Annotated in this window: 396 protein-coding genes and 20 pseudogenes (2 of these 416 running past the window's edge); 224 read left to right on the top strand and 192 right to left on the bottom strand. The window is 60.0% G+C overall.

Features of this window, described 5'->3' with window-relative positions; all coding sequences use genetic code 11:
• Nucleotides 1-302, bottom strand: the beginning of a protein-coding gene (locus tag PSH91_RS15780; protein ID WP_139049784.1) for a fumarylacetoacetate hydrolase family protein. 880 nt of this gene lie to the left of the window's left edge; 302 of the gene's 1,182 nt are visible here — the first part of the coding sequence; its start codon is at nt 300-302; its stop codon lies off the left edge, out of view.
• Nucleotides 303-416: 114 nt separating this feature from the next.
• Here PSH91_RS15780 and PSH91_RS15775 point away from each other — a divergent pair, with 114 nt between their 5' ends.
• The 4 genes from PSH91_RS15775 (at nt 417) to PSH91_RS15760 (ending at nt 4,638) form a co-directional block, all read left to right on the top strand.
• On the top strand, nt 417-1,379 hold the full coding sequence (locus PSH91_RS15775) for a LysR family transcriptional regulator (protein WP_139049785.1): 963 nt from the start codon (nt 417-419) through the stop codon (nt 1,377-1,379).
• Between the two features lie 253 nt (nt 1,380-1,632).
• Nucleotides 1,633-3,015 carry an MFS transporter gene (locus PSH91_RS15770; RefSeq protein WP_160894357.1) on the top strand — a complete coding sequence of 461 codons (1,383 nt, stop codon included), beginning with the start codon at nt 1,633-1,635 and terminating at the stop codon, nt 3,013-3,015.
• Complete coding sequence (locus PSH91_RS15765) at nt 3,012-3,752, top strand: SDR family oxidoreductase (RefSeq protein WP_160894359.1); 741 nt, start codon at nt 3,012-3,014, stop codon at nt 3,750-3,752. The genes PSH91_RS15770 and PSH91_RS15765 overlap by 4 nt, the downstream gene beginning before the upstream one ends.
• 37 nt (nt 3,753-3,789) lie before the next feature.
• Complete coding sequence (locus PSH91_RS15760) at nt 3,790-4,638, top strand: ureidoglycolate lyase (protein WP_305466127.1); 849 nt, start codon at nt 3,790-3,792, stop codon at nt 4,636-4,638.
• A gap of 439 nt (nt 4,639-5,077) precedes the next feature.
• Here the strand turns inward: PSH91_RS15760 and PSH91_RS15755 are convergent, their stop codons facing one another.
• The 4 genes and pseudogenes from PSH91_RS15755 to PSH91_RS26775 all read right to left on the bottom strand — a co-directional run.
• On the bottom strand, nt 5,078-8,173 hold the full coding sequence (locus tag PSH91_RS15755) for an efflux RND transporter permease subunit (protein WP_305466125.1): 3,096 nt from the start codon (nt 8,171-8,173) through the stop codon (nt 5,078-5,080).
• A 3-nt stretch (nt 8,174-8,176) separates the two neighbouring features.
• Nucleotides 8,177-9,347, bottom strand: a pseudogene (locus tag PSH91_RS15750) (efflux RND transporter periplasmic adaptor subunit).
• A gap of 93 nt (nt 9,348-9,440) precedes the next feature.
• Entirely contained in the window at nt 9,441-10,145 is a 705-nt protein-coding gene (locus PSH91_RS26780; protein WP_370695199.1) for a methyl-accepting chemotaxis protein, read from the bottom strand.
• A 201-nt stretch (nt 10,146-10,346) separates the two neighbouring features.
• A pseudogene (locus PSH91_RS26775) lies at nt 10,347-10,403 on the bottom strand (hypothetical protein); the annotation flags it as partial.
• 1,588 nt (nt 10,404-11,991) lie between these two features.
• Here PSH91_RS26775 and PSH91_RS15740 point away from each other — a divergent pair.
• From PSH91_RS15740 to PSH91_RS15725, 4 genes are all read left to right on the top strand, one after another.
• On the top strand, nt 11,992-13,440 hold the full coding sequence (locus tag PSH91_RS15740) for an APC family permease (protein WP_160892060.1): 1,449 nt from the start codon (nt 11,992-11,994) through the stop codon (nt 13,438-13,440).
• Nucleotides 13,441-13,524: 84 nt separating this feature from the next.
• Nucleotides 13,525-14,946: an aldehyde dehydrogenase family protein gene (locus tag PSH91_RS15735; RefSeq protein WP_139049796.1), complete on the top strand. Its 1,422-nt coding sequence runs from the start codon at nt 13,525-13,527 to the stop codon at nt 14,944-14,946.
• A gap of 11 nt (nt 14,947-14,957) precedes the next feature.
• Nucleotides 14,958-16,307 carry an aminotransferase class III-fold pyridoxal phosphate-dependent enzyme gene (locus PSH91_RS15730; protein WP_305466122.1) on the top strand — a complete coding sequence of 450 codons (1,350 nt, stop codon included), beginning with the start codon at nt 14,958-14,960 and terminating at the stop codon, nt 16,305-16,307.
• 81 nt (nt 16,308-16,388) lie between these two features.
• Entirely contained in the window at nt 16,389-17,714 is a 1,326-nt protein-coding gene (locus PSH91_RS15725; RefSeq protein WP_305466120.1) for a hypothetical protein, read from the top strand.
• 194 nt (nt 17,715-17,908) lie between these two features.
• On the opposite strand, the gene PSH91_RS15720 is transcribed toward PSH91_RS15725, so the two are convergent.
• Nucleotides 17,909-18,661, bottom strand: coding sequence for an IclR family transcriptional regulator (locus tag PSH91_RS15720; RefSeq protein WP_305466119.1), 753 nt, complete (start codon nt 18,659-18,661; stop codon nt 17,909-17,911).
• Nucleotides 18,662-18,934: 273 nt separating this feature from the next.
• On the opposite strand from PSH91_RS15720, the gene PSH91_RS15715 reads away from it, so the two are divergent.
• The 16 genes from PSH91_RS15715 to PSH91_RS15640 all read left to right on the top strand — a co-directional run bounded on the left by PSH91_RS15715 (nt 18,935) and on the right by PSH91_RS15640 (nt 37,352).
• Complete coding sequence (locus tag PSH91_RS15715; RefSeq protein ID WP_305466117.1) at nt 18,935-20,476, top strand: acetolactate synthase large subunit; 1,542 nt, start codon at nt 18,935-18,937, stop codon at nt 20,474-20,476.
• Nucleotides 20,477-20,486: 10 nt separating this feature from the next.
• The gene (locus tag PSH91_RS15710) at nt 20,487-21,977 is read left to right on the top strand and encodes an aldehyde dehydrogenase family protein (RefSeq protein WP_305466115.1); all 1,491 of its coding nucleotides are present in this window, start codon (nt 20,487-20,489) and stop codon (nt 21,975-21,977) included.
• Nucleotides 21,978-22,003: 26 nt separating this feature from the next.
• Nucleotides 22,004-22,798 carry an SDR family NAD(P)-dependent oxidoreductase gene (locus tag PSH91_RS15705; protein WP_139049803.1) on the top strand — a complete coding sequence of 265 codons (795 nt, stop codon included), beginning with the start codon at nt 22,004-22,006 and terminating at the stop codon, nt 22,796-22,798.
• 12 nt (nt 22,799-22,810) lie between these two features.
• Complete coding sequence (locus tag PSH91_RS15700) at nt 22,811-23,851, top strand: YCF48-related protein (protein WP_305466114.1); 1,041 nt, start codon at nt 22,811-22,813, stop codon at nt 23,849-23,851.
• An 11-nt stretch (nt 23,852-23,862) separates the two neighbouring features.
• On the top strand, nt 23,863-24,312 hold the full coding sequence (locus tag PSH91_RS15695; RefSeq protein ID WP_139049805.1) for a VOC family protein: 450 nt from the start codon (nt 23,863-23,865) through the stop codon (nt 24,310-24,312).
• A 14-nt stretch (nt 24,313-24,326) separates the two neighbouring features.
• The gene (locus PSH91_RS15690) at nt 24,327-24,929 is read left to right on the top strand and encodes an amino acid synthesis family protein (RefSeq protein WP_139049806.1); all 603 of its coding nucleotides are present in this window, start codon (nt 24,327-24,329) and stop codon (nt 24,927-24,929) included.
• A 27-nt stretch (nt 24,930-24,956) separates the two neighbouring features.
• Nucleotides 24,957-25,820, top strand: coding sequence for an alpha/beta fold hydrolase (locus tag PSH91_RS15685; RefSeq protein WP_139049807.1), 864 nt, complete (start codon nt 24,957-24,959; stop codon nt 25,818-25,820).
• A gap of 2 nt (nt 25,821-25,822) precedes the next feature.
• Nucleotides 25,823-27,430: a bifunctional 3-(3-hydroxy-phenyl)propionate/3-hydroxycinnamic acid hydroxylase gene (locus tag PSH91_RS15680; RefSeq protein ID WP_305466111.1), complete on the top strand. Its 1,608-nt coding sequence runs from the start codon at nt 25,823-25,825 to the stop codon at nt 27,428-27,430.
• Nucleotides 27,427-28,191, top strand: a complete 765-nt coding sequence (locus PSH91_RS15675; protein ID WP_139049809.1) for a 2-keto-4-pentenoate hydratase — start codon at nt 27,427-27,429, stop codon at nt 28,189-28,191. The genes PSH91_RS15680 and PSH91_RS15675 overlap by 4 nt, the downstream gene beginning before the upstream one ends.
• A 79-nt stretch (nt 28,192-28,270) precedes the next feature.
• The gene (locus tag PSH91_RS15670; RefSeq protein ID WP_139049810.1) at nt 28,271-29,209 is read left to right on the top strand and encodes a helix-turn-helix domain-containing protein; all 939 of its coding nucleotides are present in this window, start codon (nt 28,271-28,273) and stop codon (nt 29,207-29,209) included.
• 215 nt (nt 29,210-29,424) lie between these two features.
• On the top strand, nt 29,425-30,093 hold the full coding sequence (locus tag PSH91_RS15665; protein WP_139049812.1) for a GntR family transcriptional regulator: 669 nt from the start codon (nt 29,425-29,427) through the stop codon (nt 30,091-30,093).
• A 76-nt stretch (nt 30,094-30,169) separates the two neighbouring features.
• Entirely contained in the window at nt 30,170-30,976 is an 807-nt protein-coding gene (locus PSH91_RS15660) for an ABC transporter substrate-binding protein (RefSeq protein WP_288911357.1), read from the top strand.
• An 11-nt stretch (nt 30,977-30,987) separates the two neighbouring features.
• Nucleotides 30,988-31,764 carry an amino acid ABC transporter permease gene (locus PSH91_RS15655; RefSeq protein ID WP_305466109.1) on the top strand — a complete coding sequence of 259 codons (777 nt, stop codon included), beginning with the start codon at nt 30,988-30,990 and terminating at the stop codon, nt 31,762-31,764.
• 2 nt (nt 31,765-31,766) lie between these two features.
• Nucleotides 31,767-32,546, top strand: a complete 780-nt coding sequence (locus tag PSH91_RS15650) for an amino acid ABC transporter ATP-binding protein (protein WP_139049815.1) — start codon at nt 31,767-31,769, stop codon at nt 32,544-32,546.
• 61 nt (nt 32,547-32,607) lie between these two features.
• Nucleotides 32,608-34,218, top strand: coding sequence for a gamma-glutamyltransferase family protein (locus PSH91_RS15645; protein WP_139049816.1), 1,611 nt, complete (start codon nt 32,608-32,610; stop codon nt 34,216-34,218).
• A 239-nt stretch (nt 34,219-34,457) separates the two neighbouring features.
• Nucleotides 34,458-37,352, top strand: a complete 2,895-nt coding sequence (locus tag PSH91_RS15640; RefSeq protein ID WP_281460098.1) for an EAL domain-containing protein — start codon at nt 34,458-34,460, stop codon at nt 37,350-37,352.
• A gap of 17 nt (nt 37,353-37,369) precedes the next feature.
• On the opposite strand, the gene PSH91_RS15635 is transcribed toward PSH91_RS15640, so the two are convergent.
• Nucleotides 37,370-37,996 (bottom strand): LysE family translocator, encoded by a 627-nt coding sequence (locus PSH91_RS15635; protein ID WP_305466106.1) that lies wholly within the window; start codon nt 37,994-37,996, stop codon nt 37,370-37,372.
• A 303-nt stretch (nt 37,997-38,299) separates the two neighbouring features.
• Here PSH91_RS15635 and PSH91_RS15630 point away from each other — a divergent pair, with 303 nt between their 5' ends.
• On the top strand, nt 38,300-38,992 hold the full coding sequence (locus PSH91_RS15630; protein WP_047225546.1) for a type 1 glutamine amidotransferase domain-containing protein: 693 nt from the start codon (nt 38,300-38,302) through the stop codon (nt 38,990-38,992).
• Between the two features lie 110 nt (nt 38,993-39,102).
• Here the strand turns inward: PSH91_RS15630 and PSH91_RS15625 are convergent, their stop codons facing one another.
• A complete protein-coding gene (locus PSH91_RS15625; RefSeq protein ID WP_047225547.1) occupies nt 39,103-39,999 on the bottom strand; it encodes a LysR family transcriptional regulator in 897 nt (298 codons plus the stop codon).
• A gap of 111 nt (nt 40,000-40,110) precedes the next feature.
• On the opposite strand from PSH91_RS15625, the gene PSH91_RS15620 reads away from it, so the two are divergent.
• Nucleotides 40,111-40,938: an SDR family oxidoreductase gene (locus tag PSH91_RS15620; RefSeq protein WP_076384163.1), complete on the top strand. Its 828-nt coding sequence runs from the start codon at nt 40,111-40,113 to the stop codon at nt 40,936-40,938.
• Between the two features lie 45 nt (nt 40,939-40,983).
• On the opposite strand, the gene PSH91_RS15615 is transcribed toward PSH91_RS15620, so the two are convergent.
• Nucleotides 40,984-41,874 (bottom strand): LysR family transcriptional regulator, encoded by an 891-nt coding sequence (locus PSH91_RS15615; protein WP_047225549.1) that lies wholly within the window; start codon nt 41,872-41,874, stop codon nt 40,984-40,986.
• A 168-nt stretch (nt 41,875-42,042) separates the two neighbouring features.
• Between PSH91_RS15615 and PSH91_RS15610 the strand changes: the two genes are divergently transcribed.
• From PSH91_RS15610 to PSH91_RS15580, 7 genes are all read left to right on the top strand, one after another.
• A complete protein-coding gene (locus PSH91_RS15610) occupies nt 42,043-43,125 on the top strand; it encodes a 4-oxalomesaconate tautomerase (RefSeq protein ID WP_173406850.1) in 1,083 nt (360 codons plus the stop codon).
• A 41-nt stretch (nt 43,126-43,166) separates the two neighbouring features.
• Nucleotides 43,167-44,492 (top strand): dicarboxylate/amino acid:cation symporter, encoded by a 1,326-nt coding sequence (locus PSH91_RS15605; protein ID WP_047225551.1) that lies wholly within the window; start codon nt 43,167-43,169, stop codon nt 44,490-44,492.
• 140 nt (nt 44,493-44,632) lie between these two features.
• Nucleotides 44,633-45,937 carry a CitMHS family transporter gene (locus PSH91_RS15600; protein ID WP_047225552.1) on the top strand — a complete coding sequence of 435 codons (1,305 nt, stop codon included), beginning with the start codon at nt 44,633-44,635 and terminating at the stop codon, nt 45,935-45,937.
• Between the two features lie 88 nt (nt 45,938-46,025).
• Nucleotides 46,026-47,279, top strand: a complete 1,254-nt coding sequence (locus tag PSH91_RS15595) for an OprD family porin (protein ID WP_173406851.1) — start codon at nt 46,026-46,028, stop codon at nt 47,277-47,279.
• A 232-nt stretch (nt 47,280-47,511) separates the two neighbouring features.
• Nucleotides 47,512-47,970 (top strand): hypothetical protein, encoded by a 459-nt coding sequence (locus PSH91_RS15590; protein ID WP_047225554.1) that lies wholly within the window; start codon nt 47,512-47,514, stop codon nt 47,968-47,970.
• Entirely contained in the window at nt 47,967-48,971 is a 1,005-nt protein-coding gene (locus PSH91_RS15585; RefSeq protein ID WP_305466102.1) for a universal stress protein, read from the top strand. Before PSH91_RS15590 ends, PSH91_RS15585 begins: the two co-directional genes overlap by 4 nt.
• A 198-nt stretch (nt 48,972-49,169) precedes the next feature.
• Nucleotides 49,170-50,054, top strand: a complete 885-nt coding sequence (locus PSH91_RS15580; RefSeq protein WP_047225556.1) for a universal stress protein — start codon at nt 49,170-49,172, stop codon at nt 50,052-50,054.
• Here PSH91_RS15580 and PSH91_RS15575 read toward each other — a convergent pair.
• Nucleotides 50,051-50,854, bottom strand: coding sequence for a helix-turn-helix domain-containing protein (locus PSH91_RS15575; protein ID WP_223194323.1), 804 nt, complete (start codon nt 50,852-50,854; stop codon nt 50,051-50,053). The two genes, PSH91_RS15580 and PSH91_RS15575, sit on opposite strands and share 4 nt — an antisense overlap.
• 97 nt (nt 50,855-50,951) lie before the next feature.
• Between PSH91_RS15575 and PSH91_RS15570 the strand changes: the two genes are divergently transcribed.
• A complete protein-coding gene (locus tag PSH91_RS15570; protein WP_305466101.1) occupies nt 50,952-51,908 on the top strand; it encodes a threonine dehydratase in 957 nt (318 codons plus the stop codon).
• Here PSH91_RS15570 and PSH91_RS15565 read toward each other — a convergent pair.
• Together PSH91_RS15565 and mhpT are read right to left on the bottom strand one after the other, a co-directional pair.
• Nucleotides 51,905-52,096 (bottom strand): hypothetical protein, encoded by a 192-nt coding sequence (locus tag PSH91_RS15565; RefSeq protein WP_305466099.1) that lies wholly within the window; start codon nt 52,094-52,096, stop codon nt 51,905-51,907. The two genes, PSH91_RS15570 and PSH91_RS15565, sit on opposite strands and share 4 nt — an antisense overlap.
• Nucleotides 52,097-52,252: 156 nt before the next feature.
• On the bottom strand, nt 52,253-53,470 hold the full coding sequence (gene mhpT / locus PSH91_RS15560) for a 3-(3-hydroxy-phenyl)propionate transporter MhpT (protein WP_047225560.1): 1,218 nt from the start codon (nt 53,468-53,470) through the stop codon (nt 52,253-52,255).
• Between the two features lie 336 nt (nt 53,471-53,806).
• On the opposite strand from mhpT, the gene PSH91_RS15555 reads away from it, so the two are divergent.
• On the top strand, nt 53,807-55,117 hold the full coding sequence (locus tag PSH91_RS15555; RefSeq protein WP_047225561.1) for an OprD family porin: 1,311 nt from the start codon (nt 53,807-53,809) through the stop codon (nt 55,115-55,117).
• A gap of 103 nt (nt 55,118-55,220) precedes the next feature.
• Here PSH91_RS15555 and PSH91_RS15550 read toward each other — a convergent pair whose 3' ends face one another.
• The 4 genes from PSH91_RS15550 to PSH91_RS15535 all read right to left on the bottom strand — a co-directional run bounded on the left by PSH91_RS15550 (nt 55,221) and on the right by PSH91_RS15535 (nt 59,014).
• Nucleotides 55,221-55,721: a lipocalin-like domain-containing protein gene (locus PSH91_RS15550; protein WP_047225562.1), complete on the bottom strand. Its 501-nt coding sequence runs from the start codon at nt 55,719-55,721 to the stop codon at nt 55,221-55,223.
• Between the two features lie 51 nt (nt 55,722-55,772).
• On the bottom strand, nt 55,773-57,161 hold the full coding sequence (locus PSH91_RS15545) for a tripartite tricarboxylate transporter permease (protein WP_080962847.1): 1,389 nt from the start codon (nt 57,159-57,161) through the stop codon (nt 55,773-55,775).
• Nucleotides 57,158-57,646, bottom strand: a complete 489-nt coding sequence (locus tag PSH91_RS15540; protein WP_047225563.1) for a hypothetical protein — start codon at nt 57,644-57,646, stop codon at nt 57,158-57,160. The genes PSH91_RS15545 and PSH91_RS15540 overlap by 4 nt, the downstream gene beginning before the upstream one ends.
• A 69-nt stretch (nt 57,647-57,715) precedes the next feature.
• Nucleotides 57,716-59,014, bottom strand: a complete 1,299-nt coding sequence (locus PSH91_RS15535) for a hydroxymethylglutaryl-CoA reductase, degradative (protein WP_047225564.1) — start codon at nt 59,012-59,014, stop codon at nt 57,716-57,718.
• A gap of 137 nt (nt 59,015-59,151) precedes the next feature.
• Here PSH91_RS15535 and PSH91_RS15530 point away from each other — a divergent pair, with 137 nt between their 5' ends.
• The 8 genes from PSH91_RS15530 (at nt 59,152) to PSH91_RS15495 (ending at nt 70,125) form a co-directional block, all read left to right on the top strand.
• The gene (locus PSH91_RS15530; protein WP_047225565.1) at nt 59,152-60,522 is read left to right on the top strand and encodes a PLP-dependent aminotransferase family protein; all 1,371 of its coding nucleotides are present in this window, start codon (nt 59,152-59,154) and stop codon (nt 60,520-60,522) included.
• Between the two features lie 622 nt (nt 60,523-61,144).
• Nucleotides 61,145-61,663, top strand: coding sequence for a sigma-70 family RNA polymerase sigma factor (locus PSH91_RS15525; RefSeq protein ID WP_047225859.1), 519 nt, complete (start codon nt 61,145-61,147; stop codon nt 61,661-61,663).
• Nucleotides 61,660-62,586: a DUF4880 domain-containing protein gene (locus tag PSH91_RS15520; RefSeq protein WP_305466096.1), complete on the top strand. Its 927-nt coding sequence runs from the start codon at nt 61,660-61,662 to the stop codon at nt 62,584-62,586. Before PSH91_RS15525 ends, PSH91_RS15520 begins: the two co-directional genes overlap by 4 nt.
• Before the next feature lie 64 nt (nt 62,587-62,650).
• Nucleotides 62,651-65,032 carry a TonB-dependent siderophore receptor gene (locus PSH91_RS15515; RefSeq protein ID WP_230682587.1) on the top strand — a complete coding sequence of 794 codons (2,382 nt, stop codon included), beginning with the start codon at nt 62,651-62,653 and terminating at the stop codon, nt 65,030-65,032.
• Nucleotides 65,033-65,043: 11 nt separating this feature from the next.
• Nucleotides 65,044-65,883, top strand: a complete 840-nt coding sequence (locus PSH91_RS15510) for an alpha/beta hydrolase (RefSeq protein WP_047225568.1) — start codon at nt 65,044-65,046, stop codon at nt 65,881-65,883.
• Between the two features lie 227 nt (nt 65,884-66,110).
• Nucleotides 66,111-66,806 carry a class I SAM-dependent methyltransferase gene (locus tag PSH91_RS15505; protein WP_305466094.1) on the top strand — a complete coding sequence of 232 codons (696 nt, stop codon included), beginning with the start codon at nt 66,111-66,113 and terminating at the stop codon, nt 66,804-66,806.
• Between the two features lie 194 nt (nt 66,807-67,000).
• On the top strand, nt 67,001-68,743 hold the full coding sequence (locus tag PSH91_RS15500; protein ID WP_305466092.1) for an OPT family oligopeptide transporter: 1,743 nt from the start codon (nt 67,001-67,003) through the stop codon (nt 68,741-68,743).
• Between the two features lie 140 nt (nt 68,744-68,883).
• Nucleotides 68,884-70,125, top strand: coding sequence for a sodium:proton antiporter (locus PSH91_RS15495; protein WP_188250744.1), 1,242 nt, complete (start codon nt 68,884-68,886; stop codon nt 70,123-70,125).
• 69 nt (nt 70,126-70,194) lie between these two features.
• Here the strand turns inward: PSH91_RS15495 and PSH91_RS15490 are convergent, their stop codons facing one another.
• The 8 genes from PSH91_RS15490 to PSH91_RS15455 form a co-directional block, all read right to left on the bottom strand.
• The gene (locus PSH91_RS15490) at nt 70,195-71,559 is read right to left on the bottom strand and encodes an MFS transporter (protein WP_160892116.1); all 1,365 of its coding nucleotides are present in this window, start codon (nt 71,557-71,559) and stop codon (nt 70,195-70,197) included.
• Between the two features lie 52 nt (nt 71,560-71,611).
• Nucleotides 71,612-72,841: an OprD family porin gene (locus tag PSH91_RS15485; protein WP_173406861.1), complete on the bottom strand. Its 1,230-nt coding sequence runs from the start codon at nt 72,839-72,841 to the stop codon at nt 71,612-71,614.
• A 119-nt stretch (nt 72,842-72,960) separates the two neighbouring features.
• The gene (locus PSH91_RS15480; RefSeq protein WP_305466089.1) at nt 72,961-74,112 is read right to left on the bottom strand and encodes an MFS transporter; all 1,152 of its coding nucleotides are present in this window, start codon (nt 74,110-74,112) and stop codon (nt 72,961-72,963) included.
• Nucleotides 74,109-74,324, bottom strand: a complete 216-nt coding sequence (locus tag PSH91_RS15475) for a hypothetical protein (protein WP_305466087.1) — start codon at nt 74,322-74,324, stop codon at nt 74,109-74,111. Before PSH91_RS15475 ends, PSH91_RS15480 begins: the two co-directional genes overlap by 4 nt.
• A gap of 83 nt (nt 74,325-74,407) precedes the next feature.
• Complete coding sequence (locus tag PSH91_RS15470) at nt 74,408-75,685, bottom strand: FAD-dependent oxidoreductase (protein ID WP_305466086.1); 1,278 nt, start codon at nt 75,683-75,685, stop codon at nt 74,408-74,410.
• A gap of 91 nt (nt 75,686-75,776) precedes the next feature.
• Nucleotides 75,777-76,259: an aconitase X swivel domain-containing protein gene (locus PSH91_RS15465; protein WP_047225577.1), complete on the bottom strand. Its 483-nt coding sequence runs from the start codon at nt 76,257-76,259 to the stop codon at nt 75,777-75,779.
• On the bottom strand, nt 76,256-77,539 hold the full coding sequence (locus PSH91_RS15460) for an aconitase X catalytic domain-containing protein (protein WP_047225578.1): 1,284 nt from the start codon (nt 77,537-77,539) through the stop codon (nt 76,256-76,258). The genes PSH91_RS15465 and PSH91_RS15460 overlap by 4 nt, the downstream gene beginning before the upstream one ends.
• Nucleotides 77,536-79,248 carry a dihydroxy-acid dehydratase gene (locus PSH91_RS15455; RefSeq protein WP_173406862.1) on the bottom strand — a complete coding sequence of 571 codons (1,713 nt, stop codon included), beginning with the start codon at nt 79,246-79,248 and terminating at the stop codon, nt 77,536-77,538. The genes PSH91_RS15460 and PSH91_RS15455 overlap by 4 nt, the downstream gene beginning before the upstream one ends.
• A gap of 122 nt (nt 79,249-79,370) precedes the next feature.
• Between PSH91_RS15455 and PSH91_RS15450 the strand changes: the two genes are divergently transcribed.
• The 3 genes from PSH91_RS15450 (at nt 79,371) to PSH91_RS15440 (ending at nt 83,459) form a co-directional block, all read left to right on the top strand.
• On the top strand, nt 79,371-80,303 hold the full coding sequence (locus PSH91_RS15450) for a LysR family transcriptional regulator (protein WP_047225580.1): 933 nt from the start codon (nt 79,371-79,373) through the stop codon (nt 80,301-80,303).
• 102 nt (nt 80,304-80,405) lie between these two features.
• A complete protein-coding gene (locus tag PSH91_RS15445) occupies nt 80,406-81,647 on the top strand; it encodes a thiolase family protein (protein WP_188250748.1) in 1,242 nt (413 codons plus the stop codon).
• A 57-nt stretch (nt 81,648-81,704) separates the two neighbouring features.
• On the top strand, nt 81,705-83,459 hold the full coding sequence (locus PSH91_RS15440) for an acyl-CoA dehydrogenase (RefSeq protein WP_076384203.1): 1,755 nt from the start codon (nt 81,705-81,707) through the stop codon (nt 83,457-83,459).
• A gap of 36 nt (nt 83,460-83,495) precedes the next feature.
• On the opposite strand, the gene PSH91_RS15435 is transcribed toward PSH91_RS15440, so the two are convergent.
• The 3 genes from PSH91_RS15435 to PSH91_RS15425 are packed head-to-tail and all read right to left on the bottom strand — an operon-like array spanning nt 83,496 to nt 86,360.
• Nucleotides 83,496-84,890, bottom strand: a complete 1,395-nt coding sequence (locus PSH91_RS15435) for a HAMP domain-containing sensor histidine kinase (RefSeq protein ID WP_305466085.1) — start codon at nt 84,888-84,890, stop codon at nt 83,496-83,498.
• A complete protein-coding gene (locus PSH91_RS15430) occupies nt 84,859-85,545 on the bottom strand; it encodes a response regulator transcription factor (RefSeq protein WP_076384207.1) in 687 nt (228 codons plus the stop codon). The genes PSH91_RS15435 and PSH91_RS15430 overlap by 32 nt, the downstream gene beginning before the upstream one ends.
• Entirely contained in the window at nt 85,545-86,360 is an 816-nt protein-coding gene (locus tag PSH91_RS15425; RefSeq protein WP_305466083.1) for a MipA/OmpV family protein, read from the bottom strand. The genes PSH91_RS15430 and PSH91_RS15425 overlap by 1 nt, the downstream gene beginning before the upstream one ends.
• A gap of 331 nt (nt 86,361-86,691) precedes the next feature.
• On the opposite strand from PSH91_RS15425, the gene PSH91_RS15420 reads away from it, so the two are divergent.
• The 8 genes from PSH91_RS15420 to PSH91_RS15385 all read left to right on the top strand — a co-directional run bounded on the left by PSH91_RS15420 (nt 86,692) and on the right by PSH91_RS15385 (nt 95,162).
• Entirely contained in the window at nt 86,692-87,396 is a 705-nt protein-coding gene (locus PSH91_RS15420; RefSeq protein WP_047225586.1) for a heavy metal response regulator transcription factor, read from the top strand.
• The gene (locus tag PSH91_RS15415) at nt 87,396-88,769 is read left to right on the top strand and encodes a heavy metal sensor histidine kinase (protein WP_139049836.1); all 1,374 of its coding nucleotides are present in this window, start codon (nt 87,396-87,398) and stop codon (nt 88,767-88,769) included. The genes PSH91_RS15420 and PSH91_RS15415 overlap by 1 nt, the downstream gene beginning before the upstream one ends.
• Nucleotides 88,770-88,903: 134 nt before the next feature.
• Nucleotides 88,904-89,164: a DUF2790 domain-containing protein gene (locus PSH91_RS15410; RefSeq protein WP_083714399.1), complete on the top strand. Its 261-nt coding sequence runs from the start codon at nt 88,904-88,906 to the stop codon at nt 89,162-89,164.
• Between the two features lie 44 nt (nt 89,165-89,208).
• Nucleotides 89,209-90,264 (top strand): oxidoreductase, encoded by a 1,056-nt coding sequence (locus PSH91_RS15405; protein ID WP_047225589.1) that lies wholly within the window; start codon nt 89,209-89,211, stop codon nt 90,262-90,264.
• Between the two features lie 69 nt (nt 90,265-90,333).
• On the top strand, nt 90,334-91,659 hold the full coding sequence (locus tag PSH91_RS15400) for an NTP/NDP exchange transporter (protein WP_107322820.1): 1,326 nt from the start codon (nt 90,334-90,336) through the stop codon (nt 91,657-91,659).
• 322 nt (nt 91,660-91,981) lie between these two features.
• On the top strand, nt 91,982-93,394 hold the full coding sequence (locus tag PSH91_RS15395) for an acyclic terpene utilization AtuA family protein (RefSeq protein ID WP_305466080.1): 1,413 nt from the start codon (nt 91,982-91,984) through the stop codon (nt 93,392-93,394).
• Nucleotides 93,394-93,702 (top strand): DUF4387 domain-containing protein, encoded by a 309-nt coding sequence (locus PSH91_RS15390; RefSeq protein WP_047225592.1) that lies wholly within the window; start codon nt 93,394-93,396, stop codon nt 93,700-93,702. The genes PSH91_RS15395 and PSH91_RS15390 overlap by 1 nt, the downstream gene beginning before the upstream one ends.
• A gap of 83 nt (nt 93,703-93,785) precedes the next feature.
• A complete protein-coding gene (locus PSH91_RS15385; protein WP_305466079.1) occupies nt 93,786-95,162 on the top strand; it encodes an MmgE/PrpD family protein in 1,377 nt (458 codons plus the stop codon).
• On the opposite strand, the gene PSH91_RS15380 is transcribed toward PSH91_RS15385, so the two are convergent.
• A complete protein-coding gene (locus PSH91_RS15380) occupies nt 95,159-96,358 on the bottom strand; it encodes a citrate synthase (RefSeq protein ID WP_076384217.1) in 1,200 nt (399 codons plus the stop codon). The genes PSH91_RS15385 and PSH91_RS15380 overlap by 4 nt on opposite strands.
• A 336-nt stretch (nt 96,359-96,694) precedes the next feature.
• Here PSH91_RS15380 and PSH91_RS15375 point away from each other — a divergent pair, with 336 nt between their 5' ends.
• From PSH91_RS15375 to PSH91_RS15345, 7 genes are all read left to right on the top strand, one after another.
• A complete protein-coding gene (locus PSH91_RS15375; RefSeq protein ID WP_047225594.1) occupies nt 96,695-97,984 on the top strand; it encodes a CitMHS family transporter in 1,290 nt (429 codons plus the stop codon).
• 90 nt (nt 97,985-98,074) lie between these two features.
• A complete protein-coding gene (locus PSH91_RS15370; protein WP_305466077.1) occupies nt 98,075-99,472 on the top strand; it encodes an OprD family outer membrane porin in 1,398 nt (465 codons plus the stop codon).
• A 53-nt stretch (nt 99,473-99,525) separates the two neighbouring features.
• Nucleotides 99,526-100,554, top strand: a complete 1,029-nt coding sequence (locus tag PSH91_RS15365) for a phosphoglycerate dehydrogenase (protein WP_288911415.1) — start codon at nt 99,526-99,528, stop codon at nt 100,552-100,554.
• A complete protein-coding gene (locus PSH91_RS15360; protein WP_305466074.1) occupies nt 100,551-101,912 on the top strand; it encodes an acyclic terpene utilization AtuA family protein in 1,362 nt (453 codons plus the stop codon). Before PSH91_RS15365 ends, PSH91_RS15360 begins: the two co-directional genes overlap by 4 nt.
• Before the next feature lies 1 nt (nt 101,913).
• On the top strand, nt 101,914-102,228 hold the full coding sequence (locus PSH91_RS15355; protein WP_188250756.1) for a DUF4387 family protein: 315 nt from the start codon (nt 101,914-101,916) through the stop codon (nt 102,226-102,228).
• A gap of 139 nt (nt 102,229-102,367) precedes the next feature.
• On the top strand, nt 102,368-103,312 hold the full coding sequence (locus PSH91_RS15350) for an alpha/beta hydrolase fold domain-containing protein (protein ID WP_274090170.1): 945 nt from the start codon (nt 102,368-102,370) through the stop codon (nt 103,310-103,312).
• Nucleotides 103,313-103,468: 156 nt separating this feature from the next.
• The gene (locus tag PSH91_RS15345) at nt 103,469-104,686 is read left to right on the top strand and encodes an alpha/beta fold hydrolase (RefSeq protein ID WP_240539563.1); all 1,218 of its coding nucleotides are present in this window, start codon (nt 103,469-103,471) and stop codon (nt 104,684-104,686) included.
• Nucleotides 104,687-104,767: 81 nt separating this feature from the next.
• On the opposite strand, the gene PSH91_RS15340 is transcribed toward PSH91_RS15345, so the two are convergent.
• Nucleotides 104,768-105,262, bottom strand: coding sequence for a DoxX family protein (locus tag PSH91_RS15340; protein ID WP_047225600.1), 495 nt, complete (start codon nt 105,260-105,262; stop codon nt 104,768-104,770).
• Between the two features lie 231 nt (nt 105,263-105,493).
• Between PSH91_RS15340 and PSH91_RS15335 the strand changes: the two genes are divergently transcribed.
• Nucleotides 105,494-106,402 carry a LysR family transcriptional regulator gene (locus PSH91_RS15335; protein ID WP_107322817.1) on the top strand — a complete coding sequence of 303 codons (909 nt, stop codon included), beginning with the start codon at nt 105,494-105,496 and terminating at the stop codon, nt 106,400-106,402.
• Nucleotides 106,403-106,413: 11 nt separating this feature from the next.
• Here PSH91_RS15335 and PSH91_RS15330 read toward each other — a convergent pair whose 3' ends face one another.
• The 4 genes from PSH91_RS15330 to PSH91_RS15315 all read right to left on the bottom strand — a co-directional run bounded on the left by PSH91_RS15330 (nt 106,414) and on the right by PSH91_RS15315 (nt 111,509).
• Nucleotides 106,414-108,549: a xanthine dehydrogenase family protein molybdopterin-binding subunit gene (locus PSH91_RS15330; RefSeq protein WP_305466070.1), complete on the bottom strand. Its 2,136-nt coding sequence runs from the start codon at nt 108,547-108,549 to the stop codon at nt 106,414-106,416.
• Between the two features lie 42 nt (nt 108,550-108,591).
• Nucleotides 108,592-109,047 carry a (2Fe-2S)-binding protein gene (locus tag PSH91_RS15325; RefSeq protein WP_305466069.1) on the bottom strand — a complete coding sequence of 152 codons (456 nt, stop codon included), beginning with the start codon at nt 109,045-109,047 and terminating at the stop codon, nt 108,592-108,594.
• Nucleotides 109,048-109,333: 286 nt separating this feature from the next.
• Nucleotides 109,334-110,248 (bottom strand): hydroxymethylglutaryl-CoA lyase, encoded by a 915-nt coding sequence (locus PSH91_RS15320; protein WP_076384231.1) that lies wholly within the window; start codon nt 110,246-110,248, stop codon nt 109,334-109,336.
• Between the two features lie 58 nt (nt 110,249-110,306).
• Nucleotides 110,307-111,509, bottom strand: coding sequence for a CaiB/BaiF CoA-transferase family protein (locus tag PSH91_RS15315; protein ID WP_305466067.1), 1,203 nt, complete (start codon nt 111,507-111,509; stop codon nt 110,307-110,309).
• Between the two features lie 182 nt (nt 111,510-111,691).
• Here PSH91_RS15315 and PSH91_RS15310 point away from each other — a divergent pair, with 182 nt between their 5' ends.
• From PSH91_RS15310 to PSH91_RS15300, 3 genes are all read left to right on the top strand, one after another.
• The gene (locus PSH91_RS15310; protein WP_047225606.1) at nt 111,692-112,612 is read left to right on the top strand and encodes a LysR family transcriptional regulator; all 921 of its coding nucleotides are present in this window, start codon (nt 111,692-111,694) and stop codon (nt 112,610-112,612) included.
• A 119-nt stretch (nt 112,613-112,731) separates the two neighbouring features.
• Entirely contained in the window at nt 112,732-113,739 is a 1,008-nt protein-coding gene (locus PSH91_RS15305; RefSeq protein WP_047225607.1) for a TRAP transporter substrate-binding protein, read from the top strand.
• 194 nt (nt 113,740-113,933) lie between these two features.
• Complete coding sequence (locus PSH91_RS15300) at nt 113,934-114,875, top strand: LysR substrate-binding domain-containing protein (protein ID WP_047225608.1); 942 nt, start codon at nt 113,934-113,936, stop codon at nt 114,873-114,875.
• A gap of 43 nt (nt 114,876-114,918) precedes the next feature.
• Here the strand turns inward: PSH91_RS15300 and leuD are convergent, their stop codons facing one another.
• The 6 genes and pseudogenes from leuD to PSH91_RS15270 all read right to left on the bottom strand — a co-directional run bounded on the left by leuD (nt 114,919) and on the right by PSH91_RS15270 (nt 121,024).
• Nucleotides 114,919-115,527 (bottom strand): 3-isopropylmalate dehydratase small subunit, encoded by a 609-nt coding sequence (gene leuD / locus PSH91_RS15295; protein ID WP_047225609.1) that lies wholly within the window; start codon nt 115,525-115,527, stop codon nt 114,919-114,921.
• 1 nt (nt 115,528) lies between these two features.
• A pseudogene (gene leuC, locus PSH91_RS15290) lies at nt 115,529-116,951 on the bottom strand (3-isopropylmalate dehydratase large subunit).
• Nucleotides 116,952-117,180: 229 nt separating this feature from the next.
• A complete protein-coding gene (yghU, locus tag PSH91_RS15285) occupies nt 117,181-118,020 on the bottom strand; it encodes a glutathione-dependent disulfide-bond oxidoreductase (protein ID WP_107322815.1) in 840 nt (279 codons plus the stop codon).
• A 128-nt stretch (nt 118,021-118,148) separates the two neighbouring features.
• Nucleotides 118,149-118,883, bottom strand: a complete 735-nt coding sequence (locus tag PSH91_RS15280; protein WP_107322814.1) for an ABC transporter substrate-binding protein — start codon at nt 118,881-118,883, stop codon at nt 118,149-118,151.
• A 25-nt stretch (nt 118,884-118,908) separates the two neighbouring features.
• The gene (locus PSH91_RS15275; RefSeq protein WP_160892140.1) at nt 118,909-120,252 is read right to left on the bottom strand and encodes a diguanylate cyclase; all 1,344 of its coding nucleotides are present in this window, start codon (nt 120,250-120,252) and stop codon (nt 118,909-118,911) included.
• A 1-nt stretch (nt 120,253) separates the two neighbouring features.
• Nucleotides 120,254-121,024, bottom strand: a complete 771-nt coding sequence (locus tag PSH91_RS15270; RefSeq protein ID WP_047225614.1) for an ABC transporter substrate-binding protein — start codon at nt 121,022-121,024, stop codon at nt 120,254-120,256.
• A 263-nt stretch (nt 121,025-121,287) separates the two neighbouring features.
• Between PSH91_RS15270 and treA the strand changes: the two genes are divergently transcribed.
• The gene (treA, locus tag PSH91_RS15265; RefSeq protein WP_305466064.1) at nt 121,288-122,919 is read left to right on the top strand and encodes an alpha,alpha-trehalase TreA; all 1,632 of its coding nucleotides are present in this window, start codon (nt 121,288-121,290) and stop codon (nt 122,917-122,919) included.
• A 68-nt stretch (nt 122,920-122,987) separates the two neighbouring features.
• On the opposite strand, the gene PSH91_RS15260 is transcribed toward treA, so the two are convergent.
• Nucleotides 122,988-124,394 carry a GntP family permease gene (locus tag PSH91_RS15260; protein ID WP_047225615.1) on the bottom strand — a complete coding sequence of 469 codons (1,407 nt, stop codon included), beginning with the start codon at nt 124,392-124,394 and terminating at the stop codon, nt 122,988-122,990.
• Between the two features lie 59 nt (nt 124,395-124,453).
• The gene (gene denD / locus PSH91_RS15255) at nt 124,454-125,410 is read right to left on the bottom strand and encodes a D-erythronate dehydrogenase (protein WP_305466063.1); all 957 of its coding nucleotides are present in this window, start codon (nt 125,408-125,410) and stop codon (nt 124,454-124,456) included.
• A 191-nt stretch (nt 125,411-125,601) separates the two neighbouring features.
• On the opposite strand from denD, the gene PSH91_RS15250 reads away from it, so the two are divergent.
• From PSH91_RS15250 to otnI, 5 genes are all read left to right on the top strand, one after another.
• Nucleotides 125,602-126,318 carry a FadR/GntR family transcriptional regulator gene (locus tag PSH91_RS15250; protein WP_274090162.1) on the top strand — a complete coding sequence of 239 codons (717 nt, stop codon included), beginning with the start codon at nt 125,602-125,604 and terminating at the stop codon, nt 126,316-126,318.
• 63 nt (nt 126,319-126,381) lie between these two features.
• The gene (ltnD, locus tag PSH91_RS15245) at nt 126,382-127,248 is read left to right on the top strand and encodes an L-threonate dehydrogenase (RefSeq protein ID WP_047225864.1); all 867 of its coding nucleotides are present in this window, start codon (nt 126,382-126,384) and stop codon (nt 127,246-127,248) included.
• 2 nt (nt 127,249-127,250) lie between these two features.
• Nucleotides 127,251-128,522, top strand: coding sequence for a 3-oxo-tetronate kinase (gene otnK / locus PSH91_RS15240; RefSeq protein WP_076384247.1), 1,272 nt, complete (start codon nt 127,251-127,253; stop codon nt 128,520-128,522).
• Complete coding sequence (gene otnC / locus PSH91_RS15235) at nt 128,519-129,157, top strand: 3-oxo-tetronate 4-phosphate decarboxylase (RefSeq protein WP_047225618.1); 639 nt, start codon at nt 128,519-128,521, stop codon at nt 129,155-129,157. Before otnK ends, otnC begins: the two co-directional genes overlap by 4 nt.
• A gap of 5 nt (nt 129,158-129,162) precedes the next feature.
• The gene (gene otnI, locus PSH91_RS15230; RefSeq protein ID WP_305466062.1) at nt 129,163-129,939 is read left to right on the top strand and encodes a 2-oxo-tetronate isomerase; all 777 of its coding nucleotides are present in this window, start codon (nt 129,163-129,165) and stop codon (nt 129,937-129,939) included.
• An 82-nt stretch (nt 129,940-130,021) separates the two neighbouring features.
• Here the strand turns inward: otnI and PSH91_RS15225 are convergent, their stop codons facing one another.
• The 3 genes from PSH91_RS15225 to PSH91_RS15215 all read right to left on the bottom strand — a co-directional run bounded on the left by PSH91_RS15225 (nt 130,022) and on the right by PSH91_RS15215 (nt 133,261).
• Nucleotides 130,022-131,245 (bottom strand): zinc-dependent alcohol dehydrogenase, encoded by a 1,224-nt coding sequence (locus tag PSH91_RS15225; RefSeq protein ID WP_274090161.1) that lies wholly within the window; start codon nt 131,243-131,245, stop codon nt 130,022-130,024.
• A gap of 99 nt (nt 131,246-131,344) precedes the next feature.
• Nucleotides 131,345-132,298 (bottom strand): sensor domain-containing diguanylate cyclase, encoded by a 954-nt coding sequence (locus PSH91_RS15220; protein ID WP_305466060.1) that lies wholly within the window; start codon nt 132,296-132,298, stop codon nt 131,345-131,347.
• Nucleotides 132,299-132,301: 3 nt separating this feature from the next.
• A complete protein-coding gene (locus PSH91_RS15215; protein WP_240539562.1) occupies nt 132,302-133,261 on the bottom strand; it encodes a response regulator in 960 nt (319 codons plus the stop codon).
• 166 nt (nt 133,262-133,427) lie between these two features.
• Here PSH91_RS15215 and PSH91_RS15210 point away from each other — a divergent pair, with 166 nt between their 5' ends.
• The 5 genes from PSH91_RS15210 (at nt 133,428) to PSH91_RS15190 (ending at nt 137,064) form a co-directional block, all read left to right on the top strand.
• Entirely contained in the window at nt 133,428-133,670 is a 243-nt protein-coding gene (locus tag PSH91_RS15210; RefSeq protein WP_305466058.1) for a hypothetical protein, read from the top strand.
• A 288-nt stretch (nt 133,671-133,958) separates the two neighbouring features.
• On the top strand, nt 133,959-135,401 hold the full coding sequence (locus tag PSH91_RS15205) for a coniferyl aldehyde dehydrogenase (RefSeq protein ID WP_305466057.1): 1,443 nt from the start codon (nt 133,959-133,961) through the stop codon (nt 135,399-135,401).
• A gap of 18 nt (nt 135,402-135,419) precedes the next feature.
• Entirely contained in the window at nt 135,420-135,782 is a 363-nt protein-coding gene (locus tag PSH91_RS15200) for a hypothetical protein (RefSeq protein WP_305466055.1), read from the top strand.
• Entirely contained in the window at nt 135,706-136,326 is a 621-nt protein-coding gene (locus PSH91_RS15195) for an alpha/beta hydrolase (protein ID WP_305468546.1), read from the top strand. Before PSH91_RS15200 ends, PSH91_RS15195 begins: the two co-directional genes overlap by 77 nt.
• A 63-nt stretch (nt 136,327-136,389) precedes the next feature.
• Nucleotides 136,390-137,064 (top strand): TetR/AcrR family transcriptional regulator, encoded by a 675-nt coding sequence (locus PSH91_RS15190; RefSeq protein ID WP_305466053.1) that lies wholly within the window; start codon nt 136,390-136,392, stop codon nt 137,062-137,064.
• A gap of 7 nt (nt 137,065-137,071) precedes the next feature.
• On the opposite strand, the gene PSH91_RS15185 is transcribed toward PSH91_RS15190, so the two are convergent.
• On the bottom strand, nt 137,072-138,901 hold the full coding sequence (locus PSH91_RS15185) for a sigma-54-dependent Fis family transcriptional regulator (protein ID WP_047225625.1): 1,830 nt from the start codon (nt 138,899-138,901) through the stop codon (nt 137,072-137,074).
• Between the two features lie 277 nt (nt 138,902-139,178).
• Here PSH91_RS15185 and PSH91_RS15180 point away from each other — a divergent pair, with 277 nt between their 5' ends.
• The 7 genes and pseudogenes from PSH91_RS15180 to PSH91_RS26765 all read left to right on the top strand — a co-directional run bounded on the left by PSH91_RS15180 (nt 139,179) and on the right by PSH91_RS26765 (nt 148,281).
• Nucleotides 139,179-139,946, top strand: coding sequence for a coniferyl-alcohol dehydrogenase (locus PSH91_RS15180; RefSeq protein WP_107322803.1), 768 nt, complete (start codon nt 139,179-139,181; stop codon nt 139,944-139,946).
• A gap of 94 nt (nt 139,947-140,040) precedes the next feature.
• Entirely contained in the window at nt 140,041-141,687 is a 1,647-nt protein-coding gene (locus PSH91_RS15175; protein ID WP_305466052.1) for a DUF1302 domain-containing protein, read from the top strand.
• Nucleotides 141,688-141,705: 18 nt separating this feature from the next.
• The gene (locus PSH91_RS15170; protein WP_107322802.1) at nt 141,706-143,067 is read left to right on the top strand and encodes a DUF1329 domain-containing protein; all 1,362 of its coding nucleotides are present in this window, start codon (nt 141,706-141,708) and stop codon (nt 143,065-143,067) included.
• Nucleotides 143,068-143,153: 86 nt separating this feature from the next.
• Nucleotides 143,154-144,233, top strand: coding sequence for a YCF48-related protein (locus tag PSH91_RS15165; RefSeq protein WP_076384274.1), 1,080 nt, complete (start codon nt 143,154-143,156; stop codon nt 144,231-144,233).
• A 120-nt stretch (nt 144,234-144,353) separates the two neighbouring features.
• Nucleotides 144,354-146,711 carry an RND family transporter gene (locus PSH91_RS15160; protein WP_240539610.1) on the top strand — a complete coding sequence of 786 codons (2,358 nt, stop codon included), beginning with the start codon at nt 144,354-144,356 and terminating at the stop codon, nt 146,709-146,711.
• 214 nt (nt 146,712-146,925) lie between these two features.
• Nucleotides 146,926-147,645, top strand: a pseudogene (locus PSH91_RS26770) (PAS domain-containing protein); the annotation flags it as partial.
• 141 nt (nt 147,646-147,786) lie between these two features.
• On the top strand, nt 147,787-148,281 hold the full coding sequence (locus tag PSH91_RS26765; RefSeq protein WP_370695198.1) for a methyl-accepting chemotaxis protein: 495 nt from the start codon (nt 147,787-147,789) through the stop codon (nt 148,279-148,281).
• 24 nt (nt 148,282-148,305) lie between these two features.
• Here PSH91_RS26765 and PSH91_RS15150 read toward each other — a convergent pair whose 3' ends face one another.
• Genes PSH91_RS15150 through napE form a run of 5 tightly spaced genes read right to left on the bottom strand, consistent with a single transcriptional unit; the run spans nt 148,306 to nt 152,374 of the window.
• The gene (locus PSH91_RS15150) at nt 148,306-148,902 is read right to left on the bottom strand and encodes a cytochrome c3 family protein (protein WP_013692861.1); all 597 of its coding nucleotides are present in this window, start codon (nt 148,900-148,902) and stop codon (nt 148,306-148,308) included.
• A gap of 9 nt (nt 148,903-148,911) precedes the next feature.
• A complete protein-coding gene (locus PSH91_RS15145) occupies nt 148,912-149,397 on the bottom strand; it encodes a nitrate reductase cytochrome c-type subunit (RefSeq protein WP_305466049.1) in 486 nt (161 codons plus the stop codon).
• 11 nt (nt 149,398-149,408) lie between these two features.
• Nucleotides 149,409-151,913 carry a nitrate reductase catalytic subunit NapA gene (gene napA / locus PSH91_RS15140; protein WP_139049864.1) on the bottom strand — a complete coding sequence of 835 codons (2,505 nt, stop codon included), beginning with the start codon at nt 151,911-151,913 and terminating at the stop codon, nt 149,409-149,411.
• Nucleotides 151,910-152,170 (bottom strand): chaperone NapD, encoded by a 261-nt coding sequence (locus PSH91_RS15135; RefSeq protein WP_160892162.1) that lies wholly within the window; start codon nt 152,168-152,170, stop codon nt 151,910-151,912. Before PSH91_RS15135 ends, napA begins: the two co-directional genes overlap by 4 nt.
• Nucleotides 152,171-152,206: 36 nt before the next feature.
• Nucleotides 152,207-152,374, bottom strand: a complete 168-nt coding sequence (gene napE, locus PSH91_RS15130) for a periplasmic nitrate reductase, NapE protein (protein WP_047225634.1) — start codon at nt 152,372-152,374, stop codon at nt 152,207-152,209.
• Nucleotides 152,375-152,629: 255 nt separating this feature from the next.
• Here napE and PSH91_RS15125 point away from each other — a divergent pair, with 255 nt between their 5' ends.
• Both PSH91_RS15125 and PSH91_RS15120 read left to right on the top strand, forming a co-directional pair.
• Nucleotides 152,630-153,952, top strand: a complete 1,323-nt coding sequence (locus tag PSH91_RS15125) for an APC family permease (RefSeq protein WP_139050065.1) — start codon at nt 152,630-152,632, stop codon at nt 153,950-153,952.
• Nucleotides 153,953-154,088: 136 nt separating this feature from the next.
• Nucleotides 154,089-154,868, top strand: coding sequence for an EAL domain-containing protein (locus tag PSH91_RS15120; protein ID WP_047225635.1), 780 nt, complete (start codon nt 154,089-154,091; stop codon nt 154,866-154,868).
• A gap of 71 nt (nt 154,869-154,939) precedes the next feature.
• On the opposite strand, the gene PSH91_RS15115 is transcribed toward PSH91_RS15120, so the two are convergent.
• Nucleotides 154,940-156,142: an MFS transporter gene (locus tag PSH91_RS15115; RefSeq protein ID WP_107322800.1), complete on the bottom strand. Its 1,203-nt coding sequence runs from the start codon at nt 156,140-156,142 to the stop codon at nt 154,940-154,942.
• Between the two features lie 145 nt (nt 156,143-156,287).
• Between PSH91_RS15115 and PSH91_RS15110 the strand changes: the two genes are divergently transcribed.
• On the top strand, nt 156,288-157,232 hold the full coding sequence (locus PSH91_RS15110; protein WP_188250889.1) for a LysR family transcriptional regulator: 945 nt from the start codon (nt 156,288-156,290) through the stop codon (nt 157,230-157,232).
• Here the strand turns inward: PSH91_RS15110 and PSH91_RS15105 are convergent.
• Both PSH91_RS15105 and PSH91_RS15100 read right to left on the bottom strand, forming a co-directional pair.
• Nucleotides 157,229-157,624, bottom strand: a complete 396-nt coding sequence (locus PSH91_RS15105) for a VOC family protein (protein ID WP_076384292.1) — start codon at nt 157,622-157,624, stop codon at nt 157,229-157,231. The genes PSH91_RS15110 and PSH91_RS15105 overlap by 4 nt on opposite strands.
• Before the next feature lie 67 nt (nt 157,625-157,691).
• The gene (locus PSH91_RS15100; RefSeq protein WP_076384294.1) at nt 157,692-158,684 is read right to left on the bottom strand and encodes a DMT family transporter; all 993 of its coding nucleotides are present in this window, start codon (nt 158,682-158,684) and stop codon (nt 157,692-157,694) included.
• 90 nt (nt 158,685-158,774) lie between these two features.
• Between PSH91_RS15100 and PSH91_RS15095 the strand changes: the two genes are divergently transcribed.
• Together PSH91_RS15095 and PSH91_RS15090 are read left to right on the top strand one after the other, a co-directional pair.
• Nucleotides 158,775-159,683, top strand: a complete 909-nt coding sequence (locus tag PSH91_RS15095; protein WP_076386626.1) for a LysR substrate-binding domain-containing protein — start codon at nt 158,775-158,777, stop codon at nt 159,681-159,683.
• 149 nt (nt 159,684-159,832) lie between these two features.
• Nucleotides 159,833-160,312: a DUF488 family protein gene (locus PSH91_RS15090; protein WP_230682590.1), complete on the top strand. Its 480-nt coding sequence runs from the start codon at nt 159,833-159,835 to the stop codon at nt 160,310-160,312.
• Between the two features lie 6 nt (nt 160,313-160,318).
• On the opposite strand, the gene PSH91_RS15085 is transcribed toward PSH91_RS15090, so the two are convergent.
• Nucleotides 160,319-161,266: a DMT family transporter gene (locus PSH91_RS15085; RefSeq protein WP_076384298.1), complete on the bottom strand. Its 948-nt coding sequence runs from the start codon at nt 161,264-161,266 to the stop codon at nt 160,319-160,321.
• A 74-nt stretch (nt 161,267-161,340) separates the two neighbouring features.
• Between PSH91_RS15085 and PSH91_RS15080 the strand changes: the two genes are divergently transcribed.
• On the top strand, nt 161,341-162,195 hold the full coding sequence (locus tag PSH91_RS15080) for a LysR family transcriptional regulator (RefSeq protein WP_047225642.1): 855 nt from the start codon (nt 161,341-161,343) through the stop codon (nt 162,193-162,195).
• Between the two features lie 32 nt (nt 162,196-162,227).
• Here the strand turns inward: PSH91_RS15080 and PSH91_RS15075 are convergent, their stop codons facing one another.
• Nucleotides 162,228-163,943: an amidase gene (locus tag PSH91_RS15075; protein WP_047225868.1), complete on the bottom strand. Its 1,716-nt coding sequence runs from the start codon at nt 163,941-163,943 to the stop codon at nt 162,228-162,230.
• A 266-nt stretch (nt 163,944-164,209) separates the two neighbouring features.
• Here PSH91_RS15075 and nhaA point away from each other — a divergent pair, with 266 nt between their 5' ends.
• Nucleotides 164,210-165,403 carry a Na+/H+ antiporter NhaA gene (gene nhaA, locus PSH91_RS15070; RefSeq protein ID WP_047225643.1) on the top strand — a complete coding sequence of 398 codons (1,194 nt, stop codon included), beginning with the start codon at nt 164,210-164,212 and terminating at the stop codon, nt 165,401-165,403.
• A 94-nt stretch (nt 165,404-165,497) separates the two neighbouring features.
• Here the strand turns inward: nhaA and arsB are convergent, their stop codons facing one another.
• Nucleotides 165,498-166,583: an ACR3 family arsenite efflux transporter gene (gene arsB / locus PSH91_RS15065; protein WP_047225644.1), complete on the bottom strand. Its 1,086-nt coding sequence runs from the start codon at nt 166,581-166,583 to the stop codon at nt 165,498-165,500.
• A gap of 234 nt (nt 166,584-166,817) precedes the next feature.
• On the opposite strand from arsB, the gene PSH91_RS15060 reads away from it, so the two are divergent.
• The 12 genes from PSH91_RS15060 (at nt 166,818) to PSH91_RS15005 (ending at nt 177,069) form a co-directional block, all read left to right on the top strand.
• A complete protein-coding gene (locus PSH91_RS15060; protein WP_047225645.1) occupies nt 166,818-167,231 on the top strand; it encodes an arsenate reductase ArsC in 414 nt (137 codons plus the stop codon).
• 8 nt (nt 167,232-167,239) lie between these two features.
• On the top strand, nt 167,240-167,611 hold the full coding sequence (locus PSH91_RS15055; RefSeq protein WP_047225646.1) for a metalloregulator ArsR/SmtB family transcription factor: 372 nt from the start codon (nt 167,240-167,242) through the stop codon (nt 167,609-167,611).
• A 65-nt stretch (nt 167,612-167,676) separates the two neighbouring features.
• Nucleotides 167,677-168,393, top strand: coding sequence for an arsenical resistance protein ArsH (gene arsH / locus PSH91_RS15050; protein WP_047225647.1), 717 nt, complete (start codon nt 167,677-167,679; stop codon nt 168,391-168,393).
• Between the two features lie 68 nt (nt 168,394-168,461).
• Nucleotides 168,462-169,466, top strand: a complete 1,005-nt coding sequence (locus PSH91_RS15045) for an ArsJ-associated glyceraldehyde-3-phosphate dehydrogenase (protein WP_076384302.1) — start codon at nt 168,462-168,464, stop codon at nt 169,464-169,466.
• 9 nt (nt 169,467-169,475) lie between these two features.
• Nucleotides 169,476-170,705: an organoarsenical effux MFS transporter ArsJ gene (arsJ, locus tag PSH91_RS15040; protein WP_305466045.1), complete on the top strand. Its 1,230-nt coding sequence runs from the start codon at nt 169,476-169,478 to the stop codon at nt 170,703-170,705.
• A gap of 69 nt (nt 170,706-170,774) precedes the next feature.
• On the top strand, nt 170,775-171,452 hold the full coding sequence (locus PSH91_RS15035) for a thermostable hemolysin (protein ID WP_047225650.1): 678 nt from the start codon (nt 170,775-170,777) through the stop codon (nt 171,450-171,452).
• On the top strand, nt 171,442-172,923 hold the full coding sequence (locus PSH91_RS15030) for an AMP-binding protein (RefSeq protein WP_274090151.1): 1,482 nt from the start codon (nt 171,442-171,444) through the stop codon (nt 172,921-172,923). Before PSH91_RS15035 ends, PSH91_RS15030 begins: the two co-directional genes overlap by 11 nt.
• A complete protein-coding gene (locus tag PSH91_RS15025; RefSeq protein ID WP_047225652.1) occupies nt 172,920-173,594 on the top strand; it encodes a TenA family transcriptional regulator in 675 nt (224 codons plus the stop codon). Before PSH91_RS15030 ends, PSH91_RS15025 begins: the two co-directional genes overlap by 4 nt.
• Nucleotides 173,581-174,390, top strand: a complete 810-nt coding sequence (locus PSH91_RS15020; protein WP_047225653.1) for an SDR family oxidoreductase — start codon at nt 173,581-173,583, stop codon at nt 174,388-174,390. Before PSH91_RS15025 ends, PSH91_RS15020 begins: the two co-directional genes overlap by 14 nt.
• Nucleotides 174,387-175,031 (top strand): tetratricopeptide repeat protein, encoded by a 645-nt coding sequence (locus tag PSH91_RS15015; protein ID WP_076384310.1) that lies wholly within the window; start codon nt 174,387-174,389, stop codon nt 175,029-175,031. The genes PSH91_RS15020 and PSH91_RS15015 overlap by 4 nt, the downstream gene beginning before the upstream one ends.
• 11 nt (nt 175,032-175,042) lie before the next feature.
• Nucleotides 175,043-175,705: a response regulator gene (locus PSH91_RS15010; RefSeq protein WP_047225655.1), complete on the top strand. Its 663-nt coding sequence runs from the start codon at nt 175,043-175,045 to the stop codon at nt 175,703-175,705.
• Entirely contained in the window at nt 175,702-177,069 is a 1,368-nt protein-coding gene (locus tag PSH91_RS15005; protein ID WP_047225656.1) for an ATP-binding protein, read from the top strand. Before PSH91_RS15010 ends, PSH91_RS15005 begins: the two co-directional genes overlap by 4 nt.
• On the opposite strand, the gene PSH91_RS15000 is transcribed toward PSH91_RS15005, so the two are convergent.
• From PSH91_RS15000 to PSH91_RS14970, 7 genes are all read right to left on the bottom strand, one after another.
• Nucleotides 177,066-178,181 (bottom strand): ArsO family NAD(P)H-dependent flavin-containing monooxygenase, encoded by a 1,116-nt coding sequence (locus PSH91_RS15000; RefSeq protein WP_305466043.1) that lies wholly within the window; start codon nt 178,179-178,181, stop codon nt 177,066-177,068. The two genes, PSH91_RS15005 and PSH91_RS15000, sit on opposite strands and share 4 nt — an antisense overlap.
• Before the next feature lie 84 nt (nt 178,182-178,265).
• Nucleotides 178,266-178,454, bottom strand: coding sequence for a DUF2892 domain-containing protein (locus PSH91_RS14995; protein ID WP_047225658.1), 189 nt, complete (start codon nt 178,452-178,454; stop codon nt 178,266-178,268).
• A 13-nt stretch (nt 178,455-178,467) separates the two neighbouring features.
• Nucleotides 178,468-178,887 carry a DUF6691 family protein gene (locus tag PSH91_RS14990; protein WP_160892186.1) on the bottom strand — a complete coding sequence of 140 codons (420 nt, stop codon included), beginning with the start codon at nt 178,885-178,887 and terminating at the stop codon, nt 178,468-178,470.
• A 2-nt stretch (nt 178,888-178,889) separates the two neighbouring features.
• Nucleotides 178,890-179,324, bottom strand: coding sequence for a YeeE/YedE family protein (locus PSH91_RS14985; protein WP_281460121.1), 435 nt, complete (start codon nt 179,322-179,324; stop codon nt 178,890-178,892).
• 43 nt (nt 179,325-179,367) lie between these two features.
• Nucleotides 179,368-180,171: a sulfite exporter TauE/SafE family protein gene (locus tag PSH91_RS14980; protein ID WP_047225661.1), complete on the bottom strand. Its 804-nt coding sequence runs from the start codon at nt 180,169-180,171 to the stop codon at nt 179,368-179,370.
• A gap of 28 nt (nt 180,172-180,199) precedes the next feature.
• On the bottom strand, nt 180,200-181,870 hold the full coding sequence (locus PSH91_RS14975) for a bifunctional protein tyrosine phosphatase family protein/NAD(P)/FAD-dependent oxidoreductase (RefSeq protein WP_160892190.1): 1,671 nt from the start codon (nt 181,868-181,870) through the stop codon (nt 180,200-180,202).
• A gap of 42 nt (nt 181,871-181,912) precedes the next feature.
• A complete protein-coding gene (locus PSH91_RS14970; RefSeq protein ID WP_047225663.1) occupies nt 181,913-182,791 on the bottom strand; it encodes an MBL fold metallo-hydrolase in 879 nt (292 codons plus the stop codon).
• A gap of 226 nt (nt 182,792-183,017) precedes the next feature.
• Between PSH91_RS14970 and PSH91_RS14965 the strand changes: the two genes are divergently transcribed.
• From PSH91_RS14965 to PSH91_RS14940, 6 genes are all read left to right on the top strand, one after another.
• Nucleotides 183,018-184,343 (top strand): sigma-54-dependent Fis family transcriptional regulator, encoded by a 1,326-nt coding sequence (locus PSH91_RS14965; protein ID WP_047225664.1) that lies wholly within the window; start codon nt 183,018-183,020, stop codon nt 184,341-184,343.
• A gap of 144 nt (nt 184,344-184,487) precedes the next feature.
• A complete protein-coding gene (gene cydP, locus PSH91_RS14960) occupies nt 184,488-184,688 on the top strand; it encodes a cytochrome oxidase putative small subunit CydP (protein WP_052915280.1) in 201 nt (66 codons plus the stop codon).
• Nucleotides 184,685-186,256, top strand: coding sequence for a cytochrome ubiquinol oxidase subunit I (locus PSH91_RS14955; RefSeq protein WP_047225665.1), 1,572 nt, complete (start codon nt 184,685-184,687; stop codon nt 186,254-186,256). Before cydP ends, PSH91_RS14955 begins: the two co-directional genes overlap by 4 nt.
• Entirely contained in the window at nt 186,249-187,385 is a 1,137-nt protein-coding gene (gene cydB, locus PSH91_RS14950) for a cytochrome d ubiquinol oxidase subunit II (protein ID WP_047225666.1), read from the top strand. Before PSH91_RS14955 ends, cydB begins: the two co-directional genes overlap by 8 nt.
• A gap of 22 nt (nt 187,386-187,407) precedes the next feature.
• The gene (gene cydX / locus PSH91_RS14945) at nt 187,408-187,530 is read left to right on the top strand and encodes a cytochrome bd-I oxidase subunit CydX (RefSeq protein ID WP_047225667.1); all 123 of its coding nucleotides are present in this window, start codon (nt 187,408-187,410) and stop codon (nt 187,528-187,530) included.
• Nucleotides 187,527-187,814, top strand: a complete 288-nt coding sequence (locus PSH91_RS14940) for a cyd operon YbgE family protein (RefSeq protein WP_047225668.1) — start codon at nt 187,527-187,529, stop codon at nt 187,812-187,814. The genes cydX and PSH91_RS14940 overlap by 4 nt, the downstream gene beginning before the upstream one ends.
• A 61-nt stretch (nt 187,815-187,875) precedes the next feature.
• Here the strand turns inward: PSH91_RS14940 and PSH91_RS14935 are convergent, their stop codons facing one another.
• From PSH91_RS14935 to PSH91_RS14915, 5 genes are all read right to left on the bottom strand, one after another.
• Nucleotides 187,876-188,793 carry a c-type cytochrome gene (locus PSH91_RS14935; RefSeq protein ID WP_047225669.1) on the bottom strand — a complete coding sequence of 306 codons (918 nt, stop codon included), beginning with the start codon at nt 188,791-188,793 and terminating at the stop codon, nt 187,876-187,878.
• A 10-nt stretch (nt 188,794-188,803) separates the two neighbouring features.
• On the bottom strand, nt 188,804-189,439 hold the full coding sequence (locus PSH91_RS14930) for a cytochrome c (RefSeq protein WP_047225670.1): 636 nt from the start codon (nt 189,437-189,439) through the stop codon (nt 188,804-188,806).
• A gap of 68 nt (nt 189,440-189,507) precedes the next feature.
• Nucleotides 189,508-189,942, bottom strand: coding sequence for a universal stress protein (locus tag PSH91_RS14925; RefSeq protein ID WP_047225671.1), 435 nt, complete (start codon nt 189,940-189,942; stop codon nt 189,508-189,510).
• 60 nt (nt 189,943-190,002) lie between these two features.
• Nucleotides 190,003-192,780 carry a cation-transporting P-type ATPase gene (locus PSH91_RS14920; protein ID WP_047225672.1) on the bottom strand — a complete coding sequence of 926 codons (2,778 nt, stop codon included), beginning with the start codon at nt 192,778-192,780 and terminating at the stop codon, nt 190,003-190,005.
• Between the two features lie 45 nt (nt 192,781-192,825).
• The gene (locus PSH91_RS14915) at nt 192,826-193,749 is read right to left on the bottom strand and encodes a universal stress protein (protein WP_047225673.1); all 924 of its coding nucleotides are present in this window, start codon (nt 193,747-193,749) and stop codon (nt 192,826-192,828) included.
• Nucleotides 193,750-193,985: 236 nt separating this feature from the next.
• Between PSH91_RS14915 and PSH91_RS14910 the strand changes: the two genes are divergently transcribed.
• Nucleotides 193,986-195,230 (top strand): MgtC/SapB family protein, encoded by a 1,245-nt coding sequence (locus tag PSH91_RS14910; RefSeq protein ID WP_076384332.1) that lies wholly within the window; start codon nt 193,986-193,988, stop codon nt 195,228-195,230.
• 106 nt (nt 195,231-195,336) lie between these two features.
• Nucleotides 195,337-196,248: a universal stress protein gene (locus PSH91_RS14905; RefSeq protein WP_047225675.1), complete on the top strand. Its 912-nt coding sequence runs from the start codon at nt 195,337-195,339 to the stop codon at nt 196,246-196,248.
• Nucleotides 196,249-196,303: 55 nt separating this feature from the next.
• Here the strand turns inward: PSH91_RS14905 and PSH91_RS14900 are convergent, their stop codons facing one another.
• Nucleotides 196,304-196,867: a GNAT family N-acetyltransferase gene (locus PSH91_RS14900; RefSeq protein ID WP_047225870.1), complete on the bottom strand. Its 564-nt coding sequence runs from the start codon at nt 196,865-196,867 to the stop codon at nt 196,304-196,306.
• Between the two features lie 306 nt (nt 196,868-197,173).
• On the opposite strand from PSH91_RS14900, the gene PSH91_RS14895 reads away from it, so the two are divergent.
• From PSH91_RS14895 to PSH91_RS14880, 4 genes are all read left to right on the top strand, one after another.
• Nucleotides 197,174-198,067 carry a universal stress protein gene (locus PSH91_RS14895; RefSeq protein WP_305466038.1) on the top strand — a complete coding sequence of 298 codons (894 nt, stop codon included), beginning with the start codon at nt 197,174-197,176 and terminating at the stop codon, nt 198,065-198,067.
• 136 nt (nt 198,068-198,203) lie between these two features.
• A complete protein-coding gene (locus PSH91_RS14890; RefSeq protein ID WP_305466037.1) occupies nt 198,204-200,576 on the top strand; it encodes a phosphoketolase in 2,373 nt (790 codons plus the stop codon).
• A 61-nt stretch (nt 200,577-200,637) separates the two neighbouring features.
• The gene (locus PSH91_RS14885) at nt 200,638-201,528 is read left to right on the top strand and encodes a universal stress protein (RefSeq protein ID WP_047225679.1); all 891 of its coding nucleotides are present in this window, start codon (nt 200,638-200,640) and stop codon (nt 201,526-201,528) included.
• Between the two features lie 101 nt (nt 201,529-201,629).
• Nucleotides 201,630-202,985: an MBL fold metallo-hydrolase RNA specificity domain-containing protein gene (locus PSH91_RS14880; RefSeq protein ID WP_305466036.1), complete on the top strand. Its 1,356-nt coding sequence runs from the start codon at nt 201,630-201,632 to the stop codon at nt 202,983-202,985.
• Nucleotides 202,986-203,171: 186 nt separating this feature from the next.
• On the opposite strand, the gene PSH91_RS14875 is transcribed toward PSH91_RS14880, so the two are convergent.
• The gene (locus PSH91_RS14875) at nt 203,172-203,708 is read right to left on the bottom strand and encodes an Hsp20/alpha crystallin family protein (protein WP_305466035.1); all 537 of its coding nucleotides are present in this window, start codon (nt 203,706-203,708) and stop codon (nt 203,172-203,174) included.
• 88 nt (nt 203,709-203,796) lie between these two features.
• Entirely contained in the window at nt 203,797-205,290 is a 1,494-nt protein-coding gene (arcD, locus tag PSH91_RS14870) for an arginine-ornithine antiporter (RefSeq protein WP_305466033.1), read from the bottom strand.
• 264 nt (nt 205,291-205,554) lie between these two features.
• Between arcD and PSH91_RS14865 the strand changes: the two genes are divergently transcribed.
• On the top strand, nt 205,555-206,244 hold the full coding sequence (locus PSH91_RS14865; protein ID WP_047225681.1) for a phosphoribosyltransferase: 690 nt from the start codon (nt 205,555-205,557) through the stop codon (nt 206,242-206,244).
• A gap of 29 nt (nt 206,245-206,273) precedes the next feature.
• On the opposite strand, the gene PSH91_RS14860 is transcribed toward PSH91_RS14865, so the two are convergent.
• Both PSH91_RS14860 and fnr read right to left on the bottom strand, forming a co-directional pair.
• Nucleotides 206,274-206,921, bottom strand: a complete 648-nt coding sequence (locus PSH91_RS14860) for a BON domain-containing protein (protein ID WP_076384342.1) — start codon at nt 206,919-206,921, stop codon at nt 206,274-206,276.
• A gap of 238 nt (nt 206,922-207,159) precedes the next feature.
• Complete coding sequence (gene fnr / locus PSH91_RS14855; protein ID WP_047225683.1) at nt 207,160-207,912, bottom strand: fumarate/nitrate reduction transcriptional regulator Fnr; 753 nt, start codon at nt 207,910-207,912, stop codon at nt 207,160-207,162.
• Nucleotides 207,913-208,302: 390 nt separating this feature from the next.
• Between fnr and PSH91_RS14850 the strand changes: the two genes are divergently transcribed.
• From PSH91_RS14850 to PSH91_RS14840, 3 genes and pseudogenes are all read left to right on the top strand, one after another.
• Entirely contained in the window at nt 208,303-210,105 is a 1,803-nt protein-coding gene (locus tag PSH91_RS14850) for a PAS domain S-box protein (RefSeq protein WP_305466032.1), read from the top strand.
• Entirely contained in the window at nt 210,102-210,464 is a 363-nt protein-coding gene (locus PSH91_RS14845) for a response regulator (protein ID WP_076384348.1), read from the top strand. The genes PSH91_RS14850 and PSH91_RS14845 overlap by 4 nt, the downstream gene beginning before the upstream one ends.
• 235 nt (nt 210,465-210,699) lie before the next feature.
• Nucleotides 210,700-212,753 (top strand): annotated as a pseudogene (locus tag PSH91_RS14840) (pyridoxamine 5'-phosphate oxidase family protein).
• Between the two features lie 194 nt (nt 212,754-212,947).
• Here PSH91_RS14840 and PSH91_RS14835 read toward each other — a convergent pair.
• Nucleotides 212,948-213,853, bottom strand: a complete 906-nt coding sequence (locus PSH91_RS14835; protein ID WP_188250787.1) for an AraC family transcriptional regulator — start codon at nt 213,851-213,853, stop codon at nt 212,948-212,950.
• A gap of 110 nt (nt 213,854-213,963) precedes the next feature.
• Between PSH91_RS14835 and PSH91_RS14830 the strand changes: the two genes are divergently transcribed.
• Both PSH91_RS14830 and PSH91_RS14825 read left to right on the top strand, forming a co-directional pair.
• Nucleotides 213,964-214,311 (top strand): carboxymuconolactone decarboxylase family protein, encoded by a 348-nt coding sequence (locus PSH91_RS14830; protein WP_047225688.1) that lies wholly within the window; start codon nt 213,964-213,966, stop codon nt 214,309-214,311.
• Nucleotides 214,312-214,462: 151 nt separating this feature from the next.
• Nucleotides 214,463-214,906, top strand: coding sequence for an HIT family protein (locus PSH91_RS14825; RefSeq protein WP_076384354.1), 444 nt, complete (start codon nt 214,463-214,465; stop codon nt 214,904-214,906).
• A 30-nt stretch (nt 214,907-214,936) separates the two neighbouring features.
• Here PSH91_RS14825 and PSH91_RS14820 read toward each other — a convergent pair whose 3' ends face one another.
• The 3 genes and pseudogenes from PSH91_RS14820 to PSH91_RS14810 form a co-directional block, all read right to left on the bottom strand.
• Nucleotides 214,937-216,187 carry an MFS transporter gene (locus PSH91_RS14820; protein WP_305466030.1) on the bottom strand — a complete coding sequence of 417 codons (1,251 nt, stop codon included), beginning with the start codon at nt 216,185-216,187 and terminating at the stop codon, nt 214,937-214,939.
• A gap of 119 nt (nt 216,188-216,306) precedes the next feature.
• A complete protein-coding gene (locus tag PSH91_RS14815; RefSeq protein WP_305466028.1) occupies nt 216,307-218,073 on the bottom strand; it encodes a S8/S53 family peptidase in 1,767 nt (588 codons plus the stop codon).
• 111 nt (nt 218,074-218,184) lie between these two features.
• A pseudogene (locus tag PSH91_RS14810) lies at nt 218,185-219,082 on the bottom strand (AraC family transcriptional regulator N-terminal domain-containing protein).
• Between the two features lie 143 nt (nt 219,083-219,225).
• On the opposite strand from PSH91_RS14810, the pseudogene PSH91_RS14805 reads away from it, so the two are divergent.
• The 3 genes and pseudogenes from PSH91_RS14805 to PSH91_RS14795 form a co-directional block, all read left to right on the top strand.
• Nucleotides 219,226-219,306 (top strand): annotated as a pseudogene (locus tag PSH91_RS14805) (3-oxoacyl-ACP reductase); the annotation flags it as partial.
• A gap of 16 nt (nt 219,307-219,322) precedes the next feature.
• Nucleotides 219,323-219,724 carry a VOC family protein gene (locus tag PSH91_RS14800; RefSeq protein WP_107322325.1) on the top strand — a complete coding sequence of 134 codons (402 nt, stop codon included), beginning with the start codon at nt 219,323-219,325 and terminating at the stop codon, nt 219,722-219,724.
• A complete protein-coding gene (locus PSH91_RS14795; RefSeq protein WP_305466027.1) occupies nt 219,721-220,698 on the top strand; it encodes a trans-acting enoyl reductase family protein in 978 nt (325 codons plus the stop codon). The genes PSH91_RS14800 and PSH91_RS14795 overlap by 4 nt, the downstream gene beginning before the upstream one ends.
• On the opposite strand, the gene PSH91_RS26760 is transcribed toward PSH91_RS14795, so the two are convergent.
• The gene (locus PSH91_RS26760; RefSeq protein WP_370695161.1) at nt 220,693-220,866 is read right to left on the bottom strand and encodes an OprD family outer membrane porin; all 174 of its coding nucleotides are present in this window, start codon (nt 220,864-220,866) and stop codon (nt 220,693-220,695) included. The genes PSH91_RS14795 and PSH91_RS26760 overlap by 6 nt on opposite strands.
• Nucleotides 220,856-221,362, bottom strand: coding sequence for a transporter suffix domain-containing protein (locus PSH91_RS14785; protein ID WP_047225698.1), 507 nt, complete (start codon nt 221,360-221,362; stop codon nt 220,856-220,858). Before PSH91_RS14785 ends, PSH91_RS26760 begins: the two co-directional genes overlap by 11 nt.
• Before the next feature lie 117 nt (nt 221,363-221,479).
• On the opposite strand from PSH91_RS14785, the gene PSH91_RS14780 reads away from it, so the two are divergent.
• From PSH91_RS14780 to PSH91_RS14770, 3 genes are read left to right on the top strand one after another with little or no spacing between them, the layout of a single operon-like run.
• Nucleotides 221,480-223,006 carry a TolC family protein gene (locus tag PSH91_RS14780; protein WP_047225699.1) on the top strand — a complete coding sequence of 509 codons (1,527 nt, stop codon included), beginning with the start codon at nt 221,480-221,482 and terminating at the stop codon, nt 223,004-223,006.
• Complete coding sequence (locus PSH91_RS14775; protein ID WP_047225700.1) at nt 222,999-224,138, top strand: HlyD family secretion protein; 1,140 nt, start codon at nt 222,999-223,001, stop codon at nt 224,136-224,138. The genes PSH91_RS14780 and PSH91_RS14775 overlap by 8 nt, the downstream gene beginning before the upstream one ends.
• A complete protein-coding gene (locus tag PSH91_RS14770; protein ID WP_305466024.1) occupies nt 224,128-225,156 on the top strand; it encodes a DUF2955 domain-containing protein in 1,029 nt (342 codons plus the stop codon). Before PSH91_RS14775 ends, PSH91_RS14770 begins: the two co-directional genes overlap by 11 nt.
• Before the next feature lie 72 nt (nt 225,157-225,228).
• On the opposite strand, the gene PSH91_RS26755 is transcribed toward PSH91_RS14770, so the two are convergent.
• The 3 genes from PSH91_RS26755 to PSH91_RS14755 are packed head-to-tail and all read right to left on the bottom strand — an operon-like array spanning nt 225,229 to nt 226,819.
• Nucleotides 225,229-225,450 carry a transposase domain-containing protein gene (locus PSH91_RS26755; protein WP_370695160.1) on the bottom strand — a complete coding sequence of 74 codons (222 nt, stop codon included), beginning with the start codon at nt 225,448-225,450 and terminating at the stop codon, nt 225,229-225,231.
• A 6-nt stretch (nt 225,451-225,456) separates the two neighbouring features.
• Nucleotides 225,457-226,467, bottom strand: a complete 1,011-nt coding sequence (locus PSH91_RS14760; protein WP_047225703.1) for an NAD(P)-dependent alcohol dehydrogenase — start codon at nt 226,465-226,467, stop codon at nt 225,457-225,459.
• Nucleotides 226,468-226,522: 55 nt separating this feature from the next.
• The gene (locus PSH91_RS14755) at nt 226,523-226,819 is read right to left on the bottom strand and encodes a helix-turn-helix transcriptional regulator (RefSeq protein ID WP_047225704.1); all 297 of its coding nucleotides are present in this window, start codon (nt 226,817-226,819) and stop codon (nt 226,523-226,525) included.
• Nucleotides 226,820-227,415: 596 nt separating this feature from the next.
• On the opposite strand from PSH91_RS14755, the gene PSH91_RS14745 reads away from it, so the two are divergent.
• Nucleotides 227,416-227,817 carry a GFA family protein gene (locus PSH91_RS14745; RefSeq protein WP_076384371.1) on the top strand — a complete coding sequence of 134 codons (402 nt, stop codon included), beginning with the start codon at nt 227,416-227,418 and terminating at the stop codon, nt 227,815-227,817.
• Nucleotides 227,818-227,903: 86 nt separating this feature from the next.
• On the opposite strand, the pseudogene PSH91_RS14740 reads toward PSH91_RS14745, so the two are convergent.
• The 4 genes and pseudogenes from PSH91_RS14740 to PSH91_RS14725 form a co-directional block, all read right to left on the bottom strand.
• Nucleotides 227,904-228,140: pseudogene (locus PSH91_RS14740) on the bottom strand (nucleotidyltransferase family protein); the annotation flags it as partial.
• 373 nt (nt 228,141-228,513) lie between these two features.
• Nucleotides 228,514-229,515, bottom strand: coding sequence for an NAD(P)H-quinone oxidoreductase (locus PSH91_RS14735; RefSeq protein ID WP_305466023.1), 1,002 nt, complete (start codon nt 229,513-229,515; stop codon nt 228,514-228,516).
• Nucleotides 229,512-229,850, bottom strand: coding sequence for a carboxymuconolactone decarboxylase family protein (locus tag PSH91_RS14730; RefSeq protein WP_047225708.1), 339 nt, complete (start codon nt 229,848-229,850; stop codon nt 229,512-229,514). The genes PSH91_RS14735 and PSH91_RS14730 overlap by 4 nt, the downstream gene beginning before the upstream one ends.
• Nucleotides 229,851-229,861: 11 nt before the next feature.
• Complete coding sequence (locus tag PSH91_RS14725; RefSeq protein ID WP_139049910.1) at nt 229,862-231,298, bottom strand: NAD-dependent succinate-semialdehyde dehydrogenase; 1,437 nt, start codon at nt 231,296-231,298, stop codon at nt 229,862-229,864.
• 242 nt (nt 231,299-231,540) lie between these two features.
• Here PSH91_RS14725 and PSH91_RS14720 point away from each other — a divergent pair, with 242 nt between their 5' ends.
• The 5 genes from PSH91_RS14720 to PSH91_RS14700 all read left to right on the top strand — a co-directional run bounded on the left by PSH91_RS14720 (nt 231,541) and on the right by PSH91_RS14700 (nt 237,980).
• Nucleotides 231,541-232,467: a LysR family transcriptional regulator gene (locus PSH91_RS14720; RefSeq protein ID WP_047225710.1), complete on the top strand. Its 927-nt coding sequence runs from the start codon at nt 231,541-231,543 to the stop codon at nt 232,465-232,467.
• 383 nt (nt 232,468-232,850) lie between these two features.
• Nucleotides 232,851-233,333 (top strand): formate dehydrogenase subunit gamma, encoded by a 483-nt coding sequence (locus PSH91_RS14715; RefSeq protein ID WP_047225711.1) that lies wholly within the window; start codon nt 232,851-232,853, stop codon nt 233,331-233,333.
• Complete coding sequence (locus PSH91_RS14710; RefSeq protein ID WP_173406895.1) at nt 233,327-234,886, top strand: NADH-quinone oxidoreductase subunit NuoF; 1,560 nt, start codon at nt 233,327-233,329, stop codon at nt 234,884-234,886. The genes PSH91_RS14715 and PSH91_RS14710 overlap by 7 nt, the downstream gene beginning before the upstream one ends.
• The gene (fdhF, locus tag PSH91_RS14705) at nt 234,883-237,759 is read left to right on the top strand and encodes a formate dehydrogenase subunit alpha (protein ID WP_047225713.1); all 2,877 of its coding nucleotides are present in this window, start codon (nt 234,883-234,885) and stop codon (nt 237,757-237,759) included. The genes PSH91_RS14710 and fdhF overlap by 4 nt, the downstream gene beginning before the upstream one ends.
• Complete coding sequence (locus tag PSH91_RS14700; protein ID WP_076384381.1) at nt 237,756-237,980, top strand: formate dehydrogenase subunit delta; 225 nt, start codon at nt 237,756-237,758, stop codon at nt 237,978-237,980. The genes fdhF and PSH91_RS14700 overlap by 4 nt, the downstream gene beginning before the upstream one ends.
• 98 nt (nt 237,981-238,078) lie before the next feature.
• Here the strand turns inward: PSH91_RS14700 and PSH91_RS14695 are convergent, their stop codons facing one another.
• The 8 genes and pseudogenes from PSH91_RS14695 to PSH91_RS14660 form a co-directional block, all read right to left on the bottom strand.
• Nucleotides 238,079-238,597 (bottom strand): AidA/PixA family protein, encoded by a 519-nt coding sequence (locus PSH91_RS14695; protein WP_305466021.1) that lies wholly within the window; start codon nt 238,595-238,597, stop codon nt 238,079-238,081.
• A gap of 302 nt (nt 238,598-238,899) precedes the next feature.
• Nucleotides 238,900-239,262 (bottom strand): Na+/H+ antiporter subunit G, encoded by a 363-nt coding sequence (locus PSH91_RS14690; RefSeq protein ID WP_047225716.1) that lies wholly within the window; start codon nt 239,260-239,262, stop codon nt 238,900-238,902.
• Nucleotides 239,259-239,537: a K+/H+ antiporter subunit F gene (locus PSH91_RS14685; RefSeq protein WP_047225717.1), complete on the bottom strand. Its 279-nt coding sequence runs from the start codon at nt 239,535-239,537 to the stop codon at nt 239,259-239,261. The genes PSH91_RS14690 and PSH91_RS14685 overlap by 4 nt, the downstream gene beginning before the upstream one ends.
• The gene (locus PSH91_RS14680) at nt 239,534-240,022 is read right to left on the bottom strand and encodes a Na+/H+ antiporter subunit E (RefSeq protein ID WP_139049914.1); all 489 of its coding nucleotides are present in this window, start codon (nt 240,020-240,022) and stop codon (nt 239,534-239,536) included. Before PSH91_RS14680 ends, PSH91_RS14685 begins: the two co-directional genes overlap by 4 nt.
• Nucleotides 240,019-241,701: a monovalent cation/H+ antiporter subunit D gene (locus PSH91_RS14675; protein ID WP_160892222.1), complete on the bottom strand. Its 1,683-nt coding sequence runs from the start codon at nt 241,699-241,701 to the stop codon at nt 240,019-240,021. The genes PSH91_RS14680 and PSH91_RS14675 overlap by 4 nt, the downstream gene beginning before the upstream one ends.
• On the bottom strand, nt 241,698-242,042 hold the full coding sequence (locus PSH91_RS14670; protein ID WP_047225720.1) for a Na+/H+ antiporter subunit C: 345 nt from the start codon (nt 242,040-242,042) through the stop codon (nt 241,698-241,700). The genes PSH91_RS14675 and PSH91_RS14670 overlap by 4 nt, the downstream gene beginning before the upstream one ends.
• Nucleotides 242,042-244,970, bottom strand: a pseudogene (locus tag PSH91_RS14665) (monovalent cation/H+ antiporter subunit A). Before PSH91_RS14665 ends, PSH91_RS14670 begins: the two are co-directional and overlap by 1 nt.
• A 181-nt stretch (nt 244,971-245,151) precedes the next feature.
• A complete protein-coding gene (locus PSH91_RS14660) occupies nt 245,152-246,177 on the bottom strand; it encodes a DMT family transporter (RefSeq protein ID WP_047225722.1) in 1,026 nt (341 codons plus the stop codon).
• Here PSH91_RS14660 and PSH91_RS14655 point away from each other — a divergent pair.
• Together PSH91_RS14655 and PSH91_RS14650 are read left to right on the top strand one after the other, a co-directional pair.
• Nucleotides 246,172-246,735 (top strand): helix-turn-helix domain-containing protein, encoded by a 564-nt coding sequence (locus PSH91_RS14655; RefSeq protein ID WP_047225723.1) that lies wholly within the window; start codon nt 246,172-246,174, stop codon nt 246,733-246,735. The two genes, PSH91_RS14660 and PSH91_RS14655, sit on opposite strands and share 6 nt — an antisense overlap.
• 15 nt (nt 246,736-246,750) lie before the next feature.
• Entirely contained in the window at nt 246,751-248,190 is a 1,440-nt protein-coding gene (locus PSH91_RS14650) for an FAD/NAD(P)-binding protein (RefSeq protein ID WP_305466020.1), read from the top strand.
• Between the two features lie 157 nt (nt 248,191-248,347).
• Here PSH91_RS14650 and PSH91_RS14645 read toward each other — a convergent pair whose 3' ends face one another.
• From PSH91_RS14645 to PSH91_RS14635, 3 genes are all read right to left on the bottom strand, one after another.
• A complete protein-coding gene (locus PSH91_RS14645; protein ID WP_305466018.1) occupies nt 248,348-249,460 on the bottom strand; it encodes a Gfo/Idh/MocA family protein in 1,113 nt (370 codons plus the stop codon).
• Between the two features lie 215 nt (nt 249,461-249,675).
• Nucleotides 249,676-250,443 carry an SDR family oxidoreductase gene (locus PSH91_RS14640; RefSeq protein ID WP_047225726.1) on the bottom strand — a complete coding sequence of 256 codons (768 nt, stop codon included), beginning with the start codon at nt 250,441-250,443 and terminating at the stop codon, nt 249,676-249,678.
• 24 nt (nt 250,444-250,467) lie between these two features.
• Nucleotides 250,468-251,535 carry a phosphotransferase family protein gene (locus PSH91_RS14635; protein ID WP_305466017.1) on the bottom strand — a complete coding sequence of 356 codons (1,068 nt, stop codon included), beginning with the start codon at nt 251,533-251,535 and terminating at the stop codon, nt 250,468-250,470.
• Between the two features lie 180 nt (nt 251,536-251,715).
• Here PSH91_RS14635 and PSH91_RS14630 point away from each other — a divergent pair, with 180 nt between their 5' ends.
• The gene (locus PSH91_RS14630; RefSeq protein WP_305466016.1) at nt 251,716-252,111 is read left to right on the top strand and encodes a DUF4280 domain-containing protein; all 396 of its coding nucleotides are present in this window, start codon (nt 251,716-251,718) and stop codon (nt 252,109-252,111) included.
• Between the two features lie 144 nt (nt 252,112-252,255).
• Here PSH91_RS14630 and PSH91_RS14625 read toward each other — a convergent pair whose 3' ends face one another.
• The 10 genes from PSH91_RS14625 to tssB form a co-directional block, all read right to left on the bottom strand.
• On the bottom strand, nt 252,256-252,798 hold the full coding sequence (locus tag PSH91_RS14625; RefSeq protein ID WP_274090127.1) for a toxin-antitoxin system YwqK family antitoxin: 543 nt from the start codon (nt 252,796-252,798) through the stop codon (nt 252,256-252,258).
• 13 nt (nt 252,799-252,811) lie between these two features.
• Nucleotides 252,812-254,821, bottom strand: a complete 2,010-nt coding sequence (gene tssI / locus PSH91_RS14620; RefSeq protein ID WP_047225730.1) for a type VI secretion system tip protein VgrG — start codon at nt 254,819-254,821, stop codon at nt 252,812-252,814.
• Nucleotides 254,822-254,839: 18 nt separating this feature from the next.
• Complete coding sequence (locus PSH91_RS14615; protein WP_047225731.1) at nt 254,840-255,283, bottom strand: hypothetical protein; 444 nt, start codon at nt 255,281-255,283, stop codon at nt 254,840-254,842.
• A 55-nt stretch (nt 255,284-255,338) separates the two neighbouring features.
• On the bottom strand, nt 255,339-257,882 hold the full coding sequence (tssH, locus tag PSH91_RS14610) for a type VI secretion system ATPase TssH (protein WP_107322341.1): 2,544 nt from the start codon (nt 257,880-257,882) through the stop codon (nt 255,339-255,341).
• Nucleotide 257,883: 1 nt separating this feature from the next.
• Complete coding sequence (gene tssG, locus PSH91_RS14605; RefSeq protein ID WP_076384391.1) at nt 257,884-258,909, bottom strand: type VI secretion system baseplate subunit TssG; 1,026 nt, start codon at nt 258,907-258,909, stop codon at nt 257,884-257,886.
• Nucleotides 258,873-260,663, bottom strand: a complete 1,791-nt coding sequence (gene tssF / locus PSH91_RS14600) for a type VI secretion system baseplate subunit TssF (protein WP_305466013.1) — start codon at nt 260,661-260,663, stop codon at nt 258,873-258,875. Before tssF ends, tssG begins: the two co-directional genes overlap by 37 nt.
• Nucleotides 260,647-261,090 (bottom strand): type VI secretion system baseplate subunit TssE, encoded by a 444-nt coding sequence (gene tssE / locus PSH91_RS14595; RefSeq protein ID WP_047225735.1) that lies wholly within the window; start codon nt 261,088-261,090, stop codon nt 260,647-260,649. Before tssE ends, tssF begins: the two co-directional genes overlap by 17 nt.
• A 13-nt stretch (nt 261,091-261,103) precedes the next feature.
• Complete coding sequence (locus tag PSH91_RS14590; protein WP_047225736.1) at nt 261,104-261,601, bottom strand: Hcp family type VI secretion system effector; 498 nt, start codon at nt 261,599-261,601, stop codon at nt 261,104-261,106.
• A gap of 206 nt (nt 261,602-261,807) precedes the next feature.
• Nucleotides 261,808-263,289, bottom strand: coding sequence for a type VI secretion system contractile sheath large subunit (gene tssC, locus PSH91_RS14585; RefSeq protein ID WP_047225737.1), 1,482 nt, complete (start codon nt 263,287-263,289; stop codon nt 261,808-261,810).
• A gap of 30 nt (nt 263,290-263,319) precedes the next feature.
• On the bottom strand, nt 263,320-263,877 hold the full coding sequence (tssB, locus tag PSH91_RS14580) for a type VI secretion system contractile sheath small subunit (RefSeq protein ID WP_047225738.1): 558 nt from the start codon (nt 263,875-263,877) through the stop codon (nt 263,320-263,322).
• Nucleotides 263,878-264,100: 223 nt separating this feature from the next.
• Between tssB and PSH91_RS14575 the strand changes: the two genes are divergently transcribed.
• The 5 genes and pseudogenes from PSH91_RS14575 to tssA all read left to right on the top strand — a co-directional run bounded on the left by PSH91_RS14575 (nt 264,101) and on the right by tssA (nt 271,630).
• Nucleotides 264,101-264,562, top strand: coding sequence for a hypothetical protein (locus PSH91_RS14575; RefSeq protein ID WP_047225739.1), 462 nt, complete (start codon nt 264,101-264,103; stop codon nt 264,560-264,562).
• Nucleotides 264,563-264,614: 52 nt separating this feature from the next.
• Nucleotides 264,615-265,946 carry a type VI secretion system baseplate subunit TssK gene (gene tssK / locus PSH91_RS14570; RefSeq protein WP_305466011.1) on the top strand — a complete coding sequence of 444 codons (1,332 nt, stop codon included), beginning with the start codon at nt 264,615-264,617 and terminating at the stop codon, nt 265,944-265,946.
• Between the two features lie 18 nt (nt 265,947-265,964).
• On the top strand, nt 265,965-266,726 hold the full coding sequence (locus PSH91_RS14565) for a DotU family type IV/VI secretion system protein (RefSeq protein WP_160892238.1): 762 nt from the start codon (nt 265,965-265,967) through the stop codon (nt 266,724-266,726).
• A pseudogene (locus PSH91_RS14560) lies at nt 266,723-270,545 on the top strand (type VI secretion system protein). Before PSH91_RS14565 ends, PSH91_RS14560 begins: the two are co-directional and overlap by 4 nt.
• Nucleotides 270,542-271,630, top strand: a complete 1,089-nt coding sequence (tssA, locus tag PSH91_RS14555) for a type VI secretion system protein TssA (RefSeq protein WP_107322348.1) — start codon at nt 270,542-270,544, stop codon at nt 271,628-271,630. Before PSH91_RS14560 ends, tssA begins: the two are co-directional and overlap by 4 nt.
• On the opposite strand, the gene PSH91_RS14550 is transcribed toward tssA, so the two are convergent.
• A complete protein-coding gene (locus tag PSH91_RS14550; RefSeq protein ID WP_047225744.1) occupies nt 271,627-272,580 on the bottom strand; it encodes a 2-hydroxyacid dehydrogenase in 954 nt (317 codons plus the stop codon). The two genes, tssA and PSH91_RS14550, sit on opposite strands and share 4 nt — an antisense overlap.
• 386 nt (nt 272,581-272,966) lie before the next feature.
• Between PSH91_RS14550 and PSH91_RS14545 the strand changes: the two are divergent.
• Together PSH91_RS14545 and PSH91_RS14540 are read left to right on the top strand one after the other, a co-directional pair.
• Nucleotides 272,967-273,875: pseudogene (locus tag PSH91_RS14545) on the top strand (sigma 54-interacting transcriptional regulator); the annotation flags it as partial.
• Entirely contained in the window at nt 273,868-274,677 is an 810-nt protein-coding gene (locus PSH91_RS14540; protein WP_370695159.1) for a cysteine hydrolase family protein, read from the top strand. The pseudogene PSH91_RS14545 and the gene PSH91_RS14540, both read left to right, overlap by 8 nt.
• 310 nt (nt 274,678-274,987) lie before the next feature.
• On the opposite strand, the gene PSH91_RS14535 is transcribed toward PSH91_RS14540, so the two are convergent.
• Complete coding sequence (locus PSH91_RS14535; protein WP_305466009.1) at nt 274,988-275,725, bottom strand: LysR substrate-binding domain-containing protein; 738 nt, start codon at nt 275,723-275,725, stop codon at nt 274,988-274,990.
• A 36-nt stretch (nt 275,726-275,761) separates the two neighbouring features.
• Nucleotides 275,762-275,872: pseudogene (locus tag PSH91_RS26750) on the bottom strand (LysR family transcriptional regulator); the annotation flags it as partial.
• 499 nt (nt 275,873-276,371) lie between these two features.
• Here PSH91_RS26750 and PSH91_RS14530 point away from each other — a divergent pair.
• The 3 genes from PSH91_RS14530 to PSH91_RS14520 all read left to right on the top strand — a co-directional run bounded on the left by PSH91_RS14530 (nt 276,372) and on the right by PSH91_RS14520 (nt 280,097).
• Nucleotides 276,372-277,463, top strand: a complete 1,092-nt coding sequence (locus tag PSH91_RS14530; protein ID WP_305466008.1) for an alkene reductase — start codon at nt 276,372-276,374, stop codon at nt 277,461-277,463.
• Between the two features lie 18 nt (nt 277,464-277,481).
• Entirely contained in the window at nt 277,482-278,363 is an 882-nt protein-coding gene (locus PSH91_RS14525) for a DMT family transporter (protein ID WP_257220718.1), read from the top strand.
• A gap of 477 nt (nt 278,364-278,840) precedes the next feature.
• Nucleotides 278,841-280,097 carry an OprD family porin gene (locus PSH91_RS14520; RefSeq protein WP_305466005.1) on the top strand — a complete coding sequence of 419 codons (1,257 nt, stop codon included), beginning with the start codon at nt 278,841-278,843 and terminating at the stop codon, nt 280,095-280,097.
• Between the two features lie 194 nt (nt 280,098-280,291).
• Here the strand turns inward: PSH91_RS14520 and PSH91_RS14515 are convergent, their stop codons facing one another.
• The 4 genes from PSH91_RS14515 to PSH91_RS14500 form a co-directional block, all read right to left on the bottom strand.
• Nucleotides 280,292-281,632: an OprD family porin gene (locus PSH91_RS14515; protein WP_305466004.1), complete on the bottom strand. Its 1,341-nt coding sequence runs from the start codon at nt 281,630-281,632 to the stop codon at nt 280,292-280,294.
• Between the two features lie 130 nt (nt 281,633-281,762).
• The gene (locus PSH91_RS14510; RefSeq protein WP_305466002.1) at nt 281,763-282,317 is read right to left on the bottom strand and encodes an OsmC family protein; all 555 of its coding nucleotides are present in this window, start codon (nt 282,315-282,317) and stop codon (nt 281,763-281,765) included.
• A gap of 116 nt (nt 282,318-282,433) precedes the next feature.
• Nucleotides 282,434-283,054 carry a DJ-1/PfpI family protein gene (locus tag PSH91_RS14505; protein ID WP_139049944.1) on the bottom strand — a complete coding sequence of 207 codons (621 nt, stop codon included), beginning with the start codon at nt 283,052-283,054 and terminating at the stop codon, nt 282,434-282,436.
• A 152-nt stretch (nt 283,055-283,206) separates the two neighbouring features.
• Complete coding sequence (locus tag PSH91_RS14500) at nt 283,207-284,124, bottom strand: LysR family transcriptional regulator (protein ID WP_305466000.1); 918 nt, start codon at nt 284,122-284,124, stop codon at nt 283,207-283,209.
• Nucleotides 284,125-284,330: 206 nt separating this feature from the next.
• Here PSH91_RS14500 and PSH91_RS14495 point away from each other — a divergent pair, with 206 nt between their 5' ends.
• The 12 genes and pseudogenes from PSH91_RS14495 (at nt 284,331) to PSH91_RS14450 (ending at nt 296,621) form a co-directional block, all read left to right on the top strand.
• A complete protein-coding gene (locus PSH91_RS14495) occupies nt 284,331-285,506 on the top strand; it encodes an efflux RND transporter periplasmic adaptor subunit (RefSeq protein ID WP_305465998.1) in 1,176 nt (391 codons plus the stop codon).
• Nucleotides 285,503-288,710: pseudogene (locus PSH91_RS14490) on the top strand (efflux RND transporter permease subunit). The gene PSH91_RS14495 and the pseudogene PSH91_RS14490 overlap by 4 nt, the downstream one beginning before the upstream one ends.
• Entirely contained in the window at nt 288,707-289,327 is a 621-nt protein-coding gene (locus tag PSH91_RS14485; RefSeq protein WP_305465996.1) for a TolC family protein, read from the top strand. The pseudogene PSH91_RS14490 and the gene PSH91_RS14485 overlap by 4 nt, the downstream one beginning before the upstream one ends.
• Nucleotides 289,296-290,237, top strand: coding sequence for an efflux transporter outer membrane subunit (locus PSH91_RS14480; RefSeq protein WP_305465995.1), 942 nt, complete (start codon nt 289,296-289,298; stop codon nt 290,235-290,237). The genes PSH91_RS14485 and PSH91_RS14480 overlap by 32 nt, the downstream gene beginning before the upstream one ends.
• A gap of 100 nt (nt 290,238-290,337) precedes the next feature.
• Nucleotides 290,338-291,426, top strand: a complete 1,089-nt coding sequence (locus PSH91_RS14475) for an NADH:flavin oxidoreductase (protein WP_305465993.1) — start codon at nt 290,338-290,340, stop codon at nt 291,424-291,426.
• 182 nt (nt 291,427-291,608) lie between these two features.
• Nucleotides 291,609-292,382, top strand: a pseudogene (locus PSH91_RS26745) (cache domain-containing protein); the annotation flags it as partial.
• An 84-nt stretch (nt 292,383-292,466) separates the two neighbouring features.
• Nucleotides 292,467-293,288 (top strand): methyl-accepting chemotaxis protein, encoded by an 822-nt coding sequence (locus PSH91_RS26740; protein ID WP_370695197.1) that lies wholly within the window; start codon nt 292,467-292,469, stop codon nt 293,286-293,288.
• A gap of 94 nt (nt 293,289-293,382) precedes the next feature.
• Nucleotides 293,383-293,688, top strand: coding sequence for an antibiotic biosynthesis monooxygenase (locus PSH91_RS14465; protein WP_139049951.1), 306 nt, complete (start codon nt 293,383-293,385; stop codon nt 293,686-293,688).
• Nucleotides 293,688-294,038 carry a LysR family transcriptional regulator gene (locus tag PSH91_RS14460; protein ID WP_139049952.1) on the top strand — a complete coding sequence of 117 codons (351 nt, stop codon included), beginning with the start codon at nt 293,688-293,690 and terminating at the stop codon, nt 294,036-294,038. The genes PSH91_RS14465 and PSH91_RS14460 overlap by 1 nt, the downstream gene beginning before the upstream one ends.
• Before the next feature lie 6 nt (nt 294,039-294,044).
• A pseudogene (locus tag PSH91_RS26735) lies at nt 294,045-294,770 on the top strand (MCP four helix bundle domain-containing protein); the annotation flags it as partial.
• 42 nt (nt 294,771-294,812) lie between these two features.
• A complete protein-coding gene (locus tag PSH91_RS26730; RefSeq protein ID WP_370695196.1) occupies nt 294,813-295,676 on the top strand; it encodes a methyl-accepting chemotaxis protein in 864 nt (287 codons plus the stop codon).
• Between the two features lie 33 nt (nt 295,677-295,709).
• Entirely contained in the window at nt 295,710-296,621 is a 912-nt protein-coding gene (locus PSH91_RS14450; RefSeq protein WP_139049953.1) for a LysR family transcriptional regulator, read from the top strand.
• 59 nt (nt 296,622-296,680) lie between these two features.
• Here PSH91_RS14450 and gstA read toward each other — a convergent pair whose 3' ends face one another.
• From gstA to PSH91_RS14435, 3 genes are all read right to left on the bottom strand, one after another.
• The gene (gstA, locus tag PSH91_RS14445) at nt 296,681-297,283 is read right to left on the bottom strand and encodes a glutathione transferase GstA (protein ID WP_139049954.1); all 603 of its coding nucleotides are present in this window, start codon (nt 297,281-297,283) and stop codon (nt 296,681-296,683) included.
• Nucleotides 297,284-297,295: 12 nt separating this feature from the next.
• The gene (gene yghU / locus PSH91_RS14440; RefSeq protein ID WP_305465989.1) at nt 297,296-298,165 is read right to left on the bottom strand and encodes a glutathione-dependent disulfide-bond oxidoreductase; all 870 of its coding nucleotides are present in this window, start codon (nt 298,163-298,165) and stop codon (nt 297,296-297,298) included.
• A 211-nt stretch (nt 298,166-298,376) separates the two neighbouring features.
• Nucleotides 298,377-298,673 carry a hypothetical protein gene (locus PSH91_RS14435; protein ID WP_305465988.1) on the bottom strand — a complete coding sequence of 99 codons (297 nt, stop codon included), beginning with the start codon at nt 298,671-298,673 and terminating at the stop codon, nt 298,377-298,379.
• Between the two features lie 839 nt (nt 298,674-299,512).
• Between PSH91_RS14435 and PSH91_RS14430 the strand changes: the two genes are divergently transcribed.
• Nucleotides 299,513-300,793 carry a serine/threonine transporter gene (locus tag PSH91_RS14430; RefSeq protein WP_139049956.1) on the top strand — a complete coding sequence of 427 codons (1,281 nt, stop codon included), beginning with the start codon at nt 299,513-299,515 and terminating at the stop codon, nt 300,791-300,793.
• A gap of 262 nt (nt 300,794-301,055) precedes the next feature.
• On the opposite strand, the gene acnB is transcribed toward PSH91_RS14430, so the two are convergent.
• Complete coding sequence (gene acnB, locus PSH91_RS14425) at nt 301,056-303,656, bottom strand: bifunctional aconitate hydratase 2/2-methylisocitrate dehydratase (RefSeq protein ID WP_047225746.1); 2,601 nt, start codon at nt 303,654-303,656, stop codon at nt 301,056-301,058.
• Between the two features lie 408 nt (nt 303,657-304,064).
• Here acnB and PSH91_RS14420 point away from each other — a divergent pair, with 408 nt between their 5' ends.
• On the top strand, nt 304,065-304,535 hold the full coding sequence (locus tag PSH91_RS14420; RefSeq protein ID WP_047225747.1) for a DUF1289 domain-containing protein: 471 nt from the start codon (nt 304,065-304,067) through the stop codon (nt 304,533-304,535).
• Nucleotides 304,536-304,562: 27 nt separating this feature from the next.
• On the opposite strand, the gene PSH91_RS14415 is transcribed toward PSH91_RS14420, so the two are convergent.
• On the bottom strand, nt 304,563-305,426 hold the full coding sequence (locus tag PSH91_RS14415; protein WP_047225748.1) for a universal stress protein: 864 nt from the start codon (nt 305,424-305,426) through the stop codon (nt 304,563-304,565).
• A gap of 159 nt (nt 305,427-305,585) precedes the next feature.
• Between PSH91_RS14415 and PSH91_RS14410 the strand changes: the two genes are divergently transcribed.
• On the top strand, nt 305,586-306,191 hold the full coding sequence (locus PSH91_RS14410; protein ID WP_305465986.1) for a tRNA-(ms[2]io[6]A)-hydroxylase: 606 nt from the start codon (nt 305,586-305,588) through the stop codon (nt 306,189-306,191).
• A gap of 135 nt (nt 306,192-306,326) precedes the next feature.
• Here the strand turns inward: PSH91_RS14410 and PSH91_RS14405 are convergent, their stop codons facing one another.
• The 4 genes from PSH91_RS14405 to PSH91_RS14390 all read right to left on the bottom strand — a co-directional run bounded on the left by PSH91_RS14405 (nt 306,327) and on the right by PSH91_RS14390 (nt 310,251).
• Nucleotides 306,327-306,815: a GFA family protein gene (locus PSH91_RS14405; protein ID WP_160892248.1), complete on the bottom strand. Its 489-nt coding sequence runs from the start codon at nt 306,813-306,815 to the stop codon at nt 306,327-306,329.
• A gap of 191 nt (nt 306,816-307,006) precedes the next feature.
• Nucleotides 307,007-307,624: a DNA-3-methyladenine glycosylase gene (locus PSH91_RS14400; RefSeq protein ID WP_107322351.1), complete on the bottom strand. Its 618-nt coding sequence runs from the start codon at nt 307,622-307,624 to the stop codon at nt 307,007-307,009.
• Nucleotides 307,625-307,647: 23 nt separating this feature from the next.
• Nucleotides 307,648-308,730: a bifunctional transcriptional activator/DNA repair enzyme AdaA gene (locus PSH91_RS14395; RefSeq protein ID WP_047225752.1), complete on the bottom strand. Its 1,083-nt coding sequence runs from the start codon at nt 308,728-308,730 to the stop codon at nt 307,648-307,650.
• Nucleotides 308,731-308,796: 66 nt separating this feature from the next.
• A complete protein-coding gene (locus tag PSH91_RS14390; protein WP_107322352.1) occupies nt 308,797-310,251 on the bottom strand; it encodes a TrkH family potassium uptake protein in 1,455 nt (484 codons plus the stop codon).
• A 202-nt stretch (nt 310,252-310,453) separates the two neighbouring features.
• Between PSH91_RS14390 and PSH91_RS14385 the strand changes: the two genes are divergently transcribed.
• Nucleotides 310,454-311,041: a LysE family translocator gene (locus tag PSH91_RS14385; protein ID WP_305465984.1), complete on the top strand. Its 588-nt coding sequence runs from the start codon at nt 310,454-310,456 to the stop codon at nt 311,039-311,041.
• Between the two features lie 28 nt (nt 311,042-311,069).
• On the opposite strand, the gene PSH91_RS14380 is transcribed toward PSH91_RS14385, so the two are convergent.
• Entirely contained in the window at nt 311,070-311,894 is an 825-nt protein-coding gene (locus tag PSH91_RS14380; RefSeq protein ID WP_305465983.1) for an AraC family transcriptional regulator, read from the bottom strand.
• A 137-nt stretch (nt 311,895-312,031) separates the two neighbouring features.
• Here PSH91_RS14380 and PSH91_RS14375 point away from each other — a divergent pair, with 137 nt between their 5' ends.
• Nucleotides 312,032-312,994 (top strand): sensor domain-containing diguanylate cyclase, encoded by a 963-nt coding sequence (locus PSH91_RS14375; RefSeq protein WP_305465982.1) that lies wholly within the window; start codon nt 312,032-312,034, stop codon nt 312,992-312,994.
• A gap of 254 nt (nt 312,995-313,248) precedes the next feature.
• Here the strand turns inward: PSH91_RS14375 and fabI are convergent, their stop codons facing one another.
• The 8 genes from fabI to gloB form a co-directional block, all read right to left on the bottom strand.
• Nucleotides 313,249-314,043 carry an enoyl-ACP reductase FabI gene (gene fabI, locus PSH91_RS14370; RefSeq protein ID WP_003202751.1) on the bottom strand — a complete coding sequence of 265 codons (795 nt, stop codon included), beginning with the start codon at nt 314,041-314,043 and terminating at the stop codon, nt 313,249-313,251.
• 19 nt (nt 314,044-314,062) lie between these two features.
• The gene (locus PSH91_RS14365; protein WP_076384417.1) at nt 314,063-315,673 is read right to left on the bottom strand and encodes an ABC transporter ATP-binding protein; all 1,611 of its coding nucleotides are present in this window, start codon (nt 315,671-315,673) and stop codon (nt 314,063-314,065) included.
• A gap of 1 nt (nt 315,674) precedes the next feature.
• Nucleotides 315,675-316,694: an ABC transporter permease gene (locus PSH91_RS14360; RefSeq protein ID WP_047225759.1), complete on the bottom strand. Its 1,020-nt coding sequence runs from the start codon at nt 316,692-316,694 to the stop codon at nt 315,675-315,677.
• A gap of 1 nt (nt 316,695) precedes the next feature.
• Nucleotides 316,696-317,769, bottom strand: coding sequence for a microcin C ABC transporter permease YejB (locus tag PSH91_RS14355; RefSeq protein ID WP_047225760.1), 1,074 nt, complete (start codon nt 317,767-317,769; stop codon nt 316,696-316,698).
• Between the two features lie 3 nt (nt 317,770-317,772).
• Nucleotides 317,773-319,626, bottom strand: a complete 1,854-nt coding sequence (locus PSH91_RS14350; RefSeq protein WP_047225761.1) for an extracellular solute-binding protein — start codon at nt 319,624-319,626, stop codon at nt 317,773-317,775.
• On the bottom strand, nt 319,623-321,455 hold the full coding sequence (locus PSH91_RS14345; protein ID WP_047225762.1) for an extracellular solute-binding protein: 1,833 nt from the start codon (nt 321,453-321,455) through the stop codon (nt 319,623-319,625). Before PSH91_RS14345 ends, PSH91_RS14350 begins: the two co-directional genes overlap by 4 nt.
• Before the next feature lie 162 nt (nt 321,456-321,617).
• On the bottom strand, nt 321,618-323,048 hold the full coding sequence (locus PSH91_RS14340) for a transglycosylase SLT domain-containing protein (RefSeq protein ID WP_076384421.1): 1,431 nt from the start codon (nt 323,046-323,048) through the stop codon (nt 321,618-321,620).
• Between the two features lie 99 nt (nt 323,049-323,147).
• Nucleotides 323,148-323,915 (bottom strand): hydroxyacylglutathione hydrolase, encoded by a 768-nt coding sequence (gloB, locus tag PSH91_RS14335; protein WP_139049963.1) that lies wholly within the window; start codon nt 323,913-323,915, stop codon nt 323,148-323,150.
• A 65-nt stretch (nt 323,916-323,980) separates the two neighbouring features.
• Between gloB and PSH91_RS14330 the strand changes: the two genes are divergently transcribed.
• The 4 genes from PSH91_RS14330 to PSH91_RS14315 all read left to right on the top strand — a co-directional run bounded on the left by PSH91_RS14330 (nt 323,981) and on the right by PSH91_RS14315 (nt 327,168).
• Nucleotides 323,981-324,739, top strand: coding sequence for a class I SAM-dependent methyltransferase (locus tag PSH91_RS14330; RefSeq protein WP_047225765.1), 759 nt, complete (start codon nt 323,981-323,983; stop codon nt 324,737-324,739).
• 88 nt (nt 324,740-324,827) lie between these two features.
• Complete coding sequence (gene rnhA / locus PSH91_RS14325) at nt 324,828-325,280, top strand: ribonuclease HI (RefSeq protein ID WP_047225766.1); 453 nt, start codon at nt 324,828-324,830, stop codon at nt 325,278-325,280.
• Nucleotides 325,281-325,519: 239 nt separating this feature from the next.
• On the top strand, nt 325,520-326,281 hold the full coding sequence (dnaQ, locus tag PSH91_RS14320) for a DNA polymerase III subunit epsilon (RefSeq protein WP_047225767.1): 762 nt from the start codon (nt 325,520-325,522) through the stop codon (nt 326,279-326,281).
• A 272-nt stretch (nt 326,282-326,553) separates the two neighbouring features.
• Nucleotides 326,554-327,168: a GNAT family N-acetyltransferase gene (locus PSH91_RS14315; RefSeq protein ID WP_047225768.1), complete on the top strand. Its 615-nt coding sequence runs from the start codon at nt 326,554-326,556 to the stop codon at nt 327,166-327,168.
• On the opposite strand, the gene PSH91_RS14310 is transcribed toward PSH91_RS14315, so the two are convergent.
• Nucleotides 327,134-328,027 carry a LysR substrate-binding domain-containing protein gene (locus PSH91_RS14310; protein WP_047225769.1) on the bottom strand — a complete coding sequence of 298 codons (894 nt, stop codon included), beginning with the start codon at nt 328,025-328,027 and terminating at the stop codon, nt 327,134-327,136. The genes PSH91_RS14315 and PSH91_RS14310 overlap by 35 nt on opposite strands.
• An 86-nt stretch (nt 328,028-328,113) precedes the next feature.
• Nucleotides 328,114-328,377 (bottom strand): hypothetical protein, encoded by a 264-nt coding sequence (locus PSH91_RS14305; RefSeq protein WP_047225770.1) that lies wholly within the window; start codon nt 328,375-328,377, stop codon nt 328,114-328,116.
• A gap of 184 nt (nt 328,378-328,561) precedes the next feature.
• Between PSH91_RS14305 and PSH91_RS14300 the strand changes: the two genes are divergently transcribed.
• Nucleotides 328,562-329,119, top strand: coding sequence for an NADPH-dependent FMN reductase (locus PSH91_RS14300; protein ID WP_139049964.1), 558 nt, complete (start codon nt 328,562-328,564; stop codon nt 329,117-329,119).
• Nucleotides 329,120-329,224: 105 nt separating this feature from the next.
• Nucleotides 329,225-330,508 carry an arsenic transporter gene (locus PSH91_RS14295; RefSeq protein WP_107322357.1) on the top strand — a complete coding sequence of 428 codons (1,284 nt, stop codon included), beginning with the start codon at nt 329,225-329,227 and terminating at the stop codon, nt 330,506-330,508.
• A 124-nt stretch (nt 330,509-330,632) separates the two neighbouring features.
• Here the strand turns inward: PSH91_RS14295 and PSH91_RS14290 are convergent, their stop codons facing one another.
• Complete coding sequence (locus PSH91_RS14290; RefSeq protein WP_107322358.1) at nt 330,633-331,598, bottom strand: DUF1853 family protein; 966 nt, start codon at nt 331,596-331,598, stop codon at nt 330,633-330,635.
• A 103-nt stretch (nt 331,599-331,701) separates the two neighbouring features.
• Between PSH91_RS14290 and PSH91_RS14285 the strand changes: the two genes are divergently transcribed.
• From PSH91_RS14285 to PSH91_RS14250, 8 genes and pseudogenes are all read left to right on the top strand, one after another.
• A complete protein-coding gene (locus PSH91_RS14285) occupies nt 331,702-332,592 on the top strand; it encodes an NAD(+) kinase (RefSeq protein WP_003202709.1) in 891 nt (296 codons plus the stop codon).
• Complete coding sequence (locus PSH91_RS14280; protein ID WP_171061363.1) at nt 332,589-333,563, top strand: metallophosphoesterase; 975 nt, start codon at nt 332,589-332,591, stop codon at nt 333,561-333,563. The genes PSH91_RS14285 and PSH91_RS14280 overlap by 4 nt, the downstream gene beginning before the upstream one ends.
• Nucleotides 333,560-334,432, top strand: coding sequence for a rhomboid family intramembrane serine protease (locus PSH91_RS14275; RefSeq protein WP_047225775.1), 873 nt, complete (start codon nt 333,560-333,562; stop codon nt 334,430-334,432). Before PSH91_RS14280 ends, PSH91_RS14275 begins: the two co-directional genes overlap by 4 nt.
• 44 nt (nt 334,433-334,476) lie before the next feature.
• Nucleotides 334,477-334,737, top strand: coding sequence for a YeaC family protein (locus tag PSH91_RS14270; protein WP_047225776.1), 261 nt, complete (start codon nt 334,477-334,479; stop codon nt 334,735-334,737).
• A pseudogene (locus PSH91_RS14265) lies at nt 334,677-335,548 on the top strand (DUF2797 domain-containing protein). Before PSH91_RS14270 ends, PSH91_RS14265 begins: the two are co-directional and overlap by 61 nt.
• 13 nt (nt 335,549-335,561) lie before the next feature.
• On the top strand, nt 335,562-338,219 hold the full coding sequence (gene pepN / locus PSH91_RS14260; protein WP_076384437.1) for an aminopeptidase N: 2,658 nt from the start codon (nt 335,562-335,564) through the stop codon (nt 338,217-338,219).
• 412 nt (nt 338,220-338,631) lie between these two features.
• Complete coding sequence (locus tag PSH91_RS14255) at nt 338,632-339,684, top strand: YCF48-related protein (protein ID WP_047225779.1); 1,053 nt, start codon at nt 338,632-338,634, stop codon at nt 339,682-339,684.
• Between the two features lie 43 nt (nt 339,685-339,727).
• Entirely contained in the window at nt 339,728-342,103 is a 2,376-nt protein-coding gene (locus tag PSH91_RS14250; protein WP_139049966.1) for an RND family transporter, read from the top strand.
• A 61-nt stretch (nt 342,104-342,164) separates the two neighbouring features.
• Here PSH91_RS14250 and PSH91_RS14245 read toward each other — a convergent pair whose 3' ends face one another.
• The 3 genes from PSH91_RS14245 to PSH91_RS14235 all read right to left on the bottom strand — a co-directional run bounded on the left by PSH91_RS14245 (nt 342,165) and on the right by PSH91_RS14235 (nt 349,694).
• Nucleotides 342,165-346,862, bottom strand: a complete 4,698-nt coding sequence (locus PSH91_RS14245) for a dermonecrotic toxin domain-containing protein (RefSeq protein WP_305465979.1) — start codon at nt 346,860-346,862, stop codon at nt 342,165-342,167.
• Nucleotides 346,863-346,998: 136 nt separating this feature from the next.
• Nucleotides 346,999-347,718: a FadR/GntR family transcriptional regulator gene (locus PSH91_RS14240; RefSeq protein ID WP_047225782.1), complete on the bottom strand. Its 720-nt coding sequence runs from the start codon at nt 347,716-347,718 to the stop codon at nt 346,999-347,001.
• A gap of 239 nt (nt 347,719-347,957) precedes the next feature.
• On the bottom strand, nt 347,958-349,694 hold the full coding sequence (locus PSH91_RS14235) for an IlvD/Edd family dehydratase (protein ID WP_305465977.1): 1,737 nt from the start codon (nt 349,692-349,694) through the stop codon (nt 347,958-347,960).
• A gap of 193 nt (nt 349,695-349,887) precedes the next feature.
• On the opposite strand from PSH91_RS14235, the gene PSH91_RS14230 reads away from it, so the two are divergent.
• The 9 genes from PSH91_RS14230 (at nt 349,888) to PSH91_RS14190 (ending at nt 356,840) form a co-directional block, all read left to right on the top strand.
• Entirely contained in the window at nt 349,888-351,210 is a 1,323-nt protein-coding gene (locus PSH91_RS14230) for an MFS transporter (RefSeq protein ID WP_107322362.1), read from the top strand.
• 147 nt (nt 351,211-351,357) lie between these two features.
• On the top strand, nt 351,358-352,350 hold the full coding sequence (gene araD1, locus PSH91_RS14225) for an AraD1 family protein (RefSeq protein ID WP_305465975.1): 993 nt from the start codon (nt 351,358-351,360) through the stop codon (nt 352,348-352,350).
• Nucleotides 352,351-352,362: 12 nt separating this feature from the next.
• On the top strand, nt 352,363-353,943 hold the full coding sequence (locus tag PSH91_RS14220; RefSeq protein WP_305465974.1) for an aldehyde dehydrogenase (NADP(+)): 1,581 nt from the start codon (nt 352,363-352,365) through the stop codon (nt 353,941-353,943).
• A 234-nt stretch (nt 353,944-354,177) separates the two neighbouring features.
• Nucleotides 354,178-354,474, top strand: a complete 297-nt coding sequence (locus tag PSH91_RS14215) for a DUF5629 family protein (protein WP_047225875.1) — start codon at nt 354,178-354,180, stop codon at nt 354,472-354,474.
• Nucleotides 354,461-355,636: a lactonase family protein gene (locus PSH91_RS14210; RefSeq protein WP_305465973.1), complete on the top strand. Its 1,176-nt coding sequence runs from the start codon at nt 354,461-354,463 to the stop codon at nt 355,634-355,636. Before PSH91_RS14215 ends, PSH91_RS14210 begins: the two co-directional genes overlap by 14 nt.
• Before the next feature lie 155 nt (nt 355,637-355,791).
• Nucleotides 355,792-355,971 (top strand): hypothetical protein, encoded by a 180-nt coding sequence (locus PSH91_RS14205; RefSeq protein ID WP_047225788.1) that lies wholly within the window; start codon nt 355,792-355,794, stop codon nt 355,969-355,971.
• Between the two features lie 162 nt (nt 355,972-356,133).
• On the top strand, nt 356,134-356,259 hold the full coding sequence (locus tag PSH91_RS14200; RefSeq protein WP_256676792.1) for a hypothetical protein: 126 nt from the start codon (nt 356,134-356,136) through the stop codon (nt 356,257-356,259).
• A 114-nt stretch (nt 356,260-356,373) separates the two neighbouring features.
• Nucleotides 356,374-356,586, top strand: coding sequence for a hypothetical protein (locus tag PSH91_RS14195; protein ID WP_047225789.1), 213 nt, complete (start codon nt 356,374-356,376; stop codon nt 356,584-356,586).
• On the top strand, nt 356,583-356,840 hold the full coding sequence (locus PSH91_RS14190; protein WP_047225790.1) for a hypothetical protein: 258 nt from the start codon (nt 356,583-356,585) through the stop codon (nt 356,838-356,840). The genes PSH91_RS14195 and PSH91_RS14190 overlap by 4 nt, the downstream gene beginning before the upstream one ends.
• A 35-nt stretch (nt 356,841-356,875) precedes the next feature.
• Here the strand turns inward: PSH91_RS14190 and PSH91_RS14185 are convergent, their stop codons facing one another.
• The 10 genes from PSH91_RS14185 to PSH91_RS14140 all read right to left on the bottom strand — a co-directional run bounded on the left by PSH91_RS14185 (nt 356,876) and on the right by PSH91_RS14140 (nt 370,097).
• Entirely contained in the window at nt 356,876-357,478 is a 603-nt protein-coding gene (locus PSH91_RS14185) for a glutathione S-transferase (RefSeq protein ID WP_188250805.1), read from the bottom strand.
• The gene (locus PSH91_RS14180; RefSeq protein WP_305465970.1) at nt 357,475-361,116 is read right to left on the bottom strand and encodes an AAA family ATPase; all 3,642 of its coding nucleotides are present in this window, start codon (nt 361,114-361,116) and stop codon (nt 357,475-357,477) included. Before PSH91_RS14180 ends, PSH91_RS14185 begins: the two co-directional genes overlap by 4 nt.
• Nucleotides 361,113-362,357: an exonuclease SbcCD subunit D C-terminal domain-containing protein gene (locus tag PSH91_RS14175; protein WP_047225793.1), complete on the bottom strand. Its 1,245-nt coding sequence runs from the start codon at nt 362,355-362,357 to the stop codon at nt 361,113-361,115. The genes PSH91_RS14180 and PSH91_RS14175 overlap by 4 nt, the downstream gene beginning before the upstream one ends.
• A 157-nt stretch (nt 362,358-362,514) precedes the next feature.
• On the bottom strand, nt 362,515-364,152 hold the full coding sequence (locus PSH91_RS14170; RefSeq protein WP_047225794.1) for a BatD family protein: 1,638 nt from the start codon (nt 364,150-364,152) through the stop codon (nt 362,515-362,517).
• Nucleotides 364,149-365,885, bottom strand: coding sequence for a VWA domain-containing protein (locus tag PSH91_RS14165; RefSeq protein WP_305465968.1), 1,737 nt, complete (start codon nt 365,883-365,885; stop codon nt 364,149-364,151). The genes PSH91_RS14170 and PSH91_RS14165 overlap by 4 nt, the downstream gene beginning before the upstream one ends.
• A complete protein-coding gene (locus PSH91_RS14160; RefSeq protein WP_305465966.1) occupies nt 365,882-366,961 on the bottom strand; it encodes a VWA domain-containing protein in 1,080 nt (359 codons plus the stop codon). Before PSH91_RS14160 ends, PSH91_RS14165 begins: the two co-directional genes overlap by 4 nt.
• Nucleotides 366,954-367,448 (bottom strand): DUF4381 domain-containing protein, encoded by a 495-nt coding sequence (locus PSH91_RS14155; RefSeq protein ID WP_173406911.1) that lies wholly within the window; start codon nt 367,446-367,448, stop codon nt 366,954-366,956. The genes PSH91_RS14160 and PSH91_RS14155 overlap by 8 nt, the downstream gene beginning before the upstream one ends.
• Nucleotides 367,445-368,389 carry a DUF58 domain-containing protein gene (locus tag PSH91_RS14150; RefSeq protein WP_047225798.1) on the bottom strand — a complete coding sequence of 315 codons (945 nt, stop codon included), beginning with the start codon at nt 368,387-368,389 and terminating at the stop codon, nt 367,445-367,447. Before PSH91_RS14150 ends, PSH91_RS14155 begins: the two co-directional genes overlap by 4 nt.
• A gap of 10 nt (nt 368,390-368,399) precedes the next feature.
• Nucleotides 368,400-369,359 carry a MoxR family ATPase gene (locus tag PSH91_RS14145; RefSeq protein ID WP_047225799.1) on the bottom strand — a complete coding sequence of 320 codons (960 nt, stop codon included), beginning with the start codon at nt 369,357-369,359 and terminating at the stop codon, nt 368,400-368,402.
• Nucleotides 369,360-369,743: 384 nt separating this feature from the next.
• A complete protein-coding gene (locus PSH91_RS14140; protein ID WP_305465965.1) occupies nt 369,744-370,097 on the bottom strand; it encodes a hypothetical protein in 354 nt (117 codons plus the stop codon).
• Nucleotides 370,098-370,564: 467 nt separating this feature from the next.
• Between PSH91_RS14140 and PSH91_RS14135 the strand changes: the two genes are divergently transcribed.
• Nucleotides 370,565-375,433 (top strand): NAD-glutamate dehydrogenase, encoded by a 4,869-nt coding sequence (locus PSH91_RS14135; protein WP_305465964.1) that lies wholly within the window; start codon nt 370,565-370,567, stop codon nt 375,431-375,433.
• Between the two features lie 191 nt (nt 375,434-375,624).
• On the opposite strand, the gene PSH91_RS14130 is transcribed toward PSH91_RS14135, so the two are convergent.
• The 3 genes from PSH91_RS14130 to PSH91_RS14120 all read right to left on the bottom strand — a co-directional run bounded on the left by PSH91_RS14130 (nt 375,625) and on the right by PSH91_RS14120 (nt 378,007).
• Nucleotides 375,625-376,029 carry a cupin domain-containing protein gene (locus PSH91_RS14130; RefSeq protein ID WP_047225808.1) on the bottom strand — a complete coding sequence of 135 codons (405 nt, stop codon included), beginning with the start codon at nt 376,027-376,029 and terminating at the stop codon, nt 375,625-375,627.
• Nucleotides 376,030-376,168: 139 nt separating this feature from the next.
• Nucleotides 376,169-376,450, bottom strand: coding sequence for an antibiotic biosynthesis monooxygenase family protein (locus tag PSH91_RS14125; protein ID WP_047225809.1), 282 nt, complete (start codon nt 376,448-376,450; stop codon nt 376,169-376,171).
• 123 nt (nt 376,451-376,573) lie between these two features.
• Complete coding sequence (locus tag PSH91_RS14120; RefSeq protein WP_076384469.1) at nt 376,574-378,007, bottom strand: PLP-dependent aminotransferase family protein; 1,434 nt, start codon at nt 378,005-378,007, stop codon at nt 376,574-376,576.
• 205 nt (nt 378,008-378,212) lie between these two features.
• On the opposite strand from PSH91_RS14120, the gene PSH91_RS14115 reads away from it, so the two are divergent.
• Nucleotides 378,213-378,653, top strand: coding sequence for a carboxymuconolactone decarboxylase family protein (locus PSH91_RS14115; RefSeq protein ID WP_076384471.1), 441 nt, complete (start codon nt 378,213-378,215; stop codon nt 378,651-378,653).
• Nucleotides 378,654-378,678: 25 nt separating this feature from the next.
• Here the strand turns inward: PSH91_RS14115 and PSH91_RS14110 are convergent, their stop codons facing one another.
• Nucleotides 378,679-384,291, bottom strand: coding sequence for a putative Ig domain-containing protein (locus PSH91_RS14110; protein WP_288914652.1), 5,613 nt, complete (start codon nt 384,289-384,291; stop codon nt 378,679-378,681).
• A 393-nt stretch (nt 384,292-384,684) separates the two neighbouring features.
• On the opposite strand from PSH91_RS14110, the gene PSH91_RS14105 reads away from it, so the two are divergent.
• The 3 genes from PSH91_RS14105 to hemN all read left to right on the top strand — a co-directional run bounded on the left by PSH91_RS14105 (nt 384,685) and on the right by hemN (nt 387,989).
• The gene (locus PSH91_RS14105; protein ID WP_047225813.1) at nt 384,685-385,128 is read left to right on the top strand and encodes a CopD family copper resistance protein; all 444 of its coding nucleotides are present in this window, start codon (nt 384,685-384,687) and stop codon (nt 385,126-385,128) included.
• A 96-nt stretch (nt 385,129-385,224) separates the two neighbouring features.
• Nucleotides 385,225-386,604, top strand: coding sequence for a coproporphyrinogen III oxidase (locus tag PSH91_RS14100; RefSeq protein WP_281459176.1), 1,380 nt, complete (start codon nt 385,225-385,227; stop codon nt 386,602-386,604).
• Nucleotides 386,601-387,989, top strand: coding sequence for an oxygen-independent coproporphyrinogen III oxidase (hemN, locus tag PSH91_RS14095; RefSeq protein ID WP_305465962.1), 1,389 nt, complete (start codon nt 386,601-386,603; stop codon nt 387,987-387,989). Before PSH91_RS14100 ends, hemN begins: the two co-directional genes overlap by 4 nt.
• A 90-nt stretch (nt 387,990-388,079) precedes the next feature.
• Here hemN and PSH91_RS14090 read toward each other — a convergent pair whose 3' ends face one another.
• The 7 genes from PSH91_RS14090 to PSH91_RS14060 form a co-directional block, all read right to left on the bottom strand.
• Nucleotides 388,080-390,737, bottom strand: a complete 2,658-nt coding sequence (locus tag PSH91_RS14090) for an excinuclease ABC subunit UvrA (protein WP_305465961.1) — start codon at nt 390,735-390,737, stop codon at nt 388,080-388,082.
• Nucleotides 390,738-391,032: 295 nt separating this feature from the next.
• Entirely contained in the window at nt 391,033-392,019 is a 987-nt protein-coding gene (locus PSH91_RS14085; RefSeq protein ID WP_305465960.1) for a phosphoribosyltransferase, read from the bottom strand.
• A gap of 68 nt (nt 392,020-392,087) precedes the next feature.
• On the bottom strand, nt 392,088-393,368 hold the full coding sequence (locus PSH91_RS14080; RefSeq protein ID WP_305465958.1) for a hypothetical protein: 1,281 nt from the start codon (nt 393,366-393,368) through the stop codon (nt 392,088-392,090).
• A 116-nt stretch (nt 393,369-393,484) separates the two neighbouring features.
• Nucleotides 393,485-394,861, bottom strand: coding sequence for an anthrax toxin-like adenylyl cyclase domain-containing protein (locus PSH91_RS14075; protein WP_281459180.1), 1,377 nt, complete (start codon nt 394,859-394,861; stop codon nt 393,485-393,487).
• Nucleotides 394,862-395,199: 338 nt separating this feature from the next.
• Nucleotides 395,200-395,613 carry a DoxX family protein gene (locus tag PSH91_RS14070; protein ID WP_305465957.1) on the bottom strand — a complete coding sequence of 138 codons (414 nt, stop codon included), beginning with the start codon at nt 395,611-395,613 and terminating at the stop codon, nt 395,200-395,202.
• 150 nt (nt 395,614-395,763) lie between these two features.
• Entirely contained in the window at nt 395,764-397,323 is a 1,560-nt protein-coding gene (locus PSH91_RS14065) for a GMC family oxidoreductase (RefSeq protein WP_305465955.1), read from the bottom strand.
• A 369-nt stretch (nt 397,324-397,692) separates the two neighbouring features.
• Nucleotides 397,693-398,454, bottom strand: coding sequence for an alpha/beta hydrolase (locus PSH91_RS14060; RefSeq protein WP_047225817.1), 762 nt, complete (start codon nt 398,452-398,454; stop codon nt 397,693-397,695).
• 447 nt (nt 398,455-398,901) lie between these two features.
• Here PSH91_RS14060 and PSH91_RS14055 point away from each other — a divergent pair, with 447 nt between their 5' ends.
• Nucleotides 398,902-399,468 (top strand): LuxR C-terminal-related transcriptional regulator, encoded by a 567-nt coding sequence (locus PSH91_RS14055; protein WP_305465952.1) that lies wholly within the window; start codon nt 398,902-398,904, stop codon nt 399,466-399,468.
• A 42-nt stretch (nt 399,469-399,510) separates the two neighbouring features.
• On the opposite strand, the pseudogene PSH91_RS14050 reads toward PSH91_RS14055, so the two are convergent.
• Nucleotides 399,511-399,690 (bottom strand): annotated as a pseudogene (locus tag PSH91_RS14050) (Lrp/AsnC family transcriptional regulator); the annotation flags it as partial.
• 177 nt (nt 399,691-399,867) lie between these two features.
• Here PSH91_RS14050 and PSH91_RS14045 point away from each other — a divergent pair.
• The 3 genes and pseudogenes from PSH91_RS14045 to mdeB all read left to right on the top strand — a co-directional run.
• Nucleotides 399,868-399,960 (top strand): annotated as a pseudogene (locus tag PSH91_RS14045) (1-aminocyclopropane-1-carboxylate deaminase); the annotation flags it as partial.
• Nucleotides 399,961-400,032: 72 nt separating this feature from the next.
• Complete coding sequence (locus tag PSH91_RS14040; protein ID WP_306110012.1) at nt 400,033-400,527, top strand: transketolase; 495 nt, start codon at nt 400,033-400,035, stop codon at nt 400,525-400,527.
• Between the two features lie 57 nt (nt 400,528-400,584).
• Nucleotides 400,585-403,290: an alpha-ketoglutarate dehydrogenase gene (gene mdeB, locus PSH91_RS14035; RefSeq protein ID WP_305465950.1), complete on the top strand. Its 2,706-nt coding sequence runs from the start codon at nt 400,585-400,587 to the stop codon at nt 403,288-403,290.
• A 90-nt stretch (nt 403,291-403,380) separates the two neighbouring features.
• On the opposite strand, the gene PSH91_RS14030 is transcribed toward mdeB, so the two are convergent.
• Together PSH91_RS14030 and PSH91_RS14025 are read right to left on the bottom strand one after the other, a co-directional pair.
• On the bottom strand, nt 403,381-405,249 hold the full coding sequence (locus PSH91_RS14030; protein ID WP_305465948.1) for a hypothetical protein: 1,869 nt from the start codon (nt 405,247-405,249) through the stop codon (nt 403,381-403,383).
• A gap of 182 nt (nt 405,250-405,431) precedes the next feature.
• Nucleotides 405,432-405,875 (bottom strand): CesT family type III secretion system chaperone, encoded by a 444-nt coding sequence (locus tag PSH91_RS14025; RefSeq protein ID WP_305465946.1) that lies wholly within the window; start codon nt 405,873-405,875, stop codon nt 405,432-405,434.
• 600 nt (nt 405,876-406,475) lie between these two features.
• Here PSH91_RS14025 and PSH91_RS14020 point away from each other — a divergent pair.
• The 12 genes and pseudogenes from PSH91_RS14020 (at nt 406,476) to PSH91_RS13965 (ending at nt 414,524) form a co-directional block, all read left to right on the top strand.
• The gene (locus PSH91_RS14020) at nt 406,476-407,453 is read left to right on the top strand and encodes a sigma 54-interacting transcriptional regulator (RefSeq protein WP_305465944.1); all 978 of its coding nucleotides are present in this window, start codon (nt 406,476-406,478) and stop codon (nt 407,451-407,453) included.
• Between the two features lie 29 nt (nt 407,454-407,482).
• Nucleotides 407,483-407,839 (top strand): hypothetical protein, encoded by a 357-nt coding sequence (locus PSH91_RS14015; protein WP_107322386.1) that lies wholly within the window; start codon nt 407,483-407,485, stop codon nt 407,837-407,839.
• Between the two features lie 104 nt (nt 407,840-407,943).
• On the top strand, nt 407,944-408,810 hold the full coding sequence (locus PSH91_RS14010; protein ID WP_305465943.1) for a hypothetical protein: 867 nt from the start codon (nt 407,944-407,946) through the stop codon (nt 408,808-408,810).
• 46 nt (nt 408,811-408,856) lie between these two features.
• On the top strand, nt 408,857-409,213 hold the full coding sequence (gene sctI / locus PSH91_RS14005) for a type III secretion system inner rod subunit SctI (protein WP_107322388.1): 357 nt from the start codon (nt 408,857-408,859) through the stop codon (nt 409,211-409,213).
• A 7-nt stretch (nt 409,214-409,220) separates the two neighbouring features.
• Nucleotides 409,221-410,024, top strand: coding sequence for a type III secretion system inner membrane ring lipoprotein SctJ (gene sctJ, locus PSH91_RS14000; RefSeq protein WP_107322389.1), 804 nt, complete (start codon nt 409,221-409,223; stop codon nt 410,022-410,024).
• A complete protein-coding gene (locus PSH91_RS13995) occupies nt 410,021-410,542 on the top strand; it encodes a type III secretion protein (RefSeq protein WP_305465942.1) in 522 nt (173 codons plus the stop codon). Before sctJ ends, PSH91_RS13995 begins: the two co-directional genes overlap by 4 nt.
• Nucleotides 410,543-410,567: 25 nt before the next feature.
• Nucleotides 410,568-411,146, top strand: a complete 579-nt coding sequence (sctL, locus tag PSH91_RS13990; protein WP_305465940.1) for a type III secretion system stator protein SctL — start codon at nt 410,568-410,570, stop codon at nt 411,144-411,146.
• A 101-nt stretch (nt 411,147-411,247) separates the two neighbouring features.
• The gene (locus tag PSH91_RS13985) at nt 411,248-411,472 is read left to right on the top strand and encodes a type III secretion protein (protein WP_107322391.1); all 225 of its coding nucleotides are present in this window, start codon (nt 411,248-411,250) and stop codon (nt 411,470-411,472) included.
• Nucleotides 411,459-411,887 carry a type III secretion protein gene (locus tag PSH91_RS13980; RefSeq protein WP_107322392.1) on the top strand — a complete coding sequence of 143 codons (429 nt, stop codon included), beginning with the start codon at nt 411,459-411,461 and terminating at the stop codon, nt 411,885-411,887. The genes PSH91_RS13985 and PSH91_RS13980 overlap by 14 nt, the downstream gene beginning before the upstream one ends.
• A gap of 1 nt (nt 411,888) precedes the next feature.
• Nucleotides 411,889-413,964 (top strand): type III secretion system outer membrane ring subunit SctC, encoded by a 2,076-nt coding sequence (gene sctC, locus PSH91_RS13975; RefSeq protein WP_107322393.1) that lies wholly within the window; start codon nt 411,889-411,891, stop codon nt 413,962-413,964.
• Nucleotides 413,961-414,170: an HrpT family type III secretion system protein gene (gene hrpT, locus PSH91_RS13970; RefSeq protein ID WP_177513910.1), complete on the top strand. Its 210-nt coding sequence runs from the start codon at nt 413,961-413,963 to the stop codon at nt 414,168-414,170. Before sctC ends, hrpT begins: the two co-directional genes overlap by 4 nt.
• A 5-nt stretch (nt 414,171-414,175) precedes the next feature.
• Nucleotides 414,176-414,524, top strand: a pseudogene (locus tag PSH91_RS13965) (type III secretion protein HrpV).
• A 93-nt stretch (nt 414,525-414,617) separates the two neighbouring features.
• Here the strand turns inward: PSH91_RS13965 and PSH91_RS13960 are convergent.
• The 14 genes from PSH91_RS13960 to sctW form a co-directional block, all read right to left on the bottom strand.
• On the bottom strand, nt 414,618-415,922 hold the full coding sequence (locus tag PSH91_RS13960) for a hypothetical protein (RefSeq protein ID WP_305465939.1): 1,305 nt from the start codon (nt 415,920-415,922) through the stop codon (nt 414,618-414,620).
• A gap of 104 nt (nt 415,923-416,026) precedes the next feature.
• Nucleotides 416,027-416,905, bottom strand: coding sequence for a CesT family type III secretion system chaperone (locus tag PSH91_RS13955; RefSeq protein WP_281459186.1), 879 nt, complete (start codon nt 416,903-416,905; stop codon nt 416,027-416,029).
• A 142-nt stretch (nt 416,906-417,047) separates the two neighbouring features.
• Nucleotides 417,048-418,124, bottom strand: coding sequence for a type III secretion system export apparatus subunit SctU (sctU, locus tag PSH91_RS13950; RefSeq protein ID WP_107322396.1), 1,077 nt, complete (start codon nt 418,122-418,124; stop codon nt 417,048-417,050).
• Entirely contained in the window at nt 418,121-418,915 is a 795-nt protein-coding gene (sctT, locus tag PSH91_RS13945) for a type III secretion system export apparatus subunit SctT (protein ID WP_107322397.1), read from the bottom strand. Before sctT ends, sctU begins: the two co-directional genes overlap by 4 nt.
• Nucleotides 418,915-419,181, bottom strand: coding sequence for a type III secretion system export apparatus subunit SctS (gene sctS / locus PSH91_RS13940; protein WP_107322398.1), 267 nt, complete (start codon nt 419,179-419,181; stop codon nt 418,915-418,917). The genes sctT and sctS overlap by 1 nt, the downstream gene beginning before the upstream one ends.
• 7 nt (nt 419,182-419,188) lie before the next feature.
• Nucleotides 419,189-419,842, bottom strand: a complete 654-nt coding sequence (gene sctR / locus PSH91_RS13935) for a type III secretion system export apparatus subunit SctR (protein ID WP_107322399.1) — start codon at nt 419,840-419,842, stop codon at nt 419,189-419,191.
• Entirely contained in the window at nt 419,839-420,219 is a 381-nt protein-coding gene (locus PSH91_RS13930; RefSeq protein ID WP_107322400.1) for a FliM/FliN family flagellar motor switch protein, read from the bottom strand. Before PSH91_RS13930 ends, sctR begins: the two co-directional genes overlap by 4 nt.
• The gene (locus PSH91_RS13925; protein ID WP_305465936.1) at nt 420,209-420,931 is read right to left on the bottom strand and encodes a type III secretion system protein; all 723 of its coding nucleotides are present in this window, start codon (nt 420,929-420,931) and stop codon (nt 420,209-420,211) included. The genes PSH91_RS13930 and PSH91_RS13925 overlap by 11 nt, the downstream gene beginning before the upstream one ends.
• Nucleotides 420,928-421,488 carry a type III secretion system HrpP C-terminal domain-containing protein gene (locus PSH91_RS13920; RefSeq protein ID WP_160892297.1) on the bottom strand — a complete coding sequence of 187 codons (561 nt, stop codon included), beginning with the start codon at nt 421,486-421,488 and terminating at the stop codon, nt 420,928-420,930. The genes PSH91_RS13925 and PSH91_RS13920 overlap by 4 nt, the downstream gene beginning before the upstream one ends.
• A gap of 7 nt (nt 421,489-421,495) precedes the next feature.
• On the bottom strand, nt 421,496-421,939 hold the full coding sequence (locus PSH91_RS13915; protein ID WP_107322403.1) for a type III secretion protein: 444 nt from the start codon (nt 421,937-421,939) through the stop codon (nt 421,496-421,498).
• Nucleotides 421,940-421,941: 2 nt separating this feature from the next.
• Complete coding sequence (locus PSH91_RS13910) at nt 421,942-423,291, bottom strand: FliI/YscN family ATPase (protein ID WP_305465935.1); 1,350 nt, start codon at nt 423,289-423,291, stop codon at nt 421,942-421,944.
• A complete protein-coding gene (locus PSH91_RS13905) occupies nt 423,288-424,247 on the bottom strand; it encodes an FHA domain-containing protein (RefSeq protein ID WP_305465934.1) in 960 nt (319 codons plus the stop codon). The genes PSH91_RS13910 and PSH91_RS13905 overlap by 4 nt, the downstream gene beginning before the upstream one ends.
• Before the next feature lie 17 nt (nt 424,248-424,264).
• Complete coding sequence (sctV, locus tag PSH91_RS13900; protein WP_305465933.1) at nt 424,265-426,364, bottom strand: type III secretion system export apparatus subunit SctV; 2,100 nt, start codon at nt 426,362-426,364, stop codon at nt 424,265-424,267.
• On the bottom strand, nt 426,364-427,476 hold the full coding sequence (gene sctW / locus PSH91_RS13895; protein ID WP_305465932.1) for a type III secretion system gatekeeper subunit SctW: 1,113 nt from the start codon (nt 427,474-427,476) through the stop codon (nt 426,364-426,366). Before sctW ends, sctV begins: the two co-directional genes overlap by 1 nt.
• A gap of 246 nt (nt 427,477-427,722) precedes the next feature.
• Between sctW and PSH91_RS13890 the strand changes: the two genes are divergently transcribed.
• The 4 genes from PSH91_RS13890 to PSH91_RS13875 all read left to right on the top strand — a co-directional run bounded on the left by PSH91_RS13890 (nt 427,723) and on the right by PSH91_RS13875 (nt 431,022).
• Nucleotides 427,723-428,259 (top strand): RNA polymerase sigma factor, encoded by a 537-nt coding sequence (locus PSH91_RS13890; RefSeq protein WP_025213859.1) that lies wholly within the window; start codon nt 427,723-427,725, stop codon nt 428,257-428,259.
• 97 nt (nt 428,260-428,356) lie between these two features.
• A complete protein-coding gene (locus tag PSH91_RS13885) occupies nt 428,357-428,716 on the top strand; it encodes a hypothetical protein (protein WP_305465930.1) in 360 nt (119 codons plus the stop codon).
• A 119-nt stretch (nt 428,717-428,835) separates the two neighbouring features.
• Entirely contained in the window at nt 428,836-429,630 is a 795-nt protein-coding gene (locus tag PSH91_RS13880) for a lytic transglycosylase domain-containing protein (RefSeq protein ID WP_107322408.1), read from the top strand.
• Between the two features lie 54 nt (nt 429,631-429,684).
• Nucleotides 429,685-431,022, top strand: coding sequence for a hypothetical protein (locus PSH91_RS13875; protein WP_305465929.1), 1,338 nt, complete (start codon nt 429,685-429,687; stop codon nt 431,020-431,022).
• 543 nt (nt 431,023-431,565) lie between these two features.
• On the opposite strand, the gene PSH91_RS13870 is transcribed toward PSH91_RS13875, so the two are convergent.
• Together PSH91_RS13870 and PSH91_RS13865 are read right to left on the bottom strand one after the other, a co-directional pair.
• Nucleotides 431,566-432,564, bottom strand: a complete 999-nt coding sequence (locus PSH91_RS13870; RefSeq protein WP_305465927.1) for an F-box protein — start codon at nt 432,562-432,564, stop codon at nt 431,566-431,568.
• A 1,389-nt stretch (nt 432,565-433,953) separates the two neighbouring features.
• Nucleotides 433,954-435,066 carry an FAD-dependent monooxygenase gene (locus PSH91_RS13865; RefSeq protein ID WP_305465926.1) on the bottom strand — a complete coding sequence of 371 codons (1,113 nt, stop codon included), beginning with the start codon at nt 435,064-435,066 and terminating at the stop codon, nt 433,954-433,956.
• 400 nt (nt 435,067-435,466) lie between these two features.
• On the opposite strand from PSH91_RS13865, the gene nosR reads away from it, so the two are divergent.
• The 6 genes from nosR to PSH91_RS13835 are packed head-to-tail and all read left to right on the top strand — an operon-like array spanning nt 435,467 to nt 443,254.
• The gene (nosR, locus tag PSH91_RS13860; protein ID WP_305465924.1) at nt 435,467-437,635 is read left to right on the top strand and encodes a transcriptional regulator NosR; all 2,169 of its coding nucleotides are present in this window, start codon (nt 435,467-435,469) and stop codon (nt 437,633-437,635) included.
• Nucleotides 437,636-437,688: 53 nt separating this feature from the next.
• Nucleotides 437,689-439,608, top strand: coding sequence for a TAT-dependent nitrous-oxide reductase (nosZ, locus tag PSH91_RS13855; protein ID WP_305465923.1), 1,920 nt, complete (start codon nt 437,689-437,691; stop codon nt 439,606-439,608).
• Nucleotides 439,609-439,634: 26 nt separating this feature from the next.
• Nucleotides 439,635-440,954 (top strand): nitrous oxide reductase family maturation protein NosD, encoded by a 1,320-nt coding sequence (locus PSH91_RS13850; protein WP_305465921.1) that lies wholly within the window; start codon nt 439,635-439,637, stop codon nt 440,952-440,954.
• Entirely contained in the window at nt 440,951-441,868 is a 918-nt protein-coding gene (locus PSH91_RS13845) for an ABC transporter ATP-binding protein (protein ID WP_305465919.1), read from the top strand. The genes PSH91_RS13850 and PSH91_RS13845 overlap by 4 nt, the downstream gene beginning before the upstream one ends.
• Nucleotides 441,865-442,695, top strand: coding sequence for an ABC transporter permease (locus PSH91_RS13840; RefSeq protein ID WP_305465918.1), 831 nt, complete (start codon nt 441,865-441,867; stop codon nt 442,693-442,695). The genes PSH91_RS13845 and PSH91_RS13840 overlap by 4 nt, the downstream gene beginning before the upstream one ends.
• A 31-nt stretch (nt 442,696-442,726) precedes the next feature.
• The gene (locus PSH91_RS13835) at nt 442,727-443,254 is read left to right on the top strand and encodes a nitrous oxide reductase accessory protein NosL (protein WP_047225823.1); all 528 of its coding nucleotides are present in this window, start codon (nt 442,727-442,729) and stop codon (nt 443,252-443,254) included.
• Nucleotides 443,255-443,304: 50 nt separating this feature from the next.
• Here the strand turns inward: PSH91_RS13835 and PSH91_RS13830 are convergent, their stop codons facing one another.
• The 11 genes from PSH91_RS13830 to nirS all read right to left on the bottom strand — a co-directional run bounded on the left by PSH91_RS13830 (nt 443,305) and on the right by nirS (nt 452,394).
• The gene (locus PSH91_RS13830) at nt 443,305-444,798 is read right to left on the bottom strand and encodes a nitrite reductase (protein WP_305465916.1); all 1,494 of its coding nucleotides are present in this window, start codon (nt 444,796-444,798) and stop codon (nt 443,305-443,307) included.
• On the bottom strand, nt 444,795-445,625 hold the full coding sequence (cobA, locus tag PSH91_RS13825) for a uroporphyrinogen-III C-methyltransferase (RefSeq protein ID WP_305465914.1): 831 nt from the start codon (nt 445,623-445,625) through the stop codon (nt 444,795-444,797). Before cobA ends, PSH91_RS13830 begins: the two co-directional genes overlap by 4 nt.
• Nucleotides 445,626-445,662: 37 nt before the next feature.
• Nucleotides 445,663-446,859 (bottom strand): heme d1 biosynthesis radical SAM protein NirJ, encoded by a 1,197-nt coding sequence (gene nirJ / locus PSH91_RS13820; RefSeq protein WP_281459190.1) that lies wholly within the window; start codon nt 446,857-446,859, stop codon nt 445,663-445,665.
• A gap of 23 nt (nt 446,860-446,882) precedes the next feature.
• A complete protein-coding gene (locus PSH91_RS13815) occupies nt 446,883-447,485 on the bottom strand; it encodes an Lrp/AsnC family transcriptional regulator (RefSeq protein WP_160892315.1) in 603 nt (200 codons plus the stop codon).
• On the bottom strand, nt 447,460-447,903 hold the full coding sequence (locus tag PSH91_RS13810) for an Lrp/AsnC family transcriptional regulator (RefSeq protein ID WP_047225827.1): 444 nt from the start codon (nt 447,901-447,903) through the stop codon (nt 447,460-447,462). The genes PSH91_RS13815 and PSH91_RS13810 overlap by 26 nt, the downstream gene beginning before the upstream one ends.
• The gene (locus PSH91_RS13805; protein WP_305465912.1) at nt 447,896-448,408 is read right to left on the bottom strand and encodes an AsnC family protein; all 513 of its coding nucleotides are present in this window, start codon (nt 448,406-448,408) and stop codon (nt 447,896-447,898) included. Before PSH91_RS13805 ends, PSH91_RS13810 begins: the two co-directional genes overlap by 8 nt.
• The gene (locus tag PSH91_RS13800; RefSeq protein ID WP_305465911.1) at nt 448,405-448,863 is read right to left on the bottom strand and encodes an Lrp/AsnC family transcriptional regulator; all 459 of its coding nucleotides are present in this window, start codon (nt 448,861-448,863) and stop codon (nt 448,405-448,407) included. The genes PSH91_RS13805 and PSH91_RS13800 overlap by 4 nt, the downstream gene beginning before the upstream one ends.
• A 2-nt stretch (nt 448,864-448,865) precedes the next feature.
• Nucleotides 448,866-450,044 (bottom strand): cytochrome D1 domain-containing protein, encoded by a 1,179-nt coding sequence (locus PSH91_RS13795; protein WP_305465910.1) that lies wholly within the window; start codon nt 450,042-450,044, stop codon nt 448,866-448,868.
• A complete protein-coding gene (locus PSH91_RS13790; RefSeq protein WP_107322421.1) occupies nt 450,041-450,370 on the bottom strand; it encodes a cytochrome c in 330 nt (109 codons plus the stop codon). Before PSH91_RS13790 ends, PSH91_RS13795 begins: the two co-directional genes overlap by 4 nt.
• A 119-nt stretch (nt 450,371-450,489) precedes the next feature.
• Nucleotides 450,490-450,801, bottom strand: a complete 312-nt coding sequence (locus PSH91_RS13785) for a c-type cytochrome (protein WP_047225832.1) — start codon at nt 450,799-450,801, stop codon at nt 450,490-450,492.
• Between the two features lie 24 nt (nt 450,802-450,825).
• On the bottom strand, nt 450,826-452,394 hold the full coding sequence (nirS, locus tag PSH91_RS13780; protein ID WP_223194336.1) for a nitrite reductase: 1,569 nt from the start codon (nt 452,392-452,394) through the stop codon (nt 450,826-450,828).
• A 309-nt stretch (nt 452,395-452,703) separates the two neighbouring features.
• Between nirS and PSH91_RS13775 the strand changes: the two genes are divergently transcribed.
• From PSH91_RS13775 to PSH91_RS13750, 6 genes and pseudogenes are all read left to right on the top strand, one after another.
• A complete protein-coding gene (locus PSH91_RS13775) occupies nt 452,704-453,507 on the top strand; it encodes a CbbQ/NirQ/NorQ/GpvN family protein (RefSeq protein ID WP_305465908.1) in 804 nt (267 codons plus the stop codon).
• Complete coding sequence (locus tag PSH91_RS13770; RefSeq protein WP_107322422.1) at nt 453,491-454,078, top strand: cytochrome c oxidase subunit 3 family protein; 588 nt, start codon at nt 453,491-453,493, stop codon at nt 454,076-454,078. Before PSH91_RS13775 ends, PSH91_RS13770 begins: the two co-directional genes overlap by 17 nt.
• A gap of 12 nt (nt 454,079-454,090) precedes the next feature.
• Nucleotides 454,091-454,348 (top strand): cytochrome C oxidase subunit IV family protein, encoded by a 258-nt coding sequence (locus PSH91_RS13765; protein WP_305465906.1) that lies wholly within the window; start codon nt 454,091-454,093, stop codon nt 454,346-454,348.
• Between the two features lie 342 nt (nt 454,349-454,690).
• A pseudogene (locus PSH91_RS13760) lies at nt 454,691-455,135 on the top strand (cytochrome c).
• A gap of 3 nt (nt 455,136-455,138) precedes the next feature.
• Nucleotides 455,139-456,566: a cbb3-type cytochrome c oxidase subunit I gene (locus PSH91_RS13755; protein WP_047225838.1), complete on the top strand. Its 1,428-nt coding sequence runs from the start codon at nt 455,139-455,141 to the stop codon at nt 456,564-456,566.
• A 161-nt stretch (nt 456,567-456,727) separates the two neighbouring features.
• Nucleotides 456,728-458,569, top strand: coding sequence for a nitric oxide reductase activation protein NorD (locus PSH91_RS13750; protein ID WP_305465905.1), 1,842 nt, complete (start codon nt 456,728-456,730; stop codon nt 458,567-458,569).
• A 4-nt stretch (nt 458,570-458,573) separates the two neighbouring features.
• Here the strand turns inward: PSH91_RS13750 and PSH91_RS13745 are convergent, their stop codons facing one another.
• From PSH91_RS13745 to PSH91_RS13735, 3 genes are read right to left on the bottom strand one after another with little or no spacing between them, the layout of a single operon-like run.
• Nucleotides 458,574-458,774 (bottom strand): protein DnrP, encoded by a 201-nt coding sequence (locus tag PSH91_RS13745; RefSeq protein ID WP_107322424.1) that lies wholly within the window; start codon nt 458,772-458,774, stop codon nt 458,574-458,576.
• On the bottom strand, nt 458,771-459,454 hold the full coding sequence (locus tag PSH91_RS13740) for a Crp/Fnr family transcriptional regulator (protein ID WP_047225841.1): 684 nt from the start codon (nt 459,452-459,454) through the stop codon (nt 458,771-458,773). The genes PSH91_RS13745 and PSH91_RS13740 overlap by 4 nt, the downstream gene beginning before the upstream one ends.
• Nucleotides 459,455-459,491: 37 nt before the next feature.
• Nucleotides 459,492-459,635 (bottom strand): hypothetical protein, encoded by a 144-nt coding sequence (locus tag PSH91_RS13735; protein WP_172833795.1) that lies wholly within the window; start codon nt 459,633-459,635, stop codon nt 459,492-459,494.
• Between the two features lie 397 nt (nt 459,636-460,032).
• Between PSH91_RS13735 and PSH91_RS13730 the strand changes: the two genes are divergently transcribed.
• Both PSH91_RS13730 and PSH91_RS13725 read left to right on the top strand, forming a co-directional pair.
• Entirely contained in the window at nt 460,033-461,223 is a 1,191-nt protein-coding gene (locus PSH91_RS13730; protein ID WP_107322425.1) for an NnrS family protein, read from the top strand.
• Between the two features lie 13 nt (nt 461,224-461,236).
• A protein-coding gene (locus tag PSH91_RS13725) for a hypothetical protein (protein ID WP_107322426.1) crosses the window boundary here: on the top strand, nt 461,237-461,373 show its beginning. The gene runs 304 nt beyond the window's last position; 137 of the gene's 441 nt are visible here — the first part of the coding sequence; its start codon is at nt 461,237-461,239; the stop codon falls past the right edge of the window.

The raw sequence follows: 461,373 nt of genomic DNA, 5'->3' as shown, positions 1-461,373 counted from the left end.
AAATCCAGGGGTGGCAACAACGACGGTTTGGACGGGTCGGCGTCGAGGCCGGTGTTGGCCAGCAGGGCCTGGACAGTGGTGATGAAGGTACCGGGTGTCTGCCGCACCGCAGCCAGTGGTGATTCTGTTTCCAGCAAGTCACTCAAGGTCGCAAAACGCTCCGACAGATCAAACACCCCGTCGCTGCGCAGCACAATGGGCGAAGGCCCGGCAATCCGGCCCGGCACCCAGGCGCGACCAATCAGGGTGCCGGCCACGCCATCGACCGGCAGGGTATTTTCGGGAGTAAGCAGTAGCGACATGGAAAGGTTTCCTGATTCGTAAAGCCTTCACGCTAGGGTGGGTGGTCGATAAACTCCAATGAGATATATTCAGTATTTGATAACGTCAGGTTATTGCTGATCCGAGGAACGCCCATGTCAGATCTGTCCTTTTCCAGCGTCTGCGGCTGGCTCAAATTTCGCCACCTGATGTTGATCGATACCTTGGGGCGCACACGCAATATGCATTTGGCTGCCCAGCAGATGAACCTGAGTCAGCCGGCCATCAGCAAGATGCTCAAGGAAATAGAAAGCCTGCTGGGCTTTGCATTATTCGAACGGCTGCCCCGAAGCATGCCGCCCACGGCGCTGGGGGAGCATGTGTTGCGTTATGCGCAAATCGCCTTGAATGATGCACGTTCGTTCGTTGAGCAAATCAGCAGCCTGCGCGAGGGCGGTCACGGTTATCTCAAGGTCGGCGGGATTTTCGCCGCCACGGCGGTGGCCTTGCCCGAGGCGATCCTGCAGATCAAGCAAAGGTGGCCGCTGCTATCGATTGAAGTCGTTGAGCAGACCAGTAACCATTTGATGGAGATGCTCGAAGAAAAAACCCTTGATCTTGCGGTGGCCCGCTTTACCGATCAAAGCCAGCAGCAACGCTATGACTTCCAGGCGTTGGCCCCGGAGCCGTTCTGCATCGTGGTCAACAGCCGACATCCGCTGGCAAACGCGGGGCCCACTTCCTTGCAGCAACTGGTGGACCTGCCCTGGATTCTCTACCCGGTAGGCACACCGATTCGTGCACGCATGGAACTGGCCTTTGCCGAGGCCGGGGTGGGGATGCCGCGCAACACTATCGACACCATCTCTATGCAGACTTTCCTCCAGGTTCTACAACGCGGACCCATGATTGGCATGCTGCCCAATGCCATGGTCAACCCGCTGCTGGAAAGCGGCCAGTTGATAACCCTCGATACGCCCTTGCACCTGGTGCCGCAGGATTACGGCATCCTCACGCGCAAGGGTGAGCAACTGGTGGGGGCGGCGCTGGAGTTCGCTGACATTCTCAAGGAAAACGCGCGTCTGGCTGCCACATCGTCCACTCAAGAAAGTCGGTGAATCTGCGGGAGCAAGGCTTGCCCGCGATGCCGGCGCCTCGTACTCGCTGACCGCGTCGTCTTCATCGCGGGCAAGCCTTGCTCCCACAGATAAATCTCCTCGGCACAAGTTCGGCACCGGCCGAGGGTTATCTCGATAACGACTCGTTATCAGTTAATCCAAAAATGCCATTGGGAAAGAATCAATTCCCGACAGTAGAGTGACCCACTCAATAAAAACAATCAGGCATGCCCACATGCCCAGGGGTGACCTCATGCAAACCGTATCCGAGCATTTACCCGCGCAGTCGCAAGCCAGTGAACTCGATTTTGAGGACCGGACCTACCGCAAGGTTATCTGGCGCATCCTGCCGGTCCTGCTCTTGTGTTACATGGCTGCCTACCTCGACCGGGTGAACATCGGTTTTGCCAAGCTCGATATGCTCAACGAGCTGCAATTCAGCAACACCGTGTATGCCTTGGGCGCCAGTATGTTCTTCTGGGGCTATTTTCTCTTCGAAGTGCCCAGCAACCTGTTGCTGCATCGCTTTGGCGCACGGTTCTGGATCGCCCGGATCATGCTCAGTTGGGCGGTGATCTCCATGGCCGTGGCCTACACCGTGCCGCTGGCGGCCTTCTTCCACCTCGAATCGAGCACGATGTTCTACGTGCTGCGTTTCCTGTTGGGCATCTGCGAAGCGGGCTTTTTCCCTGGCGTGATTCTCTACCTCAATTACTGGTTTCCGACCCACCGGCAGAGCCGGGTGATGTCCGGCTTCCTGCTGGCACTGCCGGTCAGTCTGACCTTGGGTGGCATTCTCTCCGGTTGGCTGATGAACAGCATGCAAGGGGTGCAAGGCCTGTCCGGCTGGCAATGGATGCTGCTCATTGAAGGCATCCCTTCGATCATCATGGCGTTTGTGGTGATCGTCTGTCTGGCCGACAACATCGATAAAGCCAAATGGCTTAGCGTCGCGGAAAAAGCCATGCTCAAGGCCAATCTGCAAACTGACAACCAGGGCAAGGCCACACGGCTGAGCGAAGTGTTTTTCAACCCTCGGGTGTGGTTGCTGGTGCTGATTCTGCTGACCTTCAATACCGGCTTCTACGGCCTGGCGTTCTGGATGCCCTCGATCATCAAGAGCACCGGTATCACGAACAGTTTGCACATCGGTTTGCTGACCGCCATCCCGTACTCGGTGGCAGTGGTGGCGATGCTGCTCAATGCCCGGCACTCCAACCGCACCGGTGAGCGGCGCCTGCACGCGGCGATCCCGGCGTTCATTGGCGGCGTCGGCTTGATCCTCAGTGCCTTCTTCGCTGACAACCTGGTGTTGTCCGTGCTTTTCCTCAGCGTCTCCGCCTCGGGAATCCTCAGCTTGATGCCGATTTTCTGGACCTTGCCGGGGACCGTGCTGTCGGGCGTCGCCGCCGCGGCCGGCATCGGCATGATCAACGCCATCGGTAACCTGTCGGGGTTCACCGGTTCGATGATCACCGCCGTGGCGGAAACCCTCACGGGCAACATCAACAACGGCACCTATGTACTCGCCCTGTGTCTTTTGGTCAGCGGCGGACTGATCCTGGCCATCCCTGCCTCGATGCTCGGCAGGACTCCCAAGCACGCCGACACGGCAGTGCAACTGGAGACTGCATGAATCTGCAAAATAAGCGGGTGTTGGTGACGGCAGCGGGGCAGGGCATTGGTTTGGCCAGCGCCATTGCTTTCGCCCGAGCCGGGGCCGAGGTGTTCGCCAGTGACATCGATATCCATGCCCTCACTGGCATTGAAGGGATTACTGCCATCAACCTGGACGTCACGTCGACCGTTGCCATCAGCGCTGCCTGCGAGCGTATCGGTGGGCTGGACGTGCTCTTCAATTGCGCCGGTTACGTTCACAGCGGCAACATCCTGGAGTGCGACGAAGCCGCCTGGGCGCGTTCGCTGGACCTCAACGTCACGGCCATGTACCGGATGATCCGCGCATTTCTGCCAGGCATGCAGGCGCGGGGCGGCGGTTCGATCATCAACATGTCGTCGGTGGCCTCCAGCATCAAAGGCGTGCCCAACCGTTTTGCCTATGCGGCCAGCAAGGCGGCGGTAGTGGGCTTGACGAAGGCTGTGGCTATCGACTTCGTCACTCAGGGCATCCGTTGTAACGCCATATGCCCTGGTACCGTGGACTCGCCGTCGCTCCGACAGCGCATCGCGACCCAGGCTGCGCAACAAGGTGTGGATGAGACACAGGTTTATCGGCAGTTCCTCGAACGTCAGCCCATGGGCCGTATCGGCAGTACCGAAGAAATCGCGCAGTTGGCCGTGTACCTGGGCAGCGATGCGTCGAGCTTCACCACCGGTGGCGTGCATGTTATCGATGGCGGCATGAGTATCTGAACCCGGTTTTCACTTTGAATCTGAACAGGAGAACTCCATGAAACTGTTGCGTTACGGCGAAAAAGGTTCGGAGAAACCCGGCCTGCTGGATGCCGATCATCAGATCCGCGACCTGTCGGGCCATGTGCCGGACATCGCCGGACAGGCCCTGGGCCCGGACAGCCTGGCAGCGCTAGCAGCCCTCGATCCGTACAGCCTGCCCCTGGTTGCCGGCCAGCCTCGGATCGGTGCCTGTGTCGGGCAGGTCGGCAAATTCATCTGCATCGGCCTGAACTATGCCGACCATGCGGCCGAGTCGAACATGGAGGTGCCGAAAGAGCCGATCATCTTCAACAAGTGGACCAGCGCCATCTGCGGACCGAACGACGACATCCAGATCCCGCGTGGCTCACTCAAGACCGACTGGGAAGTCGAACTTGGCGTGGTCATCGGTAAAGGCGGTCGTTACATCGACGAAGCCAACGCCCTGGAGCATGTCGCCGGTTATTGCGTCATCAACGACGTGTCAGAGCGTGAGTGGCAACTGGAGCGCGGCGGCACCTGGGACAAGGGCAAAGGCTTCGACACCTTTGGCCCTCTTGGACCGTGGTTGGTGACCCGGGACGAAATCGCCGACCCGCATACGCTGGATCTGTGGCTGGAGGTCGACGGGCACCGCTATCAGAACGGCAATACCCGGACGCTGATCTTCAGCGTGCCGCAACTGATTGCCTACCTGAGCCGCTGCATGAGCCTGCAACCCGGCGACGTCATCTCGACCGGCACACCCCCCGGTGTAGGCTTGGGCATCAAGCCCAACCCGGTGTTCCTGCGGCCGGGCCAGACCATGCGCCTGGGGATCGAGGGCCTGGGTGAACAGCGTCAAGTCACGGTGCAGGCGGACTGACGGCTGGGCTCGCTGCCGTCTTCGCGAGCAGGCTCGCTCCCACAGGGGGAACGCGGTCTCACCAAGAAACAGGTCGGCTGTCAGGCCGCCTCGCGACGGACGTTGATCTCGGCGCCCCGTTAACCACGCTGGCCGAACGCAGGCATTGTGGAGTGGGCATCCCGGCATGGATGCCGGGATAGCCGCGCTGGGCCATGGATGGCCCTTCGCGGCGGGCCCACGGAGCAATGTCTGCGTTCGGGCATGCCGAGCCTAGGCGAGGCACCGAGTGGTGGGGCAAAAGCGTTTTGCTTACTTTTGCGCTTCTCAAAAGTGAGCCGCCGTAAGGGCGGAACCCTAAGTAGCCGTTACCGCAGCAATGGATATGTACTCGTGAACAAGGCCAGCTGTAAGGCCGCTATCGCGAGCAAGCTCGCGATAGCGGTGCTCCGGCCCAGCCTCACTTGGAATCAACTCGCCTGACACGCTTCATCACCACCACGAAAAACACCGGCACGAACACCACCGCCAGCGTGGCGGTGATCATCCCGCCGATCACCCCTGTGCCGATGGCCTGCTGGCTCGCCGAGCTGGCACCGCTGGCAATCGCCAACGGCACTACCCCAAGGATGAAGGCCAACGAGGTCATGATGATCGGCCGCAGGCGCAAGCGTGCGGCCTCAAGCGTGGCGTCGATCAGGTCGTGGCCGTCGTCGTACAGGCTCTTGGCGAACTCGATGATGAGGATCGCGTTCTTTGCCGAGAGACCGATGATGGTGATCAGCCCGATCTTGAAGAACACATCGTTGGGCATGCCGCGCAACGACACGGCCAGTACCGCACCGAGCACACCCAGCGGCACCACCAGCAGCACCGAGGTCGGGATCGACCAGCTCTCGTACAGCGCCGCCAGGCACAGGAACACCACCAGCAGCGACAGGCCCAACAGGATCGGCGCCTGGCTGCCGGACAAACGTTCCTGCAAGGACAGCCCGGTCCATTCCTGGCCCAGGCCTGTCGGCCCCTGGGCCACCAGCCGTTCGATTTCGGCCATGGCTTGCCCGGTGCTGTAGCCCGGTGCCGGTTCGCCGGAAATGCTCACCGCTGGATAACCGTTATAGCGGGTCAGTTGTGCCGGTCCCTGGGTCCAGCGAGCCTGGACGAATGCCGATAACGGGACCATCTTCCCGCTGTTGTTGCGCACGTGGATCTTCAGCAAATCCTCGACCTGGCTGCGCTGATCACCCTCGGCCTGGACCACCACCCGTTGCATGCGGCCCTGGTTGGGGAAGTCGTTGATGTAGGCCGATCCCACCGCCGTGGACAACACGCTGCCGACATCGGCAAAGGAAATGCCCAGGGCATTGGCTTGCTTGCGGTCGACCTCCAATTGCACTTGCGGCGCTTCGGCCAGGGCGCTTTCGCGCACATTCATCAGCATCGGGCTTTTCTCGGCGGCGGCGAGCAATTCGCTGCGGGCCTGCATCAAGGTGGCATGGCCGAGGCCACCCCGGTCCTGCAAACGGAACTCGAAACCGCTGGAAGTGCCCAGGCCATCCACGGGCGGTGGCAGCACCGAGAAGGCCATGGCGTCCTTGATTTGACCCAGCGCCAGGTTGGCACGGTCGGCAATCGACGCTGCCGAATCCTCGGCACCGCGTTGCGACCAGTCCTTGAGGGTGGTGAAGGCCAGCGCCGCGTTCTGGCCACTGCCGGAGAAGCTGAAACCGAGGATGATCGTGCTGTCGCCGACCCCCGGCTCGCCGGCGTTATGGGCTTCGATCTGCTCCACCACCTGCACCGTACGGTGTTTGCTGGCACCCGGCGGCAGCTGGATGTCGGTGATGGTGTAGCCCTGGTCTTCCACCGGCAGGAACGAGGAGGGCAGGCGACTGAACAGCAGGCCCATGCCCACCAGCAGCACGCCGTAGATCAGCAGATAACGGCCGCTGCGTTTCAGCGCATAGGCCACCCAGCCTTGATAGCGGTCGCCGAATCGATCGAAGCCACGGTTGAACCAGCCGAAGAAACCGCTTTTGGCGTGGTGATCACCTTTGGCGACTGGTTTGAGCAAGGTCGCGCAAAGCGCCGGGGTCAAGGTCAGGGCGAGAAAGGCCGAGAACAGGATCGACGTCGCCATCGACAGCGAGAACTGCTGGTAAATCACCCCCACCGAGCCCTGCATGAACGCCATCGGAATGAACACCGCCACCAGCACCAGGGTAATGCCGATGATGGCACCGGTGATCTGCCCCATGGCCTTGCGCGTGGCCTCCTTGGGCGACAAGCCTTCCTGGGCCATGATCCGCTCGACGTTTTCCACCACTACGATGGCGTCGTCCACCAGGATGCCGATGGCCAGTACCATGCCGAACATGGTCAGCACGTTGATCGAGAACCCCAGCGCGAGCATCGTCGCGAAGGTGCCCATCAACGCCACCGGCACCACCAGGGTCGGGATCAGGGTGTAGCGGATGTTCTGCAGGAACAGGAACATCACCGCGAACACCAGCAGCATCGCCTCGCCGAGGGTATAGATCACCTTGGTGATCGAGACTTTGACGAATGGCGAGGTGTCGTAGGGAATCTTGTATTCCACCCCAGCCGGGAAGTAGCGCGACAGCTCGTCCATCTTGTTGCGCACCAGGGTCGCGGTGTTCAAGGCATTGGCCCCCGGCGACAGTTGCACGGCCACGGCGGTGGACGGCTTGCCGTTCAGGCGCGTGGAGAACTGGTATTCCTGGCTGCCGATTTCCACCCGGGCCACATCGGCGATGCGCACCGTCGAGCCATCGGGGTTGGCCTTGAGCACAATGTCGGCAAACTCCTGGGGCGTGTTGAGCTGGCCTTTGACGACGATAGTCGCGGTGATTTCCTGAGTGCTGCGGCTCGGTAATTCTCCCAGGCTGCCCGCCGACACCTGGGCGTTCTGCGCCACGATGGCGGCATTGACGTCGGCCGGGGTCAGGTTGAAGCCGACGAGTTTCTGCGGATCGATCCAGATCCGCATGGCTCGCTCGGCCCCGTACAGCTGGGCCTTGCCGACACCGTCCAGGCGCTTGATCTCGTTCATCACGTTACGCGCCAGGTAATCGCTGAGCGCCACGTCGTCGAGCTTGCCGTCGCTGGAGGTGAGGGTGATCAGCAGCAGGAAGCCAGCGGAGACTTTGTCCACTTGCAAGCCCTGCTGCGTGACCGCTTGCGGCAGGCGCGATTCCACTGCCTTGAGGCGGTTCTGCACGTCGACCTGGGCCAGTTCCGGGTTGGTACCGGGTTGGAAGGTTGCCGTGATAGTGGCGCTGCCCAGGCTGCTTTGGGATTCGAAATACAGCAGGTTGTCGGCGCCGTTGAGTTCCTCCTCGATCAGGCTGACCACGCTTTCGTCCACGGTTTGCGCCGAAGCGCCCGGGTAGACGGTGTAGATCTCGATTTGTGGCGGGGCCACGACCGGGTACTGCGCCACCGGCAACTGTGGAATGGCCAGGACACCGGACAACAGGATGAACAAGGCGACGACCCAGGCGAACACCGGACGGTCGATGAAGAATTGCGGCATGGCTTAGTGTCCTGCCTGTGGCCCGGGAACCTGGGCGAGGGGGAGTGGGGAATCGTCGATCCGGACGTGCTCGCCGGGGTGGGCGTGTTGCAGACCTTCAATGACGATGCGGTCGCCGGATTTCAAACCCTGCGTGACGACCCAGCGATCGTTTTGCGCGGCGCCCAGTTGCACCGGTTGCAGGCTGACTTTCTGCTCGGCGTCCAGCAGCAACACCTGGGCGACTCCGGCGCTGTCGCGCTGAATGGCCCGTTGCGGCACGGTGATGCCTTGGTTGTTGATCGCCTGTTCGAGGCGCACACGGATGAAACTGCCCGGCAGCAGGTCCAGGTCCGGGTTGGGGAACTCGCTGCGCAGGGTGATCTGGCCGGTGCTCGGGTCGACGCTGAGGTCGGTGAACAGCAACTTGCCGGGCAGCGGATAAGGGTTGCCGTCGTCCTGGATCAAGGTGGCCTTGGCCTGGTCCTGGCCGACCGCTTGCAAAAAACCTGCGCGAAAGGCGCGGCGCAGGTCGTTGAGTTCGCGGGTCGATTGCGTGAGGTCGGCGTGGATCGGGTTCAGTTGCTGGATCAACGCCAAAGGCGTGCTTTCGTTTTGCCCGACCAAGGCGCCCTCCGTCACCAGGGGCGCGCCCGATGCGCCCGGAAATCGGCGCGGTCACCGTGGCATAGCCCAGGTTCAGTTTCGCCCGTTCCACCGCAGCCTTGCTGGCAGCGACGTCAGCGGCGGTCTGGCGCACGCTGGCCCGGGCGTTGTCGTAGTCCTGGCCACTGATCGCCTTGTCATCGATCAACTGCGCGTAACGCTGGGCTTGCAAGCGGGCCTGGAACGCATTGGCCTCGGCCTTGCGCAACGCCGCCTCGGCACTGTCCAGGTCAGCCTTGAACGGCGCCGGATCGATGCGAAACAGCACATCGCCCTGCTTGACGTCGCGGCCCTCATGAAACACCCGTTGCAAGACCACGCCGGCCACCCGCGCCCGGACTTCGGCAACCCGTGGCGCGACGATCCGGCCGCTCAGCTCGTTACTGATCGACAGGGGCCGGGCCTGGACGGTTTCGACACGCACACTGGGCAGCGGGGCGGCGGCTTGCGGGGTCGAGGCGCTATCACAGCCACTGAGCAGCAGTGCCCCGACCAACAGGCCCAGTGTGACGAAAGGAATCTTGGACATGGTACTTCCCCACTATTGAGCCGCCCATGGTAGGGATCCAGGCTCATGGCAGGGGTGAAGCTTTGTAGGCGCTCTGTGAAATTGTGTAATCACTTAAATACGAAAGTGCCCCACCAACTGCTGTTGATGGTTGGCCATGGCATGCAACGAGTGGCTGGCCTGTGAGGCTTCCTCCATCCGGCTACTCAAGGTCTCGCTGATCCCGCGAATGTCACTGACGCGATGGCTGATGTCTTCCACGACAGTGCTTTGCTCCAGGGCCGCGCTGGCGATCTGTTGGTTCATGTGTTCGATCACTTCCACGGCGTCGGTGATGCGCTGCAGCGCCACATGGGTCTTTTCGACTTGAGTGACGCTGTCCCTGGCCTGTTCTCGGCTCAGTTGGGTGCTGTGCACGACCTCCTGGCTCAATTGTTGTAGCGCTTCGATCACCGTGCGTATCTGCTCGACCGAGTTCTGGGTGTTGCTGGCCAAATGACGAACTTCGTCGGCTACCACGGCGAAGCCGCGTCCCTGTTCACCCGCCCTGGCCGCTTCGATGGCGGCATTCAAGGCCAGCAGGTTTGTCTGTTGGGCAATGGCGCAGATCACGTCCAGCACTTGGCCGATGTGTTGGCTGTTGCCGGCCAGCGCCTGCACTTGTTCTAGGGTGGTTTCCAGGCGTCGGTCGAGGCTGTCGATGCTGTTGACCGCGTTGGCGAACAATTCCCGTCCCGATCGACTTGCGTTTTCGGCGACGGCGGCGGCATCAGCGGCCTGGTGGGAATGACGGGCTACTTCCTGGGCGCTGGTGCTCATTTCATGCAGGGCGGTCGCTGCCAGTTCGACTTCCCGGTACTGCGTATGCATCCCCGCACTGACTGCCCGGGCCACCTGCGCCGACGTATCGGCGGTGTTGCGGGTGTCCAGGGAGGCTTGCTGGATATCGCGGATAATGGGCTGCAACTTGTCGAGAAAGCGGTTGAAGCCCTGTGCCAGATGGCCCAATTCATCGTGACGGTCGTTGGGCAAGCGCTGGGTAAGGTCACCGTCGCCTTCGACAATCGCATCGAGCATATGCGCCACCCTCAGCAGCGGCCGGGTCACGCCGTAAGCAGTGAGCCAGATGAGCAACAGTCCCAAGCCGGCAGCCAGCAATCCCAGGCTGAGGTTGAACCAGTTGGCCTGGCGATGCTTGTCGTCCAACTGGGCCTGCATGTGCAGGGCTGGCGCTTGTACAAGCGTTTCAGGCACGCGTATCTGCAATTGCCAGGGCGCATTGGCGGGAACGGTTTGCACGGCTTGCCGAACGTCGACCGAGGTGCCGTCAACCGCGCCGCTGTGGCCGGCAATTTGCCCGGATGGGGAAAGAATGTTGATTTCGCTGTGACCGGGGTACAAGTCGTTTGCAAGGCTGGCGGCGAGTTGCTGAAGGGTATCGAGGCTGATGTCCATGCCGACGACACCGATGACTTTGCCCTGGTCCAGCAGCGGTATGGAGATGCTGCTCATCAACGTCTTCTGGCCTTCGACCTCAATTGCGTAGGGCTCTGTTATGCAGGTGCGCCCCTGGGTCTGTGGGCAGACGTACCAGGCGTTTGCCGGCTCGCTGCCCGGTGGTGCGGTGTTGGCGCTGATCTGGGCTTCGCTGAGCACCTCTTGCACCAGGTGGCCGGGTTGGCTTTGCGACCAGTACAGGGCAAAGCGCCCTTTTTCATTGCCGGCCAGATCGCGTTGGCTAATGAAACCGGCATCTTCACCGACCAGTGCGTCGGGAAGCAGCACCACGTAGAGGCCGAGGACTTTTTCACGGTTCTGAAGGGCCTGGCGGGTCGTGGCGATCAGGTCCCGGCGCAACTGCGCTGGCGTCAGTCGCCCGTTCCACGCCTGGGCGCGCAGTTGCAGGACCTGCTGGGCGAAACCTTCCCCATAGATCGCTGTTTCGCTGAAAAAGCGCTCCACCCGCTGACCATGGGCCAGAGCCTGTGCCTGCAGGCCTTCCAGGGCCGAGCGCCCCAGTAGTTGACTGCTTTGCTGCTTGAGCAGCGTGGCGCCTTGCTGGTTCTGATACAGGGAGGCACCGGTCAATGCCCCGACGACGGCCAGCAGGCACAGCCCACTCAGGAGCGTGATCCGCCATTGGATAGAGAGACGAGCGAAGAACATGCTGAAGTTTTCCTGCGCGTGGGGGCTTTTATTGTTTTGGGCCCAGCGCTGTCTGAACGGTGGGCGAGGTTATCTTGCGGCAGGAAGCGCTTGCCCGTTATCCCGAATCGGCAGCCGTTGTGCTCCGGCATGGGGCTAATGCGGTTCACTTGGGGCAACGACATACCTGTGGCGAGGGGATTTATCCCCGCTGGGGCGCGAAGCGGCCCTAATACAAACAACCCGATGTATCTGACAGATTGAGTTGACTGCTTAAGGGGGGCTGCTGCGCAGCCCAGCGGGGATAAATCCCCTCGCCACAGGTATGTCGTCGGCCTTAATGGGCTGACCTGTTTTAGGGCGCGGCTTCGGATGCTGCCGTTTTGGGATAGCGAAGGGTTTTGGCAAGGGCCTAGCATCGAATCCAGCGTGCAACCAAAACAATAAGCATCTGGACAGCGGTGAAGCTGGCCGCGCCCCGATCCTACAGCGACTGCCTCATACAATAAGGTCAAGAGAAATGAGTGTGTCTTTCCCGATCAGCAGCTCGACGGAGCTGAAGCGAGGCGCCCTGGGCGTTGGCTTCATTATTTTCTTTGTGATTTCGGCGGCGAGCCCCTTGAGCGTCATCGCCGGCGGTTTCCCCATTGGCATCATGCTAGGCAATGGCGCCGGCACACCGGCTTTGCTGATCCTGGCGCTACTGGTGTTACTGGCCTTCTCGGTGGGCTACACCGCCATGTCCCGGCACATGACCAACGCCGGTGGATTCTATGCGTTCACCGCTCGCGGTTTGGGTGGCTTGGCCGGTGGTGCGGCGGGGGTGCTGGCGATGTTTGCCTACAACATTCTCCAGGTCGGTCTGTACGGCATGTTCGGCGGCGTGGTCAGCGGCACGATGGCCAGCGTCTTTGGCCTGGATTTGCCGTGGTGGACGTATTCGCTCCTGGCGATGGCGAGCATTGCGATTCTGGGTTATCGCAAGATCGACCTGTCGGCCCGGGTGCTGTCGGTAGTGGTCATTGCCGAGTACCTGGCGATCCTGACGCTGGATTTCGCCATTCTGAAAACCGGTGGTGACAGCGGTATCAATCTCGATTCCTTCGACCGCAGCCATGTGTTCAGTGGTACGCCGTCCATCGGCTTGCTGTTCTGCTTTGCAGCGTTTATCGGCTTCGAGGCCACGACTATCTATGGCGAAGAGGCCAAGAATCCGCACCGTACGATACCCATCGCAACCTACAGCTCGGTGCTGCTGATCGGTGCTTTCTATGCCCTGTCGGTCTGGGCGATGGTGATTGGCGTAGGAGCCGACAAGATCGTGCCGACCTTGCAGGCACTGCAGGATCCGACCACGTTCATCTATGGCATGTCCGATCATTTTGTCGGCCCGCACCTGACCCAGATCATCCGCGTGCTGTTCATGGTCAGCATCTACGCCGGGCTGTTGGCGTTCCACAACGCCGCGGCGCGTTACTTCTATGCCATCGGGCGTGACGGTTTGCTGCACAGCCGGTTGGGCACCACCCATCGGGTGCACCAGAGTCCGCACATGGGCTCAGTCCTGCAAAGCCTGATCGCGGCGGTGGTGGTGCTGATCTTCGCCGCGCTGGATGCCGATCCGATCCTTCAGTTGTTCGCTTGGTTTTCCAATCTGGCGACGCTGTGCGTGATCTTGCTCATGGCCCTGACCTCTGCAGCGGTATTTGTCTATTTCCGCGCGCACCCGGAACTGAAGCTGGGACTCTGGCGCGGTCGGATTCTGCCGGGTTTTTCGTGCCTGGCATTGGTGGCGGTCCTGGTCCTTGCAGTGATTCATTTCGACGTGCTGACCGGCGCCAGCCAGCTCTTGTCCTACGGTCTTTGCGCGATCATTCCCGCCGCACTGATCGTCGGCGTGTTCCTCGCCGCCCGATTGCGCAAGGCCTCGCCCGAGCGGTTCATGGCGCTGGGCAGCCACAAGCTCTAGGGCGTCCGCGACATCGTCAAACCCCACAAAAAACAACTGCGCTGTCGTTCGGGACGGTCCGACAGCGCGTGAAAGGAAGGTGTCATGCACGATTATCAAATGCTCATCAATGGGGCCGGGGTCGACGGCGATAACGGTCACTTCGATGTGGTCAATCCGGCGACCGGTACGGTGTTCGCCCGGTGCTCGGCAGGTTCCCTGGCCCAGCTGGACCTTGCCGTCGAAGCGGCGCAGTCGGCCTTTGTCGAGTGGCGCCACAGCACCCACGAAGACCGCCGCCAGCGCCTGCTGAGCATCGCGGCGCAGATCGAGCAGGACGCCGAGTCGTTGGCCCGACTGATTGTTCTGGAGCAGGGCAAGCCGCTGGAACTGGCGCTCTTTGAAGTGATGGGCGCGGTGGCCTGGACGCGCTACACCGCCGAGCAGCAGATCCCCGTGGAGCTGGTGGAAGAAACCCTGAGCCAGCGCATTGAACTGCACCGCAAGCCGTTGGGTGTCGTCGCGTCGATCACGCCCTGGAACTGGCCGTTCATGATTGCCGTCTGGCACATCATGCCGGCGCTACGTGCCGGCAACTGTGTGATCAGCAAGCCGTCCAGCCTGACCCCGTTGAGCACCCTGCGCCTGGTGGAGATCATCGCGCGCCATGTGCCTCGGGGCGTGATCAATAGCGTGACCGGTGAGCAAGGGTTCGGCAGTGCGATCACCGCGCACGCCGGTATCCAGAAGATTGTCTTCACCGGCTCGACCGCCACCGGCCAAAGCGTGATGCGCGGCGCCGCCAGCAACCTCAAGCGTCTGACCCTGGAGCTGGGCGGTAACGATGCCGCCATCGTGCTGCCCGGCACGCCGGTCGAGGAGGTCGCCGATGACATTTTCCAGGCGGCCTTCCTGAACATGGGGCAGACCTGCGCCGCCCTCAAGCGTTTGTACATCCACCAATCCCAGTACGAGGCCTTTGCCGAGGCCCTGGCTCTGATCGCTCGGCGTCAGGTGGTAGGGGATGGTTTGGCGCCTGGGGTCACGTTTGGACCGGTGCAGAACCTCGAACAGCTAGCGCTGGTGGAGGAACTGGTGGCGGATGCCCGTGCCCATGGGGCGCGGGTGTTGTGCGGCGGTGCCCGCCTGGACCGACCGGGCTTTTTCTATCCGCCGACCCTGGTCGCTGACGTGACCGACGGACACCGACTGGTGGACGAAGAACAGTTCGGTCCGGTGCTGCCCCTGATTGCCTACCAGGATGTCGAGGACGTCCTGCGCCGCGCCAACGCCAGCGACATGGGGTTGGGTGGATCGGTCTGGGGCCCTGATGTCGAGCAGGCACAGGCATTGGCCAGTCGCCTTGAAAGCGGCGTGGCCTGGGTGAATTGCCATGCACAAATTCAGCCCAATACGCCATTTGGCGGCAGCAAGATGTCCGGATTCGGTGTCGAGTTCGGCCTTGAAGGGTTGTTGGAATTTACTGGCCAGCAACTGCTGTACGTACGCAAGCGTGAAACAGAATGAGGACTGCAACCATGTACGAGCAATACAAGACAGCACAGAAGAAGTTCTGGCACCCGATGAGCTCTGCGGCGCCAGCCAATCGCTCCAAAACGTTGATCATCGCCCGTGGCGACGGTAACTACATCACCGATATCGAGGGCCATCGCATGCTCGATGGAGTCGGCGGCCTGTGGAACGTGAACGTGGGCCATAACCGGGCTTCAGTGAAAGCGGCCATCGCTGCGCAACTGGACGAGCTGGCTTATTACCAGACCTTCGACGGCATTGCCCATCCCCGGGTGTTCGATCTGGCCGAGCGACTGACGTCGATGTTCGCCCAGGAGAACATGGCGCGGGTGTTGTTCAGTTCCGGCGGTTCCGATGCGGTCGAGACGGCACTGAAAATGGCCCGCCAATACTGGATTGCCAGCGGCGAGCCAGGGCGCACGCGCTTTCTGTCGTTGCGCAATGGCTACCATGGCGTGCACGTGGGCGGTACATCGGTGGGCGGCAATGGGGTCTATCACTACAACCACGGGCCGCTATTGGCCGGCTGTCATCTGCTCGATACGCCCTGGCTGTACCGCAACCCCTGGGACTGTCGCGATCCGCAAGAGTTGACCGCTCATTGCATTCGCCAGTTGGAAGACCAGATCGCGTTGCTTGGCCCACAGACCATTGCCGCGCTGATTGCCGAACCGGTACAAGGCGCCGGCGGCGTGATCGTGCCGCCCGCACACTACTGGAAGCAGCTGCGCGAAGTCTGCGATCGCCACGGCATCCTGTTGATCGCCGATGAAGTGGTGACCGGCTTCGGCCGCACCGGCTGCATGCTCGGCAGTCGTGGCTGGGGTGTCGCGCCCGACGTACTGTGCCTGGCCAAGGGCATCACTGCCGGCTACATCCCCATGGGCGCCACGGTCTTCAACCAGCGCATGGTCGATGCCATCGAGAATGGCCCGGGCTTCAGCAGTGTGATCATGCACGGCTACACCTACAGCGGTCATCCAACCGCATGTGCCGCGGCCCTGGCGGTACTGGATATTGTCGAAGCCGAGGACCTGCCGGGCAATGCCGGAAAAGTCGGTGCCCAGTTGCTGGAGCAACTACAACCGCTGACCGAGCGTTATGCGGTGGTGGGTGAAGTGCGTGGCAAGGGCTTGATGATTGCCGTGGACCTGGTGGCGGACAAGGTTACGCGCGAGCCGCTTGACCCGGCCAACGGCCTGGCCTCGCGCATTGCCGAGCAGGCGCGCCGGGCCGGCGTACTGGTGCGCCCGATCGGCAACAAAATCGTGATGTCGCCACCGCTGACCCTCACCAGCGACGAGGCCGCCCTTATGGTCGGCGCGTTGGACAGCGCGCTCGCCGACTGCCGCTAGCCTGTTCGCCGGCGCAGTGTCTTGCGCCGGCTCCTGAATACAAAGACAGCCTTCAAAGGCGCACCACAAGGAGCTCCAGCCATGCGGTCTCTATCGCGTATGGATTTTTTCGGCAGTGGCCTTGCCTGTACGCTGGCGCTTTGTGCCACGAGTCAGGTCCAGGCCTATGAGTTGTATGCCGATGAAGACACTCATCTCAACGCCGACATGCTGGCGGTGTTCGGTCATTTCAACAGTCGCAAGAACTACGACGGCAGGTCCGGTGGTTCAACCTGGCGCGAAGGCTTCATCAAGTATGGCGTCAGCGGCGACCAGGGCCTGGCCGGCCGGGGCATCGCCTACGGTGCGTTCAGCCTGGTCAGTTCCGCTACTTGGGGCGATGGCGACCCTTCCGGGAATACGCTTGGGAGCGAGCGCACGACGAAGATTGAAGACGCTTACCTGGGCTGGCGTTCCGCGGATCTTTTTCCCGCGTTGGGACAGGACGGTGTCGATATCTCTGGCGGACGCCAGGTGGTCAAGGTGGGGCGAGGTTTCCTGATCAACGATGACGGGCCAAACCTGGGCAAGGGGCCTGCCGATGGCCGCTTGAATCGAGGGGGCGCCTATTACCTGGCGGCTCGGCACGCGTTCGATCAAACCGCCGTTCTGCGTCTGGGTGGGCAGGACGGCATGCATGGCAGCGTGGCGTGGCTCAAGTCCGATAACCGCGCCCAGGCCGAAACCGAACTCACCGCCGCTACGCTGGATTACACCGCCAAGGCCGGTACGTTGGGCCTGACGTGGATACACGGCATCGACGTTAATGACCGCTGGGCCAGCGATTTCCAGAAGCAGCGCAAGGGTATGGATGTCTACAGCATTCGCGGTGAAGGCGATGCGGGTATCGAAAATGCCAGCCTGGCATTTGAATACGCCTGGCAAGACAAGGACGCCGGACCTGAGAAGGCCTGGTACGCCGAGGCCGGATATACCTTTGCAAGCGTTGCCTGGGCGCCGAAGCTGACTTATCGCTACACCCGCTATTCGCAGAAGTGGGACTCATTGTTCACCGGGCAAAGTACCGGCTATGGCACCTGGTTCCAGGGCGAAGTCGCGGGTAACTATGCCGGGCCCTTCAACAGCAATACGGGGATCCACCATGTCGGTCTGAAGGTCACACCATTGGAAACCCTGACCCTCGGTGCGTTGTACTTCGACTACAACACAGTGCGTAAAAGCAATGCCCTCAACCTCGACGCCCGTGAGCTGGATGTTTATGCCGAGTGGGTCGTCAATGAGCACTTGATCGTCACCCCGCTGGTAGGTCTCTACAAACCGGATCGGGACGCCACGACGGGGGGCAATCAAGTGACAGGCAATGGCACTAACGTGTACAGCCAGGTGAGTGTGGCCGTGCCGTTCTGAAACAGGGGTTGTTCGGTAAACCCTGTGGCGAGGGGATTTATCCCCGCTAGGCTGCGCAGTAGCCCCCCATACAGCCAACTCAATCTATCTGACACACCGAGTTGTTTGGCTTTTAGGACTGCTGCGCAGCCCAGCGGGGATAAATCCCCTCGCCACAGAGGCATCGTTTCCCTTTAGTGAGCCGCGCCTGGCTTTTAGCCGACTGCAGGCGGATGTTGCATCCGCTCGGCAATCCTCCGGGTGGTGTCCATCACCATTTCAACCACGGTTTCCTGGCGCAGTAGCTTGAAGCTGTCGGTGCTGCCCACGGCCGAAAGGCTGCCCACCACTTCGTCGAGCTCCGGGTTGAAGATCGGCGCTGCGATACCGGTGAGCCCCAGGTTGAGTTCGTCGTGGGTCATGCAATAGCCGTCTTTGCGGATCTTTTTCGCGGCCTTGGAGAAGCTTGTCCAGTCATGGCCGCTGTCGGGGTCGTGGGCCAGGTGTTCTTCGAACAGGCGTTGCAGGCGCCGACCCTTCTGGAAGGCGATCAACACCTTGGATTGCGCACCGCGAAAGAACGGCAACGGTTGGCCGCGGCCGAATGAAAACTGATAGGTGTCACTGGGTTCGGCGATGTAGGTGTTGATGATGCGCCCGTCGTAGAAAACGCTGGCGAACACCGCCAGGCCGGTGGCATCGGACAGCTCGTGCATCAGCTCGCGGCCTGCCACCAGGATCGGGTCGTACTGGCGCATCATCCAGTCCAGCTCAATGATGCGTGGCCCCAGGCCGTAGCTGCCGGCATCCACCCGCACCAGCAGGCCGGCATCGCACAAGTCCTTGACGTAGCGGTACACGGTCGCCCGTGACAGGCCCATGCGCTCGGCGATGGTATCGGGGTCGATCTTCAGTGTGGCCGGGCCGAACAGGTCCAGGACACTCAGCATTTTGCTCAGACTGCTCATTTCGCTCCTAAAGGGGGGAATGGCGCGTAGGGGGCGTTGGGTGAGCACTATAGGTAGCCGCGGCGGTGATGAAAAGCCCGCGTGCTCGCTCAGGAGCGCCTTGTCACGGTAATCCATTGCTTGAGAAATATGAATGGATTTCCAATATTTTGATCTGATAAAAACTGCATTAATCTCAAAATATGATTTTAATGCAGAAAAACAGCTTGTTTTGTCGATCTTCATGTGTGATAAATCTCAGCCACTGCAAACGCTCGAGCGAGAGGGCTGGAAATGAATGGTGCGCAACTGATAGTGAAGGCGGCGGTGGCGAGCGGTATCGAATACTGCTTCGCCAATCCCGGAACGACCGAAATCCCCTTGGTGGCCGCCATGGCCAGCGCACCTGCCCTCAAGCCGGTGTTGTCCTTGTTCGAGGGGGTATGCACCGGTGCTGCGGACGGCTACGGCCGGATTGCCGGCAAGCCGGCGATGACCCTGACCCACCTGGGGCCTGGCTTTGCCAATGGTATTGCCAACCTGCACAACGCCCGTCGCGCCAATACCCCGATCGTTAATGTCATCGGCGATCACGCGTCATGGCACGTCAATTACGATCCGCCGCTGGCCAGTGATATCCAGGCGCTGGCCGGGAGTGTTTCCGGGTGGGTGCGTACATCGCGCACCGCGTCAGGTGTGGGGGAAGATTTCCAGGAAGCCGTGCGTGCGGCCTGGCAAGCCAAGGGGCAGATTTCCAGCCTGATCCTGCCGATGGACTTGCAAGCCAACGAGGTGGAGCGCGAGCGCGCCTTCACCGCGTTGCAGGCCCCGGTTCGTCGTTTTGCCGGTGACCGGATCGAAGCCGTGGCCCAGGCACTGCGCAATGGCCAGCGCCTGGTGTTTATCGTGGGTGATCAGGGCTTGTCCGTCGCTGGCCTCGAAGCGGCGGGGCGTTTGGCCCAACTGCCGGGTGTGCGGATGTTCGCCGAAACCTTTCCGCGCCTGAGCTATCGCGGTGGTGGTTTGCCTGATCTGGATCGCTTGCCGTATTTCCCCGAGGTTGCCATTGAGATCCTTGACCAATACGACGCCGTGGTTTGCGCCGGGGTCCCGGATCCGATCAGTTACTTCGGTTACGAAGGCATTCCTTCGCGCCTGGCGGAACGTGATCGCCTGCTTTACCTGGCAGAAGTAGGGGACGACGTTGCGGGTGCGCTCACTGCGCTGGCCGATGCGCTTGAGGCTCCGGCTTATGTGTCCACGTCGCGGGCTATCGAGCTACCAGCGGGCAGTGCCGAGCTGACGCCGCAGTCGATCGGGCAGGTGTTGGCCGCCTCGCTGCCGGACGATTGCATTGTCTCCGTGGAGGGTGGGACCTGCGGTTATCCGTTCTTCACCGCTTCGGCCCATGCCGCACGGCATCGGGTGTTGACCAACACCGGTGGGGCCATCGGCCAAGGTATCCCGGTGGGATTTGGCGCCGCCCTGGCGGAGCGCGGCAATACGGTGTTCTGCCTGCAATCGGACGGCAGTGCCCAGTACACCATCCAGACTTTGTGGAGTATTGCCCGGGAGCAACTGCCGGTGGTGATTCTGATTGCCGCCAACCATCGCTACGCGATCCTGCAGAACGAGTTGCGCCGCTTCGGTATGACCGAGCTGGGCCCTGAGGCCCTGAGCCTGACGGTGCTGGACCGTCCTCGCATCGATTGGAAAGCCCTGGCCAAAGGCTACGGCCTGCCGGCCAGCACCGTACACACCAATGCTGAATTGCAGCGCGCCCTGGCCAACGCCAAGGCCGATGGCGGTCCGTGCCTGATTGAAATGGCGCTGTAAAGGAGGAGCTATGAGTCAGATCCAATTGTTACCTGCCGTCGAACAATTCCTGTCACAACCTGGGCGCCTGTTTATTGGGGGCATATGGCAGGACGCCGCCAATGGTCGCCGGTTTGCCGTGGAGAACCCGGCCACTGAACACACCCTCGCTGAAGTTGCCGAAGGCGGCGAACGCGATGTGGATGCCGCCGTCGCTGCCGCCCGCGCGGCCTTTACGGGGACTTGGGCGCAGCAGTCGCCGGCCCAGCGCGGCCTGCTGTTGTTTCGTCTGGCTGAACTGCTCGACCAGCACCGCGAGGAGCTGGCGCAACTGATCACCCTGGAAAACGGCAAGCCGATCGCCGCGGCCCGGGGTGAAGCGGCCAGCGCGGCCAACATCATCCGTTACTTCGCTGGCTGGCCGACCAAGATCGAAGGCAGCACGCTCCCGGTATCGCCCTCCAGTGGCGCGCCGATGCTCAATTACACCTTGCGTGAGCCGGTGGGTGTCTGCGCGTTGATCGTGCCGTGGAACTTCCCGTTGACCATGTGCGTGTGGAAGCTCGGTCCGGTGTTGGCGACCGGCTGTGTCGCGGTACTCAAGCCCGCCGAACAGACGCCTCTGGTTGCGATTCGCCTGGTGCAACTGATCGAAGCCGCTGGTTTTCCGGCCGGGGTGGTCAACCTGATCACCGGCCTGGGCGTGCATACCGGCGGACCGCTGGCCCAGCACCCGGACGTGGACAAGATCGCCTTCACCGGCTCGACCCAGGTGGGGCGGCTGATTGCCCAGGCGGCCACCGGCAACATGAAGAAAGTGTCCCTGGAGCTGGGGGGCAAGTCGCCCAACATCATCTTGCCGGACGCCGATATCGTCCGTGCGGCCAAAGGCGCCGCCGATGGCATTTTCTACAACCAGGGCCAGGTCTGCACCGCCGGCTCGCGCCTGTATGTGCACGCCAGTGTTCTTGACCAGGTACTTGAAGAACTCCAGCGCCATGCCGCCGCCCATGTGCTGGGGCCAGGGCTGGATCCGGCCAGCAGCATGGGCCCGCTGGTCTCGGCCCGGCAGTTGGGCACGGTGCGTGGCTACCTGCAACGGGGCCAGGAAGAAGGTGCCGAACTGATTTGCGGCGGCGACCGGCCGGCCCATCTGGAGCGCGGCCACTTCATCCGCCCCAGCGTGTTTCTCGACCGCGCCGAGCGCGCCTGTGTCGCCCGGGAAGAAATCTTCGGCCCTGTGCTGACCGTCATGAGCTGGACCGAAATCGATGAACTGGTGCTGCGCGCCAACGACTCGCCCTACGGCCTGGCGGCCGGTCTGTGGACCCGCGACTTGCGTTCAGCCCATCGCGTGGCGGCACAACTGAAGGCCGGATCGGTGTGGATCAATTGCTGGAACGTCGTAGACCCGGCCTCGCCGTTTGGTGGTTACAAACAATCCGGATGGGGCCGGGAAATGGGTAAGAACGTGATCGATGCCTACACCGAAACCAAAAGTGTCTTCGTCGATCTCGCCTGAGCCGAACAATCACAAGAGGAACTGCTATGGATCTGGAATTGCAAGGCCGCGTGGCGATCGTCACGGGCGGTGGTATGGGCATCGGCAAGGAAGTCGCGCGTTTTCTGTCCCAGGAGGGATGCAAGGTGGTGATCTGTGCGCGGCGCATGGAGTATCTCCAGCAGGCCGCCGAAGAAATCAGCGCACAGACCGGCAACGAAGTGCTGCCGCTGTTCTGTGACACCAACCAGATGTCGGCCGTGTCCGACATGGTGGAAGCCGCCCATAAGCACTTTGGCCGCATCGACATCCTGGTCAACGGCGCCGCCGCACCGTCCGGCGTGGTGCGCAATGACATTGAACATGCGGGCGACGATGAGTTGCTCTCCGACCTCAACACCAAGGTGATCGGGTATTTCCGGTGTGCCAAGGCGGTGACCCCGCACATGAAGGCCGGGGGCTTTGGTCGCATCATCAACATCGGTGGCTTGACCGGGCGCGGCAGCAAGGTCCTTTCGGGCATGCGCAACCTGGCCATCGCCCACATGACCAAAACGCTCTCCGATCAACTGGGCCCTTCGGGCATCACCGTCAATCTGATTCACCCCGGTGTGGTGGATACCCCGCACATCCAGGAGCTGTACGAGCGCGAAGGCGTCAAGCAGGGCAAGACGCCGGAGCAGGTGGAGCAGGGCTACATCGACGCAACGCCGATCCGCCGCACGTTGGCGCCCATCGAAATGGGCTGGCTGATCGGTTTCCTGGCGTCGCCCAAGGCGGGCGCCGTGACGGGAGAGTCCATCGGCATCGATGGCGGCCTGACCCGTGGCATCTTCATTTGAGGAGCAACAGTGATGAGTAACGGAACCCTTTTGGTCGCCACTGTGGGACAAGCGGTGATCCGCAGCGCCGACGATGGTCATACCTGGCATCGCCTGGGTCTGGGACAGGATCTGGAGTTTGATGCAATCACTCGATCCCTGAGCGTTCATCCCGATGCGCCTGAAGTGATCTATGCCGGGACCGACGTCGGCCTGTGTGTCAGTCATGACACCGGAGGCCATTGGCAGCGAGTGGATTCGCCATTCAACGGGCAGACCGTGTGGAAGGTTGCAGTGGATCCACAGGATGCGCAGCGCATCTTCGTCGGTACTGGTGCACCTTCGCGCGCCGTGCTGTGGCGCACCCTCGACGCCGGCCTGAGCTGGGAGCGCGCGCCGGTGGATATTCCGGAGTTCTGCGAAGGTGTCAGTCGGCCGCGCTTGCTGGCTTTCGCTTATGACCCGACTGATCGCGACCAGCTCTGGTTCGGCCTGGAGGAGGGCGGGTTGTTCCACAGCCGTGATGGCGGTGATTCCTGGACCCGTGTCGATGATCGGCTGCTGTGGGACTTCAACTCGGACGTCCACAACATCCTGGTCCTGCCCAACCATGGCCAGAAGGTCATCGTGGTGGTGTGCGTCAACGCCGTTTACCGCAGCCTCGATGAAGGGCAAACCTGGACTGGCATCATTGCCCGGGAAACATTCGGCCTGTACTACGTGCGCGCCATGAACGCACCGCTGGGCAGTGAAAGCACCCTCTACCTGAGTATTTCCGACGGTACGCCTGGCACGACCAGCAAGGTACTCATCTCTCGGGATGCGGCCCTCAGCTGGGAGGTGCTGCCGCTGTCACAACAACCCAACTCGTGTGTCTGGGCCATTGCCTTCAACCCTGGCAACCCTCGTCAGATCGTTGCCGGGACCAAATACGGACACCTGTTCACCTCCGAGAACGGTGGGGACGGCTGGCAGAAGCAGTGGCGTGAGTTCAGTGAAATTGCTGATGTGCTCTGGACGCCCGCCGTGGCGCAGATCAAGTCCGGGCATCAATCCATCGTCAAACAGAACTGAGGTATCGCACGATGAAAATCGAGGTCGTTCGAACTCACCTGTCGCTGTTTGTCAGCGACCCTGAAACCTCGGCACGTTGGTACGCCGATGTTCTGGGTATGCACGAAAGCGCCCGGGGTGATAGCTGGGTCATGATGGCGTTTGGTGCCAAGCATCACGATATCGCTTTGATCCGCGCAGAGCCGGGGGCCCATCAGGGCGGCCTGGGCTTGCAGCACTACGGACTGGAAATCGCCGGCGACATGACCACCCTGCGCCAGCTCTACGGCATGTTGCTTGCCAAAGGCGTTGAGGTGGTGAAGATCACCGATCACGAAATCGGTAACGGCGTGTACTTCAACGACCCCGATGGCAATCGCATGGAATTTTTTCTCGAGACCGAACATGACGACGCGCGAGGCAAGGCCCGTTTCAAGGCTGCCGGAGCGCCCAGCCGAAATTTTGATCTCGACCCACTTTGAAAGAGACCTGTCCGATGAAAACCGCAAATTTCGCCAGTTACCACATCCGCAAATGGTATAGCTTCGTCGAGGAAACCCTGGCCAACGAAAGTGGCCAGTTGGCCGACGGTGAACCGTTGTTCAAATACGCCATTGGCGCCGTGATCGCCAATCCCTATGCCGGGCGCTACAGCGAAAGCCTGGCCGAGCTGGTCGAGCCATCACCTTTGTTGGGGCAGGAGTTTGGTCGTCGCATCCAGGCACTGGCTGGCCAGCGTGAGATTGTCAGTTATGGCAAGGCGTGTCTGGTGGGCAGCCAGGGCGAGTACGAACATGGCAATGCACTGCTCACCAATCCAGCAGCGGATCCGATTCGGGTGGCATTGGGCGGTGGCAAATCCTGGGTGCCTTCCACGGGCAAGCGTGGCGGGCCTGGCGTGACCATCGATGTCCCGCTGGCCCATAAGGATGCGCTGTATGTCCGCTCGCACTACGACAGCATTTCGCTTTCGTTCGGTGATGGCCCCTCGGCGGACGAGTTGATCATCATCTGGGCCTTCGCCACTCGCGGGCGTTTGCATGCGCGCCTGGGTGGTCTCCAGGCTGCCGACATCAAGGGCAATGATGGCCTGCATTGAGGTGGGTTGACCGTGGAGACCAAACGAATGTCTGCAAACAGCCACTTCTTCACCAATCGCTCGCAGATGCGCCTGCACTATCTGTCGTGGGGCAACCCGTCGGGCATCGCGGTGGTGTTGTTGCACGGGCTGCGCTCCTATGCCCAGACCTGGGATGGCCTGGCTAATGCGCTGGGGGAGCAGTACTGTTGCTATGCCCTTGACCAGCGCGGTCGCGGTTACAGTGACTGGGCGGATCCCTCCAGTTACCGAACCGAAGCTTATGTCAGTGATCTTGAAGATCTGGTGGCGCACTTGGGACTGCAGCGTTTTGTCCTGGTGGGGCATTCCCTCGGCGGAACCAATGCACTGGAGTATGCGCGACTCAATCCGGGCCGACTGCAAGCCTTGGTGATCGAGGACATCGGTCCGGGCTCGTCGGTCAGTGGTGATGGTGCCGAGCGCATTCGGCGCGAGATGAGCCAGACACCGCTGGTGTTTGCTGACTGGGAGAGTGCCGCGCAATTCTGGCGCCAGGCTCGACCTGGCCTGTCGCTGGAGGGGCTGGCCTCCAGGCTGATGTACTCCATGAAGGAAACACTGGCCGGAATCGAATGGCGTCACGACCAACAGGGCATTGCCCAGGCGCGCCTGAGTATTGCTCCGACTGACCTTTGGCCTGCGGTACGGGCACTGGATTGCCCGACGCTGTTCATTCGAGGCGCGCGTTCCGATTTCCTGCCCTTGGCGACCCTTGAGGCAATCAAACAGACCAGTCCATGGGTGCGGGCAGAGGAAATCGCCGACGCCAGTCATTACGTCCATGATGACCAGAGCGAAATGTTCAACCTTGTCGTCATGGATTATTTGTACGACCAACGCCTACAACCACAACAACAAAGCGGTGAATAGCGATGAAGCAGGAGAAAACCCAGGTTGTCATCGTGGGTGGCGGCCCGAACGGGATCACGGCTTCCCATTACATGGGGCTGTACGGAGTCGACTGCGTCGTCCTTGAATTGGCTGACGGCGTCCTGCCGTATCCGCGCGCGGTGGGCATGGATGACGAGGCGCTGCGTGTGTTGCAGGGCATCGGCATCGCCGAGTTGGCCGCGCGCGACATGATCTGCAACGTGCCCTTGCGTTACTACAATGCGCGAGGCGTCTGTTTTGCCGAGGTCAAGCCGAGCACGGCAAACTATGGCTGGCCGATGCGCAATATCTTCATGCAACAGTTGCTTGAAACGACGTTGCGCGAACAATTGGGCAAGCACGCCAGTGTCGAGTTGCGCCAGGGCCATGAAATGCTCGACCTGGAGCAGGATGCCGAGGGCGTGACCTTGCAGGTGCGCGATGCCGGGGGCGAGCTCTATCAATTGCAGGCGCAGTACGTGATCGGCGCCGATGGCGGACGTTCCAGCGTGCGCAAGAAGCTCGGTATCGAATTGCTGGGGCTGACTCATCCACGCAAATGGGTGGTGATCGACACGGCCAACGACACCCTGGATGCACCTTATACGGCCCTGCATGCCGACCCTCAGCGGCCCTTTGTCTGCATCTACCTGCCATATCAGCAACGGCGCTGGGAGTTCATGCTCCTGGAGGGCGAAGACGAGACCAGGATGTGCGAGGAGGCAACGATCCGGGACTTGATCCGTGGGCATATCGGCGATGCGGTCGATCAACTGGAAATCATCCGGATCCGCGCCTACACCCATAACTCCCGGGTCGCGGCGCGCTTTGTCCAGGGCCGGGTGGCACTGGTGGGGGATGCGGCGCATATTTCCCCGCCATGGGCCGGGCAGGGGCTCAATTCGGGCTTGCGAGATGTCGCCAACGTCACTTGGAAGCTTGCGGCGATTCTCCAAGGGCGAGCGTCGCCGGCGATTCTTGCCAGTTACGATCAGGAACGCCGTGGGCATGCGACCGATCTCATCGCGTTGGCCGACAACATGGGCGCCGTCCTGGGGCTGACCAACCCGCTGATGGCCGGTGTCCGGGACTGGTTGTTCCAGGCCGTCAACAGCGTCGACAACCTGCGTTCGCACTTGTTGGAGTTCAAGTTCAAACCCAAGGCGACCATCACCAAAGGCCTGGTGTATCACGAGCGCGCCGAGCTGCATGAGGATGATCTGGTCGGGCAGTTGTTCATCCAACCCTCTATCGAAGATGCCCAGGGCCAGCGCCGGCGTCTGGACGAGGTGTTGGGGCATTCCTATGCGGTGCTGGGGTATCGGGTCAATCCGAGCGAACCGCTCAGCGAGCAAACCGCTGCCTATTGGGCGCGCTGGGACACGCGCTTCATCCAGATCAATCGTTCGCGCAGTGGCGTGGGGCGCAACCAACCCTTGTCTGCCAATGGTGCCCTTTGCGTCGAGGACGTTGATAACCGCCTGGGCGAGTGGTTTGCCAAGGTGCGTGACTGCATCGTGGTAGTGCGGCCGGATCGTTTTGTCGCCGCGATCACCACACCCGAGCGGCTCGAAGGCGTATTGCGCAAACTGGCGGAGCAACTCTCATGAGGCGTGAAGATGATCTGCTGGTCCGGCTTCACGATGCCGCACACGCCGTACACGCCTTGCCTTCGTTGGAGCCTCAGGCCTTCGACCTGTCGGCGGGCTACACTTTGCAGCGCGAGGCATTGCGCCGACGCCAGGTCGCTGGTGAGCAGTTGACCGGATGGAAGGTGGCCTTCGCTGGCCGCGCCGCCCAGGACCGTTTCGGTATTGATGAACCGGTATTGGGCGGGCTGACCGATGCCATGGCGGTGGAGCCCGGCAGTACGGTGCCGCTTGCACGGCTGATCCAGCCCAAGCTGGAAATCGAGTTGGCATTTGTCCTGGGGCGTACCCTGGAGTCAGGTTTTTACAGCGACGAGGACATTCTGGCCGCCGTGTCCGAGGTCGCGCCGGCGTTCGAGATTGCCGATTGTCGCTGGCAGGGCTGGCGTTTCGGTGTCGGGGCGTTTCTTGCCGACAATGCCGCCGCGGGACTTTATTGCCTTGGCTCGCGGATCAGGTTTCATCCTGAGCTATTGGCCCACGTGACCTATCGCCTGGAATGCGACGGGGCGCCCTGCGGCGAAGGCGATGCCCTGGCGCGCGAGGACACGCCCCAGACAAACCTGTGCTGGCTAATCCGGCGCCTGCTGGCCGACGGGCAATGTGTTGAAGCGGGTCAGGTCGTGCTGTCCGGAGCGTTGTTGCCACCCATGGCTATCCAGGCGGGCGAGTACCGGTTGCATATGCTTGGCACGGAACTGGCTTTGGCTTTCCAGGCATAAACCCCAGCCATCGTCAGGGAGGATCGAGCCATTTAAGACAGGCCGACAATAAGAACAGCGCCTCTGAGGAACGATGACCATGCTCGCCGAAGTCCGTACCTTCAATGATCCCCAGCAACACGCCGGTTCCATCCTGGGCTGGCAACAGGTCTATGACCAGCTTGGTCGTGGATGTCTTTCCAGTGAGCTGCGACAGATTTGCGCCGACCGTTTTCAGATTTTCCAGGAAGTGTTGGATAAACGTGTGGTGCAGCGAGGTTGCGCACCAAAAGGGCGATTGTGCATTGCCATGTCGCTGGGCAGCGCGCCGGTGGTCCAAGGGCATCAGGTGGGCGCCCACAGTGTGGTGCTGCTGCGAGATGGAGAGGACTTTGTCTTGCATGCCCCGGAAGGTACGCACTTCTTTGCGGTCAACGTCGACACTGTTCGTTTCGCCAAACTGGCGGCTTACGAATTGTCGGGCGAACAGCTCAAGCGTTTGAAAAGCGAATCGCAGATCAGCGTGGATGAGGCGGTGTTGCTGAGCGTGCAGCAAAGGATCCATCCGTTGTTCCGTCACCTTCTGGAACAAGCGGACGCCATCACTCCAGCCTCGGAAAAAATGTTGGAGGAGGTCCTGCTTAACGCATTCCTCGATCTGTTCAGTCACGCCTCTGACGAGGTTCGTGGCCGTCGCGGCAACGTCGCTGTAAGTGCCTATCTGGTCAAACGTTGCCAGGAACTGGTCGTAGACAGTGGTGACACATCGCTGAGCATTCTTGATCTGTGCGAGCAATTACGGGTGAGTCGCCGGACCCTGCAGAACAGTTTCCAGGCGGTAACCGGGATGCGTCCGGTCGAGTACCTGCGTAACTTGAGGCTCAATGCCGTACGGCGGCGCTTGATCACGACCCGTGCGACCACGCTGAATGTCGGTGAGATCGCCGTTGCCATGGGCTTCTTCCACCTAAGCCACTTCGCCGCTCATTACCGAGCGCTGTTTGGTGAGTCACCTTCGGACACTCCCAGGGCTGGCTGATTGAGTGTTACCCGGCTACCACTGTGCACACTAATGGGCGTCGCTTGAGCCATTTTGGTAGCACGTCTACCCAATTGACGCCGGGCCCGTGCACGCCCCATAGCAAGACCCTTTCCTTCAAATCAATCACTTGCACATCGATCCATTCAGTTGGCACGCATTCTGCTCTTTTGAATTTATGGATAATTGGATACAAAAATTCAAAAGGTGCTGCCATGCAATTCGCTCCGAGTTACGTTGGGCGCCCGCCGATGACGGCCGAGGAGGAGGCTTACAACTTCCTGCTGGACGCCATTTGCGGGGGACGATTGCGCAAGGGTGACCGGCTGATCGCTGAAGACATCGCCAGCGAGATCGGTATGAGCCGGATGCCGGTGCGCGAGGCGTTCCGTCGATTGGACGCCCAGGGCCTGGTGACCCTTAGGCCCAATCGCGGGGCCGTTGTCAGTGGCCTGGATATCGATGAGCTGCACGAAGTCTTCGAGATGCGCAGCGTCCTCGAAGGCCTGGCGATCCGTGTCGCGGTAGCCAGGATAGGCGAGCGCCAATTGGCAGCCTTGGAGCGTCTGCTGGACGAGATGGACGATTACCGCGAGGAAAGCGCCGAGTGGGTCAGCCGGCATCGCGCCTTTCATGAATACCTGTGCAGCCTCAGCGGTCGTCCCCGGTTGCTGAAGCAGATCAGTGCCCTCTATTCCTTGATCGAGGCGCCCATGCGCCTATGGCTTGAGCACGTGGAAAAACCGCTGAGTGCGCGCCAGGAACACGCGGTGATTCTCGAGGCGATTCGTACTGGCGACGCCGATAAGGCCGAGGCAGTGGTGCGTGCGCACATCGAAGGCACCGTTCCTGAGTTGATCCAATTTCTGCAATCGAAAAAATAACCAGTGCGGGCCCCGAGCCTGCCGTTGTTTTGACTTTGAGTACTGCCCGTTACTAACTGAACTGGAGTGTCTGGTCATGCATAAGCCTCGCCTGTTGGTTGCCGCCCTATCCTTGGGATTCTGTGCTCAGTGGGCGGTTGCCGCGCCCGTTGTTCCGGAGCGCTTGCTCAAGGTCGAAAAACTCGTCTATTGCTCAGGCATGGATTCGCCGCCCCTGGTGTCCTTCGATGAAGCGCAGAAACCCAGGGGCTTGACCGTTGACCTGGGCCTGGAAATCGCCAAGCGGCTGGGCGACAAGAAAGTCGAGTGGCGGGTGATTCCCTTTTCCGGGCTGCTCCCTGCTTTGCTCGCCAAGCAGTGCGACATGATCGTCGACCAGTTGTTTGACAAGCCCGAGCGCCGTGAGGTGATCGATATCGTCAACTACATGTACTCCAGCCAGGCGGTGGTCGTGCCCAAGGGTAATCCGAAGGCAATCAAGACGCTGTCGGACCTGTCCGGGCATAAAGTTGCGGTGCTCAATGGCTCCACCATCAAGACGCTGCTCGACGCCGAGAATGAAGCGCTGATCAAGGCTGGCAAGCCTGGAATGAAACTGGTGGTCTACAACACCGACACCGATGCATTCCAGGCCTTGCGCATCAGCCAGGTCGATGCCTACGGCACCACGGTGGAAACCGCCGGTTATTACGCCACCATGGCCCCCGATTTGTTTGAGGAAGGGGTGCCTGCCTTCAGCCGGATTCTTACCGGACTGGGTATTCGCAAGGACGACACGCAACTGAGCGCCGCAGTGCAGCAGGTGATCAACGACATGCGCAGTGATGGCAGCTACAGCCAACTGCTCAGCAAATGGCATGTCGCCAGTGACACTCTTGATTGAGGTGAGCGTTGATGAACTTCAATTGGGATGTGTTTTGGCAGTACCTGTTGCAGCCCAGTGATGTTTACCTCACCGGGCTCTGGCTGACCTGCGTGATCAGTGTGTTGGCGATGCTGCTGGGCTGCTTCCTGGGACTGGCCGCGGCGTTGATACGGTTGTCGAGCAATCCGTTGCTGCATTTACCGGTGCGTTTTTATGTGTGGCTGATGCGCGGCACGCCGTTGCTGGTGCAGATTGTCTTTCTCTATACAGCACTGGCGGCAGGGGGGATTTTCCGCTTCGAAGACATCGATCTGTTCGGCCTGGTGATTCCCGGCAATATCCAGGCGGCGATCATTGCCCTGGGGCTCAACGAAGGTGCCTATATGGTCGAGATCATCCGGGCCGGCATCGGCGCGGTGGACAAGGGCCAGTACGAAGCCGGGCGTTCCCTGGGCATGACGTTCGCCAAGCTGATGCGCCGCATTGTCTTGCCCCAGGCGTTCCGGGTCATCGTCCCGCCACTGGGCAACGAGTTCAACGTGATGCTCAAGAACACCACGTTGGTCAGCGTGATCGGCGTACAGGAACTGTTGCTCAGTACCCAAATGGTCACGTCGGCGACGTTTCGGGTGTTCGAGTTGTACCTGGTGGTGGCGATCTATTTCCTCTTGTTGACCACTCTCTGGGGCTTTTTCCAGCGCTGGCTGGAAGCCCGTTTCGGCCAATCGGACCGACCCTCGTCACCACCGCCGGCGTCGACGCGGATGTTCGGTCGCAGCACCCTGAACCTGTTGAGGGCACGTTAGCCATGGCGCACAAAAGTGAAGAGCTGATCATCGAGGCGCTGGATGTGCACAAGTCCTTTGGCGAGCTACAGATCCTCAAGGGCATATCCCTGCAAGTACGGCGCGGCGAAGTGGTGGTGCTGATCGGTGCCTCCGGCTCGGGCAAGACCACCTTTATCCGCTGCATCAATCTGCTGGAAGACATCCAGGGCGGGCGCATCCGCGTCAATGGCCGGGCCATGGGCTATCGCGAGCGGGCTGACGGCAGCCTGATGCGTGAGTCGGAGCGCAACATCGCCCGCCAGCGCCGGGACATCGGCATGGTGTTTCAGCGCTTCAACCTGTTCCCCCACATGACGGCCCTGGAGAACATCATCGAGGCGCCGATCCAGGTGCTCGGGATGCCTCGCGCTGCGGCGCTGGAACAGGCCCGCAACCTGCTGGAGCGGGTCGGTCTGGCGGACAAGGCCAACCACTACCCGTCGATGCTCTCCGGCGGCCAGCAGCAACGGGTGGCGATTGCCCGGGCGCTGGCGATGAAACCTCAGGCCATGCTGTTCGATGAACCCACCAGCGCCCTCGACCCGGAAACCGTTGGCGAGGTGCTGCAAGTGATGAAAGCGCTGGCAGAGGAGGGCATGACCATGGTCGTGGTCACCCATGAAATGGGCTTTGCCCGCGAAGTGGCAGACCGTGTGGTGGTGCTGGACCAAGGTGAACTCATCGAGCAAGGCCCGCCGGAGCAGATCTTCAGCCATCCCACGCACCCGCGAACCCGGGCTTTCCTCAGTCGCGTGTTATGACCGTTCCGGGGTGTTCGCCCTGAGTCCCGCCAATGAATCCTTGTGTTGAAGAGTCTTTGCCATGCTGAAATTTTCTGCTCACGAGTACCCTTATCCGTCGCAACGCCAGAGCGTTTTTGCCCGCCGGGGCATGGTCGCCGCGTCCCAGCCTCTGGCTGCCCAAGCGGGCATCGAGATCATGCAAAAGGGCGGCAACGCCATTGATGCGGCCATCGCCACGGCGGCGGCGCTGACGGTGGTCGAGCCCACGGGTTGTGGCATCGGTGGCGATGCTTTTGCCTTGGTCTGGTGCAAGGGCCAGTTACATGGCCTCAACGGCAACGGCCATGCACCGGCGGCCCTGAGTATCGAGGCGGTCAAGGCGGCCGGCCATGAACGGATGCCGCTCTATGGCTGGACGCCGGTAACCGTCCCGGGTTGCCCATCGGCCTGGGCCGAGTTGTCGCAACGCTTTGGCAAGCTGCCCTTTGCCGTGTTGCTGCAGCCGGCGATCAGCCTGGCGCGGGACGGTTTTGCGCTGTCGCCGGTGGTTGCCCATCAATGGCAGATCGCTTTGAACGAATTCACGCCTCATCGTGATCAGGTCCTGGATGCCTGGTTCCAGACTTTTCTGATTGACGGTCGCGCGCCACGGGCCGGGGAGATTTTCCGCAACCCGGCCCAGGCCCGAACCCTTGAAGAATTGGCTGCCACCCGCTGCGAGAGCCTGTATCGCGGCGCCTTGGCCGAACGCCTGGATGCCCACTCCCGGGCCAGCGGCGGCTACCTTCGCGCCACGGACCTGCAGGATTATCGCGCCCAATGGGTGGCACCGATCCACGTCAACTATCGAGGCGTCGATGTCTGGGAAATCCCGCCGAGCGGACAGGGGCTGGTGGCCTTGATGGCGCTGAAAATACTGGAGGGCTTCAGCTTCGATCACCGCGACAGCCAGCAGACCTGGCATCGCCAACTGGAGGCCATGAAGTTGGCCTACAGCGACGGCCTGCACTACATCACCGACCCTCTGCACATGCGTGTGGCGGTGACTGACCTGTTGAGCGAGGAGTACAGCGCCTGCCGTCGCGCCCAGATCAGCGAACAGGCCCAGGCACCCAAACCCGGCGATCCCCACGCCAGTGGCACGGTGTACCTGGCGACTGCTGACGGGGAAGGCAACATGGTCTCGTTCATCCAGAGCAACTATCACGGATTCGGCTCCGGCGTGGTGCTGCCCGACAGCGGGATTGCCTTGCAGAATCGCGGACAGGAATTCAGCCTGGATCCGAGCCACGCCAATTGCCTGGTCCCGGGCAAGAAGACTTTTCACACCATCATCCCTGGTTTCCTCACCCAGAATGGCCAGGCCCTTGGCCCTTTCGGCGTGATGGGCGGTTACATGCAGCCCCAAGGCCATGTGCAGATGGTGATGAACCTGGTGGACTTCGGCCTGAACCCGCAAGCGGCGCTGGACGCTCCGCGCTGGCAGTGGCTTGGTGAGATGAAAGTTGGCATCGAGCAGGGTGCCTCCGGCGACTTGGCCAATGCCTTGGCGCGGCGCGGTCATGAAGTGCAGATCGCCAGTGACCGGACTGATTACGGACGAGGCCAGATCATTCTCCGCGACCCGGTCAGCGGTGTCCTGTGCGGCGGCACCGAGCCCAGGGCGGATTCTCATATTGCTGTGTGGTAGGCACGATGAACCGGCCGTGCTTGCAGGGACTCCCGGGGGCGTATGGTTGAGAACCCGGGAGGACGAGCGCCGCCGCAGGCAACACTCCATGACCGATGAAACACTCATTGCGTCGTGATAGCACTCAAGTGAATAAAAACGATTGAAAAAACCCTCTGGACGCTATACACCGAAGGCTCACTGGCATATTGCCCGGCAATCAGTCATTCAATCTCGCCACTGTGGCGCAGGGAGCGCTGATGAGTTTTCGCCCATTGAGCGATCCCCCGCAGCCATCGAACCATTACGGTGTGGCAATTCACCTGCAAGAAAACCCGGATGCGGCCGGCATGGCATACGTTGGCAACGAAGACGCGATCGAACAATTGCTGGAATCAGCGCGCACCTGGACCCACACCACCCAGTGGGTGGTTTATCGCGCCGGTGAACAACTGCATCTGCTGGGGCAGGGCGACCCAGGGCAACAGTGGCCGGCCAGCGTTGCGAACGCAGAGTTCGAGACCTTCTGCCGGACCAGACGGTTGTGCCGCTGGCCGACCGGTCGGGGCGAAAGTGTGCTGGGTTGGCTACTGGCGCCAGTCACCGATACCGAGGAGCCGGCCCTCGCCGAGTTTGCCCGATGCCTGGGCATCCAGGTACAGACCAATACCCTGGCCCGGGCCCAGATTACTCAGCGTGTGCTGTATGAAATTACCTACCTGGCCAGCTCCACCCGCGACCGCTCCGTGTTCCTGGTGGGGGTTCACCGGCTGCTCGCCAGCCTGATCGATGCCGAGAACTTTTATCTCGCGCTGTATGACCCCCACAGCGGAAAAATCGACTACCCGTACTACGTCGACATCATCGACGTCGATGCCGTGGAGTCCCAACACTACGAATACCTTGACCCTTCACGTCTGTCGTTGACCGGCCAGGTGCTGACCTCGGGCCAGCCGTTGCTGATCGATGCCGCGGGCATTTGCGCCGCTCAGGCCGAGGGTCGTTTCTATTGCGTGGGTGATCGTCCCGAATTCTGGATGGGCGCTCCGCTGAAAAATGCCGCCGATGAAGTGTTTGGCATGCTTGCCATGCAGGTCTACGACGTTGCACGCACCTACAGCGCCGAAGACCGCGCGCTGTTTCTGGTGGTGGCCCGGCACGTGGCCATGGCGCTGGACCGGATTCTGCACCGTGAGGGCATGGAAGAGACGGTGATGCGTCGCACGCTGGAACTGTCGGCAGTCAATGACGCGCTGAGGCAGGAAGTGGCAGATCGAGAGCGCGCCGAACACCTGCAGAGTGCGCTATTTCAGATTGCAGAACTGTCGAGCCAGCCTGGCGACATGGCGGAGCTGTTCCAAACCTTGCATGGCATTGTCGGGGATCTGCTGTTCGCGGAGAACTTCTACATCGCGCTGTTCGACGACGCGATCGGTGAAGTGACCTTTCCGTATTATGTCGATGAGCGCAAAACCACCCTGCCTGAGGCACGCCGTGGGTGCCGGGGCCTGACTGAGTACGTTATCCGCCAGCGTCGTCCTTGCCTGATTGATCCTTTCGACGCGGATCGGTTGTCTGCACAGGGTGAACTCGAAGTGGCCTACGAGTCGGTCCGCTTCCATTCCTGGCTGGGCATTCCGTTGTTCGATGGCGATGTGGTACGGGGTGTGCTGGCGGTGCAAAGCTATACCTCCCAGGTGCGCTACACCTTGCGCGACCAGGAACTGCTGACGTTCGTGTCACGGCACATTGATACGGCATTGTCGCGCCGCACGGCCGCAGAAGCGATCCATGCCGCCAACCTCAAGCTCGAAGCCAGGGTGCAGGACCGCACCCGCGAACTGGATCACGCCAACGCCAAGCTGCAACACGAAAACGCCCATGATGCGCTGACCGGGCTGCCGAATCGCTCCTACCTGCAGCAGCGCCTCAATGTGGCCTGGGCGCGGTTCGAGAGCGAAGGCGGGCAACTGTCGGTGATGTTCATCGACCTCGACCGTTTCAAGATGGTCAACGACAGCTTCGGCCACCATTTTGGCGATTTGCTGTTGATGCAGGCCGCCCACCGCTTGCGCAGTTGCCTGCGTGACACCGACATGCTGGCCCGCCTGGGGGGCGATGAGTTTTCAGTGCTGGCGCCCGAGGCGACACTGGAGGTGGTGATCGAAATCGCCGAGCGGATTCTGTCGGTGTTCGACCTGCCGTTTTTCATCAATGGCCACGAAGTGTTTTCGTCGTGCAGTATCGGTATTGTCAGCGCCGACAGTCAGTTTCACCACGAACCCGCGGACTTGCTGCGCGATGCCGATGCGGCGATGTACCGGGTCAAGAATGCCGGGCGCGACAGTTACGCGGTGTTCAACCAGGAAGTGCGTCGTGAAGTCTCGGACCAGGTTGAGCGTGAAGGGCACCTGCGCAATGCGCTCAAGCGTACCGACGAACTGCTGCCGTATTTCCAGCCGATTGTCAGCGTCGAAAGCGGCGAGCTGGTGGCCCTTGAAGCGCTGATCCGCTGGCATCAACCGGGTGGCCGGATCATCGCGCCGGGCGAGTTTCTGCCCGATGTCGAGGGGTTGCGTCTGATCGGTCGACTGGATCTGTACATGCTCACCAGCATCGTGGCGATCCTCGCACTACCGCAACACGCCAATTGGCCACCGGTGCATGTCAATTGCTCCAGCTACAGCATGACGCGCCCGGATTTTGCCGATGATGTGCTGGCACTGTTGGCCCGTTACAACGTCGCGCCGTCGCGGATCTGCCTGGAGTTGACCGAAGGTGCGCTGGTGGCCGAGCCCGCCATTGCCCGATTGACCATGCAGCAATTGGCCGACAACGGCATGTCGGTGGTGCTCGATGACTTTGGCGCAGGATTTTCATCCCTGAGCTATGTGCATCAATACCGTTTCAGCGGTTTGAAGATCGACAAGTCGTTCATTTTCGAACTGACCACCAGCCCCCGCAGCCGGGCGATCGTCCGGGCGATCGTGCGTATGGCCGAATCACTGGACCTTAGCGTGGTGGCCGAAGGTGTCGAAGATGAAGCGACGTTGCTCTTGCTGCGGGAGATGGGGGCAGGGCAGGCCCAAGGTTATTATTTCGCCAAGCCGATGGGGCTGCAGGCATTGCTGGCGACTTCGCTGGTTGGTGGCTAGGTGCGTGGAACGGGCGGTTATTTCTGCCTGAGGGCGGCGATGGACAGGCCTGAGACGATGAAGGTCAATCCCGCGCCCAGGTTCAGTCCGTTGGCAAGGCGAGGGCGTTGACAGATGTATTGCGACAGGCGCGTGGCGAAGACCCCCATCAACGAGAACCCCACGGCCGTCAGCAGGGCGAACCAGAACCCGTAGACCAGCATCTGTACGGTGACCGAGCCGAGCGCGGGGTTGATGAATTGAGGGATGAACGCCAGGACGAACAACCCGGGTTTGGGGTTTAGCGCCGCCGAAAGAAAGCCTGCAAGCAAAATGCTTCGCAGTGGCTGTCGTGCGGCGGGCGCGAAGGTTATCAGGCTTCTGGAGCGCAGCACCTTGATCCCGAGCCAGACCAGATAGGCCGCCCCTACCAATTTGACGACCCAGAAGGCAACCGTCGAGGTCTGGATCAACAGCGTCAGCCCCAACGAGGCGGTGGTGACGTGAAACAAAATGCCCAGCCCAGACGACAGGCCGGACACGATGGCGGCCAGGCGACCCTGGCTCAGCCCCCGTCCTATGGCCAGCAGATTGTCAGGACCGGGTGACAAGACCAGCAGCACGCAGGCTGCGGTGTAGGTGAACCAGATATCCATCGGAAACACGGTGAAGCTCCCTGTGAGGTATGAATGGGGTCAACGGATGATGCCCGCGAGGCTGTCCTGGATTGTGGCGCTGGCAGAGACAAGGCCAAGGTCTTTCATTTCTAGCAGCGGTGAACCGGTTCGGCAACTCAATAACGGGCCCCGAACTCCTCGGCAGCGGGGCTGATGGGGGGAGTAACGCTGGGATCAACGACCGTTTCATGAGGATTCGCTTCACCCACTTGAACGTCTACTACCACGCGGCCTCTGACGTAATGCAGGGCGAACATACGCCGCTCATTCCGACTTGGAGGATAGGTTTACATGAACATTCTAATGGTCCTGACATCCCACGATCAGTTGGGTGACACCGGCAAGAAAACGGGGTTTTGGCTGGAAGAATTCGCCGCGCCCTATTACGTGTTTGTCGACGCCAAAGTGACGGTTACGCTCGCCTCACCAAAGGGAGGGCAACCGCCGCTGGACCCCAAGAGCGACGAGGAACAGGCCCAGACGGACGCCACTCGCCGCTTCAGCGCCGATACCCGGGCCCAGGCAGCGTTGGCCGACACGGTGCCGCTGGGCGAAATTGATCCCTACGACTTCGATGCCGTGTTCTATCCCGGAGGTCATGGGCCGCTGTGGGATCTGGCCGAGGACACTGATTCCAAGACCCTCCTCGAAGCCTTTTACGCCGCGAATAAACCCATCGCGGCCGTCTGTCACGCGCCTGGGGTGCTCAAGAACGTCAACGCGCCGGATGGCCATCCAGTGGTCAAGGGCAAGAAAGTGACCGGGTTCACCAACTCTGAAGAAGAGGCCGTGGGATTGACCCAGGTGGTGCCATTTCTGGTGGAGGACATGCTCAAAGCCAGAGGTGGCGAGTATTCAAAGGCGGCAGACTGGGCGAGTTACGTGGTCGAGGATGGCCATCTGATCACCGGCCAGAACCCGGCTTCTTCCGAAGCCGCCGCCAACGCGCTGCTCAAGCGCTTGCAGCAAGAGCAGAAGGCTTGAGTCAGCTCAAACAAGGGCCGGATCGCAACCGACGCGTCGGCCTTGAGGCCGTCGCGCGTTCACCTCGCAAGGGCGCATGCCGTTATGTTCGAATGCACAGTCGCGGACAATCAATGAGACTCGCGCAAGACCTCGATGAAGGCCTGCAAGCCTGATGGGATATAGCGGTGCCCCGGATAATACAGAAACAGCCCAGGAATCCTGGGGCACCAATCCGCGAGGACCTCGACCAGACGAGCGTCTGCCAAAGGTTGCGATACCGTCTGCTCTGGCACGTAAGCGATGCCGAGCCCGGATATGGCTGCATCGACCATGATTTCGGCATTATCGAGGGTTAGCTGTCCTTTGGGCTCGATGACCAAGGATTGTCCGTTCCTGGAGAATTCCCATCTATAAGGTTTACCACTGGGCATCCGGATGCAGATGCATTGATGTCCTGGCAGATCATCCGGCGTAAGGGGGACAGGATGAGTCTTCAGGTATTGGGGGGACGCCACGGTAATAAATCGCGTATCCGTTCCTATCGGCACGGCGATCATGTCTTGGGGGATCGCTTCACCTAAACGGATACCGGCGTCGAAGCCCTCGGCCACGATATCGATCAGACGGCCCTCGGTCACGAGGTCAACCGACATCTGGGGGAAGCGTTCCAGGAATATCGGAAGGGCAGCTTTCATCAAAACGCGCGCGGCCTGTTCGCTGGCATTGATCCGTAAAGTGCCGCTGGGAAGATCCCGGTATTCATTGACTTCCTCAATCGCCAGCTCGAATTCGCGCAACACAGGCGCCAGTCGTCTTAGCAGACGCTCTCCCGCTGCCGTCGGTGAAACGCTGCGCGTGGTGCGGTGCAGCAAACGCACCCCAAGACCGGCCTCCAGCGTTTTCATCATATGACTCAGGGTAGAGGCTGACAGGCCCAACTCATCGGCCGCTTTACGAAAGCTGCGATGAGCAACGATGCGGGTCAGCGCGCGTAAATCGGCAAGCGAAAGGGGCAATTGATTCATGGCTATATTTCATTAGCTCATCCGAATTCTGCCCCATAGTAGCAGCAGTCCGGCTGACGTAGTTTGGTCTCACATCGATGGCAACTCACCCTTCATTCGGAGATCAAGCACATGAGCAAAACTTGGTTAGTGACTGGAAGTTCGTCCGGCATTGGTCTGGCGGTGGTCGAACAATTGCTGGAACGGGGGGACCGTGTGGCGGCTACTTTGCGTAAGCCTCAGGCCTTGAGTCACTTGAAGACACGCTACGGCGAGCAACTGTGGACAGCGTTGCTCGATGTAAACGACGCATTGGCCATCCGCGCTGTGGTTCATCAGGCGTTCACCGAGCTAGGACGTATTGATGTTGTGGTGAGCAGTGCGGGCTACGCGTTGTTTGGTGCGGCGGAGGAAGCCAGCGATGAACAGATCGACCAGCAGTTGCAAACGAATCTGCTCGGTTCTATTCAACTCATCCGTGCCTGCCTACCGTTTCTGCGCAAACAGGGGGGCGGTCGAATTCTTCAAGTGTCCTCGGAGGGCGGGCAGCTCGCTTACCCGAACTTCAGCCTTTACCACGCAAGCAAATGGGCCATTGAGGGATTCGTTGAGTCGGTCGCTCTGGAGGTTGCGCCTTTTGGGATCGAGTTCACCCTGGTAGAGCCGGGCCCGACACGAACTAATTTCGGCGCCGCGCTGGTTCGTCCGCCCGCGATGGCTGAGTACGAGCAAACGCCTGCCGGTGAAGTGCGTAAAGCAATCGCCGAGGGTACTTTCCCGCTTACCGGAGACCCGCAGAAAATGGCCAGGATCATGCTCGAGATTGTCGACGTCGATCCCGCACCCAGGCGTCTACTGCTAGGCAGCGGGGCTTACGAGCGTGTTCGCAATGCCCTGGTCCAACGGCTGGCTGAGCTGGAGCAATATCAAGCGCTTGCAATGAGCACGGAGGTTGACTGAGATCGGCCCGTTTCTCATCCAGTCCTGATCATGGACCCCGAAAAATCAGTGTTCCCATTGTTCAAGCAATATCGAGACAAATTTTTCCGCGGCCGGGGAGAGCGATGCGCCCCTTCGATAGACCAGGCCCAGCGATCGGTTTACCACCGGATCAATCAACGGCACGCTGACCAGTGTCGGATGATCCTCGGCCGGCATTGCCAGGCTGGGCATGGCCGACACCCCAAGGCCGGCCTCGACCAACCCCAATGACGTAGACAAGTGCTGCACTTCGTAGAACCACTGCGGACGCCAGCTCAAACCCGATAAAGCATGGTCAAGCAGCATTCGATTGCCGCTGAGACGACCGACACCGATCAGTCGGTAATCGCTGAGCTCAGACCAGCTTACCGAGCTGCGTCTGGCCAGTTCATGGTCGCGTCGACAAGCTAAAACGAAAGGTTCGTTGACCAATGGCACGAACTCGATATCCGGGTGCTGGCCACTCATCATATTGATACCGAAATCGGCTTCGCCACGCAGTACCGCCTCGAGCCCTTCGTTTGCGCTGAGGTCGAGCAGGCGGATGCGGATTTTGGGGTAGCGCTCGTTATAGAGGCGGATCACCGAAGGCAGGAAATAGAAGGCCGCGGTGGGGATGCAGGCCAAGGTCACCCGACCGATCTGGCGCTCCGCCAGTTCGCGAATATTGAGAATCGAGTCGTCGAAATCATCCAGCAAGCGCCGCGCCTTGGGCAGGAAATCGCGCCCGACGCTCGTCAGGCTGACCTTGCGGGTGGTGCGATCCAGCAAGGCGGTCCCCAGGCCTTCCTCGAGTTTTTTCATGCGCCGGCTCAGGGCCGGTTGAGAGAGATGCAACGCATCGGCGGCTTCATGAAAACTGCCTAGTTCAGCGATTTTCACGAAAGATCGTATGTCCTGAAGCTCGTATTCCATGTTCTTTCTCACCGGGCAAGAGCGATGCGCTGGGAAATCATCGTAAATTAATTAATTCGTGAAACGCAATAATTGCTCTGATCTTTGCATTGGAAACACTTTTAGAACCCTGCCACTCTTGTGTCCAGAACATCAATTATCCAGATTGATCAACAAGAGTTAGTGTTCATGCAGCGAATTCCTTGTGTGCTGATGCGCGGTGGTACTTCCAAAGGGCCCGTATTTCTTGCCTGGGACCTGCCCAGTGCCATCGCCGAACGTGATGAGCTGCTGCTCAACCTGATGGGGTCCGGCCATGAGCTGGAAATCGACGGCATCGGTGGCGGCAGCCCGCAAACCAGCAAAGTGGCAATCGTCAGCCCATCGTTGCACCCGGACGCGGATGTCGACTATCTGTTCGTCCAGGTCATGGTTTCCCAGCGCCGGGTCGATACCGCGCCCAACTGCGGCAATATGCTGTGCGCCGTCGGCCCGTTCGCCATCGAGCAGGGGCTGGTCAAGCCTTCCGGCGATCTGACCCGCGTGCGGATCCGCAACCTCAATACCGGGACCTTCGTAAATTCAGAGGTGCAAACCCCTGAGGGCAAGGTCAGCTATGAAGGGGACACCGCCATCGACGGCGTGCCTGGCACGGCGGCTCCGGTGCAACTGACCTTTCTGGATGCGGCTGGCAGCAAGACCGGCAAGCTCTTCCCGACGGGGCAATCGCTGGACCTGATCGATGGTATCCCGGTGACCTGTATCGACATGGCGATGCCGATGCTGATCGTCGAGGCCAGTCAGCTTGGCAAGCGCGGCGATGAAAGCCCCGCTGAACTGGACGCCGATAAGGCGTTCCTGCAACGCCTGGAGTCCCTGCGACTCAAAGCCGGCCTGGCCATGGGCCTGGGTGATGTCAGTGACAAGGTCATCCCCAAGCCGGTGCTGGTGTCTCCTGCCAAGTCGGGCGGGACGGTCCAGGTGCGCTATTTCATGCCGCACAACTGTCACCGTGCCCTGGCCATCACTGGCTCCATCGGTCTGGCCACCGCTTGCGTGACGCAAGGCAGCGTAGTGGCGCAGTTGCTCGGCGGCATCAGCGAGCCGCGTCTGCAGCAGGTTCGTATTGAGCACCCAAGCGGTGGTATCGACGTCGTACTGTCCTACACCGGCGAAAAGGGTGAGACCATTCGTGCCTCGGTGGTGCGTACCGCCCGCCGGCTTTTCTCAGGTTTCGTCTACGCCACCGCTTCACACCGGCTGGCCGGATAGTCCAGGCAGTCATTGTCGTTTGCATCAGAACAATTCTAAAAATGGGTGATGCCATGAAAGTTGTTAAATCGCTCTACTTCCAGATCATCTGCGCCGTGCTGCTGGGCGTGCTGGTCGGGCACTTCTGGTCGCAACAGGCGATTGCCTTGAAGCCGCTGGGTGATGCTTTCATCAAGTTGATCAAGATGATGATCGCACCGGTGGTGTTCTGCACGATTGTCACCGGCATCGCCGGCATGAGTGACAAGCGCTCGCTGGGGCGCTTGTTGAGCAAGACCATGCTGCTGTTCCTGGCGCTGACGGTGATCAGCCTGATCATTGGCCTTGTGTCGGTCTACCTGTTCAAGCCCGGTGCAGGCATGAACATAGACCCGACCCAGTTGAGCACCCAGGGCCTGTCGCAATACACCGACTCCGCTGCGAAGCTGAGTGTGGTGGACTTCTTCATGCACATCATTCCCGACACCTTTATTGGCGCTTTCAATAAAGGCGAGGTGCTGCCGGTGCTGTTTATCGCAGTGCTCTGCGGCTTTGCCCTGTCGTCCTTGGGCGAGCGCGGCAAGCCGGTGCTGGATGTGCTGGAATCAGCTTCGCACATGGTGTTCAAGATATTTTCCTACCTGATGCGTTTTGCTCCGATCGGCGCTTTCGGAGCCTTGGCCTTCACTGTCGGGCAGTACGGCATCACGTCGCTGGGCTCGCTGGCCAAGCTGATCATGACCCTGTACGTCGCTTGCGCCTTCTTCGTCTTCGTTGTGTTGGGCAGCATTTGCCGTGCACACGGCTTCAGTTTGTGGAAGCTGTTGCGTTATCTGCGCGAGGAATTCCTGGTGGTGCTGGGCACTTCTTCGACTGAACCGGTGATGCCGCGGATGTTGGAAAAGCTCCAGGCCCTGGGTTGCAAGAAGGGCGTCGTGGGGCTGGTGCTGCCAACCGGTTACTCGTTCAACCTCGATGGCACGGCGATCTACCTGTCGCTGGCGGCCATCTTCATTGCACAGGCCTGCAACATCGACCTGACGCTGACCCAGGTCATCACCATGCTGGCGATCATGTTGCTGTCTTCCAAGGGCGCCGCAGGTGTTACCGGCAGCGGCTTTGTCGCGTTGGCCTCGACCCTGACCGTCATCCACGATATTCCTCTGGCCGGTTTGGCCCTGTTGATCGGGATCGACCGGTTCATGTCCGAGGCGCGGGCGCTGACCAGCCTGGCGAGCAACGCAGTGGCGACCGTGGTGATCTCCATCTCGGAGAATGCCTGCGACCGCGATGTGCTGTTGCAGACCCTGGATGGCAAACCCTCCCCGAGGCACATCCAGGCAACGGAGCACGCCTGGGACGACACAAAGGTCGCGAATCACATCTAACCGGTCACGGCTGACCCGACATCACCGCGTTATCTTCCTGAATACCTGCGCCAGGCAATCATTCGAGTGTCGCCTGGCGAGTGGGATGGCGTGCGCCTGAATGTCGGCCAAGCTACTCATAACAACAAGAGATCTGACTTATGCTCGCTTTACTTGGCTTGGCCATGGTGGTGGTCTTCACCTTCCTGATAATGACCAAACGTTTGTCACCGATCGTCGCCCTGACGGTGGTGCCAATAGTCTTCGCGGTGATCGGCGGGTTTGGCGGTACCACCGGCAAGATGATGCTGGACGGCTTGAAGATGGTCGCGCCGTCGGCGGCGCTGCTGTTGTTCGCAATCCTGTTTTTCGGCCTGATGATCGATGCCGGTCTGTTCGACCCGCTGATCCGCAAGATCCTCAAGCGAGTTAACGGTGATCCGATGAAAATCGCCGTGGGCACGGCGCTGCTGTCGCTGTTGGTGGCGCTGGACGGTGACGGCACGACCACGTACATGATCACCTGTGCAGCGATGTTGCCGCTGTACAAGCGCATCGGCATGAACCCGATGATCCTGGCGACCATTTCCATGCTCTCGTTGAGCATCATGAGCGGCATGACGCCCTGGGGCGGCCCGGCGACCCGTGCGATCGCAGCGCTGGGCCTGGACGCCGGTGAGTATTTTGTGCCTTTGCTGCCGACCATGATCGGCGGTGCGATGTGGGTGGTGTTCACGGCGTTTCTGCTGGGGCGTGCCGAACGCAAGCGCATCGGCAACACCCATCTGCAAAGCGGTGGGGGTAATTGCTACATCAAGGCGATTATTGAAGACACGCCGCACAAGCGCCCGAAACTGGCCTACGTCAACCTGCTGCTGGTGACGGCGGTGATGGTTGCGCTGGTCATGGGCCTCATGCACTCGGCGATCCTGTTCCTGATCGGTTTTGTTCTGGCGTTGATGATCAACTATCCGCAACTGGATATTCAGAAAGAACGAATTCTCGCTCATTCGGGCAACGCCATGACCGTGGTTCTGCTGGTGTTTGCCGCGGGTATCTTTGCCGGGATCTTCTCCGGGACGAAAATGGTCGATGCGCTGGCGCAAACCCTGGTCGACTGGATTCCGCCATCCTGGGGCCATCTGTTCCCGCTGGTGGTTGCCATTACCAGCATGCCGCTGACCTTCGTGTTGTCCAACGATGCCTACTACTTCGGTGTCGTGCCGATCCTGGCCAACGCCGCAGCGGCCTATGGCATTGATCCGGTCGAGATTGCACGGGCCTCCATTCTCGGCCAGCCGGTGCACCTGATGAGTCCGTTGGTGGCCTCGACCCTGCTGCTGGTCGGCATGGTGGACCGTGATCTGGGCGACTTCCAGAAAGCCACCGTCAAATGGGCGGTGCTCACTTCCCTGGTCGTGACTGCGTTGGCCTTGCTGACTGGGGCAATCAGTCTGTTCTCCTGATTCTCCAAACCTCTTTGACACCTGACGCCCCATGCCAGTGGGGCGGACGGTCAGCTGCATTCCAAATAACAACAATGAGTAGTTTGATATGACCTCTGTTTATAACCGTGGAGCTTTATTGACTCTCCTGGCTTTGTTGCCGCTGGCCAATGCCAATGCGCAAGGCTTTATCGACGACAGCAAACTCAAGCTGCAATTGCGCAATGTTTACATCAATGAAAATTTCCGCGATGAACATGGGATGAGTGCGCGAGCGGCAAATACCGCCAAGAGCGAGCGCACCGAATGGGGCCAAGGCTTTTTGCTTGATTATCAGTCGGGATTCACGACCGGCAGCCTCGGTTTGGGTATTGATGCTTTGGGCCTGCTGGGGGTCAAGCTCGACTCCGGCCGCGGTCGTAGCGGCACCGGTCTGCTGCCTGTGCATGATGACGGTCGTGCCGCCGATGAATTTGCGAGCTTCGGGATGACCGCCAAGGCTCGATTTGCCAAAACCACCGTCAAGTACGGTACGTTGCTCCCTAAAACGCCGGTGCTCATTTACAACGATGCCCGACTGCTGCCTCAGACCTACCAGGGCGGCCAGTTCACTAGCACCGACATTGATAACCTTAGCCTGACGGGCGGCTATCTTGATCGTTTCAAGTTGCGAGATTCGAGCGACAGTATGCCCATCGTGCCAGACGGCTACAGTGGCGATAAGTCAGGGGACTTCAGTTACCTCGGTGCCGATTACAAGTTGGGCAAGACGATTCGCCTCAGCTACTTTCATGGCGAACTGGAGAACTTCTATAGGCAGAACTTTGCGGGTGTCCAACATGATCTGCCGCTCGGCCCAGGCGTGCTGACCAGTGATCTGCGCTACTTCCGCAGCGTTGATAGCGGTTCTGCCTATGGCGGTAAAATCGACAACCATATGCTCAGCGGCCAGCTGACTTACGCTGTCGCAGGCCATACCGTAGGCGGCGGCTATCAAACACTGAAGGGCGACGCCGGGCTGCCCTACATCAGCGGCGCGTCCGTTTATTCTTTCAGCAACGCCGGCATAGGCAAGTTCGTAGAGGAAGACGAGAAGACATGGATGCTCAACTACGGCTACAACTTCGCGGCCCTGGGCGTCCCCGGCCTGACGTTCTCCACGCGTTACCTTAGCGGCGACGATGGAGAGTCCAACACCACCATCAAAGAGTGGGAGCGCGATGCTGAACTGGCTTATGTGGTGCAGCAAGGTTCCTTCAAAGGGTTGGGCGTGAAGCTGCGCAATTACGTCTACCGCTCTGAATTCTCGAGGGGACGGGACAGTAACCGGATCTACCTTACCTACGATATCGCCCTTTGGTGATCGTTCGTCGCCCGCCTGATGGCGGAGGGGTGGGCGGTCATCGTCGATTTTCCAGGGCCGGGCAGGGTGGCCCAGCAAGGGCCACCAAGCCTGCAACGGTCTACTCCTGAACGCCCACCGCGTGTTGCTGTAGCCAGAAAAATGGCAAACAGCAGCACGAGGTTGATCCAGATCAAACGGCATTCGTTGATCGGCGCCATTCTTTTGATAAGCATGGGGCAGAGATACGGTCATGACAAACAACAGACCCATCAGCGGGGCGCAGGTGGTTCAGGACCGGAGCAAATCCGCATTGCCCGGGTTTTTGCATCTTCGGGGCACACGCTCGAGAAAACGTCAGGCAGCCATTTTGCTGTCGATTCTGGCGGTGCTGACCTCGGGATATTTCACGGTGTCGTATTTCGCGACCCATGCGATGCAGGATCTGGCAGACACCTGTACCGAGCGTTATGAGCTTGAGCTGGAGAATGCCGATATAGGCCCGCTGCCAGAGGCGCTGCCGCGCTCCTTGTGTGAATGTCTGGCAAGTTCGCTTCTCGACAAAAACGGAATCATGCGTCTGGCATTGGTCGACAGAGGCCTGCTTGAACCGCTGGCCCTTGAACCTGTGACGCAGAAGGACGCTTCGGCCTGCATTGATGCCCTGTGGGTGCCGAATGTCGAACTGGCCACGGGCTTGCCCCATGAATGAAGTTCAACAGGACTAAAAAGCCGCTCTATGCGGCACCTGTCCACCCAAGCAGGAATGCGCAGGGACGCCATTTTTATCATCGGATGCCGAGGTGTGAAATGACTCATCCATTGCGTTTACTGTTTCTTGCCCCCCCTCAGGCAGCTCACTCTCCCGGATTGGAGTATGCCGGCGATCTGGCACGCGCCCTGGGCGTGCCACTGCACGTGGCGATGTTCACTGAGCCCCACGGTGTAGAGCCGCCCGGCCATGCAGTCACCGAGAGGCCCGACATCGTGCGCGATAACTTAATGTCGTCGCGTCGCAAATGGCTGGAAAGTGAAAGTGCGCACCTGCAGGAAAAAGGCGTGGATGTCCATCCAGAGCTGGTATGCGCCAGTTCCTCGGCAGTCGAATGCGTTGCCTATGCGCAGCGTGTTGAAGCGGACTTGATCATCAAGGACATCCAGGAACGCCCAGGCCTGGCGCAGCGCGGTTTGTCAGCACTGGACTGGGAACTCTTGAGCGTCAGCCCGATTGCCGTGCTTTATGTGTTGCCGGGCCCGATTCAGACACCCAGCAAGTTTCTGGTAGCGGTTGACATGGAGTCACAGGCGAAAGGAAACCGCGACAATCATTCGCTCATCGAGGCGGCCAGGCACTTGGCAAACGCCTGCGGTGCCTCATTGCACGTGATCAGCGTTTACGACTGTGCCGCTGCCAGCCACGGTGACCTGTCCCTCTATGAGGCCCAGGTACAGGCGTTCGATGCCTTGGCCAGCCAGCATGGTATTGCCAGCCAGCATCGGCACTTCATTCCCGGCGCTCCGGCGAATGCAATTCATGCTTATCTGCAGCGCAATGCTTACAACCTGTTGGTCATCGGTGCGGCCGATCATCATACGCAGGCCTCTGATATCGGCTTGACCGCTGAAGGGATACTCGAAGACCCCATGTGCAGCGTCCTGATGATCAAGTTGCCAGCCGACGCAGCGCCGCAGCAGGCCAAACGATACGGTTAGACCGCTGCCTCTATGCCGCTGTGGCCTGCCGGCGGCGTGAAGAACGGCAGCCTTGCTCCGGTTGATATTTATCAACGTCAGGCATCTTCCGACGGCGCAGTCTGAAATGACGCTGGTGCCCGATCCGGCGCAGATGTCACGGCTGAATGTGTAGCTGGCAGTGGCAGAGGTTGAGTTTCACCTGTCTGGAGGCAGATCATGGGCCGGTATCAACAGCTGTTACTCATCACCCACCTGGCCCTGCGCCATTCTCCGGTGATCGACCATGCCGCAGCGCTTGCCAAGGCCAGCGCTGCACGCTTGCATATAGCGGCGTTGATTCCTGCCTTGAACCTGTTGTCGCTGCTTGAAGAGGGTGACCGTGAAAAGACACGCGAGCGTTACCTGCAGGACCACCGCGACTGGTTGGGGGAACAGGCGAAAAAGCTACATGCCAGAGGGGTCGATGTGACCACCGAGCTGGCGTGGGCTGATGACATGGAAAAGGACATCCTGGACCACTTCAGCGAATTGCAGCCTGACCTGTTGATCAAGGAAATCCAACATGAGTCGGTGCTCAAGCGTGCTTTTTTCACCCCGTTGGACTGGCACCTGCTGCGTTACTCACCGGTACCGGTGTATCTGGTGGGCGGGGTTCGACCTGCCTTGCCGTGCAAGGTCGTGGCGGCGGTAGAGGCGTCGCTGGCCGAGCCTGGACAAAATGAACTCAATGATCGCGTTATTCGCCAGGCCTGCAGTCTCGCCGAACAGTGTGATGCTGAACTGCACTTGCTGTATGCCTACGACATATCCCAAGACTACCAGGCGTCAGACACAGGCTTAACGCTGTCGGAGCTGACCCGATGGCAGCGCAAAGCGTTGGAACAATCGTTTCTGAAACTGGCCAGTCGATACAACGTTCCGCCTGGCCGCAGGCATTTCGTTCTGGGACACCCGGTTGCGGCGCTGAGTGAGTTTGCCAACACACATCACATGGACGTCATCGTGATGGGCAGAGTCCAGGATCCAGGCGGAGAGAAACTGCTTGGCAGCACCACCGAGCATATCTTGTATCAGGTGCCTTGCAGTGTTTTGGCGGTCTAGCGCAACTGCATCGGGCTCACCCCGAGCCGTTGCTTGAACGTGGTTGCCATGTGCGCCTGGGAATTGAACCCGCAGGCGAGGGCGATTTCCGACAGCCTGGCGGTGGAATCACGCATCAGTGCCCGGGCCTTGGCCAGACGCCGGTCGATCAGGTAGCTGTGCGGGCTTTTGCCCGTGGCGAGCTTGAAGGCCCGCATGAAATATCCTTCGGACAACCCCAGCAGACCTGCCATCGCTGACACGCCCAGCGGCCCTTCAAGATTTGCTTCGATAAACTCATCAAGCAGGCGCATGCGCCGGGGAGTGATAGCGCCTTGGTCCGGTGTCGACAACGCGCTATCACCGGTTGCCCGTTGCGCCAGCGCCAAGGCCCAAGTTTCCCAGTCATCTTCCACGCAGGCACGTAACAGCGCGCCGCGCATTCGCAGCGCGAGGTCAATGGCCTGTTGATCGATGTGATTGTTGAATGGGTGATCCCCGCTCAGGGGGATACCGTCGGTCCGCGTTACGCGCAGGTATTCACCGCCCATGAGCGACTCGGAGAACACGTCGCAGCCGGCGGGAACGAATGCCAGGCCGTTGGGCATGGCCTCGAAAGGATGCACCCGGTCGCTGCCCAAGGCGTGCAGGCCGCGCTGGCTGTCGAAGGCAAACCCGATGGAGGCCTGGGCCGCCACATAGCGGGTCGAGTAAGCGGCGCTGGGCAACAATTCGATCGCCCAGGACCCAGTCTCGACACGGCGGACCGGTTCAGACAAGGGCGATGGCTGTAGGCGGTTTTGATGGTTCATGAGCGCCATAGTAGTGAAGAAGCGGCGCAAAAGTCAGGTCGGTTTTTTGAAAGCCGACCCACGGCGGCGATGCCTAGACTGGCTAACCACTCAGGGAGATAACTTCATGCACCGACTGACTCGTGACGATATTGAACAGGCGGCTCGCCATGTCTACCAGGTGATGCCCGCCACCGCCCAGTATGCCTGGCCCTTGCTGGCTCAGCGGCTGGGTTGCACGGTGTGGGTCAAGCACGAGAACCACACCCCCACCGGCGCTTTCAAGATACGCGGCGGCATCACCTTCATGCATTGGCTCAAACGTGAACATCCCGGTGCGAAGGGCATCGTCACCGCCACCCGCGGCAATCATGGCCAGAGCCTGGCGCTGGCTGCTAGCGCGCTGGGTTTGAAGGCGTTGATTGTCGTGCCGCAGGGCAACTCGGTGGAAAAGAACACTGCCATGCGCGGCTTTGGCGGCGAAGTCATTGAGTGTGGGCGAGATTTTGATGAGGCCCGTGAAGAGGCCGCCCGTTTGGCGCAAGCGCATGACCTGTTCCTGGTGCCACCGTTTCACACGGAACTGGTCAAAGGCGTGGCCACTTACGCCCTGGAACTGTTCACTGCCGCGCCGCATCTCGATACCGTCTACGTGCCGATTGGCTGCGGATCGGGCATTTGTGGCGTGATCGCCGCCCGCGACGCACTGGGCCTGAAGACCCAGGTGGTGGGCGTGGTGTCCCGTGAAGCCGCGGCGGCAAAGTTATCTTTTGAGGCGGGCGAAATACAGGAAACCGCTTCGGCAAATACCTTCGCCGATGGCCTGGCCGTGCGCAAACCGATCCCCGCAGCTTTTGCCCTCTACGCAGCCGGGGCCGCACGGATCGTAGCGGTCAGCGAACAGGAAATTGCCGAGGCCATGCGCGTCTATTACACCGACACCCATAACCTCGCCGAAGGAGCCGGGGCCGCCGCCTTGGCGGCGCTTATTCAGGAACGTGAAGCTCGGGCGGGGGAGACAGTGGGGGTGATTCTGTCGGGTGGCAATGTCGATCGATCGGTGTATGCGGGCGTAATCGGTTAGTGGCCGTCAGCCACCTTGCGCTCGATCTCCGCGATTTTTCGACTGAGTTCCTCTGCTTCCTGCTCCTTGGTTTGAGTTGAGGGGGGCGTAGCGCTGTCCTCAAGATTCTTATCAACCGGTTTGCCAGACGTATCGGTCGACGGGATGCTCGAGGTTGCTTCTGATTCGATGCCGTTATCGCTGTTCATAATCGCGTTACCTCTGTTGATCTACACATTAGAGGCAGGGGTATGGAATGAGTTCGAGATTATTGCAGACGATAAAGCCAGGAATTGACGCCTTTGAAACAGCTTCATCTTGAGCCCCCACAACAGCACCTGTTTACCTACGCCGTTCGGATGGCCTCAGGCCTTGGCCTTATTCATCGACACGTTCAACGAAGTCGAGCGGGCAATGACGCTGATGATCGTCAATGCTGCAATCACCAAGCCGGGCGAGGTAGCCAGCAAGACACCGGTGGTGCCGGCTCCGGCCGCCAGAATCTGCCCGGCCGCCAATGGCCCGGCCACCGAGCCCAAACGACCGATCGCTACCGCTGCGCCGACGCCGGTGGCGCGCACCGACGTTGGATAGGAGGGCGGGGCCAGGGCGTAAAGCACCAGTTGCGCAGCCATCACAAACAACCCCGCGGCAAAACCGGCGATGGCCATGGGGATGATGCCCACGGACAGGCCAACCCCGCCCAGCGCTGCCAGCAAGCCGGTGTACACAAACAGCACCACCTTGATGCCGTTGCAGCGATCCAGCAACACTCCGCCGAGCAGGGAGCCGAGGGCGCCGCCGATATTGAAGAGCATCTGTACCAGGCCTGCCTGGGGTTTGCTGAAACCTTGTTCCAGCAGTAACGAGGGCAGCCAGTTGAGCAACATGTACATCACGGTCAGGGTGAAGAAGTAGCTCAACCATAACGCCAGGGTAACGCTGGCGCGGCCTTCGCCGAACAAGGCCTGGCCGGTTGAAGTGCGCGTCGGGTTGACGCTGTTTTGTTGTTGGCGAAAGGCGTTGGATTCAGGCAGCAGCACCATCATCAGTGGCACCACCAGCAATGGGGCAAGGCCGCCGATGATGAAGGTCGTCTGCCAATGTTCGGGAAACAGCATGGCGACCACCGCCGCCAGTGCCCCACCCAATGGCACGCCGGCATACATGATGCTGATGGCCGTACCGCGACGTTGCTCTCCCACGGCTTCGGCACACAGGGCGATCAGGTTGGGCAGGGCGGCGCCCAGGCCCAGGCCAGTCATGAAACGCACCAGCAGCAGGCCGGAGAAAGAGCTGACGTAGGCGGTGCTGAGCGAGAACACGCCAAACAGCAGCACCGCTGCGATGAGGATTTTCTTGCGACCGATGCGATCGGCAATCCAGCCACCGAAGAAGGCGCCCGGCAGCAAACCGATGATGCCGGCACTGAACACCCAACCCATCATTTTCGGGTCCAGGGCAAAGGTCTGACGCAACCCTGCGGCGGCAGTGCCGGCAGCTTGCAGGTCAAAGCCTTCAATCAGAGCGACGATAAAACACAGGGCAATAGTCAGCGTCGTGCGACGTGATGGAGTGTCCATGGCAAACCTCTTTATTGTTTTTGTGAGTGTGCTGACGGGCGCACGCAGGCTTGCTCGCATCCAGCAATGCAAAGCCGCAATTAAGATTAACAAAGATAACTAAAAAGTGAACGCTAACGGAAAATGTCCAAATGCATCGACATAAACCTATTCAAATCAACGGGATGTCATGTGTTTTTTAGGTTTTCTTGGAAATAGATACGAATATTAATGTTCGATTATCGGCCATTGTGGATTGACGGCACCTCCGGCTTTTCCCACTCTCTGGCCCGAGATCGCGGCTGGATGGCTGGCGATCACGTTCAAAAAAACAACAACAATAAGTGGACATAGGACATGACGAATTCACCCCGGGGCGTCCTTGCGACGACCTCAGACTTACCTCTTTGCGCACGCGGTTTCGTCCTGTTGGGCTTATGTGCGGTCACCACTCCAGCGCTGTCGGAAGGTTTCATCGACGATAGCCGCGGCACATTGACCTTACGCAATTTCTACCTGGACCGGGATTACAAGGATGAGGGGGCGAAAACCGCGGCCCGGGAGTGGGCTCAGGGTTTCATCATGAATGCGGAGTCGGGTTTTACCCCGGGCGCTGTCGGCTTCGGCCTGGACGCCCGTGCATTGATCGGGGTCAAGCTGGACTCGTCACCGGACCGCAGCGGCACCGAATTACTGCCGGTATCCAGCAGCGACAAGCGCGCGGCGGATGAATATTCGCGCCTGGCCATGACTGCCAAAATGCGCTTTGCCCAAACCACGGTGAAGACCGGCGATGTGTCGATTTTCCTGCCGTTCGCCTTTGCCAGCCCGTCGCGGTTGCTGCCGCAGACTTTTCGCGGCACCACACTCAGTTCCAAGGACATTGACGGACTGACGCTCAATACCGGCTATATCGATCGCATCAACAGGCGTGACTCCACTAACTACCAGTCGATGAGCATCGCTTCGCCGAACGGGCGTTTCAACGGTGCGGCCACCTCATCGCACATGGCTTATGTCGGTGGCGATTATCAGGTAAACAAAGACCTCAGCCTGCGCGGCTACCACGCCGAAGTGGCCGACCTGTACCAGCAGAACACCCTGGCCTTGCTGCATAACATGCAAGTAGGCGAGGGCACGCTGACCACTGATCTGCGCAGTTTTTTCAGCGACGAAGATGGCAGTGCCAAGGCTGGCAAGGTGGACAACCGCAACCTGTCGGCGCTGTTCGGCTATCGCCTTGGCGGGCATCACCTGAGCCTGGGTTACATGCACGCCAGCGGCGACACAGCGACGCCTTATGTGTCAGGCACTGAGTTGATGGGCATGAGTGAATTGACCATGAGCTCGGACTTTCTCAATGCCAAGGAACGGACCTGGCAGGCAATCTACGACTATGACTTCGCCGCCGCCGGGGTGCCCGGCCTGAAGAGCCGGCTGCGTTACGTGCGCGGTGACAATATCGCGCTGGTGGCGCTCAATGCCGACGACCGCAAGGAGCGGGAGTTCCAGATGGAGCTGGGGTATGTGATCCAGAGCGGTCCGCTGAAGAATGTCGGGTTGATGGCGCGCAAGTCGATCTATCGCAACGACTTCCCGAGCGGCGCGGCATTTCGTGATGAAAACCAGACCCGCTTCCTGGTGCTCTACACGGTGCCGATCTGGTAAGCCGTGGGGCGAGTGGATATCAGCAGTGCGCAAGCGTGGGCTGAGCAGTGCTCAGCCCACTCATGAACTGAGTCGGCCCCGCAGGGCTGCTCGCGATGTAGAGTTACTTTACCCGCTCCCAGATGATGTGAACCTTCGTGCCATCGGGGCGCTGGAAGTTTTCCACCATCCGGTTGCCGTCGACTTTCAGTTGCAGGTCATCTTGAGTACGTGTCGCACCCACCCAATTCGGGAACGTAGATCCTTCGACGGTATTGCCGGTGAACTTGCCGTTCTGGTCGACGGTATATCGTCCGAAAAAACCGATGCTCCCAGCCATCGCTGCCCGGTTTTCCTCATCGGTTCCTTCGCCCCGAGCGTTGGATCGAAACGCGGGCACTCGCGGATCGGTGAGCACCTCGACGAACGTCAATTCTTCAGTGAACACCAGCCATCCATGTGGGTTGGGGCCGTACGCATCCGACCGGCTGCCCTGACGTTCAATGGTTGCGCTGACCATTTTCCATGTTCCGACCAGCGGGCTTTTCATGGCGGAAAACGCTGCCGTGCAAACCGAAAGGGCCATGATCGCACCTACCGTCAGTAGCGATATTTTCAGGGTCATTGGAATCACCGTTGTTGGTTATCTGAACACTGTTGTAGAGAGTTAAAAACATCACGCATTCATCAGGGCAACCAGGGCAGGCACAGACAGTACGGCTGTGTAATAGCCCATGAACTGCACACCGATGTTGAAACCCAAAAAGCGTGAGAGGAAACCGCCCAGCAGGCCGATGGTGACGATCACCAGCAACCCCAGCAGGCCACCTTCCCAGATGCCGATCACCAGGATCAGGCCAACAAAGGTCGAGATCACCGCTTCGTGACTGATCTTGCGCGACACGTAGGATGCGGCTCTGTGGGCGTAATTCATGGTGAAGGGGTAAGCGATCAGGATGGCCACGACCACCGCCAACACGCCGTAGCCAAAAAATTCCCAGGTGCTGAGCAATGAATGCAGGTTGTTCACCTGGCCTGTCGTCGCGTCGACGCTAAAGCGCGGCGGGGCGTTGAACAATGGCGCTGCCGGGCCTGCTGCGACAGGGCTCAGGGGCAGGCCGAAGGCGATCAGCGGGATCAATGCTTCGGCCAGGTAGGTTGACTCCGTAACGCCGTTTCGAGCGGTGATGACCGTGGTCAGGCGATGGTAGACATGCTTGACCCTCGAACCGACGAGCTCGCCCATGATCACGGTCATGGCCACCGGGCTGAACACAAAGGTCGCGCTGGAGATCACCGCCGTAATGGCCGTCCACATGCTCTGCTTGCTGTCCAGCACCTTGAGCGGATTAGGAAAGAATCCACCCCAGCTTTTTACGTCGGGCGACAGGGAAAACGTGCGCACTTGCTGGCGTCGCATGGTGTCCCGTTCGGCGGGCGCGAGCAGCGAGAACAGCGCGGCGATCAACGGGCCAATCGCGATGCCCAGAAAGTAACTGACACTGAGCTTGACGCCGAACTGCGCGGTCATGGTTTGCAGGCCAACAATGATCATGACGAACGGGATCAGCGTCAGCACGGCCGCCAGACGGCCTTTGGAGAACCACGCGATCGCCACCGCGGCAAGCAGGAACACCCAAGGCGCAGCCTGCTTGATCATGTCGCCGAACGGCGCGAGCATCAGCGCGAACAATACGGCCATTGGCACCGCGATCAACGCAGCAATGACCGCCCCGGAAATCATCTTGCGCAGGGCAATGTGGGGCACGCCCAGATTGCGCAGAAAATTGGCCTCGCGCATCAGTGGTGTCGCCATGGTGTCGCCAGGAATACCCAGTAGCGCCGTCGGTACGGCGTGGGTCATATGTTTGGCGACGGCGCCGGCGAGAAAGAATGTCAGCACGCCGGGGGCAGGTACGCCCAGCAGGACGACCAGCAAGGTCAAGGGGGCGAGGGTGGTGGTTTCATCGCTCCCTGAGATCAGCCCGATCCCGGCGAAAATCACCGCCCCCAGGATCCCCATGCCCAGTGCCATCAGGACCTGATCCATCAGTGGAACGATCATGATTGACCTCCATTGCCACTGACTGCGCGACTGACTGCACCGACGCCAACAGTGGGTGTTGCAGCCGGGCTTTTCTCAGGAGCGACAAGGCCTTTCTCGTAATCGGCGAACAGCTCATAAAGATCCATTTCCCGCAGTTCCGCGATCGTGGCCGGCGGCAGATCAGCCAGACTGCCCAGTGGGCCGTACTCGTTCTGCAACTCGATGAGGATTTTTGCGCGCCAGGCCGGATCAGCCAGATGTTCTATGACATTGCGCTTGGGTTTGAAAAGCAGCGCACTGATGGCGCCACCTGCCAGGCAGCCGACAATACCTACCAGCATCGCGTAGGCGCGGGCCATCTGCACGGAATCCACCCAGCCGACAAACAAGTGCTGGGCGATAAAAAAAGCGCCGAGGCTGACGGCTGCACCGATGCCTATGGAGTAGAGCAGGTGGCGACCGTCAACCGTGTCGCCCCATACTTCGAACAGTTCGGGTTTCATAAGGATTCTCCCACCTCCCCTGAGGGGTTTTATTGTTATGAACGTGAAGAGATGTGGTTGAGTTCGTGACTACGAGCCCGACTCCTGCGCGCGTTTTTGCTCAAGCAGCTCAGCGGCTTTGTCCGAGCGCACGTCCCGGGCTTCGACCATCTGCGCGACCAGCCAATTGACCTCGTCGCCCCTGGCCCCCGCTGAAAGCGCAATGTTGCGTGCATGCAAAGCCATGTGCCCGCGTTGTATCCCCTCGGTCGACAGCGCCCGCAATGCGCCCAGGTTTTGCGCGAGGCCGACCGCTACCGCTATCTCGGCAAGTTCCTGGGCGCTCTTCACTCTCAGGATGCGTAACGACAGTTGCGCCAGCGGGTGAGTCTTGGTCGCGCCGCCGACCAGGCCGACGGGCATGGGCATTTCCAGCGTTCCCACCAGATGGCCCTTGCAATCTTTTTCCCAGGTCGTCAGTGAACCGTAATGCCCGTTGCGACAGGCATAGGCGTGTGCCCCGGCTTCCACCGCGCGCCAGTCGTTGCCGGTGGCGACGATCAAAGGGTCGATGCCGTTCATGATGCCCTTGTTGTGAGTGGCTGCACGATAGGGATCGACGACCGCAAAGTTGTAAGCATCGAGGATGCCTTCAATGACGTCCTCGCCCTTGTAGGCCTTGGTGGTGAGATGTTCAGGTGCAATGCGGATCTGGGCCCGGGCAAGCCGCAGGTCGGCGAGGTTCGACAGAATGCGCAGCCGTACCTTGCCGCCGGTAATCTGCTCCATCAGCGGGGCCACCGCTTCAGCCATCGTGTTCACGGTATTGGCTCCCATCGCATCGCGTACATCCACGATAAGGTGGGCGACCAGCATGGGGCCGCGAGGGCTCTGGGCGAAGGTATGCACTTCGATGTCGCGGCAACCTCCACCTAGCTGGCTCAGCAGTTGATCCTTGCGGTTGGCCAGTTCGATGATTTCGTCCTTGCGGCGCAACAGACTCAAACGGGCATTGAAGGGATCGTCGATTTCCACGATCTGCACTTGCGCGCGCATCAGCGGCAGCGAGCTGGAGGTCTGAAAACCACCGGCTTCGCGCGCCAGTTTGGCCATGAACGAGGCGGCGGCGACCACCGAAGGCTCCTCGACGACCAACGGCACGATGACGTCGCGTCCATTGATCTGGAAGTTGCTCGCCACAGCGTAGGGCAACTCAAATTTTCCGATGACGTTCTCAATCATGCCGTCGGCTATTTCCAGGGGCAGGGCGCCTGCGTCGCGGAGCAGGGCAACGTCATCTTCTGCAAGCTCAAGCACTTGTTGCAAGTGGCTCAGGCGTTCGGCGGGCGACAGGCTGCGGAACATCGGGAGGCGGGAGTCGATACTCATGGTAGCAATCCAGTTGCAGTTATTGTTTTCGAATGCCTGCCACCCTATGCGTATGTGTCCTGGCAAAAAAGGTACAGTTTGGACAGACAGTACCTAAGCTGTACCCTCTGCGAATAATTCATCCAGGACTTCGTACAATGGCGCGACTGACGCTTGCCCAAGAGCTGACGGCCTCCTTGGTGACGCAGATCGGTAACGGTACTTATCGAGTGGGTGACCGTTTGCCGTCCCTGCGCGAGTGCATGCGCTTGTTTGGTCATTCGAAAAACACAGTGATCAACGCTTATGAATCGCTGGCCTCCCAAGGACTGGTCGAGGCGCGTCACGGGCAGGGTTTTTTCGTGACACGAGGCGCCCCGAGCAGCAGCGAACCGGAAGAGCCGCTGCCCTTTACCCGGGCGATGGACACCATCTGGCTCATGCGCCAGCAATTTGTCCGTGAGCCGGGTCACTCGCCGCTTGGGGAAGGTTTTCCGCCCGTAGAGTGGCTGATGGATCTGCGATTGGACAAGTTCACCCGTCAGATCATGCGCATGGGGGTGACCACGCTCTTTCGCTACGGCAACCGGCTGGGCAATGCTGCACTTCGTCAACACCTGGTGCAAAAACTGGCGAGCTATTCGATTACCGCCAGTGCTCGGCAAATCGTCACGACCCATGGGGCCAATCACGCACTGGATCTGATCATCCGCCGCTTCATTGCCCCCGCAGATTACGTTTTCGTCGAAGACCCGGGTTATTACCCGCTGTTCGGCAAGCTGCAACTGCAAGGGGCGCGAATGTTATCCGTACCCCGATTGCCGGACGGGCCGGACCTGCAAGTGCTGGAGCAGCATCTTCTGTTGCACAAACCGAAATTGTTCTTCCTTCAGTCGGTTGGGCACAATCCGACGGGCTCCGATATTTCCCCCGGCAAGGCTCATCGACTGGTGCAGTTAGCCCATGAGCACAACTTCATTCTGGTGGACGACGACGCTTTGGCAGATTTCAAACCCGCGTCGGCCATCAAGGTGTCTGCGCTGGATCAGTTGAACCGTTCACTGTACGTGGGCAGTTTTTCCAAATCGGTTTCTGCGGCATTGAGGGTGGGGTTTATCGCCGGGAGCAAGGACGTCATCGATGAACTGGGTGATCTGAAAATGCTCCTGCATACCAGCACCTCGGAGCTGTGTGAGCGAACCATTGATGTCATCCTGACCGAGGGGCATTTTCTGCGACATCAGATCCGCCTCCAGGAGCGGCTCAAGAGTGCCACTGCGGCAGGTTTGCAGATGCTCGATGAGATAGGCGCCGAGGTGTTCTTCCGACCAGAGCAGAGTCTGTATTTGTGGGCCAGGTTTGCCCACATTGACGACGCCCGGGAACTGACCCGGCAACTACTGCCGAAGGGATTCATGATTGCTCCCGGCCATATTTTTTCACCGGAGCAGTCGCGTATAAATCCCTGGACCAGATTGAATGTCGCCTACCTGAATGACCCGTTGCTTAAAGCCGAGTTGAGTGGCTGAGGGCTCACCACTCATGCTGCTAAGGCTGGGTTTGCGTTCCGGTCGAGACCACGCTTTCGTGCCGATTCACACCGCGCGCCTCAACAGGCACCCATAGGCGTTCACTGCGACATTTGAATTTCACGCCTTTGCGCGGCGCCATCGTCCTGGCTGAGTCCATGCACACAGCCCTGGACGCGTAAGTCGGCCCCGGCTTTCGCTCTTCTACACAACCTTCCACGCCGCTGCAGATAGCCATAACCACAAAATAAACAGTCATCATCCTGAATGCTCCTATAGAGCGATGCGATTAATACATCTGCGTCAGGCCTGAAAATGCTGGCTGTGACAGACGGATGATGAGCCTGCATTCAAATCCCCAGCAATGGCTTGCACGGGCCAATCGTCGGAAAAATGTCGTTAGTTCAGGTTTATTCAGATTTGGATTTTTCGACGCCAATTCGTTGGCGTTTTTTACCGCTTCAGTGGGTATTCCCTATGGGAAATGCTGCGTGGCAAAGGAGCGTGAGCGGGAGAGCGGCTCACTCGAAAAGATTGTAATGGGAACAATTCGCGTTTAAGGTGCGCGCGTCCGTCATGTTCAGTCATGGCGTTTTTCGTGTTTGTCTGCCTGAGGCGTTCCATGTCGCTCCATGAAACGGATTCGATCGTTTCCCTCGATAATTTGTACGGCACCCATCGGGGTTGGCTGCTGGGTTGGTTGCGGCGCTCGCTGGGGTGTTCGCAGCAAGCGGCGGATCTGGTCCAGGACACGTTTTTGCGTTTGCTGGTGCGTGGCCAGCCCATCAGCGCGCGCGCTCCGCGTGCATTGCTGGTGCGTATCGCCCGTGGCCTGGTGGTCGACCACTGGCGGCGCGATGCGCTGGAGCGAGCGTACCTTGACGCACTGATGCAGATGCCCGAGGCGAGTCATCCATCCCCTGAGGTCCGGCATGAGGCGTTGCAATGCCTGGAGCGTATTGCGCAGTTGCTCGACGGTCTCAAGCCGGCAGTGCGAGAAGCCTTTCTGCTGTATCAGCTCGGTGACCTGAGCCATGTGCAAGTGGCCCAGCAGCTTGGTGTGTCCAGCCGTACCGTGGAGCGGCATGTGGCGAGCGCGCTGTTGCATTGCTACAAGGCGTGCTTCGAGGCACCGCAGTGAGCGCCGCCGAGGCCTTGCCGGAGGGTGTCATCCGCACGGCCATCGAATGGCAGATGCGATTGCGCGCCAATGCCAACAGCGCTGAGCTGCGCAGGCAATTGAACGACTGGCGACGCCAAGACGCCCGCCATGAGCTGGCCTGGCAACGCTTGCAGCAAGTCGGCGGATTGTTCAAGGCCAGTCCATTGCCCGATGCCGCCCGTACCATTCCTCTGCTGCGCCAGGCCGAGGCCGATCTGAGTCGCCGTCGCACCCTGAAGTTGCTCGGCCTGGGGTTGGCTGTTGGCGGTGCGACGCTGCTGACCACGACAGCGCCTCCCACCTGGCGAAGCGACTTTGCCACGGCAACTGGCGAGCGTCGCCGGCTCGATCTGGGCGCTGGTGCCGAGCTGATGCTCAATACAGGGAGTGCAGTGGACGTGCGCGGCCACGAATGGGTGCTGCGTGCGGGTGAGGTATTGGGCGATGGCGCCGACTGGCGTGTGCGTTGCCGTTTTGCTGAGTGTGAGGGGCGGCAGGCGAGGGCGGTGCTCAGGGAGCGGGACGGGTATAGCGAAATCCACGTCGCGCGCGGTGAAGTGTTGATTTCCACACCGTTCGGGCAACGGCACTTGCAAGCCGGTCATGCAATGGCCATTGCCGCGACGCGGATGACGGCGTTGGGCCGCGGGCCGCTCGACCCTTTCGCGTGGGCCCGTGGCCTGCTGATCGTCAACGACATTCGCTTGGTCGACTTCCTGGCCGAGGCCGGACGTTACCGCCAGGGCTGGTTGGGCTGCGACAGCGCCGTGGCCGACCTGCGCCTGTCCGGGGTTTTCCACCTCGATGAACCTGCGCTCATGCTGCGCAACATAAGCCACTTGTTGCCCGTACAGGTGGTCGAGCGCACCCGCTGGTGGGTGCGCATCACGCCGCTGGCATAAATAAGTTGTCGGACTTTTGCGCTTCGTCCGGTTAGGAGTGATCACTTCCTCAATGGATACCGTCATGTTCCTTGCCAGACTGTCTCTGCGCGCCATCGCGCCGTTCCCGACCCGAACCTTGCCAGGCGCTGTCTGCCTGGCGTTGACCTTGCTCGTCGGCACGCCGAGCCTGCCGGTCATGGCCGCATCATCAAGCGCTGAGCAGGTGGCGCCGAGTGTACCCGCCGGGCAGTTGCAGCAGGCGCTGAGCATCTTTGCCGAGCGCGCCGGTATCACCTTGTCTTACTCCCCGGAAGCGGTGCGTGGTTTGAGCAGTCCAGGTCTGCCCGGCGGCGGCTCACTGGAACAAGGTCTGGCGACGCTGCTGGCCGGCAGCGGCCTGGTCGCGCAAAAGACCTCGTCCGGCTACGTGGTGCTGCCAGGCAAGACCGACACCCGCTATGAGCTTGAGCCCACCAACATCAACGCATCCGCCGTTCAAAATGCTTTTGCGCCGGTGGAGGGTTATTTCGCCAGCAATGCCAGCACGGCCAGCAAAACCGATAAGCCAATCCTGGAAACCGCCCAGAGCGTCAGCGTGGTGACGGCTGAGCAGATTGCCGACCGAAAGGTCGACCGCGTCGAAGACGCCGTGGCCTACAGCTCGGGGGTGCGCGTCGGCAGTTCGGGGCTGGATCCGCGGTTTGACATGATCAGTGTCCGTGGTTTCGAAACCACCATCGGCGCTGACTTTCTCGATGGGCTGCGCCAGCCGGGCAGTGGATGGTTGTCGTTATACTCCACCGAGGCCTACAACCTGGAGCGCATTGAGGTGCTCAAGGGACCGGCATCGGTGCTGTACGGCCAGGTCAGCCCTGGCGGCATGGTCAACCGGGTGAGCAAGCGCCCGAGTCTGCTGGCGAAAAACGAAGTACAGGTGCAGGCGGGCAACTACAACCACCAACAGGCGCAGTTCGACGTCGGCGGTCGTCTGGATGAGGCGGGAGACGTGTTGTTTCGCACGGTGGGCGTGTACCGCGATGCAGAAAACTATATCGACCAGTTAAACAACGACACCCGTCTGCTGGCGCCTTCACTGAGCTGGCAGATCGACCCCGATACCCACCTGACGCTGCTGGCCCAATATCAGGAGCGCGAGACCGGTGCGTCGCCGATGCTGTATCAGGAAGGCGACCACCTCACCGATTTCTGGCAGGGTGATGAGTACTTCGACAAGCTCGAGCAACGGCAGTGGACGCTGGGCTATGAGTTTGAACACGCTTTCAACGATACCTTCAGCGTTCAACAAAACCTGCGCTACGGTCAGGTGGACACCACCAATCAGTACCTTCAACCCAGCGACGCCGGCGATGGACATACCCTCAATCGCTCGGCGATCGGGGTTTACGAGGACATGTCCTCGCTGTCCACCGATACGCGCCTGGTGAGCCGCTTTGCCACCGGGGATCTGCAGCACACCCTGGTCACCGGGATGGACTATGCCTGGATCGATACATCGCTGCTGTACGCCATGGGCGATGCGCCGTCGATCGATCGCGACGCGCCGGATTATCACCAACACGTCGATCGGCCCACGACGCCGCTGGCGGACGAGAACGGGCTGGAGCATCGCAGCGGCGTGTATGTGCAGGATCAAATCGAATTGAATCAATGGCGTTTGTCCGCCGGGCTTCGCCGTGACTGGGTCAAGGTTCGTCGAACGAACAACCTGAGCGACGTCAACAGCAGGACCAGCGATTCGGCGACCACGGGGCAGGTCGGTGCACTCTACCTGTTCGACAATGGCCTGGCGCCCTATGCCAGTTACGCGACCTCGTTCCTGCCCGAGAGTGGCACGAACGCCAGTGGCGAGCCCTATAAACCAACCAAGGGCGAGCAGTACGAAGTAGGCCTCAAGTATCAGCCGCCGGGCTCCAGTACCTTGCTGACGGCCTCCCTCTATCACCTGACACAAACCAATGTCCGCACCCGTGACCTGTCGAACCCCCTCAACAGCATTCAGACCGGTGAGCAGGTCTCGCGCGGTCTGGAGTTGGAGGCGGTGTCGGACCTCAGCGACCGCATGAAAATGACGGCCAGTTACAGCTATAACGATCCCGAAGTCACTCGCAGCAACGACGGCAATGAAGGCAAGGAACCGATGAACGTGCCCCGTCATCTGGCGACGTTCTGGCTGGATTACCGCCTGCCCATGGGCCTGGGCATGTCTGTAGGCGCGCGCTACACCGGCAGTAACTACGGTGACGCGGCAAACACGGTGAGAAACGAGGATTACACCTTGGTCGATGCCGGTGTGCACTACGACTTCGGTGGCGGGCTGGACGGCGTACGCCTGGCCTTGAATGGTCGCAACCTGTCCGACAAACGCTACATCAACTGCCAGGAAGGTTACTGCTACCGGGGTGAGGCGCGCAGCGTCGTCACCAGCCTGAGCTATCGCTGGTGAGGAGTGAGACGATGATGGGTATTTTGTTCAAGTATCTGGGCGCCATGCTGCTGATTGGCTTGTCCTTCGCCCATGCAGAGCCGGTGACACTGGATGGCACCGAGCAGTGGATGATGAAAAGCGCGCAAGGGCGTGATTACCGCATCATGATCAGCCTGCCTGAAGGTGACGTGCCTCACACCGGCGGCTACCCGGTGATCTACCTGCTTGACGGCAACGCCTATTTCCCGGCTTTCCATGCCGCCAAGCGCGCGCAGGATCGGTTGCGTGGTTCGATTCTGGTCGCCATTGGCTACCCGAGCGACACGCCGCTGGATTTCGTGCGTCGCGCCTTCGACTTGTCGCCTCCCGTCCCGCAGGAGCGCAACAATCCGCCACAAGGTGGCCAGGATCTGTTCCTCGACTTCATCGAGCAGCGCCTGATGCCGAGGGTGAACGAGCGCTTCAAGGTCGATCAGGATCAGCGCAGTTTGGTAGGGCATTCTTTCGGTGGCATGTTTGGCATCTACGCGCTGTTCACCCGTCCGGCGCTCTTTCAGCATGTTGTGGCGGTGAGCCCGAGCCTGTGGTGGCTCGACCGTTACCTGTTGGCGCCCGAACGCGCCTTCACAAAGCGTGCGCACGCCGGGCAAGTGGACCTGACCCACAGCAGCCTGACGTTGCTGTTGGGCGAGCGCGATATGGTGCAGGAGATCCAGGACGCCCGAGCTCTTCAGTTACGCCTGCAGGCGCTATCGCAGTATGGGTTGCGTAGCGATTTCCAGATCGAACCGGGCGAGGATCACATGTCGGTGCCGTTTCGTGTCCCCACTCGGGTGCTCGATGAGTTGCTCAGTACCAGGCGCTTCTGAACGGCAGCCAATCAAGATCGGGTCGGGTCAGGGATCTTGATGGCCCCCTTACCTGATCCGCGTTCACGATTTTGAGTACGTGTGGCATCTATGTACCATGGGCACATGATTTTTGAGCGGCCACGAGGTATTGATGACTGCATTGTCGTTGTCGCCAGTGACCGAGTCGCAGGGGACGGTAAAGGCCCAGGCTTGATCCAGGTAGGGATGATGAACAGGAGCAGCCGTTGAACGAACAGACATTGTCCCAGCGCCTGGAGCGTGTGGCCGCGCATATACCCGCAGGTGCGAGCCTGGCCGATATTGGCTCGGATCACGGCTACCTGCCGGTGGCATTGATGCGCCGTGGTGTGATCGCAGCGGCGGTGGCTGGCGAGGTGGCGTTGACGCCGTTTCGTTCGGCTGAACGCACCGTGCGCGAGAACGGTTTTACCCAGCAGGTCATTGTCCGCCTGGCCGACGGCCTGGCGGCGATCGAGCCAGGAGACGGGATCACGGCAGTCAGCCTGTGCGGCATGGGCGGCGAGACGATCCGCGACATTCTCGCTGGCGGCCAGGCGCACCTGAGCGGTGAGGAACGGCTGATCCTGCAGCCCAACGGCGGCGAGCAGCCACTGCGTCAATGGCTGATGGAAAATGGTTATCGCATCTGCTTCGAAGAAGTGCTGCGGGAAAATCGCTTCTACTACGAAATCATCGTCGCCGAGCGCGCCGGGCCGGTGACGTACACCGCGCAGGAGCTGTACTTCGGGCCATTGCAGATGCGCGCCCGCAGCCCGGCGTTCCTGGCCAAGTGGCAGCGCATGCTGCGCCTCAAACAGCGGACCCTGACTCACTTCGCCCGGGCGCGACAAGTCGTGCCCGAGCAGAAGGTGCTGGACATCGCTTTGCAAACCCGCTGGATCACCGAGCTGCTGGGCTGAGCCCGGTACTCGGGAAATAACGCGGCGATCATCCCTCGTCGCCCCCCGTCACCGCTTCGGGAAAACCTCGATATGAGCGTTAAGCGGTCGCAAGGGCTTGCCCCTGTCATGTGAACCTTCCGCCCCTGCAGCGCTCACTTGTTAAGTCGCCGCGTTGAGTGATCGCGCTGTCTCATTGCCGATAAGGAATTCGCATGCACCCAACTTCGCCAACCATCGCCCTGGATTACCCTGTCGAACGTGAGCTGAGCCTGCGAGCGGTCAGTACGGGAATCGTGATTGGTGTCTTGTTGACGCCTTCCAATGTGTACGCCGGCCTCAAGATTGGCTGGTCGTTCAACATGTCGATCATTGCCTTGCTGATCGGCTATGGCATTTGGCAAGGCCTGGCCAAGCGTTCGGCCGCTCAACTGCCCTGGACGCTGCACGAAAGCAACATCAACCAGACCGTGGCCTCGGCCGCAGCGTCAATCATTTCCGGTGGGCTGGTTGCGCCCATCCCGGCCTACACCTTATTGACCGGTCAACAGTTGGACGTCATCCCGATGATCGCTTGGGTGTTCTCGGTGAGCTTCCTGGGGATCTGGATCGCCTGGTACCTGCGACCCTCGCTGCTCAATGACAAAGCGCTGAAGTTCCCCGAAGGCATGGCGACCCTGGAGACCCTTCTGCACATCTACAACCAAGGCCACGAAGCGGCGAAGCGCTTGAAGGTGCTGCTCAGCGCTGCGCTGCTGTCCGGGCTGGTCAAGTGGGTCGATACCTTCATCTGGGCTTTCCCGCGCTGGTCGCCGACCCCGCAGTTGGAACGCCTGACGTTTACCGCGGACCCTTCGCTGTTGTTGGTGGGTTTCGGCGGGATCATCGGGATTCGCGTTGGCCTGACCCTGCTGCTTGGCGCCCTGTTGGCGTGGGGTGGATTGGCGCCGTGGCTGCTGGAGCAAGGCTTGGTGCAACTGCCGCCGGACAGCAGTGGCCCGCAGTTCGCGGCGTTGGTGGAGTGGCTGCTGTGGCCGGGCGTGAGTCTGATGGTCTGCTCGACCCTGACCTCTTTGGCGATTCGCTTGTGGGCATTGCACAAGTCCACCAAGGCGGGCGGCGGGACGACTTGGGTGGTGCCCAAGACCGGACCTGCCAGCGGTTTCCTGGTGGCTATCGTGTTGGTGGTGAGCCTGCAAGCGCTGTTGTTTGGTATCAACCCCTGGATGGCGTTGTTGACCATTCCCTTGGCCATCTGCCTGGCCGCCGTGGCCGCCCGGGTGGTGGGGGCCACGGGCATTGCGCCCATCGGCGCCATCGGACAATTGTCCCAACTGAGTTTTGGCATCGTCGCCCCGGGGCAGGTGCCGATCAATTTGATGAGCGCCAACACCGCGGGCGGTTCGGCTGGGCAATGCACGGACTTGATGAACGACTTCAAGGTGGGCCGTGCGATTGGCGCCACGCCGCACAAGCAGTTGATCGCCCAGACCCTGGGGATCTTCGTCGGAAGCATCGTTGGGGTGTTGGCCTACCTGGCCCTGATCCCGGACCCACAATCGATGCTGCTCACCCAAGAGTGGCCGGCCCCGGCGGTCGCTACCTGGAAAGCCGTGGCGCAAACCCTGACCCTGGGGCTGGACTCGCTGTCAGCAAGCATTCGCTGGGCGGTCATCATCGGCGCCGTGGCCGGCTTGTTGCTGGGGATTCTCGACAGCGTACTGCCCACCCACCGGGCCCGTTATTTGCCAAGCACGGCGGCTTTGGGCCTGGCGTTCGTCTTGCCGGCCTCGGTGTCGCTGATGATGGCCTTCGGCGCGGTACTCACCTGGCTGGTGAGCTGCCGCTGGGCGAGCCTTACAGAACGCTTTGCCATCACCGCGGCGGCGGGGTTGATTGCCGGGGAGAGCATTACCGGGGTGGGGGCGTCGTTGTGGCAGATGGTTGGAAATGGGTGAGGGAAGTGGAGTACGGGCGACCGGTCTTTCAAGACCCATTAATCAAAAGGCAGCGCGGTATGCAAGGTATATGCATGCAGCCATGCCCCCACGCTTGTCGCACCTGAAATGTAGTTAACCCCAATGGACGTCTCTGCCCAATGCTAGACATTATTGCAATATTCCTCTGCATCACAGCAGTACTCGCTTACCTCAATCGGCGCTACGTAGGGCTACCCCCGGCCATTGGCGTGATGGGTATTGCCTTGGGCTTATCGTTATTGAACATGGCCTCCGATGCACTGGGCTTTCACTCCCTGCACACGCTTGAGCAATCACTGGTGGAGTCCATCGATTTCTCCGAGTTGCTGATGGAGGGCATGCTGTCATTGCTGCTGTTCGCGGGGGCCCTGCATGTCGACTTGTCGCAACTGCGCGCCTATCGATGGCAGGTGGCGTCCCTGGCTGTGGTTGGCACGACTGTATCGACGCTGTTCATCGGCTTCGGGCTATGGTGGCTGCTGTCTTTTACCGACCTGGAGTTGCCGCTTGCCTACTGCCTGGTGTTCGGTGCGCTGATTTCACCCACCGATCCGATTGCGGTCATGGGCATTCTGAAATCCGCCGGTGCTCCAAGTAGCGTGGAATTGGTGATTTCTGGAGAGTCGCTGTTCAACGATGGGGTCAGCGTTGTGCTGTTCTCACTGATTCTGGCGATGATCGCCAGTGGCGACGCGCCCTCCGTTACCGGCGTTTCGCGGCTCTTGCTGGAGGAGGCGGGCGGCGGTGCGCTTTTGGGCGCGGTTGTTGGGTACGTCACGTTCCGCATGCTCAAGAGTATCGACAGCTATCAGGAGGAGGTGCTCATCACCCTGGCCGCTGTGCTCGGCGGATATGCCCTGGCCACTCATTTGCACGTGTCCGGCCCGCTGGCGATGGTGGTGATGGGGTTGATCGTCGGTAACCATGGACGCTCTTATGCCATGTCTGAGCAGACCGAGAAAAACCTGGACATGTTCTGGGAGTTGATTGACGAAATACTCAACGCGGTCCTGTTTGTACTGATCGGTCTGGAAGTGATTCTGATCCACTTCACCAGCCCGCTCATTGTCACGGGCTTGATGGTGATCGTGCTGACCTTGTTCTCGCGTCTGTTGACGGTAGGCGTCCCGATAGCGGTCCTGGGGGAGCGTTTCCGGTTACCTGAAGGCTCCTGGAGCGTGCTGACGTGGGGTGGGCTGCGCGGCGGGATATCGGTGGCCCTGGCGTTGTCGTTGCCACCGGGGGATGCTCGCGATGTCGTGGTTGGCATGACCTACCTGGTCGTGGTGTTTTCGATTCTGATCCAGGGTATGACCATCGGTAAGCTGGTCAAGCGCGTGATTCCTTGCTCGGGCGAATAGCGCTCATGCAAGTCGTGGACGTGGCTCCTTGACTTGCATGATTCTGCGTCGCTGCTGCGTTGAATGTTTCTAGGGCTGCGATGTGGTCAGAAGCTCGGCGCTCACGGTTGAGCGCCGATCAATGCGTGCCACGACATAGGCACACACTCCAAGTACCGCAGGGCATAGAGCCAGTACTGCGAAGCTTTTCACCACGGGCATGCCGCTGTTGAGCACGTAGGCCCCGAGTAACGGCCCGCATACAGAGCCGATCTTACCCATTGACGCTGCCCATCCGGCGCCGTTGCCGCGAATGGCACTTGGGTAGAAAACCCCAGCGATGCTGGTGATGCCGTAGTGGCTGCCTTTGACGAAAATAGCGCCCATCAGGCTCAGTGCAATAAAGGCGTCTCCTTGCAGTTCGCCAATGCCCAGGACTAGCAGAAAAGGTAATGACAGCAGGGGATAGATCATCACGGCGTAGGGCCCCCGGGTGTCGACCACTCGCATCAATACGAGCCCGGCCATGGCGCCGCTGAACGAGGCGAAGGAGCTCACCCATGATGCAGTCGCCCGGTCGAAGCCGGCGTACTGGTACACCAGCGGGCTCCATGACGCGAGAAAATACATGGCCATGGAGCTTGCTCCAAAGCCAATCCAGATCATGGGAGTGATCCATTTCAGTTTGCCGATGAACAACTGTCCGACACGGAAAGGTCGGTGACCGATGTCGATTTCATCGGCAAGAAAATAGCGGTCCCCGGCGCGAAGATCGATGTCCGGATCCAGGCGCCTGAGGATCCGCGCCACGGTTTCGGGGCGTCTTTGCTTGCTCACCAGAAATCGCACCGATTCTGGCAGGGTGAAAAACAACAGCACACTGGAAAGCAACGTTGCGATGCCGCCCAGCGCGAACACACTGGCCCAGCCATAGTGGGGAGCCATCCACACGGTTAGAGGGCCGGCAACCGCGCCACCCAGGCTGAAGCCAACCATGATGATTGTGATCACGGTTGCACGGTAGCGCTTGGGCACAAACTCGATATTCAGCGCCCAACAGAGTGGCAACATGGCGCCCAAGGCAAAGCCATTGAGAAAGCGCAAGATCAGCAGCGAGGCGTAGCTATCGGCCAAGGTGAACAGCAACGTCATCAGGCCAAAGGCGCTGGTGGACAGGATGATGGTCGGGCGACGGCCGATCCGGTCACCCAGATAACCGAAAAAGAATCCACCCAACATCATGCCGAACAAACCTATGGAAAAGATGTTGCCCAGTTGCAACTTATCCAGGCCAATGTCCTCGGCCATGTAGGCGGCGGTGTGGGAGAGCATCAGCAAGTCGAAGCCATCGAGGAAGGTGATCAGCACCGACACACAGATGATCAGATAGTTGAAACTCGACAGTCTGCGCCCCTCAATCAAGGCGGCGACGTCAATTGCGCGTGACGGGATCATGATTGCTCTCCGCACAGTAAGATCCAAGTGAGCGTGTTCCGGCTTGCCGGACTCACCACAGTTTCCAGGTGTAACCGACGATCAAGCGATTTTCATCGAGCTGCTGGGTCAGACCATCCCCCGACCGGTACGTGACGTTGCGCCAGCGCAGGTTCAGGCCCTCCAGGGCACCGCTCTGGAAGACGTAGGTCAGGTCGGTGTCACGTTCCCACTCACTGCCGTCGTTGACCGTACGGGTGCGGATATCGCTGCCTTTCACATAACGGGTCATGAACGTCAGGCCCGGTATCCCAAGCGCGGCGAAGTCATATTCGTAACGCAATTGCCAGGATTTTTCGTTGGCTTTGGTGAAGGAGTTGTAGGTGACGAGGTTCGCCACATACGGAGTACCGGTGTCGATCACGGGGAACACACTGTCTCCGGATAGGTGCTGGAACGCGGCGGCGAATCGCTGGGCCCCGACGGTCAAAGTGAACATGCCATTGAAGTTGCGGTTATCGATCTTCCCGGCTTTTGCCGCGCCTGTGTCGCTACTGTCGACGTAGCGCAAATCGGAGCGCAGGCTCATGCCTTCCCCCAGTGGCAGGACGTGAATCACTCCGGAAAAGTGCTGGCGGTAGATGTCCTGCAGCTCACCCTGGTGGTAGCGCAGGGTCAGGTTCTTGCCCAGCGTATAGTCGCCGCCGAGCAGGTCCAGATGATCGCTGCTCTGGCCGGCATAGCTGATGTCGTCATTACTGGAGGAGTCGCGACCGTTAGCCTCTGTCAATCTCGCTGCGGTGACGGTCAGGTTCTCGACTTCGCTCGACGTCAGGTAGGCACCGGTGAAGGTCGAGGGCAATAGTCGGGTGTCGCTGTAATACGCCAGCGGGTGAATCGGCATCAGGGTTCCTACCTTGAGCCGGGTCTGGGACAGACGCATTTTGGCGGTCAGCCCCAGTTCGCTGTACTCGTCGACAGGCTGGTTGCTGTCGGGCCCGTAGGGCAACAGTGCTGTGCCCCGTCGACCTCGGCCCGAGTCGAGCTTGATCCCCAGTTCACCCAAGGCGTCGAGACCAAATCCAACGGTACCTTCGGTGTAGCCAGACTGAAGTTCGGCGAAGAAACCTTGGGTCCATTCTTCGGCCTTGGCCTGGGGCGCGCCACTCTGGCGAAAGTCGCGATTGAGGTAAAAATTGCGCGTGGTCAACGTTGCGCTGCTGTCCTTGAGAAAGTCTGCCTGGGCGTAGCTGCCGTGGCAGAAGAGTGCAAGCGCGGTGAAGAAGGCTAGATTCCTGTTCATTTTTTTATTGCTCTCAGGAGAGGGAAGACGATTATTCAGGGCGAGTTTTGCCTGACCGCGTCGGTGACGACGCGGCGCAGCAGGCGTGGCTCAAGGTGTTGTGAATCAGAGGCAGGCGGTCACGTCTGTGACGGGGCGGGCAACGGATCCACCGCAAGGTCGTGGCGGGTCAGGTGACCGATTGCGAATGCACAGGCGGCCAGCATTGCCGGACATATGGCCAGGACCAGGAAGCTCTTGACCACTGGCATTCCGCTGTTCAGTACATAAGCGCCCAGCAATGGGCCGAGGATCGAGCCGATCTTGGCGATCGAGGTGGCCCAGCCCGCGCCATTGGCGCGGATAGCGCTGGGGTAGAAGACCCCGGCGATACTGAGGATTCCATAGTGGGAGCCTTTGACGAACACGGCCCCGACCAGGCTCAGCATCAGGAACGCGGTGCCCTGCATGCCGGTGATGCCCAATACCAGCAGGAAAGGCAATGCCAGCAGCGGATAGATCATCACCATGTAAGGGCCGCGGGTATCGACGAAACGCATCATCGCCAAGCCCGCCATTGCGCCGCTGAACGAGGCGATCGAACTGACCCACGAAGCTGTCGCGCGGTCAAAGCCTGCGTACTGATAGACCAGTGGACTCCACGAGGCGAGAAAGTACATGGCCATGGAACTGGCGGAGTAGCCCAGCCAGATCATCGGGGTAACCCATTTCAGGCGGCCGATAAACAGCTGGCTGACCCGAAATTCCTTGCGGCCCAGATCTGGTTCGTCCAGTAGGACGAAGCGGTCGCCCGGTCGCACATCCAGGCTCGAATCCATACGCTTGAGCGTTGCCGTGATTTTTTCCGGGCCTTTGCGTTTGCTGGCCAGAAACCGCACCGATTCGGGCAGGGTGAAAAACAGGAGCACGCTGGCGGCCATGGTCAGTACACCGCCGAACACGAACACGCCCTGCCAACCGATATGCGGCGCCAGCCAGACGGTGATCGGGCCGGCCATCGCGCTGCCCAGGCTAAATCCGACCATGATGATGGTCACCACCGTCGAGCGATAACGCTTGGGAACGAACTCAATGTTCAAGGCCCAGCACAACGGCAGCATGGCACCTAGGGCGAAGCCGTTGAGAAAGCGCAGGACCATCAGCGATTCATAGCTGTTGGCCAAGGCAAACAGCAAGGTCAACACGCCAAATGAGCAGGTGGAAAGAAGAATGGTGGGACGCCGCCCGATTCGGTCACCCAGGTAGCCGAAGAAGAATCCACCGAGCATCATTCCCAGCAGGCCGATGAGAAAATCTCACCCAGCTGGATCTTGTCCAGACCGACCTCATCGGCAATGTAGGAGGCCGTGTGCGACAGCACCAGCAAATCGAAACCATCGAGGAAGGTGATCAGAACCGAGACCAGAATCACCACGTAGTTGAAGCGTGAAAGTTTGCGACCTTCTATAAGCGCCGCTACGTCCAGGGTGCGGGACTGTGACATGTGCGTTCTCCACTGCATTTTTTATTTTTGTTGGAGTGGCGCCCCCCTATGGATGGTGTGGGCGCGTCGAACTGCTTTAAGCACTATTCCAGATTGAACGCCAGCCGCTCGCGCAATGCCGGGGCAGGTATATCACTCAACCTGCCATCGGGGCCCGCGAGGTCCAGCGCGTGGGCCGCAGCGGCCCCCATTGCGATACAGGGGCCCATTACACGGACACTCGACAGCGCGGCCGCATCGGCGTCGATGCAGCGACCGGCCACGACCAGGTTATCGCTGCCTTGGGCAAGCATGCTGCGCAACGGCACACTGTGAACGTGATCGTCACCAAAGGGCTCCCACTGGTAACCGCTGGTATTGCCGTGCAATTCCACCGGCCAGGAGGTGCGAGCTACCGCATCCGGGAATATCGTCGCCGCCCGCACTTCGTCAGTCGTCAGATGGTGATGTCCGACGATCCAGCGGGTCTGGCGAATACCTGGCAGCGCGTACGCCCGTACCTTGGCCTTGCTGTAGGCCTCGGGGTATTCCGACTTGAGGAAGTTGATGACCTGGTCCACCTGCTGGCGTCCGGCGATCGCGACATGGGAAGCGGCCACCGGATCCAGAGGCGTTTCGATGTGAGTCATGTTGAAGGCTGCGGTGCCACGGCCGGGGAACTGAAAGAACAGTCCGTCGTCGCGTTCGATACCGTAGCTTTTGGCTTTTTGTTTGACCCGTTCGGTGAACTGCGCGCGGGTGGGCAAGTACGCTTCATTGATATGCTCAAGGACGAACATCTGGGTGCCATAGATGGGGGTGTCCGGCTCGCGACAGGCAAGTCCGGCATTCCAGGCTAACGCCGCGTCTCCGCTGGCGTCGATAAAGCCGTTGGCCGCGACACGCACATCGCCGTAGCGGGTGGCCAGTTCCACTTCGCGGATTCGCGGACCTTCGCGCACGACATCGCGTAACACCGCACCGAGCACCACGGTGATCCCGGCGTCGAGCACTTTCTGGCCAATCCATCGACCCAAGGCAACTTCGTCGTAGTAAACAACAGTCGTCAGGGGGCCAATGGCCTGGTGAAGGTCCCCCGAGGCGCCCAGGTCACGCAGGATATCGTCGGCGATTCCGTGGGTCAGCAACCGGCGGTTCGGACCATTGGAGAACAGCCCGCAGAAGGTCCCGATAATTGAGCCGACCGCCTGGCCGCCGAGCATCGGCAAGGCATCGAACAGCACTACGCGTTTGCCGAGCGCAGCGGCCTCCAGAGCGGCGGAAATACCGGAGATACCCGCGCCGGCAATGCATACGTCGACCTGCAAGCGTTGAGCGGTGGGGGCGCTGGTACGGCGTACCGTGCGAATGACATGAGCCATAAAACTACCTTTGAGATGTAAAAAGGGCAGCCGATCCCGAGCCCGATGACCAAGGGTCACGGGAGCGGTTGTTGCGGCTGGCAGATTCCGGTTACGACAGGTCTCGCCTTCGCTCCGACCCGGTCGGGTGTTGCGATACGAACTGATCGGTTTGCAGCTGACGCGGAGTCACTTCAACGGTCCCGGCGTCGGCGTCGACGCGAACCCAATCCCCGGTTTGAATCCGGCTCAACGGGTCTTCGGTGAAGTCGGTCATGGCGGGCGCATGGACGACCACGGCGCCAAGGCCCATTTTTGCGGTCATTTCGTTGAACAACATGGCGCCAGGGGCTACGCCGGCGAGACGGGCGATATGGAACTGCGAGGACCAGCCGGACGAACCTTTGGCGCCGGGAAACACCAGCACTTTGCCGGCGAAACTGATGCCCTTGAGTTCGTGACGGGTCTCGATGACGGTGCCGCTGCGCGGGTCGATACCGCCCCAGCCGGAGATGCGGTCCCGGGTCACCAGGGCCTCGCCTTCGAAACAGCCGCCGACGACCTTGCGGCCTTTGAGGGTGAAGGTTGTGCTCATCTCAATACTCCTTTCCAACGGCCCTCGATGGCGGCCTGGACGCAATCGGCGGTGCTACCGAACCACGCCTGGATACCCATGATCGCCGGCAGGTAGTGCGCCTGTTTGGCCGAATCGACCGCCGCCACCCGCGTGCCCGTGGGAAGTACCTTGCCAATGGCTGAGCAGGTATCGGTCATCAGATGCCCGCCGGCCTGTTCGATGATGCGGGTGTAGCCGGCGACGTCGGCCAGTTGTTTGATCGACGCCGCCGTAAATATCCAGAGCTCGGTATTCGGACTCAGGCGTTGGCCTTCCAGCAATTGGCAGACCTCCCAGATCTGTTCGAGGCTGTAGTGCGGGCAACCGAGCATCACGAAGTCAATCTCGTCATCGCGAGCGGTGATATTGACTTGCTCGTAGGCCCAGCGCCGTTCGGCCTCGCCGAAGCGCATTGCGGCCAGGGGAGGGGACGCGCCAAACGCCTGCTCGCTGGTTTGGGCTTCAGGCGTCACCCCAACCAGGTGATACATCTCCACCCCACCGCTGGAAGCCGCCGCCGCCCCGAAGTGCTTGAGGCGAGCCAGGTTGGGTTGGTGACTCACGCCTTGGATGACCGGGATGCGGTCCTGCACCTGCTCGCCGACCCAGTAGCCGAGCAATCCCCAGTCCGCCGTGGTACTCACGTCTATGTCCAGCTGGATCAGGTGGGTACCGCGACGGTTTTCCTCGATGTGCAGGCCCCAATAGGGGATCTTGCCGGTCAGCATCGCCGCGCCCGTGCTTTCCCGGCCTTCGGCATTGGTGCGGGCACCGAGTACCGAGTTGATATAGATCACCGCAGAGGATTCCATCCATGCGCAGTGTTCGCCTTTTACCGGCACGTTGCCGACCTGATAGGGCGTACAGGTATTCAGGGGTTGTACCCCCAGACCGCTGCTGTAAGCCTGACCTGTTTCATAGATGCGGACCACGTCTGGCGAGATGCCTTGGCGTACAGCATGCCGGGGGTCGATGCCTTGCTGCAGGTGGCTGCTCGGGACCTTGACCCGAGGAATCTTGACCAACTCGGCGCTGTCGAGGTTGAACTCGCTGAACACCGCATCCATGCCGCCATTTTGGTCTGCGTACTGACGCAGAAAGGGCGTGGTGGCTCCGATGGTACCGGCGACATTGCGCGTATCCACCAGACATTGAGCGTCCAGGGCTTCGCCATAGCGCACCAGCAACTCCATGGCTTTTTGCACCGCCGGACCTTGATCGCCAGCGAGCATGGCTTTTTCGTCGTCGCGCAACTTCATTGCGGTTGCTCCCCGGGATGGGTGATATCCAGTGGCTTTATCAACACCGCACCGTGTTCCATGGAGGACACATTGTGGCGGTATATATCCAGCCAGCCACCACCGAACTGGGGGGCCGCAGGTATCCAGCGGGCGCGTCGGGCTTGCATTTGTGTTTCGCTGATATTGGCGTCAAGGGTGTTGAGATCCAGGTCGATGTCGATGATGTCCCCGTCTTCCACCAGTGCGAGGGGGCCACCGACGGCTGCCTCAGGAGCCACCTCCGCCACGACCAGGCCTTTGCACACCAGCCCCGAGAGGTGACCGTCGGTCAGCATTGCCACGTGGTCACCCAGCCCGGCCCCGTCAATGGCGAACACTACCTTCGAGGCGCCACCGCCCATGGCGGGCCCGCCCTGTACACCTGCGCCCCGCATGACCACGACATGGCCGGGCTGAATGCGTCCATCCTGCAACGCTTGGATGGCATCGGCGGAGCGCTCGAAGCAGATCGCGGGGCCCTTGAACTGGCGTGGCTTGCGCGGGTCGATGCCGTATTTGACGATGCCGGCCTGCGGGGCAATGTTGCCGCGCAGCATCACGATGGCCGGTTGCGTGGCAAAGGGAGCGTGCAACGGGCGGATCACCTCGTCGTCACTGACGGTCACCCCCTGCAGGTTTTGCGTCAGGGTTTTGCCGGTGACGGTCAGCACGTCACCGTGCAACAAAGGTTCAAGGCGCTTGAGCAGCCCACGGCCACCCCCCGCTGCTTCCATTTGCTCAATGCTGTGTTCGCCCACTGGTCGTACGCCGACCAGCACCGGTATCTTTTTTCCCAGTTTCCTGAAGAGTTGGTACACGTCCACGTCAATGCCACCTTCAGCCGCCACCGCCTGCATATGTTTGATGGTGTTGACCGAGCCTCCCGCAGCAAGAATTGTCGCAACGGCGTTGGCAAAGGCAGCAGGCGTCAGGATGTCGCGAGGTTTGAGATCTTCCTCGATCATTTCCACAATGCGCTTGCCTGCCTGGTGAACGAAATCGAACATCTGCGGGCTATTTGCTGCAATAGGGGAGCTACCGGGCAAGGCCATGCCCAAGGCTTCACATACCAGATGCATGGAGTTGGCGGTGCCCATGCCCGAACAGACCCCAGGCCCTCTGATGGCGTTGCGTGCCATGCCAGCCAGTTCCTCGACGGGCAGTTTGCCGGTGACCACGTGCATGGAGCTGATGAATACATCTTCGATATCGACGTGCTGGCCATTGTATTCGCCGCTTGGCTGATACCCGCACACTACGATCAACGTCGGGATGTTCAGCCGGGCAGCTGCCATCAACTGACCGGGTACTGTTTTGTCGCAAGAGGCCAGGCAGATCATGCCGTCGAGCTGAGCGCCTTCGACCGCGACTTCGATGTCATTGGTGATGAGGTCTCGGGCGGCGAGCATATAGGCGCCTCCCGCACCGGCACCGGTGATGAAGTCACTGGGCGCGGCCGTACGAATTTCGAAGGGCAGCGCACCGGCATCGCGTATCGATTGCTTGAGGCTGGCAGCGATACCATCCAGATGACTGAAGCAAATCGCCAGGTTCGAGGACGAGTTCACGATGGCGATTTTCGGTTTTTCCAGCTCGCTCTCCTCAATGCCCAAGGCGCGCCACTGGGCGGCGCGCACAGCCCACAAGTAGGATCCGTAGGGGAAATTACTGCGTAGCTTCTTGGGCATGATTCGCTCCGTTGTTTTTATTAGATGTCGATTCGGTTAATTACCTTAACGATCTTGTACCGAGTCTAGGCTTCGACCTAGAATCCGAAAACCTTATTTTACTTATAGATAAAATCCAAAATATGGATATCAAGGACGTCGATCTCAACCTGCTGAAAGTCTTCGATGCGCTGCGCAAAAAGCAAAGCGTGACCCTGGCCGGTGATCTCATGGGGCTTAGCCAGCCAGCCATGAGCTTCGCGTTGGCCAAGTTGCGCACGCTGTTCGATGACCCATTGTTCATTCGCACTTCACGTGGCATGCAACCTACGGCCAGGGCCCTGCAGATCGCTGAACCGGTGCAACGGATTCTGGAGATGGTCAGCAGCGAGGTGTTGCCATCCACCGGTTTCGTTGCCGAACACTCCGAGCGACAACTGGTGCTGTGCATGTCGGATATCGGCGAAATGGTGTTCCTGCCCAGGTTGATGCGGATGCTCGACAGTAAGGCGCCCCAGTTAAGAATCCGTACCCTGGCGTTGTCCTCGGAGCAGTTGGAGGAGGGGCTGGATGCCGGCGAGGTGGACGCGGCAATCGGCTATTTTCCGCGCTTGCTCAATACCTCGATCCGGCATCGCGCGTTGTATCGCCATTCGTTTGTCTGCATCGTTCGTCGTGATCATCCCACCATCGGTGACAGCATGAGCGCCGAGCAATACCAGAGCGCAATGCATGTCGCGGTCCAGCCTGACGGGCGTGGAATGAGTGGACTGGATCGTGAGCTGGCGAGCCACGGCATCACCCGTCGAGTGCGTTTCAGCCTGCCACGGTTTATGGGCGTGCCATTTCTGGTGGCCGAGTCCGACATGATCGCCACTGTACCCTTGGCAGTCGGACGCAGGTTTGCCGACATCACCGATGTGCGCCTGGTGCCGCTGCCTTGGGATATTTGTGGATACGACATTCACCTTTACTGGCATACGCGGTTCCATCATGACCCGGCGAACCGCTGGTTGCGACAATCCTTCATTGAATTGCTCGATGACTTTTCTCCCGCAGACCAGATACAGATTTAATAGGTATCGGAAATAGTTAATTGACATAACTAATATGGCCGGTTAGTTTTTTGCTCACCTTCAAGTTCGCAACAAGAGAGCAGAAGCCATGGAACTCAGGGCGTGAGCAGTGCAGGGCAATATTCAGCCTTTGTCGATGTAGCGATTTTCGATGCGGTGCGCACCCCCTGGGTTGATCTTGGTGGTGCCCTGGCCCAGGTTTCGCCTATCGATCTTGGGATCAAGGTTGCTCGTGAGGTGCTGGCCCGGGCCGGCATCGATCCTATGGCCGTAGACAACGTGCTGGCCGGCTCCATGGCCCAAGCCAGCTTTGACGCCTATTTGTTGCCGCGGCACATCGGGTTGTACAGCGGCGTGGCGCAAACGGTTCCTGCGCTGGGGGTACAGCGCATCTGCGCCACCGGCTTTGAGCTGCTGCGCCAGTCTGCTGAACAGTTGCGCGATGACGTTCAGTTAGCCTTGTGCGTGGCCAGTGAATCGATGTCACGCAATCCGATCGCCGCCTACACCCACCGGAACGGGTTTCGTCTCGGTAGCGAGGTGCAATTCAAGGATTTTCTCTGGGAAGCCCTGTACGACCCGGCCCCCGGGGTGGATATGATCGCCACCGCCGACAACCTGGCGCGACGCTATGATCTGTGTCGCGAGGCGGTGGACCGTTATGCGTGCGACAGTCATCAGCGAGCCTTGCAGGCCCAGCGCGCAGGTGCCTGGTGTGAGGAAATCGTCCCCATCGATAACCAGGTGTTCGAACTGGAAGGCTATCAGCCAAGGGGCATCAGCCTGCCGCGCGGCACCGGTATCGTCACCCAGGACAGCCATCCACGACCTACTGACTTCTCGGCTTTATCGCGCCTGCGGGCGTTACATGTGGGGGGTGTACAAACCGCCGGTAATAGCTGCGCAGTCGTCGATGGTGCGGCGGCGGCCCTGGTAGGACGAGGCTCGGCCTGCACGCGTGTGCCCCTGGCTCGCTTGCTGGCCAGCGCGGTGGTCGGTGTGGCCCCGGAGTTCATGGGCATCGGCCCGGCACCAGCGATCCGTCTGTTGCTGCAACGCAGCGGATTGAGCCTTGATGACATTGCCCGTTTTGAGATCAACGAAGCCCAGGCGGCCCAGGTACTGGCTGTCGCGCAGGAGTTGGAGCTGGATCATACGAAGCTCAACGTCCAGGGGGGCTCTTTGGCCGTCGGGCATCCACTGGCTGCTACCGGCCTGCGGTTGGTCATGACCCTGGCCAGGCAGTTGCGCCAGCACAATCTGCGCTACGGGATAGCCGCAGCATGTGTCGGTGGTGGCCAGGGCATGGCGTTGTTGATCGAGAATCCGACCTGCCACACCTGAGTTTATGCCCGCCCGCAGTGGTGGGGCGGTCTGTTTTATATCCTGACGAGGTGACTTATGTGGAGCTACCAGGCGCCTCTGCGCGATATGCAATTTGTGTTTGAGCATTGGTTGCAGGCGCCCGCCACATGGCGTCGCTGTCAGGCGTTCGATGCGCTTGATCTGCCGTTGGCGATGCAGGTGCTGGAGGAGGCGGGGCGCTTCACTCAGAACGTGCTGGCCCCGTTGAACAGCAGTGGCGATCGTCAGGGTTGCCGTTGGAGGGCAGGCCATGTCAGTACCCCGGACGGCTTTGCCAGTGCCTATCAGGCCTACGTTGACGGTGGCTGGCCAGCGCTGGCTTGTGGCGAGGCGTTGGGTGGACAGGGGTTGCCGCAATTGCTCGATGCCGCGCTGCAAGAGATGCTCTATGCCAGCAACCATGCCTGGGCCATGTACACCGGCATCGTCTACGGTGCGTACCTGTGCCTCAAGAGCCATGGTGCTCCTTGGCTGCAAGAGCGCTATCTGCCCGAGATCGTCAGTGGCCTAACCCTGCCTACCATGTGTTTGACCGAGCCCCAGGCAGGCAGCGATGTCGGCCTGCTGCGCTGTCGCGCCGAGCCTGGCGTAGATGGCAGCTATCGCCTGCATGGTAACAAGCTGTTTATCTCCGGCGGCGAGCACGACCTTACGGAAAATATCCTGCACTTGGTCTTGGCACGCTTGCCCGATGCGCCGTCGGGCAGTCGCGGCATCTCGCTGTTTCTGGTGCCCAAGCGACTGGACGATGGCCAGGCCAACGGTGTGCGCTGCGACGGTCTTGAACACAAGATGGGTATCAAGGGAAGTGCCACTTGCTCCCTGGTGTTCGATGGCGCTCAAGGCTGGTTGATCGGCGAAGCCAATCAGGGCCTGGCGGCGATGTTCGTGATGATGAATTCGGCGCGCTTGCATGTCGGCCTGCAAGGCTTGGGGCATACCGAAGTGGCGTGGCAGAACGCGAGGAAATATGCCGCCGAGCGCTTGCAGATGCGCGCACCGCTGAGACCCGAAGGGGTGCAAGCGCAGGCTGCCGACCCGCTTCACTATCATCCGGCCATGCGCCGGGTGTTGCTGGAGTTGCGCGCTGCCAGCGAAGGCATGCGAGCCATCGGCTATTGGGCCGCCCATTTGCTGGATCAGGCCGAACATGCCGTGGATCCACAGACCCGACAGCATGCCAGTCAACTGGCGCAGCTGTTGACGCCGATCATCAAGGCGTTCTTTACCGAACAGGGTTTCCGCCAAGCCAGCAGCTCCTTGCAAGTGTTCGGCGGTTACGGCTATGTCACCGAGTTCGCCATTGAGCAGACCTTACGTGACAGCCGCATTGCCATGATCTATGAGGGCAGCAACGAAATTCAGGCCAATGACCTACTGCTGCGCAAGGTGTTGGGAGACCATGGCCAGGCGTTTGGCTTGCTGCTGGCGCAGCTGCGCGAAGAGGCGCGGCTGGGTGGCGACTGGGTTGAGTGCCAAGGGTTCGCCGCGGCCCTGGAAAATCTCTGCAACTCGCTGGCGGCTGTGGTCGAGGACGTGGTCGAACGGACACGAGAAGACCGCGAATACCCCTATCGAATCGCAGGGGATTTCCTCCAGTTGTGTGGCGTAACGCTGCTGGCCTTGTCCTGGGCGCGGGCAGCACGGGTCTCCAGGGCATTGCCTGAAACGGATCCGCTACGTGCCGGCAAGTTGCAAAGCGCGGGGTTCTTTTTTGACTACCTGCCGTCCAGGCTGGCACAGCATCTGGCTGCTATCGTTGATGCTCGGTCTACCCTGGCGTTTATCTGAGGGGCGAGGGCGGGGTGTTCGCCCGAGCGCGAGTACTCAAACCCGGATAGGGTCAACCAACCGCTGCGGCCAAGACAACTCAAACAGCAGGCCCGGCTCCGCGCGCTTTGCAGACAGCATCCAGCCATGGGCCCGGGCAATTTCCTGGCAGATCGTCAGGCCAAGCCCCGCGCCATGATCACGGCGATGTGGCCCACGCCAGAAGCGCGTGAACAGGTGCCGCAATTGCTCGCGATCAACGCCGGGGCCCCAATCGCGCACCCTGAGTGCGCCCGCGCTGACGTGCATCCTGACCTCAGTACCGCGGGGGGCGTGTTGAATGGCATTTTCCAGCAGGTTCTTGAGCAACGTGAAGAGCGCGCTTCGATCGGCCTGCCATTGGCCGCCTTCAGGCGTTTCGTCAACCAGAACAAGACGTACGTCGACGGCCTCGGCCATACGCTGCAGATAGCCGCAGGCTTCCCTGGCGACATCGGCTATTTCCACTGTGGCAAAACTGTAATTCTGAACCTCACTGGCTTCGGTCAGGAGCAGCAGTTGCTGGACTTGCCGTGTCATGTGCGCCACATCATCGAGCAGGGCATTGTGCGCGTGACTGTCTTGCATCAGTTCGATTTGCGCGCGAATCAGCGCCAGCGGTGTTTTCAACTCGTGCGCGGCGGTTGCAAGAAACTCCTGCTGGACACGATAACCTCGCTCCAGGCGCGCAAGCGCCTGGTTGAAGCTGGTGACCAGCGGCTCGACCTCGGACGGCACGGTTTTTACCTGCAACCGCGAGTGCAGGGAGCGAGGGGAGATGGCCGCCGCTGACTCCGACACTTCACGCAAGGGTTTGAGGGTGTAGCCCAACGTGAAATAAGCGCAGGCGCCGAAGACGAACAGCAGCACCAGGCTGAACAGCGCGATCCCGGCCCCCATGAATGGCAAGGCAAATCCCCCATGGAGCAAATCCATTAGCCTTTCGCTGGCGGCAAATTGCAGATACCAGGTCTTGCCTTGGTCCTCGACAGCCGCGGTGGCGGCGTACATGACGATGCCTTCACGTTCGAACTTGAATCTCGGTTGTTGCGATGGAGGATTCGATGCGACTGAAGACCAGAACGTCGCGTCGGTGGAGGTCAGGACCACATTGCCCGTTGAATCCAGCACGCGGTGGCCGATTTCCCGCCCCAGGCTATCGAAGGTCCAGACTCGGTCACCCTCGCTGCTGTCGAAGCCGTTGGGCCGGCCAGTGGCATCGAACTGGAGCTTGCCGGCCAGTTCATGGGTGCGCTCGGCGACGTCGGTGGTCAATAAAATATCGCTCTTTGAGGTGACGAGCGCGAGCACCCCTAATGCAATCAGCAGAATACTCAACCCCACGCCGACCACGTAGGCGAGCAGCACCTTGAAGCTGATGCTATTGCGCCACGTCCTCTTGACGAAGGGCATAACCGAGACCTCTGAGGTTGATGATTCGTTGGCGGGAGCCGATGGCAAGCAGCTTGCGGCGGATCCGGTGAAGGGCCACATCCAGTGCGTTAGGCGTCACGGCTTCGCTCAAGCCCCAGCCTGCCGCTTCTATCGCGGCGCGACGCACGATTTCTCCTGGCTTTCGCAACAGCAACAGCATGATCTGCATTTCCGCCGGCGCGAGAGGAATGCTTTGGCCGGCACAACACATGACGCCGGTATCGGGTTGCAGGCTCAGGTCACCATGACTCGGCGCGAGTGGACGACAGTCCACGGGACGCCTTAGCAACGCCCGCACACGCGCGACCATCTCATCCATGGCGAATGGCTTGGGCAGATAATCATCTGCTCCAGCATCCAGGCCTGCGACACGGTCGTGCAGCGCGTCGCGCGCCGTGAGAACAAGGCAGGGCAAGCCATGCCCGGCGTTGCGCAAGCGCTGCAACAAGACGAGCCCGTCGCCGTCCGGCAAGCCGCGATCAAGAATCAGCGCCTGGTAGGGGACCCGCCCGATAGCCGCCCACGCGCCATCGATGCGGTTGACCACATCGACGGCGATGCCGGCGCTCGCCAGGCCTTTGCACACCAGATGCGCCAATCGCTCGTGGTCTTCGACCAGCAGAATACGACTCATCAGAAGCGGTACAGGTAGCCGAAGAGCACGCTGTTTTCAGTAGAACGGTCTACCAGCGGGCTGTCCTTGATCTCATCGGCGAGGCGGGTGGCCTTGACGTCAAGGAACACGGAATGATGGTCATCGAACATATAGTTTCCACGAACGCCAAGTTCGGTATTGAGGCCGGATTTTCCATCATAGGCCGCTCGATCAATGCGAGCTTCACTTTCGCGAACACCAAAATAATAATCAACGTACTTTTGGTCCTGCCATATCGTCGCCACTCGTGGCGTGAGGGTGAGGTGTTCACCCCATTGCCAGGATCTCTCAAGACCCAGGGTGAAGCGCTGGCCCTTGCTGTTGCCCGATACGTCCGCCAGCCACTGGGCGCTGACATCGGCCAAAGGGTTGCGCCACTGCACCTTGGCGCCCGCCCAGAAACCGCCTTTACGATCACTCATGCCATCCAGGAAGCGGGCATCGTCGTCGTCATAACCACTGAAGTCGTATTCACCGACGATGCTCAGATCCAGTTGCTGGGAGTCGTTGATAGTGAAACCCGGCAGCTTGATCTCGGCGGTAGGACCGAATACTCGCACGTAGTCATTTTCAAAGTAGATCAACGGTATGGCCTGACTTTCACGGTCGACGCCCCTGTACGGCTGCTGGCTGCTGACCGCCCCCATGCCAAGTCCCCAGGATGACGTCGACTCGGCGTTTGCTGACTCAGCGGCGAGTGCGGCCATGGATGAGCACAGACCGAGCACCAAGGCTTGGGTGGTGGCAGTCAACCGGGTCGCACTTGAAACGGTAGACGGGGGCGTGCAATGCATGGGGTTCTCCAGATCAATAGGATGAAAGCGACCCTATCGTCGAAAAGTTCTTCTTACTGGACACTTACCCATCAACCGACATCGATCCCTTCCTGGTAAGAGTCGCCAAAGATTCCCTATCCGATAGTGGGCACCGGTGCCCTGCAGCCCTTTGAACAGGCTTGTCAGCCGATTCTGACAAGAATGTCAGCAAGCGGTCAGTTTGCGGACACCTTGATTGTCTAGACTGGCGGAGGGTAGCTACAGGCTACTTTGCAGGCCGTATGCAAAAATAACGCAAATTTGGGTTCCTGTTTGCCCGGTTGTCCCGCTTCCCGAGAGGAGTTACCTGATGCGCTTGCTCATCGTCGAGGACGAAGAAAAGACGTCCTCCTATGTGCATCGTGGCCTGAGTGAGCTCGGCTACATTGTTGATGTGGCGAGTAACGGCATCGATGGGCTGCACTATGCGCTGGAAATGGACTATGACGTCGTGATCCTGGATGTCATGTTACCGGGCAAGGACGGTTACAGCGTGCTGGAGGGTTTGCGCCAGCAGAAGAAAACCCCGGTCATCATGTTGTCGGCCAGGGGGACGGTGGATGATCGCGTTCGCGGGTTGCGCGAGGGCGCTGATGACTACCTTGGCAAACCCTTTTCCTTTGCCGAACTGGTCGCCCGCGTCCAGGCATTGATCCGTCGTCGCACCGCAGACACGGCTGACCTGACCCATCTGCGCATCGACGACCTGGAGGTCGACCTGCAAGCGCGCAAGGTGACCAGGGCCGGGCTGCGGCTGGATCTGACGGCCAAGGAGTTTTGTCTGTTGAGCCTTCTGGCGCGGCACCAGGGAGAGATTCTTTCCAAACTGATGATTGCCGAGCAGGTCTGGGACATGAATTTCGACAGTGACGCCAACGTGGTCGAGGTTGCGATCAAGCGCGTCCGGGCCAAGGTCGATGTGCCTTATTCGCGCAAACTGCTGCATACGGTCCGGGGCATGGGCTATGTACTGGAAAGTCGTGAAGCCGATGCCAGTCAAGGCAGTACCCGGTGATGAAGGGGTCGATAGCCAAGCGGCTGGCATTGATGTTTGCGCTGGCGGTCTTGCTGATCATTTCCATCAGCGCGACGCTGCTGCGCTGCTCATTGAAGACATCGCTCGAAGATCAGATGCAAAACGAGTTGATCCTGCGCCATTCCGTACTTGATCCCGTGCTCACAAAATACGATTCACCGGCATTCTGGGTCGGTTTGCGTGAAAAGCTCGATGGCCTGACGCCCACGGATCAGCGGGTGCGTTATTGGGTCCTGGTTGACGACCCGGCCTACAGCTATGGCGGAGCGATGCCGGACGGCCAGGATTGGTCGAAGCGCCCGGATGGATTTTTCAGCATGGCGATACCTGAACGGGATCGTCCCATGGTGCTGCAAGTCAAGACCATCTCTGCCATGGGTAACCGCCCGGAGTTGCGCTTTATCGTGGGGCTCGATTCAACGCCGTTCATGAAGACCCTGGACCATTTCACCAAGACGCTGATCCTGACTTCGGCGCTGGGCATCGTACTGGTCGCACTGCTGGGTTACTGGATCGCGCGTTTCGGCCTGGGGCCGGTCAGGCGCCTGAGCCGTCAGGCCAACAGCCTGCCGCCGGGTGATTCAAAGCAGCGACTGGACACCGAGGCACTGCCCGACGAGTTACAGGAACTGGCGGTGTCGTTCAACGGGGCCCTGGCTCGCCAGGAGGCCGCCTGGTGCCAGCTCGAAGGGTTCAATGCCAATGTCGCCCATGAGCTGCGAACGCCGCTGACCAACCTGATCGGGCAGACCCAGGTCGCGTTGGCCCACGGGCGTGATGTGGCTGAGCTTCAGGATCTGCTGCAATCGAATCTGGAAGAGCTTGAGCGCATGGGCACCATCGTCAATGACATGCTGTTCCTGGCGGGTGCCGAAAGCGGGCAGCGTGCGACCGAGCTCAGTGATGTCTCGCTCTACGAGGAGGCGTCCAAGACGGTGGAATACCTGGAGCCCGTCTTGCACGACAAACAGTTGGACGTGGTGATCAAAGGCGACATGCGCGTATGCATCGACCGACGCCTTTTTCACCGCTCTTTGGCCAATCTGCTGCAAAACGCGGCGCGATACGCGGTGCCGCAGAGCACCATTACTGTAAGCCTGGAACGTCTTGGCGCGCAGGCCAAGGTAAGTGTTTCCAATGCGGGTGAGCCCATTGACGATGTGCACCTGCAGCGCTTGTTCGAGCGTTTCTATCGCGCCGATGTCGCCCGGGCGCGAAGCGACGCACACCATGGCCTGGGGCTCTCCATTGTGCGAGCTGTGGCGTCCATGCACGGTGGCCGTGTGTTCGCCCACAGCAAGGATGGCTTCAATACCTTCGGATTCTCCCTGACCAGCCAGGCAGCCCGTTAGTCGCCGTCAACCGATGGCCGGCGTGGCTCGCCGGCGTTTGACATCTTCCTGTCAGTCAGCAGTCACCTTGACGTCAGTCACCTCCCCCTAGAGTGCTACGACCATCCCGGTAAAGGACAGTCGTGGAGTCCACTATGAACATTCAAAACGTGTCGATCGCCAGTCTTCTGGCATTCATCACTCTGAGCGGTTTGCCTCTGTTCGCCGAAGAGAAGGCGGATGTGCCTGCCTACGAATATGGCATGCCGCTGGATATCGCCAGGGTCATCCGCATTGAAGAACCGGAGTCGCGGGTGTGCGAGGTCGTGCGCGCAAAGATGACCTACGTGAATACACAAGGGGTCACAGAGCGCGTCAGCTTTCTGAAGCAGTCTGAGGTGTGCGTGCTCCAGTGACCGTTCGGCAGTGCTGGTTCTTCATCCAAATAGAGAGCTCAACCATGTGCATCAGAACAGCAGCAACCGAAACGGGCCTTTCAAATAACCTGAGCCGACTGGTGAAGCTGGCTCGAACACTGACCGTTGGCGCCGTGCTGCTAAGCGCGGTCAGTATCGATGCGTCCAGTCGCGTCGCGCCGAAACCGGACTGGTCGACCCGCGACATGCCTTCCCAGGAAGGTCGAATCGTCCTGATCACCGGCGGCACGAGCGGCATGGGGTACGAGGACGCACTGGCACTGGCCCGGGCCGGCGCCGACGTCATCATTGCTGCGCGCAACCCGGAGCGTGGCGCGCAGGCCATCGCGCAAATCAAAACGTCCGTACCCGACGCCAAGGTGCAGTTCGAGGCCGTGGACCTGGCCAATCTTTCATCGGTGCGCAGCCTGGCCCAGCGTCTCAATCAGAGACTGCCGCGCCTGGATGTGTTGATCAATAATGCCGCCGTCATGGCGCCTCCTGAGCGGGGTACCTCCGCGGATGGCTTCGAGCTCCAGTTGGCGACCAACTACCTGGGGCACTTCGCACTGACCGGCCTGCTGGTGCCGTTGTTACGGCAAAGCCAGGACGCTCGCGTGGTGAGCCTTTCGAGCATCGCCGCGGCTCGCGGAACAATGAACTTCAACGACCTGCAGGCTGAGCAGCAGTACCAACCTTTGGCCGCCTACGCGCAGTCCAAGCTGGCCATCCTGCACTGGACTTTTGCCTTGCAGCAGCGCAGCGAGGCCGCAGGTTGGAACATTCGCAGCATCGCTGCGCATCCAGGCGTCGCCGTCACCGAGTTGGTCGCGCGTGGTCCGGGTCTGAACAGCGAGTTCGGCCAGCGATGGGCCAAGGATCGCGACGTATACCATTCAGCTGCCCAGGGGGCGCTGCCCACGCTGTATGCCGCCACCGCGCCTGAGGCGGTTGGCGGTGCCTACTACGGCCCCACCGGCGACGAGGAAAAACGCGGCCCATTGGGCTTCGCCAGGATGCCGCCGGCCGCCACCCATGAGGCGGATGCCGAACGGCTCTGGACCGTCTCCGAGCGACTGACCGGCGTCACCTACCGCTGATCATGCCTTGGGCACGGCAATCCGTTGCGTGCCCACTCTCTTGCCTGTTGTCGCCTTCCAGGAGTCTCCATGAGTGCGCCTTCCTACTTGCATCGACTGAGCCTTGCCGTGAACGCCCGTGACGATGAGCTGCGTCCGGCGCTGTGCGGGTTCTTGTTGTTCCTCTGCCTCTTTACCGGCTACTTCATGCTGCGCCCGATACGTGAATCGATGGGCATCGCGGCGGGCGTGGAGAATCTGCAATGGCTGTTCACTGCCACGTTCCTGGTGATGCTGGCGGCCGTTCCGTTGTTTGCCTGGGTCAGTTCCCGGGTCCCGCGCCTGCGCCTCGTTGATTGGGTGTACGGCTTCTTCGGGATCAACTTGCTGATGTTCGTTGAATTGTTCGAGTTTCAATCGGACAGCGTCTGGCTCGCCCGTACTTTCTACGTATGGATATCGGTTTATAACCTCTTCGTGGTGTCCGTGGCCTGGAGCCTGATGGCGGATGTATTCGACAGTGAACAGGCCAAGCGGCTGTTTGCCTTCATCGCTGCCGGCGCCAGCATCGGCGGTCTGCTGGGGCCGGCCCTGAGCGCGGCGCTTATTGAGGCCATTGGTGCCTCGGGCTTGATGTTTCTGGCCGCGCTGTTGCTGGGTGTCACATTTGTATTGAAGCGGGCGCTGATGGGCTGGCGCGAAAAGGGCGGGGCTGGGCGGCCTGGTGCGGCACCGACGCAAAGCCCCGGGCAGCCACTGCAGGGCAATCCGTTCAGCGGTTTGACGGCGGTGCTCAGGTCACCCTACCTGTTGGGGATCGCCGGGTTCGTCGTGCTACTGGCGACGGTCACCACCTTTCTCTACTTCGAGCAGGCGCGCCTGGTGGCCGAACATTTTCCGAGTCGTGAGGCGCAGGTCCGGGTTTTCGGCACCATTGACTTCATCGTGCAGGCTGGCGCTCTGGTGTCTCAGCTGTTCATCACCGGGCGCATTGCGCCGAAGCTGGGGGTGCGTGCGTTACTGGCGATCGTGCCGCTGCTCATGTGCATCGGGTTCGTGGGTCTTGCGCTGGCCCCCGGCTTCGCACTGCTTGCCGCCCTGATGATCGTGCGGCGAATCGGTGAATACGCGTTCGTCCGGCCGGGCAGGGAAATGCTCTTCGCACCCTTGGATGCCGAGAGCAAGTACAAGGCCAAGAACTTCATCGACACCGTGGTTTATCGCGGCGGTGATGCGCTGAGCGGTTGGGCCAAGAGCCTGCTCGACATGCTGGGGCAGGGCACTGGCCTGGCGGCTCTGATCGGCGCGGGCTGCGCGCTGCTGTGGGCCTATCTGGGATGGCAATTGGGACAGCATGCCGATAACCAGCAGCAGGCACGGGGAGTGGCCGCCAGCGCCAGCGCCGTCGAAACATAACCCGGAGTACACAAAAGGCCACGCGGCGGGAGTGCGCGGGGTGGTTCATCATCGCATGAGTCCTGCCGGTCATCGCGTTCCCGGAATGCGCTGGAGATCAAAGTTTTATTCTGAAAAGTGTGCAGGCTCAGACGAACTTTCAGCGGTGTTGAACTTAATCGATAAAAGTATATTTCGGTCAGCGAATTAATGGAGGCGAATGCTCGGAAAGAATGCCCGGCAACCCATTGGGTAACGGGCCTATATTGATAATTTTTGTCCACTTGTCAACACGATTACAGCCCTTATTATTGCCTGACTGAGTGAATCGGAAGAGGGTTTTATGGGGCAGGTATTTGAAGGTTGCGTCAAAGTGATCGTTCCTTGTGGTTCATTAGGGGCGGGCGTTCGTGAAGAAGAAATTACTTATGGACTGGTGGCCGGTGCGCAAGCAATTGCCACGGACGCCGGTTCTACCGATAGTGGAGCAGCGTATCTCGCACTTGGAAAATCGAAGAATAACCGCGGGGCGGTCAAACGCGACTTGACGATATTAATGAAGGCGCAGGCCTGGTCCGGGGTGCCGATAATTGTCGGCACGGCAGGACAGGCCGGTGGCGATCTCAACCTGGACTGGACGCGCGATATAGTCCTGGAGGTTGCAGGAGAGTTGGGCGTCACACCAAAGATTGCGCTCATATATTGTGAACAGGACAGGGATACCGTTAAGCAGCTGAACGCACAGGGGCGTATCAAACCGCTGCCGCCTCACGGTGAGCTCGATGACGCTACGGTGGACAGCTGTGAACACATTGTGGCGGCGCTGGGTGTAGAACCGTTCATTGCCGCGCTTGAAACAGGCGCCGATATCATTTTGGCGGGTCGTTCGACCGACACGGCGGTCATTGCCTGTTATCCGATCTGGAAGGGCGCGCCCTGGGGGCCGTCCTGGCATGCCGGCAAAACGGGGGAGTGCGGTGTCCAGTGCGCCGTTAACCCGACATTGGGCTCGGGAATATTGCTCAGCGTTGATGCGCAGGGTTTCGACGTTGAGCCATTAAGTAAAGACAATCAGTGCACGCCCCATAGCGTCTCTGCACACATGCTTTATGAAAATAGCGACCCGTTTCGATTGGTGGAACCCGGCGGTATCCTGAACGTCGCACAAGCGCGCTACCAGAAGCTGAACGAGCGAGCCGTTCGTGTCGTAGGGTCTGAATGGGAGACGATGCCCTACACAATGAAGCTGGAGGGCGCCGCGGCCGGTCTCTATCAGACAATCATGTTAGTGGGTATCCAGGACCCCGATGTACTCAATGATATTGATGGGTTTCATGACCGCCTGCTGGAAGCCCTGTACACCCGGACCCGTCAATCCATCCCGCCGCAGGAGTTGGGAGAGTTTCATATCTCGCTGCGAATGTATGGCTGGAACGGCGTCACCAGCGTAAAACCCCCCGTTGGAACTTTGCCTCCGCCGGAAATAGGCATGCTATTTGTCGCCACAGCAGCGACTCAAGAAATGGCAAATACGATTGCCCAAGCATGCAACCCCTACTTTTTTCACTACCCCAGCGTAATGGGCAAGGAATTGCCTTCTTACGGCTTTGCTTTCACCCCAGCTGATATACCTCGTGGTCAGATTTATGAGTTCAAGTTAAATCACGTAGTGCAATTGGAGGACCCATTTGAGTTGGTGCGTATTCAATGGATCGATCTTTCCGAGTCAACATTGGCTGTGAAGGAGTTGAGTTAATGGTTAAGTTGCGTGATGTATGCCGACATGTTCGATCCAAACAAGCCGGACCGTTCTGGATTACCTTCGATATATTTTTTGACGGGCGTGAAAACTTTGAGCGTTACTCACAAAGTGCAGCACTTTCATCGGCGCAATTCGCAAGGCTCTATGGCACCGATCCGGCACGGGTGAAACATATTCCCGTTGCTGACCTGGAAATGGTCAAGATTTCCTACCCTCGCGCTACGCCGCAAGGCGGGATGGTGGAGCGCGACATGCATGCCGGCCAGCAATACGTACGTTTACTCGACGTCATTCTGGACTGAGAACCGCACGCGTCACCTGGCAACAGGTGATGCCGTCGCCGCCATCGGCGCAGACCCAACCCTGGTGCAGAACAGAGGCAACCATGAGCAATACGACTATTGCGCTGCAACTTGCAGAGTACGCGCATAAATTCAGGCATCAGCGACTGCCCGAAGAGATCATCGCGTTGGTGCGACAGCGCTTCATTGACAGTCTGGCGTGCATATTGGGGGCCTACGGAGCGGCGCCTGTGAATGCCTCTGTGTGTTATGCGGTTGCCAATCCCGCGCAGGCGTCCAGCGTGTTCGGAACAACTGTCCAAACAACGCCAGAGATAGCGGCGTTTGCCAATGGCGTGATGGTCCGTTTCCTGGACTACAACGATGGTTATATGGGGCTGGAGCCGGGCCATCCGAGTGACAATATTCCGGCCTGCCTGGCGCTAGCAGAGGCCGAGGGGGCCACCGGGGCAGAACTCATTTCGGCCATTGTGCTGGCCTATGAGATCCAGATGCGACTGCAGGACGCGGCCAGCCTGAACAAGCGCGGCTGGGACCACGTCAATTACATAAATGTGGCGATGGCCGCGGCGGCTTCCAGTCTGATGAAGCTGGATGTGGCGCAGACCGCACAGGCAATCAATATAGCGTTGAGCGCTCATCTGGCCATGCGCCAGGTTCGCAGTGGATCCCTGTCGGACTGGAAGGGCTGCTCGGCCGCAAACGCTGCACGTAATGCGATCTTCGCTGCCCAGCTGTCGCGTCACGGCATGACCGGCCCGTCGCCGGTGTTCGAGGGGGACATGGGATTCTTTAAATTGGTCTCAGGCCCGTTCGACCTGGATACGGATCGTTTTGGTACGCCCGAGAATGGTGATTACGCTATACGGCGCTCCCTGACCAAGACCTTTCCCACCAACGGTGAGTTGCATACTGCGGTGTGGGCAGCCCTGGATATACGTGCTCGGATTGACGATCTCGACGATATCGCTTGCATCGTTATCGAAACGTCCGAGTTCAATCGTCGAGTGTTGGCAGACACCCCTGAAAAATGGTTGCCCAAAACGCGAGAGACGGCGGATCACAGCTTGCCCTACAACGTGGCCCGGGCGCTGCTCGACGGTGACATCACCATAGACTCTTATTCGCCGGAAAAGATGGCTGATCCCATGGTGGTTGCCCTGATGGGCAAGATCAGCGTGGTGGAGGATGGCGCGCTCACCGCGTTGTTTCCGCGTCATCTTGCCAACCGGGTCAGCGCCACGCTGGTGTCAGGCGAAATCGTCGTAAGCGAGATGATCAGCGGGCCCGGGTCCGTCGAAACACCGATGACCGATAGCGATTTTGAACGAAAATTCAGGAGGATGGCCTCACCTCATCTTGAAGAGTCGGCGCAGGCCAAGGTGCTTGGGTATGTGGCTGAACTTCAACACCAACCCGAATTCACATCGCTGTTTGCGGCCATGGTTGCTTCTGTCTAGTCACTGGCGAGGTGGGTCGCTCGTGGCAGAGTTCCCGTGTACCGAGCGCGGGGGCGAGCGTCATGATGCTGGTTGTATTGCTCGCTGGCGTGGGCTATCCAGCCGATCAATCTTCCGACACCCGCCAGTGCGATTTCCTGCCGATGCAACCCAAGCTTTCTACCGATGAAACTCACCAGGAGAATGAACTCCGGGGGGTATGCGACGAGTTCCGAGGCGACCGAAAAAGCTTTCTGCAACTTGGCAAATTCGGGGTCGCCCTCGAAGGCAGCGGTCAACGCTTTCATCAGATTGGTAGCACGTGGGTCACTGACTGAGTGGACATTAGGTCCGAACCCGATGATGTGCCCCTCCTGACTGTACCGTTGCAATATCGGTTGGGTGGGATCGGTAGCTGTACAGATTTCCTCGATCATCCTGCTGGCGGCTTCGTTTCTGCCATAGGCGATCTTATGACCCCTGGCGGCCGCGAGTCCCGCGATCGCTGCGTAGTAGGGGGTGGCGCCGGTCGTGGCGGCAACGCGAACGCTGTGAGTGGCGTGGTCCAGTTCATGATCGACGCTGAGGATCAGAAGACGCCTGATCAGATCGGCGTGGGCTGGCGGGGCTGCGCAGGCCTGGGTAATGAATTCGTGCAAGGGTTGTGTGCTTGGTTGGGTCGCGCCCACGACCAACGCGGCAAACCATCTCACAACATCGGCGCCGGTGCGTGCATAGCTGTCGATGGAAAGATCGAAGGCTTTGGGGTTCTCCCTTTGAACCAGGGGGAAAAGTGCAATTGCCTTCTCCGGCGCTGACATGTGCTCATAGATCTTCAGCAGTTTGACGCTATCCTTCGGCGCGCGCGGCAGCGACGGTCCGAAGGCCGATGGCACCTGCCACATCAATCCGGCGACCTCCTCGACCGTGGCGTGGTCGGCGAGCTCGACGACGTCGTGCCCCCTGTAGAAGAGGCCGTCATCGGTGATCAATGTAATGGCGCTGTCCGATGACGACGAGCGCTTTGCAGCGTGCCCCGCGGGGCTTTTCACCAAGCGCTGGATGTCTTCGGCCCAATAGCGACGCTTGGGCGTGTTGGCGATCTTGACGGACCGAATGTTCTTCCGGCTGACGTAGGCATAAAGGGTTGGAAGGCTGACCCCCAGCATTCCAGCCGCTTCTTCTGCCGAAAGGTAAAGGTCTTCTTGATCAGGCATGACGGATCCGAACAGGTTGATGGGGGTTTGTACATATTCATTAAATATACCTGCCTTGCGTCAATGTCTACCAGGATATCCATTCCGTCGTGTTTTCAAAGGGAGTCAGCAATGGACGGTCTACACAGAGGGACCGACGGATGTGGGCATTGAAAGCCGACCAGCGTCCCTGAGATATCTTTTCACGAGCACGTTTGCCCCAGTATTTGCGGGATGTTGACGAAAAAAATCAAGATTTACAGGGTTTTCTCCCCTATGTAGATTCCTCGGGAGTGGCCGGTCGTTCACATTGATTTGCTACGACATTGATAAAAAAAACAAGAAAAGGTGATAGGCATGGCTTGGTTAGGTTTCGCAATGGTCATCACGTTTATGGCGTTGATCATCAGCAAGCGACTTTCTGCTGTGACAGCGCTCATCCTCATCCCGATTGCTTTCGGGCTGGCCAGCGGCGCAGGACCGGAGTTGGGCGGCATGGTGATGGAAGGCGTCCAGCAAGTGGCGCCAACGGCATTGATGTTGATGTTTGCAATCCTGTATTTCGCAATCATGTTCGACGCGGGGCTGTTCGAGCCCGCGGTTCGCCGGATTCTGCGTTATGTGGGAAATGATCCCCTTCGTGTGGTGCTCGGCACCGCTTTGCTGTCGTCGGTCATCTCCTTCGATGGGGATGGGGCAACGACGGTGCTGATCGTGACAACGGCGTTTTTGCCGCTCTACCTTCGCCTTGGGATTAACCCGCTCATCCTTGCACTGATGCTTCTGTTGACCAATACGGTCGTTAACATCATCCCTTGGGGTGGGCCGGTAGCGCGGGCTGCCAGCGCGCTGCATCTGGATGTCAGCGAGATATTCCTGGGCCTTGTACCCGCCATGTTTGCAGGTCTGGCCTACGCGTTTATCGTGGCAGTGTGGATAGGCCGCAAAGAGCGACGCCGTTTGGGGTGGACGCCCATGGCAAAGGACACTGTGTCTGAAGAGCTGCCTCTACCCCTTATCGAATCGGCCACGCAAAACCCCAGGCTGTTCTGGGTCAACTTGGCACTCACGGCCGCGCTGATGTACGCCATGGGTACAGGACTGGCACCGTTACCCCTGGTGATGATGGTGGGGTTTTCCCTGGCGTTGCTGATCAACTATCCACGTTTGGCGGAGCAGAAAGCGAGAATCGCCGCTCATTCCGACAGTGTGTTGACGGTCATTGCCCTGATATTCGCTTCAGGGGTCTTCACTGGCATTCTATCCGGCACGGGAATGGTCGATGGGATGTCGGCGCGGATCGTGCAGATGATTCCTGATGGCGGCGGGCAGTACTTCAGCATCATTACCGCCCTTGTCGCGCTGCCGCTTAATTTCCTGCTTTCCAATGACGCGTTCTTCTTTGGGATCTTGCCGGTGCTTGGCGCGGCGGGCGCGGAATATGGTATTGACCCGATGCATATCGCCCGCGCCTCGGTGCTGGGGCAACCGGTTCACGCATTAAGTCCACTCGTTGCCGCTGTTTATCTCATCAGCGGGATTATCCAGCGGGACATGGGCGAGATGCAAAGATACTGCTTGTTGTGGGCAATCGGCAGCAGCCTTACGCTCATAGCAACGGCCATCGTTACAAGAGCAATTATTTAAAGATCCACCTGTATTTCTGCCCTGCTTGTTTAAAGCAGTGCCAGCTCACGCCTGCTCATTGAGAAAATAAAAATAATAATTGAGGTGATCATGAAATCGACTAAAGCCGTCGCAATGACATATCTCGCTACGCTGTTTGCATCGGGCAGTTGTTTTTCTGCGAGTATCAGTTATCCGGATAGATTTCAGCATGAAGGCAAGTTGAATGCTTATCTTCGATCCGCGTACATCAATACGCGAATATCCAACGACCTGATTGAAGACCGCTTCGGCGGGTTCTCGACCGGCTCGGAGTTGGGTGGGGTAGGGGTCGGCGCGATCCTGGACTACAACTCAAACTACTGGGGAGGCTTCGTCGGCTTTGATGCGTCTCTTTACGGTGTGGCAATGATCGATGCCGAGCAGGACAGCCGTGACTTGTTTGATAATGACGATGGTTCTAACGGTGGCTTTGCAAAAGTCGGGCAAAGTTACTTGAAGTTGCGCCACGTCGGCGAGGGATGGAACGCAGACTCACAAATAGGCCGAGGCCGATTTGACGCGGGCACCCTGGTCAGCAATGACACGCGACTCGTGCCGGGTTCCTATCAGGGCGCGCGAGCCCATTTCAACCTGACTGACGTGGGCATCGGCCCGCTACCCGGAACGATGGCTTTCGAAGCAGCTTATATCGATCGAAGTTCTCCGCGGGACAGGCAGGCGTTCGGAAAGCTGCTAAGCCAGTCGGGTGAGGAAATAAGCAACGTCTACACCTATGGGGTCAACTACGATCTAAAGGCCGTTGAGTTGAGCTATGCCCGTGGTGTGTCAAAGGACTTCAATGAAAATACCCGTTATGGCTTGACCCTGCAGGCACCTATCGGTGAAACGGCAGGGGTCATTTTAGACACCCAGTATTATCAGTTCCAAAAAGCGGGACGGCTGTGGGAGCAAGATTGGTCCGCCGGTGACGCGGCCTATGATAAAGAGGCCACGTGGTTAAACGTCAATCTTGGTTTATTGCTCGATAAGTTGCGCCTGGGTGTTTCTTTCTCCGAGACACACGCCGAACTGAGTAATGGCAACCTTGGCTACGCCTACTTCGATCACGCGGATAACGTGGACGGGAGAATGGATGCGTGGACCCGTTCCGGCAACGATTTCAACAATCATGGTGAAAGAACCTGGCAGCTAGGGGCCGAGTACGACCTGAGCGGTATTTCACTCTTGGGGGCGTCATTGGACGGGTTTAAAGTCATGGCGCTCTATAAGCAGGGAAACTTTGACGCCGTGAACCCGTTCAGTGGTCAGAAGACGGATGTTTGGGAAAGGCAAAACGAATACCGCGTTTATTATCGGTTCGATGACAAAGAATACGCCGGCCTTTCCGTGGGATTGATTTATATCGACTACAGAATCGACCAGGATTTTGTTGCGCTTGTTTCCGCCCAGCCGAATAACGTTGTCAATGGCTCAGAAGCCCGGGTGTATCTGGATTATGCGTTTTGACTGGAGTGTGTTCATGGAATTCGGGTTATTCAAACTAAGTCGAGAGGTGGGCGATGCCTAAACTTCGTCATCGGGTTGTCGTCACTCAGCGTTTTTTTGATTCGGCGACCCTTGATTTTCTCAAGCATTGCGGTTGCGAAGTCATCATCGCAGAACTTGCGCCGGGAGTTGCCGACGGGAGTTTGAGTGAGCGGCAATTGATCGACCTCCTGGTTGACGCTGACGGGTGGATTTTAGGGCACGCCAATGTGACGGCCAGCCTGCTCGGTTCGCTCCCTCGGCTCAAGGTGATCTCCCGCCGTGGCGTGGGGTATGAGCGCATTGATACGGCGGCGGTGGAAGCGGCCGGAAAGGTCGCAACGATCGCCGTCGGTGGAAATGATGCAAGTGTCGCTGACCATACGATTGCACTGATGCTCGCGGTGTGTCGCAAGCTAAAACAATGTCAGGCGGGGCTGTCTGCCAACGACTGGAGCATTCCCTTGGGCGGTGACCTGTATCGCAAAACGGTCGGAATCGTTGGATTGGGCAGAATCGGCAAAGGCGTCTTGCTGCGCCTCGCCGGGTTCGAAGTCAAACCCCTGATTTATGCCCCTCGCCCAGACAGTTCACAAAAAGCCAACGGGGGGCAAAGCTGCTTTGTAGATCTGGAGACCCTGTTTCAGGAAAGTGACTTCATTACGCTTCATGCCCCCCTTAACCCGCAGACCCGGGGAATGATTGACAGCCGCGCTTTAAAGTCGATGAAAGCAGGCGCCGTGCTGATCAATACCGCCCGAGGTGGCCTGGTGCGCGACGCGGATCTGTTGAAAGCCCTGCAACAGCAAGACATCGCCGGGGCAGGACTCGATGTGTTCGAAAGCGAGTCCGACCCTTCACTGTCGGCAGTGACAGAGCAGCTCATCAAACTTCCCAATGTGGTCGTGACCCCCCATGCCGGCGCCTCTACGGTGGAAGGCTTGAATCGCACCAATTTAATTGCAGCCCAGTGTGTGGTGGCGGTCCTGGAAGGGCGGAGCCCGCCTGGGCACTGTGTCATCGCAGACGGCCGTCGACATACCGTTGCAAAGGAAAATACATGAACGTCAAGATCAAGGTGCTTACACCAACGGGTGCAATCGGCACCGGATTCCCGAGAGATGCGTTTGAGAAGGCGCTTCTGGAATGTCCCGATGTGATTGCAATGGATGCGGGGTCCACCGACTCGGGTCCGCACTATCTCGGTACGGGCACGACAAAGTCTTCTGCTTCGATATTGCGCGCAGAGCTTCGGGTCTTCATGCAGGCCCGGGAAAAGCTGGGGATCCCGCTCATCATTGGCAGCTGCGGAACCTGTGGTTCCGACGCGGGTGTCGATTTGATGCGCGGGCTCTGTGAGGAGGTCGCGGCAGAGCTGGGGCAGACCGTACGTATCGCGGGCATCTACAGCGAGCAGCCAGCAAGTGCTGTGAAAACAGCACTTTTGGAGAAGCGGATCAAACCGCTGCAGCTTGATTTTATTGATGATGCCTTGGTGGATCGCTGTTCTCGAATAGTCGCGCTCATGGGCGTGGAACCCTTCATTCATGCGCTCCAGGAAGGCGCGGACATCATCCTGGCCGGTCGCTCCACGGACACCGCCGTCATGGCGTCGCTCCCGATCATGCGAGGGGGACATCCAGGGGCCGCCTGGCACGCCGGGAAGATTCTAGAATGTGGCGCGTCCTGTACCACCACACCCGCCCAGGCCGTGGTCATGGCAACCATTGACGAAACGGGATTCACCATCGAGGCGATTGGTGAGGGGGCCCGGCTTACGCCACGATCGGTGATGGCGCACATGCTCTATGAGAACAGCAATCCCTACGTGCTCGTCGAGCCGGGTGGTGTGCTGGATGTCGAGGGGGCTGTGTACACCGCGATCGACGAGGTGCGGGTAGAAGGCTCGATCTGGAAACCCAGTGAAGACTACACCGTCAAGCTGGAAGGTGCGGCGCCTTGCGGGTTTCAATCGGTTGTCATGAGTATTGTCCGGGACACCGAGTACCTTGAGCGCTTCGATGAATGGCTCGCCTGTCTCGATTCGGTGATGCGCCAGCGAATAGAAAAACATCTGAACATCGGATCGGGCGACTACGACCTGCAGTTTCGCGCGATTGGCAAGAACGCGGCGTTGGGGGACTTTGAATCGCGATCCGCCACCCCAGTGGAAATAGGCGTCATGGCCCTGGCGACTTCCGCAACGGCCGAGCGCACGAAAGACATCGTCGCTTTGCTCAATCCTTACCTGTTGCACTTCCCGTTGCCAGGTGACAAAGACCTGCCCACCCATGCGTTTCCATTCTCTCCAGCCTCGATGGACCGGGGAGTGGTTTATGAGTTCGTGCTCAGCCATGTGATGGTCGTGGCGAATCCGTTGGCACCTTTTCGATTTGACATGAAAACCATTGAGGCGGCGTGAGATGAATACCATGGAAGCACTCGGCTACGAAATCCGCTCCAAGAACGCCGGCCCCTTCTCTTTGACCATTGATGTGTTTTGTCAGGACTCGGATGTTTTTTCCCGGCTGGCGGGCGAACCGAAACTGCAAGCGCCGGCCATTGCTCAGCTCTTTCGCCGGACCGTCGAGTCGATCAGCGTGTTTCGAATCGATGCATTGAATGTGATCAAGATCAGCCTGCCGCGCCCCGTAATACAGGGGGCTCTGCAGGATCGTGATATGCACGGTGCGCAATGGGCCTTCATGGTGAGGGACGCGCTCCTGGAATCCGATTAATCATCAGCGCCAATCAAGGCAGGTCCTAATGGCGCCATTGTTCAGCGTGGCGCCAGACAACCGATAATCAGAGGTGGCGATGTCCAGGCTCGGTGGGAAGTGCGAAAACCCGAAAGTGGGCGGTGAGGGGACAGACGGGGTGCTCGTCGATCCGAACGAGGTTCATCCAGACCTGGTCAGCGTCGCGGCGACGTTACGCGAGCTGGGTCTGCTTCCTGTCGTCGAAGGAGAGATTCAGAAGGTTCGCGCGCAGTTGCAACGAATCAGCGCATGGGCGTCGCGACCCAGCGTGCCTTTGTCCTGCGAGCGCATGTTGGAGTTTTCGGTCAATTGTCGGGTTGTTCCGTGCAAGCTGTATTGGCCGCAAGACGTAGAGACGCCCTTGCTGCTGTTCTATTGTCACGGCGGCGGGTTTCGACACGGAGCACTCGCCGATTGGGACGCTCCTCTGCGCCAGTTGGTGCGTGACAGCGGCTTGGCGGTGTTGTCCATCGGCTATGCCCTCTCGCCGGAGTACCGTTTTCCAGTGGCGTTTAACGAGGTGTTGTCGATAGTCAGCAGGGTCATCAACCTGGGGACAATCACTCATTGTCCGGTGCGGGGGTATGCTCTGGGTGGCGACTCGGCGGGCGCCAATCTGGCCCTGGGCGCCGCCCTTGCGCTGCGCGACGCTGGAATGGATACGTTGCGACAGCTGATGTTGTTCTACGGCTCCTATTCCCGAGGTGTTTCTTCCGATTCGTGGCAGAGACTCGGTGGGTATGGCGGGCAGAACTTGTCTGCCAAAACGATGAATGCTTACTGGGCGAGCTACCTGGCCGAGGATGAAGATGACTGGCGGGTGCAGCCGATCACCGCTGATCTGGCTGGACTCCCGCCTGTGCGCTTGATCGTCGGAAAACTTGATCCGTTGTACGACGAAAACTGTGAGCTGGCGGATAAGTTGCACGCTGCCGGTGTGGCGACGCACCTGGAAGTCCTTGCGAACATGACCCACGGGTTCCTGCGATTCAATGAAGTTGCACCTGTCGTACGGGATGTGATTTTCACCCAAGCCACTGCGTTGCGTCAGGCACTGGCGTAGTGCGCCGTCCGGCCAGTCATCCTGATCCTGAACACTGACTCTCGTGGCCTCCAGACCATTGTGCTGGGGCCTTCTTCATCATGAGGCGAACGCTAAATGCTGATTCTTCGAACCCTTGCTTCTTCACTTGTGACGCGGATCTGTCTTGGGAGCATCATGACCCTTGCGTTCAACGCAATGGCTGCCGGTGAACTTCCGGTCGGGCGTGCCGCAGGTGATATGGAGCTTTCTGCGTTTTATCGCTGGCAGGATCCAATGCCCACTGTTCCCGGTGTCTTGCTGAGGAGCGAAACGCTCAAACCGCAGGAGCGGGTGCCAGCCGCGGCGCAAACCATACGCATGCTCTACAGTTCCACGGACCAGCGTTGGCACTCAGGCCAGGTGCCTGTCAGCGGCACGCTGTTCCTGCCGAGCGGTCCTGCTCCGTCTGAAGGTTGGCCGCTCTTGGCCTGGGCCCACGGTACGCTGGGGATCGCCGACATATGCGCGCCCTCGTGGACCGGGTTCAGAGCGCGTGACGCTGCGTACATCAATCGTTGGCTGGAGCGCGGATTCGCCGTCGTGGCCACTGATTATCAAGGCCTGGGTGGGCCAGGGCCTCACCCTTATACGGTCTGGCAGGCCGAAGGCAGCTCTGTCCTGGATGCGGTCCGTGCCGCCCGCGCACTCAAGCCCGGTGTGATTGCCAACCGCACGTTCCTGGCGGGGCAGTCCCAGGGGGGCGGCGCCGCTCTGGGCGCGTCGATACTCGCCGCCAGCTATGCGCCTGAACTCAATATTCTCGGTGCGGTTATCACAGCGCCCAATAGCACATTCCCCGACGGGCCCATCGCGCTTGAGGCGCGCCATTCCAATACGATCTTCCTGTCGTTGGCCACTGGCGGGTTACGCGACAACGCGCCCCGAATAGACGACCTACTGACGCCTGAAGGGCTGCAGCTTCTCGACGTTGCCCGGCAAAGCTGTACGCGGGAAATTGCCCTCAAGTCGCGGGAGCTGAAAATCGGTTCGTTTTCGCAGTTGCTGACCATCAGTGCGCGAGCGTTGAGCGCACTGCGCACGCCCACGACCGATATGCCCCAGGCAACGATCGCTTTTCCATTGCTGATTGCCACCGGCCAGGCCGATGAGACCATCACCCCGGTACGACAGTACGCGGTGGCGGCGGCGCTGTGCGCGGCTGGAAACCAGGTCACCTGGCAAACCTATGAAGGATTGGGGCATGATGGGGTGATGCATGGCTCGTTGAATGAAGCGTTTGCTTTTGCACGCGCCCAACTCGAGGGGCAGGGCTATGATTCGAACTGCGCCACGATCCAGCGGCCTGGGGCGCCGGGTGAAAGGAATCCGAGCGCTCCATTCAACGATGATTGAACACGGGTGAATCCGTTGCTCATTTAACCGCCGTGCTTATCGACTGTCAGCCGATGCCGGTCGATAAGCGTCGCGCAGACGTCAGAATTCACGCCCCCATAGGCGGTCCAGTGAGTGACGACCGGCCCCCTTGAAGGCGATGTAAGTGAACAGAAAGCCCATCAACACCGGGTATTCGATGCCACGGTCTATCCAGGGCCAGTTCGGGCCAAGGATGTAAGCGATCGCCGCCATCTGTATGGCCATCGCCACCGCCAACGGCCGGGTGGCCAATCCTAGCGCCAGCAGCAACCCACCCAAACCTTCAAGCCAGGCGACGAACAGGCCCAATAGCGCGGGGAATGGCAGGTGCAGGACGTTTGCGATCAAGTGAATCGAACCCGCCATGGGATCCGCCATCGAGCCGTGTGAAGTTCCCAACAGCTTGGGCAAGCCATGGGTCACCATGATGATCCCCAGGCATAACCGGAGCATTGCATAGGCGAGAGGCTCGCCCCATTGATAAAAAATACCCAGGGCCGGGACGACCAGCTTCGAGGGCTGTTCAGCATTGGGAGCGTGAGATGTCGGTTTCATCTGAATGATGTCCTGGAGTCGTTTATCAAAAGGTTGACGAGGACAGTGTGGTGTCTTCCTGGCGATGGATAAATCGACGGGGCTGCCATGACCATTCACCTCCCATAAACAATCGGCCCACGCTGGACCTTGCACCGTCGTGAAAGTGATACTGATTGCTTCGATGGGGTGGATTAGTCAGGCATCGCGGGTAAGACTGTTCATCTCTCACCAATAAAAGGGCGTCACACGATGGATAAATTCGATGCCTTGCAACTGTTCATTCGCATCATCGAGCAAGGCAGTTTTACTCGTGCCGCCAACGGTCTGAATATCCCGCGGGCCACAGCTACGCTGGCCATCAAGGAGCTGGAGCGGCAGCTCGGTGCGCGTCTGCTCGAGCGTACAACCCGGCGGGTGCGGCCGACACTCGACGGTCAGGCCTTCTATGAGCGATGCAAGGCTGTGCTCGCAGATCTGGAGGACGCCGAGTCTTCACTCAGCACGGTCGTGGCGAATCCGCGCGGCACTTTGCGTCTGGATTTGCACGGGACCCATGCGACTCGGATCATCCTGCCGAACATCCAGGATTTTCATCGGCGCTATCCCCAAATCAACCTGGTCATCAGCTGCGGCGACCGGCTGGTGGATCTGGTGAGCGAAGGCGTCGATTGCGTGGTCCGTGCCGGTAACCCGCGTGATTCGTCGCTGGTGGCCAAGCGGCTGGCGTTGATGCCTGAAGTGGTCTGTGCCAGCCCCGGCTATCTGGCCGAACACGGCACGCCTATGTTTCCACAGCAGCTTGCTGAACATCAGGCCGTGGGCTTCTTTGCCAGCAATCATGACATACGTTACCCGTTCACCTTTGTCATTGACGGCCAAGTGGTCGAGCTGGAGCCGGGGGGCTGGATTTCAGTGAATGACGCCGAGTCTTACTGTTGCTGTGCGTTGAACGGCTGTGGACTGATCCAGGTGCCGCGCTTTCGCGTGGAGCAATACCTGGCGTCAGGGGAGTTGGTCGAGGTCCTCGGTGGCTGGCCCAGTCCCGGACTCCCGATTTCGGTGTTGTATCCCTATCACCGCCAGCTCTCTCCACGACTCAAGGTGTTTGTCGAGTGGGTGAGCGCCCTGTATGCCGAACGCTTTGGCCCGCTGACCTGAAGGCCTTCGCTTCATGTACTGCTCGATGGACGCAACGGCAGTTCGCGCAAGCGTTGACCCGTCAGGGCGAAGACCGCGTTGGCCACGGCCGCAGCGATGGGGGGCGTCGCGGGTTCGCCCACACCGCCAGGGCTCTCGGTGCTGGGCAGTACATGCGCCTCGATCTGCGGCATTTCGTTGATGCGCAGCACCCGGTAATCGTGAAAGTTGGACTGTTGGATACGACCCTCCTTGATGCTCATCTGCCCGAACAGCGCTGCGCTGAGGCCGAAGACAATAGCGCTTTCCATCTGTGCCTTGATGTTGTCAGGGTTGACCGGGATGCCGCAGTCGATCGCGCACACCACGCGATGAACGCGGATATTCCCACCTTCGATGGAAACCTCCACCGCTTGAGCACAGTAGCTGCCAAATGATTGATGCACGGCGAGGCCGTGGCCGCGTCCCGGTGCTGGCGTGCGCCCCCAACCGAAGCGTTCGGCGGCAAGGTTCAACACGCCCAGGTGCCGTGGGTCCGATTCAAGCAGCAGGCGGCGATACGCCAGTGGGTCCTGTCCGGCGGCGTGTGCCAGTTCATCCACCGCGCTCTCCATGACGAACGCGTTGTGGCTGTGCCCAACGGAGCGCCAATACCACACCGGAATGTTTGACCGAGGGGCGTGCGCTTGGACCCGATAGGCCGGGCTGCGCATGATGTAGGGCGAGTCGCTCATGCCTTCGACAGACGTCGGGTGAATGCCCGACGCATCCGGAAATATCGATTGCCCCGCCGTGGTTTGCGACCAGGCCACCGGTCGCCCGTCCGCCCCCAAGGCAACGCGCAGGTGTTGGGCGAAGGCTGCCCGGTAGTAACCACCCTGCATATCATCCTCGCGACTCCAGAGGGTTTTCACCGGCACATTCACAGCCTTGGCGACTTCCACCGCTTCGGCGATGAAATCCTGCAGGGCACGCCTGCCAAAACCGCCGCCCAGGAAGGTGGTGTGAATACGGATTTGCTCAGGGGCAAGACCGGTGATCTTTGCCGCGGTTCGTTGATTGAACGTTTGCATCTGGCTGCCGACCCAGATGTCGCAGCCATCGTCGCTGAGCTTCACGGTGCAGTTGAGTGGCTCCATTGTGGCGTGCGCGAGGTAGGGCACGCTGTACGCCATCTCGACTACCTTGCGGGCAGACTTCAGGGCTTGCTCCACCTCGCCGCGTTGCGTGACGACTTCACCTGGTGTGTGGGTCAGGGCGGTTAAATCCTGGCGTTGCTGGTCGCTGTCGAGGATGACGGTGCCGCTTGCAGCTTCCCATTGCACTTGCAGCGCATCGCGCCCGCGCTTGGCCGCCCAGTAGTGATCAGCGACGACTGCAATGCCGCTGGGGACTTGAACCACATGGCGTACGCCGGGCAGGGCCTTGGCCTGGGTCGCATCGAAGGCGCGGACGCTGCCGCCAAGCATCGGCGCCCGTGCAACCACGGCGCAGAGCAATCCTTCGAACTGGACGTCGATGCCATACTTCGCGCGACCGCTGATCTTTTCTGGCGAGTCCAGCCGCAAGGCGCCCTTGCCGATCAGCGTCCAGGCTGCCGGATCTTTCAGGGGCAGCGTCGCTGGATCTGGAACCGGGAGCGTGGCGGCCTGTTCGGCCAGTTCGCCATAGCGCAGACGGGTGTTGCCGGCGATGACCTCTCCATGTTCTGTGCGCAATGCGCTGGGGGCCTGGCCAAGACGAATGGCCGCTGCCTGGATCAACAGCGCCCGCGCCATTGCGCCCGCCCGGCGATAACGCTCGAACTCATCACGAATGCTGGAAGAGCCGACCGTGCCCTGAAACCCACGCCGCAGACTGGCATAGACGGCGGCAGCCGGCGCATGCTCGACCTTGAGTGTGCTCCAGTCCGCGTCCAGTTCTTCGGCGATGAGCAGGGTCAGGGTGGTCCAGACCCCCTGACCCATCTCGGAATGAGCCAGGAAAATGGTGATGCTGTCATCCGCTGCTATGCGCAGAAATGCATTGGGCGCGAATTCGGCGGACTCCAGGTCTTGCGCCATCAGGCGTCTGCCAGCGGGCACCGTGAAACCGACAATCAGGCCAGTGCCGAGCACGGCACCAGACTTAAGAAAACTGCGACGAGAAGAGACAATCATGGCATTCATTGCAGAGCACTCCCTGGCTGAAAGGTGGCTGAGAGAATGGGGTCAGGCTTTGCTCAGTTCGGCGGCCCGGTGGATTGCCAAACGAATGCGCTGGTACGTACCGCAACGACATAGATTGCCGGCCATGGCCTGATCGATGTCGGCGTCGGTGGGGGCAGGGTTGCTGGCCAGCAATGCAGCGGCGGCCATGATCTGACCGGACTGGCAATAGCCGCACTGGACCACATCCAGTTCGGTCCAGGCACGCTGAACCGGATGGCTGATATCGGCTGACAGCCCCTCGATAGTGGTGATTTTTTTACCGGCCAGGGCGCCGACCGGTGTGATGCAACTGCGCTGGGGCGAGCCGTCGATATGCACGGTGCAGGCGCCACATAGGCCCATACCGCAACCGAACTTGGTGCCGGTCATGCTCATGAGGTCTCGAATGACCCACAACAGCGGCATATCGACGGGCGCATCCACTTCCAGTTCGCGTTCATTGACCTGTAGCTTCATCGTTGACTCCCAGTCTGCGAAGAGAAGATCCGTGGCGACATCGAAGACACCGATGGCGACGGATACCGTCGCGCTCAAACCGGATCGATGATCGGTAATCACTCACCGGGTTTGTCGCCAAGATGGATCGAGAGGGAGCTTACAAGGCAGCTGCTCCGGCTATAAAGCCAGCAGATTTGAATGGTCTGTGCAGGGCGCAATAACAATATCGGCCGATTCTGGAGGGGGCGGTGAGGCGCTCGACTATCGGCGCGGTAGCCTCGGCCCGAGGCTACCGGCTTGGTATCTATTGAGCTTTTGCATAGCGTCGGTCGGACTTGCCGGCCTTGAGAATTGCCCCTGGCACCGGGTGACCGACCAGCGTTGGCAGGGTGGCCGCCGCCGCCAGCAGTTTGTCCAGGTCGACACCGGTGTCCAGGCCCATGCGCTGGAACATGTGCACCAGATCCTCGCTGCAAATATTACCGCTGGCGCCAGGTGCATAGGGGCAGCCGCCCAGCCCTCCGAGCGAGGCATCGAAACGATCAATACCGGCGTCCAGTGCCGCCAGGGCATTGGCCAGTCCCATGCCTCGGGTGTTGTGAAAGTGTAGGGTAAACGGGGTCTGCGGCCAGCGCGCCAGGGCTTCACGGCAGATGCGCGCGACCTGCGCCGGATCGGCCATGCCAGTGGTGTCACACAAGGTCACGCCCTGCACGCCAATGTCCAGCAAGCGTTGGATCAGCCCGTGGACCCGCGCTTCGGCGACCTGACCCTCGAACGGGCAGCCGAAGGCGGTCGACAACGAGGCATTGATGAACACGCCGCTACCCTGGCTGACGGCAATGATCTGGCGGAACTGCTCGAGCGATTGTTCGGCAGTCATGCGCAGGTTGGCCACGCCGTGGCTGTCGCTGGCCGACATCACCAGGTTGATCTCGTCAACCTCGCAGGCCAATGCCCGCTCACAGCCCTTCACATTGGGCACCAGCACGCTGTATTCCACCCCTGGCACGCGACGGATGCCGCGCATCACCGCTTCGGCATCGCGCAGGCTGGGGATCGCCTTGGGCGAGGTGAAGGAGGTGACTTCGATCTTCGCCAGACCGGTTTGTGCCAGGCGATCGATCAGGGCGATCTTGTCTTCGCTGGGGATGAACTGGGCTTCGCTCTGGAAGCCGTCGCGGGTGACGACTTCCTGGATGTACAGGCGTTTGCTCATGGGGCGGTTCTCCGGGTAACGGTGAGGAGCGCAAGCTGTTTTGCAGGCGCGTCCTTGTTCAGATGATGCCGCGCTCGCGCAGGCCGCGGACCTGTTCGCCGCTCAGGCCCAGACCGGCCAGCAGGTCGTCGGTGTGCTCGCCCAATTGCGGGCCGCCGGCGCCGAGACGCCCTGGGGTGCGGCTGAGTTTGGGCAGCACACCCGGCACTTTCAGCGCGCCGGCGCTGGTTTGGACGGTCTCGATCATCTGGCGCGCGAGGTAGTGCGGGTCCTTGACGATATCGGCGGCGGTGTAGGGGAAACCGGCCGGCACCAACGCCTGATTCAGTGCCTCCAGAACCTGGTCCCGGTCGCGTTGCTGGGTCCACTCGGCGATGGCCGCATCGATGCGCTCGGCGTGTTCGCCGCGTCCGTCGTTATGCGCCAGGCGCGGGTCCTCGGCCAGATCCGGGCGGCCGATCAGGTGCATCAATCGTTTGTAGATACTGTCGCCATTGCCGGCAATCAGTACGAAATGCCCGTCGTTGCAGGGGTAGGAGTTGGACGGCGTGATACCCGGCAGAGCGCTGCCGGCGGGCTCGCGAATGTATCCGCAGGCGTCGTACTCCGGCACCAGGCTTTCCATCATCGCAAACACCGATTCGTACAGCGCCACGTCAATGAACTGGCCCATGCCGCTGTTCTGGCGCTCCTGCAAAGCGAGAAGCACGCCGATGACCCCATACAGGGAAGACAACGAATCGCCCAGGCTGATGCCGACCCGTACCGGTGCCTGACCCGGATAACCGGTGAGGTGACGCAGGCCGCCCATGGCCTCGCCGATGACACCGAAGCCGGGACGGTCGCGATAGGGACCGGTCTGCCCGTAGCCGGAGATGCGCAGCATGATCAGGCGCGGGTTGATCTTCGACAGCGTGTCCCAGCCCAGTCCCCAACTTTCCAGGGTGCCGGGGCGAAAGTTCTCGACCAGTACATCGGCTTCGGCCACCAGCCGGCGAACAATCTCCTGACCTTCCGCTGCTTTCAGGTTGAGGGTCAACGACTGCTTGTTGCGTGACTGCACATGCCACCAGAGCGAGGTGCCGTCCTTGAGCTTGCGCCACTTGCGCAGCGGGTCGCCAACACCCGGCGGCTCGATCTTGATCACCTGGGCACCAAACTCACCGAGCATCTTGCTGGCGAACGGGCCGGCGATCAGTTGGCCCATCTCCAGGACCTTCAGGCCCTGCAGCGCCATGCTGCTTGCGTGTTGTTCTGTCATGTCTGCACCTTTGGGTCGTGCGCTGTTCTTTGTCAGGCAGGATGGCTCAGGCCCATGGACTGAACAATTGATCAATGACCAAGCCAGGCTTCGTATCCTGCGAAGTACCACCTGTGAGAACCTTGAAACTGTTCTTCATCGTGCTGCACGTCGTGATACACGACTGACAGGAGGCCGCGCCTATGCGTCGTATCGATTTCGTCACCCTCAAGCTGTTTGTCGCCATCGCCGATGAGCGCAGCCTGACCAAGGCCGCCGAGCGCGAGCACCTGGCCCTGGCGGCGGTGAGCAAACGGGTCAGCGACCTGGAAAACCAGCTGGGAATCGCCTTGCTCTACCGCCAGCCCAAGGGCGTCGAACTGACGCCGGCCGGGCATGCGCTGCTGCATCACGCGCGCAATATGATGGACAACCTTGCGCAGATGAATGCCGACCTCAGCGAGTTCAGCGAGGGGGTCAAGGGGCATGTGCGCATTCACGCCAACACCTCGGCGGTGATCGAATTCTTGCCCGAGGACCTCAGTGCTTTTACCCGGTTGCACCCGCAGGTCAAAATCGATCTGGAAGAGCGGGTCAGCAGCGAAGCCATCCGTGCGGTGCGCGAAGGGCTTACCGATATCGGCATCTTCGCCGGCCATGTGCCCGCCGACGAGCTGCAGGTATTCAACTACCGCCACGATCGGTTGGTGCTGGTCACTCCACGCGCGCATCCGCTGGCCGAGCGCAGCCGCATCAGCCTGCACGAAGCGGTCAGCTACGACTTCATCGGGTTGCAGCAGGACGCCTCGTTGCACGGCCTGCTGCAACAGGCAGCGCGTCACTTGGGCACGCCATTGCGCCTGCGTATCCAGGTGCGCAGCTTCGAAGCCATTTGCCGGATGATCCACACCGGCATGGGGATCGGCATCCTGCCGGAGCTTGCCGTGCGGACCTATCTGCCGGCGCTTGATGTGCAGGTCATTGCGCTGGACGATCCCTGGGCGCGTCGCGAGTTGAAGATTGCCGTGCGCAGCCTGGAAGCGCTGTCGATGACGGCACGCCAGATGCTCGAACACCTGATGAGCAGCGAACAACGGGAGGCTTCCATGGTCGAGCCTTCGTGAAAGCCGAAGGCAGCATTGTTCAAATATGAATTTCAGTGGCGTAGGGGCGGGGGGTAGAGTCCAAACGGACTGAGGGGGATACGTCCCCAACGCTCGAACAAAAACAATAGGAGCTCACCATGAAGTATCCATCCGTGCGTCGTGGCCTGACCGGGGTGCTTGCCAGCTTTGCCCTGGTCGGTGCGTTGTCTGTCCAGGCCGCCGAGCCGATTCTGATCAAGTTCTCCCACATCACCGCCGACAGCACGCCCAAGGGGCAGGGCGCCCTGATGTTCAAGAAGTTGGTGGAGGAGCGCCTGCCGGGTAAAGTCGAAGTGCAGGTCTACTCCAATTCGTCGTTGTACGGCGATGGCAAGGAGATGGAAGCGTTGCTGCTGGGTGAGGTGCAGATGTTGGCGCCGGCACCCTCGAAACTGGAGCAGTACACCAAGCAATTGCAGTTGTTCGACTTGATGTTCCTGTTCGACGACGTGGCGGCAGCGCAGCGCTTTCAACAGTCGGACAAAGGCAAGGCGCTGCTCAGGTCAATGGAAGGCAAGGGCATCACCGGGCTGGCCTATTGGCTCAACGGTATGCGCCAGTTGACCGCGAACAAGCCGCTGGTCAAGCCAAGTGATGCCCGCGGGCAGAAGTTCCGCGTGCAGCCCTCTGACCTGCAGGCCGCGCAATACAGCGCATTGCGCGCAGTGCCGCGCAAGATGGCGTTCGCCGAGATCTACCAGGGCCTGCAGACGGGGGTGGTGAATGCTCAGGACAACCCCTGGTCGAACATCTATTCCCAGAAATACTATGAAGTGCAGAAGTACATGACCGAGTCCAACCATGCCATCGGCAACTACCTGCTGATCGCCAACACCAAATTCTGGAATGGTTTGCCGGCAGATGTACGCGATGAGCTGGAGCAGATCATCGATGAGGTCACTGTCGAAGTGAACAAGCAGGCCGAGGTGCTCAATCAGAAGGCCAAGCAGGGCATCATCGATTCGGGCAAGAGCGAGATCATCAGCCTGACCCCACAGCAACGTGATGCCTGGCGCAACGCCGTGCGTCCTGCCTGGAAAGCCTTCGAAACGCAGATCGGTACCGAACTGATCGAAGCGGCCCAGGCGGCCAACCAATCCAACTGAAGTTCCCCAGCCACGGTCGCCCGTTCGGGGTGGCCGAAGGCGTCTCTCGAAGTTTGCCTTGCTGCTGGTTCTGATCGTGATCACTGACATCCCGGCCATCTCCCTGGGGCTGCCGAACGGGTTGGGCATAAGCTGACGGGGGGCGGATCAGTAGATGCTATTCTTCGCAAAAAAGTGGAGCAGGCCGGGCAGTCATGACACCAGAAAACACATTTCGTGTTCAAACGCCTCTGCCGGAGGACCTTCGGGTCTTCCTGACCGTCATTCGCAAATCCAGCTTTGCCGGTGCCGCGGATGAGCTTGGGCTCTCGCCGGCCTTCGTGAGCAAACGGATTCGCGTGCTCGAGCAGACATTGCGCACGCGGCTTTTGCATCGCACCACTCGACGCATTGCGCTGACTGAAGCGGGAGAAAAAACCCAGCGCTGGGCGATTCGCTTTCTCGACGACATGGATGATTTCGTTGGCGAGCTCACCGAGATTCGCCAAGCCCCTCGTGGCCTGCTGCACATTTGCAGCAGCTTCGGTTTTGGGCGCAATCATGTTGCCCCTGCGATTGCAGAGTTGTCATCGATCTACCCGGAACTGGAGGTGCGGCTGGATGTGTTCGACCGCGTGGTAGACATCGTTGCCGAAGGCTTTGATCTGGAGATCCGCGTGGGTGACGACTTGCCGGGCCATCACATCAGCCGCAAGCTGCTCAGTAACCACCGAGTGCTCTGTGCCACACCGGATTACCTGGAGCGGCGAGGGGTCCCGATCACTCTCAAGGATCTTGCTCATCATGATTGTCTGGTCCTGAAGGAGCGGAACAATCCATTCGGTGTGTGGCATTTGAATCAGGCCAACCGCGATGAGGTTGTACGGGTCAGCAGCAGATTGTCATCCAACAGCGGAGAAATCGTACTGCAATGGGCCTTGGCTGGGCGCGGGGTGCTTCTGCGGTCGTTGTGGGATGTTCAGCCACTGTTGGATCAAGGCAAGCTGGTCCGCGTGCTGCCCGATTACACCCAAAGCGCGAACGTCTGGGCGGTGTATCCGACCAGGCTGGCGGATTCGGCCAAACTTCGCGTGTGCGTGGAGTTTCTGGAGAGCTATTTGAAAAGGCTGCGGCTACCGGAGACGGCCCGCGCCTGACGGCGGTTCTGGCCGGCTACGCAGGCCCTTGTTCGCTCGAGGCTCAGGCAAGCCAGGGGTTCAAACGATGGTGCAGTGCCTCGAAGTCGCGGATTCGTGACGTGTGCTCAAGCGTTGTACCAATCGCATCGAGACCTTCCAGCAGCGCTTTTTTACGCAAGGGGTCCATCTCGAACCCAATCATCTTTCCGGTTTTAAGGTGAATCTGCTGGGCATGCAGATCGATCGTGATCTGCGAGTTTTCAGGTGACCCAACGAGATGGCTGATCTCCTGCTGTTCTGGCTCCTTCAATTGAATGAGAAGAACACCATTGCGCTGGCAGTTGTCGTAGAAAATACCAGCGAAACTCGTGCCGATCAGTGCGCGTATACCCAGTTGCTTCAGCCCCCAGACCGCGTGCTCGCGGCTGGAACCACAACCGAAATTAGGTCCGGTGATCAGGAAACTGGCGTGATCCCAAGGGGCCTGATTGAGAATGAACGCCGGATTGGGGACGCCATCGGCCAGGAAACGCAAGTCAAAGAAGACCCCGCGGTCCAGCCCATTGCGATCGATGCCCTTGAGGAACTGCTTGGGCATGATGACGTCGGTGTCCACATTCGCGGCGGGCAGCGGTGCGGCGATACCGCGAACGATGGTGAATGGCTGCATTTCAGCTCTCCATGGACAGTTGACGAACGTCGGTGAGGTGGCCGCAAATCGCTGCGGCGGCGACCATCGCCGGGCTCATGAGGTGAGTTCTTGCTCCGGCGCCCTGACGGCCCTCGAAATTTCGGTTGGTACTGGAGGCACAGCGATCACCCGGCGACAGCACATCATCATTCATCGCCAGGCACATCGAGCAGCCGGACTGGCGCCATTCGAAGCCGGCATCCTTGAAGATCTGCGCCAGCCCCTCCGCTTGCGCCTGATCACGTACCCGTGTGGAGCCCGGTACGATCATCGCGCGCACGCTCGCCGCTACTTTGCGACCCCGAACGATGCGCGCGACATCGCGCAGATCCTCGATGCGTGCGTTGGTACAGGAGCCGATAAAGGCGTGACTGATCGGCACCCCGGCCAGTCGGGTTCCCGGCTCAAGGCCCATGTAGCGCAGTGCACGCTGCAGGGTCCTGCCTGCGGATCAGGTCGCTCTCCAGGCGCGGATCCGGTACGCACTCACCAATCGGCGCGGCCTGGTCAGGGCTGGTTCCCCAAGTCACCATCGGCTCCAACGCGCTGGCATCGAGTTCGACTTCCTTGTCGAAATGCGCTCCAGGGTCGGAATAAAGCGTTTTCCATTTCTCGACAGCCTGCTCCCATAGCGCCCCTTTCGGGGCTCGCGGTTTGTCTTTGAGGTAGGCGTACACCTTTTCGTCCGGCGCCATGAAAGCCCCACGGGCACCGGCCTCTACGGCCATGTTGCAGATGGTCATGCGCGCTTCGACGCTGAGGGACTCAATGGTGGGGCCGGAGAATTCGATGGCGTAGCCCGTCGCACCGGACGCACCGATGTCGCGGATCAAGGCCATGATGATGTCTTTGGAGGTGACGCCTGCGCCCATCCGCCCGTGCACATTCACGCGCAGGGTCTTCAGACGTTTATAGACCAACGTCTGTGTGGCGAGCAGGTGTTCAATTTCCGAGGTGCCGATACCAAAACCAAAGGCGCCCAGCGCGCCATAGGTCGTTGTGTGGCTATCACCTGCGGCCACGACCATCCCGGGAAGAATGAAGCCTTGCTCAGGGGCAACCACGTGCTCAATGCCTTGTCGCTTGTCCAGGACATCGAACAACTCGATTCCGAAGTCTCGACAGTTCCGCTCGAAGTAAGAAACCTGAAGCGCGCCACCCGCATCCGGCATGGCCGCGACGCGATCAGGCGCGGTCGGGTTGACGTGATCGACCACGCACAACGTCGATGACGGGCGCCATACCGTTCTGTTCGCCTCTCTCAAGCCGCTGAAGGCCTGGGGGCTGGTGTATTCGTTGGCGACCTGGCGGTCGATGTAGAGCAACACATGGCCATGGTCGTCCAGCGTACAGACGGTGTGGGCATCTATATGCTTCTGGTAGAGCGTTCTGGGGCCTTTCATGACGGTTCTCGCGAGTGATCGGAAGGCGCGCCGGGAGGGCCTCACGATGCGCCGCGCTCAATGAGCAGTCATGCCAGCATAGGGAATGCGATTGCAGGTTCAATGGCTGAAAAGTCAATCATCGATTCACGATTCGTGTTTAATCCGCGCAGCGGTCAGCGATTCGGATAGCGCCCGGCCCACAGCGGTTGCTATCCGGTGCTGACAGGAAAAGACCGGCCCGGCCCCTTCAATCCAGATCCTCAGCCCGATGCCGCTCCGGCACTTGGCTCGCTTCATCACCCCACGTGCGGTTCACTCGTTGCCCCCGGATCACTGCCGGTCGATTGGCGATCTCCTCGGCCCAGCGTTGCACATGGGTATATTCGTGGGCAGCCAGGAACTCGGCAGCCGAGTACACGTTGTCGCGCACCAATTGACCATACCAGGGCCAGACCGCGATATCGGCGATGGTGTAGCTGTCTGCGGCCAGGTATTGGCTTTCGCCAAGACGGCGATTCAGGACGTCGAGCTGGCGTTTGGCTTCCATGGTGAAACGATTGATGGGGTACTCAAGTTTATCGGGCGCGTAAGCATAGAAATGCCCGAAGCCTCCGCCCAGATAGGGGGCTGCGCCCATTTGCCAGAACAGCCAGTTCAAGGTTTCGGTGCGCCCGGCCGGATCGGTGGGCAGGAAGGCGCCGAACTTTTCCGCCAGGTACAGCAGGATCGAACCGGACTCGAAAACCCGGATCGCCGGCTCCACGCTGCGATCGAGCAACGCCGGGATCTTGGAGTTCGGGTTGATCTGGACAAAGCCACTGGAGAACTGGTCGCCTTCGTTGATGCGAATCAGCCAGGCGTCATATTCGGCGCCGGTGTGCCCCAGCGCCAACAGCTCTTCCAGCAGGATGGTCACCTTCACGCCATTGGGCGTGGCCAGTGAATAGAGCTGCAGCGGATGTTCGCCCACTGGCAATACTTTTTCATGGGTCGGCCCGGCGGTAGGGCGGTTGATGTTGGCGAACTGGCCGCCAGACGGGGCGTTGTATTTCCAGACTCTGGGCGGTACATAGGGCGCTTTGCTCATGGGAGGGCCTCATTGCCGACTTGCAGTGACCGCGTGAACCGCGGAAAAAAGCTCTGGCCCAAGCCTGCCATAGGAGGGTCAGCGTCAGCAAATCACCCCGCCTGCACGTACTGCATTAGGCTTACCCGCTAACGCTCTTCAGTCATGATCCGATCCACTTCGCCTGAAGCCTTGAGCTTCGCGAAAGCTTGTTGAGCCCGGGTGACGATTTCGTCTGGGGTGCTCAGGCTAAACGCCATGTGAACTCGGTGGGGTTGTTCATCCAGGGAAAAGACCTCCTCCAGAGTGGTGAAATCCACTTGGGCATCTTTGCTCATCAGGCGCGCAGTGTTCTCGGGCATCGGCAGCAACTGAATCTGCTGATTCAACAGTTTCTGAAAGTTATCGTGGTTGTCCGCCGATACCACCAGCCGGGTAAAGCCTTTCTGCTGCAGGTAAACCTGCTTGGCGTCATTGCGCACCACGCCTATGGTGTACTGCTTGGCGTCTTCAAGGTTGTCAACGGCGATGCCGTCACGTCCACGCAGCTTGTAAAGCTTGGTCGTCGCCCGATGGATTTCACCCACCCACTTGAACATCTGCTCACGGGCCGGGGTGCGATCGAGCGGGAAGATCATCACATTGGGTTCATGCAGCGCTTTTTCGTAAGCGCGTGCCCATGGGTACAGCAACATGCGGTAATCGCTGATCCCTGCGCCTCTCAAGGTTTCGTCGGCTATTCGAGTGCCCGGGCCGACGAGCGCGCCTTCACGCAGGTAGGCGTATAACGAGTCTTCGGTCACGACTTCGATCGCCTCGGCGTGACTTTTCACGCTGATCAGGGCCAGGAGCAAGCAGGAGCAGAGCTTCAGACGATAGTGCATACAGACCTCGCAGCACACGGTGGTTTTATAAAGCGACGCAATTGCGCCCCTGGCGTTTGGCCCGGTACAACGCCTGGTCGGCGCGTTGCAGCAGTTGATCGAAGTGGTCCATGGTTTTGGTGTCCAGCTCGGCGACACCGATGCTCAGGGTGACAAAGGGCGAAACCGCTGAGCCGCCATGGGGCAGTGCAAGTTCAGCCAGGCTTTCACGAAACCGCTGGGCTGCCTCGCATGCCTGACTGGCGTTGATATTGGGCAATACCACGACAAACTCCTCACCCCCCAGGCGAGCAGTCAGTTCGCCGGAGCGGCCGAAGACACTGCGCAGGGTCCCGGCGATCTGTTTCAAGCACTCGTCCCCCTTGATATGGCCGTAGGTGTCGTTGTAGATCTTGAAGAAATCCACATCGCACATCAGCACGGCCAGCGGGGTGTTGTGGCGGATCGCACGGCGGAATTCGACATCCTTCAGTTCATCGAAGTAACGACGGTTGGCCAAGCCCGTCAAGGCATCGTGACGCGACAGCGCTTCGAGGGCCTGGTTGGCGGCCTTGAGTTCCGAAGTGCGCGCCTCGACCAGTTCGGCCAACTGGTCGCGGCTGGCTGCAAGGGCCAATTCGTCCGAGTGCTGGCGCTCCAGATGGGCGTGGAGGTTGTCTTGCAGTGCATTGACTTTGGATTCGAGCAGGCTCAACTCGTCCTGGCGCCGGACCGAACGTTGCAGCTTGAGGTGGAAGTTGAGTGTTTGTGGTGAGAGTTTCCCCAGATGCCGGGCGATATGGACAACGTGCACGGTCACCAGGCGGTTGAACATGGTCATGACCAGGCCGGCCAGCAGCAACGACTGGATCACCTGCGTGATGACGATGCTGCGGGCTTCGTCCCAGAGGCGTTCCCAAAGCAGGTTGTTATCGCCCTCGATGGTCAGTTCACCGACCTTTTCGTTGGCGCCGATGTAGGGCTGCGCGACGAGCTGGCGATGCAGCACCGGCGCCACGCTGGATGCATTGCTGGCATATCGATTGAACTCGATGATTTCTGGCGCCTGTCCGGGTCGCAGGATATTGAGTGCCACGCGTCCCACCGGCGCCGCATTCGCAACGCTGGTGATCTGCTTGTCCAACGACTCACGGTCCATTTCCCAAATGGCATGGGCCAAGGTGTTCTGGAACACCTGGTCGATCAGGACCAGCTCGGAATTCATCTGCGCCAGATTGTTTTCCCAGGCCTGCCAGGTACGCAGCGTGACCATCGCCAAGGTAAAGCACAGGCAGAACACCAGCGTGGCCAAAACCAGACGCCGTCCCAGTGAGCTGAATGTCCTGGTTTTTGGCGGATGGATGGGGACAGTCCGAAAATCGTCGGCCATGTCATAGCCACTTGCGCATGATGGCGTCGTAAACGCCATTACGGCGGATGGTCTCCAGGCCTGAGCGGAATTTCTCGACCGTCGCGGCCGGCGTCTTGCGACTGAACGCCATGCTCAAGCCGTCCTGACTGCTCAATTCGGGAAGCGGCAGCGAGCGGATCAACACTTTATCCGGGTCTTCGCCATTCTGGCGGGTCAGGTACAGCGCGTTGAGCTCGTTGGAAATCCATAGCTCCACGTGATCGACCTTGAGCTTGCGGTAGTTGTGTTCGTACTTGTTGCTCGACTGCAGGTCTTTACCAATGCGGAACCCCTTCGACACCAGGTATTGCTCACCCACGTCCTGATTGACGGTGGCAATCTGGTGACCGTGCGCATCGTCCAGCGAGTTGAGTTTTACCGGGCGCTCAGCCAGCGAATACATGTACCACTGGGTTGGGGCGATGGCCCCGACCCACTGGAAAAGTGATTCACGCGCAGGCGTTCGAACGATTGAATAGATCAACACGTTACTTTCATTGAGCGCCAGTTCGTAGGCCCGCGCCCAAGGCATGGGCTGGATGGACGCCTCTACGCCGACCTCCTTGAGCACCGCCTGGACCACCTCGGTGCTCATACCGGTCACTCGCCCGTTCTGCGTCATGTTATAAGGCGGCAGTTCTTCCGTAACGATGCGCAGCGCAGTCTCTGCGGCGGCGTTTGGCACGGCTGTGCTTGCAGCCAGGAACACCAGGACGCAGCTCATCAGCAGACGGTTAAACGGCAAAATCATCGAGAGTTACCCTATGCAACCAGCAGTGCCGGCGCGGCCTGGGGGCCGTTGACTTAATGTGTTATCGGCTGGGCCTATACGCGCTTGAGTGTCATCCGTCGAAACCGGGGGGGCATTGAACCTGGGGCGGTCGGGCCAGACCCTGTGAAAAACTTGAGTGTGGCCTCTCTTGTTCCAGCTGTCGATTCGGCGACATTTAATGAACCCGGGTTTGTTCGGCCGTGTCAGTCGTTTGTCAGGAACGACAAATGATGGAGCCGCTGATGCGACCACTGTATTTCACCAGCCTGTCCTTCGCAGCGTTGCTGTGCGCGGCTTGCTCAAGCCAACCGCCCGCGACCTGGGGCTACATGGATGCCAAGGAACGGGCCAATCTGCCGCCCGACCAGGCATATCCCGAGTTGTTCGAAGCCGTGCAGAACAACCAACTGTTCACCGACCAGAAGCATTTCGTCGACGCACTGCCCACCCGCGACCCCTCGAAAATCCGTGCCGAATACCTGGCTCGTCGCGACAACAGCGACTTCGATCTCGAAACCTTCGTGAAGGACAACTTCATCGAGTCCGGCGCAGCGCAAAGCCCGGCACCGAAACCGGGCGCGCCCATACAAGAGCACATCGACAGCCTTTGGCCCGTGTTAAGCCGTACCTATCGCCAAGTGCCGCCCTACAGCAGCCTGTTGCCCTTGCCACAACCCTATGTCGTTCCAGGCGGACGCTTTCGCGAGATGTACTACTGGGACTCCTACTTCACCATGCTCGGGCTTGAACAAAGCGGTGATCAGGCCCAGGTGCGCCAGATGACCGATAACTTTGCCTATATGATCGACACGTACGGGCACATTCCCAATGGCAATCGCACCTACTACCTGAGCCGCTCACAACCGCCATTCTTCGCTTACATGGTGCAGTTGCAGGCGCACATCGAAGGTGACCAGGCGTTTGGGCGTTACCTTCCACAACTGCAGAAGGAATACGCCTATTGGATGCAGGGCGCCGAGGGGCTCAAACCGGGTGCCGCCGCGCAACACGTGGTCAAGCTCGTCGATGGCAGCGTGCTCAATCGCTATTGGGATGCCCGTTCGACGCCGCGACAGGAGTCCTGGCTGCAAGATGTCAAAACCGCTGAACAGGCCTCGAACAGATCCAGGCAAGAGGTCTGGCGTGATCTGCGTGCCGGGGCGGAGAGCGGTTGGGACTTCAGTTCGCGCTGGCTCGGCGACGGCCAGAACCTGGCAACCATACGCACCACATCCATTGTGCCCGTGGACCTGAACAGCCTGCTCTATCACCTGGAGCGCACCATCGCCAAGGCGTGTGAAACCGTGCAAAACACGCCATGCGTCCAGGCCTATGGTCAGCGCGCGGACCGGCGGCAGCGTGCCATTGAGCAACATTTGTGGAATGCCGATGCAGGGTTTTACGTGGACTACGACTGGCAGCAGCGCCGTCAACGCCCGCAACTGACAGCCGCCACGCTGTTTCCTCTTTACACCGGCCTTGCCTCCGCGGACCACGCCAATCGCACGGCCGAGGCAGTTCGTGATGGTCTGCTGCGCCCTGGCGGCATTGCCACCACGCAGGTCAGCAATGGCCAGCAGTGGGACGAACCCAACGGTTGGGCACCGCTGCAGTGGGTGGCGGTTGAGGGGCTGGATCGCTATGGGCACACCGCGCTGGCGCAGCAGATTGGCACTCGCTTCCTGCAACAGGTACACAATCTTTACCGCAAGGAAGACAAGCTGGTAGAGAAGTACGACGTATCCGGGCGGGGAGATGGCGGGGGAGGTGGCGAATATGAGTTGCAGGACGGTTTCGGCTGGACGAATGGCGTGACGCTGAAACTGTTGAGCAAATATGGCGCACGTTCCTCCGCAACGACTGTGGGTGAATGAGCTGGCGCTAAGAGCAAGGGGAAAACCTGGGCAGGACTTATCAGTTCCTGCCCAGGTGCCCGGCACTGTTATCCGAGAATGGCGTTGAAGAGCAACAGGGTGAGCAGGGAGGTGAACCAGCCGATCGTGGTCGGAATCGACCAGGTCAGCATCTGATGCTTGGCGTTGGTGACCCCGAGCATGCGGTTGACTACCCAGAAATAGCTGTCGTTGAAGTAGCCAAAGACCATCGAGCCAATGGCCGCCGCCTGGGCGGCGAAGACCATGTTAACGTCGGGAATCGAGGCCAGGATCGGCGCCGAAATCGAGGCGCCGGTGATCATTGCCACGGTGCCGCTGCCCTGGATCAGGCGCACCAGGGACGCGATCACGAAGGGGATCAACACCGCCGGCAGCGGCAAGGTGGCGACCCATTCGCCCATGTACTGACCCGCACCGCTGTCGCGCAACACGGCACCCAATGCACCACCGGCACCGGTGACCAGCAGGATGATGCCGGCGCTTTCCACGCCTTTTTCCATGTGCGCGATGACTTCCTCACGCGGGCGCCGCGGCACCAGGCCATACAGTGCCGCCACCACCCCGAGGCCGACTGCGATGACCGGGTTGCCGACGAAAGCGATGGTCTGACCGAACAGGCTCTGGGTCAGGGTGCTGTCACCGTTGAGTTTGCTGAGGGCGACGACCAGGGTGTTGGCGAAGATCAGCAGGATGGGCAGCACGATCGGCAGCATCGACAGCCACAGCGGCGGCAGTTCGGCCTCGCGGGCATCGGCGCGTTCGAGCACTTCACGATAGGCGGTGGCGGGTTCGACCGGTGTCTGGCCGCTTTGGGCGATCATCGCCTCGATGCGTGGGCCCATGAAGCGGGCGTAGGCCACCAGCACGAAGGTGCCGGGAATGGTGAATACCACGCCCCAGAAAATCATCAACCCCACGTCGATATTGAAAATCCCGGCAATCCCCAGTGGCCCTGGCGTCGGTGGAACCGCATGGTGGGTCAGCATCAGGCCGCTGGCCAGGGCAATACCCAGGGTCAGCATCGATTTGCCGCTGTTGCGCGCCAGTGCCCGGACCAACGGGTTGAGGATGACGAACGCCGAGTCGCAGAAGATCGGCACCGAGACGATGTAGCCGGTCACCATCATCGCCCACTCTTCGCGTTTGTTGCCCAGCCAGCGCACGAAGGTATAGGCCATCCGCTCGGCGGCGCCGGAGACTTCCAGCAGGCGGCCCATCATCACACCGAAACCGATGACCAGGCCGATGGTCGACAGCGTGGCACCGAAGCCGGTGGTGATGGATTTGACCAGCGCGTCGGGCGCCATGCCGCCACCCAGGCCGGCGATCGAGGCGGCGATGATCAGCGCCAGCAGGGCGTGGATGCGAGTCTTGAGAACCAGCACGATGAGTATGACGATGGCCAGGACCAGGCTCACCATCAGCTGTGGGCCGGCGATAGAAGTTGCGTCCATTGGGTAATCACTCTTGTTGTTATTGGATGGAACGACGGCACCGCACGGCGCCGCCTGGGTCAGTGATTCATGCTGAGCTGGTGCGCCCTTACCACGCTGTCGAAGTCGGCATCACCGCGAAAGCCCAATTGCAGCGGCCTCTGGATGTCGAAGTTGCCGGGCCAGCTGCAGACGATGCGCTGGATCCGCTCGTCCGGCTCAAAGCTGACCCGCGCGCGCGCCGCCTCGCCACCGACACGGGCGAGACTGTCGAGCATTTCGCTGACTCGCACGCTGATGCCGGGCAGGTTGAGGGTCCGCCGCAGGCCAAGCGCCTGGCCGTCCAGGCGCGCGGCATGGACCAGATTGTCGACCACGGTCTGCGGCGAAGACAGCCACATGCGGGTATCCAGTGGTACCGGACAGTTGCTCATCTCGCCGGCCAGGGGTTCGCGCAGGATGCCGCTGGCAAATGACGAGGCCGCTGCGTTGGGTTTGCCGGGGCGAACGGAAATGGTTGGCAGGCGACACACCCGGCCATCGATGAAGCCCTTGCGCGAGTAGTCATTGATCAGCAGTTCGGCCATGGCCTTCTGCGCGCCATAAGACGATTGCGGCAGCGGTGCGAGTTCTTCGGGTACCTGCTCGGGCATCGGCCCACCAAATACCGCCAGTGAACTGGCGAACACGAAACGCGGCGCCTGGGCCTGTTGGCGGCAGGCTTCGAGCAGGGCGCGGGTCGCATCGAAATTGACCCGCATGCCAAGGTCGAAGTCGGCTTCGGCCTGGCCACTGACAATCGCGGCCAAGTGATAGACCAGGCAGGTCTCTGGGCCGATCAGCGATTTGATAAAGGCCGGGTCGCAGATGTCGCCTGTGTGCGACACCACCCGAGGGTCATTGATGGGGCAGGGCGCCAAGTCGACCGAGACGAGGCTGGCACCGGGGGGCAGCAAGTCACTCGCAGTGGGCGCCAGCAGCGCTTCGATCAGGCGGGCGCCGAGAAAGCCAGCGCCGCCAGTTACCAGGATCTTCATGTATTGCACTCCGCTTAAGGAGAATATTCGGGGCAGGGTGCCGAACGCCCCGTATTCTTGTTATTTGACGAACCAGGTGACAAGCAGTTGTCATGTTGTATGATGAATTTAACGTGGACGCAACCGTTGCGTGTTTTCTTCTTGCCCACAGCGGGTGGCAAGGCAGCGCGACGATTGCCGGGAGAATTTGAGTGGACAGTCTGAACGACGTTACCCCCAAGCTGGCCGAACGGCTGGCCAAACGCCTGAGTGCAGCGGTCCATGACGGCCAGTTGGCCGCCGGGAACCGCCTGCCCACCGAGCAGGCATTGTGCGAGCAGTACGGTGTCAGCCGCACGGTGGTGCGCGAAGCGATTTCGATGCTCAAGCGCGAAGGCATGCTCACTTCGCGCCAGGGCAGCGGCACCTTCGTCGTGCCCAATCCCAGTGTCGCGCTGCGCCTGTCTCCACCCCAGGGCAACTTCGAGGCGGTGGTGGAGATCCTCGAATTGCGCAGCGCGCTGGAGATCAAGGCCGCCGAACTGGCTGCAGCGCGGCGCACCAATGCGCAATTGCGGGCGATGCAAAACGCCTTGGCCGAGCTTGACGAAGCGGTCGAGCGGGGTGAAGACGGCGTGCGCGAAGACCTCGCCTTCCACCGTTCGGTGGTGGCCGCCACCGGTAACCAGCACTTTCTCGAAACCATCGATTTTCTGCATCAGCTGCTGCAACAGGCGATCAGAGTGACCCGTCGCAACGAGGCGCGTAACGCCCAGTACATGTGTCAGGTCGATCAGGAGCACCACGCGCTGTTCGCCGCTATCGCCGCAGGTGACAGTGAGGCGGCACGTACCGCGGCCTCCTCGCATCTGCGCAACGCCGAAGTCCGCTTGCGCGAAGCGCGAAGCGAGGCCGACGCGTCCGGATAACAACCACAAGAGGATTCACCCGTGACAGCAATATCCAGTATTGGTGTGGTCGGCCTGGGCTCCATGGGCCTGGGCATGGCGCGCGCGCTTTTGCGCGCTGGTCTGCCCGTATGGGGCTACGACATCCGCGAGGACGTGCGCCAGGCCTTCATCGCCGAAGGTGGCCAGCCGGTCAGTGCCCTGAGTGACAGCGCCGCGCTCAGCGACCTGCTGTTCATCGTGGTGGTCAATGCCGCGCAAACCGAGCAATTGCTGTTCGGCGAGCAGGGTATTGCCGCGCGGTTGCGTCCGGGTTCCGTGGTCATTGCCTGTGCAACCATCTCGGCGGCGGCTGCGCGGCGCATCAGTGGGCGCTTGGCCGAGCATCAAGTGCTGATGCTCGATGCGCCCATTTCAGGCGGGGCGGTGCGCGCCGAAGCGGGCGAGTTGACCATCATGGCCTCGGGGCCGGAGGCCGCCTTCGAACGGGCGCAAACGGCACTTGCCGCCGTCGCCGCCAAGGTCTACCGGCTGGGTGAAGAGGCCGGGCAAGGTTCGCAGATCAAGCTGGTCAACCAGTTGCTCGCCGGGGTCCACATTGCCGCGGCGGCCGAAGCCATGGCCTATGGCATTCGTCAGGGCTGCGATCCCGAGGCGCTCTACGAGGTGATCAGTCACAGCGCCGGTAATTCCTGGATGTTCGAAAACCGCGTGCCGCATTTGCTGGCGGGTGATTATCGACCGCGCTCGGCGGTGGATATTTTCGTCAAGGATCTGGGCCTGGTGCTCGACAGCGCCCAGGAGGCGGTCTTCCCGCTGCCGCTGACCGCCAGCGCCCACCAGATGTTCAAGCAAGCGTCGGCTTCCGGGCTGGGGCGCGAGGATGATATCGCCGTGGTGAAGATATTCCCCGGTATCAACCTGCCTGCCGCCGCCAACGAGGAGATTTGACCATGCCCCTGATCGGATGCATCGCCGATGACTTCACCGGAGCGACCGACCTTGCCAGCATGCTCGTGCGCGGCGGCGCCCGTACTGTGCAGACCATTGGTGTCCCACACGGGCCCTTGGCGGTGGGCGACGCCGACGCCCTGGTGGTGGCGCTCAAGTCGCGCAACCTGGCGCCCGATGAAGCCGTCGCACAGTCGCTGCAGGCGCTGGAGTGGTTGCGCCAGCAGGGCTGCCGACAGTTCTACTTCAAGTATTGCTCGACGTTCGACTCCACCGCTGAGGGCAACATCGGCCCGGTCAGCGATGCACTGCTCCAAGCCCTGGGCAGCGACTTCACCGTGGCCTGTCCGGCCTTTCCGGAAAACCGCCGCAGCGTGTTCAACGGTTACCTGTTCGCCAATGACGTGCTGCTCAACGAAAGCGGGATGCAGGACCATCCACTCACGCCCATGCGCGACGCCAACCTGCTGCGTGTGTTGCAGCCGCAGACACGCCACCCGGTCGGCCTGATCGACTACCGGACCCTGCGCGCCGGCGTCGAGGCGACCCGTCAGCGGATCGCCGCGTTGCGCGCCGAGGGCGTGGGCATCGCTATCAGCGACGCTATCGATAATGAAGATTTGCAGGTGCTCGGCGCCGCCTGTGCCGATCTGCCGTTGGTCACGGCCGGCTCGGGGCTGGCGCTGGGCATGGCCCAGGATTGGCAGGCCAGAGGGCTGTTGCAGGCCAACGGCGAAGCCAGCCGGCTGGGGGCAGGGTGGGGGCGCCAGGCGATTCTCAGCGGTAGCTGTTCGCGAGCGACCCTCGGCCAGATCGAGCAGGCGGCAGCGGTCTATCCTGCCTTTCGTCTTGAGGCCGCCGAGCTGATGGCCCGCGGTGATGCACTGGTGGCCGAGGCCTTGGCCTGGGCTGCCGGCCACCAGGGTCCGGTGCTGATCTATGCCAGCAGTCCGGCCGACGAGGTACGCCGGGTGCAACAACAGTTCGGTGCGCAGCAGGTCGGTGAACGCATTGAATCGGCCCTGGCGGCGATTGCCCGTGCGCTGGTCGAACAGCAGGGCGTGGGCCAATTGCTGGTGGCCGGTGGCGAAACCTCCGGCGCAGTGGTCGGCGCGCTGGGTATCGAAGGTTTGCGCATCGGGCCGAGCATCGACCCCGGCGTGCCCTGGACCCAGACGCTCGGCCAATCCGGTCGGCCGCTGACGCTGGCGCTCAAGTCCGGTAACTTCGGTAGCGCCGATTTCATGATCAAGGCCTGGGAGATGCTGGCATGACAGAAAGCCAATTGCGCGAAGAGATCGTCGAGATCGGCCGTTCCCTCTACCTTCGTGGGCTCAGCCCCGGCTCCTCCGGGAATATCAGCGTGCGTCTGGACGATGGCTGGCTGCTGACACCGACCAACGCCTGTCTCGGTCGCCTGGACCCGGCCGACATCGCCAAGCTCGACTGGCAAGGTAACCACCTGGCCGGCAAACCCGCCTCCAAGGAAGCGTTCCTGCACCGTGCCGTCTATGAAGGCCGTGAAGATTCCGGTGCCATCGTGCACTTGCATTGCACGCACTCGGCGGCGGTCTCGTGCCTGGATTGCCTGGACGCGACGTCGTGCCTGCCACCGCTGACACCCTATTTCGTCATGCGTGTGGGGCGCTTGCCGCTGATTCCGTACCACCGGCCCGGTGATCCGCGGCTGGGTGAGGCGATTCGCGGGCTGGTCGGACAGCACAGTTCGGTGTTGCTGGCCAATCACGGGCCGGTCGTTTCGGGCAAGAGCCTGGAGGCGGCCACCTATGCCATCGAAGAACTCGAAGAAACCGCCAAGCTCTACCTGTTGCTGCGCCAGCAGCCGGTACGGGCGTTGGACGACGAACAAATCGAAGAACTGCGCCAGACCTTCGGCGCCCAATGGTGACTGCAATGCCACGTTTCGCTGCCAACCTCAGCATGATGTTCAACGACGCACCTTTCCTGGATCGCTTCGGCCGAGCCGCCAAGGCCGGCTTCAAGGGCGTGGAATACCTGTTCCCTTATGAGTTCGCACCGGCCGAACTGGCCGGACGTTTGGCCGAGCACGGGCTTAGCCAAGTGCTGTTCAACCTGCCACCGGGGGATTTTGCCGCAGGCGAGCGCGGCATCGCGGCGTTGCCGGGGCGCGAGGCGGAATTTCGTGAAAGTGTCGACCGGGCCATCGAATACGCCCACGCCCTGGGCTGCCCCATACTGCACGCAATGGCCGGACTGGTGAGTGACGAGAGCCAGCGCCCGCGCATGCGCGAGGTCTATCTGGAAAACCTGCGTTACGCCGCACGACGTTTGGCCGAGCACAAACTGACACTGTTGATCGAGCCGATCAACAGCCGCTCGATTCCGGGTTACTTCATCAATCGCCAGGCCGAGGGCCATGCGATCCTGGCCGAACTGGGCGAGCCGAATCTGCGTGTGCAACTGGACCTGTTCCATGCACAAATCATGGAAGGCGATCTGATTGCCGGTTTCCAGCGCTTCCAGGCCGGTGTCGGGCATATCCAGATTGCCGGCGTGCCGGATCGGCACGAACCGGACCTGGGAGAAGTGAACTACCCATACCTGTTCAAACTGCTCGACGAGGCCGGCTACGATGGCTGGATCGGCTGCGAGTACAACCCCCGCGGCCTGACCGAGGATGGCCTGGGCTGGTTTGCGCCTTGGCGCTGAGCTGAGAGGGGTAGGGCGTCCAGGCAGGGCGTGAGGGCATGCGATGAATACACCCTCTCGCCCCAGACGCCGGATAAGTCCCCTACGTACTCAGCAGAACGGCCTGGTCGTCATCTACCGGCAAGGCAATATCGGGCTCGCCGGGTGTCAGGATGACCTTGCGGCAATCTTCCTGTTTTTTGTCGAATAGCTTGTAGCCCTCGGCGGCCTGTTCCAGGGACAAGCGATGGCTGATGATGACTTCAGGGCTAAGGCGACCGGTCTCGATATGGCCAAGCAGCTCGGGAAGGTATCGCTGCACGTGGGTCTGGCCCATTTTGAAGGTCAGGCCTTTGTCGAATGCGTCGCCGAACAGGAAGCCGTGGATGAAACCGGCATACACGCCCGGTACGCTTACGACCCCACCGCGCCTGACCGCCGCAATGCATTGGCGTAACGCCTTGCCGCTGCTGCCTTCGAGTTTAAGCGTAGCCAGCACTGTTTCGGTGGTGCTGCCTTTGGCTTCAAAACCCACGGCATCCACCACACCGTCCACGCCCCGCATGCCCTTGGTCTGGCGAATGATCGTGTCCGCCGGGTCGTCGTCTTCATCAAAATTGATGGGAATAACGCCATAGGTTTTCTGTGCATAGGCCAGACGGTAGGGGTGATGATCGACCATGAAGATCTGGTCGGCGCCCAACATCCGCGCGCAGGCGGCGCTCAGTAAACCGACCGGCCCGGCGCCATAGATGGCAATACTCGAGCCGTTGCCGATCCCGGCGTTGGTCACCGCTTGAAAGGCGGTTGGCAAGATGTCCGAGAGGAACAGCACCTTCTCGTCCGAGAGGGTTCCCGGCACTTTGAAAGGCCCGGTGTTGGCCTTTGGTACCCTTACATACTCAGCTTGTCCGCCAGGGATACCGCCGTACAAATGACTGAAACCGAACAGAGCTGCCCCGGGCGGGATTGCCTTCTTGTTCAGAATCGCGCCACGACCCGTGTTGGTCGTTTCGCAAGCGGCGAACAAATCCATCTGACAGAAGAAACAGCTGCCGCAGGCGATAACGAAAGGCACAACCACTCGATCGCCGGGTTGAACGGCGGTCACCGCTGAACCGGCTTCTTCAACGATTCCCATGAACTCATGGCCGAAGATGTCGCCATGTTCGACAGCGGGAATTTTTCCGCGATAAAGGTGCAGATCGGAACCACAAATCGCCGTTGCCGTGACACGCAGAATGATGTCGTCACTGTCCTCCAGGACCGGGTCGGGGACCGTGTCGACTTTCACACTGTGTGCACCGTGGTAAGTGAGTGCTCTCATGACTTCCTGCCTCTGGGTCGCGTGGTGATATAGGGCAGAGGCGGGAGGCTGGATGGAAGTTCAGAGCATTAGCGCGGGCACGTGACTGGCGGTCATCATCTACTCATGCACCGTCACCCGATTGCGCCCGGTTTTTTTGGACGTATACAACGTCTGGTCGGCCCGGGCGATCAGTTCGGCGTGGCCGGTCGAGGGCTGGCTCAGGTCTGCCACTCCAAGGCTGATGGTGAAACGGATGCTCTGGTCGTTGTACAGCACCTGCAGTTCTTCGACGGCCTTGCGCAGGCGCTCGGCGAACATCCGGGCACCGGTCTGGTCGGTGTCCGACAGCACCACGCCAAACTCCTCGCCGCCATAACGCCCGGCCACGTCGGAGTCGCGTACGTGTTCGTGCAGAAGCCTGGCGACCTGCTCGATGACCTTGTCCCCGGCCTGGTGGCCATAGGTGTCGTTGACCCGTTTGAAGTGGTCGATATCGAGCATCACCAGGCTCAAGGCATTGCCATAGCGCTGATGCCGCGCATAGGCAGCTTTCAGGTTCGCCTCCCAATGACCGCGGTTGTACAGCCCGGTCAGTCGATCGGTACTGGAGAGCTGCTGCAATTGCGCATTGGCGGCCTGTAGTTGATGCCGGTTGGTGGCGACGTCGGTGACGTCATAGATCACCAGGCAGATGTGACTGATCGTGTTGTCGGGCGAGCGCAGCGGTAACAGCGTGGTGTTCTGGTACATGAACTCTTCCTGGCCGGTGATCGGCTGGTAGCTCTTGAACCGCACCAGATAGGGACGCTGCTCCCAGACAGTGAACGCTGGGGTGCCCAGGGCAGCGACGCTTTCTACCTTGCGGCTGAACCACTGGCGATCGATTTCCGGGAACAGGCTGAAAAAATGCTGGTCGTGGGCGTCCTTTGGCTGCACCCCGGAGCGGTTCTCCATGAACGTGTTCCAGACCTGCACGCGGTAGTCGCGGTCCAGCACCACCACACCGACATCGATGCTCTGAACAATGGCCAGCAACCAGTGAAACTCGTTCAGATCAATGGAATCAGGCATGGCTCAGGTCATCAGGTAGGTGAGTTTTTGGGTCAGCCGCTCGATCGAGTCTTCCGTGAACAGTAACAATAGATCGAAACGAATATCGTGCCCTTCCAGGCTGTAGCTGATTTCCACCGCCAGGGTCTTTTTCCAGTGCTTGCGGTTGACTTGAATCAGCTCCTCGATGGCCGCGTGCTGGCCGAGAATCTGCGGATGCCCCTGAGAAAACACCACGTCGATCTGTTCGGCAATGCTGCTCAGGCAAGCGCCGATCAGAACACTGGAGAGGTCCAGCAGCATTTCCAGGTCCGAATAGTCGCTGCTTTGGCGTTGCATCAGTTGCGCTATGTCAGCAATTTCCGACTCGTGAAATATCAGCAGGGCTTCGCCGGCAATACCGCTGCCAATAAAGCCCTGGCAGATGGCGGTGAGTTGTTCAGAGCTACCGGCATCGTTCAGCGCCATGTGCAGCTCACCCACCTCAAGGATGTTCACGTTCGGTACCGGTAACTGCACAAACACACCCAGCACCTTGGCGATCAGGGCGGCGGCCTGGCCGATGGCAACGTTGACCGTCTCGCGAAACGCATCGTGAAAACTGATGGCCGTGTTCGTTGCCGGACGATTTTGCGGCGGCGTCTGGCCGGGTTTCGTCAGAAGGCCCAACTGGCTGAGCGTCTGGCGCAGTTCGTTTTCGTCGAAAGGTTTTTTCAGGAATGCCAATGCGCCCAGCTCAAGCACGCGGCGTACCGCCTGTTCCTGTACGTCACCGGAGATCACGATGACTTGCGTCTTCAAGCCTTCGGTGCGCAAGGCGCTCAACACCTGGTAACCATCCATCTCCGGCATGGTCAGGTCCAGCAGCACCACCTGGCCCAGCCCCTGGCGTATGGCGTCCATGGCCTGGCGACCATTGCTGGCCTCGGTGACCGAGACCGGCCAGTCCGCCGGCAGCGCCCGTAGCACCTGCTTACGGGCCATGTTGGAGTCGTCACATACCACTAAGGGAATCACTGACACTGGGGCGCCCATTTGAATTGAACGGCAGCCGAGGCCTGCAGGCAGGCCACGCATTGCATTGAACTAAAAACTGGACCAATAAGTCAGGCTAGTCAAATGCACTTCATCCATTTCGGGAGTCTGTCCAATGCGCAACTACACGGTGAATTACCTGTTCAACGACGCGCCTCGCACTCACGCGTTCGAGCTCAAGCAGCTTCAACCGCCCGTCCATGAAGCCGCGATGCACCTGCTCCAGCTGCATTTTGGAGATGCAGAGAACGGCCTGATCATGCCCACCGCGGATGCGACGCCTGCGCAGATCCTGGAGCAGGCCGAGCGGGTAGGGCTGACGCAAATCAGGGTTGTCGATCAACACATAATTGATTAATCAAAATAATCAGTTGTTTTGGTTTTTTGCTCGTGATCCGTGTTGCACCGCCCATGAAAAACATCCGCGCCGGGGTTCCGCCTTTGGTGGTCCGAACCGGATATTATCGGTATTGCCGGCTGTTTATGGGCTCTTAGCCTCGCGTCGGGATGTTTGTAAATTAAGAAACCTAGTGGTTTCCTTTCTGTTGTTTTTTGGCATACTCACCCAGCGAGTCGACACCAGATGTCTGCTCGAAATGGTATTTAGTGCTGTCTAATAACAATATAACCAGCAGGAACCCACGCCATGCACAGTCCCGATCACCACGCTACGCCAGTCGGCGCCGAACAACTCACTGCCACCCTCGCACGGATGAAACAGGCCCACTTGGTTGACGGACCGGCCAGCCTGGAGCTGCGCTGCGACCGCCTCGATCGGGCCATTGCGCTACTGCTGGATAATCGGGACGCCATCGTCGCGGCGGTGTCGGCGGACTTCGGCAATCGTAGCCGCGAGCAGACGCTGCTTTCCGATATCGGCGGTTCGGTGGCAAGCCTCAAGCATTGCCGTGAGCATCTGGCCGAGTGGATGCAAGCGCAATCGCATCCGGCTCCCTTCCCCGGCAGCGAGGCGCGGGTCGAGTACCAGCCGTTGGGCGTGGTGGGCGTGATCAGCCCCTGGAATTTTCCCATCGTACTGGCGTTCGGGCCGCTGGCGAGTATCTTCGCCGCCGGTAACCGGGCCATGCTCAAACCCTCTGAACTGACCCCGCGCACCTCGGCATTGATGGGCGAATTGATCGCCCGATATTTTGACGAGAATGAACTCACCACGGTGCTGGGCGATGCCGAAGTCGGCGCGCTGTTCAGTGCCCAGCCGTTCGATCACCTGATCTTTACCGGTGGTACGGCGGTGGCTCGGCACATCATGCGTGCAGCCTCGGACAATCTGGTGCCGGTGACCCTGGAACTGGGCGGCAAGTCGCCCGTGCTGGTGTCCCGTAGCGCCGATCTGGCGACGGTGGTGCAGCGGGTCATGACCGTGAAGACCTTCAACGCCGGGCAAATCTGCCTGGCCCCGGACTACGTGCTGCTGCCGGAAGAATGCCTGGAAGACTTCGTCGCCGAGGCGGTGCGCTTCGTCGGTGCCATGTACCCCTCCTTGCACAGCAACCCGGACTACACCTCCATCATCAACCCACGCAATTTTGACCGCCTGCAGGGTTATCTGGTCGATGCTAGCGCCAAAGGGGCGCGGCTGATCGAGATCAACCCGGCGCAGGAAGACCTGGGCGATCGCCAGACCCGCAAGATCGCTCCGACGCTGGTGCTGAATGCCACTGAGCAGATGCAGGTGCTGCGCGAGGAAATCTTCGGCCCGCTGTTGCCGATCAAGACCTATCGCGATTTCGCCACGGCGATCGACTACGTCAACGGTCAACCTCGGCCCCTTGCCGCTTATTACTTCGGCGAGGACGCCGGTGAGCGCCAGCAGGTGCTGGAGCGCACGACTTCGGGCGGTGTGGTGATCAATGATGTCATGAGTCATGTGGTGTTCGAGGCGCTGCCGTTTGGCGGGGTCGGTCACTCGGGGATGGGGGCGTATCACGGTGTCTACGGTTTCCGTACGTTCAGCCATGCCAAGGCGGTGGTGGTGCAGAGCCCGGTTGGTGAGTCCAACCTGGCAATGCGCGCGCCTTACGGCGCAATGATCCACGGTCTGCTGGATCAATTGCTGACTGCCCACTGAGTCTTCAGGAGTTTGATCATGAACGTGTTGTCGACTCTCAAGGCCAAGCTGCTGCGTGCCTTTGCCAAGCGCATGAAAGCCAAGTTCACCTATGACGCGGCGCAGTATCCGTTGCGCCTGTTCGAGGAGAAGCTCATCCCCACGGCGTGGGGCCCGGCACGGGCCTTGTTCTATTGGCCCCAGGCGCCGTCCAGCGAACCTTTGCCCGTGTACCTGAACCTGCATGGCGGCGGTTTTGTGGCCGGGGTGCCGGAGCATGACGACAGCTATTGCCGGCGGTTGGCCCCACAACCTGGGTTGCCTGGTGGTCAATCTGGATTATGTCCTGGCCCCCGAGTTTCCCTTTCCCGCCGGCTTGCGACAGAGCTTCGCGGTGCTTGAGTGGCTGGCCGAACAGGCCGCGACCCTGGGCATCGACCCACAACGCATCGCAGTCGGTGGGCACAGCGCCGGCGGTAACCTGGCCACCGGCGTGGCCAATCTGGCGCGGGAGCACCAACGGCTGCGGGTGGTGCATCAGGTCATCGACTATGCGGCCGTGGACTTAGCCGCGGATCCCGAACTCAAGCGCTCGACCTCTGACAAACCCTTGCTCGGCCCGGGCCTGATGCGCTTCTTCAATCGCTGTTACCTGAGCGATCCGGCGCATGCCCGCGACCCTCTGGCATCGCCGTTACTGGCGACGGTCGAGCAATTGCAGGGCATGCCCCCCGCGACGGTGATCACTGCCGAGTACGATATCCTGCTCGCCGAGGGGCAGGCCTACGCGCAGAAACTGCGTCAGGCCGGTGTGGCGGTGACCGAGAGAATGTTCACCGGGTGCGACCATATGTTCACTCACCTGGGACCGGATGCTTCGGCACAGCAGGCGTGGCAGCTCATCGAAGACTCCCTGCGCGAGGCGTTTTCGAGCAGGCTGCACTAAGCTGGGCACCTTTGTGAAACCACCATCAGGACACGCGCACCATGCCGTTCAACAGGACCCGTAATGCCTGAAACCGTAATGCCTGAAACCACCGGGCTGCCCACCCGGCGCGGTCGTCCGCCGGTGCGCAGCCGTCAGGAGCAGATGACCTCGCTGTTGGATGCGGCGGCGCAGGCGCTTGGCAGCGGCAATTTTGCCAACGTCACCATGGATGCTATCGCCCGCGCCGCCGGGATCTCCAAGAAGACCCTGTACCTGTTGGTGCCGAGCAAGGAAGCGTTGCTCTCGCAACTGGTGGCCAGGGACTTGTCCACCCTTGAACTGCTGTTGGAAAGCGGTATTGATTGCGCCGAGGACCTGCTCAGCGAGTTGCGCATGTACCTGACGTTATGGGCGCGCCTGACCCTGTCGCCGTTGGCGCTGGGGCTCTACCTGTTGGCTGCCCAGGGACGCGAAACGGCGCCGGGCCTTGCCAGGATCTGGTATCAGGAAGGTGCCGCGCGCTGCCTGAGCTTGTTGCGCGGCTGGCTGGGCAAGGCCGCCGGCAAGGGATTGTTGGCACACGAAGATGTCGAGTCAGCGGTGGAGCTGATCGACTCGCTGTTGATTTCCCAGCCGCTCAAGCTGTTCACCCTTGGGGTCCAACAGGCCTGGTCCGACGAGCAGATCGAGCAGCGGGTCGAGGTGACCTTGGGCCTGTTCGGCCGCTGCTTTATCCATCGACCATCTACGCCATAAGGCGCGCCTATTCGCTGGCCGAGCGTCGCGACAGGCGATAGGACAACTGAGCACGGGTCAGACCCAGACGGCGGGCCGCTTCAGAGACGTTGCCTTTCACTTCGCCCAGGCAGTGGTCAATGATGGTGTCCTCGATCTCTTGCAACGACAGCCGGCTCGGGTCCTTGCCGCCGAACAGCTCCAGACTCGCACCACTGCCGGTACTGGCTGCGGCGCTCGTTGCATGGCGGGCCGGCGGCGGGTCGTTGGGGCTCGCAGCCAGTTGGCCACGGGTGCCGATGGAGAACATGGGCTGGGCCAGGCGTTCACCGCTGGTAAACAAGTGCGCCAGGTCGATGGCGCCGCCGTCCGGGGCGCTGATCACGCCGCGCTCCACCAGGTTCTGTAGCTCGCGGATATTGCCCGGAAAGTCATAGGCCAGCAGCGTATCGGCCGTGCGCGGCGTGAAGCCGCTGATCTGCCGACCATGGCGCTGGGTGAAGCGATGCAGGAAGTGGGTCATCAGCAGCGGGATGTCTTCCTTGCGTTCGCGCAGCGGCGGCAGATGGATCGGAAATACATTCAAGCGAAAGAACAGGTCTTCACGGAACTCGCCCCGTTGCGCGGCGGCGCGAAGGTCGACGTTGGTCGCAGCGACCACCCGTACATCGACTTTCAACGTGCGGCTGCCACCGACTCGCTCGACTTCGCCCTCCTGCAAGGCGCGCAGCAGCTTGCCCTGGGCCACCAGGCTGAGGGTGGCGATCTCGTCAAGGAACAGGGTGCCGCCATCGGCACGCTCGAAGCGCCCGGCGCGCGATTGAGTGGCACCGGTGTAGGCACCGCGCTCGACGCCGAACAGCTCCGACTCCATCAGGTTTTCCGGGATGGCAGCGCAGTTGATGGCGACGAAGGGTTCATCGTGGCGCGGGCTGATGCGGTGCAGCATCCGCGCAAACATTTCCTTGCCGACGCCGGACTCGCCAGTGAACAGCACCGTTGCCTGGGTCGGCGCGACCCGTCGCAACATGTGGCAGGCGGCGTTGAAGGCCGAGGAAATCCCCACCATGTCGCTGTCTTGTGCCGGTGTTGGATCAACCAGCAAGCTCGTCGGCAGGGCGCCTTTATCGCTGCGGCTATGGGCTGTCACGCTGCGCCCGCCGGTGCTGACGAAAGGTTCGGCGTTCAGGTCGGCCAGGTCCGCTTCGGCGTCGTCCCATTCCTCCGCGGGTTTTCCTATCAGCCGGCAAATGCTGGAACCGGTGGAACGGCATTCGACCTCGCGGTAGAGAATCAGCCGGCCGACCATTGCCGAGGTGTACCCGGTGGCATAGCCGGTCTGCATCCAGCAGGCCGGTTCGGTGCCGATGCCGTATTGGGCGATGTGCTCATCGTCCTCACTGGAGTGATGCCAGAGGAATTCGCCGTAATAGGTGCCCAGGTTCATGTCGAATTCGAAATGCACCGGCTCGACCTTCACCGCGCCTTCGATCGCATGAATGATCGGGCCGGCGGCGAACAGCGCCAGGATGTCGGCCTCGGGGAAGCGCTCCTTGATCAGGGCGGCGTCCCGGGCGCCGCAATGGTAACCGGTGCGCAACATGATGCCTCGGGCGCGGGCCAGGCCCATGCTTTCAATCAGCTCTCGGCGTAGTGCGCCGATGCCGCTGTTGTGGATCAGCAGCATGCGCGCGCCGTTCAACCAGATGCGACCGTCGCCCGGGCTGAACATCAGGCATTCCGTCAGATCCTGCAGGGTAGGCGGCGCCCCTGGTGGCAACTGCTCGCTGGCACCCCGCACGGGTTTGTTTGGCGTTGCGCGAGAGAGTTCGGCCAGGGAAATCAGCTTGTTCGCCATCACAAATCCTTAAACGGGATAATCATAATCCGCATAGTGCAGCATGAAATTGCTGAAATCATCACTTTTTTCACACGCCTGAATCCCCCCTCCAGATACCCACATGCCTCTGTTTGCGCTGGATGCCGCGTGCTTGAGCGGTTGCCTTGCGATTACTCAGAGATGGCATATCGCTTGCTACAACTAGTTACCGAGATTAACTAATTCGGCAATAACAATATGGCTTGGCTGTCGCCGCCTTCGAGCAGGCAGTACAAGCAAGAATCGGGAAGCCCGTATGAAGTTGACCAACAAGAGGATAGTCGTGACCGGGGTTTCCTCGGGCATCGGCGCCGAAACCGCGAGGATCCTGCGTGCCCACGGGGCCATCGTCATCGGCATGGATCGCAATGAGCCCAACCTGAGCCTGGACGATTTCATCCAGGCTGATCTCAGCCACCCGGATGTCATCGATGCGGCCGTGCAGCAGTTGCCGCAGGCGCTCGACGGCCTGTGCAACATTGCAGGAGTCCCCGGTACCGCCGATCCGCAAGCGGTTGCCCAAGTCAATTACCTGGGGGTGCGCCATCTCTGTGGGGCAGTGCTACCGCGCATTGTTGCCGGAGGCAGCATCGTCAACGTCGCCTCGATTCTGGGTGCGCAATGGCCGCAGCGCCTGGACCTGCACAAGGCCCTGGCCGATACCCAAAGCTTTGCCCATGGCCAGGCCTGGCTGGCCGAGCATCCGGTGCCTCGGCAGAGCTGCTACCAGTATTTCAAAGAGGCCTTGATCGTCTGGAATTACCAGCAGTCCCAACCCTGGTTCCTGCAGACCTCTGTGCGCATGAACTGCGTGGCGCCGGGCCCGGTGTTCACGCCCATCCTGGGTGATTTCGTCAGCATGCTCGGTCAAGAGCGCGTCGAGGCTGACGCTCATCGTATGAAGCGCCCGGCCTACGCCGATGAAGTGGCGGCTGCCATCGCCTTTCTGTGTGCCGACGAATCGCGCTGGATCAATGGCGTCAATCTGCCGGTCGATGGTGGCCTGGCGTCCACCTACATCTGAACGAGGAGCCCTGGGCGAGTGACCACCGGCCGACTACGAGCGAACGGCCAGTTCAAAAAACATGCTTCCAACAACAAGAACAATGAGGAACACCATGCACAACTCTCGATGCTATCCAGGCTTCAAGCGTTCAGCCCTGGCACTCTCGGTCTGCCTGGCCGGCTGGGCCTCCCAGCCCCAGGCTGCGCAAATAGACTTGGGCGACAGTCAATGGCGCCTGCGCTGGGATAACACCCTCAAATACAGCCAGGCGTGGCGTCTGCAAGGGGCCGACGACAATCTGGTCAACGCGCCGACGGCGGGGGGCCTGTACCCCTCGATCCAGAGTCAGGGCGACAAGAATTTCAGCAGCGGCCTGGTCTCCAACCGCCTGGACCTGTTCAGTGAGATGGACCTGAGCCGGGAAAACTATGGCCTGCGCCTCAGCGGCGCGGCCTGGTACGACGATATCTACAACAAGAACACCGACAGCAGCGAGCAACGGCACTTTCTCGACGATACCCGCGAACTGCACGGGCGCGACGCCGAATTGCTTGATGCCTTCGTGTTTGTGCGGGGTGATGTCGGCGAGTCGAGCCAGGGCACCGTGCGGCTGGGCCGGCATAGCCTGATTTATGGCGAAAGCCTGTTCTACGGGGGCAACGGCATTGCCAATGCCCAGGGGCCGAGCGATATCGTCAAGCTGCTCAGCGTACCCGGCACCCAGTTCAAGGAAATCCTGCGTCCGGTCAATCAGGTGTCCGGGCAGTTGCAGATCAACCCGCAGTTGTCTGTGGGTGCCTACTATCAGTTCGAATGGGAGCGTTCCAACCTGCCGGGGGCGGGCAGCTACCTGAGTGACAACGATGGTATCGGCGAAGGTTCCGGCGACTGGACCCAGGTGTTTGGCAACACCACCGTGCATGCCTCCGATATCGAGGCCAGGAACTCCGGCCAAGGCGGCATGCAACTGCGCTACAAGCCCGAAGGCACCGAACTGGAACTGGGCTTCTACGCTGCCAAGTATCACAACAAGGCGCCGAGCGCGCTCTATGCCTATCTGGACGGTGCAGCGGCCGCGGCCACCGGGCTGCCGATCCTGGGGTCCTATCGCCAGGTTTACGCCGAAGACATCAAAACCCTCGGCGCCAGCTTCTCCACGGCTTATGGCCCGTTCAATTTCGCCGGCGAAACCTCGGTGCGCTGGGACGCACCGCTGGTGAGTAACCTGCAGGTGGTGACACCTGCCATGGCGGCGGACAACAACGGCGATGCGCTCTACGCCAAGGGCAAGACCGCCCACGTCAACCTCTCGACCATCTATCTGCTGTCGCCCGGCCCGCTGTGGGATGGGGGTTCGGTGCTCGCCGAACTGGCCTGGAACCGCACCCTCAGCGTCACCGACAACCGCGCGGCATTGGACGCCAACACCACCCGGGACGCCACGGCGCTGCGCGTGCTGGCCGAACCGGCTTATTTCCAGGTGGCCGATGGTCTCGACCTGAGCGTACCGATGGGTTTTGGCGTGGTCCTCGATGGGCGCTCCTCAGCGGTCAGCAAGGCCGGGTTCGGCAATACCCACGCAGGCGACTGGAGTGTCGGTGTCAAAGCCACTTACCTGCAACGCTGGGACTTCGGCATCAACTACGTGAACTTCTTCGGCAAGAAAGAGGCGGGGCTGCGCGAGGACGGCAACTTCAGCTACGGGCAATCGCTGGCCGACCGTGACTTTGTCTCCATGTACGTGAAAACCACATTCTAATAAGAGGTTTCATTCGTTATGCACAGTAACCTTTCCTTGCGTATTTCGGCCTTGGCCATTGCCTTGCTCAGTGCCGGCCTGGTGCACGCGGCCGTTTCCCCGGAGCAGGCCGCACGCCTGAACTCGGACCTCACCCCCCTTGGCGCCGAGCGCGCCGGCAACAAAGACGGCAGCATTCCGGAATGGACAGGTGGCTACACCACAGCACCGGCCGGCTACAAGAATGGCGATAAACGCGCTGATCCGTTCGCCGCCGACAAGCCGCTGTACTCGGTCAGCGCGTCCAACATGGCGCAGTACGCCGACCAATTGGCCGAAGGCACCAAAGCCCTGTTGCAGAAGTATCCCGCTTACCGTCTGGACGTCTATCCCACCCGGCGCAGTGCCGCAGCGCCTCAGTGGGTGTATGACAACACCCTGAAAAACGCTACCCGCGCGAACCTTGAGGTGGCCACCGAAAAGGTCAGCGGCGCCTATGGCGGGATCCCATTTCCATTGCCGCAAAACGGCGCCGAGGTGCTGTGGAACTACCGCCTGTCCTGGCAGGGGGGAGACACCTTCTATTCGCCTTTTGATACCTGGCTGATGACCGCAGGCGGCAAGAAAATCCAGGCCACCCGCGCGCGCTTCTGGTACCAGCAACCCTACTACTTCAAAGACGGCAGCCTGGAAACCTTCGCGGGCAAGTTTCTGATCGGCAAACTGGCCACGGAACAACCGTCCTCCAAGGCCGGCGAGGGCCTGATGACCCACTGGGACATGGACCCCGGCAAACGTGCCGCCTGGCAGTACCTGGTCGGCCAGCGCCGGGTGCGTCGTGCGCCGAACGTTGCCTACGATACGCCGGACTTCGTCACCTCGGGCGTCGGTTTCTTCGACGAGGCTTTCATGATCTTCGGTCCGACCGACCGCCACGACCTCAAGTTGGTTGGCAAGAAAGAGTTGCTGGTGCCCTACAACAACAACCGCGCGGCAGCAGCGAGCAGCGACGAGTTGCTCAAGCCAGGCTTCCTCAACCCGGATCTGGTGCGGTGGGAGAAGCATCGGGTGTGGGTCGTGAGCGCGACACTCAAGGATGGCAAACGTCATGTGGTGCCCAAGCGCACCTATTACGTGGACGAGGACTCCTGGCAAGTGCTGCTGCTTGACGGCTATGACGCCCAAGGCAAGTTGGGGCGGCATAACTATTCGCTGACGTTGCTGGCGCCTGAAATGCCCGCGCTGACCGCTCAGATGATGTGGGGCAGCTACAACCTGGAGACCGGCGCCTACTTCCTGAACTCCTCGGCCAACGACCTGGATGTGCAGTACCAGAGCTATCCGCGTCCGCCGTCCGCGTTCTTCACCCCTGACGCCATGGCCAGCGACAGTATGCGCTAAGCGATTGTGCAAGGCGCCGGAGCCCAGGCATCGGCGCCTTGTGCGATCAGCGGTTGGATAATTCTTATGCGGCGGTTGGAGCGGACATGATCGGTAATTTTTCACTCATGCGGGCGCTACCGGTGGCCTTGCTGCTGGCTGCGTTATCAGTGTCAGGCTGGGCGACGGCCAGCCCGGGCATAGCACTACTCAACCAGCCGGCCTTGCAAAGTGCCAAGGCACCCCGTGCGGTACTGCTGGCGGTAACCCGGGCGGGCGATCGGCTGGTGGCGGTCGGCGAACGCGGCATCGTGCTGCTCTCTGATGACTCGGGCCAGAGTTGGCGCCAGGCCCGCGTGCCGGTCAGCGTCAGCCTGACGGCGGTGCAGTTCGTGGATGCCGAACGGGGCTGGGCTGTCGGTCATCTGGGCGTGATTCTTCACAGCACCGACGGTGGCGAAACCTGGGTCAAGCAACTCGATGGTGTCGCAGCGGCGCACCTGGCGCTGGTTTCGGCTCAACAAGGCAACGACGCCAAGCGGCTCAAGGATGCCGAGTGGCTGGTCGCCGATGGCCCGGACAAGCCGTTTCTCGACCTGTATTTCAGCGACCGTCGCAACGGCTATGTGGTCGGCGCCTATGGCCTGATTCTGCGTACCGCTGACGGTGGCGACAGTTGGCAGCCGTGGATGCAGCAGGTGGATAACCCCGAGGGCCTCAACCTGTACGGCATTCGCCCGGCGGGCAGTGCGCTGTTCATCGTCGGCGAACGCGGTCTGCTGCTGCGTTCAACTGACAACGGGAGCCGCTTCGAGGCCCTCGATTCACCCTATGACGGCAGTTTTTTCGGTGTGCAGGGCAGTTCGGCCGGGGAGTTGCTGGCCTTCGGTCTGCGCGGCAATGCTTATTGGTCGGGCGACCAGGGTGTCAGTTGGCGGCGGATCGAGACGGGGCTGGAAGTGGCCTTGTCGGCCGGCACTCGCTCGCCTGATGGCGCGTTGATCCTGGCCAGCCAGGCCGGCGATCTGCTGCTCAGCCTCGATCGAGGCCGCAGCTTGCGGCACTTGAAAGGACCGACCGGCACCTCGCTCGCCGGGCTGGTGGCCGCCCCGGACGGCAGCTTGATTGGTGTCGGCCTCAGTGGCGTGACCCGCCTCAAGCATGACCTTTACTCGGCGCAACGTTGAAACACTTGCCAGAGCCCTATGCGGCCGTATTCGGAGTCCGATGTGAACGACCATAATCCCGCCCTCGAACAGCAAGTGGTAATCGCCCGTCTGGAGGATTTCGATCCGCGTTCCGGAAACATGGGCGAGCGGGCGATTTTCAATCATCGCCCCTGGGTGATTCTGCTCTGCCTGCTGACCACCCTGGTGCTGGGTTACCAGGCCAGCAAGATCGGTCTCAATGCCAGTTTCGAAAAAACCATTCCGACGTCGCACCCTTACGTCGCCAATTTCCTTGAGCGACGCAGCGAATTGAGCGGCCTGGGTAACTCAGTGCGCATTGCCGTGGCGGTCAAGGACGGCAACATCTTCGACAAGGATTACCTCGACGTTCTCGCCAGGCTCAACGACGAGATCTATTTGCTGCCGGGTGTCGACAAGCCTTATATGAAGTCGCTCTGGACGCCGACCACGCGCTGGACGGCCGTGACAGAGGAGGGCCTTGATGGCGGCACGGTGATCCCGGACACCTATGACGGTTCCGCCGCCAGTCTGGAGCAGGTGCGCACCAACGTTGCCCGCTCCGGCGAGATCGGCCAACTGGTGGCGGGCAACTTTCAGTCCAGCGTGATATTCGTGCCGCTGCTGGAAATCAATCCTGTGACCGGCAAGGCGCTGGATGCCGGCGAATTTTCCCGGCAGCTGGAAGCTTTGCGCGACAAATACCAGAGCGATCGAATCCAGATCCACATCACTGGGTTCACCAAGATCATCGGCGACCTGATTGCCGGACTGGTCCAGGTCATGCTGTTTTTCGTGGTTGCCGTGCTCGTGACGGTCGTGGTGCTCTACTGGTACACCCGTTGTGCCCGCAGCACCGCGCTGGTGGTGCTCTGCTCCCTGGTGGCGGTGCTCTGGCAGGTCGGGCTGCTCGCCAGCCTTGGTTACGACCTGGATCCCTATTCGGCGTTGGTGCCTTTTCTGGTGTTCGCCATCGGCATGAGCCACGGCGCGCAGAAGATGAACGGCATCATGCAGGACATCGGTCGTGGCACGCACCGGGTGGTCGCCGCGCGTTATACCTTCCGCCGCTTGTTTGCCGCCGGCATGACCGCGTTGCTTTGTGATGCGGTGGGGTTCGCGGTGCTGATGGTGATCAAGATCCGCGTGATCCAGGACCTGGCGATTACCGCCAGCATCGGAGTGGCGGTGCTGATCTTCACCAACCTGATCCTGCTGCCGATTCTGCTCAGCTATATCGGTGTCGGCGCCAAGGCGGCCGAGCGCAGCTTGCGGGCCGAAACCGCTGAGTTGAAAGCAAACGTCAAGCATCCGCTCTGGAGTTTCCTCGACCTGTTCACCCGGCGCTCCTGGGCTTACGGCGCTTGCCTGGTGGGCCTGGCGCTGGCGGTCGGCGGTTTCGCCGTCAGCCTGCACCTGAAAATCGGCGATCTGGACCCAGGCGCTCCGGAGCTGCGTCCAGACTCGCGCTACAACCGCGATGCGGCTTTCATGACGCAGAACTACGCGGCCAGTTCGGACATTTTCGTGGTCATGGTCAAAACCCCGGAAGACCAGTGCACCCGCTATCCGACCCTGGCGGCGGTGGATGCTTTGGCCTGGCAACTGGAGCAATTGCCGGGCGTCGAGTCGACCAACTCCATGGCGGCCCTGAGCAAGATCGCCGCCGCCGGGTATAACGAGGGCAACTTCAAATGGTACGAGTTGATTCCCAATGACGGGGCCCTCGGCGCGGTACAGACCCGTGCGCCGCGTGAGCTGTTCAACCAGGGCTGTTCGCTGCTCTCGCTTTACGTCTACCTGGCCGACCACAAGGCTGACACTCTGGAGCGGGTGGTGCAGACCAGCGAAGCCTTTATCGCCCAGCAGCAACTGCCGGACGTGAAGTTCATGCTCGCTGCGGGGAGCGCCGGCATTGAGGCAGCCACCAACATTGTGGTGAAGAAGGCCATGCGCGAGATGCTGTTCTGGGTCTACGGGGCCGTGATCCTGCTCTGCTGGGTGACCTTCCGTTCCTGGCGTGCGGTGCTCGCCGCGGTGCTGCCGCTGATGCTCACCTCGATCCTCTGCGAGGCGCTGATGGTGGGCCTGGGCATGGGCGTGAAGGTGGCGACCTTGCCGGTGATCGCCCTCGGGGTGGGCATCGGCGTCGATTACGCGCTTTACGTGCTGAGCGTGATCCTGACCCACATGCGCGCCGGCGCCTCGCTGTCCGAGGCCTACTACCGCGCACTACTGTTCACCGGCAAGGTGGTTCTGCTGACCGGCATCACCCTGGCTATCGCCGTGGCGACCTGGGCTTTCTCGCCGATCAAGTTCCAGGCCGACATGGGCATCCTGCTGGCCTTCATGTTCCTGGTGAACATGCTCGGCGCGCTGATCCTGTTGCCTGCACTGGCGTACTTCCTGTTGCCACAAAGGCTGTTCGCAAAAAAGCCTGAGGCCGCCGGCGTGTTGCAGCCGGTCGGGGAGGGCTGACTGACGGTCCGCTGGCAACCGAAGGGCCAGACCAGGCCAATGCGGCTTGCCTGGTCTGGCCATTTCCACGATCCGATGGAGACAGTTCAAAACGGTTTTTCTGCCGTTTATCTGGCGTCAAAACATAATCTTTCACGCCGTATTTAGCCTTCAGCAAACTCGCCGATACCCTCAATAAGGTCCGATCGATTTGTGGGTGCGCCGAGGGTACGTCATGTTTAATTCAACGCTGAAAAGTGAATTGATGGCTAGGACAGCCGAATTGGCAACGTACAAAGGATTGGTGGGTGCTCTGGAGCGGTCGATGGCCGTTGTGGAGTTCAGCCCAGATGGCAAGGTACTGCGCGCCAATGAGAATTTCTTGCATACGATGGGGCATCGGGCAGATCAACTGGCCGGTATGTCTCATCGGGATTTCTGCACGCCCGCGCTGGTCAGCAGCGCCGAGTATCGTCAGTTCTGGGACCGCCTGCGGTCCGGTCAATTCGTGTCGGGCACTTTTCAGCGAGTCAATGGCAAGGGTGGGAATGTCTGGCTGGAGGCCAGCTATAACCCGGTAGTGGACGAACAAGGCCGCGTTGTAAAAGTGGTCAAATATGCACTCGACGTCACCGCGCGGGTAGCAAACGAGGCGCAAACCCAAGGCAAGCTGGCCGCACTCGATCGCGCTATGGCGGTGATCGAATTCGATCTGAACGGCAACATCCTGACCGCTAACGACAACTTCCTCAGTGTCATGAATTACTCGCTGGCGGAACTCAAAGGCAAGCACCACCGGCTGTTCTGCGAGCAGGAGCTGGTGAGCAGCTCCGAATACAGCGATTTCTGGCGTCGCCTCAATAGCGGTGAATTTTTCAGTGGTCAATTCAAACGTCTGGGCAAGCACGGCAAGGTTGTCTGGTTGGAGGCCAGTTACAACCCGGTCTACGATGCCGAAGGCAAGCTGAGCAAAATCATCAAGTTCGCCAGTGACATCAGCGAACGAGTCGAGAAATTCGAAGAGGATTCGCGCGGCGCTTCCCGTGCCTACCACATCTCTGCCGAGACCGAGAAAGTCGCTGAACAGGGCTCGCAAGTGATTCAGCAGACGGCCAAGGAAATGCGCCAGATCGCTGACAATATCGGGGCCTCTGCACGATTGGTCGGCCAGTTGGGCGCGCGTTCTGAAGAGATCACGGCCATCGTCAATACCATTCGCGGCATCGCCGACCAGACCAACCTGCTTGCCCTTAACGCGGCCATCGAAGCGGCGCGGGCCGGCGATCAAGGGAGAGGGTTTGCGGTGGTCGCCGATGAAGTCCGGCAACTGGCCGGGCGCACCAGCCGTTCGACGGCCGAGATTGCCGAGATGATCGGTCTGATTCTGTCTGAAACCCGTGACGCCGTCGCCAGCATGACGGTGACCCAGGAGGGCGCCCTGCGTGGCGTAACCCTGGCCGATCAGGCCGGATCGGTTATTCTGCAGATCAGAACCGGTACCAGTGACGCACTCGAAGCGGTGAGCATGTTTGCCTCCAAACTCGATGAGTCCGAGGTCATCCCGAAAACGGCCATCGGCTGGGTAGGTTGATGCGCATGGGCGGCCCGAACCTCCTCACCAGCCTTTGACGCCGCTCATATCAGGCAACTTGTGAGCGATGCCCTTGTGGCAATCGATGCAGGTTGCCTCGCCATTGGCCAGTGAGGTCGAGTGCATGCTCGAGGCGCGCTTGCTTTGCCGGGTGAAGTCCATGAATTCGAAGTTGTGACAATTGCGGCATTCTCGCGAGTCGTTGGCCTTGAGTCGGGCCCATTCGTGCTCGGCCAGTTCACGTCGCAGGGCGAGGAATTTGTCGCGGGTGTCGATGGTACCGAAAATCTTGCCCCAGACCTCCTTGGAGGCCTGCATCTTGCGCGCGATCTTATGGGTCCACTCGTGTGGCACGTGACAGTCCGGACAACTGGCGCGTACGCCGGAGCGGTTGGTGTAGTGGATCGTGTCCTTGAGCTCGACAAACACGTTGTCACGCATTTCATGGCAGGACACGCAGAACGTCTCGGTATTGGTCGCCTCCAGGGCAGTGTTGAAGCCGCCCCAGAAAACGATACCGGCGATAAAGCCCCCAAGCGTCAGGAAACCCAGGCTGTAATACAGGCTCGGACGACGCAGGACGCCCCAGTAGTCCTTGAGCAAGGCGAACAGTGCTTTCATGTTGCCTCCTCAAGGTTTCTTCGTGGCGTTGGCGTTGTCTTGCAGCAGTTTGTCGATTGTCTCGAAATTGTTTCCCACCAAAGGCTTCACGTCCGCCTGCGGTACATGGCACTGGTTGCAGAAGTACCGACGTGGTGAGACGGCCGCCAGCGCTTGGCCATCGCGGTCCATGTAGTGGGTGATGCTGATCATCGTTGCCTGGGTCCGTGCGCTGTTGGCACGGCTGTGACAGGACAGGCACTTGTTGCCGTTCGCGTCGACCTGATAGCCGCGGATGGTGTGGGGAATGGTCGGCGGCTGATCCGGGTAATTACGCTCGCGTTTGAGGTCTTTGTTTTCTTCATCGGTAATGGGCGGGGTGGGCATGTTCTGGGACAGAGTGCCGCCGGGGCGACGCCCATCCGGAGCTGGCGCGTCGAGCGGGTAGTCGATTTCAGCTGCGATCACCACGCCAATCGCGGCAAGCAGAAACAAGGGCAGCATTCGAAAAAGCATCAGGGTTCTCCTCAGGCCACGCTGACCAACTCGATGCGTATCGCGCACTTTTTGTAGTCGGTTTGCTTGGAGATCGGGTCGGTGGCATCGAGCGTGACCTTGTTGATCAGCTTGTTGGCGTCGAAAAACGGCACAAATACCAATCCTTGAGGCGGCTTGTTGCGCCCGCGGGTTTCGATGCGCGCACGGATCTCACCGCGTCGGCTGATCAGCTTCACTTCACTGCCGCGCCGTGCTTTCAAGGCCTTGGCATCCTCGGGATGCATGTACACCAGCGCATCCGGCACGGCTTTGTAGAGTTCTTCGACTCGCTGGGTCATGCTGCCCGTGTGCCAGTGTTCAAGAACGCGCCCGGTGCTCAGCCAGAACGGGTAGTCCGCATCCGGTGCCTCGGCCGGCGGTTCGTAGGGGAGGGCGAAAATGATCGCCTTCTTGTCCGGATAGCCATAGAACTGCACCTCGCTGCCTTTCTCCACATAGGGGTCCAGCCCCTCGCGATAACGCCAGCGGGTTTCCTTGCCATCCACCACCGGCCAGCGCAGGCCCCGTTCACTGTGGTAACGGTCAAATGCGGCAAGGTCATGTCCATGGCCGCGACCGAATTGGGCGTACTCCTCGAACAGCCCCTTCTGCGGGTAAAACCCAAAGGCCTTGGCTTCATCGTTTTTGTAGCCGGCTTCCAACTGCTCGACGGGGAACTGGTCCACCTGGCCATTTTTGAACAGCACCTCGAAGAGGGTCTTGCCCTTGAGCTCAGGTGCCTTGGCGAGCAATTCGGCGGGCCAGGTTTCATCGGTGGTGAAGCGCTTGGAAAATTCCATCAACTGCCACAGGTCCGACCGGGCGTCTCCCGGTGCCGTCACCAACTGATGCCAGAATTGCGTGCGTCGTTCAGCGTTACCGAAGGCGCCTTCCTTCTCCACCCACATGGCGCTGGGCAGAATCAGGTCGGCGGCCTGGGCGGAAACGGTGGGGTAGACGTCGGAGACAATCATGAAATTGTCCGGGTTGCGCCAACCCGGCAGGACTTCCTGCATGATGTTCGGTCCGGCCTGCATGTTGTTGCTGGCCTGGGTCCAGCACACGTTGAGCACACCGTCCTTGAGCATGCGGCTCTGTTCCACCGCGTGGAAGCCGGGCTTTTCCTGGATGGTGCCGGCGGGCAGCTTCCAGATTTTCTCGGCGGTGGCGCGATGCTTGGGATTGGTGACCACCAGGTCGGCCGGTAGTCGGTGGGAAAAAGTCCCCACTTCACGTGCCGTGCCACAGGCCGACGGTTGACCGGTCAACGAGAACGGGCTATTGCCCGGCTCACTGATCTTGCCGGTAAGCAGGTGGATGTTGTAGATCAGGTTGTTGGCCCAGACGCCACGCGTGTGCTGGTTGAACCCCATGGTCCAGAACGACACGACCTTACGCTTGGGGTCGGCATACAACTGCGCCAGGCTTTTCAGTCGCTCAGGTGCAACCCCCGTCTCCCTGGCGGTTCGCTCCAGCGTGTAAGGCTTGACGAAGGCGGCGTACGCCTCGAAGTCAATATCCGTCCAGGTGTTGGCCTTGCCGGCATTCTTCGCGCTGGTTTCCCGTGGGTCGTCAGGACGCAGGCCGTAGCCGATGTCGTCGGCACCCCGGGCAAAGCGAGTGTGCTTGCTGATGAAATCCTGGTTCACCGCGCCGCTTTCAATGATGTGGTTGGCGATGTAGTTAAGAATCAGCAGGTCGGTTTGCGGCTTGAACACCATGGGGATGTCGGCCAACTCGAAACTGCGATGTTCGAAGGTGGACAGCACCGCCACTTTCACATGGGGCTGGCTCAGGCGGCGATCGGTGACCCGGCTCCAGAGCACCGGGTGCATCTCGGCCATGTTCGAGCCCCAGAGCACGAAGGCATCGGTGGCTTCGATGTCGTCATAACAACCCATGGGTTCATCGGCGCCAAAGGTGCGCATGAAACCCATCACCGCCGAGGCCATGCAATGGCGGGCGTTGGGGTCGATGTTGTTGGTGCGAAAGCCGGCCTTCATCAGTTTGTTGGCGGCGTAGCCTTCCCAGACCGTCCACTGTCCGGAGCCGAACATACCGACCGATTCCGGCCCCTTGCTTTTCAGGGCCTGCTTGAACTTCAGCTCCATGATGTCGAAGGCTTGCTCCCAACTGACCGGCTGGAATTCGCCCTGCTTGTCGTATTGACCGTTCTTCATGCGCAACAGCGGCTGGGTCAGGCGATCGACGCCATACATGATCTTTGAAAGAAAATAGCCTTTCACGCAGTTGAGCCCACGATTGACTTCGGCCTTCACGTCGCCATGGGTGGCGACCACCCGGTTATCCCGGGTCGCGACCATCACGCTGCACCCGGTGCCACAGAACCGGCAAGGCGCCTTGTTCCAGTCCAGGGTGACCATGTCCGCTTCGGTCACCAGGTTGCTGGCAGAGGTTACGATCGGCAGGCCCGCAGCGGCGGCTGCAATGGCGGCGGCCTGGGTCTTGACGAATGCACGGCGGGTCATGCTCATTCGATGTCTCCTTCGGGCTCGAGGAGTTCGTGATAGATCAACGCCGCGTTGAGTACGCCGGGCAGGTTGTTGATCTGGTCGATGCATTGCAGGATCTGGTCTTCATGCACGGCTTCAAGCACTACCACCAGTTTTCCGGCGGCACTTTCCTGATGCAGCTCCAGGCCATCGAGCAGGCGCAGGTTGGCCTTGACCGCGTCGAACATCTCCGGTCGGGCAAGTACGACAAGACTGGCGATATGCAGGGTTTCGTCCATGAACGGGCTCCAATAGCCTCAAGAAAAAGCCACCGGTCAGTGGGGTGGGCCAGGAGGGCCATACAGCATCTGGAAAAACCAGACGAGGAAACCGTAGCCGCCGACGATGGCGACCGACAGCAGCGGAAAGAGGAACACGACAAGGAAGAGGAACAGCCGGGTTTCCTTGCGGCGTTCAGGTTTGCGTTCTTCAGCCAACGACATTGGGGCTTCTCCAGCCGAACCTGCGTTGATACTAGATCACGATTGCTGGACTGGCCTGTGTGCCCGATTTTGCTTTCGACCAACGGTCCTACCAAGGGCCAGTAAATGACTCTGACGATTGACCCGGACGGCGCGATGATGGGGAACATTTCTGAACTTTCACTGGGCAAATACTTCCACTACTCAGAGAGTCATACCACTGCCTGGCGCAACGCGAGGTACCTAACACGTGCATGTTTGAAGCAGAGCCAGAATATGAAAGTAACGCCCCCTAAATCCCGGACCTCCTTGCGCCGGGCGGTGACAGGACCGATGCTGTTTCTTTTCATTCTTGGCGATGTACTCGGCGCCGGTGTTTATGCGCTCGCCGGCACGATCGCGGGGGAGGTGGGCGGCGCGATCTGGGTGCCGTTGCTGGTCGCATTATTCTTCGCAATGCTGACGGCCGGTTCGTATGCGGAGCTGGTCACCAAATACCCCCATGCGGGAGCGGCGTCGGTGTATGCCGAGAAGGCATTCAAGTCACCGCTTATTTCGTTTTTGGTCGGGTTCTGCATGCTGGCTGCGGCTGTCACAAGCGCTGCCGGTCTTTCGCTGGCTTTCGCGGGTGATTATCTGGGCGCATTTGTTCAGGTCTCACCGCACGTCGCGGCCCTGGTGTTTCTGGTGGTCATAGCGCTCTTGAATGCCAGGGGAATAAAAGAATCTCTGGGGGCGAATCTAGTGATGACGCTCATAGAGCTGTCAGGCCTGATTCTGGTCGTTGTGGCCGCCGCCTGGTTTTTCCGTTCCGGTGATGCTCACCTGGAAGCCGCGTTGCAATTCAAGCCGGGGGTCAGTCCGATGCTGGCGGTGTTGGGGGCGGCATTGCTGGCCTTCTATTCGTTTGTCGGCTTTGAAACATCCGCCAATCTGGCTGAGGAAATACGTGATGTTCGAAAGGTCTATCCGCGCGCCTTATTTGCGGCATTGTTGACCGCCGGGGTCGTCTACATGGCCGTTGGTGTCGCAGCCTCTTCAGTGCTGCCGATGGAGCAACTGGTAGCAACGTCGGCTCCGTTGCTGGAAGTCGTCCGGGCATCGGGATTGAACATTCCACCTCGCGTGTTTGCCTTTATCGCGCTCATTGCCGTGGCCAACGGAGCGTTGCTGACTCTGATCATGGCCAGTCGACTCGCCTATGGAATGGCGTGTCTGGGGCTGTTGCCGGAGGCCTTGGCGCAGGTACTGCCCAACAGACGTACGCCTTGGGTCGCTATCATCGCCACGACCCTTGTATCTATTGCGTTGACACTGACCGGCACCCTTGCTGCATTGGCCCAGACAGTTGTTCTGCTGTTGCTTTTCGTATTCCTCAGCACAAATCTGGCGGTATTGGTGTTAAGGCGTGACACGGTTGAGGAAGCGCATTTTCGGGTGCCTACCTGGGTGCCCGTTCTGGCTATCGTTTCGTGTTTGATATTGCTCAGTCAGCAAAGCCTGGAAACCTGGCTTCGCGGTGCAGCCTTGATGGTTGTCGGAATATTGCTTTACGCCTGCACGCGTATCGCGATGCCCGTGGCGATAAAGCCTGGCTAGCGGGCTGGAGGAGTCCCGTCGGTAATCATGGACTCAAACGTCCTCCAGAAAGCTCGGACTGTGCCGATTCAAACGGTGTCGACTACAGTTCCTTGCATGTGCAGGGGATGCCCCGTTAAGCAACGGAATATTGATCATGACCCAAGACTCCTCCGATCCAGCCTTCAAATCCCTCGGTTGCGCCGAATGCCGCAACCATGAGGCGCTGGGGTTCGACTTCACAATGGCCTTTCAACCCATCTTCAATGTACGAACGCGCACCGCGTTCGCTTATGAGGCGTTGGTGCGGGGCGTCAATGGCGAATCGGCAGGCTACATTCTTGGACTGGTCAATGACGGTAACCGCTACCGGTTCGACCAGGCGTGTCGCGTGAAGGCGATCGAGGAAGCCGCCCGGCTGGGCATTCTGGACATTGCCGATTGCCTGCTCAGCATCAATTTCCTGCCCAATGCCGTGTACAGGCCCGAGACCTGTATCCGGGCAACCCTGGAAGCCGCACGTAATACAAACTTCCCGCCAAACCGGCTCATGTTCGAAGTAACGGAAGGCGAGAAGGTCGTAGATCCTGAGCACCTCAAGTCGATTTTCGTGGAGTACGAGCGCCAGGGTTTCACCACCGCCATTGACGATTTCGGCTCCGGTTACTCAGGGCTCAATCTGCTGGCCATGTTTCAGCCGCAAGTGCTGAAGATTGATATGGCGTTGACCCGCACGATTGATCAAGACACCGTCAAGCAAGCGATTGTCGAGGGTATCGTCCTGGTCGCCAAACGCCTGGGCATTACCGTCATAGCCGAGGGCATTGAGACGCGAGGGGAAAGCGCCGCGCTTCTGGAGCTGGGTATCGATCTGATGCAGGGATACCTGTTCGCAAGACCTGAGGTCGGTCGCCTCCCGCCTGGCAGTTTTGACTGAGGCGTACGGGCCGTTCAAGGCGTTTTCCAAAGACAGCTTTTTTGTTCGCTGGGTGAGATGGCAGAGGCTTTTCACGATTTTTGTCGGCCGTGGTTGAGCCAGCGGGAAGCGCCCAATATATAAAAGGCTCCTCCCGCGATAATAAAGAGCGCGAGCATGTAGAAAATGCTGTGGGACGGTTGCGTGGCCAGGACCACGCCGCAGAGCAACGGCCCGGCTGCGGCCCCCAGGTTGCCGAGGTTCTGCGCGGCGTAGTACATGCCGCGCAGATGGTTGGGCGCGATGTTGTCGATGAACATGTATTCCGCGGGGAATACGATTATTTCCCCGACAGTGAATATAGCCATGGACATCACCCAGAACATCACCGAGTTGGACAGGGCGAAACCGGCCAGGCCCATGAGGAACATTCCCAGCCCGGCCAGCAGCCAAAGATTCAGATGCCGATGGGATATTTTCTTGCCGATGGAATATTGCAAGCTGATCACCATCAGCGCATTGGTCGTGACGATAGCGCTGATGATTCGGTAGGTGTTCTCCGGCGTGGTGGTCACCACCAGATACTGCGAGAGATAGGCGGTGAACTGGCCGAAGACCACGGCGCTGAGCAGGCCGCCAAGGGTGAAACATACCAGCCGGTAGTCGTGAAGCAGAACCTTGCCCACCGCCAGGAAAGGCACAGGCGCCTGGCCTGCGTCGACGGGGGCGGAATGTCTGTCGCCCCAAACGAAGTAAATGAGAAAGAAGCCGGCACCGAGCCCGGCAGACAATAGAAAGGGCAAGCTGATCCCTAGCTTGGCAATTCCCGCCCCGAGAAACGGTCCGACGGCATAGCCGATGTTGGTCAGCGTATATTTGATCGAGAACACTTCGCTGCGTTCGGCGGCGGGGAGCAAGCTGCCAAATCCCGCCTTGACCGCAATATCGATGACGGCATATGCCAGATTGATCAGCACCAGGCAGATGAAAAAAAGCCAGAGTTCGCGCGTCACGACTGCCCCAAGGAACCCCAGGCTGAACAACCCACTGAACCCCAGAATGAGTCGGTAGCTGGAGAGCCTGTCCACGAGGAAACCGCCATAGAGGCTCAATAGCGATCCAATGATCAGTGTGCTGCCGATGACCACTCCGATATCCGCCACACCCATGGCGAAGTTTTCGGACAGATAGATAACCAGATAGGGCAGCGTGATCGCTCGGCCCAACGTCAGTATCGAAGATGCGCAAAGCAGCAGGTTGACGGTCGTGGGGTAGTTTCTAAGGGTAGCGAGCATCCTTGCCTCTTTGTTCAATCGATCATTGCCAGGGGCGCAGCGTGGCGCAATACGCTCGCGGCAAGTTTACTGAGGAATCCAGTTCTGATTTATGATGGATTTTCCATTGCAGGTTGAACTCAATTCATCAATAACAGGACGCCTAATGTTTTCCTCCGAGCGATTGAAGGGGATCGATGTCTTTGTCTGCGTCGCCGAATCCGGCAGCTTCAAGGTCGCCGCAGAGCGGATGAGCCTCACGGGCTCGGCCATCAGCAAAAGCGTCGCCCGTCTGGAGAGCCGCCTTGGGGCTCGATTGTTCGATCGCACCACCCGGCGGGTATCGCTGACGGACGCTGGGACGGCGTTCTATCGCACCTGCACGGGGGTGCTTGCAGACCTTGAAGAGGCCGAGCTGTCTCTGCGTGCTGAAGACGCCGAGCCACAGGGCAGGGTCCGGCTTGACCTTCCGGCAGCCTTTGGTCGTTCGCAAGTGATGCCCATCATCTTGCGGTGTATCCAGGACTATCCGCGTCTGGTGCCGCACATCTCGTTCACGGATCGTTTCATCGACCCTCTCCAGGAAGGCGTGGATATCGTCGTCACCATTGGCGGCTCACAGGTTTGGCCAGACGCGCTGGGGCATCGTTACCTGGGTCGTGAGTGGCATGTCTTCTGTGCTTCACCCATGTACTTGGCCAAGCATGGCATCCCCATGACCGATCGCGATCTGGAACATCACCAGTGCATCGCCTATGGCTGGCCGGACGGCAAGCTCAGTCCGTGGAATTTTGCCGGTGAGCGTCCCGGCGAGACGGTAAGAAAGCAGGTGTCGCCAGCGTTGGTCGTGGGGGACGGTGAAGGGCTGGTTGCTGCGGTATCGGCCGGGTGCGGGATTGCACAGTTACCTTCATGGTTGATCCAGCGGCAGCTTGAGGAGGGCACGTTGATTGAGGTGCTTGCCCATCTGGCAACCGACGGAATGGTGATCAACCTTGCCTGGCAGAAAAGCCGTGAGAAGCTTCCCAAGGTCAGTGCCTTGCTGGAAGCACTTGCGGCCAATTTGTGTCAGCCGGTAGAAGGCAATCCTCGCAAAGCCGTGGACGTCTAACCCAGCGGATCATGGCAGCAGACACACAGCTTGTTGCCGTCGAGGTCTCGAAAATAGGCGCCGTAATAGTCGGGGTGGTAATGGGGCCTCAATCCAGGCGCTCCCTCACACGTTCCTCCCAGGGCCAGCGCCATTGCGTGGCTGCGTGCGACAAGCTCCCGGCTGGGTGCCAGCAGCGCCACCATCTGACCGTTACCGGGCGCGCTTGGGTTGCCGTCAAATGGTTTTCCAATCACGAAGATCGGCCGAGGCGAGCCCTCGCAAACCCAACCGGCCCAGCCTTTAGTGGCGTCGCAGAACTTCAACGTAAGGCCCAGCCCGGCCATTATCTTTGAATGGAAAGCGAACGCGCGGTCGAAATCGCCTATGCCTAGGAAAACGTGAGAGATCATGCTGGCTATCCTTGCGGTCAGGGAATCGAATGAGTCTGGCGCGAAACGATGATCAGTGAAAGATGCATCACCGGGTGCGCCTGGCGATGTTCTCCTCCTGTCGGGCGCGGTCGGTCGATTCGCTGGATGTCAGGATGATACGAACGGCCACAACCACGCCGACAAGAACACCGGCTAGCCCTGAGGTTTCCCAAAGAGTGGGCAGTCGCTGATGAAACATCAGGCCCAGTATCGTCGCGAAGAGTGACTCCAGGGATATCAGTTGCCCGCTAAGCACCATGGGCAGGCGACGGGACGCGGCATTCCACGCCCAGGCCCCGACGACCGATGACATCAGCGCGATAAAGAGCCCCCAGGCATACAACGGCCCAGCCACGGAAACACTGAAGCCCAGACTTGGCAGTTTCAGAAGATCAAGCACCAGTACGGCGGGTAAGGCGATCAAGGTGCCCAGCCCGGCGCCTGCCATCATCAAGCCGGTCCAGGCCCCTGATGCGTTGACGGCAAGTTTTTCCAGGCCCCTTTGATTCAACGCGGCGAATACGAGCCAGAGGATCACTGCGCTGATTGAAAAGAACAGCCCCTTGCGCCAGGCACTGTCGCCAGTTGGGAGGTGATTGAGACTGCCGACGTTCAACAGCAACAGCCCGCCTGTCATCAACGCCAGTGGTATCACGAGCTTGCGCCATTCGAGGGTTCTGCTCGTGGCGTTGCCGAGCACGGCCTGCAGAAGCGGCACCATGCCAATAAGTGCAGGGGTCAGTACCGGCCCTCCGTAAATCACTCCGGCGGCAATGCAAGTGCTATAGCCGAGGTACCCGATAATTCCCAGGCTTGCGCCAAGAAGCTGCTGTTCGCGGCTCAGGCGTCGAAGTCGAGCTCGATAGAACACCATGACGCCCATACCCAGCGTCCCGGCGATCAGAAACCGAACGATCATCAAGTCGTAGATCGAATAGGCACCGGTGACGTAGGGCGCTACGAAATTCAAGGCCCAACTCAGAGTGGCGACGACGGCGAGGGCCACGCCTGCGGTGGTGTTTGAGTCATTCCTGAGCATCGGTCTATCCATGAGATATCAGCTCATGTTGCGTAGCGTCAGGGCTATGCTACAAACGAGTTCTCGGCCACGGATGCATTACCGGTGATTATGAATACGCTTGGAAAGTCTTTACCGCCGCTCGCCAGTTTATTGCCTTTTGAAGCGGCGGCGCGGCTGGAGAGTTTTTCGAAGGCCGCCGAGGAGCTGCACATTACCCAAGCGGCGATCAGTCGGCAGATACGGGGACTTGAAGAGAATCTTGGGCTAAAGCTCTTCAGTCGGCGCAACCGCGCAGTGTTTCTCACCCAAGAAGGACGCGAGCTAGGGCGTGTGGTGAGCAGCGCCTTGCGCAGTATCAGCGATGTCGCCGAGACCCTTCGCCAGGCGCCTGGCAAGAACCGTGTCGTTCTGCTGTGCCAATTGTGCGAGGCGTTCTACTGGCTGATGCCGCGCCTTTCGTCATTCCACCAGCAATACCCGGAGATCGAAATCCAGGTGGCCACTTCAACCCGGCCGCTGACTGAATTCAATGAGCATTTTGACGTGGCCTTGCAAAGCACCGGGCGCCCCAGTGGTGCGCATGTTCTGGTCTTTACCGCTAGCGATGAGGTGTTTCCGGTGTGCAGTCCGCAATACCTCAATGTCCAAGCGCCCATGCAGGTCAGTGAGCTTGCTCGCCACACGCTTTTGCACTATCGCACTACGCCGCCTCACTGGATGCAGTGGGAGGGTTGGCTAAAAGCGTTTGGACAGATACCGGCTGTTGATCTTCAAGGCACTGTATTTGACAGCTACCCCTTGATGCTTCAGGCGGCGGTGGAGGGGCACGGAATTGCACTGGGATGGCGCCGCACCGCCGCAAGGCTGATTGAGCGTGGGGCTTTGGTGAGGCCTTGCGCGCAAAGTGTTCCCTTGCCTGAAGCGATATCGGTTTTCAGAAATTCGCACGCAGCAGATCGCGCTGAAGTGAGCGCACTGATCGAGTGGCTTGAGGGGGAGTTGGCAAGTGAGGGCTGACGGCTGTCACCCTGGCGGATTTGCGTGAATCCACTAGAACCTGGCTTGCTTGCACAGGTCATCTGAAAGAAATCAGGTGTGGATTAGTATTTATGCAAAGTGTCTGTGTTTACACAGTGGGTCATTCGACCCGAACCCTCGAACAGTTCGTGGAGATCGTCAGCGGTTTTGGTGTCGATACCATTGTCGATATCAGGACCGTCCCGCGATCACGGACAAATCCTCAATACAATCTGGATACGCTTGCACACCGACTGGCCGAATTCGATATCGGGCATCAACAGATTCCGGAGCTTGGCGGATTACGAAAAAAATCAAAGACCGTTGCCGATGAGGTCAACGCATTCTGGGTCAATCGAAGTTTCCATAACTACGCGGACTACGCCCTTTCGCAAGAATTTGAGGTCGGTCTGAATCGCCTCCTCGCGCTCAGCAAGACTCACCACTGCGCCATCATGTGTGCGGAGGCTGTTTGGTGGCGTTGCCATCGCAGGATCGTCGCCGACTATCTGTTGCTTCGCGGTGTAGAAGTCATCCATATCATGGACAAAGATAAAGCCAATACAGCGGTGTTGAGTCCGGCTGCGAAGGTTCACGGGCTGAAATTGACTTATCCCGCTGGAGAGTGAACAGGGCTACTGAGCTGTGTCGGCCACTGGCTGCCGAGCTTCGGTGCGCACCACCATCCAGATGCCGATCCCGGACACCGCCATGCCCGACACCATTTGCCAGGAAAGAGGTTCGTTGAACATCGCCCAGGCCCACAGCATCGTAACGGGGGGGCTGAGGTACAGGACGCTGGCGACCCGGGTGGCTGACGCGCGGCGCAGGCACAGCCAGTAGAGCCCATATCCGCCAATCGTAGACAAGCCCGCGGTCCACAGGACACTCAAGATAAAACCTGTGCTGGGTATCGGTGCGAGGCTGCCCTGTAAGCCCTCGACCAAAGCGAAGGCAAAGCCCGAAACACAGCATTGCAGCCATAGGTTGGGGAGTAGGCCCAAGGACTGCGATGGCGGGAGGTGCTTTTGCCACAATGTCGCGACGGCGAGTGAAAGCATGCCAAGCAGCGGCAGCGCATAAGCCCATAAGGGCGCATCGCCCCAGGCCAGCGCGCCATGTGTCACCAGCGCGGCCCCGATCAGGCCGATGACCAGGCCGGCCCAAACCGGCCAGGCCAGTCGCTGTCCCAGGACGCCCGCGGCCAATAAAGCCAGGCCCATGGGCAGAAGGTCGGCGAACAGGGCAGCGAGCCCGGCCGGTACGCCCAAGGCAATGCCTTGGGTAATACCCGCCAGATACCCCGCCATGGCCAGCAAACCGATGCCGGCGTTTTTCAGCAGCACGGCAGCCGAGGTTCGCCTCAAGTTCCTGGCGACAAACGGGAACAGAACGAGCGTGACCAGCACGCAGCGCCAGAACACGACCAGTAACGGCGGCGCGTAATCAAGCGAGAAGCGCGCGCCGATGAAGCCTGAACTCCAGCTCAACACCAGCGCCGCCTCGAGTAAGAACAGAGGTATCGCCTGGTGCCATTGAGGTTTGGAGAGAGCAGGGCATGAGATCGATCGGTATGCATTCATGCCCACAGGCTACGAAAGCAGGCTAATCTAATAAATCAAAATATAGTGCAGCAGTCATTCACAAAGGTTGAATTATGCCGGCCATACTCGATATCGAACTGATACGGACTTTTCATGCGGTGGCGCGCATCGGCAAATTCAGTGCGGCGGCGGAGCAACTGCACAAAAGCCCGGCAGCGGTGAGCGTGCACATCCAGCGGCTGGAAGCGGTCGCCGGTGGACGATTGCTCAACCGTGACAATCAGGCGGTTTCCCTGACCGCACTGGGCAAGCGTTTGCTCCTGTCTACCACCGAGTTGCTCAGTACCCACGACCGGGTCTTGGCCGATCTGCATGGCACCCGTCTGGCGGGGCGTATCACCTTGGGCGTGCCGGATGAATATGCGGACCATGTCATCCGCGACATCCTTCCGACATTCGCAGCCGCCTGGCCGAACGTGGTACTGGAGCTCAGGACGGCGCCAAGCTACGCGCTACGTGATCAGGTTCAACGTGAAAAACTCCAGGCTGCGATGATTGCCCGGCCGAAGGAGCTGCCGGACACAGAGTCGCTGCGGTTAACCTCCACGACACCTGTTTGGGTCGGCCCGATCAATAGCGTGATTGCCTCGACGCAGCCGCTGCCACTGGCCGTGCATGCGGCGCAGTGCCCTTATCGACAAGCCATGGTGGAAGCGCTGAAGCAATGCGCTCGCAAGTCGCGCATTGTCCTGGAAAGCCCCTCCACCCAGGCCGTCAAGGCGTGTGTGGAGGCCGGCTTGGCGATCAGTCTGATAGACCGGGCCCGGGTGACGGACAAGATGCAGATCCTCGATGATCTGCCCCGGGTGCCGGAGCACGAGGTGGTGTTCATTCGAGCGCAGGCGTCCCATGCCGATGAGGCGGTGAACCTGCTCTCCCGAGCCATGCAGCAATATTTTCGGCTTTGATGAAAGGGGCGGGGCAATCCCGCCCACCAGGTTTATTTTTTACTGCCCGACAACGGCGGCGTACGCGGTGGGACCACCCGTTTGGAGCCCAGCGACTCAAACGCCGAAGCCAGGCGCAACAGGGTCGAATCGTCATAGGCACGTCCGGCAAACGTCAGCCCTACAGGCATGCCAATGTCCGCCATCACGCCCATCGGCACAGTAACGGTGGGCACGCCCAGGTGCCGGATGGCCAGGTTGCCATTGGCGACCCAGACCCCGTTGCTCCAGGCGATATCGGCGGACGCCGGGTTGATATCTGCATCTGCGGGGCCAACGTCGGCGACTGTCGGGAATATCACCGCATCGAGCCCAAGCCGGTCCATCCAGTCTTCAAGATCGATTCGACGTGTCTGTTCAAGGCCCCGCAGTCCGTCCGCCAGGGTGGGGATCTGGTCCCACGGCGTAATGCCGCGCTCGGCCATCCTGACGTATTCATCCATGCCAGCGGCCAGGTCGTCCTCACGGTTGGGCAGGGTGCCCGGGTCATGGGGGAATATCAGTGGTCCGTCAACATCGGCCAGGCGATTGAGTTTCGGATCACCGTTGGCCCGCAGAAAGTCATCGAACGCCCAGGCCGACAGGTCCCACAACTCATGGTGCAGGAACTCCTTGGACACCAGGCCCCGAGTGAATACGGTCGGCGCGCCCGGACGATCACCTTCGCAGTTGGACACCAGCGGGAAATCGACCTCAATCACTTGCGCGCCACAGGCTTGGAGCGCCTTGCGGGCGTCTTCCCACAGGGCCATGACCGAGGCACGGGTGTTGATTCGCTGCCCCGTCGGCCCGCCAATGCCGGGAGCCTCAGCCGTGCCCGCTTCGGGATCGGCGTTGATGTACATGCGCGGAACTCCGAAGCGGACCCCAGCGAGTGCTTCCTTATGGGCGGCAAGGCCCGGGTATGAGGCGGGGCGAACCGAGTCGACAGGCGGGAGGGGCACCCAGGGTTGCATGCGCCACAGATCGCCCCGGGTATCAGGATCGTCCGCCACCACGACGTCGAGCACTTCGAGAAGATCCGCCATCGTCCTGGCATAGGGCACGACGACGTCCATTGTTGGCGTCAACGGCCAGTTGCCGCGTACCGAAATCACCCCGCGCGAAGGTGTATAGGCACACAATCCGTTGTTCGAGGCCGGGCCCCGGCCGCTCGACCAGGTTTCTTCGGCAAGGCCGAATGCAGCGAAACTGGCTGCCGTTGCAGTGCCTGCACCGTTCGAGGAGCCCGATGCGAAAGGGGCGGTGAGGTAGTCCGCGTTATAGGGGCTTTCAGCCCGGCCATAGACACCGCGCTGCATGCCGCCATTGGCCATGGGCGGCATGTTGGTCTTGCCCAGGCAGATCGCCCCGGCGGCGCGAAGCCGTTCGATGGTGAACGCATCACGATAAGCGATCAGGTTCGCGAACGCCGGACTGCCAGAAGCCGCCGTCAGCCCCTTCACCAGATAACTGTCCTTGGCGGTATAGGGAATGCCATCGAGCGGACCGAGGGTTTGTCCCTTGGCCCGACGGGCATCGGACGCCTGTGCTTCTTCCAGGGCATCGGGGTTTCGCACGACCACAGCGTTGAGGGCGGTGGACGTGTCGGCGCCGTCATAGGCATCGATCCTGGCAAGGTAGGCCTGGACGAGTTCGACCGCGGTCGTCTGACCGGACTGGAGCGCTGCGCGCAGTTGTGCGATGGAGACTTCGGTAATTTCGATCATGCTGTTACCGTTGCGGCTGACTGGGGGTGTGACGCGCGGGGCCATTCAAACTGGGTCTTGGGCACTTCAGACATCTCAAAGTGGGTTCTCATGTCGGTTGCATGCACTTTACTACGGGATAACCGCCAGAGGGCCTAATTAGAAAACCGCCCACACTCGGGCAGTACCTTTTGTATAGAATACGGCCCAAGGGTGTCACCGCAAAACGCGGCAGGGCAGGTTTAATCAAGCGCAGGTCGGGCCGCCAGCGCGGAGTCGCTGTGCCTATGAGCCCGGAACCGTTGCGCCTGAATAATAAAAGTGAGTCACCTTCCGCCATGGCTTTCCTCTCCCGTTTTTTCGCCGCTGAATCCGCTGGCGGCCTGATCCTGATGGCTTCCGCCCTGGCCGCGCTGATCGTAGCCAATTCGCCCTGGTCAGAAGTGTACTTCTCCACGCTGCACATCAAAGCCCTGGGGCTTTCGGTGGGGCACTGGATCAATGATGGCCTGATGGCTCTGTTCTTTTTACTGGTCGGCCTTGAGATCAAGCGTGAAATGCTTGAAGGCCAGTTGTCGAGTTGGGGCCAACGAGCCCTTCCGGGATTTGCGGCGCTGGGCGGTATGCTGCTGCCGGGCTTGATCTACGTGGCGATCAACTGGGGTAATGCACAGACTTTGAGCGGCTGGGCGATTCCCACCGCAACTGACATCGCGTTTGCTTTGGGGGTGTTGTCGCTGCTGGGCAAGCGTGTGCCCATCTCCTTGAAAATCTTTCTCTCCGCGCTGGCGATTCTGGATGACCTTGGGGCCGTCCTCATCATCGCGATCTTCTACACCAGCGATTTGTCGACGAACATGCTGCTGGCGTCCCTGGGCGTTACGGCACTGCTGGTGGTACTCAACCGTTGCGGCGTCAAGCGGCTGTTTCCCTATGTGATAGCCGGTGCACTGCTCTGGTACTTCATGCTGCAATCGGGCATCCATGCGACCTTGGCCGGGGTCATTCTTGCCCTGTGTATCCCCCTTGGAGACTCCAACGAAGGCGGGTGGTCGCCACTGCTCTACCTCGAAGAAAAGATGCATCCATGGGTGGCTTTTGCGGTCGTGCCCATCTTCGGCTTCGCCAATGCCGGCGTGTCCCTGGCCGGTATTTCGCCGAATAATCTGCTTGATCCGGTACCGATGGGCGTGGCGATGGGGCTGTTGCTGGGCAAACAGCTTGGGGTGTTCGGGTTGGCGGCGCTGGCCATTCGTTTCGGCTTGGCCAAACTGCCTGAGGGGGCCAGATGGTCGCAGATGTACGGCGTGGCGCTGTTGTGCGGGATCGGATTCACCATGAGCCTGTTCATCGGTGCGCTGGCATTTCCCAATGCGCCGCATCTGGTCGATGAGGTCAAAGTCGGTGTGCTGCTGGGCTCGACCCTGTCGGCCATCATCGGCGTCATGTTGCTGATGAAAGTAGGTCCCAAGAAAAACTGATGTGAGACGCGGCAGGGGCATTGTCCATGCCGCGTTATCCAGTTCATCTCGCCTGGGTTAACCACAGTATTTCTCGTTCGCAGCGATGCTGTGGTCATGGCGAGGCGGTTGGCGTCATCCCTACGCCTTCTTTCGGGAACCAGGCCTGGGTCCGGTTGGCAAAAGCCACCAGCGACAGCATCACCGGCACTTCCACCAGCACCCCGACCACGGTGACCAGGGCCGCCCCGGAGTTAAGGCCGAACAAACCAATTGCCACCGCCACCGCCAGCTCGAAGAAATTCGAGGTGCCGATCAGGGCGCAGGGTGCTGCCACGTTAAAGGGTACTTTCCATAGCCGCGCCGCCGCGTAAGCAATGGCAAAAATGCCGTAGGACTGGATCAGCAAGGGCACGGCAATCAAAGCAATCAGCAGTGGTTTATCCAGAATGATCTGCCCCTGAAACCCGAAAAGCAGCACCACGGTGCCGAGCAGGCCGAGTATCGACAGGGGTTTGACCCGAGCGTTGAAGCGCGTGACCGCATACTCGGCCTCGCCGGCGTTTTGCGCCGAGGCACTGAGCTTCAGCCGGGTGAGTACCCCGGCAATCAGCGGGATCAACACATACAGCCCGACCGAAAGGATCAGGGTTGCCCAAGGCACCTCAATGTCAGTCACGCCGAGCAACAGCGCCACCAGCGGCGCGAAGGCGAAGATCATGATCACGTCATTCAGCGCCACCTGCGCCAGGGTGTAGGTGGCGTCGCCGCGTGTCAGCTGCGACCAGACGAACACCATGGCAGTACACGGCGCGGCACCGAGCAGGATCAGACCGGCGATGTACTGGCCGGCATCGCGAGGATCGATCAGGTCGATAAAGAAATAATGAAAGAACAACACCCCCAGCCCGGCCATGGTGAACGGTTTGATCAACCAGTTGACCACCAGGGTGATGATCAGCCCCTTGGGCCGTTCGTGAATGCGCTTGAGGCTGGAGAAGTCCACCGACACCATCATCGGATAGACCATCAGCCAGATCAGTACCGCGACAATGAAATTGACCGAACCGTATTCATAATCGGCCATGGTCTGGAACAGCCGTGGGAACAGACTGCCCAGACCAATGCCGGCGGCGATACAGAGGGCGACCCACACTGACAGGTAGCGCTCGAAAAAGCCGATGGGCTGGCGGGTGCTCATACTCAAACCTCTTCTTTGTACGTCTGCGCGCACAGGTTCCGGATGCAGAGCGTATATGGAAAAAAACATATATTTCTGAACTGAGCGCGATCCTGTTCAGAGAATACCCCCCAGAGGATTCTATCTCGTTCTGATTGTAGACGGCGCGTGGCAGGGAAAATAAACGGCGGGGGCTTTACCTTATATTCGGATAATCATATATTCGGTTTTCCGTATATTGGATGAGGCTTCATCATGACTGGCAAAGCCCGCGTTCTCTTCGTCTGCACCGCCAACGCTGCTCGTTCCCAGTTAGCCCAAGCGCTGCTCAGGCACACGGATTCGGAACATTTCGAGGCGTTCAGCGCCGGCACGGTTCCGACCGCGGTCGACCCGCGCACCTTCGAGGTCTTGTCGCACCTTGGAATCAGTACTGACGGGTTACGCAGCAAGTCGATTGATGAGTTTCAGGGAGAGCGTTTCGATTACGTGATTACCCTGTGCGATAAAGCAACTGCGCAGTGCCAGTCGCTCCCCGATGCTGGCGAGGCCTTGACCTGGAGCTTTGAAGATCCGGTCACCAGCACCAAGCCCGACGCGTTCCGTCACACGCTTCACGAAATTCATGAGCGCATCAAGATGTTTGTCTTGGTGAAAACCAAACACTGAGAACTGAAATGGCTGACCATCTGACCCCGACCACTGTCTTCAAATGCCTGGCCGACGACAATCGGGTGCGCATGATGCTGCTGATCACCCGAGAGGGGGAGTTGTGCGTCTGCGAGCTGACCTGTGCGTTGAACGAGAGTCAGCCCAAAGTCTCCAGGCACTTGGCGCAGTTGCGCACCTGCGGTTTGCTCTCGGACCGTCGGCAAGGTCAATGGGTTTACTACCGCCTGCACCCCAATCTTCCTGACTGGGTGCTGCAGGTACTGACCGTGGTACTCGAAACCAACAAGCACTGGTTAAGCCCCGATGCCAAGCGTCTGGAAGCAATGGGGGACCGTCCTGAACGGGTCGCCATTTGTTGTGAGAGCAAAATTGCCTGACGAGCTCCGGTAGGCCATGCCGCTGGTTCGATGATTCCCAAAGCGCCGTCGCGCAGGAAAAGACTATGTTTGATGACTCTATTCCCCAACTCGAAACCGAACTGGCCGATCTTCCGTCGACAGACAAACTCGGTATCGAAACGACTTCCAGCCACAAACCACGCATTTTGCTGCTGTACGGATCGACGCGCGAGCGTTCCTTCAGTCGCCTGCTGGTAGAGGAGGCCGCTCGGTTGTTGGAGCACTTCGGCGCCGAGGCGCGGATTTTCAATCCGTCGGGTCTGCCGCTGCCGGATGACGCGCCGGTCGATCATCCCCGGGTCCAGGAACTGCGCGAGCTGATGCAGTGGTCCGAAGGCCAGGTCTGGTGCTCGCCGGAACGCCACGGGTCCATGAGCGCGGTGTTCAAGGCGCAGATTGATTGGGTGCCGCTGGCGATGGGCGCGGTACGCCCGACCCAGGGCAAAACCCTCGCTGTCATGCAGGTATGCGGTGGCTCGCAGTCATTCAACGTGGTCAATCAGCTGCGGGTGCTGGGACGCTGGATGCGCATGTTCACCATTCCCAACCAATCTTCCGTGCCGAAGGCCTATATGGAGTTTGACGACAGCGGCCGGATGAAGCCTTCGCCGTTCTATGACCGCGTGGTGGATGTGATGGAGGAATTGGTGAAGTTCACGCTGCTGCTTCGCGACCGCCAGGATTACCTGGTCGACCGTTATTCCGAGCGCAAGGAGTCGGCGCAAGAATTGATGAATCGAGTCAATCAGCGCTCCATCTGAGTCAAGCCCAACGCCTGGTTCGACCGGCAGTCGAACTCCATAGACACCAGCCACAGGAGCACAACAACATGACGATCAAAGTGGGTATCAACGGTTTTGGACGTATTGGTCGCCTGGCATTGCGGGCCGCCTGGCATTGGCCGGAGTTCGACTTCGTGCAGATCAACGACCCGGCGGGTGACGCCGCGACCCATGCGCATCTGTTGAACTTCGATTCGGTGCATGGTCGCTGGAATGCAGAGGCTGGCTCCGAGGGCGACAACATCGTCATCGATGGCAAGCGCATCAAGGTCACGGCCAATAAAGCGATTGCCGACACCGATTGGTCGGGCTGCGATCTGGTGATCGAAGCCAGCGGAAAAATGAAGACGGTTGCCGTGCTTCAGGGTTATCTCGACCAGGGTGTGAAGCGCGTGGTGGTCAGCGCCCCGGTGAAGGAAAAAGGTGCATTGAACGTCGTCATGGGCGTCAATCATCAGCTGTTCAAGCCCGACGACCATGCCATCGTCACCGCCGCTTCATGCACCACCAACTGCCTGGCGCCGGTGGTGAAAGTCATCCACGAGAAGCTCGGCATACGCCACGGTTCGATCACCACCATTCACGACCTGACCAACACCCAGAGCATCCTCGATCAACCCCACAAGGACCTGCGCCGTGCGCGGGCTTCGGGCATGAGTCTGATTCCCACCAGCACCGGCTCGGCCACCGCCATCGCGGAAATCTTCCCGGAGCTGCGCGGGCGCCTCAATGGTCACGCCGTGCGCGTGCCACTGGCCAACGCTTCGCTGACCGATTGCGTCTTCGAAGTCGAGCGAGCCACTACCGTCGAAGAAGTGAATCAGTTCCTCAAGGACGCTTCCGAGAACGAACTCAAAGACATCCTCGGTTTTGAAGAGCGCCCATTGGTGTCCATCGATTACCGAACCGACCCGCGCTCGTCGATCATTGATGCGCTGTCGACCATGGTCATCAATGGCACCCAGGTCAAACTCTACGCCTGGTACGACAATGAATGGGGCTATGCCAACCGCACCGTGGAACTGGCCCGGATGGTCGGCCGGACAGTCTGAGGAACGGTCATGAAAGCGTTGTCAGCCCTCGCTCCGCAAGTGCGGCAGTACCTGCTCGTCACCGGCAATTACTGGGCCTTCACCCTCACCGATGGCGCCTTGCGCATGTTGGTGGTGCTGCATTTTCATGCGTTGGGCTACAGCCCGCTGCAAATCGCCGCGCTGTTTTTGTTCTACGAAATCTTCGGCGTGATCACCAACCTGGTGGGCGGCTACCTCGGTGCCCGGCTTGGCCTGAACCGAACCATGAATATCGGCCTGGGGATGCAGGTCGTGGCGCTGTTGATGCTGACAGTTCCTTTGGTCTGGTTGACCATCCCCTGGGTGATGGGTGCCCAGGCGCTGTCCGGGATCGCCAAAGACCTGAACAAGATGAGCGCGAAAAGCTCGATCAAGCTGCTGGTTCCCGATGGTCAGCAGGGGCAATTGTACAAGTGGGTGGCGATTCTCACCGGCTCCAAGAATGCCCTCAAGGGCGTTGGTTTCTTCCTGGGGGGCGCCTTGCTGGCCCTCATCGGCTTCAAAGGTGCGCTGCTGGCGATGGCCGGCGTACTGGCGTTGATCTGGATCGCCAGCCTGATCCTGTTGAAAAAGGATCTGGGTAAAGCGAAAGCCAAGCCCAGGTTTCGCGACATCCTCTCCAAGAGCCGCGCGATCAACATTTTGTCGGCGGCACGGATGTTCTTGTTCGGTGCCCGCGACGTCTGGTTCGTGGTGGCCCTGCCGGTTTACCTGAGCAGTGTTTTCGGTTGGGACTTCTGGAAAGTCGGCGGTTTCCTCGCGGCTTGGGTGATCGGCTACGGCATCGTGCAGTCTTTTGCGCCCAACATCACTGGCAAGAAACGTGGGCACGTGCCGGATGGTCGCGCGGCGTGTCTGTGGGCAATGGCATTGGCGGGTCTGCCCGCGGCCATTGCGCTAGGACTCGACAGCGGGTTGGCACCACAGACGGTGCTGCTGGGTGGGCTCATGGTCTTTGGAGCGCTGTTCGCGGTGAACTCTTCGTTGCACAGCTACTTGATCGTGTCCTGCGCCAAGGAAGACGGCGTATCGCTGGATGTGGGTTTTTACTACATGTCCAACGCCATGGGACGGCTGATCGGAACGGTGCTTTCTGGCTGGGTTTATCAAGTGTACGGGCTGCAGGCGTGCTTATGGATATCCAGCGCCTTCGTGCTGCTCGCCGCTTTGATTTCCATTGGCTTGCCTCGTCACGCCACTCCGGCGGTCGATCTTTAACCACCTTCAGACTTCGTTAAGAAACGGCCTCGATACTTTCTCCCCATACCCAAGGGAGAACGTTGACCCATGCCCGATTCTGACTGGAACATCCATCTACCGCTGGCTTTCGGCAATGCCGGCCAGCCGGTTCGCCACTTGCACCGGGCTATGCCGGGAGAGCCCCGCCGGGATGAGTTCGAAGCCTTCATCCACCGGCGTTTCCATCAGGCGCACGGCGCAGAGATTCGTCACTTCATGCCCGAACTGTTCGGGCTCGATGATGCTGACGGCAGGCTTTGCGCCGTGGCAGGCGTGCGTCTGGCCGCCCAGGGACCGCTGTTTCTCGAGCATTATCTGGACGATCCCATCGAGCCTTTGATCAAGGCCGATGCAGACTGCGCAGTGGATCGCGCCGGCATTGTCGAAGTTGGCAATCTGGCCGCCAGCGACACCGGCAGCGCTCGCCTGAGCATTATCGCGATCACCTATCTGTTGGCGATGGGCGGGCTGGAGTGGGTGGCGTTCACCGGCAATATCGGCCTGGTCAACAGTTTCCATCGCCTTGGCCTCAAGCCCGTGACCCTGTGTCCGGCCGACCCGCAGCGCCTGGGGGAAGACCGTCACCTCTGGGGCCGCTACTACGAGAGTCAGCCATGGGTTCATGTCGGCAACATCCGCGCCGGCTTCGTTCATCTGCGCGATGCCGGTCTGTTCGATCGCCTGGGTTTTTCACAGACCTACGGGGAGGCGTGCCATGTTGCCTGAAGTGGAGCGCTTCAAACTCACCCTGCGTGAGCATGCCCAACGCAAGGGCTACGCCGTGGCGCTGTGGGGCGATAACTTGCGGCTGGACTACGCCACGCTTTACTCCGAAGTGGTGTACCGCCAACAACGCTTGCGCGATGAACACATAAAGGTTGTTGCTCTGGCCCTGGATAATGGTGTCGAAGCCATGCTTTGGGACCTGGCGGTTTTGTTCGAAGGTCTGGCCTGCGTCATCCTGCCGGTTTTTTTCAGTCCGGCTCAACGCTTGCATTGCCTGGAGCAGAGCCAGGCGCAGCGGGTGATTGCCGAGCCGGGACTGGCCGCCGAACTCCAGGCCGCCGGTTACCACTACAGCGGCGAGTTCTGGCACAAAGATTACCCCGGACCGAGCCGCTTGCCGACGGGCACCGCCAAGCTGACCTTTACCTCGGGCACCACCGGCACGCCAAAAGGTGTCTGCCTGAGTGCCGACAGCCTGCTGCGGGTCGCCCGTGAGCTGGAACAGGCCAGCCGGCCGGTCAACCCAAGGCATCACCTGGCGCTGCTGCCCCTGGCGGTGCTTCTGGAAAACCTCGGGTGCTACGCGGCGCTGTATGCCGGGGCGATGCTCAGCCTGCCTGGCCAGAAAACCCTCGGCATCCAGGGCGCCAGTGGCGTCGACCCGGCGCGCCTGTTGGCGTGCCTGACCGAGCGCCGGGCGCAGAGTCTGATCCTGGTTCCACAATTGTTGCTGATGCTGGTCACGGCTGCCGAGCAGAAAGCGTTCTACCCACACGCTTTGCGGTTCGCCGCCGTGGGCGGTGCGCGGGTATCCCATGATCTTCTGCAACGAGCCCAGCGTGCTGGCGTGCCGGTATTTGAAGGCTACGGGCTGTCGGAATGCGCTTCGGTGGTGTGCCTCAACCGCCCACAGGCCAACCGCGCCGGCAGTGTCGGTCAGCCGTTGCCCCATGTGCAGGTTCGTCTGGCCGAAGACGGCGAGGTCATGATCAAGGGCTCGACCTTGCTCGGATACCTGGGGGAGCCTCCGCCGCCCGCCGACTGGTGGCCCAGCGGCGACCTGGGGGAGTTCGACGCCGACGGGTTCCTTTACCTGCGCGGGCGCAAGAAGCACCAATTCGTCACCAGCTTCGGTCGCAACGTTAACCCTGAATGGGTCGAAGCCGAACTTACCCAAGGCGGCACCATCAGTCAGGCCTTCGTCTATGGCGAAGCCTTGCCGCACAACCACGCATTGCTGTGGCCCACCCGCGCTGACTGCTCTGATCAAGCGCTGGAGCTGGCGGTGAGCAAGGCCAACGAGGCGTTGCCCGATTACGCGCAGGTCCATCGCTGGACGCGACTGGCGCACCCCTTCACCGCAGCCAACGGCCTGCTCACCGCCAACGGCCGACCGCGCCGTGAAGCGATTGTCGAGCATTACCGCGGGTTGTTCAGCGAATCCATTCTGTCCGAGGAATATCCGTCATGAGTTTTTTCGACACCTTGCAAGAAGCCACCCATCAGGAACGTCAGACGCTGTTTAATCTGCCGATTATCCGTGACGCCCTCGACGGCCAGGTCAGCCTGGCCAGTTACCGGGCGTTTCTGATCCAGGCCTACTACCACGTGCGCCACACCGTACCGTTGATGATGGCTTGCGGTGCACGCCTGCCAGCGCACCTGGAATGGCTGCGCAAGGCCGTGTGCGAGTACATCGACGAGGAATACGGTCATGAGCAATGGGTGCTGGATGACATCGCCGTGTGTGGAGGCGACAAGGATGCGGTGCGTGATGGTCAGCCGTCGCTGCCTATCGAGTTGATGGTCAGTTACCTGTATGACTTGATCGCCCGGGGCAATCCGGTGGGGCTGTTCGGCATGGTCAATGTGCTCGAGGGCACCAGCATCGCTCTGGCGACCCACGCTGCCGACGCCATTCGTGAACACCTGGAACTGCCGCCCACCGCTTTCAGCTACCTCAGCTCCCACGGGTCGCTGGATATCGAGCACATGCAGACCTATCGCGGCCTGATGAACAAGTTGGAGGATCCGGCCGACCAGGCGGCGGTGATCCACGCCTCCAAAGTGGTGTACACGCTCTACACCGAGATGTTCCGGGGCCTGCCCCGTGACGAGGGGGACCAGCATGCGCCTGTGTGACGCCCGGATCGTCTTGACCGGTGCCAGTGGCGGAATTGGCCTGGCCATCGCCCAGGCCCTATGCGCCAGTGGCGCTCGGGTGTTGGCCGTAGCCAGGCATCGCGAAGCGCTGGAACCCTTGATCGAACGCTACCCGCAGCAGTTGTACTGGGTTGGCGCAGACCTGACTGTGCCAGGTGATCGGCGCAAGGTGCTGGCCGCCGCCGAGGCCTTGGGCGGCATCAACCTGCTGATCAATGCCGCCGGTGTTAACCACTTTGCCATGCTCGAACAACTCGAGGACAGTGAGATCGACGCCATGCTGGCGTTGAACATCAGCGCGCCGATCTGTTTGAGCAAACTGTTGCTGCCACTGCTTAAACAGGCCGCCAGCGCCATGGTGGTCAATGTCGGCTCGACCTACGGCTCGATCGGCTACCCAGGCTACGCCAGTTACTGCGCCAGCAAGTTCGCCCTGCGCGGATTCTCCGAAGCACTGCGCCGGGAGTTGGCGGACACCCGGGTCGGCGTGCTCTACGTGGCGCCCCGGGCTACACGTACGTCGATGAACAGCCCAGCGGCCCAAGCCCTCAACCAGGCGCTCAAGGCCAACGTCGATGATCCGCACGCGGTGGCCTCGGCGGTCATACATGCCATTACCGGCGACCGTCGCGAGCTGTATCTGGGCTGGCCCGAGCGTTTTTTCGTCGGTCTCAACAGCCTGCTGCCCAACCTGGTGGACCGTGGCCTGCGCAAGCAACTGCCACTGGTTCGCCGTCTGAGCCATAAACCTGAGAACGAGCACCTCAAACCATGAAAAAAATTCTGATCTGTTTACTGTTCGGCGCCCTGGCTCAAAGCGCCTGGGCCTTGGATGACGCCGACCAGCAGCGTCTCACAGGCATCCAGCAAAGCTGGGCGCATATTCAATATGAGTTGCCTGAGGGGCAGCGTGCCGATGCCTTTGAAAAACTCGCCGCCCAGGCTTCGGCGTTCAAGCAGCAACGCCAGTCAGTGGCCGAGGCCTGGATCTGGTCGGGCATTGTCAAAAGCAGTTGGGCAGGGGCCGCAGGCGGGATCGGTGCGCTGGGCAAGGTCAAGGACGCCAAGGCTGATCTGGAACAGGCCCTGGCCCTGGATCCCAAAGCCTTGCAAGGCTCGGCCTACACCAGCCTCGGCGCACTCTATGATCGGGTTCCCGGCTGGCCCTTGGGGTTTGGCGACTCGGACAAGGCCGAGCAACTGCTCCAGCAGGCGCTGCAACTGAACCCAAACGGCATTGACAGTCTGTACTTCTGGGGCGATCACCTCTACCGTCAGAAACGCTACGCTGAAGCCCGGGTTGCCCTGCAAAAAGCCTTGCAGGCAGCGCCACGGCCCGGTCGGGAAACCGCTGACGCGGGGCGCCGCAAGGAAATCGAAGCGTTGCTGGTGGATGTGAACAAAAAACTTGGCTGAGAGGAGTGTGCGTGCGCTTATTACTGATCGAGGATGACGTGGCCCTGGGCGAAGGCATCCATCAGGCCCTGAGCCGCGAAGGCTATACCGTAGACTGGTTGAAGGACGGGAGCAGCGCCTTGCACGCACTGCTCAGCGAAACCTTTGACCTGGCTGTGCTTGACCTGGGCCTGCCACGGATGGACGGCCTGCAGGTGTTGCGTCGCTTGCGTGACAGCGGTTCCAACCTGCCGGTGCTGATCCTCACCGCCCGGGACGCCACCGAAGATCGCATTGCCGGGCTCGATGCCGGGGCCGACGACTACTTGATCAAACCCTTCGATCTGGCGGAACTCAAGGCCCGGTTGCGGGCCTTGTTGCGCCGCAGCGCCGGTCGTGCCCAGGCGCTGATCGAGCATGCCGGCATCAGCCTCAATCCGGGGACCCAGCAGGTCAGCTATCAGGGCAACCCGGTGGCGTTGACGCCCAAGGAGTATCAGTTGCTCCACGAATTGCTTTCGCCGCCGGGCCGGGTCATGACGCGCGATCATCTGATGCAATTGCTTTACGGCTGGAACGAGGAGGCCGAGAGCAATACCCTGGAAGTGCATATTCACCACCTGCGCAAGAAATTTTCCACCGACCTGATCCGTACCATTCGTGGCGTCGGGTATCTGGTGGAGGAGCGCCGATGACTTCAATCCGGCGGCGCACCCTCACGCTGATCCTGGGGCTTTTGTTCGTTGGCCTGTTGATCATCACCGTATTCAATCTGCATGACAGCAACCACGAGATCGCTGAAGTCTACGATGCTCAATTGGCCCAGAACGCCCGGCTGTTGCAGGGTGTCATGCGCATGCCCATGGCCAGCAAGGAACATGCGCAGTTGTATCAGGCATTCAATTCGGCCTTGGCGTCGGCGGTTCCCAAAGTCGATGGACATCCCTATGAGAGCAAAATCGCCTTTCAGGTCTGGGATTCAAAAGGTGCGTTGCTGGTTCACACCTCCAGTGCACCGACATTCACCTCACCGCCGATTGCTCCTGGTTTCAGCGACGTGATAGACCAAAAGGACCGTATGTGGCGGGCGTTCGTACTGGATGATACACAGTACGGCCTGAAAATCTGGGTAGGGGAGCGTGATGATGTGCGGTCCGATCTGGTCGATCGTATTGTCCGTCACACGGTGGTGCCTAATCTGATCGGCAGCCTGATTCTGGCCGCCGTGATCTGGTTGGCCATCGGCTGGGGGCTCAAGCCTCTGGTCGACATGGCAGCCAAGTTGCGTGCGCGGCATCCGGGCTCACTGGAGCCTCTGCAATTGGTGCCGCTGCCCAGCGAACTGGAGCCCATGCAAGCGGCGCTCAATCGGGTGCTGGCGCAGATTCAGGAGTTGATGGGCCGTGAACGGCGTTTTATTGCCGACGCAGCCCATGAGATGCGAACCCCCCTGGCGGTGCTCAGGGTTCATGCGCAGAACCTGATGGAGGCGGGGAATGAGCAGAGCCGGCGTGAGTCCCTGCAACACCTGATCGTCGGAGTGGATCGCACCACGCGCCTGGTCAATCAGTTGCTCACCATGGCACGCCTTGAACCGCAAGCCGGCGTGCCTGCACCCGCCGTGATCGATCTGCCCGCCACGGTGCGTGAAAGTCTGGTTCAGATGACTCCCTGGTTGCTCAGCAAGGGGCTGGAGCTGGTCCTGGACGTCAGTGATGACATCGACCCGGTGAGGATTGATCCGGTGTCCATCGATATTGCCTTGAACAACCTGGTGACCAATGCGGCCAACTTTTCTCCCCCCAACGGCTTGATCACGGTGCGACTGGCCCGACAGGGAGATCATTACGAGCTGGCGGTCGAGGATCAGGGGCCAGGCATAGACGAGGCCGAACGGGACCGGCTTTTTGAACGCTTCTACAGCCGCGGCAACGACCAGGGTGCCGGGTTGGGCTTGACGATCGTGCGGACCATCGCCAATCGGCTTGGCGGGCAGGTTCGGTTGGAGAATCGCCCCGAGGGAGGTCTGCGCGCCACGTTGCAGATGGGCCGTCTTTAACCTTGCTCGTCGCGTGCCGGTAGTGTTTGGGCATCGGATGGACCGACGAGGAAAGCGGCAATTTCGTTGACCGTGCTGCGGGCCGTGCGTGTTACGCCGATTAGCGTAGCGGAGGCCGCACCGGTCCATTCGCCATAGCCGACCAGCCATAGCCTGGGCTCTTGAATCGAATGAGTCCCGTCAACGTCCACGCGTCCTTCCGGGTTGAGCACACCCAGTGGCTCCAGATGCTGCAGGGCGGGTCGGAAGCCGGTGCACCAGATCACCACGTCCACCGCAGACTCGCTCCCGTCGGCCCAGATTACGCCGTTGCGGGTGAAGCGTTCGAAAGGTCGGACTGATTTGAGCGCGTTGCGCGACCGGGCCTCGACAACGGGCGGTACCATGACGATGTCACCCAGCCCACCCACGGGCTGTTCGATGACGCGACCTTCCTGTTGCGCTTTCCAGCGCTGCGTGGCGCGCTCGAACAACACCTGCCCATCCACTTCATCAGGCAGGAACAGGGGTTCAACAGGTGTTACCCATGTGGTTTCGGCAACCCTGGAAACCTCGGCCAGAATCTGCGCCCCTGAATTGCCGCCACCGATGACCAGGACTTTTTTTCCGGTGAACGGCTGCGCTTGGAGGTAGTTTGCCGAGTGCAGCTGTTGACCGGCGAATAATCCCGCGCCGGGGTAGTGGGGGATGAACGGGGTACTCCAGGTGCCGGTGGCGCTGACCACAACCTTGGCGTCCCAATGTCTATCGTGCGCCTTAACCCGTAACCCGGTTTCTGTACGCTCCACGCAAGTGATGCGCACGGGACGCACGATGGGCAATTGATAGCGCTGTTCGTACTGCTTGAGGTAGTCGATCACATGGTCGCGTGATGGGTAGCCATCCTGCGTGGGCGGCATCATCCAGCCTGGGATCGAGCTCCAGGTGGCGGGGGAGAATAGACGCAAAGAGTTCCAGCCATGGCGCCAGGCACCTCCTGGCCCTTGCTCGGCATCGAGAATGACGAACGAAAGTCGGGTGCGCTGCAGGAAATACGCCACTGCCAAGGCGGATTGGCCTCCACCGACAATCACCACGTCATATTGACTGGGAGTGGCAGGCGAATGAGTCATGACGGTGGTCTCCGATTGAGGTGGGAAAACAAACCGGTGTAATGGCTGACAGTACCGTCATTTGCAGGCGCGGCAGCACCCGCCTCAGCAGCGTTTGCAGGTCCTGATGCCCAGTAATGTATAGACCGGGCAGAAACGGAAGATCCCCGTGGCCAGCGGCACCAGGCCGATCCAGCCCCACAAGCCGATCACGCCGCTCAGGCTGAGGGCAATGAGGACAAGTCCCGCGGCAATACGCAAGCTACGGTCGATGGTTCCGATATTGGCTTTCATGACGATCTCCCGATCAGTGAGTGCGCCGGTTCTCCAGCGCGGTGAACAACAACATGCCAGCCAGCATGGCCGCCATGAATACGATGATTTGCCAGTGCCCGGTGAGCAGGATCGCCACGGCGGGCCCCGGACAGATACCGGCTATCCCCCAACCGATGCCGAACAGCAGGCTGCCGCCGATCAAGCGTGGGTCCAGCTCACGCTTGACCGGCAATTGCATCGGGTTTCCCAGCATCGAACGGGGCTGGCGGCGGGCCCAGGTCAGTGGGCCGATCGCGACACCAATCGCTGCGAGCATGACCAGGGCCAGGGAGGGGTCCCAGGTGCCGGTCACATCCAGGAACGCCAAGACTTTGCTCGGATTGGCCATGCCCGCCAGGAGCAGACCGAAGCCGAACACCAGACCGGCCATGAATGCAGTCAGTTTGAGCATGTTCAACCCTCCAACATATGACGCAGGACAAAGACCGTGGCGAAACCGCTGAACATGAAACATGCCGTGGCGATCATCGAACGCGGTGAAAGGCGCGACAGGCCACATACGCCGTGGCCGCTGGTACAGCCCGACCCGTAGCGGGTGCCGATGCCCACCAGCAGGCCGGCGACGCTGAGGCCGAGCCAGCCGCTCTGAAACTCGATCTGCGGCAACGCGGTGAACAGGCCCCATACCAGCGGGGCAACGAGCAGCCCCAACAGAAACAGCGCTTTCTCGCTAACCCCCTCGCTACCACGCTGCAGCAGGCTGCCGAGTAAACCGCTGATGCCGGCGATACGCCCATTGGCGACAACGAAAAGGCTGGCAGCCAAACCAATCAACGCACCGCCGGCAAGGGCTGACCAGGGCGTGAAGTTGAGCCAGTCAATGTTCATGAGATTTCTCCGATACAAACCATGTTGAGACTCCACCAGGCGATTAACCCAAGGCTTTTACAACCAATGCCAGGGCCACCAGCGCAGCCAGAATGGCGAAGCCTTTTTGCAGATAGGGCTCCGGCAGCCGGGCGGCGAGCAAGCGGCCGCCGGTCATTCCCAACAATGCGCCAAGGGTAAAAGGTACGGCAATCGCCCATTGCAAATGACCCGCCGCCGAGCTCGCCACCACGCCGGAAATTGAAACCAGGGCAATGACCGTCAGCGACGTGGCGAGCACCGATTGGGTGGTCAGATTGGTGTAGCGCTGGAGTGCCGGGACCATGACAAAACCGCCGCCCACACCCAGCAGGCCGGACAGCGCGCCGGCGACCATGCCGGAGACCGTCAGCGCCCAGGCACAGGGTGCGGTCCAATGGAGCTTGCCGCGGTTTTCGTCCAGTACACAAGGCGGGGGTTTGCGCTTCGACGTGGCTTTGCAATCGGCGCGCGAGGGCAGTGACTTTTGAAAGGCCCGGAAGGCCACGTACATCAATAGAAGGGCAAACAGGAGCGTCAAGGGACGGTTGGGCGTGCGCTGAGCCAGCCAGATCCCCAGTGGAGAGCAGATGATGCCCGCGCCTGCGGTCAGCAGCGCAGCCTTATAGCGTACGGTGCCGTTTCTAAGGCCCATCACCGCACCCAGGGACGCGGCCAAACCCACCGCCATCAAGCCAATGGGGCCGGCTTCGGCCATGCTCAGGCCCGCGCCGAAGACCAGCAGGGGAACCGCCAGTATTCCCCCGCCAGCGCCGGTCAGCGCCAGAATCACACCCACGGTCAGGCCGAGCAGCAAGATGACGATCATCCCTCTCTCCTTGCCTTGAGGTCTGGTTTCATAGATCCGCCAACTCCGGTTTAGCCAGCCACTCATGTCCCTTGAGCATGCCCTTCCAATACAACGGAGGGAGAATCCGCTCCTTGAGTAGCCAGGCCAGCCGCGATGGTCGGGTACCGTCAATCAGCCAGGACGGGAAGCTGGGGGCGACGGTGCCGCCATAGGTGAACTCCGCCAGGACGATCTTGCCCCGTTCGACTGTCAGCGGACAGGAGCCGTAACCGTCGTAATGAGCGTTGCCCTTGGCTTTGCCCATGGCTGCCAGCACGTTATGGGCGACCACGGGCGCCTGCTTGCGAGCGGCCGCGGCGGTCTTGGCATTGCTGGAGTTGGTGGCGTCGCCCAGTGCGTGAATATTCGCCCAGGTTTTATGGCGCAGCGTGTCGGGGTCGACATCAATCCAGCCAGCGGCATCGGCGAGGGGGCTGACGCGGATAAAGTCTGGCGCAATCTGTGGGGGCACCACATGCAGCAGGTCGAAGTCGCGCGTGACAAGCTGGCGTGTGCCATCGGGCTGGGCGCAACTGAAGGTGGCGGTTCGCGCGGGACCGTCAACGCTCGTCAGCGTGCTGCCGAAGTTCAGGTCGATGCCATAGGCGCGGATGTACTCCATCAGGGCCGGCACGTAATCGGGCACGCCGAACAGCACTGCTGCGGCACTACAGAAATCGATCTTGATGTTGCCGAGTACCCCTTCACGCCGCCAGTGGTCGGCAGAGAGATACATGGCTTTTTGCGGCGCCCCGGCACATTTGATCGGCATCGGCGGTTGCGTGAAGATGGCCCGGCCACCGCGTAGTTGCTGCACGCACTCCCAGGTATAGGGGGCGAGGTGATACAGGTAGTTGGATGTAACGCCGTTGCGACCCAATGTCTGCGGCAGACCTTCAATGGCATTCCAGTTGAGTTTCAGGCCAGGGCACACGATCAGTTGTTGATACTTGACGACTCTGCACCCATCGAGAATGAGCGCATTTTTCTCGGGTTCAAAAGCGGCCACGGCGGCTTTGATCCAGTGCACGCCGCGAGGAATGGTCGAGCCCATCGTATGGGCGGTCCGGGGGGCATCGAAGACACCGCAACCGACCAGCGTCCAGCCGGGCTGGTAGTAATGCACATCTGCCGGGTCAATGATGGCGATGTCGAGCCCCGGTTCCCTGGCCAATAAACTGGATGCCGCCGCAATGCCCGCTGCGCCGCCCCCGATAATGACCACCGCATGCTCGGCCTCGGCCACTTCGATCGGGGTCTGCCCCTTGTTTGCAATCCGGCGGATAACGCCTTTCATGTCAAACCCGGCATCTTTGGCTGTTTCGACGATCTGCGGCAGAGGCAGCAGGCTCGCTTGTGACAGCGCCCACATGGTTGTCGAACGCATGCCGGAGCGGCAATACGCCAACACCGGTTTTGGCAGTGATTCAAATAGCCGGCCGAAGGCAACGCCTTGCTCGTCGGTGACCTTGCCCGATTCCGCGGGCAGATAGTGAGCTTCAATGCCCAGCGCTTCAGCCGCGCGCTTGATTTCGGCAAACAAGGGTTGATCGCTGCCTTCGCCATCCGGGCGATTACACACGATGGCGCGAAAGCCGGTGTTTTTCAGTTCCGTCAATTGATCGGGGAAAATCTGCTCCGATACCGCTAAGCCTGGCGCAAGGTGGCGGATGTCCATGGTGGTCTCCGTGATGGGATTTTCTTATAGGGGGAGGGGACGTCAGAGCACGTTGAGCGGGATCTTCAGATAGCGTGTGCCGTTCGATTCCGGCTCAGGAAAGTGTCCGGCGCGCATGTTCACCTGAACCGATGGCAGGATCAGCGTCGGCATTTCCAACGTGCTGTCACGCTTGGTGCGCATGGCCACGAACTCTTCTTCACTGATGCCGTTGCGCACATGGATATTGTCGGCGCGCTGCTCGGCAACGGTACTGGCGAACAGTACCTCGCGGCCGTCGGGCTGGTAGTCGTGGCACATGTACAGCACCGTATCGGCCGGCAGGCTCAGTACCTTGTTGATGGACCGGAACAAGGTGCGGGCATCGCCACCAGGAAAATCACAGCGCGCCGTACCGTAGTCGGGCATGAACAGGGTGTCGCCGACGAATGCCACCGTTTGCCTGGCGTCGCTGACGACGTACGTCATGCAGGCGGGTGTATGGCCCGGCGTATGCAGTGCGCGGCATTGCAGCGAACCGATGGAGAACGTGTAGTCATTGACGAACAGATGATCGAACTGACTTCCATCCTGGGCCATGTCATCACCGGTATTGAACAGCGTGCCAAAGGCTTGCTGCACGGTGGTGATGCGACTGCCGATGCCGATCTTGCCTCCCAGCTTTTCTTTGAGGTAAGGCGCTGCCGTGAGGTGGTCGGCGTGGACATGGGTTTCAAGAATCCATTGAACCTTGGCGTCCAGCTCGGCCACCCTGGCGATCAACGTGTCGGCAGACGTCGTCGTGGTATGGCCGGACTTGGGATCGTAATCCAGTACGCTGTCCACGAGTGCGCAGTGGCGGGTCGCCTGATCAAGCACGATATAACTGACAGTATGAGTATCGGGATCGAAAAATCCTTCGACGTGCAGTGTAGCGGTCATGATCGGTCTCCTGGTCTTGTTGCCGACTGGTTTAACCTGACATAGCAATAAGTCTGCCATGCACCGAGTGAGCGAAAAATCAAAGCTATCTATTTGAATTTGTTGTGTTTATTTTTGTAGGTGGGATGCGGCATTTTCACGCACACGAATAAACAACTGCCATTGGCAGTGTTTGTTGGCATAGTGGCAGTGTCGCTTGCGTCCGGATGAATCCACAGGAACCCCGATGAGCACTATCCTGCCTACCCCGAACAATTCGATCCCCCCGCCGGACCAGGTGCAGTCTCTGGTTTCGTTTCTCGAGCACGAGCCGCAGCCGATGATCGTGCTGGACCCGGACTACAACATTCTGGCGGCGAACACCGCCTATCGGCGCCAGTTCGGCAGTGCCGATCAACCGTTTATTGGTCATAAGTGCTATCGGATTTCCCACCATTACGATGTGCCTTGCGATCAGGCGGGGGAGAACTGCCCGATGAAGAAGGCCAGGGAAATGCGCGGCCCGGATCGGGTCCTGCACATTCACCACACCCCCCGCGGGCCTGAACATGTCGACGTGGAACTGCGGCCGATCCTCAATGACCATGGCGACATAACCGCGTATGTGGAGCGCCTTACCCTGGTACGCAGCGCCTCAGCACGGCCCAGCAACGAGGGCCTGGTGGGCAGCTCTCCGGCGTTCAACCGTGCACTGTCGGAACTGCAGCGGGTCGCGCCGTCCATGTTGCCGGTGCTGCTGCTGGGAGAGTCGGGGACGGGTAAGGAACTGTTTGCCCGTGCGGTCCATGAAACCAGCGAGCGGGCCAACGGGCCCTTTGTGGTAGTGGATTGTTCCGGGTTGACTGAAACGCTGTTTGAAAGCGAACTGTTCGGCCACGAGAAAGGCGCGTTCACCGGGGCCACCCTGCGCAAGCAGGGCCTGGTCGAAACAGCCCAGGGCGGTACGCTGTTTCTTGATGAAATCGGCGACGTTCCCCTGGCCATGCAGGTGAAACTGCTCAGGCTGATTGAGTCGGGAACCTATCGCCGTGTTGGCGGCGTGGAAACCTTGCATGCCGATTTCCGATTGGTTGCCGCCACCCATAAGCCCTTGGAACAGATGATGGCCCAGGGTGAGTTCAGGCAAGACCTGTACTACCGCATCAGCGTATTTCCCATTCATTTACCGCCTCTGCGCAATCGCATGGAGGACATCGCGCTGCTGGTCAATTCGTTATTGCAACGTTCCGGTACGGGCAAGCGCCGGCTGACCATCGACGCCGATGCCTTGATGCAACTGCAGCGATACTCCTGGCCGGGCAATATCCGCGAGCTTCGTAATGTGCTGGAAAGAGCCAGCCTGTTTGCCGATGACGGGGTCATTCATTCCGTGCATTTACCCCAGGTCCCCGATGCGACAGCCCAACGACTGGCTAACCCGGCTGTTGCTGATGGCCACTCGTTGGCCCAGATCCTGTCTGCGTTCAAAGGGACCCGCAGTGAGCTGGCCCGGCACTTGGGTATCAGCGAACGGACTTTGTACCGGCGCTTGAAAGAGCAGGGTTTGGCCTGATCAGCCGCTATGACACCTGACTGCCAATCACTGCCGTCATGGCAGATTGGCAGGCTCTGAGGTTGGCGCAAAATCCCCCTTCTCCCAGGTTACGTTCCTAATCGGCTGTTATTTAACGATAAAAACCTGACCCTGAGCCTTGGCATGGCGCGTGCTAACTGCACCGACATGACTATTTCCGACAAACGACTGCGCCGTCATCTGCTCACAGCAGTGCTTATCAAGCTGCTCGTGCTGGCAGTGCTGTGGTGGCTATTCATCCAGGATTTCCACGTCAGCGTCGATTCCAACGCGGTCGGCAACCGTTTCGGTGTACCCACCTCGGCTCAAGGGGCAAGCAAGTGATCTCAGAACAACTGGTGGATTTGTCGCGGCTGCAGTTCGCAGCCACGGCGCTTTATCACTTCCTTTTCGTACCGCTCACCGTTGGCATGGTGTGGCTGCTGGTCATCATGGAAAGCGTCTATGTGATGACCGGTAACGTCATCTGGAAAGACATGACGCGCTTCTGGGGCAAGCTATTTGGCATCAACTTCGCGCTGGGGGTGACCACCGGGATCACCCTGGAATTTCAGTTCGGCACCAACTGGGCCTACTACTCGCACTATGTCGGTGACATCTTCGGTGCACCGCTGGCAATCGAAGGCTTGATGGCGTTCTTCCTCGAATCGACCATGATCGGGCTGTTCTTTTTTGGTTGGGACCGTCTCAAGAGACAGCATCACTTGCTGGTCACGTTGTTGATGGCAATCGGCACAAACCTGTCGGCGCTGTGGATCCTGATCGCCAATGGCTGGATGCAGAACCCGGTGGGCTCAGAGTTCAGCTACATCACCATGCGCATGGAAATGGTCGATTTCTGGACGGTGGTGTTCAATCCGGTGGCCCAGGCCAAGTTTGTCCATACGGTTTCGGCCGGGTATGTCACCGGTTCGATGTTTGTGCTGTCGATCTCCAGTTGGTATTTACTCAAAAATCGTGATGTCGAGTTTGCCAAACGTAGCTTTCGGGTCGCCGCAGCGTTCGGCCTGGCCTCTGTGCTGAGCGTCATCGTACTGGGCGATGAGTCCGGTTACACGGTGGGGGAGGCGCAGCAGACCAAGCTGGCGGCCATGGAGGCCATGTGGGAAACAAAGCCCGCGCCGGCTGGCCTGACGCTGATCGCGAGCATCGATGAAGCTCAATCCCGAAATAATTGGGAGGTCGAGGTGCCATGGTTGATGGGCCTGATCGGGACCCGCTCGGTCAGCCAGCAGATTCCCGGCATTCATGAGATCAAGGAAAAGAACCGCGCCCGAATCATCCGCGGTATTAGCGCAGTCAATGCGCTGGAAGCACTGAGAGCCAATCGCAGCGATCCGGCGGCGTTCAAGACGTTCGAAGAATACAAAGCTGATCTGGGCTTCGGGTTGCTGCTCAAGCGCTATGTCGAGGACGTCAACCAAGCCACACCGGCCATGATCGAAACCGCGGTGAACGATACGGTTCCGCGCGTGACGCCTATGTTTTGGGCGTTCCGGATCATGGTCGGCCTGGGTTTTGCGATGCTGATGCTCTTTGCACTGGCATTCTGGAGCACGCTGAAGTCGAACCGCACCCGCCACCGAGGGTTGTTGCGTTGGGCACTCTACATGCTGCCGGCGCCCTGGATCGCCTGTGAACTGGGCTGGTTTGTCGCCGAGTACGGCCGTCAGCCCTGGACGATCTACGGCGTATTACCGACCCACATGAGCGTGTCCACGCTCAGCGTCAACAACCTGTATGGCTCGCTGGCCGGGTTCATCGTTTTCTACACCGTGTTGCTGGTGGTGGAAATGTTCCTGATGGTCAAGTTCGCCCGCCAAGGGCCTGGCAGCCTCGGTACAGGCCGTTATGTTCACGACGCTCATCTGAAGGAGCTTCACCATGCTTGATTACTTCACCCTGAAAATAATCTGGTGGGCGTTGGTCGGCGTCCTGCTGATCGGTTTTGCGATCATGGATGGTCATGACATGGGCGTCGGCACGCTGCTGCCATTCGTTGGCCGCAATGACCTGGAGCGGCGCGTTGTCATCAATACTGTCGGGCCGCATTGGGATGGTAATCAGGTCTGGTTCATCACCGCTGGCGGCGCCTTGTTCGCGGCCTGGCCTGTGGTCTACGCCACTGCCTTCAGTGGTTTCTACTGGGCGATGATTCTGGTGCTCTGGGCGTTGTTCTTCCGCCCGGTGGGGTTTGACTACCGTAGCAAGATCCACAACGCCACCTGGCGCAGCACCTGGGATTGGGGGCTCTTTATCGGAGGGGCGGTGCCTCCGCTGGTGTTCGGGATTGCGTTTGGCAACTTGCTGCTGGGCGTGCCGTTTCACTTCAATGACTATCTGGTGTCTACCTACACTGGCAGTTTCTGGCAACTGCTCAATCCTTTCGCGCTGCTGTCCGGTGTTGTGAGCAGTGCAATGATCACCCTGCAGGGCGGCACTTATCTGGCCCATCGCACTGAGGGGATTATCCAGTCCCGGGCAGTAAAAGGTGCGGTGGCGGCGGCGATCGTGCTGGTGTGCTCATTCATCGTGGCCGGCATTTGGCTGCAATGGATTGACGGCTACCGCATCACCTCGCTCGTTGATACCGCGGCGCTGCCGGACATCCTCAGCAAGACTGTGGTACGTGAACCTGGCGCCTGGATGGCCAACTACGAACGCTATCCATTGCTTTGGCTGCTGCCCGTCCTTGGATTGGGCGGGGCTGTAGCTGCCGCGTTCTTGTTGATGGTGCGCCGTACGCTGTCGGCGTTTGTCGCCTCATCGCTTGCGGTGATTGGCGTGATCAGCACGGCAGGCGTCTCAATGTTTCCGTTCATCATGCCTTCATCAACCATGCCCGCGGCAAGCCTGACGGTGTGGGACAGCGTCTCCAGCCACCTGAGCCTGGCGATCATGTTCTGGGCCACGTTGATCTTCATGCCCCTGATCGTGATTTATACCTCTTGGGCGTATCGCGTCATGAGCGGAAAAGTCACCGCTGCCCAGATCAAAGCCAACGAGCATTCGGCCTACTAGTGCCGGCAAAGGAGCAAAGAATATGTGGTATTTCGCCTGGATGTTGGGAGTCGGCTTTGCGCTGTTGCTGGCGATATTGAATGCAATGTGGGGGGAGAACGAAGCGAACCGGGCCTTGAGTGACAATGACGAGCAGCAGCGATGATTCAGCAACGCTCAGATACCCAGCCGTCTTCACGCATTCATCTGGCGAGTCTGATGATCGCCATCACCATCATGCTTGCCTGCACACTGTACCCGCCGATGATGGCAACCCCGGAGGGTAAAGCTGATCACGCACTGGCGGGTGCTTTGTTTGCGGCGATGAGTGTGGCTTTCGTCAGGGGCGTGGGTTTTATCCCGCGCCGGTGGCTCTGGCGCTGGCTGTTTTCAGGTTGGACCTGTACTGCGGCATTGGTGCTGGCCGGATGGCTGATGTTCGTGCGGTGAAGGCGGGCTTACGTTCAATAACGCTGCACGAGAACGGCGACAGTAGTATTGGCTGCGCCGTTCATTCAGTTCCCTGGCCAAGTATCACGCCGTTCACTTCTTTGCCATAAAGATTGATCCCGTCATTGGCATGGAATTTCAACCGGGTCTGCTCGATAGAACCGGCAATCATCCTGGGGTCTTTCGGCCGTTCGTGGCTGTTCATGTAGGCAGCAACGTGCCAGGCCTCATCGGCGGACAGGGTGGCGCCTTTACCTAATGGCATATTCGACTTTATGAACCCGGCTGCGGTATTGATGCGATGCATCCCCGCGCCCCAATTGAATGAGTCTTTGCCCCATAACGGTGGGAATACGTAATCGCCCCCGGCCTTTTGGCCTTCGCCCTCGTTGCCATGACACACCGCGCATTGCTGGGCGTAGATGACCTTGCCCTTGGCCAGATCGAAGCCTCCCGCCGGTTGCGGCACTTCAGGATAAGCTCGCCCGGGCAGTTCCTGGCCTAGCGGTGCTCCTGTTGCCAACCAGTAGGAAAAGGCAGTCAGGGCGGCGATGACCTGCCCGTCGGCCGGAGGCGGTTTTCCGTTCATGCTGAACTCAAAGCAGCCTTGTAGGCGCTCGGCGTAGGTATTGACCTTGTCGTTCTTTTTTCGATAAGCCGGGTACATCGTGTAAGCCGCCCAAAGGGGCGCCGAGTCGGCTTTTCTGCCTTGGTCCAAATGACAATTGGTGCAGTTCATCCCGTTTCCCACGAACTCGGGGGCGTTGGCTTTGGTATCGACAAAGATCGCATGCCCTTGCCGGACCAAACGGCCAAAGGCGTTATCAGGCAGCGTGTCCTCTGCTGGCGGAGTAAATGTCGCCGTCCGCTGTTGTGGGGCGTCTGGGCCGGGCGAAGGGGGCGATGCATCTGCCACATCAGCAGCGCCAGCCATCGATACCATATTCAAACTGATGAGTGCCGCGATGAATGATTTCATGGCCAGACCTCTATTGACTGAGCTCAGCGAAATACCGGGAAACAGCCTCGACCTCGGCTTCAGTGAGGGACCTCGCGATGTGGCCCATGAGATCGTCCGGATCATTTTTCCGGGTCTTCTGCCGCCAGGCATTCAGTTGCGAGACCAGGTACTGAGCCGATTGGCCCGCCAGCGGTGGAAAAGAGGCACCGACCCCGATTCCGCCAGGGCCATGACAGGAGACGCACTCGGGTATGTTTCGATCCCATGCGCCTCTCAATGCCAGGGTCTGCCCCAGGCCCTTGGCCGCCTGCGCACGATTGATGGGTTTGACAGGTGGGCCTGGCATGTTGGCGAGCATGCTGGCGAGGGCTTGTACCTCGTCCTCGCTCAATGCCTGGGCGATAGGAAGCATGATTGGGTTGGCCCTGGAGCCTGAGCGAAAATCCGCGATTTGTTTTGAGAAGTACTCAGCAGGTAACCCTGCAAGCCTTGGGAAGCCAGCCGCGGGCATCCCTGTACCGTCCGCACCATGACAGGTTGAACAGGCAATGGCGGCGGGGTTGGTCCCGCCCTGGGTGAAGGTCTTTTGCGCGTCCGCTGCATAAGCGGATGTTGCCAGCGCACCGGATAAAGCAAGGACTGATCCCCATCGCGACATACCCATCGTTCTGCCTCGCAGACGTTATGGGGGACAGGCCCCCTGGTGCGCCATCAACTGCAACTCACCCTCGGTTATTTGACCAAGGTAATCGGGATACTGGACAGCTGGATCACTTTGGCCGCGACAGAGCCCAGGAAAATGCCTTCGAGAAAACCACTGCCGTGCGAACCCAGGATGATGCTGTCGCACCCCAAGGATTTGGCGCACGCCACGATTCTGCTGGCCGCGTCGCCGTGCAGTGTATGGAAAGTAAAGGCGATGCCTTGCTGTTTCAGAAGAGCGATTGCCTTATTCGCATCTTCGGCACTTTTGCCGTCGTAGTAACGGTCAAGTTCATCCTTGCTCATGGTTTGCGCGATGCGAGTGGGTAAAAATGACTGCACATTGACCAGGTGCACCTCCACGCTGCCTCCCAGCAATCCGCCGTCCCGGATCAGTCCAATGAGGTAATGCACCACACGTTCGGAGTGCTCTGAACCATCGACAGCGACCAATACTTTGTGCATTTTCCGAATCCTCTTTCAGTAACATCCAGCGGCTGGTCGAACACCATGCCAGCCGCAGCGTCAGGGTGACTTCGGGGTCTGTCCCACTATGAGCGTAGCGCCCTTGGGGTCGGTTAACCGTAGCCGAATCTGTTTTTCAGTTTCGATGATCGCAAAGAGCGCGATGCCCACTGCGATAATCAATAGCCCATCCATAAAGGGGATCGCTTGAGTGGCAAACACCCTTTGCAGGGGCGGCGCGTAGGTGATGGCGAACTGAGCGAAGGTTACCACTGCAACGGTCAGCCACACGACCTTTGTACCTCTGACAGCCTCCCAAGTCAGTGACGTGCCATAAAGATTGCGAATGAAGAACAGGTGGAATATTTCCATCACCACCAGCGTGTTGACAGCGATGGTGCGGGCCAACTCCACCGGGTAGCCCCGGTCGAGCGCGTAGGTAAATATGCCGTAGACGCCGCAAAGAAACAGGATCGAAACCAGCACCATGTGCCAGATCAACGCGCCGCTTATCAACGGCTCGTGCCTTGAGCGCGGCGGCCTGCGCATGGTGTTTTCTTCGGTCGGCTCGAACGCCAGGGCGATACCCAGCGTGATCGCGGTAATCAGGTTGATCCACAAGATCTGAATCGGTGTCACCGGCAGGGTGAGGCCAAACAGCAGCGCGACAATGATGGTCATGGTTTCGCCCGCGTTGGTGGGCAACGTCCAGCTCAGCACTTTCTTGATGTTGTCGTAGACCGTCCGGCCTTCACGTACGGCGGCCACGATGGAGGCGAAGTTGTCATCGGCCAGTACCAGGTCCGCCGCCTCTTTTGCCGCCTCACTGCCTTTGTCACCCATGGCGATGCCGGCGTCGGCGCGTTTGAGCGCGGGCGCGTCGTTGACCCCGTCGCCGGTCATGGCCACGGTCATGCCGTTCGATTGCAGCAACATCACCAGCCGTAGCTTATGTTCAGGGCTGGTGCGGGCGAAGATATTCACGTCCTTGAGCGCTTCTTTGAGCGTGCCGTCGTTCATCGCGTCCAGGTCGACGCCCGTCAGCACCTTGTCGGGATTTTGCAGGCCGATTTGCGCGCCGATCGCGGCGGCGGTGCCGGAGTGATCGCCGGTGATCATCTTGACTGCGATACCGGCAGCCTGGCATTGCTGGACCGCCTGGATCGTCTCGGGGCGAGGCGGGTCAATCATGCCTGTCATGCCAAGCAGGGTCAGCGAACCCTGCACGTCGCCAAACTCCAGAACGGTGTGCTCGGACGGCACGGGGCGGCTGGCAAACGCCAGCACGCGCTGACCTTTGCTGGCAATGGTGTTTGCCTGTTGGTGCCAGTAGTCAGCATTGAGCGGCTCCGTGGCGCCGGTACTGCCACGCTGCTGCGCGCACATGGCCAGGATCTGTTCCGGCGCGCCTTTTACATAGATTGACGCCTGTCGCTCATGGTTGTGGTGCAACGTCGCCATGAAGCGGTGTTTGGCGTCAAACGGAATCGCATCGGTGCGGGGCCAGGTGCGTCGTTCTTCTTCGCCATCGATTCCGGCTTTCACGGAAAACGCCAGCAGTGCGCCCTCCATGGGATCGCCCTCGACCTTCCATGTGGCGTCGTGCAGTCTCAACACCGCGTCATTGCAAAGCGCGGCGGCGCGTCCCAGTTCGGCTAACGTGGGGTGATTGGAGGTGTCGATCAACTGGTCAGCCAGGTTCATGTTTCCCGACGGCTGATAACCGGCACCGTCGACCGTGAACGTCAGATCACGGGTGACCACTGATGCGACCATCATTTCGTTGCGGGTGAGGGTGCCGGTCTTGTCCGTGCAGATGACCGAAACCGATCCCAGGGTTTCGATGGCGGGCAAGCGGCGAACGATGGCGTTGCGACGGGCCATCGCGCGAACCCCGACCGCCAGGGTAATGGTGAGAACGGCGGGCAGTCCTTCGGGGATGGCGGCGACTGACATGCCCACCACCACCATGAAGATTTCGTTGAATGCGTAATGGCCGACAAAATGACCGTAAACCAGTAACAGCCCGGCGACGAGCAGAATCAGGATCGTCAGCCAGCGCGCGAAGACGTTCATTTGCTGGACCAATGGCGTGGTCAGTGTCTCGACTTCCGACAACAGATTGCTGATGCGCCCGATCTCGGCGGCGGTCGCGGTTGCAACGACAACCCCGGTGGCCTGTCCGCAGGTCACCAGGGTTCCACTGAAGGCCATGCAGGCACGATCACCCAGGGGCGCTCCAAGGCGCACAGGTTCAGTGTGCTTTTCCACGGCGGCGGATTCACCGGTCAGGATGGCTTCCTGGATCTGCAGCCTGTTGGCGTGCAGCAAGCGAAGATCTGCCGGGACTTTATCGCCGGCCTCCAACAAGACGATATCGCCGGGTACCAGCGCTTCACCCGCGATGCTCAAACGTTCACCGGCACGAATCACGGCGGCGCGGGGCGCCAGCATCTGCCGGATCGCGTCCATGGCTTTTTCCGCTTTGCCCTCCTGGACGTAGCCAATGATGGCGTTGGCCACCACCACCGCCAGAATGACCACCGTATCCCAGAGGTGTTGTAACAGCGCAGTGATCACCGCGGAGCCCAGCAGCACATAAATCAGGATATTGTGAAACTGCAACAGAAAACGCAGCCACGCCGGTCGCCGCGCCGACTCCGGCAGGCGATTGAAGCCTGTGCGCGCAAGCCGGGCTTGAACTTCTGCATCGTTCAGCCCGGTGTGCTCATTGACCTCCAGCCGTTCGAGCACCTGCTGCGCAGGCAACGTGTACCAAGCCTCGGCATCTGTGGGAATCGGATCCTGCTCGGTCGGTGCGTTGCTCGCTCGGTTCATCAGGCCGCTATCCCTGTGCTCATTACACTATTGGCGTTCATGCCTTCAATCGAACTGCTGCGGTGCAATCACCCACAAGCTGCACGGCATCTTGTACAGCAGGCCTTCCACGGTGCTGCCGATCAACTTGTCCAAACCTTTGTAGCGCACGCGCCCCATGACAATGACATCAATGTCATGGGATGCCGCGTAGCTGGCCAATACCTTGGCCGGGTCGCCCATGACCATGCGCCGTTGTTCCGGCGCTATCCCGTTGCGCTCGGCCAACGCGTCAAACGCCTCGCCCTGGGATTCATAGAGCTGCCGGGCCAGGGTGGAGGAAAAGAACATCGAGCCGCTGCCGAAGCCGTATTCAGAGGCAGTGATGGACGACAGGTCATAGGCGTAAATGACTTCCAGAGTCGCGTCGCAGGAGGTGGCCAGTTTGTTGGCTTCGCTCAGGATCCGGTCGTTGAGGCCTTCGTAGCGGCCGTCGAGATGAAAGGGGTCAATGGCCGCCAGAATCTTGCGCGGACGGGCGTGAGTGACTTTGTTGACGAAATGCAACGGCACTTCGCTTTCGCGCAGCAGGTGCACATCCAGCGGGGTGAACATCAGGCGCGAGAACCAGGATTCATGCTCCACCGTCTTGATCAGGGCATCCATCGGCTGCTCCTTGAGGTGGACCAGAATCTCCTGCAGCGGTCGCTCGACCCACGCCACTTCGGTCGTGACTTCAATGCCCAGCTTGCGCAGTGGTCGGGCCTGGTCTTCCAGCCAGTGGCGATGGCGTTCAACGTAACCCAGGCGCATCTGTTCCAGTGCCTGCTCGTTGACCAGATTGGCCGTGGCCAGGCCTTCGAGGTAGTCGAAGGCAACGATATGCAGCGCGGCGCCTTCGGCCTTGGCCAGCGCCGCTGCCCGGTCGAAGGCCGGACTGTGTTCCATCAGCGGCGAGACGACCAACATCAAACGTGATTGCGTGGACATGACAAACCTCCCGAGCATGGACGTATGGGTACCCGACGGCCTTCGCGCCGCGTGGAGCCAGGGTTTGATCATGATCGTATCGGGCATCGGTCACTTGATTTGCATCAAGCTCATGCCAGAAGCGTGGCATCAATGCACACGGCGCCTGGCAATAGCGCTATGTTTGATCATGAAATCCTCCCAGGGACTACCCTGGACTCAGGTACAACCGGAACACTCAGTATAGAACCGAGGCCATGAGCGAAACCCTGGGCTTTGCCAATGCCGCCGCTGCGCTCGGAATCGGCTTGTTGATTGGGCTAGAACGCGAGCGACGCAAGGGCGAGGGCGCCCGGCGCGACTTCGCCGGCCTGCGTACCTTTGCCATTACCTCGTTGCTGGGTTATGTCACGGTCCAGGCTGGCGGAGTCTTGCTGCTGGGGTTCGTGGCGCTTGCGCTGGGGGCACTGGTCACGGCGGCGTATTGGCGAAACCTCGACCAGGACCCCGGTATCACCAGCGAAGTGGCGTTATTCGCGGCGCTGGCGTTGGGAGCGCTCTGCATGACCGCCCCGGCCCTGGCGATCGCGATCGGCGTGGTGATGGCCGGTCTGCTCGCCAGCCGCCAGGCGCTGCACCATTTTGCCCGTAACCAATTGACCGCCGCGGAAATGCGTGACGGGCTGGTGCTGTTGATCGCCGCGCTGGTGGTGTTGCCTCTGGTGCCGGATCGCTTCCTCGGGCCTTACGATGCGATCAACCTGCGCACCATCTGTATGTTGACGGTCATGTTGATGGCTGTGGGTGCGCTGGGGCATGTTGCGGTGCGGACCCTCGGCACTCACTACGGTTACGCCCTCAGCGCGGTTGCCTCGGGGTTCGCCTCGGCCACGCTGACCGTCGCCACCATGGGTAACATCGCCGCGAAAGAACCGGCCAATCTCAAGGTGCTGAGCGCCGCTGCCGTGTTGTCCAATTTGGCGACAGTGGCACAAATAGGGCTGATCCTCGGTGCCGTAGAACCGGCCCTGTTGCTTTGGATGTGGGGCCCGCTACTCTGTGGCCTGCTGACAACATTGATCTACGCCGGAATGCTGATGTTTCCCCGACCCAGGGCTCGGGCGGATGAACCGATCAAGCGCGGCGGGGCCTTCAACCTCAAACTGGCCTTGACGGTAGTCCTGGCGATGGCCGGTATCACGCTCCTGTCGTCGGCGATGCTTGCCGAGTTCGGCCAGACCGGGGTAACCGTAACGGCGGTTTTCAGCGGGCTGGTTGATGCTCATGCTTCGATTGCCTCCGTTGCTTCCCTGGCGAAGGCCGGGTTGTTACCCCTGGATGGCATCGCCATACCGGTCTTGATGGCGATGAGCAGCAATTCCCTGAGTAAATGCGTAGTGGCCTGGCTCAGTGGCGGACGGCGTTTCGCCGGGTATTTCATCCCCGGCCAGGTGCTGGTGACGCTGGGAATGTGGGCCGGCGTTCTGCTCCCGAATCTGTGAGTCTGTGTGGTGGCAGTTTGATGAAGATCAAGTCCTGCCCGTGGCATACGTTCATTCTGGAACCCTCAATCCTTTAGGTGGCTGCCGCCACGTGCCGAGGTGTTCCATGTCCCAGACCCAACGTTTGTTGTTATTGGCACCCGATGCCATGACCCGTTCGCCTGCGTTCGACCGCGCCACCGAACTGGCTCTGGCGCTGGATCTGCCCCTGCACATCGTCGCCATCGATTATCTGGAGGTGCTCTCGGTGGCCGGTCTTTTTGCGCCAGAACAAGTCAAGAAGGCCCGTGACGGTTATCTGGAAACGCACCGGCACTGGTTGTGGCAACAGGCTGAGCTGGCGCGCCGCCATGGAGTGGAGGCGACGAGCGAGGTGGTCTGGGGCAAAGACGCTTATCAGGCCTTGCAGCAGTACGTCAAAGAGATGCCACTGGCGCTGATCATCAAGGACGCCGAGCCCGAACCGGCGATGAAGCGGATTTTCTTCACACCCATGGACTGGCGCCTGCTGCGCGACTGTCCGGTGCCGGTGCACCTGGTCACCGACGCGCGTCATCCGCGGCCCCGACAGGTCCTGGCGATCGTCGATGTGCTGCGCAGCGAGGAGCAGGACCTGGTGTTCAACGACCGGATCGTCGATGCCGCCGTGAAACTGGCCGATCAATGCAACGCCCAGGTTGAGTTGTTGCACGCCTTCGACTGGACGGCGGTGTACGCCGCCGACATGGGCGTGGGTGCGCTCCCGCTGGCCACTGGGCTCTATGAAGCATTGGGGCAGGCGCAGCACGAAGTGTTTGAATCCCTGGCCGAGCGTCACGGCGTGCCGCCGCAGCAGCGTCACTTCATCGAAGGTGCGCCGCTGAGCAGCATCTGCACGTTCGCCACCGATCATCAGTGCGACGTCATTGTCATGGGCACGACACAGCATCGAGGTCTGGACAAGCACTTGGGCAGTACTGCCGAGCAGGTGCTGCAACGGGCACCTTGCAGTATATGGGCAATCAAGCCGGGCGAGTGACGGCAGGGTGACCTTGCGCGGGGCCTGGCCCCGGGTCCCGCGCAATGCACTGTGGTTAAAGATAGAGCCGGTGGATGACCTGCCGGGCATCATCTGGGTCGGTGCGGGTATCAAATCCAAGGCTATGGGCCAGATCCCGCATAGGGGCGTTATCGGCGGCGTCGATGGAATACAGCTGGCGATAGCCGTTCTTGCGGGCCGCCTCTATCAAATGCTCCATCAACAACGTCCCCAGCCCCAGATGCTGCCATTGATCGGCCACGGTCACGGCGCACTCGCATTCGTGTTCACTGGTAGCGCAATAGCGGCTGACACCGATTTCGATCAGTTGGCCGTTGTCGTGGACCAGGGCGATGTAAGCCATGCGCGTCTTGCAGTCGACATCCATCAACTGGTCGAGCATGGCCGCGCCGGGCTCATTGATTTGCGCCAGGAAACGCATGTGCCGGGACTCCGGTGACAGACGCTTGATGAAGTCATACTCACGCTGGCGATCTTCTTCCTTCAGTGGCCTGATCAAAACGTGCCGGCCATCTCTGAGGGCCTGGATCCAGTGCTTGCCGCTGATGCTGGCATACAGGGCAGCGGCGCGTTCATTGTGGTCTTTGACGTTGAGCATGATGCGTTCCTCCATCGGGTGTGAACCTTCGGCGCGGCAAAGGCCGTGCATTCGCTACTGTTCTACGCCGGCGTGGCAGATCGATTCTGATCTGGATCAGTGCTCGCGAATCCGCTCGTCGATGATCAATGCCGGGGAGCAATTTCTGTGGGAGCCAAACCTGTGGGGGGCAAGCTTTGCTCCCACAGGTATGTGCATGCAGTTGATAAAGATCAAGCCGCCCCGGGGTGACAAGCGCAGGCTGTTGCACATGCCAGAGAGGGACCGCTGGGGACCTGATGGCCAACAGACCAGTGGAGGTGTGTAATGGGACAGTACCAACGTTTGCTATTGATCGTTGAAGCCGACCTGCATCCGTCTGCCGCGCTGCGTCGCGCCTGTGCCCTGGCCAGGGTCAGTGGCGCGGCCTTGCACCTGTGCGCATTCGTTCAACCACCGCCTCACACGCATTTGTGGGGCGAAAAGAACGATGAAGCGACAGCTCAGCGCTATATGCACCACTACCGTCGCTGGATGGTGGAGGAGGCGGCGCTGCTCAAGGAGCAAGGACTGGATGTGACGACCCATGTGGTCTGGACCACTCATCCATTACTGGACATCCTGCGCTACGTCGAGCAGTTTCAGCCCGATTTGCTGATCAAGGATGTGACCCTTGAGCCGCTGCTCAGACGTGTTTTCGTGACGCCCCTGGACTGCCATCTGCTGCGCGATTGCCCGGTGCCGGTGCATCTGGTCAATCGCGCCACCCACAGCTTGCCGCGCCGGGTCGTGGCGGCGGTGGACCCCGCCAATCCGCAGGCCAACGCCTTGAACCAGCGCATTATCGAGGCCGCCGGGGCAATGGCCCTGCAATGCAATGCCCCGCTGCATCTGCTGCACGCCTGCGATCTGTCTCCGGCCTTCAACGGGGAGGCTTCGTTGGTGGCTGGGGCCTGGGATGAAGATTTTGCCGAGGCCTTGCGAGAGTCGCTGCATGCGGCGTTCATCAATTTGGCCGAGCGGTGGAGCATTCCACCCGAGCGCCGTCATTTCGTCATTGGCCTGCCGGTGCCGGTGATCCATGAGTTCCTCGATGAGTTCGAGGCTGATGTGGTGGTGATGGGCACCGAGCAACGCGCTGGGCTGGACCGTCTGATCGGTAGCACGACGGAACGGGCCCTGTATTCGGTGTCGGGCAGCTTGTTGGCAGTCAGGGTATGAGCAGGGCGCGTTGACTCTGATGTAAATCAAGTCGGGTTTGTTCAAGCGCTCCAGAATCAGTCGTGGCAGACCGTTCGATATCGGTTCAAGCGACCAGGGCAGTTCGCGGGTAATCCAGCCTCTTTGGGAGAATGTGATGAGTGATTTTCTTAGCCCCGACCAACTGGAAGGCATTGACGCCTATTGGCGTGCTTCCAATTATCTGGCTGTGGGTCAGATTTACCTCAAAGACAACCCATTGTTGCGCAAACCGCTGCTACTGGGCCACGTCAAGCCGCGCCTGTTGGGTCACTGGGGCACCACGCCGGGATTGAACCTGATTTACGTTCACCTCAATCACCTGATCAAGACCCACGACCTGAACATGATCCTGGTCACCGGCCCCGGACACGGCGGCCCAGCCATCGTCGCCCAGAGCTATCTGGAGGGCAGCTTCACCCAGTGTTATCCCTCGGTGGAACAGAACGAGAACGGGATGCTGCGCCTGTTCCGGCAGTTTTCCTGGCCCTACGGGTTGTCCAGTCATGTCTCGGCGCAGATCCCAGGGTCCATTCATGAAGGCGGGGAACTGGGGTATTGCCTGGCCCACGCCTACGGTGCGGCGTTCGACAACCCTGACCTGATCGTGGCCTGCGTTATCGGCGATGGTGAAGCCGAAACCGGTACGCTGGCGGCGAGCTGGCATTCCAACAAGTTCCTCAACCCCCGGCGTGACGGTGCGGTTCTGCCCATCCTTCACCTCAACGGCTTCAAGATCGCCAACCCCACGCTGCTTTCGCGTATCAGTGAAGACGAGCTGTCAGCCCTGATGTACGGGTATGGCTACGATCCTTATTTTGTCGAAGGCGACGACCCCCACAGCGTTCACCAGCAACTGGCGATGGTCCTGGACGCCATGCTGCTCAAGATCCGCGAAATCCAGCGTACGGCCCGTGCAGACTCGTCGGCACATGAACTGGAGCGGCCACTGTGGCCGATGCTGGTGCTGCGCACGCCCAAGGGCTGGACCGGTCCGAGATTCGTCGACGGTCAGCAGGTCGAGGGCACCTGGCGCGCCCATCAGGTGCCACTGAGTCATTTCGAGCAGCCCATGCATCTGACGCAACTGCAACAATGGCTCGAGAGTTACCGGCCACAGGAACTGTTCGACGCCAGCGGTGCGTTGCTACCGGACATCGCAGCGCTGGCGCCCACAGGGCATCGGCGTCTGGGCGCCAATCCCCATGCCAATGGCGGCTTGCTCCTCCAGTCACTTGAGCTGCCTCGATTTACCGATTACGCCGTGCAGTTCTCCGCGCCCGGCAGTGTGCAGGCGGAGTCCACCCGGGTGTTGGGCGGTTTTGTCCGGGACGTGATGAAATACAACCTCAAGGCCGGCAACTTTCGCCTGTTCGGCCCCGACGAAACCGCCTCCAATCGCCTTGATGCGGTGTACGAGGTCAGTGGCAAGACCTGGATGGCGGCACTTGAAACGGGGGACACCAACCTGGCCTGCGAAGGCCGGGTGATGGAAATCCTCAGCGAGCAGGTGTGTGAAGGCTGGCTTGAGGGCTATTTACTGACGGGCCGTCATGGCCTGTTCTCCTGCTATGAGGCGTTCATCCATATCGTCGATTCGATGTTCAATCAGCACGCCAAGTGGCTCAAGACCGCTGCGCAGATTCCCTGGCGCGCGTCGATCGCTTCGCTCAACTACCTGCTCACATCCCACGTCTGGCGCCAGGACCACAATGGTTTCTCCCATCAGGATCCGGGCTTTATCGATCATGTGGCGAACAAAAGTGCCGATGTGGTGCGTATCTACCTGCCGCCGGATGCCAATTGCCTGTTGTCGGTGGCCGATCACTGTCTCAAGAGCCGCGATTACATCAACGTGATCGTGGCCGGCAAGCAACCGGAGTGGCAATGGCTGGATATCGATTCGGCCATCAGGCACTGCTCCATTGGCATCGGTCGCTGGGCCTTCGCCTGCCAGAACGATGACGACCCGGATGTGGTGATGGCCTGCGCCGGTGACGTGCCAACCCTGGAAACCCTGGCCGCCGTGACACTGTTGCGCCAATACGTGCCGGATCTGCGCGTGCGGGTGGTGAACGTGGTGGACTTGATGGCCCTGCAACCGCCGCAACAGCATTGCCATGGTCTGCCGGATGCCGGGTTCGATGAGTTGTTCACCGTGGACAAACCGGTGATTTTCGCGTTCCACGGCTATCCTTCATTGATCCATCGTCTGGTCTACAAGCGCCATAACCATGACAATTTCCATGTGCGCGGTTTCATGGAGGAGGGGGCCACAACCACCCCGTTCGACATGGCGGTCATCAATCACCTGGATCGCTACCAACTGGCACTCGATGTCATCCAGCGGGTACCGCGCTTGCAACCGTTGGTGGAGGGCGCCCGGGACCGCTACTGGGCCACCATGGAGAAGCACCAGCTTTACCTGATCGAACATGGGCAGGACATGCCCGAGGTCCTGAACTGGCGCTGGACGCCGGCGCCGGGTTGACTGTACGCCCTGTTACGACTTCGACATCGCGCCGTTCGCCCTGACTTTTTGGAGATCCATCATGAGCCAGTACCAGCGCTTACTGCTGATCCTCAACCCGGCACAGCGACACTCTCCGGCCCTTCATCACGCAGCGGCCCTGACGGCGGCCAGCGGGGCGCACTTGCATGTTTCTGCGTTGGTGCCGTCACTGGACATTCTCAAACTGTTGGAGCAGGAGCCCCGTGATGAAGCGCGTCAGAATTACCTGCAGGACCACCGTCACTGGCTGGAGGAGGAGGCCGACAAGATGCGGCGCCGAGGCCTGAGGGTCACCACGCAGGTGGATTGGGTCGACGGCATGGACGAGCAGATTCTGCAGCACGTTACGCAAATCCAGCCTGATCTGCTGATCAAGCAGGTGCAACACGAGCCCCTGCTCAAACGGGCCTTCCTTACTCCGCTGGACTGGCGTCTGTTGCGCCAGTGCCCGGTTCCCATGTACCTGGTGGGCGCCACCGGCCACGCCTTGCCGCGCAAAGTGGTTGCTGCGGTGGACCCTTCCAGCGACTTTGCGCAAAACAGTGGGCTCAACGACCGGATTATTCGCGAGGCAATCGGCTTGGCCTTGCAGTGCGACGCCGAGTTGCATCTGGTTCACGCCTATGAGGTTTCGTCGGTCTATCTCGGCGATGTCGGCGGAGGTGGCCTGACGCTTAAACAGCTCAGCAATGAACTGCGCAGGAGCCTGGAAAAAACATTCCTGGAGCTGGCCAACCTGTTCGGCGTGCCGGCCGAGCGCAGGCACTTCGTGCTGGGCCATCCGGTTTCAGCCTTGAGTGAGTTTGCCCTGGAGCATGAGGTCGATGTCGTGGTCATGGGGCGCTCGCAGAAGGGTGGTTCGCACGGGCTGTTGGGTAGCACCACGGAGCATATTTTGTATCAGGTGTCGTGCAGCGTACTGGCTGTGTGAAGAAACCGGTGCTCATGGCTGTGTCCTTGATGAAAATCAATGGCCCGCTGGGCGAATAGTGCGACCAATGGAACGCCAATCGATTGTTCAGGAGCACGCTCATGCGCATGACGTTTCTAGGGGCGGCCGGCACAGTCACCGGCAGCAAGTACCTGCTGGAGCATGACGATCAACGCATCCTGATCGACTGCGGGCTGTTTCAGGGCTACAAACAATTGCGCTTGCACAACTGGGACCCCTTCGAACTGCCGATGCGTGACCTGGACGCGATCGTGCTGACTCACGCACACCTGGACCACAGCGGTTACCTGCCAGTGCTGGTGCGAAACGGTTATCGCGGTCCGGTCTATGCCACGTCGGCCACCTGTGAGCTGGTCAAGATCCTCTTGCTCGACAGCGCCCGCTTGCAGGAGGAAGAGGCCGAATACGCCAACCGCAAGGGGTTTTCCAAGCATGATCCTGCCATGCCGTTGTACACCCGGGAGCATGCCGAGCGGGCGCTGAAACTGTTACGCCCGATAGCGTTCGATCATCCGGTGGATATCGCCCGTGGGGTGGGGATTGTGCTGCGCCGCGCGGGACACATCCTGGGCGCAGCCACGGTGCAGGTGCAGGCCGCTGGCGTTACGTTGGTGTGCTCCGGCGACCTGGGGCGCCCCGAGGACCCGGTGATGTTTGCCCCGCAAACCATCGAGCAGGCGGATTACCTATTGGTTGAGTCCACCTACGGCGACCGGAGGCACCCAAGTCAATCGCCCGAAGATCAACTGGCTGACGTCATCACCCGCACCGCATTGCGCGGCGGCATCACCTTGGTGCCCTCGTTCACGGTCGGTCGGGCACAACTGCTGATGTATCACCTGTATCGCCTGAAACAGCGGATGGCGATCCCGGACATCCCCATCTACCTGAACAGCCCCATGGCCATTGATGTGACCCGCTTGTATCAACGCTTTGGCGATGAGCATCGTTTGTCCAGGGAGGAGTGTGAGGGCATGTGCCACATCGCGCACCCGGTGCGCTCGGCCAGGGATTCCATGAACCTGGACCTGCAACGCACCCCGGCGGTGATCATCGCCGCCAGTGGCATGGCTACCGGAGGGCGGGTGTTGTTTCACCTCAAGAGCCTGGCGCCGAACCCGATCAATACCTTGCTGATGCCAGGTTTCCAGGCCGGCGGGACGCGTGGCGCAAGGATTGTGGCGGGTGAGCCTGCGGTGCGCATCCATGGCAAGGACGTGCCAATCAACGCTGAAGTGGTGCCGATGCAAACACTGTCCGCCCATGCCGATGCCGATGAAATCATGCAATGGTTGCGCGGCTTCAAGACACCGCCCCGGCATACCTATGTCGTGCATGGCGAACCCAACGCGTCCGATGTCCTGCGCCATCGCATTCGCGATGAGTTGGGCTGGTCAGTATCGGTGCCGGAGTATCGCGACAGCGTGGAGTTCTGAGGCCTCCTTCGCGAGCAGGCTCGCTCCCACAAAGGTCCTGAGGTGTACGCGGTATTTGTGTTCATCATCGCCCCTGTGGGAGCGAGCCTGCTCGCGAAGCGGCCCATCAGCTTCAACAACACATCTAAATGCACAGGCAAAAAAAAGCCCCTCGTCGTTGGCCGGCGAGGGGCAGGGTGCACAGCGTCAGTCAGCCTTGATCGGCACGACTTTTTCCGCTTTTAGCGCTTCCGGTTTTTTAGGCAGCGTCAGGGTCAGCACGCCTTTGCTGAACTGAGCTTCGATCTTGTCGCTATCGATGCCTTTTGGCAGGTTGAAAACCCGTTCGAAGGAGCCGTAATGGCGTTCGGACAGGTGATAACCTTTTTTCTTTTCTTCCTTGGCTTCTTTCTTCTCGCCCTTGATGATCAGGTTGCCATTGGCGAGCCGGATTTCGATGTCTTTCTGATCCATGCCGGGCAATTCGGCTGTGATTTCAAAGCTCTTTTCCTTCTCGCTGATGTCCACGGCCGGCAGGCTCGTGGAGAACTCCTTGCGCCAGAATGGCTCGACATCGAACAGTCCGCGACTGAAAGGAGAAAGACCTGTACCCCGGTTGAAGTCATCGAACAGGTGATCCACCTGCTGACGGAGTTTTTCCAGTGGATGCCAAAGGTCATTCTTGGCCGGATGCTGAGTGTTGTCTTGGGTATCGACCGGCATTTTTTTCACTGAATTGGACATTTGATTTTCCTCTTTGGTGATGTCCGGGCGGGACTTGGCATCATTGCCAGGGACCGGTTCCGGACGGGTCAATGCACGCTTGCAAGCCTTACAACGAGAGCTGGCCGGACCAGAGCATCCAGCCGGCGAAAATCGCCGCCACCCAGATCACCAGCAGCAACCCCCAGCCGAAACCATTGAGCGCATGCCCGGTCCTGGCCCGTTGGGCGCTGAGGTAAATCAGCGAACCGGGGGCATAGAGCAGGGCGCTGAGCAGCATGTAGCGGGGGCCGGCGGCGTAGAGCAGCCAAATGCAATAGGTGGTGGCGACCAAGGCGATGGCCATGTCCCGCAGTTGCAGGGCGCGGTGCCCGGCGTAGGTCTGGCCTTGCCAGGTCATCTTCAGCGCGTACAGGCCGCTGAACAGATAAGGCAGCAGGATCATCGAGGTAGCGAGCGAGATCAGGGCCAGGTAGCTGGCGCTCGAATACAGCGTCAACAACAGGAACAGCTGAATGCAGCCGTTGGTGATCCACAGCGCGTTGGCCGGCGCGCCGTGCTGGTTTTCCGAGGCCAGCGCGCGGGGCATGACCTTTTCCCTGGCCGGCGCGAACACCGATTCCGCTGCCAGCAGGGTCCAGGCCAGCAGCGCACCACCGACCGACACAATCAGGCCGATACTGATCAACACCGCACCCCAGGGACCGGCCACCGCCTCCAGAACACCTGCCATGGAGGGGTTCTTCAGGGCAGCCAGTTCAGGTTGTCTGAGGATCCCCAGAGACAGGAGCGACACGGCAATCAGCAGCAGCAACGTCAGGACGAAACCGATCACCGTGGCCCTGCCCACATCCGCCCGGTCGGCGGCACGGGCGGAAAACACGTTGGCACCTTCAATGCCGATAAAGACCCAGACCGTCACCAGCATGGTGCTCTTGACCTGATCCAGGGTACTACCCAATGCCGGCGTGCCCCAAAAGTCGACCATGAAGGTGTCTTTGGAAAATCCGGCGATCACCAGGCCGATGAACAGCAGCAAGGGCACGACTTTGGCCACGGTGGTCAGGGCGTTGGCCTTGGCCGCTGTGCGCATCCCGCGCAGGATCATCCAATGCAACGACCACAGCACCACCGACGCACCGGCAATCGCGGCCTTGTTATTGCCTTCGCCGAACAAGGGAAAAAAGTAACTGAGCGCTGCGAACAGAATCACTAGATAACTGACGTTGCCAATCCACGCACTGATCCAGTAGCCCCACGCCGAATTGAAGCCCAGGAACTCACCCCCAAGCGCACGAGCGTAGGCGAACACGCCATTATCGAGTTCCGGTTGACGGTTGGAGAGGGTCTGATAGACCAGGGCCAGTGACAGCATACCCACGCCAGTGATCAGCCAGCCGATCAGGATAGCCCCGGCACCCGCGCTGGAGGCCATGTTCTGGGGCAGGCTGAAAATGCCGCTGCCGATCATCGAACCCACCACCAGCGCAACCAGCAGGCTCAATGACAGGCGTTTGGGTTCGACCTTTCGCAAACTGCCGGCCAAAGGATGAGGTTTGACGGCCGGGATGACCGGCTCAGTGCCTTGCAGGTGCGTTGCCATGATTGAAGCCTCCACGAGACGAAGGGGTCGACGACCTTCGCCGAAGCGAAGGTTCTAGCGCTGGTTATTAATCTCTGCGTGAAGAGGCTGGGGAGCATTGATTTAGATCAGAGGTTATGCAGGGCGTGCATGCGTGAATTTCATAGGAAAAGGGCTGAGCTGCCTTGCAGAGAAATTGACATAAATCAACGCCGAGGCCGCTCTATCAGAGGACGCTGGATTGACGCTGAACGACGGGGCGCAACAGCCTGTGGAGGTTTTCCAATGAGTCAGAGTCCCTCAATGCAAACAGTGTGGAAGGACCGCAGCGCAGCGGGGCAAGGGCTGGTGGAACATTTGTTCAAATACGCCCATCGACCCGATGTCATCGTCCTGGCCTTGCCCCGCGGCGGAGTTCCAGTGGCTTATGAAGTGGTCACCGCTCTGCACGTGCGCCTTGATCTGATGCTGGTTCGCAAACTGGGTGTGCCGTCCAACCCTGAGTTCGCGATGGGCGCCATTGCCAGTGGTGGCATACAGATCCTCAATGACGACGCTCTTCGTGCCCATCCGATTGATCAGCCCAGTTTCGACGCCGTGGTTGCCCGGGAAACCCGGGAGCTGTTGCGTCGTGAGCAGGCGTATCGAGGCACTCGTGAGCCTGTACAACTCAAGGACCAGGTGGTCATCCTGATTGATGACGGTCTGGCGACGGGGGCCTCGATGATGGCAGCGATTCACGCGGTCCGCACGCAAGGGCCTTCGCGCGTTGTGGTCGCCGTGCCGGTTGGGCCGCTTGAAACAGTGGAGGCGCTACGCAGCGAAGTGGATGAGGTAATTTGTCCGCTTATTCCTGACTGGCTGGTTTCCATAGGCTATTGGTACAAGGACTTCCCTCAGACATCCGATGAAATCGTCATCGATTTGCTGCAGCGGGCCTGGCAACGGGAGTCGACCGCCGCGTCTCAGGGGTAGAGCGGCGGGACTGCGAACGGGCCTGCGACTCAGACAAGCAACAGGTGATCGTCCACCTCTCTGACCCCCGGCACCGACCAGGCCGCCCGTTCCGCGATTTTACGCTGTCGCCATAAATGGACTTTGCCTTCGAGCCTCACCACATCCCCATCGACCTTGACGTGAATTGCCTTGGCATCCACTTCGGCATTGCGTTTAAGGGCCTCTTCGATACGACGCTGGATGTTGCCCGCGTCCACTCGAGGGCGCAGGGTTAGCCGATTGTTCACGCCCACCACGCCGGACAGCTTGAACACGGACCGCTCCACGCTTTCTTTCTGGTATTGCCATTCCACTTCGCCTTCCAGGCTGACCCAGCCGTTCTGCACGATGACTTTTATGTCGCCTTCAGGAACGTCGCAGCTCCAGTTGATGATCTTCAAGGCGCGATTGGCAATGGTGTCGTCTGCGGTGCCGGCGTTTTTATTCAATCGGACCTGGATTTCCTCAGCTACGGCGCGCACGCCCTCGATGCTTTTGACGGCGCGTTCGGCGCTGATCTTTTCTGCATAACTGCCGACATGACCGGAAAGGGTGACGACGCCATTGTCCACGGCCACGCCAATATGGGCTGCGTTGAGGTCGGGTTGGAATTCCAGTTCTTCCAGAATGGTCTTGCGCAGGGTCAAGTCGCTCATCGTGGCGTCCTCCAGGTAATGCGAAGCGGGCGGGGCTATCAGGGCCCGGTCTGCTTTTTCTACGCCTGGGTGATGCCGACACATTGAGCTAAATCAACAAGGGTGTAAGTGGGGCAACGCGCTGTCGGGGCAACGGCCTGTGATTTGATGAAAGTCAGCAGGGCGGTCGACCGTGCCAGCGGAAGGGGCGATCAGGCGACGGGCAGGTGATCAGTGATGCAAGCGCCTCGAGAGGGTTTCACCGCTCTGAATGACGGTGGCAACCAGCCACTTTTTGCTTGAGTCCGGGCAGGTCCAGGATGGTGACGTTGCGTCCATGCATTTCTACCAGTTCCTCTTCTCGCAGGTGCGCGATACCCCGGCAGATCGTTTCCAGCCGCAGGCCCAGATAAGAGCCGATAGCCTCGCGGCTCATGCGCAAGACGAATTCCCTGGAGGAGTAACCGCGCATGTTAAGTCGCTGAGACAGGTTCAGCAGAAACGCCGCAAGACGTTCATCGGCATTCATGTTGCCAAGCAACAGCAGCATGCTGTGGTCGCGCACGATCTCCTGGCTCAGGAGCTTGTTGAGGTTGTGCTGTAAAGAGGGCAAATCGTGGGCAAGTTTTTCCAGGTTGCTGAAAGGAATCGGGCAAACTTCGCTGTCTTCCAGCGCTATTGCATTACAGGCGTAATGATCGGTGCTGATGGCGTCCAGACCGAGCATTTCGCCTTGCATCTGGAAACCGGTGATTTGCTCGCGACCGTCTATCGACAATACGCTGGTCTTGAAAAAGCCCAGCCGCACTGCATACAACGAGCGCAGCGGATCGCCGGTGCGGTACAGCGCCGTGCCTTTTTTGACCTTGACTCGCTGGGAGATCAAGGTGTCCAGACGCTCTACTTCGCCGCCCGTCAGCCCGATAGGCAGGCACAGCTCAAGCACGCTGCAGTTGGAGCAAGCGGTTTTAAGGGAATGCACGCGCAGAAGTCGTGCTTCTGATTCGCTCATCGGAATAAACTCCTTTGCTGGAGCAATCATAGAAGATCAAATCCGTTGCGCCTGTTCTTTGTCGTATATAGATAGACCGGCTGTCATGTTTCAATCTGCAAGCTCAGGTCTTGAAGCGAATGGTTCGACAAACACGAGGCCGACTACACTCAATTGCTGCTCTTTAGCGCGCTAGAAAAGATCCCTGTCCAGGTTCAAACACCGAACCTGTTGAACTTTCATGAACTAGCGCGGTGAATAGGGATCTAGACCTCCAACATAACGGCTCTATGAAACATATCCGAACCCGCATTCAGAAGGATTATCCGAGCTGGAATCACCGACTCCGGCCATAAACCGGGGGCGATGGAGAGCGTGGGCGTTTCAGCCAGGCGGATTGAGGATTACCAGATGTCGAACATTGAAGAGCTTGCCGTGGAGGTTTGCGCTCCGAGCGAGTACCAGAGCCTGCTCACCCTGGGCGCGAGCGCGCTAGACGCCATACCGGGGGCGGTATACCTCTGTGATCACGAGGGTTGGCTCGTCAGGTACAACAGTGAAGCGGTCGAGCTATGGGGCAGGACGCCCATTATCGGGAAAAACGGTGACCGCTTCTGCGGCTCGCACCGGCTTTTTTTACCGGATGGCACGCCGCTGGCTTTCGAAGACTGCCCCATGGCTTCGGTGCTTATTACCGGCGCTGCGACACGCAATCAGGAAGTGATCATTGAGCGTTCGGATGGAACGCGGCTTATGGCGCTGGTGAACATCCGGGCCCTCAGGGATCGGCGCGGGGCCATTCAAGGGGCGATCAACTGTTTTCAGGATGTCTCGGCGCGTCATGCGATGGCCGAAGAGCTTCGTCGCAAGAGTGCCGACCTCGAGGATTTTTTTGAAAACAGCGCGGTGGGGCTTCACATTGTCAGCAACGCGGGCATCATCCAGCGTGCCAACAAGGCCGAGCTGAACATGCTGGGCTATACGGCTGACGAATATATCGGCCGCCACATTACGGAGTTTCATGTGGATGAGCCCGTTATTGGTGACATCCTCAATAAACTGGGCAGCGGCGAAAGCCTGGACAGCTACCCGGCGCGGTTGAGGGCCAAAGACGGCACGATCCGGCATGTAGCGATTACCTCCAATGGGCGTTTCGAGGACGGTAAGCTCTTTCACACACGCTGTTTCACCATCGACGTCACGCTCGCCCAGCAAATGGAAAGCCAGATTCGCGAAAGCGAACGGCATATGCGCAATCTTCTCGAGGCTCTGCCCGCTGCGGTTTATACAACCGATGCACAAGGGCGCATCACCTTCTTCAATCGGGCGGCTGTCGAATTGTCTGGCCGAACCCCACAGTTGGGGGACATGTGGTGCGTGACCTGGAAAATATTCAATACCGATGGAAGCGCGCTTCCCCACGACCAGTGCCCGATGGCGGTGGCCTTGAAGGAAAACCGCCCGATACGTGGTGTCGAGGCCATTGCCGAACGGCCGGATGGCACTCGTGTGCCGTTTGCGCCGTATCCCACACCGCTGCATGACGCCGATGGCAACCTGGTGGGCGCTATCAACATGCTGGTGGACATCACCGAGCGAAAGCAGGCGGAGAACCGGCAGAAGACCCTGATCGACGAACTCAATCATCGGGTCAAGAACACCCTGGCCACCGTGCAATCCCTGGCGGCACAAACGGCGCGCAATGCCGAGGATGCGAACGACGGTTACAGGCGTTTCGAAGCCAGGCTGCTTGCGTTGTCCCGGGCACACGATCTGTTGACCCGGCGCCATTGGGGCCATACCCCCCTGGGGTCCCTTGCCCATGAAGTGCTGATGCCGATATTTGGCCAGGAACCCAGTCGAATCGTGGTTGAGGGCGACCCTGTCGATGTCGGCACCCGCGTTGCGCTCAACCTCACCATGACCCTCAATGAACTGGCGATCAATGCACTGAAATACGGCGCGATGTCAGTAGAGACGGGCACGCTTTCAGTGAAGTGGGTTGTGCAACCACAATCCGATGGAATGCTACTGACCCTGGACTGGCGCGAGCAGGGCGGGCCACGGGTGGCCCAACCCAAGCGGGAAGGGTTGGGTTCGCGTTTGATGAAGCGCTGCATCGAGCGCGATTTGGGCGGGACATTTGACCTGACCTTCGACCCGAAGGGAGTTTGCTGCCGAATCTCGTTTCTGATCCAGGCGTCCAGCCCATGAGTTCGTTCCCCGGAGTCAGGGTGCTGCTGGTTGAGGACGAAGGCACCATCGCCATGCTGGTCGAGCAAATGCTGGAAGAGCTCGAATGCGTGGTGGTGGCGTCAGTGGCACGGCTCGCTACGGCCTGCGAAGTGGCGAATCGGGTGGCAATTGACCTGGCCATTCTCGATGTCAACCTGGCCGGTGAGCGGGTTTTTCCGGTTGCCGAAATTCTCCAGGCGCGCCAGATTCCGTTTTTGTTCAGCACCGGATACGGTGCCAGCGGGCTGCCGAATGAGTTCGCCCATCGTCCTGTGTTGCACAAGCCATTCTCCGAAAACGAGTTGCAACTGAAAATCGCTCTTGCGCTGGGGCGCTGACCTTCAGCGATGAGCGGGCACGCTGTCCGGCCCTGGTGATTCCCCGCAGGCGCCCTGGACGTGTTCATTCCAGTTTATGAAACAGTGGATTGCAGTTCGTGCGTATTCCTCCCCAATCCCTTTGGGAAGAAGATAACCCCACCTGCAATGCACCCTCGGCAAGAGGCGTAGCGCAGTCCCCCTGACCGTAGCGTCTCAACGCAGTCTGCAAGGCTGCGGGCGCGAGGAGTAGCTGATGGACGAAGCCGCGAAACCACAATCCTCACCCTGGCATGAAGGCGAACTGACCCTTGCAACGCTCGGTCGGTGCGGTCGACATGATGACCAGCGTCGGCCAGCGACAATTGGCGCGCAACTGGATGCCGGACCAGCACCGGGAGTTCTACGCACAGTTGCCTTTCGTGGTATTGGGCGCCGTGGATCGGCAAGGTGACGTGTGGGCGACCCTGCGCACCGGCAAACCCGGTTTCATGAGCTCACCTGATCCGCAAACCCTGCAGATCGATCTCAAGCCACAACCCAGCGATCCGGCCCAGGAGGGCATGGGCGAGGGGGCTGCCATCGGCATGCTGGGTATCGAATTGCACACCCGTCGGCGCAACCGCATGAACGGCAACATTCGCCGTCTGCTCGATCACGGGCTGGAAATTTCCGTCAGCCAGGCCTATGGCAATTGCCCTCGCTATATCAACCTGCGCCAATATTCCTTTGTCCGCGAACAGGCCGGTGATGTTCGACACCTGGTGGCAAACGGACCCATTGGCTCGTCGCCTGATCACGGCGGCTGATTCGTTCTACATCGCCACCTATGTGGAGCGCGACGGCGAACGGCAGGTCGATGCGTCCCACCGCGGCGGCAAGCCAGGCTTTGTACGCATGGACGAGGACGGCACGCTGACCATCCCGGACTTCTCCGGAAACCTGTTCTTCAACACCCTGGGCAACATCCTGCTCAATCCCCGCGCAGGCCTGATCTTCGTCGATTTCAAGACCGGCGATCTTCTGCAAATGACCGGTTCCGCCCAAGTATTGCTGGACGATCCCGAAATTGCCGCGTTCCAGGGCGCCGAGCGGCTGCTGCGCTTCAAGCCGCAGCGCGTGGTTTACCGCCAGGCCGCGATCCCGTTGCGCTGGAAGGACCAGAGCGCGGGCGACTCGCCCAATTCATTGATGACTGGCAGTTGGGAGCAGGCCGCCGAGCGCTTGCAGGCCGAAGCCCTGCGGACCCAATGGCGCCCATTGCGTGTGGTTCGTGTGGTGGATGAGAGCCACAACATTCGCTCCTTCTACCTGCAAGCCGCCGACGGAGCGGGCGTGCCCCGGTTTGACGCCGGCCAGCACTTGCCCGTGCGGATTTCGCTGGAGGGGCAGAAAACGCCATTGATTCGTACCTACAGCGTGTCCAGTGCGCCGTCGGATGATTTCCTGCGCATCAGCGTCAAGCGCGATGGCGTGGTCTCCTCGCATCTGCATGACCGGATCGAGGTGGCGCAGCAGCTCGAGGCGCGAGCGCCCCAAGGGCATTTCACCGTTCAGACCACTGAGCGGCGGCCCTTGGTGCTGCTGGCGGCGGGCGTGGGTGTGACGCCACTGTTGTCGATGTTGCGCGAGGTGGTTTATCAGGGCCTGCGCATGAGTCGGATGCGTCCGGTCTGGTTGGTACAAAGCGCGCGCACGGTTGCCGACCTGGCATTTCGCGAGGAAATCGATGAGCTGGTCAAGCGCGCCGCAGGCAAGGTAAAGGTACTGCGCCTGGTCAGCCAGCCGCCTACGGAAGGTGTGGGGCAAGGCTACGACGCGACGGGCAGGATCGATGTGGAACTGCTCAAGCAACTGCTGGCGCTCGATGACTACGACTACTACCTGTGCGGGCCCGGCAGCTTCACTCAGTCGCTGTATGACGGGTTGCGCAAATTGCGGATTCCAGACGATCGCATTCATGCCGAAACCTTCGGCCCATCCACACTGGTACGCGACGCCGAAGTCAGCGTGCCAGCGGCCCCGCAAGTGCCTGCATCGAGCGAGTCGGTGAAGATCCTGTTCGCCAGCTCCGGCAAGGAGGCCCGTTGGGAGCCGGGCAGCGGGACCCTGCTGGAACTTGCCGAGGCCCGGGGCCTGAGCCCTGAGTTCAGCTGCCGCGGCGGTTCGTGCGGCACCTGTAAAACCCGGCTAAGCCAGGGGCAGGTGCATTATCTGAACAGTCCGGCCGAGCCGGTTGCCGAAGATGAGGTACTGATCTGTTGCGCAGTACCGGCACAGGGGAGTGAGACCGTGGTTCTGGACGTTTGAGCAGGTGCTACACCCTCGCCAAAAGAGCAGCTTTTTGATCGTTCCCACGCTCTGCGTGGGAATGCATCCCGTGACGCTCTGCGTCACCTTCCAGAAGCGGAACGCGGAGCGTCCCTGGCGACATTCCCACGCAGGAGCGTGGGAACGATCGAATCTCTGGCTCCAATCGCCCAGCCCAGCGCCCTTGCCACAGGCTAGATCGTACGTCGCACTTTTCCTGGTGCTTGCCCATAAATCTCCTTGAACTTCTTGCTGAACGCCGCCTGGGATTGGTAACCGACCTGCACGGCAATATCGCTCAAGCCCAAATGTGAATGGCTGAGCAGACTGAACGCCAACTCCATGCGTATTTGCGTCAACAACACCCAAGGAGATACCCCGGCCACGCGAACGAACGTTCGCATGAAGTTCGCGCGGGACATGTTCGCGAGGTCCGCCAGGCCTTGAATCGTCCACTCGTAGGCCGGATCTGCGAGCATCGCCTGCCAGGCTCGGCCCAGACGTTTATCGCCCAACAGCGCCAGCGAGCCGCTGTCCTGGCCGTGATTTGCCAGATGCGCACGCAGAATAAGCGTGAACAATGCCTGGGAAAGCGCATCGAGCAGAAAACGGGCACCGACCTTGGCCTCATCGGCTTCCGCACGAATGACTTCCACCAGCGCGGGTAGCGGACCGTTGGCCGGCAACGCGCCGCTGGGGATGACCAGGTATTCGGGCAGGGAGGCAAACAGCAGTGAGGCCCGATTGAAGTGAAAGTCGCCACACAGCATGTCCAGTTCGGCACTGGCGTTGCCAATACGATGGACCGGCAGCGCGCCACCTGTGACGAGTTTCGGTGAAGTTGGCGCCACTGTTTTCCCAGGGCTGTGCATCAGGTGTCGCGCACCACGGGGCAACAGCAGGATGTCACCTGCGCGCATGGGCAAACGCTGCCCATCGGGAAACTCCACCCGGCACTCTCCCGCCAACACGATGTGATAGGGCGCCCTGCCCAAGGCTTGCTGTTCATGATCCAGAGCCCAGTCACCCTGGAATTGACAGCGTAGATCCAGACTGCCGCGAACATTGGCCAGGCTGATGAGTCGATCGATCGCATTCATTTGAGAGCATCGCCAAAAAAACTGAGCGGATTGAACAAAATCGACCCGCGCCGGAGTGAAAAACTGAGGGCGTCGAAACAGTACACCCAACCCACTCAGGAGTTAATGCCATGTTCAATAACTGGTCTGAAATGTTGCCCACCATTCAAAAAGCCTTTGGCGCGCTGGGCAAGAGCAACCCGAAAATGGTCAAGGCCTACATGGCCCTTGGGGAGGCCGCCAGCGAAAACGACGTACTCGATGCCAAGACCCGCGAGCTGATTTCGATTGCCGTCGCGGTGACCACCCGCTGCGATGGCTGTATCGCCGCGCACACGGACTCGGCGATCAAGGCTGGGGCGAGCCGCGAGGAAGTGGCCGCCGCCCTGGCAACCGCGATCTCGCTGAATGCAGGCGCCGCGTACATCTACTCGCTGCGTTCGCTTGAAGCCTATGACACGTTGAAAAACCGCGCGTGACGCCACGCAACGTCAGGCCCCGGCACTGCAAAGTACCGGGGCTTTTGCCCGTTTTATGGAAAACAGCCAGTTGATTGTGCTAAACCTTCTGATCGTTCGATGCCGGCTTGCTGGCAGTCAACTGTCCTGACAACCGCTTAAGGGAATGATCATGAGCCTGCACGGCGATTACGATCCGCAGAACATCTTCGCGCTAATCCTTCGTGGCGACGCGCCGTGCTACAAGATTTACGAAGACGCCGATGTACTGGCCTTTCTGGATATCTTTCCTCAATCGCGCGGCCACGTCCTGGTGATTCCCAAAGCGTCCCAGGCCCGGAATATTCTTGATGTCGAGCCTGCGGCCCTCGGCGCGATGATGTCTGCCGTGCAGCGGCTCACACGGGTCATCGTGGACGAGCTGAAGCCCGATGGTGTGCAAATCGCGCAGTTCAACGGGGCTCCGGCCGGGCAAACGGTCTACCACATTCATGTACACATCGTCCCTCGCTGGGAGGGCGAGGAGGCGGGCATACATGGGCGGGGCAAGGCCGACCCCGAGGAGCTCAAAGTGCTGCAGGCACGTCTGGTCGAGCGCATCCGTGCAGGGGGCTAGCGCTGGCCCGATCCTGACGTAGGTAGAGAGTCAGTACACGGTTTTCTTGAAAGGGCGGGTGACCACGCCCGTGTAAAACGCCAGGATCGCGAGGCCTTGCACCACGACAGCGGCAATCACGATAGCGGCGATGGCCTGGCTCGGTTCGGCAAAGACTGAACGGACCAGGCCGAAGAATGCTGGAGCAAAGGCATAGGTGGCTTGACTGATTGCGACCATCAGCGCAATCACCCTCGCGGTTTGTTCACGGCTGAACTCAGTCTGGGCGATCAACGGCGGCAATGAAGTGGCGTTGCCGATTCCCGAACCGATCAACACCACCGCCACCCAGGCGACCGCCGGATGGATATCCAGGCCCAGGAGCATCAGTGTTCCAAGCATCTGAATCCCATAACCCAGGCAGGCCAGTTGACGGCGGTTGACGCCTTGGGTCATCAGGCGTGCGGCCACGTAACGCCCGCCCATGGCGCTGGCGGTGGCCAGGCCCATGGCGAATGAGGCGTCATGGGCGCCCATGCGTCCCGCCAGAATCGAATACAGGTGGGCGATCAAGCCTATCTGGGCGAACAACCCCAGGGACATGCCCGCTGCCAGGGAACGGAAACTGGCCGACTTGAGGGTTTGCGCCGCGGTCCAGGGTGCGGCGCTCGTACCCGTCGCGACCGGTTCTGGCTGGTCGGCATTGTCCGGATGTTGGCCGAGGCTTTGAGGGCTTTTATTGAACACCAGAAAGGCGAAGCAGCCGAGCAGCACCACGGCTGCGAGGCTGATCACCAGCGCCGCCGTGGCAAAGCCAAAACGCTCGATCAGCAACACCCACAACGGCGAAAAAATCACCCCACCCATGCTGGCGCCGTTGTAAGCCTTGCCCAAGGCTTTGGGCCGCTCCTTGATATACCAAGGCGCGATCAGGGTGTTCACGGCGGCGGCGCCCAATGTCACCCAACCGATGCCCGAGCAGATGGCCCCGGCATACAGCACCCATAATTGGCTGGCCTGAGCCCAGATATTCACCCCGACCCCCAGCACCACGCTGCCCAGCAGGGTAATGGCCGGTACACCGAAGCGCGCGTAGAGCCTTGGCAGGTTGGCGATGACCAGGGTGCCGCTGAGAAAGTGCAGCGTAACGGCCGCCGACACCTGGGCCACCGGCCAGCCGGTCCGATCCATCACGGCCTGCATATAGATCGGCGGCCCATAGAAACCGACCCCCCATCCGATCATTGCCAGGATGAATGTGCAGGCCAGTACGGTCTTTCCAAAAAAACGGGTGGGTTTCATCGCCATCTCCTCCATGTGGGCTCACAGGTTATGCACCTGAGGCATCGCTCACTTCGAGGAGGGTCAAACTATGGATGTCGCTGCTGCCAGTAATTTTTATCCCACACCCGGTGCCAGGTTCAGCGCACGCGCGTGCGGCTCTGCTCCGCCAGGTCCAGCGCTTTTTGCATGTCCAGCCGCGCCGAACGCCCCACGTCCTTGTCGTTAAGCTGATAGCTGCGCTCCGACGGCAGGATGGGCGCGGTGAGGTCCTCGCCATCCATCCGTTCGAAGTCGTGGTTTTCACCGATGGTCATGGCGCTGCGCCGGAGCAGCATGCGTAGTTGCTCGGGCTGAAGTTGCGGGTTGATGGACAGCATCGCCGCCAGCAAGCCCGCGACCATGGGCGTGGCATAGGATGTGCCGCAATGCACTGCGCCGTTTTCGCCGGCGCTGGTGGTCGAGGCGTGGGCGCAAGCGGCGGCGGTGATGTCCACGCGCATGTCGATATTCGAGGAGCTGCGCTTGACCGCATAGGCCGGATCATCGACGGCAACCCCGGCGCGCTCGTTGCGCTGGTGCCCGCCGACCACCAGCAGTTGTTCGGTGATGAACGAAGAGGGCAGGCGGTATTCATCGGTGCCCGAAAACGAAGACCCATTGCCGGCGGAGTTCACCACCACCACGTCGGGATGCTCCTTGCGCAGCCACAGGAAAAACTCTTCCAGCAGTTCCTCGTAACCGCTCATGGCGATGCCTGAGCGCAACAGCGAGTCGACTTCATCGCCTTTGACGTTTTTCGCGCCAACGCGGTGAATGCCCCAGCTCCAGTTGAGCACCCGCACGCCGTCCTCCACAAGGTTGACCGAGGCGGCGATGTTGGCGGTGATCCCGGCATCGGAGTTGCGCTCTACAATGACTTCGAAACCACCGCTGGCTTTGTCCAGACCCCGGAGAAAACCGGTGTTTCCACCGTCATCCCAGCGTGCGGCGAGAATGCCCGCGACGGTGGTGCCGTGGTTGTCTGGCGTATTCGCATCGCGCGCATAGACGCAGGTGCGCGGCATCGAGCAGCCGCCGAGGTAGTCGGCGAAATCGGCGGTGTCGAAATCCACGTTACGTTCGATCAGGCCGATGCGTACCGGTTGCGGCGGGGTGGGCGGTTGCCGCGCAGGAATGCGCCGCTGGTAGTAGTTCACCGCGTCGAGAAAGCGGTTGGCGGCCCATTCATCGGAGTCCAGGGCCGGCTTCTTCGGCTCTTCAGGGTGGGCGCTGGCTTGCTCGGCCTCTTCTGCCGCCGACTCCTCGATCACCACGGCATCGACACTGGTCTCGCTGCCCATCCGTAGCACCAGCGCGTCGCGCTGCACCAGATCCTTGGCGGGTAGCCGAAGCTGATACAGGTTCAGGGGAGCAATACTGCCGACGACCTTGGCGCCGTATTTTTGGGCGAGACGCTCAGCTTCCTGGCGCCCATCGTGATTTTCCTCGATCAACAGGCTCACCAGATCGACGTAGGTGCTCAAGCCGTCCATGTTCTTGGCGACTTCGTTCGGCCCGGCGGCCAATACGTGGCTGTTGCGCAGGCTCAGCCAGGCTGCATTGCTGACGCGCTGCCCGTCTTCCAGCCAAATAGGGCCGCTCTGATAGGCGGCGCTGTCCAGGCGCACGCGCAGGTTTTGCCCTTCGCGTTGGACAATGAGCGCGGGTAGCGTCTTTTCACCCAGTTTCAGTTGTGGCGTTTGAGTACCCAAGCCGTGCACCGTCAGGCACCAGTCCTGATGCTGGCTCTGCAGCAGGTCACCGCAGCGGTCCAGGCGTTCCAGGCGCAGCGGTTCTTGTGCGGCGGCCGCCGTGCTGGCGGCCAACGTGAGCAACGTAGCGAGGACAGCAGATCGTAAGGACATGAGTCAGGTTTCTTTGCCGAGGGGCCTGGTGTTCCGACTGCCCCGTGGCCTGTTTCGTTCAGCGCGAACAGCAACGGTGACTGACTCACAGCATCCGGGGGAAAAACCGTTTCATCTGATCTGTTCGCCGAGGATTTCACCCTGAATTCTTGCCGCATCGCGTGCTGGGGGCAGTCCGAATACTCGTGCGTAATCTCGACTGAACTGTGTAGCGCTTTCGTAACCGACCTCCAATGCCGCGCTGGTAACGCTTTTGGCATGGGCGACCAGGAGTGTCCGAGCCTGAAGCAAACGCACTCTTTTTTGGTACTGCAGAGGGCTCAGCGCGGTCACGGCTTTGAAGTGACGGTGAAAGGCCGAAACGCTCATCGCAGCGCGTTGTGCCAGCGCTTCCACGCGAATGGACTCGGCAAATTCCCGGCGAATGTACTGGATCGCGAGGCTGACCCGAGCCATGGCGCTATCGGGTGCTGCGATATCACGCAGCATCCAGCCGTGAGGGCCTTGTAACACCCGGTAGAGGATCTCTCGTTCGTAAACGGGGGCAAGGGCCGCAATGTCTTCAGGCCGGTTCATCAACCGCAGCATGCGGACCCAGGCATCCATCAACTCGGGCGTGACTGAGGCTACCGAAAAGCCCGCATCCTTTTCGTATTGGCCGACAGGCTTTGGCAGGTCGGCGAGCAAAGTTGCCAGGACCGCCGGGTCGAGTGTCAGGCTGACCGCCAGGTAAGGCTCGCCGGACGCAGCAGGATGGACTTGGCCGACCGCTGGCAATTCGATGGACATGACGAAATAGGTCGCAGGGTCATAGTCCAGCGTACGGTCGCCGATGGTCATTGACTTACTGCCTTGCAGAATCAGGTTGATCATCGGTTCGTAAACGGCGGCCAGCAAATGCGCCGGGATTTCACCCTGGACCCATGGCCAGGCGCGGTATGCCCGTTTCCGTGCGGCGGTTCTCGGCCCGAGCAGCCAGGGCGCGCAGTTCATTGAGTGGGTTGGTCATGGGGCCATCTGAGCGCAGGCGGATGCGTCCACGCAAGCAAAAAGCAGAAACAGGCAGGATTCGAGCAGGAACGGCTGCGCTCGCTACCAAGGCGATGGTTACTGTGGTGACTCAACTCAGTGACAGTGGCGCAGCGAATGAGCGTGATCGCCATGCTGCTGTCCGAAGAAGGACGCTGGATCAATGCTCAGACGATCGAAGTCGCGGGCAGCTACAACATCTGAATAGCGAGGCTAGCGCATGCTTGATCATATTTTTATCTCAGTCAGCGACATTGAGCGTTCCATCCGTTTCTACACCGCGACACTGACCCCGCTGGGCATTACCGTGCGACTTGATTACGACGGCAAGGACGGACCGCCAGGCCACCCGGATCTCAAGGGCTTCGGCGCCAATGGGCGGATGTTCTTCTGGTTGCGCGAGGGCGTGGTCGAGGGTAGAGCCGTTCATGTTGGTTTCGTGGCGAGCAGCAAGGCCGAGGTCAACGCGGCGTATGCGGAGGCCATGGCCAGTGGCGGCCGCGACAACGGCGCCCCCGGCGCACGTCTGCATTACGACCCCGATTACTACGCAGCCAATGTCCTTGACCCGGATGGCTACAGCCTCGAATTCGTCTACAAGAACTGGCAGCACAATCAATGAAAAAATTAATGATCTACGGCGCGACGGGCTACACCGGGCGCATGGCTGCCGAGCATGCCAAAGCGTTGGGGCTGGAATTTGTCATCGCCGGACGCAATGGCGAAAGGTTGCAGGCTCTGGCTGCTCAACTGAACGTCACGTACCGAGTGTTCAGCCCGGATATACACGCAGCACAATCCCTGGAAGGCATCAGCGTGCTGCTGAACTTCGCCGGGCCTTTTGCACAGAGAGCGCACGCCCTGATGCAGACCTGCATCAAGGCTGGGGTCGACTACCTGGACATCACCGCCGAGATCAACGTCTATCGGCAGGCCGAACAGCTTGGCGCACAGGCCGTCCAAGCGGGTGTCATGTTGCTGCCCGGCGTCGGCTGGGACGTGGTGCCGACAGACTGCCTGGCCATGCATGTCGCTCGCCGTGTACAGAATCCGCAGTCGCTGGAGGTGGCGCTGCAGGTCGCAGGTTCCATGTCCCGGGGATCGGCTTTGAGCGTCAGCGAGATTATCGGCGCAGGGCTCTTGGCGCGGGTGGACGGATTGCTGGTTGCAACCCCCGACGCGCAGCCCCGGCATTTCGATTTTGGCGATGGCCCGGCACTGTGCGCGCCGCTGTCCTTCGGTGATCTGATCACCGGTTGGCATTCCACTGCTATTCCCAATATCGCCATGTTCGTGAGTATCACCGGTGATGCTTTTCCCGAAGGCGACCTGTCACAACTTCCCGACGGCCCAAGCGCTGCGCAACGTGAGGCCAACCGCGCCCGCGCCGTGGCAGAAGTCACAGGGGCTGACGGCACGGTAGCGCGTTCAATGATCGAGACCGTCAACGGCTATACCTACACCCCCCTGGCGGCCGTGGAGGCTGCGCGGCGGGTGCTGGACGGTGAGCGGCGAGCAGGCTTTGAAACCCCGGGGCGGATGTTCGGTGTCGGTTTCGCCGAGACGATTGCAGGGACGACAATCACTGATTTATAGGGGTACAACGGTGGCGGGCCGGCTAGAGACAAGCTTTACCTTCAGCAGGCCTATCGCATCGATACTCAACCCCAGCGGCCCTTCGGTGAATCCGGATTCGTAATTGACTTGAAAGCCCTGCGCCCATTCATGTTCATTTGTCGTTTCTATCGTCGACTCACGTCGCACTTGAGTCCGAGACACGTGCAGTTCGCACAAATAACGCGTGCACCTTCTCCCAGAAATTCCCCCCGAGTACAAAAAAGCTGCCAATCAGCATGACGTCACCCAGCAATTGGGCCTGCCAGAGGTTCGGTCTGAGACCTGGCCAGAAGGCATCGACGTAAGGCTCGAGGAATGAGGAGATCAACGGCAAGCAGAACATCACGATGCCGATTCGATGACGAACCGGGCCAACTTCGTCCTTCATGGAAGGCACAAGCCCGGACACGTAACCGACCAAGCTGCTCTTCAACTGCTGGAAGCCGGCCTTGCCCATGACGGCGATGACGAGAATCAGCAGGACTTTGTTGCTGATAAACAGGACCCCAGTCAGCGCTGCGATCTTCGATCCAGGCACATCGAGCGCCGCCGCGACCGGCACCATCAGCCAGGAGCCTAGCATCAGACAAATGATGGCTATACCCAGTTTGAAGCGCCATTTAGCGGTATGGGGGGAGTTCATGGCTGCCGTACCTTTTTGACGGGTCTTATCAAATGTAACGATGCTTGAAGAGCTTAGCAGTCTGCGGGCGATCAGGGCGTCTATGCTCCTGTAATCTTCCTTGACTGGAAAAAACGCATGCATCTGACGCGATCGGGCCAACTGCTAGTGTTTGGAGTGCTCGGCTTGAGCGGCTGCGTGCGCCTGGGGCCAGACTTTCAGTCACCGAGGGAGGCGTGGCCAGGACACTGGACAACTCCTGCCCTTGAGCAAGTCAGCCAACGCAGCCGGGCCCCGGACTTTCGTCAATGGTGGCAAGTTTTCGGCGACCCGGTCCTCAATCGTCTGATTGCCGAGGCGGATGCCAACAATTCAGACCTTAAAGTTGCCGGTCTGCGGGTGATTGAGGCACGGGCCCAGTTGGGTATTGCCCAAAGCGGGCGTTACCCACAACTGCAGCAGGCCAGCGCCGACAGTCTGTACTTCAACCGTCAGCAATCCGGCGGAAGTAGTCCGCAAAACAGTCATTTCTGGCAATACAGTGCGGGGTTCGACATTGGTTGGGAACTGGACTTCTGGGGGCGCTTCAGTCGCGCCATTGAATCATCCGATGCCAGTTACTTCGCCGCCCAGGCCAATTTCGAAGACGGGCTGGTTCTGCTGCGCGCCCAACTAGCCAGTACTTACTTTTCGCTGCGTACCACCGAAGCACGTTTGCGCGTGGCCAAGGAAAACGCCAAACAGCAAAAGCGTAACTTCGAGATAACCGAGAAGCTGTTCAAGAGCGGCCAGAATGCAGAGCTCGACCTGCAACAAGCCAGAACCCAATACCTGGGCACCCTGAGTACCATCCCCAACTTCGAGGATCAGGTTCTGCGTACCCGTAATTCGTTGGCGGTACTGATTGGACGGCCGCCCGGCGCTCTGCCGCAACTGGTCGAAAATGAAGGATGGATTCCGCTGGTGGACCGTACCGTGCTGCAGGATGTACCGGCCAACCTGCTGCTGCGCAGGCCCGACGTGCGTGCCGCTGAACTCAATGTCGCGGCCCAGTCGGCCCTGATCGGCGTGGCCGAAACCGATTTCTATCCGTCGCTGACCTTGCTGGGCAGCATCGTTTGGACGACTGATACGCTCAATGGCACCCCCAGGAGTCTGGACCTGATCGGTGGCCCGAGTCTGCGCTGGAATCTGTTCGACCACGGCCAGATCAGTAACAACGTGCGCGTCCAGGATGCGCGGTTGCAGCAACTGATCGAAGGGTACCGCGAAAAAGTGCGCCAAGCGGCACGCGAGGCAGATGACGCAGCCAATGGACTGATCAAGTCCTTGGAGCGCGAAGCAATCCTGCGTGAGGCCGAAGTCGCCGCCAAGCGATCACTGGTGCTGGCCAACGCCCTGTATCGGGAAGGGTACTCGGACTTCCAGCGGGTGCTCGACTCGCAACGCGCACTGCTGGAGCAACAGGACAATTACCTGGTCAGCCGAAGCAATGCCGTCAGCAATGTGATTGCCCTATACAAAGCGTTGGGCGGCGGTTGGTACAGCGTCCAACCGAAAGTCGCCCCGGCCACCCGCCAGCAAATGGAAGGGCGCACGGACTGGGGCAACTTGCTGGATGAGCCTTCAGCAGCGGAACCGAAAAAGGTCAACAATCATGAGTGAAGCCGCGCAGTCTTCCACCGATGCCTCTTCCCCCGAGGCGCCAGAACCGCCAGTTGAATCCGGCTCAAAAGGCATCAAGTGGGTACTGATCTTGATCACACTGAGTCTGGTCTGGTACTTGTTGGCTGACCGCTTTACGCCTTATACGCAACAGGCTCGAGTCGGTGCCTTTGTGATACCGGTGGCTGCGGAAGTGGCTGGTCGAGTCATCCGCGTCAACGTGCGTAACAATCAGGACGTCAAGGCGGGAGACGTGCTGTTCGAAGTGGATCCTCAGCCATATCAGATTGCCGTCGACCGTGCGCATGCAGATCTTGAGTCCACCCGTCGACAGATCGGTGCCAGCACCGCTGGCATAGCCGCGGCACAAGCCAATTTGCGAGCGGCCCAGGCGAATGAACTCAAGGCGCGGCAGGACAACCAGCGGCTCGAGGGTTTGTACCGCGAAGACCCAGGCACCATTTCCGTACGCTTGCTCGAAGTATCTCGCGCAAACTACCAACAAGCGCTCAGCCAGGTCGCCGCCGCCCGTGCCGAGGTCCAGCGCGCGCGCGAGCAAGAAGGTGGCAGTGCGGAAAACAACGCTTTGCTGCGCAGCGCCGCCACCGCGTTGTCGAAAGCTGAACTCGACCTGGCTAATACACAGATTCGCGCACGTTCGGCAGGTTTGATCACCGACCTACGCACCGACGCGGGGCAGTTCGCAGCCATCGGCAGCCCAGTCATGACCCTGATCGCCATCCATGATGTGTGGATCAGCGCAGACATGACCGAAAACAACCTCGGTCTGGTCAAGCCCCAGACACCGGTGGCGATCGTCCTGGATGCATTGCCAGGCGAAGTGTTCGACGGGCGTGTACGCAGTGTCGGCTACGGCGTCAGCGTGGGTCCGACGACAGCGCCCGGTACATTGCCAACTGTGCAGAACAGCCGGGACTGGCTTCGTCCGGCACAGCGTTTTCCGGTGATCATCGAATTTTCCGAGGATTCAATGGCCAGGCTGCGTGACACTCGCGCGATACGTGCCGGTGGCCAAGCCGAGGTCATGGCATTCCCCTCTCAAGGCAACCCGCTGAATCCACTGGGCCGCATATTTCTGAGGCTGATGAGTTGGCTGTCTTATGTCTACTAAGCGGACGCCGAGGACTCAGCGGGCGTTGCGCCTGGCTACAGGCACCGCGCTGTGCCTTGCGGTCAGCTTCGGCGTAGCCTTGCCGATTCCCTTTATCGCGCCCGTGCTTGCGGTACTTTTGATCGCCACCCTCAATCGTCCGTTGCAACTCAAGGCCGGACTGACACTGGCCCTGGTCGCGATGTTGACCACCGGTGTAGGCCTATTGCTTATCCCAATCCTGCGCTACTACCCGTTCAGCGGCGTTCTCCTGGTCGGCGTGAGCCTGTTCCTGGTTTTTCGATTGGGTCTGCGTGGCGGCAATAACCTGATCGTCACGTTTCTGGTGATCGGCCTGACCATGATCTCGTCAGCTGGCTTCGTCGATTTTGACTTGGCGATGATGATCATCGGTGCATTGGTTAAAGGCTTGATCCTCGCTGTCATCGTGCTGGCGATAAGTCATTGGCTGTTTCCCGAGTCAGCCAATACTCCGTCATCACCTGCGGCCCCGGCCTTGCGGGCGGAAGACGTCGACAGGGTTGCGCTACGGGCAGCGCTGATTGTATTACCAGCGTTTCTGGTGGCCCTGATTGATCCGGCCACTTACCTGCCCATTGTCTTGAAAGCGGTCAGCCTGGGTCAGCAGAGCTCCACAACGACGTCGCGTAATGCCGCTCGAGAATTGATTGGCTCGACCTTGTTGGGAGGCCTGCTGGCGGTGTTGTTCTGGTGTGCACTGAGTCTCTTTGTACACCTATGGATGTTCTTCCTTTGGATGCTGCTGTTCGGCCTCGTGCTGGCGCGCAAGCTATATGGGATAAGCCCTACACGGTTAAGCCCAGGGTTCTGGCTCAACAGCCTGATCACCCTGATTATTCTGCTGGGCCAGTCGGTTCAAGACAGTATTGCAGGCAAGGACGTCTACACGGCGTTTGCCGTACGCATGGGACTGTTCATTCTCGTGACGCTGTATGCCTGTCTGATGGTTCATATTCTGGATCAGCGACAATCAAGACGAGCTCAAGAATTAATCTGATGGATAGACCGCTTCATGGGCAATCCTTGCGATGAAATCCTCAGAAATCATGGCAAGGGGTGGCAAAAGCGTTTACTCACTTTGGGGCGATGCAGACTGCCGGTCGTGAAAGTCCACTATCGACTCATACTGTTTTAAACCGCAGGTCTTGAACTGCTCGGCGGTGTTTTCACTCAGCCTGGACCCCTTGCTGCCGGTTGTGACAGGCAGCAAGGGGCCAATCTCTCTCGTGCGCTGCGTCGGCAGCCGTGGCAGCACATCTATGAGATAGGCATACGGATCATGCCCATGCATGCGTGCTTAGATATCCAGGCAAATTTTGCCGAAATGCTGGTTGGTTTCCTGATACTTGAACGCTTCGACAATCTCGCTCATAGGGAAATGACGATCAATAATCGGGCGCATGCCATTAGCATTGATGGCTCGGATCATGTCCTGCTGCTGGCTGCGGCTACCCACCAATACACCCTGCAGACGCACTTGCTTGATCAGTGCCGGTACAAAATTCATTGCACCGCTTACGCCACTCAATATGCCGATGACGGAGATGTGACCAGCAACCCGAATGGCACTCATCGATTGCTCAAGCGTCGCAGGGCCGCCGACTTCGATGATGTGGTCAACACCACGGCCACCCGTCAGCGCGCGTGCAGTTTCGCCCCAGTTGAGGTCTTTGCGGTAATTGATCACATGATCAGCGCCTAGCGCTTTCAGACGTTCAAGTTTTTCGTCGCTTGAAGAGGTCGCAATAACGGTAGCGCCGGCCATTTTAGCGAACTGCAGGGCGAAAATTGAAACGCCACCAGTGCCTTGGACGAGCACGGTGTCGCCCGGCTTGAGTGAGTCATCGGCCATCAGGGCGCGCCATGCAGTCAGGCCAGCGGTGGTAAGCGTCGACGCTTCAGCATGGCTGTAGCCAATAGGCGCGAGGGTGAACGATGTGGCGTTGGCCGTTACTTGCTCACGAGCGTAGCCGTCAATGCCATCACCTGGCACGCTGACAAAACCTTCAACCAGTGGCGTACCGTTGATCCATTCCGGGAAGAAGGTGCTGACGACCGAGTCACCTACCTTGAATTCAGTGACATCTGGGCCGACAGCAATGACTTCACCTGCACCATCGGCCATGGGGATGCGTTTTTCGCTAGGGCCCCACATACCGCTGACCACCGCGAAGTCGTGGTAGTTGAGCGAGTTTGCATGAAGACGTACGGTGATTTCGCCACGCGCTGCGGCTCGGACTTCGCTGCTGCCAACCACAACCTTTTCATAGCCGCCACCGGGTTCAACGAAGATAGTTTTGCTGCTCATAGAGGTTCCCTCATGTTTTCTCATTACGCGAAATAACGAAATGAATGTTTAAAAATTACAATTCGATGATCAGCCTAGCCGCAAAGTCATTAATCGCCTGCTCATTGCGCCGGTAGTAAGTCCATTTTCCGATGCGGGTGGTCAGCACGAAGCCTGCACGTTGCAAGATAGCTAAATGTGCAGACGCAGTAGAAGGTGAAAGCCCCGCCTTGTGCTGCAAATGGGTGACGCACACGCCTATCGCAGGATCGCCATGATCCTGTGGGGGGAAATTACTGAGTGGGTCTTTGAGCCACTCCATCATTTGCATGCGAGTGTCATTGCCCAGGGCTTTGAGCTGTTCGAGTATCATGGGCGGAAATGCTACGCTTTTTTACGAAATGTTCAATAAGTAATCTATGCTCCCGCGCAAAGGGTTGAAATCAAAAACGCATCCAGCTGAATCGACCCCGCTCCGGTAGACATCCCCGGTCTATGCCTGAACGACTGCTTCTGGCCGCAAGCCGCCTCTCGCAATCAACGGTTCTCGCTGTTTTTCACTCGCAGTTTGAGCAGAGTGACAGTGAGACGAAATGAAACAAACCCGAGATAAGATACCGGGGTTGTTTTATTAGCAGGATGCTCACCTGCTATCGCGGATCCACGTTTTCCAGCACCCGGTTCGCCAGCATCGCACTCAGTTCGATCAGTTGCTGAATGCCGAGGGCAGCGTGACGTCGTGAACCATCCAGCTCGAAGCCAGGTCGCTAACCATTGCATCGGCTGAGGCCAGGGTCTCGCTAAGCAACGAACCATGCTTCGAGGAACGCGTACATTTTCGTGGCGAAAGCTTGACCACGCTCGGAGACGCTGCGGTCGTAAGCCGGATGACCTCCGTTCAGAAATGGCCTGTCGACTGACTAGGCCTGGACAGTTACGCTGACGTTTTTCACCGGCACGGATGAACTTATGCCAGAGGTTTACCAAGGAAGCTGCCTGTGCGCAGCCGTCAGTTATGAACTGCTCGCCCCACCGAAAGCAGTGAGTCATTGTTATTGCAGTCAGTGTCGCAAAAGTCACGGAGCAGCGTTTGCTTCCTACGGCAGCGTTCCGCGTAACGCGCTTCGAATACTCAGTGGCGCCACCAGCATCAAAACCTATGCATCTTCACGGACGGTATTACGAGAGTTCTGCGTGCAGTGCGGTTCGACGCTGTTCTGGTCACGTTCTCAAGGGGAGTTTGCCAGCTGGGTTTCGGTAGCACTGGGTACCCTCGATACGCCTTTTCTGCCCCAAAAGCAGAAACACGTTCATTTCGATAGCGCAGCTCCTTGGTACACACTGTCGCAGGAACGCTTGGGCAGCCAGTAAAGTCATCAATATCGATATGTCTCACGCTGAGCAAAGGTGAGAGGGTTGCCGCTTTTGCTTGGCCGGGATATGCCAAGCGCTCCGATTCAACTTTGGGTTTCTACGATCCTGAGCCAAGGCCAGCGAGCCTGATAACTTTTCGCCTTCTGATCGAACAGATCTGGCTTGGGATTCTTTGGGTTGATGCGAAGGAGTCCTTGCTCAGTGTCGGCTAGGCCGTTGGGGGCATAAACTTCGCCGGTTTCTATATCCAAACCAATGCAGGTACCCGAAACCAGGTAGCGATCAACTCCGTCTTTAGCCGACTCAAGCTGGGGATAGTCCCATACCGTTAAAGCAACGACGAACAAAAGGGGCGCCGCTGCCAGAGGGCATGAAACAGTGGGCGGCTGCGTTGATGAGTTTGAAGTTCGATAGGGGTAAGAAATGGCGAATCAACCCGACCCCGAGTCATGCATGTTGCGCCATGAGGTGCAGGGGGAAGCCTCAACAGGGGAAACCTATGGGCCAGGAAATGAGCCGGGTAATCAGGAGTCCGGGATGCCGATGCTGTTATCCGAGTTACTGAGAAGGCGAATACGACCGTAGTACCTGAGAAGCCATGGAGCAACGGGCCTAGTCCTGTGAAGATGGTTTTTTCATCCTGAAGGGTGCCCACCAGGGGCACCGTTTCAGTTCTATCGCAAGACGCCAGACTCAAACCAAGTCTTCAGGCTGCATGGTCAAAATGATTTTCCCGACGTTCTTGCAAGATTCCATCCGGCGATGTGCATCGGCGGCACGTGATAACGGGAACGTGCTGTCAACGACAGGCTCGAGGCTTGCAGCGCCATCGAAGCGATCAAGCCAATGCTCACGGAAGCGCCTGATCATGTCGTGCTTCTCCGGCTGCGTGCGGGACTTCATGACCGTGCCAATGATTTGCAAGTGACGGTAGAGGATATGCTCCAGCTCTATAGTTACTTTGCCGCCACCGCCGAGGATGCCAACCTGAATCAGGCGGCCGCCATGCGCAAGGGACGCGACGTTGCGTGCGAAGTAGGGCTCGCCGACGAAGTCGATGACGATATCGACGCCTCGACCGTTGGTTTTATCGGCAATGACTTCGGCGAAGTCCTGTGTCTTATAGTCAATCGCGACATCTGCCCCCAAGTGTTCGACGCGAGACAACTTGCTGCCTTCAGTTGTCGCATACACCGTGGCGCCTGTGGCGTAAGCCAGCTGCACGGCGGCAGACCCAACGCCTCCAGCAGCAGCGTGAATCAGCACCGAGTCGCTGGCCTTGAGCCGAGCCAGATGCATCATCGCTTCATGGGCAGTGACGAAGACCTCCGGAATTGCTGCCGCGTGCACATAGTCCAGCTGGGCAGGGATGTGCATGGCCATGCGGTAGTCGATTCGAGCCAGTTCGGCATAGGCGCCGCCTCCAACAACGCCCATCACTCGATCACCCACCTCAAATCCGATCACCTCACTGCCTGCCTCGATCACCTCTCCGGCGATCTCCAGCCCGATGATCAGGGAGTCGCCGAAATTAGGATGGCCATAGCCACCCGTTCGATGAGTCAGATCCGCACGGTTTACCCCCGCGGCATAGACACGCACTAGCAGGTCGGTAGGACGCACTTCAGGAGTGGCAACCTCTGCGAGTTCCAGAACGTCTGCGGCACCAAATTCTCTGATGTTGATGGCTTTCATGCTTGGTTGTTCTCCGATTCGGTAAACGTGGCGTTGGCGATAGCAGACGCGGTAATGGCGCCAGGGAATCCCACGTAGAAAGCCAGGTGCGTGATCGCCGCTGCAATTTCGTCATGGTTAACGCCATTGCCCACCGCCCGGCGTAAATGAGCGGGCAATTCTTCCGAGTGGCCCCCGGCGATCAATGCGGCCACGGTGATCAGGCTGCGGTCGCGGGGGGACAATGCCGGATCGCTCCAGATCTGCGGATAAAGCGTTGAGTCGACGAACTGCGACAGCTTGGGAGTGAATGCGCGCGCCGCCTCGCGGGGACTGCTGAAATTGATCTTGGACATGGGAATTACCCTTAAACCTGGCTGATGAATTTGTGGGTCAGATAGTGCTCGATGCCTTCAATGCCGCCTTCCGAGCCATGACCGCTTTCTTTCATGCCGCCGAACGGAAGCTCGGTGGCGACGATGCGGTATTGGTTGATCCCGATCATTCCGGCCTCCAATCCGTCAGCGACGTCAATGGCGGTTCGCGCACTGGATGTGAATGCGTACGCTGAGAGCCCGTAGGGCAGGCGGTTTGCTTCTTTCAGTCCATCCGCCAATTCATCGAACGGCATCAGCACTGCGATCGGGCCAAAGGGTTCTTCGTGCATGACTCGGGCGTTCAGCGGCACATCCGCCAGAACGGTGGGCTGGAAGAAGAAGCCTTCACGTGACAAGGCTTCGCCCCCGACCAATACCCGAGCACCTTTCTCGACGGCATCGGCCACCAGTTCTTCCATCTTTGCCAATTGCCTTGGGTTGGCCAAAGGGCCCACTTGAGTGTCTGGATGCAGGCCATCACCGATTCTCAGGGCTTTGGTTGCAGCGACAAAATGATCGACAAAAGCTTGATAGGCACCGCGCTGGATCAGAAAACGAGTGGATGAAATGCACACCTGTCCGGTCCCGCGAAACCGATTCGCGACACCTTCGGTTGCAGCCTTTTCAATATCTGCATCTGCGAATACGAGCACGGGGCCGTGCCCACCCAACTCAAGGGTGATGGGCTTAACGCCTTCGGCAGCTCGGGCAGATAGCAGGCGACCGATGGGCACTGAGCCGGTAAAGGTGACTTTGCGAATGATCGGTGAGGCGATCAGATGGCTGGACACTTGATCCGGTACGCCGAAGACCACCTGCAGCACCCCTTTGGGCAAGCCTGCGTCGTCGAGCGCACGAGCCAGGGCCAGCGCTGTGGAAGGACTTTCTTCACCTGGCTTGAGGATAACGCTGCACCCGGCGGCCAAGGCTGCCGAGAGCTTGCGGGCTGGAGTAATGGCCGGGAAGTTCCAGGGTGTGAACGCTGCCACTGGGCCGATGGCCTGGCGTTTGACCAGTTGCAGTACGCCAGGACGGTTGGCCGGTACCACGCGGCCATCAATACGCCGGGCACTCTCGGCGAACCACTCGAAGTATTCCGCCGCACGTATCACTTCATCCATGCTTTCACCCAGCGGCTTGCCTTCTTCCAGTGTCATTTGCGCGGCGATGTGCGGTGCTCGTTCAATGATCAGGTCGGCGGCCCGCTTGAGGATTTTTGCGCGTTTGTCAGGTACGGTCTGGCGCCATTGTTCGAAGCTCAGTCGAGCCACCTCAAGGGCGTTATCAAGGTCACCTGCGGTGGCGAGGGGGACGCGCCCGATCATCCGTCCGGTTGCCGGGTTAACGACAGCAGCAGTGTCGCGCCCTTGGTCACTGATCCATTCACCACCGATGAAAAGATAAAGCGGGTCGTAGGGAGTGTTCATGATGTGGCCTTCATTTGGTTGTCAGGGTTTGGTATGACGCTCGGCGCCTGAGTGGCTGTGCCGCAGGCCTGTTGAGGCGGCCTGTGCAACCAAGTCTATGGAAGGCGACACCGTTGATTTAGTCGGCCCAGAGGGAATCATTGTTGTCAGCAGAGGTAATATCGAGCATCGGGCCGAGCGTGTAGCATCATGGAAAAATGCGTGTTTTCACGGGTATGCGTCAGATCTGAAGGAAGGTCGCAATGGATAAGCTTTCGAACATGTCGGTCTACATAAAGGTTGTCGAGATGGGCAGTTTCACTGCCGTGGCAAATCATCTGGACTCCACAGTAGGTAACGTATCGCGTGCTGTTTCTGCGCTCGAAAACGTGCTCGATGCGCGTCTGTTGCAACGCTCGACCCGGCGCCTGTCGGTCACTGATGCGGGGCGGCGGTTCTATGAGCGGTGCACGAAAATTCTGGCTGATCTTGAGAGTGCGGAAGCCGAAGCAAGCAACGCGGCCTTGCAGCCCAGGGGAACACTCCGTGTGCATTGTGTACCCGGACTGGCTCGGCATCTGGTCACGGGAGCCGTGCTGGAATACCGCAAACATTTTCCGGATGTCACTGTGGATCTATTGCTTTCCCAGCGCATGCCTAACCTGCTTGAAGACCAGCTCGATGTCTCGATTCTGATTGCCCGAACGCTGCCTGATTCGGCGTATGTCAGCCAAAAGATCGGTGTCAGCCATTGCGTTCTGGTGGCGTCACCAGACTATCTGGCTCGACATGCGCCGCCCGTGACGCCGAAGGATCTCGATGATCACCAGTGTCTGCTGCTGGGCACCGTGGACTATGTCAGGGATGAGTGGCAACTGAAGAGCAAGGCGGGCGACGCGACATTTGTCCCTGCCGGGCCAAGTTTCAGCGTGAACGATATGGATGCGATGGCGGTGGCTATTCGGGAGGGGGCTGGAATTGGGTTGCTGGCCGGGTTTACGGCCGTCGAGGATTTGCGCTCCGGGAAGCTGGTGCGGGTTCTGCCTGACTTCCATACGTATGAGCGCAACGTCTATGCCATCTACAACTCACGACAGTTTGTCGATGCAAAAATCACCCGCTTCATCGACACGTTAAAGGATCGGGTTGGTCGTCAATTGGCAGCCACCGCTCAGGAGCTCATCCATTGAAATACCGCGAGTCATAAGTATTTTCACCTCGACAACACAACTTTCGAGCAACTCGCCTAAGCGCAAGGATATGTAGCCCCCCAAAAAACACCACCGGTAGCATCGGCTGGCCAATACCCAATAGTGAATTAAGCTATGAGGGCTGACCGCCTCCCGGCTCAAGTCGCTTTCAGGACACGTTAAGTCGTCTGTGTGCAATCGCCGCCCCCCGGGAGTGGCAAGCTGTAACGATGCCCCGGACCTGGTGCGCCTAGACACTTGGCCGGAGAGCGAGAATGGTGACTGGATCAGCCACGCGTCCGTGACGTGGCCCGGCACCGCAGCCAAGACTCCGGACGGTCGTCGCGTTGCGGCGGTATCGTTCGAGATGCCGAGGTACGTTTATGCCTGATGAGACGCTTCACCTGCCTCTGATTCATAGCGTGTTGCAGCGCGAAAAGGACACTCCCGGTGCCTTGCTGCCGATTCTCCACGCCATCCAGGAAGGCTGCGGGTACGTTCCCGACGCCGCCGTCCCGGAGATTGCCCATGCCTTGAACCTCAGCCAGGCTGAAGTGCGCGGCGTAATCAGCTTCTACCACGACTTCCGTACCTCGCCGCCGGCGCGCCACACGCTACGTCTGTGCCGGGCCGAGTCCTGCCAGAGCATGGGGGCCGAAGGTCTGGCTGCGCAGTTGCGTGAGCAATTGGCGCTGGATGACCATGGCACCAGTGCCGATGGCAGCATCAGCCTGCGTCCCGTCTATTGCCTGGGTGCCTGCGTCTGTTCACCTGCTCTGGAACTGGACGGCGAGCTGCATGCACGGTTAACCCCCGAGCGCTTGCGCGAGCTGGTGAAGGGTTGTCTGGAGGAGGGCGCATGCTGAAGCTCTGTATCCCCCGTGATTCAGTGGCCCGCGCCGTGGGGGCGGACAAGGTCGCCGTGGCGCTGGTGAGTGAGGCCGAGCGTCGACAACTGCCGCTTGAACTGCGCCGCACCAGCTCCCGTGGGCTCTATTGGTTGGAGCCGATGCTGGAGCTTGAAACCGCCGAGGGCCGACTGGGCTTTGGCCCGATCACGCCGCAAGACGTGCCGAGCCTGCTTGATGCCCTGGCGGGAGATCCCGCCAGTCATCCGTTGGCCTTGGGGCTGGTCGAGGAAATTCCGTACCTCAAAAGCCAGCAGCGTCTGCTGTTTGCGCGTGCCGGCATCACTCAACCGCTGTCCCTGGACGATTACCGTGCCCAAGGTGGCTTTCTCGGGCTTGCGCGGGCGATCCAGATGGACGGCGCCGACGTGGTCGCCAGCGTGCTCGATTCCGGCCTGCGTGGCCGCGGTGGCGCGGCGTTCCCGGCGGGCATCAAGTGGCGCACCGTTCGCGACGCGGTAGGCGCACAGAAGTATGTGGTGTGTAACGCCGATGAGGGCGACTCCGGCACGTTTGCCGACCGTATGCTGATGGAAGGCGATCCGTTCCTTTTGATCGAAGGCATGATTATCGCGGGTATCGCCGTCGGCGCGACCATGGGCTACATCTACGTGCGTTCGGAATACCCGGACGCGGTAGCCACCCTCAATGCCGCCCTGGGCATCGCTCGCCAGGCAGGTTATCTGGGGACGAACGTGGGCGGCAGCGGTCGCGCGTTCGAGCTGGAAGTCCGGGTGGGCGCGGGGGCCTACATCTGTGGTGAGGAAACCGCCTTGCTGGAATCGCTGGAGGGCAAGCGCGGCACCGTTCGCGCCAAACCGCCATTGCCGGCGCTGCAAGGTTTGTTCGGGCTGCCGACACTGGTCCACAACGTGCTGACCCTGGCCTCGGTGCCCGTGATCCTGGAGAAGGGCGCACAGTTTTACCGTGATTTCGGCATGGGCCGTTCCTTGGGCACGATGCCTTTTCAACTGGCGGGCAACATCCGTCACGGCGGCCTGGTAGAGCGCGCCTTCGGTTTGAGCCTGCGTGAGCTGGTGGAAGGTTATGGGGGCGGTACCGCCAGTGGGCGGCCGCTCAAGGCCGCGCAAGTGGGCGGGCCGTTGGGTGCCTGGGTGCCGCCTTCGCAGTTCGACACGCCGCTGGACTACGAGGCATTCGCCGCCATGGGCGCCATGCTCGGCCACGGTGGTGTGGTGGTTGCCGACGACAGCCTGGACATGGCCCGGATGGCCCGTTTTGCCTTGCAGTTCTGCGCCGAGGAATCCTGCGGCAAGTGCACGCCGTGCCGGATCGGTTCCACCCGTGGCGTGGAAGTGGTGGACCGCTTGATCGCCAGCACCGATGCCGCTGCGCGCCAGGAGCAGGCACGGCTGCTGCAAGACCTTTGCGACACCATGCAGTACGGCTCGCTCTGCGCCCTGGGTGGGATGACTTCCTTTCCCGTCGGCAGCGCCCTCAAGCATTTTCCCGCCGACTTCGGTCTGGCGACCACGGAGGCCGACCAATGATCAATATCTTCGACCCAAGCAGCGATATCGACCTCGGCACCCCGGCGCGTGAAAGCGACGTGCAGGTCAGCCTGACCATTGATGGCCGCGAAATCAGCGTCGCCTCTGGCACCTCGGTGATGCGCGCGGCGGCCATGCTCGGCACCACCATTCCAAAACTCTGCGCCACCGACAGCCTGGAAGCCTTCGGCTCCTGCCGCATGTGCCTGGTGGAGATCGACGGTATGCGCGGCTACCCGGCCTCCTGCACCACGCCGGTGACACAAGGCATGGTGGTGCGCACCCAAACGTCCAGACTGGCCGATCTGCGGCGCAACGTGATGGAAATGTACATTTCCGATCACCCGCTGGACTGCCTGACGTGCGCCGCCAACGGCAACTGTGAATTGCAGACGGTGGCGGGGCAGGTGGGCCTGCGCGAGGTGCGCTACGGCTACGAGGGTGCCAATCACCTGGCCGAAGCCAAGGACGTCTCCAACCCTTATTTCGAGTATGACCCGAGCAAATGCATCGTCTGTAACCGTTGTGTGCGCGCCTGTGAGGAAATCCAGGGCACGTTTGCCCTGACCATCACCGGACGCGGCTTCGATTCCCGCGTGGCAGCGGCCGGCGGTGACAACTTCCTCGACTCCGAATGCGTCTCCTGCGGCGCCTGTGTCCAGGCCTGCCCGACGGCGACCCTGATCGACAAGAGCGTTGTGGAGATTGGCCAGCCGGAGCGCAGCGTCATCACCACCTGTGCCTATTGCGGTGTAGGCTGCTCCTTCCGCGCCGAAATGAAAGGCGAGCAACTGGTGCGCATGGTCCCGGACAAGAACGGCCAGGCCAACCATGGGCACTCCTGCGTCAAGGGCCGTTTCGCCTGGGGTTACGCCACCCACCCAGACCGCATCACCAAACCGATGATCCGCAAGCACATCAGCGACCCGTGGCAGGAAGTCAGCTGGGAAGAGGCGGTCAACTACGCGGCCAGCGAATTACGGCGTATCCAGCTCAAATACGGGCGCGACTCCATCGGTGGCATCACCTCCAGCCGCTGCACCAACGAAGAAACCTACCTGGTGCAGAAACTGGTGCGCACCGCTTTCGGCAACAACAACGTCGACACGTGCGCCCGGGTCTGCCATTCGCCCACCGGTTATGGCCTCAAGCAGACCTTGGGCGAATCCGCCGGCACCCAGAATTTCGACTCGGTGATGAAGGCCGACGTGATCCTGGTGATGGGTGCCAACCCCACCGACGCTCACCCGGTGTTCGGCTCCCAGCTCAAGCGTCGCTTGCGCCAGGGCGCACGGCTGATCGTCATCGACCCGCGTCGTATCGATCTGGTGGACTCCCCCCATGCCCGTGCCGAACTGCACTTGCAACTGCGTCCGGGGACCAACGTGGCCATGCTCAATGCGCTGGCCCATGTGATTGTCACTGAGGGGCTGGTCAACCAACCTTTCGTCGAGGAGCGCTGTGAGGCAGCGGATTTCACCCGGTGGCGCGAGTTCGTCAGCCAGCCGGACAACTCGCCCGAAGTCCTCGGACCGGTGTGTGGCGTGCCCGCCGAGCAGATCCGCGCCGCCGCGCGGCTTTACGCCAGCGTGGACAATGCCGCTATCTACTACGGCCTCGGTGTCACCGAACACAGTCAGGGCAGCACCTCGGTGATGGGTATCGCCAACCTGGCCATGGTCACCGGCAATATTGGCCGCGAAGGGGTCGGGGTGAATCCGCTGCGCGGGCAGAACAACGTCCAGGGTTCCTGCGACATGGGTTCTTTCCCCCACGAGCTGCCGGGCTATCGGCACATTTCCAACGAGACGGTACGCGCCCAGTTCGAACAGGCCTGGAACGTGACGCTGCAACCTGATCCAGGGCTGCGCATTCCCAATATGTTCGAAGCGGCCCTGGACGGGACCTTCAAGGCGCTTTACTGCCAGGGCGAGGATATCGCCCAGAGCGACCCGAACACCCAGCACGTGACCGCGGCCCTGTCGGCCATGGAATGCGTGGTGGTGCAGGATATCTTCCTCAACGAGACGGCCAAGTTCGCCCATGTGTTCCTGCCGGGCAGCTCGTTCCTTGAGAAGGACGGCACCTTCACCAACGCCGAGCGCCGCATTTCCCGGGTGCGCAAGGTGATGGAACCGCTGGCCGGTAAGGCCGACTGGGAAGCCACCGTGGCCCTGGCCGATGCCTTGGGCTACAAGATGCACTACAACCATCCTTCGCAGATCATGGACGAGATCGCTCGCCTGACCCCTACCTTCAGCCGCGTCAGCTACGCCGAACTGGATCGTCACGGCAGCCTGCAATGGCCGTGCAACGACGCCGCGCCCGACGGCACGCCGACCATGCACATCGAGCAGTTCGTGCGTGGCAAGGGACGCTTCATGCTCACCGGCTATGTACCCACCGAGGAGAAGGTCAACAGCCGTTATCCGTTGCTACTGACCACCGGGCGGATCCTTAGCCAGTACAACGTCGGCGCCCAGACCCGACGCACCGACAACGTGGCCTGGCACGAGGAAGACCGGCTGGAAATTCATCCGACTGACGCCGAAAACCGCGGCATCGTCGAGGGTGACTGGGTCGGTATCGGCAGTCGCGCCGGGCAGACCGTGCTGCGTGCGAAAGTCACCGAGCGGGTGGCGCCAGGGGTGGTCTACACCACCTTCCACTTCCCCGAATCGGGCGCCAACGTCATCACCACCGACAACTCCGACTGGGCCACCAACTGCCCGGAATACAAAGTGACGGCGGTCGAGATCGTGCGAGTCAGCCAGCCTTCCGAATGGCAGAAGCGCTACCAGGCCTTCAGTGATGAACAGGGACGTCTGCTCAGAGAGCGTCGCCATGCCGAGAAAGCCGAGGTGCGGCGATGAGTTCCGAAAGCCTGATCAAGATGGCCAACCAGATCGCGCAGTACTTCGCCAGTGAACCGGATCACGCACAGGCGGTGAACGGCGTGCGCCAACACATGAAGAACTTCTGGACGCCGGCCATGCGTCGCCAGCTGAGTGCTTGGCAAACCGAGCATCCAGGCGCAGTACTGCATCCTTTGGTGCTGGCGGCACTGACGGAAACGACAGAGGGGGCGGTCTAGCGGGGCCTGCGATGGCGGGAACGGGCACAGCCCTGGCCGGTTCATCGTCGAAGACGTATGACAAAACCGATCAGGGCTGTGGTCAACTCAGGGATCTGTCAGTTGACAGTGATGTAGGGGTCCCAGCTGTAGTTCGGACCAATCTGGTTCAGGTTCCGGTCCAGCAGAACGAAGGTAACGGTGTACCAGAGTTTTCCTGCGTTCAGGGCCGTGGACTGCCAGAAGGTGTAGGTCACGTCAGTTTTGGCGATGCCGTGGGGGGCGCCCTTGTCCAGGTACGGCACCGGGATATTCGGGATGTTGTAGGAGATCGGGGTCGACATGGAACCTGGGTAATCACCGCCCTGGTGAGGATTGCCTTGCTGGACATTGGTGATCAGTGCGACGCGGTCGAAGTTGCGCGACAGGGTCGTTGCGCGCCAGCGGATGTTGTCGCCGGGGTTCACGTCGATCCACAACTCGTCGCCACCTTCGCCGGTGTTGCCGCCGGCTTGCTTGTCGACCGCATCGCGGCTCACCAGCATGGCCACTGCGCCACTGACATCGCCGGGATGGGCGATCAGGTAATCGGCATCAATCGTGACAAGCACATCAATTGTTTGGGTCGCTCCAGACATTTTGTTGCTCCTTGATCGTAGTGACATCGACGACCGCGCCCTCAAAGGGCGTCCGGGCCACCCGGTCCCTGGGTGCGGTCTCGGGGGGAACGATAGAAGATGGCTTTATGGAGTCAAATTTCGATTTCTTGACGCTGAAAAAGCGCAGCGAAGCGCGACGGCGGCATGTCCTTGATTCGGTTCCGAACCGGACATTTTCGTAAGAAGCATCGGGTGAAATTCTGGCGGCATGCGTAGGTGAAGGCGCACAGCGCATGTCTGTCTTTGCTTCAATGCCGCCACGGACACGCCGCAGGAATTGGTCAGCCGCCGTGCTCGGTCCTGCGGCTGCTGACTTCCGCCGGTACGTCATCCCCGGCCATGCGTTTGCGAAACAACGCGGCGCGGGCCAGCAACAGGGTGGTCACCGGTACCGTGATGGACAGCAGGATCGGTATCAGCCAGGCATGCAGAACCGGCGCGGACTTGAGCGCTGAAAAATAGATGATCGAGGCCAGCGCCACGCACCAGGCGCCCAATGTTGAAGCCAGGGCCGGCGGGTGCATGCGCTGGAAATAATCCTTCAAACGCACCAGGCCGATCGCTCCGGCCAGGGCGAACAGGCTGCTGAGCACCAGCAGGATCGCCACGGGAATTTCGACCCACATCGACAGTTCACCGCTCATTCAATCACCTCGCCGCGCAACAGGAACTTGGCCAGGGCGAACGAGCCGACAAAGCCGAACAGGGCGATCATCAGCGCCGCCTCGAAATAGGTGTCACTGGCGTAACGAATGCCCAGCACCAGCATCATCAGCATCGCCACGATGTACAGATAGTCCAGGGCCAGTACCCGGTCTTGCGCCGACGGTCCCTTGAACAGACGCAGCAAGGTCAGCACCATCGTCAGGGAGAACAGGAACAGGCTCAACAGGATCGCGTTGGACAGCAATGGGCTCATTCGAAAATCTCCATCAGCGGCCGCTCGAAGGTGGTCTTGAAGTGCGTAATGAATGCCGCTTCGTCTTCCAGATCGAACACGTGCAGTAGCAGGACGCTGCGATCCAGGGCCAGTTCCGACCAGACCGTACCGGGAATCACTGTGGTGATCATCGACAGCGCCGCCAGGCCATTGGCATCGTGCAGGTCCAGCGGCACCTTGATGAACCGCGAGCGAGGTGGGCGGTGTCCAGCGTTGATCACACTCCAGGCCACGGCCAGATTGGACACCAGCACTTCGCGACCCACCAGCAGGAACAACCGCAGCACTGCCCAGGGCCGCCGAATATGGATGGGCCTGGGGCGCAACGGGCGCATCATTAAAGGTGCCAGCACGCCCAGTGCCGCTCCCAGCAGCAGATGCCCTGCACTGAGGGACAGGTTCAACAGCAGCCAGAGCAACCAGAGTGCCAGGGACAACCACGGAGCAGGAAACAGACGTTTCATGGTTGCACCTCTGTCAGTGCGCTGTCCGCTTTCGGGCCGGGGACGGGGCGGGTAGCGAGCACCGACATCACATAATGTTCGGGGGTGTTCAGCCCGGCGGCCGCCTCCTGGGTGTAGCGCAGCAGTGGCTCGGCCTTGAAGGTCAGCGCGATGCCCAACCCCAGGAGCACGATGATCGGCAGGCACTCGGAAGGTCGCAACAAGGGTGACGGTCGTTCTTGCGGCGTCCAGAAGCGCTGGATACCCAGGCGCGAGAAAGCGATCAACGACGCCAGCCCCGACAGGATCAACAGCGCCAACAAGCCCCACGCCTGGTTCGACACCGGTTCCACACTGTCCCCAAGCCCCTGAGGGTTGAGCAATGCGCTCATGAGCCCCAGCTTGCCGATGAACCCCGAAAGTGGCGGCATGCCCACCACCAACAGCGTGCAGGCGATGAAGCTCAAGCCGAGGAAGGCCATGGTCCAGGGAATGACTTGCCCGATGACGGCTTTCTGTTCGTCATCGAGGTTGATGCCCTTGGGCGGTTGCAAGGATTCCAGCGGCCGAGGCAGGACATCGAGATCGTCCTCCAGCGACGGTTCATTGGCCGAGCGCGAGCGTTCGATCAGCTCGGCCAGCAAGAACAACGCACAGAGTGCCAGGGTCGAGCTCACCAGATAAAACAGCGCCGCACCCACCAGGTTTGGCTGGGCAAAGCCGATGGCCGACAACAGGATTCCGGCGGACACCAGGATACTCAGGCTGGCCATGCGCTCCAGGCGCTGGGCCGCAAGAATGGCGATGGCGGCACAGATGATCGTCGCCATGCCGCCGTAGATCAGCCAGTCGCCGCCGAAATATGCCGAGGCACCAGCCTGGCCGGAGAACAGCAACGTCCACAGGCGCAGGATCGTGTAGACGCCCACCTTGGTCATGATCGCGAACAGGGCCGCCACCGGCGCACTGGCCGCGCTGTAGGCTGGCACCAGCCAGAAGTTCAGCGGCCACATGCCGGCCTTGGCCAGGAACGCCACCGCCAGGATGCCTGCCCCAGCGTGCAGCAAGCCCCGGTCGGCTTCCGGCACCAGGGGCACCTTCAACGCCAGGTCTGCCATGTTCAACGTGCCGGTGACGCCATAGATCAGCGCCGCGCCGATCAGGAACAGCGAGGAGGCCAGCAGGTTGATGGAAATGTAGTGCAACCCCGACGACACCCGCGCCCGGCCCGAGCCGTGCAGCATCAAACCGTACGACGCTGCCAGCAGCACCTCGAAGAACACAAACAGATTGAACAGATCCGCGGTCAGGAAGGCCCCGTAGAGGCCCATCAACTGGATCTGGAACAGCGCATGGAAACTCGCGCCGGCGCGATCCCAGCGGGCTGTGGCGAACAGCAAGGCACTGACGCCGATGATGCCGGTCAACACCAGCATCAACGCCGACAGACGATCGACCACCAATACGATGCCGAACGGCGCCTGCCAGTTGCCCGGCAGGTACACGCCGATGGAGGCGGGCAGGGCCTGGTCCTGGGTCCAATGCAACAACAGCATGGCGATGCCCAGGCCCAGCAGGCTGGAAAACAGATTGATCCGCGCTTTGAGCGGGCGATGCTTCTCGCCCAGCATGAGCATCAGCGCAGCGGTCAAAAGCGGCAGCAGGATCGGCGCGGCGATCAAATGAGGCGTCAACATCATTCCTTGGGCTCCCGACCGTCCACATGGTCCGTGCCGGTCAAGCCCCGCGAGGCCAGCAGGACCACCAGGAACAGCGCGGTCATGGCGAAGCTGATCACAATCGCAGTGAGGACCAGCGCCTGGGGCAGTGGGTCGGTGTAATGCAGCAGGTCCTGGGGTATGCCGTCCTTGATGATCGGCTCCTTGCCGATGAACAGGCTGCCCATGCTGAAGATAAACAGATTGACGCCATAGGACAGCAGGCACAGGCCCATGACCACTTGGAACGTCCGTGGCCGCAGCACCAGCCAGACCCCGGAGGCGGCCAGCACGCCGATTGCTATTGCGATGACTTCTTCCATCAGGCCGCGCCTCCCGCTACCGGTTGTGCAATGGGTTTTGGATGCAGGCCAGGCTTGTGGGCCCGCACCGACTGGTGAGCCAGGGCGGTGAGAATCAACAGGGTCGAACCGACCACCACGGCGTAGACGCCGATGTCGAAGAACAGCGCGCTAGCCAAATGAATATCACCCAGCACCGGCAACTCGAAATGCCAGGTGTGGGTGGTCAGGAATGGATAACCCACGGCCATCGCTCCAAGCCCCGTGACCGTGGCGAACAACAGCCCCGTGCCCATCCAGCGCAGCGGACGCAGGCTCATTTGCGCTTCGACCCATTGGGTGCCGGCGACCATGTATTGCAGGATGAACGCCACCGACATCACCAGCCCGGCCACGAAACCGCCACCGGGTTGGTTGTGTCCGCGCATGAACAGGTAGAACGACACCACCAGGGAGATCGGCAGCAGCAAACGCACCAGCACCGACGGCACCATCATGAACCCCAGCGCGGTATCACTGGCGTGGCGCGGGTTGACCAGGTCGGTGACCACGTCGGGCGCCAGCAGACGCTGTTGGGCCGGTAGCTGCATGCTTTCCTTGGGTGGCCGGAAACGTCGCAGCAGGGCGAAGACCGCCAGGGCCACCGCCACCAGCACCGTGACCTCGCCAAGGGTGTCGAAGCCACGGAAATCCACCAGCATCACGTTCACCACGTTGCTGCCGCCGCCCTCGGGCAAGGCCCGGCTCAGGTAAAACGATGAAATATCGTTGGGTGTCTGGCGGGTCAGCATTGCGTAGGACAGCAGCGCCATGCCGCCACCCACGGCGATGGACAGCAGCAAGTCCCGCAGACGACGGATGCGTGCGCGTCGTTCGCTGTTGGGTCGCGGCGCTGCATCCTCGATCCGCCGGGGCAACCAGCGCAGGCCCAGCAGGATCAGCACGGTGGTGACCACTTCCACGGCCAGTTGCGTCAGGGCCAGATCGGGGGCCGAGAACCAGACGAAGGTCACGCAGGTCATCAGGCCGCAGACGCTGACCATGGTCAGGGCCGCGAGCCGGTGATATTTGGCTTGCCAAGCCGCGCCCAGGGCGCAGGCAATTGCCAGCAGCCACAGGGTCACGAATACGATGGAGCCAGGGATCTTCGGCCGGTCACCCCACACCAGCGGGCTGTTGAGCATCGGGATCAGCCCGGCCAGTACGGCGGCCAGCACCAGCCAGAACAGCTGCGCTTGCAGGCGCCGGGTGCTGATCTTGCGCTCCAGCCGTCGGCCCTGGCGCATCATCAGCACCAAGCAGCGCTCGAACAGCCGCTTGCCGCTGAATCGGCCGATGAACGGTGGATGCTTGATGTGGCCCAGTTTGAACTGATTGCGCAGCAGCAGATAAAGCACGATGCCGCCGGACATCGCCACCAGGCTCATGATCATCGGCGCGTTCAGGCCATGCCAGATCGCCAGGCTGTACTCGGGCAACGGGCCGCCCACCACCGGCAATGCGGCGGCGGCCAGCAACGAGCCGACCACCTGGGCCGGGAAAATGCCCACCAGCAGACAGGCGAACACCAGCAACTCCACCGGTGCTCGCATCCAGCGTGGCGGTTCATGGGGGGTATGGGGCAGGTCGGTGGCCGGGGGGCCGAAGAACACGTCCACGGTAAAGCGCAGGGAGTAGGCGACGCTGAAGGTCCCGGCAATGGTGGCAATGATGGGTAGCGCCAGCTCTACCCAGGCCGTGGCGGAGATGAATACGGTTTCGGCGAAAAACATTTCCTTGGACAGGAACCCGTTGAGCAGCGGCACTCCGGCCATCGCCGCGCTGGCGACCATGGCCAGGGTGGCGGTGAACGGTATCAGCCGCACCAGGCCGCTGAGCCTTCGAATATCGCGGGTGCCGCTTTCGTGGTCGATGATCCCGGCGGCCATGAACAGCGAGGCTTTGAAGGTGGCGTGGTTAAGAATATGAAACACCGCCGCCACCGCCGCCAGCGGACTGTTGAGGCCCAGCAGCAGGGTGATCAACCCCAGATGGCTGATGGTGGAGTAGGCCAGCAGGCCCTTGAGATCGTTCTGAAACATCGCGCAGTAGGCGCCCAGCAACAACGTACAGGCCCCGGCGCCGCCGACGATGTAAGAACCATTGTTCACTGCCCGACAGCGACGGCCACAACCGCGCCAGCAGGAATACGCCGGCCTTGACCATGGTGGCCGAATGCAGATACGCCGATACCGGAGTGGGCGCGGCCATGGCATGGGGAAGCCAGAAGTGGAAAGGGAACTGCGCGCTTTTGCTCAACGCGCCGATCAGGATCAACGGCAGCAGGATGGGGTAGAGAGCGTGGTCACGGATCAGGTTGCCGGCAGCCAGGACCTTGTCCAGGTCATAGCTGCCCACCACATGGCCGAGGATCATCACGCCGGCCAACAGGCACAGCCCGCCGGCCCCGGTCACCATCAAGGCCATGTAGGCACCGCGTCGGGCATCGGCGCGGTGATGCCAATAGCCGATCAGCAGGAATGAGAACAGGCTGGTCAGTTCCCAGAAAAACACCATCTGGATCAGGTTGCCGGAAATCACCAGGCCAAGCATGGCGCCCATGAAGGCGAGGAAAAACGCAAAGAAACGCGGTACCGGATCGTCCGGCGACATGTAGTAGCGGGCATACAGCGACACCAGTGTGCCGATGCCCAGCACCAGCATCGCGAACAGCCAGGCGAAACCGTCCAGGCGCAGCACGACATTCAGGCCCAGGCTCGGTAGCCAGAAATACTCCTCACGAATCACACCGCCGTCGGCGATCTGCGGGTACAGCAAAGCCACCTGAACGGTGCCGACCAAGGCCACGAGGCCTGCCAGCAAGGATTCGGCGTTACGGGCGTTATGCGGCAGCAGCGCCGCGACACAGCTGCCGATGAAGGGCAAAAGCAATAGAACTATCAGTGACATAGGCTTCTATTCGGCGGGAGTTTGTCAGGGATCATACGTGGTGAGCGTCCGATCACCAACCGCCAGCCTGTCGCAGAATCCTACAAGGCCGGTGGAGTTTTCCTATTTTGCGTGGGGTAGGAGCCGCCGAAGACGGCGATCTTCCTAGAGGCAAAACTTCTCGAAAGGTTTTTCGATTGCCTCAGCGTTCGCGCTCGAGCACCTCATCCGCCTCGTTGACAATTTTGCCGCGGGTTTTCAGTTCACTGACGATCACCGCCGCCACGATCAACACCGCACCTACCAGCGCAATCGCCGGCAACCGCTCGCCGGCCAGGCGCCCGGCAATACCGGCCCACACCGGCTCGCCGGCATAGATCAGCGTGGCGCGGGTGGGCGAGACGCTTTTCTGCGCCCAGTTCATCGCCACCTGGATCGCGGCGCTGGCCGCCCCCAGGCCCACGGCGCTGATCAGCAACAGCCAGGAAAAGTCCGGAATTCTTTCCTGGGTGGGCACGACCATCAAAAATGCCAGCACCGCCGTGCTTGCCAGTTGCACCACGGTTACCCGGCGCACATCGACCTGGCCGGCGTAGGCACTGATCAGGATGATTTCGGCGGCAATGGCGATGGCGCTGATCAGCGTGGCGATTTCACCGGGGCTGAAATTCAACGATGCCCCGGCCGGGCCCGACACCAGCATCAACCCGGTGAAGGCCAGCATGATGCCCAGGCTCGGCATCAAGCCTGGCCGACGGCCCAGCACCAGCCACTGCAACAGCGGCACGAACGGCACGTAAAGTGCGGTGATGAACGCCGATTGGCTGCTGGGAATGGTCTGCAGGCCGACGGTCTGCAAGCCATAGCCGAGCATGATCGCCACGCCGATGAAGCTCCCAGCCTTGAGTTCGAACAGGGTCAGGTCCCGCAGATGCCGCCACGAAAACAGCGCGACAAAGGCAGCAGCGGCGGCAAACCGCAGGCCCACGAAAAACATCGGCCCGCTGACCGTCATGGCGTGTTGCACCAGCAAGAAAGTCCCGCCCCAGATCATGGTGATCAGCACCAGCACGCATTCGGCCTTGCTGAACCTTGAGAAACGGGAGGAAGCTTGAGGGGAGTTCACCGATGCCATGACCTTGCGCGCCACTTGAGGCGGACGCACAATGCGCCCGAAGAAGGTGGGCAGTATAATGCGCAACCCCAGCAGATGAGCAATATAGTGCACAAAGAAAACGGCCAGCGGGCATCCGTCCTGCAACACGTCAGCCAGAACGTCCGCCGCCTGCGGCACGCCGCGCAGCTCAGTCAGACAACCCTGGCCGAACTGTCAGGGGTCAGCCGGCGCATGTTGGTGGCCATCGAGGCCGGCGAAAAGAACGTCAGCCTGACCACCCTTGACCGTGTCGCCGAAGCCCTCGACGTGGCCTTTAGCGACTTGATTCAGGCCCCCGATGCCCGCGACCCGAGTCGCATCAACGAACTGGCCTGGGCCGGTACCATCCCCGGCAGCAAAGCCGTGCTGCTGGCCAAGGCCACCGCCAGTCGCGAAGTCGAACTTTGGGAATGGCGCCTGGAGCCCGGTGAGCATTACCCATCCGAACCTGATGCCGATGGCTGGAGCGAGCAGCTCTATGTGTTCGAAGGCTGCCTGACCCTGACGCTGGGCAGCGCAGAGCACCAGATAGGCGCCGGTGAGTTTTTCATGTTTGCCAGCAACCAGCCCCATGCCTATCGCAATGAGGGTCCGGTGGCGACAAGATTCGTACGCAACGTGGTGATTTGATTCCTGGAGAGCGACATGCATACAGCGCTGGATCGACCTGGCAGCAGCATCACCCGCGAGGCCGATGTCCTGATCATCGGCGGTGGTCTGAGCGGAGCCATGCTGGCGGCGCAGCTACTGCGCCTGCCTGGCCGGCGCAACGTGCTGATCGTCGAGCCGCGCAGCGAGTTGGGCCGGGGCGAGGCCTACAGCGCCGTGGAGCTGGGCCACACCTTGAACGGCAACGCCGCGCGGATGAGCGTCGATCCAGACAACGCCGATGACTTGACTCAATGGCTCGCCGAATTCATCGAAGCCGGTGGTTGGCCCGAGTCGGATCAACAGCATGTGCCGGTCAGCGAGCTGTTCCCGCCCCGGGGAATCTTTGGTTTATATGTGCAGCAGCGCCTGGCGGAAGCCCGGGCGCTGGGGGCCCGTAATGGCTCTGTGGCGGAGCATGTGCGCGGGGAGGCCGTGGATCTGCAGGTCGCCGGTGATGCCGTGCTGCTGACGCTTGACGATGGCCAGACGTTGCGCGGACGTTTCGCGGTGCTCGCCACCGGCATGTTCCCGGCGGCGCGGACCCCGCAGACCGAATCCAGCGGCTTGAATGCCGCCGCGCTGGACCCTTGGGATGTAGCGGCGATGCGTCGGCTCGATCCGCAATCCATGGTGTTGATCATTGGCTCAGGGCTGACGATGGTGGATGCCGTGGTGTCCCTCGAGCAGGCCGGGCATCGCGGACCTATCGAAGTGTTTTCCCGCCATGGCCTGCTGCCCCATGTGCGTCGACAACCGCCTGAGTGGGTGGACTTTCTCGCCGCCGATCACAGCCTCCGCTCGCCACGCCAATTAATGCGCGCTCTGCGTGAGCAATGCCGTCAGGCCCAGGCCGAAGGCATCGACTGGCAGGCCCCTCTGGACACGGTGCGTGCGCACATCGGGCGCTTGTGGAGCCAGGCCAGCGATGTGCAGCGCCGGCAATTCGTGCGGCATGTACGACCCTGGTGGGAGAGCAATCATCATCGTTCGCCGCCTTTGAGCGCTGAGCTGGTGGCGCGGTTGCACGAGGAAGGGCGGTTGCGGATCCAGGCAGCGTCGTTCAAGGGGCTGGCGCCGTCTGCCGAGGGAGCGGTGAACATCCGCATTCGCCGAAGGGGCGAGGCAGACCTGACGGTGGTGCAGGGGGCTGCGCTGATCAACTCCAGTGGCATTGAATACGATTGGCGCCGGGTTGCACGACCGTTGCCCCAACAACTGCTGGCTCGCGGATTGGTCCAGCCCGGCCCGCTGACCCTGGGCATCGCCGCCCGTCCCGATGGCGCGGTGCTGGATGCCCAGGGCGAGCCTGCCAGTCGTCTGTTCGCCATGGGGCCACCGTTGCGCGGGATGTGGTGGGAAAGCACCGCCGTGACCGATGTGGCGAGCCAGGCCAAGGCGCTGGCGGCGCGGTTGGTTCAGTTGCAATCAACCTGAACATTGTCCCCCGTGGCGAGGGGATTTATCCCCGCTGGGGTGCGAAGCGCCCCTAAAGCTGACGCCTCGGTGTATCAGGCAGATTTTTTGGGGCCGCTGCGCGACCCAGCGGGGATAAATCCCCTCGCCACAAAGGGCGGCACAAATCGGCAGTGTGTCAGCCAGTCACGGTCACCCAGCGCTGTTCCCTCGCCGCCAGGCGAATCGCCGCCGCCAGCCGCTCCACTTCCCAGGCTTCTGCAAAATCGGTCCCGTCGCCGCCTTGGCCAGCGAGGGCCATGATCAGTTCCTGGACTTCCAGGGTCTTCAATTCGTTGTACCCCAACTGATGCCCGGCCGCTGGGCTGAACGCGGCATAGCCCGGCAGATCCGGGCCGGCCAGCAGGCGCTGGAAGCCCCCTTGGCCGACGCGGCACAGGCGCAGTTCATTCAGCCGTTCCTGATCGAACGCCAAGGTGCCGAGCGTGCCGCTGATCTCAAAACTCAGGTGATTCTTGTAGCCGTGCTTGAGCCAACTGCTGCTGACCGTGCCTCGGGCGCCGCTGGTGAAGCGCAGCAGGGCGTGGACCTGGTCATCCACGGCGATGGTGCGCTGCTCAGTGTTGCCGGCACTGGCGGGGCGTTGGCTGTGTACGGTCTGGCTGTCGGCACACACGGCCTCGACATCGCCCAATAAATGACGGGCCATGGCCAGCAAGTGACTGCCCAGGTCCGCCAATGCGCCGCCAGCGTGGGCGGCTTCGCAGCGCCATGACCATGTTGAGGTCGGATCGGCCATGAAGTCTTCGCTGAACTCGCCCTGGAAACTGATGATCTGCCCCAGTTCCCCGCGCCGGATCATGTCACGCGCCCGTTGAATGACTGGATTGTGCTGGTAGTTGTAGCCGACCCGCGTGACCACGCCGGCCGCCTTGGCTGCCCGTTGCATCTGGTCGGCCTGTTCCAGCGACACGGCCAGGGGCTTTTCACAATAAACCGGCTTGCCCGCTGCCAGCGCAGCCATGGCCATCGGGAAGTGCAAATGGTTGGGCGTGGTGATGGCGATCAGGCCGACCTTCGGGTCGTCGATCAGTTGTTGCCAGTCGCTGTGGGCCGTCTCGAACCCCCAGCTCTGGGCGCACTGCCGGGCACGCTGGGGATCGGCATCGGCCAGCGCCGCCAGTGTCAGGTTCAGGGGGAGGTCGAATACCGCTTTGGCATTGTGAAACGCCAAGGCATGGGCACGGCCCATAAAGCCAGTGCCAATCAGACCGATGCCGAGTTCGCGCATGAGAAAGAGCCCTTTGAGTTTTTATTTTCAGAAGGGCTCTTTATGGAATAAATATTCGCATATTGCAAATACTGGAATAAATATTCTTTTGTTGGCGCTCACTGCACCACCCCCTGTGGGAGCGAGCCTGCTCGCGATAGCGGTGGATCAGTGACATCAATGCTGGCTGATCCAACGTCATCGCGAGCAGGCTCGCTCCCACAGGGGAAACATCATCAGGAGAGGAAACCCCCATCCACATTCAGCGCCACACCGGTGGTATAGCTGGACGCATCACTGGCCAGGTACAGCACCGCGCCGGCCATTTCGCTTGGGTCGGCCACGCGCTTGAGCGGGATCTGCGCCAGGGCGGTTTTCAGGATCGCGTCGTTCTTGACCAGCGCCGAGGCGAACTTGGTGTCGGTCAGGCCCGGCAGCAAGGCATTGCAGCGGATGCCGAATTGCGCGCATTCCTTGGCGAACACCTTGGTCATGTTGATGACTGCAGCCTTGGTTACCGAGTAGATGCCCTGGAAGATCCCCGGCGAGATGCCATTGATCGACGCCACGTTGATGATGCTGCCGCCACCGTTTTCGCGCATCAGCTTGCCGGCTTCGACCGACATGAAGAAATAGCCGCGAATGTTCACGTCGACGGTTTTCTGGAATGCCCCCAGGTCAGTGTCCAGCACGTTGCAGAACTGCGGGTTGGTGGCGGCGTTGTTCACCAGGATGTCCAGGCGCCCGAACTGCTCGCGGATACCGGCAAATACCTGGCTGATCTGTTCCATTTCACCGATGTGGCAGGCGATGGCGGTCGCTTTGCCGCCAGCGGCGATGATGGCATCGGCCACGTGCTGGCAACCCTCGAGTTTGCGGCTCGAGACGATCACATGGGCGCCTTGCTGGGCCAGCAGTTTGGCGATGGCCTCGCCGATGCCGCGGCTGGCGCCGGAAACGAAAGCGATTTTACCGTCGAGGTCGAACAACTGAGTCTTGGACATGCTGTTTCCTTGTTATAGATGCGCTCAGAGCGTGGATTTGCTGATGACCTGCAGGCTCATCTGCTCCAGCAGTTTGTTCATCTGAACGAACTGCGCGAAGCGTTTGTCCTGGGTCTGGCCATGGAAGAAGCGGTAGTAGATCTGTTGGACGATGCCGGCCAGACGGAACAGGCCGTAGGTGTAATAGAAGTCGAAATTGTCGATGCGGATCCCGGAGCGTTCGGCGTAGTAATCGACGAACTCGCGACGGGTCAGCATGCCCGGTGCATGGCTGGGCTGGCGGCGCATCAGTTGTACCGGGGCGGGGTCGCCGGCTTCGATCCAGTAGGCGAGGCTGTTGCCCAGGTCCATCAGCGGGTCGCCAATGGTGGTCAGTTCCCAGTCCAGCACGCCGATGATCTGCATCGGGTTCTCTGGGTCGAGGATCACGTTGTCGAAGCGGTAGTCGTTGTGCACGATGCTGGAGGTGGGGTTGTCGGCAGGCATCTTCTCGTTGAGCCAAGCCTTGACCGCCTCCCATTTCGGCGCGTCCGGGGTCAGGGCTTTTTCGTAACGGTCGCTCCAGCCACGGATCTGCCGGGCCACGTAGCCTTCGGGCTTGCCCAGGTCGGCCAGGCCGCAGGCCTTGTAGTCAACCTGATGCAGTTCGACGAGGCGGTCGATGAAGCTCTTGCACAGGGCTTCGGTACGGGCAGCGTCAAAACCCAGTTCCGGCGGCAGGTCGGAGCGCAGGATGATGCCCTTGACCCGCTCCATCACGTAGAACTCGGCGCCCATCACCGACTCGTCGGTGCAGTGCACGTAAGCCTTCGGGCAATAGGGGAAACCTTCGCGCAACTGATTGAGGATGCGGAACTCACGGCCCATGTCGTGGGCGGACTTGGCTTTATGGCCGAACGGCGGACGCCGCAGGACGAATTCCTGTTCAGGGTATTCCAGCAGGTAAGTCAGGTTCGAAGCACCACCGGGAAACTGGCTGATCTGCGGCGTACCGGTCAGGCCTGGAATGTGGGCCTTGAGGTACGGGTCGATCAGACTGGCATCGAGTTCTTCACCGTCGCGGACACGGGTGGACTGATCAGTAAACGCCATGCTTATCCCTTCTGCTTATTTTGGAGGCCATCGATCATTGGCTAATCTAATGGCAGGTGAGAGGCGTCACAAGCACGCCAGGGTCTTATAGGTTAGCGTGTTGCAGGATAATCAGCGGGCCTGATGCCGGGTGGATGAGCTATGGTTTCAGCGTCTGTCGCTTTTCAGGGAGCCATCGCGATGGGATGCCCGCAAGTCTGTGGCACCGCAACCTTGCAATGCAGTTTCGGCGCCGCCCCGGCGGTGCTCAATGTGCTGCCGGTCAATCGGCTGCTGACCGGCGGGATGCCGGCGGCGAATATCATGGATCACATTCCCCTGGTGAACATCACCACCTTCGGCATGTGTCAAAGCCTCGCTAACCCGACCGTCGCCGCTGCGACTGCCGCGGCATTGGGCGTGCTGACACCCATGCCGTGCATTCCTGCCACCGCAACGCCCTGGATCCCCGGCGGCCCGCCGACCTTGCTGCTGGGCAACATTCCGGCCATCGATGCCAACAGCACCCTGATGTGTACCTGGGCCGGGGTGATCAAGATCGTCGTGCCGGGGCAGGTGCAGATGCTCATTCCCTGATTGGTGCGGACCTACAGGTAGGGATGATTTCCTGTGGGAGCGAGCCTGCTCGCGATAGCGGTGGGTCAGTTGGGGGAGATGTTGGCTGTACCACCGTCATCGCGAGCAGGCTCGCTCCCACAAGGGTAAGGGGAAAGATAATAATTATGCTTGCGCCGGATCACTCCAGCGCCTGAACCACCAGCGCACCCTGGAAATCGGCTTGCCCTCGGCGTCCAGTGGTCGGCCGTCTTCGGCATAAGCGTGTGCCGGTTCCAGCAGTTGGCCGTTGAGGTAGCGGGCGTCGACGGCGGGGTTGCCATTGGGGTGCATGCGTCGATAACGACCGTCACGCACACCGTCACGATAGAACTCGGACTCGGCCAGTTGCCCGTCGGGGAAATAGTTGTTCGCTTCACCGTGCAGCAACCCACCCCGATAAGTGGCCTGGCGCTGCAGCCCGCCTTCGGCGGCGTAAAAACTCGCCACGCCCTGCAGTTTGCCTCTGACGAAGGGCAACACCGCTGAGACTTTGCCGTTGGGGTGATACAGCGTGCTGGTGCCTTGCAGCTCACCTTGCTGATAGTTGAGTTTGGCTTGCGGACGCTGGGCCTCATCAATCTGCAGCGGGCCGTCGAGGTGGCCGTCGACCAGTTGCCCGCTCAGTTGGCTGTCGCCACGCTCCACGTCGAGTTTTTTCGAGGTCATCGGCGAGCTCCTGTCAGTTGACCTTCACCAGGCCGCCCTTGATGGTCAGCATGCCGCCGCCGTCCACGGTCTGTTCGGCGGCGGCCTTGTTCACCAGGCTGATGCCGGCGTCGTTGGTCAGGGTGGTGCCGGCCTTGTTTTCCAATGACGTACCGGCCTGGTTGCTCAGGGCGGTTCCAGCCTTCTGGCTGATGGACGTGCTGGCCTGGGCCGCCAGGTCTGCACCGCTCTTGATCGCGAAACTGCCGCCGCTTTGCAGGGTCAGGGTGCCACTGACCTTGATGGTCAGGTTGCCGTCCACCGTCAGTTCATAGTTACCGGTGACCTTGTGCGCGTAGTTGCCCCCGGTGCTGTGGTTCTGGTCCGAACCCACGGTCACGGTGCGAGTGTCCTTCACATCGAGGCTGTCGCTGCCGGTCTGGATGGTCACGCTGCGTTTGCCCTTTTCCAGGGTGACGGTTTCGTCGCCTTCCTTGACCGTGCGAGTGCGCGCGTTCTGCACCGTGAGGGTTTCATCGTGACCGACCGTGGCGGTGGTGTCGTTGAGCACGTTGATGTTGAAGTCTTTCTGGGCCTGGAGAAAAACCTCCTCGGCGTCCTTCTTGTCCTCGAAGCGCAATTCGTTGAAACCGCCGCCGCCCTTGGACGAGTTGGTCTTGATCCCGGACTGGGTCTGGTTGGCCGGCAGCGCGTAGGGCAGGGCGTTGTCGCCGTTGTAGACACAACCGGTCACCAGCGGCCGGTCGGGGTCGCCGTCGATGAAGGTGACGATGACCTCCTGGCCGATGCGCGGCACGAACTGCATGCCAAACCCCTTGCCGCTCCAGGGCAAAACCACACGAACCCAGCAGGATGAACTCTCGTCGTTCTTGCCGGTGCGGTCCCAGGGGAACTGCAACTTGATCCGCCCGTATTCATCGGTCCAGATTTCTTCGCCGGCCTTGCCCACCACCAGTGCCGTCTGGGTGTGCATGCGTGGTTTTTGCGTGGTGCGGGGCGGTCGATAAGTCGTGGCCTTGGGAATCGCCTCGAAGCGGTTTCGGTAGCTATCGTGGCTGGCTTCGTGGCTGACCGAGGTCACCACCCAATCGATATTCAGCGTCGAGTCTTCATGGCCGGCGAGGGTGAACCAATACCCCGGCACCAGCCAACGGCAGTCGCTTTCGCCGACAAACCGCTTCTCCTGACTGCGCAGGCCATCCACCCGCTGTTTGGTCAACGCATCGCCCTGGCCCTTGGCGTCATAGCCGCCCGGATGCTCGTATATCGAACTCGGCCCGGCGACGGCTTCGGCCTGGCTGTAGAGCGAAGTCGTTGGCGTGGTGAATTGGTAGTCGGTTGCCTGGTAGACCCCGGCCACCGCTTGCAGGCACACCTGGCCTGAGCGGATGCCATGCAGTTCCCGATCACCTATTTTCTGCCCGAGATAATTCACCGTCGGGCCATTGGGGATCGGCAAGAACGCATCATTGTTGTCAGCCAGCACCAGCGTGTGCGTGCCTTGCTCGTGGCTGAAAAACCAGAAAATCCCGTCTTCTTCCATCAACCGCGAAACAAAGGCCAGATCGGTTTCGCCGTATTGCACGCAGTATTCGCGTGGTGTGTAGCTGCCAGTGAGTTTGAGCTGGAAATCGGTGAAACCATGGGCCTTGAAAATCGTGGTGACGATGTCCGAGGTGGCGAGGTTCTGAAACACCCGATTGTTGCTCGCCAGGGTCAGCCACCAAAGCCACGGGCGCAATAAAAGTTGATAGCGTTCGGCGGTGGCGTCGGCGGGGAGCTGGCGGATCTCCGCGACCAGAAAATCCAGCGGGCGCAACAAGGCGTCCTTGTGCAGCGTCATGGTGACATGGCTGGCGACAGCGCTGGTGAGGGTCAGCGAAGGGCCGTCGTTGATGCCGTTGAGGATGTGCGAGCCCAACGCATTGAGGCTCTCTTCGCCGGACAGCGATTCCGGATACAGCGCCGACAGCGTGGCCGCGGTGAGGGAGAGGGTGGTGTTGCTGTCGGTGGAGCGGGGCATTGATTGTCCTCAGCGCCTTTAAATATCGTCAGGAAATCCTTCGACCGGGCCTGCCCATAAACACGACTCAACCGGGAAAGGAACATTGTCCAGTTGATTGGTATTGACCCCAATGCGTTGAGCGCAAATTTTGTCAGGCTCGCCAACTTTTTTAATCTTGATGAATCCGCTATTTACGTAATCATCCACTTTCTTCATCTGTTTTGGTTTTATCCATGCGAGGTTGAAATACAAAACATAGACTTCTGACAGTTTGCTAATGCCGAGTTTCTCTTTTTTCTCTCGTATTTCAGACGGTGGTATGGTCGTTAAATAGAAACCTTCTTCATGCTGCTTTTTGAACCAGGCCCACTTTTGAGGTTGATTCATCGTGCATTTCCACTCCCGGACGGCGGGGGTGCCGATTTGATTATCAGTGATGGATTTGGCCGCTGACTGGGTGGTGTAGTGATAGAACTTCATAAGGGCTCCGGTCCAACTCAGAAAGACTTAACAGGCGATGAACCACGACGGTTTGTCACTCCAACACCCACTCCGCCAACTTCCCCGTCACCTGCGTCATCAACACATTCTCCACATCCCTTGCTCCTGCCGCGCTGCACTTGGCCAACACGGCCTTGACGATCCCTGCGTCGAACTCGAACTGCTTGCCGGTCGCGGCCTTATACCGCCCACGCAGTTTCTCCAGCTTGGCCAGGACAATGGCTTCCAGCGTCGCCTCCTCCAGCGGCCGATACGCCACCACCGTCATGCGCGCCAGGAATGCGGGGCGAAACGCTTGCAGCAAGACTTTATGCAAGGCTTCGTTGAAGGCGTCGCTGCCCAGTTGCGCGGCTGGCGTGTCCAGTAGCAGTTCGGCGCCGACGTTGCTGGTGGCAAGCATCACCGTGTTCTTGAAGTCCACCACCAGGCCGGTACCGTCTTCCATCAGGCCTTTGTCGAAGACGTTGTAGAAGGCCTCGAGCACATCCGGGTGGGCCTTTTCGATTTCATCCAGCAACACCACCGAGTAGGGTTTGCGCCGCACCGCTTCGGTGAGCACACCGCCGCTGCCGTAGCCGACATAGCCGGGCGGGGCGCCCTTGAGTTGGCTGACGGTGTGGGCTTCCTGGTATTCCGAAAGGTTGATGCTGATCAGGTTGCGTTCGCCGCCATACAAGGCATCGGCCAGGGCGTAGGCGGTTTCGGTCTTGCCCACGCCGGTGGGGCCCACCAGCAGGAATACGCCGACCGGTTTCTGTGGATCGGTCAGGCCGGCGCGGTAGGCTTGCAGGCGCTGGGCGATGGTGTTCAACGCGGTGTCCTGGCCCATCACCCGCAGGCCCATGCGCTGACCGAGGGTGCGCACGGCGTGGGCTTCGTCGGCGAGCATCTTGCCTACCGGGATGCCGGTCCAGCCGGCGATCACGGCGGCGACGGTCTTGCTGTCCACCTGTTCGGGTACCAGCGGATCGTCCTGGCGAATGGCATCCAGGCCGGCCTCCAGACGCAGCAGTTCGGCAGCCAGGTGGTCGATGCGGTTATCGATCTCGGTGTCGGGCTTTTCACCGTCGGCGCGCTCGCTCAAGGCCAGCAGCTCGCGGCGGGTGTCGAGCAGTTCGCGCACCGCTTCGCGCTCTTCACCCCAGCGGGTCTCCAGCTCGCGGATGGCCTGCACGTTGCCGCTCGACTCGGTTTCCAGCAGGGTGATGCGCTCGCGGTGATCCAGTCCGGTGGCCTGTTCACGGCGCAGGCGTTCGACTTCGTCCTTGAGGCTGTTCTGGCGATGGCGCAGGCTTTCCAGGGGCGGTGGCACATCGTGTTGGCCGAGGGCGACCCGTGCGCAGGCGGTGTCGAGCACGCTGATGGCTTTGTCCGGCAACTGTCGCCCGGAAATGTAGCGGTGGGACAGTTTCACCGCCTCCTGAATGGCCGCATCCAGCACGTGTACGCCGTGATGTTGTTCCAGTTTGGTCGCTACGCCACGGAGCATTTCCACGGCGGTGAGTTCGTCCGGTTCTTCGACCTGCACCAGTTGGAAGCGACGGGCGAGGGCCGGGTCCTTCTCGAAGTATTTTTTGTATTCCAGCCAGGTGGTGGCGGCCAGGGTGCGCAGTTCACCCCGGGCCAGGGCCGGTTTGAGCAGGTTGGCCGCGTCGCTGCCACCTTCAGCGCCGCCGGCACCGATCAGGGTATGGGCTTCGTCGATAAACAGAATGATCGGTTTTTCAGCGCTGCGTACAGCGTCAATCACGCCTTTGAGACGCTGTTCGAACTCGCCCTTGACGCCCGCGCCGGCCTGCAACAGGCCCAGATCCAGCACGCGCAACGTGACCTCCTGCAACGACGGTGGCACGTCGCCTGCGGCGATGCGCAGGGCCAGCCCTTCCACCACGGCGGTTTTGCCGACGCCCGGCGCGCCCACCAGGATCGGGTTGTTCTGCCGACGTCTGAGCAGGATATCGATGCACTGACGAATCTCACCGTCGCGTCCGACGATGGGATCGATGCGTCCGTCCCGAGCGTCGGCGGTCAGGTCCTGGGTATATTGGTCGAGCACCGGGTCCTGTTTCGGTGGTGCCTCACCGGGTTTTACCGGGCGCACGCCGCCGACATGTTCCCGCGAGCTTTCGGTCCATTCCAACAGATGGGCGCGCAAGGCCTCCCGGGGAATGCGCAGCAGCGATGAGGCACTGTTGAGCAACAGGCTGCGACGCTCATCACGGTCCAGCAGTGCCAGCAACAACAAGCCGGAACGAATGCTGTCCAGGCCCAGCACGCTGGCTTGCACCACGGCGTCCTCCAGCAGGCCGATGGTTTGCGTCGACAGGGCCGGCGTGCGGGTACTGCCGGATTTGAACAGCTCCAGGGCCTTGTTGATTTCTGCCGCCACCGCGTCGCGCTCCAGGCCAAAGCGCGGCAACAGACAGGCGAAGTCACCGCCTTCGATGTCCAGCAGTTCCAGCAGCAGGTGCTCGATTTCCACATAGTGATGGCTGCGTTGCAGGCAGCGTTGCGCGGCGCGTTCCAGGGCGCGACGGTTGTCCGGGTTGAGGCGTCCGATCAGGCTGGCCAGTTCCATTTCAGGCGATCTCCGGCTGACGAAGGCGAGTTTCGATCCGTTGTACGGCAAGGTTCGGCTGGCGTTGCAGGCCACCGTTCCAGCTCAATCGTGGCGGCGCCTGGCGAACCAGTTGCAGTGGCCCGGCGCCACGGATCAGCAGCACCAGGGTGCAATCCAGATCGGGACCGAAGTACAAGGCGTAAAGGCTGGCGAGTAACGGATGGGTCTCGCCGGTGGGCAGCAATGCATTGGCCTGAACCGCGGTCAGCGGGCCGAGGGTCAGGCGCACGCCGGCATGTTCGTCCCAGACCCGAGTGCCGGCGACCGCGCTGTGGCCCAAGCGCAAGTTGCGCCCGCCGGGCTGCAAGCGGCTGCGGCTGGCGGGAGGAATTTCGCGCCAGCCACCTTTGTAGGCGGTCAGTTCCACCGGCAGCCCGAACTGTTCGCGCACGATGGCTGCAAACCCGGCCAGGGAGCGCCGGCCATCGGCGTACAGTGCGGTACACGCCAGCACGCCCGCATCGGGTGCGGCCTGGCGTTCTTGCAACGCCTTGGGCAGCAGGCCGGTCAATGCACGCAATTGCGCCTGCACGGCAGACGCCGCCGGTGCGGTAAAACCCAGGGCGATGCGGTGTTTGCGCATCACTTTGTAGAGCAGGCTGAGCAGACGATGCTGGAACAGGTCGAGAAACTCCGCCGGCGCATGATCGCGCGCCCGTGCCCGTTGTTGCAGCCATTCCTGATAGGCGTAGGGCAAGGGGCCGTCGGGGCCGCCGAGGCCAAAGATCGGCGTGGTCAGGATGGGTGCCGTGCCGGGCTCTTGCTTCAGGCTTTCGACTTCACTGGCGGCGAACAGCGGTGTCAGCGGTCCCCGCAGGCGCAGGGCTTCGGCGTGGGGCGCGGTGCCGCTGCCCAGGGTTTCGGCCTGGGGCTGTTCGCGCTCCAGCACCAGCAATGCCTGAAGCCATTCGAAACGATGCGGGTCGCGCCGCAAACGTTCGCTCAGGTTCAGAGCGTCAGGGGTTTGCCGGCTTGGGGTTGCCATGTTTTCACCTCCCTGTCCGACTGAACGAGTACGGTGCGCACGAAACGATTGGCGGTGGCATAGAGGGAAAAGAACTGCGCCAGCACCCCGGAGAACAGCACGGCACTGCTGCCGACGAAGTGTTGCGGGTCTAGTTGCAGGCTTACTTGCAACCCGTTGCGCCACCCGCGCCAGGCGTCTTCGCCGACATGGGCGATGACCCGGTCACAGGTCAGTTCCAGCACCCCGGCGATCTGTCGCCGGGCGCTGGCCTCGTCCCGCAGATTGTGCAATTCGAGAATTTCCCGCAGCGCGTCGAGAGCCTGGGGACCTTCCACCAGCGACAGGTGGTTGAGGGTCAATTGCGACACCAGTCTCCAGCGCGATTCGCCATCCAGGCGTGGCAGGCTCTGCGGGCTGGGCGGGTTGCGCAGGCGAGCCCAGGCCACCGGCCCGGGACGCTCAAAACCCAGCGCGGTGCCGGACGGTAGGCTCTGGGCCAGATGGCGGTTGGTGCACAGCAACTCGGCGGTGAGGCTGTAGTCCCGCGTGTCAGCCAGCGGGTCGAACTGAGTATCCACCAGGCTGACCATCAAATCGGTGCCCAGGCGATTGGGGCTCATGCCGCTGACTCGCCGCGCATGCCAGTAATAGGCCTGGTCGTTGCCGTGCTGGCTGCCGTAATAGGCCGGGACTTTGCGCACCCCCTGGCTCGACGTCGCGCGCATGCCGCGGATGCTGTGGATCTCGACGCTGTTCTCTCGATGACTGTCGGCCACCAGGCGGTATTCGCTGCGGGTGCCGTCCGGGCGTAGCGGCTCGGACGTCCTGGGGAACAGGTTGATCACTGGCGCGCAGCCCAGGGCGATGTCGCTGGCCTGGAGCGGAAGGCGGCTGACGGGGGCACGGTCGAACACGATGTACAGGTACAAAGCTTGGCTGTCGCTGGACGCTCCGGCCAGTGGCAGGTCGAAAAAGCCGAATTTGTCGGGGAAGGCAAAGTACTCCGCCAGCAGGCGCATGCCGGGATGCACTCCGTCCTCGTCCGGCAGCAAGGCTTGATCACTGGCGAAACCGACGATCTCAGGCAGGCCGGTCAGGGGTTCCGGCACGCTGCCCGGTGGGCCGGCCAGGACCTTCACGGCATGGGCGCCGAGCAGGTCATACAGCCAGGCGTTGATCATTGGTGAGGCTGCCAGGTGCACCCGCAGAGAATCGATCCCCAGCGTCGACCATTGGCTTTCCCCCAGGCAACGCAGGTTCAGGCGCAAGGCGGAACGCGCCTGCACCACCCCCGTCAGCGCCTGAGCCTCATCGCTGCCCAGCAGCAACGCTTCACTGACTTCGACCGGCCACAGGCGCACGGCGGCCGTGGTGCGAAAATGAATGCTCTGCCCCTTGTCGGTGGTGACGAACAAGGGCGTGTCCCGGGGCAGGGGGTAGCCTTCATTGAGGTTGCCTTTGCTCGGGTCGGGCTCGAACTGCACGATGGCGCAGGACGGCAGAGGACGCAGGGCCAGAGGGTAAAGCTGTTCGAGCAAGGCATCGCTGAACTCGGCGTAGTCGTCGTCCAGTCTTCGCTGCAAGCGGGCGGCCAGCAGTGCGAAGCCCTCCAGCAGTCGCTCGACATGCGGGTCCGGGCATTCGCCGGGAGACAGCTCCAGACGCCTGGCGACCTTGGGGTAACGTTCGGCGAACAGGCTCCCGGCATGTCGCAGCCAGGTCAATTCACGCTGGTAATAATCCAGCAGTTGCGGGTCAATCGAGTCGCTCATGTCGTACCTCAAGGCCGTCGCCGGCGGGCTCGATGACAAATGCCACAGGCCATGAGTGCTGATCACCGCGCAACTCGCCCAATAGCCGTATGTTCAGTTGCTGGGGATGACCCGGCACAGGGTTGACCTGGACCTCGCCCAATCGCAGGCGCGGTTCGAAGTGGTTGATGGCCTGACGGATCTCGCGGGTCAGTTGGCGACGGTCATCGCTGCGCTGCTGTTGTAGCGCCGTCCAGTCAGCGATGCCGTAATCCAGAATGCTCGGCGGCTCGGTCAGCGCCTTCGGGCCGCGTCGGGTGTTGAACAGGCGCAGCAGTTCGGCATGAACCGAGTCCTGCAGCGCCTGCCGGTCGAACGCCCGCTCAGGGTCTTGCGCCGGGCTGGCCAGGCGTTCGAACAGGGGAGGGCGAAGCCCGAAGCCAGCCATGGGCGCGGCTTCCTTACTTGGTCATCTTGTTGGCCGCCAGGTCCCACGTCGTGCCCGCCGTGCCTTCCTTGGTGCCATCGTCTTTCTGCGCGGTGAGTTCCCATTTGATCTTGGTGAAGTTCAGCGACAGGGTTTCCACCGGTTTGCCGCCTGTACCGCCACTGACGCTGACGTTGGACAGCACGACGTTGGTCAGGGTGTAGACGATGAACGGCATGATCTGACCGCTGCCTTCGGCAGCGTTGCGACCGATGGTGATGATGGCTTCGGGGATCGGTTTACCGGCGCAGCAATATTCGTTGAGGGTGGGGGTAGAACTGTCGACGAATTTGGTCAGGGTGAATTCGCCGATGTGGGGCCTGCCGGACGTACGTTCCGAGTTGCTGACGTCATTGGTGACTTGCATCGCCACGTTGTGGCTGTAGGACATGACTTCGATTTTGTCCGTGAAACCCTCAAGCAGGCTGTCGCCCTTGATGTCGCCGCCGAGGTCGAGAATGATCGCATCCATTGTGTGGAACTCCTGAATAAGACGAGATGGGGGGGCCCAATACCGTTAAAAACGAACGCCGAACCTGTGGCGAGGGGATTTATCCCCGCTGGGGCGCGAAGCGGCCCTAAATCTGACCACCCTAAGTGGACCGCTTAGGGGGCTGCTGCGCAGCCCAGCGGGGATAAATCCCCTCGCCACAAGCTCCTCGCCAGAGGTTTCGGCCGTCAGGCCGCTACCGGCGGCGGCAGGGTCGCCACCAGGCGGATCGAAGCAGTCAGCTCCTCCAGCTGGAAGTGCGGCCGCAGGAACACCGTAGCCTTGTAGGCCCCTGGCTTGCCCGCCACCTCCGTGACGTCCACCCGCGCTTCGCGCAACGGGTACTGCGCCTTGATCTCTTGCGGCGCGTTGTCGTTGATCAGCACGTAGTCGGCGATCCAGTTATTGAGGTAGGTCTGCACGTTGTCGCGGGTCATGAAGCTGCCGACCTTGTCGCGCATGATGACCTTCAGGTAATGGGCGAAACGCGAGGCGGCGAGCACATACGGCAACATCGCCGAGATTCGCGCGTTGGCGTTGGCCTCGTTGGTGTTGTAGAGCTTGGCCTTGTTGGTGGTCTGGCCGCCGAAGAACACGGCCACGTCACTGTTTTTCTTGTGGCACAGGGAAATGAAGCCCAGGTCGTTGAGTTCTTTTTCGCGCCGGTCGGTGATCGCCACTTCGGTCGGGCATTTGAGCGACAGGTCCCCGGAGCTGGTGCGGAAGGTATGGGCCGGCAGGCCTGCTACCGCGCCACCGCCTTCGGCCCCGCGAATCGCCGCGCACCAGCCATATTTGGCGAAGGCTTCGGTGATGCGTTGCGACAGCGCCCAGGCGGCGTTGCCCCACAGGTATTTACTGTGGTCGGTGCCGTTGACGTCCTCGACGTAGTTGATGCCTTCCACCGGCAGTGTGTCCGGGCCGTAGGGCAGGCGCAGCAGAAAGTGCGGCAGCACCAGGGACACGTAGCGCGAATCTTCGCTTTCGCGGAACGAGCGCCACTTGATCAGCTCCTGGCTTTCGAAAATCTTCGACAGGTCACGGGGCACGGCCAGCTCGGTGAAGCTGGTCATGTCGAACAACCGGGGGCTGGCGGCGGCAATGAACGGCGCGTGCGCGGCGGCGGCGACGTTCGACAGTTTTTCCAGCAGGCCGATGTCTTGGGGGTGGCGTCCAAACGTGTAGTCGCCCACCAGCAGGCTGAACGGATGCCCGCCGAAGGTGCCGTATTCTTCCTCGTAGATCTTCTTGAACAGCGCGCTCTGGTCGAACTCGACGGCTTTTTCCAGATCGTTCTGCAGTTCTTTCTGGGTCACGTTGAGCAAGCGCAGTTTAAGCCGCGTGCTGGTTTCAGTGTTTTGCACCAGCAGATGCAGGCCGCGCCAGGAGGCTTCGAGTTTTTGCAGTTCGGGGTGGTGCAGCACTTCGTTGAGCTGGGCGCTGATCAACTGATCGATCTGGCTGATGCGGTCGTTGATCATGGCCACGGTGTCCTTGTCGATGGCCATGCCTTCGTCGAGGACCTGGGTGGCGAATTCGGCCAGCATGTCGCGGGCGTAGTCCTGCTGGCTGTCGTCGTGGGCCATGCGGCCTTCGGCGATGATCTTGTCCAGCAGGGACAGGGTCTGGGTCGTGCTCTCGCTGGTTTGAGCGCTGGATGAAGCAGGCATGGCTTTATCTCCCTTGAGTGATGAGCGCGATCAGGCCTGTGGTTCGGCCGGGGCTGGGTCATCGTTGGCGGCTTCGGTCGGCAGGTCTTGCGCATCCTGAGGGCGGGCTGACTTGATCTCTTGCAGGCCTTCGGTGTTGGCGATCACGTCGCGCAGCAGCTTGTCCAGGTCGTCGTTGCCATCAAGCTTGGTCAGCAGGTCCCGCAGACGCTGGCGGGCTTCGAACAGCCGGCGCAGGGGCGTGACCTGCTCCACAACCTTGACCGGGTCGAAGTCGTCGATGTGGCGGAAGTTGAGTTCGATGTTGAGCTTGCTGTCGTCACCGCTGAGGGTGTTATTCACCTGGAGCGTGGCGCGAGGGGAGATGGAGGCCAGTACCTCGTTGAAATTGTCGCGATCGATTTCGGTGAAGCGCCGCTCGTTGAGCTTGGGCAGCGGGTCCAGTGGTTTGCCCGAGAGGTCGGCCAGAATGCCGACCACCAGTGGCAATTCTTTCTTTTCGATGGCATTGCCGATTTCCACGTCATAGGTGATCTGGACGCGGGGAGGACGGACTCTGTCGAGCTTGTGCTGGGTACTTTCTGCCATGGCGGCCGACTCCGATGCATGTAGGGAGCAATGCATCGGGGGGCCCGCTCATCGCATTCCCTTGCTGATCCGCAGGTTGCAAATGGAGGGCAGTAGACCTGTCATTCCCTTGACGAACCTGGTGCATTCGACTGTGTGGGTCGAACTACCCAAGACGCTAGAACAGGTCTATAAAAATGCAAGCAAAAACAATTTTTGACCGCTGAGAAAAGGAAGATTCATTTTGCGTGTTCTTTTTTCCGGATTTTTTTTGAGCGTCGCGCTCACCGGTTGTTCGCTGTTTGCTCCCAGTGTCGACCTCGACAGCCTGACCTTGGACGTCGCGCCCCGAGCCAATGACGACACACCCATCGCAGTGGATTTTGTCGCCGTGAACGACCCGGATCTGCTCAAGCAGCTGTCGGGAATCAGCGCACGCCAGTGGTTTGCCGAGCGTGAACAGTTCCAGCGCGACTATCGTCAACTCATGTCGGTGTGGGGGCTGGAGCTGGTGCCGGGGCAATTCATCGACCGCCAACCCTTCCCTCTGGAGGGCAGGCGCGCCGCTGGACTTTTGGTCTTCGCCAGCTATAACACTCCCGGAGCCCACCGGCTTCGGCTGGACGATCAGCGCCAGGCTTGGCTGAAGTTCGAAAGTCGTGAGATGACCCTGGTGAACGATGGCCAGCTTGCCAGTCAGCCTTGAGTGACCGCGGGCCGCCCTTGGGCGGCGTCATTGGGATGTCGAAGGGAGTCGTATGAGTCTGTTACCTGACGCGGTTTGCTGGCACGAGGGCATGCAGTTGCTGCCCCAGCACTTCCAATTGCAAGGCCTGCGCGCTGAAGCCCTGGCCGCGCATTTTGCCGGCGCCTGCAACCCCTGGTTCTGGGGTGTCAGCCAGCTTGAGGTCGACTCTTCGGCTCTCAGCGCCGGCCAAGTCCGGCTGTTGCAGCTGCAGGGCACCTTGCCGGACGGGTTGCCGGTCAACGTGCAGGCCGGGGTCGGGCCGACCCTGGAGCTGGACATCACCGAAGCGGTGAACAAGACCGATGACGCGACGGTGACCGTGTACCTGGCCATCAGTCCGCTCTGGCGCGCCGGGCAATTGCTGCCGCTCAAGGGCCGGCTGCAATCGGTAGTGGGTGAAGCCTTGCCGGATCTCACCAGCGGCGAGTTTCCCGAGTCCATCACGGTGTGGCGGCCGAACCCTCGGCTGTGCACACAACTGAGCAAGGCCGACTCGATCTGCCTGCCGCTGTTGCGCATCCGCAAGGAGGGCGGCGGCTTCCTGCGGGTGGCCTACACACCGCCGACGCCGATCCTGTTGCCGGAATCGATTCTAGGTCGGCGAGTGGCCGGGCTGTGTGCCAGGGCCCGGGAGAAATGCCTGTTCCTGGCCGGGCGCCTGCGTCAGGCCCAGGCGGCCGGTAACCAGGACGATGCCATGGAGATTCGCCGTCAATTGACTGCGTTGTGGGCGCGTTTGCCGGAAGTCGAAGGCGCGCTGAACACCCGGGTGGCGACGCCCCAGGCATTGCATGGTCTGCTGTTGGGGCTGGCTGGTAGCTGGTCGGCGCTCGATCCGCTGGCCGGTGTCCCGGCCTTTGCGCCATTGGATTTTCTTGAGTTGCAACGCGGCTATGAGCCGCTGCTGGACTGGTTGGAAAACACCCTGGAGCTGGTCCGCGCCGGTTATCGCAGCCTGGCCTTCGAGCGCGATGACCAGGTGTTCTCGATCCAGTTGCCTGACGACCAGCCGAACCAGCGCCTGGTGATCGGCCTGCGTATGCCCAACGGCGCCAGTGAGCAAGCCGCCGCCGAGTGGTTGCGGGGGGCGATCATCGCGTCGGCGCCGCACATCCCGTTGTTGAGTCGCCAACGCATGAGCGGTCTGCCCCATCAGGCCATGAGCCGCAACGAACAGGTGGCCTACAGCGTGGGTGACGACACCCGGTTGTTCGTGGTGGCCGCCAGCGGGCAATGGTTCGATGGGCAATTGCCGTTGCACATCGTAGCGCCGGCCTCGCATCAGGCCAGCAGTCCGTGGCAAGTGGTGTTGTTTGTGGCGCAAGCCGGTGAAAGCGCCTGATCGTAAAAGGGGAGTCGTATGCCTGACGGAAGTGGCGGGGCGGTTCGGAGTCTGCATGAGGCACCGCTGAGTAGTGCGTTTCGTCAGGCTTGGCTGAAGTGGTCCCAGGACTGGCAGGACTTGCCCAAGGACAGCGACCCCGCGGTATTGGTCAGCCGGGTGGTGGAGTTTTCCGGTCGAAGCGCCCAGCGGTTGTGGCGGGTTGCCTTTGCCACCGTGGGCGATGCGGCCACCGAGCAGGTCAAGGCATTGGTCTACGCCTTCGTGGCGCTGGTGGACGAGACCTTGCTGTTCACCCCATGGCCGGGACAACTGGCCTGGCAGCAGCATCCCCTCGAATCGCGCATGTACTCCAGCCGTCAGGCCGGCGAACGGTTGCCGGCCGCTATCAAGAAACTGCTCGATGAGCAGATGCCCGGCACCCGGGACCTGGCCAACGTGTACCTGCAGTGTCTGATTCTCGGTTTTCAGGGCCGATTGCGGGGCGAGCCCGGTCAGGTCCAGCACGAAAAATGGCGGGTGGCGCTGTTCACGTTCGCCTGGCAGCACGAGCCCGATTATGTCGATGTCAGCCAGCGCCTGGCGATGTCTGCGGCGGCCACACCGATACGTGTCCCGGCTCAACAGTCGTTGCCGGACGGTTTGCGCCTGGGCCTGGTGATCCTGGCGATGGTGTTGCTGCTGACCGGGTTGGGGCAGGTGTTCTGGCGTGACATCCAATCAGAGCTTGAACCGGTGCTGCAACTGAACGAGTCGGTGGTTCAGGAGCAGGACTCATGAGCCTCTTGAGCATCGTCGCCCTGGTGTTGCTCGCCATTGTCGCGGTGCTGCTGATTGCGGCGGCGATCTGGTGGCTGCGCACCCAGGGCGGCGCGGCTATCCGCAGCTTCTATGGCGCGGTGCGCCACATGGAGCAGGAGCAAGGCACTCGGGACCGCTATCAGATGCCCTGGTTGTTGATGCTGGGCAACGAGGCCGATGGCGCGCAGTTGTGCGCCCAGTGGCGTTTGCAGCCGACAGACAAGGCGGCGTGGTTCGGCCGCTGGTGGTCGGATGCCGAAGGCGCGGTGCTGGTGGTGCCCCAGGCGCTGTTTTTGCCCGATGAGGGCATGAACATGCAGCGGGGTAACTGGTGGCGGCTGTTGGGATTGATTCTGAGCCTGCGCAGCAGACGGCCGCTGGATGCGGTGATCTGGACTGTGCCGTTCGGCAAGCTCGATGACATCGAGCAGACGACCGAGTTGAGTCTCAAGGTCCGGCGCTGTTTCATCGACCTCTTGCAACGGTTCGGTCTGAGCTTGCCGGTGTACGTGGTGATCACCGGGATGGAAGAACTGCCGGGGTTCCAGGAACTGGTCAGCGCCTTGCCCGCCCAGGCGCGGGAATCGACGCTGGGCTGGTCGTCGCCATATTCGCCCGAGGCGGCGTGGCAATCGCAATGGAGCGATCAGGCGCTGGATCAGGTCAACGCCGCATTGTCCCAGTCGATCATCGAAATCGGCGCGCTGTCGGGGCAGTTGAGCAGCGATCTGTATGGGTTGCCGGAGCGTTTCGAAGGGTTGCGGCGCGCCATGCAGCTGCTGCTGGAACCGGTTTTCCAGGGCAACGCGCAAGGCGAGGCACCGCGCTTTCGTGGCGTGTATTTCACCGCCAGCCAGGCGCCGGCCGTCACCGGCGATGGGTTGACCGCCAGCGACAGCGTTTTGCGCCAGACGGTGTTCGCTCGGCAATTGTGGTCGCGCCGGCTGGTGGCCGAGCGGGGCCTGGCCCAGCCGGTGCCACGCCTGCTGCGCTTGCGCCAGCGCTGGCATCGGCTGGGCGGTGGGGTGGCGCTGGTGGTCGGCGTGGTCTGGCTGGGGAGCATGGTCTGGGTCTGGCACGATTCGGTCGAGCAAGCCGAGGGCTTGTCGCGGTTGGTCCTCAGCGCGCACAAAAACCATGTCGTGGTCGACCCCGACAAGCCGCAATTGGAGCCGACTCGGCACAACGTGCAGAACTACTGGAACGTGCTGGAAAAAGCCCCGCGCTGGCGTTTCGTCTCGGTGGTGTTTCCGACTTCCTGGTTCTCCGCCGTGGACGTACAACTGGGACAACGGCTTGCGCATGACCGCCCGCCATCATTGGATATTGCCGCTGCGTGACCTGCTGGTCTCGGACCTCGAACAACTCAAGGGCATCCGCAATACCGAGCGGCGCGGCAACGTGGAAAGCGAAGATCCGGCGCAATGGCAAAGTTACGTGAAAGCCAAGGACCTGGTTGAGCGTGCGGTGCGCCTGGAACAGCACAACCAGATGTTCAGCCAGGCGGTGAACAACCCCAAGGCACCGTTGGACGAGCTGGTGCAACTGAGCAACAACGCCCTGTCGTTGAACCTCAACACCGGGACCTTGAGCCGGGCGCGTTTTTACAATCGGGTGCTGTTCGATGCCCAGAATAGCGATTTGAAAGGCCTGGACCTGAACGCCGCGCGCCCGGTGATTGCCGATAACTTCATGGGCCTGATGCAGCGCTGGCTGGATCATTACTTTCTGGCGGACAACTTCGTGCGTCAGGCCGGTTACCTGAAGCTGCATCTGCAACGGCTTGAGGCCGGCGGCGGCAACTCCTTGAGCGAACTCGAAGAGCTGATGGCGTTGGTCGATGACCTGCAAAGGCTCGTCAGCCTGACCAACTCGGCCTGGGGCCGGGGCAAGGGGCAGGACCTGGTGCCCGGTTACACCCAGTTGATGGACAAGGTGGGCCACAGCACGCTGCTGGGGCCGGATCTTGAGCAGGATCTGCAGAGCCAGGCGGCAAAATTGCAGCAGAGCTTTCGCGACCAGTGGATCGTCCAGACCGGTTCCAGGGACAATCTGTTGGTCCAGCAGGGCAGCGGTTTGCTGGTGCTGCAGGAGCATGTCACGGCGCTGGACGGCGCGGTACAAGCGCTGTTCAAGCGTGACTTCGTGGCATTGGCCATGCAGAAGGCGCCGTCGGACAGTAACGCCGACTCGATGGGCCGGGGTGACAGCGACGATTTCAGCGTTGCCTTGAACTACTTCGCCAGCTACCAGAGCTACGCCAATGAAGAACTGCCGCGCATCCCGCCGGATTATCGTGGGGCGCTGATGGAGGCTGCTGAAAGCGCGGCGGCGCGGGCCATGTGGCTGAGTCTGGATGACAGCGAGCAACCGCTACCGGGCATGAGTTTCAATGTGCAGACCTCCCAGGCCGTTGCCCTGCAAAAAGCTTTCATGGATGTGAAGCGCAGCGATCTGGCGATTCGTTTTCAGCGCCTGCTCAACCGCCGAGCGTTGGCGCAGATCCAGAGCGGCCTGAACGAAATCGACGCCCAGCCACTGTTCACTCAACGTGCCGATGTCCAACGCTGGGACGGCTCGAAGAACTTCGGCTTGCAGTTGTACGGCGCCACTGATCCTCAGGACTTGAAGCTGAACCTCAACCAGCAGTTCGGCGCCATGCTACAGATCGCCGAGCATCGTATGCCTGCGCTGGAATGGCTGATTGTCCAGCAGGACAACCTGTCGGCCCTGGAGCACGATCAGGTTGCCCGGTTCATGGCGCTCAACGACGAACTGCTCAAATACAAAAACCAGAACCCGGCCAGTGCGGCTGCCCAGCTGGAGCAATTGGTAAGTCGCGATTTCATCGAAATGGACACCACGTCCTGCGCGCAGATTCTGCAAACGTCCAGCCTGCCCGGCGGACGTGGCGACCTGGCCGTGCGCACCGTTACGCTGCAACAAAGTGCCTTGCAGCGCTGCCTGTATCTACAACAGAACCAGGCGGCGACCGCCTGGAATGACCTGGCCAATTATTTCAATCAGTACCTGGCCGGGCGCTTTCCGTTTTCCCAGGACGTGCGGGCCAGCGATGCCGACCCGGCGCGGGTCCAGCGCCTGCTGGAGCTGATCGACACGCGGCTGCCTCAGGCACAGGCCGGACTGGCGTTGAGCCGGACGCCGGAGCGATTGGCGGCGGAGGATTTTCTCAACCGTTTGAAACAGGCCGGTGCCTGGCTCGGGCCGCTGTTCGTGCGGGACAAGAGTGGCTTGCTCGGCGTAGAAATGGACGTGCGCTGGCGAACCGATCGCGAGCAGGAACGCGGCGCGGATCAGGTGATCGCCTGGGGGCTGAACGCCGGCAACCAACAGATCAGTTACCCAGGTGAAACCGGGCAGAACCTGCGCTGGATGGTCGGGCAACCGGTGAGTTTGACCCTGCGCTGGGCCCGTAACGGTTACCAGCGTCCGGCCAACGACCCCTTGCAACCCGACCTGGTGGTGCGCGATCTGGAAGCCGGCTGGGAGTACCAGGGGCCGTGGGCGTTGCTGCGCCTGATGCGCTCACTGGTGTCGAGCCAGCGCCAGCCGAATGCCGACTACACCGATTTCCCGCTGACCCTGCAACTGCCCGTGACGGCCCAGACCCAGGCGACCACGGCGCAACAGACCCAGATGTTCCTGCGTTTGTCGCTGATGAGCCAGGGTTCGAAGCTGCCGCTGTCGATTGCGCCGCTGCCGACCCAGGCCCCCCGTTCACCTTTCATGGCGACCTCATCGAGCACCGCCATCGCAACCCGCGAGGAGGGCTTGTGAGCTTGCCGATATCCCCTTTGCCCGAACTCATCCCCCGGTTGCTTGAGCCGATCAGCGCCGAATCGCCCTGTGGCCAGGATCTGCGCTACGAGCCGGAGTTCGACCAGTTGCGCGAGTTGCGCCGGGAGGACGACACCAGCCTGCCCACAGGTGTGTGGCAATCGTCGATCAAGCGCGCCCAATGGCCGGAACTGGAAAGACTTGCCACTGTGTTGCTGCTCGAGCGCAGCAAGGATTTGATGATCAGCGCCTGGCTGGGGGAGGCCTGGTTACACCTGACCGGGCTGGAAGGACTGCCGGGCAGCCTGGCGTTGGTGGCGGGTCTGTGTGAGCGCTACCCCGAGCAGCTGTATCCCCGGGCCGATGACGGTGACCCGTCGTGGCGGGTCATTCCGCTGGAGTGGCTGGCCCGTCGCTACAGCGAAGTGTTACTGACACGGGTGCCCTTGTTCGATGGCCGGGACCCTGATTTCGACGGTTTCTGCCTGGCCGACTGGCAACGCTTGCAGCGCCAGCAGGTGTTGGTCAACGACAGTAAAAACGCCAAGGCCTCGGCGGAAGCGGCGCGCAACGACCAGAAAAAACTTAGCGAACTGATTCGCACCACGCCATTGTCGTTCTGGCTGCATCGCCAGGGCAGCCTGATGCTGAGCCTGCAGCACCTGCAACGGCTCGAAGCCTGGAGTGATGCCTACCTGGGCGATCAGGCCCCAGGCTATTCCTCCCTGCAGGACGTGATACAGGCCTTGCTGACATTGATAGAGGAGTTCATTGCGATGAACCCACAGCAACCCACCGTCGTGCCGGCGCAAGCACCACCGCCGGTGACGCCGCAAACCGCCCCAGCGCAGGTGGGCGCCGCGGCAACCCTGGCTTTTCAGGAGCCGGCCAGCCGCGAGGAAGCCTATCGCCAGTTGCTGGTCATCGCCGGCTACCTGGCTCGCACCGAACCCCACAGTCCGGTGCCCTATTTGATCCGGCGCGGCGTGGAGTGGGGCAACAAACCGTTGAACGAGCTGCTGGGCGAACTGATCAGTGCCGATGCCGAATCCCGGCGCGTGTGGACGCTATTGGGCGTTCTCTAACGCTCCTCGTCGGGCAAGCGCACCGGCGTCAGTACCGGTTTGCCGGAAAAGAACGCGGTCAGGTTCTGGCCCACCAACTCCACCATAGCGCGGGTGGCTTCCGGCGACAGGCCTGCCACGTGGGGTGTGAGGACGACGTTGGGCAGGTTCTTCAGCGCCTGCGGCACTTCGGGCTCGTGATCGAACACATCCAGGGCCGCTCCGGCAATTCGCCGTTGTTCCAGGGCGCTGATCAGGTCGGCGGTGGCAACCACGCTGGCCCTGGCGACGTTCACCAGAAATCCTTTTGGACCGAGCGCATCCAGGCTCTGCTTGTTTATCAACTGCCGGGTATCCAGGCCGCCTGGTGTGGCGACGATCAGGAAGTCCGAGACCCGCGCCAGTTCCGTGGGCGTGGCGCAGAAGGTGTAGGGCACGTCGTTGCGTACCCGGCGATTGTGATAGCTGACACTCATGTCAAAGCCCAGGGCGGCCCGTTTGGCGATCGCCATGCCCACTGCGCCAAGGCCCAACACGCCCAGCCGCTTACCGGCCAGGGAAGGGCGCGCGCTCCTCGGCCATTCGCCCCGTCGCAGGGCGGCATCGCAATGGGGGATATCGCGCACCAACGCCAGCAACAGCGCCATGGCATGGTCGGCTACCGACGACGCATTGACCCCGGCGCCATTGGTCACGACGATGCCGCGCTGATGGGCGGCCTGCAGGTCCACCTGCTCGTAGCCGGCGCCGATCACGCAGATGATTTTCAGGTTGGGCAGGGCGGCAATTTCCTCGGCCGTCAAACCCAGGGGACCGCGGGTCAGAACCGCGCTGAACCGTTCTCCATGTTCGTAAATCGCCGTCTTGCGCTCGGCAGGCGTTGGCGCCAACTCCAAGTGATAGCCCTGACGCTCAAGAATCGGCAGGTATTCGTTGACGGTTTCAACCAGTACAAGAACGGTTGCGGTCATGCTGTGCTCCTGTGGGCAATAGGACTGACGAAAAACCTGTGGGAGCGAGCCTGCTCGCGATAGCGGTGTCTCAGGAAATACCATGGCTGGCTGTTCCATCGCTATCGCGAGCAGGCTCGCTCCCACAGGGTTTTGTGCATTATGGCTTATCCTGCGCTGGTAACTGTTTCATCTGTTCTGAGTGTAGGAGTTGGCGCAAAACGGCGATAGGTCGGCGGCTTCATCATAAGCTTTCAATATCAATTGGCACGGGAATCCCTGAATACTTACTTGAAATGGATCTCGAATGCGGGATTCTTGTCTTTCTTTTTGAACAAGCGTTTACCGGTAGGTTTTCTCTGATCGCGGAACTTTAAACTCCCCCAACCCTTTGATCGAGGCGCATCATGCGAATCCACGTCACATTCAATGATCGCGTCGGTATTACCCAAGAAGTGCTGGCACTGCTCGGCGCGCGAAACCTCAACCTGGACGCGGTGGAGATGATTCCACCTAACGTCTACATCGATGCGCCAGACCTGAGTCAGACGGTGCTGGACGAGCTCAATTATGCGTTATTACGAGTAGAAGGCGTCAAAGCTGTGGAGCTGGTCGACATGCTCCCGGGTCAATGTCGCCGTCTTCAACTTGATGCGTTGTTAGCCGCTATGAGCGATCCGGTATTGGCGGTTGATCCGGGGGGGTATGTCCTGTTGGCCAACCCCGAACTGATCAGTCTTTATGGCAGCGATCCAACGGGAGAGCCCCTTTCGAATTTGTTCACAGCACCGAACTTCACAAGGGCCTTGTTGGACAAAAGCTTTCGGTTGCCGATGTGTGAGGTCAATTTCAAAGGACACGACCTGTTGCTTGACGCCACTCCCATTATCGGTACGACACAGAGTTCGCGTTTGCTCGCGGGTGGATTGTTGACGCTTTACCCTCCGAGCCGTATCGGTGAGCGCCTGGCTTCTCTGCATCACGATCATGCGGAAGGGCTGGACGCTTTACTGGGGAAGTCGCCGGTGCTAGCACAGCTCAAGACGCGACTGCACAAGGTTGACGGGCTGGACGCACCGTTGTTGATTCAGGGCGAGACGGGGACGGGTAAGGAACTTGTAGCGAGGGCCTGTCACACCATGAGTGCAAGACGAGACGCACCGTTCCTAGCCCTGAACTGTGCAGCGCTGCCGGAAAGCCTGGCCGAGAGTGAGCTGTTCGGCTACGCCGCCGGTGCGTTTACCGGGGCACAGCGAGGCGGCAAGCCTGGGCTGTTGGAGCTGTCGGATCGGGGTACGGTATTTCTAGATGAGCTTCCGCGAAGCTGTCAGCGGCTTTGACAGCCAAGGCATAACCGGAGAAATCGCCGCGGGTCCGCTTGGAGTGGGCCACGGCAACTCTGTGCAAACCGAGGAAATACTCATGTTCAAAGACTGGAAAACTGCACGTCGATCGATGTATTACGCGGGGGCGCCAGAACCCGATGATCCTGTGCTTGCTAAAGGCAAGGTGGCGCTACTGGTCATCGATGTCCAAAACACCTACCTGGAACGCCCGGACCCCGCATCGCTCGACAAAGTGGAGCGGGCCCGATTCGACGCTTGGACTCCGTTCCATCAGCGAATGCATGGAACCGTAATTCCGAACCTGGAACGATTGATTGGTGCTTTCCGCAGGGCGGATCTCGAAGTCCTGTTCGCGCGCATCGGCTGTCAGAAAGAAGATGGCGGCGATCGTTCGCTGAGCCAGAAAAAGCCTGGCTGGAACAACCTGCTGCTACCTGCGAACGAGCATGCCTCTCAGGTGATCGACCGTCTCGCCCCTGCATCGGACGAGATCGTCGTTCTGAAGACGACAGACAGCGCATTGACGGGTACCAACCTGCGACTGATCTTGCGCAACTTGGGCATCACCCATGTGGTGTGCGCGGGGCTGTTCACCGACCAGTGCGTGTCATCCACAGTGCGTAGCCTCGCCGACGAGAGCTTCGATGTCATTGTGATCGACGATGCCAGCGCGGCCGGCAGCATAGAGCTTCACAATAAGGAGTTGGAGATCCTCAACATGATCTACTGCAACGTAATGACAACCGATGAGCTGTTGGACTATCTCCCCTAGGGAAAAGCGGTGATCTAGGGGCATAATTTTTATTCGGGATGGAATCTATAGGATTTTGCTAGGGGCCAACGCACATGGTAAGTGCTGAGCCCCTTTTACTTCATGCAAGAGTTTTCCGAGTCGTTATTATTGTCTAGGGCTGGTTTCTAAGGATGTAGCGCTACGAGAGAACAGAAAAGCGCTTTAGAGGAAGTTCAATTGAGTCAATTATTGCCCCTTAACGATTCAGTGCTCTTGATTGATGACTCGGCGCAAATGATGCTTGGCCTCAGTCTCCGGAGCGCTATGAGGTTGGAGGCGTAGCGCACATCTAAGCGTGCCCCCTCGCCGCGGCTGGTAAATTCTTGACTAGAAAATCTGAAAATGAATATATCGATGATGAGCTTTTGATTCGCTCCCGGAAAATCAAATTCACGGGGAGCGCAGGAAGCTCATAGTCTTCAAGCAGTAGTTCCAATTGTCCGCGCCGTACATAGTCGGCTACTTGGTATAAGAATGCCCGAGTAATTCCGCAAGCATCGAGTGCTATGCTGACAGCGGCCTGGTTGCAAGTGACATCCATCCGGGCCGAAGGAGTGATTGTGAGTAACTGGTCACCGTTTTGAAATTGCCAAGTAGGGGGCAGTGCGCTGGCAGTGCAATTGATAATGTCGTTGTCACGAAGTTGCTCAGGGTGTGTTGGACGGGCATGCTTTTGAAAATAGGAAGGAGAGGCACACAAAACCTGTCTGGTTTCTCCAATTTTTATGGAATGACCGGCGTTCAATTCAAAGTGTCCAATCTTAATGCAAATATCGATGCCCTCGTTCAGCATGTCAGTCTCCCTGTCGACGAATAAGCACGAAAATCTTACGGCCGGGAACTGCTCTAGGTACTGCCTGACAAGCGGAGCAACAAACATCCCTCCAAATATCATCGGCGCTGATAATCTGATAAGACCGACTGGTGCAGTATGTTGTCCTGTGACTGCCGCTTCCGCGGCCTTTATGCCATTCAGAATATGTCGACAATCAAGTAGGAACCGTTCGCCGGCTTCAGTTAAATTCATGCTACGACTATTCCGCGAGACGAGGGGTAGCCCTATCCGTTGCTCAAGCGCTGCTATTGTTCGCGTTACGCTCGGTGGTGAAATGCCTTCGCGCCGCGCTGCAGCCACAAAGCTTCCCTCATCCACTACCGATAGAAAAATCTCCATTTCTCGAAATCGATCCATTCGCTACCCCTAGAACTCGCAAATTCCTTCCGTGATCCTTTAGGACCAAGAGGACCCGCGCCATTGCGCATACAACATTTGATAGGTGCTTACCATGCGTTTTGAGAAGCAACCGGCTTCCTTGCGATTCTTCGACATGGACGATGAGGGGGGAATACGGTTTTCTTACAAAAGTGAATTTCAGCTGACGAAATGATTTAGAGGTTTAGCGCGATCAGATCATTGTTCTAAAAACAGCAATTAAATTAGCCAGGTTTTGACCTGTATACACGCGTGGGGCGACGGCATATTCACAAAGCATCACCCAAACATGCTGAACCTACAGAAGATTATTTCTTCGCGTCGCGTCGCTTTCACTGGAGATCGACTGAGCCTTCTAACGAAGGTGATCGCATCGTCGCTATCCTGCTGAGGGCTGGTAGTGACCGGTGAGGAGGCGTTGGCGCCGCTCAGCTCCTTATTGTTGTCTGAAGGAAAATTCATGAAGCCGCTTTTTGAACACGTAGTGCTTGGAGCGTTGAAGGCCTCTAATCGAATCATTATGGCTCCTCTGACCCGTGCTCGCGCGACACGCGAACACGTCCCGACCGAGATCATGGCCCAATATTACGCACAACGCGCATCAGCCGGACTCATCATTGGCGAAGCTACGGGCATCTCACGCCAAGGCGTTGGCTGGCCTTACGCACCGGGGATCTGGTCTGAGGAGCAAGTGAACGCCTGGAAGCCTGTCACACAGGCGGTGCATGACAAAGGTGGTCTGATCATCGCCCAGCTTTGGCATATGGGTCGCATGGCGCATTCCGCCGTCACCGGCCAACAACCCATTTCGTCAAGCGCGACCGTAATGCCAGGGGATGCCCACACCTATGACGGCAAGAAGCCTTTTGAGGTGGCCCGTCCCCTGACTCAGGAGGAGATTCCGGGTCTTATCGCTGATTATATCCGAGCGGCGAAGAATGCCATGGCTGCGGGTTTTGACGGAGTTCAGATACACGCGGCAAACGGCCAATTGATGGACCAGTTTTTACGCGACAATAGCAATATGCGCACCGATGAATATGGCGGAAGCGTTGAAAATCGTGTGCGCCTATTAGAGCAGGTGACGCGAGCGGTGGCGGATGCCGTAGGTGCGAATCGCACAGCGGTTCGGCTATCCCCCAATGGTGAGAGCTATGGTGTGGACGACAGCGATCCCGTCCCTCTGTTTACGGCAGCTGCAAAGATGCTGAATGATATCGGTCCTTTCTGGAGCTACGTGAACCGCCGCCGAACGGGTACGTTTGGAGCGACCGACGTACCACGGCTTTCTCCATTGATCCGCGAGCATTTCAAAGGTCCGATCATCCTCAACAGCGACTATGACGTAACGCGAGCACAGGCCGACCTCCAGAGCGGTCTAGCCGATGCCATCAGCTTCGGACGTCCCTTCCTGGCCAATCCAGATCTAGTCGATCGGCTGCACAAAGGCGCGACCTTGAACGAGGACAATATGGATACCTATTACAGCCAGGGTGCTGAAGGTTATATCGACTACCCAACGCTTTCAGAAACTCAAACACCACTCCCGTAAACTTAAGGCGGCCTACGAATGAATGACAACCGCAAGGGCGCGATGGTGGGTGACAGAAGGGCCTGGATTCTACCAGCGTTAGTGAGTCTGTTCGCGTTCGCCGCCAATTCGCTGTTCTGCCGCTTGGCGCTAATTGACGGAGATATCGACCCTGAATCCTTTACTGCAATTCGCTTGTTAAGCGGTGCGATTTTTCTCCTGTTGCTACTTCGTATGAAGAGGCTGAGTAAAGCGGAGGGCGGGAGCTGGAAGGGTGGCGTGTTGTTGTTCATATACGCCTGGTTCTTCTCGATGGCCTACGTCGAACTCGGTGCCGGCATAGGCGCATTGATATTGTTTGGCACTGTGCAAATTACCATGGTCACGTATTCCTGGTGTAAAGGAGAGCGGGTCAGCTACAGCGTAATGGCGGGTATGCTAATCGCATTCAGTGGTTTGATCATTCTGCTCCTCCCGGGCTCGACTACGCCCGAATTCCATGACTCGATGATGATGGCAATTTCCGGGATCGCTTGGGGGGCTTATTCGCTTATTGGTCGTGGGGCCGTCAACCCAATTGCTGATACCTCAGGAAATTTTCTGAAAAGTTTGCCATTTCTGACTTGTCTGTTATGGGGTGTAGTGTCGGGAGAGGGCCCGCACATGAGTGGCGCTGGTTTGGTGTACGCCGTGGCATCGGGTGTATTAGCTTCCGGCGCCGGATATGCAATCTGGTATGGGGTTGTAAGGCGAATTTCCGGACACCACGCCGCCATACTTCAGCTGAGTGTTCCGATCATTGCGTCTCTCGGGGCCGTCATTTTTTTGGGTGAGTCTATTTCATCGCGCTTGTTGATTGCTACGATCGCAGTGTTAGGAGGAGTTGCACTATCTCTGGCTTCGTCTCGCAAAAAAACGTAGCGCTGCATTGGTAAAAATTTCCTTAACCGCTTCTGGAGAAATCAAACTTAGATTATCACGCTAAGTGATAGGTGGGTTGAGCGACTTTTTATGTTTGACTTAGAAGTGAAATGCAGACATGGTCAGCGCAGCTATCATTCACAATGATAAATCTAGCTCAAGGCAAAAAAACCGCCTGGTGACAGGCGGAAAACCAAAGGATGGAGCACAGATCATACCGGCCTCTCAACTCGGCAACACCTGCTTTCCACGGATATAAATTTACCATGTAAATGGACCTATTTTTATTATTTGCATTGATATCCATAATTAAAGAATATTGCTGTACCAAGACCGTCATCAGTTGTATTTATCGGCTCGCAGCATATGCTGGCATTTCTAATGCCAGTCACGCCTGCATCAGTTGCCATCTATTCTGGGCAACCCTCACGTAAGTGTTCTGCCAATAATAATCCAAACGGTTTCTTGGGAGCATCTATGATTAATCGTAAAACTATCGCGTTGGCGTGTACGTTATTCTCAATCAACGCACCGATTGCATCCGCCAGTGAGCAGTCCGAGTCCAAAGGGTTTGTCGAGGACAGCAACCTGAAATTGCTGTTGCGTAACGCCTACTTCAACCGTGATTACAAGAATCACGCCAACGACGCCAAAGTATGGGGTCAAGGCTTTATCAGTACGTTTCAGTCGGGCTTCACCCAAGGCACCATCGGGGTGGGGGTGGACGCTTTCGGTCTGCTTGGCGTCAAGCTCGACAGTGGTCGGGGTCGAAACTACAAAGCCTTTTTTGATACCGATAGTAATGGGCACCCGGTGGACGATCTGTCGGAAGCTGGCGCTGTTCTCAAACTGCGTATTTCCAACACTGTCCTGCGCTACGGTAACCAGTTCCCGTCGATGCCGGTGCTGGCGTATGACGACTCTCGTCTATTGCCCGAGGCGTTTACCGGTACGCTGATCACGAGCAAGGAAATCGAAGGACTGGAATTGAATGTCGGGCGATTTACCGCCGATAGCCCGATGGGTGATTCAGCGCGGGATCCGAATCGTCTGAAGAGCATCGACGTGATCGGTGGCACTTACGGCGTCAGCGACGCTTTGAGTGTCGCGGTTTATCACTCCGACGTCGAGGACACCTACAGGAAGTACTATGGCAACGTGAACTATACGGTGCCGTTTTCCGAACTCCAAGCGTTGAACCTGGACTTCAACATCTATCGCACTGACTACGATAATGGCTCTCAAGCCGCGCTGGATTTTGGCGGCGATGGGGTAACCGACAGCAACACCATCTGGAGCCTGGCGGCCAAGTATAGCATCGGGGCGCATTCCTTCATCGTTGCTCATCAGCGTAACAGCGGCGATGCAGGTTATGCCTATGACTATGGCGATGGCGGAAGCACTATCTATGTAGCAAACTCATACTACTCCGACTTCAACCTGAAGGACGAACGGTCCTGGCAATTAAGCTACGAGTTGGACTTCGCGGAGTTCGGACTACCGGGACTCACCTACAAGACTGCTTATGTGCGCGGCAGCAACATTGATGCTGGCGGCGAGCAGGACGGCACCGAGCGTGAGTTCTTCAATCAGGTCAAATACGTTGTTCAGGACGGCACGTTGAAAGATATGTCATTCAAGTTGCGCAATTCGATCTACCGGGCAGACCGCGATGTCGGTCCCAACCTGAATGAAGTCCGGGCCTTTATCGAATACCCGTTGGACGTGCTTTAATCGATTGCGCCGTTCAGCCATTGCAATTTCCGGGCATTGAGTAACTTGGAGATGTGTGGAAATGGCTACGGCACAAACCTTCGCACCGTTCTTAAATCGGTGCGAATGTCCAAACAGATTCCGTCGAAAAAAAACAGCGCATTCAGGGTATGAATGCGCTGCGAGGTATCTCGAAAAGGCAGAAAGTTTTAAGGTTATAGTAGCGGGATGGAGTAACTGACGATCAGGCGGTTTTCATCCTGGGAGCGCGTGTTTGGCAGCTCAGTGCGCCAAGTGGCGTTTTTCCACATCAGGCCTAGGTTCTTAAAGGCGCCAGACTGAACAACATAACCAACGGTCAAATCCCGTTCCCACTCTGAGGCGTCATTAGCCGCTTTGCGACCTGCCGCATTCATGGTATCGATATTGTCTCCGCGTACGTAGACCACGCCAGCAGTCAAACCAGGCACGCCAACTTTAGCGAAATCATAGGAGTAGCGTGCTTGCCAGGAGCGCTCGCCGGCTCGGGCAAATTTCTGGATTTGCATGTCGCTGATGATGTATGCCGAAGAGCCATCGCCCAGATTCAGCCAAGGGAAGTCGCTACTGCCGTTACTGACTTGATAACCACCGCCGAAGGTATGACCGGCTACCGAGTACAAAAACAGGCCACTGTATAAATTGTTATCGATCTTACCCTTACCGCTGGGCGCGTGATAGTTGCCAGTGGTGTAGTAAGTCGAGTCGTGACCATTGGCACCGTCATCGGAGCTGTTGAAGTAACGCATGTCGGACTTCAGAACACCCGAGCCGATTTCCCAGTTGTGAATCAACCCCACAAAATGCTGCTTGTAAAAATTGTCCAGGTTTCCGTAATAGTACTGGGCAGTCAGATCCTTTGTGATTTTGTAGTCACCGCCTGCGTAAATAAACTTGTTGCTGTCACGCCCCGATGCAGTGCGGCCATTAGCGCCCGCGATCGAAAATTCTTCGTTGTTACTCGAGTTACGACCCTTGACGTGCTCGATCTGACCGCCGACCAGCGTTAGGTCCTTGATGTCGTTCGAAGTGATCTGACCGCCCTGGAAGGTCTGCGGCAACAGGCGACCGTCGTTGGTCACGATGACTGGCAGCTTCGGCTGCAGGGTGCCTAGCCTCAATTCAGTCTGCGAGATTTTGGCTTTAGCGGTCAGGCCCAGGCTGGAAAAGTTATCAACTGCTTCGCCGTTGGACTTGCTTGGGAAAACTATACCGCCATAAGCGTTGTTGCTCGCACCGTTCGTACCGCCACCCGAATCAAGTCGTACGCCCAGCAGGCCTATTGCGTCTACGCCCAAACCGACCGTGCCCTGGGTATAACCGGAGGTAAAGCGCAGGTCGAAGCCTTGCCCCCACTCCTCATATTTACTCGGCCCGGTACCATCACGGAAGTCTTGGTTGATGTAGAAGTTACGCAGCCCCAATGTAGCCTTACTATCTTCGATAAAACTGGCGGCGCTTGCGTTCTGGGCGAGCACGACCGAGGCGACCGCTAGGGACAAAGTGGATCGATACATGTGGAGCACTCTATTTACTATTATTGTTTTGTGCACAGAGCAGAGCCGACACAGCGAAGGTCGGCTGCAAATTGAGAAGGATTAGTCCGGGGTTAAAAACGATAGCAATCATTGACTCAACTAATTGCTATTAGTCGGATATGACTTCCAGTTTGGGAACCATACGGATGGCCTTTGAGAAGTTGGCCAGATTGACCGAGGTTTTGGTGGCTACGCGATGCAACTCTTCCACTTTCTCGGTCGATGCATCGGTATGAATGCGAACAACGAAGCTTACCTCGTCATAACCTGGATTGACGTTCTCATCCAACCCCAGAAATCCACGCAGGTCCAGTTCACCATCGGTTTCAATTTCGAGGCTGTGAATAGTGATCCCCATCACCGAAGCATTCACTGCATAGCCAACGGACAGACAGGCGTTCAACGCTGCCATCAGTAATTCTTGTGGGTTTGGCGCAGTATTTTCCCCCAACAGTTCCAGTGGCTCGTCGGCCGCAATTTCAAAGTGACGAGGGTGATCTTGACCACTCAGGTGATAGCGGCTCACAGTCGCCACGCTGCGGGTTTGATGCTGCCACTTGGTCTTTACGTTGAAGCGCGCATGACGTTTTGATACATCTTGCTTGATGCTTTGCGCAAAACCTTGCAGGGCAGGGACATTGATACCGTTGAGGAAGTTACTCATGTCTAAATCCTGTTTGAGTTGTGGGTGAAATAAACACGACTTAATTGACGGGCGAGTTTCGTCCGGCAGTTAAATCTTGATCGCCTTCAGTTAAGGTTTTTTAATGCGGTACTTAATTAAACTTGAGCGGTTTCGTACCAATGTCTATCTGGTGTGGGAAATCGCATGATTTTGCGAATAGTGTCGGCGTTAGATTTGTTTGTCAGCATTTCAATTAACAAAAAAGCAACTTCCGATGCGGTGCCAGGACCGCTGGAGGTAATGATGTTTTTGTCGCGGACGATTGGCTGATCAATGAACATTGCCCCTGTGTCGACAAGCTGCTGCTTCCTGCGCCCACCGACTTGATGATAAATCGTAGCCTTCCTGTCTTGCAGCGCTCCGGCATGTCCCAGACTCAGTGATGAAACACAAACGCTCGCAACAATTTTCTGTACGTGGATAAAGTGCTTGATAGCGGCTAGATACGGTTCACTCAACGCTTCCTCGTAGAATCCGCTGGGTTCGAACCCCCCAGGTAGCGCCAGTGCATCAAATTCATTGAGGTCCAAATCTGCCAGCATTCGGTTTGGCCGAATAGTGATATCGAAAGTAGAAACGATTTCTGGCCTGAGTCCCGCCATTACCAGTTCAATTCTTTCATCCCCTAGCAGATCAGCCCAACCGAGGATGTCGGTAAACGCAGCCATTTCCATTGGCTCAACTCCATTTGCGAGCAGCATCAAGACCTTTTTCACACTCTTTCTCCATCAACGGCAGGCGTCAGCCTGTCTACCGGATTAATGGGCGGGATACTTGATGGTTTGCTCCTCGGTTACAACCCTCGGATTTGCAATAAATAATTCCACTGTGTGAAAAAAAAGCGTTGGGGGGCAGCGCCATGTGCCGTTCATGTCGATCGCCAACCAGGTTCTGCCTCACGAACGACATCGGCTACCCAGTCCACGAACGCTCGCACGGTGGGTGAAAGGTGACGGTTTTTGGGGTAGATGACAGACAGCGGAACTGAAGGAGCGGAGTAGTCGGTCAGTATGGGCTGAAGGCGGCCACTCATGAGGTGCTGAATCACCATGTAGCTTCCTGCGCGAATGATCCCCAATCCTTCGAGGGCGCATGCTACGTACGCATCCGTATCGTTGACGATGAGGCGCTCCGGCATCCTGATACAGCGGTCCTCGCCATCCACAACGTAGTGCCATTCCATCGAGCGTGCCGTTCGACTCGATAAGTAGCCCACGGCTTGATGGCCGGCCAAATCCTCAAGGGACTTCGGCGTCCCGTGAAGAGCGAGGTACTCCGGCGAGGCGCATGTTATCCAGTCAAAGCCGCCAATGCGTTTTGCAACCAGCGTCGAAGAGTCTTCAGGGGTTCCCGTACGGATGACGCAATCAATACCCTCCTGAACCAATTCGACGGTTCGGTCAGACATTGTCAAAGTCAGTTCAACGTCTGGAAAACGAGACTGGAAGTCCTTGATCGAGGGCAGGACAACAAGGCGCGCGAGGGACAGTGTCATGTCTACTCGCAAGCGGCCACGAGGCTTTCCGGCAGATCCCGGGAAGCTGGACTCGACAGCCTCAACGTCGGCCAGTAATCGCCTGCAGTGGTCGTAATAGAACGTGCCATCCGGGGTCAGGCTGATATGGCGAGTGGTCCGTCTTAACAGACAGACGCCGAGAAATGCCTCCAGATCTTTCACCGCGCGCGTTACCCGCGAAGGTGGTAGGGAAAGACTATCGGCGGCCCGACTGAAGCTGTGCATTTCGACGACGCGAGTAAAGATTTGCATTGATTGGAGGCGGTTCACTTCATCACTCCTTACCAAAATTTGTTCTCATTCAAGCAATAAGTATGACTTGTTTTTCTTGAGTTTTACCTATTTATGCCACTTTTGCGCGGACGAAAGGTGGTAATTATTCCAAAAAAGGCAATAAATTTACCCAGGTTTTGATCTAGATGTCCATGCGAAGCGTGCTCAGACTCCAAGCTATCCAACTTGGCTAGGCACATCACATGAATCCCTTGAAGAAACATCATCTAGCGGTCCTGACGGTTGCCATCGCAGTGATTGGCGGCGGGAGTGTCCTCTTGACTAATGGTTCGCAAGTACACGCAGAAGCAGCCGCGGTACTGCCGACCGTGAAGTACCAACCAGCACTGCAACGTGCGGTGTCGGACTCGCAGGACTACACCGGTCGCCTCGAAGCGGTGGACGTCGTAGACGTGCGACCAAAAGTGCCGGGAACGTTGCTGACCGTGCATTTCAAGGCCGGTCAGCATGTTCGTCAGGGCGAGCTTCTTTTCACGATTGACCCGGCGCCGCTTGAGACCCAGGTGCGTCAGGCGCAGGCGAACCTATCCGTTACTGAAGAGCGCAAACGGCTTACGGAACTCGAGCGGGCTCGTGGGAAAAGGCTGATGGAGTCGAACTCAATCGCGCGCAGAGAGTTTGACGTGCTCGACAATGCGGCCCGAGAGGCGGCGGCATCTTTGAAAGGAGCGCAGGCTGCATTGGCTGAGGCTCAATTGCAGCTCAGCTACACACAAGTGAGGGCGCCGATTGCAGGGCGTATCTCACGCGCGGAAATCACGGCGGGCAACGTAGTAGGGGCAGGCGGGGACGCGACACCGCTCACCCGAATTGTTTCTGACGACAAGCTCTACGCGTCTTTCAACGTGGACGAGCAGAGCTACCTGCGAATCATCGCACCCTCGCTGCAGGCCGGTGCGCAACCGGTGGTCAAAGTTGGTCTTGCTAACGATAACGCCTACCCCTACGCGGCCATCATCGAGGCGATCGATAACCAGATGGATACTCGTTCGGGAACGGTGCGAGTTCGCGCCCGGATTGACCGTGTGAGCCCCGAAATGCTCCCGGGTCTCCAGGCAAGAGTTCGTCTTCAGGGAGGGAAGCCTTACAACGCCGTGATGGTCGACGATGCCGTCGTGGGTACCGATCAAGACCGCAAGTACGTGCTGATCGTGAACGCTCAGAACAAGGTCGAACGGCGTTTCGTCGAGCTCGGCGTTCTCCAGGGAAAAGAACGGGTTCTACGCAGCGGAGTTGAAGCGGGTACCAGGATCATTGTGGACGGAGCATTCCGGGCTCCACCGGGTTCCGAGGTATCTGCGGTCGCCGCCGACGTTCAGAAGGAGCCCGTCAGTGCCTCAATCGGAGGCCGGTCGTGAACATCTCTAAATTCTTCATTGATCGTCCCATCTTTGCGTGTGTGCTGTCTGCGCTGATCCTGCTCGCTGGGATAGTTTCCGCGTTTAATATGCCGGTCTCGGAATACCCACAGGTCATTCCTCCCTCAGTTGTGGTGCATGCTCAATACCCGGGCGCGAACGCAAAGACCATCGCGGAAACAGTTGCGGCACCACTGGAGCAGTCCATTAACGGTGTGCAAGACATGCTGTACATGGATTCGAAAGCCAGCGGTGACGGACACCTGTATCTGACGGTGACTTTCAAGCTCGGAACCGATCCCGATAAAGCTCAACAGTTCGTGCAAACGCGTGTGTCCCAGGCTCAAGCGCGACTTCCCGAGGATGTTCAACGGCTGGGCGTTACGGCAATTAAGAACTCGCCCATCATCACCATTGCCGTACACATGGTTTCGCCGAATGGCACCTACGACAATAACTACGTGAGCAACTACGCGATCCTCCACGTGAAGGATCGTTTGGCAAGAATTGCAGGTGTTGGTGAAGTGTCGATCTGGGGGCCTGGGGGTTATGCCATGCGTGTGTGGCTGAACCCAGCCGCGCTGGCTGAGCGTGGACTGAGCGCCAACGATGTTGCCGACGCCATTCGCCGTCAAAACATTCAGGCCGCAGTCGGTACCATCGGCAGCGCACCTACGCCTTCGGACACTGCCTTCCAGCTTAACGTCAACGCCGACGGGCGACTCAAATCCCCTGAAGAGTTCCAGAGGATTGTCATCAAGTCCGATGCTCGTGGGGCGATCACTCGGTTGGGTGATGTCGCTCGAGTAGAGCTCGGCGCTGAGGACTATGGCATCCGTGCAACACTGGATAACGCACCCGCCGTCGCAGTGACAGTGCAAGAAGCGCCTGGGGCAAACTCGCTGGAGATTTCTCGCGAAGTGCACCGAGTCATGGAGGAGCTCGAGAAGGATTTCCCGCAAGACCTGATTTACCGCGTGGTGTATGAGCCGAGTCGTGCGGTCCAAAGTGGTATCGATGCGGTTGTCGAAACACTTCTCGAATCCGTGGCGCTGGTAGTACTGGTTGTGTTCCTGTTCCTGCAAACATGGCGTGCATCGATCATCCCGTTGCTGGCAGTGCCGATATCGATCATCGGCACATTTACCTTCTTGCTGCTGGCTGGATACTCCATCAACACGCTGTCGCTATTTGGGCTGGTGGTCGCGATAGGAATTGTGGTCGACGATGCCATCGTGGTGGTCGAAAACGTGGAGCGAAACATCGCGCGCGGGCTCAGTCCCCGTGAGGCGACGTACCAGGCGATGCGAGAGGTCAGTGGTCCTATCATTGCCATCGCTCTGACCCTGTCCGCTGTTTTCCTTCCGCTGGCTTTCCTCAGTGGGTTGACCGGTGAGTTTTACAAACAGTTCGCGGTCACCATCGCCATTTCGACACTGATCTCTGCCGTGAACTCGCTGACGCTGTCCCCGGCGCTTTCGGCCTTGCTCTTGAAGGGACATGGCGAAGCGCCCGATGCCGTGACTCGTGTGACGCACAAACTGTTTGGCCGCTTCTTCGGACGCTTCAATCGGACCTTTGATCGAGCCTCCGTTGGATACGGTGGGAAGCATCGGTGGTTTGGTAAAGCACAAGGGCGCAATGCTCGTGGTGTACGCCGGATTGCTCGCTGCTACCTGGTGGCTTACGGGTCATGTTCCCGGCGGTTTTGTCCCTGCACAGGACAAGGAATATCTAGTCAGCCTCGCCCAGTTGCCGGAAGGATCGACACTGGATCGCACCGAAGCAACCATGAACCTGATGAATGAGATGGCGCTCAAACATCCTGCGGTCATGGGGACCTCGGCCTACAGCGGCCTTTCGATCAACGCGGTAACGAAGAGCTCCAGTACTGCGCTGAGCTTCGTTCTGCTCAAACCGTTCAAGGACCGCAACGGCATCAGCGCCAATCAGGTGGCGGCCGACCTGGCCCATGAGTTCAGCACTATTGGTAACGCCTTCACCGGTATTTTCCCACCTCCGCCGGTCTATGGTCTGGGCACGCTGGGAGGCTTCAAGTTACAGATCGAGGATCGGTCGGACCTGGGCTATGAGGAACTGTACAAAGCGACTCAGGCCTTCATCAAAAAGGCGTCCCAAGCGCCGGAACTCGGCCCGCTGTTTTCAACCTACACGGTGAACGTTCCTCAGCTGAAGATTGATATCGACCGTGCAAAAGCGCTCCAGCTCGGTGTGGACACGCCAGCGATATTCGATACGTTGCAAGCTTTCCTTGGTTCGTATTACGTCAATGACTTCAACTTCCTTGGGCGTGTCTATCAAGTACGGATGCAGGCCGACAATCAATACCGCTCCAAACCGGATGACATTGGGCAACTGCACGTACGCAGTGAGTCCGGACAGATGATCCCGCTCGCCTCAGTGGCGAAGGTGAGTCAGACCTACGGTCCAGATCAAGTCGTTCGCTACAACGGTTTCACGGCGGCTGACATCGGCGGAAGTCCCGCCCCCGGCTATTCATCGGACCAAGCAATGGCCGCTATTCAAAGGGTCGCTTCCGAAACGCTGCCAGCCGGCATGACCTATGAATGGACCGACCTGACGTATCAACAAATCATCGCAGGCAACACCGCGGTCTGGATTCTTCCGCTCTGCGTCCTCCTGGTGTTCTTCGTCCTGGCCGCTCAGTACGAGAGCCTGACGCTGCCGTTGGCCATCATCCTGATCATCCCAATGAGCATCTTCTCCGCATTGCTCGGCGTATGGCTCACAAAGGGTGACAACAACATTTTCACGCAGATCGGTCTCATCGTGCTCGTGGGCCTGGCGTCGAAAAACGCCATCCTGATTGTCGAGTTTGCCCGCGAGCTGGAGATAGCCGGGAAATCCACGGTCAACGCAGTGATCGAAGCCTGTCGGCTGCGTCTGCGGCCGATCCTAATGACTTCAATCGCCTTCATCATGGGCGTCATTCCTCTCGTCTTGTCCACGGGTGCAGGCGCGGAGATGCGCCAGGCGATGGGCATTTCAGTTTTCTTTGGAATGATTGGCGTCACGCTTTTCGGTCTGTTCCTTACACCGCTGTTTTACGTGGTCGTTCGGGCACTTGGCGGAGGAAAACCATTGCACTCTGCAGCGCATCACAAAGCTCCGGCCCTCGCCCCTCATCATCTTGAACAGAAGCAGCCGGAGGGCCTGGTATGACCAATCGAATCCACACACGCCTGCGTGGGGCACGCGCGAACAAGAGTGCAATTGCACTGGCGATCGGTGTGTCGCTTCTGACAGCGTGCTCGTTGAAGCCCGTCGAGAACAGACCGGACTTCGACGTGCCGGCGAATTTTGCAGAGTCCCATCACCAGGCACTTGTCCCATTGAAGCCTACTGAAGAGCCTGGTCGATGGCAGCCGGCAGAACCCGCGGACCAGCAAAAACCTTCTCCATGGTGGAAGGTGCTGGGCGACCCTACGCTTGAGCAACTGGAAGAGCAGGCTCTCGTAGCCAACCCCGATGTCACCATCGCAATGGCGCGGCTCAAGCAATCACGGGCCCTCACTGCCCGAAGCCAGGCAGCCCGTTTCCCGGACGTAGACCTAGGCTTCGGCCCGACTCGCCAGCGCACTTCAGGTGCCGCTGACGGGTATGGAGATGGCGCGCCAGGAACCACGCAAACATTGTGGCGAGCGCAGGCCACCGTGGGCTACGAAGTTGACCTTTTTGGTCGTGTCTCGGCAGGGGTCGCAGCCGCACAGGCTGATGCAGCTCAGCAGCAAGCATTGGCCCCATCAGATGTTGCTGCTGGTTCAGGCCGACGTCGCTAGAACCTACTTCAGCCTGCGGCAACTGGAAGGTGAACATCGTTTGCTACGGGAAACTGTAAAGCTTCGGGAAGACACCGAGACGCTGTTGCAACGAAGACTTAGTGACGGCGACGTGGCCAGCTATGTTGTCGACCAGGCAAAGACAGAACTGTTCTCTGCGCGCGCTGAACAATTGGCGGTGGAGCGTCAGTACGCACTGGTCGCGCACGCGTTGGCGACTTTGCTGGGCAAGCCTCCGGCGTCGTTCACACTTGAGCCAAAACCCTTGGAAAACGTCACCGTTCAGATTCCGCCAGGTATCCCATCGACGTTACTTGAGCGTCGACCGGACATCGCAGCCGCGGAGCGAGCTATGGCCGCCGAGAACGCCAGGGTCGGCGTGGCAAAGGCGGCCTTTTTCCCTTCGCTCTCGCTCACTGGGGCTGTGGGCTATGAGTCGACGGATCTGGGAAATCTGACCAATTGGTCGCAGCGGACTTTCCTTTTGGGTCCATTGGTAGGAACGGCCTTGAGCTTGCCCATCTTTGATGGCGGAAGACGTGAGGCCGACATCGCCCGCGCCCGTGCAGCCTACGAAGAGAGGGTCGCTGAGTATCGCAAGACCGTACTCCAGGCCTTCCGCGAAGTTGAGGACTCATTAGTGTCCATCAGGACCCTGGATGAGCGAATCGTCCATCAGCGCGGTGGAGAAGAAGCATCGTCCCGCGTCGCACGATCTGCGCAGCAAAGATTCGATGAGGGGGATGTCGACTACCTCGTGGTGGTTGATGCGCAGCGTACCCTGCTGCGTAGTCAGCAATCGCTTATCCAGTCAGAAGGCGAGCGTGCTCGAGCGACCGTGGACCTGGTGCGCGCACTCGGAGGGGGCTGGCAAGTCTCCGACGTTGAAAAGCCCGGGACGAACGGCTGACAGGGAAGGGGGCGAAGGGCCTTTCGAACTCGTCTGGCCCTTTACCCGACGCTGCTGGTCGATGTTGGTAAGACGCACTTGTCAGTTGGAGATTTTTTACATGTCCGTTTCAGATTTATTCAAACCGCTCACGCTCTTGCATGGCCCGGCAATGAGAAACCGTTTCATGCTGGCCCCGCTTACCAATCAACAGAGTGGGCGTGACGGTCTCGCGTCCGAATTCGATCAGGAATGGATCAGACAGGTTGCGCAAGGTGGTTACGCATTGATGCAAACCTGCGCCACGCATGTAGAGGAAACGGGTATCGGATTTGACCGGCAGTTGGGCATCTTCAGCGACGCTCATCTACCAGGTTTGACGCAGATGGCCACTTCGATTCGTGAAGGTGGCGGTCTCTCTGCGGTGCAACTGCACCATGCGGGACACCGCGCAAATCCGTTGCTGGGAGGCGTTCCAGCGCCTGCTTCCGATTACACAGTACCGGGCGTCAGGGCGTTGTCGACTGAAGAGGTTGAGCGCATTCGCGACAGCTTCATTGCCGGCGCGAAAAGAGCCGAGTTGGCAGGGTTTGATGGTGTCGCAGTTCACGGTGCTTTCGGATGGATTCTGTCGGAATTCATGTCCCCGCAATTCAACGACCGTACAGATAAATATGGCGGTAGCCTTGAGAACCGTGCTCGCCTCACTCTTGAAGTCATCGAAGGTATTCGACGCGAATGTGGTCCTGACTTTCAGATCGGCTGGCGATTGTCGGTCGAGCGCTACGGGCTGCTTCTGGAGGAACTGCGTGATATTACCGCGGATATTCTGGATCGCGAGGTGATCGACTATCTGGATCTGGCTCTTTGGGACTCCGCTCAAATAGTGCAAGACGGGACGTTCAGGGGGCAGAGCATGCTGAGTGTCTTCACAGAGCTTCCGCGTAGGGGAGTAAGGGTAGGGACAGCAGGCAAGATCATGAGCGCCCAGCGTGCCGGGCAATTGATGGACGAAGGGTGCGACTTTGTGTTGATTGGTCGGGCCGGCATTCTTCAGCGCGACTTCCCTCTTCAAGTGCAGGCAAACCCCTTCTATGACAGTCCGAAACTTCCAGTGACGGCTGACTATTTGCGCAAGGGCGGGTTGAGCGAGCGATTTATCAATCACATGCGCGGATGGCAGAGCTTTGTTCTACGTGGAAGTCTGTGAGATCAAGGGCGTCAGGAACATTGCTCAGAATTAAACGACGGGGTGCTGGATAAATATCTGGTATCCATTCTATTGATCAGTAAGCGCCTTCAAGAGTTTATTGAGCGATTCAATTTTTGTCGGCTAAGAATCTTCACATAAGAAAATATCGATGGTTTTTATCCTATTAAGGGGAGGGCGCCGTGTTTCTTAAATTTCGCAGTAAAGTCATATTGCTCGCCGTTATTCCGAGCTTTTCTCTGGCGCTGATCATCAGCGGAATAATTTGGTTTGTATTACAAAGTCTGGCGGCAGAGGAGGTCGAGCAGACAAGGGAGTTGCTTCTGGAAGAGCGCAAACTTGCCCTCAAGAATTATCAGCAAATCGCAGAGGCTGCTATCAAGCCAATTTACGATGCCTCGGCCCAGGGAGATATGGAGGCTCGCAAACAAGCCATTGCCATTCTCAAGACGCTCCAGTTCGACAAGACGAGTTATTTTGCTGGGTATACGTCCGGCAGTGTGCGTGTTTTTTGGTCTGATAAAGACCAGGATATTGGAAAGGATTTTTCGGACGTCAAGGATGCCAACGGGATCTATGTGATTCGCGGCCTCGTCGCCGCCAGTAAATCAGGGCCTTCATTTTTCAGATATGACTGGCCAACGCCGGGCAGTGACAAGCCAGTTCCAAAGATCGGTTATTACCATTACCTTCCTAAATGGGATATGTCGTTTGGCACTCAAGTCAATCTGGATGACGTAGAAGAACGTGTACAGATCATTGCGACTTCGATGCAGACGCGCTTGGGTGCTTCTGCCGCAATGATCGTAACGGTAGTGGCATTGCTGCTGCTGATCGTTGCAGTCGTAGCTGCTTTCCTGGGTAATGGCTTGGTTAAACCTATCTTGATAATCAAGCAGAATCTCGATGATATCGCTGCCGGAGACGGTGATCTGACACGCCGTCTGCCCGACGGAAACGACGATGAACTAGGCGCACTGTCGAAGTCCTTCAACCGATTTGTCGAAAAAATTCATGGGCTGGTCCGACAGATTTATGAGATGACAACTCAATTGGCACTGTTGGTCGACAATGTATCTATTCAGGCTTCTCGTTCCGAAAAAGCGATGGCAGGGCAGCGACTTGAGACCGATCAGGTTGCCACCGCCATTCACGAAATGTCCGCGGCAGCTCAACAGGTTTCTGCCAGTGCGCAAAGTGCTTCGCAGGCTGCTCGCGAAGGCTCCGATGTGAGCAGCGAAGCCAAGTCTGTCGTGAACAAGAGCATCACCAGCATCCATGCATTGATTTCGGATGTTAACCAAACGAATGCTTCGCTCGACAACCTCCGTTCAGATGTTCATTCGATCGCGAGCGTTGTGGACGTTATCCGATCAATTGCCGAACAGACAAACCTGCTGGCACTCAATGCTGCAATCGAGGCAGCGCGAGCAGGAGATGCTGGCCGTGGATTTGCTGTAGTGGCAGATGAAGTACGAGCGCTTGCCAGTCGTACCCAGCAAAGCACCGTAGAGATCAACGAAATGATCAGTTCATTGCAGCGCGGCGCCGAAGAAGCGGTGGTCGCCATGGCGCGCTCCAGCGAGTCCGGCGAGACCACCGGGAAGCTGGCAAATCAGGCCGGAGAGTCATTGGACTCGATTGCGCTGTTGATCGAAACCATCAACGACATGAACGCACAAATTGCCAGCGCTTCAGAAGAGCAGACATCGGTTGCCGAGGAAATCAATCGCAGCATGACCGCTATTGCCCACGCAGTGGATGCTGTTGCAGATGATGCGTTGGTCGGTGCGAACACAGCACGAAAACTTACGGACCTCGGCGAACGACTACGGTTACAGGTCAAGCAATTCAAGATTTGATGGATCTTTGAAGTGTAAAACCTTTCATAGTTATAGCCGACGTTACAGTTCTGTCCGGAGAAGCAGGTCAAAGTAGTTTAATAGGGGTATTGCCATGTTAATCAACGCTGTCAGCACTCTTGAAATCGAAATTGCAGAGGGCAATGTAAGCGATCTAAAATGCTGCGTTGCCAACTACATCTCTAGATTTGAAAAAATGCCCGGCTGCTTGGCCTACGGGTTAGCTCACAGTGCATTGTATCCTAACCTTTGGTTGCTGAGTGGCTACTGGGAAAACAAGGAAACGATGCATGCTCATTTTATCGCTTCAGAGTTCAACACATTAATTTGGATGATTGGCCAGCGTTCACTGGGTGTTCGGTTCGCCAGCTACTTTCCGCATACTGGCGGAGAAGCTTGATGCCAATTGATCAAACGATCTTCCACAAGTTTGACCTCAATTCGTTAGTGACGTTTTTGGTGATTTATCAGGAGAGAGGAGTATCCAGGGCGGCCAAATCGCTGAAAGTGACGCAACCTGCAGTCAGCAATGTGCTGAGCAAACTCCGGGCGAGATTTGATGATCCGCTCTTCATTCCTTGCGGGCGAGTGGTGCGACCGACCCATAAGGCAGATTTGATTGCTGAAGTGCTGGCACCCGCGATGATCATCGTACAAGAGCTCATCACTCAGGATGCGATAGATAAAGGAGCTGTATGCCCGACGACACAACAGACGAAAGCAGAAAATTTCAGCCTGACAGGAAAATAAATAAAAATGTTTCCCAAGTATAAATTCTCAACGAAATTGCAGAGTGCTTTTTTTTTATGTGCCTGTATCACGCTGCTCGTTGGATCAATTGGAATTGCGGGAGTCGGACGGTTAGCAGACGCGTTGTCGAAGACCTATTCTGAGGATCTGATAGCGGTCTCCAGCGTGGGAAATATATTGAGCGGGGTGACGGCACACAATCGGGGGGTCTATCGCTTGATAAACGCCAAGGCGCTGAATGCTCCCGAGGCCGATATCCAAAGACTGCACAGCGAAATAACAAACAGTCTTGACACTGCAGAACGAACGTTGAGCGCTTCGCGCGATCTTCTTCAGGGTAAAGATAAAGATGTTTTCAAGAATATTGACGAGCGCTGGTCGAGCTATGTCGCCACCTCACGCAAGGCTCTCGAGCATATCAATAATGGTGAAATCGAGGTTGCACAGAAGCAGCTTGATATCGGGAACCTCCATGTTTTTAGAGAGCTGCGACAGAATTTGCGAGAAATGGTGGCTCACAATGACAAAGGTATTCAGGACGGCGCCAAGCGGGCCATGGAGCTGCGTCAGACTGTATTCTCTCAGTTGATCATCGGTATCGTTGCCGCCTTTTTATTTGCCTTGGGCACTGGCGTCATCATTACGCGCATGATCACCCGCCCACTGGCCGAAGCCGTGGCAAGTGCCGAGCGTATTGCCAGTGGCGATCTCACGCACCCGATTTGCACTGAGCGCTCTGATGAGGCAGGCCGACTCCTGGCCGCGTTGAGCGATATGCAGATCAGTCTCAAGAATACACTGCTGGAAATAGCGAGCGCAGCGGATCAACTGGCGACATCCTCAGAAGAACTGAGCGCCGTTACCGATGAGAGTACACGTAGCCTGATCCGGCAAAATGATGAGATTCAACATGCCGCGACTGCTGTCACGGAGATGACCAATGCTATAGAACACGTGGCCACAAATGCGGTGTCCACATCGGATGCCTCACGACACGCCACAGACGAGGCGGAGGATGGGCGCAACCAGGTCGAGCGGACAGTCGACGGCATTCATATCGTACTAAGTGATATTCAGAGGTCATCCGAGACAGTTACTGATTTGGCTTCGCGTGTGCACAACATCAGTGGGGTCCTGGATGTGATCCGCAGCATCTCCGAACAGACCAATTTACTGGCGTTGAACGCTGCGATTGAAGCAGCGCGCGCTGGCGAACAGGGCCGAGGATTTGCGGTGGTCGCCGATGAGGTCCGTGCGCTGGCTCATCGAACGCAAGCATCAACGGTCGAGATTGAAACCATGATTGGCGCGGTGAAGACCGATGCCGACAGCGCCGTGGCCGCGATGGGCAAGAGTCTTGCGGTGGCAACGGCTACCCAAAACAAGGCGCGTCAGGCAGGTATCGCGCTAGAGCAAATCGCACGAAACGTCTATCAGATCAACGAACGTAACCTGGTGATTGCCTCCGCCTCCGAACAACAGGCGCAAGTCGCTCGGGAAGTCGACAAAAATCTACACAACATCCAACAGCTTTCTGAACAAACCACCGCCGGAGCGAACCAGACGGCAGGATCCAGTCGAGAACTGTCCCACCTTGCGGCCTCATTCAATATGATGGTTTCGAAATTTAAACTGTAAAAAGCGATTGGCTTCGTGCACTCAAGGAACAAAATGAACAAATTCCAAGCAATGGAGGTGTTCGTCCAGGTGGTGGATACCGGCGGATTCAATCGTGCGGCTGAAAACCTGAAGCTTCCCAAGGCAACCGTCACCACCTTGATACAGTCGTTGGAAACTTCTCTATCGGTGAAGTTGTTGAACCGAACCACCCGTCACGTCAGTGTAACTTCCGATGGGGCTGCCTACTATGAGAGGTGCGTACAGATCCTTTCAGACGTTCGCGATGCCGAGGACTCATTAATACTAAACCGCCTGAATCCATCAGGGCGTCTGCGCGTCGACGCTCCTACCGGCCTGGCCAGCGACGTGATCATTCCTGCTCTTCCTGATTTCTTCGCGTTGTATCCGGATATCCGATTGGAACTGGGTTGCAGCGATCGTCCGGTTGACCTGGTGGAAGAGGGCGTGGATTGCGCGATACGCGGTGGTCGTCGCTTGGCTGACTCTCGGTTGATTGCGCGCCGGGTTGGAACCATGAATTACGTCACTTGCGCCTCACCCGCCTATCTGGAGCAACACGGGCGACCAACGCACCCCGACGATCTTGTGCATCATCGCTGTGTGAATTACTTCTCCTCCCGTGGGGGTAAACCCTTTGATTGGTATTTCACGCGAGGAGGTGAAAGCGTTCAGGTCGCGCTATCCAGTCACATTGCGCTCAGCGACAGTTATGCTTACACGTGCGCGGGCCTGTCAGGGCTGGGTATTGTGCAAATGGCCAATTTTTTGATGACATCCTTTATCGAGGACGGACGATTAATTCCGATACTGGAAGACTGGACCAATGAACCGCTACCTATTCATGTCGTATATCCGCAGAACCGTCACCTTTCGGCCAAGGTTCGCGTGTTTGTGGAGTGGATCGCGGATCTGTTTTCCAATCACCCGACGATGCGTGAATAAAGACCTGCAAAACTCCACATTACAAATAACCATGGAGCTTTGCAGAGGCGCTTATTTAATCAAAGCTGTTCGGCTGCTAAAGCATCGCGAACGCTTGGCCGCTGCTCCATTCGGGCCATGAATTTCTGAATGGAGGTGTATTTGGATAGGTCAATATTCACTCGTGGTGCCCAAGTCAAAACGTTGTATAAGTAAGCATCCGCGATTGAAAATTTGTCGCCTAAAATATAGTCGTTGTTAGATAGGTGCTTTTCAATATATTCAAAATGAACGCTCATGTTGCCTTCCGCAAAACGGATCTTTGACGCTCCATCTACAAACGATGAAAACATCACGCCCATGCCTTTATGCAAATCAGAAGCTACAAAGTTTAACCATTCCAGGGCCCTATAGCGCTCCCAGGTACCAAATTCAGGTAAAAGTTTACGCTCAGGGTTGCCATCTGCAATCCATTGCAAAATTACCGCCCCTTCAGTAAGGACGTCTCCGTTCTTTAATTTCAAGGCCGGCACGTAGCCTTTTGGCGTTACCTTGTAATAATTACCTTCAATAGTCGTTTTGGTGGCGAAGTCGACTTTGATAAGTTCAAATTTCTGCTCGGACTCGCGCAATGCGATTTGTGAAGCAAGGCCGCAAGAGCCAGGCGCAAAATAAAGTTTCACAGTACCTTCCTTCTATTTTATCAACGATTCAAAATCACGTGCATCATGACGCTCTCGCAAGAACTCGCCCGGAGCTCCTGAGATGCGGTTAACGACTCTGCCGCGCGCAACTGCGGGTCGTGCGGCAATCGCGTGATACCAGCGCAGCAGATGCTCGTATTCCTCTACAGCGAGAAACTCGTGTGCGGCGTAAATACCGTAAAGACTGCCGGGGTACCACGGCCAAACAGCCATATCTGCGATCGTATATTCGTCCCCCGCAAGGAATTCATTTGATGCCAGGTGAGTGTCTAGGACATGCAGCTGTCGTTTGGTTTCCATCGCATAACGATCGATCGCGTACTCGATCTTGATTGGCGCATAGGCGTAGAAATGGCCTAGGCCACCGCCAACGAAAGGAGCGGATCCCATTTGCCACATCAGCCAGTTGAAAGTCTCGGCTCGTGCTCTAGGGTTAGTGGGCAGGAACGCGCCGAACTGCTCCGCAAGGTAGACCAGGATCGAGCCGCTCTCGAAAACCCGCGTAACGGGCTCCGTTGTATGGTCCACAAGCGCTGGAATCTTGGAGTTGGGGTTGATATTGACGAAGTCGCTGCCGAACTGGTCTCCTTCGAAAATATCTATCAGCCATGCATCATATTCAGCACCCGAATACCCTGCCGCCAGTAGCTCCTCCAGCATGATCGTGATCTTCTGACCATTCGGCGTTCCCTGCGAGTAAAGCTGTAGGGGGTGTTTACCTACCGGGAGCTTTTGTACGAACCGGGAACCTGATACCGAGCGATTGATGCTGGCAAATTGGCCGCCGTAGGTGGTCTTCGGACTCCAGACCTTAGCCGGCATGTAGCCTGCGGGCAGGTTCTCATGAGAATTGTCTGACATCGATTACTCCTTATGTCGGAGATATTCAGAGTGTTTAAAAGGCCGTATGAAATACCATAAAGCGAATTGCAGTAAGCTCGCGTCGAAATGCTATCGAGGCTTGGGGAATTGATATATAGCCAGAGCGCGAATTCACAATTCACCAATTCGAATAATGTCGTGGCGTGATGGGTGTAGAAAGTTTAACTCCATCAAATGTGATACTCGTGAATCAAGGAGGATTTTTTCCGCCACACGCGAGCGTCACCTCTGCAGTAGCCCTGCCTTCATCAAACACCGCGAGCAGCTTTTTACCTGTCTCGCTTCCGTTGTCATAATCCAGAATTATTTTATGTGCTCCATTAGGAGTAATTGCGAAGATCCTATCGAGCATAATGTGAATGCCCCAAAAATTTCCTAAAGGATCGAAAATTATTTCATCGATACAACCACGGTGGCTGTCAGGGCCAAAGACTTGGCGATCGGTCAGAGAGCCATCGTTGAGTACACGTAACCTTGAAACTCGCATTGCGCAGGTCTCGGCAACGTATAACCACTCTTGATAGGCGTCTAGTCTGATTTAATTTGTAAAATTAAATCCATCGACAACGACTCTCAATCTTCAATTTTCGTATAAGGCAGTATAACCGCCGCAGACATTGGGCCCATCGCCTCCATCCAGTTTTTAATGCGTCATGTTGAGCTTTAGGGTTAGCCATCCAGCTCGACCGCGACAGCAATAACCGTCCTTCGGGGCGTTTAGAGGCTGACGTCGGGAAAACTTATGAGACGTCAGCGCGCGGGCTCCTAACGTGTTTATCTGCCACGGCGCAGACACATCCAGATCCAGGCCGAAGCGACATGTGCTCCGCGATAAGACTCATCATCAAGAAGGGGTCTATCGATCACCTTGTAAATCAGGTCTCGCTAGCTGGAAGGAGCCTCTTTCCCAACCTGTTTAGCCGTGGCGCGAACGGTTTGTTCGGTTCCGTAGATACGAGGTGGCAGCAGAAGGGCTATAGGTATCGTGCTGATCAATCATCAGAGCGGCCATAAATCGGGGGATCAGGTGCGCGAAGTGTTTGAAATCATCCGCTCAAGTTATTACCCCCACCTGATGTCGGCGGGGCTCTTATCGGCATTCCAAGGATCGTGAAAAAGTCAGAAAAATTCTGAAAACCTATGAAATGAAAGCGCCAGCAAATGCTTTCGCAGTGAGCTACTTACAACCGCTCCTCAGCTAAGTCTTTGCTTCTGCTCGTTAATCCCGGACAATCGCGCCCCTGTTTCGGCCAGGGCGCTGCCTGTCGGGGTTTTCCGACTCGTCCTGGTCGGGTGCATGTGACCGGAATACGGAGAGCCGACCGGATGAATGATCAGGCCACTAGCGTCGAAGAACGCTTTGAAACGACAGCCCCAGCTACGCTCAGCCAGTGGGGGCGGCATGACACTACTTGGATGTTGGGCCTGTTTGGCACCGCCATCGGTGCAGGTACTTTGTTTTTGCCCATCAACGCCGGCCTCGGCGGTTTCTGGCCGTTGTTGATCCTGGCGTTGCTAGCCTTTCCCATGACGTTCTACGCCCACCGGGGGCTGACCCGTTTCGTGTTGTCCGGCCGTGAAGGCGCGGACATCACTGACGTGGTGGAGGAGCATTTCGGTATCAAGGCCGGTGCACTGATCACGTTGCTGTACTTCTTTGCAATTTTCCCGATTCTGCTGATCTACAGCGTGGCGCTGACCAATACGGTGGGCAGCTTCCTGGAGCATCAACTGCATATCCAGCCGCCACCTCGGGTGGTGCTGTCGCTGGTGTTGATCCTGGGTTTGCTGGCAGTGGTGCGATGCGGGGAGCAGGCGATCGTCAAGGCCATGAGCCTGATGGTCTATCCGTTTATCGTAGCGTTGCTGTTCCTGGCGGTGTTTCTGATCCCGCACTGGAACGGTGGCATCCTGACCACAGCGTCCACGCTGCCTGAGCCTTCGGCGCTGCTGCACACTTTGTGGCTGGCGATTCCGGTGATGGTGTTCTCGTTCAACCACTCGCCGATCATCTCGGCGTTTGCGGTGGATCAGAAGCGTCGCCATGGCGATAACGCCGAAGTGCGCAGCTCGCAGATCCTCTCGCGCGCCCATGTGCTGATGGTGGTGATGGTGCTGTTCTTTGTGTTCAGTTGTGTTTTGACGCTTTCCCCGTCGCAACTGGCCGAGGCCAAGGCGCAGAATCTGTCGATCCTGTCGTACCTGGCCAACCACTTCAGCAATCCGACCATCGCTTTTGCCGCGCCATTGATTGCGTTCGTGGCGATCTCCAAGTCCTTCCTGGGGCATTACATTGGCGCCAGCGAAGGCCTCAAGGGCCTGATCGTCAAGAGCGGTCGGCGTCCGGCGGCAAAGACCCTGGACCGTCTGACCGCGGCGTTCATGTTGGTGGTGTGCTGGATCGTCGCCACCCTTAACCCGAGCATCCTGGGCATGATCGAAACCCTGGGCGGCCCGGTAATCGCGGCGATCCTGTTCCTGATGCCGATGTACGCCATCCAAAAGGTCCCAGCCATGGCCCGTTACCGCGGCCAGGCGTCCAATGTATTTGTCGCGCTGGTGGGGTTGGTGGCGATTACTGCGTTGGTCTACTCCCTAATGGCCTGATAACACAGGCCCCCTTGTGGAAGCGGGCTTGCTCGCGAAAGCGGTGGTTCAGTTGGCATGGATGCTGGCTATCCGGTCGCCATCGCGAGCAAGCTCGCTCCCACAGTGTGTCCGAGGTGTTCATAGGCATCGCATCCACCGAAAGTCCCCTGTGGGAGCGAGCCTGCTCGCGATGGCGTCAGTTCAGGTTGCATCGAAAACAGGCATAAAAAAACGCCGCCCCTCGCAAGAAGGGCGGCGTTTTTAGTCGAGCGTTGAAGCCTTAGGCTTGAACGACCGGGATGTTGGCATTGGCAGCCGCTTCACGGAACTCGGCGATCTGGTCGAAGCTCAGGTAGCGGTACACGTCCGCTGCCATGCTGTCGATCTTGCCGGCGTATTCCATGTACTCCTCGACGGTCGGCAGGCGACCCAGGATAGACGCCACGGATGCCAGTTCGGCCGAAGCCAGGTAGACATTCGCGCCGTCGCCCAGACGGTTCGGGAAGTTACGGGTCGAAGTCGACACCACGGTGGAGTTCGGTTCCACGCGTGCCTGGTTACCCATGCACAGCGAGCAACCTGGCATTTCCATCCGTGCACCGGCCTTGCCGTAGATGCCGTAGTAGCCTTCTTCGGTGAGCTGGTGAGCGTCCATCTTGGTCGGCGGCGAGAGCCACAGACGGGTTGGCAACTGACCCTTGACCTGTTCCAGCAACTTACCGGCAGCGCGGAAGTGGCCGATGTTGGTCATGCACGAACCGATGAACACTTCGTCGATCTTCTGCCCAGCGACGCTGGAGAGCAGGCGGGCATCGTCCGGGTCGTTCGGCGCGCAGAGCACAGGCTCCTTGACGTCGGCCAGGTCGATCTCGATGACTTCGGCGTATTCGGCGTCCTTGTCGGCTTCCAGCAGTTCCGGGTTGGCCAGCCAGGCTTCCATCGCCTGGGCACGACGCTCCAGGGTGCGGGCATCGCCGTAGCCTTCGCCGATCATCCAGCGCAGCAGGGTGATGTTCGATTGCAGGTATTCGGCAATCGATTCCTTGGACAGCTTGATGGTGCAACCGGCAGCCGAACGTTCGGCCGAGGCGTCGGACAGTTCGAACGCTTGCTCGACGGTCAGGGTTTCCAGGCCTTCGATTTCCAGGATGCGGCCGGAGAAGGCGTTCTTCTTGCCTTTCTTCTCGACGGTCAACAGACCTTTCTGGATCGCGTAGTAAGGGATGGCGTGAACCAGGTCACGCAGGGTGACGCCTGGTTGCAGCTTGCCCTTGAAGCGAACCAGGATCGATTCCGGCATGTCCAGCGGCATGACGCCAGTGGCGGCGGCGAACGCCACCAGGCCAGAACCGGCCGGGAACGAGATACCGATCGGGAAACGGGTGTGGGAGTCACCACCGGTGCCGACGGTGTCCGGCAGCAGCATGCGGTTCAGCCAGCTATGGATGATGCCGTCGCCCGGACGCAGGGACACGCCGCCACGGGTCATGATGAAGTCAGGCAGGGTGTGGTGAGTGGTCACGTCGATCGGCTTTGGATAGGCCGCGGTGTGGCAGAAGGACTGCATCACCAGATCGGTCGAGAAGCCCAGGCACGCCAGGTCTTTCAATTCGTCGCGGGTCATCGGGCCAGTGGTGTCCTGGGAACCGACGGTGGTCATCTTCGGCTCGCAGTAGGTGCCCGGACGAACGCCGGTCACGCCGCAGGCCTTGCCGACCATTTTCTGCGCCAGGGTGAAACCCTTGGTGCTTTCGGCCGGGGCTTCCGGCTTCTTGAACAGGTCCGAAGCGGGCAGGCCCAGCTCGGCACGTGCCTTCTCGGTCAGGCCGCGACCGATGATCAGCGGGATACGGCCGCCGGCACGCACTTCGTCCAACAGGACCGGGGTCTTCATTTCGAAGGTGGCCAGGACTTCATCAGTGCCGTGCTTGCAGACTTTGCCAGCATGCGGGTACAGGTCGATCACGTCGCCCATGTGCATGTTGGACACATCGAATTCGATCGGCAGGGCGCCGGCGTCTTCCATGGTGTTGTAGAAAATCGGGGCGATCTTGCTGCCGAAGCAGAAACCACCGGCGCGCTTGTTCGGCACGTAAGGCACGTCGTCACCGAAGAACCACAGCACCGAGTTGGTGGCTGATTTACGCGACGAACCGGTACCGACCACGTCACCGACGTAGGCGATCGGGAAGCCCTGGCCGCGCATCTCTTCGATCTGCTTCATCGGGCCGGTCTTGCCTTGTTCATCCGGCACGATACCGTCACGGGCCATTTTCAGCATGGCCAGGGCGTGCAGTGGGATGTCCGGGCGGGACCAGGCGTCAGGAGCCGGGGAGAGGTCGTCGGTGTTGGTTTCGCCGGTAACCTTGAACACCCGAAGGCTGATCTTGTCGGCCAGCACGGGGCGGTTCTTGAACCACTCGCCGTCGGCCCAGGATTGCAGCACGCCCTTGGCGTGAACGTTGCCATTGCGGGCTTTTTCAGCCACGTCGTGGAAGGCATCGAACATCAGCAGTGTGTGCTTGAGTTCTTCGGCGGCTACGGGCGCCAGTTCGGCGTCGTCCAGCAGGTCCACCAGGGTCACGATGTTGTAGCCGCCCTGCATGGTGCCGAGCAGTTCAACGGCGCGCTTCTTGTCCAGCAGAGGGGATTGGGCTTCGCCTTTGGCCAGGGCGGACAGGAAACCGGCCTTCACGTAGGCGGCTTCGTCGACTCCAGGCGGAACGCGATTGGTGATCAGGTCAACGAGGAAAGCTTCTTCGCCAGCCGGAGGATTCTTCAGCAGCTCGATCAGGCCTGCGGTTTGTTCGGCGTTAAGCGGCTGGGGAACGATACCCAGTGCTGCACGCTCTTCGATATGTTTGCGGTAGGCTTCAAGCACAGTTATTACCCTCATCAGTGGTCCCAAATGGGTGTCCGGGACGCTCATCCAGAAACCCACGGTACTCATGCGCGTCGGAGGCTTTTTGAGCCACCACGCCAGAGTTTCCGCGAGTTCCTCACAGAAGCTGCTTTCAAAGTTTTACGCCTGCAGAACGGGGAGCTGATGAGGGTTGGCGTTGGGCTTTCCCCGCTGGAAAGACCCTCGGCCAACACCGCTCTGAAGGAACGACTGTGCTCGTGACGCTTTGAAAACAGCTTCTAACGGACATTGGCGCCTTAAAAGGCTGGCTGATTCTACGGCAAAAAAAAAATAAACGTAAGTTGGCCCCTGAAGTTTGAGGGGTGATCAATCTTAGACAAAGGGCTAACATGCCGGCCTGTCCTGCTTTTGCGTGTGTTTTTCCTTATGCCCAACCAGCTCATCAAGACCCCCTGCGTCGGCCTTTGCTCCACTGTCTACGGTGACCTGGTGTGCCGTGGCTGCAAGCGGTTCCACCATGAAGTGATTCATTGGAACGGCTATAACGAGGACGAAAAACGCGCGGTGTGGATGCGGCTTGAGCAGTTGCTGGTCCAGGTAATGGTGGCCAAGCTGGAGGTTTTTGATCCTGCGCTGCTGCGCCAGCAACTGGAAACACGCAAGATTCGTTTTGTGCCGCACCAGTCGGAATATTGCTGGGCTTATCAATTGATCGCCCGTGGCGCGCGGGTGATCAACAACCTGGAAGCCTACGGTATGGTGCTGATGCCCGAATTTCGCGACTGGGACCTGCCGGACCTGCGCGACGCCATTGATCGGGAATTCTTCCTGCTGTCCGAAGCCCATTACCAGCGCTACATCGCGCCGGGGTTCCTGAAGGATGCCATTGGCGGCTGAAGGAGATGGCTTTTGTGGCGAGGGGTGTCAGTCCTTGACCGCCAGCTCCACCAGATGATCCTCGACCTCCTGCGGTTTGAGCACCAGCACGTCGCTTTCCAGCGTGTCGAGCACCGCTTCGGCGGTATTGCCGATCAAGACCCCTGACAACCCGGAACGGGCCACGGTACCGATCACTGTCACCGCCGCCTGCAGCTTGCGCGCCATGTATGGAATCAGCACGTCCGCCGGACCTTCTTCGATGTGCAGGTGTTGGTCGTCGATGTCGAACTCAGCCTGGAACGCCCGGCATTGTTCGCGGTATTTGGCCTCGATGGTTTCCTTGAGCTGGAACGTCGGATCGGCGGAGGACAGCATCGGTGTGGGATGGGCGCTGATCACGTGCAGGTGCGCCTTGGCCAGGATGGCAATGTCGTAGCCGTGATCGATGATGGTGGAGTGCAGGTGGCGGTGCTCGCCGTCGGCATTGCCCACGTCGACGGCGGCGAGGATCACTTTGTCTTTCCAGGAACCGGCGGTTTTCACCAGCAGCACTGGAGTCGGGCAATGGCGCAGCAATTTCCAGTCCGCCGGGGTGAGCAGGGCTTTTTTCAGCGGGCTGTCGGGAAAATGTTGCTTGATCACCAGGCCGCAACCTTCGGCCTGCTGTACGTCGATGATGGTTTCGTAGAGGCTTTCGTTCCAGGCCTGTTCGGTGGTGACACTGTAGCCGTCGGCCAGCAACGCGGCCTTCAGCACGCTGAGCATGCCGGCATGGTCATGCTTCTTGTCACACACCAGCAGATGCAGGTGGGCCTGGGTGACACCGGCAATCAGCTTGGCGCGCTTGAGCGCGAGGCTTTCCGAATGTTCGGGGTCGATGACCACCAGAATGCTGCGAATGGCTTGCATGATCGGCGTCTCCAGCAATAAAAAGGCATGGCGTTGCTCAACTATAGTTGTTGTATGGCAGTCGTCGACTTGATGCATATCAACGGCGGTGGCTGGTGGTCTGGAGGCAGGCCGGTATAATCGGCGCCCTTCGCTCGACTCTCTTTTTCCGTGAGCCCCATGATCCTTCCCGAAATTCATGAATTCCTTGGTTGCCGCACTCCCGATGCCTGGGTCCAGGCGGCGCTGGCCGACCAGGAGACGCTGCTGATCGACCACAAGAACTGCGAATTCAAGGCCGCCAGCACCGCCCTGAGCCTGATCGCCAAGTACCACTCCCACGTTGACCTGATCAACCTGATGTCACGTCTGGCCCGGGAAGAACTGGTGCATCACGAACAGGTGATGCGCCTGATGAAAAAACGCAAGGTCGGCTTGCGCCAGCTCTCTGCCGGGCGTTACGCCTCGGGGCTGCGCAAAGTGGTCCGCAGCCACGAACCGGTCAAACTGGTGGACACTTTGGTGGTCGGCGCTTTCATCGAGGCCCGCAGTTGCGAGCGTTTCGAGGCCCTGGTGCCGCACCTGGACGAAGAATTGGGCAAGTTCTATTTCGGCTTGCTCAAAAGCGAAGCGCGGCATTTCCAGGGCTACCTGAAACTGGCCTACCAGTATGGCGACGCCAAGGACATCGCCCAGGTGATCGACAAGGTTCGTGACGCCGAGCAGGCGCTGATTGAATCGCCGGATATGGAGTTTCGCTTCCACAGTGGTGTGCCTGCGGTATAGGGCTGTTTGCCCTGACGCCATCGCGAGCAGGCTCGCTCCCACATTTGATCTTCAGTGAACACAAGTAATGAGTACACCGAAAATCCCTGTGGGAGCGAGCCTGCTCGCGATGAGGCCTCACGCAGCTCTACATCCTTAATCGCTCAAACCCAGGCGCTCATGCCATTGGGCAATGGACTCCTGGGGATAGATCTCGAACTGCTGATCGCCGGCGTGCGCCTCGACTTCCACCCACGGCGCCTTGGAGCCCAGCATCAGATGGGTGTGCTCAGGCGGTACCGGCAACGGCGTGTCGATGGCAGAGGCGAACGGGTGGATCAGCTCAGGCCATTCGGGGCTGAACAGCCACAAGCCTGAACCGCAAAGGGAACAGAAATGCCGTTCGGCGCTGCTGCGGTGGGCGCGTTTATCCCCGTCATTCCTGAGCCGCGCATGATAGATCGAGATGTGCTTGCGACCGCGTACCTTCAAGCTCCGGGCATCGCCCCCCAGGTTTATCGCAAAGCCGCCTCCACCCTGGGTCTTGCGACAGATCGAGCAGTAGCAGCGCTGATAAGGGTAGGGGTGGGCGCTGTCGAGGCTGAACGACACCGCGCCGCAATGGCAGGATCCTTCGAGCTGCATGAGAACCTCCGGTTGGCAATTGGGAAGTGGCTCAGGACAGCCTAGACGGTCGGCATTTTTTGACAGCTGAATTCAGGCCGGCCATGCGGCAGCCATCGCGAGCAGGCTCGCTCCCACATTTGATCTTCAGTGAACACAAACACCGAAATCCCTGTGGGAGCGAGCCTGCTCGCGATGAACGATGACGCGCTCTAGCGACCGGGCACCCGCCACAAATACCACGCCGCCACCGTCCGATGTGGGCTCCACGCCTGTCCAATCCCAACCATCTGTTTGCGCGTCGGTTGGACGTCCAAACCCTTGAGCCGCCGATACCCCTCACGCACTCCAAAGTCATCCGCCGGCAGGATGTCGGGTCGCTCCAGGCTGTAGATCAGCAGCATCTCCACGGTCCAGCGTCCGACGCCGCGCAGGGTGATCAAGCGTTCGATCAAGGCCTCATCATCCATGGCCAGCGCCGCGGGGTAGTCCGGCACCACCTCGTCCAGCGTCGCTTGAGCGATGCCCTGTATGGTCGCGATCTTGCTGGCGGAAAATCCGCAGTCGCGCATCTGTTGGAAGTCAGTCGCCAGGATCTGCTCAGGCCTGGGGAATATCGCTCCCGGAAACAGCCGCAGAAAGCGACCGAGAATCGCATCGCCGGCTTTAGCATGCAATTGTTGATAGGCAATCGCCCGGACGAGTGCTTCATACGGGTCGCGGGCCGGTTTGGGTTGCAGCAGGCAAGGGCCGATCATCTCGACATGACGGCACCAGTCTTCGTCGAGGCTTGCCAGAAAGGTGCTCGCATCGTGGTACGGGACAGGCATCAGGTGTTCACTCGGCAGGCTGATCAGAATGCCAGTGGCAGGGACACCTGCACCGCGGCCTTTTCCAGCCGCAACAGAAAAGCCTTGCGTGGCTGCCCGCCACCATAACCGGTCAACGAGCCATCCGCACCGATCACCCGGTGGCAGGGGATGACGATGGCCAGGCGATTCTGGCCGTTGGCCAGTCCCACCGCACGGCTGGCACCAGGACTGCCGAGGGCAGTGGCGATGTTGCCGTAGCTACGGGTTTCGCCGTAGGGGATTTTTTCCAGTTCAGCCCAGACCCGGACGGCGAAGGCGCTGCCGGGCATGTGCAGCGGCACGCTGAACGAGGTGAGCTTTCCAGCGAAATAGTCGGCCAGTTCGGTTTCGATCTGTTGCAAGTGGGGATTGTGCCCCGGGGCGACGGTATAGCCGTAGCGTTGTTGCAACTCTTCGATTTCCCGGGTCAGGGCCGGGCGGTCGAGGAACTCCAGCAACACCAGGCCGCGCCGTTCGGCCATGGCCAGCATCGGCCCCAGTGGCGTTGTCAGGCGGGTGAACAGCAGGGGTTCGCTGTGGGCGGCGCGGCCCGGTGTGATGTGGAAAGACTTCACGAAGGCGTCACGAAATCCGCTCAGGGACTCGTAGCCTGAGTCAAAGGCCGCATTGTCGATGGAAATCCCTTCTTTGATGCCCCCCAGGGCGATGCCCAGCCGTCGAGTGCGCAGGTACGCATGGAAAGTCATGCCGAAATGCTGCTTGAACCAGCGCCGCAGCTTCAGCGGTTCAATGCCTTGTTCCAGCAACAAAGCATCGGTCCAGCGCAGGTCGGGTTCGGCGTCCACGGCCTTGAGCAGCGCCTGGATCCAGGCGGGCGCGATGGCGGCGGCATCCAGCGGCTTGCAACGCAGACAGGCCCGGTAGCCGGCCGACATGGCTTCGTCAGCGTGGGCGAAAAATTCGACGTTTTCCGGCTTCGGCTTGCGCGCCGTGCAGCTGGGGCGACAGAAGATGCCGGTGGTCTTGACCGCCGTGAAGAACACCCCCTCGTAGGCGGTGTCTCGTTCGAGCATGGCGCGGACCATCTCGGCATGGGGTGGGAGCAGCGAGTCGTGTAGGTTCATGGGGGGAGCATAGAGCCAGGCCCGGGATGGCTCCACCGGAAAATCGACAGTGAATTTTCATCCGCCTCAATACTTCCAGAACACCGGCGTGAACAACACCAGCACGGTCAGAATCTCCAGACGACCCAGCAGCATGCCAATGGTCAGCAGCCATTTGGCCGCATCCGGCAAGGTGGAGAAGTTGCCGGCCGGTCCGATGATCGAGCCCAGCCCTGGCCCGACGTTGCACACGGCCGTGGCGGCACCGGTGAGGGCCGTCGTCCAGTCCAGGCCGATCAGCGCAAGCCCAAGGGCGATAGCGCCGATGGTAATGGTGAAGAAAAAAGAAAACGTCAGCAGCGAACGGACGATCTCTTCGTCAATGGGGTGCTTGTTGTATTTTTTCTGAATCACCGCCCGCGGATGGATCAGTTGTTTCAAACTGCCCATCAGTAAGGCGCCGGCCACCTGAAAACGAAAAATCTTCAGCCCGCCGGAGGTGGATCCCGAACAACCGCCGACAAACGTCAGGTAAAAAAATAGCAGCAGGGCAAAGCTGCCCCATAGCGAGTAGTCACCCAGCGCCACACCGGTGGTGGTGACCACCGAAGTCACGTTGACGGCTACGATGCGCACCGCGTCCAGCCAGGCGTAGTCGCTGTTCAGGCTCAGCCAGGTGCCCACCACGAGCCAGGTAATGACCAGGAATCCGAGGAATCCACGGACCTGATGATCCCTGAGCAACGCTCGTTTGTTCCCGCGCAACGTGGCGACATACAAGGTGAAGGGCAGTGCGCCGGCGATCATGATAATCACCGAGATCCAGTGGATGGCCGGTTGAGACCAGTTGGCCAAGGACGAATCCGAAGTGGAGAACCCTCCGGTGGAAATCATGGTCATCGCATGGTTGATCGCTTCGAAAGGTGTCATGCCCGCCAGCCACAAGGCCAGGGCGGCCAGGGCACTCAAGCCTAAGTAGAGCCACAGGATGTAGGTCGCCGCCACATGGGAGCGCGGTGTGACTTTCTCCGACCAGTCCGATGATTCGGTCTGGAACAGTCGCATGCCGCCGACCCGCAGCAGCGGCAGGATGGCCACTGCCATGCCGATGAAGCCGATCCCTCCGAGCCACTGCAACATCGAGCGCCAGATCAGCAGGCCCGGGGAGGCATTGTCCAAGCCGGTGAGGATGGTCGAGCCGGTGGTGGTGATGCCGGACATCGTCTCGAAGAATGCGTCGGTGTAGCTGATGTGCTGGATAAACACCATCGGCAAGGCGGCGAAGGTGCAGACAACCACCCAACTGGCAGTGGTCAGCAGGTACATGTCCCGCGGACGCAGTTGTATGTGCTCTGGCCGACCACGTGCTACCAGCAAGATGCCGCAGACAAAGGTGATCAGGCTCGACCACAAGAACGCCGAGAGGTCATCGTTTCGCTCGTACACCATCAGCGTGAGAAGCGGGATTGCCATGCTCGCGGCCAGGGTGATCAGGAAAATGCCGAGGATGAATCCGATAAACCGCACAGCCGCAAGGGACATAAAACACGCCTGAAAGAATGAGCCGCCCAGTATCGATTTCGTTGACCGGACGCTGCGTAAAGTTTGCGTAAAAAAAAGCCCGAAACAGCACCTGTTCGCACGGCGCGCGGTGAGTCGTCGTCATTGGGCAGTTTTGTTCAATACCGCCAGTGGCGTGCAATTTACCTTGAACGCCACCTCACGGACATGAAGAAGGTATGCAATGAGTCTGATTATTTCCATGGCGGCGTTTGCACTGGTCGCGTCCATCACTCCCGGGCCGGTGAATATTGTAGCCCTCAGTTCCGGGGCGCGATTCGGCTTTCGTGCCACCTTGCGTCACGTGGCCGGGGCCACCCTGGGGTTTGTCTTGCTGCTGGTGTTGATGGGGCTGGGGTTGCACGAAGTGCTGCAGCGCTGGCCCGGCCTCACGCGAGTGGTGCAACTGGGGGGCGTGGGATTTCTGTTGTTCATGGCCTGGAAACTGGCGATGGACAACGGGCACCTGGGCGCCGGAGACGAGGAGCGGGCGCCGTCGATGTTTTACGGCGCGTTGATGCAGTGGCTCAACCCCAAGGCGTGGCTGGCCTGTGTGGCCGGGATGGGAGCATTCGTGGCCGATGGTGAGGCGCGGTTGGTGTGGCAGTTTGCGGCTATCTACCTGGTGATCTGTTATCTCTCGGTAGGCTGCTGGGCCTATGCCGGCAGTTTTCTGCGGGTCTGGCTGGGCAACCCGGCGACCATGCGCCTGTTCAATCGGACGATGGCGGCGTTGCTGGTGGTCAGTGCGGTGTATTTGTTGTTGCCTTGAGCCATCCCCGCAAAAGCAGGGTCGGGTATCAACCGCGATATTGGCCCGGGGTGGCGGCCAGGTGTTGTTTGAAGGCGCGCTGGAAATGCGCCTGGTCGGCAAACCCGCTGTCCAGTGCGACATCGGCAATCAGCTTGCCTTCGCGTAACTGCCGACGGGCGAACTGGATCCGACGATTGACCAGGAAAGCATGGGGCGTCATGCCGTAATGGCGCTTGAAGGCCCGGCTCAGGTACGACGGCGAAAGTTGTGCGGCGGCGCAGATGTCTTCAAGTTTCAAGGCCTCGCTGCAATGGTCATGGATAAACTGCGCCGCTCGCATCAATCCCGGGTGGCTGCCACGGTCCGGGCGCCCGGCTGGGTTGAGCCGGTGTTGCAGGTCGATGAAAAACGCTTCGGCGGCGGCGTGTTTGCGGGCGATGTCGATCCGCTCATCCACCAGTTGGCCGTACAAACCCTGTAAGGCGGCAAACAGCTCGATGTCGCGGCTGTGGGTGGTGGCGAAGCCCTGAAAACCCAGGGTCTCGTCAAAGCCGATTCGGCGCTGCAAGTCCGTCAGCCACTGGGTGTCGACGTACAGCATTACATACGACCATGGCTGATCATTGATCGGGTTGCACGCATGGACATCGCCGGGGTTCATCAATACGACCGTACCGCTCTCTACCTGGAAATTCGATTGCTCATGCAGGTAGGTGCTGCGCCCGGCCGTGATCGCCCCGATGGAAAAGTGGTCATGGGAATGACGCGAATAGCAGACCTTGCGTCCATCGGCGATGCCCCGGGCTTCGATGAAGGGCAGCGCTGCATCACGCCAGAAACGTGGGGCGTCGTCGTGGGGGGCGGGCTTCATCGGTCGGCGTCCTCGTCTTGAACCTGTGTCGCAGTGTATTCGGCCCCGTCCAGAAATGCCTGTCTGATTTGGCCGTTCGGTTTGAAGAGGAGAGGGCCTGGGCTAGACTTCAACAAGCCCTCTCGATGGAGTTTCCGATGCTTGCGCCTGGTAAACCGGATAACGAAGCCGTTCGTCTCAAGAATTTGCACTCGCTCAAATTGCTCGACACTGCGCCCGAGGAGCGCTTCGACCGCCTGACTCGCCTTGCCCGGCGTTTGTTCGATGTGCCCATTGCGCTGGTGTCGCTGGTGGATGCCAACCGTCAGTGGTTCAAATCCAATGCAGGCCTGGACGCCAGTGAGTCCGGACGCGACGTTTCATTTTGTGCACACGCCATTCTGCAGGATCAGATTATGGAGGTTTGCGACGCGGAGCAGGACGAGCGGTTTCGCGACAACCCGTTTGTCACCGATAAACCCGGCATTCGTTTCTACGCCGGGCAGCCGTTGGCACTGGATGACGGCAGCAAGCTTGGAACCCTGTGCTTGCTGGACACCAAGCCGCGCAAGCTCAATGACGAAGAGCGCGAACTGCTGCGCGACTTGGCCAGCATGGCCGAGCAGGAAATGATTGCTGTGCAGATGGCGAGCATGGACGAACTGACCTTGCTGTCCAATCGACGTGGTTTCAAGACGTTGGCCCAGCATGCGCTGAGCGTTTGCGAGCGCCTGTCGCGTCCGGCAACACTGCTGTTCTTCGACCTCAACGACTTCAAGCTCATCAACGACCGCTTCGGACACGCCGAGGGCGATACGGCACTAAAAACGTTTGCCGACGTGCTACGCATCGCCTTTCGCGAAAGTGATGTGATCGGTCGTTTGGGTGGCGATGAGTTCGTGGCGCTGCTCACCGGCTCTGCCCATGTCGAAACCTCGGCGATCATGGCGCGACTCAGGGAAATCCTTGATGAGCGCAATGCGATGTTGCAGCGTGGCTATGACATCCGTTTCAGCGTGGGCCAGATCGACTATGACCCGAAGCGTCATCAGTCCATCGACAGCCTTTTGGCGGATGCTGATGAGGCGATGTACATTCAAAAACAGGCTGGCTCGCGCTGACGGCGTCACATCAAGCCCTTATGTGTGCAGGTCCATCGTCATCGCGAGCAGGCTCGCTCCCACAGGGGATTTGTGGTTTGCCCGAAGTCTATGAGCAACTCGGAAAATGTGGGAGCGAGCCTGCTCGCGATAGCGGTGGCCCATTCAACCCGAATGCAAGCTGACCCGCCGCCATGACCAGAGCGGAATAAAAAACGCCGCTTGTCCCTTTTCAGGACAAGCGGCGTTTTTACGCAGCGGATGAGACGTGAAGATTACTCTTCGATGTTACCCATGGCGGTGGTGTTGAAGCCGCCGTCCACGTACATGATTTCACCGCTGATGCCCGAGGCCAGGTCCGAGCACAGGAAGGCGCCGGCGTTGCCGACTTCCTCGATGGTGACGTTGCGACGCAGCGGGGTCTGCGCTTCGTTGGCGGCCAGCATTTTGCGGAAGTTCTTGATGCCGGAAGCGGCGAGGGTACGGATTGGACCGGCCGATACGCAGTTGACGCGGGTGCCATCCGGGCCCAGGGAGCCGGCCAGGTAACGCACGCCTGCTTCCAGGGAAGCCTTGGCCATACCCATCACGTTGTAGTTCGGCATGGTGCGCTCGGCGCCAAGGTACGACAGGGTCAGCAAGCTGCCGTTGCGGCCTTTCATCATTTCACGACCGGCTTTGGCCAGGGCCACGAAGCTGTAGGCGCTGATATCGTGGGCAATGCGGAAGCCTTCGCGGGTGGTGGCTTCGGTGAAGTCGCCGTCCAGTTGATCGCCCGGGGCGAAGCCCACGGAGTGCACGATGCAGTCCAGGCCGTCCCACTTCTTGCTCAGTTCTTCGAAAACCTTGGCGATTTCTTCATCGCTGGCCACGTCGCACGGGAAGCACAGCTCAGGGCTCGAACCCCAGCCTTGTGCGAACTCTTCGACGCGACCCTTGAGTTTGTCGTTCTGATAAGTGAAGGCAAGCTCAGCGCCCTCGCGATGCATGGCGGCGGCGATGCCGGATGCGATGGACAGCTTGCTGGCGACACCGACGATCAGTACGCGCTTACCGGCGAGAAAACCCATGTGTTGCTCCTCTTTCAGGTTATTCGGCAGTTGTTGGGGCCAGGAAAGCGGCCTCCAGCAACTGCTGTGTATAGGGGTGTTGCGGCGCGGCGAATATGCTGCGGGCATCACCTTGTTCGACCACTTGGCCATGCTTGACCACCATCAACTGGTGGCTCAGCGCTTTGACGACAGCCAGGTCATGGCTGATAAACAGGTACGTCAGGTTGTACTTGGTTTGCAGCGACCGCAACAGCTCCACCACCTGGCGTTGCACGGTACGGTCCAGGGCCGACGTCGGTTCATCCAGCAGAATCAACGCCGGCTTGAGCACCAGGGCCCGGGCAATGGCGATACGCTGCCGCTGCCCTCCGGAAAATTCATGGGGGTAGCGGTTCCGGGTCTCCGGATCCAGGCCTACCTCCTTCAATGCCGCGATTATCGCTTGTTCCTGCTCGGCTGCGGTGCCGATCTTGTGGATCCGCAGGCCTTCGCCGACGATCTGGCTTACACACATCCGTGGGCTCAGACTGCCGAACGGGTCCTGAAACACCACTTGCATCTCCCGGCGCAGTGGCCGGACCTGTTGCTGCGACAGGCAGTCCAGCTGCTTGCCTTCAAAGCGGATCCCCCCCTGGCTGCCGATCAACCGCAAGATCGCCAGCCCCAGGGTGGACTTGCCGGAGCCGCTTTCGCCAACGATACCCAGAGTCTGGCCCTGGGGCAGGCTGAAGCGGATACCGTCCACGGCCTTGATGTAGTCCACCGTGCGTTTGAACAGGCCTTTCTTGATCGGGAACCAGACTTTCAGGTCCTCGACCTGCAACAGCGGCGGGCCGACCACGTTGGTCGCCGGGTTGCCGCTGGGCTCGGCGGCCAGCAGTTCCCGAGTGTACGGATGCTGCGGCGCGCGGAACAGCTCTTCGCACGATGCCTGTTCGACGATGCAACCGCGCTGCATGACACATACGCGATGAGCAATTCTTCGCACCAGGTTCAAATCGTGGCTGATCAACAGCAGCGACATACCCAGCCGCGCCTGCAAATCCTTGAGCAATTCGAGGATTTTCAGCTGGACGGTGACGTCCAGTGCCGTGGTCGGTTCGTCGGCAATCAGCAGCTCCGGCTCGTTGGCCAGGGCCATGGCGATCATCACTCGCTGGCGCTGGCCACCGGACAGTTCGTGGGGCAGGGCCTTGAGGCGCTTGTGCGGCTCGGGGATGCCCACCAGTTCCAGCAACTCCAAGGTGCGACGGGTAGCGACCTTACCGGATAGCCCCTTGTGAATGCCCAGCACTTCATTGATCTGCTTCTCGATGCAATGCAGCGGATTGAGGGACGTCATCGGCTCCTGAAAGATCATCGCGATCCGGTTACCCCGGATGTGGCGGATAGTCTTTTCTTTCAACCCGAGCAAATCCTGGCCGGCGTACTGGATGGTCCCGCTTGGATGGTGGGCCAGCGGGTAGGGCAGCAACCGCAGGATCGAGTGGGCGGTCACCGACTTGCCTGAGCCGCTTTCGCCGACCAGGGCCATGGTTTCGCCACGCTTGATGTCGAAACTGACGCCTTCGACCACCCGTTGCCGACGTTCGCCGACGATGAACTCCACGGCCAAGTCGCGCACTTCGATCAGATTGTCCTGATTCATTTCATTTCCTCGGATCGAAGGCATCGCGAGCTGACTCGCCGATGAACACCAGCAGGCTCAGCATGATCGCCAGTACGGCGAACGCGCTGATGCCCAGCCACGGCGCCTGCAGGTTGGATTTGCCTTGGGCCACCAGTTCACCCAGGGACGGAGCGCCCGGAGGCAAGCCAAACCCGAGGAAATCCAGGGCCGTGAGGGTGCCGATGGCCCCGGTGAGGATGAACGGCATGAACGTCATGGTCGAGACCATGGCGTTGGGCAGGATGTGGCGGAACATGATCGCGCCGTTCTGCATGCCTAATGCCCGCGCGGCACGCACGTATTCCAGGTTGCGCCCGCGCAGGAACTCGGCGCGGACCACGTCCACCAGGCTCATCCAGGAGAACAGCAGCATGATGCCCAGCAACCACCAGAAGTTCGGCTGCACGAAGCTGGCCAGGATGATCAACAGGTAAAGCACCGGCAGCCCCGACCAGATCTCCAGGAAACGCTGGCCGGCCAGGTCGACCCATCCGCCGTAAAAGCCCTGCAAGGCGCCGGCGATCACGCCGATGATCGAGCTGAGGAGGGTCAGTGTCAGAGCGAACAGCACCGAAACACGGAAACCATAGATCACCCGGGCCAGCACATCGCGGCCCTGGTCGTCGGTGCCCAGCCAGTTGACCGAGGAGGGCGGTGCCGGGGCGGGGACCTTCAGGTCGTAATTGATGCTCTGGTAGCTGAACGGGATCGGTGCCCACAGCACCCACGCGTCCTTGGCGGCCAGCAGTTCGCGGATGTATGGGCTCTTGTAGTTGGCTTCCAGCGGAAATTCGCCGCCGAACGTGGTTTCCGGGTAGCGCTTGAGTGCCGGGAAGTACCAGCCGTCGTCGTAGTGCACCACCAGCGGCTTGTCATTGGCGATCAACTCGGCGCCCAGGCTGAGCCCGAACAGGATCAGGAACAGCCACAGCGACCACCAGCCACGCTTATTGGCCTTGAACAATTCGAAACGGCGGCGATTGAGGGGGGACAGGTTCATCTCAATGCTCCCGGCTTTCGAAGTCGATGCGTGGATCGACAAAGGTGTAGGTCAGGTCACCGATCAGTTTCACCACCAGCCCCAGCAGGGTGAAGATGAACAGGGTGCCGAAGACCACCGGGTAGTCACGGTTGATTGCCGCCTCGAAACTCATCAAACCGAGGCCATCAAGGGAAAAAATAACCTCTACCAGCAACGAGCCGGTGAAGAAGATTCCGATGAACGCCGAAGGGAAGCCGGCAATCACCAGCAGCATGGCGTTGCGGAACACATGACCATAGAGCACCCGATTGCGGGTCAGGCCCTTGGCCTTGGCGGTGACCACGTACTGCTTGTTGATTTCATCGAGGAAGCTGTTCTTGGTCAGCAGGGTCATGGTGGCAAAGTTGCCGATCACCAGGGCCGTCACGGGCAAGGCCAGGTGCCAGAAATAGTCGAGGATCTTGCCGCCCATGCTCAGTTCGTCGAAATCGTTGGACGTCAGCCCCCGTAGCGGGAACCAGTTGAAATAGCTGCCGCCGGCAAACACCACGATCAGCAGGATGGCGAACAGGAACGCCGGGATGGCATAGCCGACGATGATCGCCGAACTCGTCCAGACGTCGAAATGACTGCCATGCCGCGTCGCCTTGGCGATCCCCAGCGGGATCGACACCAGGTACATGATCAGCGTACTCCACAGCCCTAGCGAGATGGAGACCGGCATTTTTTCCTTGATCAGGTCGATGACCTTGGCGTCTCGGAAAAAACTGTCACCGAAATCCAGGCGAGCGTAATTCTTGATCATGATCCACAGGCGTTCCGGCGCCGACTTGTCGAAGCCGTACATGCGCTCGATTTCCTTGACCAGCGCCGGGTCCAGCCCCTGGGCGCCGCGATAGGCGGAGCCGGCCACCGACACTTCGGCACCGCCACCGGCAATGCGGCTGGTGGCGCCTTCGAAACCTTCGAGTTTGGCGATCATCTGCTCCACCGGCCCGCCGGGCGCGGCCTGGATGATCACGAAGTTGATCAGCAGGATGCCAAACAGGGTCGGGATGATGAGCAATAGACGCCGAAAGATATAAGCCAGCATCGGTTACTCCACACTCGCCGGGGCGACGATTTTTTGCTCGATGACCTGTTTTTCCACCTCGATGGAAGGCTTGACCTCTGGCTTGACCCACCATGTGGTGGTGCCGATGTCGTAGGTCGGGGTGATTTTTGGATGGCCGATGTGGTTCCAGTAGGCTACGCGCCAGGTCTTGATGTGCCAGTTGGGGATCACGTAGTAGCCCCATTGCAACACCCGGTCCAGCGCCCGGGCGTGGGCCACCAGGCTCTTGCGTGAGTCGGCGTTGATCAGTTGCTCCACCAGTTGGTCGACTGCCGGGTCCTTCAGGCCCATGGTGTTGCGGCTGCCGGGATTATCGGCGGCGGCCGACATCCAGAACTCGCGCTGTTCGTTACCCGGCGAGCTGGACTGCGGGAAGCTGCCCACGATCAGGTCGAAATCCCGCGAGCGCACGCGATTGATGTATTGGGACACGTCGACCCGGCGGATCACCAGTTCGATGCCCAGGTCACTGAGGTTACGCTTGAACGGCAGCAGCACCCGCTCGAATTCGGTCTGGGCCAGCAGGAACTCCAGCACCACGGGTTTGCCCTGGGCATCGACCATCTTGTCGTCGACGATGCGCCAGCCGGCCTCTTGCAGCAATTGATAGGCCTTGCGCTGCTGGTCACGAATCATGCCGCTGCCGTCGCATACCGAAGGCTGGAAGGCCTGGGTGAACACCTGCTCGGGGATCTTGCCACGCAACGGCTCGAGGATCTTCAGCTCGTCTTCGCCGGGCAGGCCGGTGGCGGCCATCTCCGAGTTTTCGAAATAACTGCGGGTGCGGGCGTAGGCACCGTGGAACAGTTGTTTGTTGGTCCATTCGAAGTCCAGCAGCAGGCTCAAGGCCTTGCGCACCCGCACGTCCTGGAAGACCGGGCGGCGCAAGTTGTAGACAAAGCCCTGCATGCCGGTGGGGTTGCCGTTGGGGATCTGTTCCTTGATCAGCCGGCCTTCGGTCACGGCCGGGATGTTGTAGGCGTTGGCCCAGTTCTTGGCAGCCATTTCCAGCCAGAAATCGAACTGCCCGGCCTTCAGTGCCTCGACCGCCACGGTGTTGTCGCGATAGTAGTCGGTGGTCAGCACGTCAAAGTTGTAGAAGCCGCGGTTGACCGGCAGGTCCTTGCCCCAATAGTCCTTCACGCGTTCATAGCGAATCGAACGGCCAGCCTTCACTTCGGCGACCTTATACGGACCGCTGCCGAGGGGGATCTCCAGGTTGCCCTTGTTGAATTCGCGCCCGGCCCACCAATGCTTGGGCAATACCGGCAGTTGGCCGAGGATCAGCGGCAATTCGCGGTTATTGGTGTGCTTGAACTTGAACAGCACCTTGAGCGGTTCTTCGGCGATGACTTCAGCCACGTCGTTGTAATAACCGCGGAACATCGGAGCGCCGTCCTTGGTCAAGGTCTGGAAGCTGAACACCACGTCCTCGGCGCGTACGGGATGGCCGTCGTTGAAGCGGGCTTCGGGCCGCAGGTAGAAGCGCACCCAGGCATTGTCCGGGGCCTTCTCGATTTTTTCGGCGATCAGGCCATATTCGGTGAACGGTTCGTCCAGGCCTTGTTTGGCCAGGGTGTCGTAGATCAGGCCGATGTCATCGGCGGGGACGCCCTTGCTGATAAAAGGGTTGAGGCTGTCGAAGCCACCAAACCCGCCCTGACGAAAAATCCCGCCCTTGGGGGCGTCAGGGTTCACATAATCGAAATGCTTGAAGTCGGCTGGGTATTTCGGCGGCTCGTTGTACAAGGTCAAGGCGTGCTGCGGTGCGGCACAGGCCAGTCCGGCGAACAACAGGCCGCTGGCCTGCAGGAGCAGGGCGCGTAAAGGCTTCATTGATCTTTCTCCGAAGATTTCAGCCACCATGCGCTCAAACCCAGGGTGTAGGGCGGCGTAGTGACAAAGGCAAACCGGTTACGGTAGGCCAGGCGATGATAATTGAGATACCAGTTAGGGATGCAGTAGTGCTGCCACAGCAGCACACGGTCCAGGGCTTTGCCGGCGGCGACCTGTTCGTCACGGGTGCGGGCAGACAGGAGCTTTTCCAGCAGGTGATCGACCACCGGGTTGTTGATGCCGGCGTAGTTCTTGCTGCCCTTGACCCCCGCCTGGCTGGAATGGAAGTACTGCCATTGCTCAAGACCCGGGCTGAGGGTTTGCCCCAGGGTCAGCAGGATCATGTCGAAGTCGAACTGGTCCAGACGCTGCTTGTATTGAGCGCGATCCACCGTACGCAGGCGGGCCTGGATCCCGATGCTGGCGAGGTTTTCCACGTAGGGCTGCAGGATGCGCTCCAGGTTCGGGTTCACCAGCAGGATCTCGAAGCGCAGGGGCTGGCTGTCGGCGTTGAGCAGGCGCTGGCCGTGGATGGTCCACCCGGCTTCCTTCAGCAATCCCAGGGCTTTGCGCAGGGTTTCCCGGGGGATGCCCCGCCCGTCGGTCTGGGGCAGGCTGAAGGGTTGGGTGAACAATGCGGGCGGTAGTTGTTCCCGATACGGCTTGAGCAGCAGCCATTCGTGGCCCACCGGAAGACCGCTGGCGGAGAATTCACTGTTGGGGTAGTAGCTGAGGGTGCGCTTGTAGGCACCGCTGAAGAGCGTGCGGTTGGTCCACTCGAAGTCGAACATCAGCCCCAGGGCTTCACGAACCTTGACCTGGGCGAACGTGCTGCGCCGGGTATTCATGAACAGACCCTGGGTCTGGGTCGGGATCTGGTGAGCAATCTGCGCCTTGATCACCTCGCCGCGATTGACCGCCGGGAACCGGTAGCCGTTGGCCCAGTTTTTGGCCTGGTGTTCAATGTAGATGTCGAATTCCCCGGCCTTGAAGGCTTCGAAAGCCACTTCACTGTCGCGGTAGAACTCCACGTCCATCCGGTCATAGTTGTACTTGCCGCGATTGACCGGCAGGTCCTTGCCCCAGTAATTCTTGACCCGCTCAAACACCAACTGGCGACCAGGCTGCACTTTGGTAATCCGGTAAGGGCCGCTGCCCAAGGGCGGTTCGAAGGTGGTGGCCTTGAAGTCGCGGTCTTTCCAGTAATGCTGGGGCAGCACCGGTAACTCACCCAGGCGCAGGATCAGCAGCGGGTTGCCCGTACGCTTGAACACAAAGCGGATTTTCAGCGGGTTGAGGATGTCGACCCGTAGCACTTCCTGAAGGTTGGTGCGGTACTGCGGATGACCTTCCTTGAGCAGCGTTCTGTAGGAGAACGCCACGTCATAGGCGGTAATCGGCACGCCGTCGTGAAAACGGGCTTCGGGTCTGAGGTTGAACACCACCCAACTGCGGTCTTCGCTGTATTCCACTGACCGGGCGATCAGGCCATAGCTCGACGTCGGCTCGTCGCCGGACGGCGCATACTGACCGGTGCCAACCATCAGCGGTTCGTTCAGCTCGTTGATGCCGTATTGCAAGAAGTTGGGCGTCGAAACTGGGCTGCTGCCCTTGAAAGTATAGGGATTGAGCGTATCGAAGGTGCCAAATGCCATGACCCGCAAGATACCGCCCTTGGGCGCTTGCGGGTTGACCCAGTCGAAGTGGGTGAATCTGGCCGGGTACTTGAGCGTGCCGAACTGCGCATAACCATGGCTTTCGCTAATGGTTGCGCCGGCGGGAGAGCTCAAGGCCAGGCTGATCAGGAGCAGGAGGAGGGGACGTATCAAGTCTGAGATCCGATCCAGGCGGCTTGGGCTTTATGGCCCGTACAGTAACAGCTTGTATCGGCAGGAAAAAGGCGGGAGCCGAAAGCTTCAGGGATTACCCGAAACCGTGGCGAGGGAGCTTGCTCCCGCTGGGCTGCGAAGCAGCCCTCTCTTCAGTCAGGCTTAGTGCGGAGAGTAAACCGTCAGCATCTGCCCAGGCTTCAGTGCCTTGCCTACCCGTGGATTCCAGCGCTTGAGGTGCTGCATTTCCACGTTGAAGCGTTTGGCGACCACGTACAGCGAGTCGCCTTGCTTGACCTTGTACTGGGTTTGTTTCTTTTTATTCTTGCTGCTGGCAGCGACTACCGTGTTGACGCGTTTGCGGGTGTCTTGCATGACCAGGGTCTGGCCGATCTTGAGTTTGTTGCCGCTCAATCTGTTCCAGCGTTGCAAGTCTTTGATCTGAACGTTGTTGGCCTTGGCGATCAGCCCCAGGTTATCGCCACGCTTGACGCGATAGGTGCGCTTGGCGCCCGCCACCGTGCTTTCTTCGGCTGAGTCAAAAACCGGTTGGAGCGATCGTTTGCTGATCAGTTCTTCCGGACGCATGGTGGACAGGCTGGCGGTCAACAACTGGGCCTTGGACGTGGGTACCAGCAGGTGCTGCGGGCCATCGATGGTGGTGCGCTGCTTGAAAGCCGGGTTGAGCTGGAACAGCTCGTCTTCGTCGATGTCAGCCACCGCCGCGACTTTGGACAGGTCCATGCGCTGGTTGATCTCGACGACCTGGAAGTACGGTTCGTTGGCGATCGGGTTGAGGTTGACGCCGTAGGCCTCGGGAGAAAGTACGACCTGGGACAATGCCAGCAACTTCGGCACATAGGCCTGGGTTTCGCTGGGCAGCGGCAGGTTCCAGTAATCGGTGGGCAGGCCAAGTTTTTCGTTGCGCTCGATGGCGCGGCTGACCGTTCCCTCGCCTGCGTTGTAGGCAGCCAGCGCCAACAGCCAGTCGCCGTTGAACATGTCGTGCAGGCGCGTCAGGTAATCCATCGCGGCCGTGGTAGAGGCCGTGATGTCGCGACGCCCATCATAGAAGCGGGTCTGGCGCAGGTTGAAGTAGCGCCCCGTGGACGGGATGAACTGCCACAGGCCCACCGCATGGGCCCGGGAATAAGCCATGGGGTTGTAGGCGCTTTCGATCACCGGCAGCAGCGCCAGCTCCAGGGGCATGTTGCGTTCTTCAAGGCGTTCGACGATGTAATGAATGTACAGGCTGCCGCGTTCGCCGGCGTTTTCCAGAAAGGATGGATTGCTGGCGAACCACAGGCGTTGCTGCTCGATACGCGGGTTGACGCCGGCGGTTTCCTGCAGCTGGAAGCCCTGGCGCATACGCTCCCAGACGTCCTGAGGCACTTGAGGGACGGGTTTTTCAGTGAGCCAGATGGGCTTCTGTTTGGCGCGAGCGGCGATGTTCGGCGTGTGCGCCACATCGCTCTGCGGCACCTGGCTCGTGCTCTGGCAGCCCGCCAGGGTGGCGGACACAGCCACTGCGACAGCTTGAGCCAAGCGGGTCAATGTGTCTGACTGGACGGACTTACGTATAGATGACGACATTGGCTGGAAGTAAGTTCCGGGCAAAAATGTCGGCCGATTCTAGGAAGCGCACCCCAACAGGTCAACCTTTCAGAATTTTTGTATCAAACGCCAGCGGCCTTAGAACTTATCTTTCCACGCCCTCAAGGCCGCAAAAACCTCACTCGGCGTCTGGTTACGCTGGCCGTTCCGTTCGTCTGCTTTTTGTTTAACGGATGTTTCAGCGGTACGCAGGAACGGATTGGTGAGCTTTTCAAGTGCCAGGGTCGAGGGCAGGGTCATGACGCCGGCGTTGCGTTGCTGGCTGACTTTTTCCAGGCGGGCGGCAATGTCCGGGTTGCCCGGCTCTACCGCAGCGGCGAATCTAAGATTGCTGAGGGTGTATTCATGGGTACAGTAGACCAGCGTATCCTCAGGCAGAGAGGCCAGGCGGCTGAGGGACTGATGCATTTGTGCAGGCGTGCCTTCGAAGAGTCGCCCACAACCGGCGGCAAACAGGGTGTCGCCACAGAACAGCAAGCCATGATGGTAATACGCGATATGCCCCAGGGTGTGGCCGGGTACGGCGTAGACATCGAAGTCCCAGTCGAGGACGCTGAGCCGGTCGTTGTCCTGCAGCGCCACGTCCCGCGCCGGGATGTTTTCACTGGCCGGGCCGTAGACGGTGGCGTGTGTCGCGTTTTTCAGTGCCTGGACGCCGCCGACATGGTCGTGATGATGGTGGGTGATCAGGATGTCGCTCAGGACCCAGCCAGGATGGGCGTCGAGCCAGGCCTGCACCGGCGTGGCGTCGCCGGGGTCGACGACGGCGCAGCGTTGAGTGGCGTGGTCCTGTAACAACCAGATGTAGTTATCGGTGAACGCGGGCAGGGCACTGATCTGTATCATCGCGGAATTCGCCAAGCAGAAAACAAAGGCGCATCTTAGAACTTCCTGACGCGTTGGAGAATGCAATGACCGATGAAGCGTTCGCTCAGGCTGATCCCGACTGGCTTGCGTTGATCAGCGCCGCTCGTGAGTGGCTGTCCGGCCCTGTCGGGCAATTTTTGCTGGAAGAGGAGCGGCGCATGCTCGAAGACGAGCTGGGCCGGTTCTTTGGTGGCTATCTGGTGCACTACGGGCCTTCGGCGCAGACCCCGCCGTCGGCGCCGCAGGTTCAGCGTAATGTACGCCTGGGGGCACCATTGCCTGGCGTGGAGATCGTTTGCGAAGAGCAGGCCTGGCCGTTGAGCGAACATGCCGCCGATGTGGTGGTGATGCAGCACGGGCTGGATTTCTGTCTCTCCCCGCACGGGCTGCTGCGCGAAGCCGCCAGCAGCGTCCGCCCTGGCGGGCATCTGCTGATCATTGGCATCAATCCCTGGAGCAGTTGGGGGTTGCGTCACGTGTTCGCTCACGATGCTTTGCGTCAGGCTCGCTGCATCTCGGCGTCAAGGGTCGGTGACTGGCTCAACCTGCTGGGCTTCGCGCTGGAGAAACGTCGCTTCGGATGCTATCGTCCGCCGCTTGCGTCGCCCAAGTGGCAGGCCCGTCTGGCCGGCTGGGAGCGCAAGGCCGGTGAGTGGCAACTGTCCGGCGGCGGCTTCTATTTATTGGTGGCGCGCAAGATTGCAGTCGGGCTGCGCCCGGTTCGTCAGGCGCGACGCGAGCCGATGGGCAAGCTGATTCCCTTGCCGATGGCCAAGGTCAATCGTCGCCACATCGAGCCTTAACCCTTTTCTGATGGTCTGGCGGCATTCGGTTGCGGGCATTGTCGTTCCCGTCCGGCAGGCCTTTGCATTTTTTTCTGGATGGATTGGCATGAGCGATAGCGTAGAACTCTTCACTGACGGCGCCTGCAAGGGCAATCCCGGCCCGGGTGGCTGGGGGGCGCTGCTGGTATGCAAGGGTGTCGAGAAGGAACTCTGGGGCGGTGAAACCAATACCACCAACAACCGTATGGAGCTGATGGGCGCTATTCGGGGTCTGGAAGAGCTTAAGCGGCCTTGCGACGTATTGCTGGTGACCGACTCGCAATATGTGATGAAAGGCATCAATGAGTGGATGGCCAACTGGAAGAAGCGTGGCTGGAAAACCGCTGCGAAAGAGCCGGTGAAGAACGCCGATCTGTGGAAACTGCTCGACGAGCAGGTCAACCGTCACAACGTTACCTGGAAATGGGTGCGCGGCCATATCGGCCATCACGGTAACGAACGGGCAGACCAGTTGGCCAACCGTGGGGTGGATGAGGTGCGGGGTTTCAAGCAGGCCTGATACGAGTGGTGTCGGGGCCTGAACAGGATGATCTGTGGCGAGTGAGCTTGTGTGGGAGCAAAGCTTGCTCGCGACACAGGCGCCCTGGTTTTCCTGAAAGACCGCATTATCTTCATCGCGAGCAAGCTTTGCTCCCACAGCTTCTCTCCCATAAGCCAGGTTTCAGGTAAGTCCCCTCGTTACCGGAGCGTGTTAACATCGCCGCTTTTGCAAGCATGCCCGTTGAGAGCTGAACACTGATGGCCAACAGATCTGTTGTACTGGATACCGAAACCACCGGCATGCCGGTGACCGATGGTCACCGGATTATCGAAATCGGCTGTGTCGAGCTGATCGGCCGACGCCTGACCGGTCGCCATTTCCATGTTTACCTGCAACCGGACCGCGAAAGTGATGAAGGCGCCATCGGCGTCCACGGCATCACCAACGAGTTCCTGGTGGGCAAGCCGCGCTTCGCTGAAGTGGCCGATGAGTTCTTCGAGTTCATCCAGGGTGCGCAGCTGATCATCCATAACGCGGCGTTCGACGTTGGCTTCATCAACAACGAGTTTGCCCTGATGGGGCAGCACGACCGGGCCGATATCACCCGGCACTGCACCATCCTCGATACCTTGATGATGGCTCGGGAACGGCACCCGGGGCAGCGCAACAGCCTCGATGCCTTGTGCAAGCGCTACGGCGTCGACAACTCCGGTCGTGAACTGCACGGCGCCTTGCTCGACTCGGAGATTCTCGCCGACGTCTACCTGACCATGACGGGTGGCCAGACCAGCCTGTCCCTGGCCGGCAACGCCTCCGATGGCAATGGCACGGGTGAGGGTTCAGGTAACCAGGCAACGGAAATCCGTCGTTTGCCCGCTGACCGCACGCCAGGCCGGATCCTTCGCGCCAGCGAAAACGACCTCGCCGAACATGCCGCGCGTCTGGAAGCTATCGCCAAATCTGCCGGTGCTCCGGCACTGTGGACGCAACTGGTCGAATCCCAGGCCGCGGCGAACTGATCTTGCGCCACGGTCGTACCCTTTGTGGGAGCGAGCCTGCTCGCGATGCAGGCGGCTCGGTCTGTCTGTTGGACCATGGAGATCCCATCGCGAGCAGGCTCGCTCCCACAAGGGCAGTCTTCATTCATTTCTCGCCACAATCGCCAGTACCTTCTAACCTGAGGTAACGGGCAGGCTACGGATACCCGCTTGATGTATGAAGTTTCGAGAGGCAAGGGCAATGGATGGCAGAGCGCCGTTGGTTGTCTCAAGGAATGAGGACTTTTCCCAGTATGCAGCCGGTCATGAATCCCAAGCACCCCGGCCTGTCGGTGCGTGTCGTCGATGACGGCTTTGCCGCCTACATCTGGGGCAGCGACTTCAGTTTCGAGGTCAGCGCCTATGGGACGGCGCAGGTGGGTCGGCCGGTGAGCCAATGGCCAGTGACGCCCATTGCCCCTTATCGTAAATGCTATGGCATCGATCCTGAGGAATTCAGCAGTTTCCGGGACGCTCCGGACAGCGAGATCTTCATGGCTTACCTCGATGACCAACCGGTAGGGCATCTGGTGGTGAGTACCAACTGGAACGGTTTTGCCCACATCGATGAGCTTGCCGTGCATGCCCCGGCCCGTCGCCACGGTGTGGCCAGGGCATTGCTGGACGTCGCTCATTTCTGGAGCCGCAAGAAAAAACTGCCGGGCATCATGCTCGAAACCCAGAACAACAACCTGGGCGCGTGCCGGCTCTATGAGCGTTGCGGTTACGTGCTGGGCGGGATCGATCACCTGCGCTATCGCGGCATTGACCGTCATACCGCCGAGGTGGCGTTGTTCTGGTACCGGTTGTTCGACGATCCACTGGGCATGGCGATCAGTGGCCCAACAGCGCCTCGGCTTGTTCCGTAATCAGTTCCAGCAGCGACTGGAGGGTGGGAGAGGTCGCCGTGCCATTCAGACTCAGCGCATACAGGCAGATGGGAATGGCGGGCGATACCGGGCATACGTCCAGCCCGCCGTCCTTGGCACCTGAAGCGGTGAAGGGGTCGACGATGGCAAGCCCTTCACCAGCCTCGACCATGGCGCGCATCATCTGATGGGTCTGTACGCGGATCTGGATGACCGGCGCGGGGCGTAGCGCCGCCAGCTTATGGTCGAACGCAGGGCTCAGCGGGTCGTGGCCATCCAGGCCCACCAGCGACTGGCCGGCCAGATCCTGAACCGAAATGTATTTTTGCCGCGGTTGCAGCCAGCCGTGGGGCGCCAGCAATTGCAGTTTGCCCTGGGCGATCATCTGGCACTGGATGTCGGAGTGTTCGGGGTCGTGCAGACTAAGGCCCAAGTCACTGTCGCGCAGCAGAAGGCTCTGAACAATGTCTCGGGTCGGTTGGCTGAGCAGGGTGCAAGGGGCGTCCGGATGGCGTCGACGCAGGGCAGCGATACTTTGAGGCAGTAACTGCTGGGCCAGCGGTGGGGTGCAAATGATGCGCAGGGGCGGCGCCTGATAGTGTTTCAGGCTGCTGGCCAGGCGTTGCACCGGTTCGAGGGTGTCATACACGCGGGTGATGCCGTCGCGCAACTCAAGGGCTTCGCGAGTCGCCTGCAATCGCCCGCGCACACTGGCAAACAGCATGAAACCCAACTGCAGCTCGGCATCGCGCAGCGTCGCCTCCACCTCTGCCACCGGTAATTGCAGCCATTCAGCCGCCGTGCCGAGGTGGCCGGTCTGCAACAGCGCCTGGATCACTTCGATGTGGCGTAAACGCATGCAAGCAGTCCATGTTGGGCGGGAGAGCCATTGAGTGGCTGAATCCTAACCCAAGTCCGGGCATGACTTCTGCTCATAACAACAGGTTATGAGGCAATTAGCGTTTCAGCGGGCGTTTGAGCGGGCGGTAGCGTTTCCGGTTCGCGGGTTAATTCAATCTGGGACTGCACCAGCATGAATTTGCCGTCTTCGAGTTGGTTGACGCGATCTCCGATCGCCAGCTTGAAAGTCGTCACAGGCTCCTTGCCGTTACCGTCGGGCGACGGGGTCGATTCTTGGTATTCATGCACTGAATAGACGCGACCTTCGGCGTCCCGCGCATGAAATTGTCCGACAAGTACTGCTGCCATTGCTTAGAACCTCTGGAAATAAATCACTCGATTTGCGGTTCTGTAGACCTTGGTCAAGCGCGGTAAGTTTTCCTACATGAAAAAAATAGTCCAGTCGGAAGGTTTTCGGTTCTCCGCTGGTCCAATTGTTCGCCCGATCATCTATAAATGGGGCTCCCTTGAACCCATCGTCGAGAAGTGTCCAATGAGTAATGTCTACACCGTGGCCGTTTTAGTGGGGAGCCTGCGCAAGGCTTCGATCAATCGCAAGCTGGCTCTGGCCCTGGCGGATCTGGCGCCGAGCAACCTGAAGCTGGAAATCATCGAGATAGGCGACCTGCCGCTCTACAACGAAGATATTGACGTCACACCCCCACAAGCCTACAGCACTTTCCGTGAGCAGGTTGGCGCGGCCGACGCATTGCTGTTTGTCACGCCTGAATACAACCGCTCGGTTCCGGCCCCGATGAAAAATGCCATTGACGTCGGCTCGCGGCCTTACGGCAAGAGCTGCCTGAGCGGTAAACCGGGTGCGGTGATCAGTGCCTCGCCGGGAGCCATGGGTGGTTTCGGTGCCAATCATCATTTGCGCCAGTCCCTGGTTTTCCTCGATGTGCCTTGCATGCAACAGCCGGAGGCTTATCTGGCCGGTGCGGGGAGCGCGTTCGATGAGCAGGGCGAGCTGTCTGAGTCGGTGAGGCCGTTTCTGCAGAAATTCATTGATGCCTATGGCAAGTGGGTTGAACAGCACAAAAAGGCCTGATGCCCGGCATTTTCAGGCATGCATAGCGGGTGAGGGGTTTATCCCCTCGCCACAAGGCGACCCTTCTTTTCCCCTACTAAATCCCTTCTTTCAAGGCTGTTGCGCATGCTCCTCGCGTCGTTGATTTTTCTGCTGACCATTACACTGGTGATCTGGCAACCCAAGGGCCTCGGTGTTGGCTGGAGTGCAACGCTCGGTGCGCTGCTGGCGTTGTTGAGCGGGGTGGTGCAGGTCGGTGACATTGCCCTGGTGTGGCAGATCATCTGGAACGCCACCGGTACGTTTATCGCGCTGATCATCATCAGCCTGTTGCTGGACGAGGCTGGGTTCTTCGCCTGGGCCGCCTTGCATGTGGCCCGCTGGGGCCGAGGCAGCGGGCGCAAGCTGTTTGCGTTCATGGTGCTGCTGGGCGCGCTGGTGTCGGCTTTGTTCGCCAATGACGGCGCGGCGTTGATCCTGACGCCCATCGTAATTTCGATGCTGCTGGCCTTGCGTTTTTCTCCGGCGGCAACCCTGGCATTCGTGATGGGCGCCGGCTTCATTGCCGATAGCGCGAGCCTGCCGCTGGTGGTGTCGAACCTGGTGAACATCGTCTCAGCCGACTTCTTCGGCATTGGCTTCAACCGTTACGCGGCGGTCATGGTGCCGGTGAACCTGGTCAGCGTCGCGGCCAGCCTGGCGATATTGCTGTGGTTCTTTCGCCGCGACATCCCGCGCGACTATGACCCGCATCAACTGGATGCCCCGGCGAGTGCCATCCACGACAGGGCCACCTTCTTCGCGGGCTGGGCGGTGTTGGCGATTCTGCTGCTTGGTTGCTTCGCCCTCGAGCCGTTGGGCATTCCCATCAGCGCGATTTCGGCGGTCTGCGCCGCGTTATTGCTGGCCGTCGCGGCCCGCGGTCACAAAATCTCCACTCGCAGGGTCATGAAGGAGGCGCCGTGGCAGATCGTGATCTTCTCCCTGGGCATGTATCTGGTGGTCTATGGCCTGCGCAATGCGGGGCTGACTGGCTACCTGGCGCAATGGCTCGATGGTTTCGCCGCCTATGGTGTGTGGGGGGCGGCGATGGGCACCGGGCTGTTGACGGCTTTGCTCTCGTCGATCATGAACAACCTGCCGACGGTGCTGATCGGTGCCTTGTCCATCGATGCCAGTCAGGCCACCGGGGTGGTGAAGGAGGCGATGATCTACGCCAACGTCATCGGCAGCGACCTGGGCCCGAAAATCACTCCGATCGGCAGCCTGGCGACTTTGCTTTGGCTGCACGTGCTGGCGCGCAAGGACATCCGGATTGGCTGGGGGTACTACTTCAAGGTCGGGATTGTGCTGACCGTGCCGGTGTTGTTGGTGACGTTGGCGGCGTTGGCGTTGCGGTTGTCCATTTAGACCGCGTTGGCTTTATCGCGAGCAGCTTCCACATCGATGCGTTGTTGCCATTGAGATTGCAAACGCCGCGGTCACTGTGGGAGCGAGCCTGCTCGCGATGAGGCCCGGACAGACGCCGCCCATCTCACCCATTCCCCGGCACATCCGGCCAACGATCCGCCACCAGGAACGCTCGCTCGGTTTCTTCCCACTCACCCTCGGCATTTTCACTCAGGCGCACCATCAATTGTGCGGGGGCCATGGGGTCGAGGGCCATTCGCCAGGCATCCAGTTGCCCGGCGCTCCAGGTCTGGTCCGCCGGATAATGGGCCGGGGCGAGCCAGCCAGCCCGGGGCAGGGGTTGCCAGCGCCCCGGCGGACGCTGGGCAACGAACGCCGGCCAGTCCCGCTGATGCAGCCACCTTCCGCGCAAATGCCTGGGATGGGCGCCGGTTGGGGGTTCGGCTTGGCCGGGCCACGGGTAAAGCAGATAGCCGCCTAGCCAGAGTTCCGAGCGAAACAGCTCGATGCCCGAGGGTTCGATGCCCAGCGTTGCCAGGGCCTCTCGGCTTTCCGGGCGAGCGGAGATTGGTAGCTGGTGTTCGCGCAAATGCGCCAGTTTAAGGTCGAGCCGGTCATGGCAGCCCGGGCCGAGCCATTGTGCGGTGTCCTGCCCGTGGCCGTTTTGCGGCCCGAGGTACAACTTGATCGCCAGTTCCAGGTGGTGGATGCCGTCGCCATCGCGCAGCAGCAGGTCCAGTTCACCCAGGGTCTGGCCCTGGTGGCGGATCGGCAGGTTGGCGGCGATCAGCTCAATGCCCGGCGCGTGCTGCACCGCAAACTGCCACAACCGTTCGTAATACAGACCCAGGCGCCGGGTTCTGCCCTGGGACAGGCAATGCAGTAACGGATAGCTGTCGCGGTCCAGTTGTCGCAGCCACTGTTCCAGTTGATGAGGCTGTTGCACCCAGTCGCTGCCGGTCAGGGGATGGCGTTGGGGCCAGGGCGTGTCGATCAGCATCGGCGGGGCAAGGATCGCCCACGCCAGGTCGCGCACTTCGGGATGGCGCAGGCGGCGGGGCAAGTCGAGCAGTTCGGGGAACAGGATCATTTTGCGAGCATAGCCTGCGTCGAAGGCTTAAAGAATTTTGTCTATGGGCGGCTTTCGCCCATAATCGTGTTTTTCGCCCGACGCAGACCCTCGCAGGAGCCCCATGGAGCAATTTCGCAATATCGGCATCATCGGTCGCCTGGGCAGTTCGCAGGTGCTGGACACTGTTCGCCGACTCAAACGTTTCCTCCTGGAGCGGCACCTGCATGTGATCCTCGAAGATACCATCGCCGAAGTCTTGCCCGGTCACGGCCTGCAGACTTCGTCGCGCAAGATGCTCGGCGAAGTCTGTGACATGGTGATCGTGGTCGGCGGCGATGGCAGTCTGCTGGGGGCCGCCCGAGCCCTGGCGCGGCACAACATTCCGGTACTGGGCATCAACCGGGGTAGCCTGGGGTTTCTGACCGATATCCGCCCCGACGAGCTGGAAACCAAAGTGGCCGAGGTGTTGGACGGTCACTATCTGGTGGAGAATCGCTTCCTGCTGCAAGCCGAGGTGCGCCGTCACGCCGAAGCCATCGGTCAGGGCGATGCCCTCAACGATGTGGTGCTGCACCCCGGCAAATCCACGCGGATGATCGAATTCGAGCTGTATATCGACGGTCAGTTCGTCTGCAGCCAGAAGGCCGACGGCCTGATCGTCGCCACGCCCACCGGCTCCACGGCCTATGCGCTTTCCGCCGGTGGCCCGATCATGCATCCCAAGCTCGACGCTATTGTGATTGTGCCCATGTACCCCCATACCTTGTCTGGGCGACCCATTGTGGTCGATGGCAATAGTGAGCTGAAAATCGTCGTGTCCAAGGATATGCAGATCTACCCGCAAGTGTCCTGTGACGGCCAGAACCATTTCACCTGCGCACCGGGTGACACCATCACCGTCAGCAAAAAAGCGCAGAAGCTGCGTCTCATCCACCCGCTGGATCACAATTACTACGAAGTCTGCCGGACCAAGCTCGGCTGGGGCAGTCGGTTGGGGGGTGGAGGCGACTGATGCTCGATCCTGCGCGCAGTTACGACCTGATCGGCGACGTGCACGGATGCGCCCTGACCCTGGAACGCCTGCTGGACCGCCTCGGTTATCACAAGCAGGGCGGCGTCTGGCGGCACCCGTCGCGCATGGCCGTGTTCCTGGGGGACATCATCGACCGTGGTCCGCGGATCCGCGAAGCCCTGCACATCGTCCACGACATGGTGGTGGCCGGTCAGGCGCTGTGCATCATGGGCAACCACGAGTTCAACGCCCTGGGTTGGAGCACGCCGGCGTTGCCGGGCAGCGGCCAGCGCTACGTGCGCGAACACACCCCGCGCCATGCCCGTCTGCTCAACGAAACCCTGACCCAGTTCGAGCAGCATCCGGGCGACTGGCATGACTTTCTCAAGTGGTTTTACGAGTTGCCGCTGTTTGTCGATGCCCAGCGCTTCCGGGTGGTCCACGCCTGCTGGGACAACGGTCTGATCGAGCCGCTGCGAGGCTTGTTCCCGGACGGCTGTATCGACGAGCATTTCCTCCAGGCCTCGGCGGAGCCGGGCAGTTTCGCCTGCACGGTGTTTGATCGCCTGCTGCGCGGTACCGACATGCGCTTGCCCCATGGCCTGACCCTCACCGGCGGCGACGGCCTGACCCGTTCGTTCTTTCGCACCAAGTTCTGGGAAGACGATCCTCAGACCTATGGAGACATCGTGTTCCAACCCGACGCCTTGCCCGAACCGGTGGCTCGCACGCCGCTGTCGCCCGACGAAAAGAATAATCTGCTGCGCTATGGCGTGCATGAACCCATGCTGTTCGTCGGTCATTACTGGCGCAGCGGCAAACCCGCGCCGATCCGCTCGAACCTGGCCTGCCTGGATTACAGCGCGGTGCTTTACGGAAAACTGGTGGCCTATCGTCTCGACGCAGAAACCCGACTGGACCCGCATAAATTTGTCTGGGTCGATGTCGAACGGCCGGAGGAACTGCGATGAGCGTCGTGGCGGTCTTGCGCTTGCCCTTGGCCGAGGATCTGAGCGGCTTCGTCAAATTGCTGCAACGCATGCAGGTGCCCCATCGGGTCAGCGAGGAGGCGGGCGAGCAGGTGCTCTGGGTGCCCGATGAAATCAGCGAAGACGTGCGCTCGTTGTATGCACGCTTCCCGAGCGGCGATCCCGAGCACCAGTTGGAGTTGCCGGGCACCGGCAGCACGTCGCGACGGCCTGGTTTCGTCCAGCAACTGACCCGCAGCCCGGTTACAGCACTGGTGTTGCTGCTGAGCCTGATCGTCGGCGCCGTGACGTTGCTGGGGGAAAATCTCGAGACCTTGCGCTGGCTGACATTCCTGGAGTTTCGCGTCGTCGGCGACTATATCCATTTCACGCCCCTGGCCGACAGCCTGGCGGCAGGGCAGTGGTGGCGCCTGGTGACGCCGATGCTGATCCATTTCGGTTTCCTGCACATCGCCATGAATGGCATGTGGTACTGGGAACTGGGACGGCGGATTGAAGCGCGCCAGGGCGGCATCAACCTGCTGGGGCTGACACTGCTGTTCAGCCTCGTGTCCAACTTCGCCCAATATTTCTTCAGCGGCCCGACCTTGTTCGGCGGCTTGTCCGGCGTGCTCTATGGTCTGTTGGGGCACTGCTGGATCTTTCAACTGCTGGCGCCGAACCCGGCCTATCACTTGCCCCGTGGGGTGCTGGTGATGATGCTGGTGTGGCTGGTGCTGTGCCTGTCCGGGCTGATCTCGCTGATCGGTTTCGGCGAAATCGCCAACGCGGCCCACGTCGGCGGGCTGCTCATCGGTTGCTTCACGGGTTTGTTGGGCGGGCTGTTCGCTCGTCGTAAAATGGCCCTCTGACGGCGCCTGTAATATTTGAATATGCGCGATTGCGCGGAGAACCCATGTCCTCGTTCAACGAAATGATCAAAAACATCACCCCCGAGATCTATCAGAGCCTGAAGCTGGCGGTGGAAATCGGTAAATGGGCCGATGGCAACAAGCTCACCGCCGAACAGCGCGAATTGTCGCTGCAGGCGATGATCGCCTGGGAGATGCAGAATCTGCCCGAAGAGGAACGCACCGGCTACATGGGCCCGCAGGAGTGCCAGTCGAAGGCCACAGAAGTGCCGAACATCCTGTTCAAGTCGGATGCCATCCATTGATCGAGATTGGCCGCGGTGCAATCAGCAAGATGTCGGCACGCCTTGACGGGCCGACCGTTCAATACGCCTTTCGCCTGGGCGATACCGAGGTGCCAGTCAACCCGTTGATTGGCAGCACGGTGCGCCTGGAGTTTCTCGGTGCGATCCACTGCAGCCATTGCGGACGCAGGACCAAGACCAGCTTCAGCCAGGGTTATTGCTACCCCTGCATGACTAAACTGGCCCAGTGCGACCTGTGCATCATGAGCCCTGAGCGCTGCCACTTCGATGCGGGCACCTGCCGCGAGCCGGCCTGGGGCGAACAGTTCTGCATGACCGATCATGTGGTGTACCTGGCCAATTCCTCGGGCGTGAAAGTCGGCATCACCCGCGCCACGCAGCTGCCGACCCGCTGGCTGGACCAGGGCGCCAGCCAGGCGCTGCCGATCCTGCGGGTCGCCACTCGCCAGCAATCGGGCTTTGTCGAAGACCTGTTCCGCAGCCAGGTGGCGGACAAGACCAACTGGCGCGCATTGCTCAAGGGCGACGCCGTGGCGGTGGACCTGCCGCAGATCCGCGATTCGCTGTTCGAGAGCTGCGCCGAAGGTCTGCAAGGCTTGCAGGAACGATTCGGCCTGCAAGCGATCCAGACCATAGCGGAATCCGTTATCCGGTGGAGCAATACCCGGCCAAGATCGTCAGTTTCAACCTGGACAAGAACCCGATTGCCGAAGGCACGCTGCTGGGGATCAAGGGCCAATACCTGATTTTCGACACTGGCGTGATCAATATTCGTAAATACACGGCTTATCAGCTCGCCGTGCATCAGTAGAAGGATTTGCCCCATGCGCACCGAACAACCGAAGATGATTTACCTGAAGGACTATCAGGCGCCCGAGTACCTGATCGACGAGACGCACCTGACCTTCGAGTTGTTCGAGGACCACAGCCTGGTCCATGCGCAACTGGTGATGCGCCGTAACCCCGAGCGCGGTGCCGGCCTGCCGCCCCTGGTGCTCGATGGCCAGCAGCTGGAACTGCTCTCGATCAAGCTCGATGACACCGACCTCAATCCGCTGGACTATCAGCTGGACGCCAGCCACCTGACCCTGCAACCCAAGGCCCCGGCCTTCACGGTGGACACCACTGTCAGGATCCACCCGGAAACCAACACCGCCCTGGAAGGCTTGTACAAGTCCGGCAGCATGTTCTGCACCCAGTGCGAGGCCGAAGGTTTCCGCAAGATCACCTATTACCTCGACCGCCCGGATGTGATGAGTACGTTCACCACCACGGTGGTGGCCGAGCAGCACAGCTATCCGGTGTTGCTGTCCAACGGCAACCCGATCGCCAGCGGTCCCGGCGAAGATGGCCGGCACTGGGCGACCTGGGAAGACCCGTTCAAGAAACCCGCCTACCTGTTTGCCCTGGTGGCCGGCGACCTGTGGTGCGTCGAAGACACCTTCACCACCATGACCGAGCGCACCGTGGCGCTGCGCATCTATGTCGAGCCGGAAAACATCGACAAGTGCCAGCACGCCATGACCAGCCTCAAGAAGTCGATGCGCTGGGATGAAGAGGTCTATGGCCGTGAGTATGACCTGGACATCTTCATGATCGTCGCGGTCAACGACTTCAACATGGGCGCCATGGAAAACAAGGGCCTGAACATCTTCAACTCCAGCGCAGTGCTGGCCCGCGCCGAAACCGCCACCGATGCCGCGCACCAGCGGGTCGAAGCGATCGTTGCCCACGAGTATTTCCATAACTGGTCGGGCAACCGCGTGACGTGCCGTGACTGGTTCCAGTTGTCCCTCAAGGAAGGCTTCACTGTGTTCCGCGACGCCGGTTTTTCGGCCGACATGAACTCAGCCACGGTCAAGCGTATCCAGGACGTGGCGTACCTGCGCACTCACCAGTTTGCCGAAGACGCAGGTCCCATGGCCCACCCGGTGCGCCCGGACAGCTTCATCGAAATTTCCAACTTCTACACCCTGACCGTGTACGAAAAGGGTTCGGAAGTGGTCGGCATGATCCACACCCTGCTGGGGGCCGAGGGCTTTCGCAAGGGCAGCGACCTGTACTTCGAGCGCCACGACGGCCAGGCCGTGACCTGCGATGACTTCATCAAGGCCATGGAGGATGCCAACGGCGTCGACCTGAGTCAGTTCAAGCGCTGGTACAGCCAGGCGGGTACGCCACGGCTGGCGGTCAGCGAGTCCTACGACGCTGCTGCCCGAACCTACAGCCTGACCTTCAGCCAGAGTTGCCCACCGACCCCGGACAAAATGGAAAAACTGCCATTTGTGATTCCCGTGGAGCTGGGTTTGCTGGACAGCAAGGGCAATGAAATCCCTCTGCGCCTGGCCGGCGAAGCGGCGGCAACTGGCACGTCCCGGGTGATCTCGGTGACCGAAGCCGAGCAGACCTTCACCTTTGTCGACATCGCCGAAAAGCCGTTGCCTTCGTTGTTGCGCGGCTTCTCGGCCCCGGTGAAGCTTAGCTTCCCGTACGATCGGGACCACTTGATGTTCCTGATGCAGCACGACAGCGACGGCTTCAACCGCTGGGATGCCGGCCAGCAGTTGTCGGTGCAGGTGCTGCAGGAACTGATCGCCCAGCATCAGAAAGGCGAAAATCTGGTGCTGGACCCGCGTCTGGTCAGCGCGTTGCGTAGCGTGCTGTCGGACGAATCCCTGGATCAGGCCATGGTCGCGGAAATGCTCTCGCTGCCAAGCGAGGCGTATCTGACGGAAATCAGCGAAGTGGCCGACGTGGAGGCGATCCATGCCGCGCGGGAATTCGCCCGTCAGCAACTGGCGGACAATCTGTTCGAAGCCCTGTGGCTGCGCTATGAGGCCAACCGTGACCTGTCCAAGCGCACGCCGTACGTGGCCGAGGCTGAGCATTTCGCCCGCCGTGCCTTGCAGAACATCGCGCTGTCGTACCTGATGCTGACCGACAAGCCGGAAGTGCTCAGTGCCACCCTGGAGCAGTTCGACACCGCCGACAATATGACCGAGCGTCTCACGGCCCTGGCGGTGCTGGTCAATTCCCCGTTCGAAGCCGAGAAGGCCAAGGCGCTGGAAGTGTTCGCGGAGAACTTCAAAGGCAATCCGCTGGTCATGGACCAATGGTTCAGCGTCCAGGCCGGCAGCCCGTTGCCGGGCGGCCTGGCGCGGGTCAAGGCCTTGATGGAACATCCGGCGTTCAATATCAAGAACCCGAACAAGGTACGCGCTTTGGTGGGGGCGTTTGCCGGGCAGAACCTGATCAACTTCCACGCGGCTGACGGTTCAGGTTATCGCTTCCTGGCGGATCTGGTGATCCAGCTCAATGGCTTCAACCCGCAGATCGCCGCACGGCAACTGGCGCCACTGACCCGCTGGCGCAAATACGACAGTGCCCGCCAGGCGCTGATGAAAGCCGAGCTGGAGCGCATCTTGGCGTCCGGCGGGCTGTCGGCCGATGTGTTCGAAGTGGTAAGCAAGAGCCTGGCGTGACCTTGGCACCGCGGTCTGCCTGGCAGGCCGCGGTGTTCCCATCGCGAGCAGGCTCGCTCCCACAGGTGATCTTCAGTGAGCATATATCTTGTGTTCAACATTGATCCCTTGTGGGAGCGAGCCTACTCGCGATGGCGTCAGACCTGTCTACACAACAACCGCCTCGATAGCCTGCCATAACCTCCCCGAATACCCCTTCATTCACCCCCGACCGCACTGCGCCACGGTTAACAAAAGATAACGCGGCGTCGATTGTCAGACCTTTCCAAAGCCCGATAGGATAGGTCAGCTTCCGAAGTGGCTCTAGATTGCAGGTTTCAGGACTATGCTCCAGAACAGTCAATCACGATGAGCCCGCTTACGGCGCCCTGAAGGGTTGAATGACCTAACAATAATAATGGGGGAAAGGTCTATGAATGAGCCTGTCATGGCTGTGGGCCGCTGCCGGCCGCCGGTACTGCGCAGAGTCGCGTTGCTGGTCTCGGCGCTCTCGCTGCTGGGCTCTGCCGTGTTGTCTGCACCGGTGATGGCCGTAGCGGCTTCGACATCCGATGTCATCTATTCCGTCGAGTCGGCCAAGGCCAGCAAAACCCTGATGCTCGATGTGGTCCATGCCGGCAAACGCCTGGTGGCGGTCGGTGATCGCGGGCACATTGTCTATTCGGACGATCAGGGCGGTTCCTGGACTCAGGCCAAGGTGCCGACCCGCCAGTTGCTCACCGCAGTATTTTTCGTCGATGACAAACACGGCTGGGCCGTGGGGCACGACGCGCAGATACTGGCCAGCGAAGACGGTGGCAGCACCTGGACCAAGCAATTCGAAGACCTGACCCGTGAATCGCCGCTGCTGGACGTCTGGTTCAAGGACGCGAGCAACGGTTTTGCCGTGGGCGCCTACGGGGCGCTGTTCGAAACCACCGACGGCGGCAAGCACTGGGAAGAGGTCGGGGATCGTCTCGACAACGAAGACCAGTTCCACCTCAACGCGATAGCTGCGGTGAAAGACGCCGGGCTGTTCATCGTCGGTGAGGCCGGCAGCATGTTCCGCTCCAGCGATTGGGGCCAGACCTGGGAAAAGATCGAAGGCCCATACGAAGGTTCGCTGTTCGGCGTCATCGGCACCGCTCAGCCTTCAACGCTGTTGGCCTACGGCCTGCGCGGCAACCTCTATCGCTCCACCGATTTTGGTAGCACCTGGGAGCAGGTCGAACTCAAGGCCACCCGCGGTGCCCTGGAATTCGGCCTGTCCGGGGCCACGCTCTTGCCAGATGGCTCCATCGTAATTGTCGGCAACGGCGGCAGTGTGGTGCGCAGCAGTGATGACGGCGTGACCTTCAGCGTGTTCAACCGCCCGGATCGGATTTCCGTGGCGGCTGTCACGGCGGCGGGCAACGGCAATCTGATCCTGGCAGGACAGGGTGGCGTTCATGCCACCACCCCCACCGGCGCTGAATTGAGCAAATGAGCCGCAAACATCCGGCGGGCACAATAACAAGAAGGCGGACCCCATGAGCAGTCATCACCAAGACAAGGCGACGTTCCTCGAACGCCTGATTTTCAACAACCGCCCGGCAGTGATCGTCATTTGCCTGTTGGTCAGTATTTTCCTGTTCTGGCAGGCCACGCTGATCCGGCCGTCCACCAGTTTCGAAAAGATGATCCCCCTCGAGCACCCCTTCATCGAGAAGATGCTCGAACACCGCAATGACTTGGCGAACCTGGGCAACACGGTGCGGATTTCCGTGGAGGCCACCAATGGTGACATTTTCTCCAAGGATTACATGGAGACCTTGCGCCAGATTCATGACGAGGTGTTCTACATTTCCGGCGTCGACCGCTCCGGCCTCAAGTCGTTGTGGAGCCCGAGCGTGCGCTGGACCGAAGTGACGGAGGAGGGCTTTGCCGGTGGTGAGGTGATTCCCCAGAGCTATGACGGCTCGGCAGACAGCCTCGACCTGTTACGCAACAACGTGCTCAAGTCCGGCCAGGTCGGACGCCTGGTAGCCAACGATTTCAAATCGAGCATCATCGATATCCCGCTGTTGGAGTCCTATCCGGACCCGCAGGACCAGGGCAAGCTGCTGGCCCTGGATTATCAGAAGTTCTCCCACGAACTCGAAGACAAGATCCGCAACAAGTTTGAAGCCCAGAACCCCAACGTAAAGATCCATATCGTGGGCTTCGCCAAGAAGGTCGGTGACTTGATCGACGGCCTGACCATGGTGGTCATGTTCTTCGGCGTGGCCTTCATCATTACCCTGGTGCTGCTGTACTGGTTCACCAACTGCATGCGCAGCACCATTGCAGTGCTTAGCACGACTCTGGTGGCCGTGGTCTGGCAGTTGGGGCTGATGCACGCCGTCGGCTTCGGGCTCGATCCTTATTCGATGCTGGTGCCGTTTCTGATCTTCGCCATTGGTATCTCCCACGGCGTGCAGAAAATCAACGGTATCGCTTTGCAATCCAGTGAGGCGGACAACGCCCTGACGGCGGCGCGGCGCACATTCCGCCAGTTGTTCCTGCCGGGGATGATCGCAATCCTGGCGGATGCCGTCGGCTTCATCACCTTGCTGATCATCGACATCGGCGTGATCCGGGAACTGGCCTTCGGTGCGTCCATCGGCGTGGCGGTGATTGTGTTCACCAACCTGATCCTGTTGCCGGTGGCGATTTCCTATGTTGGCATCAGCAAGCGTGCCATCGAGCGCAGCAAAAAGGATGCGACGCGTGAGCACCCGTTCTGGCGCCTGCTGTCGAAGTTTGCCAGCGCCAAAGTCGCGCCGGTGTCGATCGTCCTGGCCTTGATCGCCTTTGGTGGCGGCCTCTGGTACAGCCAGAACCTGAAGATCGGTGACCTGGACCAGGGCGCGCCGGAGTTGCGTCCGGACTCGCGCTACAACCAGGACAACAACTTCATCATCAGCAACTATTCCACCAGCTCCGATGTCCTGGTGGTGATGGTCAAGACCAAGGCTGAAGGCTGCTCACGCTATGAAGCCATGGCTCCCATCGACGAGCTGATGTGGAAAATGCAGAACACCGAGGGGGTGCAGTCGGCGATCTCCCTGGTCACCGTGTCCAAGCAAATGATCAAGGGCATGAACGAGGGCAACCTGAAATGGGAAACCCTGTCGCGTAACCCAGACGTGTTGAACAACTCCATTGCCCGGGCCGATGGCCTGTACAACAACAACTGTTCCGTGGCCCCGGTGTTGGTTTTCCTCAACGACCACAAGGCCGAGACCCTGGACCGCGCCGTGAAGGTGGTGCAGGAGTTTGCCAAGGAAAATAATCGCGACGGCCTGGAGTTCATCCTCGCCGCCGGTAACGCCGGCATTGAAGCTGCAACCAACGAAGTGATCAAGGAATCGGAACTGACCATTCTGGTCCTGGTGTACATCTGTGTGGCAACCATGTGCATGATCACTTTCCGTTCCTGGGCGGCGACGCTGTGCATCGTGCTGCCGCTGGTGCTGACCTCGGTGCTGGGGAACGCCCTGATGGCCTTCATGGGTATCGGTGTGAAGGTCGCGACGCTGCCAGTGGTGGCGCTTGGCGTGGGGATAGGCGTGGACTACGGCATCTATATCTACAGTCGCCTGGAAAGCTTCCTGCGGGCCGGCTTGCCGTTGCAAGAGGCGTACTACCAGACGCTGAAGTCCACCGGTAAGGCGGTGTTGTTCACTGGCCTGTGCCTGGCCATCGGTGTGTGCACCTGGATCTTCTCGGCCATCAAGTTCCAGGCCGACATGGGGCTGATGCTGACGTTCATGTTGTTGTGGAACATGTTCGGGGCACTGTGGCTGCTGCCGGCGCTGGCGCGGTTCCTGATCAAGCCTGAAAAAATGGCAGGGCAGAAGAGTAAGTCGTTGTTTGCCCATTAATACATGTGGCGAGGGAGCTTGCTCCCTCGCCACATGTATTACGCCAGCCTTTGAACAGAGATCAAGGCGCCAACGGCAAGAACTTGCTCTGCGCCAACGGCCTGCCGATCTGTCCTCGATGCACATTCACCACCGCATAAGGGCTTTTCGCCTTGGCCAGCATCGAGTGATAGTGCTCCCGGCGTTGCTCCTTGGTTTTCAGATGCGCGACGCTGAAATCCGCTTTCGGCGTATCGGCCGCTTCGTAGTGAAAATGCGCATACCACAGCGGCCAACCGTCGCGGTCATTGATGGCGTATTCCTGAAGGAAATCCTTGCGCTCGCTTTTCAAGGCTTTGCGTTCGCCGAGCCGGGCAACCTGTATCAGGTTCTTTTCGAACAGGTAGCGCAGGTTGCTGTCGGTGGGCGGCAATTTGAAACTCAGTTCGGTGCGCAGGGCGCTGCCCCGGGTGGCCAGGCGGGAAGCTGCGTTTGACAGTTCATCGATCAATGCCTGATCCGCTGGTGTGCGCGGTTTTGTCGACGCGGTGATGGCCCTTTCCAGTTCTTCGCAGCGTTTGCGGTAGCGACTCGCCTCATTGTTCATGATCTCCTCGATTTCCTGAGGAAAGCGGCACTGGGATTTATACCGCTCTGCGCTCAGTAAACTGTTGTCCAGTTGATCCAGCAGCTTGCGCGCATCGCTCTTGATCGTTTTGATCGCTCTGGTGCGCGGTGGTGGCGGAACCGGTCGTTGTACTTCGACGATGTCCCAGACGTCATCGTGTTGTGAATACGTGGCGAGTAACTCGTCATCGACTTCGGAGCGTAACTCGACGACTTCAATCGGCAGGGAGGTGCCGGCGGGTTTCAGATCACCAATCAACACGCCGCCCTTACGGGTTTTGATCACCTTTTTTTGCGGATGCCCGCTCGCCGTTTTGGTGCGTTTTTGCGGACGCTTGCGCGGTTGCGGCGCCGGTTTTAGCTCGGCGGACAATGTCTTGGAGGCTTCGTCATAGAGCTGTTCGATCAGCTTGAACAGCCTGGCGAAATAGGATGGGTCAATGTCGCTGGCATTGAGTGCCTTGATGCCCTGCATGGCATCAAGGGAGGCGCCATAGTTTTCGGTCAGGCTTTCCAGCACTTCAAGTCGCTCCGAAGGGGGCAGGTCATAGGTTCCCAGGTCGGAGTGGGAGCGCACCTGTTCCAGCAAGAGCTTGATGAGCTTATGCAGACTGGCGGGAAGGTCGGACTCGGGGTTTCTGATCAGCAGGGCGGCGAGTATGGGTAGCTGCAAGGCCTTGGTGGCCAGCGCCGATCTTTCTTCCTGGGGACGAGCACTGGTCAGCCGCTCGAATATCTGCGCGCCTTCGGCGTCCAGGTTCAATAACGCGTCCAGATGCCGCTCCTCGAGTTCCAGCCAATAGATAGTACGATCGTTGATGGTGCTCATTGCGTCGAGGTACGCAAAGTAGCCTGCGGGGTCGGCATTGACAGCCTCCTTCAACGCCGGTCCGTCTTTTATGAAATGGATATTGGCGGTATCCAGGGCCACTAGATCCAAGCCGACGACAAGAATGGCTTTACGGGCATTGTTGACCACGTTTTCCATCAGGGCGCGAAGCATTTCCGGGGGCAATGTCATGTCAAGGCCGGCATATTCGGTTGCTTTGTTCAGCAGCCGCAGATAGTCGTCAGTCTGGTCCTGGAGCAATTCATAAAACTGCGTACGTTTTGCCGCACGTTGCTCCTCGGTAAAGGCGCCTTCCTGAGTTCTGCTCATGACTTCCTGGGCAACTTGCACGGCCTTTAGCTTATCGGCTTCCTGTGCATGATAATTCGCCAGCTCCCGGCTCAGTTCCATCCCCCGCTGGGCCCTGAGCTTGCGCAGTTCGGCCACCCGCTTTGGGGGCATACCCCCGCGCAGACGCAGGCGTAGATCCATGGACCAGTTGCCTTGGGTATCCGATTTCAACACCGGACCATTTTTATCCGGGTCTCGTGGAGCTTGCGGGTCGACGATCACCGTGTTGCCGTCCAGCTCCGGACTGATCCGATACAGTTGGTCTTCCACCAGTGCGTGCCATTTGTTCTGGATGACGTACAAGCCTGTATAGGGGCCATATTTGATCGGTTCAGGCATTGAAGTAGGGCGTGGCACCTGTAGCCGCAGCAGCCGGTTACGTTGTTCCGGCGTCAGGCGCTGCCCGGCGCTGGCGAAACTGAGGTCCAGGTGCCTGCTGGCGCCCTGCAAGTGTTCGCCGGGCAAGCCCACCGGCCCTTCGAGAATGCGGGGCGGCGCAGGCGCGGGCCATTGCTCAGGGATGGTGCGTGGCGCAGGAGGACGCATCGCCTGTTCCTTCAGTGCATCGGGCAACGGTGCATGGGACAAGGCGCTGATGGCGGGAAACTGGTGTACCAGCATGCCGAGGTTGAGCAGCAGATCGACAGCGGCCAGTTCCCGGGTCACCGGGTCTTCGCTGCTCAGGGCCGGGATATCCTGGCTGGCGCTGGCCATCAGGCTCCACAGCCAGAAGGTGACCATCACCGGACCGCGCAGTAAGGGCATCAGCAGCGTATTGAACAGCAGGCTGCCGCCCTTGAGGAGCAAGGCCCAGCGGCTCTCGCTGTTGGAGACTGAATCACGGTCGGCCTGGGAGATCAGGGCGCGGGCATTGCTGCCGTACAGATACTGCATCAGTTCGCCGTTGCGCAGGAACTGCCGCAGTTCATCGTTTGCACCGTCGATGGCCAGCGTCGCAGGGGCGGGCTTGGCGGGGAGGTTGAATTCATCGCCCTGGAAAAACCGCACGATGTGCGGCTCCTGGAAGCCGCCATTGGCATAGATCGGCCGTGCGGCATCAGTCATCCAGGTCAGGATGCTTTTTTGCAGGTCCCCTGGGGTGACGACGGCCTTCAGCAGTGCCTCGCGCGTCGGGAACTCTTGCAACGAGGGCGCGTAAAGTGGGCGATACAGCAGGTGCGGTCCGGTTTGGACATCCTCCGGCTCGATAATGAACATATTGTTCACGATGTCGGGGTGGGCCTCGGGTTTGCGCAGGAAGGCCAGGTGGCGGATGACCACCGACTGGCCGCTGACCTGTTGGCTATCTGCGTCGGGATTGAGGAGCGCTTCAACCAGGCCCAGTCCTTGGCGGGTCACACCGTTTTCGTGGTTGAGCATTTGCTGGAGGGCTTCAAGCGTTAGCTGTGCCGGAATCTGTTCGGCAAACATCCGCTGGCGTTCCTGGGCTTGAGGTACATCGTCCAACAGCCGTTGTTGCAGGTAGCGGGGATAGGCCGAACCAATGTCGACCTGTTCGATCAGCCCGTTCTTGCGGGTAATGAAGTCCGGCGTCAACCACCGGGGCAGCGTCAGGCCCAAGCGATGGCTGAGGATCAGGTTTGCACTCGGTCGGGCGATGAGGTTGTTGATGGCCAGCTCGGTCAGGCTCATCGTCCGTTTTTCGATGATCCCTGTGGTCCCGGGATAACCGGCCGCCACGCTGAAGGTCAGTTCTATATCATCAGGCTGGTATTGGCTGGGTTGAGCCTTGTCCGGGTGGCTGTCGTTGGTTTGCCGCATCTGTTTGAGCAGGGCGTCGGCGGTAAAGGCCTTGATGTCTTCAATGTCGCTGAGAAAGGTGCGGCCCTGGTGGCGTTTTTTCGCGCTGGCCAATGTCAGGCTGCAGTGCTGGAATTTCGTTTGATCGACGATGGAAGCTTTTTTCAACCAGTCGGGCAACAGCGGCTTGATCCGTGCCGACGTTTCCGGCGTCAGACGCGGCGCGTCAAGCAGATAACGGGCAGGGTCGCTCAGCTCCTGGTAGAGCGTCGACAGGTCTTGCAGGCCAATCCGCGAAGGCAACTGCACTGCGTTCAGGTCGGCCAGTTGCTGCTCCAGCACCATAGCCGCCTGGGTGTCGAAGACATTGCCACTGATCTCGTTGCGTTGACAGGTGAGCGTGTCGACCACATACCGGCTGGCGATCAGTGCGCCCCAATGGTGATTGAAGGCTTCCAGGGATGCAAACGACTGCACGGCGCCGCCAGGGCTGCATAGCAGGAGGAGGGTGACGCCCTTTTTGGAGTGGTCCAGGAGAATTTCGCTGCCGGTCAGCACGGTGTTGGAGCCGTCTCGGATGAGCTTGGTTTCCAGGCTGTAAGCGTAGACGGGGGATGGGTTGTTGCGGCGAAAGCGCTGCTCGCGCTCCGGCCAGCGGACGATCTGGTCCAGGGCTTCGCGCGCCTGGTCAGTGAGGCCGGGTTGTCGCAGCCTGCGGATAGACAGCGTGTTCTTCAGTGCATCGCTGAGCCAGCGCCAGCGGCTGAGGTTATTGCTTGTGTCGATTCCGGCGTTCCAATAGCGGGTCAGCGCATCCTCCAGCCCGATCGGTACGGTCCAAGGCAGTTCAAGCAGCAGTTTTTCGATGACCTTGATGTCCAGCTTCCCGTCGTCTGGTGAGAGCTCGCGGGGCGGTGCGTCGGAAAGAAAACAGCGACGCCCACCGCGCTCCGTGAAATCCACGGGCGTGCCGAGGGCCAGGTATTCGAGGACGCGGGGCATGAACGGTTGGAGCGTAAAGCCGCGAGAGGCTGGGTCCGGTGTGGCCAATCGGGTCTTGGACAGGTCGAAGGTCAGCGAGGGGTATTTTTCCTTGATGGCTTGCTCGAGCATGCGTTGCGCGATTTCTTCGAAGGTCGGGCGGCTGGCAAATAGCAGGCTGACCCTTTGCGCCAACGCGGGGAGCGTATTGGCCGGAGCGGGTGCGGTCATATGAAATCCTTTTCATAAATTCATGGCCGCCGGGAGTGACGACGAGGGAAGTATCGACATCCCGCTCCTGCGAGGGCGGTAAATAAATACCACCCTGGCGAATGCGGGTTATGCCTGGCCTCGTCGGGAGGGAAGATCAGGAAGGATCGGCGCCCAGCACCACATTCAGTGCGCTGCGGGCATCGTCAAGCTGCACCAGCGTGGCATGGCGGGCGCCGAGGGCGTCGCGGTTCTCGATGGCGGTGAGGATCGCCTTGTGGCGCGGCATCGCCAGTTCATGCAGGTTGGGCCGCTGGTTGGAGTGCTTGAGGGCTTCGGCGATGGCCACCGACAACATGTTGCACAGGTTGGCGAGCAGGTCGTTGTGGGTGGCATCGGCGATGCGGCTGTGGAAGTCCAGGTCCGGTTGCAGCACCGCCTCGGGGGTCGGTGCCGCCTCCATGCGCTGGTAGGCCTCACGGATGGCAGCGATGTCGGTATCGTTGGCGAACTGTGCGGCGAGGGCCGCGGCGGCCGGCTCGATGATGCTGCGCACGCTGGTCAGCAGATTGAAGAACTCATTCTGCGGGCTGCTTTGCATCAACCAGTGCAGCACATCGGGGTCGAGCATGTGCCATTCCCGACGCGCCTTGACCACCGTGCCAACCCGTGGCCGCGAATACACCAGACCCTTGGCTACCAGCACGCGCGTGGCCTCGCGCAACACCGGACGGCTGACGGCATACTCCTCGCACAACAAAGCTTCGGCGGGCAGTTTATCGTCGGGTTTGAACCGCCCGGAAACGATCTGCATGCCCAGTTCCTGGACGATGCGCGCGTGCATGCTTTTGCGGTCGGAGGGTTTACGGTAGTCCATGGGGGGTGGCGCGATCCTGTGCGAAGGGGATGCAGCGCATGATAGCAGGCGCGGCGAGGGCGGGTCGCTAGTGCGATTTTGATGTACACCCGAACCCATTGTGGGAGCGAGCCTTTGTGGGAGCTGAGCTTGCTCGCGATGAGGCCCTGCCAGTCAATATCTCTGTTGTCTGTTACACCGCTATCGCGAGCAAGCTCAGCTCCCACAAAAAGCTTGCTCGCGCAAGGGGATGAGTGGGGTCAGTGGGAGTGACGCGGCACCTCGGCGCCGCGGCAACCGACCAGGAAGTCGAAGTCACAACCCTGGTCCGCTTGCAGCACATGGTCGATGTACAGCTGGCGGTAGCCGCCCACCAACAGGTTCTGCGCTGGCGGCAGGTCGGCCAGGCGGGCGGCCAGTTCGGCGTCGCAAATGTCCAGGTGCAGACGCCCGCTGGCGCAGTCCAGTTCGATCCAGTCACCTTCCTTCACGGCCGCCAGTGGTCCGCCGGCTGCGGCTTCCGGGGCCACATGCAGCACCACGGTGCCGTAGGCGGTGCCGCTCATGCGCGCATCGGAGATACGCACCATGTCGGTCACTCCCTGGGCCAGCAACTTGGCCGGCAAGCCCATGTTGCCCACTTCGGCCATGCCTGGATAACCCTTGGGCCCGCAGTTCTTCATCACCAGAATCGAGCTGGCATCGACATCCAGCTCCGGATCATTGATCCGCGCCTTGTACTCGTCGAAGTTCTCGAACACCACCGCGCGACCACGATGTTGCATCAGCTCGGGCGTGGCGGCGGAGGGTTTGAGTACCGCGCCGAGGGGCGCCAGGTTACCGCGCAGCACGCAGATACCGCCGTCGGCCCGGATCGGGTTGTCCAGGGTGCGAATGACTTCGTCCTGGCCATAGATCGGTGCGTCCTTGGTGTTCTCGCCAAGGCTCTTGCCGTTGACGGTCAACGCGTCGGGGTTAGGGATCAGGTTGGCTTCGCCGAGACGGCGCAGCACGGCGGGTAAACCACCAGCGTAATAGAACTCCTCCATCAGGAAGCGCCCGGACGGCTGCAGGTCGACGATGGTCGGCATGCCTCGACCGATGCGGGTCCAGTCGTCCAGGTCCAGTTGCACGCCGATGCGTCCGGCAATGGCCTTGAGGTGGATCACCGCGTTGGTCGAGCCGCCGATGGCTGCGTTGGCCCGGATGGCGTTCTCGAAAGCCTCCTTGGTCAGGATCTTCGACAGCTTCAAGTCTTCACGGACCATTTCCACCGCACGCATGCCGGACATGTGGGCCAGCACATAACGGCGCGCGTCCACCGCCGGAATCGCGGCGTTGTGCGGCAGGGACGTGCCGAGGGCTTCGGCCATGCAGGCCATGGTCGAGGCGGTGCCCATGGTGTTGCAGGTCCCGGCCGAGCGGGACATGCCGCCCTCGGCCGCAAGGAAATCATCGATCGTGATGGTGCCGGCCTTGACCTGTTCGCTCAACTGCCAGACCACTGTGCCCGACCCGATGTCCTGGCCCTTGTGCTTGCCGTTGAGCATCGGTCCGCCGGTAACGACAATGGCCGGCACGTCGCAACTGGCTGCCCCCATCAGCAAGGCTGGGGTGGTCTTGTCGCAACCGGTGAGCAGCACCACGCCGTCAATCGGATTGCCGCGAATGGCTTCCTCCACGTCCATGCTCGCCAGGTTGCGCGTCAGCATGGCGGTGGGGCGCAGGTTCGATTCGCCGTTGGAGAACACCGGAAACTCCACCGGGAAGCCCCCGGCCTCGATCACGCCGCGCTTGACGTGTTCGGCGATCTGCCGGAAGTGCGCGTTGCATGGCGTCAGCTCCGACCAGGTGTTGCAGATGCCGATGATTGGCTTGCCATGAAACTGATGGTCGGCGATGCCCTGATTTTTCATCCAACTGCGGTACATGAAGCCGTTTTTGTCGGCGGTGCCAAACCATTGGGCCGAGCGCAGGGAGGGTTTCTTATCAGACATGATCGATTCTCTTATTGTATGACTATATGGTTTTAGCTTGCGCCTAACATAAGCGCAATTTGCTCTGTTTGGAAGTGTTGTTGGGTAAATAGTATTACTATATAGTCCGATTCAACGGAGGGATTGTCCTGGCGCTCATTGGTCAGAGAAATCCCCCAGGGTTCTATAACAACAACAATCGGAGACCGGTCCCATGAGCCAGGAATTGCGGCTTATTCGCCGCATCACGCTGAAACTAATTCCTTTCCTGATCCTGCTATACCTGATCGCCTACGTGGACCGTTCCGCCGTGGGTTTCGCCAAGCTGCACATGGGCGCCGACATCGGCATCGGCGACGCCGCCTACGGCCTGGGCGCCGGGTTGTTTTTCATTGGCTACTTCCTGCTGGAGATCCCCAGCAACCTGATGCTGGAACGCTTCGGTGCCCGGCGCTGGTTCGCGCGGATCATGATCACCTGGGGCGCCATCACCATCGGCATGGCGTTTGTGCAAGGGCCTTACAGCTTCTATGTGATGCGCTTTCTGCTCGGCGCGGCGGAAGCCGGATTCTTCCCCGGCGTGCTGTACTACATCACCCAATGGTTCCCGGTCCGCCATCGCGGCAAGATCCTGGGCCTGTTCATTCTGTCTCAGCCCATCGCCATGATGATCACCGGCCCCGTCTCCGGCGGCTTGCTGGGCATGGACGGCATCCTGGGCTTGCACGGCTGGCAGTGGTTGTTCATCGTCATCGGCCTGCCGGCGGTCTTGCTGACCTGGCCGGTGCTGCGTTATCTGCCGGATGGTCCGCAACAGGTGAAGTGGATGGACCAGGCCGAAAAGGACTGGCTGACCGGTGAACTGAAAAAAGACCTTGAGGAATACGGCCAGACCCGGCACGGCAATCCGCTGCACGCCTTGAAGGACAAGCGTGTCCTGCTGCTGGCGCTGTTCTATCTGCCGGTGACCCTGAGCATCTACGGGCTGGGCCTGTGGCTGCCCACGTTGATCAAGCAATTTGGCGGCACTGACCTGGTGACCGGTTTCGTGTCTTCGGTGCCCTACATCTTCGGCATCATCGGTTTGCTGATCATTCCTCGCAGTTCCGACCGCTTGAACGATCGCTACGGTCATCTGGCCGTGCTTTATGTGCTGGGCGCCATCGGTCTGTTCCTCAGTGCCTGGCTGACGGTACCGGTGTTGCAGCTGGCGGCGCTGTGCCTGGTGGCGTTCGCGCTGTTTTCCTGCACCGCGGTGTTCTGGACCTTGCCGGGGCGTTTCTTTGCCGGCGCCAGTGCGGCGGCGGGTATCGCGCTGATCAACTCGGTGGGCAACCTGGGTGGCTACATCGGGCCGTTCGTGATCGGTGCGCTGAAGGAATACACCGGCAACCTGGCGTCGGGGCTGTACTTCCTGTCCTGCGTGATGGTGTTCGGCCTGGTGTTGACCGGCGTGGTGTATCGCCTGCTGGAGCGCAAGCATGTGCTGCCGGCGGAGCAGTTCGCGGCCAGCGCCCGGGGGGCGACGCGGACCTGAGGTGATTGAAATCCCCTGTGGGAGCGAGCCTGCTCGCGATTGCGATCTATCAGTCGCATCAATGTTGCTGACCCAATGCTATCGCGAGCAGGCTCGCTCCCACAGGGATCAGCGTGTTATTCAAGCTTTGTTTGCAGGGAGAAAAATATGCGTTTAGTTCAGTTCGAATTGAATAACGGCGAACGCCGCGTCGGCGTGGTCGATGGCGAGCAAGTGCGCGAAGTCCAGGGCGCCCGGACCGTGCGCGACCTGGCTCTGGCGGCCATCGAGGCGGGTGTGAAGCTTGAGCAGCACGTCAACAGCCTGGGCCTGGGAACCGCTCATGATTACCCGCAGTTACTCAGCGAACTGCGCATTCTGCCTCCGCTGGACCACCCGGACCCGGCGCACCTGCTGGTCAGCGGCACCGGCCTGACCCATCTGGGCAGTGCTTCGGCCCGGGACAAGATGCATCAGCAGGCCGGCGACGAAACAGCCATGACCGACACCATGCGCATCTTCAAGTGGGGCGTGGAGGGCGGTAAGCCTGAGAGCGGACAGGCCGGTGTGCAACCGGAGTGGTTCTACAAGGGCGACGGCAGCATCGTGGTCCGTCCGGGCCATCCGTTCCCGCTGCCGCCGTTTGCCGAAGATGCCGGCGAAGAGCCGGAAATCAGCGGGTTGTATGTCATCGGCCACGACGCTAAGCCATACAGACTGGGCTTTGCGGTGGGTAACGAGTTTTCCGATCATGTGATGGAACGCAAGAATTACCTGTACCTGGCCCATTCGAAATTGCGCAGCTGCAGCTTTGGCCCGGAACTTCGCCTGGGTGAACTGCCTCAACATCTTTCCGGGACCAGTCGTATCCTGCGCAACGGCCAAGTGCTGTGGCAGAACGAATTTCTCAGTGGCGAGGCAAACATGTGCCACAGCCTCGAAAACCTTGAGTTCCACCATTTCAAGTACAGTCAGTTCCTGCGTCCGGGTGACGTGCACGTGCATTTTTTCGGCACCGCGACCCTGTCGTTCGCCGACGGCATCCGCACGCAACCGGGGGATGTGTTCGAAATCAGCCAGACCGAATTCGGCGCACCGCTGGTCAACGGCATTGCCCCGGTGGACGCGGTGTTCAACCCGGGTACTATCGGCACACTTTAAAGGAGACTTTCGATGAACCAGATCCTTGGCCACAACTACATTGGTGGCGCGCGCAGCGCGGCCGGCCAGACACGCTTGCAGAGCCTTGACGCCAGCAGCGGCGAAGCCTTGCCCCATGAGTTCGTCCAGGCGACGGCCGAAGAAGTTGACGCTGCCGCCAAGGCTGCGGCTGCCGCTTATCCGGCCTACCGCAGCTTGAGCGCAGTGCGCCGGGCCGAGTTCCTCGAAGCCATTGCCGATGAGCTGGATGGCTTGGGCGATGAGTTCGTGGCCGTGGTCTGCCGGGAAACCGCCTTGCCGGCGGCGCGGATCCAGGGTGAGCGCGGTCGCACCAGCGGCCAGATGCGCCTGTTCGCCAAGGTCTTGCGTCGCGGCGATTTCTACGGCGCGCGCATCGACCGGGCCCTGCCGGAACGCACACCGTTGCCGCGTCCGGACTTGCGTCAGTACCGCATCGGCCTGGGGCCGGTTGCGGTGTTTGGCGCCAGTAACTTTCCTCTGGCATTTTCTACAGCAGGTGGCGACACCGCGTCGGCCCTGGCCGCGGGTTGCCCGGTGGTGTTCAAGGCCCACAGCGGCCACATGGCAACGGCCGAATGGGTGGCTGATGCGATTATCCGCGCGGCTGAAAAAACCTCGATGCCCGCCGGCGTATTCAACATGATCTACGGCGGTGGTGTTGGCGAATGGCTGGTCAAGCATCCGGCGATCCAGGCGGTAGGCTTCACCGGTTCCCTCAAGGGCGGCCGCGCCCTGTGCGACATGGCCGCCGCGCGGCCCCAGCCGATCCCGGTATTCGCCGAGATGTCGAGCATCAACCCGGTGATCGTGTTGCCGCAAGCGTTGGAAAAGCGTGCCGACAGCGTCGCCCGCGATTTGACCGCCTCGGTGGTACAGGGCTGTGGTCAGTTCTGCACCAATCCCGGCCTGGTGATCGGCATCCGCTCGCCGCAATTCAGCGCCTTCACCCAACAAGTGGCCGCGCTGATCGGCGATCAGGCCCCGCAAACCATGCTCAACGCCGGCACGCTGCAAAGCTACGGCAAGGGCCTGCAGAAGTTGTTGGCTCACCCGGGCATCGAACATCTGGCCGGACGTGCGCAACAGGGCAACCAGGCCCAGCCGCAGTTGTTCAAGGCTGACGCCAGCTTGTTGATCAACGGTGACGAGGCGCTGCAAGAAGAGGTGTTCGGCCCGACCACGGTGTTTGTCGAAGTGGCGGACCCAGCCGAGCTCACTGCCGCGCTGAACGGCCTGCACGGTCAGTTGACTGCAACCATGATCGGGGAGCCAGCGGATTTCGAGCAGTTCAGAGAATTGACTCCGTTGCTGGAGCAAAAAGTCGGTCGCATCCTGCTCAACGGTTATCCAACCGGCGTCGAGGTCTGCGACTCGATGGTCCATGGCGGGCCTTACCCGGCGACGTCCGATGCCCGTGGGACTTCGGTGGGTACGCTGGCGATCGATCGTTTCCTGCGCCCGGTGTGCTTCCAGAACTACCCCGACAGCCTGTTGCCCGAGCCTTTGAAAAACGCCAATCCGTTGGGCATCCAGCGGTTGGTCGATGGGGTGCCGGGGCGCGAGGCGCTCTGATCGCAGTCAGGCAGTTGCATTGAGGTTCAATGGGCTGCCGCTATCGCGAGCAGGCTCGCTCCCACAGTGGATGGGTGGTGAATACAAGATGTGTGTTCGCCGCAAATCCAATTGTCGGGGCGAGCCTGCTCGCGATGCGAGCTGGCAGTTGACCGTGCTTTCGAACCTTTTGGCCCAAGGCCCACTCCCACATTGGGTTATCATGAGCACTTTCCCAACGACCGACTGATTGCCATGACTGCCTTGACCGACACCCTGCTGCACGCCCTCGAAACCTGCGACATGCTGATCATCGACGGGCTGCACGCATTCGATTTTTCCCTCGACGAACAAGACCAGTTGCACGTCGAGTGCATGAACGGTCGCACCCTTGAGCATTGGCGCTTCACGCCTGCGCAGATGGAGGCCGCGACGTTCGACGAGGTCAAGAAACACTGGATCATCACCAGCGATTCGGGCGACCACCACCTGGAGTGCGTGGAAGCGACCAGCGGCCACGACGATGAGGAAGACACACATGAGGATGCGTAGTTTCTGGCCCTTGTTGATGGCCGGCAGCGTGGGCGCCATGGGCGTCCAGGCAGAGACCGATGAGCGCCATCAACTGTTGGTGGGTTCCTATACCGCCGGCCAGAGTCAGGGCATCTACCGCCTGCAATTCGACAGCCGCAGCGGCCAGCTCGATGCCCAGCCGTTGCAAGTGATCAAGACCGACAACCCATCGTGGCTGACCCTTTCCAGGGACATGAGCCGGCTGTTCGTGGTGAATGAAAACGGGCCGGGGCAAAAAGACCCGGTGGGTAAGGTCAGCAGCTACGCCATTGACCCGAAGACCCATGAGCTGAGCCTGATCAGTCAGGTGCAGTCATTGGGCAACGAACCGACTCATTCGAGCCTCAGTGGCGATGGTCGACATTTGCTGGTCAGCAACTATTCGGTGGTGGAAGACCCGGGAGGCACCCTGGCGGTGTTGCCGGTGGGAACCGACGGTAAGCTGTCGCCGGTGGTGCAACTGAGCAGCCATCAACCGAGTCGGATCAATCCCGAGCGGCAGATGTCCGCCCATGTGCACTCGGCCGTGTCTTCGCCCGATGGCAAGTATGTGTTCGCCAGCGACCTGGGGGCGGACAAGGTGTTCATCTACCGCTACGACCCCAAGGCCAACCCCGAACTGCCACTGACCGCCGCCGATCCAGCCTTCGTGCAGTTGCCGCCCGGCAGCGGCCCGCGTCATCTGCTGTTCAGCGCCGACGGCAAGCATGCGTGGCTGACCATGGAAATGAGCGCCCAGGTGGCGGTGTTCGATTATCAGGACGGGCGTTTGACCCAGCGGCAACTGGTCGACCTGGCAGCGGGCAAACCACAGCCCGGTAGGGCGGCGGCAGCGCTGCATGCCTCCAAGGATGGCAAGTTCCTGTACGTCAGCAATCGTGGCACCACCAACGAAGTGCTGGTGTTCGCCATCGACCCGACTGCCGGCACGCTGACAGAGCTTCAGCGCCGCTCTGTGGAGGGGGATCATCCGCGGGAATTCAGCCTCGATCCGAGCGGGAAATTCCTGCTGATCGCCAATCAGAAGAGCAACCAGATCGTGGTTCTCGAGCGTGACCCCAAGACCGGCCTGCTGGGTAAAACCGTGCAAAAGCTGGCGATGGATGCGCCGAGTGACTTGAAGTTCATGCTCCCTCAGTAAAGCGCAGGCCCCGATTTTCGGGGCTTGCGTCGCTGTATCAACAAGACTGATATTCGCTAGTGTTGCAAAGCATTTCAAAGCGAGACGCCTCGGCGCGTAAGTTTGCTTCACGGCCCAACCGGGCAGGCAAGCCAACTCATCCGAGGACTATCGACATGAATCTGAATCTCTTCTCCGTGATCGCTGCTTCCGCTATCTCCGCCACCGTAGCGCTGCCAGCCAGTGCCAACATTGAAATCAGCGACAAGAAAAATCGCACCCAGAGCTATACCGAAAAATACCTGCAACAGAGCGCCAACTTCTACGCCGCCCTGGACCACAAGACCCAACACTGAACCGCGCTGAAGACTGAAGCCTGCGATCTTTTCATCTTTGAAAAAGAGAAAAAATCGCAGGCTTTGCCTGCTCCTACGAAAAACTCGCTGTAATATCACATGGCCATGTGTTTAAATTTGACGCTAGTAAATTGACTCCTTCTCCAACAAGAGATCGACACTATGGCGATGCGTCTGGCAATGATGCTGCTGTTTCTCTATTCCACCCCCATTGTTTCGGCCGCCCAGCCGACCCCCGGCGAGCCGGACGCTGCTCGTGAGCGATTATTGAGCCTGCTTAGGGACTGATCTGTTTGGATTAGTAATCAATAAAACTGATAGACACTATGCGTATTTGTCGCTATTAAAATCGGTTTAGTTGATTGATTCTGTGGGCACTGAAACATGCCCACGGAGAACCCCATGGCCAGCGCAATCCTATCTTCTGCCAGACACGGCGCGTACATCGCCATCGGCCTGTACGTGGCGATGGTGTTGGTGGTCAGCCTCGGTGCCCAATACCAAGGCTCTGTCGAAACCTCTCTCCAGGCCGCCCGGCCTTCTGTTCATTATGGTTCCCCGGTTGCCCGCGCCGCGCTCGAGCATGGCGCCGCAAAAGGGGCGGTCGGCGCATGAACAGAAGCAAGTTTTGGGTGATCGCATTCCTGGCGTTCATCACCAATGGTTTTTCATTGCTGGGTCTGGGGCAAGCCTCGGCGGGATCTCTGGCGCGGACCATCGAGTGCAACCACAACATCGCGCACAACATCCTGACCGCCAAGGCTTTGGGGGCGTTGGTGGGGAATCCGCCGGTCAAGCCTAGGCTTGCCGTCTTCGGGCCTTTTCAGATCGATTGTGCAGTGGTGCGCATGTGCAGCGTGGCTGCCTGAAGCAAGCACAGAGGCTGTTCACCAAGTGGTGGTGATTACTTGGCCATGATCGCCACGAACAACTCGGAATCCAGCAAGCCTTGCAACCAACGCTGTAGGCGAGGGTAGGGCGCTGCGGCAAACCATTCCCGGTCGACATGAGCAAACTGCCGTATGAACGGCATCAGTGCCACGTCAGCCAGGCTTTGGTAATCCGCCGTCAGAAATGCTCGGGTTTCAAGCAACGCTTCCAGCCTGCGCAAGAAGACCTCGCCCTCGGTCCGATAATGTTCCAATGGATACTCGGGATGGCGCTCAGGGTATTTGTAGCGGTTCAGATGAAGCTTGAAGACCTGGTCGTTTTCCTCGATCAACGCGGCCGTCAACGCCTGGCCTTCGAGGTCGCCAAGCAATCTCCAATTATCCGGATCGTGCTGCGCCAGGGCCCAGTGCATGATCTCCAGGCTTTCATCAATCACCTTGCCATCGACCTGCAGCACCGGCACCGTACCCTTGCTGGAAAGCGCCAGCATTTCGGGCGGCTTGGCCTTGAGGCTGACTTCGACAATGTTCAAATCGACCGCGCTGTAGCGCAACGCCATGCGCGCTCGCATCGCGTAGGGACAACGCCGGAACGAGTAGAGCGTGGCGCGGCTCATTTCACCTCCACGGTACTCAAGCCATTCCCTTGACGACGAACCTGGATCTGCACCGGGATCCGCTCATGCATTTCCTGCACGTGGGAAATCACCGCAACCTTGCGTCCCTGGGCTTGCAAACCGTCGAGAGCATCCATGGCCAGTTGCAGCGATTCGGGGTCCAGGCTGCCAAAGCCTTCGTCAATGAACAGCGATTCGATTTTCAGCGTGCTGGACGCCATCGAGGCCAGGCCCAGCGCCAAGGCCAGGGAAACCAGGAAGGTTTCACCGCCGGACAACGAATGCACCGAGCGCAGCTCATCGCCCATCTCTGTGTCCATCACCAGAAGCCCCAACATGCTGCCACCGCGTTTGAGCCGGTAGCGGCGCACCAATTGTCGTAGCTGCACGTTGGCGTGATGCACCAGCAAATCGAGGTTGTACGCCTGCGCCAGCTTGCGGAAGCGGTCGCCGGTGGCCGAACCGATCAGCGCATCGAGCCGTGCCCAGCGCTGGTACTCGGTATAAGCCTGTTCGATCTGCTGGGCCAGGGCCTGGTTGGCGTTCTGCCTGCGCTGGTCCTCGGCCTGTTCGGCGCGTAGTTCGGCGCAGCGCTGCTCGCTGGCGGTAAATTGGCTTTGAAGTTCGGTGAGGGCCTGGGCCAGTTGTTCAGATTCCAGATTGCCGTTGTGCTGGGCCTGATGCTGTTGCAGGCGCTGCTCGCGTTCAGTAAGCAACACGCGGGCTTGCTCAATGGCTTTTTCGCTGTTGAGCAGTTGTTGGCGCAGTTGGCCGACGCTTTGCTCGTCCAGGTCAAGCAAGGCGGCCAGAGAGGCATCATCCAGTTCCGGGTGGCTGGCGCGCCATTGTGCGATGCCGGCGGCCAGGGCTGTGTGTTCAGTGTCCAGCGCTTGGGCCTGTTCCTGGCGGGCCTTGAGTTCGGCGGCCAGTTCCACCCGGTTGTGGCGTAGCGCTTGCAGTTGTTGATTGGCCGCTGTTTCGGCACTGTGGGCCTGTTCCAGGGCTTGGTCGAGTTGCTGCTGCCACTGTTCGGCGCTGGTGTGTTCGCCCAGCAATTGCTTGAGCCGCTGCTGGCAGGCCTGCTGTTGTTCCGTCAGGGCGCTCAGTTGCCGTTGCGCCAACTCCAACTGCTGGAGGCGGGTTTGCTGGCGATCCTGCTCTTTCTCCAGGGCCTGCTGACGCTGAAGCTGCTCGCTGAGTTCGTCGCGTTGCTGTTCCAGGTGCGCCAGGCGTTGAGCAATCTGCTGGTCAAGCTGCATGAAGGTCGCGGCCGGCTCGGTGCGCAGGGCCTGTAGTGTGTCTGCCGGCAACAACGTACTGAAGTGGCTCAGTTCCTCGTCCAGGCGCTGGCGATCCCGGGCCAGCTCCTGCTGTTGGTTGTTCAGGTGCAGTGATGCCTGCTGATGCGCAGTTTCAGCCTCGCGCAAGTGCTGCGCCAGGCGCGCGGCGTCCTGTTGCAGCGTCAGCAGGGCGGCCTGGCGTTGTTCGTCCTGACTGATACGCAGGTTGAGCTGACTGCTTTGCTGGTCCAGCCAGGCGTCGCGTTTGGCCGCATCCTGGGCCAGCAGTTGCGCCGAGAGCGGATGGCTTTCAAGGGCGGGCGCCAGACTTTGATGCTGGCTGGCGAGCTGTTCCTGTTGCTGCTTGAGTTCTTTGAGCTGGGCGATGACGCCGCTGTATTGCGCGCGCAGGTCGATGACTTTTTCATGGAGCGACTCGACGGCTTTGCGTGCATTGGCCTCTTCGGTTTCATCAAAACGCCCCAGGCTTTGCAGCAAGGCTTCGGGCTGATGGTAAGGATGCTCGACGCTGCCACACACCGGGCATGGCTGGTCATCCTTGAGCTGTTCACGCAGTTGTTCGACGCTTTCGCTGCGGGCCAGGCGCTGACGCTCCAGCAGTTGGCGGGTGACGCTCAGGGTCTGTTCGGCAATCGCCAGTTCGGCCTTGGCTTCGCTGCCTTCGCGTACCAATCGGTCGCGTTCCTGCAACGCCTGTTGCTGGCGCTGTTCAAGCTCGGCACCTCGCTTGTCCAGCTCTTGCTGGCTGGCCCAGAGCCGCGTCAGATCCTCGAATGCACGCAGTTGCTTGCGATTGTCTTGCAGCAGATTAGCGAGCAACTGGATCTGCTCGGCCACCGCTTGCGGTTCGGCGTCGGCTTCCTTGTAGAGCACTTCGAGGTTTTGCCGGTGGGTTGCCAGGTGCTCGGCGGCGTGAGCGGCATTTTGCTCCAGGGTGGCGAGTTCAACCTGACCCTGGTTCAGGCGATTGCCAATCAGCATCAGCTGTTGGAGGCGATCACGATAGGCCTGCCAGGCGTCGCTCAACGGCGCCAGGTGAGTGCTTTGTTCTAGCTCCCCGGCGATTCGCTGCAAGCGCTCGGCCACCTGTTTTTGCTGCTCAAGCAGCGTGTCGATGGTGCGCTGGCCTTCGCTACAGGCGTGTTGTGCCTGCTCCTGGCGTTCGGCGCTTTGGCGAGCCTCCTTGTCGAGGCGGGCGAGGGTGCCTTGTTCTTCAAAGGCCTGGCGCAGCAAGGGGGCGCTGTCGGTGCTTTGTTGTCGGGCTGCGGTCAGCGCCAGTTGCGCAACGCCCAGGCCTTTCTCCAGCTCGGCCTGGCGTTCATGCAGATCGATCTGTTGCTGGGTGAGCTGCTGAACCTGTACCGCCAGGGGTTCGAGCTGCCGGGTCAGTTCCGTCTGGCGGATGAACTGATGCCGTTGCGGCGCGAGTTGTTCCAGGCGGGTCAGCTTCAGGCGTTCGTCGGCCAGGGCGTCCCAGTCAGTTTGGGCCTGTTGCAGTTGCTCGGCGGCGCTGGCCCGTTGCTCTTGCAACTGGCGCAGTTCCTTGAGCCAGGTGTGTTGCTGCTCCAGTTGCTTGAGTTGCGCCTGTTGGGTCTTGAGCTGTTGCTGGGCTTCGTTGAAGCGCTGGTCCAGTTCGGCGCGGGCCTCTGGGGCCAGTGGTGTGACGCCGGTGGCCTGGTCCTGCAATTGCTTGTGGGACTCTTTGGCTTGCTTGGCCTTGTCGAAGGCGCGCCGGCCCAATCGGGTATACAGGGCCGTATCAGTGAGCTTTTCCAGCAGCTCGCTGCGGTCGTTGTCGTCGGCCTTGAGGAATGCACTGAACTCGCTCTGGGCCAGCAACACGGCACGAGTGAACTGTTCAAAGTTCAAGCCCAGGGCGGCTTCGAGCTGGGCCTTGTATTCGCCTTTCTGACTCGCCAGCAACTGATCGTTGTCCAGATCCCGCAGGCTCTGGCGGCTGGCTTGCAGCTTGCCACCGGCCTTTTCCCGGGCGCGATTGGCTTCCCAGCGCGCCCGGTAGCGACGACCGTCGATGCCGCGAAAATCCACTTCGGCGTAACCATCGCCAGTACCACGGCGCAACAGCGTACGCGGATCGCCCGTAGCGATTTCGCCGTCGGCGTCCGGCACCTTGGCGTCGCGCCCGGTGTTGTTGAGGCGCGGCACGGCGCCGAACAGCGCCAGGCACAACGCGTCGAGCAGGGTGCTTTTACCGGCGCCTGTGGGGCCGGTGATGGCGAACAGGCCTGCACTGGCAAGCGGTTCGGCGGTGAAGTCTATTTCGAAGGGCCCGGCCAGGGACGCGAGGTTCTTGAGACGGATCGCGAGAATTTTCATGGCTGCTCGCCCTCCATCTGCACGTCTTGCAACAGCACGGCAAAATCCTTGAGAGTCTGTTCGTCCACTTCGTTGCCGTAGGTGTCCTGCCAGGCGCGGCTGAACAATTCCTGCGGGCTCAACTGATCCAGTTCCACCAACGCGGCGCCGTCATCGACGTTTGTGCTGCCGCCGTTGCCGGCGTATTCGGCGGCGATCCGCACCAGGCGCACGGCTTTGCCTTGCAGGGCGGTTTCCACTTGATGGCGCAGGTCAGGCTGCGGCTCATCGAGGCGCACCCGCACCTCCAGCCAGGGCTGGCGCTGGACATCGGCCAACAGGTCGATGTCCGGCAGGTCCTTGAGTTGCACCAGAATATCGGCCAGGGGTGCCGGGCCCAGGCGCTGCAGATTGACGGCCCGGGGAATCAGCCGTGGCTCGACTTTGACCAGGGTTTCGCCTTCCAGGGTGATATCGAGAATCTGATGCTGATAACCGATTTCCGAAAATGACAATGGAATCGGCGAGCCGCTGTAGCGGATGCGCTCTTCGCCGTTGACCTTTTGTGGTTTGTGCAAATGGCCGAGGGCGACGTAGCTGATGCTCGGGCCGAACAGGCTGGCGGGCAGGGCCTCGGCGTTGCCAATGATCAGGCTGCGCTCGGAATCCTCGGACACCGAGCCGCCGGCCATGTGGGCGTGGCTGATGGCGATCAGTGCCTGGCCCTTCTTGCGTTTGTCGTTGGCGGCGGCGATCAGCCATTCATGGACCTGACCGATGCCCCGCAGGTAATCGTCACCCAGTTGTGCGCCGGTCACCTCGGCAGGCCGCAGGAATGGCAGGGCCAGGCACCAGGCCTTGACCTTGCCCTTGGCGTCGGGCAACGGCAGCAGCAAGCGCTCGACGTCCAATTGCCCGTCGTCCAGCCACAACACCCGGCCCAGGGCATGGGTGCGCAACCGACGCATCAGCGGCGCCGGTAGTTCGATACGCGAACCGGAGTCGTGGTTGCCGGCGATCATCACAATGGTCAGATTGGCGTTTTGTTCATGGGCACTGACGATGAAGTCGTACAGCCGCTCCTGGGCTTTGACCGGCGGGTTCACCGTGTCGAAGATATCCCCGGCAATCAGCAGCACGTCGGGCTTTTCACTGGTCAACTGACGCAGCAGCCAGTCAAGGAAACAGGCGTGTTCGAAGTCGCGTTCCTGACCGTGCAGGTTTTGCCCAAGGTGCCAGTCGGAGGTGTGGAACAGACGCAAGATGAACTCCAGAAAACAGATGATGGCCGCGGGAAGAGAGGCGGCTAAAAGATGGAGAGTTTACTGGGAAACAGAGGAGAGAAACCGGGCAATTTCTCCAAATGAGTTGGCGCCACTCCTGTGGCGAGCCACAGAAGCGCTATGTCCCGCAAAGGGATCACTTGGGGTAGAGCGGTGGCAAGCCACTGTCGCCGGCCGGGTCCTGGAAGCCTTCCGCAGCGGGAATGGTACGAATGGCTCGCCACAGATCTTCGCCCTGCCAATACTGACCCGTTTCGCTGTAGAGCGCGCCGTTGAGGCCATCCAGGGCGTCGGACAGTGGCACGAAGCGCGCGGCCATGTCGGCTAGGGTTTCCGGTTGCTGGCGAGCCCAGGCGTCCAGCGCCTGGCGTGTAGCGTGGGAGTCGTTGGCCAGGCAGGCACGCTTGAGGTCGTCCAGCAAGGTCCGCGGGCTCGGCCCGGCCTGGGTCGCGCGCAGGATGGCCGGCTGCGAACGGGCGCGCCACCACAGGCCCAAGCCCAGCAGCGTGGTGCAGGCCAGGATGAAAGTGCTCAATTGCCAATACCGCAAGGTGTCGCTGTCGACGATCGTCACAATCTGAGGTGTGCTTGTTGGCGTGTCCACCATCAGGCTCGGATTGTTCGCCACTTGCAGGGTCCGCGCTGGAAGGCTGGTGCGGTCCAGGTGGTCTTCCCGGGTGTTCCACCAAACCACTTCCACCGGCGGCAATTCAATGGTGCCGCTGCGGTTGGGCACCAGGGCCTCGCGGTCTTCACGGCTGCCCACCAAACCGCGCTCGCTGCTGCGACTGCTGAGTACCGGTTGGTCGGGGTAGCGCCGCAGGCCGCTGATTTCAGTGGCTGGCAGGGGCGGTAGCTGGGCGCTGGCCAGACCCTCGGCTTCCAGGGTCAGGCTGCGGGTCAGGGAGTCACCCACCTGGCTGTGGGTTGGTTCCGGGCTCCAGCTCTCGCTCAAGGAAAGGCTGCGCGCCGGCAGCCAGGGCACATCTGCCGGGTAGCTGGCGGGCTTGGGGTTGACGGTCAGGCGCAGTTGCTCGGAGCTGACCCGCATCAACTGGCCGGGCTTGGGCCCCGACGGCGCGGTTCCCTGGGCCACCGGCTCGACCAGGGTGGCGCTGAAGGTCTGGGCCGGGATCATCAGTTCGCCGCTGCGTTGGGGGTAGATGCCGTAGCGCAGTTCGATCACGCCGTGGCGTACGTTGTTGATGACCTTTTCGTAGGTGCGTGATTCGCCCAGTTGCTCGGTACGGGCATCGGGAATGTGCAGCGGTGTCAGGCTGCTGTCGTCGTACAGCGACACCGAATGGTAGATGCGCAAGGTCAGGATCGCCTGTGCCTGCACATAGACGTCGGTCTGGTCGAGGCTGGCCTCGATGAACACCGGGGCCAGTTTGCCCGGCTCATTGCGCGTTTCGCTTTCGATCACTTGCAGGGTGATCGGTTGGCTGGTCACTTCGCCCAATTGCAGGGGCGGAATGACCACGGTGCCACTTTGGCGCGGCAGCAGGGTGACGATCCAGCGGGTGGTGGCGCGATTCTCGCCATCAAGAGTCGTCAGTTGGTTGACCTGGCGGGTGCCGCGCACTTCGAACAGCGCCTGGAGCGGGCTCAGGTCGGGTTTGCCGAACAGTGTGGCGTCATTGGACTCCAGGGTCAGTTCCACGGTCTCCCCGGAATTCAGGCGCCCGCGATCCACACTGGCAGTCAACTGTACGGCCTGGGTTCCAGATGCCCAGAGCAGCAACACGAGGAGGTAGGCGGTGAAGCGGGTCATGGGTTTTTTCCCTGGGCCTGATGGCTTTGCTGTTCATACCAGAATTTACGTCTGAGCAGTTCGCCCGGATTATCCGGGATCTGGCGCAGCCATTGTTCCAGTGCCTGGCGCTGTTCTTCGTCGTTGCGCTGGCCGGCCGCGGGGCGCAGTGGTGGGGTCGTGGTCCGCTCATCAGGCAACTCGCTGCCCGGCACATCCTGGGCACCAGGCGGTTGCGCTGCCTGGGGGCCCTGGGATTGTTCCGGTGTCGCGGTCGCTTCGGAGGAGGGCTGTCCCGGCGCAGAAGTTTGTGCCTGGGCATTGGCGTTCGGTGCTTGCTCGGCGGGCCCTGGCTGCTCACTTTCACTGGGTTCAGGTTCGGCAGGTTTTGCTGTCTGCTCTTTGAGCAGGCTCTGCACCAGTGCTTTGTTGGTTTGGGCCGGACGCAGGTCCGGTTGCAACTCCAGCGCTTGCTCGTACGCATCCAGCGCGGCGTCCAGTTCGCCGCTTTTGGCCAGGGCGTTGCCGCGGTTGTAGTGGGCGCGGGCGTCGTTGCCCTCGGCAAAGCGGCGAGCGGCTTCGCTGTAGGCACCGGCTTCATACAGGGCCACACCTTGCCATTGGTGGTCCTCGAAGTGGACGGCAGCCTCGGCCGGACGCTTCTGCTTGAGCAGGTGCTGGCCTTGTTGATCGGGGCGCAGCCACAGGTCCTGGAGTTCGAAGGCATGACCGGTTTGCGGCACCATGAACACCCACGGCAGGCAGAACAGCCAGCCGCGCCGTCCGGCGCAGGCGGCCAGCAACAACAGCGGCAGGAGCAGCCAGTAGCCATGGTCCGCCCAGGTATCCAGGCGCAGCGTCTGACCGTCGCTGCGCAAATGGCGAGGGCCGTCCAGCAGCCCCAGGCCACGCAGGTCACTATCGTCCAGGCGCGCCGGGCGATAGCGGCCGTCCAGCTCATTGAGGAAGGACTTGAGGCTCGGGCTGTCCAGGCGCGGTACCAGAATCGCGCCCTGGGCATCCTTGAGGTAACTGCCATCTTCCTGGGTTACCGGGGCGCCTTCGCGTGTTCCGATGCCCAGCATCAGCAATTGCGTGGCAGATCCATCGAGGATCTGGCGGATATGCTCGCGTTCCTGTTCGTTCAACGATGAACCTATCAGCAGGATCCGACCGTGACCAAGTCCGCTCTGATCCAGCAGGGCCATGGCCTTGTTGACCGCCAGGTCGGCGCGATGGCCATTCTGGGGCATGATCGAGGGGGTGAGTGCTTCCAGGAGGTTGGCGCTGGTGGACAGGTCGTCGGACAGCGGCACCAGCGTATGGGCACTGCCGGAATAGACGATGATTGCGGTCTGGGCGTCGCTGCGGCTATGAAGCAAGTCCAGCACCTTGCGCCGGGCTTGCTCCAGACGCGTGGGCGGGACGTCGGCGGCGAGCATTTGCGGCGTCAATTCCAGCACCACCACCAGCGGATCGGCAGGTTTTTGGCTGGTCTGTTCGACCCGTGCCCAACTGGGGCCCAGCAGCGCAAGCACCACCAACAGCCAGCCCAGGCCAAGGGCAACCCACGGGAGCTTGCTTTCGCGGCCGTTGCCGCCACTGAGCAGCACGGCATGAAACGCCGGCGGCAGAATCATTTGCCAGCGGCCCACGCGTTTCTGCCGGTGCCACAGGTGCCACAGCAGCCACCCCAACAAAGGCAGCAGCAATAGGAACCAGGGACGCAACCAGTGTGGCCAGAGAGCGATCATCGGCGTTTCCCCAGACGCATGCGCTTGAGTCGCCGGCGCCACTCGGAATGTTCTGCCGGTTGGAACAATGGCTGGGTGAGCAGGCGCTGCAAAGGATTGTCCGGCCAGCGTTCCCGGGCTACCAGCAACACGCTCAGCAGCAGCGCAACGGCCAGGGGCCATTGGTAAAGCGCCTGGGCGGGTCGTGCTTGGGTCGGCTGCTGGGTCACCGGTTCGAGCTGGTCGAGGGTGGTCTTGATCGCCAGCAACTGTTGGCCATCCTGGGCGCGGAAATACTGGCCGCCCGTGGTTTGGGCAATTTCCCTGAGTGTCGCTTCGTCGAGGTCCAGGCTCGGGTTGACCCCGACAAACCCTGCTGTGCCACTTTCTTCCGGATCGGCGCCAATGCCAATCGGGTAGATCTTCACGTCTTCTTCGGCGGCCAGCCGCGCGGCGGTCAGCGGGTCGATTTCCCCGCCGTTGTTGGCGCCATCGGTCACCAGGATCAACACGCGGCTGTTTGCCGGACGTTGACGCAGGCGCTTGAGCGCCAGGCCGATGGCGTCGCCGATAGCGGTGTTCTTGCCGGCGATGCCGATGCGCGCTTCATCCAGCCACAGCCGCACGGTGCGACGGTCGAAGGTCAGCGGTGCCTGGAGGTAGGCCTGGCTGCCGAACAGGATCAGGCCGACCCGATCACCTTCGCGGCTCTCGAGAAAATCTCCCAGCAGGTGCTGGACCAGCGCGAGGCGACTGATTTCCTCGTCTTGCCAGCGCATATCGGGAAAGTCCATGGACCCCGAGACATCCACCGCCACCAACAGGTCACGACCGCTGGCTGCGATCGGCAACGGCTCGCCCAACCATTGCGGGCGGGCAGCGGCAATCAGCAACAGCAGCCAGAGCAGGATGAAGGGTGCCTGCTGACGCCAGGTCGGCAGATTGCTTCGGGCCCGGCGCCCCACGAGACCTTCGAGGTCGCCCAGGAAACTGACCCTGAGGGCCGGCTCGCCACTGTCGGCCGCCGGCAGCACCAGGCGCATCAGCCAGGGCAGCGGCAACATCGCGAAAATCCACGGCCAGGCGAACTCAAACATGTTTGCGAATCCAGATTTCGACGGCTTGGGTCAGGCCGGCAATGGCTTTGTCATCGAGCTTGCATTCGGGTTTGTAGGCGCCTTCCACCAGCACCATCCAGCGGGTCAGGCCTGCCGCCGGGCAGCGGTTATCCAGGAAAGCCAGCCATTTACGTCCGTTGAGGGTGTGACTCTGGCTGTACGGGTAGTGGTTGCGACACAGGCGCTTGAGCAGCCCGTTGAGCTGTTGCAGCCAGGCGCCGGCAGGGGCGCCATCGTAGGGTTTGGGCAGTTGGGCGAGTTCCGCCAGCGCGGCCAGGCGCGCAGGGTCCAGGGGTTGCTCGGCGCGCACGGTGGAGCGCTTGGCGGGAAGGAACCGGCGCAATTGCCACAGTCCAAACCCCAGCAACGGCAACACCACCAGCAGCAGCCACCAGCCCGGCGCGGGAGGCCAGAAGCCGATGGGTGGCGGCGTGATCAGTGGCTGCAGTTGATCGAGACTGCTCATCGGCTTTTCCCCGACCGCTTGGGGTTCAGGTATTCGCGTAGCTGTTCGACCATGTCGCCCTGGGTGCTCAGGGGCATGAGCAGAATCCGCAGCTTCTGGGCCAGCAATTCCCAGCGCTCCTGGCGCGCCTCGGCCTGGGCGCGATAGGTCTGGCGCAGTTCGAAATTCAGGGTGTCGAGTTCCAACTGCGCGCCGCGCTGGGCGAAACGCAGCAATCCGGCGGCGGGCAGGGCGTGATCCAGCGGATCCGAAAGCGGCAACAGCAACAGGTCGCAATGGCGTGACAGCAGGCTCAACTGTTGCTCGGCGCTGTCGGACAGCGCGCGCTCATCGCAAATCACGATCACCAGGCTGCCAGGGCGCAATACTTCCCGGGCCCGGCGCAAGGCGTTGCCGAACGAATCGCGGTCCGCTTCGCCCTCGGTATGCAGCGATTGATTGACCCGCACCAGGCGGTTCAGCAGTTGCAGAAGGCTCTGTTTGCTGCGCCGGGGCTTAACCTCGTAATGGGTGTTATCTCCGAACACCAGCCCGCCGACCCGGTCGTTGTGCCCCAGGGCGGCCCAGCCGATCAGGCTGGCGGCCTGGGCCGCGAGCACCGACTTGAACATCAGCCCCGAGCCGAAGAACAGCCGATGGCTTTGCTCGATCATGATGAAGATCGGCCGCTCCCGCTCCTCATGAAACAGCTTGGTGTGGGGCTCCTGAGTACGAGCGGTCACGCGCCAGTCAATGGTGCGTACGTCGTCGCCGGCCTGATAGACCCGCACCTGATCGAAATCCACGCCGCGCCCGCGCAGTTTGGAGTGGTGCAGGCCGATCAGTGGGCTACGTTGGCCCGGCGTCGAGAACAACTGCACTTCACGCACGCGATGGCGCATCTCGATCAGCTCCGAAAGGCTGACGCGGATGCCCGGTACGGGCGCCAGTGGGTTGTTCATGGCTGGCTACTCAAGCGACGGCGACGACGTCGAGAATCCGCTGCACGACGCGGTCCTGGTCAATACCGGCAGCTTCGGCTTCGAACGACAGAATGATGCGATGGCGCAGCACGTCGAACAGCACGGCCTGGATGTCTTCGGGGCTGACGAAGTCGCGGCCGGCGAGCCAGGCGTGGGCACGGGCGCAGCGGTCCAGGGCAATGGAGCCTCGCGGGCTGGCGCCGTAGGCGATCCATTCGGCCATTTCCGGGTCGAACTTGGCCGGCGTACGGGTGGCCATGACCAGTTGCACCAGATATTCCTCCACGGCGTCGGCCATGTACAACCCGAGGATCTCCTTGCGAGCGGAGAAAATAGCCTGCTGGCTCACGCGGCGCTCGGGCTTGGTTTCGCCGTGCAGCGCTTCACCTCGGGCCTGCTGCAGAATACGACGCTCCACCGCGGCATCCGGGAAGCCGATCTTGACGTGCATCAGGAAGCGGTCGAGCTGGGCCTCGGGCAGCGGGTAGGTGCCTTCCTGCTCGATCGGGTTTTGCGTGGCCATCACCAAAAACAGGGGCGACAGCTCGTACGTGCTGCGCCCGACGCTGACCTGGCGCTCGGCCATTGCTTCGAGCAAGGCCGACTGGACCTTGGCCGGGGCACGGTTGATTTCGTCCGCCAGCACCAGGTTGTGGAAGATCGGCCCCTGCTGGAACACGAAACTGCCGGTTTCCGGGCGGTAGATTTCCGTGCCGGTAATGTCGGCGGGCAGCAGGTCGGGGGTGAACTGAATACGATGGAACTGCGCTTCAATGCCCTCGGCCAGCTCTTTGATGGCCTTGGTCTTGGCCAGCCCCGGCGCGCCTTCCACCAGCATGTGGCCGTCAGCGAGCAGGGCGATGAGCAGACGCTCGATGAGTTTTTCCTGGCCGAGGATCTGCGTTGAAAGAAAGGTTCGCAGCGCCAGCAGCGCTTCACGATGTTCCATCGGTGACTGTTCCTGGAAAGGGTGGCCCAGGCGTTCGGATAACGTCGGGGCTGGGGGCGTTACTTTAATGCATGGCGGGGGGTGGCGACTAACGGGATTTTGTTTGGTGTGCGGATTTGTGATCGGTTTTGAGTCTGTGTGGGAACTGAGCTTGTTCGCGATGACAGCGGTACATTCAACTTTCAATGCGGCCTGATCCACCGCCATCGCGAGCAAGCTTGCTCCCACAGGGAATTGGCGGTGGACGCAGGAACAAGGAACACCACGGATCCATTGTGGGAGCGAGCCTGCTCGCGAAGAGACCGGCACATCCAGCATTTTCGTTTCAGACATGCCGCCATCGCGAGCAGGCTCGCTCCCACAGGGGGGCGGTCGCCTTTGGAATCAGAGCTGGCTTATATAGGTGCCCGTCCCCTTGAGGATGTTCTGCAACGTCAATTCCACTTCCGCCAGGTCCGCTGCATCGGTGTCGTGGCTGATCTCCAGCACATCATCGCCGTTCAGCACATCGGCGTCCGATGCGGCAATTTCGATTTTCAGCAGGGTCGGGCTGAGGGTCACTTTGACGCCTTCCAGTGTCGAAGGCTCACCCTCCAGGGCGATTTCCAGTTCGTCTTCGTCGGGGTAGCGGGTCATCAGGAACATTTCGCCCTGGGTGCTGTGGCAGCACAGCATGGCCATGTTGTCTTCTTCCTCGTCGCATGGATTGGCGATCAGAAGGGCGGTGGTCATTTGCATGGTGATGGCTCCTGGCTCGATGAGCCTTGCTGGGCGCAAATAAAGTGGATTTTGCCAGCCCGAACGACTTTCTGCTGGATTACTGCAGTCACACGCAGAATATGCGCGCAATTTCACCGCGCCAGGTGCCGTTTTGCTCGCCGGGCTGCTACGGTTGTTCGATGCAAACCGGCTGTTTAGCTTGCCGTTGACCGAATATGTCGCAGCGCTGCAAGCAGGCACATTGTCGCACTCGTTAAGCTGCACGGCGGATGTACACCTGCAAAGGGCACCACGAGGGCTTTTTGCAGGTGTCCATTACATGGAAATTACATGGAAAAGGATGTGACCTGCCGGTCTTGTCCAGCTTCACCCACCTGTCGTCCTGTTTCCTCTGCCCGAGAATCAGGAACAGGATGGCCGACAGCCCTGAAAAAGGGCTGCACGCGACGCTTCCATCAATAACAAGCCCAAGCGGAGTACCACAGATGGCGTTCTTCACCGCAGCCAGCAAAGCCGACTTCCAGCACCAACTGCAAGCGGCACTGGCGCAGCACATCAGTGAACAGGCACTGCCACAAGTGGCGCTGTTCGCTGAACAATTCTTCGGCATCATTTCCCTCGATGAACTTACCCAGCGCCGGTTGTCCGACCTCGCCGGCTGCACCCTGTCTGCCTGGCGCCTGCTTGAGCGCTTCGATCATGCGCAGCCGCAGGTCCGCGTCTACAACCCGGATTACGAACGCCACGGCTGGCAGTCGACCCATACGGCAGTGGAAGTGTTGCACCACGACCTGCCATTTCTGGTGGATTCGGTCCGCACCGAACTGAACCGTCGCGGTTACAGCATCCATACCCTGCAAACCACCGTGTTGAGCGTGCGTCGCGGCAACAAGGGCGAGTTGCTGGAGATCCTGCCCAAAGGCACCCAGGGCGATGGCATCCTCCAAGAATCCCTGATGTATCTTGAAATCGACCGCTGCGCCAACGCCGCCGAACTCAACGTCCTGAGCAAGGAACTTGAGCAGGTGCTGGGCGAAGTGCGCGTGGCGGTGGCTGATTTCGAGCCGATGAAAGCCAAGGTCCAGGATATTCTGTCCAGCCTGGACAACAGTGCCTATGCCATCGATGCCGACGAAAAAGGTGAAATCAAGAGTTTCCTGGAATGGCTGGTGGGTAACCACTTCACCTTCCTTGGCTATGAAGAGTTCGTGGTTCGTGATGACGCCGATGGCGGCCATATCGAATACGACGCCGATTCGTTCCTCGGCCTGACCAAACTGTTGCGTGCCGGCCTCACGGTCGATGACCTGCGCATTGAAGACTACGCCGTCAATTACCTGCGTGAACCGACCCCGCTGTCGTTCGCCAAGGCCGCACACCCGAGCCGTGTACACCGTCCGGCTTACCCGGACTACGTATCGATCCGTGAGATCGACGCCGATGGCAAGGTCATCAAGGAATGCCGCTTCATGGGCCTGTACACCTCCTCGGTGTATGGCGAAAGCGTGCGCGTCATCCCTTACATCCGCCGCAAGGTCGAGGAAATCGAACGTCGCTCGGGCTTCCAGGCCAAGGCGCACCTGGGCAAGGAACTGGCCCAGGTGGTCGAAGTGCTGCCCCGTGACGATCTGTTCCAGACCCCGGTGGACGAGCTGTTCAGCACCGTGATGTCCATCGTGCAGATCCAGGAACGCAACAAGATCCGCGTATTCCTGCGCAAAGACCCGTATGGCCGTTTCTGCTACTGCCTGGCCTACGTGCCGCGCGACATCTATTCCACCGAAGTGCGCCAGAAGATCCAGCAAGTGCTGATGGAGCGTCTGAAGGCCTCGGACTGCGAGTTCTGGACCTTCTTCTCCGAATCCGTGCTGGCCCGTGTACAGCTGATCCTGCGGGTAGACCCGAAGAACCGTCTCGACATCGACCCGGTCTTGCTGGAAAAGGAAGTGGTGCAGGCCTGCCGCAGCTGGAAGGACGACTACGCCAGTCTGGTGATCGAAAGCTTCGGCGAAGCCCATGGCACCAACGTGCTGTCCGATTTCCCGAAAGGCTTCCCGGCCGGCTACCGCGAGCGTTTTGCCGCGCACTCGGCCGTGGTCGACATGCAGCACCTGCTGAGCCTGAACGAAAAAAATCCGCTGGTCATGAGCTTCTACCAGCCGCTGGGCCAGGTGTCCGGCCAGCGCGAGCTGCACTGCAAGCTGTATCACGCCGACACGCCGCTGGCGCTGTCCGACGTGCTGCCGATCCTGGAAAACCTCGGCCTGCGTGTGCTGGGCGAGTTCCCGTACCGCCTGCGCCACACCAATGGCCGCGAGTTCTGGATTCATGATTTCGCGTTCACCGCCGCCGAAGGCCTGGACCTGGACATCCAGCAGCTCAACGACACCTTGCAGGACGCCTTCGTCCACATCGTGCGTGGCGATGCCGAGAACGATGCATTCAACCGCCTGGTGCTGACCGCCGGCCTGCCATGGCGCGACGTGGCGCTGTTGCGTGCCTACGCCCGTTACCTGAAGCAGATCCGCCTGGGCTTCGACCTGGGTTACATCGCCAGTACCCTGAACAACCACACCGACATCGCTCGTGAACTGACCCGGTTGTTCAAGACCCGCTTCTACCTGGCGCGCAAACTCAGCGGCGACGACCTGGAAGACAAGCAGTTGCGTCTGGAACAGGCGATCCTCACGGCACTGGACGACGTTCAGGTGCTCAACGAAGACCGCATCCTGCGTCGCTACCTGGACCTGATCAAGGCCACCCTGCGGACCAACTTCTACCAGACCGACGCCAACGGGCAGAACAAGTCCTACTTCAGCTTCAAGTTCAACCCGCACCTGATCCCGGAACTGCCGAAACCGGTGCCCAAGTTCGAGATCTTCGTGTATTCGCCTCGGGTCGAAGGCGTGCACCTGCGCTTCGGTAACGTTGCTCGCGGTGGCCTGCGCTGGTCCGACCGTGAAGAAGACTACCGCACCGAAGTGCTGGGTCTGGTCAAGGCCCAGCAAGTGAAGAACTCGGTGATCGTGCCAGTCGGCGCCAAAGGTGGTTTCCTGCCGCGACGCCTGCCGCTGGGTGGTGGCCGGGACGAGATCGCCGCCGAAGGCGTGGCGTGCTATCGCATCTTCATTTCCGGCCTGTTGGACATCACCGACAACCTCAAGGAAGGCGCACTGGTTCCGCCGACCAATGTTGTGCGTCATGACGACGATGACCCGTACCTGGTAGTGGCTGCGGACAAAGGCACTGCAACCTTCTCCGACATCGCCAACGGCATCGCCATCGACTACGGCTTCTGGCTCGGCGATGCGTTCGCTTCCGGCGGTTCTGCCGGCTACGACCACAAGAAAATGGGCATTACCGCCAAGGGCGCGTGGGTCGGCGTACAGCGTCACTTCCGTGAGCGCGGTATCAATGTCCAGGAAGACAGCATCACCGTGGTGGGCGTTGGCGACATGGCCGGCGACGTGTTCGGTAACGGTCTGTTGATGTCTGACAAGTTGCAACTGGTGGCAGCCTTCAACCACCTGCACATCTTCATCGACCCGAACCCGGAGCCTGCCAGCAGCTTCGCCGAGCGCAAGCGTCTGTTCGACCTGCCGCGTTCGGCCTGGACCGACTACGACACCAGCATCATGTCCGAAGGCGGCGGTATCTTCTCGCGTAGCGCCAAGAGCATCGCCATCTCGCCACAGATGAAAGAACGCTTCGACATCAAGGCCGACAAACTGACCCCGACCGAGCTGCTCAACGCCTTGCTCAAGGCGCCGGTGGATCTGTTGTGGAACGGCGGTATCGGTACTTACGTCAAGGCCAGCAGCGAAAGCCACGCCGATGTGGGCGACAAGGCCAACGATGCGCTGCGCGTGAACGGCAACGAACTGCGCTGCAAAGTGGTGGGCGAGGGTGGCAACCTGGGCATGACTCAACTGGGTCGTGTCGAGTTCGGCCTGCATGGCGGTGCCACCAACACCGACTTCATCGACAACGCCGGTGGTGTGGACTGCTCCGACCACGAAGTGAACATCAAGATCCTGCTCAACGAAGTGGTGCAGGCCGGCGACATGACCGAGAAGCAACGTAACCAGTTGCTTGGCAGCATGACCGACGAAGTCGGTGGCCTGGTGTTGAGCAACAACTACAAGCAGACCCAGGCCCTGTCCTTGGCGGCACGCCGCGCATTCGTGCGCATTGCCGAATACAAGCGCCTGATGAACGATCTGGAGGCACGAGGCAAGCTGGATCGCGCCATCGAGTTCCTGCCGGCCGAAGAGCAACTGGCGGAACGCGTCGCGGCGGGCCAAGGTCTGACCCGTGCCGAACTGTCGGTGCTGATCTCCTACAGCAAGATCGACCTCAAGGAAGCGCTGCTCAACTCCCAGGTGCCGGATGACGACTACCTGACCCGTGACATGGAGACCGCGTTCCCGCCGACACTGGTGAGCAAGTTCTCCGAAGCCATGCGTCGCCATCGCCTCAAGCGTGAGATCGTCAGCACCCAGATCGCCAACGACCTGGTCAACCACATGGGCATCACCTTCGTTCAACGGCTCAAAGAGTCCACCGGCATGAGCCCGGCGAACGTGGCTGGCGCTTACGTGATCGTGCGGGACATCTTCCATCTCCCGCACTGGTTCCGTCAGATTGAAGCCCTGGATCACCAGGTGTCGGCTGACGTGCAACTGGAGCTGATGGACGAGCTGATGCGCCTGGGTCGTCGTGCGACGCGCTGGTTCCTGCGCAGCCGCCGCAACGAGCAGAACGCTGCCCGTGATGTTGCTCACTTCGGTCCGCACCTGGCGGCGCTGGGCCTCAAGCTCGACGAACTGCTGGAAGGCCCGACCCGCGAAGGCTGGCAGACCCGCTACCAGGCCTACGTAGCAGCCGGCGTGCCGGAACTGCTGGCACGCATGGTTGCAGGCACTACGCACCTGTACACCTTGCTGCCGATCATCGAGGCATCTGATGTCACCGGCCAGAACGCCGCCGATGTGGCCAAGGCCTACTTCGCGGTAGGCAGTGCCCTGGACATCACCTGGTACTTGCAACAGATCAGCGCGCTGCCGGTGGAAAACAACTGGCAAGCCCTGGCCCGTGAAGCGTTCCGCGATGATGTCGACTGGCAGCAACGGGCGATCACCATTTCGGTCCTGCAGCAGGGCGACGGCACCCAGGAGGTGGAAACACGCCTGGCGCTGTGGCTGGAGCAGCATCACGACATGGTCGAGCGCTGGCGCGCCATGCTGGTGGACATCCGTGCCGCCAGTGGCACGGACTACGCCATGTACGCGGTCGCCAACCGCGAACTGCTGGACCTGGCGTTGAGTGGTCAACCGGTCCTGCCGGCCAACTGATCCGGCGTTGAATGAAAAAGCCCCGCATTGAGAGATGCGGGGCTTTTTTGCGTTTGTAATACGCGATTGGTTGGAGCGCAGAGCCCCTGTGGGAGCGAGCCTGCTCGCGATGGCGTTTGACCCGCGACATTGATGTTGACTGACACCCAGCTATCGCGAGCAGGCTCGCTCCCACAGGGGGCTCAAAGGTGTTAGTTCTTCAGCGGAATCAACACCGCCTCATCCTTGCCCATCACCATGAACACCAAAAGTTTCGCCGGCTCGGTCGAGCTGGCGTTTTTCGAAACCAGATGCTCGGAACCCGCGGCTTCGTACCAGAACTCCCCGGCCTTGTAGGTGGTCGCCGGCTCGCCTTTGACCTGGGAGGTGATGGCGCCTTCCAGCACATAGGCCATGGCTGTTCCTTCATGTTTGTGGGCGACGGACGACTGGCCGGGGGCGTAGTCGACGGTCAGCATCATGGCTTTTTTACCAGGCAGGTTCTTCAGCATCTTCTCCTGCAGCACGTTGACCTTTTCCGAGGGTGCGGTTTCGTGGGCATAGACCGGGGCCAGAGGCAGCAGGCTGAGGGTGGCGATCAGGCAGAGGGTTTTCATGGCAATGACCTTCGTGGGTTTGAGTGAGTTCGCGCTGTGGCAGCGATGGATTCACCCTAAGCCCCACGGAGGGGCAAACAAACGTCCAATCTTTCGGAAGGCGGGTAGACCAATGCCGCGATCCACCCCAAGACAAAGGTCAGCGGTTGAAGTCCACGCTTCGAGCCAGCCGGTTGTCGATCAGGCCGATGAACCCTTGCACTTCAGGGCAGTTGAAATGGGCTTGCATCGCCGCTTCCGATTGCCAGCGGGCGCTGACGGTCCAGCGGTCACCGTCGTCCGGGCAACGGTCGACCATGTAGGCATCGCACCCCGGTTGTGCACGCAGGGTTTCGACGATTTGCTGCAACTGGCGGCCCAGTTCTTCCGAGCGCCCGGCGGCGGCTTGGACCTGTACGGTATTGATCACCTGGCGAGTCATGGCTCTGGCTCCTGAATCAAGTCGGACGGGATTGGCTCGACAATCAACGAGACCCCTGCAGGATAGGCCTGTATTTACGAGGCTAAAACAGCCAATGGGCGGATAAATGTCCAGTCCAATGGCTCAGGCGACCTGCTGCAAGATGTCCCGCAAGCGGTCCAGGGCGGTGTCGATGTCGAGGATTTCGATGGCGCCAAAACCGAAGAACAGACCCGGCCGCACCGGGGCGTCGTTGAAAAAGCCATCGAGGCGGTACAGCCCGACTTCGGCTTTTTTCGCCAGTTCGATCACCAGTGCCAGATCGATGGGCACCTTGCACAGCACGGCCAGGTGGAAGCCTGCGGTGGTGGGAACCGCCTCGAACCAGGGCGACAGGTCCCCAGCCATGCGCGCCAGGATTCGCTCGCGGCGGCCGGCATACAGCGTGTGGCAGCGGCGGATGTGCTTGAGCAGGCAGCCCTCGGCGATGAACTTGGCCAGTGCCCACTGGGGCAGGGTGGAGGTGTGTTGATCGGTGAGGCGCTTGGCCAGGATCACCGCTTCGAGGATCGCCGGTGGCAGGATCGCGTAACCGAGGCGCAGCTCCGGCAACAGCGTTTTCGAGAAGGTGCCGACGTAGGCCACGATCCCGCGGTCGTCCATACTTTGCAGTGAGTCGGCCGGCCGGCCTTCGTAACGAAATTCGCTGTCGTAATCATCCTCGATGATGATTGCCCCCAACTCGTAGGCCCGCGCCAGCAAGGCCTCGCGGCGGGCCTGGCTCATGGGCATGCCCAAGGGAAACTGGTGGGACGGCGTCACATAAATCAGGCTTGTGCCGTCGGGAATGAGGTCCACCCGCATGCCCTGGTCATCCACCGGTATACCGACCACCGTGGCGCCGTGGGAGCCAAACAGCAGGCGTGCTGGTGGATAGCCCGGGTCCTCCATGGCCACCAGGCTGCCCGACCGGGTCAAGACCCGCGAGATCAGATCCAGGGCCTGTTGTGCGCCGTTGCACACCACCACGTCATCGTCCTGACAATTGACCCCGCGGGAAAACGCAATATGCCGGGCAATGGCATTGCGCAGCGCCGGCAAACCCTCGGGCTGGCTGTAGAAGCCCTTGGCGCTGGCGATCTGGCGCAAGGCGTGGGCGGTACAACGTCGCCAGTCGTCCAGGGGAAACTGGCCTTTGCCGGTGGCGCCGCCGATGAAGTCATAACGCAGCGCACCTTCAAGGGTGGGATGGCGCATCAGGTCCGGCATGTTGCGCCAGGTCTCGACGACATCGGCGCCGGCCAGCTCGCGGTGGCTTTGTTTGCGCACGATTGGGGCCGGGCGCGCATTGACATAGGTGCCCTTGCCAATGATGCCGGTGAGAAAGTTTTCGTAGGTCAGTTGGGCGTAGGTGTCGGACACGGTCTTGCGCGAGACGCCCAGTTGTTCAGCGAGCAAGCGGCTGGGCGGCAGTTGCGTGCCGGCGGCCAGGCGACCACTTTCGATGGCACTGCGCAGTTGTTGATACAACTGGCCCGCCAGGTCTTTGCGGCCGTTGATGACAACATGAAGTTCCATACCCGCGCGCTCCTGGGCGATTGTGTGGCGCTAGCCCGCAAAGGCGCAAGATTAACCGCATTGTGCGTATGCATAGAAGTTGCGTGGAGAAAATCGCGCTGATTGGTCTGCTATGAACTGGTCCGGTTTTTTTCGACACATTGGATCTGTCGCGCAGCGTGCTCACGGCCTACCGTGGAGATACCGATCAGCACGGAATTGCGCCATGAGCCAGCGTCTGGATTACTACAGTGCGTCCCCAGGGGCGATGAAAGCCATGATTGGCCTTGAGGCGCTAAGCAGTCGCCTGAGTATAGAGCCGGGATTGCTGCATCTGATCAAGATCCGTGCCTCGCAGCTTAACGGCTGTGCGTTTTGCACCGACATGCATTCGGTGGATGCGCGTCGCCTGGGTGAGAGCGAGCGGCGCCTGTTCGCCGTGGCGGTGTGGCGCGACAGTGGCTTTTTCACCCCCCGCGAACGCGCCGCCCTGGCCTGGACCGAGGCGGTAACGCTGTTGGCCGAAAGCCAGGTGCCGGATGAGGTCTTTGCCCAGGCCCGCGCCGTGTTCAGCGAGGAGGAACTGGTCGACCTCACGCTGGCGATCAGCACCATCAACAGCTGGAACCGGCTGGCGGTGAGTTTCCGCCAGAGCCCCGGTTCCTGATGGTTGATCGATCTGCCTGCTCCCGTCAGGCCGTGAAGTCGCTGGCATGCAGCTCCTTGACCCCCACCAGTTCGAATTCGAACTCGGCGCTGGCGTCGGCATTTACACTGCCGTAGAGGATGCCATCGGCAAAGCGCAGTTGACCGGTGGCATCGGCGCTAAAGGCATTGCTGCCAATGAACGTGAAGGTGTCGATCTCGGCGGTCAGCGGATTGGCGTCCAACCCAGTGAAGTCCAGTTGGTCGAACTCGGTGCTCTTGAAGCCGCTGATGACATCGCGTAGCGCCCCGATGCCCATGTCCGACAGTGCTTCGAATGCATATGTGTCTGCACCCGTACCGCCGCTCAGGCTGTCAGTGCCTGCGCCGCCGATCAACCGGTCATCGCCCGAGCCACCCACCAGCGTATCGTTGCCCGCCCCACCGTTGAGCACGTTGGCGCCGCTGTTACCCGTCAGGTTGTCGGCGTAGGCACTGCCGGTCAGGTTCTCGACATACTTGAAGGTGTCAAGGCCCGAACCCACGGTGTTCTGTTGCGCGGAGGTGGACAGGGTGGCCGTGACACCGGCCATGGCCCGTTCGAACGAGACCGTGTCATTGCCATCACGGCCGTCCAGCACGTTGTTGCCGGCCCCGGCAAACAGTATGTTGTCCAACGCATTACCGGTGCCATTGGCGGCGTCGGGGGTATCGATGTACAGGTTTTCGACGTTGTTGTTGAGAGTATAGGCCGTCAAGCTGCTGTGCACGCTGTCGATCCCGCCAGACACCGGGTTGCTGTTGGTCTCGATCACGGTATCGCCGGTGTTGTCGACATAGTAAGTGTCGTTGCCATCGCCCCCGCTCATGCTGTCGGCCCCGGCGGCGCCATCAAGCACGTTGTTGGCGGCGTTACCGGTGATGAAATTGCGCCGCTCATTGCCGGTGCCGTTGATGTCCGATACGCCGGTGAGCACCAGATTCTCCAGGTTATCGCCCAACGTCCAACTGACCGAGGCCTGCACCGTGTCGATCTGTGCGGTCGAGGTGTTGCTTTCCACCACGCTGTCGAACGCGTTGTCGACCACATAGATGTCGTTGCCGTCGCCGCCGGTCAAGCTGTCGGCGCCCAGGTCTCCGTCCAGAGTGTCGTTGCCCGAGCTGCCCACCAGCGTGTCTGCCTGGTCGGTACCGGAAATCATCCCGCCTTCGTTCTGGGCATCGTCGAATATGTCCTGCACGCTGTTGTTGTCATCAGGATTGCCCTGGAAACCCAAGTCATCGGCGATGTAATCGGCCAGGCGCTGGCCGACGATTTCCGCCGATTCCTCGTGCAAGTGCCAGACGTCGTCGGGATACACCAGTGGGTCGACTTCGTAGCGCAAGGGCAGATCGGTGTAGTCCACGGCCAGTTTCACGTCCGCGCGCTCGGCGGCGATGGCCTCCTGGGTGGCGCGGACATAACCGACACCTTCGACAATGTCGGCGATCTTTTCTTCCGAATAGCCACGGGCACGCGCCGCGTCCTGTTGGTAGTGCCCGGTCTCCATCAGGTACACGTTGAAACTGCCGAACTGGGCGTGCAGGTAATCAAACACGGCCAGCGTTGCGGTCTTGTAGGCTGCCGCCGCAGCTTCCTTGTCGGAGGCGCGGGCGATTTCCTGGGCCGCTTCCTCGCCTTGGCCCCAAACGATGCCCATGGTGACGTTGTCGATGGCCCTGAGCTCGGCAAGCTGATCCTGCAACAACGCCACGGCGCGCAACAGCGCAGGCCCCGGTTGGTTGGTGTCGGTCAGCCACCAGCACAACTTGAGCTCCTCGGCGCCCAGGGTCGACAGGCCATTGACCGTACTGCCACCCACCGCGATGTCGATGCCATTGCCGTCGGCATCCTCGAACTGACTGCGTACGTCATAAGGGGTGTACTTGCTCAGGTCATTGACCAGCATCGACGTACCGGACTGATCGTCGTCCTCGGTCATGCGCAGCAGGCGCGCATTGGACTGGCCGAGGGTCGGCAGGTAGAGGATGTCCTGCTGGGCGCGCTCGCCGAACACGAAGTCATCGGCGGTCAGGGTGTTGAGGTAGTTACCGCTGAGGGCGATTTCGAAGCGATTGCCGTCGGCGTCCGCTTCGCTGGATTTGATGTAGGTCTTGTCGCCGGCCGAGTTGAGGGTCATGTACAGCGTGCCGTTGCTGCCATTGCCGAGGCCGAGATAGCCCAGGCCGGAGACATCGATCTTGTCGACACCCACGGTGAAGTCATAGATCGTGTCCGTGGCCGTGACCCCGCCGGTGTCGTAGTCGCGATAGCTGTCGAGCACGTTGGTGTAGCGGAAGGTGTCGGCACCGTCGCCACCGTACAACGAGTCGCGACCGGCGCCACCATCGACAATGTCCGCGCCAGTGCCGGCCCTGATCGTGTCGTTGCCGCCCAGGCCGAGGATCAAGTCCGCGCCCGCGGTGCCAGTGAGGGATTCGGCGTTGTTGGTTCCGGTGATGGTATTGTCCGGCGCATCGGCCACTGCCAGGGCGAAGCTGTCGCTCACCGAGGCACCTGACGGATCGGTGGCCTTGACCAGTACGTTGTAGTTGCCTGCCGCCGTGCTGGTGGGTGTGCCAGCGAAAGTCAGATTGCTGGCATTGAAGCTCAGCCAGGCGGGCAGGGCGCTGCCATCGGCCAAGGTGGCGGTGTAGGTCAGCACATCCTGATTGGCGTCGCTGAAGCTGTCGGAGGTCACGGTGTAGGTGAACGGCGTACTTTCGGTGGCGTTCTGGTCGAGCAGGGGGATAACCACCACGGGCGCCACATTGCTGGGGGTGTTCTCGTCGGCGAAGACGAAATGACTTGCGGTCAGGCTGCTGACCAGGTTACCCGCCAACGACACTTCGAAACGGTTGCCGTTGGCATCGACCGTGAGGTCTTTGAGGTAGGTGCGGTTGGTCGAGCTGCTGTAGGTCACCTGCAGTGTGCCGCCCTGGCCATTGCCCAGTCCGGTGTAGCCGAGGGCCGATACATCGATCTTGTCGGCGGCCACGTCGAAATCGAGGATCTGGTCACTGGCGCTGGTGGAACTGGTGCGGTAGCTGTCGAGTTTGGAGGTATAGCGAAACACGTCGGCACCCGCGCCGCCGGTGAGTTTGTCCACGCCAGTGCCGCCCACCAGAATGTCGTTGCCAGCCCCGCCATTGAGGGTGTCGTTACCGGCGCCGCCATACAGTTGTTCGTTGGCCGCGGTACCGGTCAACGTGTCGTTGTTCGGCGTGCCATTGATCACGATGGGCGCGGCGGGCACGTCCTGCACCGCCAGGGTGAAGCTGTCGCTGACGGTGGCGTTGCTGCCGTCGGTCGCCGTGACCTGTATGGAATACGTGCCTGATGCTGTATCGGTTGGCGTGCCGCTGAATGTGCGGCTGGCGGCATCGAACACCAGCCAGCCGGGCAGGGCGCTGCCGTTGGCGAGGGTGGCGGTATAGCTGAGGCTGTCGTTGTCCGGGTCGGTAAAACTGGTGGCTGGCACCACGTAGCTGAACGGAGTGTTTTCGGTCGCATTCTGATCCAGCAACGGCGTGGCCAACACCGGTGCCTGATTGGTGGGCGAGGCGGTGGCGAAGACAAAATTGGCGCTGGTCAATGTGTCGAGGTAGTTACCCTCCAGCGCCACTTCGAAGCGGTTGCCATTGGCGTCGGCGGTCAGGGATTTGATGTAGGTCTTGGTCCCGGCGCTGTTGAGTACCACGTACACGGTGTCGTTCTTGCCGTCACCAAGGCCGGTGAAGCCCATGGCCGACAGATCGATCTTGTCGGCGCTGACATCGAAATCGGTGATCACATCGCCCAGGTTGACGCCGCCGGTGTTGTAGTTGCGGTAGCTGTCCAGACGGTTGGAAAACACAAAGGTATCGGCCCCGGTGCCACCGGTGAGGGTGTCCATGCCGGCCCCGCCGTCGAGCTTGTCGTCGCCCGCGCCACCACTGAGGCTGTCGTTGCCCGCCAGACCCAGCAGGGTGTCGGCCGAGTCACTGCCGATCAGCGAGTCACTGCCGCTGGTGCCGGTGACCACCCGATTGAAGATGAAGTTGCTGGCGGTCAGGGTACTGGTCAGGTTGCCCGACAGAATCAGCTCGAAGCGATTGCCGCTGGCGTCGGCATCGTAATCCTTGATGTAGGTGCGGTCGCTGCTGGCGCTGTAGCTGATCTGCAATGTGCCGCCACGGCCATTGCCCAGGCCGGTGAAGCCCAGGCCCGCGAGGTCAATCTTGTCCTGGGTAACGTCGAAATCAGTGATGGTGTCGTCGAAGCTGGTGGTGGCGTTGCGGTAACTGTCGGACTGGCTGGCGAAGCGAAACGTATCGGCGCCGGTGCCGCCAGTCAGTCTGTCGATGCCCGCGCCACCCACCAGGATGTCGTCACCCGCGCCGCCATTGATGGTGTCATTGCCGGCACCGCCGTAGAAAATCTCGTTGGCGGCGCTGCCCAGCAAGGTGTCGTTGCCGGCGGTACCTTGCACGGTGGTCACCGGTACCGTGGCGCTGACATAGCTGCCGTCGCCATAGACCAGCGTTGCGCCCTTACTGGTGTGACTGATGGTGTTGGCGATGATCGCATTGCGGTCGGTGCCGTCTTCGTTGCGTTCGGCAACGCCGTAGGTCGACAGGTCGCTGCCGCTGATGATGTTGCCCTGGATCAGGTTGTCGCTGCCGTTGAAGTAGCGACCGGACACGCCCAGGGTGTCGTCGTAGGACTGGATGATGATTTCCGGTACCGGATTGCCCAGGGAGTTGTTGTTGAGGGTGTTGTCGATGACTTCAACGTGGTTGCTGCCGTAGATGCGGATCCCGGCGCTGGCGTTGTCGTGGATGTCGACGCCGCTGACGGTGACGTCGCTGGACAGCTTGATCAGTACGCCTTCGCCGCCGTTGCCATACACCTCGCCGCCGGTGATGGTGATGTTGCTGGGGGAGGGGATGTCCTCGCTGCCGCGCTGCACCACGATACCGTTGCCGCCGTTGTTGTAGGCAACGTTATTGGTGAGGGTGAAGTCGTGGGTGCTGGTGACAACGTTGAAACCATGGCGGTCATTGTCGTAGGCGACGTTGTTTTCAAAGGTGCTGTCACTGAGGAAGTCAGCAACAAAACCGTCCAGGCCGTTGCCGTGGGACACGCTGTTCTTGATGACCATGTTGACGGTCTGCTCGTGGGGGTCGAAGCCGTACCCGGAGCAATCCTTGATCTCGACGCTGTCGAGGGTGACGTTGGAGTCGTAGCCTTCTTCGCCGGGAATGTAGCCGTTGAACCAGCCGTCGATCTTGCCTGTGGTGTTGTCGCGATTGCCGTCGATGGTGAGATGGCTGACGCCGAAATCGTGGGTTTCTTCACCGTAGGCCGAGCGGATGATGCCGGTGATCTTGGTGTCGGAGCCGTCGGCCACCTTGACGGTGGTTTCGCCCATGCCGTCGCCGTACAAATAGACGTTGCTCTTGAGCATCAGGCAACCGTCGGAGGGTTCCTCGCCGGCCGAAACGATGTAAGTCCCGGTCGGCATGTACACCTGCCCGCCGCCTGCGGCAGCCGCCGCATCAATGGCACTTTGTATTGCCGCCGTGTCGTCGGTGATGCCATCTCCTTTGGCGCCAAAATTTTGTACGTTGAAAATCATGAGCTTATCTCCGTATCGGGCTGGAACCACGGTAGAAGCCAATATTCCATCGGCGGCCACCGTGTTATGACCCGCAGGAGCGCAAAAGTTGTGACCGCATATCGGCTGAGCGTCAAAAAAACGAACGGGCTGATCAACGGTCGGAACGACTTCAGCAACAGATAACGTTCTGTTGACGCTTTTTGGGTTGCACAACCCTTGTGGGAGCGAGCCTGCTCGCGATAGCGGTGTGTCAGTCGATGGGATGCAAGCCGAACCGACGCTATCGCGAGCAGGCTCGCTCCCACAGGTGCGGTATCGGATTTCCTTGATTGGCATCAACCCCCAATCCGAAGCCGCGGGATAACCTCGACTAAACCATCGCCCGATGATTCAGGGGCGACCGAGGAGCCCATGAGCTATCCGCTATTCCTGACATTGCACCTGTTTGCCGCGCTGGTTTTCATTGGCACGGTGTTCTTCGAGGTGCTGTTCCTGGAGAGCATCCGCAAACAGCTGCCCGCCAAAGTCATGGTGCTGCTGGAACAGGGCATCAGCCGGCGTGCCCGGCAGTTGATGCCCTGGGTGTTGCTGACGCTGTTCGGTGCCGGCGCTGCCATGGTCTGGCTGCGGTACTGGCCGACGCTTTCCGCGCCATGGGAGTCTTCTTTCGGGTTGCTGCTGGGCCTGAAAATAGCCTTGGCGGGCAGCGTACTCGGGCATTTCCTCTGGGCCATGTGGCTGTTCAGAAGCGCCCGCATGAACGCCCGTTACGTGCAGATCATCCATACCAGCGTGTTCATTCATCTGCTGGCAATCGTGCTGTTGGCCAAGGGGATGTTTTACCTGACCTGGTGAGCGGTTGCGGGGCGTATGCAGGGCGCTTGATACAGGTCAAGGCGACCCATCGGGACAAGTCCGACACTGTGCCTGCGCAGCCATTCGGAGATTGTCATGTTCGACCTGTTCCACACCCCCGGCGATCGAGCCCCGCGCCGTACCCCGGCGGTGGCTGATGTCGATTGCCCGGTCGGTACGCGCAAATTCCATACGGGGGTTGGCTCGCTCGATCTGCTTCGGGAGTTGCGCGACAGCCGCCATAAACGGCGGCCGCTGTCCCTGGCGGTGCATCTGCCTTCGCGCTTGCGTTTGTCATCGTGTTCGCCCCTGGCGAGCGTGTGCCGGTGTGGCGAGATCGAGGGCTATCTGCAACACCTGACCTATGAAATCGGACTGGTCGGTTGTCACTTGGGCGCAGGGCGTCGGGTCGAGGCGTTCTGCCTGACTGGCGGTACGCCGGTGATCGCCCATTTGCAGCGGCTGATGGATGACCTGCGCAAACGTTTCGAGTTCTGTGAATACGACAGCGCCGAACACAGCATCGAGGTCGACCTGCATCACACCGACTGGTCCACCATGGGGCTGATTCGCGACCAGGGATTCACCCACGTCAGCATCGGAGTACCGGACATTGGCCTGGACAGCGATTTGTCCGTGGATTGCTATCAGAACCCGGCACCGATTCATTCGCTGATCGATGCCGCGCGAACCTTCGGTTTCCGTTCCATCAACATCGATCTCGGTTATGGCCATGCCTGGCAAACGCCCCACAGCTTCGCGCGCAAACTGGGCACGCTGATCGAACTGGAGCCCGACCGGCTGCATGTGTTCGACTACGCCCATGCGCCGTATCGCTATCGTTCGAAAAAACACCAAGCGGCGGATGCCTTCAGCAGCCAGGCCGATACAGACACCATGCGCCAAATCTGCTGCGAGCAACTGACCGGGGCGGGGTATCACTACATCGGGCTGGGGCAGTTCGTCAGGGCGGACGATGACCTGGCCGTCGCCCAAGAGCACGGGCGCCTGCACCGCAATTGTCAGGGTTTCACTCGGCGCGGTTGCTGTGACCACTTGGGTTTCGGCCTGTCGGCCATCACCCAGATCGAACACTTGTACGTGCAGAACACCGATGACCTGCTGGAGTACTGCCAGCAGCTGGACGCCGGGCAGTTGCCTGTGTCTCGCGGCTGGCGCTGTGAGGCGCAGGACCTGCTCAGGGCCGCGGTGACCGAGCAACTTGCCTGCGACCTGGAGCTGGATATCCCGGCCATGGAAGCGCGTTTCGGCGTGGTGTTGCGCGATTATTTCGCGTCCATCTGGCCGCAGCTGGAGGTATTGCGCAGCCAGGGTTTGATCGAATTGACCAGCCGTTTTATTGGCATCTTGCCCGCCGGGCGCCTGAGTGTGGATGCGATCTGCAATCTGTTCGATCCAGTTCCCGACGACGCAGGCACTTTGACCGGCCCCTTTGACAGGTTGACCCCATCATGAATGCTGTATCCGCTTTCAATCGCGCCCTGGTCGAGAAGTACGACCGTCCGGGGCCGCGCTACACCTCCTATCCGACGGCCCCGCAGTTCCATCAGGCCTTTGCCATCGATGAGTACCGCCAGGCCGCCGAGCTGAGCAACCAGGCCCCGGTGCCCAAACCCTTGTCGGTCTACATCCATATTCCGTTCTGCCAGAGCCTTTGCTACTACTGCGCGTGCAACAAAATCATTACTCGCAAGACTCATCGCGCCGCTGAATACCTGACTTACCTCAAGCGTGAGATCGGCCTGCAGGGGGCGTTGTTCGACCGCTCGCGCAAACTGACGCAACTGCACCTGGGCGGTGGCACGCCGACCTATCTGACCCATGAGCAACTGGCCGATCTGATGGAGTGCCTGCACCAGGCGTTCGACATGGACGACAGTGACGCCCATGAGTTTTCCATCGAGGTCGATCCGCGGACCATCGATGCCCAACAGATCCAGGGGCTGCGCCAGCTGGGGTTCAATCGCCTGAGCTTCGGCGTCCAGGATTTCGATGCCCAGGTGCAAGCCGCGGTCAATCGGGTGCAGAGCGAGGCCCAGGTCGTCGAGTTGGTGGAGGCGGCCCGGCTGGCGCGTTTCAAGTCCGTCAGTGTCGATCTGATCTACGGCTTGCCGCTGCAAACCATCGCCAGTTTCGATGTGACCCTGAGCAAGATCATCGCCCTGCGTCCCGACCGGATCGCCGCCTACAGCTATGCGCATCTGCCGCAACGGGTGCGGGCGCAACGGATGATCCGACCCGAAGACATGCCGCCGCCGGAGCGCAAGCTGGAGTTGCTGGAACTGACCATCAATCGTCTGACCGAAGCCGGTTATGTCTACATCGGCATGGACCATTTCGCCTTGCCGGACGACGAGTTGGTGCGCGCTCGGGTCCAGGGCACGCTGCAACGCAACTTCCAGGGGTATTCCACCCATGCCGATTGCGATTTGATCGGCCTGGGTGTGTCTTCGATCGGTAAGGTCGGTGACAGCTATGGTCAGAACGTCAAGGAGCTTTCTCAGTACTACGCTCGCCTGGATCAAGGCCTGCTGCCGGTGCAGCGCGGCTATCGCCTGAGCGACGATGACCGGTTGCGCCGCGAGGTCATCAGCGAATTGATGTGCCATGGACGGATCGATTTCACCCGGATCCAGATCAGTCACGGTGTGGGTTTCAACGAGTACTTTGCCGATGCCCTGGTCCGGCTTGAGGAACTGGTGCGCGACGGACTGCTGGAGATCCACCCCGACTCGCTGGTGCTGCTGCCCCAGGGGCAATTGATGATGCGCAACGTGGCCATGGCTTTCGACGCGTACCTGGGCGTCGACCAGACGGTCCAGTATTCGCGTACGGTTTGACGTTATGACGAGAGCTGGCCGTTCCCGCTGGCTGCGCAGCCAGCGGGGATAACCCCCTCGCCACAGGCCGTGCGCCAGGCAGGTTGCCCTTCAACCTCCAGGCTGCAGCACCCTGCCCAGAAAGGCCGCCGTTCGACTTTCCTGGCATTTCGCGACCTTCGCCGGAGCCCCGCATACCACGACTTTCCCGCCCTGGTTCCCAGCGCCCGGGCCGATGTCGATGACCCAATCACTCTGCGCCACCACGCGCATATCATGCTCCACCACAACCACGCTGTGGCCTTCATCCACCAGGCGATTTAATTGCACCAGCAAGCGATCCACGTCCTGGGGATGTAAGCCGTTGGTTGGCTCATCCAGCACGTACAAAGTGGCACCCCGGGCTTTGCGTTGCAGCTCGGTGGCCAGTTTGATGCGCTGGGCCTCGCCGCCGGACAGTTCCGTGGCCGGTTGACCCAGGCGCAGATAACCCAGCCCGATATCCTGCAGCACTTGCAGTGAGCGCTTTGCCGACGCCTGCTCGGCAAACACCTCAAGCGCCTGGTTCACGGTCAGTTGCAACACCTGAGCGATATTCAGCCCCTGCCAGTTCACTTCAAGGGTCTGGGGGTTGTAGCGATCCCCGTGGCACGTGGGGCAGGGTGCATACACGCTGGGCATGAACAACAGCTCGACGCTGACGAAGCCCTCGCCCTCGCAGGTTTCGCAACGGCCTTTGGCGACATTGAAGGAGAACTGTCCCGCATCGAAACCCAGTTCCTGCGCCTGAGGCGTGGCGGCGAACAATTTACGTACGTGATCGAACAGCCCGGTGTAGGTGGCGAGGTTGGAGCGCGGGGTGCGACCGATGGGTTTCTGGTCCACCTGGACCAGCCGCTTGACCGACTCGAGTCCGGCGGTGACGTGGCCACCGCTGGTTTGCAGCGGTTCATCTTCCAGGCATTGTTCGTCGGCTTCGGCGTTGTGGCTGGCCTGGCCCAGATGGCCACCCACCAGGTCCAGCAGGGCCTGGCTGACGAGGCTGGATTTACCCGAGCCGGAAATGCCGGTCACGGCGCTGAAGCAACCCAAGGGAAAGGCGGCGCTGAGGTTGTCGAGATTGTTGCGGGTGATGCCTTCCAGGCGTAGCCAATCCTTGGGTGTTCGAGGCGTACGCCCCGCAGCGCTGTCCTGGGCAAACAGGTAGGCGCGGGTGCGTGACTCCGGCACCTGCCGCAGGCCCGCGGGTGGACCGCTGTAGAGGATTTTTCCGCCTTGTTCCCCCGCGTCGGGGCCGACGTCGATGAGCCAGTCGGCGCGGCGCATGGTGTCCAGGTCGTGTTCGACCACAAACACCGAATTACCCGAGGCCTTGAGGCGTTGCAGGGCCTGGAACAGCGCTTCGCTGTCGGCCGGGTGCAGGCCGGCAGAGGGTTCATCCAGCACATAGATCACGCCGAACAGCTGGGAGTTGAGCTGGGTTGCCAGGCGCAGGCGTTGCAGCTCGCCGGAAGACAGCGTCGGTGTGCTGCGCTCCAGGGCCAGGTAGCCGAGGCCCAGGTCGATCAAGGTGACGATGCGCTCCAGCAATTCAGTGGCGATGCGTTGGGCGGCCAGGCGTTTTTCCAGGGACAGATTGTGGGTGTGGCGTGCATCAGGCCCGCCGGCATGGGGATTCTCACCCCGAGCGGCGCGTTGCTCGCGGGCCTCGCGGGTTTGCTGGTGGGTGAGGGTTGTTCCCGGTTCCTCGGCTTGCGCCAGATAATCGGAGGCGGCAACGCCCTTGAGCACCTCGGCCAGTTCCAGCAACGGCAGGTGGGACAGTTCGGCGATGTCCAGGCCGGCAAAGGTCACCGTCAGTGCCTGGCGCTTGAGGCGTTTACCTTCGCACACCGGGCAAGGGCTGGCGCGCATGTATTGCGCCACGCGTTTGCGCATCTGGGCGCTTTGGGAGTGCATGAACGTGTGCAGCAGGTAGCGTCGGGCGCCGCTGAACGTGCCTTGATAGCTGGGCTCGAGTTTGCGCTTGAGGGCTGCGCGGGTCTGGGCCGGGGTGAGCCCGGCGTACACCGGGACAGTGGGGGTCTCTTCGGTGAAGAGAATCCAGTCACGCTGTTTTTTGGGCAGGTCGCGCCAAGGAACGTCGACGTCATAACCCAGGGTTACCAGGATGTCTCGCAGGTTCTGGCCCTGCCATGCCATGGGCCAGGCCGCCACGGCGCGTTCGCGGATGGTCAACGAAGGGTCCGGCACCATGGACGCTTCGGTCACTTCATAGACCCGGCCCAGGCCGTGGCACTGCTGGCAGGCACCCTGAGGCGTGTTGGGCGAGAAATCCTCGGCGTACAGCATCGGTTGGTCGGCCGGGTAGCTACCCGCTCGGGAGTAGAGCATGCGGATCAGGCTCGACAAGGTGGTGACGCTGCCCACCGAGGATCGCGCGCTGGGCGTGCCGCGCTGCTGTTGCAAGGCCACCGCTGGCGGCAGACCTTCGATACTGTCCACGTCCGGCACGCCCACCTGGTCGATCAGGCGCCGGGCATAAGGCGCGACTGACTCGAAATAACGGCGCTGGGCTTCGGCATAAAGCGTGGAAAAGGCCAGCGACGACTTGCCCGACCCCGACACGCCAGTGAATACCACCAGGGCATCGCGAGGGATGTCGACGTCGACATTCTTGAGGTTGTGCTCGCGGGCGCCACGCACCCGGACGAAACCGGTGTCTTCAGGCAATGGCGAAGCGGAGGCGGGACCGGAGCGTGGGGGCATGGAGCGTTCCTTGTTTGCGTCTGTTCAACGCGTGGAGGCTTTCTGGCGAAACGGCGTCACTCGGAGAGTGGAACCTGAGTCACAGCACTGATATTTATGCGACCGGGTTCGTCGATTCTCGTGCAATAAAAATTTTCTCCGAAGCGAAAAGATGAGAAAAGCTTCGCAATTGTCATGGAAACGGACCCCGGATGCCTCGATCAAAGCTGTTCACTGCTCTGTTTGTTGCGCTGCTGTGGATGATAACCAGCGTGGCCCGCAGTGATAACCAGCGGCGTGTTCGCCATTTTCGCGTTCAGGATGGCGCCCCAGGCGCACCGTGTTTCCAATCTGCCGCGCCGATCAATCTTCCCCGGCCGCACCCGGCATCCCACCAGATGACCCGCAGCAAAGGCGCTTGCTGCGCGATCAGGATCGCTTGTGTCGGGTCGCTTTCAACGAAGTGCGTGCACCCCAATTGTACGCATGCCCGGGCTTTGTAGAGGGCAACCTGTTCTGGGCTGTCGTTGCACGAGCGGGTATCTCTCATGATCAGCGGTGTCCCGCCATGGCCGTGCTGGCTTAGCCAGGCTTGAGTACGAACGCGATCCATCTCCGGGCGCCCGGTGATAATCGCCTTCACCCGCCCCAGAGGTGGCAGCTGCTTGAAGGGCTCGAGGCGGTCGCGTTCGCCAAGCGCCGCACTCAAGTCCGCCGCATAACGTTGGAGCGGGATATCTGGAAGCAGTATTCCGTCGAGGTCGATGGCGTACACGTCGTAATCATGGTCATGGGCCATCCTGCCGGTACGCCCGCCACCGGTGTCGATCCAGCGATCGCGATAGGCGCAGGTAAGGGCTTGGCGCTCCCAAGGGAACTGCAAGAAATACCCTCGCCCGTCCAGTCCGTAATCGGGGCGTATACCGCTTAGGTCGTCAAAGCCGACAGTGAAAACCCTCACGATCAATCCCTTGCGCTGCAAGAATGCCAGGCAGTCCTTCAGGGTGTGCCCGGTGCCAGCGATGTCTTCACAGAGCAACACCTTGCTGCCTGGTGGAGGAAGGGGGATCGACGAGTCCCAAATCACGCTCCGATCGACCCGGTAATAGCGCAAAAAGGCCGGTTCAACGCCCGTGGCATGCGAGACCATCAGCGCTAAGGGGCCTCCACCTCGCAATATACCGATGATGCTACTGAACGCTTCTTCGAGAAGCGTAGGCTGTATCGACGCGACCAAGCGATCCATCTGCTCATACGAGATAGGCAGCACGGGTTTGAGCACGTGCGATTTCTGGACAGACACTGTTTTATCCGGTGATGAAAGCGAGTCGTTCGGTGGGTGCTTGATGGCCCTACGGAGCCGTGACAGGGCTATGGGGTTGGCACAGGGTTCGATGTCCAGTCGTTTGACTCACCACCGTCGGCGTCTATTAAGGAAAGTCTGAAGGACAGATCGCGATACTCGCCCAGGGAGTGTCGCGCTTCCTCGGAGAGATCCGAGAACGCCGCTTCGCCATGCTTGTCGACCAGCTCCAAAATCGCGTCGAGCGCCGCACGGGTCTTTGGGCTGAGCGCTTGATAAGCCTCGGCACCGGCCTTGATCGCTGGATCATCGGGTTCGCCGGGTTCGACGCGACTCAGTCTGGTATCGGAAGCCCGGTTGACTGTTTCCAATGACATGTCGGTCAGCGCCAACGAATCCAGGCTGCTTCGCTTAGGACGCGAAGCGCCGATTCCAGCGGTCCGCTGCGGCGGTAATGCGTCGAGTTTGCGCCGGGTATCTTGTTCCTGCTGATCGACTTTTTCTTGTTTGGACTTAAGGGCTTTACGTGCCATGCCGATAGGGGTGTAAAGCGCACTCAAGGCGGCCATTGCTTTCGCCTCCAGTGGACCTTTGCCCTGACGAAGGGCCATCTGATGGCGCGCGGATAGGGCAGAACGTTCTAAAAATTTGGCATCATTTATCGCGCTTCTCCATAGCTCAGGTTCTGATTTTTTTCCCGCAGCAGGCAATTGCTGGTTTTCCTGCACGAGACGTTGGTATTGCTTGCGAACGTCTTGTTTATCCAGTTTTCGACCAACGAACTGTTCATCGATTTTCTCAATCTGCTCTCGAGCATATTCGCTCAGCCTGGGCAGGTCCTGTTTACGGGATTCAACACCCGGCTTCGACAAAAGAAGGTTGAGTTTTTTTGATTTTTCCTTTGCCGCATGATGAGGTTCAGTCGAACGGTTGGCTTCTTTCGACCGTTCCATGAGCACGACAGTTTCGGTGGGACCCGATGCGTAGGATTTATGTTTGAGTTCAAAAATGTCGTAGCGCTGTTGCTCATTCTTTCTTGCATGCACGAGCAATTCACCCGGACTGGTATTGCCTTGACGTAGCAATAGCTTGAATGTTGCCTCGTTGTGCTCAGTTGAGTAGAGGTTCAGCGTCCCATCGGCAATGGCGTTGGCAGCCATATGGGTAATGGCCGACTGAATCATGTCCGGGGAGGTCTCCTTAAAAGCATCAAGGGTCTTTTTACTCAAATGTGCGGGTGAAAGTTTATCGACGTGCTCGGCTTGAGCCGAAGTTTTGGCAGACTCGATGGCTTGCCCATGCCGCAAGCGACCAAGGAACACGGGAGAGCTGCTTGCACCCGGTATCATTTGCTTTCTCTCCTCATGCGCTTATGCAAATTGGTTCGGTCAAATGAGTGGCCAATAGTGTTGTGCCGGTTCCCACGTCAGCTGGATAAATTTGCACCGTATAAGTCGGCGAGGATTTACCCGGTCAATCCACCGGACTGAATTCGCCGCTGCTCGGCAACCACTTTCAATAAATCCAGATCAGACTGGGAAATATGACTGCCACGCCGGCTGCCTTGGCCGGACGCTATACTCCCGCGACGAGTCTCAGGGGGCGAAAGAGTCGACGACTGACTACTGAGCTTGCGCTCGATTTCTTGACTGCGGTTGGCGACGTTAGTCTTTAATTCGTCATCAAACCAACGCCTGTTTCCGACCAGCACATAGCCTGTATGACCGCTTGCGTGAGCATCACGCGCCTCCTCCAGGAAATCGTTTAACTTGACCTTGTCCGGTATGACCGCAATGGCGCCAAATTCGCCCAGTGCTTGCGGAGCAATGACGGTAGCTGGAAGGTTACTGTGCATGTTTGTACTTGGGTTGCCTTCGTCCGAGCCATGATGAACCAGGTTCCAGTCTGATGGGTCATCAACATTCAGATGTGTTTTCAACTTGCCGCGTAATGAGTGGTTGATGTCGTCAATGACTCGTTCCTCGAGGCGGGTGACATAATCAACAGTCGGGGCGGCACCCGCCGTCTCTTTGACGGCGACATTTTCATATTTCGATCGAATGTAGGCGATACCAAGATCGGTGGGCTGCTCGTTTGGCGCAGCTGGTTTTGCCGAGCCTCGTCGTTGACTCTGTTGCGGGACGTCATCCCACTGCGGCATCAAAAACAGCAAGTCGTAGTCGGCGGTGAAGGGAAGAGCAGGCTTGCCGTGAGGTTTAACGTTCGGTGCCAGCACTTCAACAGCCTGACCGTCTATGGCTATTCGATAGGTGCCGTTTGCGGTTTTATCAGCAGTGAAGTTAAACGTGGTCCCATCCTCCCTGGTACTTGCGAACGCAGGCGGAACAAGCGGTCTTATCAAATTGTGTTGCTTCAGGTAGTCCATGCGTGCTGCTGGCAGTTCCAAAGGCACCTTAACCGCGTGGCCGCTCTCCACGCACCGCTCGATTTGCAGATTCGCTTTTTCCATATCGGCCGGTGTCGTGCTGCCTTTTCCACTGAGCTGCTGATTTGCCGGAATAAAACCGAACAGCGGGCCGACCATGGAACTCTTCCCTTTTATATTCAGCCCCTTGGTTGGATAGCCCATCCCTATCAGCTGTGCGTTGTGTGGATCAACAGGGCGGAAAGCGATAATGCATCGATGCTTCCGAGCGATGTCATGGAGCTGGTGCAAGTGCTGCGCACAGATGCCTGTTTGCTGGCTGACTTTATCGATATCGTCGCGGACGACCTCAGTCAGCGGGCGGGCAGAAACTGCTGTGGTATGCCCGGCCTCAGGTGCTTTATCGGCGTTAAAGCTGAACGTTTGGTTCCATTGCACCGGGCCTAAGCTACTCATTCCATCCGCTTCCAGAATTTAGTTCTCGAGTAGGTGGCGATTTCAGGCATGTCGGTTCCGCACGCCTCGGGCATTTGCTCCTGGAGGTTAGGGCCGGCCGAGTGGAATACCGCCTAACGCATTCATGATCATCTGCTTGTCGCCTTCATAGTTATGCGGCGTGATGCTTTTGGTCCCGGAAACCGTGGGTGATGGCACCGAAAAAAACGCGCCCCGAAGGCGCGCGTTAAAAATTGGCTGGATGCGGCCAACCAAAGGAGCTGATGACTGGACTTGCGCTGCTGCTTGATCGGCGAATCAAATCAACCGCATGCGGTGTGCCCATAAACGCCTGGCGCTCAGAAACGTGATATTCGCCCTTTGCTTTCAACCAACGGCAGCAGAGAACGGACGGCATCGCTGCGCAGGTAAAGCGAAGCCCAGGCCCCAATGCCCAATAGCCCACTGATGATCTGCGAGGCGGAGCCCAATTCACCCAGGCGCAAATGGGTGCAAATGGCACCACCCAGGAATCCTGTCACCAGTATTGCGCCCAACACGGCGGTTCTCGGAATCACGTAGAGCACGGTGCAAACCAGAATGATGCTGCCAATGACAGAGGAGAGGTGATCGGGGAATCCGGTCAGCTCCATGTTTTTTGCGAGGACTTGGGGCGCGAAAATATTCACACCGGCGTCGGCAAGTAATGCCAACACCACCAGAGCGCCCAGGACTCTGCCCGTCCAGTGCGCGACGCTGGTTTTTTTCTGCATATCTGAAATCATGATTAGGACCGTGGTAAAACTCATTGGGTGGGTTGACGCACACGCGTTAATTCAAGCAAGGCCCGGTTCTCCCGCAGGGTTCGGCGCAGCCCTCGGCGAGTGGCCGGCTCGAACACAGTCACCGGCGCCTGCTGACGCTCAAAGCTCGTAAGCGGACCGTATAGCCTCAACGGCCCGCTCGCCGATCACGACGCACGGGGCCATCGTATTGCCGCTCGTGATATGCGGCATGATGGAGGCATCGGCAATGCGCAGTCCCTGGACGCCGTAGACGCGCAGTTGACTATCGACCACGGACATCGCGTCCTGGCCCATTTTTGCCGTACCGCATTGGTGCCAGTAAGTAACGGCAGCGTTGCGAGCGTAATGTTCGAGCGATTGGATGTTGAGTTTTCCAGGCAGGCTTTCACGTTTGACCAAGCCCTTGAAGGGCGCCTGCGCGCCCAGTTCCTGGACAAATCGGATGTTTTCCAGCGCGTTGCGCCGGTCGGTGGGATGCGACAGGGTGTTGGGCTGGATGATCGGGGCATCGGTCACATTCGGGCCGCTGAGCTTGACCCGGCCGCGACTTTCCGGATGGGCAAGGCCTGCGAACATTGTCCAGCCATGTGCGGGAACGCCGAGTGAGGCGTTCTCTGCGCTGGGCACTGGAAATTCAACTTGGCAGTGGAACATATCGGGGAGATGCAAAGCGCTTTCGCTGCTCCAGTAGAGCGTCGCCTCCGAGCCGCCGTAACCCACCGGTTGTGGAGTCGCGTATTCGAAAATAACGGCAAAGGACACGTGGTCCTGATGATTGGCGCCAACGCCGGGGAGATGCTGGACGAACGGAATACCATGGCGCTGCAGTTCCTCCTCTGGCCCCACGCCTGATTGCATCAGGACCTTGGGCGTGTTGACCGCCCCCAACGAAAGAATGACTTCGTGATCGGCGTAAAAGCACTCGATCTGCCCATCTTTTATGGTTTCTACGCCGATGGCGCGTTGGTCCCTGAAGAGTACGCGACTGACAAGCGTATCAGTCAGGACCGTGAGGTTGGGCTGACCACAGCGTGGAGCGACGTAGGCGCGGTAAATGGAATTACGCCGTCCGTCCTTGACGATGAGGTCGTTCAAGGCTGCACCTCCGCGGCCTTCCATCATAGCGCCGTTCGGGTTCTCGAAAACCGGTATACCCATGCCGGCAGCCGCACTGATCATGGCGTTGGCAATCGGTTGGGCGTCTCGCACAGGCGCGACATGAACCGGTCCGCCCTTGCCGCGACGCACCAGATCGCAGGTGCCCTGATAGTCTTCCACGCGTTGATAAATTTTCAGGACCGACGCGTAGTTCCACGCCGGGTTGCCACTGAGTGCGGCGAAGTCTTCCCAGTCGTTTTTATGGCCGCGGGCCCACAGCATGACATTGACGCTGGACCCGCCCCCCAAGCCGCGGCCCATATTCAATGGGATTTTCCGGTCGTTGAGATGAGGGTTCGCGGCGCCCACGAAGTTCCAGTCGCGCTCGGTGCCCAGGTTCAGCGGCCAGTTCCCCGGTTCCAGCACGTGGGGGTGGTCATCGCTGCCTCCCGCCTCGATGAGCAACACTTCCACCTCGGGATTCTCGGCCAGTCGTCCGGCCACGACGGAGCCGGCGGTTCCCGCGCCACAGACGATGAAATCGAAATGGTGTTTATTCCGCGCGCAATTCATAGGCATGAGCGAGGTTCCTTGGTCGGGGTGGTATCGCTCGCCAGGTTCAAGCGTAGATCGAGGTGCAAAATCATTGCTGGGGAGAACATGCGGTGGATCTCGCTAGGGTATTGATAGGGGAAGCCGGGCACGATGACGGGGCCATCGACTGCCGTTTTGTTTGCTGGGCAATGAGTGACGGCAGGGGGGCAAAAGGTTCCAACGGATGTTTGCCGTCGGCTGGGTAGCAGGAGGCGAAGCTCAATCTCGCCAGATGTGACGACCGTTGCGAGGGAAGTGCGTTGCGTCCGAGCTTCCGCCACCCTGTCCTGAGACCGGTGGCAATCCATCCTGACGCAGCACTTCCCTCGATCCCGGCGCAGAAGAGGCCCGAAATTATTGGCTCTTCTGAACAGCCTGGATGATGACTTTTGCAACATCTGCCGGGCGTGACTGTTGCGGCACGTGGCTGGCGTCGATTTCGGTGACCTTGGCACCGATCTTCTTGGCGAAAGCTCGCTGCAGATCAGGCTGGATCATCCGGTCTTCCTTGGCCACGACGTACCAGGATGGCTTGCCTTTCCAGGCGGCGGCGCTGGTTTTGTCATCGAATGCCGAGGCGCGGATCGGCCCTTGCGTCGCGGCCATTACCGCGGTTTGCTCTGCGGAAAGATCCTGGGCAAAACCGGTGGCCATGCCCTCGGCGGTCATGTACAAGAAACCGTTTTTGTCGGCGGCGATGTCTTTCACGCCGGACGGAGCAGGGTAGTCCTTGCCCAGGTCTTTACTGGCTTGACCGGCATCCGGAGCGAACGCTGCGACGTACACCAGGCTGCGTACTTTCTTGTCGGTGCCAGCCTCGCTGATGACGGTACCGCCCCAGGAGTGGCCGACCAATACGACATCGTTCTCCTGGTTGTTCAGGACACGCTGCGTGGCGGCGACATCGTCAGCCAGCGAGGTCAGCGGGTTTTGTACCACGGTGACCTTGATGCCTTCCGCCTGCAGCAGCGGGACGACCTTGCCCCAATCGGATCCGTCGGCGAAAGCGCCATGGACGATGACGACAGAAGGTTGCTGCGCCGCGGCATGGACCGCGCCGCCGAACAATGAACAGGTCATGGCGAGTGTGAGGGCAAGGGCCTTGGGTTTGAACATGATGCGATCTCCTGTGTGGGGTGAGCGCAGTTTCAGCAATACTCGGCGGCTGAGGTATCGGTCATTTATCCGAGGCGGTGAATAATGTTCAATCGAATGCCCGGAGGAAACGACATGTCGGCAGGTGGCGCGGCTGCGACCCTCAAAGCCCTGACGCTGGGGTGGATTGGAGGCTAAGTCGAATAAGTCTTTTGTTTCAATCGCTTGGCAGCATCGTTGGTTTCGGCAGGTTCACGTGCGCGCGGGTGGAATAAAGCTTGGGCAGGCGCCAAGTTATTTTTATTGCGTTACTTCTAATTTATTTGCAATAAAAATCGTTTCTATGATCATTGGCAAAATATTGTTTCGTATTTTATTGAAAAGATGCAACACGCTTTTTATTGAATCTACCTAAGATTAAGCAGCGGACCTGTCGAACAAGCTGAATAAAATAACCAGGAGCTGAGCATGATGGACCTGAACGGTTTTAGTTGCCTGTCAAGCAATGCCGAGAGCCACGTCATGGCGGCTCATCATGTCTGGCTCATTCCTGGAGCACTTCCAGACGACGGTTTTGAAAAGAACGCGGGGGTGCCTCATTGGACATCGCGCGCCTGTGGCCAGGCTGTTGGGTGCTCGTTGGCAGCTCAGGGGGCGGTGCAGTCTTATGAGCGGCTCGATGGCCGCGGCTATGTCCGCGGCTTCGAAGGTGATGCAGCGCAGGTCCGCTATCGGCTGCGGGTTGCAACACTGACCTTGCAAGCATTGCGCAGCCAGCCACCGCGGCAACCCGGCTTGAGCGAGAAGGGCAGGCGCGCCATGGCCGTCTCCAGAGCAAGCAGCAGCCCACTCTCCGAACGTGAAACACAAATCTTGCGCTGCATCAGTGAGGGCGGCAGCAATAAGGAAGTGGCGCGTCAGCTTGGCATCAGCCCGAGTACGGTGCGCACTCACGTCGAAAGCATGTTCCGCAAACTGCAATGCACCACTCGTGCAGCGGCCACACTCAAGGCGCTGAGCCTGGGGTTGATCTGATTCAGAGCGAAGACGGCATCTGGCGCATCCCCATGAATTGTCCAACCCCCTGATCAGCCCAGCCTGCTTGAGCCGTTCGGCACGTCTCAGGCACGCCGGGGCGCTCAATTTCGCTGTGTCGGTCAATGCAACGTTGGAGATGGATGCATCGCGCTGCAAGGGGTTGATAATCGCGCGGTCGGTGCGATCAGGCTGCACGGGGCAGGGCACGGGAGGTATCAGGTTTTCGTTGTTTGTTTATTGTGTTAGCGATGGCTGCGGAGCAATAACAAAATGAAAATACTGGTTGGATCGAAATAATGTTTTTTAATTGGCGAGTAACTTGCAACACATATTTTAGTTTTTTTTCTTACTATTTATTCATCGAAGTCACTGCGCGCGTTTGGATATCCAACTCGTAGCGAGTTCCCTGAGGGGGCAAAAGTGCTTTACGCGCATTTGGGTGGAGTGTCTGCCCTCAATGCCTTTAGTTTCCTGTTCCGTAACGGTTGAGATGTATCGGCGCACGACAAATCGAGGAGCGAGCCTGGCGAAAGGTTCGCTCTCCAGGATCAGGTTGTGCAAATGGGTGCAGATTATCGGGGAGTGAGTGCAATGGATGCGATGTCGCAAGCAGCAGCCTGGATCAAGGAGCCTTCGGCGGATGTCGGGGTGGTTATTGTCATCAGCGCGTCGTTACCCAAATACATCATTGATCAGGTGCACGTCGCAATAGACGACTGGGACCAGGTTGCCTATCTGGCGGTCCAGCGTCCGGCAGAGTTGATGCTCGACTGGCTGCAGTCAGGGGCGAAGCCGATGCAGTCGGTAACAACTTCTCGCTGTCAGGCCAAGCAGCTACTCAGTCCAGTGTGTCCAAATTGCTTTTTGTTGGATGTCGAAGTCGAAGCAGTCCCAGGCCTCGCCTGGCTGGGGTCGGTCTGTGGTCACAAGCTGCGAGTCCTTGAGTTGAGCATCGACGGACCGTCCAGCACGGACATGGACCAACAGGTCGAGCGGATTCTGTCGGCAGCTCAAACCCTGGCCCGGTGCCTGCTGCAAGAGCGATGCGTGCTCTAGCGTAGTGCGTCATCGGTACGCCTTCGAAACACTCCCTGAACCACGCAGGAGTAGTTCATGAACTCGTTCGTCCTTAAAAACACCTTGCCAGCCCAGGCCGAGGAAGATGCGCAGGAGCTCGCCGAGTGGCACGATGCCTTGCTTTCGGTCATCGCCCACCGCGGGGAAGCCCACGCGGGGCGGGTGCTCGACCTGCTCGTCGCTGTCGCTGGTCGCGCTGATTTAGGCTGGCGGCCCCGCTTGGGTACACCCTACATCAACAGCATAAGCGTCGAGCAACAACCCGCGTTTCCAGGAGACCTGGCCACTGAAGAGCGCCTGGCGTCGATCATTCGCTGGAATGCTTTGGCAATGGTGGCTCGGGCCAATCAGGTGTATGGAGAACTGGGCGGACACATTGCCAGTTATGCCAGTGCAGCGGATCTATTCGAGGTCGGCTTCAATCATTTCTTCAAGGCGCGCAACGAAAACTCCGCTGGCGATCTGGTGTTCTATCAGGCGCACTCGGCGCCCGGTGTGTATGCCCGGGCCTACCTTGAGGGGCGCCTTGATGAAACAGACTTGCAGCATTATCGGCAGGAGATCGGTGCTCGCGCAAAAGGCGCCAGGGGCTTGTCCAGCTATCCGCATCCCTGGCTGATGCCGGACTTCTGGCAGTTCCCGACCGGTTCCATGGGGATCGGTCCGATCAGTTCGATCTACCAGGCTCGTTTCATGCGCTATCTGGACCATCGCGGCCTGAAGAACACCCGCGGCCGGACGGTCTGGGGCGTATTCGGCGACGGTGAAATGGATGAGCCGGAAAGCATGTCGGCGCTCACACTCGCCGCGCGTGAAAGGCTCGACAACCTGGTCTGGGTGGTCAATTGCAATCTGCAGCGCCTCGATGGTCCAGTGCGAGGCAACGGCCGAATCATCGACGAGCTGGAGGCGTTATTTGCAGGCGCCGGCTGGAACGTCATTAAGTTGGTCTGGGGCTCGGATTGGGATTCGCTATTTGCGCGCGACCACGACGGCGCCCTGGTTGAGGCATTGTCGAATACTGTCGATGGTCAGTTTCAAACGTTTGCCGCCAAGGACGGGCGGTTTAATCGCGAGCATTTTTTCGGACAGAGCGAAGCGCTGGCGCAATTGGCTCGAGGCCTGACCGACGAGGATATTGATCGCCTCAAGCGCGGTGGTCACGACATGGTGAAAATTTTTGCCGCTTATCACCGGGCCGCGCTCGAAGACACAAAGCCGACGGTGATTCTCGCGCAGACGAAAAAGGGTTTTGGCATGGGGGAGGCCGGGCAGGGCAAGATGACCGGGCACCAGCAGAAGAAGCTCGACAGTGAAGCGCTCCTCGCTTTCCGCAATCGCTTCAATCTGCCACTGACCGACGACCAGGCGACCTCCCTGGCGTTCTTCAAGCCCGACGCCGACAGCGCGGAGATGCGCTACCTCCATGAGCGCCGTCGGGCGCTGGGCGGCTACCTGCCGACACGGCACTCGTCGTGTGACGACGATAAGGTTGCCGTGCCCGAGATCGATCGTTACGCCAGTTTCGCCATCAATGCCGGAAATAAGGAAATGTCCACGACCATGGCCTTCGTGCGCATGCTCAACGGGCTGCTGCGAGACACCACGCTGGGTCCACGCATTGTGCCGATCGTGGCGGATGAGGCGCGCACATTCGGCATGGCCAGCCTGTTCAAGCAGATCGGTATCTACTCCAGCGTAGGACAACGCTACGAGCCAGAAGACATTGGGTCTATCCTCAGCTATCGCGAAGCGCAGAATGGCCAGATTCTCGAAGAAGGCATCAGCGAGGCCGGGGCAATCAGCTCCTGGGTGGCCGCCGCCACGAGCTATTCGGTGCATGGGTTGCCGATGTTGCCGTTTTATATCTATTACTCGATGTTCGGCTTCCAGCGCATTGGCGATCTGATTTGGGCGGCGGCCGATCAACGTGCTCGCGGCTTTCTTCTCGGCGCAACCGCCGGTCGCACGACGCTGGGCGGCGAAGGCCTGCAGCATCAGGACGGCAGCAGCCATTTGATGGCCGCGACTGTACCCAACTGCCGCGCCTATGATCCGGCGTTCGCCGGTGAGTTTGCGGTGATCCTGGATCACGGCATGCGCCAGATGCTGGAGCGCCAGGTCGACGAGTTCTACTACGTCACCCTGATGAATGAAAACTACCCGCAGCCCGACCTTCCAGGTGGTGTTGAGCAAGACATTCTCAAAGGCATGTATCTGTTTGCTCGGAACGAATTGCAAGACCCTCGTGGCAGCGTCCAATTGCTCGGATCTGGCACTATCCTGCGCGAAGTGATCGCGGCCGCCGAACTGCTCGCCAACGACTGGAACGTTGACAGTCAGGTCTGGAGCGTCACCAGTTTCACCGAACTGGCACGGGACGCGCGCGAGGTCGAGCGCCACAATCGACTGCATCCTCAACAGCTTGGGCGCAGAAGCCATCTACAGGCGTCGCTCAATAATGCGACGCCCGTCGTCGCCTGTAGCGATTACGTCCGGGCCGTGCCAGCGCTGATAGCCAGCTACATTGAAGCTCGCTACACGGTGCTCGGCACCGATGGTTTCGGCCGAAGCGATACCCGCGCTCAACTGCGTCGATTCTTCGAAGTGGATCGTCATCAGATCGTTCTGAGCGCCCTGACCGCGCTGGTTCAAGCACAGACACTGGCGCCGCAGGTGTGCGTCGAAGCGATTGCCCGGTACGCCATCGATGTGGATTGCCTGGCGCCGTGGGAGGTGTGAACAGGGGGGCGTCGATAGCACTTCAGCCTGCAGCACTGATGATATGTCTGCAGGCTGGAGTGTTCAGCTATCCGGATGCTATCGAGCCGCTCACTTCTGCGGCACAGCCTCAGGTGGTTGTGGGTCCGCCACGTCATCCGCGTTGTTCCCCACGCGAGCGGTAACCTGCTTGATTGCAAGCTCGGTGAGTTCGGTCGGCGCCTGGGATGCTATTTGCAACCCTCCTCGGATACGGTGAAAGGTGTTTTCCGCGGTTCTGCCCCAGGTTCCCGGCATGGAACCGTGCGGTAGATCGGCCCGATCGGGCGACCGGATGTTCTGCATTGCCGTTTGTGTGCGTGGGAAGTTGGACGTGGGTACTTGAGCGGGGGCGCCCGGTCCGGGCAGCTCTTGCGTTTTTCGCTCCTTTTCAAGCGCCGCCAGACGAGCCTCGGTTTCAGCGCCCGCCTGAAAGCTCGCATAGGCCGGAATAAGGAGAGCAGGCGAGCCCAATGCGGCCAAAAGCACCTGGCCAAACTGCTGCGCCGGCGTGTCTGAGCCAAAGGCCCGTGCCGCTGAGCTGACGCCCATGGCGCTGCCCAACCCGGCAAGTGAGCCGTAGGTTTTACTGAACAGGCTTTGACGGACCTCAGGATTGCTCGGGTCGCTGGCCAACACCGCGTCCGAAGCCGCTTTTGCCAGGCGATTGGCCAAAGGTTTGTCGACTTCCTTGAAGGTGTGGGTCGGCAATTCACGTCCGCGTCGATCAGCAACGGTGCTGCGCAGTTGCGCGCCCGATTGCACGCCGCCCATGATCAAGCCACCCGCCATGGAGGCCAGCGTGCGGGGACCAAACTGCTCCACTGGGATATGCGGCTGGGCTAACCCTATCCCTTGCCGGATGCCTTGTGCCAGGCCAAACGCGCCGAAGGCTTCAGCCTCGCCAATGCCGGTTCCGTTCTTGTTGGCTTGCTGGGCGTTGAGATGGCGACCGCGCAGTTCATCAACCTCCTGCATGGCGGCGTCTTTTTGCTCTGCGGTCAGGGGCTTGAGCTCGCCATCGACAATAGCCCGGGGATTCGGGTTTGGAATGACCTCTGACGCTTTCACCGGTTTAAGCGCCCACCCCCCCATCATCTCCTGACTCATGGGCTTGAGCAGGTTGGTGCCTACTTCATGTGCCGCCGCCATCACGGGCGCGGTAGCGAATGCCTGGGCCTTCAGGTCCGGGACCGCAGACTCTACGACCGCGCGCGCAAAGCCGAACGCCAGGCCCGATGCGAGCATTTGTGGCACGGCGCCCGCGACGACCGCCTTGGCAGTCGCTCCCCAGCCGTCGTTGTGCTGATGGAGCTGCTGAAGCTTGGCGGGAAGTTTGGCGTTATCCAGCGCATCTTTGAATTCGCCATCGACTGAGGTGTGCTCGACCAAGTCACTGAGCATCGTGCTGATACGTTCCCAGTCCTCTGGCGGTTGCCTCAATTGCTTCAGCGCGCTGACCGTTGCGTCCGCTTTGGTCAAGGCCGTTTTCAACGCGTCGGGTATCAGGTTCACGGTCTGTTGGGCATGAAGCGCGAAGGCGTTTTCGCTACGTTCTATGTGCTGTCGGTCGGCAGCCGACAGCTGTGGATCGGTCAATGCCTGTTCGTAGAGAGCGACGTGTGCGCCAAGCAAATCAGTTTGTGCGCGCACTGCCTGTGTCAGCACCGTTTGGTAAGCCTCCAGATCCGGTGGTTGTTGTGGATCCTCAGTCAGCTTTTCCAACTCATGGATCAGCGTCTGTTGCGCTTGCTTGGCATCGGCCAGTAAGCGTCCGGTCATGGATTCGGGCGCTTTCCCATTGGCTTTCGCAAATAGCTTGTCATTTATGTCAGCGTAGGCAGTACCGGGGTGCTCCTGCAGATATCTACCTTCCAGAACCATGCGCTGCTTGGCTACCGCAGCGTCAAAGCCGGACCGCCCCAACTGGGGAGCCAACAACGCGGCCTCCCTGGCTAGCGCGGGGGAGGGCTGTCCTGGTTGTGGCGACTGATGAGCTTGGGGGGCTGGGTTGTTGACGGGCGCGCGAGGGCGCATGGGCGTCAATGCGATATCTGTCCGCGGTGTGGACTGTGATCGTGTTGGGGTGAAGGGAAAAAAATTTCCTGCCGGTAGCGTCGGACCTAGCATAAACCCCCCAGACTCGTGCGCGCTGAAGGTGCGCGTTTTGCGCCTGCATCGAGAAAGTAGCTGTGCTGCCATGATTGCGCATACTCAGCGATATGCCCCAGCAACTGCACGAACTGTGGTGCGCCGATCTGGGTCAGCTCAACTGTGCAACTGAACTGTACTTGGCCCGTGTCGTCGTTGTGTGAAAAGCAACAGGGACGGTCTGCGCTGAATAAATGAAAATTGACATTCATAAGCTGAAGCAGGACGGCATCTCTGCGTCGATCCGGTAACGGGCCGAAGTCTGCGTGAATCATGACGGTATCGGCTAAGTTGGCAAAACTGAAGGCAATGCCTTTCACGTTTAGCTGAACCCGATCTAAATCAATCGCAGCCACAGGGATCTGAGAAAGCTGACAGATATCTGTAACAAATCGATGGTAGCGCTCATTACTCATTTTTTTATTCTCTGAGCTGTTTGAAGGTGAAACAGTTGTTCTTTTTATTGCGTCGAACTGTCTCAAGTACTGAGTGGCGCATGCCGTCGACCAGGTTCCATGTTTTTTTAAAAAATGACGTCAAACGTAAAATGTTTATCGAACTTTCTCTAGGACTCCGGTCAAACCCCGTTGTATCCAAACTGTGAAGTAATACCATTAAAATGAGCGTCGGCGATTGACAGGGTTTGGGCGAGCGGTATTCTCTGCCGCCCTAAAGCACCAGTTGTTTAATGGCTTTCAAGAAGAAGCACTGACAACGACCAGAGAAAACGGGTCGGTACGATAGTGCCAAGTGGCCATTCAAATTGTTTCAAAAAATATCACTTACGCTCGATGGAATAACTGATCGCAGCGCGCGTCACACACGCACTTTTGGATCTGCCGTGGCATTTGATCAATAAATAGACTGTAGGCGCTATGCGCGTGCAGTCGTCAGGCTTGGTGTAACGGGTCTGTCCGACCTGCGATCATCACTAATGATCGCGCAGCTTATGGCCATGCTTCGCCTCGTGCTTGCAGCGGGAGGGCGTATGAAGTAGTGCCGATCACGGGGTTTATATGGGTGTGTGCGATTACTTTTACTGCGGACCTGACAACATTGCCGAAGCGCCTGATATCAAGGTCATCGCCCAAAGTACTTCACTGCTTGGCGTCGACCTGTTGCTTTCTGGAGAGACGGGGACCGGCAAGGACACCCTGGCTCAGCGCATTCATTCAATGTCTGGGCGCAAGGGTGCGTTTGTCGCGATGAACTGTGCGGCAATCCCGGAATCATTGGCTGAAAGTGAATTGTTTGGTGTGGTCAACGGTGCGTTCACCGGGGCTAATCGCTCGCGAAAGGGCTACATCGAGGCTGCGCAGGGCGGGACTTTATACCTCGACGAAATCGATAGCATGCCGCTCAGTTTGCAGGCCAAGTTGCTGCGGGTCCTTGAGGTGCGAGCGATTGAGCGCTTGGGCTCTACCACGGTCATTCCGTTGGATATTTGTGTGATTGCATCGGCTCAGCGGCCCTTGGCCGAGTTGGTTGAGCGGGGCGAGTTCAGGCGCGATCTGTATTTCCGGCTCAACGTGCTGACGATCCAGTTGCCAGCGCTACGTGACCGTCGCGAAGACATTGTTCCGTTGTTTTCCCAGTTCGTGACCGCAGCTGCGCAAGATCTGGGGTGCGGGCCTCAGGCTATATCGCCCGAACTCATGCAAGCGCTCTTGGGTCATCCCTGGCCGGGCAATATCCGCGAGTTGAAATCAGCGGCCAAGCGATTTGTTCTTGGGTTGCCGTCGATAACCCTGAACTCAAGCACGGAGATCGAGGGGCGCACGCTCAAGGCACAAATGCGGGCTATCGAACGGATCCTTATTCAGGAAGCCCTCAAGCGTCACGGGCACTCGATTGATGCTGTGAGTGTGGAATTGGGCATACCCCGTAGAACGCTCTATCACCGGATCAAGTCGCTGGACGTATTTGGCAAAGCGTCTTCGCTTGAAAAAAATCTGGAACCTGATTTAAAGAACTTTCCACCCACTATTACCTAGCGAGCCCGCTAGAGTATGAGGAGTTTATTATGCCAGGTATCTCGAGCAACCCTTTTAGCACCATCACCAATACGCTGGGTAGTGCGGCAAACATGGGTGTCAACGCATTTGCCGGTGCCAAGCAAGAAGCTAATAGCGTTAAAGCCAACGCTGCTACGCAAGGTCAGTTGAGTCAAGCAGCTTCAGGGGGTGAATCAATGAGCGCCCAGCTGGACGTTATGAAGCGCAACGATAAGGAACAGGCCGGATTGATTAAGTTGCAAGGTGATGCGGCTTTGCAAACGATGAGGCTAAATACAGCGAGCGCTATCGATTCCGCTCGCTCCGACGCAGCGAGCAAGTCTATTTCCAATATGGCTGGGCAGGCTAAGGCCATCAGTTACTAAAGATCCATCCTCCCTCCTTCCTCCCCCCCCTTTTTATTGTTGTGGTGATCAAAGGGGGGGGGTAACATTCAGCGAGAACCTTAAAGTTTATGAGTAATATAAGCATGGCAGTACCGCTTGTCGGCGGGTTAGGTATCACTAGTATTTCTCAACCTAAACATGCCGACTCATCAAAAGTCTCACCTTCTTTATCGGGTGTCGTGACGGAGCTTGCTAACTCCCTGATGCCCGGTGGAAAAGTTGATCTTAGTAGTCCATTGGGAAAGATGGTGCATGACAAACTTTCCGAAAATAAGGGGGTGGGGCTTATGGGGTTGGCAGCAAACCCTCAAGAGACCCTGAAAAATGCCATGATGGACATTGTTAAAGATAAGATGGGGAGCAACTTTATCGCCAATGCTGGAAGCAGGGACAGTCAGGACCTTATGGGGCAAGTTGTGAGTGGGTTGGGGCAATCTGCGCTGAATAACGCTCTACAGCCCAAAGGTGACGGCACTACCTTTTCCAAGGAAGACAAGCCGTTGCTTCAGCAAGTGGCTGATTATATGGATAAGAACAAAGCCGCCTTCGGAGCGCCAGATTCTGGGTCATGGAGCAAAGAACTGGATGAAGACAATTATCTGTCCAAGGGCGAAACCGCCAAATTCAAACAGGCACTCGAGCAAGTCTCTCAACATATGACAGGCGGGTCCAATAGAACCGATTATCCGGGTAGTGAAAGGATGATGGGAGGCGGACAAGGTGGTTTCGGCAGCAGCCCTGCGCTATCGACTGGTGGCGCGAGTGAAATAGACCAATTGCGCCAGATGTTAAATAGCAACGAAGGCATGGAGGCTTTTCAACAAGGGTTGCAGTTGGGGTTGGGAATCGCTTCCGGCACGCCACCTGGCCTTGCGATGAATCAAGGCGAGCATACGGCTTCCCAGGCTGCTCGGAACGTCCTTGACGTGATGCGCGCCAGCGTAACGTAGTCCTCAGTTCAATAGTCCATCGTCCACGTCCTACAGGAGAAATCAGGTGACCATTTCCAACGTGAATTCATTCAGGAGCGCTGCACCTGAGCATGAGCTGGAGATGGTTTCCGCTCCTGCTCAAGCTGATGTCGACTTATTCGATAGTGCGATGCGCAGCAATCGAGAACCTGGCGGTATGGCGAGTAACCTGATGAGCGCAGTATCGGATCGTCTCACTGGTCAAGCCGAGCTGGCGCATCAGGCTGAACGCGCGATCAAGTCCGCCTCGGAGTCAACGGATCCGATGGATATGCTCAAAATGAATGGCGCCCTTTCCGAGTATGCATTGCAAACGGCGCTCACCACCAAGGTCGTCAGTAAAGGCGCACAAGTGCTGGATAAACTGACTAATCTGCAATAGGTTCTTCGTGAAAGTATCCGGCTTATTAACGGTTCTGGCTTTTCTGGCGCTCGCCGGATGCAGCGACGACACCGTCTTGTTCAGCGGCATGACTGAGCAGCATTCCAACTCAGTAATCGCCAAGTTGGCTCAGGAACATATAGCGGCCCGTAAGCAGATGGAAAAAGCCGGCGTTACCGTAATCGTCGCCAATAGTGATGTGAACCGTGCGGTGAGGGTGCTTGATGCTGCCGGTCTACCTAATCAGACACGGACCAGTCTTGGCGAGATATTCAAAAAGGAAGGGGTCATCTCCACACCGCTGGAAGAGCGGGCTCGCTACATTTATGCGCTGTCGCAAGAATTGGAGTCGACGCTGTCCCAGATTGACGGGGTCATCGTGGCTCGTGTGCATGTCGTCTTGCCGGAGCGCATCGCACCGGGCGAGCCGGTTCAGCCGGCTTCCGCCTCGGTGTTCATCAAGTATGCGGCGTCGACGCTGGATCCGGACAGTGTGCGCGGGCGTATTCAACAGATGGTTGCCAGCAGCATTCCAGGGATGAGTCAGGACAGCAGCTCCGCAAAGAAATTTTCGATTGTATTCGTGCCATCGGTGGAGTTTCAGGACCCGGAGCATCTTGTGCCTTTCGGACCGTTTCTGATTGACAGCGAGGATGCCGGCTTCTGGTGGGTGATGGTCATTGCCTTGCCGCTGTGCCTGGTGTCCATGGCGGGGGGCGCAGTCCTGATGTTGCGTCCAGACTGGCGCCAGGCTTTGTTTGCACGCTTGCGCGCCAGGCGTAGGCCAACCGGCTTGCCCGCACAGCTATGACCGATGAGCAATGGGTCGGGTGGTGGTGCTGCACGTGGCGCTGGATGCACCCGAAGTGGAAGTCCAGCGTGTGGGAGCAATGGGGGATGGATTTTGATGTTGGCATGGGCGTCTGGCGCAGCCGACACGACGCGTTGCTGGCCTTGCTGGGCATCGCTCCTTCGGCTCCGCCCGAGCCGGACCCCAACGTTATCGAATGGCTGTCTTTGACAGATGCACAAAGGTTGCAGGCTTTGGCTCTGGTGCGCGCAATCTGTTTTGCCACGCCAAATGATCAGTTGTCCGACGCGCAGTGGTTCTGGTGTCGGGGTATCGCCAAGGCGCTACGCCCTGGGCTGTGGTTGACTGATGAGGTCACGGACCCACGCGCAATGCTGGCCGGCTGGCTGGGCGAGCGATGTTGGTCGCGCTTGCGCCTGTTGTGGGCGCCCGACGAGACACTCGAGCCCGCTTTTAACCTTCCCACGCGCAAACTCGATGCGCTGTGGCGTTCTGTGTTGTGGAGGGTTTGGGCATGACGGGTACACAGGTTAAAGGTCGGAAATGCTGATTCGCCGAAATTTGTCCTTGGGCGATCGCGAGGTGAAGCGCGAGTTGGTCGTCCGTCGAGAGCAGTTTGCCGACTACCGGACAGCCGTCGATGTGATGTCGCGAGCACGGGCCGAAGCGGATGCGATATTGCTGGAGGCCGGACGCCGGCAGCAGGAATACCTGGATCGAGCGTTAGCTGAATTCTGGGGGCAGGCCAGTTTTTTCTTGGAGGCGCTGGAGGCTGAGCGCCAACAATGCAGGAACAGTGTGATAGAGGTTTGCCGGGAGCTATTGAACGTCATCATAGGCCGGCTGTTTGATGAGTGCCCGCCCGAGGCGCGTGCCAGGATTCTGCTGGAACATCTGGCGGCCAGCCAGGCATACCCGGCGGTTAGCGCCACTTTGAAGTGCCATCCCGAGCGTTATGGCGAGGTGCAGGCTTGGCTTGCAGCCAACAACGCTTCCGTTCTGTGGCAACTAAGAGACGACATTACGATGCCGATCCAGTCCATTCGCCTGAGCACCGACACCGGCGAGTACGACATTGATTGGACCGGCTTGCGGCGTTCGTTTCAGGTCGCAGATGCATGACATTCGACATATCACCGCATGTTTGACGTCGACCATTTTCTTGGAACCTCAAAGATAATTGTCGCCACTCATATTGCGTAAATTCCCTGGGAGATGCACGCATGATCAATTCCAAGTCCCTTCTAAATCAATTGGAAAACAACTTCTCCAATGCAATTGGAAACTATGATGACGCCGCGATGAACGCTGCTGAAAGTGCCGATGTGGAAGACATGAGGGCGTTCGTTCAAGCGACCCAGTCGCTGTCCACCGCGGCCACTGTCATGAGCGAAGGTATGCGCGCTCATCACGGCATGAACAAAGCGATCATCGATGGAATTCAGTGAGTTCAGCGCGCGACTGAATCTGTGGCTCGATGAACCTTCGGCCGCGCATCTGGACTGCTGGGTTGACGATGCAAATGTGCAGCTTGCCCGGGTAGAAGGTGGGATCCGCTGTAGCATCGACGTGCTGGATCCGTTTGACGCCAGCGCTCCTGATCGATTGATGGGCATCCTGGGGCAGGGCGGTGCGAGTGTCGCGTGCCGTTGCCCGGGGGCGTTGGGTACCGACCCGCAAAGCCAGTGTCTGGTGCTGTTGCACTGGATGCCCCCGCCCAGCTCGGTCGAGGCCTTACTGGGGGTGCTACAGACTCTGGCAAACCAGCGCGCCGCCATGCTTAGCCTGATGCACAAAACCTTATTTGATTCGTCTACGGCCGAGTCCCGTCTAGCAACTACTAATTGGCGCACTGGAGTGTGATATGCGTAAGGCCTACCGGTGGATACCGTGGCTGTTATTGGGACTGAGCGCCCCGGCGTTCGCGGCGATACCGCCAGCGTGGAAACAAACGGCCTATGCGTTCGACGCGCAACAGACCGAGCTTTCAAGCGTTCTTGAAGCATTTGCCCGAGAGTTTGGCGTTAACCTTGAGATGGACCCCGTTGAAGGCATCGTTGAGGGGCGTATCCGCGCGGACAGCCCGCAGGCGTTTCTTGATCGATTGGGCCAGCAGCATCAGTTCCAGTGGTTCGTCTACAACAACACCCTCTACGTCAGCGCCGCCCGTGACCAGATAACCGAGCGAATCGAGGTGTCCCCGGACGCCGTTGATGACCTCAAGGGCGCATTGACTGAACTCGGTTTGCTCGATTCACGATTTGGCTGGGGAGTCCTGCCGGATGAGGGCGTGGTGTTGGTCAGCGGACCTGCGCGGTATGTTCAGTTCATTCGCGACTACAGCAGCAATGTCGACAAACCTGAGGAAAGGCAGGACGTCGTGGTGTTGCCGTTGCGTTATGCGAACGCCGCAGATCGCACCATCAGTTACCGGGACGAACAGCTGACCGTTTCAGGGGTAGCCACGATTCTCAAGGAGTTGCTGGACAGTGGCCCGCGGGGCGGGTCAGGGAGTGTTTTCAACGGGCTGCAAGGCGCGGCGCTGGGAACTGGTACAAGCGGCGGAAGCAGTTTTGCAGGTACTCCGAGCTTGCTGAGCGGTTTGGCCGACGATCAGTTGCAGCAAACGTTGGATAGTGTGGCTACCGGCTTCGGGGCACAAAGCAAGGGGCGCTCCGCTGGCAGGTCGCGGATACGGGTCGCCGCCGACGTACGCAACAACGCGGTGCTTATCTACGACTCACCCAAGCGCAGGGCCTTGTACGAGAACCTGGTCAGGCAGCTTGATGTGCCGCGCAACCTGATCGAAATCGATGCGGTGATCTACGATATCGACCGCGACGAGTTGAACGAGTTGTCCAGCAACTGGAATGTCTGGGCCGGAGGGACCAACGTCAGAGGGTCCTTGCTTGAATCAGGCAGCTCCACGCTGTCGGCCGAAAACGCCGGACGGTTCGCCCTGGCGGTCCGTACGCTGGAAGCCAAGGGGGCGGCGACAGTGATCAGCAATCCTTCGATCCTCACTTTGGAGAACCAGCCCGCTGTCATCGATTTCAGCCGGACCGAGTTCCTCACCGCGACGGGGGAGCGTGTTGCCGATATCCAGCCGATTACTGCCGGTACCAGCCTGCAAGTGGTTCCGCGCTCGATGCAACACAATGGCAAGACGCAGGTGCAGTTGATCCTCGATATCGAAGACGGACAAGTCGAAGCATCGCTGCTTGATGACACCAAACCCAGCGTGCGTAACGGCAGTGTCAGCACTCAGGCGGTCATCGCCGAGCGGGGATCGTTGGTCGTTGGTGGTTTTCATTCTCTGCAATCGAGCGACAAGGTAAGCAAAATCCCTTGGCTCAGTGACATTCCGCTCATTGGCAAATTGCTGTTCACGTCCAGTAGCCGCAGCACCAACAAGATAGAGCGCTTGTTCATTCTTACGCCTCGGTTGGTGGGCAACCAGGTTGACCCGGCCCGGTATGTAGAAACCGGTAACCCGGAAGATATCGATTCCGCCGCCCGGCGAATCGACGGTCGCCATGGCGATGGGCAACCCACTCGCGTTGATATTCAGCGCGCGTTCACTCAGTTGTTGAGTGATGTGCAACCGACTGGCTTTACCCCGAGTAACGAGCCTTTATTCATGCCGGCCACTTTATGCGCGACGCAACAGGGCCTGGTCATCGACGCCGATCGCAGCCAGTGGTATGGGCGCAACGCCTGGAGTATTGGCGTGGTGGTCGCGCGCAATACTGGTGATAAACCGCTGCGTATTGATGAAAGCAGTTGTGGCGGGCGCTGGGTGCTGGGTGTCAGTGCATGGCCTCGCGCTTGGTTGCAGCCTGGGGAACAAAGCGAAGTCTATGTCGCGGTGCGTAATCCCCAGTCGCTCAAGAGCAACGTGACCCTTCGCGACTCATTACTCAAGGAGGCAACCCGATGACCAAGATGAACTGGGCTGCGTTCGGCCTTCTGTGTGTGATGCTCTCCGGTTGCTCGACGACCTCGGGCGGCTGTTCGGGACAGTCTTGCGACCGTCCCGACTCCAATAATCGGGAGCTGGTGATCTGGTGGCCAGCGGACATGCGTACTGGCCTGGAAAATCCGCAGGACACCGCGGACTATACTGTCGTGCCACTGCGGGATTGAGCACCATGATACAAGTCTCGGGGAAAGCGGAGTTCTACGAACGGGTGGCTGCTGGGCAAACAGCGGTATGGCCGGTAGCAGCGGGTGTTTCTTTCGTGAGCCGGCATGAGCACCATGATTGGGGTATAGCGTTGCACATCGACAGTCGCGCGCTGCAGCCCCAGCAATTGCGTGAGGCGCTGGAACGGCGCTTCACGCAATCCTACCTGTTCCCTGACTATTTTCTGTTTCTCGATGCCCACCGCGATTTCGTCGTCTGGCATGCGGTGCCGTCAATCCTCCCATGGTCGCGCGGTGCTCGAGAATATCTGCCAACATCAGTTGCTGTTGGCAGGTTTGAGCCCCTTGGACTGACCTGCGATCAAATGCGCCAGTAATGTTTACTGGCGCATTTTCCCTTCCTTTTGCAATCCCTGAACTGTTGGCCGCGCTGCGTTACGTTGCGGCTCAAGCTGGTTGTTGCCCGGCAGCAGCCGTCGCCGCTTGTTTGTCGACAGCCTTGCGCACACTCGCGTGGGATTGGAACGTTTGATTGACCGTGCGATAGGCCAAGCCCATCGCCGCTGCGGTCCCCATATTCCCGAGAAAGCCGGAGAGGGCGGGCGGAACCTTGCCGCGCAATGCTTCGCCGGTGGCCATATTGATTGCGCCAGCCAGGCTGGCCCAGGCGACTCGGGCGGGGGATTGGTCCAAGACCCGGCCATAATCCTTGAGCGGCAGGTTCGGCTTCAACTCTTGGTTGGTGCCCACCTGACGCGTGTCGAAATGCCGCTGCAGATGGTTGTCGAGGGTCGCGACAACGGTGTTGAATGCCGCGCGCGTGCCGGCGAGGGACTGAATGGAAGAGGCCAGTGCTTCGCCCAATAGCGGTTGCTGATCCGGCCCGAGCAGTGCCGGACTCGTCAATGTCTGGCCCGGTGGCAAGACTTGTTCACTGATGGAGTCGAGCATGAAACCCATGCTCAAGGTCATGGCGCCGTAGGCCCAGCCGAGCGTCGGCATATTATCCTCGTCGACCCCGTAGGTCTTGGTGTTGTCCTGGGGGGCGGTCATGCTGAAGGTGGCCTGCATGGTTTCGCGAGAAAGGGCATAAATCACGTCGCGTAGCTGAGTGGCCAAAACCCTCGCACTCAGCGCACCGTCACCACGCGCGGCGCCCATGGCGCCCATGCCCAGATAAAGCGCTTCAGCGACGATCTGGTTGCGTGTGATGTTGCGCGAATCGCGCTTCATCTGCAGGCGCAGCGTGTCTTGCTTATCGGGCGTCAGAGCGTTCCATTTCGCTTCGCTAAGGGCGAAGTGTCCACGTACCGCATCGCTGGAGTCGGCGGCGAGACGATCCAGGCGCGGTTGGCGTACGTAGAGCTGGGTGGCAATGTTCGTCAATGAGACAGCGGCCTGCAAAGTCAGCATTGCCCCCGGGCTTTTTTTCGCCAGCCCCTCGTTGAGCGCACTGTAGGCATGCATGAACGCCAACTCGCGAAGATAGGTAGGCGCTCCGCAGTTGACCATCTGTTGAACCGTATGGCCCGCAGCGGCAAGCGTTGTGCGAAAGGAAGGCAAATTAGCCGCGCTGTCGCTCAACGCGAGCTTTGCTCCGCGCTCGACCTTGTTGCCCAGGGCCACGCCGTGTTCCTTGGCGCTTTCCCAGAGCGCGCCCGTGGCTCTGCCGGCCGGCGCCAGATAGTCGCGATGGAAGGCCTGGCTCAGTCCTGTCACATGTGCGCGGGCGCGCGAAGTGAAGCCAGGCAAGTGAGCGGGTGCCTCGCCGCGCTCCACAGCATTAATATCAGCGGTGGGATGTCGATGCCGCAGCTCGATTTGCGGTTCTGGCAGGATACGTCCCAGGTTAGGTGTTATCGGGTCCATGCAATATTCCTTGCTGGGCGAATGGCCGAGGTCTGCATGAAGCTCTCGGCCAGTTGACCGAAATCCAGCAGCCATTCGGCAAATGCCTGACCGTCCAGCCCCGTGCTATTCCAGCGCGCCTGTAAGGCGCTGCCGTGTGGCGCGAGGACCACGGCAGATTGGGTCAGCATCATCAGGTGCAGGTTGGCCAGTAGCGCGCGTTCGCGTTGCGTCGCCGTGTTCAGCGAAGTCGCCAGCGGCGTACTGATCAGCAGATGTTGGCGATCACTGTCAGCGATCACTTCATAGGCACGCCCGTTGGCCTGAATCACGCCGACGGTCAATATCTGCTCGAAGGGCGGGGCGGCGATGTCCAAGTGCTGCAGCGCAGCGATCAGTAATGGACGATGCCATTCCCGATTCATCGCTGCCTGCGCCTGTTGCTCCGCGTGCTCACCTTGCCTCGGTGCCGTGGTGACCGGTCGAGGTGCGCCGCTTTGGTTGCCTTGAAGTGCGGTGGCGCCCGCCACGAGGCTCTCGGCGACGGACAAGAGATGGCTCAGTTCATCGGCAAGCATTTCACGCTGATGTTGCGGCTGCGAGATAAGGCGCAGCACGAGCACGGCGTCACCGCTGTCGTTCAGGCTCACACTGCTACTGCTCATTGCCGATATGGCGCAATTGGACCGCAGCAGCAACTCGCTCCAAACCTCAACCGGTAAACCCTTGGGGCGTGGCAGAAGACCCAGCACCACCCACTGCTGCACAGGCGACGTCTGCCAGAGCGACAATTGCAAGGTCAGCCCCGGCAATGGCAGTTGGGCGCTACGGGAGAACGCTCGCGCCTGCACAGAGGGAATGCCGAGCCGCTCAGCGGCCTCCAACAACCATGTGTTCGTTTGCTCTGAGAGCGGGATTGATCCCGGAGATTGGGAGCGCGAGCTCGACGAATGCATGGGGAAAACTTCCAGAAGTTTTGACCGCCATTAAAGCGCGCAGGTATTAAAGTTTTATGACTGGGATGATGGGTCAGTGGGTTTCCAGCTGGATGATTTCTTCTGTGACTTCATCAAGCTGGCGAATGACTTGGTAGATATGGGCGACCTCCAGCAAGGTTTCGCGCGGTATATGGCGACCTGTGCGAACGATGTACAACGCGCGCGCCAGCCAGACACATTGGACCACCGGGATCTTGGCGTTCTGGGCGCGCTTGATCAGCGCCAGAGCATCATCGTCTTGTCCTTTGCAATGAATCAGCGGCAAAGGCGTCTGGCCTGGTCGGTAGTACAGTGCCACGGCGTAGTGGGTCGGGTTGACCAACAACAAGTCGGCGTCCTCCACCGGTCGGGGGGCGGTGCTGGGTTCGGAGTTGAGCAGTTCGTGCGCCAGCTGACGACGATGGCCTTTGACGTGCGGATCGCCTTCGGACTGCTTGTATTCCTGCTTGATGTCTTCGTGGCTCATGCGCAGTTTCTTGGCGTGAAAGTATTTTTGCAGGGCAAAGTCGACCATGCCGATCACCAGCAGCAGGCCCAAAGTGTTGCGCAAGATGCTCTGAAATACCTCCAGCAACGAGCGCCAGTAGGTGACGAGATCGGTGTCGGCCAACAGCACCAGCTTGCCCAGGATGGGCATGATCGAGACATACAGAATGACCGCAATGGCCAGCGCTTTGAGGACGCTCAGCAGCAGGTTCATCAGATTCTGTTTAGAGAACATCTGCTTGATCTGGCCGATTGGATTGAGCTTGCCGAGATCGACCTTCAGGGCCTTCGGCGCAAAGAGGAAGCCGATCTGCATCCAGGTGCCGGCCAGACGTATCAGAATCGCCACGCCGACGCTGGCGACGATGAAGGAAACAAGTGTCCACAGCGCTGTGCCGCTGAGCTCAATGGCAGTACTGGCGAAGGGGTCGTTCAGTCGTCGCAAGGGTAATTCGGTGAGGTGCTGCAGGCGTGTCATGCTTTCCTCGGCCATGCCCAGACAGACTTCGCTGACCACCATCAGCACCAGCAGTTTGGCCAGGTCCTGGCTCTGCCCAACCTGGCCTTTTTCCCTCGCGTCGCGTTCTTTCTTCGGCGTCGCCTTTTCGGTTTTTTCGCTCACGGGACTTTTACCAACAGGTTCAGCAGAAATTTCAAATCGAACCAGCGATCGAGTTCGGCGTTGCCCAGATCCAGGAGTGTGGGCAGATACACCAGCAGAAACAGCAATCCGATGACGCTCTTGGCCGGCATCGCCAGAATCGAAACATTCAGTTGCTGGGCATAAAGACCGACGATGGCGAAAGCGGCCTCAATCAGCAGCAACAGGCCTATGAACGGCGCCGCGTAAAGCAATGCGTGCTGCATGGTCCTGTTCAGCTCGCCAAGCAGTATGTCCAGCCCCTCTACCGTCATGTTCGGCATCCAAGCGGTGGGCGGCCAAATGATGTAGCTGTCCCAGATGACCTGGGTAATCAGCGAGAGGCCGCCGGACAGGATGACTAGCATGATCAGCACTTCCTGCAGCAACTCGCCCAGTGGCGTCGCGTCGGGCCCCAGGGAAGGGTTGATCTGGCCGCCGCTGAGAGCGCCGCGCTGGCTGTCGAGCAAGGCGCCTACCGTTGCGAACATCCAGAACGGCATATACAGCAGCAACCCCAACAGCACGCCCAGGACCATTTCCTTGAGCAACAAACCGCCGATCATCAGCCAGTTCTCATGTTGCCCAGACAACACCCGACCGATGCTCGGCGCTGGAACCATCGCAACCGCGCAGGTCACGGCGTAACGCAGCGGCCCCTTGAGGTATTTGAAGCAAAACGCTGGCACCAGCATCATGCACGGCAGAATCCTGGCCATGGCTAAAGCGATACCGAGCATCAGTTCGAACAAATACTCGGCATTGAATGGCATCAAACGGCGCCTCCGGTGCGCGCGATCAGGTCGAACGCCATGTTGATGAACAGGATCAATTCAACGCCGATCCAGCGGCCGGTCGCCGCCAGGGTCACGCCCACGGCGACCAGTTTGATACCAAAGGGCAGGGTCTGGTCCTGGATCTGCATCAAGGCTTGCACGAGAGACGTCAACACGCCTACCAGCACCGCGACCAGCAGCGGTGGTGCGGTAAGAATCACCACCAGGTACATGCCCTGTTTGAACAACTCCAGCGCTTCCACGGCAGCCTCACAGATAGGAATAGAACAGACTGTCGAGTAACCGCGTCCAGCCCTGGACAAGGACGAACAGCAGCAATTTGAGCGGCAGCGAAATGGTCATCGGCGAGACCATTTGCATGCCAAGCGCAAGCAGCAGGTTGGACACGATCAGATCAATGACGATGAACGGAATGTAAATCAGAAAACCGATCTCGAACCCGGCCTGCAGCTCCGACAATACGAAGGCTGGAATCGCCAGCAGCAGATCCTTGCTGCTGGCTTTTTCGGCCAGTTCCGCAGGCCACATACGGTGGGTGTTGTCGACCAGATGCGCCAGGACGTCCGGATCGGTGTTACGGCTCATGAAGTTTTGCAGCGGGGCGATGACCGTGTTCACGCTGGCTTGAAGTTGTTCGGTAGTGCCTATCTGCAAAGGATTTTCAGCCACCCGTTGCTGGATTTCATAAGCCACCGGAGCCATCACGAACATCGTCGCCGCCAGGGCAATGCCATACAACGCCATATTGGGCGGAACCTGTTGCACGCCGATGGCATTGCGCGTTATCAGCAACACCATGGAGATTTTCAGAAATGCGGTGCAGACAATCAAAAACAACGGGATCAGCGAGAGCGCCCCCAGAAACAGCGCGAGCATGATCGGGTTCATGCCATCCAGAATCATTGATCAAATACCAAGCGAGTGATTTGCATGCCCAAGCGTCCATCCACGTCTACCAGCTCACCGTAGGCGACCACCCGCTCTTCATGGCACAACGTCGCTGCGCCCGGCGCCATGCCCGTGACATCCACCACGGAACCGGCCGCCAGGCGGCCGAGCGCTTCGAGGCTCAGCTTCACTTCGCCGCACCGTACGGTCAACGCCAGGGTCACACCGGCCAAGGGCGATGGCGGCTGCGGCGCAGCGTCTTGCGGGAGGGCGTCGTCTGGCTGCGCCGGATCGAGCCGTTCCTGCTGGTCGTCGTTCGCTTCCCGGGCCGCCAAGTCATCGTTACTGTCGAACTCGTACAACGGTTCTTCATCCTGCAGTTCATTGCTCATGAATGGAGCCTTCTTCGTGAATCAGCCTGAGCTGTAAGTGATCATTCCGGTCTTCGCTACAAACCGCCCACCGCTGGTTGCCCAGTTGCAGGTTTCCCCGACCTTGAACGTCGAAGACCGCCTCGGCAGGCAACAACACATCGCCTGGACGTAATGAGCGCAGCTGATTGACCAGCAAATCCATGCGCCCAACGATGACCGGATGAGCCAGGACCCAACGCTCAGGCACGGTTTGCTCGATAAATCGCCACGGTGCGTCATTCAGTATCTGCAGCAGCGATTCGGCGCTGAGGCTTAGCGTTCCGTAGGTTTTCTCGCCATTGCGCTCAATGAGCACGCGACAATCCCAGCGGTCATCCAGTACCGGTTCCTCGGCGAGTGGCGCCAACGGTGCGAGCAGGTCGGACAGCACCGGCGTCAGCTGTTGATTGATCAACTGCCAATACCACGCTTGTGGCGGCTCGACGGTGAGAACGGGTACTTCACCGCACAGACTCAGCAGGGCATCGGCGTTCGATAACAGCAGGGGGCCGTGTCGGCTGGACAAGCCTATCCAGCGCTCATCGGCAATGGCGCCGCAGGGTGTCAGCGGACCGAGCGTCATGCGTATCTTTTCAGCTCTGCTGGTGAACTCCAGGAAACGGCCGCGCCCCAAGGTCAGGGAGGCCATTGCGGCCGTGCTCGACAGGCGTCGCAGGCTGAGTTTTTTCATGCAGGCCCCGTCGGCTGTAATCTCAGCTCGACGTCATGGTCCAGCGCCTCGGCGAACGCTTGCTGGCAGGCGCCATGGTGCTTGGTCAATCGCTCCAGGACGTCTGCGCGTTCCAGACCAAGCTCGATGTCCCAATGGCTGTCTCGTTTCTGGGCACGAATCTGGACCTTGCCCAGATTGGGCATGAGCAGGGTGGCGCTGAAAGGACGATTGCCCTGTTGCGGCAACTGCAGCGCCAGTTCATCAATCAACTGTGTCGGTATGCCGTCGAGCGGCGCGAACATCGAGAACGGGCTCGCACCATTGCCCGAGCTGCCCTGGTCGTCCGAGTAGGCGGGCGGCGGTGGCACAAGCATCTGCATGAACAACATCGCGTCGGCGTCCAGCGGCCTGGCGCCGTCGTTGGCAGACCTGACCTCGACCGGACGGTTGCGCTGGACCTCGGTGCCTTTGCTCGACGGTGCCGAGGATGCCGCAGCAGTGGGTTTTGCTGTAGGCGCGGCAGGTGCCTGTGGAGTAGGGCGTTGGGGTGGCGTGTGCTTGATGGGGCTAGTCATGTCTCACTTATTCCTCACTGAGTGTCTCGCTCATGCAGGCAAGTTTTTCCACCGCGCGTTGCCGTGCCTTGACGTCCAGCTGTGCTTGTTGCAACGACTGTTCCTGCGCTTCGATGTGCAAGCGCAACTGGCTGACGTCCTGGCGGATCTGGGCGAGGCGATCAAGCATGCGTCGCTCCTTTTCGTGCCAGCGGTCGATATCAGCCAGTTCCAGAGTGGTTTGCAGGTGGGTATCGGCTAACGATCGCCGCTGGCGCTTCTGATTGGTACGCTCCTGGTTCATTGAGCTTTCGCTGACCAGCAGTTGCTCGCGCAACCTCGCCACCTCTCGTGCAAGGCGCGCACGGGCACGTTCGGCACTGGCCTGGCGGTGCTGACGCAAAGGGCCGAGCAGGCCGATGACGCGCTCCAGCGCCTGGCGCTCCGGGTCCGTATCGAGATCTTCGTCCAAGGTCAGTCCACCAGTTGCGAGGTAATGTGATTGAGTTGGGCGAGTGTTTCTTCAAGCGCTACCGGCCCGCGCAGGTCCTGGCGAAGGAAGCGGTTGATGCTGTCGTTCAGTTGTACCGCCAGATCAGTGACCGGGTCGGCGCCGGCCTGGTATTCACCCAGGCGCAGGAGCATTTCCACCTGCTTGTAGGCCGCCATCAACTGGCGCAGACGATTATTGGCCTGGACATGCTCGCGGCTGGTGACGTTGCCGAGGATCCGGCTGATGCTCGCGGACACGTCAATGGCCGGATAGTGTCCACGCTCGGCCAACTTGCGCGACAGCACGATGTGCCCGTCGAGCAACGACCTGACTTCGTCGGCGACGGGGTCGTTCATCGAGTCGGCCTCGATCAGCACGGTGTAGATGGCGGTGATAGAGCCGTTCTCGCTCATGCCGGCGCGCTCGACCAGTTGCGGCAGCAGGGTGTAGACCGAGGGGGGCAGGCCGCCACGTCCGATCGGTTCCCCGGCGGCGATGCCGATTTCGCGTTGAGCACGGGCAAAACGGGTGAGCGAGTCAATCAGCAAGAGCACTTTCATGCCGCGCTGACGGTAGGCTTCGGCGATAGCGGTAGCGGTGAAAGCGGCGCGCGCACGCTCCATGCTGGAGCGATCCGAGGTGGCACAGATCAGGACCGAACGTTGGCGTAGTTCATCATCCAGTTCATGGTCGAGGAACTCGCGTAGTTCGCGTCCCCGTTCGCCGATCAAGCCGAAAACGATGACGTCGCAGTCCATGTTCCTGGCCATCTCCGCCAGCAGCGTGGTCTTGCCACAGCCCGCTCCGGCGAACAATCCGACACGCTGCCCTTCGCCCAATAGGATGGCGCTGTCGATGGCGCGAATACCGGTGGGCAGCGGGTTGCTGATGCGTGGTTTTTGCATCGGCGGGAGGGCATCGGCAATCACCGCCGTGGTGCTGCGACAGTCATGGACATCGGCAAAAGCGCCGAGGCCGTCGCCCAGCAACGGTCGACCAAAACCATCGAGCACGCTTCCGAGCAACTGATCATCCACCCCTATGCGATGAGCCATCCCAAGCGGTTGGATGCGGGCCCCGACTTGAATGCCGGCAGGGGTGCCCAGGGCACTGAGCAGCGTGCATTGGTCGGTAAAGCCGACGATCTCCGCCAGCATTGAGCTGCCGTCCGCCTTGCTGACCTCGCAAAGATCGCCAATCTTGGCCGCAGGCACCTGGCACTCGAGCAGGATCCCGCTCACCGCCGAAACCTTGCCGCTGATCCGCACCGCCGAACAACTGGTCAGCCGCGCGCGCTGTTGTCGAGCCCATTGTTCAAGCGCATCGGTCACCAGCTCACCTCGATATGCTGGTCACCATCGAAGATGATTTTGTGCTCTTCTATCCGCGTCAGACGCAGACCCTGCACCACATCGCCAACATAAATTTGCAGGCCGTCGGCGGTCACCAGGTGAGCGTTGTTGCCAGCGATAATTTGCACCAGGGTGAACGGCAAGCTGGTCCCGACGATGCCGACTTGATCGGCTATCGGGACCGTGGTGGGGTAGCGCTCTTTGAAACTCTTGAGCATTCGCTGATAGACCTCCAGCGCTTCCTCCTTGAGGTTGCCTTTGAGCACCAACCCTTCGTCAAGCTCCTCGACGGTGACCTCCGTGAGCAGGCGTTCTGCCAATTGAGTGGTCAGGAGCCGGCGGACCTGTTCGCGATTTTTCAGATGTGTGCTGCCGGAGGATGAGGAAGGCCCGGTAGCAGGGGAAGGTTGCGCCGGGCTTTGAGGCGCCTTGGCGGCGGTAACCTTGACGGCGCTCGGCGGGGCTTCGGACTGGCTAAGGCCCCAGGCGCCACCGACCAGGCCTACGACCACGCCAGCGATCACCGCCGATACCAGCTTCAAGGATGGCACGCCTGGCATCGATTTACGCGTGGGAGACGCTGACGACTGAGGCGGCTGGCCGTTGGCATCCGCAGGCGTGACCAGAGCCGGTACGTCAGGCCAGGGCTCTTCGGCGGATGCCAGGCACAGCCAGACGTTTGCGATGGCGAACGGTTGGTTCGGCGTCAATGTCATAGCGTTTGACGCACGCCCTTCGTCGTCGTTGATCGGCATCTGTTCGGCAGCCAGGTTCCAGCCTTCCTCGGTTCTGCTCAACCGACAGTGGAGCGAGGCGATGCCCGGGTCGTACAGCGCCAGATCATGGTCGTCGTTGGCGCCGATCACCCATTGGTCACCGACCAACGGCAATGCAGCGCCCTGGTGCAGCCCATTCAATACACGTAGTTCAAACATCGCGAAGGCACTCGACATCAAGCCGCATAGTCGTCTTCCAAGGGCAGGAATTCATTTTCCAGGTCGAAACGGCCGAGGACCTTCACCTCGGAGGCATTGGTGATCTCGGCAAAGGAGAGCACCGGCACGTGATGGAACTCGTCCTGCAATAACGTCCGTAGCGGAGCGCGCAGATCCTGGGCGACCAACATCACCGCGCGTTCTGACGAGCGCTGCGGGAAAGCCATGCGCAATTGTTGAACCAGCATCAGGCTGGATTCGCTGTTCAGGGCAAAGAACGTCTCGGTTTGCGTCTGACGCAGGCTGTCACGCAGGATGCCTTCGCTCTCAGGGGTGAATAGCCAGACGAGCAATCCCTCCTGGCTGCAATACTGGTTATAGATCAGCGTCTTGAGGGCGATACGTACATAATCGGTGAGGGCCAGGACATCGCGCTCATGTTGCCCATGTTCGATCAAGGTTTCGGCGATCACCCGGATACCGCGCAGGGGTACGCATTCTGAAGCCAACCGCTGCAGCACCTGAGAAAAACGCGCGAGAGGCATGACGCGCTGCAGTTCCTGCGCCAGTTCCGGTTGTTCTGTTTCCAGCCAACCGAGGATCGCTTTGGTTTCCTGCAGCCCGATGAATTGCGGCCCGCAAATCTGTAGCGCGCGCTCCATGCGTTCGATAATCAGCGTACTGGGGCTGATGGGCTGCGTATTACTGTTGTTCAACAGCTCCGCATCGGTGGGTACCCAGATCCATTGGCTTTCCTGCCGTTCCGAACTGCCTTTGCTGTATTGCTGGTCGTTCTCAATGGCCTGTGAGGAGCCATCGATAGCCACCAACGTCTCGCTGAACGTGGCCCTGAGTACGGGGACCTCATACACCGTAAAGCGGAATTCATCCGGGTCCAGATGCGCCTGGTATTCGATGATGAATGAGGGCAGCGTCAGCCCGAAGTTCACCACCAGGCGATTGCGCCGTTGACGAATTTCGCTGACCAGGGCTTCGATCCGCTCAAGACTCTGGCTGGGATGAAATTGCAGGACAAACTGGCGGCTGGGCAGGAACATTCGCAGGTCTTCCTGTCCGTTATTTTCCGGGGTTGTCGGGGCCGCTTGATCTTGATTGCCCTTGGGCTTGGCGCGATTGATCTGCAACAGGCCGCCGCCACAACAGATGATGGCGATCGTGACGAACACCATGGTCGGCATCCCGGGCATGGCGGCGAAGCCGAGCATCGCCGCCGAGGCGATGATCCAGGCCTTGGGCTGGCTGGTGATCTGTTCGGCAATTTCACGGCCGATATTGGCCGGCCCGGCGGCATCTTCGTTCGGCACGCGAGTGATGATCATGCCGGCCGTCACGGAGATCAGCAGCGCGGGGATCTGTGCAATGAGGCCGTCGCCGATGGTCAGTACCGAATACAGCTGCACTGCATCGCCGGCAGTCATGCCGTGTTGTATGACTCCAATGGTGATACCGCCAATCATGTTGATCGCGACGATGATCAGGCTGGCGATTGCGTCGCCGTTGACGAACTTCATTGCTCCGTCCATTGCGCCAAACAGCTGGCTCTCCTTGCCAAGCTCCGAGCGCCTGCGCTTGGCCTCGTGGACGCTGATGAGGTTGGCACGTAAGTCGCTGTCGATCGACATCTGTTTGCCGGGCATGGCGTCAAGCGTGAAGCGTGCGCCTACCTCGGCCACCCGTTCCGACCCCTTGGTGATGACCATGAAATTGACCACCGTCAAAATCATGAAAATCACCATGCCGACCGCCAGGTTGCCGCCCACCACGAATTGTCCGAACGCTTCCACGATGTGGCCGGCGTCCTGGTCCAGCAGAATCAGGCGTGTCGTGGCAATCGACAGCGCCAGGCGAAACATGGTTGTGATCAGCAGCACCGAAGGGAACGTCGAGAAGGCGAGTGGGCGGGGCAACTGCATGGCCAACATGATCAGCAGACAGGAGATGCAGATGTTCACCGCGATCAGAATGTCTACCAGCCAGGTGGGTATCGGGGTAATCATCATGAACACAATGGCCAGCACGATAAACGCACCGACGACTTCTGAGCGGCGCATCGCCGCGAGTGCCAAACGGTTTAGCAGGTCGATAATCAGATTCATCAGGCCGGGTTCCCCTTGAGCTGGTTTTGCTCTTGCTGAGTGAGTTCGGCCATCAGCAACAACAGGTTCCCCAAAGCATTCTGCCGGGACTTGAGGTCTTGCCACAGCAAGATAGGCAGCTGTTGGAGCATCGGGCGCAGGCCGTTGAGAAACGACAACTGATGCTTGAGTTGCGCGCCGCCGATAAATTGCGTGAGTTGCAAGGTTTCCTGCAGGTTCATGCCCTTGCCCGAGAGTACGAGCAGGTGTTTGAGAAACGTCGGTGCGCTGACCTGCAGTTGCGGGTTCTTGTCACGCATGCGCCCGAGCAGGTGTTCGCAGCTTTTAAGCAGCGTCGATACATGCTTGGCGGTATTCACGCCATGCATCAAGGGGCGTAATTGCTGGCGAGGACTCGATGGATTGACTGAGGCAAGGTCGTCGGCAATGGCACGACGCAGGTCGCGCAAGGTCGGCTCGAACTGCGCTTCGCCATCCTCCTGACCCAGTAGCGTGTCGATGAGGCTGGATATGGTGGGCTGGCCTACGACGCCGTTGTAATACAATTCCCGCAGATTCTTGCGTCGCTGCGAGTCCAGCCCCGATCTGGAAAAGGCCCGGGCAGTATTGATACCCGCGCGGGCTCTGTTGCCATGGCGCTGCCGGAGTGCGCTGGCGTGATCCGACAGCACCTGGTGCTCATCCCGGGCACCTTCGTGATGCGCTTGTTTCATGGCTGCTTGCAGCATGACGTGCGCTTTGGCCGGGTCCCCGCCAGCGAAGGCGAGCACCCGGCCAAGCAGCGACTCATCAGAGCGTTGACGTTTCAGGGTCTGGCGCAGGGTACGCACTGCTTCATCCAGCCTTTTGTCATTACTGCCCATCAGCATCTGATAAAGCTCACCGAGCTTCATCGCCTTTGATTGCAAGACGGTACCGCCGATGACCAGCTCACGCTGGCTGAGCTCTTTGCTTTGTTGGATCAATGCCGAGGTGAATCGCGCCACCTGGTGCGGCGTGGTGCCCTGATCTTTTGCGATGTGCGACGCCGTCTGCGTAGCGGATAACGCTGGGCGGGCGCTTGCCGGATTGACCGAATGAATCGCGACTGGGGTGAAACCGGGGATTTTCATGGGACGGCATCGATGCAAAGAGTCATGCGCAATGAGTGGCGCAAACCCACCATCGGGTTCCTGAACTCAGAGCTTTCGCGCGGGCGTGCATAAATGCGCGACGACTTCGATCGGTTTATGCAAAAGATTGCACGAACAGAAAAAAACTTAAAAAAATCTTCATGAATAACAGTGCCTTAGATCGCGCAAACGGTTGGCACGCATATCGCTCTTACAGCCGGACTTACCGCCAAATGGTTATTGTCCATGTGTGTAATCAACTCGATCACTTATCCGGCTCCGGCTTCTCTCCTTCGTCAGCTCGACCGCAGGATGGTGCAGAAGGTGCGGTTGTTTATCAGGGCAAAGGTCGCGAACCCTGATGATGCGGAGGATCTGCTCCAGGCAACCTTCCTCGAAGCGCTACGTAACGAGCACAAGTTTCGGCACGACTCGCTGCTGCTGACCTGGCTCTGCGGCATTGCCTTCAACCTCATTCGCAGTCATTTCAGGCGCCTCTACAACCAGCCGTTTCATGACGACCTGCAAGAGTGCGGTGTATTGGAAATGGCCGACAGTCGCGATGTTGTGTCCGAGGTCAGTGGCTTGCGTCAGCTGGTGCGAGTCTTTCGTGCGATGGAAACCTTGCCGCCGAATATGGAGGAGGTGATTCGGGTCGCGATGGAAATGGAAGGTAATTACCTGGAGACCGCCGCTCGGCTGGATATACCGGTTGGCACGGTGCGTTCGCGCTTGTCGCGGGCCCGCGAGCAACTCAAGCGGCGAGTCTCCAGCGAGTACTGAGCCCAAGCGAATCTGCGCCACGGCGACAAGAACAGGGAACCTCTTTCGCCTCTGGCTCCACGCATTATTTAGATCCCATCTTCAAGGAGTGCCCGGTATGCGAATTTGCATCGCTTACAGCCAAGGGCCTGATGACAATTCGAAGGCCGGACAAGTTATTGCACGGATTGCGAACTGGACATTCGAGACATCATCGGTAAGCGCCGGGAATGTGCAGGCGAACCTGGCTTCCAGCCGAACATTGCTGGTATTCAGGCCAACCAGCATTGAGCTGGTATTGCAGGAAACGACCAGAGCGCTCGTCGAAAAATCACCTTCAGCCAAACGTCAGTTTGATCGACTGATGAGGCGATTATTCGATACCGGCCCTGTTTCGCAGCCCACACATCAAATCGCTTTGCCTGAGCACAACGCCTTCGAACCGATCGCCACCATGTCAGCGAACCTGGAGCATTGATTTTGAGCCTGTCTATCTCTCCCATTCGTAGCTCCACCCCCGACACGCTCCTTGCGCCTGAAAACCACAATGAGCGGTTTAGTCGGCACGCCGGTTCAAATCCCGAAGTGGCTGGCGATATGTTCGCGGCTCGCCCCGAGCGGCCGATCAATTTCGGCCCGCCGCCGGAGGTGCCTAACGGGCCTGTGCCTGCACAGAAGAGTGATACCGAGCAAACTGAGCTGATGATGCAACTGATGGAAGTCATCATGAAGGCCATCATGCAGTGGCTCCACGCCTTGATGAATCAACAGGAAGGGGGCGGGGGAGGTGGGATTGCCCAACCGGGGCATCACCCCCACAACACGTTGATGGCGCAACCGGGCGGTTCTGCTGCGCCTGGCGGTGGAGTCAACAATGCCCAGGCCGGTGGCGTGGCAGGCAGTCCGGCCTTGAGCGGTCAGGGTGGGTTGCACTTGCCCGCGCAATTGGAGCCGTATCGCCAGGATATCGTGGATGCCTCCAATGCTACGGGTGTTCCAGGCAACGTGATAGCAGGGCAGATCTGGGCGGAGTCCAGAGGCAACCTGAATTCCAGCAGCACCAATGTCAACGGCAAGACCGACGCTGGCTTGATGCAAGTCAACGCCGACACGTTCGCTCAATTGAAGAGGGACAATCCGGCGCTGCTTGGCAATGCCGACGTCAACAACCCCCGGGACAACATCATGGCGGGTGCCCTCTATTTGCGCGATCAGACCAATGCTTTCGGTGGCGACATCAGCGCAGGACTGCGCGCCTATAACTCCGGCCCCGACAAGGTGAATCGCAACGATTTGGCGGATACCGGAGGGGTAGGGGATCCCGGTTATCCGGCCAACGTATTGAAGTTCGCCGAGATCATTGGAAGCGGCAGAGGTCAACTGCCTGGCTGATAGACACGTCGCGTTTGCGCAGAACATAAACCCGCATGTAAGGAGTAGCACCTCATGGGTATCAATAGAGCCGAATCGCCCGTGTCACTGCGCACACTAGAGAACCGTCATGTTGACGATGCGCGATCAACACACCTGGAGCGAACAGGGGACGTATCGTCTGTTAATGGAGACAACTCTCCAGAGCTGATCGCGCTGAAGGACAAACTTGACGGCCTGTTCGAACCCCATCGGACGGCTGAGAACCATGAGGCCATCAATGCCTTGATTCATGATCGGGCCGTTGAGTTGAAGGAAATGGGAGAGACGCCGGAGACGGTCGAGGCGTTGCTCGACAAAGCGGCGCGCATGGATCGTGTAACGGCTCCGGTGCAAGGTGGGGTGGCTTCCGTACCCTTTGCGGCGGCCTCGGTTGTTTTGGACAAGGCGCCCAAGGTGACGGCTCATGTTGCCGATAATCCAGCCTTGACCGGCTTTGTGGCGGGCGCTTTTTCCGGGGCGGTGGATGCAGTAGGCGGTGGTCTGCTGGCGAGAGCCACGCACGACACTTATTGGCTAAAGCCGCCGCCGGAAACCCTGGAGCCGGTGATGCAACAAGCGCTGACCAGCAAAAAGGAGGAAACCAGGGTGAGTAACGCTGGGGAATGTGCGCTGTCCTGGCAGACTTTCAGTGCTCGCAATGCTGTGCGCTTGGTGGTAGCGGGTGCCATGAATGCCACAGTCGGACCGAAGGCTGCCTCGGCGGTTGATACGGCTATCACCTCAGCGGGAAGTTTGGCTGCCGGCGCAGGTTATGCCCATCTTATGAATAAAAACGACTTGCAGGCCCATCGTGCCGGGCCCGCCTATCTTTTAGGTCGTACCGACTGGAAGACCCAATATCAAGCGCTGAAAGAAAGTACACCACTGAGCCCGTTGGCAAACGGCGCCAAACGTATGGCCAAGCTTCCCCTGAGCTTGTTGACCGATGTGACACCGGCTTTGAGTGGCGCGGTATCCTTTTCAAGTCTGGTCTCCAACGCAGGCGTACTGGGTGGCGGTTTCGCTTTGACATCGCTGGCTCGCGATGCGGCCAAAGACCTGGCAACCCAGAAAGGTCTGGGGCCAGGAGAGGTCGCTGTGGTAGACCACACGGTTAACCTCGCCATGTCGGCACTTACTTTTGGTTCTTATGGGGTGGCCAGTGTTGCAACCGAGCCCCTCAGCGATGCGGCCGTAAAAGTATTGCAAGAGGATGTTCCCGCCAAAGCGCAGGAAGTTGCTGATGCAACTCTCGAGACCGGCAAGGCGCTGGCGCGAGACGCTGTCACTACGGCGAGAGAAATAACGGACCGCGTGTTGGAGCATCGCAGACTCAGAGAGGGTCGCGGTGCGACGGAGAACCCCGTCTGATTCACGCGTCTCGGATGATGTCGGTAGGCGTAGTCAGGTGCTGCTGATTGGATAAACACTGAGGCTACCAACTATAAGAATACAAAAAACGGGATGAGCAAGTGGCGTCATGCGCCTTATTCAAGGGCGGCAGAGAAATCGAATTGAATGAGGAACCTTTAAACTAATAGGCACCACTCATTTAGTGCGATGTCATCGCGAAGACTACGTTTCATCACTCATTAATAAAGGGGGGGCATATGAAAAAAGCAACTTTTAAAGCTGTTGGTTCGGTTAAAACCTACCTGGTATTGGCTATCTCGGCTGCTGGGTTCGCTTCTCAAACCGTAATGGCAGGTGGTATTAGTCCAGGCTGGTAAATATCCAGTTTCTAGTGCTATGAGTATGCGCTTGGCATTCATGCCAAGCGCTTTTTTTTGCCGCAGCAAAATGGCGGGGCATTTTTAAAGCTGTAAATATCTGGCTAAATGCAAGGCGTCAGGGTGATAGGCACCATCCTGTATTTTTAGCCTCAGATGCCCATTATGCGATCCTATCTACCTATCAAGCCCAGCGTTGAAGCTTATTCAGTCTGGTCATAAGCTCATCCTGCTCTGAGGCACGCAGCGAGGCAACTGCTCGGGTCGCGGAAGATAACGGGTTGATCATAGGAATTGAAGGTGTGTAGTTCGTTGCATATAAGTTTTCCATTGCGCTTATATGTTGCTCGAGCGCGGCGCCTCGATCTTCCTCGGGTAGATGTTGCAACCCATGCAGGTTCATATTTCTCAAGGTCCAGGCCATCTGGTCTTTTGTTGTTCTCATTCCCATGGGCTGGGCCGATGTGACGACTTCACGCAACTTGCTTGATGCAGCCAAGCCTGTAGTGGCCAAGACCGGCGCGCGTGTGAAGTTCAACAACGACGCCATTGCGCCCGCGAGTTTCATGCTTTGCCGGGGTGAGGTATCAATTAATGATAGAGTCTGCTCGATCGTTTTTTTCAAATGCTCAACGTCTCGAGTACCCTCGCTTAACTCTGAAAGTTGGCGTTGCAAATAGGTTGCCAGGTGGCGACTCAGTTCTTGATGATCTGCAGAGTGGAGGGATGAGGCTAATAACCTTAAGGCATCGTCTATTGCCTGGGGGGCAGCGCGTCCATGACCAGCATTGAACTGGCGGACCAATTTCTGCAATTGGTTATGCTCCCGGCCGGCGTTGGGTAAGGTCTGGTGATAAGCACGCGCTGTCCTGGCGAGCGCAGCCTTGTCTTTTGCGGGCAAATGACCGGCCACCTCCAAAAGGATATCTTGCGGAACATTGCTCAAAGGGCTGGGCCCGAGTGAGTGGTCTGCAGATGAATGATTAAACTGAATACCCGTCAAGAGTGACTCGCGTGGATGGTTCGCAGGGGCATCCTGTCGTGCCGGCGCTGTTTGCCTTCCGGTAGGTTGCACATCGTGTGGACGGGCGGCTGGGCCGGCGGCAGGAGCCTCTGGCGGTAATGGATCGATCGAGGTGGCGTCGCTATGATATTTGCGCACGCCGGAAATACAGTTGCCCATTGTGATTACTCCCTGTGTATCAAATCCAATGAGTGGTTCCAGATTCTCTGCGAGTTCCCAAACCCGATCACAGCTACAGCAACTGTTATGTAAGGACAGGGACCGCGGGAATTTCGCAGAATGTAACGATGAAGGGAACTCACCGCAAACAAGTAGCCACTCACAGCCACGTGATTCGCCTGAACCCAGGCGTTATCTTTAATGTTGTTACTTTTACCGTTGGTTACATTGCGCCTCTACCACCGGGAAAAATCTCAACCTGATTCATATTTGATTTTTAATAGGTTCAATGAGAGGAAAGCAAATGTCAGCTCGAATTCCAGGCGGGGTATATTTCCCACCGGTGAGGCATATCGACGCTCATACTGAAACCCATGTGAATCAGCAGGAAGCTAGTTCGAGGGAGCCTCACGACGCTGCCTCACCGCCGTCCAGGCGCTTTGAGCGCGGCCGTATCAGTCCTTTTCCTGTGGGAGAGTCCAGCGTTCCAGCCTCCCGATCGCACGGGCCCTTTGAGCAGGGGCGTATTGACCCTTTTCTCGTAGGAGAGTCCAGCGTTCCAGCCTCCCGGTCGCACGGGCCCTTTGAGCGTGGCCGTATCGATCCTTTTCCTGTAGGAGAACCCAGCGTTCCAGCCACACGGCCGCTCAGTCGCTTTGTGCCAGGCCGCATCAATCCTTTTCATGTGGGAGAGTCCCAAAGTCTAGCCTCAAGTTCGGCAAATACTCCGCAGGGGGAACGCATCATTCGGCCGCCACTTCGACATGGGCAACACCAGGCTCTTCCTTTATCGGCTCTTGAACTGTCTGCAAATTTCGCCAGAGAAGGAGGGCGCGGTCATGACAGTGAAGAGACACAGCCTTACACCTCGCTACCCGTAGCACTTCAGCAATCCGCTGATGCAGCGCGCGCGAGGCGTCATCGACCGAATTTTTCTGAGATAAGAGATTCTGGCCAAGGCACACCCACTCAGCCCTCTTTACAGGGCCATGGAACCGTACCTCCACCACGTTATTCCACGTTATTCGTCGGGAATCCGGACGAACTCCCCCCTTACACCATCACCGAGGAATAGACGTCTAAACAGTAAGCGGCATGCCCGTGGTGATGTGATTGTTTTGCGCTACACGGACGACAGCGGGTTGGGTTTCAGGGAAAAAGCTGAGCACTGATAACTCTGCCAACACGTGGCCCAGCCTTGCCGCTCGGTAGGACTCCTATACCTCTTCTGATGCCTAAGATGAGACCCGCTTGGGCGTTGGACTGTGGTGGGGGTAGTCCGCGGTCTAGGTAGCGACGCGCATAACCATGGGCTCGGTGACGAGCCAGATGGCGTCGATGCGGATCACTCGGACAGCTCACGGACAAAGCGGGGCCCCGTATCTTCAGTCAAAGGGGGGCCGCCAAAGGCGAGTAACTCCGTGCATACAATCTGTTACCGAGCACTTTGAGGACGGCGTTGCGCATCGGAGTCGGCCACGCCCGCATTTTATCCCGGGCTGCACATTGCTTTTGCGTCCATTCCACGCGATGTCTGCGTTTGGCGGTGTAAGTCGCGAGTGCGTCATCTGGGCTCCCTGCTGCGGCTATAGACTCTGCCAATACCAGCGCATCCTCAAGAGCCATGCCCGCGTTCTGCGCCATACTCGGTGAGGCTGCGTGAGCCGCATCGCCAATGAGCACAACACGTCCCTTTACCCAATCGTCCATGACGACTTGTTCTATTTTGCTGAAATGCACCAGCGTGCCTTCCGGTATCTGCGTAATGAGCGGCAAAATAGGACCGGAAAAATCTTTGAACAGTGCTGGCAGCGATGCTTGCGCGGTTGTGCTCTGAATGTCCTGGAAGGCGAGCGCGGTATCGGCGTATACATAGATGTCATTGGCGTTTACGGGAATTGCGAGCAGAGCTTTGCGATGACCCAGCATCGCCGTCCAGCTATCAATGGCTGTGGTGTTACGCGTTATGAAGCGCCAGCTGACATTACCGACGTAGGTCGGATTGATCGCCGGGAACAGCATGCCGCGTACCGATGAACCAATACCATCAGCACCGATGACAATGTCATAAGTGGAGGATGAACCATCGGAAAAGCTCACCTGGCATGTCGTGGCTGATAGCTTGATCGTTTCTACCGCCAATCCAAAACGTAGCTGAGTCCGAGACAAGGATTGACGCAGAATGCCGTGCAACTCAGCGCGAGGAAGTGAGAGGCAGGGCCCGCATGATCCCCACACGTCTTGGGTCTGTGTCACAGATAGCTGCCTGCCGTTTTTGTCGAGGATGCTTTGGGTGCGGATGACGGCGGCGGCACTTTGAACACGGTCGAGCAGGCCCAGTTGTTTGAGCGCGCGGCCAGCGTTTCCCGGCAGAAACAGTCCTGAGTCACCAGAGGCCTCGTCAGGGCGGCGTTCCACCAAATCTGCCTGGTAGCCTTTGAGTTCAAGCGCTCTGGCCATGGAAAAACCGGCGATTCCGCCACCGACAATCAAAATTCTCATCCACAAGCCCTCAGTCATATCAAGTCTTTGTAACAACAGCCAAAGTTGGCAATTTATTCCGTCGGTGTAATGCAACTATCAGGCAGGGCTGCTTCTCCAGCTTGCCTATGGATGGAACTGCGCCCATTTCGAAGGGCTGCACACATTAGTCGAATCGATGAGTGGCTCCACCGCTACGAAGAGTTCCCTGCGTTGTGTGAACGCAAGCGCTTTCTCGGCAGTGCCCGCTAAAAATAAAGCAGTGCGCGGGGACCGGTGGCTCACTTGGACCAGCCGCCTGATTGCGTCGAGCCCGGCACTCGGAGGAGTTCATGTCCTCAACTTGATTTCAATCAAGGGCCGCGCAGGGGAGTGGGTCCTACCATGATCGCCAAGATCCTGTCCTTAAGCCCTGGCGTCCATGACCCCTCCCTTTGTGATGCTGCACCCATCCCGCTTCTGGCTCCATGGGCTGCTCGTTCTCCTGCTGTTGATCGCAAGCCTCGCCCAGGCCAAGGACTACGGTGATATCCAGCAACAGCGCATCCACCACGTCCTCAAGCAGACCGACGCAATCTCCGAGCCTGAAGGGCCGTACAAGGTTCGCAAACTGTCCGCTGCCGGCAAGGTCGTCGGCTATGTGTTTCAAAGCCTGGACGTCGTCGACATTCCCGCTTATTCAGGCAAGCCCATCAACGTCCAGGTGATCCTCGATCCGGCTGGTGTGATCCTCGATGCTTTTGTGCTTGAACACCACGAACCGATCCTGCTGATCGGCATTGCCGAAGAAAAACTCCACGCGTTCAGTGCCCGCTACAGCGGCATCAAGGTCAATCAACGGGTGGTGGTGGGGCACTCCAGCGACCCGAACGCGGTGACGGTGGATGCAATTGCCGGCGCCACCGTGACGGCGATGGTGGTCAACGAAGTGATCATGCGCGCCGCTCACGATGTCGCGGTTTCCCTGGAGCTGGTCAAGGGGGATGCGGGGTTGGCGGTGGCGCCGGCCCGGGTGCGTGAAGACCTTTACGAACCCGCCGACTGGAAAACCTTGACCGGCAACGGCGCGGTGCGTCGCCTGCACCTGACGCGCGGCCAGGCCGATGCTTCCTTCAAGGGGACCGAGGCCGAGGGTGTTGAAGCCGCCAGCGCCGAGCAAGCAGACGACACCTTCATCGACCTGTACGTCACTCACCTGAACCCGCCCACCATCGGTCGCAACCTGCTGGGCGAGGCGCAATACCGCACGTTGATGGACGAGCTCAAACCCGGCGAGCAGGCCATCGCCGTGATGGGCAGCGGTCGCTATTCCTTCAAGGGCTCGGGGTATGTGCGCGGCGGCATTTTCGATCGGGTACAGGTGCGTCAGTTTGGCGACGCCATCAGCTTTCGCGACCTGGACTTCCAGCGTCTGGACGACGTGGCGCCGACGGACATGCCGGAGTTCGACGAAATGGCGATTTTCATCGTCCGCGCCTCCCACCGTTTCGACCCGGGGTCGCCCTGGAGCCTGGAACTGCTGGTGCGTCGTCAGACCGGACCTGTCAGTGGCATCTTCAGCAGCTTTGAACTGGCATATCAATTGCCCGAGCCCTATCTGGAAAGGCCATTGCCGACGGCTGAGCAACTGGCGGCGGCCGAAGAAGCCAGCCGACCGATGTGGTTGACCATCTGGTACCAGAAAAGCCTCGAGATCAGCGTACTGGGCGTGGCCCTGCTGGTGCTCACGGCGATCCTGTTCCTGCAGGATGCGCTGGCCCGGCGCCCGAAGCTGTTGCACTGGGTCCGCCGTGGCTACCTGATGTTCACCGTGGTGTTTCTCGGTGGTTATGCATTGGCTCAGCTGTCGGTGGTCAATGTGCTGACCTTCGTTCATGCCCTGTTCGAAGGCTTTCGCTGGGAACTGTTCCTCACCGATCCGCTGATTTTCATCCTCTGGGTGTTCACCGCCGCCAGCATTCTGTTGTGGGGGCGCGGGGTGTTCTGCGGGTGGTTGTGTCCGTTCGGTGCGTTGCAGGAGTTGCTCAACGAGCTGGCGCGCAAGTTGAAAGTGCCGCAGTACGAGCTGCCGTTCGCCGTCCACGAGCGACTCTGGGCAATCAAATACATCATTTTGCTGGTGCTGTTCGGCGTCTCGCTGGAGTCGATGTCCAGCGCCGAACGGTTGGCCGAAGTGGAGCCCTTCAAGACCGCCATCACTCTCAGGTTCGACCGTCAGTGGTGGTTCGTGGCGTATGCGCTGGGTCTGCTGGTGGTCAACCTGTTCACCCGCAAAGTCTATTGCCGCTACATCTGCCCGTTGGGGGCCGCCCTGGCGATGCCGACCCGGCTGCGGCTGTTCGACTGGCTCAAGCGCCGCAAGGAATGTGGCAACCCCTGCCAGCTGTGCGCCAAGGAATGCGAGATCCAGGCGATTCACCCCGATGGCCGGATCAACGCCAACGAATGTCACTACTGCCTCGATTGCCAGATGACCTGGCACAACGAAAACAAATGCCCGCCGCTGATCAACAAGCGCAAGAAGCGCAGCAAGGCGAGCGCGACCGATGCGCAACTGATTCCCGTGGTGCAGGTGACCCCGGCGCCTTAAGACACCCGAATGTCCTGTCCCTTGACCCTTTCATTCTTCATGGAGCACACAGCATGAGCGATAAAAAAACCGAAACCAGCGGCGCGATCGAAGAACCCAGGGGCGTCAGCCGTCGAGGATTTCTAGGGACCAGTGCGGTGACCGGCGCCGTGCTGGCCGGCGCCACGGCGCTGGGTGGCGCGGTGTTCACCCGTGAGTCCTGGGCTGCGGCGGCCAAGGAAGCCAAGTCCAAAGTCCACGTCGGCCCCGGCGAGCTGGACGACTATTACGGTTTCTGGAGCGGTGGCCATCAGGGCGAGGTGAGGGTGTTGGGCGTACCGTCCATGCGCGAGCTGATGCGTATTCCGGTGTTCAACGTCGACTCGGCCACCGGTTGGGGGCTGACCAACGAAAGCAAGCGCATCCTGGGTGACAGCGCCAAGTACCAGAACGGCGACTGCCATCACCCACACATCTCCATGACCGATGGCAAATACGACGGCAAATACCTGTTCATCAACGATAAGGCCAATTCCCGGGTCGCGCGCATTCGCCTGGATATCATGAAGTGCGACAAGATTCTCACCGTGCCCAACGTACAGGCGATCCATGGCCTGCGCCTGCAAAAGGTGCCGTACACCAAGTACGTGTTCGCCAACGCCGAATTCGTCATCCCGCATCCCAATGACGGTCGCACGTTCGACCTGCAAGACAAGAACAGCTACACGATGTTCAACGCCATCGACGCCGAAAAAATGGAAATGGCCTTCCAGGTGATCGTCGACGGCAACCTGGACAACTCCGACGCCGACTACACCGGCAAGTACGCCGCCAGCACCTGCTACAACTCCGAGAAGGCCTACGACCTGGGCGGCATGATGCGCAACGAGCGCGACTGGGTGGTGGTGTTCAACATCCCGCGCATCGAAGCGGCGATCAAGGCCGGCAAGTTCATCACTCTGGACGGCTCCAAGGTGCCGGTGGTCGATGGTCGTAAAACCGATGGCAAGGACAGCGCGTTCACCCGCTACATCCCGGTGCCGAAGAATCCCCACGGGCTCAATACCTCGTCCGACGGCAAATACTTCATCGCCAACGGCAAGCTGTCACCCACCGTCTCGATGATCGCCATCGACCGGCTGGATGATCTATTCGACGACCGCTACAAAGACCCGCGCGAGGTGATCGTCGCTGAGCCGGAACTGGGCCTGGGGCCGTTGCATACCACCTTCGACGGGCGCGGCAATGCCTACACCACCTTGTTCATCGACAGTCAGGTGGTGAAGTGGAACATGGACGAGGCCATCCGTGCCTACAAGGGCGAGAAGGTCAACTACATCAAGCAAAAGCTCGATGTGCAGTACCAACCCGGCCACAACCACGCGTCCCTGACCGAAACCAGCGAGGCGGACGGCAAATGGCTGGTGGTCTTGTGCAAGTTCTCCAAGGATCGCTTCCTGCCCACCGGTCCGCTGCACCCGGAAAACGACCAGTTGATCGACATTTCCGGCGAAGAGATGAAGCTGGTACACGATGGCCCGGCCTTTGCCGAACCCCATGACTGCATCCTTGCCCGGCGTGACCAGATCAAGACCCAGAAGATCTGGAGCCGCACCGATCCGTTCTTCGCTGAAACTGTGGCCTTGGCCAAGAAGGATGGCATCAACCTGGAGACCGACAACGAGGTCATCCGCGACGGTAACAAGGTGCGGGTCTACATGACTTCGATGGCGCCGGCCTATGGCCTGACGGAGTTCACCGTCAAGCAAGGCAACGAGGTGACGGTGACGATCACCAACATCGACCAGATCGAAGACGTCTCCCACGGCTTTGTCATGACCAACCACGGCGTGAGCATGGAGATCAGCCCGCAACAGACCTCGTCCATCACCTTCATCGCCGACAAGGCCGGTTTGCATTGGTACTACTGCAGCTGGTTCTGCCACGCCCTGCACATGGAAATGGTCGGGCGCATGCTGGTTGAAAAGGCCTGAGCAGGTTCAACGAGGAGACGGGTTCAATGACCGGTAACCAGCAACAGCCTGCGGGCTACGCTCGCGCACCGGTCATTGCCCTGGTGCTCCTGCTACTGTCGGGCGGCGCGCTTGCCGCGCCGCAGCCGATCACCGACTTGCCATTGCAGGCCGACGGTGAACGGCAATGGCGCCTGCCTGCGGGGCAATACCGCGGCTCGTTCAGCATCGACCAACCCATGACCCTCACGTGCGCGCCGGATGCGGTATTCCAGGGGCAGGGTGAGGGCAATGGGGTGATCATTCGCGCCCCGAACGTCCAGGTCCAGGGCTGTACCTTCCTGGACTGGGGCCACGACCTCACGGCCATGAATGCCGCGGTGTTCATCCAGCCTGTCGCCCAGGGGGCGGTGGTCCGAGCCAACCGCATGCAGGGCCAGGGTTTCGGTATCTGGGTCGATGGCGCGCGGGATGTCAGCCTGATCGACAACCGCATCCAGGGCGATCCCGGGCTGCGCTCCCAGGACCGGGGGAACGGCATTCACTTGTACGCGGTACACGGTGCCCGGGTCATCGGCAACCACGTACGCGAAACTCGCGACGGCATCTATATCGACACCTCCAACGGCAACCTGCTCGAGGGCAACATCCTTGAGGATTTGCGCTACGGCGTGCACTACATGTTCGCTAACGATAACCGTCTGTTGGGCAACGTCACCCGGCGCACCCGCACCGGTTATGCCTTGATGCAAAGCCGTCAACTGATGGTCATCGGCAACCGCTCCGAACAGGACCAGAACTACGGGATCCTGATGAACTACATCACCTATTCCACCCTGCGCGACAACGTGGTCACCGATGTTCGCGACGGGTCCACCGGCGACACCATGATCACCGGTGCCGAGGGCAAGGCCCTGTTCATTTACAACTCATTGTTCAACCGCATCGAAGGCAATCATTTCGAGCGCAGCGCGGTGGGCATCCACCTGACCGCCGGTTCGGAGGACAACCGCATCGCCGGCAACGTGTTCGCCGGCAACCAGCGCCAGGTCAAATACGTGGCCACGCGGTTGCAGGAGTGGTCGGTGGACGGGCGCGGCAATTACTGGAGTGATTACCTGGGTTGGGATCGCAACGGCGACGGACTGGGGGACGTGGCCTATGAACCCAACGACAACGTCGATCGCCTGCTGTGGCTGTACCCCCAGGTACGGCTGTTGATGAACAGTCCGGGTATCGAGCTGCTGCGCTGGGTACAGCGGGCGTTCCCGGTCATGAAATCCCCCGGGGTGATGGACAGCCATCCATTGATGCACGCGCCGCTCCAGCCCCCGCCACGCAACAGTGCTCAGGAGGACGCGTCTTGAACGTCGTCGAGATCGAAGGCGTCAGTCAGCGCTACGGCAATGCCACTGTGCTGCGCGGGCTGAACCTGAACCTGGCCCAGGGCGAAGTGCTCGGGCTGTTCGGGCACAACGGTGCGGGCAAGACCACGACCATGAAGCTGATACTCGGTCTGCTGCGCGCCAGTGAGGGTCAGGTGCGGGTATTTGGCCGGGAGCCGAGTGATCCGGGCGTGCGCAGAATGCTCGGTTACCTGCCGGAGAACGTGATGTTCTATCCGCAGTTGAGCGGGCTGGAAACCTTGCGCCATTTCGCCCGCCTCAAGGGCGCGGCGCCAGACCAGGTCGAGCGCTTGCTGGAGGAGGTCGGGTTGGCGCAAGCGGCCCGGCGGCGTGTGCGCACGTACTCCAAGGGCATGCGCCAACGCCTCGGGCTGGCCCAGGCCTTGCTCGGCCAGCCGCGACTGCTGTTGCTGGACGAACCCACCGTCGGCCTGGACCCCATCGCCACCCAGGACCTCTATCAACTGCTCGATCGGCTGCGCTGGCAGGGCACCAGCATCATTCTTTGTTCGCACGTCTTGCCTGGCGTGGAAGCTCACATCAACCGCGCCGCGATTCTCACCCAAGGTCGCCTGTTGGCCCTGGGCAGCCTGGACCGGTTGCGCGAAGACGCGGGGCTGCCGACGCTGATCCGCGCCTCGGGCCTGTCGCGGGCCGATTGGCTTCGCCAGCATTGGCGCAGCGAAGGGCACCTCACCCAAGGGTGGGGTGCGCAAGGGCTGCAGGTGTCCGCGCCGGATGGCAGCAAACTCAAGTTGCTGCGCCAGTTGCTGGCCCAGGATGACCCGACGGATGTCGAGATCAAACCGCCGTCCCTGGAAGATTTGTACCGTCATTACATGGTTCGCGCGGCGACCGAGGAGGCCGGCTCATGAACCCGATCTGGAACATGGCCCGCAAGGAATTCAGTGACGGCTTGCGCAACCGCTGGTTGTTGGCGATCAGTCTGTTGTTCGCCGTGCTGGCCATCGGCATCGCCTGGCTTGGCGCGGCGGCGTCCGGCCAGTTGGGGTTTACCTCGGTGCCGGCAACGGTGGCGAGCCTGGCCAGCCTGGCAACGTTCCTGATGCCGTTGATCGCCTTGTTGCTGGCCTATGACGCGATCGTCGGCGAGGACGAGAGCGGCACCTTGCTGCTGTTGCTGACGTATCCGTTAGGGCGCGGGCAGTTGCTGCTGGGCAAGTTTGTCGGTCACAGCCTGATCCTGGCGCTGGCGACCCTGATCGGCTTTGGTTGCGCGATGTTCGCCATAGCCCTGCTGGTGGACGATATCGAGCTGAGCCTGCTGCTCTGGGCCTTTGGCCGCTTCATCGTCTCCAGCACGCTGTTGGGTTGGGTTTTTTTGGGGCTGGCCTATGTGCTGAGCAGCCTGTCGGCGGAGAAATCCACCGCCGCCGGGCTGGCGCTGGGGGTGTGGTTTTTCTTCGTGCTGGTGTTTGACCTGGCGTTGCTGGCACTGCTGGTGCTGAGCGAGGGCCGGTTCAGTCCGGACCTGCTGCCGTGGCTGTTGCTGTTCAACCCCACCGATGTGTATCGGCTGATCAACCTGTCGGGGTTCGACGCCGGTTCCAGCGGCGCGGCAGTGCTGACCTTGGGCAGCGACCTGCCGGTGCCCGGGCCTTGGCTCTGGCTGTGCCTGTGGTTGTGGATGGCTGTGCCGTTGTGGCTGGCCTATCGATTGTTCAACCGCCGGTGTCCGTGATTTCTGATCTTGATAGAGGGAGCATGTAACGATGAACAGGGTGTATTCGAGGACAGGCCGAGTTCTCGCAGGAGTGTTGGTGTGCCTGGTGCTGGTGGCATGCGGCAAGCCTGAGTCGACACCGGCCTCAAAGGCGGCGCTGGCGTTCCATCCCAGTGACGAGTGCCATGTCTGCGGCATGGTCATCACGGATTTTCCCGGACCCAAGGGCGCCGCAGCGACCGCCAGCGGCGTGAAAAAATTCTGCTCGCCGGCCGAGATGCTCAGCTGGTGGCTGCAGCCGGAGAACCATCGGGCCGACGTCCAGTTGTACGTCCACGACATGGGGCGCAGCCACTGGAACACCCCGGATGATGAGCACCTGATCGATGCCCGGACCGCCTATTTCGTCGTCGGCTCCAAGCTCAAGGGCGCCATGGGCGTCGTCCTGGCCACGTTCGCCGACGCCCAGGCGGCGGAAAAACTCGCCCGCGAGACCGGCGGCCAGGTGCTGCGTCTGCAAGACATCGACCAGAAGCTGCTGGGACAGGCCACCGCTATGTCGCCGATGAATCATTGAACGAGCAACCTGCTCCCGCTGAGGTGAGCAGGTTTGCCCTGATCGCCCGTTCAGTGAGACGTACCTTCGGCAAATTCGATCTTGTTGCCCACGTTGTATTTGCCTGAAGGTTTGTTCATGGGCAGGCGCTTGATTTCCTTGAGGGTGTGGCTGTCGTAGACGATCAGCGCGCCGTCGGTGTCCCAGATGCTCAACAGCAGGTAGCGGCCGTCGTGGGTAAATTCGACGTGGGCGGCGGTTTTGCCGGGCATGGGGCGCAAGGTGTGGGCGATTTCCAGGGTCTGTTTGTCGATCAGGTGGATGGCATCGTTGCCGGCGGCGAAGAACACGTCGGTCCAGGCATAGCGGGAGTTGGCATGGCTGCGCAGGAAGAAACCCGGCCCGAGGGTAGGGATCTGCCTGATGACTTTCCAGGTGTTGATGTCGATCACCGACACCAGTCCTTTGCTGATGTTGGGGGTCGCGAACACCCAGCGGCCATCGCGCTTCCAATAGGTGCCCGAGCCCAGGTGCGGCATGCCCGGCAAGCTGATGTCGCTGACCACCTGGCCACTGTCAAGGTCGATCACCTGTCCACCCTGGGCCTTGCGCGAGGTGGCGAGCAACTGGCGATAGTCGGGTGAGAAGGAAAAGTCATCCAGATGATCCTGGACCTCGATGCGCCTGGGCACGAAGTCCGGGTTCGGACCGGTGGGCAGTTCCCAAACCTCGTTCACATCCTTCAATGCGACGATGAAGCTGTTGCGCGGCGCAGCGGTGTAGACCGCGCTGACCCGCGAAGCCTGGCCATCACTGCCCAGCGTCGTGATCGTCTTGACCAGGGACAAGTCCCGGGCATCCAGCACCGCCAGGTTGCCGGGCAGCGAGTTGCCCACCAGCACCCAGCGACCGTCCTTGCTCACCGCCAGGTTACGAGTATTGAGCCCGGCCCGAACTTCGGCGATCAGCTTGAGGTTGTGCAGGTCATACAGACTGATCCAGCCATCGCGCGACGCCAGATAGACAAAACGCCCGTCCGGGGAAAACTTCGGTCCGCCATGCACCGCAAAGTGCGAGGCGAAGCGCGCGAGCACCTCGAAGCGATCCCCGTCGACCACCGCGACGTGATGATTGCCGGCTTCCACCACTACGAACAGGTTCAGCGGGTCGGCCCGGTGTTGCGGCTGGTCGGGCAATGTGGCGACGTCCACCAACACCCGATGACTTTGGCGAATATCCTCTTCATTCCAATTGGGCGCGACGCTGGGCGGACGCTGGAGATAAAGCGCCAGGGCGTCGATTTGTGCAGGCTCCAGCAGCGTACCGAAGGCCGCCATCTGACTGGCGGGGCGGCCATTTTCGATCACCTGGCGAATTTCGCCGGGCTTGATCCGGCCCAGGCTCTGGGGCAGTAACGCCGGCCCGGCGCCGCCGATGCGGTTCACGCCGTGGCATTGTTGGCAGAGCTGCTGGTAATTGCGCTCGGCCTGTTCCAGGTCGGCACCGGTGGTAACGGCGCCATGGCTCGTACCGATCCACAGCATCGCAAGCCCGATGCGCTTCATAGCGCCACCTTCAAAGCCTGGGGGATGGGATGAACGCGCGCCGGATGCTGCATCGGCTGCTGGGCAAACAAGCCGACCACCTTACCGATCACCGTCAATGTCGGCAGGCCTTCAACGCAATCTCGTGCCATGGCCGGCAGTTGTTGCAGGGTGCCACGTAGCACCTGCTGGTCGGGACGAGTGCCGTTGCTGATCAATGCCGCCGGAGTCTCGGCGGCCAGGCCTGCGGCCATCAACCGTGCGGCAATGCTGCCCAGGTTCGACAAGCCCATGTAGAACACCAGGGTCTGGCTGTCATCCGCCAGGCTTTGCCACGGCAGGTTCAAATCGCCTTCGCGCTGCAAGTGGCCGGTGATGAAACGGCAGGAATTGACCAGATCGCGATGGGTCAGCGGAATGCCGGCGTAGGCGCTGCAACCGGACGCGGCGGTGATACCGGGAACCACCTGACAATCGATACCACGGGCCAGCAAGTATTCCAGCTCTTCGGCACCGCGACCGAAGATGAACGGGTCGCCGCCCTTGAGCCGGACCACCCGCTGGCCCTGGTCCGCGAGGTCGGCCAGCAATTGGTTGATCTGGGCCTGGGGCAGGCTGTGGCAGCCGGCGGCCTTGCCGACGTAATGCCGGGCACACGTCAGCGGGATCAGGCCCAGCAATTGCGCACTGATCAGGCGGTCATAGACCACTGCGTCGGCCTGCATCAACAGGCTCCAGGCGCGTAACGTCAGCAAACCAGGGTCACCGGGACCGGCGCCGACCAACGCGACTTCCCCCGGTCTGAAGGACGATTGCAGGGCAGCGGGCAGAACGATAGAGGCAGACATGGGACTTCCTTGGTTCATCATCAGGTTCGCCGTCGGGTTATCGGGCGCAGGGCAATGCAACGCTGGGAATCAAAGTGCTGGGGAGCGTGTGCAAGCCGATTTCGTCATCGCTGAGGTGGCAGCCGGGGTCCTGGCCCCACAGGTCGCCGTCGGCCCAGGCGCGTGTGCGGGTGTTGCCATTGCAGATGGCCAGCCAACGACACTGTCCGCAGCGGCCACCCACGGTGCGCGGATGCTCGCGCAGTTTTTGCAGCAGAGCGTCGGGACGTTCCAGCCAGAGTGTGCGAAAGGGCGTCCGGCGCACGTTACCCACCGAGTGCTGCCACCAGTAAGTGTCGGGGTGTACCTCACCGGTGTTGTCGATATTGGCAATGCCGCTGCCCGAGGCGTTACCGCCCCAAGCCTTGAGCATGCGTTCCAGTTCGGCGTAGTGATGGGGCAGGCGTGAGGCTACCCATTGCAGCAACAGCACCGCATCGGCGTCGTTGTTGCCGCTGACGAAGTCCGTGTCGCGTCCGTGCAGGATGTCGCTCCAGGCCCGCTCGAAGATCAGGAGCATGGCCTCGCGGCTCATCTGTTGCCGGGCGTCGAGCTGACGACTGCGCTTGCCGCGACCGCTGTAGTTGAGGTGCGACAGGTAGAATTTCTGCACGTCGTATTCGCTCATCAGATCCAGCAGTCGCGGTAGCTGGGTGTGGTTCTGCTGGGTCAGAGTGGTGCGCAACCCGACCCGAATCCCGCGTTCGCGACACAACCTGATGGCCGCCATGGAACTGGCGAAACTGCCTTTGAGCTGGCGGAAGGTGTCGTGCGTCGCTTCCAGGCCATCGATGCTGATGCCCACGTAATCGAAGTTCGCCGCCTCGATCTGCTCGATGTTGCTCGGGTCGATCAGCGTGCCGTTGGTAGACAGGGCCAGGAAGAATCCCTTGCGCCGGGCATAGGCACTGAGCTGGAACAGATCCTCGCGCAGCAGAGGCTCGCCGCCGGACAGGATCAATACCCGTACGCCCGCGTCATGCAGGTCGTCGATGACCTTGAGCGCCGCGGCCGTGTCGAGCTCATCACGAAACACGCTGTCGGCCGAGGTGGCGTAGCAGTGTTTGCAGGTCAGGTTACAGCGCCTGAGCAGATTCCAGATCACCACCGGCGCTCGTGTACTGCCCGGTGGTGCAACACGCGGCGCGGGACATTGACCGGCCAGGGCACGCAGGTAATGGCTGATCCTCAACATAAGTCACTCCTTCGTTGTGGGGGCTAGGCTTGCCCGCCCTGAAGCCGATGCGGTCCCTCAGAAACCGAGGCGGCTGTTTCGCGAGCAAGCTTTGCTCCCACCGGCGACAGGCGCAGGCCGGTTTTTTTCAGGATGCGGCTGCTCACCAGCATGTCGTCGGCGCTACAGGCCTCACCCAGCAGATAGCGCAGGTGCTCGCGATAGCTGTCGATTTCCTCGCGACTGCGGCCATGGACCATGGCAAACAGGTTGTAGCGCCAACCGGCCCGGCGCGGGCGGCGGTAGCAGTGGCTGACAAAAGGCTGCGCACCCAGCAGCGCGCCCAGGCGCGGCACATCGGCGTCGGCGACATCCCAGACAGTCATGCCGTTGTGGCGATAACCCAGGCGATAGTGATTGGGCACCGCGGCGATGCGGCGGATCGCGCCTTCGGCCTGCAAACGCTTGAGCAGGTCGAGGGTCGATTCCACGCTCAGCCCCAGTTGCTCGGCCAGCCAGGCCCAGGGATCTTCGAGCAAGGGCAGGCCGTCCTGGGTCAGTTCCACCAGCCGCAGGGCCAGTGGCGTTTCATCCAGGCGAGGCAGCGTCTGCGGCAACGGCTCAGACCGGGAAATACAGGCCGACATGGTAGGTCTCCTCCTTGGGCAGGTTCAGCGGCTCCAGGCCGGTCAGGCGTTCGATACGCAACAAGGTGTCGCTGATCGCCTGTTCACTGGGGCAGGCAAGCACGAACCACATGTTCCAGGCGTGCTCGCGACGGTAGTTGTGGGCCACTTCGGGCATGGCCGCGAGCAGCTCGGCGATGGTGTCGAAACGCGGTTCGGGCACCGCCAGCGCCGCCAGGGTGAACGCGCCGCCCAGGCGGTCGATGTCGAACATCGGGCCGAAGCGGGTAAGCACGCCGTCGTTGAGCAACTCGTGCAGCCGGTCGAGCAGTTCGGTACTGCTGCTGTCCAGTTCATCGGCCAAGGCTTGCCAGGGCTGGCGTACCAGCGGCAAACCCAGTTGCAGGCGATTGATCAGGCGTCGGTCCAGGTCATCCATCGATCGCCACTCCGGCCGGTGTTGCGTAGCGTCCGCCACACTGCTTGAACAGGTGGGTGCTGAACAGCAACTGGTGCGGCAGATCACTCAACCAGTGCTCCTCCAATAGTGCCTGGACCTGGGCCTCGACACGGTCGCGCTGGCGACCGTGGATCATGCAGAACAGGTTGTATTGCCACTGAGGCAAGCGTCGTGGTCGTTGATAGCAAAGGCTGATGCCCGGCGCCTGGCCAAGGCGGCGACCGACTTCATCGACCAATGCATCTGGCACGTCCAGCACCAGCATGGCGTTGGCGGCAAAGCCCAATGCGCGGTGATTGACCACCAGGCCGACGCGGCGGAACAAGCCCTGTTCCTGCCAGTGCCGCACCTGGTCGAGAACCTGTTGTTCGCTGGCGTCGATCTGCTCGGCCAGGATCTGGAAGGGCCGTGATGTCAGGGGCAGACCGGTCTCCAGCAGACGGCGCAGTTGCAGTGACTGGTGGTCACTCAGGGTCGTGTTCATGGGGTAACCTCCAGGGCAAAGCCCAGGTCGATGCGGTAAGCGGTCAGCATGGGTAGGTCCAGCGGCGTGAGGCCGGTGTCGTTTTCCAGTTCCCGGAGAATGTTGTCCAGGTGGGCACGATCAGGCCCGGTCAACACAAACCACAGGTTGTAGCGATGTTCGCGGGCGTAGTTGTGATTGACTTCCGGGTACTGACTGACGCGCGCTGCGACCTGGTGCAATCGGTCCACGGGCACCGCCAGGGCGGCGAGGGTGCTGGCCCCGGCTCGGCTGTGTTCGAACACCGGGCCGACCCGTGACAGGGTGCCCGCCAGTTGCAGGTGCTGCAGACAATCGAGCACCTGGGCTTCGCTGCAACCCAGGGAATCGGCCATTTCGCGATAGGGTTCGGCGCACAACGGCAGGCCATGCTGGAACTGATCGATCAGGCGGCGGGCGAGTGGGCTTGGTGTCATGGTCAGTACCCCGGTTTGTGCGCACGGCTGCTGAAGAAAATGCCGCTGGGGCTCAAGGCAGGCAGGCTGTTCAGGCGTTCGAGCCGATACGGATCCCAGACCTGCACCTCACCGCCATCGCGGACGGACAGCCACAGCTGGTCGCCCCGAGCGGTGAATTCCATGTGCAGCACCCCAGGCCCTGGTCGCAGGTCGGCGATGATGGCGTGAGTCTGGGTGTCGATGACCTGCACCCGGTCATTGTCCGGGTAGGCGAAGTTGACCCACAGCTGTCGGCCATCGGGACGGGCGGTGACAAACACCGGTTGGCCGGCCACGGCGACGGCGTCGACCGGTTGCCAGGTGCGGGCGTCCAGCACCAGCACCTGATGATGGCCAACGGCGGGCACAAAGGCCTGTTGATCGGCCAGGGCCCAGCCTTCCAGGTGGGGCATCTTGTATACCGGGAGCCGCGCCTCGCCGCGCCCGTAATGGTCCAGCACCCGTTTCACGCCGCGCTCCGGGTGCCAGAGGTCAAGTTGCGCCATGCCGTCCTCACCAAACAGTCCGGCCATGTAATAACGCCCGTCCGGCGTAATCAGTGCGTCATAGGGTTGCCGACCGATGGCGGTGAAGCGTTCGATGCGTGGTGTCTGGCCCTGGCTGAAATCGGCGGTCCAGATTTCGCCGGTGTCGAACAGGCTGAATACGAAGCGCTGCCCCGGCGCGTCCACCAGGCCGACCACCCGCGAACGTTTTTGGCCGTCGGGCAATGGTGTGGCCGGAATGTCCGCGACCGGTTCCAGTGTCTGCGCGTCGAATACCTTGACGCCGCCGGGTTCGTAGTTGGAGACGGCGATCAGCTTGCCATCCTGGCTGATCGCGCCACCGATGCTGTTGCCGCCCTGAATGATGCGGTGGTCGATGCGTGCGCTCAGCAAGTCGACCTTGCTTAAGCCGCCATCGCGGCCAAATACATAGGCATAACGTTGGTCGCGGGAAAACACCACCGAGGCGTGCGACAGATCCCCCAGCCCTTCGACGCGGGCGAGGGCGGTGCGGGTGGCGCTTTCGATGATTTGCAGGCTGCCGGTGGCGCGCTCCACCACCACGCCCAAGTCGCCGGTGCCGCGCAGCGGTGGCTGGGCACAAGCCGAGAGCAACAGCACGCAGGCGGTGAGAGACAGCAGAGATCGGATCATGGGGCGGGAGTTCCTTGAAGGAGCCGGTCCACCAACCAGCGAATATCGTCGGGACCGAGCAGCGGCTCCCAGCCGGGCATGGCGCTGCCGGGCCGTCCCTGGGTGACAGTGGCGATGAGGCTGTCGCGGGTTTTTCCCTCCAGGGCATCACGGGTCAGGGGTGGACCGAGGCCACCGGTCAGGTGCAGGCCATGGCAGGCGCCGCAGTCCTGGACCAGCAGGTGTTGTAGTTGGGCCTGGCGCTGGTGGTCGGGAGCGGCCAGCACCGGGGTACAGAAGACGAAGAGGAGGGTGGTCATCCGGGATGCACAGCGGTGTCGGTCCATGACGTACTCCTGTTTGAGAAATAAAGCCGAGAGCGGCCCCTGTGGTGGGAGATTTATGTGGGAGCAAGGCTTGCTCCCCCATAGATCCCCTCGCCACAGGGAGATGCTCTTAATCAACGTTACTTAAGGGTCAAGACCCACGCCGCGAGGATCTTGGCTTCTTCATCGGTCACCGGATTGGCCGGCATCGGCATTGGTCCCCAGTTTCCTTGCGTGCCTTCCTTGATGTGCTTGGCCAACAGCTCTTGTGCTCCGGCGACGCCGGCATTTTTTGCCGCCACCTCCTTGAGCGCCGGCCCTACCAACTTGGTGTCAATGGAGTGGCAGGCGCCACAGGGTTTGCTCTTGAACAGTGTCGGGCCGTCCTGGGCCAGTGCCGGTTGCAGGCTGAATGCGGCACTCAAGGTCAGGGCAAGCAGAATAGGCTTCATGGTTTTTCCTCTTATTGATGGGGCTCAATAGATGTCGTGTTGGGTGTTGTAAACGTTGAATTTTCCGGTAGGGGTGATCAGGCGTTTGTCCTTGATCACGCTCTTGAGCTTGAGGGTCTTGTCATCGATCACCACCAGCGCCGACTCGTCTTCCTGGCCGCTCCAGACCGAGAACCAGACTTCATCGCCGGCCTTGTTGTATTCCGGTTGCACCACGCGCATCGCACCTTTCTTGATACCGGCGTACTCGGCAATCGGCAGCACGGTGTAGCCGGCGTCGAGCTTGTCGATGTCGAACACCGCCACTGATTGGCTGAGCTTGGTGTCGGGGCTCAGGGTGGTGTCGACGTACAGGTGACGGGACTTGGGATGGGTCTTGATGAACAGCGAACCGCCCCCCTGACCCTGGAGCGAGCCCACCTGTTTCCAGGCATATTGCGGATGCTTGACCGGGTCGGTGCCGATCAGTGAGACGCCGGCATCACCCAGATGACTGGTAGCCCAGACCGGGCCGTAGAGCGGATGGTTGAAGTTGGCGCCGCGTCCCGGGTGCGGGGTTTTACCGACATCCACCAGGGCGGTGAGCTTGCGCTCCTTGGAGTCGATGACTGCCACCTGGTTGGAGTTGTTCGCCGCCGTCATGAAATAGCGATGGCTGCTGTCCCAGCCACCGTCATGCAGGAACGGTGCGGCGTCGATGCTGGTGATGGTGAGGTTCTTGATGTCCTGGTAGTTGACCAGCATCACCTTGCCGGTTTCCTTGACGTTGACGATGAACTCCGGCCACTCATGTGACGCGATGATCGCCGCCACCCGCGGCTCGGGGTGATATTGCTGGGTATCGACGGTCATGCCGCGCGTCGAGACGATCTGCCTGGGCTCCAGGGTCTCGCCGTCCATGATGGTGAACTGCGGCGGCCAATACGAGCCGGCAATGGTGTACTTGTCTTCGTAGCCCTTGAACTTGGAGGTTTCCACCGAGCGGGCCTCGATCCCGACTTTGATCTCGGCCACCTTGGTCGGCTCTTGCGGCCACAGGTCGATCATGTCGATCTTGGCGTCCCGGCCGATCACCAGCAGGTAACGCCCGGACGCCGAGATACGCGAAATGTGCACCGCGTAACCGGTGTCGATCAGCTTGACGATCTTTTTGCTGTCGCCGTCGACCAGGGCAATCTTGCCGTCATCGCGCAGGGTGACTGAAAACAGGTTCTGCAGGTTGAGTGAGTTGAGTTGCCGGGTGGGCCGGTCTTCGGGTTTGACCAGCACCTTCCAGGTCTTGAGGGTTTCGGCCATGCCCCATTCCGGTGGGGTAGGCGGGGTGTGTTGGATGAACTTGGCCATTACCGTGATCTGGTCTTTGGTCAGGGCGTTGGAGGTGCCCCAGTTGGGCATGCCGGCGGCTGAACCGTAGGTAATCAGCGCCTCCAGGTAGGCCTGGCCGCGGCCCTGGGTGATGTCGGGTGTCAGCGGTTTACCGGTGGCGCCCTTGCGCAGCACACCATGGCAGCCGGCGCAGCGCTGGAAGTAGATTTGCTTGGCCGCGTCGAAGTCAGCCTGGCTCAGATCCGGCGCGCCTTCGGTCTTGACCATGCGGGCGTCTTGCGGCGCAGCGGGTGGGTTGGCGAAGGCATTGAGAGCAGCCAGCGCCGTACACAGCGCCCCGACCCCCATGACCCACGATTTTTTGTGGCTGATCAGCATTCCATTTCTCCTCAGGCATGACCCGCGCGGCCCTGCAATTGACGTTCGGCGCGCAGATTCTTGGTGCGCTGCAAGGCTATGCCCAGGCCGGTGGTTACCCGCTTGACGGCGATCAAGTTTGCCGGCCACAGCCCTTGCCAGGTTGTCGCAGGGGCCCGTAGCGTGGCTCGCAATCGTGTTATCTGATCAGGTCATGCCATGAACGCTATCCACACCCTTGAACACCCGGCCGAACCTTTCTACCAACCCCAGGACAACGAGCTGGCGTTGTTCGAACAGGCCTGGCGGCACGGCATGCCGGTGCTGGTCAAAGGCCCCACTGGTTGTGGCAAGACCCGTTTTGTCCAGCACATGGCTCACCGTCTGAAATTGCCGCTGTACACCGTGGCCTGCCACGATGACCTGAGCGCAGCCGACTTGGTGGGTCGTCACCTGATCGGCGCCCAGGGCACCTGGTGGCAGGATGGGCCTCTGACCCGAGCGGTGCGCGAGGGGGGCATCTGTTATCTGGACGAGGTGGTGGAGGCACGCCAGGACACCGCAGTGGTGTTGCACCCCTTGGCCGATGATCGCCGACAGCTGTATCTGGAACGCACCGGCGAGGTTCTCCAGGCACCGCCGTCGTTCATGCTGGTGGTGTCGTACAACCCCGGTTACCAGAACTTGCTCAAGGGCATGAAGCCCAGCACCCGCCAGCGTTTCGTGGCGATGCGCTTTGGCTATCCCACGGTTGCCGATGAAGAGCGCATTGTTGCCCGCGAGGCCGGGGTGGATATGGCTCTGGCGGCCCAGGTGGTGCGGTTGGGGCAGGCGCTGCGTCGGCTCGATCAGCATGATCTGGAGGAGGTGGCCTCCACGCGTCTGCTGATTTTCGCCGCGCGCATGATCGGAGCCAGCATGGACCCGCGCCAAGCCTGTCTGGCCTGTCTGGCCGAGCCGTTGAGCGACGATCCGCAAACCGTTGCCGCATTGATGGATGTGGTCGATGTCCACTTCGGCTGAAGCCGCTGCGCTGTCCACCCGGCGTTTGCCAGGGGATCTGGCAATGTGGTTTTTCATCCTCGCCGAACTGACGGTGTTTGCCTTGCTGATCCTGGCATTCGCCGTCGCCCAGGCATTGAACCCGCCGTTGTTCAGCGAAGGCCGGCAAATGCTGGATCGTTCCACCGGTCTGGCGATGACCCTCAGCCTGCTGAGCGCCGGGTTGTTCGCAGCCTTGGCCCAGGAGCAAGTCCGACAGGACCGGCCACGCCAGGCGGCGCTGCTGTTGTGGCTGGCCTTGTTGGTTGCCGGCGGCTACGTGGCGCTCAAGCTCATCGAGTACGCCCACTTGTTGGCCAACGGTCTCGGCCTGGAGCACAACACCTTCTTCACCTTGTACTGGATCCTCACGGCGTTTCACTTTCTCCATGTGTTGCTGGGCATGGTGATCCTTGCCTGGCTGGCCGAGGGTTGCCGGCGGCGGCGTTACGGGGCGCAGCAGTGCAGCGGGCTGGAATCCGGCGTGCTGTATTGGCACATGGTGGACCTGGTCTGGGTGTTGCTGTTTCCGGTTGTCTACATTCTCGGTTGAGCGGAGGTGCTCATGTCGGTTTCCCGTGTCTTGATCGTCTGCTGGATGACACTGGCCGTGCTGAGCATCGGCACCGTTGCCCTGGCCCAGGTCGCTGCCACCGGACTGGTGTCCATCGCCATCCTCGCGGTGGCGGTGACCAAGGCCTGGTTGATCGCCGACGGCTTCATGGAGCTGCGCCATGCGCCGCGATTGTGGCGCTGGCTGGTGTTGAGCTGGGCGGCGCTGCTCGCGATTGTGATTGGGGTCGTGATTTCATTCGCGATCTGAGCCGGAAAACACAAAACACCTGTGGCCAGGGGATTTATCCCCGCTGGGCTGCGAAGCAGTCCCTATGGCCGGCGCTTCGGTGTGTCAGATGTATAGGGTGAGCCGTCTTGGGGCTGCTGCGCAGCCCAGCGGGGATAAATCCCCTCGCCACAGGACCGGGTTCACTGCGCGACAGCGCAGCGTCGCAGACGCGGCGGCCACTCCCTCACCACAACAGCTCATCTGCCTTCCTGGCTGTACTGGAACAACCCACTAAAACCATCGGAGATTCTTGATCGCCATCAAGCGGGTTCTGGACCCTCGCTTCCTAGAATGGACACGCCAAGCAATGAGGAAGTGACCATGTCAGATACCTTTACCAAAGGCATGGCCAGGAATATTTATTTCGGGGGAAGCGTGTTCTTTTTCCTGATATTCCTGGCCCTGACCTACCACTCGGAACAGACCTTTCCAGAACGCAGCAACCAGGCGGCGCAATTGAGCGAATCGGTGATACGCGGCAAGGGCGTCTGGGAGCGCAACAACTGCATCGGCTGCCATACGCTGCTGGGCGAGGGCGCGTATTTCGCGCCGGAGCTGGGCAATGTGGTCAACCGGCGCGGTGGCGAGGAAGCCTTCACGCCGTTCCTGCAGGCCTGGATGAAAATGCAGCCGCTGAACGTTCCCGGCCCGTCGCGCCATGCCGCAGTTCAACCTCAGCGAACAGGAAGTCGACGACATCGCCGAGTTCCTCAAGTGGAGTTCGAAAATCAATACCAATGGCTGGCCGCCAAACAAGGAGGGCTGAGAGATGAGCATGGCTAATCCGCATCTGAAATTCGCCTCGCAGGCCGTCGCCAAACCTTACTTCGTGTTTGCCCTGATGTTGTTCCTGGGGCAGGTACTGTTCGGTTTGATCATGGGGCTGCAATACGTGGTCGGCGACTTCCTGTTCCCGCTGATTCCCTTCAACGTGGCCCGCATGGTCCACACCAACCTGCTGATCGTCTGGCTGCTGTTTGGCTTCATGGGCGCGGCGTACTACCTGATACCCGAGGAAGCCGATCGGGAGCTGCACAGTCCGAAGCTGGCGATCGTGCTGTTCTGGGTGTTCGCCGCCGCCGGGGTACTGACGATCCTGGGCTACCTCTCGGTGCCCTATGCCACGCTGGCGAAAGTTACCGGCAACGATTTGCTGCCGACCATGGGCCGTGAGTTCCTGGAGCAACCGACGATCACCAAGATGGGCATCGTGGTGGTCTGCCTGGGTTTCCTCTACAACATCGGCATGACCATGCTCAAGGGCCGCAAGACCACGGTCAGCATGGTGATGATGACCGGCCTGATCGGCCTGGCGGTGTTCTTCCTGTTCTCCTTCTACAACCCGGAAAACCTCGTCCGCGACAAGTATTACTGGTGGTGGGTGGTGCATCTTTGGGTTGAAGGCGTCTGGGAACTGATCATGGGTTCGATGCTCGCCTTTGTGCTGATCAAGGTCACTGGCGTGGACCGCGAAGTGGTCGAGAAGTGGCTCTACGTGATCATCGCCATGGCCCTGATTACCGGGATCATCGGCACCGGTCACCACTTCTTCTGGATCGGCGCACCCGAAGTCTGGTTGTGGGTCGGATCGATCTTCTCCGCGCTGGAACCGCTGCCGTTCCTGGCGATGGTGATCTTCGCTTTCAGCATGGTGAAGAACCGTCGCCGGCAACACCCCAACCGCGCCGCCACCTTGTGGGCCAAAGGCACCACGGTCACCGCGTTCTTCGGCGCCGGCGTCTGGGGGTTCCTGCACACCCTGGCACCGGTGAACTTCTACACCCACGGTTCGCAACTGACTGCGGCCCACGGTCACCTGGCTTTCTACGGTGCCTACGCGATGATCGTCATGACGCTGATCAGCTACGCCATGCCGCGTCTGCGCGGGTTGGGTGAAGCGGCGGATGAGCGCTCGCAGCGCCTGGAGATCTGGGGCTTCTGGCTGATGACGCTGTCGATGGTGATGATCACCTTGTTCCTCACCGCCGCCGGTGTCGTCCAGGTGTGGCTGCAACGCTGGATGGCGGACGGCAGTGCCTTGCCGTTCATGGCGACGATGGACCATTTGAAGCCGCTGTTCTGGGCGCGTCTGGTCAGCGGCGTCGGGTTCCTGGCTGGTTTGCTCTGCTACCTGTTCAGCTTCCGCCAACGTGGCCGCGCCGCTTTGCGCGCTCCGGCGGCGGTGGTGCCGTCTTGAAAGGCCACCACTGAGGCCGTGGCGAGGGAGCTTGCTCCCGCTGGGCTGCGCAGCAGACCCTTTTTGATGGGCGCTTCGCACCCAAGCGGGAGCAAGCTCCCTCGCCACAAAAGCGATGCGAGCCAGTCCCTCCACCGCAACGCGTCGATAGGAGAATAACCATGGCATTCACCCTTGAACTGGAAGAGTGGGTCGGCAGCGTCTGGCACCGTTTCATCACCCGACGAGCCAGTGTGGATTTTCCCGAAGCGCGGGTGGAGTTGATCCCCCGGCAACGCGCTCTGCATGTACTGTTGCGCGCCACCGGTGGTGCTTCTCACCTGGGTGTGGAGGCCGTCAGCGACCGCGACCTGTTGCTGCGCCGCAACCTGTTGCAGCAGATCGCCGGCACCTGCAAGCAAGTGCCATTGGCCTGGTGCGATGGCGACAACCTGCGTTTGCCGGCGAGCCTGGCGGCGTTTCCCGATGCCGGGTTGAACGAAGAACTGTACCGCTGGCTGGCGTTGCTGGCCGCGCAAGCGGGGCCGATGAAACATTGGGGACGTGACAACCAACGCTGGACCCTGGCACTGCTGGGGCGTTACCCGGCGCTGCGTGGCCGATATCGGCGGCTGGTGGATGCGCATCTGTCGTTGCGTCCCGACCCACAATCATTGCCCCCGGCCGAGGCGGCCCTGGAGCGCGCGCTGTGTCAGGCCTTGCGCGAACCGGGCAGCGTCGAGCATTTTCCGCGCAGTGAGCGGGCCGCCTGGCCGCTGCCGCTGTGGCTGTATCCGCCCCAGCATCTGGGCAATCCCCAGGCGGCCAACCTCGAGGAGTCCGAGCAATACCTGGCGACGCCGCCGGGTGAGCAGCAGGGCGGTCGCAAGCGCGCCGAGCGCATTGACGACACCACCCGGGACGGTGGGTTGCTGATCGTGCGCCTGGAGAACCTGTTCAGTTGGACCGAACACGTGGACCTGGATCGCTGGGCGGACGACAGCGAAGACCCGGACGCGGCGCGAGTCGCCGAGGACCTGGACCAATTGACCCTGTCGCGCACCCGCTTGCGCAAGGGCGGCGGCGGTTTGAAGTTGCACCTGGACTTGCCGCCGGCCGATGTGGATGACATTCCCCTGGGCGCGGGCATCCTGTTGCCGGAATGGGACTACCGCAAGCAACGCCTCCAGGACGATTTCGTCAGTGTGCAGACTTTCATTCCCCGGGACTGCGAACCTCAGCCGCTGCCGAACCGCCTGCGCGCCTCGGCCCAGCGTTTGCGACGCCAGTTCGAGCACCTGCGCAACGATCGACAATGGCTGCGCCAGCAAACCCAGGGTTCGGAGCTGGACCTGCAAGCTTGGCTGGACTTCCACGTCGAGCGTCAGCACGGCCAATGCAGCGAACGCGGCTTGTTCATGGAACAACGCCAGACCCGCCGCGACCTGGCTTGCCTGCTGTTGGCCGATCTGTCGATGTCCACCGATGCCCACCTCAACGACGAACACCGGGTGATCGACGTGATCCGCGACAGCCTGCTGCTGTTCGGTGAAACCCTGTCGGTGCTGGGGGATGATTTTGCCTTGTACGGGTTCTCTTCACTGCGCCGACAACAGGTGCGGATGCACGAGATTAAGGCGTTCAACCAAGGCTATGACGACCACACCCGCGGTCGGATCCAGGGCCTCAGGCCCGGTTACTACACGCGCATGGGCGCCGCCATTCGCCAGGCCACCCAACGGCTGGAAGGGTGCAAGCGGCGACGCAAGTTGCTGTTGCTGGTGAGCGATGGCAAACCTAACGACCTGGATCTCTATGAAGGGCGCTATGGCGTGGAGGACACCCGCCAGGCGGTGCTGGAGGCTCGGCGTCAGGGGCTGACGCCGTTTTGCATCACCATCGATCGTGAAGCCGGGGATTACCTGCCGTACATGTTCGGCGCCAATGGCTACACCTTGATCCGTCAGCCGGAGCAACTGCCGCTGCGTTTGCCGCAGTTGTACCGGCAGTTGACTCAGGATTGAGGGTTCAGGCGATGTCGCGGGGTAACCAGAAAAACATGACGACGCAGAATATCGTCAGGCCGACACAGAACCAGGTGAAGCGTCGCAGGCGGCGCTCGCCAGCCAGCCCTGCCTCGGCCGGTAGCGGCATGCCGCACTGGCGACATTCGCTTTGATTGGCGGGGTTGGCGTGTTGGCAATACAGGCAGGTGGGTTGCGCGCTCATTCGAAATGTTCCAGGCGCAGGCGGTCGAGAATGGCGATCTGGCGACCGTCCTGGGTGATGATTTTTTCATCGATCAGCCGGCGGATGATCCGCGAGAAGGTTTCTGGCTGGATCGACAGGTGTCCGGCGATCAGTTGCTTGGCCATGGGCAGCTCGAACTGGCTGTCCACGGTTTGCAAGCGTACCAGTTGTGTCAGCAGGTAGCGCACCACGCGGTGGGTGGCGTTTTTCAGCGACAGGGTTTCAATCTCGTTGACCCGTTGGTGCAGGCGCACACAGAGCTTGCCGAGCAGGGCGAAGGTCAACCGGCTGTTACTTTGCAAAAGACGCATGTACGTGGCATTGGACAGGCGATACAGCTGGGTTGGCCCAACGGCCTCTGCGCAAGCGACGTAGTTCGGCGTGTCCATCAGCATCATGGCTTCAGCGAAGGTCTGGCGCTCGCCGATCACCTCGAAGACTTTTTCCTGGCCGTCCGGCGTCAACCGGTAGATTTTCACCGCGCCGGAGATCACGAAGTAAAACGCCTGCGCCGGTTCGCCTTGGCGGAACAGCGGTTCGCCCCTGTCGACATTCAGCAATTGGCTGGTACTCATCAGTTCGTCGAGCTGTTCTTCGTTCAACGGTTCGAACAGGTGATGACTGCGCAGAATCTGGTGATGAACACGGTGAAGCACCATGGCATGAGTCCTTGTATGGCAGGGAAATGAATCGGATTCAGACGAGGCTAAGGGACAGGCCGCTGGCCAGACCCACGACGCAAGAGAGCAGGACGAACCAGGCGAGCGGCAGCGCGACGTATTTCATGGATAACCCCGGCAAAAAAAAGTCTGTGCCCTGCCAGAGCAAGAGACGGGCCATGCCCGCAACCGTTGATTTGCGGGGCCGTACGGTGAGATGGGTATAAATGACCCTGTACTGTTAGGGTGATAATCACCATGACAGGGTTATATTTACCCGGTTGATGGCCATTTGTGGGAGCGAGCCTGCTCACGATGGCGGCTTATCAGTCAGCGGAGATATCGAGCTGACCGGCCTCATCGCCAGCAGGCTCGCCCCTTCAGGGGATAAACAGACGGTTTATTGAGTGGGGCGGTGCACCCTCGAACAGTTTCGGCAAGCCCCTTGCAAGTACCTGGGTGAGGCGGGCTGGCTTGATCTGAGACAAGGCCCGCCGGTGCCGATAGCTGATCATTCGAACCCTGATTGTTGACCCCTCACCGCTGGCCCGTCCCGCGCTGAGGTAAAGGAGTGGTGTATGCAAGTGCTTGACCGTCGCAAGGCCATGGCCATCCTGCCGTTGTGGCGGCTGGCGTTTCGGCCGTTCTTCCTGGCCGGGTGTGTGCTTGCATTGTTGGCCATACCGTTGTGGCTGGCGGCGTTTACTGGAAGGCTGTCGGCCTGGCAACCGGCCGGCGGCTGGTTGGCCTGGCACCGTCATGAACTGCTGTTCGGCTTCGGCCTGGCAATCATCGCCGGGTTCTTGTTGACGGCGGTGCAGACCTGGACAGGTACTCCGGGGCTCAGTGGCAAACGTCTGACGGCGCTGGCGCTGTTATGGCTGGGCGCGCGACTGGCCTGGCTGGCAGATGCGCCCTGGCCATTGCTGACGGTGCTGGAGCTGGGTTTCGCCCTGGCGGTTGCGGCGTTGATGGGCATTACGTTGTGGCGCGTACGGCAGAAGCGCAATTACCCGATTGTGCTGGTCTTGCTGCTGTTGGCCGCCGCTGATGGGTTATCCGTGTACGGTCTGGTGCAACATGACGAGGGCTTGCAGCGCCAAAGCGTGCTCACGGGCCTGTGGCTGGTAGCGGCGATGATGGGCCTGATCGGCGGGCGGGTGATTCCTTTCTTTACCCAGCGCGGTCTGGGCCGGGTAGAGGGCGTTGCCCCCTGGCAGTGGCTCGATCGTCTGTTACTGGCGGGGTCGGCACTGGTGGCGCTGCTGTATGCCTTCGGCCCGGCGCTGTCGACCAGCCTCTGGGTCGGCCTGTTGTTCGCCGCGCTGGCGGTGGGGCACGGGGTGCGACTGGTGCGTTGGCATGATCGGGATTTGTGGCGAGTGCCGCTGCTGTGGTCGCTGCACCTGGCCTACGCCTGGCTGGCGCTGGCTTGCCTGGGCATGGCGCTGTGGCATTTCGGCGTCGCGCTGAACCCGAGCCTGGCGGTGCACAGCTTGTCCATCGGCGCCATGGCCGGGTTGATCCTGGCGATGATCGCCCGCGTCAGTCTGGGCCATACCGGGCGAGCCCTGGAACCACCTGCCGGCATGACCCTGGCGTTCGTCCTGCTGAACCTGGCATGCCTGAGCCGAGTGCTGTTGGTGCTGCTGTTCCCGTTGGCCGCGCTGTGGCTGGCGGGGCTGTGCTGGACCCTGGCATTCGGACTCTACGCCTGGCGTTATGGGCCGATGCTGTTGCAGGCCCGCGTGGATGGGCATCCAGGATGAGCCGAGGGGATCGATGATGTATGGGGTTTTGCTAGTCATTCATCTATTGGCGGCTATCGCTTTTATCGGCACGTTGTTTTTCGAGGTTTTTATCTGGCATGCCGCCCGCAGGCCTTTGGCCCAAGGCGTCAAGGACGCCGCCGACCCTGC

Source organism: Pseudomonas sp. FP1154, assembly GCF_030687245.1.
Taxonomy (GTDB): Bacteria; Pseudomonadota; Gammaproteobacteria; order Pseudomonadales; family Pseudomonadaceae; genus Aquipseudomonas; species Aquipseudomonas rhizophila.
Note: the sequence above shows the minus strand (reverse complement) of the source record. Positions and strands in the feature narration are given on the sequence as shown.

Bases quoted from the DNA above. Each gene is read 5' to 3' on its own strand.
- PSH91_RS15775 (WP_139049785.1), top strand. From the start codon at position 417: ATGTCAGATCTGTCCTTTTCCAGCGTCTGCGGCTGGCTCAAATTTCGC.
- PSH91_RS15770 (WP_160894357.1), top strand. From the start codon at position 1,633: ATGCAAACCGTATCCGAGCATTTACCCGCGCAGTCGCAAGCCAGTGAA.
- PSH91_RS15765 (WP_160894359.1), top strand. From the start codon at position 3,012: ATGAATCTGCAAAATAAGCGGGTGTTGGTGACGGCAGCGGGGCAGGGC.
- PSH91_RS15760 (WP_305466127.1), top strand. From the start codon at position 3,790: ATGAAACTGTTGCGTTACGGCGAAAAAGGTTCGGAGAAACCCGGCCTG.
- PSH91_RS15755 (WP_305466125.1), bottom strand. From the start codon at position 8,173: ATGCCGCAATTCTTCATCGACCGTCCGGTGTTCGCCTGGGTCGTCGCC.
- PSH91_RS26780 (WP_370695199.1), bottom strand. From the start codon at position 10,145: ATGAGCACCAGCGCCCAGGAAGTAGCCCGTCATTCCCACCAGGCCGCT.
- PSH91_RS15740 (WP_160892060.1), top strand. From the start codon at position 11,992: ATGAGTGTGTCTTTCCCGATCAGCAGCTCGACGGAGCTGAAGCGAGGC.
- PSH91_RS15735 (WP_139049796.1), top strand. From the start codon at position 13,525: ATGCACGATTATCAAATGCTCATCAATGGGGCCGGGGTCGACGGCGAT.
- PSH91_RS15730 (WP_305466122.1), top strand. From the start codon at position 14,958: ATGTACGAGCAATACAAGACAGCACAGAAGAAGTTCTGGCACCCGATG.
- PSH91_RS15725 (WP_305466120.1), top strand. From the start codon at position 16,389: ATGCGGTCTCTATCGCGTATGGATTTTTTCGGCAGTGGCCTTGCCTGT.
- PSH91_RS15720 (WP_305466119.1), bottom strand. From the start codon at position 18,661: ATGAGCAGTCTGAGCAAAATGCTGAGTGTCCTGGACCTGTTCGGCCCG.
- PSH91_RS15715 (WP_305466117.1), top strand. From the start codon at position 18,935: ATGAATGGTGCGCAACTGATAGTGAAGGCGGCGGTGGCGAGCGGTATC.
- PSH91_RS15710 (WP_305466115.1), top strand. From the start codon at position 20,487: ATGAGTCAGATCCAATTGTTACCTGCCGTCGAACAATTCCTGTCACAA.
- PSH91_RS15705 (WP_139049803.1), top strand. From the start codon at position 22,004: ATGGATCTGGAATTGCAAGGCCGCGTGGCGATCGTCACGGGCGGTGGT.
- PSH91_RS15700 (WP_305466114.1), top strand. From the start codon at position 22,811: ATGAGTAACGGAACCCTTTTGGTCGCCACTGTGGGACAAGCGGTGATC.
- PSH91_RS15695 (WP_139049805.1), top strand. From the start codon at position 23,863: ATGAAAATCGAGGTCGTTCGAACTCACCTGTCGCTGTTTGTCAGCGAC.
- PSH91_RS15690 (WP_139049806.1), top strand. From the start codon at position 24,327: ATGAAAACCGCAAATTTCGCCAGTTACCACATCCGCAAATGGTATAGC.
- PSH91_RS15685 (WP_139049807.1), top strand. From the start codon at position 24,957: ATGTCTGCAAACAGCCACTTCTTCACCAATCGCTCGCAGATGCGCCTG.
- PSH91_RS15680 (WP_305466111.1), top strand. From the start codon at position 25,823: ATGAAGCAGGAGAAAACCCAGGTTGTCATCGTGGGTGGCGGCCCGAAC.
- PSH91_RS15675 (WP_139049809.1), top strand. From the start codon at position 27,427: ATGAGGCGTGAAGATGATCTGCTGGTCCGGCTTCACGATGCCGCACAC.
- PSH91_RS15670 (WP_139049810.1), top strand. From the start codon at position 28,271: ATGCTCGCCGAAGTCCGTACCTTCAATGATCCCCAGCAACACGCCGGT.
- PSH91_RS15665 (WP_139049812.1), top strand. From the start codon at position 29,425: ATGCAATTCGCTCCGAGTTACGTTGGGCGCCCGCCGATGACGGCCGAG.
- PSH91_RS15660 (WP_288911357.1), top strand. From the start codon at position 30,170: ATGCATAAGCCTCGCCTGTTGGTTGCCGCCCTATCCTTGGGATTCTGT.
- PSH91_RS15655 (WP_305466109.1), top strand. From the start codon at position 30,988: ATGAACTTCAATTGGGATGTGTTTTGGCAGTACCTGTTGCAGCCCAGT.
- PSH91_RS15650 (WP_139049815.1), top strand. From the start codon at position 31,767: ATGGCGCACAAAAGTGAAGAGCTGATCATCGAGGCGCTGGATGTGCAC.
- PSH91_RS15645 (WP_139049816.1), top strand. From the start codon at position 32,608: ATGCTGAAATTTTCTGCTCACGAGTACCCTTATCCGTCGCAACGCCAG.
- PSH91_RS15640 (WP_281460098.1), top strand. From the start codon at position 34,458: ATGAGTTTTCGCCCATTGAGCGATCCCCCGCAGCCATCGAACCATTAC.
- PSH91_RS15630 (WP_047225546.1), top strand. From the start codon at position 38,300: ATGAACATTCTAATGGTCCTGACATCCCACGATCAGTTGGGTGACACC.
- PSH91_RS15625 (WP_047225547.1), bottom strand. From the start codon at position 39,999: ATGAATCAATTGCCCCTTTCGCTTGCCGATTTACGCGCGCTGACCCGC.
- PSH91_RS15620 (WP_076384163.1), top strand. From the start codon at position 40,111: ATGAGCAAAACTTGGTTAGTGACTGGAAGTTCGTCCGGCATTGGTCTG.
- PSH91_RS15615 (WP_047225549.1), bottom strand. From the start codon at position 41,874: ATGGAATACGAGCTTCAGGACATACGATCTTTCGTGAAAATCGCTGAA.
- PSH91_RS15610 (WP_173406850.1), top strand. From the start codon at position 42,043: ATGCAGCGAATTCCTTGTGTGCTGATGCGCGGTGGTACTTCCAAAGGG.
- PSH91_RS15605 (WP_047225551.1), top strand. From the start codon at position 43,167: ATGGGTGATGCCATGAAAGTTGTTAAATCGCTCTACTTCCAGATCATC.
- PSH91_RS15600 (WP_047225552.1), top strand. From the start codon at position 44,633: ATGCTCGCTTTACTTGGCTTGGCCATGGTGGTGGTCTTCACCTTCCTG.
- PSH91_RS15595 (WP_173406851.1), top strand. From the start codon at position 46,026: ATGACCTCTGTTTATAACCGTGGAGCTTTATTGACTCTCCTGGCTTTG.
- PSH91_RS15590 (WP_047225554.1), top strand. From the start codon at position 47,512: ATGACAAACAACAGACCCATCAGCGGGGCGCAGGTGGTTCAGGACCGG.
- PSH91_RS15585 (WP_305466102.1), top strand. From the start codon at position 47,967: ATGAAGTTCAACAGGACTAAAAAGCCGCTCTATGCGGCACCTGTCCAC.
- PSH91_RS15580 (WP_047225556.1), top strand. From the start codon at position 49,170: ATGGGCCGGTATCAACAGCTGTTACTCATCACCCACCTGGCCCTGCGC.
- PSH91_RS15575 (WP_223194323.1), bottom strand. From the start codon at position 50,854: ATGGCGCTCATGAACCATCAAAACCGCCTACAGCCATCGCCCTTGTCT.
- PSH91_RS15570 (WP_305466101.1), top strand. From the start codon at position 50,952: ATGCACCGACTGACTCGTGACGATATTGAACAGGCGGCTCGCCATGTC.
- PSH91_RS15565 (WP_305466099.1), bottom strand. From the start codon at position 52,096: ATGAACAGCGATAACGGCATCGAATCAGAAGCAACCTCGAGCATCCCG.
- mhpT (WP_047225560.1), bottom strand. From the start codon at position 53,470: ATGGACACTCCATCACGTCGCACGACGCTGACTATTGCCCTGTGTTTT.
- PSH91_RS15555 (WP_047225561.1), top strand. From the start codon at position 53,807: ATGACGAATTCACCCCGGGGCGTCCTTGCGACGACCTCAGACTTACCT.
- PSH91_RS15550 (WP_047225562.1), bottom strand. From the start codon at position 55,721: ATGACCCTGAAAATATCGCTACTGACGGTAGGTGCGATCATGGCCCTT.
- PSH91_RS15545 (WP_080962847.1), bottom strand. From the start codon at position 57,161: ATGATCGTTCCACTGATGGATCAGGTCCTGATGGCACTGGGCATGGGG.
- PSH91_RS15540 (WP_047225563.1), bottom strand. From the start codon at position 57,646: ATGAAACCCGAACTGTTCGAAGTATGGGGCGACACGGTTGACGGTCGC.
- PSH91_RS15535 (WP_047225564.1), bottom strand. From the start codon at position 59,014: ATGAGTATCGACTCCCGCCTCCCGATGTTCCGCAGCCTGTCGCCCGCC.
- PSH91_RS15530 (WP_047225565.1), top strand. From the start codon at position 59,152: ATGGCGCGACTGACGCTTGCCCAAGAGCTGACGGCCTCCTTGGTGACG.
- PSH91_RS15525 (WP_047225859.1), top strand. From the start codon at position 61,145: ATGTCGCTCCATGAAACGGATTCGATCGTTTCCCTCGATAATTTGTAC.
- PSH91_RS15515 (WP_230682587.1), top strand. From the start codon at position 62,651: ATGTTCCTTGCCAGACTGTCTCTGCGCGCCATCGCGCCGTTCCCGACC.
- PSH91_RS15510 (WP_047225568.1), top strand. From the start codon at position 65,044: ATGATGGGTATTTTGTTCAAGTATCTGGGCGCCATGCTGCTGATTGGC.
- PSH91_RS15500 (WP_305466092.1), top strand. From the start codon at position 67,001: ATGCACCCAACTTCGCCAACCATCGCCCTGGATTACCCTGTCGAACGT.
- PSH91_RS15495 (WP_188250744.1), top strand. From the start codon at position 68,884: ATGCTAGACATTATTGCAATATTCCTCTGCATCACAGCAGTACTCGCT.
- PSH91_RS15490 (WP_160892116.1), bottom strand. From the start codon at position 71,559: ATGATCCCGTCACGCGCAATTGACGTCGCCGCCTTGATTGAGGGGCGC.
- PSH91_RS15485 (WP_173406861.1), bottom strand. From the start codon at position 72,841: ATGAACAGGAATCTAGCCTTCTTCACCGCGCTTGCACTCTTCTGCCAC.
- PSH91_RS15480 (WP_305466089.1), bottom strand. From the start codon at position 74,112: ATGATGCTCGGTGGATTCTTCTTCGGCTACCTGGGTGACCGAATCGGG.
- PSH91_RS15475 (WP_305466087.1), bottom strand. From the start codon at position 74,324: ATGTCACAGTCCCGCACCCTGGACGTAGCGGCGCTTATAGAAGGTCGC.
- PSH91_RS15470 (WP_305466086.1), bottom strand. From the start codon at position 75,685: ATGGCTCATGTCATTCGCACGGTACGCCGTACCAGCGCCCCCACCGCT.
- PSH91_RS15465 (WP_047225577.1), bottom strand. From the start codon at position 76,259: ATGAGCACAACCTTCACCCTCAAAGGCCGCAAGGTCGTCGGCGGCTGT.
- PSH91_RS15460 (WP_047225578.1), bottom strand. From the start codon at position 77,539: ATGAAGTTGCGCGACGACGAAAAAGCCATGCTCGCTGGCGATCAAGGT.
- PSH91_RS15455 (WP_173406862.1), bottom strand. From the start codon at position 79,248: ATGCCCAAGAAGCTACGCAGTAATTTCCCCTACGGATCCTACTTGTGG.
- PSH91_RS15450 (WP_047225580.1), top strand. From the start codon at position 79,371: ATGGATATCAAGGACGTCGATCTCAACCTGCTGAAAGTCTTCGATGCG.
- PSH91_RS15440 (WP_076384203.1), top strand. From the start codon at position 81,705: ATGTGGAGCTACCAGGCGCCTCTGCGCGATATGCAATTTGTGTTTGAG.
- PSH91_RS15435 (WP_305466085.1), bottom strand. From the start codon at position 84,890: ATGCCCTTCGTCAAGAGGACGTGGCGCAATAGCATCAGCTTCAAGGTG.
- PSH91_RS15430 (WP_076384207.1), bottom strand. From the start codon at position 85,545: ATGAGTCGTATTCTGCTGGTCGAAGACCACGAGCGATTGGCGCATCTG.
- PSH91_RS15425 (WP_305466083.1), bottom strand. From the start codon at position 86,360: ATGCATTGCACGCCCCCGTCTACCGTTTCAAGTGCGACCCGGTTGACT.
- PSH91_RS15420 (WP_047225586.1), top strand. From the start codon at position 86,692: ATGCGCTTGCTCATCGTCGAGGACGAAGAAAAGACGTCCTCCTATGTG.
- PSH91_RS15415 (WP_139049836.1), top strand. From the start codon at position 87,396: ATGAAGGGGTCGATAGCCAAGCGGCTGGCATTGATGTTTGCGCTGGCG.
- PSH91_RS15410 (WP_083714399.1), top strand. From the start codon at position 88,904: ATGAACATTCAAAACGTGTCGATCGCCAGTCTTCTGGCATTCATCACT.
- PSH91_RS15405 (WP_047225589.1), top strand. From the start codon at position 89,209: ATGTGCATCAGAACAGCAGCAACCGAAACGGGCCTTTCAAATAACCTG.
- PSH91_RS15400 (WP_107322820.1), top strand. From the start codon at position 90,334: ATGAGTGCGCCTTCCTACTTGCATCGACTGAGCCTTGCCGTGAACGCC.
- PSH91_RS15395 (WP_305466080.1), top strand. From the start codon at position 91,982: ATGGGGCAGGTATTTGAAGGTTGCGTCAAAGTGATCGTTCCTTGTGGT.
- PSH91_RS15390 (WP_047225592.1), top strand. From the start codon at position 93,394: ATGGTTAAGTTGCGTGATGTATGCCGACATGTTCGATCCAAACAAGCC.
- PSH91_RS15385 (WP_305466079.1), top strand. From the start codon at position 93,786: ATGAGCAATACGACTATTGCGCTGCAACTTGCAGAGTACGCGCATAAA.
- PSH91_RS15380 (WP_076384217.1), bottom strand. From the start codon at position 96,358: ATGCCTGATCAAGAAGACCTTTACCTTTCGGCAGAAGAAGCGGCTGGA.
- PSH91_RS15375 (WP_047225594.1), top strand. From the start codon at position 96,695: ATGGCTTGGTTAGGTTTCGCAATGGTCATCACGTTTATGGCGTTGATC.
- PSH91_RS15370 (WP_305466077.1), top strand. From the start codon at position 98,075: ATGAAATCGACTAAAGCCGTCGCAATGACATATCTCGCTACGCTGTTT.
- PSH91_RS15365 (WP_288911415.1), top strand. From the start codon at position 99,526: ATGCCTAAACTTCGTCATCGGGTTGTCGTCACTCAGCGTTTTTTTGAT.
- PSH91_RS15360 (WP_305466074.1), top strand. From the start codon at position 100,551: ATGAACGTCAAGATCAAGGTGCTTACACCAACGGGTGCAATCGGCACC.
- PSH91_RS15355 (WP_188250756.1), top strand. From the start codon at position 101,914: ATGAATACCATGGAAGCACTCGGCTACGAAATCCGCTCCAAGAACGCC.
- PSH91_RS15345 (WP_240539563.1), top strand. From the start codon at position 103,469: ATGACCCTTGCGTTCAACGCAATGGCTGCCGGTGAACTTCCGGTCGGG.
- PSH91_RS15340 (WP_047225600.1), bottom strand. From the start codon at position 105,262: ATGAAACCGACATCTCACGCTCCCAATGCTGAACAGCCCTCGAAGCTG.
- PSH91_RS15335 (WP_107322817.1), top strand. From the start codon at position 105,494: ATGGATAAATTCGATGCCTTGCAACTGTTCATTCGCATCATCGAGCAA.
- PSH91_RS15330 (WP_305466070.1), bottom strand. From the start codon at position 108,549: ATGAATGCCATGATTGTCTCTTCTCGTCGCAGTTTTCTTAAGTCTGGT.
- PSH91_RS15325 (WP_305466069.1), bottom strand. From the start codon at position 109,047: ATGAAGCTACAGGTCAATGAACGCGAACTGGAAGTGGATGCGCCCGTC.
- PSH91_RS15320 (WP_076384231.1), bottom strand. From the start codon at position 110,248: ATGAGCAAACGCCTGTACATCCAGGAAGTCGTCACCCGCGACGGCTTC.
- PSH91_RS15315 (WP_305466067.1), bottom strand. From the start codon at position 111,509: ATGACAGAACAACACGCAAGCAGCATGGCGCTGCAGGGCCTGAAGGTC.
- PSH91_RS15310 (WP_047225606.1), top strand. From the start codon at position 111,692: ATGCGTCGTATCGATTTCGTCACCCTCAAGCTGTTTGTCGCCATCGCC.
- PSH91_RS15305 (WP_047225607.1), top strand. From the start codon at position 112,732: ATGAAGTATCCATCCGTGCGTCGTGGCCTGACCGGGGTGCTTGCCAGC.
- PSH91_RS15300 (WP_047225608.1), top strand. From the start codon at position 113,934: ATGACACCAGAAAACACATTTCGTGTTCAAACGCCTCTGCCGGAGGAC.
- leuD (WP_047225609.1), bottom strand. From the start codon at position 115,527: ATGCAGCCATTCACCATCGTTCGCGGTATCGCCGCACCGCTGCCCGCC.
- yghU (WP_107322815.1), bottom strand. From the start codon at position 118,020: ATGAGCAAAGCGCCCTATGTACCGCCCAGAGTCTGGAAATACAACGCC.
- PSH91_RS15280 (WP_107322814.1), bottom strand. From the start codon at position 118,883: ATGCACTATCGTCTGAAGCTCTGCTCCTGCTTGCTCCTGGCCCTGATC.
- PSH91_RS15275 (WP_160892140.1), bottom strand. From the start codon at position 120,252: ATGGCCGACGATTTTCGGACTGTCCCCATCCATCCGCCAAAAACCAGG.
- PSH91_RS15270 (WP_047225614.1), bottom strand. From the start codon at position 121,024: ATGATTTTGCCGTTTAACCGTCTGCTGATGAGCTGCGTCCTGGTGTTC.
- treA (WP_305466064.1), top strand. From the start codon at position 121,288: ATGCGACCACTGTATTTCACCAGCCTGTCCTTCGCAGCGTTGCTGTGC.
- PSH91_RS15260 (WP_047225615.1), bottom strand. From the start codon at position 124,394: ATGGACGCAACTTCTATCGCCGGCCCACAGCTGATGGTGAGCCTGGTC.
- denD (WP_305466063.1), bottom strand. From the start codon at position 125,410: ATGAAGATCCTGGTAACTGGCGGCGCTGGCTTTCTCGGCGCCCGCCTG.
- ltnD (WP_047225864.1), top strand. From the start codon at position 126,382: ATGGGCCTGGGCATGGCGCGCGCGCTTTTGCGCGCTGGTCTGCCCGTA.
- otnK (WP_076384247.1), top strand. From the start codon at position 127,251: ATGCCCCTGATCGGATGCATCGCCGATGACTTCACCGGAGCGACCGAC.
- otnC (WP_047225618.1), top strand. From the start codon at position 128,519: ATGACAGAAAGCCAATTGCGCGAAGAGATCGTCGAGATCGGCCGTTCC.
- otnI (WP_305466062.1), top strand. From the start codon at position 129,163: ATGCCACGTTTCGCTGCCAACCTCAGCATGATGTTCAACGACGCACCT.
- PSH91_RS15225 (WP_274090161.1), bottom strand. From the start codon at position 131,245: ATGAGAGCACTCACTTACCACGGTGCACACAGTGTGAAAGTCGACACG.
- PSH91_RS15220 (WP_305466060.1), bottom strand. From the start codon at position 132,298: ATGCCTGATTCCATTGATCTGAACGAGTTTCACTGGTTGCTGGCCATT.
- PSH91_RS15215 (WP_240539562.1), bottom strand. From the start codon at position 133,261: ATGGCCCGTAAGCAGGTGCTACGGGCGCTGCCGGCGGACTGGCCGGTC.
- PSH91_RS15210 (WP_305466058.1), top strand. From the start codon at position 133,428: ATGCGCAACTACACGGTGAATTACCTGTTCAACGACGCGCCTCGCACT.
- PSH91_RS15205 (WP_305466057.1), top strand. From the start codon at position 133,959: ATGCACAGTCCCGATCACCACGCTACGCCAGTCGGCGCCGAACAACTC.
- PSH91_RS15200 (WP_305466055.1), top strand. From the start codon at position 135,420: ATGAACGTGTTGTCGACTCTCAAGGCCAAGCTGCTGCGTGCCTTTGCC.
- PSH91_RS15190 (WP_305466053.1), top strand. From the start codon at position 136,390: ATGCCTGAAACCGTAATGCCTGAAACCACCGGGCTGCCCACCCGGCGC.
- PSH91_RS15185 (WP_047225625.1), bottom strand. From the start codon at position 138,901: ATGGCGAACAAGCTGATTTCCCTGGCCGAACTCTCTCGCGCAACGCCA.
- PSH91_RS15180 (WP_107322803.1), top strand. From the start codon at position 139,179: ATGAAGTTGACCAACAAGAGGATAGTCGTGACCGGGGTTTCCTCGGGC.
- PSH91_RS15175 (WP_305466052.1), top strand. From the start codon at position 140,041: ATGCACAACTCTCGATGCTATCCAGGCTTCAAGCGTTCAGCCCTGGCA.
- PSH91_RS15170 (WP_107322802.1), top strand. From the start codon at position 141,706: ATGCACAGTAACCTTTCCTTGCGTATTTCGGCCTTGGCCATTGCCTTG.
- PSH91_RS15165 (WP_076384274.1), top strand. From the start codon at position 143,154: ATGATCGGTAATTTTTCACTCATGCGGGCGCTACCGGTGGCCTTGCTG.
- PSH91_RS15160 (WP_240539610.1), top strand. From the start codon at position 144,354: ATGGGCGAGCGGGCGATTTTCAATCATCGCCCCTGGGTGATTCTGCTC.
- PSH91_RS15150 (WP_013692861.1), bottom strand. From the start codon at position 148,902: ATGAAAGCACTGTTCGCCTTGCTCAAGGACTACTGGGGCGTCCTGCGT.
- PSH91_RS15145 (WP_305466049.1), bottom strand. From the start codon at position 149,397: ATGCTTTTTCGAATGCTGCCCTTGTTTCTGCTTGCCGCGATTGGCGTG.
- napA (WP_139049864.1), bottom strand. From the start codon at position 151,913: ATGAGCATGACCCGCCGTGCATTCGTCAAGACCCAGGCCGCCGCCATT.
- PSH91_RS15135 (WP_160892162.1), bottom strand. From the start codon at position 152,170: ATGGACGAAACCCTGCATATCGCCAGTCTTGTCGTACTTGCCCGACCG.
- napE (WP_047225634.1), bottom strand. From the start codon at position 152,374: ATGTCGTTGGCTGAAGAACGCAAACCTGAACGCCGCAAGGAAACCCGG.
- PSH91_RS15125 (WP_139050065.1), top strand. From the start codon at position 152,630: ATGAAAGTAACGCCCCCTAAATCCCGGACCTCCTTGCGCCGGGCGGTG.
- PSH91_RS15120 (WP_047225635.1), top strand. From the start codon at position 154,089: ATGACCCAAGACTCCTCCGATCCAGCCTTCAAATCCCTCGGTTGCGCC.
- PSH91_RS15115 (WP_107322800.1), bottom strand. From the start codon at position 156,142: ATGCTCGCTACCCTTAGAAACTACCCCACGACCGTCAACCTGCTGCTT.
- PSH91_RS15110 (WP_188250889.1), top strand. From the start codon at position 156,288: ATGTTTTCCTCCGAGCGATTGAAGGGGATCGATGTCTTTGTCTGCGTC.
- PSH91_RS15105 (WP_076384292.1), bottom strand. From the start codon at position 157,624: ATGATCTCTCACGTTTTCCTAGGCATAGGCGATTTCGACCGCGCGTTC.
- PSH91_RS15100 (WP_076384294.1), bottom strand. From the start codon at position 158,684: ATGCTCAGGAATGACTCAAACACCACCGCAGGCGTGGCCCTCGCCGTC.
- PSH91_RS15095 (WP_076386626.1), top strand. From the start codon at position 158,775: ATGAATACGCTTGGAAAGTCTTTACCGCCGCTCGCCAGTTTATTGCCT.
- PSH91_RS15085 (WP_076384298.1), bottom strand. From the start codon at position 161,266: ATGAATGCATACCGATCGATCTCATGCCCTGCTCTCTCCAAACCTCAA.
- PSH91_RS15080 (WP_047225642.1), top strand. From the start codon at position 161,341: ATGCCGGCCATACTCGATATCGAACTGATACGGACTTTTCATGCGGTG.
- PSH91_RS15075 (WP_047225868.1), bottom strand. From the start codon at position 163,943: ATGATCGAAATTACCGAAGTCTCCATCGCACAACTGCGCGCAGCGCTC.
- nhaA (WP_047225643.1), top strand. From the start codon at position 164,210: ATGAGCCCGGAACCGTTGCGCCTGAATAATAAAAGTGAGTCACCTTCC.
- arsB (WP_047225644.1), bottom strand. From the start codon at position 166,583: ATGAGCACCCGCCAGCCCATCGGCTTTTTCGAGCGCTACCTGTCAGTG.
- PSH91_RS15060 (WP_047225645.1), top strand. From the start codon at position 166,818: ATGACTGGCAAAGCCCGCGTTCTCTTCGTCTGCACCGCCAACGCTGCT.
- PSH91_RS15055 (WP_047225646.1), top strand. From the start codon at position 167,240: ATGGCTGACCATCTGACCCCGACCACTGTCTTCAAATGCCTGGCCGAC.
- arsH (WP_047225647.1), top strand. From the start codon at position 167,677: ATGTTTGATGACTCTATTCCCCAACTCGAAACCGAACTGGCCGATCTT.
- PSH91_RS15045 (WP_076384302.1), top strand. From the start codon at position 168,462: ATGACGATCAAAGTGGGTATCAACGGTTTTGGACGTATTGGTCGCCTG.
- arsJ (WP_305466045.1), top strand. From the start codon at position 169,476: ATGAAAGCGTTGTCAGCCCTCGCTCCGCAAGTGCGGCAGTACCTGCTC.
- PSH91_RS15035 (WP_047225650.1), top strand. From the start codon at position 170,775: ATGCCCGATTCTGACTGGAACATCCATCTACCGCTGGCTTTCGGCAAT.
- PSH91_RS15030 (WP_274090151.1), top strand. From the start codon at position 171,442: ATGTTGCCTGAAGTGGAGCGCTTCAAACTCACCCTGCGTGAGCATGCC.
- PSH91_RS15025 (WP_047225652.1), top strand. From the start codon at position 172,920: ATGAGTTTTTTCGACACCTTGCAAGAAGCCACCCATCAGGAACGTCAG.
- PSH91_RS15020 (WP_047225653.1), top strand. From the start codon at position 173,581: ATGCGCCTGTGTGACGCCCGGATCGTCTTGACCGGTGCCAGTGGCGGA.
- PSH91_RS15015 (WP_076384310.1), top strand. From the start codon at position 174,387: ATGAAAAAAATTCTGATCTGTTTACTGTTCGGCGCCCTGGCTCAAAGC.
- PSH91_RS15005 (WP_047225656.1), top strand. From the start codon at position 175,702: ATGACTTCAATCCGGCGGCGCACCCTCACGCTGATCCTGGGGCTTTTG.
- PSH91_RS15000 (WP_305466043.1), bottom strand. From the start codon at position 178,181: ATGACTCATTCGCCTGCCACTCCCAGTCAATATGACGTGGTGATTGTC.
- PSH91_RS14995 (WP_047225658.1), bottom strand. From the start codon at position 178,454: ATGAAAGCCAATATCGGAACCATCGACCGTAGCTTGCGTATTGCCGCG.
- PSH91_RS14990 (WP_160892186.1), bottom strand. From the start codon at position 178,887: ATGCTCAAACTGACTGCATTCATGGCCGGTCTGGTGTTCGGCTTCGGT.
- PSH91_RS14985 (WP_281460121.1), bottom strand. From the start codon at position 179,324: ATGAACATTGACTGGCTCAACTTCACGCCCTGGTCAGCCCTTGCCGGC.
- PSH91_RS14980 (WP_047225661.1), bottom strand. From the start codon at position 180,171: ATGATCGTCATCTTGCTGCTCGGCCTGACCGTGGGTGTGATTCTGGCG.
- PSH91_RS14975 (WP_160892190.1), bottom strand. From the start codon at position 181,870: ATGGACATCCGCCACCTTGCGCCAGGCTTAGCGGTATCGGAGCAGATT.
- PSH91_RS14970 (WP_047225663.1), bottom strand. From the start codon at position 182,791: ATGACCGCTACACTGCACGTCGAAGGATTTTTCGATCCCGATACTCAT.
- PSH91_RS14965 (WP_047225664.1), top strand. From the start codon at position 183,018: ATGAGCACTATCCTGCCTACCCCGAACAATTCGATCCCCCCGCCGGAC.
- cydP (WP_052915280.1), top strand. From the start codon at position 184,488: ATGGCGCGTGCTAACTGCACCGACATGACTATTTCCGACAAACGACTG.
- cydB (WP_047225666.1), top strand. From the start codon at position 186,249: ATGCTTGATTACTTCACCCTGAAAATAATCTGGTGGGCGTTGGTCGGC.
- cydX (WP_047225667.1), top strand. From the start codon at position 187,408: ATGTGGTATTTCGCCTGGATGTTGGGAGTCGGCTTTGCGCTGTTGCTG.
- PSH91_RS14940 (WP_047225668.1), top strand. From the start codon at position 187,527: ATGATTCAGCAACGCTCAGATACCCAGCCGTCTTCACGCATTCATCTG.
- PSH91_RS14935 (WP_047225669.1), bottom strand. From the start codon at position 188,793: ATGAAATCATTCATCGCGGCACTCATCAGTTTGAATATGGTATCGATG.
- PSH91_RS14930 (WP_047225670.1), bottom strand. From the start codon at position 189,439: ATGGGTATGTCGCGATGGGGATCAGTCCTTGCTTTATCCGGTGCGCTG.
- PSH91_RS14925 (WP_047225671.1), bottom strand. From the start codon at position 189,942: ATGCACAAAGTATTGGTCGCTGTCGATGGTTCAGAGCACTCCGAACGT.
- PSH91_RS14920 (WP_047225672.1), bottom strand. From the start codon at position 192,780: ATGAACCGAGCGAGCAACGCACCGACCGAGCAGGATCCGATTCCCACA.
- PSH91_RS14915 (WP_047225673.1), bottom strand. From the start codon at position 193,749: ATGTCCACGCAATCACGTTTGATGTTGGTCGTCTCGCCGCTGATGGAA.
- PSH91_RS14910 (WP_076384332.1), top strand. From the start codon at position 193,986: ATGAGCGAAACCCTGGGCTTTGCCAATGCCGCCGCTGCGCTCGGAATC.
- PSH91_RS14905 (WP_047225675.1), top strand. From the start codon at position 195,337: ATGTCCCAGACCCAACGTTTGTTGTTATTGGCACCCGATGCCATGACC.
- PSH91_RS14900 (WP_047225870.1), bottom strand. From the start codon at position 196,867: ATGCTCAACGTCAAAGACCACAATGAACGCGCCGCTGCCCTGTATGCC.
- PSH91_RS14895 (WP_305466038.1), top strand. From the start codon at position 197,174: ATGGGACAGTACCAACGTTTGCTATTGATCGTTGAAGCCGACCTGCAT.
- PSH91_RS14890 (WP_305466037.1), top strand. From the start codon at position 198,204: ATGAGTGATTTTCTTAGCCCCGACCAACTGGAAGGCATTGACGCCTAT.
- PSH91_RS14885 (WP_047225679.1), top strand. From the start codon at position 200,638: ATGAGCCAGTACCAGCGCTTACTGCTGATCCTCAACCCGGCACAGCGA.
- PSH91_RS14880 (WP_305466036.1), top strand. From the start codon at position 201,630: ATGCGCATGACGTTTCTAGGGGCGGCCGGCACAGTCACCGGCAGCAAG.
- PSH91_RS14875 (WP_305466035.1), bottom strand. From the start codon at position 203,708: ATGTCCAATTCAGTGAAAAAAATGCCGGTCGATACCCAAGACAACACT.
- arcD (WP_305466033.1), bottom strand. From the start codon at position 205,290: ATGGCAACGCACCTGCAAGGCACTGAGCCGGTCATCCCGGCCGTCAAA.
- PSH91_RS14865 (WP_047225681.1), top strand. From the start codon at position 205,555: ATGAGTCAGAGTCCCTCAATGCAAACAGTGTGGAAGGACCGCAGCGCA.
- PSH91_RS14860 (WP_076384342.1), bottom strand. From the start codon at position 206,921: ATGAGCGACTTGACCCTGCGCAAGACCATTCTGGAAGAACTGGAATTC.
- fnr (WP_047225683.1), bottom strand. From the start codon at position 207,912: ATGAGCGAATCAGAAGCACGACTTCTGCGCGTGCATTCCCTTAAAACC.
- PSH91_RS14850 (WP_305466032.1), top strand. From the start codon at position 208,303: ATGTCGAACATTGAAGAGCTTGCCGTGGAGGTTTGCGCTCCGAGCGAG.
- PSH91_RS14845 (WP_076384348.1), top strand. From the start codon at position 210,102: ATGAGTTCGTTCCCCGGAGTCAGGGTGCTGCTGGTTGAGGACGAAGGC.
- PSH91_RS14835 (WP_188250787.1), bottom strand. From the start codon at position 213,853: ATGAATGCGATCGATCGACTCATCAGCCTGGCCAATGTTCGCGGCAGT.
- PSH91_RS14830 (WP_047225688.1), top strand. From the start codon at position 213,964: ATGTTCAATAACTGGTCTGAAATGTTGCCCACCATTCAAAAAGCCTTT.
- PSH91_RS14825 (WP_076384354.1), top strand. From the start codon at position 214,463: ATGAGCCTGCACGGCGATTACGATCCGCAGAACATCTTCGCGCTAATC.
- PSH91_RS14820 (WP_305466030.1), bottom strand. From the start codon at position 216,187: ATGAAACCCACCCGTTTTTTTGGAAAGACCGTACTGGCCTGCACATTC.
- PSH91_RS14815 (WP_305466028.1), bottom strand. From the start codon at position 218,073: ATGTCCTTACGATCTGCTGTCCTCGCTACGTTGCTCACGTTGGCCGCC.
- PSH91_RS14800 (WP_107322325.1), top strand. From the start codon at position 219,323: ATGCTTGATCATATTTTTATCTCAGTCAGCGACATTGAGCGTTCCATC.
- PSH91_RS14795 (WP_305466027.1), top strand. From the start codon at position 219,721: ATGAAAAAATTAATGATCTACGGCGCGACGGGCTACACCGGGCGCATG.
- PSH91_RS14785 (WP_047225698.1), bottom strand. From the start codon at position 221,362: ATGAACTCCCCCCATACCGCTAAATGGCGCTTCAAACTGGGTATAGCC.
- PSH91_RS14780 (WP_047225699.1), top strand. From the start codon at position 221,480: ATGCATCTGACGCGATCGGGCCAACTGCTAGTGTTTGGAGTGCTCGGC.
- PSH91_RS14775 (WP_047225700.1), top strand. From the start codon at position 222,999: ATGAGTGAAGCCGCGCAGTCTTCCACCGATGCCTCTTCCCCCGAGGCG.
- PSH91_RS14770 (WP_305466024.1), top strand. From the start codon at position 224,128: ATGTCTACTAAGCGGACGCCGAGGACTCAGCGGGCGTTGCGCCTGGCT.
- PSH91_RS26755 (WP_370695160.1), bottom strand. From the start codon at position 225,450: ATGCATGGGCATGATCCGTATGCCTATCTCATAGATGTGCTGCCACGG.
- PSH91_RS14760 (WP_047225703.1), bottom strand. From the start codon at position 226,467: ATGAGCAGCAAAACTATCTTCGTTGAACCCGGTGGCGGCTATGAAAAG.
- PSH91_RS14755 (WP_047225704.1), bottom strand. From the start codon at position 226,819: ATGATACTCGAACAGCTCAAAGCCCTGGGCAATGACACTCGCATGCAA.
- PSH91_RS14745 (WP_076384371.1), top strand. From the start codon at position 227,416: ATGCCAGAGGTTTACCAAGGAAGCTGCCTGTGCGCAGCCGTCAGTTAT.
- PSH91_RS14735 (WP_305466023.1), bottom strand. From the start codon at position 229,515: ATGAAAGCCATCAACATCAGAGAATTTGGTGCCGCAGACGTTCTGGAA.
- PSH91_RS14730 (WP_047225708.1), bottom strand. From the start codon at position 229,850: ATGTCCAAGATCAATTTCAGCAGTCCCCGCGAGGCGGCGCGCGCATTC.
- PSH91_RS14725 (WP_139049910.1), bottom strand. From the start codon at position 231,298: ATGAACACTCCCTACGACCCGCTTTATCTTTTCATCGGTGGTGAATGG.
- PSH91_RS14720 (WP_047225710.1), top strand. From the start codon at position 231,541: ATGGATAAGCTTTCGAACATGTCGGTCTACATAAAGGTTGTCGAGATG.
- PSH91_RS14715 (WP_047225711.1), top strand. From the start codon at position 232,851: ATGCCTGATGAGACGCTTCACCTGCCTCTGATTCATAGCGTGTTGCAG.
- PSH91_RS14710 (WP_173406895.1), top strand. From the start codon at position 233,327: ATGCTGAAGCTCTGTATCCCCCGTGATTCAGTGGCCCGCGCCGTGGGG.
- fdhF (WP_047225713.1), top strand. From the start codon at position 234,883: ATGATCAATATCTTCGACCCAAGCAGCGATATCGACCTCGGCACCCCG.
- PSH91_RS14700 (WP_076384381.1), top strand. From the start codon at position 237,756: ATGAGTTCCGAAAGCCTGATCAAGATGGCCAACCAGATCGCGCAGTAC.
- PSH91_RS14695 (WP_305466021.1), bottom strand. From the start codon at position 238,597: ATGTCTGGAGCGACCCAAACAATTGATGTGCTTGTCACGATTGATGCC.
- PSH91_RS14690 (WP_047225716.1), bottom strand. From the start codon at position 239,262: ATGAGCGGTGAACTGTCGATGTGGGTCGAAATTCCCGTGGCGATCCTG.
- PSH91_RS14685 (WP_047225717.1), bottom strand. From the start codon at position 239,537: ATGAGCCCATTGCTGTCCAACGCGATCCTGTTGAGCCTGTTCCTGTTC.
- PSH91_RS14680 (WP_139049914.1), bottom strand. From the start codon at position 240,022: ATGAAACGTCTGTTTCCTGCTCCGTGGTTGTCCCTGGCACTCTGGTTG.
- PSH91_RS14675 (WP_160892222.1), bottom strand. From the start codon at position 241,701: ATGATGTTGACGCCTCATTTGATCGCCGCGCCGATCCTGCTGCCGCTT.
- PSH91_RS14670 (WP_047225720.1), bottom strand. From the start codon at position 242,042: ATGGAAGAAGTCATCGCAATAGCAATCGGCGTGCTGGCCGCCTCCGGG.
- PSH91_RS14650 (WP_305466020.1), top strand. From the start codon at position 246,751: ATGCATACAGCGCTGGATCGACCTGGCAGCAGCATCACCCGCGAGGCC.
- PSH91_RS14645 (WP_305466018.1), bottom strand. From the start codon at position 249,460: ATGCGCGAACTCGGCATCGGTCTGATTGGCACTGGCTTTATGGGCCGT.
- PSH91_RS14640 (WP_047225726.1), bottom strand. From the start codon at position 250,443: ATGTCCAAGACTCAGTTGTTCGACCTCGACGGTAAAATCGCTTTCGTT.
- PSH91_RS14635 (WP_305466017.1), bottom strand. From the start codon at position 251,535: ATGGCGTTTACTGATCAGTCCACCCGTGTCCGCGACGGTGAAGAACTC.
- PSH91_RS14630 (WP_305466016.1), top strand. From the start codon at position 251,716: ATGGGATGCCCGCAAGTCTGTGGCACCGCAACCTTGCAATGCAGTTTC.
- PSH91_RS14625 (WP_274090127.1), bottom strand. From the start codon at position 252,798: ATGACCTCGAAAAAACTCGACGTGGAGCGTGGCGACAGCCAACTGAGC.
- tssI (WP_047225730.1), bottom strand. From the start codon at position 254,821: ATGCCCCGCTCCACCGACAGCAACACCACCCTCTCCCTCACCGCGGCC.
- PSH91_RS14615 (WP_047225731.1), bottom strand. From the start codon at position 255,283: ATGAAGTTCTATCACTACACCACCCAGTCAGCGGCCAAATCCATCACT.
- tssH (WP_107322341.1), bottom strand. From the start codon at position 257,882: ATGGAACTGGCCAGCCTGATCGGACGCCTCAACCCGGACAACCGTCGC.
- tssG (WP_076384391.1), bottom strand. From the start codon at position 258,909: ATGGCAACCCCAAGCCGGCAAACCCCTGACGCTCTGAACCTGAGCGAA.
- tssF (WP_305466013.1), bottom strand. From the start codon at position 260,663: ATGAGCGACTCGATTGACCCGCAACTGCTGGATTATTACCAGCGTGAA.
- tssE (WP_047225735.1), bottom strand. From the start codon at position 261,090: ATGGCTGGCTTCGGGCTTCGCCCTCCCCTGTTCGAACGCCTGGCCAGC.
- PSH91_RS14590 (WP_047225736.1), bottom strand. From the start codon at position 261,601: ATGGATGCGATCATTCTCGACCTCGGCGGCGACATCAAGGGCGACAGC.
- tssC (WP_047225737.1), bottom strand. From the start codon at position 263,289: ATGCCTGCTTCATCCAGCGCTCAAACCAGCGAGAGCACGACCCAGACC.
- tssB (WP_047225738.1), bottom strand. From the start codon at position 263,877: ATGGCAGAAAGTACCCAGCACAAGCTCGACAGAGTCCGTCCTCCCCGC.
- tssK (WP_305466011.1), top strand. From the start codon at position 264,615: ATGAGTCTGTTACCTGACGCGGTTTGCTGGCACGAGGGCATGCAGTTG.
- PSH91_RS14565 (WP_160892238.1), top strand. From the start codon at position 265,965: ATGCCTGACGGAAGTGGCGGGGCGGTTCGGAGTCTGCATGAGGCACCG.
- PSH91_RS14550 (WP_047225744.1), bottom strand. From the start codon at position 272,580: ATGACCGCAACCGTTCTTGTACTGGTTGAAACCGTCAACGAATACCTG.
- PSH91_RS14540 (WP_370695159.1), top strand. From the start codon at position 273,868: ATGAGCTTCCGCGAAGCTGTCAGCGGCTTTGACAGCCAAGGCATAACC.
- PSH91_RS14535 (WP_305466009.1), bottom strand. From the start codon at position 275,725: ATGAATTTAACTGAAGCCGGCGAACGGTTCCTACTTGATTGTCGACAT.
- PSH91_RS14530 (WP_305466008.1), top strand. From the start codon at position 276,372: ATGAAGCCGCTTTTTGAACACGTAGTGCTTGGAGCGTTGAAGGCCTCT.
- PSH91_RS14525 (WP_257220718.1), top strand. From the start codon at position 277,482: ATGAATGACAACCGCAAGGGCGCGATGGTGGGTGACAGAAGGGCCTGG.
- PSH91_RS14520 (WP_305466005.1), top strand. From the start codon at position 278,841: ATGATTAATCGTAAAACTATCGCGTTGGCGTGTACGTTATTCTCAATC.
- PSH91_RS14515 (WP_305466004.1), bottom strand. From the start codon at position 281,632: ATGTATCGATCCACTTTGTCCCTAGCGGTCGCCTCGGTCGTGCTCGCC.
- PSH91_RS14510 (WP_305466002.1), bottom strand. From the start codon at position 282,317: ATGAGTAACTTCCTCAACGGTATCAATGTCCCTGCCCTGCAAGGTTTT.
- PSH91_RS14495 (WP_305465998.1), top strand. From the start codon at position 284,331: ATGAATCCCTTGAAGAAACATCATCTAGCGGTCCTGACGGTTGCCATC.
- PSH91_RS14485 (WP_305465996.1), top strand. From the start codon at position 288,707: ATGACCAATCGAATCCACACACGCCTGCGTGGGGCACGCGCGAACAAG.
- PSH91_RS14480 (WP_305465995.1), top strand. From the start codon at position 289,296: ATGTTGCTGCTGGTTCAGGCCGACGTCGCTAGAACCTACTTCAGCCTG.
- PSH91_RS14475 (WP_305465993.1), top strand. From the start codon at position 290,338: ATGTCCGTTTCAGATTTATTCAAACCGCTCACGCTCTTGCATGGCCCG.
- PSH91_RS26740 (WP_370695197.1), top strand. From the start codon at position 292,467: ATGACAACTCAATTGGCACTGTTGGTCGACAATGTATCTATTCAGGCT.
- PSH91_RS14465 (WP_139049951.1), top strand. From the start codon at position 293,383: ATGTTAATCAACGCTGTCAGCACTCTTGAAATCGAAATTGCAGAGGGC.
- PSH91_RS14460 (WP_139049952.1), top strand. From the start codon at position 293,688: ATGCCAATTGATCAAACGATCTTCCACAAGTTTGACCTCAATTCGTTA.
- PSH91_RS26730 (WP_370695196.1), top strand. From the start codon at position 294,813: ATGCAGATCAGTCTCAAGAATACACTGCTGGAAATAGCGAGCGCAGCG.
- PSH91_RS14450 (WP_139049953.1), top strand. From the start codon at position 295,710: ATGAACAAATTCCAAGCAATGGAGGTGTTCGTCCAGGTGGTGGATACC.
- yghU (WP_305465989.1), bottom strand. From the start codon at position 298,165: ATGTCAGACAATTCTCATGAGAACCTGCCCGCAGGCTACATGCCGGCT.
- PSH91_RS14435 (WP_305465988.1), bottom strand. From the start codon at position 298,673: ATGCGAGTTTCAAGGTTACGTGTACTCAACGATGGCTCTCTGACCGAT.
- PSH91_RS14430 (WP_139049956.1), top strand. From the start codon at position 299,513: ATGAATGATCAGGCCACTAGCGTCGAAGAACGCTTTGAAACGACAGCC.
- PSH91_RS14420 (WP_047225747.1), top strand. From the start codon at position 304,065: ATGCCCAACCAGCTCATCAAGACCCCCTGCGTCGGCCTTTGCTCCACT.
- PSH91_RS14415 (WP_047225748.1), bottom strand. From the start codon at position 305,426: ATGCAAGCCATTCGCAGCATTCTGGTGGTCATCGACCCCGAACATTCG.
- PSH91_RS14410 (WP_305465986.1), top strand. From the start codon at position 305,586: ATGATCCTTCCCGAAATTCATGAATTCCTTGGTTGCCGCACTCCCGAT.
- PSH91_RS14405 (WP_160892248.1), bottom strand. From the start codon at position 306,815: ATGCAGCTCGAAGGATCCTGCCATTGCGGCGCGGTGTCGTTCAGCCTC.
- PSH91_RS14400 (WP_107322351.1), bottom strand. From the start codon at position 307,624: ATGCCTGTCCCGTACCACGATGCGAGCACCTTTCTGGCAAGCCTCGAC.
- PSH91_RS14395 (WP_047225752.1), bottom strand. From the start codon at position 308,730: ATGAACCTACACGACTCGCTGCTCCCACCCCATGCCGAGATGGTCCGC.
- PSH91_RS14390 (WP_107322352.1), bottom strand. From the start codon at position 310,251: ATGTCCCTTGCGGCTGTGCGGTTTATCGGATTCATCCTCGGCATTTTC.
- PSH91_RS14385 (WP_305465984.1), top strand. From the start codon at position 310,454: ATGAGTCTGATTATTTCCATGGCGGCGTTTGCACTGGTCGCGTCCATC.
- PSH91_RS14380 (WP_305465983.1), bottom strand. From the start codon at position 311,894: ATGAAGCCCGCCCCCCACGACGACGCCCCACGTTTCTGGCGTGATGCA.
- PSH91_RS14375 (WP_305465982.1), top strand. From the start codon at position 312,032: ATGCTTGCGCCTGGTAAACCGGATAACGAAGCCGTTCGTCTCAAGAAT.
- fabI (WP_003202751.1), bottom strand. From the start codon at position 314,043: ATGGGTTTTCTCGCCGGTAAGCGCGTACTGATCGTCGGTGTCGCCAGC.
- PSH91_RS14365 (WP_076384417.1), bottom strand. From the start codon at position 315,673: ATGAATCAGGACAATCTGATCGAAGTGCGCGACTTGGCCGTGGAGTTC.
- PSH91_RS14360 (WP_047225759.1), bottom strand. From the start codon at position 316,694: ATGAACCTGTCCCCCCTCAATCGCCGCCGTTTCGAATTGTTCAAGGCC.
- PSH91_RS14355 (WP_047225760.1), bottom strand. From the start codon at position 317,769: ATGCTGGCTTATATCTTTCGGCGTCTATTGCTCATCATCCCGACCCTG.
- PSH91_RS14350 (WP_047225761.1), bottom strand. From the start codon at position 319,626: ATGAAGCCTTTACGCGCCCTGCTCCTGCAGGCCAGCGGCCTGTTGTTC.
- PSH91_RS14340 (WP_076384421.1), bottom strand. From the start codon at position 323,048: ATGTCGTCATCTATACGTAAGTCCGTCCAGTCAGACACATTGACCCGC.
- gloB (WP_139049963.1), bottom strand. From the start codon at position 323,915: ATGATACAGATCAGTGCCCTGCCCGCGTTCACCGATAACTACATCTGG.
- PSH91_RS14330 (WP_047225765.1), top strand. From the start codon at position 323,981: ATGACCGATGAAGCGTTCGCTCAGGCTGATCCCGACTGGCTTGCGTTG.
- rnhA (WP_047225766.1), top strand. From the start codon at position 324,828: ATGAGCGATAGCGTAGAACTCTTCACTGACGGCGCCTGCAAGGGCAAT.
- dnaQ (WP_047225767.1), top strand. From the start codon at position 325,520: ATGGCCAACAGATCTGTTGTACTGGATACCGAAACCACCGGCATGCCG.
- PSH91_RS14315 (WP_047225768.1), top strand. From the start codon at position 326,554: ATGCAGCCGGTCATGAATCCCAAGCACCCCGGCCTGTCGGTGCGTGTC.
- PSH91_RS14310 (WP_047225769.1), bottom strand. From the start codon at position 328,027: ATGCGTTTACGCCACATCGAAGTGATCCAGGCGCTGTTGCAGACCGGC.
- PSH91_RS14305 (WP_047225770.1), bottom strand. From the start codon at position 328,377: ATGGCAGCAGTACTTGTCGGACAATTTCATGCGCGGGACGCCGAAGGT.
- PSH91_RS14300 (WP_139049964.1), top strand. From the start codon at position 328,562: ATGAGTAATGTCTACACCGTGGCCGTTTTAGTGGGGAGCCTGCGCAAG.
- PSH91_RS14295 (WP_107322357.1), top strand. From the start codon at position 329,225: ATGCTCCTCGCGTCGTTGATTTTTCTGCTGACCATTACACTGGTGATC.
- PSH91_RS14290 (WP_107322358.1), bottom strand. From the start codon at position 331,598: ATGATCCTGTTCCCCGAACTGCTCGACTTGCCCCGCCGCCTGCGCCAT.
- PSH91_RS14285 (WP_003202709.1), top strand. From the start codon at position 331,702: ATGGAGCAATTTCGCAATATCGGCATCATCGGTCGCCTGGGCAGTTCG.
- PSH91_RS14275 (WP_047225775.1), top strand. From the start codon at position 333,560: ATGAGCGTCGTGGCGGTCTTGCGCTTGCCCTTGGCCGAGGATCTGAGC.
- PSH91_RS14270 (WP_047225776.1), top strand. From the start codon at position 334,477: ATGTCCTCGTTCAACGAAATGATCAAAAACATCACCCCCGAGATCTAT.
- pepN (WP_076384437.1), top strand. From the start codon at position 335,562: ATGCGCACCGAACAACCGAAGATGATTTACCTGAAGGACTATCAGGCG.
- PSH91_RS14255 (WP_047225779.1), top strand. From the start codon at position 338,632: ATGAATGAGCCTGTCATGGCTGTGGGCCGCTGCCGGCCGCCGGTACTG.
- PSH91_RS14250 (WP_139049966.1), top strand. From the start codon at position 339,728: ATGAGCAGTCATCACCAAGACAAGGCGACGTTCCTCGAACGCCTGATT.
- PSH91_RS14245 (WP_305465979.1), bottom strand. From the start codon at position 346,862: ATGACCGCACCCGCTCCGGCCAATACGCTCCCCGCGTTGGCGCAAAGG.
- PSH91_RS14240 (WP_047225782.1), bottom strand. From the start codon at position 347,718: ATGGACTACCGTAAACCCTCCGACCGCAAAAGCATGCACGCGCGCATC.
- PSH91_RS14235 (WP_305465977.1), bottom strand. From the start codon at position 349,694: ATGTCTGATAAGAAACCCTCCCTGCGCTCGGCCCAATGGTTTGGCACC.
- PSH91_RS14230 (WP_107322362.1), top strand. From the start codon at position 349,888: ATGAGCCAGGAATTGCGGCTTATTCGCCGCATCACGCTGAAACTAATT.
- araD1 (WP_305465975.1), top strand. From the start codon at position 351,358: ATGCGTTTAGTTCAGTTCGAATTGAATAACGGCGAACGCCGCGTCGGC.
- PSH91_RS14220 (WP_305465974.1), top strand. From the start codon at position 352,363: ATGAACCAGATCCTTGGCCACAACTACATTGGTGGCGCGCGCAGCGCG.
- PSH91_RS14215 (WP_047225875.1), top strand. From the start codon at position 354,178: ATGACTGCCTTGACCGACACCCTGCTGCACGCCCTCGAAACCTGCGAC.
- PSH91_RS14210 (WP_305465973.1), top strand. From the start codon at position 354,461: ATGAGGATGCGTAGTTTCTGGCCCTTGTTGATGGCCGGCAGCGTGGGC.
- PSH91_RS14205 (WP_047225788.1), top strand. From the start codon at position 355,792: ATGAATCTGAATCTCTTCTCCGTGATCGCTGCTTCCGCTATCTCCGCC.
- PSH91_RS14200 (WP_256676792.1), top strand. From the start codon at position 356,134: ATGGCGATGCGTCTGGCAATGATGCTGCTGTTTCTCTATTCCACCCCC.
- PSH91_RS14195 (WP_047225789.1), top strand. From the start codon at position 356,374: ATGGCCAGCGCAATCCTATCTTCTGCCAGACACGGCGCGTACATCGCC.
- PSH91_RS14190 (WP_047225790.1), top strand. From the start codon at position 356,583: ATGAACAGAAGCAAGTTTTGGGTGATCGCATTCCTGGCGTTCATCACC.
- PSH91_RS14185 (WP_188250805.1), bottom strand. From the start codon at position 357,478: ATGAGCCGCGCCACGCTCTACTCGTTCCGGCGTTGTCCCTACGCGATG.
- PSH91_RS14180 (WP_305465970.1), bottom strand. From the start codon at position 361,116: ATGAAAATTCTCGCGATCCGTCTCAAGAACCTCGCGTCCCTGGCCGGG.
- PSH91_RS14170 (WP_047225794.1), bottom strand. From the start codon at position 364,152: ATGACCCGCTTCACCGCCTACCTCCTCGTGTTGCTGCTCTGGGCATCT.
- PSH91_RS14165 (WP_305465968.1), bottom strand. From the start codon at position 365,885: ATGATCGCTCTCTGGCCACACTGGTTGCGTCCCTGGTTCCTATTGCTG.
- PSH91_RS14160 (WP_305465966.1), bottom strand. From the start codon at position 366,961: ATGTTTGAGTTCGCCTGGCCGTGGATTTTCGCGATGTTGCCGCTGCCC.
- PSH91_RS14155 (WP_173406911.1), bottom strand. From the start codon at position 367,448: ATGAGCAGTCTCGATCAACTGCAGCCACTGATCACGCCGCCACCCATC.
- PSH91_RS14150 (WP_047225798.1), bottom strand. From the start codon at position 368,389: ATGAACAACCCACTGGCGCCCGTACCGGGCATCCGCGTCAGCCTTTCG.
- PSH91_RS14145 (WP_047225799.1), bottom strand. From the start codon at position 369,359: ATGGAACATCGTGAAGCGCTGCTGGCGCTGCGAACCTTTCTTTCAACG.
- PSH91_RS14140 (WP_305465965.1), bottom strand. From the start codon at position 370,097: ATGCAAATGACCACCGCCCTTCTGATCGCCAATCCATGCGACGAGGAA.
- PSH91_RS14135 (WP_305465964.1), top strand. From the start codon at position 370,565: ATGGCGTTCTTCACCGCAGCCAGCAAAGCCGACTTCCAGCACCAACTG.
- PSH91_RS14130 (WP_047225808.1), bottom strand. From the start codon at position 376,029: ATGAAAACCCTCTGCCTGATCGCCACCCTCAGCCTGCTGCCTCTGGCC.
- PSH91_RS14125 (WP_047225809.1), bottom strand. From the start codon at position 376,450: ATGACTCGCCAGGTGATCAATACCGTACAGGTCCAAGCCGCCGCCGGG.
- PSH91_RS14120 (WP_076384469.1), bottom strand. From the start codon at position 378,007: ATGGAACTTCATGTTGTCATCAACGGCCGCAAAGACCTGGCGGGCCAG.
- PSH91_RS14115 (WP_076384471.1), top strand. From the start codon at position 378,213: ATGAGCCAGCGTCTGGATTACTACAGTGCGTCCCCAGGGGCGATGAAA.
- PSH91_RS14110 (WP_288914652.1), bottom strand. From the start codon at position 384,291: ATGATTTTCAACGTACAAAATTTTGGCGCCAAAGGAGATGGCATCACC.
- PSH91_RS14105 (WP_047225813.1), top strand. From the start codon at position 384,685: ATGAGCTATCCGCTATTCCTGACATTGCACCTGTTTGCCGCGCTGGTT.
- PSH91_RS14100 (WP_281459176.1), top strand. From the start codon at position 385,225: ATGTTCGACCTGTTCCACACCCCCGGCGATCGAGCCCCGCGCCGTACC.
- hemN (WP_305465962.1), top strand. From the start codon at position 386,601: ATGAATGCTGTATCCGCTTTCAATCGCGCCCTGGTCGAGAAGTACGAC.
- PSH91_RS14090 (WP_305465961.1), bottom strand. From the start codon at position 390,737: ATGCCCCCACGCTCCGGTCCCGCCTCCGCTTCGCCATTGCCTGAAGAC.
- PSH91_RS14080 (WP_305465958.1), bottom strand. From the start codon at position 393,368: ATGATACCGGGTGCAAGCAGCTCTCCCGTGTTCCTTGGTCGCTTGCGG.
- PSH91_RS14075 (WP_281459180.1), bottom strand. From the start codon at position 394,861: ATGAGTAGCTTAGGCCCGGTGCAATGGAACCAAACGTTCAGCTTTAAC.
- PSH91_RS14070 (WP_305465957.1), bottom strand. From the start codon at position 395,613: ATGCAGAAAAAAACCAGCGTCGCGCACTGGACGGGCAGAGTCCTGGGC.
- PSH91_RS14065 (WP_305465955.1), bottom strand. From the start codon at position 397,323: ATGCCTATGAATTGCGCGCGGAATAAACACCATTTCGATTTCATCGTC.
- PSH91_RS14060 (WP_047225817.1), bottom strand. From the start codon at position 398,454: ATGTTCAAACCCAAGGCCCTTGCCCTCACACTCGCCATGACCTGTTCA.
- PSH91_RS14055 (WP_305465952.1), top strand. From the start codon at position 398,902: ATGATGGACCTGAACGGTTTTAGTTGCCTGTCAAGCAATGCCGAGAGC.
- PSH91_RS14040 (WP_306110012.1), top strand. From the start codon at position 400,033: ATGGGTGCAGATTATCGGGGAGTGAGTGCAATGGATGCGATGTCGCAA.
- mdeB (WP_305465950.1), top strand. From the start codon at position 400,585: ATGAACTCGTTCGTCCTTAAAAACACCTTGCCAGCCCAGGCCGAGGAA.
- PSH91_RS14025 (WP_305465946.1), bottom strand. From the start codon at position 405,875: ATGAGTAATGAGCGCTACCATCGATTTGTTACAGATATCTGTCAGCTT.
- PSH91_RS14020 (WP_305465944.1), top strand. From the start codon at position 406,476: ATGGGTGTGTGCGATTACTTTTACTGCGGACCTGACAACATTGCCGAA.
- PSH91_RS14015 (WP_107322386.1), top strand. From the start codon at position 407,483: ATGCCAGGTATCTCGAGCAACCCTTTTAGCACCATCACCAATACGCTG.
- PSH91_RS14010 (WP_305465943.1), top strand. From the start codon at position 407,944: ATGGCAGTACCGCTTGTCGGCGGGTTAGGTATCACTAGTATTTCTCAA.
- PSH91_RS13995 (WP_305465942.1), top strand. From the start codon at position 410,021: ATGACCGATGAGCAATGGGTCGGGTGGTGGTGCTGCACGTGGCGCTGG.
- sctL (WP_305465940.1), top strand. From the start codon at position 410,568: ATGCTGATTCGCCGAAATTTGTCCTTGGGCGATCGCGAGGTGAAGCGC.
- PSH91_RS13985 (WP_107322391.1), top strand. From the start codon at position 411,248: ATGATCAATTCCAAGTCCCTTCTAAATCAATTGGAAAACAACTTCTCC.
- PSH91_RS13980 (WP_107322392.1), top strand. From the start codon at position 411,459: ATGGAATTCAGTGAGTTCAGCGCGCGACTGAATCTGTGGCTCGATGAA.
- sctC (WP_107322393.1), top strand. From the start codon at position 411,889: ATGCGTAAGGCCTACCGGTGGATACCGTGGCTGTTATTGGGACTGAGC.
- hrpT (WP_177513910.1), top strand. From the start codon at position 413,961: ATGACCAAGATGAACTGGGCTGCGTTCGGCCTTCTGTGTGTGATGCTC.
- sctT (WP_107322397.1), bottom strand. From the start codon at position 418,915: ATGCCATTCAATGCCGAGTATTTGTTCGAACTGATGCTCGGTATCGCT.
- sctR (WP_107322399.1), bottom strand. From the start codon at position 419,842: ATGATTCTGGATGGCATGAACCCGATCATGCTCGCGCTGTTTCTGGGG.
- PSH91_RS13930 (WP_107322400.1), bottom strand. From the start codon at position 420,219: ATGAGCAATGAACTGCAGGATGAAGAACCGTTGTACGAGTTCGACAGT.
- PSH91_RS13925 (WP_305465936.1), bottom strand. From the start codon at position 420,931: ATGAAAAAACTCAGCCTGCGACGCCTGTCGAGCACGGCCGCAATGGCC.
- PSH91_RS13920 (WP_160892297.1), bottom strand. From the start codon at position 421,488: ATGACTAGCCCCATCAAGCACACGCCACCCCAACGCCCTACTCCACAG.
- PSH91_RS13905 (WP_305465934.1), bottom strand. From the start codon at position 424,247: ATGTTTGAACTACGTGTATTGAATGGGCTGCACCAGGGCGCTGCATTG.
- sctV (WP_305465933.1), bottom strand. From the start codon at position 426,364: ATGAATCTGATTATCGACCTGCTAAACCGTTTGGCACTCGCGGCGATG.
- sctW (WP_305465932.1), bottom strand. From the start codon at position 427,476: ATGAAAATCCCCGGTTTCACCCCAGTCGCGATTCATTCGGTCAATCCG.
- PSH91_RS13890 (WP_025213859.1), top strand. From the start codon at position 427,723: ATGTGTGTAATCAACTCGATCACTTATCCGGCTCCGGCTTCTCTCCTT.
- PSH91_RS13885 (WP_305465930.1), top strand. From the start codon at position 428,357: ATGCGAATTTGCATCGCTTACAGCCAAGGGCCTGATGACAATTCGAAG.
- PSH91_RS13880 (WP_107322408.1), top strand. From the start codon at position 428,836: ATGTTCGCGGCTCGCCCCGAGCGGCCGATCAATTTCGGCCCGCCGCCG.
- PSH91_RS13875 (WP_305465929.1), top strand. From the start codon at position 429,685: ATGGGTATCAATAGAGCCGAATCGCCCGTGTCACTGCGCACACTAGAG.
- PSH91_RS13870 (WP_305465927.1), bottom strand. From the start codon at position 432,564: ATGGGCAACTGTATTTCCGGCGTGCGCAAATATCATAGCGACGCCACC.
- PSH91_RS13865 (WP_305465926.1), bottom strand. From the start codon at position 435,066: ATGAGAATTTTGATTGTCGGTGGCGGAATCGCCGGTTTTTCCATGGCC.
- nosR (WP_305465924.1), top strand. From the start codon at position 435,467: ATGACCCCTCCCTTTGTGATGCTGCACCCATCCCGCTTCTGGCTCCAT.
- nosZ (WP_305465923.1), top strand. From the start codon at position 437,689: ATGAGCGATAAAAAAACCGAAACCAGCGGCGCGATCGAAGAACCCAGG.
- PSH91_RS13850 (WP_305465921.1), top strand. From the start codon at position 439,635: ATGACCGGTAACCAGCAACAGCCTGCGGGCTACGCTCGCGCACCGGTC.
- PSH91_RS13840 (WP_305465918.1), top strand. From the start codon at position 441,865: ATGAACCCGATCTGGAACATGGCCCGCAAGGAATTCAGTGACGGCTTG.
- PSH91_RS13835 (WP_047225823.1), top strand. From the start codon at position 442,727: ATGAACAGGGTGTATTCGAGGACAGGCCGAGTTCTCGCAGGAGTGTTG.
- PSH91_RS13830 (WP_305465916.1), bottom strand. From the start codon at position 444,798: ATGAAGCGCATCGGGCTTGCGATGCTGTGGATCGGTACGAGCCATGGC.
- cobA (WP_305465914.1), bottom strand. From the start codon at position 445,625: ATGTCTGCCTCTATCGTTCTGCCCGCTGCCCTGCAATCGTCCTTCAGA.
- nirJ (WP_281459190.1), bottom strand. From the start codon at position 446,859: ATGTTGAGGATCAGCCATTACCTGCGTGCCCTGGCCGGTCAATGTCCC.
- PSH91_RS13815 (WP_160892315.1), bottom strand. From the start codon at position 447,485: ATGTCGGCCTGTATTTCCCGGTCTGAGCCGTTGCCGCAGACGCTGCCT.
- PSH91_RS13810 (WP_047225827.1), bottom strand. From the start codon at position 447,903: ATGGATGACCTGGACCGACGCCTGATCAATCGCCTGCAACTGGGTTTG.
- PSH91_RS13805 (WP_305465912.1), bottom strand. From the start codon at position 448,408: ATGAACACGACCCTGAGTGACCACCAGTCACTGCAACTGCGCCGTCTG.
- PSH91_RS13800 (WP_305465911.1), bottom strand. From the start codon at position 448,863: ATGACACCAAGCCCACTCGCCCGCCGCCTGATCGATCAGTTCCAGCAT.
- PSH91_RS13795 (WP_305465910.1), bottom strand. From the start codon at position 450,044: ATGATCCGATCTCTGCTGTCTCTCACCGCCTGCGTGCTGTTGCTCTCG.
- PSH91_RS13790 (WP_107322421.1), bottom strand. From the start codon at position 450,370: ATGGACCGACACCGCTGTGCATCCCGGATGACCACCCTCCTCTTCGTC.
- PSH91_RS13785 (WP_047225832.1), bottom strand. From the start codon at position 450,801: ATGAAGCCTATTCTGCTTGCCCTGACCTTGAGTGCCGCATTCAGCCTG.
- nirS (WP_223194336.1), bottom strand. From the start codon at position 452,394: ATGGTCAAGACCGAAGGCGCGCCGGATCTGAGCCAGGCTGACTTCGAC.
- PSH91_RS13775 (WP_305465908.1), top strand. From the start codon at position 452,704: ATGAACGCTATCCACACCCTTGAACACCCGGCCGAACCTTTCTACCAA.
- PSH91_RS13770 (WP_107322422.1), top strand. From the start codon at position 453,491: ATGTCCACTTCGGCTGAAGCCGCTGCGCTGTCCACCCGGCGTTTGCCA.
- PSH91_RS13765 (WP_305465906.1), top strand. From the start codon at position 454,091: ATGTCGGTTTCCCGTGTCTTGATCGTCTGCTGGATGACACTGGCCGTG.
- PSH91_RS13755 (WP_047225838.1), top strand. From the start codon at position 455,139: ATGAGCATGGCTAATCCGCATCTGAAATTCGCCTCGCAGGCCGTCGCC.
- PSH91_RS13750 (WP_305465905.1), top strand. From the start codon at position 456,728: ATGGCATTCACCCTTGAACTGGAAGAGTGGGTCGGCAGCGTCTGGCAC.
- PSH91_RS13745 (WP_107322424.1), bottom strand. From the start codon at position 458,774: ATGAGCGCGCAACCCACCTGCCTGTATTGCCAACACGCCAACCCCGCC.
- PSH91_RS13740 (WP_047225841.1), bottom strand. From the start codon at position 459,454: ATGGTGCTTCACCGTGTTCATCACCAGATTCTGCGCAGTCATCACCTG.
- PSH91_RS13735 (WP_172833795.1), bottom strand. From the start codon at position 459,635: ATGGCCCGTCTCTTGCTCTGGCAGGGCACAGACTTTTTTTTGCCGGGG.
- PSH91_RS13730 (WP_107322425.1), top strand. From the start codon at position 460,033: ATGCAAGTGCTTGACCGTCGCAAGGCCATGGCCATCCTGCCGTTGTGG.